The sequence below is a fragment of the Nitratireductor sp. L15S-10 genome, from assembly GCF_045011005.1.
GTDB lineage: Bacteria > Pseudomonadota > Alphaproteobacteria > Rhizobiales > Rhizobiaceae > Nitratireductor.
The window spans coordinates 1,388,457-1,846,187 of sequence record NZ_CP120674.1 but is presented as its reverse complement, the minus strand read 5'-3'; the positions used below and the strand labels follow the sequence as shown (position 1 = coordinate 1,846,187).

423 protein-coding genes, 6 tRNA genes, 2 other RNA genes, 1 pseudogene and 1 riboswitch (2 of these 433 running past the window's edge) are annotated in these 457,731 nt (G+C 60.0%); of the genes and pseudogenes, 184 read left to right on the top strand and 248 right to left on the bottom strand.

The window, feature by feature from the left end:
- Positions 1–296: the end of a DNA repair protein RadC gene (radC, locus tag P2W41_RS08815; protein WP_404934879.1), read on the top strand. 469 nt of this gene lie to the left of the window's left edge; 296 of the gene's 765 nt are visible here — the last part of the coding sequence; its start codon lies beyond the left edge, outside the window; it ends in the stop codon at positions 294–296.
- 83 nt (positions 297–379) lie between these two features.
- Here radC and tig read toward each other — a convergent pair whose 3' ends face one another.
- Both tig and P2W41_RS08805 read right to left on the bottom strand, forming a co-directional pair.
- Positions 380–1,816, bottom strand: a complete 1,437-nt coding sequence (gene tig / locus P2W41_RS08810; protein ID WP_292896084.1) for a trigger factor — start codon at positions 1,814–1,816, stop codon at positions 380–382.
- Positions 1,817–1,904: 88 nt separating this feature from the next.
- A tRNA-Leu gene (locus P2W41_RS08805) sits at positions 1,905–1,989 on the bottom strand.
- Positions 1,990–2,322: 333 nt separating this feature from the next.
- Between P2W41_RS08805 and P2W41_RS08800 the strand changes: the two genes are divergently transcribed.
- A complete protein-coding gene (locus P2W41_RS08800) occupies positions 2,323–2,463 on the top strand; it encodes a DUF1127 domain-containing protein (protein WP_007008226.1) in 141 nt (46 codons plus the stop codon).
- Between the two features lie 481 nt (positions 2,464–2,944).
- On the opposite strand, the gene P2W41_RS08795 is transcribed toward P2W41_RS08800, so the two are convergent.
- Positions 2,945–3,394: a hypothetical protein gene (locus tag P2W41_RS08795; protein WP_292896089.1), complete on the bottom strand. Its 450-nt coding sequence runs from the start codon at positions 3,392–3,394 to the stop codon at positions 2,945–2,947.
- A gap of 245 nt (positions 3,395–3,639) precedes the next feature.
- Between P2W41_RS08795 and trmFO the strand changes: the two genes are divergently transcribed.
- Complete coding sequence (trmFO, locus tag P2W41_RS08790) at positions 3,640–5,043, top strand: methylenetetrahydrofolate--tRNA-(uracil(54)-C(5))-methyltransferase (FADH(2)-oxidizing) TrmFO (RefSeq protein ID WP_404934878.1); 1,404 nt, start codon at positions 3,640–3,642, stop codon at positions 5,041–5,043.
- 94 nt (positions 5,044–5,137) lie between these two features.
- Here the strand turns inward: trmFO and P2W41_RS08785 are convergent, their stop codons facing one another.
- The 5 genes from P2W41_RS08785 to yajC all read right to left on the bottom strand — a co-directional run bounded on the left by P2W41_RS08785 (position 5,138) and on the right by yajC (position 11,190).
- Positions 5,138–6,895: a DUF4153 domain-containing protein gene (locus P2W41_RS08785; RefSeq protein WP_404934877.1), complete on the bottom strand. Its 1,758-nt coding sequence runs from the start codon at positions 6,893–6,895 to the stop codon at positions 5,138–5,140.
- Between the two features lie 68 nt (positions 6,896–6,963).
- Entirely contained in the window at positions 6,964–7,812 is an 849-nt protein-coding gene (locus P2W41_RS08780; RefSeq protein WP_292896095.1) for a phytoene/squalene synthase family protein, read from the bottom strand.
- A 1-nt stretch (position 7,813) separates the two neighbouring features.
- Positions 7,814–8,203 (bottom strand): Mth938-like domain-containing protein, encoded by a 390-nt coding sequence (locus tag P2W41_RS08775; RefSeq protein ID WP_292896097.1) that lies wholly within the window; start codon positions 8,201–8,203, stop codon positions 7,814–7,816.
- Positions 8,203–10,773 (bottom strand): protein translocase subunit SecDF, encoded by a 2,571-nt coding sequence (secDF, locus tag P2W41_RS08770; RefSeq protein ID WP_404934876.1) that lies wholly within the window; start codon positions 10,771–10,773, stop codon positions 8,203–8,205. The genes P2W41_RS08775 and secDF overlap by 1 nt, the downstream gene beginning before the upstream one ends.
- 69 nt (positions 10,774–10,842) lie before the next feature.
- Positions 10,843–11,190 carry a preprotein translocase subunit YajC gene (yajC, locus tag P2W41_RS08765; protein WP_404934875.1) on the bottom strand — a complete coding sequence of 116 codons (348 nt, stop codon included), beginning with the start codon at positions 11,188–11,190 and terminating at the stop codon, positions 10,843–10,845.
- A gap of 242 nt (positions 11,191–11,432) precedes the next feature.
- On the opposite strand from yajC, the gene P2W41_RS08760 reads away from it, so the two are divergent.
- Positions 11,433–12,311: an ATP-binding protein gene (locus P2W41_RS08760; protein WP_292896103.1), complete on the top strand. Its 879-nt coding sequence runs from the start codon at positions 11,433–11,435 to the stop codon at positions 12,309–12,311.
- Between the two features lie 88 nt (positions 12,312–12,399).
- On the opposite strand, the gene P2W41_RS08755 is transcribed toward P2W41_RS08760, so the two are convergent.
- The 14 genes from P2W41_RS08755 to P2W41_RS08690 all read right to left on the bottom strand — a co-directional run bounded on the left by P2W41_RS08755 (position 12,400) and on the right by P2W41_RS08690 (position 28,432).
- Positions 12,400–13,755, bottom strand: coding sequence for a peptidoglycan DD-metalloendopeptidase family protein (locus P2W41_RS08755; RefSeq protein ID WP_404934874.1), 1,356 nt, complete (start codon positions 13,753–13,755; stop codon positions 12,400–12,402).
- Positions 13,756–14,138: 383 nt separating this feature from the next.
- Entirely contained in the window at positions 14,139–14,792 is a 654-nt protein-coding gene (locus P2W41_RS08750) for a protein-L-isoaspartate(D-aspartate) O-methyltransferase (protein WP_404934873.1), read from the bottom strand.
- Positions 14,789–15,547 carry a 5'/3'-nucleotidase SurE gene (gene surE, locus P2W41_RS08745; protein ID WP_007008238.1) on the bottom strand — a complete coding sequence of 253 codons (759 nt, stop codon included), beginning with the start codon at positions 15,545–15,547 and terminating at the stop codon, positions 14,789–14,791. The genes P2W41_RS08750 and surE overlap by 4 nt, the downstream gene beginning before the upstream one ends.
- A gap of 4 nt (positions 15,548–15,551) precedes the next feature.
- Entirely contained in the window at positions 15,552–16,835 is a 1,284-nt protein-coding gene (serS, locus tag P2W41_RS08740) for a serine--tRNA ligase (protein WP_404934872.1), read from the bottom strand.
- Positions 16,836–16,901: 66 nt separating this feature from the next.
- Complete coding sequence (gene tatC / locus P2W41_RS08735) at positions 16,902–17,735, bottom strand: twin-arginine translocase subunit TatC (protein ID WP_065815102.1); 834 nt, start codon at positions 17,733–17,735, stop codon at positions 16,902–16,904.
- Positions 17,732–18,313, bottom strand: a complete 582-nt coding sequence (tatB, locus tag P2W41_RS08730; protein ID WP_404934871.1) for a Sec-independent protein translocase protein TatB — start codon at positions 18,311–18,313, stop codon at positions 17,732–17,734. The genes tatC and tatB overlap by 4 nt, the downstream gene beginning before the upstream one ends.
- Positions 18,314–18,367: 54 nt before the next feature.
- The gene (locus P2W41_RS08725; RefSeq protein ID WP_292896117.1) at positions 18,368–18,592 is read right to left on the bottom strand and encodes a twin-arginine translocase TatA/TatE family subunit; all 225 of its coding nucleotides are present in this window, start codon (positions 18,590–18,592) and stop codon (positions 18,368–18,370) included.
- Positions 18,593–18,627: 35 nt separating this feature from the next.
- On the bottom strand, positions 18,628–19,746 hold the full coding sequence (locus tag P2W41_RS08720) for an ABC transporter ATP-binding protein (protein WP_292896119.1): 1,119 nt from the start codon (positions 19,744–19,746) through the stop codon (positions 18,628–18,630).
- Positions 19,747–19,799: 53 nt separating this feature from the next.
- Positions 19,800–20,531 carry an SMC-Scp complex subunit ScpB gene (scpB, locus tag P2W41_RS08715; protein ID WP_404934870.1) on the bottom strand — a complete coding sequence of 244 codons (732 nt, stop codon included), beginning with the start codon at positions 20,529–20,531 and terminating at the stop codon, positions 19,800–19,802.
- A complete protein-coding gene (locus P2W41_RS08710) occupies positions 20,524–21,330 on the bottom strand; it encodes a segregation and condensation protein A (protein WP_404934952.1) in 807 nt (268 codons plus the stop codon). Before P2W41_RS08710 ends, scpB begins: the two co-directional genes overlap by 8 nt.
- 61 nt (positions 21,331–21,391) lie before the next feature.
- Positions 21,392–22,411, bottom strand: a complete 1,020-nt coding sequence (gene nagZ, locus P2W41_RS08705; RefSeq protein WP_404934869.1) for a beta-N-acetylhexosaminidase — start codon at positions 22,409–22,411, stop codon at positions 21,392–21,394.
- A gap of 90 nt (positions 22,412–22,501) precedes the next feature.
- Entirely contained in the window at positions 22,502–25,282 is a 2,781-nt protein-coding gene (locus P2W41_RS08700) for an SPOR domain-containing protein (protein ID WP_404934868.1), read from the bottom strand.
- A 111-nt stretch (positions 25,283–25,393) separates the two neighbouring features.
- Positions 25,394–27,151, bottom strand: a complete 1,758-nt coding sequence (gene argS, locus P2W41_RS08695) for an arginine--tRNA ligase (protein ID WP_404934867.1) — start codon at positions 27,149–27,151, stop codon at positions 25,394–25,396.
- Between the two features lie 60 nt (positions 27,152–27,211).
- Complete coding sequence (locus tag P2W41_RS08690; protein WP_404934866.1) at positions 27,212–28,432, bottom strand: deoxyguanosinetriphosphate triphosphohydrolase; 1,221 nt, start codon at positions 28,430–28,432, stop codon at positions 27,212–27,214.
- A gap of 147 nt (positions 28,433–28,579) precedes the next feature.
- On the opposite strand from P2W41_RS08690, the gene erpA reads away from it, so the two are divergent.
- A complete protein-coding gene (gene erpA / locus P2W41_RS08685) occupies positions 28,580–28,930 on the top strand; it encodes an iron-sulfur cluster insertion protein ErpA (protein ID WP_292896130.1) in 351 nt (116 codons plus the stop codon).
- A gap of 83 nt (positions 28,931–29,013) precedes the next feature.
- On the opposite strand, the gene P2W41_RS08680 is transcribed toward erpA, so the two are convergent.
- Positions 29,014–30,393, bottom strand: coding sequence for a nucleobase:cation symporter-2 family protein (locus tag P2W41_RS08680; protein WP_292896132.1), 1,380 nt, complete (start codon positions 30,391–30,393; stop codon positions 29,014–29,016).
- A gap of 434 nt (positions 30,394–30,827) precedes the next feature.
- Between P2W41_RS08680 and P2W41_RS08675 the strand changes: the two genes are divergently transcribed.
- From P2W41_RS08675 to P2W41_RS08665, 3 genes are all read left to right on the top strand, one after another.
- The gene (locus tag P2W41_RS08675) at positions 30,828–31,703 is read left to right on the top strand and encodes a polysaccharide deacetylase family protein (protein ID WP_404934865.1); all 876 of its coding nucleotides are present in this window, start codon (positions 30,828–30,830) and stop codon (positions 31,701–31,703) included.
- A 106-nt stretch (positions 31,704–31,809) separates the two neighbouring features.
- Positions 31,810–32,601 carry an exodeoxyribonuclease III gene (gene xth / locus P2W41_RS08670; protein WP_292896136.1) on the top strand — a complete coding sequence of 264 codons (792 nt, stop codon included), beginning with the start codon at positions 31,810–31,812 and terminating at the stop codon, positions 32,599–32,601.
- A 67-nt stretch (positions 32,602–32,668) separates the two neighbouring features.
- Positions 32,669–32,962, top strand: coding sequence for a hypothetical protein (locus P2W41_RS08665; RefSeq protein WP_292896138.1), 294 nt, complete (start codon positions 32,669–32,671; stop codon positions 32,960–32,962).
- Positions 32,963–32,993: 31 nt separating this feature from the next.
- On the opposite strand, the gene P2W41_RS08660 is transcribed toward P2W41_RS08665, so the two are convergent.
- From P2W41_RS08660 to P2W41_RS08615, 10 genes are all read right to left on the bottom strand, one after another.
- Complete coding sequence (locus tag P2W41_RS08660; RefSeq protein ID WP_292896140.1) at positions 32,994–33,797, bottom strand: tetratricopeptide repeat protein; 804 nt, start codon at positions 33,795–33,797, stop codon at positions 32,994–32,996.
- Positions 33,784–35,508 carry a dihydroxy-acid dehydratase gene (ilvD, locus tag P2W41_RS08655; RefSeq protein ID WP_292896142.1) on the bottom strand — a complete coding sequence of 575 codons (1,725 nt, stop codon included), beginning with the start codon at positions 35,506–35,508 and terminating at the stop codon, positions 33,784–33,786. The genes P2W41_RS08660 and ilvD overlap by 14 nt, the downstream gene beginning before the upstream one ends.
- 241 nt (positions 35,509–35,749) lie before the next feature.
- Positions 35,750–36,682: a TerC family protein gene (locus tag P2W41_RS08650; RefSeq protein ID WP_404934864.1), complete on the bottom strand. Its 933-nt coding sequence runs from the start codon at positions 36,680–36,682 to the stop codon at positions 35,750–35,752.
- A gap of 263 nt (positions 36,683–36,945) precedes the next feature.
- On the bottom strand, positions 36,946–38,052 hold the full coding sequence (locus P2W41_RS08645) for an outer membrane protein transport protein (RefSeq protein WP_292896146.1): 1,107 nt from the start codon (positions 38,050–38,052) through the stop codon (positions 36,946–36,948).
- 407 nt (positions 38,053–38,459) lie between these two features.
- Complete coding sequence (locus P2W41_RS08640) at positions 38,460–41,312, bottom strand: valine--tRNA ligase (protein ID WP_404934863.1); 2,853 nt, start codon at positions 41,310–41,312, stop codon at positions 38,460–38,462.
- Positions 41,313–41,498: 186 nt separating this feature from the next.
- Positions 41,499–42,293 carry a PopZ family protein gene (locus tag P2W41_RS08635; protein ID WP_292896150.1) on the bottom strand — a complete coding sequence of 265 codons (795 nt, stop codon included), beginning with the start codon at positions 42,291–42,293 and terminating at the stop codon, positions 41,499–41,501.
- A gap of 254 nt (positions 42,294–42,547) precedes the next feature.
- A complete protein-coding gene (locus P2W41_RS08630) occupies positions 42,548–43,912 on the bottom strand; it encodes a TolC family outer membrane protein (protein WP_292896152.1) in 1,365 nt (454 codons plus the stop codon).
- A gap of 206 nt (positions 43,913–44,118) precedes the next feature.
- Entirely contained in the window at positions 44,119–44,793 is a 675-nt protein-coding gene (locus tag P2W41_RS08625) for a protein-L-isoaspartate O-methyltransferase (RefSeq protein WP_292896154.1), read from the bottom strand.
- A 221-nt stretch (positions 44,794–45,014) separates the two neighbouring features.
- The gene (locus tag P2W41_RS08620; protein ID WP_404934862.1) at positions 45,015–45,950 is read right to left on the bottom strand and encodes a pirin family protein; all 936 of its coding nucleotides are present in this window, start codon (positions 45,948–45,950) and stop codon (positions 45,015–45,017) included.
- A gap of 290 nt (positions 45,951–46,240) precedes the next feature.
- Entirely contained in the window at positions 46,241–46,423 is a 183-nt protein-coding gene (locus P2W41_RS08615) for a hypothetical protein (protein ID WP_404934861.1), read from the bottom strand.
- 90 nt (positions 46,424–46,513) lie between these two features.
- Between P2W41_RS08615 and P2W41_RS08610 the strand changes: the two genes are divergently transcribed.
- On the top strand, positions 46,514–47,248 hold the full coding sequence (locus P2W41_RS08610; protein WP_404934860.1) for a hypothetical protein: 735 nt from the start codon (positions 46,514–46,516) through the stop codon (positions 47,246–47,248).
- Positions 47,249–47,333: 85 nt separating this feature from the next.
- Here P2W41_RS08610 and P2W41_RS08605 read toward each other — a convergent pair.
- Both P2W41_RS08605 and P2W41_RS08600 read right to left on the bottom strand, forming a co-directional pair.
- Positions 47,334–47,407 (bottom strand) — tRNA-Cys (locus tag P2W41_RS08605).
- 118 nt (positions 47,408–47,525) lie between these two features.
- A complete protein-coding gene (locus P2W41_RS08600) occupies positions 47,526–47,756 on the bottom strand; it encodes a hypothetical protein (protein ID WP_404934951.1) in 231 nt (76 codons plus the stop codon).
- A gap of 246 nt (positions 47,757–48,002) precedes the next feature.
- Between P2W41_RS08600 and P2W41_RS08595 the strand changes: the two genes are divergently transcribed.
- From P2W41_RS08595 to P2W41_RS08580, 4 genes are all read left to right on the top strand, one after another.
- Positions 48,003–48,077, top strand: a tRNA-Asn gene (locus P2W41_RS08595).
- A gap of 276 nt (positions 48,078–48,353) precedes the next feature.
- A complete protein-coding gene (locus tag P2W41_RS08590; RefSeq protein ID WP_404934859.1) occupies positions 48,354–49,856 on the top strand; it encodes a CHAD domain-containing protein in 1,503 nt (500 codons plus the stop codon).
- A 145-nt stretch (positions 49,857–50,001) separates the two neighbouring features.
- Positions 50,002–50,244, top strand: a complete 243-nt coding sequence (locus P2W41_RS08585) for a hypothetical protein (RefSeq protein WP_292896164.1) — start codon at positions 50,002–50,004, stop codon at positions 50,242–50,244.
- Between the two features lie 23 nt (positions 50,245–50,267).
- Positions 50,268–51,716, top strand: coding sequence for a cryptochrome/photolyase family protein (locus P2W41_RS08580; protein ID WP_404934858.1), 1,449 nt, complete (start codon positions 50,268–50,270; stop codon positions 51,714–51,716).
- Positions 51,717–51,725: 9 nt separating this feature from the next.
- Here P2W41_RS08580 and P2W41_RS08575 read toward each other — a convergent pair whose 3' ends face one another.
- Both P2W41_RS08575 and P2W41_RS08570 read right to left on the bottom strand, forming a co-directional pair.
- Positions 51,726–52,022, bottom strand: coding sequence for a Dabb family protein (locus P2W41_RS08575; protein WP_292896167.1), 297 nt, complete (start codon positions 52,020–52,022; stop codon positions 51,726–51,728).
- 168 nt (positions 52,023–52,190) lie between these two features.
- Positions 52,191–54,173 (bottom strand): bifunctional 2',3'-cyclic-nucleotide 2'-phosphodiesterase/3'-nucleotidase, encoded by a 1,983-nt coding sequence (locus tag P2W41_RS08570; RefSeq protein WP_404934857.1) that lies wholly within the window; start codon positions 54,171–54,173, stop codon positions 52,191–52,193.
- 210 nt (positions 54,174–54,383) lie between these two features.
- Between P2W41_RS08570 and P2W41_RS08565 the strand changes: the two genes are divergently transcribed.
- Positions 54,384–55,034, top strand: coding sequence for a 5-formyltetrahydrofolate cyclo-ligase (locus P2W41_RS08565; RefSeq protein ID WP_404934856.1), 651 nt, complete (start codon positions 54,384–54,386; stop codon positions 55,032–55,034).
- Between the two features lie 13 nt (positions 55,035–55,047).
- Here P2W41_RS08565 and P2W41_RS08560 read toward each other — a convergent pair whose 3' ends face one another.
- Positions 55,048–55,521 (bottom strand): Lrp/AsnC family transcriptional regulator, encoded by a 474-nt coding sequence (locus P2W41_RS08560; protein ID WP_292896173.1) that lies wholly within the window; start codon positions 55,519–55,521, stop codon positions 55,048–55,050.
- Positions 55,522–55,672: 151 nt separating this feature from the next.
- Here P2W41_RS08560 and ald point away from each other — a divergent pair, with 151 nt between their 5' ends.
- Positions 55,673–56,788, top strand: a complete 1,116-nt coding sequence (ald, locus tag P2W41_RS08555; protein ID WP_404934855.1) for an alanine dehydrogenase — start codon at positions 55,673–55,675, stop codon at positions 56,786–56,788.
- Positions 56,789–56,863: 75 nt separating this feature from the next.
- On the opposite strand, the gene P2W41_RS08550 is transcribed toward ald, so the two are convergent.
- From P2W41_RS08550 to P2W41_RS08530, 5 genes are all read right to left on the bottom strand, one after another.
- Positions 56,864–57,337, bottom strand: coding sequence for a DUF1203 domain-containing protein (locus tag P2W41_RS08550; protein WP_292896177.1), 474 nt, complete (start codon positions 57,335–57,337; stop codon positions 56,864–56,866).
- Positions 57,338–57,444: 107 nt separating this feature from the next.
- Positions 57,445–58,002: an OmpA family protein gene (locus tag P2W41_RS08545; protein WP_292896179.1), complete on the bottom strand. Its 558-nt coding sequence runs from the start codon at positions 58,000–58,002 to the stop codon at positions 57,445–57,447.
- A gap of 91 nt (positions 58,003–58,093) precedes the next feature.
- On the bottom strand, positions 58,094–58,948 hold the full coding sequence (gene sseA, locus P2W41_RS08540) for a 3-mercaptopyruvate sulfurtransferase (protein ID WP_404934854.1): 855 nt from the start codon (positions 58,946–58,948) through the stop codon (positions 58,094–58,096).
- A 15-nt stretch (positions 58,949–58,963) separates the two neighbouring features.
- Positions 58,964–59,704 carry an alanyl-tRNA editing protein gene (locus P2W41_RS08535; protein WP_404934853.1) on the bottom strand — a complete coding sequence of 247 codons (741 nt, stop codon included), beginning with the start codon at positions 59,702–59,704 and terminating at the stop codon, positions 58,964–58,966.
- Positions 59,704–60,738: a cysteine synthase A gene (locus tag P2W41_RS08530; protein WP_404934852.1), complete on the bottom strand. Its 1,035-nt coding sequence runs from the start codon at positions 60,736–60,738 to the stop codon at positions 59,704–59,706. Before P2W41_RS08530 ends, P2W41_RS08535 begins: the two co-directional genes overlap by 1 nt.
- Positions 60,739–60,939: 201 nt before the next feature.
- Between P2W41_RS08530 and P2W41_RS08525 the strand changes: the two genes are divergently transcribed.
- Complete coding sequence (locus P2W41_RS08525) at positions 60,940–61,776, top strand: SDR family NAD(P)-dependent oxidoreductase (RefSeq protein ID WP_292896185.1); 837 nt, start codon at positions 60,940–60,942, stop codon at positions 61,774–61,776.
- Between the two features lie 2 nt (positions 61,777–61,778).
- Here P2W41_RS08525 and P2W41_RS08520 read toward each other — a convergent pair whose 3' ends face one another.
- From P2W41_RS08520 to ilvA, 3 genes are all read right to left on the bottom strand, one after another.
- Positions 61,779–62,993, bottom strand: a complete 1,215-nt coding sequence (locus P2W41_RS08520) for an MFS transporter (RefSeq protein ID WP_292896187.1) — start codon at positions 62,991–62,993, stop codon at positions 61,779–61,781.
- A gap of 132 nt (positions 62,994–63,125) precedes the next feature.
- Positions 63,126–64,487 carry a DEAD/DEAH box helicase gene (locus P2W41_RS08515; RefSeq protein ID WP_404934850.1) on the bottom strand — a complete coding sequence of 454 codons (1,362 nt, stop codon included), beginning with the start codon at positions 64,485–64,487 and terminating at the stop codon, positions 63,126–63,128.
- Between the two features lie 340 nt (positions 64,488–64,827).
- Positions 64,828–66,114 (bottom strand): threonine ammonia-lyase IlvA, encoded by a 1,287-nt coding sequence (gene ilvA, locus P2W41_RS08510; RefSeq protein ID WP_404934849.1) that lies wholly within the window; start codon positions 66,112–66,114, stop codon positions 64,828–64,830.
- A gap of 133 nt (positions 66,115–66,247) precedes the next feature.
- Between ilvA and P2W41_RS08505 the strand changes: the two genes are divergently transcribed.
- Positions 66,248–67,705: a TrkH family potassium uptake protein gene (locus tag P2W41_RS08505; protein WP_292896193.1), complete on the top strand. Its 1,458-nt coding sequence runs from the start codon at positions 66,248–66,250 to the stop codon at positions 67,703–67,705.
- Positions 67,706–67,790: 85 nt separating this feature from the next.
- Positions 67,791–68,972 carry an alpha/beta hydrolase gene (locus tag P2W41_RS08500; RefSeq protein ID WP_292896195.1) on the top strand — a complete coding sequence of 394 codons (1,182 nt, stop codon included), beginning with the start codon at positions 67,791–67,793 and terminating at the stop codon, positions 68,970–68,972.
- Between the two features lie 9 nt (positions 68,973–68,981).
- On the opposite strand, the gene ade is transcribed toward P2W41_RS08500, so the two are convergent.
- Positions 68,982–70,799, bottom strand: a complete 1,818-nt coding sequence (gene ade / locus P2W41_RS08495; RefSeq protein WP_404934848.1) for an adenine deaminase — start codon at positions 70,797–70,799, stop codon at positions 68,982–68,984.
- A gap of 94 nt (positions 70,800–70,893) precedes the next feature.
- On the bottom strand, positions 70,894–71,496 hold the full coding sequence (locus tag P2W41_RS08490) for a TetR/AcrR family transcriptional regulator (protein ID WP_292896199.1): 603 nt from the start codon (positions 71,494–71,496) through the stop codon (positions 70,894–70,896).
- 99 nt (positions 71,497–71,595) lie between these two features.
- On the opposite strand from P2W41_RS08490, the gene P2W41_RS08485 reads away from it, so the two are divergent.
- The 3 genes from P2W41_RS08485 to P2W41_RS08475 all read left to right on the top strand — a co-directional run bounded on the left by P2W41_RS08485 (position 71,596) and on the right by P2W41_RS08475 (position 77,068).
- A complete protein-coding gene (locus tag P2W41_RS08485) occupies positions 71,596–72,354 on the top strand; it encodes an SDR family oxidoreductase (protein ID WP_292896201.1) in 759 nt (252 codons plus the stop codon).
- 136 nt (positions 72,355–72,490) lie between these two features.
- Positions 72,491–74,293, top strand: a complete 1,803-nt coding sequence (gene recQ / locus P2W41_RS08480) for a DNA helicase RecQ (RefSeq protein ID WP_404934847.1) — start codon at positions 72,491–72,493, stop codon at positions 74,291–74,293.
- Between the two features lie 255 nt (positions 74,294–74,548).
- Complete coding sequence (locus P2W41_RS08475) at positions 74,549–77,068, top strand: autotransporter outer membrane beta-barrel domain-containing protein (protein ID WP_404934846.1); 2,520 nt, start codon at positions 74,549–74,551, stop codon at positions 77,066–77,068.
- A 40-nt stretch (positions 77,069–77,108) separates the two neighbouring features.
- Here P2W41_RS08475 and P2W41_RS08470 read toward each other — a convergent pair.
- Positions 77,109–77,193, bottom strand: a tRNA-Leu gene (locus tag P2W41_RS08470).
- A 136-nt stretch (positions 77,194–77,329) separates the two neighbouring features.
- Positions 77,330–77,929: an NAD(P)H:quinone oxidoreductase gene (gene wrbA / locus P2W41_RS08465; RefSeq protein ID WP_404934845.1), complete on the bottom strand. Its 600-nt coding sequence runs from the start codon at positions 77,927–77,929 to the stop codon at positions 77,330–77,332.
- A 189-nt stretch (positions 77,930–78,118) separates the two neighbouring features.
- Between wrbA and P2W41_RS08460 the strand changes: the two genes are divergently transcribed.
- The 7 genes from P2W41_RS08460 (at position 78,119) to P2W41_RS08430 (ending at position 87,957) form a co-directional block, all read left to right on the top strand.
- Entirely contained in the window at positions 78,119–78,871 is a 753-nt protein-coding gene (locus P2W41_RS08460; protein WP_404934844.1) for a competence/damage-inducible protein A, read from the top strand.
- A 76-nt stretch (positions 78,872–78,947) separates the two neighbouring features.
- Entirely contained in the window at positions 78,948–79,790 is an 843-nt protein-coding gene (locus P2W41_RS08455; RefSeq protein ID WP_292896211.1) for a universal stress protein, read from the top strand.
- Between the two features lie 144 nt (positions 79,791–79,934).
- Positions 79,935–80,432 (top strand): xanthine phosphoribosyltransferase, encoded by a 498-nt coding sequence (gene gpt, locus P2W41_RS08450; protein ID WP_292896213.1) that lies wholly within the window; start codon positions 79,935–79,937, stop codon positions 80,430–80,432.
- A gap of 34 nt (positions 80,433–80,466) precedes the next feature.
- Complete coding sequence (gene bluB, locus P2W41_RS08445) at positions 80,467–81,180, top strand: 5,6-dimethylbenzimidazole synthase (RefSeq protein WP_404934842.1); 714 nt, start codon at positions 80,467–80,469, stop codon at positions 81,178–81,180.
- A 234-nt stretch (positions 81,181–81,414) separates the two neighbouring features.
- Positions 81,415–81,882: an NUDIX hydrolase gene (locus P2W41_RS08440; protein ID WP_292896217.1), complete on the top strand. Its 468-nt coding sequence runs from the start codon at positions 81,415–81,417 to the stop codon at positions 81,880–81,882.
- 115 nt (positions 81,883–81,997) lie between these two features.
- Positions 81,998–83,533, top strand: a complete 1,536-nt coding sequence (locus P2W41_RS08435; protein ID WP_292896219.1) for an inorganic phosphate transporter — start codon at positions 81,998–82,000, stop codon at positions 83,531–83,533.
- A gap of 677 nt (positions 83,534–84,210) precedes the next feature.
- Positions 84,211–87,957, top strand: coding sequence for a vitamin B12-dependent ribonucleotide reductase (locus tag P2W41_RS08430; protein ID WP_292896221.1), 3,747 nt, complete (start codon positions 84,211–84,213; stop codon positions 87,955–87,957).
- Between the two features lie 35 nt (positions 87,958–87,992).
- Here P2W41_RS08430 and P2W41_RS08425 read toward each other — a convergent pair.
- From P2W41_RS08425 to P2W41_RS08410, 4 genes and pseudogenes are all read right to left on the bottom strand, one after another.
- Positions 87,993–88,289 (bottom strand): annotated as a pseudogene (locus tag P2W41_RS08425) (GIY-YIG nuclease family protein).
- A gap of 79 nt (positions 88,290–88,368) precedes the next feature.
- Complete coding sequence (locus P2W41_RS08420; protein ID WP_404934841.1) at positions 88,369–88,656, bottom strand: YciI family protein; 288 nt, start codon at positions 88,654–88,656, stop codon at positions 88,369–88,371.
- Between the two features lie 13 nt (positions 88,657–88,669).
- A complete protein-coding gene (locus P2W41_RS08415) occupies positions 88,670–89,248 on the bottom strand; it encodes a TetR/AcrR family transcriptional regulator (protein WP_404934840.1) in 579 nt (192 codons plus the stop codon).
- Positions 89,249–89,318: 70 nt separating this feature from the next.
- Positions 89,319–90,047, bottom strand: a complete 729-nt coding sequence (locus tag P2W41_RS08410; RefSeq protein ID WP_404934839.1) for a class I SAM-dependent methyltransferase — start codon at positions 90,045–90,047, stop codon at positions 89,319–89,321.
- Positions 90,048–90,584: 537 nt separating this feature from the next.
- On the opposite strand from P2W41_RS08410, the gene P2W41_RS08405 reads away from it, so the two are divergent.
- Positions 90,585–91,181, top strand: coding sequence for a thermonuclease family protein (locus P2W41_RS08405; RefSeq protein WP_292896231.1), 597 nt, complete (start codon positions 90,585–90,587; stop codon positions 91,179–91,181).
- A gap of 23 nt (positions 91,182–91,204) precedes the next feature.
- Here P2W41_RS08405 and P2W41_RS08400 read toward each other — a convergent pair whose 3' ends face one another.
- Positions 91,205–92,203, bottom strand: coding sequence for a GH25 family lysozyme (locus tag P2W41_RS08400; RefSeq protein WP_292896233.1), 999 nt, complete (start codon positions 92,201–92,203; stop codon positions 91,205–91,207).
- A gap of 503 nt (positions 92,204–92,706) precedes the next feature.
- Here P2W41_RS08400 and P2W41_RS08395 point away from each other — a divergent pair.
- Complete coding sequence (locus P2W41_RS08395) at positions 92,707–93,369, top strand: L,D-transpeptidase (RefSeq protein WP_404934950.1); 663 nt, start codon at positions 92,707–92,709, stop codon at positions 93,367–93,369.
- A 62-nt stretch (positions 93,370–93,431) separates the two neighbouring features.
- On the opposite strand, the gene P2W41_RS08390 is transcribed toward P2W41_RS08395, so the two are convergent.
- Both P2W41_RS08390 and P2W41_RS08385 read right to left on the bottom strand, forming a co-directional pair.
- Positions 93,432–94,358 carry an alpha/beta fold hydrolase gene (locus tag P2W41_RS08390; RefSeq protein ID WP_404934838.1) on the bottom strand — a complete coding sequence of 309 codons (927 nt, stop codon included), beginning with the start codon at positions 94,356–94,358 and terminating at the stop codon, positions 93,432–93,434.
- 149 nt (positions 94,359–94,507) lie between these two features.
- Positions 94,508–95,557, bottom strand: coding sequence for an aldo/keto reductase (locus P2W41_RS08385; protein ID WP_292896238.1), 1,050 nt, complete (start codon positions 95,555–95,557; stop codon positions 94,508–94,510).
- A 197-nt stretch (positions 95,558–95,754) separates the two neighbouring features.
- On the opposite strand from P2W41_RS08385, the gene P2W41_RS08380 reads away from it, so the two are divergent.
- Complete coding sequence (locus tag P2W41_RS08380; protein WP_404934837.1) at positions 95,755–96,540, top strand: META domain-containing protein; 786 nt, start codon at positions 95,755–95,757, stop codon at positions 96,538–96,540.
- Positions 96,541–96,542: 2 nt separating this feature from the next.
- Here P2W41_RS08380 and P2W41_RS08375 read toward each other — a convergent pair whose 3' ends face one another.
- The 6 genes from P2W41_RS08375 to P2W41_RS08350 all read right to left on the bottom strand — a co-directional run bounded on the left by P2W41_RS08375 (position 96,543) and on the right by P2W41_RS08350 (position 100,559).
- Positions 96,543–98,117 (bottom strand): trimethylamine methyltransferase family protein, encoded by a 1,575-nt coding sequence (locus P2W41_RS08375; protein ID WP_404934949.1) that lies wholly within the window; start codon positions 98,115–98,117, stop codon positions 96,543–96,545.
- Between the two features lie 193 nt (positions 98,118–98,310).
- Entirely contained in the window at positions 98,311–98,619 is a 309-nt protein-coding gene (locus P2W41_RS08370; protein WP_404934836.1) for a hypothetical protein, read from the bottom strand.
- Positions 98,620–98,704: 85 nt separating this feature from the next.
- Entirely contained in the window at positions 98,705–99,163 is a 459-nt protein-coding gene (locus P2W41_RS08365) for a hypothetical protein (RefSeq protein ID WP_292896244.1), read from the bottom strand.
- Positions 99,164–99,272: 109 nt separating this feature from the next.
- On the bottom strand, positions 99,273–99,701 hold the full coding sequence (locus P2W41_RS08360; protein WP_404934835.1) for a hypothetical protein: 429 nt from the start codon (positions 99,699–99,701) through the stop codon (positions 99,273–99,275).
- Complete coding sequence (locus P2W41_RS08355; RefSeq protein WP_404934834.1) at positions 99,698–100,096, bottom strand: hypothetical protein; 399 nt, start codon at positions 100,094–100,096, stop codon at positions 99,698–99,700. The genes P2W41_RS08360 and P2W41_RS08355 overlap by 4 nt, the downstream gene beginning before the upstream one ends.
- On the bottom strand, positions 100,089–100,559 hold the full coding sequence (locus P2W41_RS08350) for a hypothetical protein (RefSeq protein ID WP_404934833.1): 471 nt from the start codon (positions 100,557–100,559) through the stop codon (positions 100,089–100,091). Before P2W41_RS08350 ends, P2W41_RS08355 begins: the two co-directional genes overlap by 8 nt.
- A 326-nt stretch (positions 100,560–100,885) precedes the next feature.
- Here P2W41_RS08350 and P2W41_RS08345 point away from each other — a divergent pair, with 326 nt between their 5' ends.
- The gene (locus P2W41_RS08345; RefSeq protein ID WP_292896250.1) at positions 100,886–101,584 is read left to right on the top strand and encodes a B12-binding domain-containing protein; all 699 of its coding nucleotides are present in this window, start codon (positions 100,886–100,888) and stop codon (positions 101,582–101,584) included.
- A 30-nt stretch (positions 101,585–101,614) separates the two neighbouring features.
- Here P2W41_RS08345 and P2W41_RS08340 read toward each other — a convergent pair whose 3' ends face one another.
- The gene (locus P2W41_RS08340; RefSeq protein ID WP_292896252.1) at positions 101,615–101,773 is read right to left on the bottom strand and encodes an entericidin; all 159 of its coding nucleotides are present in this window, start codon (positions 101,771–101,773) and stop codon (positions 101,615–101,617) included.
- A gap of 49 nt (positions 101,774–101,822) precedes the next feature.
- Here P2W41_RS08340 and P2W41_RS08335 point away from each other — a divergent pair, with 49 nt between their 5' ends.
- The 8 genes from P2W41_RS08335 (at position 101,823) to P2W41_RS08300 (ending at position 109,185) form a co-directional block, all read left to right on the top strand.
- Positions 101,823–102,455 carry a DUF1638 domain-containing protein gene (locus tag P2W41_RS08335; protein WP_404934832.1) on the top strand — a complete coding sequence of 211 codons (633 nt, stop codon included), beginning with the start codon at positions 101,823–101,825 and terminating at the stop codon, positions 102,453–102,455.
- A gap of 82 nt (positions 102,456–102,537) precedes the next feature.
- Entirely contained in the window at positions 102,538–103,167 is a 630-nt protein-coding gene (locus P2W41_RS08330) for a DUF4893 domain-containing protein (RefSeq protein WP_404934831.1), read from the top strand.
- 127 nt (positions 103,168–103,294) lie between these two features.
- Entirely contained in the window at positions 103,295–103,927 is a 633-nt protein-coding gene (locus P2W41_RS08325; RefSeq protein WP_292896258.1) for an exopolysaccharide biosynthesis protein, read from the top strand.
- Positions 103,928–104,040: 113 nt separating this feature from the next.
- A complete protein-coding gene (locus P2W41_RS08320) occupies positions 104,041–104,343 on the top strand; it encodes a virulence factor (protein WP_404934830.1) in 303 nt (100 codons plus the stop codon).
- A complete protein-coding gene (locus P2W41_RS08315; protein WP_404934829.1) occupies positions 104,330–104,926 on the top strand; it encodes a methylenetetrahydrofolate reductase C-terminal domain-containing protein in 597 nt (198 codons plus the stop codon). Before P2W41_RS08320 ends, P2W41_RS08315 begins: the two co-directional genes overlap by 14 nt.
- Positions 104,923–106,035 carry a methylenetetrahydrofolate reductase gene (locus P2W41_RS08310; RefSeq protein WP_292896264.1) on the top strand — a complete coding sequence of 371 codons (1,113 nt, stop codon included), beginning with the start codon at positions 104,923–104,925 and terminating at the stop codon, positions 106,033–106,035. The genes P2W41_RS08315 and P2W41_RS08310 overlap by 4 nt, the downstream gene beginning before the upstream one ends.
- Positions 106,036–106,099: 64 nt before the next feature.
- Entirely contained in the window at positions 106,100–107,056 is a 957-nt protein-coding gene (locus P2W41_RS08305) for a methyltetrahydrofolate cobalamin methyltransferase (RefSeq protein ID WP_404934828.1), read from the top strand.
- 71 nt (positions 107,057–107,127) lie between these two features.
- Complete coding sequence (locus P2W41_RS08300) at positions 107,128–109,185, top strand: ASKHA domain-containing protein (RefSeq protein WP_404934827.1); 2,058 nt, start codon at positions 107,128–107,130, stop codon at positions 109,183–109,185.
- A 36-nt stretch (positions 109,186–109,221) separates the two neighbouring features.
- Here P2W41_RS08300 and ligD read toward each other — a convergent pair whose 3' ends face one another.
- Together ligD and P2W41_RS08290 are read right to left on the bottom strand one after the other, a co-directional pair.
- The gene (gene ligD / locus P2W41_RS08295) at positions 109,222–110,139 is read right to left on the bottom strand and encodes a non-homologous end-joining DNA ligase (RefSeq protein WP_404934826.1); all 918 of its coding nucleotides are present in this window, start codon (positions 110,137–110,139) and stop codon (positions 109,222–109,224) included.
- 47 nt (positions 110,140–110,186) lie between these two features.
- Positions 110,187–111,086 carry a LysR substrate-binding domain-containing protein gene (locus P2W41_RS08290; protein ID WP_292896272.1) on the bottom strand — a complete coding sequence of 300 codons (900 nt, stop codon included), beginning with the start codon at positions 111,084–111,086 and terminating at the stop codon, positions 110,187–110,189.
- 130 nt (positions 111,087–111,216) lie between these two features.
- Between P2W41_RS08290 and P2W41_RS08285 the strand changes: the two genes are divergently transcribed.
- From P2W41_RS08285 to P2W41_RS08265, 5 genes are all read left to right on the top strand, one after another.
- The gene (locus P2W41_RS08285) at positions 111,217–111,399 is read left to right on the top strand and encodes a hypothetical protein (protein ID WP_292896274.1); all 183 of its coding nucleotides are present in this window, start codon (positions 111,217–111,219) and stop codon (positions 111,397–111,399) included.
- A gap of 29 nt (positions 111,400–111,428) precedes the next feature.
- Positions 111,429–111,560, top strand: coding sequence for a hypothetical protein (locus P2W41_RS08280; protein ID WP_404934825.1), 132 nt, complete (start codon positions 111,429–111,431; stop codon positions 111,558–111,560).
- A gap of 269 nt (positions 111,561–111,829) precedes the next feature.
- On the top strand, positions 111,830–111,970 hold the full coding sequence (locus tag P2W41_RS08275) for a hypothetical protein (protein WP_292896276.1): 141 nt from the start codon (positions 111,830–111,832) through the stop codon (positions 111,968–111,970).
- A 219-nt stretch (positions 111,971–112,189) separates the two neighbouring features.
- Positions 112,190–113,188, top strand: coding sequence for a GlxA family transcriptional regulator (locus tag P2W41_RS08270; RefSeq protein WP_292896278.1), 999 nt, complete (start codon positions 112,190–112,192; stop codon positions 113,186–113,188).
- Between the two features lie 80 nt (positions 113,189–113,268).
- Positions 113,269–113,754: an SRPBCC family protein gene (locus P2W41_RS08265; RefSeq protein WP_292896280.1), complete on the top strand. Its 486-nt coding sequence runs from the start codon at positions 113,269–113,271 to the stop codon at positions 113,752–113,754.
- Positions 113,755–113,760: 6 nt separating this feature from the next.
- On the opposite strand, the gene P2W41_RS08260 is transcribed toward P2W41_RS08265, so the two are convergent.
- Both P2W41_RS08260 and P2W41_RS08255 read right to left on the bottom strand, forming a co-directional pair.
- On the bottom strand, positions 113,761–114,561 hold the full coding sequence (locus P2W41_RS08260) for a DUF1194 domain-containing protein (RefSeq protein WP_404934824.1): 801 nt from the start codon (positions 114,559–114,561) through the stop codon (positions 113,761–113,763).
- Positions 114,562–114,710: 149 nt separating this feature from the next.
- Positions 114,711–117,230 (bottom strand): FAD-dependent oxidoreductase, encoded by a 2,520-nt coding sequence (locus P2W41_RS08255; RefSeq protein ID WP_404934823.1) that lies wholly within the window; start codon positions 117,228–117,230, stop codon positions 114,711–114,713.
- Between the two features lie 229 nt (positions 117,231–117,459).
- On the opposite strand from P2W41_RS08255, the gene P2W41_RS08250 reads away from it, so the two are divergent.
- Positions 117,460–119,187, top strand: a complete 1,728-nt coding sequence (locus P2W41_RS08250; RefSeq protein ID WP_404934822.1) for a hypothetical protein — start codon at positions 117,460–117,462, stop codon at positions 119,185–119,187.
- Between the two features lie 173 nt (positions 119,188–119,360).
- Here P2W41_RS08250 and P2W41_RS08245 read toward each other — a convergent pair whose 3' ends face one another.
- The 7 genes from P2W41_RS08245 to P2W41_RS08215 form a co-directional block, all read right to left on the bottom strand.
- Complete coding sequence (locus tag P2W41_RS08245) at positions 119,361–120,788, bottom strand: aspartate aminotransferase family protein (RefSeq protein WP_404934948.1); 1,428 nt, start codon at positions 120,786–120,788, stop codon at positions 119,361–119,363.
- A gap of 54 nt (positions 120,789–120,842) precedes the next feature.
- Positions 120,843–121,850: an NAD-dependent epimerase/dehydratase family protein gene (locus P2W41_RS08240; RefSeq protein ID WP_404934821.1), complete on the bottom strand. Its 1,008-nt coding sequence runs from the start codon at positions 121,848–121,850 to the stop codon at positions 120,843–120,845.
- A complete protein-coding gene (locus P2W41_RS08235; protein WP_292896290.1) occupies positions 121,847–122,284 on the bottom strand; it encodes an EamA family transporter in 438 nt (145 codons plus the stop codon). Before P2W41_RS08235 ends, P2W41_RS08240 begins: the two co-directional genes overlap by 4 nt.
- A gap of 110 nt (positions 122,285–122,394) precedes the next feature.
- Entirely contained in the window at positions 122,395–123,744 is a 1,350-nt protein-coding gene (locus tag P2W41_RS08230; RefSeq protein WP_404934820.1) for an FAD-dependent oxidoreductase, read from the bottom strand.
- A gap of 3 nt (positions 123,745–123,747) precedes the next feature.
- Positions 123,748–125,181 (bottom strand): UbiA family prenyltransferase, encoded by a 1,434-nt coding sequence (locus tag P2W41_RS08225; RefSeq protein ID WP_404934819.1) that lies wholly within the window; start codon positions 125,179–125,181, stop codon positions 123,748–123,750.
- Between the two features lie 246 nt (positions 125,182–125,427).
- Entirely contained in the window at positions 125,428–125,700 is a 273-nt protein-coding gene (locus P2W41_RS08220) for a hypothetical protein (protein WP_292896296.1), read from the bottom strand.
- A gap of 104 nt (positions 125,701–125,804) precedes the next feature.
- Positions 125,805–128,270: a mechanosensitive ion channel domain-containing protein gene (locus P2W41_RS08215; RefSeq protein ID WP_404934818.1), complete on the bottom strand. Its 2,466-nt coding sequence runs from the start codon at positions 128,268–128,270 to the stop codon at positions 125,805–125,807.
- A 199-nt stretch (positions 128,271–128,469) separates the two neighbouring features.
- Here P2W41_RS08215 and P2W41_RS08210 point away from each other — a divergent pair, with 199 nt between their 5' ends.
- From P2W41_RS08210 to P2W41_RS08195, 4 genes are read left to right on the top strand one after another with little or no spacing between them, the layout of a single operon-like run.
- Complete coding sequence (locus P2W41_RS08210; protein ID WP_404934817.1) at positions 128,470–129,729, top strand: sarcosine oxidase subunit beta family protein; 1,260 nt, start codon at positions 128,470–128,472, stop codon at positions 129,727–129,729.
- A 10-nt stretch (positions 129,730–129,739) separates the two neighbouring features.
- Positions 129,740–130,015 carry a sarcosine oxidase subunit delta gene (locus P2W41_RS08205; RefSeq protein ID WP_292896302.1) on the top strand — a complete coding sequence of 92 codons (276 nt, stop codon included), beginning with the start codon at positions 129,740–129,742 and terminating at the stop codon, positions 130,013–130,015.
- Positions 130,012–133,005 (top strand): sarcosine oxidase subunit alpha family protein, encoded by a 2,994-nt coding sequence (locus tag P2W41_RS08200; protein ID WP_404934816.1) that lies wholly within the window; start codon positions 130,012–130,014, stop codon positions 133,003–133,005. Before P2W41_RS08205 ends, P2W41_RS08200 begins: the two co-directional genes overlap by 4 nt.
- Positions 132,998–133,588, top strand: a complete 591-nt coding sequence (locus P2W41_RS08195; protein ID WP_404934815.1) for a sarcosine oxidase subunit gamma — start codon at positions 132,998–133,000, stop codon at positions 133,586–133,588. The genes P2W41_RS08200 and P2W41_RS08195 overlap by 8 nt, the downstream gene beginning before the upstream one ends.
- A gap of 101 nt (positions 133,589–133,689) precedes the next feature.
- On the opposite strand, the gene P2W41_RS08190 is transcribed toward P2W41_RS08195, so the two are convergent.
- Both P2W41_RS08190 and P2W41_RS08185 read right to left on the bottom strand, forming a co-directional pair.
- A complete protein-coding gene (locus tag P2W41_RS08190) occupies positions 133,690–134,286 on the bottom strand; it encodes an EF-hand domain-containing protein (RefSeq protein WP_404934814.1) in 597 nt (198 codons plus the stop codon).
- A 137-nt stretch (positions 134,287–134,423) separates the two neighbouring features.
- Entirely contained in the window at positions 134,424–135,131 is a 708-nt protein-coding gene (locus tag P2W41_RS08185; protein ID WP_292896310.1) for a nitroreductase, read from the bottom strand.
- A gap of 206 nt (positions 135,132–135,337) precedes the next feature.
- Between P2W41_RS08185 and P2W41_RS08180 the strand changes: the two genes are divergently transcribed.
- Positions 135,338–136,540: a pyridoxal phosphate-dependent aminotransferase gene (locus P2W41_RS08180; RefSeq protein ID WP_292896312.1), complete on the top strand. Its 1,203-nt coding sequence runs from the start codon at positions 135,338–135,340 to the stop codon at positions 136,538–136,540.
- Between the two features lie 30 nt (positions 136,541–136,570).
- On the opposite strand, the gene P2W41_RS08175 is transcribed toward P2W41_RS08180, so the two are convergent.
- From P2W41_RS08175 to P2W41_RS08165, 3 genes are all read right to left on the bottom strand, one after another.
- Entirely contained in the window at positions 136,571–136,753 is a 183-nt protein-coding gene (locus P2W41_RS08175) for a DUF3008 family protein (protein WP_404934813.1), read from the bottom strand.
- 69 nt (positions 136,754–136,822) lie between these two features.
- Complete coding sequence (locus tag P2W41_RS08170) at positions 136,823–138,925, bottom strand: 3-hydroxyacyl-CoA dehydrogenase NAD-binding domain-containing protein (protein ID WP_404934812.1); 2,103 nt, start codon at positions 138,923–138,925, stop codon at positions 136,823–136,825.
- The gene (locus tag P2W41_RS08165) at positions 138,925–140,307 is read right to left on the bottom strand and encodes an acetyl-CoA C-acetyltransferase (RefSeq protein WP_404934811.1); all 1,383 of its coding nucleotides are present in this window, start codon (positions 140,305–140,307) and stop codon (positions 138,925–138,927) included. The genes P2W41_RS08170 and P2W41_RS08165 overlap by 1 nt, the downstream gene beginning before the upstream one ends.
- Before the next feature lie 326 nt (positions 140,308–140,633).
- On the opposite strand from P2W41_RS08165, the gene P2W41_RS08160 reads away from it, so the two are divergent.
- Positions 140,634–142,538 carry an autotransporter assembly complex family protein gene (locus tag P2W41_RS08160; protein WP_404934947.1) on the top strand — a complete coding sequence of 635 codons (1,905 nt, stop codon included), beginning with the start codon at positions 140,634–140,636 and terminating at the stop codon, positions 142,536–142,538.
- 47 nt (positions 142,539–142,585) lie between these two features.
- Entirely contained in the window at positions 142,586–147,154 is a 4,569-nt protein-coding gene (locus P2W41_RS08155; RefSeq protein ID WP_404934946.1) for a translocation/assembly module TamB domain-containing protein, read from the top strand.
- 171 nt (positions 147,155–147,325) lie between these two features.
- Here P2W41_RS08155 and P2W41_RS08150 read toward each other — a convergent pair whose 3' ends face one another.
- The 3 genes from P2W41_RS08150 to P2W41_RS08140 form a co-directional block, all read right to left on the bottom strand.
- The gene (locus P2W41_RS08150; protein ID WP_404934810.1) at positions 147,326–147,994 is read right to left on the bottom strand and encodes a protein-L-isoaspartate(D-aspartate) O-methyltransferase; all 669 of its coding nucleotides are present in this window, start codon (positions 147,992–147,994) and stop codon (positions 147,326–147,328) included.
- 171 nt (positions 147,995–148,165) lie between these two features.
- A tRNA-Lys gene (locus P2W41_RS08145) sits at positions 148,166–148,241 on the bottom strand.
- 106 nt (positions 148,242–148,347) lie between these two features.
- A complete protein-coding gene (locus P2W41_RS08140; RefSeq protein WP_292896324.1) occupies positions 148,348–149,265 on the bottom strand; it encodes a PhzF family phenazine biosynthesis protein in 918 nt (305 codons plus the stop codon).
- Between the two features lie 136 nt (positions 149,266–149,401).
- Between P2W41_RS08140 and P2W41_RS08135 the strand changes: the two genes are divergently transcribed.
- Genes P2W41_RS08135 through P2W41_RS08125 form a run of 3 tightly spaced genes read left to right on the top strand, consistent with a single transcriptional unit; the run spans position 149,402 to position 152,546 of the window.
- A complete protein-coding gene (locus P2W41_RS08135; protein ID WP_404934809.1) occupies positions 149,402–150,625 on the top strand; it encodes an efflux RND transporter periplasmic adaptor subunit in 1,224 nt (407 codons plus the stop codon).
- Entirely contained in the window at positions 150,622–151,338 is a 717-nt protein-coding gene (locus tag P2W41_RS08130; RefSeq protein ID WP_404934808.1) for an ABC transporter ATP-binding protein, read from the top strand. Before P2W41_RS08135 ends, P2W41_RS08130 begins: the two co-directional genes overlap by 4 nt.
- Positions 151,338–152,546, top strand: a complete 1,209-nt coding sequence (locus P2W41_RS08125; RefSeq protein ID WP_404934807.1) for an ABC transporter permease — start codon at positions 151,338–151,340, stop codon at positions 152,544–152,546. The genes P2W41_RS08130 and P2W41_RS08125 overlap by 1 nt, the downstream gene beginning before the upstream one ends.
- Positions 152,547–152,567: 21 nt before the next feature.
- Here the strand turns inward: P2W41_RS08125 and P2W41_RS08120 are convergent, their stop codons facing one another.
- Complete coding sequence (locus tag P2W41_RS08120; protein ID WP_404934806.1) at positions 152,568–153,683, bottom strand: endonuclease/exonuclease/phosphatase family protein; 1,116 nt, start codon at positions 153,681–153,683, stop codon at positions 152,568–152,570.
- Positions 153,684–153,867: 184 nt separating this feature from the next.
- On the opposite strand from P2W41_RS08120, the gene P2W41_RS08115 reads away from it, so the two are divergent.
- Together P2W41_RS08115 and P2W41_RS08110 are read left to right on the top strand one after the other, a co-directional pair.
- The gene (locus P2W41_RS08115) at positions 153,868–154,314 is read left to right on the top strand and encodes a BA14K family protein (RefSeq protein ID WP_292896334.1); all 447 of its coding nucleotides are present in this window, start codon (positions 153,868–153,870) and stop codon (positions 154,312–154,314) included.
- Between the two features lie 165 nt (positions 154,315–154,479).
- Positions 154,480–155,019, top strand: coding sequence for a BA14K family protein (locus P2W41_RS08110; RefSeq protein ID WP_404934805.1), 540 nt, complete (start codon positions 154,480–154,482; stop codon positions 155,017–155,019).
- A gap of 29 nt (positions 155,020–155,048) precedes the next feature.
- Here P2W41_RS08110 and P2W41_RS08105 read toward each other — a convergent pair whose 3' ends face one another.
- Complete coding sequence (locus tag P2W41_RS08105) at positions 155,049–155,909, bottom strand: AraC family transcriptional regulator (RefSeq protein ID WP_292896338.1); 861 nt, start codon at positions 155,907–155,909, stop codon at positions 155,049–155,051.
- Between the two features lie 119 nt (positions 155,910–156,028).
- Here P2W41_RS08105 and P2W41_RS08100 point away from each other — a divergent pair, with 119 nt between their 5' ends.
- Positions 156,029–156,979 carry a phytanoyl-CoA dioxygenase family protein gene (locus P2W41_RS08100; protein ID WP_292896340.1) on the top strand — a complete coding sequence of 317 codons (951 nt, stop codon included), beginning with the start codon at positions 156,029–156,031 and terminating at the stop codon, positions 156,977–156,979.
- Between the two features lie 488 nt (positions 156,980–157,467).
- Here P2W41_RS08100 and P2W41_RS08095 read toward each other — a convergent pair whose 3' ends face one another.
- From P2W41_RS08095 to P2W41_RS08075, 5 genes are all read right to left on the bottom strand, one after another.
- Entirely contained in the window at positions 157,468–157,758 is a 291-nt protein-coding gene (locus P2W41_RS08095; RefSeq protein ID WP_404934804.1) for a PilZ domain-containing protein, read from the bottom strand.
- 153 nt (positions 157,759–157,911) lie between these two features.
- The gene (gene ilvC, locus P2W41_RS08090) at positions 157,912–158,931 is read right to left on the bottom strand and encodes a ketol-acid reductoisomerase (RefSeq protein WP_223021030.1); all 1,020 of its coding nucleotides are present in this window, start codon (positions 158,929–158,931) and stop codon (positions 157,912–157,914) included.
- 48 nt (positions 158,932–158,979) lie between these two features.
- Positions 158,980–159,630: a TetR/AcrR family transcriptional regulator gene (locus tag P2W41_RS08085; RefSeq protein WP_292900212.1), complete on the bottom strand. Its 651-nt coding sequence runs from the start codon at positions 159,628–159,630 to the stop codon at positions 158,980–158,982.
- A 242-nt stretch (positions 159,631–159,872) separates the two neighbouring features.
- Entirely contained in the window at positions 159,873–160,454 is a 582-nt protein-coding gene (locus tag P2W41_RS08080; protein WP_404934803.1) for a hypothetical protein, read from the bottom strand.
- Positions 160,455–160,572: 118 nt separating this feature from the next.
- Positions 160,573–161,313 (bottom strand): pyridoxine 5'-phosphate synthase, encoded by a 741-nt coding sequence (locus P2W41_RS08075; RefSeq protein WP_404934802.1) that lies wholly within the window; start codon positions 161,311–161,313, stop codon positions 160,573–160,575.
- 119 nt (positions 161,314–161,432) lie between these two features.
- Here P2W41_RS08075 and P2W41_RS08070 point away from each other — a divergent pair, with 119 nt between their 5' ends.
- Positions 161,433–161,840: an STAS/SEC14 domain-containing protein gene (locus tag P2W41_RS08070; protein WP_292896349.1), complete on the top strand. Its 408-nt coding sequence runs from the start codon at positions 161,433–161,435 to the stop codon at positions 161,838–161,840.
- A 36-nt stretch (positions 161,841–161,876) separates the two neighbouring features.
- Here P2W41_RS08070 and P2W41_RS08065 read toward each other — a convergent pair whose 3' ends face one another.
- The 5 genes from P2W41_RS08065 to P2W41_RS08045 all read right to left on the bottom strand — a co-directional run bounded on the left by P2W41_RS08065 (position 161,877) and on the right by P2W41_RS08045 (position 166,879).
- A complete protein-coding gene (locus tag P2W41_RS08065) occupies positions 161,877–163,004 on the bottom strand; it encodes an ATP-dependent RecD-like DNA helicase (protein ID WP_404934801.1) in 1,128 nt (375 codons plus the stop codon).
- Between the two features lie 48 nt (positions 163,005–163,052).
- A complete protein-coding gene (locus P2W41_RS08060) occupies positions 163,053–163,550 on the bottom strand; it encodes a hypothetical protein (RefSeq protein ID WP_404934800.1) in 498 nt (165 codons plus the stop codon).
- Positions 163,551–163,693: 143 nt separating this feature from the next.
- A complete protein-coding gene (locus P2W41_RS08055) occupies positions 163,694–164,290 on the bottom strand; it encodes a LysE family translocator (RefSeq protein ID WP_292896355.1) in 597 nt (198 codons plus the stop codon).
- Between the two features lie 128 nt (positions 164,291–164,418).
- Positions 164,419–164,991 (bottom strand): acetolactate synthase small subunit, encoded by a 573-nt coding sequence (gene ilvN / locus P2W41_RS08050; RefSeq protein ID WP_404934799.1) that lies wholly within the window; start codon positions 164,989–164,991, stop codon positions 164,419–164,421.
- A gap of 85 nt (positions 164,992–165,076) precedes the next feature.
- A complete protein-coding gene (locus tag P2W41_RS08045; RefSeq protein WP_404934798.1) occupies positions 165,077–166,879 on the bottom strand; it encodes an acetolactate synthase 3 large subunit in 1,803 nt (600 codons plus the stop codon).
- Positions 166,880–167,214: 335 nt separating this feature from the next.
- Between P2W41_RS08045 and P2W41_RS08040 the strand changes: the two genes are divergently transcribed.
- Positions 167,215–169,110, top strand: a complete 1,896-nt coding sequence (locus P2W41_RS08040) for an ATP-binding protein (RefSeq protein ID WP_404934797.1) — start codon at positions 167,215–167,217, stop codon at positions 169,108–169,110.
- A 169-nt stretch (positions 169,111–169,279) separates the two neighbouring features.
- Here the strand turns inward: P2W41_RS08040 and P2W41_RS08035 are convergent, their stop codons facing one another.
- Entirely contained in the window at positions 169,280–170,062 is a 783-nt protein-coding gene (locus P2W41_RS08035) for a GGDEF domain-containing protein (protein WP_292896361.1), read from the bottom strand.
- 90 nt (positions 170,063–170,152) lie between these two features.
- Positions 170,153–171,088, bottom strand: coding sequence for a tRNA (adenosine(37)-N6)-dimethylallyltransferase MiaA (gene miaA, locus P2W41_RS08030; RefSeq protein WP_404934945.1), 936 nt, complete (start codon positions 171,086–171,088; stop codon positions 170,153–170,155).
- 30 nt (positions 171,089–171,118) lie between these two features.
- Here miaA and serB point away from each other — a divergent pair, with 30 nt between their 5' ends.
- Positions 171,119–172,006: a phosphoserine phosphatase SerB gene (gene serB / locus P2W41_RS08025; RefSeq protein ID WP_404934796.1), complete on the top strand. Its 888-nt coding sequence runs from the start codon at positions 171,119–171,121 to the stop codon at positions 172,004–172,006.
- Positions 172,003–172,566: a GNAT family N-acetyltransferase gene (locus P2W41_RS08020; RefSeq protein WP_404934795.1), complete on the top strand. Its 564-nt coding sequence runs from the start codon at positions 172,003–172,005 to the stop codon at positions 172,564–172,566. The genes serB and P2W41_RS08020 overlap by 4 nt, the downstream gene beginning before the upstream one ends.
- A gap of 57 nt (positions 172,567–172,623) precedes the next feature.
- Here the strand turns inward: P2W41_RS08020 and P2W41_RS08015 are convergent, their stop codons facing one another.
- From P2W41_RS08015 to P2W41_RS07985, 7 genes are all read right to left on the bottom strand, one after another.
- Complete coding sequence (locus P2W41_RS08015) at positions 172,624–174,123, bottom strand: DegQ family serine endoprotease (RefSeq protein ID WP_404934793.1); 1,500 nt, start codon at positions 174,121–174,123, stop codon at positions 172,624–172,626.
- 192 nt (positions 174,124–174,315) lie between these two features.
- Positions 174,316–174,501, bottom strand: a complete 186-nt coding sequence (locus tag P2W41_RS08010) for a DUF2065 family protein (RefSeq protein ID WP_292896369.1) — start codon at positions 174,499–174,501, stop codon at positions 174,316–174,318.
- 12 nt (positions 174,502–174,513) lie between these two features.
- Positions 174,514–175,443 (bottom strand): protease modulator HflC, encoded by a 930-nt coding sequence (gene hflC / locus P2W41_RS08005; RefSeq protein ID WP_292896370.1) that lies wholly within the window; start codon positions 175,441–175,443, stop codon positions 174,514–174,516.
- Positions 175,443–176,549: an FtsH protease activity modulator HflK gene (gene hflK / locus P2W41_RS08000; protein ID WP_292896372.1), complete on the bottom strand. Its 1,107-nt coding sequence runs from the start codon at positions 176,547–176,549 to the stop codon at positions 175,443–175,445. Before hflK ends, hflC begins: the two co-directional genes overlap by 1 nt.
- Positions 176,550–176,697: 148 nt before the next feature.
- Positions 176,698–177,192: a dihydrofolate reductase gene (locus P2W41_RS07995; protein WP_292896374.1), complete on the bottom strand. Its 495-nt coding sequence runs from the start codon at positions 177,190–177,192 to the stop codon at positions 176,698–176,700.
- Between the two features lie 14 nt (positions 177,193–177,206).
- Positions 177,207–178,001: a thymidylate synthase gene (locus tag P2W41_RS07990; RefSeq protein WP_292896376.1), complete on the bottom strand. Its 795-nt coding sequence runs from the start codon at positions 177,999–178,001 to the stop codon at positions 177,207–177,209.
- A 157-nt stretch (positions 178,002–178,158) separates the two neighbouring features.
- Positions 178,159–178,470 carry a DUF2853 family protein gene (locus P2W41_RS07985; protein ID WP_223021050.1) on the bottom strand — a complete coding sequence of 104 codons (312 nt, stop codon included), beginning with the start codon at positions 178,468–178,470 and terminating at the stop codon, positions 178,159–178,161.
- A gap of 151 nt (positions 178,471–178,621) precedes the next feature.
- On the opposite strand from P2W41_RS07985, the gene ssrA reads away from it, so the two are divergent.
- Positions 178,622–178,989: a transfer-messenger RNA gene (gene ssrA, locus P2W41_RS07980) on the top strand.
- A gap of 117 nt (positions 178,990–179,106) precedes the next feature.
- On the opposite strand, the gene P2W41_RS07975 is transcribed toward ssrA, so the two are convergent.
- On the bottom strand, positions 179,107–180,312 hold the full coding sequence (locus tag P2W41_RS07975) for a multidrug effflux MFS transporter (protein ID WP_404934792.1): 1,206 nt from the start codon (positions 180,310–180,312) through the stop codon (positions 179,107–179,109).
- A 164-nt stretch (positions 180,313–180,476) separates the two neighbouring features.
- Here P2W41_RS07975 and P2W41_RS07970 point away from each other — a divergent pair, with 164 nt between their 5' ends.
- The 4 genes from P2W41_RS07970 to P2W41_RS07955 all read left to right on the top strand — a co-directional run bounded on the left by P2W41_RS07970 (position 180,477) and on the right by P2W41_RS07955 (position 182,270).
- The gene (locus tag P2W41_RS07970) at positions 180,477–181,178 is read left to right on the top strand and encodes a TetR/AcrR family transcriptional regulator (protein ID WP_292896381.1); all 702 of its coding nucleotides are present in this window, start codon (positions 180,477–180,479) and stop codon (positions 181,176–181,178) included.
- A gap of 86 nt (positions 181,179–181,264) precedes the next feature.
- Entirely contained in the window at positions 181,265–181,843 is a 579-nt protein-coding gene (locus P2W41_RS07965) for an SspB family protein (RefSeq protein ID WP_292896383.1), read from the top strand.
- A 2-nt stretch (positions 181,844–181,845) separates the two neighbouring features.
- Positions 181,846–182,043 carry a DUF4169 family protein gene (locus P2W41_RS07960; protein WP_292896385.1) on the top strand — a complete coding sequence of 66 codons (198 nt, stop codon included), beginning with the start codon at positions 181,846–181,848 and terminating at the stop codon, positions 182,041–182,043.
- A complete protein-coding gene (locus P2W41_RS07955; RefSeq protein WP_292896387.1) occupies positions 182,040–182,270 on the top strand; it encodes a ribbon-helix-helix domain-containing protein in 231 nt (76 codons plus the stop codon). Before P2W41_RS07960 ends, P2W41_RS07955 begins: the two co-directional genes overlap by 4 nt.
- Before the next feature lie 8 nt (positions 182,271–182,278).
- Here P2W41_RS07955 and P2W41_RS07950 read toward each other — a convergent pair whose 3' ends face one another.
- Both P2W41_RS07950 and P2W41_RS07945 read right to left on the bottom strand, forming a co-directional pair.
- Positions 182,279–186,046: an AsmA-like C-terminal region-containing protein gene (locus P2W41_RS07950; protein ID WP_404934791.1), complete on the bottom strand. Its 3,768-nt coding sequence runs from the start codon at positions 186,044–186,046 to the stop codon at positions 182,279–182,281.
- Positions 186,047–186,277: 231 nt separating this feature from the next.
- Positions 186,278–187,696, bottom strand: coding sequence for an FAD-binding oxidoreductase (locus tag P2W41_RS07945; RefSeq protein WP_292896389.1), 1,419 nt, complete (start codon positions 187,694–187,696; stop codon positions 186,278–186,280).
- 111 nt (positions 187,697–187,807) lie between these two features.
- Between P2W41_RS07945 and P2W41_RS07940 the strand changes: the two genes are divergently transcribed.
- The 3 genes from P2W41_RS07940 (at position 187,808) to P2W41_RS07930 (ending at position 190,346) form a co-directional block, all read left to right on the top strand.
- On the top strand, positions 187,808–188,296 hold the full coding sequence (locus tag P2W41_RS07940) for a thioesterase family protein (protein WP_292896391.1): 489 nt from the start codon (positions 187,808–187,810) through the stop codon (positions 188,294–188,296).
- Between the two features lie 8 nt (positions 188,297–188,304).
- On the top strand, positions 188,305–189,942 hold the full coding sequence (locus tag P2W41_RS07935; protein WP_404934790.1) for a chloride channel protein: 1,638 nt from the start codon (positions 188,305–188,307) through the stop codon (positions 189,940–189,942).
- Between the two features lie 176 nt (positions 189,943–190,118).
- Positions 190,119–190,346, top strand: a complete 228-nt coding sequence (locus tag P2W41_RS07930) for a hypothetical protein (protein ID WP_404934789.1) — start codon at positions 190,119–190,121, stop codon at positions 190,344–190,346.
- Positions 190,347–190,349: 3 nt separating this feature from the next.
- Here P2W41_RS07930 and P2W41_RS07925 read toward each other — a convergent pair whose 3' ends face one another.
- Positions 190,350–191,228 (bottom strand): dienelactone hydrolase family protein, encoded by an 879-nt coding sequence (locus tag P2W41_RS07925; protein WP_292896397.1) that lies wholly within the window; start codon positions 191,226–191,228, stop codon positions 190,350–190,352.
- 151 nt (positions 191,229–191,379) lie between these two features.
- On the opposite strand from P2W41_RS07925, the gene P2W41_RS07920 reads away from it, so the two are divergent.
- Both P2W41_RS07920 and P2W41_RS07915 read left to right on the top strand, forming a co-directional pair.
- Positions 191,380–191,793 (top strand): helix-turn-helix domain-containing protein, encoded by a 414-nt coding sequence (locus tag P2W41_RS07920; RefSeq protein WP_292896399.1) that lies wholly within the window; start codon positions 191,380–191,382, stop codon positions 191,791–191,793.
- A gap of 114 nt (positions 191,794–191,907) precedes the next feature.
- Complete coding sequence (locus P2W41_RS07915) at positions 191,908–194,406, top strand: ATP-dependent helicase (protein ID WP_404934788.1); 2,499 nt, start codon at positions 191,908–191,910, stop codon at positions 194,404–194,406.
- A 36-nt stretch (positions 194,407–194,442) separates the two neighbouring features.
- On the opposite strand, the gene P2W41_RS07910 is transcribed toward P2W41_RS07915, so the two are convergent.
- Both P2W41_RS07910 and P2W41_RS07905 read right to left on the bottom strand, forming a co-directional pair.
- Positions 194,443–194,904, bottom strand: a complete 462-nt coding sequence (locus tag P2W41_RS07910; RefSeq protein ID WP_404934787.1) for a hypothetical protein — start codon at positions 194,902–194,904, stop codon at positions 194,443–194,445.
- Positions 194,905–195,097: 193 nt separating this feature from the next.
- Positions 195,098–195,466 carry a DUF488 domain-containing protein gene (locus P2W41_RS07905; RefSeq protein WP_404934786.1) on the bottom strand — a complete coding sequence of 123 codons (369 nt, stop codon included), beginning with the start codon at positions 195,464–195,466 and terminating at the stop codon, positions 195,098–195,100.
- Positions 195,467–195,749: 283 nt separating this feature from the next.
- On the opposite strand from P2W41_RS07905, the gene P2W41_RS07900 reads away from it, so the two are divergent.
- Genes P2W41_RS07900 through P2W41_RS07890 form a run of 3 tightly spaced genes read left to right on the top strand, consistent with a single transcriptional unit; the run spans position 195,750 to position 197,382 of the window.
- A complete protein-coding gene (locus tag P2W41_RS07900; RefSeq protein ID WP_292896406.1) occupies positions 195,750–195,881 on the top strand; it encodes a hypothetical protein in 132 nt (43 codons plus the stop codon).
- Between the two features lie 37 nt (positions 195,882–195,918).
- A complete protein-coding gene (locus P2W41_RS07895; protein WP_292896408.1) occupies positions 195,919–196,497 on the top strand; it encodes an SCO family protein in 579 nt (192 codons plus the stop codon).
- Positions 196,498–196,509: 12 nt separating this feature from the next.
- Positions 196,510–197,382 carry a 50S ribosomal protein L11 methyltransferase gene (locus P2W41_RS07890; protein ID WP_404934785.1) on the top strand — a complete coding sequence of 291 codons (873 nt, stop codon included), beginning with the start codon at positions 196,510–196,512 and terminating at the stop codon, positions 197,380–197,382.
- Between the two features lie 76 nt (positions 197,383–197,458).
- Here the strand turns inward: P2W41_RS07890 and P2W41_RS07885 are convergent, their stop codons facing one another.
- Positions 197,459–197,638 (bottom strand): hypothetical protein, encoded by a 180-nt coding sequence (locus P2W41_RS07885; protein WP_292896412.1) that lies wholly within the window; start codon positions 197,636–197,638, stop codon positions 197,459–197,461.
- A 230-nt stretch (positions 197,639–197,868) separates the two neighbouring features.
- Between P2W41_RS07885 and P2W41_RS07880 the strand changes: the two genes are divergently transcribed.
- Positions 197,869–199,698 (top strand): aminopeptidase P family protein, encoded by a 1,830-nt coding sequence (locus tag P2W41_RS07880; RefSeq protein WP_404934784.1) that lies wholly within the window; start codon positions 197,869–197,871, stop codon positions 199,696–199,698.
- Positions 199,699–199,704: 6 nt separating this feature from the next.
- Here the strand turns inward: P2W41_RS07880 and P2W41_RS07875 are convergent, their stop codons facing one another.
- From P2W41_RS07875 to mraZ, 22 genes are all read right to left on the bottom strand, one after another.
- Positions 199,705–200,007, bottom strand: a complete 303-nt coding sequence (locus P2W41_RS07875) for an AzlD family protein (protein ID WP_292896416.1) — start codon at positions 200,005–200,007, stop codon at positions 199,705–199,707.
- Positions 200,004–200,732: an AzlC family ABC transporter permease gene (locus P2W41_RS07870; RefSeq protein WP_404934783.1), complete on the bottom strand. Its 729-nt coding sequence runs from the start codon at positions 200,730–200,732 to the stop codon at positions 200,004–200,006. Before P2W41_RS07870 ends, P2W41_RS07875 begins: the two co-directional genes overlap by 4 nt.
- A gap of 93 nt (positions 200,733–200,825) precedes the next feature.
- Complete coding sequence (gene ligA / locus P2W41_RS07865) at positions 200,826–202,937, bottom strand: NAD-dependent DNA ligase LigA (protein ID WP_292896420.1); 2,112 nt, start codon at positions 202,935–202,937, stop codon at positions 200,826–200,828.
- A 125-nt stretch (positions 202,938–203,062) separates the two neighbouring features.
- On the bottom strand, positions 203,063–204,736 hold the full coding sequence (gene recN, locus P2W41_RS07860; protein WP_292896422.1) for a DNA repair protein RecN: 1,674 nt from the start codon (positions 204,734–204,736) through the stop codon (positions 203,063–203,065).
- Positions 204,737–204,744: 8 nt separating this feature from the next.
- Complete coding sequence (locus P2W41_RS07855) at positions 204,745–205,587, bottom strand: outer membrane protein assembly factor BamD (protein ID WP_292900218.1); 843 nt, start codon at positions 205,585–205,587, stop codon at positions 204,745–204,747.
- 169 nt (positions 205,588–205,756) lie between these two features.
- Positions 205,757–206,695, bottom strand: coding sequence for a UDP-3-O-acyl-N-acetylglucosamine deacetylase (gene lpxC, locus P2W41_RS07850; RefSeq protein ID WP_404934782.1), 939 nt, complete (start codon positions 206,693–206,695; stop codon positions 205,757–205,759).
- Between the two features lie 275 nt (positions 206,696–206,970).
- Positions 206,971–208,665, bottom strand: a complete 1,695-nt coding sequence (gene ftsZ, locus P2W41_RS07845; RefSeq protein ID WP_404934781.1) for a cell division protein FtsZ — start codon at positions 208,663–208,665, stop codon at positions 206,971–206,973.
- A 66-nt stretch (positions 208,666–208,731) separates the two neighbouring features.
- On the bottom strand, positions 208,732–210,048 hold the full coding sequence (ftsA, locus tag P2W41_RS07840) for a cell division protein FtsA (protein ID WP_292896428.1): 1,317 nt from the start codon (positions 210,046–210,048) through the stop codon (positions 208,732–208,734).
- Entirely contained in the window at positions 210,045–210,965 is a 921-nt protein-coding gene (locus tag P2W41_RS07835) for a cell division protein FtsQ/DivIB (RefSeq protein WP_404934780.1), read from the bottom strand. Before P2W41_RS07835 ends, ftsA begins: the two co-directional genes overlap by 4 nt.
- Positions 210,953–211,879 (bottom strand): D-alanine--D-alanine ligase, encoded by a 927-nt coding sequence (locus tag P2W41_RS07830; RefSeq protein WP_292896432.1) that lies wholly within the window; start codon positions 211,877–211,879, stop codon positions 210,953–210,955. The genes P2W41_RS07835 and P2W41_RS07830 overlap by 13 nt, the downstream gene beginning before the upstream one ends.
- Positions 211,880–212,187: 308 nt before the next feature.
- Positions 212,188–213,150, bottom strand: coding sequence for a UDP-N-acetylmuramate dehydrogenase (gene murB / locus P2W41_RS07825; RefSeq protein ID WP_404934779.1), 963 nt, complete (start codon positions 213,148–213,150; stop codon positions 212,188–212,190).
- Entirely contained in the window at positions 213,147–214,550 is a 1,404-nt protein-coding gene (murC, locus tag P2W41_RS07820; protein WP_404934778.1) for a UDP-N-acetylmuramate--L-alanine ligase, read from the bottom strand. Before murC ends, murB begins: the two co-directional genes overlap by 4 nt.
- The gene (gene murG, locus P2W41_RS07815) at positions 214,547–215,671 is read right to left on the bottom strand and encodes an undecaprenyldiphospho-muramoylpentapeptide beta-N-acetylglucosaminyltransferase (protein WP_404934777.1); all 1,125 of its coding nucleotides are present in this window, start codon (positions 215,669–215,671) and stop codon (positions 214,547–214,549) included. Before murG ends, murC begins: the two co-directional genes overlap by 4 nt.
- Position 215,672: 1 nt before the next feature.
- Positions 215,673–216,827 (bottom strand): putative lipid II flippase FtsW, encoded by a 1,155-nt coding sequence (gene ftsW, locus P2W41_RS07810; protein ID WP_292896439.1) that lies wholly within the window; start codon positions 216,825–216,827, stop codon positions 215,673–215,675.
- A 1-nt stretch (position 216,828) separates the two neighbouring features.
- Positions 216,829–218,226: a UDP-N-acetylmuramoyl-L-alanine--D-glutamate ligase gene (gene murD / locus P2W41_RS07805; protein WP_404934776.1), complete on the bottom strand. Its 1,398-nt coding sequence runs from the start codon at positions 218,224–218,226 to the stop codon at positions 216,829–216,831.
- Positions 218,227–218,235: 9 nt separating this feature from the next.
- On the bottom strand, positions 218,236–219,318 hold the full coding sequence (mraY, locus tag P2W41_RS07800; protein WP_292896443.1) for a phospho-N-acetylmuramoyl-pentapeptide-transferase: 1,083 nt from the start codon (positions 219,316–219,318) through the stop codon (positions 218,236–218,238).
- A 3-nt stretch (positions 219,319–219,321) separates the two neighbouring features.
- Complete coding sequence (locus P2W41_RS07795) at positions 219,322–220,746, bottom strand: UDP-N-acetylmuramoylalanyl-D-glutamyl-2,6-diaminopimelate--D-alanyl-D-alanine ligase (RefSeq protein ID WP_404934775.1); 1,425 nt, start codon at positions 220,744–220,746, stop codon at positions 219,322–219,324.
- Positions 220,743–222,197: a UDP-N-acetylmuramoyl-L-alanyl-D-glutamate--2,6-diaminopimelate ligase gene (locus tag P2W41_RS07790; protein WP_404934774.1), complete on the bottom strand. Its 1,455-nt coding sequence runs from the start codon at positions 222,195–222,197 to the stop codon at positions 220,743–220,745. The genes P2W41_RS07795 and P2W41_RS07790 overlap by 4 nt, the downstream gene beginning before the upstream one ends.
- Positions 222,198–222,259: 62 nt before the next feature.
- Positions 222,260–223,981 carry a penicillin-binding protein 2 gene (locus tag P2W41_RS07785; RefSeq protein WP_292900220.1) on the bottom strand — a complete coding sequence of 574 codons (1,722 nt, stop codon included), beginning with the start codon at positions 223,979–223,981 and terminating at the stop codon, positions 222,260–222,262.
- Positions 223,981–224,349 (bottom strand): hypothetical protein, encoded by a 369-nt coding sequence (locus P2W41_RS07780; RefSeq protein ID WP_292896449.1) that lies wholly within the window; start codon positions 224,347–224,349, stop codon positions 223,981–223,983. The genes P2W41_RS07785 and P2W41_RS07780 overlap by 1 nt, the downstream gene beginning before the upstream one ends.
- 8 nt (positions 224,350–224,357) lie before the next feature.
- On the bottom strand, positions 224,358–225,377 hold the full coding sequence (rsmH, locus tag P2W41_RS07775) for a 16S rRNA (cytosine(1402)-N(4))-methyltransferase RsmH (RefSeq protein WP_404934773.1): 1,020 nt from the start codon (positions 225,375–225,377) through the stop codon (positions 224,358–224,360).
- Positions 225,374–225,841 carry a division/cell wall cluster transcriptional repressor MraZ gene (mraZ, locus tag P2W41_RS07770; protein WP_404934772.1) on the bottom strand — a complete coding sequence of 156 codons (468 nt, stop codon included), beginning with the start codon at positions 225,839–225,841 and terminating at the stop codon, positions 225,374–225,376. The genes rsmH and mraZ overlap by 4 nt, the downstream gene beginning before the upstream one ends.
- Positions 225,842–226,203: 362 nt before the next feature.
- Here mraZ and P2W41_RS07765 point away from each other — a divergent pair, with 362 nt between their 5' ends.
- Positions 226,204–227,313 carry a cystathionine gamma-lyase gene (locus tag P2W41_RS07765; RefSeq protein ID WP_292896455.1) on the top strand — a complete coding sequence of 370 codons (1,110 nt, stop codon included), beginning with the start codon at positions 226,204–226,206 and terminating at the stop codon, positions 227,311–227,313.
- Between the two features lie 72 nt (positions 227,314–227,385).
- Here the strand turns inward: P2W41_RS07765 and rnpB are convergent.
- The 9 genes from rnpB to P2W41_RS07720 all read right to left on the bottom strand — a co-directional run bounded on the left by rnpB (position 227,386) and on the right by P2W41_RS07720 (position 234,230).
- Positions 227,386–227,826: RNase P RNA component class A (gene rnpB, locus P2W41_RS07760), an RNA gene on the bottom strand.
- 80 nt (positions 227,827–227,906) lie between these two features.
- The gene (locus P2W41_RS07755; RefSeq protein ID WP_292896457.1) at positions 227,907–228,596 is read right to left on the bottom strand and encodes a lytic transglycosylase domain-containing protein; all 690 of its coding nucleotides are present in this window, start codon (positions 228,594–228,596) and stop codon (positions 227,907–227,909) included.
- A 186-nt stretch (positions 228,597–228,782) separates the two neighbouring features.
- Positions 228,783–229,568, bottom strand: coding sequence for an N-acetylmuramoyl-L-alanine amidase (locus P2W41_RS07750; protein WP_404934771.1), 786 nt, complete (start codon positions 229,566–229,568; stop codon positions 228,783–228,785).
- 2 nt (positions 229,569–229,570) lie between these two features.
- The gene (locus tag P2W41_RS07745) at positions 229,571–230,281 is read right to left on the bottom strand and encodes a TerB family tellurite resistance protein (protein WP_404934770.1); all 711 of its coding nucleotides are present in this window, start codon (positions 230,279–230,281) and stop codon (positions 229,571–229,573) included.
- Between the two features lie 169 nt (positions 230,282–230,450).
- Entirely contained in the window at positions 230,451–230,636 is a 186-nt protein-coding gene (locus P2W41_RS07740) for a hypothetical protein (protein WP_229448873.1), read from the bottom strand.
- Between the two features lie 143 nt (positions 230,637–230,779).
- On the bottom strand, positions 230,780–231,301 hold the full coding sequence (locus tag P2W41_RS07735) for a winged helix DNA-binding protein (protein WP_292896465.1): 522 nt from the start codon (positions 231,299–231,301) through the stop codon (positions 230,780–230,782).
- 2 nt (positions 231,302–231,303) lie between these two features.
- Positions 231,304–232,608: a TRAP transporter large permease gene (locus P2W41_RS07730; RefSeq protein ID WP_404934769.1), complete on the bottom strand. Its 1,305-nt coding sequence runs from the start codon at positions 232,606–232,608 to the stop codon at positions 231,304–231,306.
- A complete protein-coding gene (locus tag P2W41_RS07725; protein WP_292896469.1) occupies positions 232,608–233,159 on the bottom strand; it encodes a TRAP transporter small permease in 552 nt (183 codons plus the stop codon). Before P2W41_RS07725 ends, P2W41_RS07730 begins: the two co-directional genes overlap by 1 nt.
- A gap of 99 nt (positions 233,160–233,258) precedes the next feature.
- Positions 233,259–234,230: a TRAP transporter substrate-binding protein gene (locus P2W41_RS07720; protein WP_404934768.1), complete on the bottom strand. Its 972-nt coding sequence runs from the start codon at positions 234,228–234,230 to the stop codon at positions 233,259–233,261.
- A gap of 159 nt (positions 234,231–234,389) precedes the next feature.
- On the opposite strand from P2W41_RS07720, the gene P2W41_RS07715 reads away from it, so the two are divergent.
- The 4 genes from P2W41_RS07715 to P2W41_RS07700 all read left to right on the top strand — a co-directional run bounded on the left by P2W41_RS07715 (position 234,390) and on the right by P2W41_RS07700 (position 241,327).
- Positions 234,390–238,016 carry a hydantoinase B/oxoprolinase family protein gene (locus P2W41_RS07715; RefSeq protein ID WP_404934767.1) on the top strand — a complete coding sequence of 1,209 codons (3,627 nt, stop codon included), beginning with the start codon at positions 234,390–234,392 and terminating at the stop codon, positions 238,014–238,016.
- A 205-nt stretch (positions 238,017–238,221) separates the two neighbouring features.
- Entirely contained in the window at positions 238,222–239,466 is a 1,245-nt protein-coding gene (locus tag P2W41_RS07710) for a DUF3419 family protein (RefSeq protein ID WP_404934766.1), read from the top strand.
- Between the two features lie 2 nt (positions 239,467–239,468).
- The gene (locus tag P2W41_RS07705; protein WP_404934765.1) at positions 239,469–240,146 is read left to right on the top strand and encodes a class I SAM-dependent methyltransferase; all 678 of its coding nucleotides are present in this window, start codon (positions 239,469–239,471) and stop codon (positions 240,144–240,146) included.
- Between the two features lie 251 nt (positions 240,147–240,397).
- The gene (locus tag P2W41_RS07700; RefSeq protein WP_404934764.1) at positions 240,398–241,327 is read left to right on the top strand and encodes an Abi-alpha family protein; all 930 of its coding nucleotides are present in this window, start codon (positions 240,398–240,400) and stop codon (positions 241,325–241,327) included.
- Between the two features lie 235 nt (positions 241,328–241,562).
- Here P2W41_RS07700 and P2W41_RS07695 read toward each other — a convergent pair whose 3' ends face one another.
- Positions 241,563–242,960 (bottom strand): serine hydrolase domain-containing protein, encoded by a 1,398-nt coding sequence (locus P2W41_RS07695; RefSeq protein WP_404934943.1) that lies wholly within the window; start codon positions 242,958–242,960, stop codon positions 241,563–241,565.
- Between the two features lie 128 nt (positions 242,961–243,088).
- Here P2W41_RS07695 and P2W41_RS07690 point away from each other — a divergent pair, with 128 nt between their 5' ends.
- Both P2W41_RS07690 and P2W41_RS07685 read left to right on the top strand, forming a co-directional pair.
- Positions 243,089–243,889, top strand: coding sequence for a GH25 family lysozyme (locus P2W41_RS07690; RefSeq protein WP_292896480.1), 801 nt, complete (start codon positions 243,089–243,091; stop codon positions 243,887–243,889).
- A gap of 43 nt (positions 243,890–243,932) precedes the next feature.
- Positions 243,933–245,111 (top strand): lytic murein transglycosylase, encoded by a 1,179-nt coding sequence (locus tag P2W41_RS07685; RefSeq protein ID WP_404934763.1) that lies wholly within the window; start codon positions 243,933–243,935, stop codon positions 245,109–245,111.
- On the opposite strand, the gene P2W41_RS07680 is transcribed toward P2W41_RS07685, so the two are convergent.
- Together P2W41_RS07680 and P2W41_RS07675 are read right to left on the bottom strand one after the other, a co-directional pair.
- Positions 245,108–246,565 carry a cation:proton antiporter gene (locus P2W41_RS07680; protein WP_404934762.1) on the bottom strand — a complete coding sequence of 486 codons (1,458 nt, stop codon included), beginning with the start codon at positions 246,563–246,565 and terminating at the stop codon, positions 245,108–245,110. The genes P2W41_RS07685 and P2W41_RS07680 overlap by 4 nt on opposite strands.
- Before the next feature lie 30 nt (positions 246,566–246,595).
- Entirely contained in the window at positions 246,596–247,816 is a 1,221-nt protein-coding gene (locus tag P2W41_RS07675; protein ID WP_404934761.1) for an alanine racemase, read from the bottom strand.
- A 197-nt stretch (positions 247,817–248,013) separates the two neighbouring features.
- Here P2W41_RS07675 and P2W41_RS07670 point away from each other — a divergent pair, with 197 nt between their 5' ends.
- Positions 248,014–248,937: a DMT family transporter gene (locus tag P2W41_RS07670; protein ID WP_292896488.1), complete on the top strand. Its 924-nt coding sequence runs from the start codon at positions 248,014–248,016 to the stop codon at positions 248,935–248,937.
- A 353-nt stretch (positions 248,938–249,290) separates the two neighbouring features.
- On the opposite strand, the gene metF is transcribed toward P2W41_RS07670, so the two are convergent.
- Both metF and P2W41_RS07660 read right to left on the bottom strand, forming a co-directional pair.
- Positions 249,291–250,211: a methylenetetrahydrofolate reductase [NAD(P)H] gene (gene metF, locus P2W41_RS07665; protein ID WP_292896490.1), complete on the bottom strand. Its 921-nt coding sequence runs from the start codon at positions 250,209–250,211 to the stop codon at positions 249,291–249,293.
- A complete protein-coding gene (locus P2W41_RS07660) occupies positions 250,211–251,230 on the bottom strand; it encodes a metalloregulator ArsR/SmtB family transcription factor (protein WP_292896492.1) in 1,020 nt (339 codons plus the stop codon). The genes metF and P2W41_RS07660 overlap by 1 nt, the downstream gene beginning before the upstream one ends.
- Positions 251,231–251,354: 124 nt before the next feature.
- Here P2W41_RS07660 and P2W41_RS07655 point away from each other — a divergent pair, with 124 nt between their 5' ends.
- On the top strand, positions 251,355–251,690 hold the full coding sequence (locus P2W41_RS07655; RefSeq protein ID WP_404934760.1) for a DUF2293 domain-containing protein: 336 nt from the start codon (positions 251,355–251,357) through the stop codon (positions 251,688–251,690).
- A gap of 12 nt (positions 251,691–251,702) precedes the next feature.
- On the opposite strand, the gene P2W41_RS07650 is transcribed toward P2W41_RS07655, so the two are convergent.
- Together P2W41_RS07650 and ettA are read right to left on the bottom strand one after the other, a co-directional pair.
- Positions 251,703–252,824: a beta-ketoacyl-ACP synthase III gene (locus P2W41_RS07650; protein WP_404934759.1), complete on the bottom strand. Its 1,122-nt coding sequence runs from the start codon at positions 252,822–252,824 to the stop codon at positions 251,703–251,705.
- Between the two features lie 240 nt (positions 252,825–253,064).
- Positions 253,065–254,714 (bottom strand): energy-dependent translational throttle protein EttA, encoded by a 1,650-nt coding sequence (gene ettA, locus P2W41_RS07645; RefSeq protein WP_404934758.1) that lies wholly within the window; start codon positions 254,712–254,714, stop codon positions 253,065–253,067.
- Positions 254,715–254,814: 100 nt separating this feature from the next.
- Between ettA and P2W41_RS07640 the strand changes: the two genes are divergently transcribed.
- The 3 genes from P2W41_RS07640 (at position 254,815) to P2W41_RS07630 (ending at position 258,653) form a co-directional block, all read left to right on the top strand.
- On the top strand, positions 254,815–255,744 hold the full coding sequence (locus P2W41_RS07640; RefSeq protein ID WP_404934757.1) for an alpha/beta fold hydrolase: 930 nt from the start codon (positions 254,815–254,817) through the stop codon (positions 255,742–255,744).
- 90 nt (positions 255,745–255,834) lie between these two features.
- Positions 255,835–257,010, top strand: coding sequence for a CaiB/BaiF CoA transferase family protein (locus P2W41_RS07635; protein ID WP_404934756.1), 1,176 nt, complete (start codon positions 255,835–255,837; stop codon positions 257,008–257,010).
- Positions 257,007–258,653 (top strand): thiamine pyrophosphate-binding protein, encoded by a 1,647-nt coding sequence (locus tag P2W41_RS07630; protein WP_292896502.1) that lies wholly within the window; start codon positions 257,007–257,009, stop codon positions 258,651–258,653. The genes P2W41_RS07635 and P2W41_RS07630 overlap by 4 nt, the downstream gene beginning before the upstream one ends.
- A 380-nt stretch (positions 258,654–259,033) precedes the next feature.
- Here P2W41_RS07630 and paaE read toward each other — a convergent pair whose 3' ends face one another.
- From paaE to paaA, 5 genes are all read right to left on the bottom strand, one after another.
- On the bottom strand, positions 259,034–260,113 hold the full coding sequence (gene paaE / locus P2W41_RS07625; RefSeq protein ID WP_404934755.1) for a 1,2-phenylacetyl-CoA epoxidase subunit PaaE: 1,080 nt from the start codon (positions 260,111–260,113) through the stop codon (positions 259,034–259,036).
- 22 nt (positions 260,114–260,135) lie between these two features.
- Positions 260,136–260,663, bottom strand: coding sequence for a 1,2-phenylacetyl-CoA epoxidase subunit PaaD (paaD, locus tag P2W41_RS07620; RefSeq protein ID WP_404934942.1), 528 nt, complete (start codon positions 260,661–260,663; stop codon positions 260,136–260,138).
- A 98-nt stretch (positions 260,664–260,761) separates the two neighbouring features.
- Complete coding sequence (gene paaC, locus P2W41_RS07615; RefSeq protein ID WP_404934754.1) at positions 260,762–261,535, bottom strand: 1,2-phenylacetyl-CoA epoxidase subunit PaaC; 774 nt, start codon at positions 261,533–261,535, stop codon at positions 260,762–260,764.
- Positions 261,535–261,822, bottom strand: coding sequence for a 1,2-phenylacetyl-CoA epoxidase subunit PaaB (gene paaB, locus P2W41_RS07610; RefSeq protein ID WP_292896510.1), 288 nt, complete (start codon positions 261,820–261,822; stop codon positions 261,535–261,537). The genes paaC and paaB overlap by 1 nt, the downstream gene beginning before the upstream one ends.
- 5 nt (positions 261,823–261,827) lie before the next feature.
- Positions 261,828–262,823 (bottom strand): 1,2-phenylacetyl-CoA epoxidase subunit PaaA, encoded by a 996-nt coding sequence (gene paaA, locus P2W41_RS07605; protein WP_292896512.1) that lies wholly within the window; start codon positions 262,821–262,823, stop codon positions 261,828–261,830.
- A 118-nt stretch (positions 262,824–262,941) separates the two neighbouring features.
- Here paaA and P2W41_RS07600 point away from each other — a divergent pair, with 118 nt between their 5' ends.
- The 3 genes from P2W41_RS07600 (at position 262,942) to P2W41_RS07590 (ending at position 265,602) form a co-directional block, all read left to right on the top strand.
- Positions 262,942–263,373: a PaaI family thioesterase gene (locus tag P2W41_RS07600; protein WP_292896514.1), complete on the top strand. Its 432-nt coding sequence runs from the start codon at positions 262,942–262,944 to the stop codon at positions 263,371–263,373.
- A 214-nt stretch (positions 263,374–263,587) separates the two neighbouring features.
- Positions 263,588–264,376 (top strand): alpha/beta fold hydrolase, encoded by a 789-nt coding sequence (locus P2W41_RS07595; protein ID WP_404934753.1) that lies wholly within the window; start codon positions 263,588–263,590, stop codon positions 264,374–264,376.
- Between the two features lie 20 nt (positions 264,377–264,396).
- Complete coding sequence (locus tag P2W41_RS07590; RefSeq protein ID WP_404934941.1) at positions 264,397–265,602, top strand: ATP-binding protein; 1,206 nt, start codon at positions 264,397–264,399, stop codon at positions 265,600–265,602.
- 20 nt (positions 265,603–265,622) lie between these two features.
- On the opposite strand, the gene P2W41_RS07585 is transcribed toward P2W41_RS07590, so the two are convergent.
- Positions 265,623–266,105, bottom strand: a complete 483-nt coding sequence (locus P2W41_RS07585) for a CreA family protein (protein ID WP_404934752.1) — start codon at positions 266,103–266,105, stop codon at positions 265,623–265,625.
- A gap of 178 nt (positions 266,106–266,283) precedes the next feature.
- On the opposite strand from P2W41_RS07585, the gene P2W41_RS07580 reads away from it, so the two are divergent.
- Positions 266,284–266,925: a glutathione S-transferase family protein gene (locus P2W41_RS07580; RefSeq protein ID WP_404934751.1), complete on the top strand. Its 642-nt coding sequence runs from the start codon at positions 266,284–266,286 to the stop codon at positions 266,923–266,925.
- A gap of 65 nt (positions 266,926–266,990) precedes the next feature.
- Here P2W41_RS07580 and P2W41_RS07575 read toward each other — a convergent pair whose 3' ends face one another.
- The 8 genes from P2W41_RS07575 to P2W41_RS07540 all read right to left on the bottom strand — a co-directional run bounded on the left by P2W41_RS07575 (position 266,991) and on the right by P2W41_RS07540 (position 271,295).
- Positions 266,991–267,368, bottom strand: a complete 378-nt coding sequence (locus P2W41_RS07575; protein WP_404934750.1) for a DUF2019 domain-containing protein — start codon at positions 267,366–267,368, stop codon at positions 266,991–266,993.
- A gap of 64 nt (positions 267,369–267,432) precedes the next feature.
- The gene (locus P2W41_RS07570) at positions 267,433–267,831 is read right to left on the bottom strand and encodes a DUF2019 domain-containing protein (protein ID WP_404934749.1); all 399 of its coding nucleotides are present in this window, start codon (positions 267,829–267,831) and stop codon (positions 267,433–267,435) included.
- A gap of 11 nt (positions 267,832–267,842) precedes the next feature.
- Positions 267,843–268,220 carry a DUF2019 domain-containing protein gene (locus P2W41_RS07565; protein ID WP_404934748.1) on the bottom strand — a complete coding sequence of 126 codons (378 nt, stop codon included), beginning with the start codon at positions 268,218–268,220 and terminating at the stop codon, positions 267,843–267,845.
- A complete protein-coding gene (locus P2W41_RS07560) occupies positions 268,217–268,840 on the bottom strand; it encodes a hypothetical protein (RefSeq protein WP_404934747.1) in 624 nt (207 codons plus the stop codon). The genes P2W41_RS07565 and P2W41_RS07560 overlap by 4 nt, the downstream gene beginning before the upstream one ends.
- 81 nt (positions 268,841–268,921) lie before the next feature.
- Entirely contained in the window at positions 268,922–269,290 is a 369-nt protein-coding gene (locus P2W41_RS07555) for a DUF2019 domain-containing protein (RefSeq protein ID WP_404934746.1), read from the bottom strand.
- A 38-nt stretch (positions 269,291–269,328) separates the two neighbouring features.
- Positions 269,329–269,706, bottom strand: a complete 378-nt coding sequence (locus P2W41_RS07550; RefSeq protein WP_404934745.1) for a DUF2019 domain-containing protein — start codon at positions 269,704–269,706, stop codon at positions 269,329–269,331.
- Complete coding sequence (locus P2W41_RS07545) at positions 269,703–270,437, bottom strand: hypothetical protein (RefSeq protein WP_404934744.1); 735 nt, start codon at positions 270,435–270,437, stop codon at positions 269,703–269,705. The genes P2W41_RS07550 and P2W41_RS07545 overlap by 4 nt, the downstream gene beginning before the upstream one ends.
- 240 nt (positions 270,438–270,677) lie before the next feature.
- Entirely contained in the window at positions 270,678–271,295 is a 618-nt protein-coding gene (locus P2W41_RS07540) for a TetR family transcriptional regulator C-terminal domain-containing protein (protein WP_404934743.1), read from the bottom strand.
- 245 nt (positions 271,296–271,540) lie between these two features.
- On the opposite strand from P2W41_RS07540, the gene P2W41_RS07535 reads away from it, so the two are divergent.
- From P2W41_RS07535 to P2W41_RS07495, 9 genes are all read left to right on the top strand, one after another.
- The gene (locus P2W41_RS07535; RefSeq protein ID WP_404934742.1) at positions 271,541–272,869 is read left to right on the top strand and encodes an aspartate aminotransferase family protein; all 1,329 of its coding nucleotides are present in this window, start codon (positions 271,541–271,543) and stop codon (positions 272,867–272,869) included.
- Position 272,870: 1 nt separating this feature from the next.
- On the top strand, positions 272,871–273,164 hold the full coding sequence (locus P2W41_RS07530) for a cupin domain-containing protein (protein ID WP_404934741.1): 294 nt from the start codon (positions 272,871–272,873) through the stop codon (positions 273,162–273,164).
- 13 nt (positions 273,165–273,177) lie between these two features.
- Positions 273,178–274,428 carry a Zn-dependent hydrolase gene (locus P2W41_RS07525; RefSeq protein ID WP_404934740.1) on the top strand — a complete coding sequence of 417 codons (1,251 nt, stop codon included), beginning with the start codon at positions 273,178–273,180 and terminating at the stop codon, positions 274,426–274,428.
- 51 nt (positions 274,429–274,479) lie between these two features.
- The gene (gene hydA, locus P2W41_RS07520) at positions 274,480–275,931 is read left to right on the top strand and encodes a dihydropyrimidinase (protein WP_404934739.1); all 1,452 of its coding nucleotides are present in this window, start codon (positions 274,480–274,482) and stop codon (positions 275,929–275,931) included.
- 64 nt (positions 275,932–275,995) lie between these two features.
- The gene (locus tag P2W41_RS07515) at positions 275,996–276,610 is read left to right on the top strand and encodes a hypothetical protein (RefSeq protein WP_404934738.1); all 615 of its coding nucleotides are present in this window, start codon (positions 275,996–275,998) and stop codon (positions 276,608–276,610) included.
- The gene (locus P2W41_RS07510) at positions 276,607–277,374 is read left to right on the top strand and encodes an ABC transporter ATP-binding protein (protein ID WP_404934940.1); all 768 of its coding nucleotides are present in this window, start codon (positions 276,607–276,609) and stop codon (positions 277,372–277,374) included. Before P2W41_RS07515 ends, P2W41_RS07510 begins: the two co-directional genes overlap by 4 nt.
- 159 nt (positions 277,375–277,533) lie before the next feature.
- Entirely contained in the window at positions 277,534–278,460 is a 927-nt protein-coding gene (locus tag P2W41_RS07505; RefSeq protein WP_404934737.1) for an ABC transporter permease, read from the top strand.
- The gene (locus P2W41_RS07500; RefSeq protein ID WP_292896542.1) at positions 278,457–279,317 is read left to right on the top strand and encodes an ABC transporter permease; all 861 of its coding nucleotides are present in this window, start codon (positions 278,457–278,459) and stop codon (positions 279,315–279,317) included. Before P2W41_RS07505 ends, P2W41_RS07500 begins: the two co-directional genes overlap by 4 nt.
- A 45-nt stretch (positions 279,318–279,362) precedes the next feature.
- Positions 279,363–280,346 (top strand): ABC transporter substrate-binding protein, encoded by a 984-nt coding sequence (locus P2W41_RS07495; RefSeq protein WP_292896544.1) that lies wholly within the window; start codon positions 279,363–279,365, stop codon positions 280,344–280,346.
- A 9-nt stretch (positions 280,347–280,355) separates the two neighbouring features.
- Here P2W41_RS07495 and P2W41_RS07490 read toward each other — a convergent pair whose 3' ends face one another.
- Positions 280,356–281,102, bottom strand: a complete 747-nt coding sequence (locus P2W41_RS07490) for a helix-turn-helix domain-containing protein (RefSeq protein WP_404934736.1) — start codon at positions 281,100–281,102, stop codon at positions 280,356–280,358.
- 268 nt (positions 281,103–281,370) lie between these two features.
- On the opposite strand from P2W41_RS07490, the gene pobA reads away from it, so the two are divergent.
- Complete coding sequence (gene pobA, locus P2W41_RS07485; protein WP_404934735.1) at positions 281,371–282,543, top strand: 4-hydroxybenzoate 3-monooxygenase; 1,173 nt, start codon at positions 281,371–281,373, stop codon at positions 282,541–282,543.
- Between the two features lie 51 nt (positions 282,544–282,594).
- Here pobA and paaZ read toward each other — a convergent pair whose 3' ends face one another.
- The gene (gene paaZ, locus P2W41_RS07480) at positions 282,595–284,628 is read right to left on the bottom strand and encodes a phenylacetic acid degradation bifunctional protein PaaZ (protein WP_404934734.1); all 2,034 of its coding nucleotides are present in this window, start codon (positions 284,626–284,628) and stop codon (positions 282,595–282,597) included.
- 17 nt (positions 284,629–284,645) lie between these two features.
- Positions 284,646–285,884, bottom strand: coding sequence for a cytochrome P450 (locus P2W41_RS07475; protein ID WP_404934733.1), 1,239 nt, complete (start codon positions 285,882–285,884; stop codon positions 284,646–284,648).
- Between the two features lie 115 nt (positions 285,885–285,999).
- Here P2W41_RS07475 and paaI point away from each other — a divergent pair, with 115 nt between their 5' ends.
- Genes paaI through P2W41_RS07455 form a run of 4 tightly spaced genes read left to right on the top strand, consistent with a single transcriptional unit; the run spans position 286,000 to position 289,337 of the window.
- Positions 286,000–286,437: a hydroxyphenylacetyl-CoA thioesterase PaaI gene (gene paaI / locus P2W41_RS07470; protein ID WP_292900228.1), complete on the top strand. Its 438-nt coding sequence runs from the start codon at positions 286,000–286,002 to the stop codon at positions 286,435–286,437.
- An 18-nt stretch (positions 286,438–286,455) separates the two neighbouring features.
- Entirely contained in the window at positions 286,456–287,766 is a 1,311-nt protein-coding gene (paaK, locus tag P2W41_RS07465; RefSeq protein ID WP_404934732.1) for a phenylacetate--CoA ligase PaaK, read from the top strand.
- Positions 287,767–287,809: 43 nt separating this feature from the next.
- Positions 287,810–288,406 carry a TetR/AcrR family transcriptional regulator gene (locus P2W41_RS07460; RefSeq protein ID WP_292896556.1) on the top strand — a complete coding sequence of 199 codons (597 nt, stop codon included), beginning with the start codon at positions 287,810–287,812 and terminating at the stop codon, positions 288,404–288,406.
- Positions 288,407–288,446: 40 nt separating this feature from the next.
- On the top strand, positions 288,447–289,337 hold the full coding sequence (locus P2W41_RS07455; protein ID WP_404934731.1) for a PaaX family transcriptional regulator C-terminal domain-containing protein: 891 nt from the start codon (positions 288,447–288,449) through the stop codon (positions 289,335–289,337).
- Between the two features lie 2 nt (positions 289,338–289,339).
- On the opposite strand, the gene P2W41_RS07450 is transcribed toward P2W41_RS07455, so the two are convergent.
- The 11 genes from P2W41_RS07450 to P2W41_RS07400 all read right to left on the bottom strand — a co-directional run bounded on the left by P2W41_RS07450 (position 289,340) and on the right by P2W41_RS07400 (position 302,502).
- A complete protein-coding gene (locus P2W41_RS07450) occupies positions 289,340–290,284 on the bottom strand; it encodes a DMT family transporter (protein ID WP_404934730.1) in 945 nt (314 codons plus the stop codon).
- 91 nt (positions 290,285–290,375) lie between these two features.
- A complete protein-coding gene (locus tag P2W41_RS07445; protein ID WP_404934729.1) occupies positions 290,376–290,750 on the bottom strand; it encodes a DoxX family protein in 375 nt (124 codons plus the stop codon).
- 42 nt (positions 290,751–290,792) lie between these two features.
- Complete coding sequence (locus P2W41_RS07440) at positions 290,793–291,260, bottom strand: carboxymuconolactone decarboxylase family protein (protein ID WP_292896564.1); 468 nt, start codon at positions 291,258–291,260, stop codon at positions 290,793–290,795.
- A 36-nt stretch (positions 291,261–291,296) separates the two neighbouring features.
- Positions 291,297–291,788, bottom strand: coding sequence for an RrF2 family transcriptional regulator (locus tag P2W41_RS07435; RefSeq protein ID WP_404934728.1), 492 nt, complete (start codon positions 291,786–291,788; stop codon positions 291,297–291,299).
- Positions 291,789–291,979: 191 nt separating this feature from the next.
- A complete protein-coding gene (gene preA / locus P2W41_RS07430) occupies positions 291,980–293,290 on the bottom strand; it encodes an NAD-dependent dihydropyrimidine dehydrogenase subunit PreA (protein WP_404934727.1) in 1,311 nt (436 codons plus the stop codon).
- A gap of 14 nt (positions 293,291–293,304) precedes the next feature.
- Positions 293,305–294,657 carry an NAD(P)-dependent oxidoreductase gene (locus P2W41_RS07425; RefSeq protein ID WP_404934726.1) on the bottom strand — a complete coding sequence of 451 codons (1,353 nt, stop codon included), beginning with the start codon at positions 294,655–294,657 and terminating at the stop codon, positions 293,305–293,307.
- 194 nt (positions 294,658–294,851) lie between these two features.
- A complete protein-coding gene (locus P2W41_RS07420; RefSeq protein ID WP_404934725.1) occupies positions 294,852–295,790 on the bottom strand; it encodes an SH3 domain-containing protein in 939 nt (312 codons plus the stop codon).
- 118 nt (positions 295,791–295,908) lie between these two features.
- Complete coding sequence (locus P2W41_RS07415) at positions 295,909–298,536, bottom strand: dipeptide ABC transporter ATP-binding protein (RefSeq protein ID WP_404934939.1); 2,628 nt, start codon at positions 298,534–298,536, stop codon at positions 295,909–295,911.
- A 23-nt stretch (positions 298,537–298,559) separates the two neighbouring features.
- A complete protein-coding gene (locus P2W41_RS07410; RefSeq protein ID WP_404934724.1) occupies positions 298,560–299,717 on the bottom strand; it encodes an ABC transporter permease in 1,158 nt (385 codons plus the stop codon).
- Between the two features lie 12 nt (positions 299,718–299,729).
- On the bottom strand, positions 299,730–300,767 hold the full coding sequence (locus P2W41_RS07405) for an ABC transporter permease (RefSeq protein WP_404934723.1): 1,038 nt from the start codon (positions 300,765–300,767) through the stop codon (positions 299,730–299,732).
- Between the two features lie 82 nt (positions 300,768–300,849).
- Entirely contained in the window at positions 300,850–302,502 is a 1,653-nt protein-coding gene (locus tag P2W41_RS07400; RefSeq protein ID WP_292896577.1) for an ABC transporter substrate-binding protein, read from the bottom strand.
- Positions 302,503–302,778: 276 nt separating this feature from the next.
- A riboswitch (cobalamin riboswitch) is annotated at positions 302,779–302,989 on the top strand.
- 127 nt (positions 302,990–303,116) lie between these two features.
- On the opposite strand from P2W41_RS07400, the gene P2W41_RS07395 reads away from it, so the two are divergent.
- The 4 genes from P2W41_RS07395 to P2W41_RS07380 are packed head-to-tail and all read left to right on the top strand — an operon-like array spanning position 303,117 to position 307,607.
- Positions 303,117–304,970, top strand: coding sequence for a TonB-dependent receptor plug domain-containing protein (locus tag P2W41_RS07395; protein ID WP_404934722.1), 1,854 nt, complete (start codon positions 303,117–303,119; stop codon positions 304,968–304,970).
- Complete coding sequence (locus tag P2W41_RS07390; RefSeq protein ID WP_404934721.1) at positions 304,970–305,839, top strand: ABC transporter substrate-binding protein; 870 nt, start codon at positions 304,970–304,972, stop codon at positions 305,837–305,839. Before P2W41_RS07395 ends, P2W41_RS07390 begins: the two co-directional genes overlap by 1 nt.
- Positions 305,836–306,816: an iron ABC transporter permease gene (locus P2W41_RS07385; RefSeq protein WP_292896583.1), complete on the top strand. Its 981-nt coding sequence runs from the start codon at positions 305,836–305,838 to the stop codon at positions 306,814–306,816. The genes P2W41_RS07390 and P2W41_RS07385 overlap by 4 nt, the downstream gene beginning before the upstream one ends.
- Positions 306,816–307,607, top strand: coding sequence for an ABC transporter ATP-binding protein (locus P2W41_RS07380; protein ID WP_404934720.1), 792 nt, complete (start codon positions 306,816–306,818; stop codon positions 307,605–307,607). Before P2W41_RS07385 ends, P2W41_RS07380 begins: the two co-directional genes overlap by 1 nt.
- Here P2W41_RS07380 and P2W41_RS07375 read toward each other — a convergent pair.
- Genes P2W41_RS07375 through P2W41_RS07365 form a run of 3 tightly spaced genes read right to left on the bottom strand, consistent with a single transcriptional unit; the run spans position 307,604 to position 310,222 of the window.
- A complete protein-coding gene (locus P2W41_RS07375) occupies positions 307,604–308,983 on the bottom strand; it encodes a S8 family serine peptidase (protein ID WP_404934719.1) in 1,380 nt (459 codons plus the stop codon). The genes P2W41_RS07380 and P2W41_RS07375 overlap by 4 nt on opposite strands.
- Before the next feature lie 16 nt (positions 308,984–308,999).
- A complete protein-coding gene (locus P2W41_RS07370; RefSeq protein WP_404934718.1) occupies positions 309,000–309,656 on the bottom strand; it encodes a hypothetical protein in 657 nt (218 codons plus the stop codon).
- On the bottom strand, positions 309,653–310,222 hold the full coding sequence (locus tag P2W41_RS07365; RefSeq protein ID WP_404934717.1) for a sigma-70 family RNA polymerase sigma factor: 570 nt from the start codon (positions 310,220–310,222) through the stop codon (positions 309,653–309,655). Before P2W41_RS07365 ends, P2W41_RS07370 begins: the two co-directional genes overlap by 4 nt.
- A 424-nt stretch (positions 310,223–310,646) precedes the next feature.
- On the opposite strand from P2W41_RS07365, the gene P2W41_RS07360 reads away from it, so the two are divergent.
- Both P2W41_RS07360 and P2W41_RS07355 read left to right on the top strand, forming a co-directional pair.
- A complete protein-coding gene (locus tag P2W41_RS07360) occupies positions 310,647–312,638 on the top strand; it encodes a hypothetical protein (RefSeq protein WP_404934716.1) in 1,992 nt (663 codons plus the stop codon).
- Positions 312,639–312,648: 10 nt separating this feature from the next.
- Entirely contained in the window at positions 312,649–316,320 is a 3,672-nt protein-coding gene (locus tag P2W41_RS07355; protein ID WP_404934715.1) for a hypothetical protein, read from the top strand.
- Positions 316,321–316,392: 72 nt separating this feature from the next.
- Here P2W41_RS07355 and P2W41_RS07350 read toward each other — a convergent pair whose 3' ends face one another.
- Positions 316,393–326,127 (bottom strand): isopeptide-forming domain-containing fimbrial protein, encoded by a 9,735-nt coding sequence (locus tag P2W41_RS07350; protein ID WP_404934714.1) that lies wholly within the window; start codon positions 326,125–326,127, stop codon positions 316,393–316,395.
- An 804-nt stretch (positions 326,128–326,931) separates the two neighbouring features.
- A tRNA-Ile gene (locus P2W41_RS07345) sits at positions 326,932–327,008 on the bottom strand.
- Between the two features lie 110 nt (positions 327,009–327,118).
- Here P2W41_RS07345 and P2W41_RS07340 point away from each other — a divergent pair.
- A complete protein-coding gene (locus P2W41_RS07340; RefSeq protein ID WP_404934713.1) occupies positions 327,119–327,847 on the top strand; it encodes an SIMPL domain-containing protein in 729 nt (242 codons plus the stop codon).
- Positions 327,848–327,946: 99 nt separating this feature from the next.
- Here the strand turns inward: P2W41_RS07340 and P2W41_RS07335 are convergent, their stop codons facing one another.
- The 3 genes from P2W41_RS07335 to P2W41_RS07325 form a co-directional block, all read right to left on the bottom strand.
- A complete protein-coding gene (locus tag P2W41_RS07335) occupies positions 327,947–328,303 on the bottom strand; it encodes a hypothetical protein (protein WP_292896601.1) in 357 nt (118 codons plus the stop codon).
- Positions 328,304–328,403: 100 nt separating this feature from the next.
- On the bottom strand, positions 328,404–328,826 hold the full coding sequence (locus P2W41_RS07330; protein WP_366931272.1) for a nuclear transport factor 2 family protein: 423 nt from the start codon (positions 328,824–328,826) through the stop codon (positions 328,404–328,406).
- Between the two features lie 46 nt (positions 328,827–328,872).
- On the bottom strand, positions 328,873–329,322 hold the full coding sequence (locus P2W41_RS07325) for a YcgN family cysteine cluster protein (RefSeq protein ID WP_404934712.1): 450 nt from the start codon (positions 329,320–329,322) through the stop codon (positions 328,873–328,875).
- Positions 329,323–329,505: 183 nt separating this feature from the next.
- Here P2W41_RS07325 and P2W41_RS07320 point away from each other — a divergent pair, with 183 nt between their 5' ends.
- Both P2W41_RS07320 and P2W41_RS07315 read left to right on the top strand, forming a co-directional pair.
- Entirely contained in the window at positions 329,506–331,455 is a 1,950-nt protein-coding gene (locus P2W41_RS07320; RefSeq protein ID WP_404934711.1) for an OmpA family protein, read from the top strand.
- Positions 331,456–331,604: 149 nt separating this feature from the next.
- Positions 331,605–332,474 (top strand): dihydrodipicolinate synthase family protein, encoded by an 870-nt coding sequence (locus P2W41_RS07315; protein ID WP_404934710.1) that lies wholly within the window; start codon positions 331,605–331,607, stop codon positions 332,472–332,474.
- A gap of 72 nt (positions 332,475–332,546) precedes the next feature.
- Here P2W41_RS07315 and P2W41_RS07310 read toward each other — a convergent pair whose 3' ends face one another.
- Complete coding sequence (locus P2W41_RS07310; RefSeq protein ID WP_292896608.1) at positions 332,547–333,251, bottom strand: orotate phosphoribosyltransferase; 705 nt, start codon at positions 333,249–333,251, stop codon at positions 332,547–332,549.
- Between the two features lie 174 nt (positions 333,252–333,425).
- Here P2W41_RS07310 and P2W41_RS07305 point away from each other — a divergent pair, with 174 nt between their 5' ends.
- The 4 genes from P2W41_RS07305 (at position 333,426) to P2W41_RS07290 (ending at position 336,279) form a co-directional block, all read left to right on the top strand.
- Positions 333,426–333,812: a YciI family protein gene (locus P2W41_RS07305; protein ID WP_404934709.1), complete on the top strand. Its 387-nt coding sequence runs from the start codon at positions 333,426–333,428 to the stop codon at positions 333,810–333,812.
- A complete protein-coding gene (locus tag P2W41_RS07300) occupies positions 333,809–335,062 on the top strand; it encodes an RNA polymerase sigma factor (RefSeq protein WP_404934708.1) in 1,254 nt (417 codons plus the stop codon). Before P2W41_RS07305 ends, P2W41_RS07300 begins: the two co-directional genes overlap by 4 nt.
- A gap of 91 nt (positions 335,063–335,153) precedes the next feature.
- Complete coding sequence (locus tag P2W41_RS07295; protein WP_404934707.1) at positions 335,154–335,573, top strand: VOC family protein; 420 nt, start codon at positions 335,154–335,156, stop codon at positions 335,571–335,573.
- A gap of 271 nt (positions 335,574–335,844) precedes the next feature.
- Positions 335,845–336,279, top strand: coding sequence for a peptidylprolyl isomerase (locus P2W41_RS07290; RefSeq protein WP_229448785.1), 435 nt, complete (start codon positions 335,845–335,847; stop codon positions 336,277–336,279).
- Positions 336,280–336,352: 73 nt separating this feature from the next.
- Here P2W41_RS07290 and P2W41_RS07285 read toward each other — a convergent pair whose 3' ends face one another.
- On the bottom strand, positions 336,353–336,778 hold the full coding sequence (locus tag P2W41_RS07285) for a VOC family protein (protein ID WP_292896617.1): 426 nt from the start codon (positions 336,776–336,778) through the stop codon (positions 336,353–336,355).
- Between the two features lie 136 nt (positions 336,779–336,914).
- Between P2W41_RS07285 and P2W41_RS07280 the strand changes: the two genes are divergently transcribed.
- On the top strand, positions 336,915–337,511 hold the full coding sequence (locus P2W41_RS07280; RefSeq protein WP_404934706.1) for a TetR/AcrR family transcriptional regulator: 597 nt from the start codon (positions 336,915–336,917) through the stop codon (positions 337,509–337,511).
- A 7-nt stretch (positions 337,512–337,518) separates the two neighbouring features.
- Here the strand turns inward: P2W41_RS07280 and P2W41_RS07275 are convergent, their stop codons facing one another.
- The 6 genes from P2W41_RS07275 to dnaG all read right to left on the bottom strand — a co-directional run bounded on the left by P2W41_RS07275 (position 337,519) and on the right by dnaG (position 344,392).
- Positions 337,519–338,229, bottom strand: coding sequence for a DUF599 domain-containing protein (locus P2W41_RS07275; RefSeq protein WP_404934705.1), 711 nt, complete (start codon positions 338,227–338,229; stop codon positions 337,519–337,521).
- 114 nt (positions 338,230–338,343) lie between these two features.
- Positions 338,344–338,637: an HlyU family transcriptional regulator gene (locus P2W41_RS07270; RefSeq protein ID WP_292896623.1), complete on the bottom strand. Its 294-nt coding sequence runs from the start codon at positions 338,635–338,637 to the stop codon at positions 338,344–338,346.
- Positions 338,638–338,720: 83 nt separating this feature from the next.
- Complete coding sequence (locus P2W41_RS07265; RefSeq protein ID WP_292896625.1) at positions 338,721–339,140, bottom strand: secondary thiamine-phosphate synthase enzyme YjbQ; 420 nt, start codon at positions 339,138–339,140, stop codon at positions 338,721–338,723.
- A 52-nt stretch (positions 339,141–339,192) separates the two neighbouring features.
- Complete coding sequence (gene map, locus P2W41_RS07260; protein ID WP_292896627.1) at positions 339,193–339,945, bottom strand: type I methionyl aminopeptidase; 753 nt, start codon at positions 339,943–339,945, stop codon at positions 339,193–339,195.
- Between the two features lie 138 nt (positions 339,946–340,083).
- On the bottom strand, positions 340,084–342,084 hold the full coding sequence (gene rpoD / locus P2W41_RS07255; protein ID WP_292896629.1) for an RNA polymerase sigma factor RpoD: 2,001 nt from the start codon (positions 342,082–342,084) through the stop codon (positions 340,084–340,086).
- 358 nt (positions 342,085–342,442) lie between these two features.
- Positions 342,443–344,392: a DNA primase gene (gene dnaG, locus P2W41_RS07250; protein WP_404934704.1), complete on the bottom strand. Its 1,950-nt coding sequence runs from the start codon at positions 344,390–344,392 to the stop codon at positions 342,443–342,445.
- Positions 344,393–344,611: 219 nt separating this feature from the next.
- Here dnaG and P2W41_RS07245 point away from each other — a divergent pair, with 219 nt between their 5' ends.
- Entirely contained in the window at positions 344,612–346,993 is a 2,382-nt protein-coding gene (locus P2W41_RS07245; protein ID WP_292896633.1) for an EAL domain-containing protein, read from the top strand.
- 23 nt (positions 346,994–347,016) lie between these two features.
- On the opposite strand, the gene P2W41_RS07240 is transcribed toward P2W41_RS07245, so the two are convergent.
- Positions 347,017–349,224 carry a copper-transporting P-type ATPase gene (locus P2W41_RS07240; RefSeq protein WP_404934703.1) on the bottom strand — a complete coding sequence of 736 codons (2,208 nt, stop codon included), beginning with the start codon at positions 349,222–349,224 and terminating at the stop codon, positions 347,017–347,019.
- Positions 349,225–349,372: 148 nt separating this feature from the next.
- Positions 349,373–349,822: a GatB/YqeY domain-containing protein gene (locus P2W41_RS07235; protein WP_292900236.1), complete on the bottom strand. Its 450-nt coding sequence runs from the start codon at positions 349,820–349,822 to the stop codon at positions 349,373–349,375.
- Between the two features lie 394 nt (positions 349,823–350,216).
- Here P2W41_RS07235 and carA point away from each other — a divergent pair, with 394 nt between their 5' ends.
- Positions 350,217–351,416 (top strand): glutamine-hydrolyzing carbamoyl-phosphate synthase small subunit, encoded by a 1,200-nt coding sequence (carA, locus tag P2W41_RS07230; RefSeq protein WP_404934702.1) that lies wholly within the window; start codon positions 350,217–350,219, stop codon positions 351,414–351,416.
- Between the two features lie 53 nt (positions 351,417–351,469).
- Here carA and P2W41_RS07225 read toward each other — a convergent pair whose 3' ends face one another.
- The 3 genes from P2W41_RS07225 to P2W41_RS07215 all read right to left on the bottom strand — a co-directional run bounded on the left by P2W41_RS07225 (position 351,470) and on the right by P2W41_RS07215 (position 354,646).
- On the bottom strand, positions 351,470–352,978 hold the full coding sequence (locus tag P2W41_RS07225; protein WP_404934701.1) for a VWA domain-containing protein: 1,509 nt from the start codon (positions 352,976–352,978) through the stop codon (positions 351,470–351,472).
- Positions 352,979–353,145: 167 nt separating this feature from the next.
- On the bottom strand, positions 353,146–353,628 hold the full coding sequence (locus P2W41_RS07220; protein ID WP_404934700.1) for a DUF2937 family protein: 483 nt from the start codon (positions 353,626–353,628) through the stop codon (positions 353,146–353,148).
- 94 nt (positions 353,629–353,722) lie between these two features.
- On the bottom strand, positions 353,723–354,646 hold the full coding sequence (locus tag P2W41_RS07215; protein WP_404934938.1) for a neutral zinc metallopeptidase: 924 nt from the start codon (positions 354,644–354,646) through the stop codon (positions 353,723–353,725).
- Between the two features lie 412 nt (positions 354,647–355,058).
- Here P2W41_RS07215 and carB point away from each other — a divergent pair, with 412 nt between their 5' ends.
- The gene (gene carB, locus P2W41_RS07210; protein WP_292896643.1) at positions 355,059–358,556 is read left to right on the top strand and encodes a carbamoyl-phosphate synthase large subunit; all 3,498 of its coding nucleotides are present in this window, start codon (positions 355,059–355,061) and stop codon (positions 358,554–358,556) included.
- An 8-nt stretch (positions 358,557–358,564) separates the two neighbouring features.
- Here the strand turns inward: carB and P2W41_RS07205 are convergent, their stop codons facing one another.
- The 4 genes from P2W41_RS07205 to P2W41_RS07190 all read right to left on the bottom strand — a co-directional run bounded on the left by P2W41_RS07205 (position 358,565) and on the right by P2W41_RS07190 (position 362,015).
- Positions 358,565–358,996, bottom strand: a complete 432-nt coding sequence (locus P2W41_RS07205; protein WP_404934699.1) for a hypothetical protein — start codon at positions 358,994–358,996, stop codon at positions 358,565–358,567.
- Positions 358,997–359,533: 537 nt separating this feature from the next.
- Positions 359,534–360,343 carry an ABC transporter permease gene (locus tag P2W41_RS07200; RefSeq protein WP_404934698.1) on the bottom strand — a complete coding sequence of 270 codons (810 nt, stop codon included), beginning with the start codon at positions 360,341–360,343 and terminating at the stop codon, positions 359,534–359,536.
- A complete protein-coding gene (locus tag P2W41_RS07195) occupies positions 360,343–361,350 on the bottom strand; it encodes an ATP-binding cassette domain-containing protein (RefSeq protein ID WP_404934697.1) in 1,008 nt (335 codons plus the stop codon). Before P2W41_RS07195 ends, P2W41_RS07200 begins: the two co-directional genes overlap by 1 nt.
- 164 nt (positions 361,351–361,514) lie before the next feature.
- A complete protein-coding gene (locus P2W41_RS07190; protein ID WP_292896649.1) occupies positions 361,515–362,015 on the bottom strand; it encodes a lytic transglycosylase domain-containing protein in 501 nt (166 codons plus the stop codon).
- Positions 362,016–362,259: 244 nt separating this feature from the next.
- Here P2W41_RS07190 and P2W41_RS07185 point away from each other — a divergent pair, with 244 nt between their 5' ends.
- From P2W41_RS07185 to P2W41_RS07175, 3 genes are all read left to right on the top strand, one after another.
- A complete protein-coding gene (locus P2W41_RS07185) occupies positions 362,260–362,853 on the top strand; it encodes a methylated-DNA--[protein]-cysteine S-methyltransferase (protein WP_404934937.1) in 594 nt (197 codons plus the stop codon).
- Positions 362,854–363,130: 277 nt separating this feature from the next.
- The gene (locus P2W41_RS07180) at positions 363,131–363,292 is read left to right on the top strand and encodes a hypothetical protein (protein ID WP_404934696.1); all 162 of its coding nucleotides are present in this window, start codon (positions 363,131–363,133) and stop codon (positions 363,290–363,292) included.
- A gap of 157 nt (positions 363,293–363,449) precedes the next feature.
- Positions 363,450–363,923 (top strand): hypothetical protein, encoded by a 474-nt coding sequence (locus P2W41_RS07175; protein WP_404934695.1) that lies wholly within the window; start codon positions 363,450–363,452, stop codon positions 363,921–363,923.
- An 88-nt stretch (positions 363,924–364,011) separates the two neighbouring features.
- Here the strand turns inward: P2W41_RS07175 and P2W41_RS07170 are convergent, their stop codons facing one another.
- A complete protein-coding gene (locus tag P2W41_RS07170) occupies positions 364,012–364,863 on the bottom strand; it encodes an EAL domain-containing protein (RefSeq protein WP_404934694.1) in 852 nt (283 codons plus the stop codon).
- A gap of 4 nt (positions 364,864–364,867) precedes the next feature.
- The gene (locus tag P2W41_RS07165; RefSeq protein ID WP_404934693.1) at positions 364,868–365,788 is read right to left on the bottom strand and encodes an EAL domain-containing protein; all 921 of its coding nucleotides are present in this window, start codon (positions 365,786–365,788) and stop codon (positions 364,868–364,870) included.
- Positions 365,789–365,970: 182 nt separating this feature from the next.
- Between P2W41_RS07165 and P2W41_RS07160 the strand changes: the two genes are divergently transcribed.
- The 4 genes from P2W41_RS07160 (at position 365,971) to msrP (ending at position 372,173) form a co-directional block, all read left to right on the top strand.
- Entirely contained in the window at positions 365,971–367,173 is a 1,203-nt protein-coding gene (locus P2W41_RS07160; RefSeq protein WP_292896659.1) for a pyridoxal phosphate-dependent aminotransferase, read from the top strand.
- Between the two features lie 126 nt (positions 367,174–367,299).
- Positions 367,300–368,829, top strand: a complete 1,530-nt coding sequence (locus P2W41_RS07155) for a putative bifunctional diguanylate cyclase/phosphodiesterase (RefSeq protein WP_404934692.1) — start codon at positions 367,300–367,302, stop codon at positions 368,827–368,829.
- Positions 368,830–369,037: 208 nt separating this feature from the next.
- On the top strand, positions 369,038–371,083 hold the full coding sequence (locus P2W41_RS07150; RefSeq protein WP_404934691.1) for an elongation factor G: 2,046 nt from the start codon (positions 369,038–369,040) through the stop codon (positions 371,081–371,083).
- A gap of 112 nt (positions 371,084–371,195) precedes the next feature.
- A complete protein-coding gene (gene msrP / locus P2W41_RS07145; RefSeq protein WP_404934936.1) occupies positions 371,196–372,173 on the top strand; it encodes a protein-methionine-sulfoxide reductase catalytic subunit MsrP in 978 nt (325 codons plus the stop codon).
- A gap of 277 nt (positions 372,174–372,450) precedes the next feature.
- Here msrP and P2W41_RS07140 read toward each other — a convergent pair whose 3' ends face one another.
- Together P2W41_RS07140 and trxB are read right to left on the bottom strand one after the other, a co-directional pair.
- Positions 372,451–373,341, bottom strand: coding sequence for a LysR family transcriptional regulator (locus P2W41_RS07140; RefSeq protein WP_292896666.1), 891 nt, complete (start codon positions 373,339–373,341; stop codon positions 372,451–372,453).
- A gap of 76 nt (positions 373,342–373,417) precedes the next feature.
- The gene (gene trxB, locus P2W41_RS07135; protein ID WP_292896668.1) at positions 373,418–374,392 is read right to left on the bottom strand and encodes a thioredoxin-disulfide reductase; all 975 of its coding nucleotides are present in this window, start codon (positions 374,390–374,392) and stop codon (positions 373,418–373,420) included.
- A gap of 388 nt (positions 374,393–374,780) precedes the next feature.
- Here trxB and P2W41_RS07130 point away from each other — a divergent pair, with 388 nt between their 5' ends.
- From P2W41_RS07130 to P2W41_RS07120, 3 genes are read left to right on the top strand one after another with little or no spacing between them, the layout of a single operon-like run.
- A complete protein-coding gene (locus P2W41_RS07130) occupies positions 374,781–375,254 on the top strand; it encodes an Lrp/AsnC family transcriptional regulator (protein WP_229448756.1) in 474 nt (157 codons plus the stop codon).
- A 56-nt stretch (positions 375,255–375,310) separates the two neighbouring features.
- The gene (locus tag P2W41_RS07125; RefSeq protein WP_404934690.1) at positions 375,311–376,147 is read left to right on the top strand and encodes a polysaccharide pyruvyl transferase family protein; all 837 of its coding nucleotides are present in this window, start codon (positions 375,311–375,313) and stop codon (positions 376,145–376,147) included.
- A complete protein-coding gene (locus P2W41_RS07120; RefSeq protein ID WP_404934689.1) occupies positions 376,144–376,926 on the top strand; it encodes a hypothetical protein in 783 nt (260 codons plus the stop codon). The genes P2W41_RS07125 and P2W41_RS07120 overlap by 4 nt, the downstream gene beginning before the upstream one ends.
- A 27-nt stretch (positions 376,927–376,953) precedes the next feature.
- Here the strand turns inward: P2W41_RS07120 and P2W41_RS07115 are convergent, their stop codons facing one another.
- From P2W41_RS07115 to greA, 4 genes are read right to left on the bottom strand one after another with little or no spacing between them, the layout of a single operon-like run.
- On the bottom strand, positions 376,954–377,757 hold the full coding sequence (locus tag P2W41_RS07115; protein ID WP_404934688.1) for a glycosyltransferase family 25 protein: 804 nt from the start codon (positions 377,755–377,757) through the stop codon (positions 376,954–376,956).
- Positions 377,754–378,515 (bottom strand): glycosyltransferase family 25 protein, encoded by a 762-nt coding sequence (locus P2W41_RS07110; protein WP_292896678.1) that lies wholly within the window; start codon positions 378,513–378,515, stop codon positions 377,754–377,756. Before P2W41_RS07110 ends, P2W41_RS07115 begins: the two co-directional genes overlap by 4 nt.
- Positions 378,512–379,600: a glycosyltransferase family 4 protein gene (locus P2W41_RS07105; protein WP_404934687.1), complete on the bottom strand. Its 1,089-nt coding sequence runs from the start codon at positions 379,598–379,600 to the stop codon at positions 378,512–378,514. The genes P2W41_RS07110 and P2W41_RS07105 overlap by 4 nt, the downstream gene beginning before the upstream one ends.
- A gap of 5 nt (positions 379,601–379,605) precedes the next feature.
- The gene (gene greA / locus P2W41_RS07100; RefSeq protein WP_229448749.1) at positions 379,606–380,079 is read right to left on the bottom strand and encodes a transcription elongation factor GreA; all 474 of its coding nucleotides are present in this window, start codon (positions 380,077–380,079) and stop codon (positions 379,606–379,608) included.
- Between the two features lie 274 nt (positions 380,080–380,353).
- Between greA and P2W41_RS07095 the strand changes: the two genes are divergently transcribed.
- The 6 genes from P2W41_RS07095 (at position 380,354) to P2W41_RS07070 (ending at position 386,214) form a co-directional block, all read left to right on the top strand.
- The gene (locus P2W41_RS07095; protein WP_404934686.1) at positions 380,354–381,487 is read left to right on the top strand and encodes a PQQ-dependent sugar dehydrogenase; all 1,134 of its coding nucleotides are present in this window, start codon (positions 380,354–380,356) and stop codon (positions 381,485–381,487) included.
- Between the two features lie 101 nt (positions 381,488–381,588).
- Positions 381,589–382,479: a DMT family transporter gene (locus tag P2W41_RS07090; protein ID WP_292896684.1), complete on the top strand. Its 891-nt coding sequence runs from the start codon at positions 381,589–381,591 to the stop codon at positions 382,477–382,479.
- Between the two features lie 76 nt (positions 382,480–382,555).
- On the top strand, positions 382,556–382,984 hold the full coding sequence (locus P2W41_RS07085) for a DUF3775 domain-containing protein (RefSeq protein ID WP_292896685.1): 429 nt from the start codon (positions 382,556–382,558) through the stop codon (positions 382,982–382,984).
- Between the two features lie 225 nt (positions 382,985–383,209).
- The gene (locus tag P2W41_RS07080) at positions 383,210–383,845 is read left to right on the top strand and encodes an extensin family protein (RefSeq protein ID WP_292896687.1); all 636 of its coding nucleotides are present in this window, start codon (positions 383,210–383,212) and stop codon (positions 383,843–383,845) included.
- A gap of 98 nt (positions 383,846–383,943) precedes the next feature.
- Entirely contained in the window at positions 383,944–384,855 is a 912-nt protein-coding gene (locus P2W41_RS07075) for an extensin family protein (protein WP_404934684.1), read from the top strand.
- 60 nt (positions 384,856–384,915) lie between these two features.
- Positions 384,916–386,214: a hemolysin family protein gene (locus P2W41_RS07070; RefSeq protein WP_292896691.1), complete on the top strand. Its 1,299-nt coding sequence runs from the start codon at positions 384,916–384,918 to the stop codon at positions 386,212–386,214.
- Positions 386,215–386,217: 3 nt separating this feature from the next.
- Here P2W41_RS07070 and P2W41_RS07065 read toward each other — a convergent pair whose 3' ends face one another.
- The gene (locus P2W41_RS07065) at positions 386,218–386,607 is read right to left on the bottom strand and encodes an acyl-CoA thioesterase (RefSeq protein ID WP_292900244.1); all 390 of its coding nucleotides are present in this window, start codon (positions 386,605–386,607) and stop codon (positions 386,218–386,220) included.
- A 183-nt stretch (positions 386,608–386,790) separates the two neighbouring features.
- Between P2W41_RS07065 and P2W41_RS07060 the strand changes: the two genes are divergently transcribed.
- A complete protein-coding gene (locus P2W41_RS07060) occupies positions 386,791–387,879 on the top strand; it encodes a Zn-dependent alcohol dehydrogenase (RefSeq protein ID WP_404934683.1) in 1,089 nt (362 codons plus the stop codon).
- The gene (locus P2W41_RS07055) at positions 387,876–389,084 is read left to right on the top strand and encodes a mandelate racemase/muconate lactonizing enzyme family protein (RefSeq protein ID WP_404934682.1); all 1,209 of its coding nucleotides are present in this window, start codon (positions 387,876–387,878) and stop codon (positions 389,082–389,084) included. Before P2W41_RS07060 ends, P2W41_RS07055 begins: the two co-directional genes overlap by 4 nt.
- A gap of 255 nt (positions 389,085–389,339) precedes the next feature.
- On the opposite strand, the gene P2W41_RS07050 is transcribed toward P2W41_RS07055, so the two are convergent.
- The 5 genes from P2W41_RS07050 to P2W41_RS07030 form a co-directional block, all read right to left on the bottom strand.
- Positions 389,340–390,242, bottom strand: a complete 903-nt coding sequence (locus P2W41_RS07050; protein ID WP_404934681.1) for an NAD-dependent epimerase/dehydratase family protein — start codon at positions 390,240–390,242, stop codon at positions 389,340–389,342.
- Positions 390,239–391,048: a glycosyltransferase gene (locus P2W41_RS07045; RefSeq protein ID WP_292896699.1), complete on the bottom strand. Its 810-nt coding sequence runs from the start codon at positions 391,046–391,048 to the stop codon at positions 390,239–390,241. Before P2W41_RS07045 ends, P2W41_RS07050 begins: the two co-directional genes overlap by 4 nt.
- Before the next feature lie 12 nt (positions 391,049–391,060).
- Complete coding sequence (locus P2W41_RS07040) at positions 391,061–392,281, bottom strand: NAD-dependent epimerase/dehydratase family protein (protein ID WP_223021205.1); 1,221 nt, start codon at positions 392,279–392,281, stop codon at positions 391,061–391,063.
- 171 nt (positions 392,282–392,452) lie between these two features.
- On the bottom strand, positions 392,453–392,695 hold the full coding sequence (locus tag P2W41_RS07035) for a DUF1344 domain-containing protein (RefSeq protein ID WP_292896704.1): 243 nt from the start codon (positions 392,693–392,695) through the stop codon (positions 392,453–392,455).
- Between the two features lie 348 nt (positions 392,696–393,043).
- Positions 393,044–393,364 (bottom strand): BA14K family protein, encoded by a 321-nt coding sequence (locus P2W41_RS07030; protein WP_292896706.1) that lies wholly within the window; start codon positions 393,362–393,364, stop codon positions 393,044–393,046.
- A 250-nt stretch (positions 393,365–393,614) separates the two neighbouring features.
- Between P2W41_RS07030 and P2W41_RS07025 the strand changes: the two genes are divergently transcribed.
- The gene (locus P2W41_RS07025) at positions 393,615–393,848 is read left to right on the top strand and encodes a hypothetical protein (RefSeq protein ID WP_292896708.1); all 234 of its coding nucleotides are present in this window, start codon (positions 393,615–393,617) and stop codon (positions 393,846–393,848) included.
- Between the two features lie 63 nt (positions 393,849–393,911).
- On the opposite strand, the gene P2W41_RS07020 is transcribed toward P2W41_RS07025, so the two are convergent.
- Complete coding sequence (locus P2W41_RS07020; RefSeq protein WP_404934680.1) at positions 393,912–394,463, bottom strand: hypothetical protein; 552 nt, start codon at positions 394,461–394,463, stop codon at positions 393,912–393,914.
- A 654-nt stretch (positions 394,464–395,117) separates the two neighbouring features.
- On the opposite strand from P2W41_RS07020, the gene P2W41_RS07015 reads away from it, so the two are divergent.
- Positions 395,118–395,489 carry a GFA family protein gene (locus tag P2W41_RS07015; RefSeq protein ID WP_404934679.1) on the top strand — a complete coding sequence of 124 codons (372 nt, stop codon included), beginning with the start codon at positions 395,118–395,120 and terminating at the stop codon, positions 395,487–395,489.
- Positions 395,490–395,610: 121 nt separating this feature from the next.
- Here the strand turns inward: P2W41_RS07015 and uvrB are convergent, their stop codons facing one another.
- From uvrB to P2W41_RS07000, 3 genes are all read right to left on the bottom strand, one after another.
- Positions 395,611–398,469 carry an excinuclease ABC subunit UvrB gene (uvrB, locus tag P2W41_RS07010; protein ID WP_404934678.1) on the bottom strand — a complete coding sequence of 953 codons (2,859 nt, stop codon included), beginning with the start codon at positions 398,467–398,469 and terminating at the stop codon, positions 395,611–395,613.
- A gap of 113 nt (positions 398,470–398,582) precedes the next feature.
- Positions 398,583–399,011, bottom strand: a complete 429-nt coding sequence (locus P2W41_RS07005) for a GNAT family N-acetyltransferase (protein WP_292896738.1) — start codon at positions 399,009–399,011, stop codon at positions 398,583–398,585.
- Between the two features lie 223 nt (positions 399,012–399,234).
- Complete coding sequence (locus tag P2W41_RS07000) at positions 399,235–399,759, bottom strand: histidine phosphatase family protein (protein ID WP_292896740.1); 525 nt, start codon at positions 399,757–399,759, stop codon at positions 399,235–399,237.
- A gap of 93 nt (positions 399,760–399,852) precedes the next feature.
- Between P2W41_RS07000 and P2W41_RS06995 the strand changes: the two genes are divergently transcribed.
- Entirely contained in the window at positions 399,853–400,416 is a 564-nt protein-coding gene (locus tag P2W41_RS06995; RefSeq protein WP_404934677.1) for a DUF2239 family protein, read from the top strand.
- A 6-nt stretch (positions 400,417–400,422) separates the two neighbouring features.
- Here P2W41_RS06995 and P2W41_RS06990 read toward each other — a convergent pair whose 3' ends face one another.
- Positions 400,423–400,977 carry a GNAT family N-acetyltransferase gene (locus tag P2W41_RS06990; protein WP_404934676.1) on the bottom strand — a complete coding sequence of 185 codons (555 nt, stop codon included), beginning with the start codon at positions 400,975–400,977 and terminating at the stop codon, positions 400,423–400,425.
- 2 nt (positions 400,978–400,979) lie between these two features.
- Positions 400,980–401,552 carry a helix-turn-helix domain-containing protein gene (locus P2W41_RS06985; protein ID WP_404934675.1) on the bottom strand — a complete coding sequence of 191 codons (573 nt, stop codon included), beginning with the start codon at positions 401,550–401,552 and terminating at the stop codon, positions 400,980–400,982.
- A gap of 118 nt (positions 401,553–401,670) precedes the next feature.
- On the opposite strand from P2W41_RS06985, the gene P2W41_RS06980 reads away from it, so the two are divergent.
- From P2W41_RS06980 to P2W41_RS06940, 9 genes are all read left to right on the top strand, one after another.
- Positions 401,671–402,336 carry a GntR family transcriptional regulator gene (locus P2W41_RS06980; RefSeq protein ID WP_404934674.1) on the top strand — a complete coding sequence of 222 codons (666 nt, stop codon included), beginning with the start codon at positions 401,671–401,673 and terminating at the stop codon, positions 402,334–402,336.
- Between the two features lie 201 nt (positions 402,337–402,537).
- Positions 402,538–403,143, top strand: a complete 606-nt coding sequence (locus P2W41_RS06975) for a biotin transporter BioY (RefSeq protein ID WP_404934673.1) — start codon at positions 402,538–402,540, stop codon at positions 403,141–403,143.
- On the top strand, positions 403,140–403,577 hold the full coding sequence (locus tag P2W41_RS06970) for a DUF1284 domain-containing protein (protein WP_404934672.1): 438 nt from the start codon (positions 403,140–403,142) through the stop codon (positions 403,575–403,577). Before P2W41_RS06975 ends, P2W41_RS06970 begins: the two co-directional genes overlap by 4 nt.
- Before the next feature lie 53 nt (positions 403,578–403,630).
- The gene (locus tag P2W41_RS06965) at positions 403,631–404,206 is read left to right on the top strand and encodes a histidine phosphatase family protein (RefSeq protein WP_404934671.1); all 576 of its coding nucleotides are present in this window, start codon (positions 403,631–403,633) and stop codon (positions 404,204–404,206) included.
- 23 nt (positions 404,207–404,229) lie between these two features.
- Entirely contained in the window at positions 404,230–404,556 is a 327-nt protein-coding gene (locus tag P2W41_RS06960; protein WP_404934935.1) for a VOC family protein, read from the top strand.
- Positions 404,557–404,889: 333 nt separating this feature from the next.
- Positions 404,890–405,102, top strand: coding sequence for a cold-shock protein (locus P2W41_RS06955; protein ID WP_223021220.1), 213 nt, complete (start codon positions 404,890–404,892; stop codon positions 405,100–405,102).
- A gap of 414 nt (positions 405,103–405,516) precedes the next feature.
- Positions 405,517–405,732, top strand: a complete 216-nt coding sequence (locus P2W41_RS06950) for a cold-shock protein (protein ID WP_223005964.1) — start codon at positions 405,517–405,519, stop codon at positions 405,730–405,732.
- A 253-nt stretch (positions 405,733–405,985) separates the two neighbouring features.
- The gene (locus P2W41_RS06945) at positions 405,986–406,129 is read left to right on the top strand and encodes a hypothetical protein (protein WP_404934670.1); all 144 of its coding nucleotides are present in this window, start codon (positions 405,986–405,988) and stop codon (positions 406,127–406,129) included.
- Positions 406,130–406,456: 327 nt separating this feature from the next.
- A complete protein-coding gene (locus tag P2W41_RS06940) occupies positions 406,457–406,915 on the top strand; it encodes a BA14K family protein (RefSeq protein WP_404934669.1) in 459 nt (152 codons plus the stop codon).
- A gap of 346 nt (positions 406,916–407,261) precedes the next feature.
- On the opposite strand, the gene P2W41_RS06935 is transcribed toward P2W41_RS06940, so the two are convergent.
- From P2W41_RS06935 to P2W41_RS06925, 3 genes are all read right to left on the bottom strand, one after another.
- The gene (locus P2W41_RS06935) at positions 407,262–407,903 is read right to left on the bottom strand and encodes an MBL fold metallo-hydrolase (RefSeq protein WP_292896760.1); all 642 of its coding nucleotides are present in this window, start codon (positions 407,901–407,903) and stop codon (positions 407,262–407,264) included.
- A 90-nt stretch (positions 407,904–407,993) separates the two neighbouring features.
- The gene (locus P2W41_RS06930; protein WP_223021225.1) at positions 407,994–408,269 is read right to left on the bottom strand and encodes a hypothetical protein; all 276 of its coding nucleotides are present in this window, start codon (positions 408,267–408,269) and stop codon (positions 407,994–407,996) included.
- Between the two features lie 120 nt (positions 408,270–408,389).
- The gene (locus P2W41_RS06925) at positions 408,390–409,283 is read right to left on the bottom strand and encodes a branched-chain amino acid aminotransferase (protein ID WP_292896763.1); all 894 of its coding nucleotides are present in this window, start codon (positions 409,281–409,283) and stop codon (positions 408,390–408,392) included.
- Positions 409,284–409,543: 260 nt separating this feature from the next.
- On the opposite strand from P2W41_RS06925, the gene P2W41_RS06920 reads away from it, so the two are divergent.
- The gene (locus P2W41_RS06920) at positions 409,544–410,044 is read left to right on the top strand and encodes a MarR family winged helix-turn-helix transcriptional regulator (RefSeq protein ID WP_292896765.1); all 501 of its coding nucleotides are present in this window, start codon (positions 409,544–409,546) and stop codon (positions 410,042–410,044) included.
- A 35-nt stretch (positions 410,045–410,079) separates the two neighbouring features.
- Complete coding sequence (locus tag P2W41_RS06915) at positions 410,080–410,802, top strand: response regulator (protein ID WP_229449220.1); 723 nt, start codon at positions 410,080–410,082, stop codon at positions 410,800–410,802.
- Between the two features lie 8 nt (positions 410,803–410,810).
- On the opposite strand, the gene P2W41_RS06910 is transcribed toward P2W41_RS06915, so the two are convergent.
- Positions 410,811–411,158, bottom strand: coding sequence for an antibiotic biosynthesis monooxygenase (locus P2W41_RS06910; protein ID WP_292896767.1), 348 nt, complete (start codon positions 411,156–411,158; stop codon positions 410,811–410,813).
- Positions 411,159–411,469: 311 nt separating this feature from the next.
- On the opposite strand from P2W41_RS06910, the gene P2W41_RS06905 reads away from it, so the two are divergent.
- On the top strand, positions 411,470–412,810 hold the full coding sequence (locus P2W41_RS06905; RefSeq protein WP_292900249.1) for a HAMP domain-containing sensor histidine kinase: 1,341 nt from the start codon (positions 411,470–411,472) through the stop codon (positions 412,808–412,810).
- Between the two features lie 15 nt (positions 412,811–412,825).
- Here P2W41_RS06905 and P2W41_RS06900 read toward each other — a convergent pair whose 3' ends face one another.
- Positions 412,826–413,068, bottom strand: a complete 243-nt coding sequence (locus P2W41_RS06900) for a hypothetical protein (protein WP_292896769.1) — start codon at positions 413,066–413,068, stop codon at positions 412,826–412,828.
- Between the two features lie 147 nt (positions 413,069–413,215).
- Here P2W41_RS06900 and P2W41_RS06895 point away from each other — a divergent pair, with 147 nt between their 5' ends.
- Both P2W41_RS06895 and P2W41_RS06890 read left to right on the top strand, forming a co-directional pair.
- A complete protein-coding gene (locus P2W41_RS06895; RefSeq protein ID WP_292896771.1) occupies positions 413,216–413,710 on the top strand; it encodes a DUF2165 family protein in 495 nt (164 codons plus the stop codon).
- A gap of 44 nt (positions 413,711–413,754) precedes the next feature.
- Positions 413,755–414,072, top strand: coding sequence for a GFA family protein (locus P2W41_RS06890; protein ID WP_404934668.1), 318 nt, complete (start codon positions 413,755–413,757; stop codon positions 414,070–414,072).
- Positions 414,073–414,122: 50 nt separating this feature from the next.
- Here the strand turns inward: P2W41_RS06890 and P2W41_RS06885 are convergent, their stop codons facing one another.
- The 3 genes from P2W41_RS06885 to P2W41_RS06875 form a co-directional block, all read right to left on the bottom strand.
- The gene (locus tag P2W41_RS06885) at positions 414,123–414,476 is read right to left on the bottom strand and encodes a tRNA-binding protein (RefSeq protein ID WP_292896775.1); all 354 of its coding nucleotides are present in this window, start codon (positions 414,474–414,476) and stop codon (positions 414,123–414,125) included.
- A 21-nt stretch (positions 414,477–414,497) separates the two neighbouring features.
- Positions 414,498–414,998 carry a YbjN domain-containing protein gene (locus P2W41_RS06880; RefSeq protein WP_223021232.1) on the bottom strand — a complete coding sequence of 167 codons (501 nt, stop codon included), beginning with the start codon at positions 414,996–414,998 and terminating at the stop codon, positions 414,498–414,500.
- Between the two features lie 336 nt (positions 414,999–415,334).
- Complete coding sequence (locus P2W41_RS06875) at positions 415,335–415,649, bottom strand: accessory factor UbiK family protein (protein WP_292896777.1); 315 nt, start codon at positions 415,647–415,649, stop codon at positions 415,335–415,337.
- A gap of 131 nt (positions 415,650–415,780) precedes the next feature.
- On the opposite strand from P2W41_RS06875, the gene lgt reads away from it, so the two are divergent.
- From lgt to P2W41_RS06845, 6 genes are all read left to right on the top strand, one after another.
- Positions 415,781–416,620: a prolipoprotein diacylglyceryl transferase gene (gene lgt / locus P2W41_RS06870; protein WP_404934667.1), complete on the top strand. Its 840-nt coding sequence runs from the start codon at positions 415,781–415,783 to the stop codon at positions 416,618–416,620.
- Positions 416,617–417,705: a class I SAM-dependent methyltransferase gene (locus P2W41_RS06865; protein WP_404934666.1), complete on the top strand. Its 1,089-nt coding sequence runs from the start codon at positions 416,617–416,619 to the stop codon at positions 417,703–417,705. Before lgt ends, P2W41_RS06865 begins: the two co-directional genes overlap by 4 nt.
- 58 nt (positions 417,706–417,763) lie before the next feature.
- Complete coding sequence (gene pgeF / locus P2W41_RS06860) at positions 417,764–418,558, top strand: peptidoglycan editing factor PgeF (protein ID WP_404934665.1); 795 nt, start codon at positions 417,764–417,766, stop codon at positions 418,556–418,558.
- Positions 418,558–419,709, top strand: coding sequence for a Xaa-Pro peptidase family protein (locus P2W41_RS06855; protein ID WP_007009904.1), 1,152 nt, complete (start codon positions 418,558–418,560; stop codon positions 419,707–419,709). The genes pgeF and P2W41_RS06855 overlap by 1 nt, the downstream gene beginning before the upstream one ends.
- A 7-nt stretch (positions 419,710–419,716) precedes the next feature.
- On the top strand, positions 419,717–420,340 hold the full coding sequence (locus tag P2W41_RS06850; protein ID WP_404934664.1) for a hypothetical protein: 624 nt from the start codon (positions 419,717–419,719) through the stop codon (positions 420,338–420,340).
- 103 nt (positions 420,341–420,443) lie between these two features.
- Entirely contained in the window at positions 420,444–421,376 is a 933-nt protein-coding gene (locus P2W41_RS06845) for a ribose-phosphate pyrophosphokinase (RefSeq protein WP_292896787.1), read from the top strand.
- A 67-nt stretch (positions 421,377–421,443) separates the two neighbouring features.
- Here the strand turns inward: P2W41_RS06845 and P2W41_RS06840 are convergent, their stop codons facing one another.
- The gene (locus P2W41_RS06840; RefSeq protein ID WP_404934663.1) at positions 421,444–422,004 is read right to left on the bottom strand and encodes an NADPH-dependent FMN reductase; all 561 of its coding nucleotides are present in this window, start codon (positions 422,002–422,004) and stop codon (positions 421,444–421,446) included.
- 84 nt (positions 422,005–422,088) lie between these two features.
- Between P2W41_RS06840 and P2W41_RS06835 the strand changes: the two genes are divergently transcribed.
- The 7 genes from P2W41_RS06835 (at position 422,089) to P2W41_RS06805 (ending at position 427,318) form a co-directional block, all read left to right on the top strand.
- Positions 422,089–422,529 (top strand): winged helix-turn-helix transcriptional regulator, encoded by a 441-nt coding sequence (locus P2W41_RS06835; RefSeq protein ID WP_404934662.1) that lies wholly within the window; start codon positions 422,089–422,091, stop codon positions 422,527–422,529.
- A gap of 206 nt (positions 422,530–422,735) precedes the next feature.
- Positions 422,736–423,386, top strand: a complete 651-nt coding sequence (locus P2W41_RS06830; RefSeq protein ID WP_404934661.1) for a 50S ribosomal protein L25/general stress protein Ctc — start codon at positions 422,736–422,738, stop codon at positions 423,384–423,386.
- A 24-nt stretch (positions 423,387–423,410) separates the two neighbouring features.
- A complete protein-coding gene (gene pth, locus P2W41_RS06825) occupies positions 423,411–424,130 on the top strand; it encodes an aminoacyl-tRNA hydrolase (RefSeq protein WP_292896795.1) in 720 nt (239 codons plus the stop codon).
- Positions 424,131–424,133: 3 nt separating this feature from the next.
- The gene (gene ychF, locus P2W41_RS06820) at positions 424,134–425,237 is read left to right on the top strand and encodes a redox-regulated ATPase YchF (protein ID WP_404934660.1); all 1,104 of its coding nucleotides are present in this window, start codon (positions 424,134–424,136) and stop codon (positions 425,235–425,237) included.
- 86 nt (positions 425,238–425,323) lie between these two features.
- Positions 425,324–426,295, top strand: a complete 972-nt coding sequence (locus P2W41_RS06815; RefSeq protein ID WP_292896799.1) for a magnesium transporter CorA family protein — start codon at positions 425,324–425,326, stop codon at positions 426,293–426,295.
- 88 nt (positions 426,296–426,383) lie between these two features.
- Positions 426,384–426,851: a MaoC family dehydratase gene (locus P2W41_RS06810; RefSeq protein ID WP_404934659.1), complete on the top strand. Its 468-nt coding sequence runs from the start codon at positions 426,384–426,386 to the stop codon at positions 426,849–426,851.
- Positions 426,848–427,318 carry a MaoC family dehydratase gene (locus tag P2W41_RS06805; RefSeq protein ID WP_404934658.1) on the top strand — a complete coding sequence of 157 codons (471 nt, stop codon included), beginning with the start codon at positions 426,848–426,850 and terminating at the stop codon, positions 427,316–427,318. The genes P2W41_RS06810 and P2W41_RS06805 overlap by 4 nt, the downstream gene beginning before the upstream one ends.
- A 7-nt stretch (positions 427,319–427,325) precedes the next feature.
- Here the strand turns inward: P2W41_RS06805 and P2W41_RS06800 are convergent, their stop codons facing one another.
- The 6 genes from P2W41_RS06800 to P2W41_RS06775 form a co-directional block, all read right to left on the bottom strand.
- Entirely contained in the window at positions 427,326–427,877 is a 552-nt protein-coding gene (locus tag P2W41_RS06800) for an adenine phosphoribosyltransferase (protein ID WP_292896805.1), read from the bottom strand.
- Between the two features lie 97 nt (positions 427,878–427,974).
- Positions 427,975–428,799 carry a cytochrome c1 gene (locus P2W41_RS06795; protein ID WP_404934657.1) on the bottom strand — a complete coding sequence of 275 codons (825 nt, stop codon included), beginning with the start codon at positions 428,797–428,799 and terminating at the stop codon, positions 427,975–427,977.
- A 29-nt stretch (positions 428,800–428,828) separates the two neighbouring features.
- A complete protein-coding gene (locus P2W41_RS06790; protein ID WP_292896809.1) occupies positions 428,829–430,112 on the bottom strand; it encodes a cytochrome b N-terminal domain-containing protein in 1,284 nt (427 codons plus the stop codon).
- A gap of 23 nt (positions 430,113–430,135) precedes the next feature.
- Positions 430,136–430,699, bottom strand: a complete 564-nt coding sequence (petA, locus tag P2W41_RS06785; RefSeq protein ID WP_292896811.1) for a ubiquinol-cytochrome c reductase iron-sulfur subunit — start codon at positions 430,697–430,699, stop codon at positions 430,136–430,138.
- Positions 430,700–430,969: 270 nt separating this feature from the next.
- A complete protein-coding gene (locus P2W41_RS06780) occupies positions 430,970–431,749 on the bottom strand; it encodes a class I SAM-dependent methyltransferase (RefSeq protein ID WP_404934656.1) in 780 nt (259 codons plus the stop codon).
- A gap of 73 nt (positions 431,750–431,822) precedes the next feature.
- Complete coding sequence (locus P2W41_RS06775; RefSeq protein WP_292896815.1) at positions 431,823–432,140, bottom strand: DUF6665 family protein; 318 nt, start codon at positions 432,138–432,140, stop codon at positions 431,823–431,825.
- A 92-nt stretch (positions 432,141–432,232) separates the two neighbouring features.
- On the opposite strand from P2W41_RS06775, the gene P2W41_RS06770 reads away from it, so the two are divergent.
- A complete protein-coding gene (locus tag P2W41_RS06770; protein WP_404934655.1) occupies positions 432,233–432,865 on the top strand; it encodes a LysE family translocator in 633 nt (210 codons plus the stop codon).
- Between the two features lie 7 nt (positions 432,866–432,872).
- On the opposite strand, the gene P2W41_RS06765 is transcribed toward P2W41_RS06770, so the two are convergent.
- On the bottom strand, positions 432,873–433,754 hold the full coding sequence (locus tag P2W41_RS06765; protein WP_404934654.1) for an EamA family transporter: 882 nt from the start codon (positions 433,752–433,754) through the stop codon (positions 432,873–432,875).
- A gap of 113 nt (positions 433,755–433,867) precedes the next feature.
- Positions 433,868–434,782, bottom strand: coding sequence for an oxygen-dependent coproporphyrinogen oxidase (hemF, locus tag P2W41_RS06760; RefSeq protein ID WP_292896821.1), 915 nt, complete (start codon positions 434,780–434,782; stop codon positions 433,868–433,870).
- 119 nt (positions 434,783–434,901) lie between these two features.
- Between hemF and P2W41_RS06755 the strand changes: the two genes are divergently transcribed.
- Positions 434,902–435,159, top strand: coding sequence for a hypothetical protein (locus tag P2W41_RS06755; RefSeq protein ID WP_292896823.1), 258 nt, complete (start codon positions 434,902–434,904; stop codon positions 435,157–435,159).
- Between the two features lie 234 nt (positions 435,160–435,393).
- Here the strand turns inward: P2W41_RS06755 and P2W41_RS06750 are convergent, their stop codons facing one another.
- The gene (locus P2W41_RS06750; protein ID WP_292896825.1) at positions 435,394–435,840 is read right to left on the bottom strand and encodes a tRNA (cytidine(34)-2'-O)-methyltransferase; all 447 of its coding nucleotides are present in this window, start codon (positions 435,838–435,840) and stop codon (positions 435,394–435,396) included.
- Between the two features lie 1,321 nt (positions 435,841–437,161).
- Here P2W41_RS06750 and P2W41_RS06745 point away from each other — a divergent pair.
- The 4 genes from P2W41_RS06745 (at position 437,162) to P2W41_RS06730 (ending at position 442,416) form a co-directional block, all read left to right on the top strand.
- On the top strand, positions 437,162–439,009 hold the full coding sequence (locus tag P2W41_RS06745; protein WP_404934653.1) for an ABC transporter ATP-binding protein: 1,848 nt from the start codon (positions 437,162–437,164) through the stop codon (positions 439,007–439,009).
- Positions 439,006–440,892 (top strand): ABC transporter ATP-binding protein, encoded by a 1,887-nt coding sequence (locus tag P2W41_RS06740; RefSeq protein ID WP_404934652.1) that lies wholly within the window; start codon positions 439,006–439,008, stop codon positions 440,890–440,892. The genes P2W41_RS06745 and P2W41_RS06740 overlap by 4 nt, the downstream gene beginning before the upstream one ends.
- 328 nt (positions 440,893–441,220) lie before the next feature.
- A complete protein-coding gene (locus P2W41_RS06735; RefSeq protein WP_404934651.1) occupies positions 441,221–442,111 on the top strand; it encodes a LysR substrate-binding domain-containing protein in 891 nt (296 codons plus the stop codon).
- A gap of 119 nt (positions 442,112–442,230) precedes the next feature.
- Complete coding sequence (locus tag P2W41_RS06730) at positions 442,231–442,416, top strand: DUF1059 domain-containing protein (protein WP_223021259.1); 186 nt, start codon at positions 442,231–442,233, stop codon at positions 442,414–442,416.
- A gap of 22 nt (positions 442,417–442,438) precedes the next feature.
- Here the strand turns inward: P2W41_RS06730 and P2W41_RS06725 are convergent, their stop codons facing one another.
- The 3 genes from P2W41_RS06725 to P2W41_RS06715 are packed head-to-tail and all read right to left on the bottom strand — an operon-like array spanning position 442,439 to position 444,971.
- Positions 442,439–443,707: a CCA tRNA nucleotidyltransferase gene (locus P2W41_RS06725; protein WP_404934650.1), complete on the bottom strand. Its 1,269-nt coding sequence runs from the start codon at positions 443,705–443,707 to the stop codon at positions 442,439–442,441.
- Complete coding sequence (locus tag P2W41_RS06720; RefSeq protein WP_404934934.1) at positions 443,707–444,339, bottom strand: CoA pyrophosphatase; 633 nt, start codon at positions 444,337–444,339, stop codon at positions 443,707–443,709. Before P2W41_RS06720 ends, P2W41_RS06725 begins: the two co-directional genes overlap by 1 nt.
- A gap of 2 nt (positions 444,340–444,341) precedes the next feature.
- A complete protein-coding gene (locus P2W41_RS06715; protein WP_292900251.1) occupies positions 444,342–444,971 on the bottom strand; it encodes a DUF1285 domain-containing protein in 630 nt (209 codons plus the stop codon).
- Positions 444,972–445,131: 160 nt separating this feature from the next.
- Here P2W41_RS06715 and P2W41_RS06710 point away from each other — a divergent pair, with 160 nt between their 5' ends.
- The 4 genes from P2W41_RS06710 to P2W41_RS06695 are packed head-to-tail and all read left to right on the top strand — an operon-like array spanning position 445,132 to position 451,969.
- Positions 445,132–446,154: an AAA family ATPase gene (locus P2W41_RS06710; RefSeq protein WP_404934649.1), complete on the top strand. Its 1,023-nt coding sequence runs from the start codon at positions 445,132–445,134 to the stop codon at positions 446,152–446,154.
- Between the two features lie 28 nt (positions 446,155–446,182).
- Complete coding sequence (locus P2W41_RS06705) at positions 446,183–447,100, top strand: DUF58 domain-containing protein (protein ID WP_404934648.1); 918 nt, start codon at positions 446,183–446,185, stop codon at positions 447,098–447,100.
- Positions 447,097–449,907: a DUF4159 domain-containing protein gene (locus P2W41_RS06700; protein WP_404934647.1), complete on the top strand. Its 2,811-nt coding sequence runs from the start codon at positions 447,097–447,099 to the stop codon at positions 449,905–449,907. Before P2W41_RS06705 ends, P2W41_RS06700 begins: the two co-directional genes overlap by 4 nt.
- 1 nt (position 449,908) lies before the next feature.
- A complete protein-coding gene (locus P2W41_RS06695) occupies positions 449,909–451,969 on the top strand; it encodes a hypothetical protein (RefSeq protein WP_404934646.1) in 2,061 nt (686 codons plus the stop codon).
- A 330-nt stretch (positions 451,970–452,299) separates the two neighbouring features.
- Here the strand turns inward: P2W41_RS06695 and P2W41_RS06690 are convergent, their stop codons facing one another.
- Positions 452,300–452,809 carry a GNAT family N-acetyltransferase gene (locus tag P2W41_RS06690; RefSeq protein ID WP_404934645.1) on the bottom strand — a complete coding sequence of 170 codons (510 nt, stop codon included), beginning with the start codon at positions 452,807–452,809 and terminating at the stop codon, positions 452,300–452,302.
- 275 nt (positions 452,810–453,084) lie between these two features.
- Between P2W41_RS06690 and P2W41_RS06685 the strand changes: the two genes are divergently transcribed.
- Positions 453,085–454,074: a glutathione S-transferase family protein gene (locus tag P2W41_RS06685; protein ID WP_292896847.1), complete on the top strand. Its 990-nt coding sequence runs from the start codon at positions 453,085–453,087 to the stop codon at positions 454,072–454,074.
- Between the two features lie 124 nt (positions 454,075–454,198).
- Here P2W41_RS06685 and P2W41_RS06680 read toward each other — a convergent pair whose 3' ends face one another.
- A complete protein-coding gene (locus P2W41_RS06680) occupies positions 454,199–454,684 on the bottom strand; it encodes an NUDIX domain-containing protein (RefSeq protein ID WP_292900253.1) in 486 nt (161 codons plus the stop codon).
- A 63-nt stretch (positions 454,685–454,747) separates the two neighbouring features.
- On the opposite strand from P2W41_RS06680, the gene P2W41_RS06675 reads away from it, so the two are divergent.
- Positions 454,748–455,671: a metallophosphoesterase gene (locus tag P2W41_RS06675; RefSeq protein ID WP_292896849.1), complete on the top strand. Its 924-nt coding sequence runs from the start codon at positions 454,748–454,750 to the stop codon at positions 455,669–455,671.
- A 129-nt stretch (positions 455,672–455,800) separates the two neighbouring features.
- Here the strand turns inward: P2W41_RS06675 and P2W41_RS06670 are convergent, their stop codons facing one another.
- From P2W41_RS06670 to leuA, 3 genes are all read right to left on the bottom strand, one after another.
- On the bottom strand, positions 455,801–456,412 hold the full coding sequence (locus tag P2W41_RS06670; RefSeq protein ID WP_292896851.1) for a hypothetical protein: 612 nt from the start codon (positions 456,410–456,412) through the stop codon (positions 455,801–455,803).
- 138 nt (positions 456,413–456,550) lie between these two features.
- Entirely contained in the window at positions 456,551–457,315 is a 765-nt protein-coding gene (locus P2W41_RS06665) for an alpha/beta fold hydrolase (protein ID WP_404934644.1), read from the bottom strand.
- A protein-coding gene (gene leuA / locus P2W41_RS06660; protein WP_404934933.1) for a 2-isopropylmalate synthase crosses the window boundary here: on the bottom strand, positions 457,312–457,731 show its end. It continues 1,245 nt past the right edge of the window; only the last 420 of its 1,665 coding nucleotides appear in the window; its start codon lies off the right edge, out of view — the gene reads right to left on this strand; the stop codon is at positions 457,312–457,314. Before leuA ends, P2W41_RS06665 begins: the two co-directional genes overlap by 4 nt.

Sequence of the window (457,731 nt, the reverse complement as noted above, 5' to 3'; positions counted from 1 at the left end):
TCCTTTTCCTCGACAAGAAGAACCAGCTTATTGCCGACGAGGTTCAGCAGACCGGCACCGTTGATCATACGCCGGTCTATCCGCGAGAGCTGGTTCGTCGCGCCCTGGAGCTCGCCGCCACGGCGGTCATTCTCGTTCACAACCACCCTTCAGGCGACCCGACGCCCTCCCGCGCCGATATCGACATGACGAAAACCATCGTCGACACCGCCAAACCATTGGGCATCACGGTTCACGATCACATCATTATTGGCAAAAAGGGACATGCGAGTTTCAAGGGGCTTCGTCTTATCTGATCGTGCCGCAAGAGAATATCCCTCAAAGGTAAAAGGCCGCTCATGGAGCGGCCTTTTCTGATCGTCCGATTAAAGAAGACGGATTACTCGCCTTCTTCCTTCTTCTTGGCCGCAGCCTTCTTCGGAGCGGCTTTCTTCTTCGGAGCAGCCTTCTCCTTTTTTGCCGGCTTTGCCTCGGCCTCGTCTTCGTCGTCCGCCATCAATTCGTCGCGCGAAACCTTTTCGTCAGTGACGGAGATTTCACCGAGCAGATGGTCTATAACCTTCTCCTCGAACAGCGGCGCACGGATGTTGGCCATCGCCTGCGGGTTCTGACGATAGAACTCGTAGATTTCCTGCTGCTGATGCGGCGGGTAGCGGCGGATCGATTCGATGAGTGCACGCTGCATCTCCTCATCGCTGACCTTTACCTCGGCCTTCTCGCCAATCTCCGAAAGTACGAGCCCCAGACGCACGCGACGTTCGGCCAGGCGCTGATACTCTTCGCGCGCCTCGTCCTCGGTCGTGTCCTCGTCTTCGAAGGTCCGGCCGGCGGCCTCGAGATCGCGGGTCACCTGGTTCCAGATGTTCTCGAACTCGGCTTCCACCAGCTTGGACGGTGCTTCGAACTTGTAGGCGTCATCCAGTGCATCGAGAATCTGCCGCTTAGCCTTCTGGCGCGTCACCTGGCCGAACTGGTTCTCGAGCTGCCCGCGAACGATCTCACGAAGCTTGTCGGCAGATTCCAGCCCCAACTGCTTTGCGGTCTCGTCATTGATCTCCAGCTCGTTCGGTTTGGAGATCTCTTTGACCTTGATATCGAATTCGGCTTCCTTACCGGCCAGATGCGCAGCCGCATATTCTTCCGGGAAGGTTACCTTGATCGTGGTCTCATCGCCGGCCTTGAGCCCAACAAGCTGCTCTTCGAAACCAGCGATGAACTGGTTCATGCCGATAACGACTTCGGAATCCTCGGCGGCGCCGCCATCGAAAGGCTCACCATCGATTTTTCCGAGATAGTCGAGCTTGACCTTGTCGCCTTCGGCCGCCTTGCCCTTCTTCACCTCATAGGTGCGGGCAGAATCGGCAACGCGTCGGACCTGCTCCTCGACTTCTTCGTCCGTCACGTCATAAACCTGACGTGTGATCTTGATATCGGAGAAGCTCTTGAGTTCGATCGGCGGGATAACTTCGTAAGACATCGAGAATTCGAAGTCGGCGTTCCCGGACAGAACCTTTTCGGCTTCCTTCTCGTCCTCGGTCATTGAGATTTCCGGCTGAATGGCCGGCTTCTCGCCGCGGTCCGACAGGATGCTCTGCGTGTCCGCAAGTATCTCGTTCACGACCTCAGCCATGAAGGATTTGCCATAGACGCGGCGCAGGTGCTGTGCGGGCACTTTGCCGGGGCGGAACCCCTTGAGGTTGACCTTGCCCTTAGCGTCATCGAGACGCTGGCTAAGGCGCGCCTCCATGTCCTTTGCAGGAACGACGACCTTAAGTTCGCGCTTGAGCCCTGAGTTGAGAGTTTCGGTTACCTGCATCCATCATACCTTTGTATTCGCTTTTGCCGCCGCTTTCACGGCGCCCACCGCTCTTCCTGTCGGGGAATCTTACCGGGAATGGCCCTTCTGGTGCGGGTGGAGGGACTTGAACCCCCACGGCTTGCGCCACAGGAACCTAAATCCTGCGTGTCTACCAATTCCACCACACCCGCTTCGAAAAACCCAAGGAGCGCCCTAAGCTTCCGAAAGCGCGGGTTCTATATCACCTGCACCTAGTCTATCAAAGCAAAATTGGCAAGATTCAGGGCTTTTTTATGCCTTTCTCCGATCGGCCGGACATGAACAGGGCGCGCGCTTTTCCGCACTCATTTATAAACCGATTATATCCCGGCCGAACATCGGCCACAACGCAGCCGCAAAAGCGCCATGCTGCATTGCACAAATCGCATTGCTGTCATGCAACATTGGCACTTCAAAGCTGAGCGGTAAGGGACTATCTCAGGCTCAACAAACGAACACGGAATTCAAACGAAGCGAGCACTGAGATGAACATCATCCGCAATTACCGCAACTGGCGCCGTTACCGTCAGACCGTCACCGAGCTGAGCCGTCTCTCCAATCGTGAGCTGAACGATCTGGGCATCTCCCGCGGCGACATCCCCTTCGTGGCGCGCAAGTCCCTCTAAGGGCATTCGAGATTTCGAGTTTCGCCAGGGTCACCTCCTCCCGATCCTGACGAATATGACCGACAACCTCCTCCTCCCAATTGTCGGTCACCCAAAACAACACCTGCCGGATCTCCTCCCCCGGCAGGTGTTGAAACGGGCGGCAGAGCCGGAAACGGCTCGCCACACAGAGTTTTAGAGTTTCCTTTGGGGTTATCCTCCTCCCAATCCCGAAGGAACCGACCGGCAACCTCCTCCTCCCAATTGCCGGTCATCCCAAAACGACACCCGCCGAACCTCCTCCCTCGGCGGGTGTTGTTTCCGGGCAGAAGCCTCCTATATGGGGCCTGTCAGGATTTGAGTTTCATAGATTTCGCTTGGGTTACCTCCTCCCAACCCTGGCGAATAGACCGGCAACCTCCTCCTCCCAAAATTGCCGGTCATCCCATAACGACATCCGCCGAACCTCCTCCCTCGGCGGGTGTCGTTTTTTTTTCGTCCCTCAGCGTTCCCCGCGCACACCGCGTTTTTTCCATTCGGTCAGTCTCATGATGTCCGGCGTGCCTCCGGCCGGCTCAAACCAGCTATCCACCGCCCAATCCTCACCGCTCTTCGTTCGAAGCACGGCTGTCGCATGCGGGTAACGCACGTCGAGGAAGAATCCGCGCGCGGAGTTTCGCCGGACTGTGTGATGACGAAGAAGCCCATGCCGCTCCAGATAGCGCAGGAGCGTATGCGTGTTTCGCGACTCGTCGATGCAATCCATCTGGCCATAGACATGAGCACCGCCGGGTGCCGATTTCGGATCGTCCCTCACTCCGATAACCCGCGTTGCCAAAGTTTCGAAATAGCGCACCGCCTTTGCCACGGCTGCCCGTTCAGCTCTCGCAGACGCTTTGCCTGATGCCATGATGGCAATCAGTCTCCGCCTGACCCCGGCGTCGATCGTCATGCTTTTCTTGTAAAAGCAGCCATAACCGCTGCACACATACAGTCGCTCCGCCTTCGCTCCGCCTGCCCAGAGGAGTGCCAACGCAACGCAAACCGATACAACACGTAAAATTTCAAGCCCCATGCACGTAGTTTAAGCTGCGTTTATTCACGAGGGAAGCGCTCCCGACGGCACGCTGCATATTTGGTTAGCGCTCCTCGTCCTATGGCGTTGCATTCCCCGGCACGGCAGCTTATCTCCTCCCCATGAAACCGATACACATCATTGGCGGCGGTCTTGCCGGTTCAGAAGCTGCCTGGCAGATCGCACAGGCGGGAATTCCCGCAATTTTGCATGAGATGCGACCGGTGCGCGGCACCGATGCTCACAAGACCGACAGCTTGGCCGAGCTGGTCTGTTCCAATTCCTTCCGTTCCGATGACGCAGAGACCAATGCGGTCGGCCTGCTCCACGCGGAAATGCGATTGGCGGGTTCGCTCATCATGCGTTCGGGCGACGCCAATCAGGTGCCGGCCGGCGGTGCGCTTGCAGTGGATCGTGACGGCTTCTCACAAGCCGTTACGGCAGAGCTTGAGGCCCACCCGTTGATCACCATCGAACGCGAAGAGATCACCGGCCTACCGCCCGAGGACTGGGACCTGGCAATTATTGCCACGGGTCCCTTGACCGCACCGGCACTTGCAGAAGCGATCTCGCAGGCTACCGGCGCCGAATCTCTCGCATTCTTTGACGCCATCGCCCCCATCGTTCATTTCGATTCCATCGATCTGAACGTGGCATGGTTCCAGTCTCGCTATGACAAGGTCGGCCCCGGCGGTACGGGCAAGGACTACATCAACTGTCCCATGGACAGGGCGCAGTACGAAGCATTCATTCAAGCTTTGCTCGATGGCGGCAAGACCGAATTCAAGGAGTGGGAAGGCACGCCCTATTTCGACGGCTGCCTCCCGATCGAGGTAATGGCGGAGCGAGGCCCCGAAACGCTCCGTCATGGTCCGATGAAACCTATGGGGCTGACCAATGCGCATATGCCCGATCAGAAGCCCTACGCGGTGGTCCAACTGCGGCAGGACAATGCGCTGGGCACGCTCTACAATATGGTCGGATTTCAGACGAAGCTGAAGTATGGTGAGCAAACTCGCATTTTCCGTATGATCCCTGGTCTGGAAAACGCCGAGTTCGCCCGCCTCGGTGGGCTGCATCGCAACACTTATCTGAATTCTCCGACCCTTCTGGACGGCACTTTGCAGCTGAAGAGCCGTCCAGGACTTCGTTTTGCCGGCCAGATCACCGGCTGCGAAGGCTACGTGGAAAGCGCGTCCATGGGATTGATCGCTGGTCGCTTTGCTGCTGCCGAACGCTTGGGCCGCCCTATTCCCGTGCCACCAGCGACCACCGCTTTCGGTGCCCTGCTCAACCACATCACCGGCGGACACATTCTTTCGGATGACGAACCCGGCAAGCGATCATTCCAGCCGATGAACGTCAATTTCGGCCTTTTCCCTCCCGTCGAAGTTCCCAAGCCGGAAGGCAAGCGACTTCGCGGCAAGGAAAAATCAGTAGCAAAGAAGAAGGCACTCACAGCGCGCGCACTGGTGGACTTCAAGGCATGGCTTGATGGGCTTCCCGCAGCTGAGGCAGCCGAATAGTTCGGTCCAGAGAAATCTCTGATGTGCAGGTTATTAGGGGTGCGGTTCGCGCACCCCTTCTTCTTTCCGGGGCATTGCAACAGTCCGCTAAACCCTACTCCCAGTCTCTGCTTCGCAACAGAATCGCGCCTGAGAAATTCTCCAGCACTGTTTCGGGATATGAACGGGCGTAAAGATACGTGGGGATCAGCACGATCTGTCTGCCTTCCGCCTCGAGGCGCAATACAGCCGATTGATCGACTTTCGAGGACAGCTCGACGATTCTCGCTGCATCGATCCTGAAGAGAATGGGAGCGCCGGCTTCCGGCGCCAGCGATACGGCGTTGGGTTTCAGCACCGGCCTGAGACGGGTTCCGCCTGGTAGGGACAATGAGACGCTCGCTGTATCTTCCTTGTAGAGCTGTACGTTCTGAACAAGTACATCGAACCCATCCAGGGCAACGGTGACTGCTGTACCGCTGTTATAGGAAAACCCCTGGCGCCCACGCTGAACGGCATTGTCCGGATCCAGATTCCACGCATGGGCAATCTGCCGATAGAGGCTTTCCTCTCCAGACGGCGCGAACCCTTCGGGAGCCACGCCAAGCTCGGCATTCTCTCCACCGAGATAGCGCAGAACGGCAAGCGCTTCCGCCTTCGTTTGAAGGTCCTCAGGCTCGCCACGGACGATATGAAGAAAGCGCGCCTGTTGCGAACTGATGGACCAGTTTACAGCCCCCTGAGGCCCGAAACTGCCAATGAGAAGCGCGATGACTGGCAGGCCTGCGACCACTCGAATATCGCCGCGCAGAGGTCGGACCGTCTGCAGGATGACCAGAGCGAGCATCACAACGCCGAAAAGCCCCAGGAAATAGCGTTCCACAGTCCATCCGAAAGCGCTCACGCGCAACCACAGAGCGTAAAAAAGAAGGCCAAGCGGGACCAGAAGGATCAAGGGCCAGAATCGCACGAAAAATCGGGTCGGCGCGCGTGCCGTATCGAGAAACGGTTTGGTCAAAAGCAGAACCGCAACGGTACAGACACCATAGGTAAGCACCAACCAGCCGATCTGCCCCTGCGGTACCTCTCCGGTTACAACGATCTTTGCCGTGTAGAGATGCAGGATTACCGCATAGATGATGAGAAGCGGAACAGCGGCAAAGTCGCCAAGCGCCCGCATTCCATGTTGCATCATGTCATGTTCGCGCCCGCCGGGCTCCTCATTGAACACAAAGGGGGTCTGACCAAGACCGAACAGCGGAGCAACGAAGAGCCCAATGGACACCCAGATGTGCCCGTAGAAATCGTTGGGTATGTCTATACCGAAGAGGTGTGTGAGGCTCGCCAGTATTGCAGAAACACCACCCCCGAAGAGGACGAATGCTAGGATCGCGAGCGCAGCCGCAAAAGCCAGGCGTGCCGTGAACATCCAGAAGGCGGCGCCTGTCCCTCTGCCAGCAAAGGGCGCGACGGGTACGATTGTCGCCAGAGAGAGAAGAAAAGCCCACTCTACGGTTCGCGCACTTATGGGTGGCCACATCACGGTGAAGGCTGCCAATCCGGCGAGAACGGGCAGGATGTAACAGGGCCACACCGAGAGGCGCCTGGATTGGGCAAACAGCGTTGCGGCAAATGACGCAAGCACCGCCGCAATCAACGCAAAGACCTGATTTTCCTGAGGCACAACGCCGAAGAGCCGGGATGAAAACAGAGTGTTGTCGGCAACGATGGCATTCGCCTGGGCCGCCGTGAGAAGCAGAAAGCCGACAGTAACCGGAAAGCGTGAGACAGCTTCTCCCATCGCGGAAACGGCTTCCTGCAGTGACGCCAGCCAGCCTATGCCCGCATGGGTTCTATTCAGTTTTTCTGACAAGAGATTTCCTCAATCGGGACCGCGGGGCGAACACGAACATGTGAGAACGGCGCAAATGGGGCAGCAGCTTATCGCCAGCCTCTCGCAGCGCGTTTCAATATGAGCCAGTGACGCCGCCACAAAGCAAGAGAGACAATTTCATCAAGAACGGCCTCTCCCCTGGCCTCGAGACGATCAAGGTAAGCGCCTGAAAGCCCTGCAGGCAAAAACGCCGGGCGCAGGCTGGCTGGAAGATCTTTCGCCCCTTGTTCAAACCTGGTCGCATGGTGTCTGCCGAGCGCAATCATCGCGGCAAGCGCGCGCGCCGATCCCGCCTTGTCCTCTCCGTTCAACAGCGCCTCGCGCGTGGTTCCCGCAGCCGCGAGCAAATCCCCCGGAACATAGCACTGCCCGCGCCTGCGGTGGATAGGTAGCATACGCAGGAGCCCGGCGATGGCCTGCGCACAGCCAGCATGCCCGGCAACCGCCGAAAACCGCATTGCAGCAGGCGTGTCAAGCACCAGACCGGCAAGCTGGATCAGCGCAGATGCAGTTTCACCGCAATAGCCTTCCAGGTCGTTCCGGCTCGGCATCGGATCGTCATAAAGATCGAAGGTGCGCGCTTCCAGGAGGTCCAGCAGCGGCTGGACCGGAAGCTGATGAGAACGAACGGCGTTGAGCAGTGCTACCGCAAGCGGCGAGCCTTCCGCACTTTCCGATGCTGTCTGTGCCGTCAGAACATCACGCCAGAACTGCAGCCGCACCTCGCCTGGCAGGGCTTCGCTCACGCGGTCCCGTATTCCCGCCACCTCAGCGTTGAACGCGTAAAGTGCAAAAAGGGCTGAGCGCTTTTCTGCTGGAGCATAAAGGACCGAAAGATAGCGATCCGGGTCAGCCTCCCGCACCAGAGAAACGACGTATTGATGCCCGTCAGCCATCTTAATCGACAGCGATCAGCGCTGCAGCCACAGTCCGGTCCTCGGCCAGAAGCACATTGTAAGTCCGCACCGCCGCGCCGGTGGCCATTGTTTCTACCGCCACACCGGCCTCGCGAAACCGCTTGCGGAGCTCAGCCGGCATCGGAATAAGCTGCTCCCCCGTACCAACAAGCAGGATGTCGAATTCACCGGCTTCATCGAACATGCGGGCAAGATCCGCCTCCTCCAGATCGCGGAAACCTCTGACATCCCACCCGTGTATGCCCGAAGGGAGACACAGGATCGAGCCACGGTGGGACATGTCGGCAAAGCGGAAACCGCCATTGCCATAGGCATCAATCGGAGCACGGCCCGGAAAGTGGGCCGCGCGGATTTCGATACCGCCCGCCATCACTTGGCCGGCAGCTGTCCGGCCGTCTCCGAGCCGGCTGCTTCATCGTCAGCCTGCTCCGCCCCCAGCGCACCAGTGGAGCGCATGCGGAACAGGATCAGCAACGGCCCTGCGATGAAGATCGATGAATAAGTGCCGATCACCACGCCGAAGATCATCGCCGCCGTAAAGGAGCGAATAACCTCGCCGCCGAAGACAAACAGAGCCGCAAGCGCGAGTAGCGTCGTCACCGACGTCATGATGGTACGCGAGAGCGTCTGGTTCATCGACAGGTTCAGAAGCTCCGGCAGCGGCATCTTCTTGAACCGTCTGAGATTCTCGCGAACACGGTCATAGACGACCACGGTATCGTTCAGCGAGTAGCCGACAATTGTCAGAATTGCCGCGATACTCGAAAGGTTGAATTCGATCCCGGTAATCACGAAGAACCCGACCGTCATGATCACATCGTGCAGCGTCGCCAGGATCGCACCCACGGCAAATTGCCACTCGAACCGCAACCAGATGTAGATCAGGATCGCCATCAGCGATACGAGCACCGCTATGGTGCCGGCGCGTGCGAGTTCACCAGAGACTGTCGGCCCGACCACTTCGACACGGCGGAATTCATAAGCGTCTTCAAGCTCACCGCGAATCTTGGTGATCACGGTCTGCTCCGCATTCTCACCGCCATCCTGCGCCTGAACCCGGATCAGCACCTCGCGCGGATCGCCGAATTCCTGAACCTGGATTTCGCCAAGGTTGAGATCGGAAAGACGGGCTCGAATATCGCTTAGATCCGCCGGGCCTTCGCGAGACTGGACCTCGATCGAAGAACCGCCCTTGAAGTCAATGCCGTAGTTCATGTTCACGGTCATGAACAACGCCACCGCCGCGATCGAAGCAATGGCCGAGAGCGTAAAGGTGAGGCGCCGCAACTTCATGAAGCTGACGCTGGTATTGTCCGGTACAAAACGCAGCGGTGTGCGCGGCAGTTCCTTCGGACGGCGACGGCGCACCCAGTCGGCTACGATCCAGCGTGTCAGCGTATAGGCTGTGAACACGGTCGTGGCGATACCGATGGCAAGCGTGACAGCGAAGCCGCGGATCGGTCCGGAACCGAGATAGAAAAGGATGATGGCGGCGATCAGTGTCGTCACATTGGCATCCACAATCGTCGCCAGAGCCTTGGAGAAACCGGTGTCTACTGCCTGGATCAATGAGCGCCCGCCGGCCCGCTCCTCGCGTATTCGCTCGAAGATAAGCACACTGGAATCGACCGCCATGCCAATCGTCAGAACGATACCGGCAATGCCGGGAAGCGTAAGGGTTGCCCCGAGCGCCGAAAGGATCGCGATGATCATGGTCACGTTCGCCGCGAGCGCCACGACGGCGAACACACCGAGCAGCCCATAGGCTGCGATCATGAACAGGACGACGAGTGCAGCACCGATGACCGAAGCGATCTTGCCTGCGTCGATCGAGTCCTGCCCAAGGCCCGGACCCACCGTACGCTCTTCAATGATTGTCAGCGTTGCCGGCAGCGCGCCCGCGCGCAGCAGAACTGCCAGGTCATTGGCCGACTGAACGTCGAAACTTCCCGATATCTGCCCTGTGCCGCCCAGAATGGGCTCGCGAATTTGCGGGGCAGAGATGACCTGATCGTCAAGAATGATGGCGAACAACCGCCCGACATTCTCCTGCGTCGCCTGGCCAAAACGGGTCGCGCCCTTGGTGTCGAAGCGAAAGCTCACCACAGGCTCGTTGGTTCGCTGATCGAATGTCGCCTGCGCATCCACGAGGTTTTCACCCGAGACGATGACCCGATCCTCGATCAGATAGGGAACCGGTGGATCATCCACCGAATACTTGATCGTCGTACCAATTGGCGGGCGTCCGTTGATCGCCTCTTGCACCGGCACCGACTGGTCCACCATCTGGAACGTAAGCTTGGCCGTCTGACCGAGAATGTCCTTCAGGCGCTGAGGATCCTGAAGACCCGGCACCTGAACCAGAATACGGTCTTCACCCTGACGTTGAATGATCGGCTCGGTCGTACCGAGTTCGTTGACACGACGCCCCACCACCTCGATGGACTGCGACAGGGCAGAGGAAACCCGGTAGTTGATCCCCTCCTCCGTCAATGAGTAACGCAGAAGCCCCGGCTCCGGCTCCGTCAGTTGGAGTTCGGTGACGGTGCCCCCGCCGAACAGGCCCGAGTTAACCGGCTGGGTCAGATCGCGAAGTGCCTCCCTGGCCTCCGCCACCTGACCGGCATCGCGAATGCGCACCTGCACGGATTGGCCTGATCCCGTCAGCCCGGTATAGCCGATCCGCTTCTCGCGCAGCAGCCTTCGGATATCGTCACGTGTTGTGACAATGCGCTCTTCGATCAGTTCCTGCTTTTCGATCTGCAGAAGAATATGCGAACCGCCCTGAAGGTCGAGACCCAACGTCATCGGCCGTGAAGGCGCCCAGCTTGGCATCGAGGACAAGTATGATGGCGGTATGATGTTCGGCGCCGCATAGGCGACGCCAAGCGCCACGGCCAGCCATATGAGGATCGTTTGCCAGCGCGAGAAATGTAGCATGGGGCCTCGTCGGTTCGGTTTGGAAGGGCCGTTTTGCCGGCCCTTTCCGGCAATCACGTCATATTGCGGTTATTTCTTGGCGGCCTGGCTGTTGTCAGCCACCGGTTCGCCCTTCACGCGCACCTCGGCAAGCATCGAGCGGATGGCCGTCACCTTGTTTCCGCCGCCGAGATCGATTTCAAGCTCGGCATCGTTGATGACCTTCGTCACCTTTCCGACAAGGCCGCCACCCGTAACCACCGTGTCGCCGCGGCGAACAGCGGCCAGCATTTCGGTACGTTTCTTCATTTGCTGCCGCTGTGGGCGGATTATGAGGAAATACATGATCACAAAGATCAGGACGAAAGGCAGGATGCTGACAAAGATGTCAGGCGCTCCACCTGCGCCAGCCTGTGCGTATGCCGGGGTGATGAACATCGAAAACTCCTGATATGCGCCGGACATCCGGCTGGTCATAAATGTGGCCGGAATATAGACTTTCGCCTATCCATTGCAACTGTTCACCGTCTCTGCGCACGGACTTCTGAGGGCTTGTGCACTCCCGCTCCGCACTCAGTACCGCAATGCCCCCTTCCCGGCTTGCAAATACCGCGCCCCTATGAAAGAACCGTACCGTACGGTACGCAATTCATGACAGCATGCTCCTTCGTGAGGGAATCATGTCCGACAAGACCATCGAAGTGTTGAGTGAGAAGCTGGACAGGTTAATCGCTACGATCCAGAATCTCGGTCCCGCACCTGCTGTGCCTCCCCGGTTCGACGCTGCCGACTGTTTCGTCTGGCAGGCAGAGCGAAAAGCCCTGGAACCCGTAGAAAACGTCAATCGGGTAGAGTTGGGTCTCATTCGCGGCGTCGACCGCGTTCGCGATATTCTCGCCGACAACACTGACCGGTTCGCCAAAAGCCTTCCGGCCAACAACGTCCTCTTGTGGGGTGCCCGGGGCATGGGAAAGTCGTCCCTCGTCAAAGCGGTCCATGCGGAGGTCAACCGCACTGCCGCCAGCGGACAGCCACCTTTGAAACTGGTGGAGATCCACCGGGAGGATATCGAAACACTTCCTCAGCTTATGGCGTTTCTGAAGGTCGCCCCTTTCCGCTTCATCCTGTTCTGCGACGATCTGTCCTTCGATCAGAACGACACATCTTACAAATCGCTGAAGGCGGCGCTGGAAGGCGGTGTCGAGGGCCGGCCGGCCAACGTTATTCTCTACGCCACATCCAACCGGCGTCACCTTCTTCCGCGCGACATGATAGAGAACGAGCGCTCCACGGCAATCAATCCGTCGGAAGCCGTGGAGGAGAAGGTCTCACTGTCGGATCGTTTCGGGCTGTGGCTCGGCTTCCACAAATGTTCGCAGGACGATTATCTCGAAATGGTCCGCGGCTATGTTGCTCATTTTGGCTTGGATATAGCTCCGGAAGCGCTCCGCGCTGAAGCGCTTGAATGGGCAACCACGCGCGGCAGCCGGTCTGGTCGCGTGGCCTGGCAGTTCATCCAGGACCTTGCCGGTCGTCTCGGCAAACGTTTGGACACGTGAACAAAAACCCGCCCTTCCGGGCGGGTCAAAGAGGCGGCCTGACCGGAGGTCTGGCAGGCCGCAGCTTTTTTCGTTATCCAGGGAACGCTTATTCCAGATAGCCGCTCGGATTGACGGGTGTCGCATCCTTACGCACTTCAAAGTGCAGTTTGGGACGATCGGCGCTGCCGCTCATGCCCGACAGCGCGATTTCCTGACCGCGCCGCACCTTCTCGCCACGTTTGACCCGAAGCGCACTGGCATGTCCGTAGACCGTCACCATGCCATCGTCGTGCCGCACCAGAACCGTGTTTCCGAACTCCTTGAGGCCGTCGCCGGCATAAATCACAACGCCGTTTTCCGCAGCCTTGACGGGTGTGCCTGCCGGGACGGCGATGTCGATGCCGTCATTGCGGGCCGAACCGGACGTACTGCCGAAATCCGAGATGATCCGTCCACGAACGGGCCAGCGCAGCTTGCCGATTCCCGTGGAATCCGGCGCGACATCATTGCTCTGCGTTGCAACTGCCGCAACCTGGGTCTGTGTGGTAGAGGTTGCCTGCGGCGCGGAGGCTTTCACCGCCGGCGCGGGTTCGCGTGTCGTGGCACTCGTCGTTGTTCTGTCGACATTCTGCTGGGACACACTTGCCACCTGGGTCTGTTGGCCGCCATTGCCGGAAGGAATGGCCAGCGTTTGCCCCACCCGCAGATATCCATCCGACAGACCGTTCGCCGCCTTGATAGCGCCGACACTCGCGCCGGTTTTGCGGGCGATGCCATAAAGCGTATCGCCTGAAACAACCGTATAGGAGCCCCCCTCACCCAAAGTGGCAGGCGAAGCACCCGTGTTGCCACCTGTGTTCTGGGTATTGGCTGCCGTATTGTTGGTTTCAGCACCTTGCGGTCGCGGTTTTGGCCGCGGCGTTTCACGCAGCACCGCAAGGCGTTCCTGTGGCTCGCGTTGCGGCGCCGGTTCGTTCGGGATCGGCTGACGTGCAGCCTGCTGCTGCGCGCGCGCATCACTGTCCGGTGCAGAGACCGGCGCTCGGCGCGAATAAACATAAGTGGGGATGACGATCTGGCGCCCGGCCTTCAGATCGGACGCGCTCGAAAGATTGTTGGCACTTAGGATTGCCCCCACGGGAACGCCAAAACGCCGTGACAGATTGTAAGCCGTTTCGCCCTCGCGCACGGTGATGGTGGTCCCTCCCACATCGCTCCAGCCGCTATCGCTGCTGTTGCCACTGCGGGCTGGGGCCTGCGCCGACTGACGCGCTATGGATCCGGTCGGAGTACGGTCAAGCTGCGGCTGCGGAGCAGCAGCCACCACCGGTGCCGACTGCGTCGGTGCCGCGATAGGCTGACGCTGCACACTGCCGCTGGCAATACTGGGTGAAGTCAGGTCGACTGGCCGGGTCGCAGCGCGAGCCGCCGTATTGGCGGGCGCCGGCAAAGGCTGCTGCATCGCGCCTCCCACAGAGGCAGACGGTCGGGGTCCCCCGCTCTGCCTGCTGATCGATCCTGTGTAGGTAGTGTCAAGGCCGCTTGCCATATCGCCGGGATAAGGCTGGCTGGCTGGCGCCATCGCCACACTGCGATTCGTCGATCGCGCATCAGCAAAGTCGCTGGACTTGAAGCGCGAGAGGTCTGAGCTGCATCCTGCCGCCACACCGCCGATCAAGATGACGGCGGCTCCGCGCAAAAGCGCGCGATCGAAATTCCGTGCAATACAACGCATTTGACTACCCGCGTACCCAATACCTGAACACGAGCAATTAAATCGCGTTAATGTTACTCAGCGGTTAAGCCGCGCGCGGAAATTGTCTAATGGGGTAGCTTCTCGCGGTTTCAGATCGCTGACGAAACACCCTTCAGAAGAGGCTGGAGGCGGGTTTCCGCAATATCCGTCCGCTCAAACCTGCTGCCAACTTTCTCCAGTTTGGCAACGCTTTGAACATCGTTTCCAGGGCCGATCGGCGCAATCATGATCCCGCCCGTCGAGAGCTGATCCACGAATCGTCGCGGCAATTCGTCGAAAGCGGCCCAGGAAACGATTCGGTCGAAGGGCCCGTCAGCGGACGCCCCATCCGCTCCATCGGCATGGCGGGCAACCACATTGGTGATGCCCAGATGGTCCCAGCGCAACTGCGCCTCCGCTCCCAGCGTCCGGTAGCGGTCGAGTGTGAGGACCCTCCCTGCCAGACGTCCCATGACGGCTGCCGTGAACCCGGACCCTGTGCCGATCTCGAGCACCCGATGCCCGGAAGACAGCCCCAGCGCATCAATCACCTGAGCCTGAAAGTCGCAACCTTCGATGGCCTCGCCGCAGGCAATCGGCACCATTCGGTCGATCCAGGCAAGCGCGTACCACTCCGATGGGAGAAAGCTGCCGCGCGGCGTCGCTTCCATCGCGGCGAAGAGCTCTTTGCTGCCGACACCGCTGGCGCGCATGCGCAGCATGAAGGCGGCAAAGCTCTCTCGCTCCTGCCACGGTTCGTTCATGCCAGTGCCTTGGCCAGCTGATCGCGCACCTCATGCGCCGTCAGATCAAGATGCAGCGGCGTGACCGAAACATAACCGTCGCGCACCGCCGCCTGATCACTCCCCTGGCGAATGTCGGCCTGTTTGCGCCCGAAGCGCAGCCAGTAATAGGGATAATTGCGTCCGTCACGACGTTCTTCCACGTTGAGACCATGGACCATCTTGCCCTGCACGGTCACGAGTGTGCCCTTGGCTTCCTCAGGCGTGCAATTGGGGAAGTTGATGTTGACCAGAACGCCTTCAGGCATCGGGCGTTCGATCAGCTTCTTGAGGATCGGCGGCGCAAGCGCCTCTGCCGTCGCAAAGGGAATGTAGCGGCTTTCGTCGGTGAAATCGTAGGCCTGGCTCAATGCAAAGGACGGGATGCCAAGAAGCGTTCCTTCCATCGCACCGGCAACAGTCCCCGAATAGGTCACGTCGTCGGCAATGTTGGTGCCATTGTTGACGCCGGAAAGGATCAGGTCCGGCGGCGTATCCATCACGTGCCGCACACCCATGATCACGCAGTCCGTTGGCGTGCCGCGCAGGGCAAAATGCCGGTCGTCGATCTTGCGCATCCTGAGCGGCTCGGACAATGACAGCGAGTGGGCAAAGCCCGACTGGTCGGTCTCGGGCGCCACCACCCAAACATCGTCGCTCAGCGTGCGGGCAATCCGCTCCAGCGTCGCCAGTCCTTCCGCGTGAATGCCATCATCATTGGTCAACAGAATGCGCAAAGTCTCAATCCTTCAATGCTTCGATTTTCTCCAGGCCGCCCATATAGGGTTTCAGCGCTGACGGTATCGTGACACTGCCATCCTCGTTCTGGTAATTCTCCAGAACCGCGATCAGCGCCCGGCCAACAGCCGTTCCCGAACCGTTGAGAGTGTGCACGAAGCGCGTCTGCTTCTCGCCTGCAACCCGGTAGCGCGCATTCATGCGCCGCCCCTGAAAATCGCCGCAGACCGAGCAGGACGAAATCTCACGATAGGCGTTCTGCCCCGGAAGCCATACTTCCAGATCATAGGTCTTGCGTGCGCCAAAGCCCATGTCACCGGTGCACAGCACCATGGTGCGGAACGGAAGATCGAGCTTTTTGAGCACGGTTTCGGCACAGGCCGTCATGCGCTCATGCTCGCCAATCGCGCTTTCGGCATCGGTGATCGAGACAAGCTCCACCTTGTAGAACTGGTGCTGACGCAGCATGCCGCGCGTATCGCGTCCCGCAGAACCCGCTTCCGAGCGGAAGCACGGTGTCAGCGCGGTAAAGCGCAGCGGCAGCTTTTCGCCATCGAGAATTTCCTCGCGCACCAGATTGGTGAGCGAGACTTCGGCGGTGGGGATCAGCCAGTGATCGTCACCGGCGCGGAAAAGATCTTCGGTAAACTTCGGCAACTGCCCCGTACCAAACATCGCATCGTCGCGCACCAGAAGCGGCGGCTGGACTTCCGTATAACCATGCTCCTGCGTGTGCAGGTCGAGCATGAACTGCCCCAACGCACGCTCAAGCCGCGCAAGCTGCCCGGAAAGCACCGTGAAGCGCGAGCCCGAGAGCTTCGCCGCGCGTTCGAAATCCATCTGGCCGAGCGCCTCACCGATTTCGAAATGCTCCCTGGCCCAGTTGGCGCGCTTCGGCTCGCCATGTTTGCGCACCTCCACATTGTCGTTCTCGTCAGCGCCGACAGGCACATCGTCGAGCGGAACATTGGGAATACGCGCCAGCGCGTCGTTCAGCGCGGCGTCATGGCGCCGCTCCTCGGCTTCGCCATCCTGCACAAAGCTCTTCAGCTCCGACACCTCGGCCTTCAGCTTCTCGGCAAGCTCCCTGTCGCCGGAGGCCATGGCCTTGCCGATTTCCCTGGAGGCGGCATTGCGGCGCTCCTGCGCTTCCTGCAGCTGTGTAAGGTGCTGGCGGCGCGCTTCGTCGAGCGCGATAAGCTTCGCGCTTTCAGGGTCCGCGCCGCGCTTTTTCAGCGCTTCGTCCAGCGCCTGCGGGTTCTCGCGAATCCATTTGATGTCGAGCATGTCAGATTTCCAATCGCGGAGAGATTGCGGTGAACCGCCTCGAACGCGACAGGAAAGCCTGCAAATCTAGGCGGTCGGCTGGTCCGCTTCGTCGGTCTCGTCCTGCGCGGTCTTTTCCTTCTCGCGCTGGCGCTCGACCATACGGGCGGCCCAGATGGCAATTTCGTAGAGAAGGATGGTCGGAAGCGCAAGACCGATCTGGCTCACCGGGTCCGGTGGCGTCAGGATCGCCGCCGCCACAAAGGCCGCCACGATCGCATATTTGCGCTTGTCGGCGAGCCCAGTCGAGGTCAGAAGCCCCACCCGCGCCATCAGCGTCGTCACCACCGGGAGCTGGAACACCAGGCCGAAGGACAGGATCAGCGTCATGATCAGCCCGAGATATTCGGAAACCTTGGGCAGGAGCGAAATCTGCACCGTATTGTCCGGCCCCACCTGCTGCATCGACAGGAAGAACCACATCACCATCGGCGTGAAGAAGAAATAGACAAGCGCTGCACCGATCAGGAACAGGATCGGCGAAGCAATCAGGAACGGCATGAAGGCCCGCCGCTCATTGCGGTAAAGACCGGGCGCGACAAATTTGTAGACCTGCATGGCGATCACCGGAAAAGCGAGCACCAGTCCGCCGAACATGGCAAGCTTGATCTGGGTGAAGAAAAATTCCTGCGGCGCGGTGTAGATCAGGTCCACCTTGTCCGCGTCCAGCCCCGCCCACTGGGTAGCCCACTGGAACGGGATGACAAGCAAATTGAAGATTTGCTTGGCAAAGAAAAAGCAGACGAGGAACGCCACGAAAAACCCGGCAAGCGCCCACATCAGACGCGATCTGAGCTCGATCAGGTGGTCGATCAGCGGCGCGGAAGACTGATCGATATCGTCGTCACGTTCGGCGTTCACGACTTGGCTCCGCTAGTCTTTTTTGCCGGAGCGCGCTTGGTCGCGCCCGCCGTTTTGGTTTTGCTGCCTGCCTTTGGCCTGGCCGTCGTCGCGGGCTTTGTTGCCGGTGCTTTGGCCGCCCCTGGCTTTGCTGCCGTTTTCCGTGCAGTTCCCGTCTTGCTCGCCGCTGTAGCCTTGGGCTTTGCCTCACCCGGCATGCGGGTCGCGCCCGCCTTTGCCGGCGCCGCCGCTTGCGGCTCCTTGGACGCCGGCGTGCCCGATTTCGCCGCCTGCGGCTTCATCGCCGCATCAAGTCCGGAGCGGATCTCCTGCCCCACCTTCTCGATCGGGTTGAGATGTTTCTTGATCTCGTTGCGCGGATCGAGCTTGCGTGCGTCGTCCACGAGGGATTTGACGTCATCAAGCTCCGCCTCCTGCAGCGCCTCATCGAACTGCTTGCGGAAATCGCCCGCCATAGTCCGCAATTTGGACGTCGTGCGCCCGAAGGTGCGCAGCATACGCGGCAAGTCCTTCGGCCCGACCACGACGATCAGGACGATGGCGATCACCATGATTTCGGGCCAGCCAAGATCAAACATAGGTCACCGGAAACGGATAGCAGGAAGTGGAAACGCTGCGCGGAACGCGGCGAATCAGCCGGACTTCTTCTTGCTCGGCTTGGTCGCTTCCTTCACCGGCTCATCGGCCTGATGTTCGACCGTCTTGGTCGTGTCCTCATCATCGTCGGACATGCCCTTCTTGAAGCTCTTGATGCCCTTGGCCATGTCGCCCATCAGCTCGGGGATCTTGCCGCGTCCGAAAAGAAGCAGCACCACGACGAGCACGATAAGCCAGTGCCAGATTGAAAAGGAACCCATGATCAGTCTCTTTCACCAATTGCCATTGATTTGATTTATGCGCTTTCGCGCGATGTTTCAAACGATTGTCTCGCGAATACGAGAACATCGCTCTCGATCACGTTCAGCCAGATGTCTCGCACGCCCGGCTGCAACTGTCCGCAGCGCACACGCGCCCGCACGTGATGGTCAGCCCCGGGTATCGCAAGTTCGAGGAACTCCACCACGCCGAGGAAGCGGCGCGAAACGATGCGTGCCGGTACAGAACCCCGTTCCTGATCCACCTGAAAGCCGGAAAGGCGTACAGCCACCGTGGCGTCCGTCCCCTCTTCCAGACCACCTGCCGGAAAACGCCCCAGAGGCGTTTCCACGCCGCCGCCATGTACCTGCCCCTCAAACTCGTTGATCTCCGAAAAGAAGCTGGCGACGAAGACGTCGGCCGGACGTCGATACAGTTCTTCGGCGGTCCCCACCTGGACAAGCTTACCATCCTTGAGGAGCGCAATCCGGTCCCCCATGCGCATCGCTTCCTCTGCGTCATGCGTCACCACAACGGCGGTCGCACGGCTTTGCCGCAGAATGGAGAGCGTTTCCGCGCGCACACTGTCCTTCAAACGGGAATCGAGCCCTGAGAATGGCTCATCCATCAAAAGCACCGCCGGCCGTGGCGCCAGCGCACGTGCAAGGGCAACACGCTGCTGCTCACCGCCCGACAACACGTGCGGATAGGCACCCGCGTAACCTTCAAGCCCGACGCGCTCAAGCGCGATCATTGCCTCTTTCTGGGCTTCCTCACCCGAAAGCGCGGTCAGTCCAAAACGCACATTGTCGAGAATCGTCAGATGCGGAAACAGCGCAAAATCCTGAAACACTAGACCTATCGAGCGCTTTTCAGGCGGCAGGAAAACACTGGGCCCGGCAATTTCCCGCTCGTTCAGAAACACCTGGCCGGAGCGTTGCGCCTCGATGCCGGCGGCAATCCTGAGCAGGGTCGTCTTGCCGGACCCCGATGGGCCGAGAAGACAAAGCACCTCACCCGGCTCTGCGCAGAGAGAGACATCCCTGAGCGTCTGCGCTCCCGAAGCATAGGCATGACTGATATTCTGGAAAGAAAGACGCGCCGCGAAGCTGACGCCGGCCGTTCCACGCGCCGAACTTTGCTTCTTAATGTCCATGCACCGGTATCCCTGGATGGATCGCAGGCGGCCCCTGTCCCGCAGGACTTCCGTCAATCATCCTCAGCGAGCGGTGTCAACAGACCAAGTTCTTCCAGGTCGATATCCGTCAGCGGATCTTCATCTTCTGTGAGTTCGTCCGGATCGCTCATTGGCTGCGGCACCGAGAAATTGGCCGGCATTCTGGCAGAAAGCAGCCCGGCCCCTTTCAGCTCATCGATGCCCGGTAGATCGCGCAGTTCCGTCAGCCCAAAGTGATCCAGAAATTCCGTGCTGGTTCCGTAGGTTACCGGGCGTCCGGGTGTGCGGCGGCGACCGCGCATCTTGACCCAGCCCGTTTCAAGCAGAATGTCGAGCGTGCCCTTGGATGTCTCGACACCGCGAATTTCCTCAATCTCGGCGCGTGTCACCGGCTGGTGATAGGCGATGACCGCGAGCATTTCGAGCGCGGCACGCGACAATTTGCGCTGCTGAACAGCGTTCCTGTTCATTAGAAACGACAGATCGCTTGCCGTTCGAAAGGCCCAGCTGTTTTCAACGCGAACCAGGTTTACCCCGCGCTTTTCATAGTCTTTCTGGAGTTCGGCAAGAGCTTGAGCAACATCGGTTCCATCGGGCAGACGCTCAGCCAGCGCCTTTTCGGCCACCGGTTCCGCGCTTGCGAAGATAATGGCCTCCACCATCCGTTTGACCTCGACGAGATGCGGCGAACGCGCCTGAGAGGTGTCGTTTTCCTGCTCGCCCTCGTTGGCGACAAAGGGAACCACATTGCTGTTGTCAGTCATCGGCGTTCTCAAAAAGGCTGGCTGGCGCCTTCTTGCCCGTCCGCATGTAGATGGGGGCGAAAGGCTCCTGCTGGCGAATTTCGAGCGCTCCTTCCCGCACCAGTTCAAGAGAGGCGGCGAAAGAGCTTGCAGTTGCTGTCGCCCGGTCCTCCGCATTGGTCATGTAGCGGATGAGAAAATGATCGAGCGCAGTCCAGTCGCCGAATTCGCCGATCATTCGAACAAGGATTTCACGCGCCTGCTTGAGCGACCAGACACCCCGCTTGGCAATGCGCACATTGGTAACCGCACGGCGCTGACGCTGCGAGGCATAAGCGGTGAGAAGGTCGTAGAGCGAGGCCGCAAAAGCGCTTTCCTTCTGAACGATCACCGGTTCCGGCATTCCACGGGCAAACACGTCCCGGCCCAGGCGATTGCGATTAACGAGTCGGGCCGCTGCATCTCGCATCGCTTCCAGGCGTTTCAGCCGAAACTGCAAAAGTGCTGCCATTTCCTCACCGGTCGGCTCTTCGTCCTCCGGTTTTTTGGGGATCAGCAGGCGGGATTTCAGATAGGCGAGCCAGGCCGCCATCACCAGGTAGTCGGCGGCCAGCTCCAGCCGCATCTTGTGGACCTTTTCGACGAAAGCGATGTATTGCTCGGCCAGGGCCAGCACGGAAATCCGCGCCAGATCCACCTTCTGCGTCCGCGCCAGATGGAGAAGCAGGTCGAGCGGACCTTCAAAACCGTCGACGTCAACCGTCAGCGCAGGCTCGGAGACACCACGCTCCTTTGCCTGATCGTCCCACAGCTTGTCCATGGGTGCCGGTTTGACGGCCGTCTTTTCAGCGTTCTGCGCCAAGCGTCATTGACCCTTATCGTCAAGCGACCGCCGCGAAGCACTCCTCGAATTCCGCGCGCGCGGCCAATTCTTCCGTATCGTCCCCCGGATTGAGGCAAGCCAGTGCACGATTGGCCCGCTCCAGGCTCTTGCCCGACAATTCAGGCGCCTTTTCGGCGACAGCCTGCATTTCCGGCATAATGCCGTGACAGTGAAGGACGAGATCGCAGCCCGCCGCAAGGATTGCTTCGGCCCGTTCTGAGAAATCCCCAGAAAGTGCGTGCATGGACACGTCGTCGCTCATGAGGAGTCCGTCGAAGCCGATCTCCCCACGGATGATGTCGCGCACCACCTTCCCGGATGTGGTTGCCGGGCGTTCGGGATCTACCGCATGGAAGACAATATGCGCGGTCATCGCCATCGGCAGGTCAGCCAGCGCCTTGAAAGGCACGAAATCGTGTGTGCGCAGTTCCTCCAGTGACGCCGTCACCTCGGGCAGTGCCTTGTGGCTGTCCGCAAAGGCCCGCCCATGACCCGGTATATGCTTCATCACGGGAAGAACGCCCCCCGCCATCAGCCCGTCACTCGCCGCCTGTCCGAGTGCGATCACCGTCTGCGGGTCATGAGCGTAGGCGCGGTCCCCGATCACGTCATGCGCACCTGAAATGGGGACGTCGAGCACCGGAAGACAGTCCGCAGTGATCCCGTAACGCCTGAGATCCATTGCATGAAGACGCGACATCAGCCAGGCCGCACGCACCCCCAGTTCCGGGTCCCTTGCAAAAACCCGGCCCAGTTCACGCGCTGTGGGGTAATTCGCCGCCAGCGGAGGACGCATGCGCTGCACCCTGCCCCCCTCCTGATCGATGAAAACCGGTGCATCCGGTCTCCCGACACTTTCACGCATGGATGCGACAAGATCGCTTACCTGTGAGGGTTCGCCAATATTTCGCGCGAACAGGATAAACCCCCATGGGCGCTCATCGCGATAGAAGGCGATTTCATCTGCAGTCAGTGTTTTCCCGGTCGCGCCGAGGATCATGGATTTTGATTCGCTCATGACATCAGGATAGCCGGGCAGAGGAATCTGGAAAAGAAAACAAAAAACCGCCGCACAATGGCGGCGGTTCTGGATCGTCGTGGTTCGACGTCACTTCGAAACGAAGCAGCTTCCGCCGGCCGATTTGAGCTGCGAGCAAAGGCGGATTGCGTCGTCCTTGGAGGATGAAGGAATGCGGACGCGGTAGTATGTTCCCCTTCCCGCGATATCAGCCTTGACGATGTTGACCCCTTTTCCGGTCAATAGGCTTCCATAACGCTGCGCCATATCCTGGTAGGATTTTTGCGCCGCTTCCACGGTTGGCTGTGACGAAATTTGTACAGACCAGCCATCCGCACTGGAGGTCACAGGTGCCGGTGCCTGCGCGACGGGTTGCGCTGGCTGGCTGGGCGCCGCTGCCACCTGAGCGGGCTGAGTTGTTTCAACGGACCGCTGCGGCTGCGCCGGAGGCGCTGCTGGGCGGGAGGGTGGGACGGGCGCGGTGTCGGGGACGTTAGCCGCCGGAGCATTTGTCTCCACGGCTGGTTCACTTAGCGGATCTGCACTTGCCAGCCGTGCATCCGCGGGTGTCTCCTGACCAGACTGCTGCCGTGCATCCGCAGCCGGAGCCGGCTGACCAACAACGGCGTCATTGCCGGTTGCCACGGCAGTTTCGGTGTCCTGCGCCGGCGCCTCCGGCTCACGGGGAACGATAGTCCCGTCCGGGCGAACCACCATGGTGCGCACGCGGCGCGGCGTCATTGCCGTCACCGGCTCGCTTGTCGGAGTGACCGTATCACCGGCGCCCGGCGTCAGCCGCTCCTCCGACTTTGGCGTGGCTTGCGGCACATCAACCGGTTCCTCTGCCGTCGAAACAAGCCGCTCCTGTACCGGGTCTCCGCCTGCCTCGGCGCCAGATACCCTCTGATAGACCTGATTATCCTGATTGGGGACCTGTTCTCCGCCAGGATTTTCCGGCTTTACCTTGATGGGCTCGTCATCGGCCCGGACCACCACCGGCGCGGAATTGTCTTCGCCACCGCCGCTGAAGGCGAAAAAACCGACAAGCGCAAGAATGGCAACGCCACCCGCCACCCCAAGCATTGCAAGGTTGCGACGGCTCGCGAGTAGCCCGGGACGCGCTGCCATGCCGGCCGCGGTCTCTGGAGCAAAAGAACCGTGTCCCCGTTCGAATTCTTCCGAAGCCTCTCCCCAGGAGTTCATATCCGAAACCACGAAGGCGTCCGAGGCGTCCGAGGCGTCCGATTGTGTATTGTCGCTCGCGCCCTCTTCGTCGCGCTTTGCAAAGCTCTCCGGCTCGGAAAAACTGTCTGCAAAGGCAGTTTCAAAGCCGAAATCTTCCTCGTCCCGGGCTTGCTCTCCCGGTTGCAGGGCAGCAGCGGTATATGCATCGTCGGGCACGGTTGCAAAAGGCTCGTCGCTCACATCCCTGGGTGCTGCGGCGGGGAGACTTTCGCTGTCTCCAAAGGCTCGTGCCAAAGCTAGCTCCAGATCGTCCGATTCCGCCTCGGGCATGCGCTCGGGTTCGCTTACGAACTCAGGAATATGAGCAGCGTCCTCTACCTGCACCCGTTCATTTCCCGGCACATCGACAGTGTCGATATGCGGCACGGATGGTTCGGTTGCCGGGGACCGGGTGCCAGGAGAATGCTCCGGCTGCTGCCAGAAAGGCGCAGACAGAGTGGCATCCACTGGATCATCCTCGACCGGCAGTTCTGAATTCGGCTCAACGGCCTCGAATACATCCCACGCGCTCTCGCCCTGCAGGCTCTCGTCCGCCTGCGGTTGCATGGCCGGCTCCACAGGCAACATTTCATCGGCAGCCCCTGCCGAAAGCTGCTCTTCAAGACTCGCGGTAAAATCGTGGTCTTCGTACGCGACATCTGTGGCGACCGCACTCGTCCGCTCGGTTCCCTGAGCGATCGAGGAGGCGAAAGCCTGCGGCGAAAGAAACGGGTCTGCACTGGCGGTTGAGTCTGCAGCCGGATCGAAACTCACCGGAACTTCAGATTGCCCGGTGTCTTCCATATCATCGAACTCCGCAGGGTAATCAGCTGCAGCACTCTGCGGCTCAAAAAAATCCTCGGGTTCGGGTGTTTCCTGTTTCTCGTCAATCGCCGCATCGTCGGATTGATGCGCAAAAGAAGCCTCGGCATCCGTGGTTTCGAGGGTCTGATCTGCGACCTCGTTCTCTGAACGGAACCAATCCTCATTGGCAAGGGAGGCTTCGAGCTCATTGTCTAGTTGAGCGAAGTCCTGATCGCTGAAGGCCAGGTCATCACCCTCCGCTGCCCCTTCTACCCGCTCTTCACGGGCCAATCCTGTTTCGGCAACAGGGGCACTGGAATCGGTCATATCCAGGTCAAAGCCGGAGAAGTGCGGCTCCGCCGCTTCAGATTCAAAGCGCTGCTCATCAAGGCTTTCTGAGGGCTCAGAAGATCTGATATCTTCTTCCTCCAGGGTCGAAGCCGCCGACAGGTCGTCAGCAGGTTCCAGACGCATTTCGCTTTCAAAACTGGCAGCAAAACTCTCGTCGAGTTCGTCGGCCATATCCGCCGCAATATCAACTGCAGGCTCGTCAGGAGCCTGCGCCGCCTCATCAGCATCGAAACGCCAGTCGCTCGATGGCTGAGGCTGCCAGTCGTCGTGGGGAACTGCTTCCTCATGAACCTCGTCGGAAAACTCTGCCAGATCGCCAAGCAATTCGTTCTCGAGCTCAAGCGCGAGGTCATCGCCCTCCTGCTCGGCCTCATTGCCGGACGCCTCGGCGCGCCGTGGATCGTGGCCCATAATGCGGGTCAGTTCCGCAAATGGGTCGTCCTCAGAAAAAACGGCGCTATCCGCGCGTTGGTTCGAGCTATGATCTGCCATGCTTTTTTCCGCACTCACACTCGGTAGACGCCCGCGACGTCGTACAATTGTCGGGTACCAGCGCAATGTGGGCAAAAGGTGACAGACTACCGCACCCCTTTCGGGATGGGGTCAGCGCATCTCAGAAGGCGCCTCGGCCCCGATCAACGCAAGCCCGGATGTCAACACATCGCGAACTGCCTGCACCAGACCCAGTCTGGCATAGGTCAATTCTGGATCGTTAACCTTAACAAAACGTAAGTCGGCTGTCTCGCTGCCCTTGTTCCACTGCGCATGGAACAGGCTTGCCAGATCATAGAGATAGAATGCCAACCTGTGCGGTTCCATCACCTGGGCGGCGCTTTCGACAAGTCGGGGGTACTCCGCCAGCTTGCGTACCAAGGCCATTTCACCTTCATCGGTAAGCTTGCCAAGCTGGGCCTTCATCTCGGAACGGCTGAACTCCTTCACACCGAGTTGCTCGCTTGCCTGCCTGAATGCCGAGTGGCTTCGCGCGGACGCGTACTGCACATAAAAGACAGGATTGTCCTTGGACTGTTCCGTCACTTTCTCAAAGTCGAAATCGAGCGAGGCGTCGTTCTTGCGATACAGCATCATGAAGCGGATCGGATCACGCCCCACCTCGTCCACCGCCTCCCGAAGCGTGACGAACTCCCCTGCCCTCTTGGACATGCGCACAGGCTCGCCGCCACGAAACAGCTTCACCAGCTGGCAAAGAAGCACCGTCAGGTCCACCTTGTCCCTGGCCAGGGCCCGGGCAACGGCCTGCAACCGTTTCACATAGCCGCTATGGTCGGCGCCAAGCACATAGATCAGGTGCTCAAAGCCCCGGTCCAGCTTGTCCTTCATATAGGCCACGTCAGCCGCGAAATAGGTGAAGCTGCCATCCGATTTCATCAATGGGCGATCAATATCGTCGCCTACTTCAGTTGATCGGAAAAGCGTTTGCTCGCGATCCTCCCACTCATCAGGCTTCTGCCCCTTGGGTGGCGGCAATTTGCCCTTATAGACATGCCCCTTCATGGTCAGGTCATTGATCGCCGACCGGATCATCCCGCCATTACCTGCATGCAGCGAGCGCTCAGAGAAAAACACGTCATGGCGAATGTTCAGTGCGGCGAGATCGTCCCGGATCATTGCCATCATGCTTTCGACAGCCCTGTCCTTGACGATCGTCATCGCTTCGGCGGAGGGCATTTCCAGAAGTTTCGTGCCGAATTCCCCGGCAAGCTCCTGGCCCAGCGGTTTGAGATAATCTCCCGGGTAAAGACCCGCGGGAATTTCGTCGATCTTCTCACCCAGCGCCTCGCGGTAGCGCAACATCACCGACTGTCCAAGCACGTCGATCTGCACGCCCGCATCGTTGATGTAATACTCCCGCGCCACGTCATAGCCTGCGAAAGACAGGAGATTGGCAAGCGCATCGCCCACCACCGCGCCACGGCAATGTCCTACATGCATGGGGCCGGTCGGGTTTGCCGAAACATACTCGACATTCACCTTCTCGCCCCGTCCCATCTGCGAGCGGCCATAATCGGTGCCAAGATCCAGAATTTCGCCGAGCCGCGCCTGCCAGAAACCGTCGCTCAGCTTCAGGTTCACAAAACCTGGTCCCGCCACCGTGGCCGCGGCCACGTCGGGATCGGCCTCGAATGCTTTGGCGATCTTCTCACCCAGTGCCCGCGGATTCTCACCGACGGCCTTTGCCAGCACCATGGCCGCATTGGTTGCCACATCACCATGGCTTGCATCACGCGGTGGTTCGACGGCCACGCGCGAAAGGTCAAGCCCCTCACCGCTGCTTGTACGCAGATTGAGAGCTTCAATGGTCTTGGCGACCCGATCTGTGAAATCGGCGAAAATGTTCATGGACGATGTCCTGAAAAAAAGATCTTTGTCGTCCGCACCGCGGCGGAATTGCGGTTGGCACTAGCTCAATTCAGGAGTCTGGTCAAACAGGCGCTGGTGCTCTTTCACCGCGTAGGTGTCTGTCATGCCGGAGAGAAAATCGGCCACCAGCCGGGCCTTTTCGGCATCCTCTGCCATATCAAGGCCATCACGCCACCCCTCGGGCATCTCACGCGGATTGTCGAAATAGGCGTCGAACAGGTCCTTTACGATCCGGTCTGCATGCGCGCGGACCGCCACAACCGCCTCATGGCGATATAGATTGGCATAGAGAAATCGCTTCAGTTCCTTTTCTTCCGCCGCCATGTGATCCGAGAATGCAACAATCGTGAAATCTGCATCGTGCACAGCGTCCGTATTGGCAGGTTTCAGAACCTCGAGCCGCTGTCGCGAAGCCACGATCACATCCTCCACCATCGCCGTTATCTGCCGGCGCATGAGCTCGTGCCCACGGCGCACCGGATCAAGGCCGGGATAGCGGCGTTCGACCTCTCCAAGAATCTGTCCCGGCAGACCGACCGCTTCCAGCATTTCAAGCGTCAGGAGCCCGGAACGCAAACCATCATCGATATCATGCGCGTTGTAGGCAATGTCATCCGCAATCGCCGCGCACTGCGCTTCGATCCCGGCAAAACGGGCCAGTTCCAGGTCGTGGCGGGCGACATAGTCGAGAATGGATTGCGGAACAGGACCATCGAGCCCTTCGCCCTCACCATTCGTGAGCGGGCCATTGTGCTTGACCAGCCCCTCCAGGGTTTCCCACGACAGATTGAGACCATCGAACTCTGCATAGCGGCTTTCAAGTTCGGTCACGATCCGCAAAGACTGCGCGTTATGGTCGAAACCACCCCACCGTGCCATGCGTTCGTCGAGCGCGTCCTCTCCCGTGTGCCCAAAGGGCGTGTGGCCGAAGTCATGCACCAGAGCGATGGCCTCGGCGAGATCCTCATCGCAACAAAGCGCGCGCGCAAGAGCACGCGCGATCTGCGCCACTTCAATGGAGTGGGTCAGGCGCGTGCGGTAGTGGTCGCCCTCGTGAGCGATAAAGACCTGCGTCTTGTGCTTAAGGCGACGAAACGCCGTAGAATGGATGATCCGGTCCCGGTCGCGCTGAAAAGGTGTTCGTGTCGGGCTCTCGGGCTCCATCACAAGCCGGCCGCGCGAGGCCGCCGGGTCTGTCGCGTATGCGGCGCGCGGACGATAGCCGAAACCGATATTTTTCAAACCCTGTTCCGTTCCCATGCTCCGCAACATCCTTTCGGGCAGCCCGCCCCGGCCTGCCTTTGTCCTCGCCTGAAATCCGACCGCGTCGCTCAGGTTGACTTGCCGCCTTCGGCTTCATACCTATTCAATGAATACGAACGCAAGGTGACCGTCAGGACAACCATCATGGGCATGGACGCGGGAACGGAAATGAAGAGCGTTGAACTAACGGAAGCTGCGGCAAAGCGCATCGCTACGATTCTGAAGGACGAGCCGGGCAAGATTGCTCTGCGCGTCTCGGTGGAAGGTGGCGGCTGCTCTGGCTTTTCCTATGCTTTTGATCTCACGGACCAGCGCAATGAAGACGATCACGCCATCGAGCGGGATGGAGCAACCGTCCTCATTGACGATCTGTCGCTCGTTTATATGGGTGGATCGGTGATCGACTTTGTCGATGACTTGATCGGTCAGTCCTTCCAGATCAGGAATCCCAACGCCGTTGCATCCTGTGGGTGCGGAACCAGCTTCTCGATCTGAGCTTTCTTCCCAAACCACCGTTTTTCCGGGATAGCGCCGCGTATTTTTCCGCGGCGCTTTTCGTCTAACGGGTCAGTTGCGGTTCAGCTATTCCGTTCCGCACCGGCGTGCTGTGGCAGGATAAGGTTCAAGACAATTGCCAGGAAGGCAGCCGGCAAGAGGCCGGAGGTCATGAGTATCTGCGCGGTCTTCGGAAGATGCTGCAACGCCCCCGGTTCGAGCTGCAACCCCAGCCCCACAGAGAGTGAAACGGCAAAGATCACCATGTTTCGACGATTCCAGTGTACGTCCGACAGCATATTGATACCGGCCGCCGCGACCATGCCGAACATCACGATGACGCCTCCGCCGAGCACCATGATCGGCACTGTCGAAATCACCGCTCCAACCTTCGGCATGAGCCCGCACAGGATCAGGAAAATCGCACCATAGGTCACCACATGCCGGCTCATCACACCCGTCATGGAGATAAGACCGACATTCTGGCTGAACGAGGTGTTTGGCAGACCACCAAATACACCGGCTATGGCCGTACCGAGCCCATCCGCGTAGGTAGCGCCGGAGATTTCTTTCTCCGTCGCCTCGCGGCCGGCTCCCCCCTTGGTGATCCCTGACACATCGCCGACCGTCTCTATGGCTGAGATGACGGCCATGAAACACATGCCGATAATGGCCGGCAGAGCCAGCTCGAAGCCCCATTTGAAGGGGACGGGAATCGCCACCCAGGATGCGTTGCCCACATTGGAGAAGCTCACCATGCCCATGGCCAGGGCCACAATATAGCCCGCGACCAGACCGAGGAGCACAGCGGCAATCGACCACATGCCACGCGTGAAGAACTTCAGGAGCAATGTGACCACGACCACAACCAGCGCAACGCTCCAGTTCTGCAGACTGCCATATTCAGGCTTTCCGATCAGAGGTACACCGCCAGCAGAATATTGAATCCCCACTTTAATGAGCGACAGACCGATCATCAGAACGATCAGCCCCGTCACCATCGGCGGCAGCGCAAACCGAAGGCGCCCCACGAAACTGCCGAGGAAGAAATGAAAGATACCGCCCACGACGACCCCTCCCATCAGAGCCCCCATGGCAGCCACGCCCTGCCCCGCAACAATGGGGATCATCACCGGCAGGAACGCGAAGCTTGTGCCCTGAACGATAGGCAGGCGTCCGCCCACCGGCCCCATACCAATGGTCTGGAACAGTGTCGCGATCCCGGCAAAGAGCATCGACATCTGAATCATGTAGATGAGATTGGGAAAATCCGGTGAGTTCGACCCGAAACCGAAACCGGCTGCACCTGCCACGATGATGGCCGGCGTCACGTTGGAGACGAACATTGCCAGCACGTGTTGAATCCCAAGTGGCACCGCCTGAATAAGCGGAGGTGTATACTCGGGATTGCTCAAGTCCGCGCGCGACACTGCATCGCCGTCGCTCATCGTCGTTTGTGTCATGTCGTTCCCCGGTTGCTTCAGATCTTCTGAAATCTTTTTGGCGAAGCATCGGGCACAAACGCGCGCGCATCTATCTATATTTTTTTGAAAGACAGCCAGATTTCAAGCACAAATTGCAACACGAAGCCAGACATCTACCGAAGGGAATTCTTCAACATTTTCTGCTTGGATCGCGCCTGTTTCGGCTTGAGGCAACAAGCCGGAGCTCGATGTTCCTCAGCCGCCCACACTGATCGAAAGACGCCAGACCCCTGATGCCCTCTCTTCAAGCTCTCAAAAGGTCTGCCCGATACGAGCTGATCCGCGCCGGCTTGGAGGGTACGGCCCTGGCTCTGCACCTGGGGTTGCCTCTGGCCAACCCAAAACGTGGTGTCATATTTGCCCTCCACCATGTGGATTCTGAAAGCCCCGCTAGCTGGGTGCCAAATGCCTGGTTGAGCATAACGCCCGCCTTCCTTGAAGAGGCCATCCAGGTCTGCCGGGAAGAGGGCCTGATACCCATTGCACTCGAAGATTTGCCTGAGCGGCTTGCCGACCCCCGGGACACACGCCGGTATGTCTGCTTCACTCTGGATGACGGCTATCGGGACAATGCACGCTTCGCCGCGCCTGTTTTCCGGAGGCAGGCTGTCCCTTACACGGTCTTCATCACATCCGGCTTCGTCGAGCGAAGTAGGTCTATCTGGTGGAAGACCGCTCAGGAACTCGTCATGAACACGAACGATGTCGATCTTTCAGCGTTCGGAATTGATGCGCGCGTGCGCATTGAACACCGTGCCGAACGGGTCGCGCTGTTCGATCGTTTGGCAAACGCCATAAGTGAAGCGCAAGACGAAGACGCTGCGATTGACCGGCTCGACGCTCTGGCATTCGCTCATGGCATAGACCCGCTGGCAATCACCGAGCGTTTGACGATGGACGCCAGCGAACTTGCCGGGCTCGCCGCAGATTCGCTTGCCCGCTTCGGCGCGCACACACTCACGCACGCCAATCTGACCAAGGTGGATGCCAGGCGCCTGAAAACGGAAATGGATGATTCAGCGTCGAAGGTTTGCGACTATGTGGGCACGCGACCGACAACCTTTGCTTACCCCTACGGCTATCCGTCCGCTGTCGGTCCACGCGAGATCGCAGCCGCACGGCAAGCAGGTTTTGCCGCCGCAGTCACCACGAGGCCGGGCCTCCTGTCCCGGACATCCGCCAGCGCTATGACAGCGCTGCCGCGCGTGTCACTCAACGGCTTCTATCAGCGCAAACGCTATGTGCGCGCGCTCCTGTCAGGTCTGCCGTTTCGCTTCCGGAAAGGCTGAAGCCTGATTGGAGCGTCGCTCGGCACAGTCTGTCAGTATCCTGCACAAGGCGGTTGCGGCGCATTCCCGACCCACCTAAGAAAGAGTTGAGTTGTGGAAGGGCCCCATGAAGATCGCTACCTGGAACATCAACGGCGTCAAGGCGCGCATCGACAATCTTCTGCACTGGCTTGAAGAGTCCAGTCCGGACATCGCCTGTCTTCAGGAAATCAAATCCGTCGACGAGCTCTTTCCACGCGAGCCGATCGAAGCGCTCGGCTACCATGTGGAGACCCACGGCCAGAAAGGCTTCAACGGTGTGGCGCTCCTCTCGAAACTGCGCTTCGACGAGGTCAATCGCGGTCTGCCGGGTGACGACAGTGACGAGCAGGCCCGCTTTATCGAGGGCGTGTTTTCCACCGATAGAGGAGTTCTCAGGGTCGTTTCGCTGTACCTGCCGAATGGCAATCCCGTCGACAGCGAGAAGTTTCCCTACAAACTCGGCTGGATGGAGCGTCTTGAAAAGTGGAGTGCCGAGCGCCTCAAGCTGGAAGAACCCCTCGTTCTGGCTGGTGATTACAACGTCATCCCCGAACCAGAAGATGCAAAGAACCCCGAGGCATGGGTGGGCGACGCCCTTTTTCGTCCCGAGAGCCGGCAGGCCTTCCGGCGGCTGGGCGCTCTGGGTTTCACCGACGCATTGCGCGCAGTCAATCAGGATGATGGCGTCTACACGTTCTGGGACTATCAGGCAGGCGCCTGGCAGAAGAACAATGGCATCCGCATCGATCATCTGATGCTTTCACCCGAAGCCGCCGATTACATAGGTGCCGTCACGGTTGAAAAGCACACGCGCGGCTGGGAAAAGCCATCCGACCACGTCCCTGTCGTTCTTGATCTGAAATTGCGCCCAGCCTGAACGCCCCGGGCCGAATTAACCCGGGTCAATGGCCACGTGCCGCGTCCGGTGTTAACATGATCCTGTTATGCCCACGTTGCGGTACCTAGGGATCGCCGCTCTGGCGGTCACGCTTTCCCTGCCAGTCGCAGGCTCCTCTGCGGCCGATTGCCAGTGCCGCGCCAATGGAGCGGCTTTTCGTCAGGGAGAAACAGCCTGCCTCACACTGCCGGACGGACCGCGCCTGGCTCGGTGCGAGATGGTTCTCAACAATTCATCCTGGAAAATTCTCGATCAGGCCTGCTTCCAGACGTCGAAGCTTCTGGAAAACGCCGTCCCAATGACAGTGGCGCGTTATCGCGCACAGTCTGGCGGGCACTAGGCCGGGCACTAGGCGCCCGCCGTGTTGCCGATCAATCGAAGCCGTTTTCGCGCAGATCATGCGCCAGCGCGATTGCAGTGCGCCGGTCTGATTCTCCAGCCAGAGCAAAAGCCTGTTCCTGCATGGCCCTGATCCAGCCAACATCGTTCGGCGCGGCACGGTCCAGCGCCGCTGTCATCATCGCCAGACCTTTTACCACGCGGCCACTTTCGAACAGGATATGCCCGAGCATGGCCTGTGCGCCCGAGTGCCCCTTCTCGGCAGCGAGCTGGAACCAGCGTGCAGCCTGCTGCACGCTCTGGGCCACGCCCTCACCGTCCAGAAACATTCGGCCAACCTGGTACTGAGCCTCCGGATTCCGGTAGGTCGCAGCCGCCCGCATGAAATGCTCCTGCGCGGCAAGAGGATTGGCGCGGATCGGGCTATCGGGAATGCCCGTTTTCAGATATTTGCCCAACGCCACAAGCGCGTCCGAAACATAGGTCTCGTCCGGACTGCCCGGTCGCACATCCTGTTGAGCCACCGCAGAAAAAAACTTGAACGCTTCCCGATCGTTGCGGGCGACACCGTCACCTTCGGCATACATGCGGGCCAGTTTCCAGCGCGCACCGACCTGACCGTTCTCGGCGGCATAGCGATAGGCTTCAAGGGCCTCTTCCTTGTCGCCCCGCTTGTAAGCAGAGAAAGCGAAGCGGAACACGGCCCAGGGGCTACGCTTTTCCTGCTCCTGAATAACAGTGTTCTCGTCCAGTGCATAAGCGGTGCCCGGCAGCGCCGCAAAGGACGCCACCAGACCGGCAAGAACAGCTGTTTTCCCTGCTTCAAATATCCGCATAACAGTGCGTTTCTTTCTTTGCCCCCGGATGGGTGACAGCTCCATCACGGGCCGGTCCAACCGTCTGGGCATATTTCCAGATCGCGCCGGACTGATAGTCCGTCTCGCGCGGTTTCCATTCCTTTGCGCGCTCTGCGAGTTCTTTATCGCTGAGCGCCACGTCAATCGTGCCGGCCTCGGCATCGATGGTGATGACATCGCCATCCTTCAAGAGGCCGATTGGCCCGCATGCTGCCGCTTCCGGCCCAACATGACCGATGCAGAACCCGCGGGTCGCGCCCGAGAACCGGCCATCGGTGATGAGCGCAACCTTGTCGCCCATTCCCTGACCGTAGAGGGCTGCCGTGGTTGCGAGCATCTCGCGCATCCCCGGTCCGCCCTTCGGGCCTTCGTAGCGAATGACCAGCACTTCGCCTTCCTTGTACTTCCGCTCGGTCACGGCAGCGAAACACTCTTCCTCGGAATCGAAGCAACGCGCCGGACCCGAAAATGTGAGGTTCTTCATGCCTGCGACCTTAACGATCGCGCCTTCAGGCGCCAGATTGCCCTTAAGGCCAACCACACCGCCGGTCTTCGTGATCGGATTGTTCGCCGGACGAACCACATCCTGATCTGCATTCCACGGAACATGCTCCATGTTTTCGGCAATTGTGCGGCCAGTCACGGTCATGCAGTCGCCGTGCAGATATCCGTGTTCCAGCAGCGTCTTCATGAGGAGCGGGATACCGCCGGCTTCAAACATGTCCTTTGCAACATATTTCCCGCCCGGCTTCAGGTCGGCAATATAAGGCGTCTTCTTGAAGATCTCCGCCACATCGAACAGTGTGAATTCGATACCCGCTTCATGCGCAATCGCTGGCAAGTGCAGCGCGGCGTTGGTCGAACCGCCCGAGGCTGCAACAACGGCCGCCGCGTTTTCCAGAGCCTTGCGGGTCACGATATCGCGCGGACGAATCTGCTTGGCGATGAGCTCCATCACCTTTTCACCCGATGCATAATTGAACCGGTCACGCATCTCATAAGGAGCAGGCGCGCCGCAGGAATAGGGCAGAGCCAGGCCAATCGCCTCGGCAACCGTTGCCATCGTGTTGGCCGTGAACTGCGCACCGCAGGAACCGGCCGAAGGGCATGCTGCCTGCTCGATCTCGCTCAGATCCTCGTCGGAGATCGATCCCACGGAGTGCTGGCCGACGGCCTCGAACACATCCTGAACCGTAATCTGCCGGCCGCGATAGGTACCGGGCAGGATCGAACCGCCATAAATGAACACGGATGGCACGTTGAGCCGCACCATCGCCATCATCATGCCGGGAAGCGACTTGTCGCAGCCTGCCAGGCCGACCAGAGCATCGTAGCAGTGACCGCGCATGGTGAGCTCGACGGAATCGGCAATGACGTCACGCGACACGAGTGACGACTTCATGCCCTGGTGTCCCATGGCGATGCCGTCCGTCACCGTTATGGTAGTGAATTCGCGCGGTGTGCCGTGAGCAGCCGCCACACCCTTCTTGACGACCTGCGCCTGACGCATCAGCGAAATGTTGCAGGGCGCAGCCTCGTTCCAGCAGGTTGCAACACCTACCAGCGGCTGGGCGATCTCTTCTTCCGAAAGCCCCATGGCATAGAGATACGAGCGATGCGGTGCCCTTGCCGGCCCAACAGTGACGTATCGGCTTGGAAGTTTGTCTTTCGAAATTGCTTTTGCGTCCATAATTACCCCAGCCGCAGCGCGCGGCACTTCTCCTGAACAGTCGGTTGTGACCCGTGCGCCATCGAGCATTTTCGATGCGCCGGGTTTATGGCGGGAAATTGGCGTTTCGTCCCACCCCATTCTTAACCGAATGCTTATTGAGAAACTGTTGCCAAATGAACACATTGCCCTGTGCACAACAGTCAGGGGCTGTCAGCAGTGGAAACAGGGCGCACAAAGCGCCCTGCCCGTCATGGCAGATTCACGACTGCATTCCCTGTTCCTCACGCTTTCGCGCGATGATCGAGGCGACGATCGAGCCTCCGATCAGAAGCACCGTGACAGAGAGAGCCAGCGGTGAGGGAATCTTGATCCAGTGCGCAACCAGCATTTTGAGGCCAATGAACATCAAAACCAGAGAGAGTCCGGTTTTGAGGTGCTTGAAGGTTCGCATCATGCCGGAGAGAACGAAGAACATCGCGCGCAATCCCATCACCGCGAACACGTTGGACGAAAAGACGATGAAGGGATCGTTGGAGATGGCGAGAACGGCCGGAATGGAATCGACCGCAAAGATCAGATCCGTGAATTCCACCGTAACCAGCACGACGAAAAGCGGAGTCATGAAAAGAACGCCGTTGCGCTTTGTCAGAAAGCGGGAGCCTTCATATTCCTGTGTGACACGCCCGGTTTTCATCAAGAGCTTCACGATCCGGCTTTCCCCCGGGTCGATCATCTCTTCGTCGGACGTCATCATCTTGAAGCCGGAGAAGACGAGAAGCGCCCCCAGCGCCATACCGATGACCAGAAACTGATCAACCAGCTTTACGCCCGGAACGATCAGCGAAAGACGCATCACGATCGCGCCCAGGATGCCGTAGAAGAGCACGCGATACTGCGCCTCGGAAGGTACCTTGAAATAAGTGAATATGAGCGCGATGACGAAGATGTTGTCGAGGGAAAGCGCCTGTTCGATCAGATATCCGGTCAGAAACTCCGCGCCCCGGTCCTTGCCACCGAAGTAAAACACGCCCATGGCGAAAATCATGGCAAGTGCGACGTAACCGGCGACTGTCTTCATCGCTTCACGCGTCGTTATGACGTGATCGCGCCGATGGAGAACGAAGAGATCGAAAAAGAGGACTACGGCCACGAAGGCCAGAAAACCGGGCCAAAGCCAGTCATGCATTGTCATGGAGAGATACGAGGTTTGCGCCGCGTTTGCGCGTTGTCGTTCGATCCGACATCACAGGCAACGCCTTGCCTGCCAGAGGGGCCCGGATCGGGTGACTGCTCTTATGTGCGGCAAAACCCGTCACAATACAAGTCTTGTCACCCGCCGCCGCCTGCCCGCTCATCCCGCTGGAAGACCGCTTCTCCTTCCCGAGACCAAAAGACCCGGCCGAAGCCGGGTCTTGGGGGAAATGGGATCAATCCCTCGATATCGATAAATGGGGCCTACCATTTGACCTTGTAGTTGGCCGATATGATGCCGGCCCAACCTGAATCCACGGCATTGCCGATTTCGATCCCCTTCGTGGCCTCGGCGCTGGCCAGATAAGATACAGCACCGCCCAGGCGGAGTTCCCCACCAAGAGAATCCTTCATGCTGACACCGGCGGCCAAAAGCCATTTGTCGGTGCGGAAATCATAGCCGGTCGAGACGCCACGGTCCCACTGAAGGCTGACGAGGCCCGACACATTATCTGTAAACGCGTGGCCAATACCACCGGTGACGGTCCAGCCATCCCGCCAGTAATACTGGTTCTGGCTGGTGCCGACGCCGGTCACATTGAGGTTCAGCGTTTCATTAACAGACCAGTCAGTCCAACGGACAGAACCAAAGGCAAGCCAGCCAGGTGCGATGCCGGATTGAACTTTCAATTCCACACTTTGCGGAAGTTCACCATTTCCCGCAGCCGGTACCGGGACGATTACACCCGGTCCCATCATCAGATTGCCGCTGCCGGTGGCATCATGCGTCGTGCCCGAACGATACATAAGCTCGGTGCGAAACGCGATGTCCGGTATTTCGTAAGCGACACCGGCCCGCCACCCCACGGCACTGCTCGTGAGATCTACGTCAAGAGCACCCGCGCCACCGAGGAAGTCATAGTTGAACTTTTCAAGAAACGCCCCGCCCAGGACGGCAAGTCGCCCCTTCCCCATGTTCATGAACACGGCACAGGTCGCCCCGAATTCGGTAACCGTAAATTTCTCTGACAGCTTGCCCGCCGGACCGAAGGGCGAAGCGTATGTCGAGGCAGCACCATAGACATCCGTATAGGTGCCAGCGCATGAGAGATTGTCTGAAACCTTAAACTTCACAGCACCGGAAGGAATGGCATAGGTGTCCAGATAATCCGTACCCACAAGAGCCGGATTCGTCGACTTGGAAAACTTCTGCGTCGGAACGACGATGATCGCACCTGCACGCATGTTAAAGTTACCATCCTCATAAAGGATGTCGGTGTCAGCAGTACCACGCGAAAAACCGCCCGCCTGAGCTGAACCAATAGCCGCAGCCAGAACGGTCGAAGCCGATAGAATGCGAACCAAACGCATGAGATCCCCTCTCCTCCAATTGCTCATTCAAGAATAGCAGCGCCATCCCGAACCTCAATTGTTACTGTACAGCTTGTCGCACCTCACGCTTACGTGAACGTAATACGCCTATCGGATATTGGCGTGACAACCTGCTCGCCTTGGCTCAGCAAAGCCGCGATGGCCTTAAAATTCCCCTGAAATCGACACATTTTGCTCCAACGAATTCGCAAATTCGACACCAGTTGCACAATAGCAACACCCGCCGGAGATTTCGCGAAACCGTCACAAACCGGTCGCGCGGAACGTCTCCGACACGCGTCTTCGCCACCCGATCACGAATCATACGGCGCAATGAGAAAGCCGCGCTCACCGCACAGGGCGAACGCGGCTTGGGAGCCTATGTCAAACGCAGGAATAGTGGTCGATCAGCCCGCTTCGTTCACGCGGGCAAGCGCCACTTCCAGCCGCGCCTTCGCATCGGCGAATTCAGCCAGTTTCTCGCGCTCGGCCTCAACGATTTCCTGCGGCGCATTCGTAACGAACTTCTCGTTGCCAAGCTTCTTTTCCAGTCGCTGCATTTCCGCCGCGGTCTTGGCGATCTCCTTTTCAAGCCGGGCAGCTTCCGCCGACAGGTCGATCAGGTCACCGAGCGGCAGGCAGAACGTGGTGTCGCCGAGCACGATCTGCGCCGATCCCTTCGGCGCCTCACCGGCAAAACCAAGCTCTCCCACGCGTGCAAGCCGCCGAATTGCCGGATCGTGCCGTGCAATGCGCGCGCGCGTTGCCTCATCGGCATCGACTGCCACTAGCGGTGCAGTGGCGGAAGGCGGCACGTTCATTTCGGCGCGCACCGAACGGATGCCGGACACCAGGTCCACAAGCCAGTTGATGTCAGCTGCCGCATCCTCGTCCTCAAAGTCGGGTGCCGGCCAACGGGTCAGCGCCAGAACGCTCTCCCGGCCAGCGTCCCCTCCCGTATGTGCCCAGAGTTCCTCTGTCATGAACGGCATCATCGGATGAAGAAGCTTGTAGGTTTCTTCAAGCACGTAGGCCGCGCAGGCCCGGGCCTCGGCCTTGGCGGCCTCGTCATCCCCTGCGAAAACAGGTTTCAGAAGCTCCAGATACCAGTCACAGAACAGGCTCCAGACAAACCGGTAGGCTGTCCCCGCCGCTTCGTTGAAGCGGTAGGCCTCGATGCTCTCGGTAATTCCCCTGGCGGCCCTCGTCAGCTCGGTCAGGATCCAGCGATTGATGGCAAGCTTCGCATTGCCAGGGCGGAAGTTCTCGTCACGCTTGACACCGTTCATCTCGGCAAAACGCGTCGCATTCCAAAGCTTGGTGCCGAAATTGCGATAACCAGCCACACGCGCAGGGTCCAGCTTCACGTCACGACCTTGCGCTGCCATGATTGCAAGCGTGAAGCGCAACGCATCGGCGCCATACTCGTCAATCAGCTCGAGCGGATCGATGACATTGCCCTTCGACTTCGACATCTTGGCGCCGTTCTTATCCCGCACCAGCGCGTGGACATAGACCGTGTGGAACGGCTCCTCCTCCATGAAGTGCATGCCCATCATCATCATCCGGGCGACCCAGAAGAAGATGATGTCGAAGCCTGTCACCAGAACCGAGGTCGGGTAGTATCGTGCCAGCTCAGGCGTCTTGTCCGGCCAGCCCAGCGTGGAAAAAGGCCACAGAGCAGATGAGAACCAGGTGTCGAGCACATCCTCGTCACGGGTGAGAATTTCGCCGGGCTTGAAATTCTCCAGCTTCTCCTCAACCCAGGCCTTCCAGGGCCCTTCATGCGAGATATAGTGCTGGATTGCAGCTTCAAGCGCGGTTTCTTCGTCCTTCTCGACGAAGACCTGCCCATCCGGTCCATACCACGCGGGAATCTGATGGCCCCACCAGAGCTGGCGGGAAACGCACCATGGCTGGATATTCTCCATCCACTCGAAATAGGTCTTCTCCCAGGTCTTTGGCACGAATTTGGTACGGCCCTCGCGAACGGAAGCAATGGCCGTTTTCGCCAGGGTCTTCGCGTCCACATACCACTGATCGGTGAGGAATGGTTCGATCGGCACTCCGCCGCGGTCGCCGTGTGGCACCGTATGCTTGTGGGGCTCGACCTTCTCCAGAAGCCCCGCCTCCTCCATCATTGCGACAATCTTCTCGCGCGCCTCGAAGCGATCGATACCATCCAGTTCGGCGATCGTGCGCGCGAGCGGCGCGTCCGCACCTTCCAGCCCTTCGAGAAAAGCTTCATTGCCTTTAAGGGTGAGCGTGGCGTCGGTCGCCATGATGTTGATCTGTGCCAGATCATGGCGCTTGCCGACCTCGAAGTCGTTGAAATCGTGCGCAGGCGTCATTTTCACCGCGCCGGTGCCCGCTTCCGGATCCGGATAATCGTCGGCGACGATCGGGATGCGCCGTCCAACCAGTGGCAACAGCACATTCTTTCCCACCAGTTCCCTGTAGCGTGGATCCTCAGGATGCACCGCAACACCGGAATCGCCCAGCATGGTTTCCGGGCGGGTCGTGGCAACCACCACATAGTCCCGCGTCTCATAGCCATCCGGCTGGCCGTCGGAGGGCCGCCAGGTGACCCGGTTGCCTTCATCGTCCAGCTTGTAGGGATGTTCATAGGTCAGCCCATCAGCCAGCGGATAGCGGAAATGCCAAAGGTTGCCGTTGGTCTCGACCTGCTCGACCTCGAGATCCGAAATCGCCGTCAGGAGCTTCGGGTCCCAGTTTACGAGACGTTTGTCCTTATAGATGAGTTCCTGCTTGTAGAGCGAAACGAAGACCTCGACCACGGCCTTTGAAAGTCCCTCGTCCATGGTGAAGCGTTCACGCGACCAGTCGCAGGAGGCCCCCAGCCGCTTGAGCTGGTTCATGATTGCGCCGCCGGACTCAGCCTTCCATTCCCAGACTTTGTCGACGAATTTTTCCCGCCCCAGGTCGCGGCGGTGCTGCTGCTTTTCCATGAGCTGACGCTCAACCACCATCTGAGTGGCGATGCCCGCATGGTCCATGCCTGGCTGCCATAGAACGTCCTTGCCGCGCATGCGTTCGAAACGCACCATGATGTCCTGCAACGTGTTGTTGAGAGCATGGCCCATATGCAGCGAGCCGGTCACATTCGGTGGCGGAATGACAATGGTGAAGGATTCCGCACCCGCTTCCGCGCCGGCTCCGGCCTTGAAGGCATCGGCCTCTTCCCAGCGAGCGGCGATTTTCGGCTCGACGCTTGCCGCGTCGTAAGTCTTCTCAAGCATAAGGGTTTCCGCGCTAGAGCAATCCCGGAAACATGGAAAAGGCCCCTCCGGAACTGCGTGGAATCAACAAACGATCACCTCGCCACCCATCAAAAGACAGCAAAGCGACAGACCAGCAATCTGGTCTCTTCACAGAACGGTGTAAAGCCGAAGGGTCAGGTCAAGTCAACCGGCAGGCGGTGCGGTCTATCCGCCACGCGCAATCCGCTCGATCTCCTCGCGCACGAGACGTTCGACAATGGTCGGCAGATTGTTGTCGAGCCAGTCCTGCAACATCGGTCTCAGCATTTCTTCGGCCATCTGGTCGAAATTGCGCCGGCGGCTGGCTTCAAAGGCTTCGTTCAACTCTCCGAACGCCGCAGCGACCTTGCGGCCGGTATATTCTGAGAGAATGCCTTGCTTCGCTTCATCAGCCCGCTCGGCAGCAGCCGGCAGGCGCGGTTCATTCTCATGCGCTTTATTCTCGACGCGACCAGCGCTCTCAACGGAAGCTGGCGCATTCGGTACAGCGTCAACCTCGGCGATCCGCTGCATCAGCCCGCGATCGACTGTCGAGGCATACGATGAGGATGAACCTGCGACATGCGCTCCCGGGGCCTCGGCATCAGAGGCTGCCTCCGAAACTGACGTCTCCCGCAGCTCCGACTTGAAGGTTTCAACGTCACCCGACGTGTCAGCGCTCGGCGCTTCGTCATGCCTGACCGGCTGGACGGGCGAAGCTTCTTCGCGATCCGGGCTCGGCTGCCGGCTCGGTGCATCGCCCCGGCCATGGGCCTCGTTCCGCTGTGTCAAAGCTTCGCTCGCAGCAACAGGCTCGGGAACCGCTTTTTCGGAAGATTTTGCTGAGGGAGCGTCATTATCCTCGATAATGCGCCGAATCGAGGCGAGTATCTCCTCCATGGAGGGCTCACGTTGACTCCCGTTGGAAGTCAGCGCCTCGACTGCAGCTTCCATCTTCTGCGCCCCAAAACCCTGTGACATCGTAAAACTTGCCGCCTCCAACTGCGTCCGCCTCACCTGCCTGCCCGGAACGAAGATTTCAGATCTATCCGGGCGCCGGAACAGACGGTCGAATCATATGGACCAGCGTAACGCACGGTCAGCCCCATGAGAATCCCCGTCCCCATGCAGTTTCGGGTTGCACACAAGAATGCCGGGCTCAACGGAGACCGGCATCCCATCAAGGCTCAATTTTTGAAAGAGGTGAGCAACACCCGAGGCGTAACAGGCAGCTCTCAGCGACCATCTGGGGTACGCAGGCCGTACCATTTGTCCTTGACTGCCTGGTAGTGCTCTTCGGGGCGATACTCGCTGACCTGAAGCCCGAGCCGGCTGGCGGAAAGCCGGCCGGTCGCCGACAGAATCGCAAAGCTGGCAACCACGATGTCGCGCTCCGCGTTCACTTGATTGATCTTTGCATCAATCACATCCGCCTGCGCGTTCAAGACATCGAGCGTGGTACGCTGCCCCACATTGCGCTCTTCGATCACGCCATTGAGTGCCAATTGTGCGGCCTGCACCAGTTCACGATTGGCCGCGAGCGATTCCCGCGCCGCCTGATACTGGCTCCATGCCGACACGACGGCCGCGCGAACCTGGTCGCGACTGACATCAAGATTGATGCGCGCCTGGCCAAGCGTTTCCTTGTTTTTGCGTACTTGAGCAGAGGCCTGACCGCCCTGGTAAATCGGCACAGTCAGGTTCAGCCCGATGCGTGCACTGTCGCTCGATCCATCGCTCGAGAGGCCTGGCGAGGTATCCCGATAACTGTGTGACAGCCCAACCGAGCCGGAAAGCTGTGGAAGGAAAGCACCTTCGGAAGATTTTACACGGAAAGACGCGGTGTCGATCTGGTGTTGACGCGCCTTGATGACCGGGTGCTCTGCGAGGCCAAGCGCAAGCGCGCTGTCCAAATTCTTCGGCAGCAAATTCGTCAGAGGTCCGGCCGCTTTCAGGTCCTTGGGCGCATCGCCGATAAGCTGGCGATAAACAGCCGAACTGGATGTGACCGCCGCACGTGCCGCACTGAGCTGAGCCAGAGCGGCCTGCCGCCGGGCCTGGGCCTGTGCAACGTCGGTCCGGGTCCCCTCACCCACGTCGAAGCGCGAGCGGGCCGAACGGACCTGCTCTTCCAGAAATTCGAGATTCTGCGCCCTTAACGCCGCGATCTGGCGATCACGAATCACATCCATATAGGCGCTGGCAGCGTTGAAAAGCGTGTCGAGTTCCTGATTTCTCAAGGCCTCATTGGCCGCCCGCACGGACGCCTCGGCAGCTTCCACATTGTTGCGCGTCTGAAAACCATCGAAAATCGGCTGCGTAAGCGAGATACCGAATTCACCGGTGCGAATGTCGGTGCCGTCATTGTGGGTCAGAGCGAGCGAAGCCGTACCCTGGACACGCGGCCGCATGCCGGATTTCGCGATGGCGACATCTTCATCCGTGATTCGAACGCCTGCACGTTCCGCATTGAGGGTGGAGTTGTTTTCGTAAGCCTTTGCCAGAGCACCCAGAATGGTCTCGGCGGAAACGGTGACTGGCGTCGCAATCAACGCGGATGAGGCCACAAGGGGGATAAGGAAACGACGATAAAAAGGCACGATCTGTCAACCTCGGACTGTTATCGGCAGCCGCGTCTTTCAGGACACCACCACCCCGACTTATGTGTTCCGGTCTTTCGACCGGTGTCCACGCCCGGGAGACACCGATAACAGCAAGTCCCCCACCCCCAAATCAGGCGCTCTTTAAATAGATGTTACATCAATCCCTTGATCAATTCCGTTGCAGGAAAGCAACAAGTCTCACCTCAAAAAATGAATGCCGGCTCCTCCTGGAACCCGGGCAGCGGCCTGATTGCGAGATTGAAGGCCGGACGGCTCGAAACGATGCCGTCGTCCTTCACGAAAAGATGCGCCTGCGCCGCGTTTCCTTCACCGATCACTGCAACGAGACGTCCCCCATCGCGCAATTGATCCAGAAGGCTCTGCGGAACACGGTCAACGGCCCCTCCTATGACGATCACGTCATAGGGTGCATCGTCTGCATATCCACCCTGCAAGGCACCGCCCACGACGGCAACATTGACGCATCCGAGATCGCTGAGCGCCTCGGTCGCCATCCCCGCGAGCGCCTCGTCGCTTTCCAGCGCGACAACAAAGCTCGCGAGGCGCGATAGCACGGCTGCAGAATAGCCCGTGCCCGAGCCGACATCGAGAACCACGTCGCTGGACTGCACGTCAGCAAGCTGAACAAGCTTGCCGAAAGCCGCAGGCTCCATCAGATAACGGGCGCCGTTCCCCTCGGCAGCCGAAGCGATTTCGATATCCTCGTCAATATAGGCGAGTGCTTTCTTGCGTCCCGGCACAAAGGCCTCACGCGGAATCTCACCCATCGCTGTCAAAAGTGCGTTGCTCGTCACATCGGACGTCCGCAACTGCCCTTCCACCATATTGGCGCGCTGCTGGGAGAAATCGATTGTCATGCGTCAGATCCCGAAGCCTGTTCTCGCGCGATGTGCAGGAGAGGTTTCCCGCTTCGGCGAAAACAACGATTTGAAGGGTTTGCTAACGGCTGCCGCCGCCCCTGTCAATCGCTCTGCGGCAGCCAGTCGTGGACCACTGACACCTGCCGAAAGAGCTTCCGGCGCAAGCGGAAAGGTCTGGCCATGTTGCAAGGGACCGCAGGCATGCGACGCTTCACCGCTCAGCCGGGCAGCGCAACGAATTCCTGGTCGTCTCCGTGTGGCAGGTCGAAAAGCCCCGCGCCCCAGTCTGCCCTGCGCCAGTCGTCCTTGGCCGCTTCTATGCGCTCTTGTGAGGAGGCGACGAAATTCCACCAGATGTATCGCGGTCCGCTCATTGTGGCACCACCAAGCACCATCAGACGCGCGCCTTTCGCTCCTGCCCCCACCGTAATGGGATCACCTGGCCGGAAAACCATCATGCGTCCTGCTTCAAAAACCTGCCCCGCCACAGAGATTTCCCCCTCGATGACGTAAACGCCCCGATCCTCATGATCGTCCGGCAGTGGAAAACGCGCGCCGGCGTCCAGTTTTACATCGGCATAGAACGTGTCGGTATAGACCGTCGCGGGTGCCGTCTGGCCATAGGCGCTCCCCAGAATGAGCCTCAGACGCACGCCATCGTCGTCGATCTGGGGAAGCGCCTTCTTCCCGTGGTGTTCGAAAACAGGCTCTGCATCCTCCATTGCCTCCGGCAACGCCACCCAGGTCTGAATGCCAAATAGGCTGTGTGGCCCCTGCCGTGAAGCGGCACTAGTGCGTTCCGAGTGAGAAACGCCCCGCCCGGCCACCATCCAGTTTAACGCGCCGGGATGAATGATCTGATCTGAGCCGATACTATCGCGATGATGGAAATCGCCACGAAAGAGATAGGTCACGGTTGCCAGCCCGATATGAGGATGGGGCCGGACATCGATCCCCTGACCGGTCAGAAACTCCGCCGGGCCCGCCTGATCGAAGAAGATGAACGGTCCCACCATCTGCCGCCTCGGTGCAGGCAGCGCCCGACGCACCTCGAAGCCGCCAATGTCACGCGCCCGCGGAACGATCAGCGTTTCGATGGAATCGGCCTCGATATCATTCGGACAGCCCGGCGTGAGAGCGGGATTCCAGCTCATAACAACATCCTTCGTGGCAAACATCTGATTTTGAGAAAGTCTATCATCATGGTCCGTGGCCGGGAACGTCAGCCATATTGACAGTCTGTCTCCATCCGCAGGCCTGAGCGTTCCGCAGGTTGGACCGCGCGTTCATCTCCTGCCTGGAGCTTCTTCCTGCTGGCTGATCGCGTTCCGGCCAAAATCCGCATTCTGTCGACAGTCCTGTGCTGGAGCGCTTGCGCCCCGACGCATCGCGCAGATGAGGAAGCCGCCCATTTATCCGGCAGGGGTATCCCGGTAAGTCGAATTCATGAATTGCGTTCGCAGCGATATCCGGCACCGTTTTCCCTTGCAGAGCAAGGCTTGGGCAGAACGAGATGAAAGCATACCTGTCTTTTGCAATTTTGTTTCAGCTGATGCTGATCGCGCCGGTTACCGCCCTTGACCTTGAGGTTTGCAATTCGGGCGAACAGACGGTTTTCGTCGCTCACGCGGAATCGTCCCTCAATTCGCCTTACAGGGCTGTCGGCGGATGGACGCAGCTGACATCGCGCAAATGCTGGAAGCGCGAAGCTCCGAAAATGGACAGAATGTCGGTTCTGGTGGCCTATATAGACAAGAAGGGGCGCCTTGGCGCCGTTCCGTTCAATCCCGATTTCCGGGCCGGCGGGCAATATCCGCTTTCTCGAGGCCCCTACTCATACTGCGTCCATCCCAGGGATCGTTTTTTCCGTCCCCAGGCTCAACCGGGTGGCAGGCACTGCCCGCGCGCCATGGTTCCCGTCAAGTTCCCTTTCTACATTGCGGGGCGACGGGCGTCAGGCAGCCTCGCCAAACTGCATGTGTCTGTTGAGCCTGGCACGCTCCACGAAGACCACGCCGTCATCCCCTGGGAGCCTGCGAAAGCCCCTCCCGACCCACAGGAAGAGCGCTACGCGGATGCGGGCAGGATAGATCTGTTGCGCGGCCCGAGCGCACGGCAGATCGAAGCGGCCGAATACCGAAATCTTCAGTTTCGCCTGCAGCTAGCCAATGCCTTGATTCTAAAAGATGCGAAGCTGAAGATCCACGCGCTCGATCTGGACAGATGTCTGTCGACCAAGAACGGACCGTTCTATTGCCGATACAGGCTTGACGCCCGGATCGAAGCCTCGAAGGAGGTGCGTCCGATGGCCCAACTTCTGAACCTCGGCTTTCTCTTCAAGGGATACTACTGGTCGTCCTTCACGGTAAGCCGTGGCCGCTGGGTGATCGAGAAGCAATATGAGGGCTGCAGACTTTCGGATGTGCAGATCAGATGCTGGAGCCGCAAATAGGCCGAGAATGCCTCATCCCCGCGTCACGGAAAAGCGCGGTTCGCCGCCGTCCAACGTGCTGAGAATACTGGATGGAAAGAAGAATTGGAGGCCTCGCCCGGAATCGAACCGGGGTGCAAGGATTTGCAGTCCTCTGCGTAACCACTCCGCCACGAGGCCATGCCGCAAGCGGCACCGGGCTGTTCAATAGGTTGCGTCCAATTCCTCGTCAAGCGGGCAAATGTGATTGCCACGAAAATAACCGGGGAGACAGCTCGTTTCCACTGTCGCAATCCGGTCACCCGCCACGCGAGCGCTGCCTTCCTTCTCTCCGCCTGTTCCACCACACGGTGGCTTTGCGCCTTTGGCGGCGTACCGATGCGATGTCATAGGATAGTATGAGCAGGCCAAGTGGAATCATCCAGAAGCCAAGCACTGGCAGAAATCCGAACAGCCCGAGCACCACCAGCATGCAGCCTCCCCCGATTCGGGCGAGCCGTGACCGGGGGATGGGAATCCGCTTGCCCATGAGAGAGACCGAAGGGCGTCCGTTCTTCCCCGCCGCCGTATCTGTGTTTCGCTGCACCATGCGTCGTACCATCGCCCCTTGGCGGCCCACCAATATCTTCCATGCCAATGCCGGACCTTCCATATGCGTTGCGAAATCCCTCAATGGGAGGGGCGACCTGAAAAAAACCGCGAAAATCACAATTGGCGCTTTGCAAAGCTGAATTTGGTTTGCTATAGGCACGCTCACTCGCACGAGCACAGGCATTCCCCGGTAGCTCAGTGGTAGAGCAACCGGCTGTTAACCGGTTGGTCGCTGGTTCGAATCCGGCCCGGGGAGCCATTCTTTATCAAGAGCCGTCCGATATTGTGCCAGCCGCCTTTCGGCCGGACTGCGTTCGCTGGCGGTTTGCCGCCTTTGCGTGCTAATTGTCACCACCTGATCCTTGCAACTCCTCACGAAACCCGGGCCAGCGCGAATGGTTTGCGCCGCAAGAACGTTTCATCCTGTATGGATCCGGTCTAGTATAAACCGTAGCCGAGCGTGCTCGCACTGCGGAATTTGCGGGGATCTTTCTTGCCAGAAATCGAGTTGAAGCTTTTGCTGGAGAAACAGCAAGTGCCCGACACTCTCGCGCGCATCGAGCGACTACCTACCGCAACACGCAGGATACGCGGCACACGGCATCTGCACAGCCTCTATTTCGACACGTCGGAAGGTGCTCTGCGCGAAAATGGAATTACGCTGCGTCTTCGGTGCACGGGCACGCAATGGCTGCAAACGATCAAGCTCGACGGCTCCATCAAAGGCGGTCTGTCCAGGGTCACCGAAATCGAGCGGATGGTTCCTGCGGGCGTGGTTTCCATCGATGCAATCGAAAACGAGGAAGTCCGGGATCGCATCACACGGCTCGTTAAGAACACCCAACTCCAAACGGTTGCTGAAACCCGCATACGCCGCACGCAGGTCGACCTTCATCTCGACGACGGTACAAAAGCCGAAATCGCTTTAGACAGCGGCGCCGTGAAGGCAGCAGGACGCAGCGCCCCTCTCCATGAGCTCGAGATCGAGTTGATCGAGGGACACCCAACCGGCCTCTACAGAGGCGCACGCATGATACTGCCGGATGGCGCCCTGAGGTTTTCCCGCTTCTCCAAGGCGGCACGCAGTGTTCTCCTGGCCAAACACGGTTACATTGAGCCCCCTGCCGTGCCCCGCAAGGCAGTTCGCGTGCCGATTACCCGAAAGAGCAGCATTGGCGAAGCAGCCGAGGACATGCTGCAGGAATGTCTGGCGCAGATTTCAGCAAACATCGAGGCTGTCCGGAACACCGAGGATATGGAAGGCCCACATCAATTGCGCATTGGCCTTCGGAGGCTGCGCAGCGCGCTTTCCCTGTTCAACAGGGTGATCGAACCCTCCATTGTTATCCAGTTTGCAAATGAGGCACGCTGGTTGGGCCACGAGGTCGGGCGCTTGCGCGATCTTGACGTCGTCCTCAACGATGTCGCCCGCCCTTTCTATGCCAGAATTCACCGGGAACCCGGCGCAAACCTCGTTTTGAGCACACTAGAGTGGCACGCCCGTAAGGTTCGTGCCGATCTCCGGCATACGCTGTCTACAGAGCGCGTGAACGTCTTTTTGCTTGGTCTCTCCGAATTGATCCAGACAGGTCTTCGCACACCGGCAAAACCCAACCGAAAACTCAAAGATCTGGCAGATGAGAAACTGGAAAAACGGTGGAACCACCTCCTCACCCGCGCTGAAGGGATCGAGAGCTTCGCCACGGATCAGAAACACGCGTTGCGCAAGGCGCTGAAAAAGCTCCGCTATGCGATAGAGTTCCTCGGCCCCCTCTACGCGCCTGCCGATGTGAAGCGGTTATCGAGCCGGCTGAAAACGCTGCAAACGATGTTTGGCAGTCTGAACGACGCAGCCGTGACCCAGTTGATTCTCTGCAGGCCGCCACTCTCCTCCATCAACGACCCGTCCGCGCAACGCGCCATCGGCCGCCTGTTGGGAGCCTGTGAAACACGCAGCGTCTATGATTGGCCCGCCACGATCGAAGACTGGAAGCGATTGCAGGCGTTCCGCCCGTTCTGGCAGCATTCCCAGCCGTAGGTCGGCACTCTTGCTGAATGCTGTCCCTCGAACACGCCCGTCCCTGTGCACGACCCGAACACGGATGCGTGAGCTGCCTGAGATCGACGGAACGTTTTTAAACCGCACCGATTGTATGTGAACACACCAGATTCGGGCGGGAACCATGAAACAGCAACCTGACACACGGCCTCATACCTCGCTGGCCACTTTATCGCGCGCGCTTCCAAACGACATCGTTGCGGCCCTCGACCGCTTCAGCGCCATGGAGGGCGCCGGGATGACCCGTGAGCAGGCGCTCCTCACAGCACTCAGAACATGGGCTCTTTCGAAAGGGCTTCTAAAGACGCAGGAAGGTGGCCGTGAGGGCTTGCGCCCCGAACAACTCAACGCCACAAACGATGATTGATCCTCATGTGCATGGGAGAGTGCATGGTCCCCGATGATGAGCGTCCGGTGCTGCTCCTGTTCCGGCATGATTTGCGCCTCAGCGATAATCTTGCCCTTTGCGCCGCCGCGGGAACAGGGCGTCCGGTTGTCGCCGCCTTTGTTCTCGACGAGACAAGCGAAGGCGCTCGAACACTCGGCGGCGCGCGCCGCTGGTGGCTTCACCACAGCCTTGCGGCGTTGAGGGAAGAGCTCGGAAAGCTTGGCCTGCACCTGGTTCTGCGTGCCGGCCCCATGGTCGAGATCGCCATTTCGCTGGCCGAGGAAACCCATGCAGGCGCCGTTTACTGGAATCGGCGTTACGACCCCGCAGGCATGGCAACCGACACTCTGTTGAAAGCCACTCTCAAAGAGCGCGGGATCGAAACGGACAGTTTCTCCGGGCACCTGCTTCACGAGCCCTGGCGTTTGAAGACCGGATCTGGAGGCCCCTACCGGGTCTTCACGCCTTTCTGGCGTTCCATGATGGAATCCATACACCCGCGCCCACCGGCCGACGCACCCGAAATGATCACGCCCTACAGGGATGATTTGCCGGGCGACGCACTTGAAGACTGGAACCTTCTTCCAAAGAAGCCCGATTGGTCGAAAGGCCTGCAGGAAAGCTGGACGCCAGGCGAGGCTGGCGCGCGCGAAAGACTGGCGGACTTCATCAACGGCACCGGCGAGAACTACAGATCCCGTCGCGACCTCATGGCCGAAACTGGCACCTCCGGTCTCTCACCGCATCTTGCGCATGGTGAGATCACCCCATTTCAGATCTGGCAGGCATTGGAAGGTGAAAGCGAGATCGGCGAGGAGGATCTGCAGACGTTTCGCAGGGAGATCGGCTGGCGCGAATTCTGCTGGCACCTCCTGTTCCACAACCCGAAACTTGCCACAGAAAACTTCAACCGTAATTTCGACGCCTTTCCCTGGCGAGACGACCAGAATGCGCTGCAAAGCTGGCAGCGCGGCGAAACGGGTTACCCCGTTGTCGATGCGGCCATGCGCCAGCTTTGGCAGACCGGCTGGATGCACAACCGGGCGAGGATGGTTGTCGCTTCATTCCTCGTAAAACATCTGGGCATCCATTGGCGCAAAGGCGAGGAATGGTTCTGGGACACACTTGTTGATGCCGACCCCGCCTCCAACCCGGCCAACTGGCAGTGGGTGGCAGGGTCCGGTGCCGATGCTGCACCGTTCTTCCGCATCTTCAATCCCGTTCTGCAGGGAGAAAAATTCGACCCGGTGGGAAAATTCGCGCGCCGATACGTGCCCGAACTCGCCGCCCTCCCCGACAAACATTTGCATCAGCCATGGAAAGCTCCTCAAAGCGCTCTTGAGAAGGCTGAGATAGAACTCGGCAAAACCTACCCACGCCCGATGGTCGACCATAGGGCAGCCCGCGAACGCGCGCTCGTCGCGTATAAATCAGTCAGGAATGCAGGCTGAGCACCCCTGTCAGCCGGACTTTCTGGAAACGAAATCCGCCGCGACGCGCATCTCCCGAAGAGGCCGCACTTTTGCAGTGCATGCCTGGTAGGTCGGATGAGCCTTGTAAGCGGCGAGCGCTGCTTCGTCGCGGAATTCCGCGTAAACAATGACATCCACCTCGGTGCCGATCTGATCGACCTTGCGGTTGAGACCGACTTCAAAAAAATCCGAATGCGGAATGTCGGCCAGCATACCAAGCCCCTCCGCAATGCGGCCCACATCCGCCTCATCTTTGGCACTGAAGAAAACGATGTGTCGAATCACGGGCCTGCCTCCTGAAATCGTGTCCGCAAATCGCGCTGCAGGGCCCGAATGTCAATGCATCGTCACGCCGCAGGAGTGGATTCAAATTCTCAAAGTCATCGAGCAAAGGGCTGTTCCGGAAAGAAAAAAGGCCGAGCGCAAAGCCCGGCCTTTCAGGAACTCCATTGCCTAGAGCGTAATGCGATAGAGGGCAAAACCCTCCTGCCCTTCGCCGGCGGATTCAATTGCTACACCTTTGATGCTCGAAACGAACTCCGCTCCTTTGGGCCCTGTCTCGAACAGGACTGATGTGTGCGGTAGTTGTTTGAAGGCCCAGTTGGCATCAGCCGTCGGGTTGATCGTCCCCTGCTCCACAATATAGCGCACAATCACATCACGGTTCGTGTCAGGGGCAGCAAAGACCACCTTGTCAGGACCGATACCGGGGAAGTTGCCGCCACCGCCTGCACGATAATTGTTAGTCGCTACGATGAATTTCTGAGCCGGGTCAATCGCCTCGCCATTGAACTGCAAGTCCACGATACGGCTCGCATCCGCGTTCAGGAGCTCTCCCTTGGATGAGTATTTCGGCGGCTGCGACAGGTCGATCCGATAGGTCACGCCATCGATCACGTCGAAATTGTAGGAAGGGAAAGATGGATCGAGCAGCGGCTGGTCTGCCTTGCCAGGTTCCACCTGGTTGAAAATTCCGGCGGACATCTCCAGCCAGTCCTTCACATCCGCACCCGACACCAGAACCGCCTGCACCGTGTTGGGATAAAGATAAAGATCGGCGACGTTCTTGATCGCCACATCGCCAGCCGGCACGTCCGTGTAATAATCCGGGCCGCCGCGACCGCCGGCCTTGAAGGGCGCTGCTGCCGACAACACGGGCAAATCCCTGTATTCACCGTCCTTCAGCATGTCGGTGATGTACCAGATCTGCGCCTGGCTCACGATCTGCACGGATGGGTCGTCGGCCACCAGCGCGAAGTAGGAATGCAGGGGCGCGGATGTCTTGCCGACAGCCGTACGCACATACTTCAGCGTCGCTTCGTGGTCTTCACGCACAGCCACTTCAACTTCCGCTTTGCTTTCGACAAGAGGCTCGGTCTGACGTTCCACCCGCTTGAAGATCGGGCGCGCTTCGGAAGTCGCATTCACCACCACCCAGCTCTGCCCGTCCCGCTCCAGAAGCAGGTCAATGAGCCCCAGATGCGACCCCCAGAAGCCACCCATCACGGCCGGTTTGCCGCCGATCGTGCCCCTGGCATTGTCCACGCCTTCGATCCCCTCAAACTTCGGACCGGGAAAGTCGAGATGGCTATGGCCGGTCACGATGGCGTCGATACCCTCAACGCCGGCAAGAAGCAGCGAGGCGTTCTCGAGGTTTTCCGCATACTGTGCCGGGCCGACACCGGAATGCGACAGCGCCACCACGATATCGGCGCCCTCCTCGCGCATCTGCGGCACCCAGGCTTCCGCTGCTCGCACAATGTCCCGCGTCATCGCCTTGCCGGTCAGATGTTTGGAATCCCAGCTCATGATCTGCGGAGGCACAAAGCCGATCAGGCCGACACGAATGGGGAGTTCCTTTCTGCTACCATCCTTCACCATCCGGTCAAGGATCACGTAAGGTTTCAGGAACAGGTCATCGTCGCGTCCGTTTGCCGCGAGGTCCCCTTTGGTCAAATTGGCGCAGACGAAGGGAAAATTGGCCCCCGCAAGCACCTTGAACATGAAATCGAGCCCGTAATTGAATTCGTGATTGCCCAGCGTCGAACAATCGTAGCCCAGCGTGTTCATGCCCTTGATCACCGGGTGAACGTCACCTTCACGCATGCCGCGCTCATAGGCGATATAGTCCCCCATGGGATTGCCCTGGAGGAAATCGCCATTGTCGACGAGTATGGAATTCGTGGCCTCCGCCCGGATCGCATCGATGATGGAGGCCGTGCGGGCGAGCCCCATCGTGTCATTGGGCTTGTCGGCATAGTAATCGTAAGGAAGGACGTGGACGTGCAGATCCGTGGTTTCCATGATGCGCAAATGCGCCTGGTTCACCGAAGCCCTGGCCGAAAAAGGGTGCATCAGCACCAGAGAACCTGCGGCAGCAGAGCCTGCCAAGAACGAACGGCGGGACATGGATGCGGATGCGGATGCGGACATCATGATCGTCTCTCCTGGGCCTTTGAAAAGAACCGGCGAAGGAGCATGATTGCGCCGTCGCTTCGAGAGTTCCAGCAAAATCTGATGACGCCCGCGTGACACACGACCCGTACCGTTCGACGAGGCCCTCCCGTCGTATTCTGAACAGCATCCTGGCAGAAGCTGCTGCAGCTTCATCGCAGCCGCCCCGATAATCACCGAGGAGAAATGCCGATGAGCGATGAAGCGGACAAAAGCAGCAAACCCTATGCGTCTCCACCCTGCTTCATGCACGAACTGGCAGACGGGGCCGATACATCACATGAAGAAGCCTGGCCCGAGGTCCGCCGATGGCGCCGGGCCACGCGCGACCGCCTGATCGCCGAGCGCCTCGCAGTCCCGGTCGCCGAGCGCATCCGCCTTGCGGACATCATCGCGCGAAAGCTCGACACTCTGATCGGTGATCCATCAGGCCGCGTGGTTGGGCTTTACTGGCCGTTTCGGGGCGAACCGGACCTGCGCCCATGGCTTGCCACTCTCCATGATCGCGGTGCCACGACAGCCCTGCCGGTCGTCATCCAGAAAGCCGCTCCCCTCGTCTTTCGCCCCTATTGTCCGGGAGACCGGCTTGAACGCGGGGTCTGGAACATACCTGTTCCGGTAGTCGACGAGGAGAACATTCCCGACATCATAGTCTCGCCGCTGGTCGGTTTCGATGCATCCGGTCACCGACTGGGCTATGGCGGCGGATTTTATGATCGGACCATCGCCACTCTGCCAAAAAGACCGCTTCTCATCGGCATCGGATATGACTTCGCAGAATTGTCCACGATCTACCCGCAGCCGCATGACATCCCGATGGATCATATCGTCACTGCCGGCTGAACCCGCCCCAGCGTCACGCCATCTGCGGTTTCAGCCCGACCCCGGTTCGGTCGACAATTTCGCGCAGCGCAAACGCGGAGTTGATCTTGATCACGTGGGGCATGCCTGTAAGCCACTCCTTGTGAACCCGCTCATAGTCCTGCAGGTCACGCGCCGCGATCCGCAGAATATAGTCGTACTCGCCGGACATGAGATGACAGGACACCACATTCGGGCATCGCTGCACCGCCGCCTCGAATTCGCTGAGTGTGCGTTCAAATTGACCGGAAAGCGAAATATGGACGATGACCGTGACACCATGGCCAAGGGCTGCATTTGAAAGCCGGGCATGGTATCCCCTGATGACGCCGCTCTTTTCCAGATTATCGAGGCGGCGCGAACAGGCCGATTGCGAAAGCCCCACCTTCTCCGCGAGCGCGGAATTGGAAATTCGTCCGTCCTTCTGCAGGACCTCCAGAATGGCGATATCAATCCTATCCAAGGCCATTATTCGAATTTCCTCCCGGAACTTTGTAATTTTGCGCAAAAAATAGCAAAAAATCCAGAAAAACGCAAACAACTTCGCAAAGACGTTCCGTGGTTTTTGTGGTCTCATTCAATGAGCCAGGAAAATCGCCACAATGCCCGGAGGAACGCCAATGCGCGTCGGCTGCCCGAAAGAGATCAAGAATCACGAATATCGCGTCGGCCTGACGCCAGGTTCGGTGCGTGAATATGTGGCGCACGGGCACGATGTGCTCGTGGAAACTGGCGCGGGTGCGGGCATCGGCGCTGACGACAATGCCTATCGCGTAGCAGGCGCCACCATCGCCCGGTCGGCGGAGGAGGTCTTTTCCAGATCGGATATGATCGTCAAAGTCAAGGAACCGCAGCCCTCCGAATGGGTGCAGCTGCGTGAAGACCAGATCCTCTACACATATCTCCATCTGGCTCCGGATCCCGATCAGACCCGCGGCCTGATCGATTCCGGCGTCACCGCGATTGCCTACGAAACCGTCACCGATACGCGCGGCGGCCTCCCTCTTCTTGCTCCCATGTCAGAAGTCGCAGGCCGTCTTGCCATACAGGCCGGCGCGACAGCGCTGCAGAAGGCCAATGGTGGACGCGGCGTGCTGCTTGGCGGTGTTCCCGGTGTCCTTCCCGGCAAGGTCGCCATTATCGGTGGCGGCGTTGTCGGCCTCAATGCGGCAAAGATGGCAGTTGGTCTGGGCGCAGATGTCACGATCATCGACCGCTCCATCCCCCGCCTGCGCGAACTGGATGACATCTTCAACGGCCGTGTCCATACGCGATACTCCACTGTCGAGGCCCTTGAGGAGGAGTGCTTCTCTTCCGATGTCATTGTCGGTGCCGTCCTCATTCCGGGCGCTGCAGCGCCCAAGCTTGTCACCCGCGAAATGCTGTCCGGCATGAAGAAGGGCGCCGTGCTGGTCGACGTCGCCATCGATCAGGGCGGCTGCTTTGAAACCTCCCATGCCACCACGCATTCCGATCCGACCTATGAGGTCGACGGCATCATCCACTATTGCGTGGCCAACATGCCGGGTGCCGTTCCCGTCACCTCTGCGCACGCGCTGAACAACGCCACTCTGCATTATGGCCTTCAGCTTGCCGACAAGGGGCTCAAGGCTCTGGTCGACGATCAGAACCTGCGCAACGGCCTCAACGTCCATAAGGGCCGCATCACCAACCAGGCGGTTGCCGAAGCGCTCGGCTACGAAATGGCAGAGCCGAAATCCGCCCTTGCCGCCTGAACGCGAGTACCTTGCCTCCAGCGCGGCCCGCCGGAAACGGCGGGCCTTTTTTCTCGGCATCCGAAATACTTGGCGTCAGGCTCGATCGATCCGCACCTGATAGCAGTTGTATTGCGCCGATCGCATGTGCAGATAGGCAATATCCTCGCGTTTCAGAAGATCGTGCGCTCGCGTGCAGATATCCTGTTTTGGCGTTATCGCTCCCGTTCCGTAGACAATCCGATCATCATGGCCGTAGCCGCGGAGCAGCCACTCAGTGCGGGCGCGGAACAGATCGGGCATCACATCGCTGTCGGGAGCCCGTTCACACTCTTCCGCGCAAAGAAATATCGGCCCTGTCTCGGCAAAGGGCTGGGTCCGCGGAAAGGGTCTGTAAGCAAGGGTGAGGTAGGGCTTTCCCTCGGCCACGGAACGCAGGCAGTGCCGACACGGTATGCCGTTTCCGCCCGAGATCCCCCTTTCCGGCTTCATCCCGTAGGCATCGGGCGCGCCATTGCGAAAAGCCTTGGCCTCATCGCTATCCATGGCCACGAATTTGATCAATCCCATGACTGGTCTCCCTCAAAATGACGGAGACCAGTTTGTTTCAAAGACTGGAGGTTTCCACCCGATTCCAGTCAAGCCGGAGGGACCGACCGACGGAACAGATAGGTCTGTCAGCGCAGGAAATCGTCGACCCGCCGCAGCGTCACGCGCCGGTTGCGCCAGTTCTCGTTGGGCGTTGGAACCAGAAGAAACTCTTCGCCGTATCCGACCGTCTCCAGCATGCGCGCGGGCACACCGAACTCGCGCACCAATACGCGGCGCAGGGAGGCAGCACGGCGCTCGGAGAGTTGCTGGTTGTAACCGAACGACCCGACCGCATCCGTGTGCCCTTCCAAAAGCACAATCGTTCCCGGCCGCCGGCGGCGCAACCGATGCAGGGCGTCGGCAATCTCTTCGACCTTGCGGAACTGCGAATATGGGATATCGGCCGAATCGAAGCCGAAATTGATCGCCTGAATATCAATGGAAGGCGCACGGCGGCGCAGATCGGGCCGGCGCTTCAGTTCGCGCACCGTGACCCGGTCCTGCGGACGTACGCGCTGAGCCGGAGCGGCCTCCAGACTGCGCTGGATGCGGGATGCCGATGGCATGGAGGATTGCGCCATGGCCGCCCCCGGCAACAGGGTTGCCGCAATGACAGTCCCAAGCATCTGACGGCGATTCAACATGGAAAGCTCCTTTCAGGAAACAGGTTCGTCCGTTCTGGCAATCATTGTTCAAGACTGCTGAATTCAGGATGAACGTGTTGTTGCCTGTCTTTCAGCCTTCTTTCCCGGTCACGACGGGAGTGTCTTCACGACTACCCCACTCACTCCAGGAACCGTCATAAAGTCGGTTGTTCGTGTGTCCCAGCGTTTCCAGCGCCAGCGTAATCACCGCAGCCGTCACGCCGGAGCCGCATGATGTCACCACAGGTCGATCGAGATCGATGCCTGCCTGCTCGAACAGCCCCCGCAATTCTTGAGGCGCGAGAAGCCTGCCATCCCGTGAAAGAGCGGAAGCAGGCACGTTGCGTGCCCCTGGCATGTGGCCGGAGCGCATGCCAGGTCGCGGCTCTGGATCTTCGCCCGTAAATCGCCCCGACGGTCGCGCGTCGGCGATCTGCGCCGATCTGCCTTCAACGATCGTCCGCACGGCATCGATATCGGCGACACGCGTTTCATCCAGTGCGGCGTTGAAAACGGACGGAGCGATCTTGGTTGGCTCGTTGGTAAGCACACGCCCCTCGGCGCGCCAGCCGTCCAGCCCTCCATCGAGAACCCGCACGTCCTGTGCGCCCATGACCCGGAACATCCACCACACACGCGGCGCCGAAAAGAGACCCGGCCCGTCGTAGACAACGATGGTGTCCGTTTTGGAGATACCCATGGCGCTCACATGCCGCTGAAAGGTTGCGGCATCCGGCAGCGTATGTGGTAGATCAGAATCGGCAGCCACCACCGCGTCCTGATCGAAGAACACGGCTCCCGGGATGTGCCCGGCCTCATATTCCGCTTTCGCATTTCTCCCCTGTGTCGGCAAATACCAGGAGGCATCGACGATGGAGAGCCCGGGTTGATCAAGACGTTCCTCCAGCCATGCGGATGAAACGGTAAAACGGCTTGTTTCACTCATGTGATCCTCGCAATCTCAGTTCGCCGGCAGAGAGCCGAAACGAATGCGGAAGCGGCGGTTCTCCCGCCCCTTCTTTTCAATCTTTCCTATATGGATCTCCCCCACTTCGGCGGTGTTCGCAACATGCGTTCCACCGCATGGCTGGCTGTCGATGCTCGCCTCATTGCCAATGCAGACGAGCCTGATGCGGCCGGTCCCCCGCGGCGGCCGAACATTTTTCGATTTCACGAGGTTGGGATTGGCCTCCAGATCCTCCTCGCTGATCCAGCGTGTGAAGACAGGGTGCTCCCCGTTCACCAGATCCATCAACCTGGCGCTGACCTCCTCCTTGGTGACACTCGCATCGGGGAGATCGAAATCCACACGCGAATCCGCTTCGTTCACCGAAGCCCCCGTGATTGGAAAGGGGCAGATCACGCTCAGGAGATGACAGGCCGTATGCATACGCATCAACTTGAAACGTCGTTCCCAGTCGATCGCAAGCTGCAACGTCTCGCCCATCTCGGGTAAAACCTGCTCCGCCGCAGGGACGTGGACGATCTCATCGTTTGTCTCCCCCGTCACCGTTGCAGCGATCTGGATAATCGAGCCATCCTCACGGATAAAGCGTCCGGTATCGCCCGGTTGCCCCCCAGACGTGGCGTAAAACATCGTCCTGTCCAGGAGAATTCCGCCGCGATCGTTGATACCGATGACACGCGCCGCGCCCTCGCGCATATAGGCATCGTCTCGGAAAAGCGCCTCCGTCTGCGCCATCAGGCAACCTCCTCGAACGGAACGTCGATCTCCGGAGATCGATCCATCCAGTCAGGTACGGGCAGCCCCTTTTCACGCAGGAATGAGGGATTGAAGAGCTTGGACTGGTAGCGCGTTCCGTAATCGCAGAGAATAGTCACAATGCGATGCCCCGGCCCCAGTTCGCGCGCAAGCCGGATGGCGCCGGCAATATTGATCCCGGTCGACCCGCCAAGGCACAGCCCCTCCTCCTGTACCAGGTCAAAAACGATCGGCAGCGCCTCGCCGTCCGGGATCTGGAAAGAGAAATCGGGCGCAAATCCATCCAGATTCGCCGTAATTCTCCCTTGGCCTATGCCTTCGGTGATCGAAGTGCCTTCGGATTTCAATTCTCCAGCAGTGTAGTAGCTGAAGAGCGCCGCTCCCATCGGATCCGCCAATGCCACCTTCACAACCCTGCTTTTGCTGCGCAGGCCTTCTGCCACTCCGGCAAGGGTTCCACCGGTTCCGACGGCCGAAACGAAACCGTCGATCTTCCCGCCCGTCTGCTCCCAGATTTCTGCGGCGGTTGTACGCACATGGCCTTCGCGATTGGCCACATTGTCGAACTGATTTGCCCAGATGGCACCGTTCGGCTCCGATTTCGCGATCTGTTCTGCAAGGCGGCCCGAAACCTTCACATAATTGTTCGGGTTCTTGTAGGGGACCGCGGGAACTTCGATCAGCTCCGCCCCCAGCACCCGCAATGCATCTTTCTTCTCCTGGCTCTGGGTTTCAGGGATGACAATCACCGTGCGATAGCCCAACGCCTTGGCCACCACTGTCAGGCCAATGCCGGTGTTGCCCGCAGTACCTTCCACGATGATACCGCCCGGCTTAAGAAGCCCGCGTTTCTCGGCATCGCGGATGATGAAGAGCCCTGCCCGGTCCTTGACCGACTGGCCAGGATTCATGAACTCGGCTTTGCCGAAAATCTCGCAGCCCGTTTCCTCCGAGGCACGCTTAAGGCGGATCAGCGGAGTATTGCCTATGGCATCCACAACCGAGTTTTTCATGGCATCCTCTTTCGATTTTTGCGGAGGTTAGAAAGCCCGCGGCAGCGTTGCAAGGTGGGATTTTGCGCAACGGGCCAAAAGCGCGCAAAGCTGTCGCTTGTTCCATGGTTCCGAAAACGATTTCAGTGTGTACTCTCCACAAGGCGCTTTTCAACATGCGTACCGCCCGATAAACCTGCCCCAGAATTGGAGGGGATTGGGATGGCGCTTTACCGGGCCAATCCAAAGGATGGAGTGGTGTGGATCACCGGTGCGAGCACCGGGATCGGACGCGCGCTCGCAGTGCGCCTTGCAGGCAGGGGGTACACGGTCGCGGCCACTGCGCGCGCCGAAGACGGCCTTTCCTCCATCACTCGTGAAGCAGAACATCTTGAGGGGCGGATATTCGTTTTTCCCTGCGACGTGATGAACGAGGCGGGAATGGAACGCACCGTTGCGCAGATCGAGAAAAACCTCGGCCCAATAACACTGGCAGTCTTCAACGCGGGAACCTATCTGCCCGTGCGCGGAGATCGGCTGGAAACCACCAATTTCGTGCGCAGCTACCAGATCAATGTTTTTGGTACACTGAATGGCTTGATCCCGGTCTCCGACCGTATGCGTGACCGTGGCTTCGGACACATCGCCGTCATGGGATCGGTCACGTCATTCTTCGGCATGCCGTCAGCCGCCGCTTACGGATCGACAAAGGCGGCCCTCAACAATCTCGTCGAAGGTTTGCGCTACGATTTCGAGAAGCTCAACATCCGGACCCAGATCATCAATCCGGGTTTTGTCGCCACGCCGCTCACCAAAAAGACCAATTTTTCGATGCCGGCGCTTTTGACCGCATCGGAGGCCGCCCGCCGCATCGACAGGGGGATACATCAGGGTGGTTACGAAGTCGCCTTCCCAAAGCGGCTGGTCTGGCCGTTGAAACTGCTTCGTCTCTTTCCAGCCTCTTTCATCTTTTTCGTCATGTATCGCCTGACGGGCTGGAACAAGCGCGCCCTCGGCCCGCGCAAGAAGACAGGCAAACGCACCCGAGCCAGAACCTGACCTCAGCCGTTGTGCGCCCTTTCCAGCTCGGGCGGCGCGTCTTTGCAAGCCAGGTAAACCGCCAGGGAAAGCGCGATCAGGGCCGCATAGAAAATGAACAGGGTCTGATACGCTGCAACCGGGTTGCCCGGCACGGTGGATGCCGACACGACGCCACCGGTGAGGAACTGCATCACTCCGGCGCCCCCCACCGAAAAGAAATTCAAAAGTGTCACCCCGCGCCCCGTCAGATGAGCTGGCACAAACGCCCGGCCATGCGCCATCAACAGGCCATAGCTCGCGCCGCAAAGGCCAATGACCACGAAAACGGTCGTCGTCGTGGCAATGGAAGACACCGGTGTGATGGCCAGAAAAGCAATCGCGGCAAGACCAATGAAGTTTCCGCCCACGGCGACCCATTTGCGTGTGCGAAAAAAAACATCCAGCGGTCCGTAAACAAGACCACCAGCCGACATTGCAAGCGCCATGAAAAGCGTTGCTTGCCCGATCATCAGCGCGTCTGCGTTATAGACATCGGAGAGATAAGGCCCAGCCCAAAGCCCACGAATGCCCGCCGCCGGCGCATAGTTCAGAGCGGTAAGGGGCAGGATTGGCCAGAGCACACGAAGACTGAGCAGTTCGCGATACCCCCTGAACCCCAGCCCGGTTGCCCGCTCGACGCCATCTGCCGGCTCAGGATCCCGGACGAGCAAATGAATCGCGATACCGGTTAGAATCGTGAAGAATGCCAGCGCACCCATGACGCTCCGCCAGCCAAAAGCCTCTGCCGCGGCCGCCATGGGCGCGGACCCCACCACATTGCCGAGCGTCCCGAAGGCGACCAGCCAGGAGATGAGTATGGTGAGCCGTCCCGCCGAAAAGGACTTTGCAAAGATGAACACGGAGGCCATCAGAACGGCGGAGCACCCTGCCCCGTTGAGCGCCATGGCAAGAATGATCGTGCCGGGCGTCGGCGCGAGCGCAAACATCAGCGCACCGCCCCCGCCACAAACCGTCAATAGAAAAGCTGCCGTGCGACGCGGGCCATAACGATCGAGCGACACACCGACCACGAACTGCATCAGGGCGAAAACGACGAACCAGGCACCTGACGCCATGGATAGCTCGGCCTTGGTCGCGCCAAGCTCGGCTGTCAAAGCCGGCGTCAGGACTGCCAGAAACGACCGGTAGAATTGCGACAGGACATACCCGATCGCCAAAGCCGCAAGACCGATCATCGTTTCGCCATTCCCTCCCGCGCGAGCCAGAAACCCGGACAGTCCTGACCTAGCCGAACAGACCATCGGCGACAATTGGGCCAGACCGGCCTATCGGCCGATCAGCCCAGATCGTGCATATGGAAACGAGAGCTAAGCGGCGCGCGCGCCAGGCCGCCTGTTGCGGTTTCTGCGCCGCCTGCGTACGGGCTTCTCGCCCTCGTTCTGCCCTTGTTCGGCGCGTTGCTGCGGTTTCGCGGCGGCCCGCTGCGGCCTGCGATTTTCGCCACCCTTCGACGGTTTCGGCGCAGTCCGGCGCTCACCGGCGTTGTTGGCGGGAGGCTGGCGCATCGGATCAGGCTCCGACGTGTAATCCGCCTTCAATGGCAGTCGCATCCGGATAATCTTCTCCACGGCCTTCAGCTTGTCGGCCTCGGCGGGATCGCACAGCGTCACCGCCTCGCCGGAAGCGCCATTGCGGCCTGTGCGCCCGATGCGATGTACATAACTTTCCGGCTGGTCGGGCAGGTCGAAATTCACCACATGGCTGATGCCCGGAACGTCAATCCCGCGCGCCGCGATATCGGTCGCCACAAGAATGCGCACCGATCCGTCCCGAAACCCGTTCAGCGCGCGCTGACGCGCATTCTGAGATTTGTTGCCGTGAATAACGGCAGCCTCGAAGCCATCGCGCTCCAGATCACGTGTCACGCGGTCGGCCCCATGCTTGGTACGCGCAAAGACGATCACCGAACGCATGGCTTCATCAGCCAGCATGTCGGAGAGAATCTTGCGCTTCTGCTTCGTCCGCGCCATCACGAGATGCTGCTTGATCTCACCGGCCGTAGTCGACTGCTTTGCAATCTCAACGCGCAGGGGATCATTGAGCAGGCTCTTTGCGAGCCCTTCGATTTCATTGGGCATGGTCGCCGAGAACAGAGCTGTCTGGCGGGCCGGATGTGTTGCTCGCGCAATGCGCCGCACATCATTGATGAAGCCCATATCCAGCATGCGATCGGCCTCGTCGAGCACCAGCCACCGCGTTTCGGCCAGCGACAGTTCGCCCGACCGCACGATGTCAGTCAGCCGGCCAGGTGTCGCCACCAGAATGTCGACGCCCTGGGCGAGCCGTTTCACCTGGCTGTTGCGGGAAACCCCGCCCAGCACCAGCGCTGTCGCCAGATGCGCGTGCCTGGAAAGTTCGCGTATCACTTCGTCGATCTGGACTGCCAGTTCCCTTGTCGGACAAAGGATCAGCGCCCGCGCGGTTTTGCGAACGCGTTTGGAGCCAAGTGCGATAATCTGCGAGAGAATGGGCAGCGAGAAGGCTGCTGTCTTGCCGGATCCGGTCTGCGCGATACCCAGCACGTCGCGCTTTGCGAGCATTGCGGGAATGGCCTTCTCCTGGATCGGCTTGGGGGTCACAAACCCCACATCTTCAGCCGCCTTCAACAGTGAGCCTGAAATTCCCAGTTCCGCGAAACCGATCTGTTTCGCATTGTTGTCATTGGTCAATTTACAATCTTTCCCATGCTGACGCCCGGAAGCGTCGCAAATGATATGTGGCAGGGCGCAACCTGCCGAATAAATGTTTGAATGAACGACGAGACGACGGGGATGCCCCGTGCGGCTGCGCTGTCGCGCCGGCAGTGCCGGCTTAAGCTCCCGCCCACGGGCGGTGGCTTCAGACGCAACCAGTCTTTTTAGAAAGCCGGCAGCGCCAGCCCATGCGTCTTGGCGTCATATGGGCTATCCGCAGCCAAAGTGCAATCGTTAATTTGTGCTTTGCAACCAGATCGCCCTCACGGAGCCGGGTCCGAGCGGCACGGAATGATCTGCCCCTTTGCCCTCGGTCTCAGATGATCAGACCCGCGATCGTATCGTTGTCGGTAATGTCCTGATAAGCCCAGCCAGCGGCGTCGAAGCGCCCGGTTAGGACATCAAAATTGGCGCGATTCCGGGTCTCGATGCCGATCAGGACTGAACCGAAATTGCGCGCCGATTTTTTTAGATACTCAAACCGCGTGATGTCGTCTTCCGGCCCCAGGAGATCAAGGAAATCGCGCAGTGCGCCGGGTCGCTGCGGGAAGCGAAAGATGAAGTACTTTTTCAGACCGTCGAAGCGGAGCGCCCGTTCCTTCACGTCCGGCAGACGCTCGAAATCAAAATTTCCGCCCGACACCACCGCAATCACGGTACGCCCGGCAAGTTCCTGCGGCGCGAAATCCTTCAGCGTATCGATCGCAAGTGCTCCCGCCGGCTCCAGCACCACACCCTCGATGTTCAGCATTTCAACCATCGTCGCACACAGTCGGTTCTCCGGCACCAGATGCACGGCATCGGCATCAAATACCTTGAGATGCGAAAACGGTGTCATGCCGATTTCGGCGACTGCAGCCCCGTCGACAAAATTGTCCACCTTGTCGAGCCGCACCGGCCGGTCCTGCACCAGCGCCTGCTGCAGGCTCGCCGCGCCTTCCGGTTCAGCGAAAGCAAAAGACCCCGCCTCCCCGCACGCGGTGAGATAACGCGTCACTCCGGAGGCCAGTCCGCCACCACCGACGGGCAGGATCACCAGGCTGTCGCCCATATTCGCCCCGTCGAACGACTGGATCTGCTCGGCGATCTCTCGTCCGACTGTCGCCTGCCCCTCAATGATGTCCGGGTGATCGAATGGCGGCACCATCGCCCCGCCGCTTTCCTGTGCAAACGCGAGCGCAGCGCGGTAACAATCATCGAAAAAATCGCCAATCAGCCGGATTTCAACAAATTCTCCGCCAAAAATGCGCGTTTTGTCGATTTTCTGCTGAGGCGTCGTAACCGGCATGAAAACCACGCCCTTGCAACCGAAATGACGGCACACATAGGCAAATCCCTGAGCATGATTGCCCGCCGAAGCACAGACGAACATTCGCTCCTGGCCCCCGCGGGCCATCGCCTTGCGAAAAAAGTTGAACGCACCGCGTATTTTGTAGGATCGAACCGGCGTCAGATCCTCACGCTTCAGGAAAACCCGGGCGCCGGTTTTCTTGGAGAGATAGTCGTTCTCCTGAAGCGGTGTCTCGGCAAAAAGCGAGCGCAGCGCGTCCGCCGCCTCCGCGACCGCATTCACGAACTCGTGCTCTCTCGCTGCTGCACTCATGCTCTCTTGCCTATCCCGTGCTTGTGTCCTACGGGCTATTGCATATCGGGGCGCGGGACGCCACTCTCGCGCCAGGGAGGGGGATCGCTTCCCGAACAACAGACGCTTTGATGAGCAGCCTGAGGTTCAGTCCTTGCAGTATCTCGCCATACGCGCCGCACTCCACATCGCGGCGGTCTTTGCCATATATCTTTCGGCCGCCATGCTCATCCCGGCCGCCGTCGACCTTTACTATGGCAATGACGACTGGCGGGTTTTTGCGTTTTCCGCACTTTTCACCGGCGGGCTTGCCATTGGTGTGTCGCTTGCCACTCAGGGCCGTGCCCCGGCCATTTCCTCCCGCTTCGGGTTTCTCGTCGTCAATCTTTTGTGGATGACGGCCTGCATCGCCGGAGCCGTGCCGATGCTGGCCTCTTCGGTGGAGTTCAGTGTCGCCGATGCATTCTTCGAATCCGTGTCAGGCGTAACCGCGACAGGTGCCACCGTTATCGTCGGGCTCGACAGCATGCCGCCCGGGCTGTTGATCTGGCGCTCCATCCTGCAATGGATCGGCGGCCTCGGCGTTATCGCACTGGGCCTGTTCGTGCTGCCGTTCCTCAATGTGGGCGGCGTTTCGTATTTCCGCATCGAATCCTCCGATATCGAAGACCGGCCTTTCGACCGGTTTTCGACATTCGGGCTGGGGCTTATCAGCATCTATTCGCTGCTCACACTCGCCTGCGCCATTGCTTATGCGGCGGCAGGCATGCGGGCGTTCGATGCCGTGAACCACGCGCTAACAACCATCGCCACGGCAGGCTTCTCCACCCATGACGCATCCATGGGCTATTACGCCGACAATCCGGCGGTCCTTTGGATCAGCACCCTCTTCATGTTCATTTCGGCGCTGCCCTTCTCGATCCTGATCCTTTTTGCTGTTCGTGGCAGGCTTGATGCGCTGCGCGATCCGCAGATCCGCGTCTTCGCCGGTTACGTGATTGTATTTGTCCTTGCCGTCGCCATCTATCTGCGCCTTGTCCACGACCATACATTCTTCGACGCCCTCACCCATTCGGCGTTCAATTTCGTCTCGATTATCACCACCACGGGCTATGCCAGCGACGACTACTCGCAATGGGGGGCCTTTGCCGTCGCGGCTGCTTTCGTCGCCATGTTCCTCGGCGGCTGCTCCGGTTCGACCACCGGAGGCATCAAGGCCTATCGGTTCCTGATCCTGTTCAAGCTTCTGGCCAACGGTCTGCGCCGCTTCGTCTATCCAAACACGATCGTCACCGTCCGATATGGCGACCGGCCCGTGGATGACGATCTGCAACGCGCGGTCGTGCTGTTCATGTCGGCGTTCCTGGTGATCTGGGCCGTCATCATCCTTCTCCTGGCAGCAACAGGGCTGGACTTCGTTACCGCCATTTCTGCCGCCCTCACAGGGCTTACCAATGTCGGCCCTGGCCTCGGCCAGGTCGTCGGCCCTGCCGGCAGCTTCGCTCCGGTTCCCGATCTGGCCAAATGGATCATTGCCTTTGCCATGCTCATGGGCCGGCTTGAAATTTTGGCGGTTCTGGTCATTTTCACGCCGGTTTTCTGGGAGAGATAGTCTTTCATCCAAAGCCTCTTTCCTCTTAAACAGACCTGGGGCCAGACACCTGTGGTCCCCGAAGCTCGAGCAGGGTTGTTGTTGTATGCTGTTCCGCAAATTCCAGTGCCTGTTCGTTTTTCTGTCGCTCTCCCTGATCGCGGGCTGTGCCAATCCGCACACCTCCCGCCTGATCGCTGAAACGATCGCACCGGCACGCGCTGATCAGATTGCCGGAAACCATGGCATCTTCATCGCCACCAATCGGATGCGAACCGAGAAGTCGGGCGAGATTTTTGCCGGCGGACGCGCACCGGAACCGACCTTTGCAAAAGTTGAGATCACGGTTCCCGCCATTCATGAAACCGGCAAGATGGAACTCGCTCCAAATCCCCGCGTTGCTGATCCAGCTCGATATTTTGCCGCTCAGCGCGCGATACTCTTCGCAGGGGAAAGCGATTTCGAGAAAGCGCTCAGGGACGATATCGCCGCGCATAGCGGTCGCGCGCTGGTGTTCATCCACGGCTACAACACCGGCTTTGACGAAGCCGTCTATCGCGCCGCCCAGATCTTTCACGATTCAGAATATGCCGGCACGCCGATCCTGTTTTCGTGGCCATCAGCCGGCCGGACGATCGATTATGTCTACGACAGCAACAGCGCCACATCGGCCCGCGACGCTCTGGAAGAGACTTTGCGAACCCTGGCGCGCGCCGGCGCCGGGCGCATCGATGTCGTGGCCCACTCCATGGGCAGCTGGGTGACCATGGAGGCGCTGCGTCAGCTAGCCCTTTCCGGGGATCGCGATCTCGGCGGGCGTCTCGCCGACGTTATCCTCGCCTCTCCCGACATTGACATCGATGTATTCAAGGGACAGATGCGGCGCTACGGTGTGCCGAAGCGGCCCTTTGCGGTTCTGACCTCCCAGAACGACCGGGCGCTCACACTGTCCGGCTTCATCGCCGGCAATCAGCCCCGGCTCGGCGATTACCGCAACGCAGAAGACCTGACCTCTCTGGGCGTGACGGTCATCGACGTCACCAATGTTTCGTCCGGCGACTGGCTCAACCACACCAAGTTTGCCGAGAACCCGGTGCTCGTTCGCCTGCTGGGAGAGCGTTTGTCCAGCGAGGGAGAGTTGAACGAAGGGAATGAGGATGTCGTCGTCGGCCAGATGGAAAGACTGGTGCGCGGTCTTGGGCAGACCTTCGGTTCTGCAGCTGACATTGTGATCACCACCCCCCTGTCCGTGATCGAACTCGCCACCGGTCAGGGCCGACGACGCTGACCGGAGAGTTCACAGGAAGAGGTCGACCTTCCGGAAATTCGATACGTCGATAATCCCTGCATCGGAGATCCGGAGTTCCGGGATCACCACCAGCGCCAGAAGCGAATGCTGCATATAGGCGTTGTTGAGCGTGCAGCCCATCTCGCGCATGACCCGTGTAAGTTTCGCGGCCTTCTGCGCCACCACCTCGGCGCGCTCGTCCGACATCAGCCCGGCAATCGGCATCTCGACCAGAGCAAGCTCGCGTCCCTTTGAGAAGAGCACCACACCACCACCGACTTCACCCAGCCTGTTGGCCGCCTTCGCCATGTCTTCCTTGTTGGTGCCCACCACGAGCATGTGGTGCGAATCATGCGCAACTGTCGACGCCATGGCGCAATCTTCCATGTAGCCGAACCCCGAAACGAACCCGTTCGTCACCTGCCCTGTGCCACGATGCCGCTCCACCAGAGCGATCTGGCAGACATCATTGCGCCGATCCATGGCGACAACGCCGTCCTCGACATTGAGTTCGGCTTCGAGCGCCCGCGTCGGCGCCTGGTTCTCGATTACACCGATCACCCGCGCCCGCACATGGTTCGCGCCTTCGGGCGCGGCAATGTCAAAGTCCTGTGCCGCGAGCTTCTTGCCCAGCCGTACCGTATTTTTCGCCTTTTCGGGATAATCATGGGCCGGGATATCCGCCTCCAGCCGGCCACCCCGCGCCAGCCGCGCTCCACGCGCGAAGACATCGTCGATGACAAGTTCTGCCAGGTCCGAAACGATGAGAAAATCCGCCCGCCGTCCCGGTGCAATGGAACCCAGCTCGCGTTCAAGACGAAAATGCTCGGCCGTGTTGATCGTAGCCATCTGGATCGCCGTAACCGGCTTCAGCCCCTGGGCAATGGCGTGCCGCACCACACGGTCCATATGCCCGTCATTGACCAGGGTGCCGGAGTGACTGTCATCGGTACACAGAATGAAATTGCGTGGATCGAGCCCCTGCTCCGTCACCGCCTTGATCTGGCTTGCCACGTCATACCAGGCAGAACCCAGCCGCAGCATGGCCTTCATCCCCTGCCGCACGCGCGCAATCGCATCCTCGGCACGTGTGCCCTCATGGTCGTCCTCCGGCCCGCCGGCCACATAGCCGTGGAACGGCAGACCCAGGTCCGGCGAGGCATAATGCCCGCCAACCGTCTTGCCGGCCTTCACGGTCGCAGCGATCGCCCCCGTCATCGTCGCATCATTCGCCGCTACGCCGGGAAAGTTCATCACCTCGCCAAGGCCAATGATGTTCGACCATTCCATGGCTTCCGCCACATCATCAGCGGTGAGTTCTGCTCCGGCATTTTCAAGCCCTGGCGCGGAAGGCACGCAGGACGGCATCTGCACAAACACGTTTATCGCCTGCGCCATGGCCTCGTCGTGCATCAGACGTACACCGTCGAGGCCAAGAACATTGGCTATTTCATGCGGATCGATAAACATGGAGGTCGTACCATGTGGAATCACGGCGCGGCAAAACTCCGTCACCGTCACCATGCCGCTCTCCACGTGCATATGAGCGTCGCACAGCCCCGGCACGAGATAGCGCCCCATGGCATCTACCACCTTGGTTTTCTTGCCAATCGCGTGGCTTGCATCCGGTCCGCAATAGGCAAAACGCCCTGCGACAATTGCAATATCCGTGGTCGGAATCACCTCACCCGAATGCACATTGACCCAGCGACCATTGCGCACCACCAGGTCAGCCGGGCGGCGCCCCATGGCCACATCCACCAGAAGCGGCGCTACCGCATGCCATGGTTTGAGTTCAGTGGATGGCACGGGGTTGGTGTCGGGCATGGTATCCTCCTGATGAGGATGCACTTTGGCAAACCCGTGTCTTCTGCGCCAGCCCTCAAATCATACCGTTAAAAGGAAGAAGAATGCGCATATGCTAACGCGTGATGGCGTCCCAGGCCGCAATCGCGCTGTCCACCACCCGTTCCAGCGCGGCACAGGAGGCGCCGTCACGCGCCTGGATTGAAAGCCCGTGTAGCACTGTGACGTAGAAGGCCGCGACCCGCGCCGGATCGGCACTTTCAGGTACATCGCCATCGTTGATTCCACGTTCCACGCGGCGGCGGAAACACGCCTCATTCTCTCGTCGACTCTCGGCGAGGAAACGGCACACCGGGCTGTTCTCCGGAGCGCCCGCCAGCGCGGCTGTCACCACCATGCAACCACGGGGATTGTCCGGGGCGCTGTAGCAACGGGCATTGAGGCGCAATGCGCGTTCGATGGCCCCACGCGCTGTATCGCCACCTTCCAGCGCCTCGCTCACCGGTGCGCCCTGCTCGCGTCCATAAAGCTCGATCGCTTCGCGAAACAGCGTCTCCTTACACCCAAACGCCGCATAAAGGCTGGGCTTGTTGATGCCCATGGCCTGCGCCAGCTCATTCATCGACGCGCCTTCATAGCCGCACGACCAGAACACCCGCATCGCCTGATGCAGGGCTTCATTCCTGTCAAATGCTCTGGGCCTGCCGCGTCCTGCCATCTCGAATACCTTTTGTACCAAGCCGTAAATAATTCCCTTGACCCGAATTCTCAAGCCTGACTATTTTTATAACGATCGGTACATAAAAAGGAGAAGACCATGACCAAAACAGAATACGGCCAGGATTTGCTTGGCAAGGCAGCGCTCGTCACAGGAGGAAGCAGAGGCATTGGAGCCGCCATAGCCAGGCGTCTTGCAGCCCGCGGCGCCGACGTCGCAATAACCTACGCGACAAGCGTTGCCAGGGCTGAGGGCGTGGTGGCCGAGATCAATGCCGCCGGTCGTCGCGGCCTCGCCATCCAGGCCGACAGCGCTGATCCCCATGCGATCACCGCTGCAGTGAACAGCGCTGCAGGAACGTTCGGCCGTCTCGATATTCTTGTGAACAACGCCGGAATCTTCCCCTACGGCCCACCTGAAGACGTGACGATGGAAGATATCGACCGCACGATCGGCATTCATGTAAAAGGCGTTTTCGTGGCTTCCCAGGCTGCCCTGTCACATATGGGTGAAGGTGGTCGCATCATTTCGATAGGCTCCTGCTTCGCCCAGCGCGTTCCACACGGCGGTGTCACGCTCTATTCCATGAGCAAATCCGCTCTGATCGGCTTCACCAAGGGGCTCGCCCGCGATGTCGGCACTCGCGGCATCACAGTGAATGTGGTCGATCCGGGGTCAACAGATACCGACATGAATCCGGCTGATGGACCAGGTGCCGACGGACAGCGTGCGTTAAACGCAGTGGGTCGTTACGGCGCACCGGACGATATTGCTGCTATGGTCGCGCATCTTGCCAGCCCCCAGGGGCAATACATCACCGGCGCATCGCTCGCTGTGGATGGTGGCAGCAACGCGTAAGCAGGTCTTTGCTGGCCTCAGCCGCGCAAACCGAACGGTGCGGTGATGCCGCACCTCTCACCGCCTCTCCCGTCTGCAGCGCCGGGCGAAACCTGTTATGAGAGGATAATCACCCGATTCTCCCGACAGGCCTGCCGTGACCGCTGACCCCACGCACATCCTCAAGACCGTCTACGGATATGAGGCCTTTCGAGGTCGCCAGGCGGAAATCGTCAGCCATGTTGTCTCCGGCAACAACGCCTTCGTCCTGATGCCCACAGGTGGCGGCAAATCGCTCTGCTATCAGATCCCCGCACTCTGCCGCCCGGGCCTCGGCCTTGTTGTCTCGCCGCTCATCGCGCTCATGGCCGATCAGGTCGCGGCATTGAAACAGGCGGGTGTGCAGGCCGCCGCACTGAACTCCAACCTGCCCCTCGAAGCCCGACAGGCCATTTGGAAAGCAATCGGCAAAGGCGCTCTCGACCTTCTTTATGTTTCGCCCGAAACCCTTTTGCGACCAGCTGTGGTGGATCGGCTCAAGCAGGTTCCCCTGTCGCTCATCGCCATCGATGAAGCGCATTGTCTCTCCCAGTGGGGGCACGATTTTCGCCCCCATTATCGCCAACTCGATGCACTGGTGGAGGAGTTCCCCGACACGCCGCGCATGGCGCTGACAGCGACGGCCGATGCCCCCACCCGCGCGGAGATCATTGCGCATCTGGGCATCGCCGAGCGCGATAGTTTTATCGCCGGTTTCGACCGCCCCAACATACATTATGCCATCGAGGAAAAGGACAATCCGCGCCGTCAACTCCAGCGGTTTCTTGAAAAACACAGGAATGAGAGCGGCATCGTCTATTGCCTCTCCAAGCGCAAGACCGACGAGACCGCCGCCTGGCTCCAGTCGGAAGGCTGGAACGCCCTTGCCTATCATGCGGGTATGGACCGTGGGATGCGCGAAGCCAATCAGACACGTTTCCAGCGCGAAGAAGCAGTCGTCATGGTCGCCACCATCGCGTTCGGCATGGGCATCGACAAACCCGACGTCCGCTTCGTCGCCCATCTCGATCTGCCAGGAAGTATTGAAGCCTATTATCAGGAGACCGGCCGTGCCGGCCGCGATGGCCTGCCATCGGAAGCTTTAATGCTTTACGGTTTCGACGATATCGCTCTGCGACGCCGCTTCATCGAGGAGTCCGACGCGCCGGATCAGCGCAAGCGAATGGAGATGCAGAAGCTCGACACCCTGCTCGGACTTGCCGAAACTGCTCAGTGCCGCCGTCAGGTGCTACTCAACTATTTCGGTGACCATTGTGAGCCCTGCGGCAATTGCGATACCTGCAGTAGTCCTCCGGAGCGCTTCGATGGCTCCGTCGCCGTGCAAAAGGCGCTCTCCTGCATCTACCGTACGGGCGAACGTTTCGGGCAGGCCTACGTCGTCTCCGTGCTTCTTGGGGCAGAAGACGAGCGCATCGCCCGTTTCGGCCACGATCAGATTTCAACCTTCGGCATCGGCAAGGAACACGATCAACGCACCTGGCGCTCCATCCTTCGCCAGATGGTGGCGCACGGTTTCGTCGATGTGGACTTCAGCGGCCATGGCGGCCTCTCGATTTCCGAGCGCGGCGCGCAATTTCTGCGTGAAAAGCCAACGCTGATGCTGCGCGTTCCCCGCCCTCCGGCCAAAGGCAGGAGCCGCCGCACTACCGGAAGCGATGCCGCCAGCGCGCTGGCTCCGGCAGATGCCGAGCTTTTCAAGGCACTGCGCGAGAAGCGCATCGAAATCGCCCGGGCGCAGAATCTGCCGCCCTATGTCATCTTCCACGATCGCACACTGATCGAAATGGCGGCCGTCCGCCCTGCATCGCGCCAGGCCATGGCCGGTATTTCCGGTATTGGCGAATCCAAACTCGACCGGTATGGCGAAGCCTTTCTCGATGTAATCGCCAGTCACGGCTGATAGATCGTTTCTGGATGAAAACGCAAAGCGAGAGACAATTGTCCAGATGAGTATTTGTATCCCCAATTAGATCTCGTTAATCTTTGTAAATTATCGGTATCTGAGACACGGACATCAAAGGACTGCTCGGCATAACTGCAACAAACCATTACTTCGCACCATAAAGCGGCCTCCGCAGGAGCCTGAAAATTCGGGAGGGATGTCGGGCAGGAACAGGAATGCTGCGTCGTGATGCCGGTGGTTTGAGGGGGGCATATGCATTACCGCACGTTCAACGGCCGGTTGACCGCAGTGTTACTGTCGGGAAGCGCGCTGGGAAGTCTCATGGCATGGCCGGTTTCCACGGCCCACGCCGCCTGCACTCTGGTTCCCACGGCCGGCAACGACGTATTCGTCTGCGATAGCGGTACGCACACCGGCAATGTCGTGGACCTTTCCGGCGACAATACCTTGATATTGCCTGACGGTGGTTCCGGCGTCATCAACGGCAATGTCACGTTTGGTCCCGGCGTAGACAAGGTTGAGGTGCATTCAGGCGAGATTAACGGTCAGTTGCAGCAGGGCGACGGCGTCGACGATTTCAGGATGACTGGCGGCCAGATTGACAGCCTGAACCAGGGCGGACATTTCGATACGTTCTTCATGTCCGGAGGCCACATCGTCAACCATTTCGACGACGGCGACGAAGCGGTCATGACCGGAGGGCGCATCGGTCGCGTCGACATGAAGCTCGCCAACAACATCTTCGATATGTCTGGCGGCACCATTGATGGTAATCTGGTGGCCGGGTTCGGGCATGACACAATCATCCTTTCCGCGGGGTCGATCGGTGGCAATATCAGCGTCAGCGGAGGCACTGACCGCGTCACGATCACCGGTGGCTCTGTGGGCGGCGACGTCCGGCTGAGCGTGGGAACCGATACACTTTTGTGGGATGGCGGCGGAACAATTGGCGGCAATGTGGATATGGGCGGTGACGACGATACCGCCACGCTACGCAACCTGAACGCCTCCAATCTTGGTGGTCTGAATGCGTTTCTCGGCGGCCTGGGCACAGACGAGCTGACGCTTGAAGGCGTGGTGGCCGACACCCCCGACCGTTTCCAGACGCTTGAAACCATCAATGTGAATGCAGGATCTGCCCTGACCTTCTCGGGTAGCGAGACGCTTACCCTCGGCGACAGCGGCACCGGATCCATGAACATCGACGCGACCAGCGCTCTCTTAGGCGGCTCGGCGACTGGCGGCATCAATGCGTTCGGCATCGGCCAACGCGCAAATGTAAGCAATGCCGGAACCATCGACCTGACCAATGGCGCCAACAGCACCACCGACACGTTCACGATCACCGGCGATTATTTCGGAGATGGCGGAAATCTGTCCCTGAACACGGTTCTGGGCGACGATGCCTCGCCTTCGGACAAGCTCGTCATCGCGGAGGGAACCGCCACTGGTTCCACCGGCATCTTCATCGTCAATCTGGGCGGCAGCGGCGGCGCCACTGTTCAGGACGGGATTATGGTGGTCGAGGCAACAGGAGGCGGAACCACTGCCTCCGGCGCGTTCTCCCTCAACGACCGCGTCGCGGTCGGAGCTTTCGAATATTATCTGTATAGAGGCGGGATTTCCGCCGGGACGCAGGAAAACTGGTATCTGCGCTCAACCATCGTCAATCCACCGACACCCACGCCCTCTGTACCGGAGCCCGCTCCTGCGCCCGGTGCAGGCCCCGCTCCGATCCTGCCTCCGGATCCGGCCGCGCCGCCGGTGGCCCCGCCCACTCCAGGTGCAACCCGGGTGACAGGCGGAACAGTTCCGCTCTACCGTCCGGAGGTCGCAACCTATTCCGCGGTTCCGCCTGTACTTCAGCATTTGGCAACGTCCACGCTTGGCACATTTCATGAAAGACGCGGTGTGCAACCTTTTCTTCGGGATGGAGAAGCGGTTCTGCCCGCAAGCTGGAGCCGGCTCTTCGGACAGACTGTCGAAAGCAAATGGGACGGCACTGTCGCTCCCGGGTTCGACGGGAATTTATTGGGCTTTCAGCTTGGCCAGGACCTGATCGGACGCGAAAGCGATAGCGGGCATATCGACCGGGCGGGTATCTTTGTCAGTCATGCCCGCATGAACGGTGACGTTACCGGCCAGGCTATCGGCTGGAACGACCTGGCGGTAGGCGAACTCGATGTCCATGGCACCAGCCTGGGCGGCTACTGGACACATGTCGCGCCCAATGGCTGGTATCTGGATGGTATCGTGATGGGCACATGGTTTGGTGGAGAGGCGCTCTCCAGTGCCGGCGAGGCAATCGAGGTTGACGGGACCGGTGTCACGGCCTCTGTTGAGACTGGTTATCCGATCGCCATCAACGATCGCTGGAACCTAGAACCGCAGGCCCAGTTGATCTGGCAGCATCTTGCTCTCGACGACCAGAGCGACCGTTTTTCATCCATAACCTTTGAAACGGACGACGTCGTGACCGGACGGTTGGGAATACGTTTTCAGGGAGATTTTCAGACCGAAGATGGTCGCAGCCTGAAACCATATTTAAAGGCCAATCTCTGGCATGCATTCTCGGCAGATCAGAGCCTGCGTTTCGGCGGAGATGCGGTTACAACCGGGCTCGGAGGCACATCACTCGAACTTGGTGCGGGTCTTGTCGCGAATCTCACCGGACAGATCGGCCTTTTTGCGACTGCCGATTACACGACCAGTATCGGCGGCGAGCACAAGGAAATATTTGAGGGCAACCTGGGCCTGAGCATCACCTGGTAGGCAGCGCCGGCATTCTTCGCCTCATGCTGCCCTGCGTCTCTGGTGCGGACGGCGGGGGTCGAACCCGCAAGCCCGAAGGCGGCAAATTTTAAGTCTGCTGCGTCTACCAGTTTCGCCACGTCCGCACACATCAACGACTAGCGGTAGAAACCCGTGTGATCAAGCGGGATACGCATGTTCTTCAGAGAATACGCTTGTTCATAACCACAAAGGGAAAGGACCGCCCATGGCGGCCCTCCCCGCATGGAACCTGGTGATCCATCAGGCTGCTAGCCTTGCAGTAATCTCGGCCAGCCGTTTGCCCTGGAATTTCGCGCCTTCAAGCTCCTGCTCGGAAGGCATGCGCGAGCCGTCGCCATTCGTGGTGGTGGTCATGCCATAGGGCGCGCCTCCGCGCACCTTGTCGTTGCCCATCTGGTCCTGATACGCGTAGGACAGCGGTACAATCAGCATTCCATGATGCTGAAGGGCAAGCTGTGTCGAGGCCAGTGCCATCTCGGCGCCACCATGCTGCGTTGCTGTCGAAGACATGACGGTCGCAGGTTTGTCGATCAGCTTGCCTTCCGCCCAGAGCGGCCCGGTCTGATCCAGAAAGTTCTTGATCTGTGAAGCCATCATTCCGTAGCGCGTCGAAATGCCGAAAATGAACCCGTCATAATCGGCCAGTTCCATTGGCTCCGCGATCGGCGCTTCCTGGTCGAGCTTGTAATGTGCCTTCTTTGCCACATCGTCCGGAACCAGTTCAGGCACACGCTTGATTGTCACGTCAGCACCCGCTTCCCGCGCTCCATCGGCGGCGGCTTTGGCCATCGCTTCCATGTGCCCCCAGCTCGAATAATAAAGAACCAGAATTTTGGTCATTGTCTGCTCCGCTTCGCTAGAATTTCGGTTTCGGTCGTCTACCGCGACGCTGCGGTTTCAACGGATGTAACCCCTGACTGGTTCACTAAAAACCGTACTGAAGCCGACACACTGTTCACCGTTTCAGACCCATTGCCCTTACTACGGCACAGGTCTATCTCTTCTCCAGACAACAGGGATCCCACGAGAATGAGTGAGCTTGTAACGGCCGCAATGGTGGTCATCGGCGACGAAATCCTGTCGGGCCGGACCAAAGACAGGAACATCGGCCACCTGGCCGACATGCTGACGGCAGTCGGCATAGATCTGAAGGAAGTTCGGATTGTCTCTGACGACGAGGCGGCCATCGTCGAAGCGGTGAATACGCTGCGGGCCCGGAATACCTATGTGTTCACCACCGGCGGCATTGGTCCGACTCATGACGATATCACTGCAGATTCCATCGCCCGCGCATTTGACCGGCCATGCGGTTACGACGAAAAGGCTTATCGCCTTCTTGAAGCTCATTACGCCAGTCGAGGGATAGAGTTTTCTCAGGCTCGCAAGCGCATGGCACGCATGCCTGAGGGCGCCGAACTCATCGAAAACCCGATCTCGGTTGCGCCAGGCTTCCGCGTCGAAAACGTTTATGTGATGGCAGGTGTACCGGCGATCTTCCAGGCCATGCTCGACAATGTGATACCGACGTTGAGGACGGGCGCAAAGCTCATTTCCGAGACAATCCCCTCCCCGCTGCCCGAAGGCGCGATCGGCGGTCCGTTGGGTGAAATCCAGGCCGCGCATTCCGAAACCATCATCGGGTCCTATCCGAAATATCAGGACGGCAGCTTCTGGACCGAGATCGTCGTTCGCTCCCGCTCCACCGCAGCGCTTTCAGCCGCCGTGAAAGCAGTCCGCGTCATGCTCGCGTCGATTCCGGACAGGCAGGTGGCAAAAGGTTGATCTGGCGCAAAACTTTCTGGCCGGCAAAGCGTTATGAGTAGAGAAGGCACTCCATCGCAGCTCCAAGGAGGCTGACATGAGCTACAAGACCATTCTCGCCATTCTTCAAAGCGAAGCTGACGCGCCCCGCGTCCTGGATCTCGCCCTGCCTCTTGCGGCCCGTCACCGCAGCCACGTGATCGGGCTTCACGCCGAAGCGCTGCCGATGGTGATGGCCTCTCCCATGGGTGGTCCGGTGGTCGACCTTAGTGTTGACATGCACGAGGAGGCAGGTCGCCGTCACGCTGTGATCCGCAATCTGTTTAACGAGCGTGCGCGAAAAGAAGGCGTCGGCAATGAGTGGCGCGGCTTCGACAGCGTCTCGGGCGATTCCGCTATCTCGGGCATTGAAAGTGCCCGTAGCGCCGACATTGTCATTGCCCAGCAGACAGACCCGGATGCAGCGGGCGCCATGGAAGCCAATGTCGAGGCTCTCCTTTTCGAAAGCGGTCGCCCTGTCCTTTTCGTTCCCTATATTCACAAGGCGCGCGAAGCTGAGTTCAAGAAAATCCTCCTTGCGTGGAACGGCAGCCGGCAGGCCGCAAGGGCCGCATTCGATGCACTGCCCTTCATGAAGGAGGCAGACAGCGTCGAAGTGTTCTGTATCGACCCGCAGGACACGCCCCGTCGCGATGCCTCCATGGCTGGCACGGCCATAGCCACCGCTTTGGCCCGCCACGAGATCGAGGTCACCGTCAAGGTGGAGCAGTCCGGCGGCGTTTCTCATGGAGAGATTCTCGACAACCGGGTCTCCGATACCGGTGCCGACCTTCTTGTCATGGGAGCGTTCGGCCGCTCCAGATTGCGGGAGTTCGTTTTTGGCGGCGCCACCCGCACCATCCTGCAGAGCATGACGGTGCCAACATTCATGGCGCATTGAGCGCCGTCCAATTCGTGCCCACCCTGACGAGCAGCGGAAAATCCATCTTCCACGGGCGTCGGGCTTGCGCTCGACATCCCTTTCCGGCTAATTCACCGCGCATTCCGACCCGCCGTCCCGATGCGCCCATGGAGTGCGATGCCGATGTCTCTTCCAGAAAAAGCCTTCCCCGTCTCGTGGGACCAGTTTCACCGTGATGCGCGCGCCCTAGCATGGCGGCTCGCCGGCGCGAATGGCAGCTGGAAAGCCATTGTGTGCATCACGCGCGGTGGCCTGGTGCCAGCTGCCGTCATTTCGCGAGAACTGGGCATCCGTCTCATCGAAACGGTTTGTGTCGCCTCCTATCACGACTACACCGAGCAGGGTGATCTTCAGGTCCTGAAGGAGATCAATCCGGAGCTTCTGAAGGAAGACGGCGAAAACGTCCTTATCGTCGATGATCTGACCGACACAGGGAAGACGGCAGCGATTGTACGCGCCATGATGCCCAAGGCGCATTTTGCAACGGTCTACGCCAAGCCAAAGGGTCGCCCCCTCATCGATACCTTCGTCACGGAGGTCTCGCAGGATACCTGGATCTATTTCCCCTGGGACATGGGTTTCTCGTACCAGAAACCGATCGCGGAAGACCAGCGCGGCTGAACTGCCTGGCTGGGCTGTCTGAAGGAAAGGTCCCATGTCGCGCCAAGAAGACAGCTCCGCCACTGTGGATGTTCTGACAGCAGGCGAGGCGTTCGATCCCGCTGATCGGGCGGCTGTTTATCGCGCCATCGCGACGCGACGCGACGTGCGCGGCGAATTTCTTCCTGATCCGATCTGTGAAGATGCGCTTTCTCGCATTCTTGCGGCCGCCCATCAGGCCCCATCCGTCGGCCTCTCTCAGCCCTGGGATTTCATCCTGGTACGCGACAGGAAAACACGCGCTCGGGTGGCCGAAATCTTTGCCGAGGCGAATGAGGAAGCCGCAGGCCGTTTTCCCGCCGAGAGGCAGGCTCAATACCGTTCTCTCAAATTGCAGGGGATCCTGTCTGCGCCCCTGAACATCTGCGTCACAAGTGATCCCACGCGGGGCGGTCCCGTTGTTCTGGGTGCCACCCACATGGCCGACACCGATCTTTTCAGCACGGTGTGTGCCATTCAAAACCTTTGGCTGGCGGCACGCGCCGAAGGAATTGGTGTCGGCTGGGTCAGCATACTGCACGAAAACCGTGTTAAAGCGGTGCTCGGCATACCCGCGCATCTACGGCTGGTGGGCTATCTTTGTGTCGGACACGTGCGTGGTTTTCATGACCGGCCCGAACTCGAAAAGCGCGGCTGGCGAGAGCGGGATGATCTTGCAATGCATGTCCATAATGAGAGATGGACCGCAACGGGAGCCGGCATACGGTAACGGTTCGACATGCGACCAAAACGCCAAACCCTTGATTTTTGTCACGAATTCACTATGTCTGCCGACAGACCTTCTGCGTTCCACGATTCGAGCGCACAAGCGGTTCAGCGGTTTGATCCGCTCAGCGCGTAAATTAAGCGTAGAAACAGTTACTTGTAGAAAAGAGACGAATCCCGGCGCAATGTGTTCGGGCAAAGGAGAAGTACGATTTTCACTCACGGCACACGTCTGCGGTTGACCGAAACGGTCCGGCGTCTGTTCGGCGGCAATCCCCGCCGTGTGCAGGCTGCGGCCCTGCCGTGGCGCGTGACTGCAGACGGCAACGGCATCGAGATCATGCTTGTGACAAGTCGTGGTACTGGTCGTTGGGTCTTGCCCAAGGGGTGGCCGGAGGGTTCAGAAACACTTGCCATGGCAGCCCAGCGTGAAGCGCGGGAGGAAGCCGGGGTACGTGGCTGCGCCAGTGAAAATGAAATCGGACGCTTCTACTACCACAAGCTTGACGGCACCGGCGTCGAATGGCCCTGCGAGGTCGCTGTCATCCCGCTCGAAGTCACGGAAGAGCGTTCCAAATGGCCGGAGCGCAAGCAGCGAACCCGCCAATGGTTCACACCGCAGGACGCAGCCACCGCTGTCCAGGAGCCGGACCTGGGTGAGCTTCTTGTCCGGTTCGCGCACAATCCACGGGAAATCGCGGCCTGAGCCCCCTTTTTTGCCATCAACTCTTGCCGTAAGGAACATAGTTTCCTAACCGGTGGCGGAGTTCTTCGCCGAACGCTCGGCCCGCGGCGTCGCATTGGCAGAAACTGGAAAACGCATGAGCGAAACCGCCACCAATCCGCGCAAACAGACCCTCGACAAGGACCTGGACAAACTGGTTCACGTAGAGGAAGCCACGACAACCGTCGCGCGCGGACTGGTCGCACCGGGTCTTGGCCTGCTTTTTCTGGCACTCACCGCCATTTTCGCCGCCACCTACACCTTCGGAGAACCGCGCGCGGTCATAATCATTGCTGCGGCTGCCATCGGCGCATACATGGCGCTGAACATCGGCGCCAATGATGTTGCCAACAATGTTGGCCCCGCTGTCGGTGCCAAGGCCATGACTCTCGGCGGCGCCTTGCTTATTGCTGCCGTGTTCGAAAGCGCCGGCGCCCTTATTGCCGGCGGCGATGTCGTTGACACAATTTCAAAAGGCATCATCGACCCGGCCGCGGTCGGAACACCCGAGGCGTTTGTTCGGGCCATGATGGCCGCTCTCATCTCTTCGGCACTTTGGATCAACCTTGCCACCTGGATCGGCGCTCCGGTTTCGACCACGCATTCGGTTGTAGGCGGTGTCATGGGCGCTGGTATCGCGGCTGCAGGTTTTTCTTCGGTCGACTGGTCGACAATGATGCAGATCGCCGCGAGCTGGGTGGTCTCTCCCGTGGTCGGCGGCGTTATCGCCGCCCTGTTCCTCGCCTTCATCAAAACCGCCATCATTTATCAGGACGACAAGATTTCGGCGGCGCGGCGCTGGTTGCCGCTACTGATTGCCATCATGGCCGGAGCTTTCGCCGCCTACCTCACTCTCAAAGGGCTGAAGAAGGTTTTTCCCGTCAGCGGCATGGGTGCCGGCGTCATCGGGCTTGCCTTCTTCGCGGTCACCTGGTTCCTGGCCCATCTGTTCGTACATGCCCAGTCTGAAGGTCTCGAGAACCGCAACCAGTCTCTGCGCAGCCTCTTCAAGGTTCCCCTGGTCATCTCCGCCGCCCTCCTCTCGTTTGCCCATGGCGCGAACGACGTTGCAAATGCTGTCGGTCCCCTTGCCGCCATTGTTTTCACGGTTCACGAAAGCTCCGTAAACACCACCGTCACCATCCCCCTGTGGGTGATGATCATCGGCGCCGCCGGCATTTCGATCGGCCTTGTCCTTTTCGGGCCCAAACTCATTCGCATGGTGGGCGAGCAAATTACGAAGCTCAATCCGATGCGGGCGTTCTGCGTCGCCCTGTCGGCCGCCATCACCGTTATCATCGCCTCCGGTCTCGGCCTGCCCATCAGTTCCACTCACACTGCCGTTGGCGCGGTGTTCGGCGTCGGCTTTTTCCGTGAGTGGTACACGGCCCATTCCAAGCGCCGCCGTGCCTATCTCGAACGCAAGGGCGTTCGTCTCAAAGCAGACAATGGCACCAGCTATGACGACGATCTGGAAATCGAGTTGCAAAAAACATCTCGCGAGGAGATCGCTCGGCGCAAACTCGTGCGCCGTGCCCATGTCCGCACCATCGTTGCTGCATGGGTGACAACGGTTCCGGCCGCAGCGCTACTTTCAGCCGGCATTTTCCTGGTGCTGGACTTCATCAGCTGACATCAGCATTTTTCTTCCGACGGATCGGCTCACGGCTTCCCCGCTGCCCGAACCCGGCGCACCCGTCCGCAATGCAGCGGGAACGGTGGGTTTCGCAAACCGCAACAGCGGCTGAGTGACTTCCCCATTATTCACACATGTGACACACAACATCTTGCGGTCATAAATGATCCAAACTCGACTCCTTGACGTCCGGGTACGAGTCGCTTTTTATGGGTTTCGCGCCTGCGTTCGTAAGGTGCGATTGGTCGGCGAGAAATCCGGTCGATTTTCCAATTTTGTATTGAGTTTCCGAGACCTGCCCGAACAGCTTTTGGGCGGAACGGTGTCGTTTGCGCCGTGGAAAAATGCAAGCGGGGGTGCAGGTTCCGATCTGGTATAAAGAAGCTGTTAACACTATATTTAGTGTCTTCAGATATTCTACGCACCAGATAATGTGAATGTTATGTGACGTTAGCGTTGCATCGGCGTCAGGTTGGGGGCGGTTTCGCTCAGGGTGAGACAACGCTTTGATTGGGTCATCTTCCCGGCCCGTTAAGAAGCACCAACCTTCGATCAAGGAGAGTCATCCGCTGCGGTGGATGGCAGTCGGCGGACACAGCGTCTGCACGGTAAAAATGTGATGAGGCATTGGCCGTTGCAGGCACTATATTTGGATTAGGGGCAAAGAGGACAAAATGCGCATCGAACGCCGGTTCACAAGGCAGGGCCAGAGCCCATACGCGGAGATTTCCTTCCGCAAGGCCACGAGCGAAATCAAGAACCCGGATGGCTCCGTTGTCTTCCGGCTGGAGAATATCGACGTTCCGGCGCAGTTCTCCCAGGTGGCCAGCGACATTCTGGCCCAGAAATATTTCCGCAAGGCCGGCGTGCCCGCGCGCCTGAAAAAGGTTGAGGAGAACGATGTTCCCTCCTTCCTTTGGCGTTCGGTGGCCGACGAGGAAGCCCTGAAGGGTCTCCCTGAAGAAGAGCGCTATGGTTCTGAAACCAGCGCCGCTCAGGTCTTCAATCGTCTTGCGGGCACCTGGACCTACTGGGGCTGGAAGGGCGGCTATTTCGATGGTGAGGAAGACGCCCAGACCTTCATGGACGAGCTGTGCTACATGCTCGCCACCCAGCGCGTTGCCCCCAACTCCCCGCAGTGGTTCAACACTGGCCTGCACTGGGCCTATGGCATCGATGGCCCCGGCCAGGGCCACTATTATGTCGACCCCTTCACCGGCAAGCTGACAAAGTCCAAATCGGCATACGAGCACCCGCAGCCCCACGCCTGCTTCATCCAGTCCGTTGGCGACGATCTGGTGAATGAAGGCGGCATCATGGATCTGTGGGTCCGCGAGGCGCGCCTGTTCAAATATGGTTCGGGCACCGGCTCCAACTTCTCGCATCTCAGAGGCGAAGGTGAAAAGCTGTCCGGCGGCGGCAAGTCTTCGGGCCTCATGTCCTTCCTCAAGATCGGCGACCGTGCCGCCGGCGCCATCAAGTCGGGCGGCACCACGCGTCGCGCGGCCAAGATGGTGGTGGTCGATGTCGACCATCCCGATATTGAATCCTATATCGACTGGAAGGTGAAGGAAGAGCAGAAGGTTGCGGCCCTCGTCACCGGTTCCAAGATCGCCAGGAAACATCTCGACGCCATCATGAAGGCCTGCATCAATTGCGAAGGCGCCAATGATGATTGCTTTGACCCGTCCAAGAACCCGGCGCTGAAGCGCGAGATCAAGGCCGCCAAGCGCAATGCCGTGCCGGAGAACTACATCCAGCGCGTCATCCAGTTTGCGCGCCAGGGCTATACCGATCTCGGCTTCAAGACCTATGACACGGATTGGGATTCGGAAGCCTACCTCACCGTTTCCGGCCAGAACTCAAACAATTCCGTTTCCTTGAAGGACGACTTCCTGCGCGCTGTCGAGGCTGATGGCGAGTGGAACCTGATCAATCGCATCGACGGCAAGGTCGCCAAGACCGTGAAGGCCCGCGACCTGTGGGAGAAGATCGGTTATGCCGCATGGGCATCGGCTGATCCGGGCCTGCACTACAACACCACCATGAATGACTGGCACACCTCGCCGGCCGCGGGTCCGATCCGCGCCTCGAATCCGTGCTCGGAATACATGTTCCTTGACGACACGGCCTGCAATCTCGCCTCGATGAACCTCCTGCAATATCGCAACAAGGACGGTTCCATCGACATCGCGGCCTATGAGCACACGGTGCGCCTGTGGACCATGGTGCTGGAAATCTCAGTGATGATGGCCCAGTTCCCGTCCAGGGAGATTGCAAAGCTTTCCTACGAATACCGCACGCTCGGTCTCGGTTACGCCAACATTGGTGGCCTTCTGATGACCTCCGGCATCCCCTATGATTCGCCTGAAGGCCGCGCCATCTGCGGTGCGCTAACCGCTATCATGACCGGTGTGGCCTATGCCACGTCTGCCGAAATGGCCGGCGAGCTCGGCCCCTTCCCCGATTATGAGCGCAATGCCCAGAGCATGCTGCGCGTCATTCGCAACCATCGCCGCGCCGCCCATGGCGAGAGCGACGGTTATGAGGGCCTTTCCGTCAATCCGGTGCCCCTCAAGGCGGAAGAATGCCCGCATGCCGATCTGATCGAGCATGCCCGCGCCGCCTGGGACCGCGCATTGGAGCTCGGCGAGAAGCACGGCTACCGCAATGCGCAGGCCACCGTCATCGCGCCCACCGGCACGATCGGGCTCGTCATGGATTGCGACACGACCGGCATTGAGCCCGACTTCGCGTTGGTGAAATTCAAGAAGCTGGCCGGTGGCGGCTACTTCAAGATCATCAACCGCGCTGTGCCGGAGGCGCTCCGTACGCTCGGCTATTCCGAGGCCCAGATCGCCGAGATCGAGGCCTATGCCGTCGGCCATGGCAATTTCGACCAGGCGCCTTCCATCAACCCGACGAGCCTCAAGGCCAAGGGTTTCGACGACGAGAAGATCGCCGCCGTCAATGCCGCGCTCAAATCGGCCTTCGACATCAAGTTCGCTTTCAACAAGTGGACGCTCGGTGAGGATTTCTGCCGGGAAAAGCTCGGCTTCACCGATGAGCAGCTTGACGATTTCTCCTTCGACATGCTGGCCGCCCTCGGCTTCTCGAAGAAGGAGATCGAGGCCGCCAACATCCACATTTGTGGTGCCATGACGCTTGAAGGCGCTCCGCATCTGAAGGATGAGCACCTGCCCGTCTTCGACTGCGCCAATCCCTGCGGCAAGATCGGCAAGCGCTATCTCTCGGTCGAGAGCCACATCCGCATGATGGCCGCTGCCCAGCCCTTCATCTCGGGCGCCATCTCCAAGACCATCAACATGCCCAATGAGGCGACGGTTGAGGACTGCAAAGCGGCCTATCTCCTTTCCTGGAAGCTGGCGCTCAAGGCCAATGCGCTTTACCGCGATGGTTCCAAGCTCTCGCAGCCGCTCAATTCCTCGCTCATCGCCGACGATGAAGAGGATGCCGACGATCTGGTCGAGGAACTGGCCGCAGCGCCGACAGCTGCCCAGGCCGCGACGATCTCGGAAAAGATCATCGAGCGCGTGGTCGAGAAAGTGGTGCGCGAGCGCGAGAAGCTGCCCAACCGCCGCAAGGGCTATACCCAGAAGGCTGTGATCGGCGGGCACAAAGTCTACCTGCGCACCGGCGAATTCGACGATGGCCGCCTCGGCGAGATCTTCATTGACATGCACAAGGAAGGCGCTGCCTTCCGCGCAATGATGAACAATTTCGCCATCGCCATCTCGCTCGGTCTGCAATATGGCGTGCCGCTCGACGAATATGTGGAGGCCTTCACCTTCACCAAGTTCGAGCCGGCCGGTATGGTCATCGGCAATGATGCCATCAAGAACGCCACGTCGATCCTCGACTATGTGTTCCGCGAACTGGCCGTTTCCTATCTCGACCGGTCCGACCTTGCCCATGTGGACACGTCCGACTTCACCAATACCGCGCTTGGCCGCGGCATCAATGAAGGCAAGGCCCTGCCCTATTCAAAGGGCCTGACCCGCGGCGCACCGCTCAAGGTTGTCTCCGGCAAGTCCGGCGAACCAAAGGGCTCCTCCGGCAGCACGGTGCGTGCTGTTTCCTCCGGTGCGACAGTGCATGCGCTGAAGCCGGCGGTTGCCGGCCTCCAGGAAGAGGCCACGGCTTTCCGCCGCGACTATGAGGAACGAGCGAAGGAACTGGCCGAAGAGGTGGCGCAGGAAGGTGATATCAACGACGTCTTCACCGAAGCCGCTGCAACCGAGGCCGCCGACGCCAAGAAGGTCGAGACCCACCGCCGTCAGCAGGCGATCATGCAGGGTTACACAGGCAATATGTGCTCGGAATGCCAGAACTTCACCATGGTGAGGAACGGCACCTGCGAGAAATGCGACACCTGCGGCGCGACGAGCGGGTGTAGCTGAGGCTTTCACTCTTTGACGATTAAAACCCGCGCTGCTCAGGCGCGGGTTTTTTCTTGGGCAGTGCTTTGACCGTCAACACTTCGAAGGCCGTTATGGCATGGATCGATCTTCCATTGTCGCGACCAGCGCTTTAGCGATCTCTTCCGCTGAATGGTGTCACGAACATCAAAATGCTCCTAATACCAGACAAGCCGCGTTACCGCTTAGCGGCGCGTAAAACCAGCGCCCTTCCCGTCCTTGTGCTCGACAATCCGGCGTCCAAGATCGTTCGTCACGCCGATATATATCGTGCCGCGCTTCTGGCTGGCGAGCATATAGACGTAACCGGTCATAGCCTGAAGCTTGGCGCCAGGAACCTGTCCGGCCAATCGACCGTCAAAGCCGCCCTGCGCTCGCAAGGAGAGCCCGCCGCTACCCAGCCATCGTAAACTCCAGCGCCGGCACCGTGCGCTTCGGGTCGATCTCATAGGTCTCCACGCTCACCACGCCATGCTCCACGAAGGGATCGGCGGCAATGCGTGCATCATGGGCTTCACGGCTCTCCCCATGGGCAATCACCGCTCCGCCGCCCAACTCCAGAGAGCCGACACTCAGGAAAACACCATCGGCAAACCCCTTGGCGATCCATTCATTGTGGCCAGCCATGAATTCCCCAACGGCGCTTCGGTTCTCGGCAAACTTCAAAAGAGTAACAAACATGCAAATCCAGTCCCTATTGTGAAAGTGAAACAATCCGGTCGTCGAGCCAGCAGATAATGTCCGCCACTTCCCGGCGGATGAACGCTTCATCCTTGAAAGCCGTGGCGAGCGAAGCCACCCCCTGCGACCAGGCCAGCACATGCAGCGCCCATGCCCGCGCCGTCTCATCTGCGCCCAGCGCCCTGAACTGCTTTTCAAGCCAACGCGCAAACAGGCCGAAAATCTCCGCCGCCCGTTCCCTGTGGACATGATCGAGCTTGGCAAGCTCGGCGCAGAGCGTGCCAACCGGGCATCCATAGGCCATGATCGGAGCACGGTTGGCGATCAGAAGCTCGATAAAGGCGACGATCCGCTCGCGCGGTTCCGGAGCCTGCGATTCCCATCCATCCAGCATTGCCGAGGTGCGCTGAAGCCGCCGGTCAATGACAGCATCCAGAATCTCGTCCTTGGTCTTGAAATAATAGTAGAAATTACCCCGCGAGATGCCGATATCGGCGGCGATATCCGCAAATGACGTCGCCTCGAACCCGCCCCGATAGAACAGATCATCAGCGATTTCGACAATCTGCTCACGGGTGGAAACGGCAGCCATGAAGACCTCATTGCGAATGATCTACGTCATTAGGACAATTGTCCAAATCATGCAAGCCACCGCCACTCCCTCACCGCTGCGCCGAAACCAGAAGCATCATCGGCCGCTCCAGTTCTTCGGCCAGTTCCGGCATCTGCGCAATCTGCGCCTCGGTCGGTGCGAACTCCCTGATTTCGCGCAGCGCAAATCCGGCTCCGATCAGCGCGTTCAGCGTCGTCGCCATCGTGCGGTGATATTTGACCACGCCCTTGGCGAACCAGTCGGTCCGCCGCTCCCCCTCAAGCGCATAGCAATTGACCGGCCAGGTCTTGTGCCCGTCTTCGTCCGGCAGCCAGCGCGGCCGCATGGCCGCCATGAAAACCGGATGTTCGATGGTGAACACGAAATGCGCGCCTGGTGTCAGCGCTCCGTGGATCGTCCGCACCAGCCGATCGAAATCACGGATGTAATGAAAGGTCAGCGCGCTGAACGCGAAGTCGAATCCCCCTTCCGCCAGGTCCAGCGTCTCCAGATCCGCAATCCGATAGTCGATTGCCGCATCGTCGGTATCGGCGCGCGCCCGCGCAATCATGTTCTGCGAAATGTCGAGCCCGAGAACGCTCTGCGCCCCCGCCTCGCGCAGATAGCGCGATACCCAGCCGAAGCCGCATCCGAGGTCAACAGCCCGACGCCCCTTTACATCAGGCAGCATGGCCGCAATGGTTGGCCATTCCGGCGCGCCCGCCAGTCCGTGTACCTGCCGTGGAAGCTGGCTGTAGCCTTTGAAAAAATCGGAATTGTCGTAAATGTTCTGCGCCATTGATGGTCTCCATTTTTCAAAAATGGACAGGGCACAGATTTACGCACAAAACCCCGTCCGCGTCGCGGCGAGGTTGCCGGAGTGTGATCCGCGTCTATCTCTCAGCGTGGTTCAGGCTCCGGCATCTCGCCCTGGAAGATGCCGGTCGGCCGGGAAACGATATGAGTGTCCTGCTCGATCATGTCCTTTCCTATCCTTCTCCCTACCAGCACTGTCAAGAGATGCGATCCGGACAGCGGCCCATTCATGCCTTTCCGCTCACACGCCTCGCAACGCAGCTCCCCCCTGACTCAGCAGATTCACTCAGCCGATTCACTCAGCCGACGCGGAATTTGGATCAGGCATCCATACAGCCTCTGGCATACCTTGGTCGACAGGCTGTCCTCACCCTCACGCGTTCACGACAGCGCAAAACTCGGCGCCTGTAAATCGGGAGGGCAAGCCCGACGCAGGACAGGACACATTCGTTAAAATTCGCGTATCCACCAAAACCCTGTCTTCATTCAACCCTGCTCCACTGTCCTCGGGGAGCAGGAAATGGCACGCTATTTCGATCTTTCTTCCAGATCAGGCAGAAGCGGCAGCGCCCGGCGCGCCGCTCCAGGACACGCGAGCAGGCGCAAGAGATGGCACCGGAGCTCACTCCAGGCGCTTAAGGACGGCTTCGGGCTCATCACACTCGCCCTTGTCGCCGGCTGGGCGGCAGCGCATTATTCCATCATCCCCACCGACACAATCTCAGGCCTCTTTGGCACCCCGCAATCGCAGAACCAGCCACATATTATGCGGTACTTCCCGATCTGTGGAAGCGGCAAGCGGGTAAACTGCATCGTGGATGGCGACACGCTCTATGTGAATGGCGAGAAGATCAGGGTGACAGGCTTCAACACGCCAGAACTGTTCTCGCCCGAATGCGCATACGAGAAGAAACTGGCCCGCCGCGCGCAGCGCCGTTTTCAGCAACTGGTCAATTCAGGTCCGTTCGATCTGCGGCGCACGAGCATGCGCGACGAAGACGTTTACGGCCGCAAGCTCAGAAGCCTCTACCGGGACGGCAAGCCGATCGGCGATCAGCTCATTGCCGAGGGCCTTGCCCATCGCTGGCGCGGTTTCAGGGAATCCTGGTGTTCCTGACGGAACGCCCTTTTGCCAGGGGATCAGCCGGCCACCTTGCCAAGCCAGCGCCACCAGGCGCTTTCGTCTCCGTGGAAGACGTTGAGGTCGATCCTGCCGTTCACGCCCTGGCTCAAGCCCGATCCTGAGTACTGCCAAAACACCCAGTCACGTCCCGGATAGACTTTTGAGGGATGCTCGGCCACGGCGCGCAGCCAGAACGGGTGGTTCGGAAACGCCCCCTTCAGATTGTCCTCGTAGAAATCGGGCGCGGTATAAATGATTGGCCGCTGCCCATAATGACGCTCGAGCCGATCCAGAAAAACCTGCATTTTTTCAATGACTTCCGCGCGCGATGGCTTCCACTTGCAGCTTGACTGGTGGTTCCATTCCACGTCCAGAACCGGCGGCAGCGCGCCTTTCACTTTCGGAACGTTGCGTATGAACCATTCCGCCTGGTCGGAGGCCCTGCGGCACCAGAAAAAGAAATGATAGGCGCCACGTCGAATGCCGGCCTTGGCTGCGCCATTCCAGTTTTTCTTGAACATCGGGTCGATATGGTCGACCCCGTCCGTCGCCTTGATATAGGCGAAATTGGCGCCACGCTCACGCAGCCTCTCCCAGTCGATGTCGCCCTGCCAGCGCGAAACATCGACACCGTGCACCGCGTGATGCTTTGGAGTGATCTTCCCGAAGTTGATGGGATGCGCATCGCCGAACTGGCTTCGATAGACCTTGCCGCGTGCAACGCTCTTGGGGCGCAGCGTCGGTTTTGGCGGCGTGATCATGGCCACCTGCTCAAGTGCGGGTGTCGAGACTCGGTCGGGCTCGGCAATGGCCGTCATGCCCGCCTCGCTCATATGACTGGCCTCGCTTTCAGCGATTGTGGCGTCCGGCAGTCCCACATCCGGCCTCACAATCGAGCTCGTAACCTCGCGTGAGGGCGGATCGATCTTGAGCGCGGCGTCAATGCTGGGTCCGCCAGTGCAGCCGGTCAGCACAAGCGTCAAAAGGACAGGTCGAAGGAATGCAGGAACACGCATAGACGATCTGCAGGAGTTCGAGGAATTTGGAAGCCCGGTGCCCGTTCCACCGGTTGAAAGGGCATTGTTATTGCAAACTTACCAATAAAGTTTGAATCGAGCTGTTAACCACGTTGTAAGGATGAAAAGGCGTGCGGCCCGTGTTTGCTTCCGGTAACCGGCAAATCGCGCCGCACCCGGTCCGTGTCACGCCAGTGCAATGGGCCCCTGAGAGCCGCGAACGGTATCGGGCCAGCCCTCACGAGACGCAGACTGTGGGAAAAATGCCGCACTGCATGGGCGGATTTCGGCTCACGGACGCTATTCGCGCGACATTCGGGCACAGGTCCGGTCTTTGCCACAATTTTTCGAGAACCGCATGCCAAGCGCCACCCAACGCTTCCACGCATCCGCGCCAAAGAAGCGAGCCACACCACATGAAATCCGGAATCCCATACGTAAGGAGAGTGTCCTTGTTCCACATCAATGTTGCACGCGCAGCCCCACGCGTTGCGCGGCTCGTCATGTTGCTGCTCCTGCCTGCATTCGCTGCCGCCTGCACCACCACAGGCCGCAGCACCATCCCCGCGGCAGACGTCCCCGGTCCCATGCTCTCCTACTATCAGGAGATGTACCGCGAGATCGATGACAACGGCATCGTCATTCCGGCAATCGATGTCACCAGGATGGATCGCAAATATCTGCGCCAGATGGTCGATTACCCGACCAGCGAGCCGGTGGGCACGATTGTTGTCGATCCCGAAAACCGCTTCCTCTACCTGGTGATGGAGAACGGAAAAGCCATGCGCTACGGCATCGGCGTTGCCAAGGCGGGGCTCGAATATGAGGGCGACGGCATCATTGGCCGGAAGGCCGAGTGGCCCAACTGGGCCCCGACTCTTGCAATGATCAACCGCGAACCGGAACGCTATCGCCCGCTTGCAGCCGGCATGCAGGGCGGGATCGACAATCCACTCGGCGCGCGCGCGCTCTATCTATACAAGGAGGGAAAGGACACGCTCTATCGCATCCACGGCACCACGGAGCCCTGGTCGATCGGCAGGTCGGTGTCTTCAGGCTGCATACGCTTGCTGAACCACGATATTATCGATCTCTACAAACGCGTCCCGCGCGGTGCCCGCATGGTAGTGCTTGGCAGCGGACAACCTGGCCCTGACATGGTCTGACCCACAAGCATGAATACCCTTGCCGGCTCTCGACCGGCAAGGGACGTTCTCCCGCAAAGCGCCTATTTGCGCATCAGGTCATCCGCTGTCCACGGCGCATTGACCTGGTCATCGTTCAGGAACGGCAACACGGTTTCGGCCAGCCTGGGCGAGACACCAATGTCGTAGTGCGTAAGATTCGGCAGGATCGCCAGGCGGTTCTGAGACATGTTCTCACGCTGCCAGCCAGCATCCTTCAGCCCGCCACCGAGCAATTGGTAAAATGCCACAATATGCTCAGACCGATACATATCCGAATCCCCGAACACCAGCATCACAGGCATGCCCAATGTCTTCACATCCTCGGCGAAATTATAGGGCTTGCGCATGAAGGCGCCCATGCGGTCGAGCAGGTTCGGGAAGAGAGAGGGATCCGGCGCCACGGCGGCATAGGACTGATACATGGGCGTATCCTTCATCATCTCGGCCATGCCGGCCCCCACCTGAGCCTGCATCGGGAGCATTTCCGGATAGAAGCCGTCCTGCGCAAAACCCGTCGAGACAAGCGCTATGCGCCGCACCTTCTCCGGGTGCTGCACGGCAAGACGCAGCACGACGCCGCCACCCATGGAATAGCCCATGGCATCCACGCGGTCATAACCCAGTTGATCGAGAATAGAGGCCATATCATCGCCCATGGCCTCCAGGCTGATCGGACGATCACCGAGTTCACTGCGCCCATGCCCCTGCATGTCGACGGCAATGACCTCCCGTTCAGCCGCCAGCATGGACAACACCGGCCCGAACATCTCGATCAGTCCCAGCCCGCCATGCATGACGAGGAGCGGCTCCCCCTCCCCGTGAACCTGATAGTGATATCGAATGCCGCCAGCTTCCACCTCTCCGCTCCTGAGCGGTTTGGATATCCCCGCTTCCGCGCGCGCAGGCGTGCCAGCGAGTGATGTGAGGAAAAGAGCCGTACAAGCGGCAGCAAAGGCAGTTTTGAACATCGCGCTCTCCTGTCAAATCGGCCGTCGCTGCGACGCACCGTCATTGCGATGTCCGAAGGACGCAAACGGCCAGGCCGATCCGACAAGGAGACGCGTTTTTTTTGTGATGGGAAGGGCGATACCGCTGACAGGCATCGCCCGCAGCCTTCTCAGGGGCTCGGATTACCGATCCGCTGATGCAGATCGTCAACTGCCGTCTGCATCTCGTCTGTCCAGCGCACCTCAAGCGCATCGAGCGCCTCTTCGAGATGAGCCATCGTGGTCGCACCAATGATGTTGGAGGTCATGAAGGGCCGCGAGTTGACAAACGCATGCGCGAAGGTAGCCGGCGCTAGCCCGAATTCCCGCGCCATGACGTTGTAGGCTTTTGCAGCCTCCGGCCCACCCGGCTTTTCATACCGTTGAAGACGATCAAACAGAACCTTGCGCGACCCTTCCGGCATCGCGCCATCATCGTATTTCCCCGTCAGATAGCCCTGGGCCAGCGGCGAATAGGCAAGCAGGCCAATCTCTTCACGCTGACAGGTCTCCGCAAGGTTCACTTCAAAAGTGCGGTTCATGAGATTGTAGGCGTTCTGCAGGGAGACGACCCGGGGCCCAACACCTTTGTCGGCCTCGGCTATGAAGCGCATGACACCCCAGGAACTCTCATTGGAAAGACCGAAGTGACGAATTTTTCCAGCTTTCACCAGATCATCGAACACCGCCAGCGTTTCCGCAATGGGCGTTTCATCAGCCAGCGGCTCCGACATCGCCGTGACGCGTGTCGGGTTGGAGCCAAATGGATTTTCACGGTCTGGCCAGTGAATCTGGTAAAGGTCAATATAGTCCGTCTGCAGCCGGGCAAGCGATTTTTCGATGGCATCCATAATGTCGGCGCGCACCAGCTTCGATGGCCTGTTGCCCCGGAACCATTCATTGGCCGTGCGGCCGATCACCTTGGACGCTATGATGACCTGATCGCGATTACCCCGCGCTTTCATCCAGGTTCCGACAATGCGTTCCGTACGTCCCTGCGTCTCCGCCTTCGGCGGGATCGGGTATAGTTCGGCCATATCGAGAAAATTGACGCCGCGCTCCACCGCGCGGTCCATCTGCTGGTGGCCTTCCGCCTCGGTGTTCTGCTCGCCATAAGTCATGGTGCCCAGGCAAATCTGAGAAACAAGGAGGTCGCTGCGTCCAAGACGGCGCTTTTCCATCAAAACTCTCCGGGTGCTGAAAACAGGCGCGAACGCGCCAATCGACACATCATAAGCCGGTTGCCGTGACACGCAAGCTCTCATGAGTTGATGGCACGACACCAACCGATGCGCCATAAAATGGTACAGGATTGTTCATACAACCGGTGTTTTCAGATCGATCAGGGCGGGTCGACTAGGACAGATTGAGGACAACCATGTTCGTTTCATGCCGCACCTTACTCAAAAGCATTGCCCTTGCTGCCAGTGTTGTCACCGGCACAGATGCGCTGGCCCAGGAAGCGGAGAAGGATATGCTGACCATTTCCGGTGAACTCACTTATCTCGTGCGCATGGCGTTGCCGTCGGACAGTATGGCAATTGTTGAACTCCGTGATGCCATGGCCTCCGAGGATGTACCTCCTGTCGCGGAAACAAAAATCGCACTCAACGGAAAACAGGTGCCTATCCCCTTTAGCCTCTCGGTCCAAAAAGCCCGGTTTCAGCCAGAAGAAACGTACCAACTCTACGGCGCCATTCATGATGGCCAAAAGCTGCGCTGGACCTCGGGAGCGATCCTGATGGATCCCGAACAGTCAGAAATCGATCTCGGCACATTGTTGCTCGTGCCTGTCGGGACCGTACCACGCCTCATCCCTGTCGCCATGGACGCAATCATCGATATCGTGTGGATCGTAGAGGATATCGATAGCCGCGGCATCATCGACAGCTCGCGCGTATCGCTCAGCTTTGCCGGAAACGGCCGCGTCAGCGGCCGTGCCTCCTGCAACAGCTACTCGGCAAGCTGGACCGAGGAGAACGGCAAACTGGCGGTGGGTCCGGCTGCCACCACCAGAATGGCATGTGCGGAATCATTGATGGACCAGGAGCAACAATTCCTCTCCATCCTGCGCGACCTGAAATTCTACGCCACCACGCCAGAGGGCGCACTCGTACTCCAGACGATCGACGGTCGAAAGCTTCGCGCGTTTCCCGAAGGCTGATTTCAGGCAAAAGCGTCGGGCATCGATTCTTTTCGCCGGGCTATAAAATCAAGAAGCCCCTCTTCTATGCCCGGATCGAGTGGCGGGGCCTGATACGTGTCGAGCCAGCTCCGGGCGAGCTGGTTGGCGCGTTGCGCAGCAGTCTTCTCACCCTCTCCCGCCCATTGCTCGTAGGAATTGTTGTCGGCAATGGACGAGCGGTAGAACGCGGTCTGGAAATTGGCCTGCGTGTGGGCACAGCCCAGATAATGGCTTCCAGGTCCCACTTCGCGGATCGCGTCCATCGCCTGACCGTTCTCCGACATGTCCAGCGGCTCGCACAGGCGCTGTTGCATGCCGAGCTGATCGACATCCATCATGAATTTCTCATAGGAGGACACCAGCCCGCCCTCCAGCCATCCGGCAGCGTGGAGCACGAAATTGGTTCCCGCGAGAACGGTCGAGTTCAGTGTATTCGCGCTTTCATAGGCCGCCTGGGCATCGGGAATCTTGGAGCCCGTGAGCGAACCACCGGTCCGGAAGGGAAGCCCCAGACGTCGCGCAAGTTGCGCAGCCCCGTAGGAAACCAGCGACGGTTCCGGCGTACCGAATGTGGGCGCGCCCGACTGCATGGAAATGGATGAAGCGAACGTGCCGAAAAGAACCGGCGCACCCGGACGAACCAGCTGTGTGAACGCTGCACCTGCCAGAACTTCAGCCAGAACCTGCGTCAACGTGCCGATGACCGTCACCGGGCTCATGGCCCCGGCGAGAATGAACGGTGTGACAATGCACGCCTGGTTGGCCCGCGCGTAAACCTTCGCCGCGCCCAGCATGGTTTCGTCGAAAACCATGGGTGAGTTGGCGTTGATCAGATTGATGACCACTGCGTTCTGATCGACAAAATCCTCGCCAAACAGGATCTTCGCCATGGCGACCGTGTCTTCGGCGCGGTCTGGCGCCGTGACAGAGCCCATGAAGGGTTTGTCGGAATAGCGCATATGCGCAAACACCATGTCGAGATGGCGTTTGTTGACCGGCACATCCACAGGCTCGCACACGGTGCCGCCTGAATGATGGATCGATGGAGCCATGTAGGCGAGCTTCACGAAATTACGGAAATCCTCGATGGTCGCATAGCGTCGCATGCCGTCGAGATCCCGCACGAAGGGTGGACCGTAAACCGGCGCGAAGACCGTAGCGTTGCCTCCAATCTCGACCGATCGTTCCGGGTTGCGCGCGTGCTGCGTGAAAGCGGGGGGTGCCGTCTTCAGAAGCCCCCGGCACAATCCCCTGGGAAAGTGCACCCGGTCGCCTCTCACATCCGCCCCCGCCTGCTTCCAGAGAGATAGGGCCTCCGGATCGTCCCGAAACTCTATGCCAATCTCCTCGAGGATCGTATCTGCGTTCGCCTCCACGAGCGAGAGCGCTTCCTCATCGAGCACCTCATACGGGGGGAGCGACCGGCGAATATACGTGAGCTGTTGTCCTGGCCCTCCGCCGGCGCGTGCCGCCCGGCGGGCTGCTGCGCCACCGCGTTCGCCGCGTCCAGAGCGGCTCCGGCGCGGCAGATCCTGCGTTCCCTCGTCACCAGCCATCATCGTCATCGCGCAAACTCCACGCCAGGATCATCATGTGACTCACTCTGAGAGCCTAGCGTTTGCAGCCGCAATCTCCGTTCCGCGAGCGGCAGATGGTGTCGCAACTGGTGCGCGGAAGGGATCAGCACCGAAGCCGAAGTGTATAGCGAGCCGGCGCCTCATTCAGGAAGGCAGGACCAGCCGAACCCGGTCATTGGCGATAGGCAATGAATTTTCCGCAGATCTGCGCTTTCATTCCCACGCCCTTGCCGGGAAAAGGAGCACTCTCGGTGCAAATTCGCACGCGACGTTCACGCGCTCCGTTGAAGTTCACCACAACCAGCACCGATCGTGAAGCACCGGCACCGAGTGAGAAGTCCGGGGGCGATATGCGTGCGTCGATCGGCCTGAAATCCGCATCATATGCGCGAATGCTCACATCTATGCGATGTTTGTAGGGGTTGCGTGGCTGAACCCGCACGGCAAAACTGTCAGTGAAGCTGCGGATTTCTCCTCGCATGGGCGACATGGATTGCGACAAGGCCGGAGCTGTTCCGCACCAAGTCGCAATCAGAACTGCCAAAAACGGCCTGTACATGGTGCCTCTACTCACAGGTCACTGTGACAAAGGCTTTATACTCGCCTTTCTGAAAGATCGCATTGTTGGCTACCGCACGCAGATCGACCGAGACACTGCTCGCCCCCACTTCCAGTGGCGTCGTGGTCGAGCCAGCCACTTTCGGAGTGGTTGTCGCCCCCGTCGAACTATAGGTTGTAGTAAACGTGACCCCGCCCGTACCGACCGGTGCTGATAAAAAGGCTTCAGGCGTATCCAGCGACGTCTGAAACCCTGGACCTGTCGTATAGATCGTGGCCACACCCGCCCGACCACCTGCAGCCGCAGAATCCAGAACATCCAGGCCATCCCGGACGAGCAGACCATCGGACTGCAGCTCGATGGTGCAGCTCTCCTCAAGATTGGCACTAAAAGGAATATCCAGCTGCGTTCCGTACGAGGAGACGGTACCCATAAACAATAGTGCGCAGGAAAGAACATACTTCATAACAAAACCCTAGGTTGAAAATCAAGGGCGCCATGTAGTAGCAGAATATCACTCCGTCAACCAAAAACAGAGCATGCAAAGTAACTGTTATGAAAGTGAACAGGCGCGGTTAGCGCCTGCCCTTGTTGGACCACGCAGCGTCGCTTGCCCAGTTTCCGTCGGGGTTGGAGCGCATGCGCGGATCAAGTCCCTGCCGCATGAGTTCAACCTCAAGTTCCAGACGCTGCAATTCAAGCTGATAGAGCTTGTCGCAATCCAGCCGCCGGGGTTTTTGCCCCAGGGGCACAACCAGCCGCCCATAGGCGGAGATGCGCTGTGAGCTGTTATCTCCAATGACGCCCGAGTCCAGATAAGCACCGGAATTCGCCATGGACGCACGGCAGGTGGTCCCGTCCGCCGCCCTGATCTCGTCAAAGCCGTTGGGCATCACAACCCCCGGCAGCGTAACACCGGTCTGGTTCTGATTGACGATATACTGGTCGCTGTCCCCGTACACGGTGGATGCGCTCAGAAACAGGAGCGCTAAGGCCCCTGTCAATCGATACGATAAGCTATGAAACGTCCGCATACTTGAGCCTTAATGTTGGTGCCGCGGCCAGGAAACGGCACGCTTTCGGCACAGATCCTGACACGTCTGACCCGCTGGTCGTTGAACCCTATCGAGACAAGGACAGCGCGCGATGCTTTTCCTCCGACCATTGTCTCTGCAGGAGAAACCCGCGCGGCGACTGGCCGAAAGTCCTGATCGTAGACTTTCACCGCCATGCGAATTCTGTGCGGATAGGGATTGTATGGAAAAACCCGCACCGAGAACGTGTCGTCGAAACTCGATATCTTGCCGCGCATCGGCGTCATCGACTGCGCTGCGCTTATGCCGCAGCCAGCCGCGAAAACCGCGGCCAGCACGACATGTTTCCAGACGTGACTATTCACAGGTCAGCGTCACCTCGGCCGTGTAGTTTCCAGCAGGAAAAACACCGACCGACTTTGTAGCGGACAGGTCGACATCGACATTGGTCAAGCCAAGCCCGAGCGGAGACGTCACCGAGCCCACCACATCGAGAAGCGTGGTAACCCCTGATGCGCTGTAATGGCTGGCGAACGTCACATCGTCATCGCCGCCAGCAGGCGCAAGAAAAAAGGACGATGGCGCGGAAGTCGAAAGGTTGTACCCTGCTCCCGTGGTCACAACGGTAGCCGTACCTGAAACACCTCCCGCTTCGGTCGATGAAAGGACGTTCATTGCGACATTGGTGCTCAGGACACCTGGCGTTCCTACGGTAATCAGACATGTTGAAATGACGTTGCCGTTGAAAATGACCTTGTCGGTAACGGCGGCAGCGGGCGCGGTAAAAATGGCGGTAAGCAAAACTGCAGATAGAGAGGTTCTGAACATGACCCTGCTCCTTACAAACAAGCAGACAAGCCCCCTCTTGCAGAATGGATGAAACCGCACTCCGCTTAACATTCCACTAATATTCAACCTTAGATTTATAATTCATAATAATACAACCATATCCTCCCCGACCTTCTTTGCAGGAGCGGGCCTGTGGTATGCCGTCGCTTTCCTGACGGCTCAAGTCGCAAATCAGCTATATATTCAGCAGTTTCGCACCGTATTCTGGTGGCATCGCGCAATCGCGGCCAAACCGTGAGCGCGGCCAACCATGAGCGCGGCTCAAAGTTCAGCACCCGCGCGACATGACCAGCAGGAGGCAGAGCATGTCCGGCGACGAAATCATCCTCTCGGAGCTTCCCGACGACGAACTCGTGCAGCAGATGCACGACGATCTTTATGACGGGCTCAGGGAGGAGATCGAGGAAGGAACGCACATTCTTCTGAGCCGCGGCTGGCAACCCTATGAAGTGCTTACGGATGCTCTGGTTGAGGGCATGCGGATCGTCGGTGAGGATTTCCGCGATGGAATTCTGTTCGTCCCTGAGGTCCTCCTTTCAGCCAATGCGATGAAGGCCGGCATGGCCATCCTGCGTCCGCTTCTTGCCGAGACCGGCGCCCCAAAACAGGGCAAGATGGTAATCGGCACAGTGAAGGGAGATATCCACGACATTGGCAAGAACCTGGTGGGGATGATGATGGAAGGCGCCGGGTTCGACGTGATTGACATCGGCATCAACAACCCGGTTGAGAACTACCTCAGTGCAATCGAGGAGCATCAGCCCGATATTGTCGGCATGTCAGCACTGCTGACGACCACCATGCCCTATATGAAGGTTGTGATCGACACGATGAAGGAAAAAGGCATACGGGAAAACTACATTGTCCTCGTCGGCGGCGCGCCGCTCAACGAAGAGTTCGGCAAGGCTGTGGGCGCTGACGCCTATTGCCGCGACGCGGCGGTAACCGTCGAAATGGCCAAGGAACTGATCAAGCGCAAGCACAACGTGTCGGCCGGCGCCTGATCCTGGCCAGGCTCGCCAAGCGGCGAAGCGTTAGTATGTGGAGCGCGATATGTCGCGTCCCGCGCTCTGGGTCGCATCGACCGCGCTGGCGGCATCCTTGCCGACCCCGCGAATTGTGTTGGCACAGCCAGCAGCGGATCCGGCGACGAGAATGAGAATGGCCAGCCGGGAAAGAACAGACAATTTCATGATTTGTCTCCATCGCAGATAGACCGCCCGAACAAACGGGACAGTTACAATGCAGGAACGCACGAAACCGCAAAAAGTTCTCGGCCCCGAAAAGGTTCTCGTCATTGCCTGTGGCATGATCGCGCGGGAGGTTCTGGCGGTGCGGGACATCCTTGGCTTCACGCATCTGGAGCTGACCTGCCTTCCCGCCGAATTCCACTATCGCCCCAGCCGCATCGCCCCCGCGATGGATGCGGCAATCACAAAGGCCCGGGCCGACGGCTATCGCAATGTCTTCGTTGGATACGCGGATTGCGGCACCGGCGGAGCGCTTGACCGTGTTTGTGAGAAACATGGTGTCTCGCGCATCGACGGCCCGCACTGCTTCGCATTTTACCAAGGGCTCTCGGCCTTCGAAGGCATTGCCGAAGACGATATGCTTTCCTTTTACATGACCGACTTTCTGTGTCGCCAGTTCGACGCCTTCTTCATGAAACCACTCGGTCTCGATCGGCATCCCGAATTGATCGAGGACTTTTTCGGCAACTATGAAAAGCTCGTCTACCTCGCGCAAACAGATGATCCACGGCTCGAATGCGTCGCACAGAACGCAGCACAGCTTCTCGGGCTGACATATGAAAAACGCAGAACGGGCTATGGCGACTTGGCAGGTGCGCTCGCTTCTGCGGCACAAAGCGCTTGATGTGTCGCGCGCGGTGCCATCAAATGGTTACATTGGCGATGCACTGCCCGAGGATACTGTGCGATTTTCAGGAGAGATTTTCATGCATCGCATTTTCCTCCCCCTTCTGGCGCTTGGCCTGAGCACGTTCCCGGTAACCGCACAGTCGCTGGTTCAGGAAAAGCTCGACATGGAACGGGCAGGCTTCGAAAAGGACACAGTGATGCAGCAGATCACCTACCGTGATGCTGCGCGTCTCGATGCCTATGAACGGATCCGCGCCGATGCCTTGAAGCAGGCCAGAACCAGCCCGACAGCAACTGATATTGCGCTTTTGGAAGAGATCGATCAGCGGGAGCAGCGGACCTTCGAGGGGTTCGACCTGTCAGGCGATTGGGAGTGCCGCACCATAAAGGCCGGTGGTCTGGTTCCGCTCGTGGTCTATGACTGGTTCCGTTGCAGGGTCAGTGACGATGGAGCCGGCTGGGCGCTTGAAAAACTGACCGGGTCGCAGCGCACCAGGGGACGATTTTTCACGCACAGCGATACCCGGCTGATCTATCTCGGCAGCTATTTCGTGTCGTCCGACCGCCCACCTTCCTACGGCGCAGGCCGCGCCAGCGATCAGGTAGCCTATGTTTTCCGCGACCGCGAGGATGGCTGGCGCATGGAATTTCCTGCTCCGGAGCGAGAAGCAGAGCTCGATATTCTCGAGTTCCGCCAGGCCCGATAAGCTTTAACCAGCCGAACGATGCTTGCGGCTTCTGTCATGAAGGCTTAACGGCATCCAGACAAAACTGTACGTCATCCTGGTCGGGATTCGAACGGCTGGCTGCAAGAGTGGAATGAAGGCGGAGGGAATGGATTTGGATATGGTGTCGGGCGCACCGCCGGCTCACCTTCCGCCGCGCCGGCTATCGCGCATTTTTCGCGACCTCGCCAAGCACGCTGAAGACAGGGTCACCATCGGCGAAATCCGCCAGGCGCTCGGCGACCGCAGCTTCGCCACCCTTCTCGTGTTTTTTGCCAGCCTCAACCTCCTGCCCTTCCCCCCCGGCAGCACCCTCGTGCTTGGGCCGCCGCTGGTCCTGGTCGCCCTGCAGATGGTGATGGGCAATCGCACCGTCTGGCTGCCGCGGTTCCTGCTAAACAAGGCGATCGGCGCCGACAAATTTCGCCACATGAGCGAACGGCTCATCCCGCGCCTGATCTGGCTGGAGCGCCTGATCAAGCCCCGCTATTGGCCGTTTGCACGCGATCACGCCGACAGGATCATCGGCCTTGCCGCACTGATCCTGTCGATTGCCGTGACACTCCCTATTCCACTCGGCAACTGGTTTCCCGCCTTCTCCTGCGCGCTGATCGGGCTCGCCCTTTCCGAGCGCGATGGCGTCCTTCTCGGTATTGCCATTACATGTGGCGTCCTCTCCCTCATGGTGATTGCCGGGGTGGTGGTCGGTGCCAGCATGATGGCCGGTGCGGTGATGCACTAACCCGCCGCTACTCTTTCCTTTCACGTCGCATTTGAATGCACGCGCGTCGCCTTGCAGCAAGCGGGCGCGCGGCAATGCGGCAATTCTGAAAATCAAGGAAGGAACAGGCGCCTATGGCCCAGCTGATCATTGTATATTGGCGCGACATCCCCGCTCAGGTGATTGTCAGAAAGGGGCGTCAGGCTGCCAAACGCGAACTGCCCCCGCGCTTTGCCGAGGCCATCGACATGTGCGCCATGCGCGTCGGGGCCCGGGACACGGATGCCTATCTGGCCGAGTGGCGGCGCGGGGAACCGGTCACCGTCAGCGATGATCTGGATACCGAGGCAGACCAGGCACTGCGGGCGATCGACAGTGATTTTGACAGGGATCGCCTTCTGGCGCTGGTCAAGGCAGGTGGCCATGCCGATCGATAGCGCCACAAAGCAAACGTCCATCACCCAGGCAACATTGGTAAAAAAGGCGCGTGAGAATCTCGCCTACAGACCAGCCGATGTTTCACCACAGCGCCGCGTCCAGCGACGCTACACCATGCGGCGTTGGTCGGTGCGCCATGCGCGCTTTCTTGAATGGGTCTACGCCCGCTTTTCGCATTTCTTTCTTCTGCTTCACCCGTTCTGGAACGCCGTGGGCTATGCACGCGCTGAAACGCCGGTGAAATTCGTTGAGCGCCATTTGAAGGGATTGATGTTCGATTGCCGCATGTGCGGCCAGTGCATCCTGTCATCCACCGGCATGTCATGCCCCATGAACTGCCCCAAGCAATTGCGCAACGGCCCCTGCGGGGGGGTGCGGAGCAACGGGAACTGCGAGGTGGAACCTGAGATGCCATGCGTCTGGGTGAAGGCATGGGAAGGCGCCCAGGCCATGCGCGGCGGCGAAGCGATTTTCCACGTACAGCACCCTGTCGATCAGTCCTTGAGAGAAAGCTCTGCCTGGTTGAGGATCACGGCACAAGCGGCGCGCGCTCGGGAAACCGGACGGAGCGATGCTGCATGATGTCCCGCCCGCCGCAGATCGACGAAAACCCGGATGGCGTCGACCTGCCGCTGGAGCCCCTGCCCGGCCATTCTTCGCGTGGCCGACTGGAACGCGTGCTTCGGCGTGGTGAATTCGCGGTGACGGCAGAACTAAACCCACCCGACAGCGCCAATGCGCAGGATGTCTATGAGCGGGCGGCAATCTTCGACGGATGGGTCGATGGCATCAATGCCGTGGATGCCTCCGGTGCCAATTGCCACATGTCCTCCATGGGCATCTGCGCACTGCTCACCCGCATGGGCTACGCCACGATCATGCAGATCGCATGTCGCGACAGGAACCGCATCGCCATACAGGGCGACGTTTTGGGAGCCGCCGCCATGGGCGTCGGCAATATCATGTGCCTGACGGGCGATGGCGTGCAGGCAGGCGACCAGCCGGGAGCAAAACCCGTTTTCGACCTCGACTGCATGTCGCTTCTGGAGACCGTGCGGACCATGCGCGATGAGGAAAAGTTTCTTTCCGGTCGCACCCTCACAACGCCACCCGCCGTTTTTCTCGGCGCGGCCATCAACCCGTTTGCCCCGCCGTTCGACTTTCGGCCGCACCGGCTTGCCAAGAAGATCGCTGCCGGGGCGCAGTTCGTGCAGAGCCAGTATTGCTACGACGTTCCGATGCTGAAGAACTACATGAAGCGGGTACGCGATATGGGGCTCGACGAGAAATGCTTCATTCTGGTCGGTGTCGGTCCGCTCGCCTCGGCGAAAACCGCCCGCTGGATCCGCTCGAACGTTCCAGGCGTCCACATTCCCGACGCGGTGATCGCGCGGCTTGAAGGTGCGCAAAAGCAGAAGGAAGAAGGCAAGCGCCTGTGCATCGACATCATCAACGAGGTGAAGGAGATCACGGGCGTTTCCGGCATTCACGTCATGGCCTACCGGCAAGAGGAATTCGTCGCGGAGATCGTGCACGATTCCGGGGTCCTGAAAGGCCGCAAACCATGGCAGCGTGAGCCGGGCCTCGACGATGCGATGGTGGCCGAGCGGCTCGATCACATTCTGCACGACAGTCCGAGCGAAACACCCGTCGACATGGTGAAGGATGCAAGCGAGGCGTCCGGCGAATGACAGAACCCGTAGGCATCAACGATCATCTGCATGGAAGCCCGCCATGCCCTAAGGAGGATGTTAAATGACCCGAACCATCGTCGCCTCTGCGAGCCGCGAAGTCGTGATCGGCTTCGACCAGCCATTCTGCGTGATCGGTGAGCGCATCAACCCGACAGGGCGCAGGAAGCTCGCTGCGGAAATGGTGGTGGGCAACTTCGACACGGTCAAAAGCGATGCACTGGCTCAGGTCGCAGCCGGCGCCACGATGCTCGACGTGAATGCCGGCGTCACGGCAGTCGACCCCAACGCCACGGAACCCGGCCTGCTCGTTCAGACCCTTGAGATCGTGCAGGACTTGGTCGATGTCCCGCTTTCCATCGATTCCTCGGTGTCTGCCGCCATTGAGGCAGCGCTGAAGGTTGCCAGAGGCAGACCCCTGGTCAATTCGGTCACCGGCGAGGAAGAAAAGCTCGAAGCCATCCTGCCGCTGATCAGGAAGTACGACGTGCCTGTGGTCGCGATCTCCAATGACGAAACCGGGATTTCCGAAGACCCCGATATACGCTTCGAGGTTGCGAAAAAAATCGTCCAGCGCGCCGCCGACCATGGCATTCCTGCCCACGACATCGTCGTGGACCCTCTGGTCATGCCCATCGGTGCCATGGGCACGGCGGGGCAGCAGGTCTTTCGTCTCCTGCGCCGCCTGCGCGAGGAATTGAAGGTCAACACCACCTGCGGCCTGTCAAACATCTCCTTTGGCCTTCCGCACCGGCACGGCATCAATGCGGGCTTCATCCCCATGGTGATCGGGGCCGGCATGACCAGCGCCATCATGAACCCCTGCCGTCCACAGGAGATGGAAATGGTGCGCGCGGCCAATGTGCTGAACGGAACGGATCCCAACTGTCAGAACTGGATCATGACCTATCGCGATCACCAGCCCGCCGCATCCGGCGAGGCGGTAGCGGCCGCTGCAGCCCCCGCTTCCTCCGGCGGGCGGCGGCGCGGCGGTCGCGATGCACGTCGAGCACGGGGGTGAGAGAGTGTTGATTGCGTCCACGAACCGCCCTGCGCCTGCCGGCATCTCCTGCCTGACAAACAGGCCTCGCCATGAATGACGATCCCCTCGTCCTCTTCATGCCGTCTGGCAAACGCGGGCGATTCCCAAGAGGCACGACCGTGCTCGACGCCGCGCGGCAGCTCGGTGTCTATGTGGAGAGCGTATGCGGCGGACGTGCCACCTGCGGGCGGTGCCAGATAGAGGTGCAGGAAGGTCATTTCGCCAAGCACAAGATCTCTTCATCCCCGGACCACGTCTCCCCGCTCGGCGCCAAGGAAGTCCGATACGCTGAAAAGCGCGTGCTGCCGCCGGGCCGCCGCCTTTCCTGCTCCGCCACCATCGAGGGCGATCTGGTGGTGGATGTGCCGCAGGACGCCGTGATCAATGCGCAGATTGTGCGCAAGGATGCGGATACCCGGGTCATCGAGCGGCGCCCGGCCGTGCACCTTTGCTATGTCGAGGTTGAAGAACCCGACATGCACAGGCCGCTCGGCGACCTCGACAGGCTGAAAACCGCTCTGCAGAGAGACTGGAGCTTTGACCGAATCGAGGTGGACGCGCATCTCCTGCCACAGTTGCAGGCGATATTGCGCCAGGGAGCATGGGCTGTGACAGCAGCCCTGCATCAGGGCGCTGATAACGGCATTGCCCGGCTCATTGCCCTGTGGCCAGGCCTGAAGAATGAAGCCTACGGCCTTGCCTGCGACATCGGCTCCACCACCATCGCCATGCATCTCGTGTCGCTTCTGTCAGGCCGCATCGTCGCCTCGGCCGGCGCATCGAACCCGCAGATCCGCTTTGGCGAAGACCTTATGAGTCGGGTCTCCTACGTGATGATGAATCCGGATGGACGCGAGGCAATGACCCGCGCCGTGCGCCAGGAAATCTCGAAACTCGTGCAGAAGGTCGCCGATGATGGCAGCATCGAGCGAAGCGATATTCTGGACGCCGTCTTTGTCGCCAACCCGATCATGCACCATCTGTTTCTGGGCATCGACCCGACGGAACTTGGTGGAGCGCCCTTCGCGCTGGCCGTTTCCGGTGCGGTCAGACTCAAAGGCGACGACTTGAAGCTCAACCTAAATCCGGGCGCACGAACCTATCTCCTGCCCTGCATTGCCGGCCATGTGGGAGCCGACGCGGCTGCCGTCACCCTTTCGGAAGGCCCGCATCGGCAGGATGAAATGATGCTGATCGTCGATGTGGGGACCAATGCCGAGATCGTCCTTGGCAACAGGAACCGTGTGGTCGCCGCATCCTCCCCCACCGGCCCGGCCTTCGAGGGTGCGGAAATCTCCTCAGGCCAGCGCGCTGCCCCTGGTGCCATCGAACGTGTGCGCATCGACCGTCATACGCTCACCCCGCGTTTCCGCGTGATCGGCAGCGAACTCTGGTCGGACGAACCGGGTTTTCCCGCTTCGCTCGGCCAGACCGGCGTCACCGGCATCTGCGGCTCGGGCATTATCGAAGTGGTCGCGGAGATGTATCTCGCCGGCATCATTTCCGAAGATGGCGTAGTGAATGGTGCGCTGGCGGACCGCAGCTCACGCATCGTCGCCGAGGGACGCACATTTTCCTACGTGCTTTGCGAAACCGGACCGCGCATCACTGTCACCCAGAATGATGTGCGGGCCATCCAGCTTGCCAAGGCCGCGCTCTATGCCGGCATCAGACTTCTGATGGAAAAGCAGGGTGTGAAGACCGTCGACACGATTCGCTTTGCCGGCGCCTTCGGCTCCTTCATCGACCCGCAATACGCCATGGTTCTGGGTCTCATTCCCGATTGCGATCTCGCGCGGGTCTCAGCAGTGGGAAACGCTGCCGGAACAGGTGCACGCATGGCGTTGCTCAACCGCAATCACCGCCGCGAAATTGAAGAGACAGTCGGGCGGATCGAAAAAATCGAAACGGCCCTGGAGCCGAAATTTCAGGAGCATTTCGTCCACGCAATGGCGCTTCCCAACAAGGTCGACCCGTTTCCGAAACTGGCCGAACAGGTGCAGCTCCCTCCCCGCTTGATGTCAGACGCCACAACCGACGAAACAGGTCACGCGCGTCCTCGCCGTCGCTCCCGTGAGGAGCGGGCGGCACGAAGGCGGCAGCATTAGCAAGACGCGCCAACGGATGCCAAACGCCACGGACCATTACGATAGGTCCTGCACCCGGGCCACGGCTTTCAGCATGTTATCGGTGATAGACTGGCGCCAGCCGGTGCTTTCCGCCCAGGGATCCGCAGCCGTCAACCGCTCGGCCATAGAGGCCAGCTTGAACGCATTGGACGAAGCAATGGTCTGAAGCTCGCGCCAGGAGACAGGCGTTGCCACCGGCGCTCCGGGCTTTGCCCGCGTCGAATATGGTGCGATGGCCGTGGCGGAGCGCTCGTTGCGCAGCCAGTCGACAAAGACCCGCCCCTCCCGCTTGGCTTTCGATGCTTCCGCCAGAAACCGCTCAGGCTCGTCTTCGGAGAGACGCTTCGCAAACCCTCTGGCGAAATCCTTGACATCAGGCCACTCCCGGCGTCGCTCCAGCGGCGCGATGACATGGATACCCTTGCCTCCTGTCAGAAGAGGCACCGTGCGCAGGCCGAGATCGGCCAGCCGATCACGCACCGAAAATGCGGCGCTTCGAACCGCATTGAAATCGAGTTCCTGGTCCGGATCCAGGTCGAAGACCAGTCGATCGGGGGACTCAAGACGGTCAACACGCGAACCCCAGATATGGAATTCAAGCGTGCTCATCTGCACCGCAGAGATCACGCCGCTCATATCGTCGATGTAAAGATACTCATCCTTCTCGCCGCTTTTCTCGGCGATCATCAGGCGCCGTACCGTTTCGGGAAATCCTTTCGCGCCATGGCGTTGGAAGAAGCAGGGATTGTCCCGCCCGTCCGGGCAACGCACGAGACTGACAAGGCGCTTTTTGATATGCGGAAGCATGCGCGTTCCTGCATGCTCGTAGTAGCGCGCCAGATCACTTTTGGTCGTGCCAACCTCTTCGAACAGGACTTTATCCGGGCTCGACAGAGATACACCGCCGATCTGCAACCGATTGTCCGAACTCATCTGCACCGGCCTCCAGCTTGTTTAGGCCCCGACCGCGCGCGTTTCGTTCAAAACCGACCGGATTCGCTGAAAATGTCGAAAGTCGAGCGAATATGGTCGGCCGCAGCCCGCACAGGCGCCGAGGCATCGGGAGCAACGACCATGCCGATGTGATAGTTGCATAACTTGGGCAACCCGTCTTTCGGGCCAAGTTCCACGAGATCGTCCCGCAGGAAGGATTTGGGCAGCGGGGCGATGGCGAGATCCGACAGGATCGCAGCCCGCTGGCCGGCCGTGTGAGCGCTCATGTAGGCGATACGGTAATCGCGGCCATCATTTTCCATGGCGGAAAGCGCGCCGGCGCGCCAGGCGCATCCTTCCTCCCAGAGGGACAGCGGCAGCGGTTCACGCAGATGAGCGCAACCACCCTTGGCGCCAGCCCAGACGATGGGTTCGGTGAAGACGATCTGAACACTGCTGTCTTCAGATCCTTCAGTGCAGGTGAGAAGTGTAAGGTCGAGCTGCCGGTTGGCCATGCGCTTGCGCAGGTTCGCGCTCTGGTCGATGACCACATCAACGGCAATGGAAGGGTGGGTTTCTGCAAAGCGTTTGAGAACGCGGGGTAAGATGCGCTCGCCATAATCGTCTGGCGATCCTAATCGAACGATGCCGCTGATATCGGGCATGACGAACTTGGAAACCGCTTCCCGGTTCAGGGCCAGCAATCTCCTTGCATAGTTCAATAATAACTCACCATCTGCTGTGAGCGACACCGATCGCGCATCGCGCTGGAAGACCGAGCGTCCTAACATTTCCTCGAGCTTCTTGATCTGCATGGAAACGGCTGAGGGCGTCCGGAAAACCGCGTTGGATGCTGCGGTGAAGCTGCCGGTCTCGGCGATCGCGACAAAGGTGCGCAGAACGTCGAGCTCCAATAAGGGCATCGGATGATTGAGGGGGGCGTTCATGCCGTTCTCCATTCAATAAATTTGAACAAAAGGATCATTCGATTGTGTTTGATTGAACATCAACCTTGCGGCATAGTCAACCTTGTCAGGCGATGACGTCTGGCAAGCAGCCAGACAGAGGAGAAGGACAATGTCTGTATTCACACGCATGAACCAGTATGTCCGCCACTACCGGACAGCTTTGAACCGTCGGCGGACCGAGCGTCTGATCGACACGCTTCCTGCAGAAATCCGCAAGGATATCGGTTGGCCCGCACACTATACTGGCATCCAGTCCGACGGACAGGACAACCGCAGCATATCCCGTTTCTGAAGGCACGTCCTGGCAAGGAGGAGTGTGGAATGACATTGCTGACAAAGGCCCTGAAGGCCGTGCGCGATTTCGCGATCGAATTCGATGCAATGACCCATCACGCGAAATATGGCACTCACCCCACGGAGAAGCCCAGGCCATCTGGCCGGTGCTCACACTGATATGAGAGCAAAAGCCACGCGCTTACGCGCAGCCCATCATAAATCAGGCTGACCCCGACCCGCATGTCGGGGTCTTTTTTTTGCAAACCTGGCGCTGCAGACCACGTGGATGTCGCTTTTTCTAACGTGCACTTCGCATTTTCCATCTCCCCGACGGCCCGCAAGCGATAACTTACCGCTATCGAACGAGCGACCCCACTCCATCATGCATGAGAAGGCGCTTGGTGAGAGCCGATTGTCTTTCGATAAACGTGTCTTTGGAGCGCAGAATGAAGCTTTTTGCCCGCTTTATACGCCGTCAACGAGGCTCGAACCCGAACACGGTGTTCGCCCGTCAGCGGTTCGGCAAGACGATGCCGGGTGAGACCGGCGCACTCGCCGCTTCTCGGTTCGGTTTTCTCGTCAACTGACCGATCGATCCATCTCAGGCCTTGGTGAACGACCACAGTGCCACACCGGCGCGGTGGAGAAGAGCGTTTACGCACGCGGCACGTCGGCAACAATCGCAAGTGCCAGTAAAACGCGCCCAGCGCGACCTCCCGGATTGACAGAAAACCCGTTTCCTGATGACGCTTGGATGACAGCGACCTGACCCGGGAAGCGGGCGTCATGTGCGATCGGGAGGCACCATGCCGGGCGAGAACCATCATAAACGGTCAATCGTTTTCTTTCTCATCCCCGACTTCACCATGATGGCTTTCTCGGCGGCCCTGGAACCTTTGCGAACTGCCAACCGCATGGCCGGCCATGAAGCCTATACGTGGCGACTGGCAAGCAGCGACGGAGCCCCCGTACGAGCATCGAACGGCGTGGAGGTGGCCGTCGGGTCTTCTCTCGCAGCCGAACGGCAGAAGATGGTCGGGCATGAGCGGCCCTCGATGGTCATCGTCTGCGGCGGCCTCAACATCGAGGATTACAACAACAAGACCGTATTTGCCTGGTTGCGTGAGGAGTACAATCGCGGCGTCGCCATTGGTGGGCTGTGCACGGCGGCCTATGTCCTGGCCGGAGCCGGCCTACTCACGGACCGGCGTTGCGCGATCCACTGGGAAAACCTGCCAGGTTTCGCCGAACGATACCCCCGCGCCAACGTATTCGCCGACCTTTTCGAGACAGAGGCGAATATCTACACCTGCGCCGGTGGCACAGCGGCAATGGACATGATGCTGAAACTGATCGGCGAGGATTTCGACGAGAGCCTGATCAACCGTGTCTGCGAACAATTGTTGACGGATCGCGTCCGTAGTCCCTCCGACCGTCAGCGCCTGCCGCTCAGAGCCCGGCTTGGCGTTCAGAACTCCAAGGTGCTGACCATCATCGAATTGATGGAGGCCAACCTGGCCGAACCGCTTTCACTGGTACAGATCGCGGAGAATGTCGGCCTCTCGCGCCGCCAGATCGAGCGGCTGTTCCGGCAGGAGATGGGACGTTCTCCTGCACGCTACTATCTGGAAATCCGGCTCGACCGGGCCCGCCACCTCCTGATCCAGTCCTCCTTGCCCGTGGTGGAAGTTGCCGTCGCCTGCGGCTTCGTCTCGGCTTCACATTTCTCCAAATGCTACCGCGAACTCTACGCCCGCTCCCCCCAGCAGGAACGCGCTGACCGCAAGCAGCTTCTCGTCGCTTGACCAAAAAACGGATCGCTCGTGTCGGAGCGGAGGCGCGCCATTCGTCCTCGCAGCATAGACAACCAATGGGAAGCACCACAATGACCACGACAATCGACGTCACACCGTCCGCCGAAAACGAACTGGTTCTTGCGCGCATCATCGACGCGCCGCGCGAGAAAATCTTCCGTGCCTGGACCGAGCCGGAGATCCTCAGGCAATGGTTCGTGCCAAAGCCCTGGACCATCTCGAAGGTGGAGATGGATGTCCGCCCGGGTGGCTCCAGTCTTGTCGTCATGAGGGACCCCGATGGCAACGAGTATCCCAATCCCGGCGTGTTTCTTGAGGTGATCGAGAACGAGAAGATCGTAACGACCGATGCGTTCACCGAGGCCTGGAAGCCCTCACAAAAGCCCTTCATGACCATGATACTTACCCTGGAAGATGCAGGCGAAGGCAAAACACGCTACATCGCCAGGGCGCGGCACTGGAACGCGGACGATGTCGAAGCCCACGAGAAGATGGGCTTCCATGAGGGATGGGGCCAATGCGCCGAGCAGCTTGAGGAAATCGCCTCCAGACTGTAAGCGCCGTCAGGGGTCGCGCCACATCCAGGAGCGATCCCGCCACATCTTTTCACCGACAAGACAGTCGTAGGCACTGTGAAACTGGGCAAGCACCACCTGCGGTTCGTGCTTTTTCGCGTCGGCCAGTTCCAGTACCAGTTTGCGCCGAATGGCTTCGGGAAACTGTGACCACTCATTGACCGGGACGACAAAAGCGCCCGGCCCTCCGATCACGCAGTTTCGATAATAGGTATCGAGATCCTTGACGTCGAAACTGGTGGTCAGCCCCCCATTGGTCATCAGGGGCAGACCGTTGATGGTGATGCCCATATCCACCAGCCGGTCGCGTGCCGGTACCACCGGGCCGCCCTGGTTGTTGGGACCATCACCGGAAACATCCACCACACGGCGCAGCCCCCGGAACCCGCTTTCAGCCAACAGATCACCCGCAAAATCGAGCGCGCCCGAAATGGAAGTCCGCCGCGCACTGCTAGGGGGATTGGCCGACAATTGGTCGGCCACCCTCCGGGCATCGTCGGCAGAGGCAATCCGCGTCCAGGGTATGATGATCCGCTGGGAAAAGTGGCCTGCCCATTCAAAATAGGTCACGGCAATCTTTCCGTGCAGCCCGCTTAAAATGGCATTGACGACATCGTCGTGAACAAGGGCTTCTGCATAACCGCGGCGCTGTATCTCCAGTTCGCCTGACGACATGGACAGCGAGACATCGACAGCCAGAACGAGCTGGACATCAACGATTTCCTGAGCCGTCGCTGGCGGTGGGTCAGCAAAAAAAGCGCCAAGAAACCCCGCGAAAGCAGCAATCATGCCGCTTCTATAAAATCGCCGAGCCTTTGTTGACCTGCGCATGGCTCAGTGTAGCGCATGATCACTCGCGCACAAATCCCGCAATTTGGCGTAATCGCCCAGCGTCTGGCTCCCCTGAAGAAGAAGTGCAAAGCACGACTTGCAATTCGCTAGCCGTCAGCGCGCAAGGCGGTATTCTCCGGGTCGAACGGGCTTTCTCCGATCACCTTTGCCGGATGGAGCTTGCCCAGAATCCTGATTTCCAGCTCAGTCCCTGGCGCGGCATGCGCGGGGCGCACCATGGCGAGCGCCAGGCTTTTGCCCACCCGCCATCCATAGCTGCCGTGGGTGGCGCGCCCGACCAGTTCTCCTGCCTTGTAGATGGCCTCATTGCCGCGTGCGTCTGCATCAACCACACCACCCACCTCAAGGGTGACGTAGTTCCAGTTGAGGCCTTTCTCGCGCTGTTTGAGAAGTGCCGCACGACCGATGAAATCCCCCTTGTCGGTATGGACGAAACGGTCGAGCCCGCTCTCCCACGCCGTGTATTCGATGGAGAGTTCGCGCGGAATGAGACGATAACTCTTTTCGATGGCCATTGCCGTCATGGCGCGAATGCCGAAGGGCTTGATGCCGAATTCCGTGCCTGCCTCCATGACAAGATCGAAGATCAGGTTCTGCTGCTCGATGGGATGGTGCAACTCCCAGCCAAGCTCACCGACAAAATTCACGCGCAGCGCATGGGCGCTCGCCCGCCCGATGGAGACCTCCTTCCCCGAAAGCCAGGGGAACGCCGCGTTCGAGAGGTCCGCGCGGGTGAGCCTGCGCAACACGTCCCGGCTTTTCGGCCCGGCCAGAACGAACACACCATATTGCTGCGTCATTGGCCGCAGAGCAACGGACCCGTCCTCGGGAGCAAGCTTGAAAAGAACATCATGGTCATGCGTCTCATAGGCGCCGGCGGACACCAGATAGAACCGGCCCGGCTTCCATTCATAAACGGTAAACTCCGAGCGCACCCCGCCATTCTTCGTGAGCAGATGGCACAGCGCCACACGTCCCCGTTTCTTCGGGATACGATTGGCGAAAATACTGTCGAGCCAGGCCCTTGCGCCGGGTCCCGAAACCTCGATCTTGGCGAAGGCCGACATGTCGAGAAGCCCGGCATTCTCGTGGACGTTCCTGACCTCATCACCGACATGTTCAAAATAGTTGGAGCGCCGGAACGACCATTTCTCTACGACACGGCCATCCGCAAGCGCCGGCGCGTGATTGTGCTTCAAAAGCACGTCCGCACCAACCCCAAGTTCGCTTTCCGGCACCGCATAGCCTGCCGGCGCAAACCAGTTGGGCCGCTCCCACCCGTAAACGGAACCGAACACCGCACCGAGCCGCTTCATCCGCTCATAGGCCGGCGTGGTTTTCAGCGGCCGCGCGGCCGGGCGCTCCTCATCCGGGTAATGCACGGTGAAGACGTTGGCATAGGCCTCCTCGTTCTTCTCGCGCAGATAGCCCTCGGTGGCATAGGGGCCGAAACGGCGCGGGTCGACGCCCATCATGTCGATTGACGGTTCGCCCTCCACGATCCATTCGGCAAGCTGCCAGCCGGCACCACCAGCTGCCGTGACCCCGAATGAATGCCCCTCGTTGAGCCAGAAATTTTTCAGGCCCGGCGCCGGACCGATGATCGGCGAACCGTCGGGCGTATAGGCGATGGCACCGTTGTAGATCTTCTTGATCCCCACCTCGCCAAAGGCCGGAACACGCGCAATCGCCGTTTCCACATAAGGCATGAGACGTTCCAGATCCTCCTGAAACAGCTCGTATTCGCTGTCATCGGTCGGCCCGTCCACATAGCAGCAAGGCGCGCCAACCTCATAGGGACCGAGCAGGAGACCGCCATTCTCCTCACGCATATACCAGGAGGAATCGCTCTCGCGCAGGACGCCCATCTCCGGCAGCCCCGCTTTCCTGCGCGCGACAATGGCCGGGTGCGGCTCGGTGACGATATACTGATGCTCGACCGGGATCACCGGCACGTCGAGCCCGACCATGGCGCCCGTCCTGCGGGCGAAATTGCCGGTGCATGAGATAACATGCTCGCAGGCAATCCCGCCCTTGTCGGTGGTCACCGTCCACGATCCATCTGCCTCCTGTGTGATCGCCGTCACCGCGGTGTGCCGGTAAATCGTGGCGCCAAGATCGCGCGCGCCCTTTGCCAGCGCCTGCGTCAGATCCGCAGGCTGGATATACCCGTCGTCGGGATGCTGGATCGCACCGAGCAGCCCGTCCGTCTCGCAAAGCGGCCAGATCTCCTTCACCTGATCGGGCGTGAGAACATTGACGGGAATGCCGATGGTTTCTGCAATGCCGGCATAATACATATACTCGTCCCAGCGGTCCTTCGTGCGCGCCAGACGAATATTGGAGCATCGCGTGAAACCGACATTCATGCCGGTTTCCTCCTGAAGCTCCTGATAGAATTTCACCGAGTATTTGTGGATCTGCCCGACCGAGTAACTCATGTTGAACAGTGGCAACAGGCCGGCGGCATGCCAGGTGGAGCCCGATGTCAGTTCCTTGCGCTCGATCAGAACCGCATCCGACCAGCCCTTTTTGGCCAGGTGATAGAGCGTGGAAACGCCCACCACACCGCCACCGATGACAACCGCGCGCGCCTGCGTTTTCATACTGCCACTCCCTCGTCGCTCCGGCCCGATCACGCAGGCAGGATGTCGCCCCTGATCCGAAACGATCCTAGTCTGCCGAAGACCGGCGTTCTTTGCCTGAATGCGACATCGCCGAAACGGCCCGCGCCATTAAGCAAAACGCTTGTTTTGCCCGGTCGATTAACTTCTTTTCACCGCCTGTCCGGTAAAACCGGCCTCAACGGCAGGATGTTTGTTTGCGGGGACACACATGACAATGGCGGTCGAACACACATCAACGGTGAAGCGGCGCGGATGGCTGACGAGCCCGGTGTCAGTTCTCGCCATGGTGGCGTTCGTCATGATGGTGTTTCTCGCCCTGCCCGTTAATGTGCCAATCGGCCCCATGTACTGGGACCTCTTTATTTACTTCGACGCTGCCAACAGGCTCTTCTCCGGTCAGGTGCCGGCCACGGATTTCTTCGCGCCGGTAGGGCCGCTCGGTTATTATCTGTTCGCTGGCGGCGTGAAACTCTTTGCCAGCGCGCAGCCGCTGCTTCTTGTCCACTGGTCTCTCTTTGTAGTCACCGCCCCGCTGATGGCGGTGGCGCTCTGGCAGGTGGATCAAAAATCGCGCGCGACGGCGTTAGCGCTGCTCCTGCCATTTCTTGTCTTCGCGATCCTGCCTTTCAACACACGGGAGTTCTACTCATTCCCCGGTTCGGACGGGTTCGGCATTTACAACAGGCAGGTCTGCCAGCTTCTCTACGTGCTCATCGTGGCTCTCATCTATCTGCGCGACCAGCGTCTCCTGCTCATCTCCATCGTGGCCGGCATGTCCGGGCTTTTCCTGACAAAGATCACCGGTTTCGTGTCAGGCGGTTTGCTTTGCGCCTTTGCCTTTGCTGCAGGTCGACTGTCGCTGCGAACCGCTGTCACCTCCGCCGTCCTGTTCCTTGGCATACTCGGCATCCTGGAAATCTCGAGCGGTTTCACCCTCAACTATTTCGCCGATATCCTGGCACTGGTGGTGATGAACGAGGGAAGCCTTCTGCCGCGTTTCCTTCAGGCTGCGTCCCACACATTCGGCATTGTCGCTCCGGCAGGTCTTCTCGCGCTCGCTCTGCTCTTCCACGATCGCGCCCACCTCCTGGAAAAGCTTCGCTCGGGAAGCTTCCCGGGCATTGCTCGCGTCATCGACCATGAAGCGTTCTGGATCGTGGCGGTGCTCATCGCCGGCATTTTCTTCGAGACCCAGAACACAGGAAGCCAGGCGCTCATCTTCATATGGCCCGCAGTTCTGCCCGCCCTCACCCGGCTCTGGCAGACCGAAACGGCGCGCGGCCCGGCCTTTCTCGCCGCCGCCGCCCTTGCCGCTGCCGCAGCACTCCCGCCATTGGTCAACACGATGGAGCGCGCGGCCCGCACATATATCGGCGCGATCAAGAACGTGGAGCTGCCAAACCGCAATCTGAAAACGCTGGGTCGCGTCAACATGCGCCCCGAGGTCCTTCGCCGCTCCGAAAAGATGCTCGATTTTTACGTCCGGCACCGCGAGACCTATGCCGACTTCATTCGCATTCAGGAACTGCCGGCCTATATGTACTATTCGGAATTCGATTTTCAGGCAGCGCATCTTCTCGCCATTGACGGGGCCATGGACGCAATCCGTGAACTGGAAGCCGAACAGGGCATCAGGTTCGAAACCATCCTCAACCTCAATTTCGTCAACCCCTTCCCCTGGCTTCTCGACCGTCAGGCGCCCCTGCATGTGGCCATCGGCGCCGATCCGACACGCGCCGTCCCCCCGCCGGACACCGACGCGCTGGAAGCCGTCCGCCAGACGGATCTGATCCTGCACCCCACCTGCCCGCTGACCACGGCCAATGCGGATCTTCTGAAGATCTACGCACCTGCCATGCAGGAGCACGAGCGTATCACCCTGAACCAGTGCTTCGACGCCTATCTCAGCCCAGAGATGGCAGACCGGATCGAATAGGCACGGCAGCTCTTTCAAAGCCGGGCGCACGCCCCTCATTCGCCTGCCTGCACCATCGCAGGCAAAAAAAAAGGCCGGGACAAGCCCGGCCAGTTGTCGCGCGAGAGGCGCTATTCTTAAACTTTTCAGAGCCTTGAAAGGCGATCCGGACTCATTCTCTCAAAAGCCGGCGCTCACTTCACCTGGCTTTTGACGAAATCCTTCACGATGGAAACCACGCCGCGCCCAAGCAGCGAGTCCAGCGAATCCACCAGCTTGTCCACATGCTGGGGCTGCATGATCAGCGGCGGCAGCAGACGAATGACATTGCGGTTGTATTCGGTGAAGGCCACCAGCACATCATAATCCCGCAGGAGCAGCGCGCCCACAAAGCCCGAAAGCGAGCCCTTGAGCTTGTCATCCAGCATGCCGACCACCGGGCGCAGAACCGCCGGGAGCGTCTGTGAGAAATCGTGGAATTCGAGTCCGACCATGCAGCCACGGCCGCGAATGTCTTTGATGATGCGCGGATATTTGTCCTTCAGCGCGTTGAGCCGCGCCACCAGATAGGCGCCCGTGCTTTCGGCATTCTCCATCAGCGCTTCGTCATAAAGCACATTGGTACCCTCGATGGCCGTGGCACAGGCTTCGCCGATGCCGCCAAACGTCGCCATGGCGTGGATCATGGCGGTCTTCGGGGTGCCATAGGCCTTCATGTAGATCTCGCGCCTGGCGATCATCGCGGCCATGGCAGCCTTGCCGGCACCCAGCGACTTGGCGAGTGCCGTGATGTCCGGCACCACGTCATAATGCTCGAACGCGTAGAATCGACCCGTGCGCCCATAGCCGCACTGAACCTCGTCTGCCACCCAGATGACGCCATACTGGTCGCAGAGCTGGCGCAGCTTCTGCCAGAATTCACGCGGCGCCTCGTTGATGCCGCCGCCGCCCTGCACGGTTTCAAGAACGATCGAGCCGATCTCGGGATCGGTACGGAAAGCCGTCTCGATGGCGTCGATATCGCCGAAGGGCACACGCACCGTATTGTCCGTCAGGCGAAACTCGGCGCGGTAGAGATTGCCATCGGTAATGGTGAGAACGCCCTTTGTCTTGCCGTGGAACGAATTCTCCGCATAAACGACCTTCGGCCGCTTGGGACCGGCAGCGCGTTCAGCAAGCTTGATGGCAGATTCCATCGCCTCTGAGCCGGAAGAACCGAGGAAAACCATGTCGAGTTCGCCCGGCGAGCAGGCGGCCAGATTGGCGGCCAGAGCCGTCGCATACTGCGACATGAAGGCGATGGCGATCTCGTGGCGCTTCTCATCCTGGAATTTCTTGCGCGCCTCGAGAATACGCGGATGATTGTGGCCGAAGGCCAGCGAACCGAAACCGCCGAAGAAGTCGAGGATCTTTCGACCGTTTTGGTCGATATAATACATCCCCTCCGCGCTCTCGATCTTGATCTTGTGGAAGCCCAGCAGCTTCATGAAATGAAGCTGGCCGGGGTTCAGATGCGCCTTGAACAGATCGGTCATCCGCTCAACGCTCAATCCCTTGGCATCGTCCACCGTCAGGAGGTCGGGCTTCACGATTGTCCTGGGCGCGAGTTCGGGTGCATCCATCACGGGCCTTGCCCCTTTCGTCTCAGTCTTTGTCACGACGGTCATGGCGACCTCCTATTCGGCCGGAACCTGGCTGGCGCCAACGGCCTGCCCGGATTTCTTGGCACGATATTCATCATAGGCGGCGATCAGCATGTCGCCGTCATTATATTGCGGCACCCAGCCGAGATCGCGCTCGCCCTTGGAAACGTCGAGCACGCACATCTCGTCGGCGATCAGATATTGTTCGGGATCCATCAGCGGCATGTTCATCCAGTCCAGAAGATCCAGAGTGCGCTTCACGGCCCAGCCCGGCGTGGGCAGAAGCAGGGATTTCGAGCCCGCATGCTTGACGAGATCGCCAAGCAGCTTGCGCACCGGCGGCGGGTTGAGCGAGCCGAGATTATAGGCCTCGTTCGGCACGCCTGCCTTCCACGCAAGGCGCGCGGCTTCCGCGCAGTCGAACACGGAGATGAACTGGTAGGGGTTCTTGCCTGCACCGATCATCGGCACCGGCAGGTTCATGTCAACCAGCTTGAAGAGCTTTTCCAGAATGCCCAGACGTCCCGGCCCGATGATGAGGCGCGGGCGGAACAGCGAGATGTTCATACCGCGCTTGCGCCATTCTGCCGCCAGCACTTCGGTGTCGAGCTTGGACTGGCCGTATTCGCCGAGCGGCGAAACCGGGTGATCCTCGGTCATCGGATAGGTCACGGTGTGGCCGTAGATCATGTCGGTTGTGAAGTGGACGAGGTTTTTGGCCCCCGCCTTGTCCATCGCCTCGATGATGTTGACCGTGCCGTGATAATTCACCGGATAGAAAAAATCATGCCGCTTGGCGCGCACCTGGATTGGCGAAAGCATCTTGGCCGAAAGATTGTAGACCATGTCGCCGGCCTTCATACCCACCGCCTTGATCGCCGAAGGGTCGGTCACATCGCAATGGACAAACTCCACCGTGCGGTAGTGCGGCAGGTCGCTCTTCACAATGTCGGCAACGATGACCTCTTCGCCATCGGCCACGAGCTTGGGGGCCAGGTGCCGGCCGACGAAGCCGTCACCGCCAAAAATGATATGTCTCATTGGATCATCGACCTTTCGGACTGAAGTTTGTCTTTTGCGAGCGCCGCCTGTTCTTCAGGCATTTCGCGGCCGCTCTGCGCGATCAGCACGGTGCCGACGCAGATCAGCGCGATGCCGGCGATGCGGTAGGCATTCAGGTCTTCCTTGAAGAGGAAGTAGGCGAACACCGCCACCGCCACATAGGCAAGGCTCAGAAACGGATAGGCGAAGGACAGCTCGACCTTGGAAAGCACATAGAGGTGCGAGGCCATGGAAATAACGAAGACGCACAGGCCCGCAAATATCCATGGGCTGAAGACGATCTGAAGGATCTTCAGGACCGGGTTGGTACCGGCAAAGCTCAAATCGCCGAGCGTCATCATGCCGTGTTTCAGCATGAGCTGCGCTGCCGCGTTGGTCATCACCGTGAAGAGTATGAAGGGTATGTATTTCATCGTGTCCCGCCCCTGTCCGTCATAGCGCCCGCTTGCAAACAAAGCGTGAAGCGCCGGAGAAAAATTGCATCCATTGCGTGAGTTTCCGGTGCCTGGCCGGAGCTGGCCATTCATTCAGCGGCATGACGCCCCCGATCTGCATGCGCCGGCAATTGCAGCGCCGTGCGCCGCCAGAAGTCGGAAAGAAACGCTGGATCGCGCATAACCTCGAGCTCACGCCAATGCGCAAAAGAAGCCTCGAACAGGGCCGCTCCCATACGCGCATCCTTGTAGGGGTTGACCGCTCCGCCCGCCTCGACGGTCATGCGATCGAGCTGCTCGAACAGGGCGTATGTGGCCGAGCCGGCATTGGAGAAGTCGAGCGTCAGCGTATAGCCCGGCCTTGGAAACGAAAGAACGCCTGGCGAAGCAACATCGCCGAAACGCTTGAGCACGGTGAGAAACGAAGCCTGCCCGGCCTCGCGCGCCGCCGCCAGCATGGCCGGGATTGTCTCGCGCGCGGCCTCGAACGGCACCACGCTTTGATGTTGCAAGAGACCGCGCGGACCATAAAGCCGGTTCCAGTGACGCACGGCATCAAGCGGAAAGAAATAGCTTTGATATGAAGAACGCCGGACGCCCTCCGCCCTTGCCTTCCTCCATGCGAACGCGCGGTTGAACAGGGTGAGTGACCAGCGGTTCAGGAGGTTCAGCGGCGGCCGGAATGGAACTGCAAGACGGCGTTTGGAAGGCGAAGCATAGACCTCGCCATCCTCCGCATGGTTTGCCGTTAGCAGGAAGCCCCTGCCCGCGTTCACGCCTGAAGCCAGTTGATCGAGCCAGGCCACGGCATATTCGTTGTTTGCATCAGCCTCTTCGGCAAGGTCAAAATACTCGCCGAGCCCCGAAAAGCCGCGCACATGCTCGTTCACATCGACGGAAGCGACCCTCATCAGCCGGATTGTCGCCTCGAGGATGACGCCGGTCAGCCCCATGCCGCCAATCGTTGCGCGAAAGAGCTCCACATTCTCCTGCGCGCTGCAATGCCGCGTCTCGCCATCCGAGCGCAGCAGCGTGAACGAGACCACATGGCATCCGAACGTGCCGCGCCGATGATGGTTCTTGCCATGAACGTCATTGGCAATCGCGCCGCCCAGGGTGACGAACTGTGTGCCCGGCACCACGGCGGGAAACCAGCCTTTTGGACCGACATGAGCAATGAGATCCGACAGCATGAGCCCGGCCTCAGCCGTCAGAATCCCGCTCTCTGCATCAAATGAGAGAATGCGCTTCATGGAGCGCATGTCGATCAGCGCGCCGGCATCGTTCAGGCATGTGTCACCGTAGGAGCGCCCATTGCCATAGGGCAGAACTGTCTCCGGCAGTCCCCGGCCCGCTCGCAGCCGCTCGATCGCGTCTTCAGCGCCGATCGCCTGAGCTGCGCCTTTTCGAACCAGTCCGAATGCCCCGAATTCAGCCATGCCTCAGAGCCCCGCCGTGAACAGGAGAAGCGCACCGAGCAAACCAAAGAGCTGGCTGCGCCAGTCACTGATGATGAAGACGATGGGATCGTCGTGCATTTCGTCGCGCCGCGCCAGAATCCACATGCGGATCGTGATGTAGAGGACGATTGGGCAAAGCGGCCAGATCAGCCACGGCATCTGGTAGAGATCACGCACAGCGCTGCTTTGAATATAGAGCGCCAGAACCATCGCCGAGGAAAAAGCGGAGGCCATACCCGCCTGCGCAATCACTTCCTGATCCTCTGCGCGATACCCTCTCCCCGCAATGCGCTCGCCGGCCGGGAGCTCCGTGGAACGGAGCTCAACATACCGCTTGACCAGCGCAAGCGAGAGAAAGAAGAACACGGAGAAAGCCAGAAGCCAGAATGAGACACCAATCATGGTCGCCGCGCTGCCGGCAAGAATGCGCACCGTGTAAAGGCCCGCCAGGGTCAACACGTCAATCAGCAACATCCGCTTGATGGAAAGGGAATATGCAGTGGTCGCAACCAGATAGGCAACGAGCACGAGGCCGAAAAGCGGCGGCAGGAGAAGCGCCGTTGCGCCACTGATCGCCAGCAGCGCGAGCATCGAGGCAAACCCGAAAGGAATCGAAAGCACGCCGCTTGCAAAAGGCCTGTTCCGCTTGGTGGGATGCCGGCGATCAAGTCCGAGATCGAAAAAGTCGTTCAGGATGTAGATTGCCGAGGCCGCCGTGCTGAACGAGATGAAGGCCAGGACACAGAGGACGAGCAAAGGAACATTGAAATATTCGTGGCTGAGGATCAACGGCACGAAAATCAGACTGTTCTTCAGCCATTGATGGACCCGGAGCATTTTCACGTAGGTCCTGAACGTTGGCCGGGGTGCTGCCAGCAACTCGCCACCATTGGCCGCATGCCAGCGCGCGGCCGCACGATCAGGGGCAACCACAACGGCACTGCGCGCGGCATCGAAGACAGCAACATCGGCCCGGCTATTGCCCGCATAGTCGAACCCGCCGTCGCCAAATGCCTTGACCAGCGCATCACGCTTCATGCCTGACGCCATGTTGCACCCGGGTTCGGTGGAGATGACTTCGTCAAAGATCCCGAGGTGCTCTGCGATCGCATCCGCGAATTTCTTCGGTGAAGCCGTTGCCAGAACAATGTGTCGCCCGTCTGCCTTGTCTTTGCGTAGCTGCGCGAGCAGATCCTGACGATACGGCAGCCCTGGCGCGTCCAGCTCTACACGCGCGGCGATTTCGCATTTGAGGCGCGCTTTGCCGCCCAGCAGCCAAAGCGGAAGGAGAAACAGACACAGCGGTTTCCGGCGCAGGAGAAGAAAAAGGCTCTCCCACAGAAGATCGGTCGCAATCAGCGTGCCGTCGAGATCGACAGCCAAAGGCACTGCGTTGCGTTCAGATCGCGCGTCCATAAAAGCCCCCGACGAGATGACCGTTCTTCAAACGGCCTTACGCCAAAGGAGCTTCCAAAGTCTGAAACCATCGATGACGCGGGCAAATACAAAAGCAGAATTCGAAAACAGGCTTAAGGCTTCCCTAAGGGCACGTTGCAAAAGCCGGATGCGGGCATAAAAAAACTCCGGCAGGGCCTGCCGGAGTTTGCCGGAGTTTGCCGGAGTTTATTGACCAGGGCGTTCGACGCCCTGCAGATGATGCAGTCAGCGCACGCGTCCACGGCCCTCGGAAATCTCGACCGTTTCGGAACCAGTCAGCACCTCGCGATCGCCATTGGGCATGGTTACAAAACAGCCGGCCGCGCAGAATTCGATGGTTTCGCCTGCACCCACCACGATCTCGGATTGCGAGCCGCCTTCAGTCACCAGAATGGTCTGTGGTTCGCTGTCGCGGTTGACCACACTGGCCGCAAAGGCCGAACCGCCTGCGAAAATTAACGTGGCGGTTGCCAGTACAAATGTCTTCATGGTCTTCATCGGTGCTTCACCACCCCTGTAACAGCGGGCCATACAGCCCTTTGGCCTCGTTTATAGAGATTTCAACCTGAACGGCAACTGAACGGCGCTTTCAGCCCTTGCCACTATTCCGGATCGACTTTGCGCCGGCGCCGGCGTTTGCCTGCCGGCAAATCATCCTGCTCTTCCATAGTGTCCTCCGCCGGCTCTTCATCGTTCGGCGTCTTATCCGGTTCCTGTTGCCCGAACAGCCCGGAGCGCACGTGGATATCGCGTTGCGGAAACGGAATTTCGATCCCCTCCGCCTCAAATGCATCGACGATGGCAAAACGGATATCGTTCTGCACGTTGAGTTGCATGAGGATGTCCGAAAGATAGACACGTATTTCGAAATCGAGAGAAGAGTCGCCAAAGCCGGCAAACAGTACGAATGGTTCCGGGTTCTTGAGAACAAGCGGATGTGACCTGGCGATTTCCAGAAGAATTTCGTGCACGCGTCGCACATCGGATCCATAGGCGACACCGATGGGTATCTCCATCCGTCCAAGCTTGTTGCGGTGGGTCCAGTTGCCGACGGCCGCGTTGATCAGTTCGGAATTCGGCAGGATCACCGACTGGCGCTGGAACGTTTCGATCTCCGTTGCGCGCACGGAAATTTTCTTCACCGTGCCGGACACGCCGCCCGCGACGATCCAGTCACCCGCCTTGAACGGACGCTCGGCGAGCAGGATCAGACCCGAGACGAAGTTCGAGACGATATTCTGAAGGCCGAAGCCAATCCCGAGAGAAAGCGCACCCGCGACGAGGGCGAGATTGGACAGATTGATGCCGGCCGCCGAGATACCGATCAGCGCCGCTATCACCAGCCCGACATAGCCAATACCGGTGCGAATGGAATTGCGCACGCCGGAATCCATGCGGCTGCGGGCCATCACCTTCCCGTCGAGCCAGCTCTGAAACCAGCGCGTGAGGAAATAGCCGATCACGAAGACAAGAATGCCGGTGAGGATGCCCACGATGGAGAACGAGAGGGAACCGACCTGAATCTTGCCGGCGATCCGATAGCTCCACGCCGTCAGATCGGCCCAGCGGAACCCCCACTGCAGAAGGATGAGCGGCACGCCGATCAGGACCACGATCATGTTGATCAGCATGCCGGTGACGAGGCCGAGCTGGTCGAGCGCGGTTTCATCGAAAGCCGTGTAACGCTCCAGCCGCCGTGCCAGCCAGGAATTGGCGAACGCGCCCTCCGACGTAATCGCCCCCGCTGTCAGGAAACCGATATACATCGTGGCGATGATCGCGCCCGTGACCACCGCCTGCTGGGAAAGGAACCGTGCGAAGCCGATATAGCCAAGCATCGCCGCGATAATGATTGCGGCACCGAGAGCAAACAGGAGATAGCGGAACTTGAGCGGCCAGGGTTTCGGATTACCCTCGTCGTCATCCAGAGGGCTGACACCGCCAATCGCCATGATGAGCAGACCTACGATAACGGTGGCCACAAGACTGGTGGCCACCGTCAGCGAGAGCTGAGAGCCGAACAGCAAATAGACCTGGTCCATGAAATAATCAAACCCGGTCGCGATTGCGGTGACCACGGCCAGAACAAGCAGCCATTGAGCCGCCTGTGACCGCACCGGCAAAAGCCGCCAGTTGGGCCGCCTGGGCGCAAGAATGGCGCGCGCCAGACGGTAGACGAAATAAACCAGGATAACGACGGAAAAAAGCGACCAGAGAAGTGGTTGAATATCGCTGCGCAGAAGGCTGAAATAGTCAAGGAAGTAGTAGGTCGAAGCCAGAAAAACGCCAATCGACAGCGACGGTATCAAGGTGGAGAAGAGCGCCTGCGAAAGGCGGCTGAGATAGGTAGGCTCTGTCTCGGCAGGGTCAGGCTCCATGAAATCGCCGAAAAGCCGCCGCCCCCCGAAAAGCAGGGTAAGGGCGGCGATCGTCGCCAGCGCTGTGGCGAGCAGGAGGGATTTGAGGCGGTATTTGAAAACGAAGGTCAGCCAGGCGGAGACCCGCTGATAAACGCGCCCGACCTCCTGTGTAAACTCCCCGGCGACATCCGCACTCAAGGCGGCGGTAACGTCGTAGCGGCGGGAAAGCGTCCGCGTGAAGAGATCACGCCGAAGTTCGGCGATGCCGTCGACGACAGTGTTGATGCGAACTGAAAGTCTTTCGGCATCGCCGATCAGCACATTGAAACTCGCCTTCTCGTCGAGCAGGCGGGTACGTTCCCGCGTCACCTCCTCCGGCTCGGCCGGTTCACCCTCCTTGCGCGGTTCGCCCAATTGTTCGAGGCGGGTGTTGATCTCCGAAAGTCTCGGACGAAATGCCAGGCTTGCGTCGAAAACCTCCCGCGCTAGCTTCTCCAGCTCAACACGGACCGAGACGAGTTCACCATCGTCTGTGGCCTGATCGTCAATCTCGCTTTCCAGGCTGACGACGGTGGATTCGATTTCTGACAGTTTCTCGCGTTGCGTCTGCAGGAAGCTTTCCGGCCCCTGAGCCACCGCCGGCGCTAGGATGGCCAACTGGAAAACGAGACACAGGAAAACCGGCAAGGCGCGAAATTTCAGCAACATGTCTAGCAGTCTTCTCACAGAATCACATGCAATCGGAGATAGGCTTCAGTCAAAGGACATTGCCTGAGCCATGCCTGCGCAGCAAGCGTATCGCCGTGCCGGGGTCGGGTCTGTAAAAAGCCATGGCGCATTATTTGCCTCCGGCGTCCCGGGTGTCCTATAGCTTTAGTCTGGGTTCTGGCAAAAAGAATGGCGGCGCATGGCGGAATATTCAGCTCTTTCGCTTTTTAAGAATGCCTTTTCCGGCAATCGTGATTGGAAGCCGGCCTGGCGCAAGCCCGATCCCAAGCCTAGCTACGATGTCATCATCATCGGTGGCGGCGGCCATGGTCTGGCAACCGCCTATTATCTGGCGGCCGAACACGGCATCACCAACGTCGCCGTTCTGGAGAAGGGCTGGCTCGGCTCCGGCAATATAGGCCGCAACACCACCATTGTGCGCTCCAACTATCTTTTACCAGAATCCGTCCGTTTCTACGAGTTCTCGATGAAACTCTGGGAAAACCTCTCCCATGAGCTCAACTACAACGTGATGTTCTCCCAGCGCGGTGTTCTGAACCTCGCCCACAGCCCGGGCCAGGCCGACGCCTTCATTCGCCGTGGCAATGCCATGCGCCATGGCGGCGTCGATGCCGAATGGCTGACCCCGCAGCAGATCGCACGCAAGGTACCGGGCCTCGACACGTCAAAGTCGGCGCGCTTTCCGGTCGTCGGGGGGCTTTTGCAGCCGCGCGCGGGCACCGCACGCCATGATGCGGTTGCGTGGGGCTATGCGCGGGCTGCCGACCGGCGCGGCGTCGACCTGATCGAGAACTGCGAGGTGACGGGCTTCCTCCGCGAGGGCGATCAGATCACTGGCGTTTCCACCGCAAGAGGCGACATCCGTGCAAAGAAGGTGGCGCTGGCCGTTGCCGGCAGCACCAGCCAGGTGCTGCAGCGTGCTGGCATCGAGCGCCTGCCCATTGAAAGCCATGTCCTTCAGGCCTTCGTTTCCGAGGCCATCAAGCCCTTTGTGGACTGCGTTGTGACCTTCGGTGCCGGTCATCTCTACATGTCGCAATCCGACAAGGGTGGGCTGGTTTTCGGCGGCAGCCTCGATTTCTACAATTCCTATGCCCAGCGTGGAAACCTGCCCACGGTCGAAGATGTGATGAGCGAAATTTGCGCCATGTTCCCATCGGTGGCACGGCTGAGGCTCCTACGCTCCTGGGGTGGTGTAATGGACATGTCGATGGACGGGTCCCCCATCATCACCAAGGGTCCCCTGCCCGGTCTCTATCTCAATTGCGGCTGGTGTTATGGCGGGTTCAAGGCGACACCCGCTTCCGGCTATTCCTTTGCATGGACCATCGCCAGGGACGAACCCCACGCCATCAACGCGCCATTCACGCTCAGCCGCTTCGAGCGCGGCGCGGTGATCGACGAAACGGGTCACGGCCCGACACCCAAACTGCATTGAGGGACACGCCATGCTCATCGACTGCCCGCATTGCGGCTCCCGCGATCTTGCAGAATTCTCCTATCAGGGGGATGCGACACGCGCCCGCCCTGACCTCGCCTCCACGGACACGAAGGCCTGGCTCGACTATGTCTACAATCGGCCAAACCCGGCCGGACGACACCGCGAATTCTGGCAGCACGCAGGCGGGTGCCGCGCGCATCTGGTGGTGGAACGCGACACGCTTACCCATGAAATTCTCACGGTCGCTTTCGCCCGAGACGCCGCTGGCGGAGATGCGGCATGAGCCCGCGCCGAACCAGTGCCGGCGGGCTGATCGACCGCACCCGAACCATCCGCTTCACCTTCGACGGCGAGAGCCTGACCGGCCATGCAGGCGACACGCTGGCCTCGGCCCTGCTTGCCAACGGCATTTCGCTCATGGGCCGCTCCTTCAAGTACCACCGTCCCCGCGGCGTCTTCACTGCCGGGATCGATGAACCGAACGCACTTGTAACTCTCTTGCGTGAAGGCGTCCGTGAACCCAATATTCCCGCCACCCAGATCCAGATCTACGACGGTCTGCGCGCCGAAAGCCAAAACCGCTTTCCATCCCTCGCCTGGGATATTGGAGCGGTAAATCAGCTCGGCGGCCGGCTACTTGGAGCGGGATTCTACTACAAGACCTTCATGGGTCCGGTGATGGGCCCGCTGAAGGGCACGCGCTTCTGGATGATGTGTGAGCATTTCATCCGCAGAGCCGCTGGCCTTGGCCGGGCCGACTTTGAGCCCGACCCGTCACACTACGAACAGACCAATGCCTTCTGCGACGTTTTGATCGTCGGCGGTGGTATTGCCGGCCTCATGGCGGCAGAAGCGGCGGCGAAGGCCGGAAAACGTGTGATCCTTGCCGAACAAGAGCCCATAACAGGCGGCTTTGCCCGCTGGTCCGGCGAAACCATTGAGGGAAAGCCGGCCCACGAATGGGTTTCAAACCTGACAGCACGGCTTGCCAGCCTCGACCATGTGCGCCTTTTAACGCGCACTGCGGTCTGGGGCTATTACGACGGCAACACACTCGCAGCGCTCGAACGCGTCAACGACCATGTCGCCCGCCCGCCGAAAGGGCACCCCCGCCAGCGGCACTGGACGATCCGCGCTACGGATGTTGTGCTTGCAACGGGCGCGCTCGAACGCCCGATCGTCTTTCCGGGCAATGATCGTCCGGGGATCATGCTCGCTGGCGCCATGCGCCGCTATGCTGAAGAATTCGGTGTCTTGCCCGGAAGCAGAACGATCTTCTTCACCAACAATGACAGTGCCTACGAGGCGGCAGCCAACTTGAGACGCGCCGGCGGCCACGTGGCGGCCATTGTGGATGTGCGTGCGAAGATCAGCAGTGCCGCCAGCGAACTTGCCACTGCGGCGGGCGTGTCGCCGCTCATCGGACACGCCATCGTCGGCAGCAGGGGCGGCAAGGCGCTTTCACGTGTTTTTGTTCAGGCCTTCGATGCAGCATCGGGAACGCTGTCAGGAGATGCCAGGCAGCTCGAGTGCGACAGTCTTGCCGTTTCGGGTGGTTGGCAGCCAGTTCTCCACCTGGCAAGCCAGGCCGGTGCAAAACCCGTCTGGGATGGGGAAAAGCAGGCCTTCCTTCCGCCTCCGCCAACACAGCGCTGGACTGGCGCTGGTGCATTCCTTGGAAAGTTCGGCACAACCGATGCCCTTGCGAGCGGCCGTGATGCTGGCCTCAAATGCGCCGGCAAGCGAGCCTCACGCGGCAAACTTCCCGACATTGCGCCTGAAGCCCTCGACCTGACGCCAGCCCCGGTTCTCGAGATCCGGGCCAGGGGCAGGGCGTTCGTCGATTTCCAGCACGATGTGACCGCCGACGATGTGCGGCTTGCCCATCGCGAAGGCTTTGTCAGCGTCGAGCACCTGAAGCGCTACACCACGCTCGGCATGGCGACCGATCAGGGAAAGACGTCGAACGTTCCCGGCCTCGCCATCATGGCCACGGCGCGCGGCATCACGATCCCCGAGGTCGGCACAACGCGGTTTCGACCGCCCTATTCACCGGTGGCCATCGGCGCGCTGGCAGCGGAACGTTATGGCGATCTCAAACCCGAGCGCTATACGCCCATGCATGACTGGCATGTGGAACGCGGCGCCGAGATGACCCCGGCAGGGCTCTGGAACCGCCCGCTGATCTATGCCGCTGCCGGCGAAACGGTCGAGCAGGCCTATATCCGCGAGGCGGCAGCAGTACGGCGCTCCGTGGGCATTGTCGATGTTTCCACACTGGGCAAGATCGCGGTCAAGGGACCCGACGCCGCCACCTTCCTTGATCGGGTCTACACCAACACCTTCTCCACGCTGAAAGTAGGCAAGGCGCGCTATGGCCTGATGCTGCGCGAAGACGGGATCGCCTTTGACGACGGCACCACCTGGCGGCTCGGCGAAACCAACTTCCTCGTGACCACCACCACCGCCAATGCGGGCGCGGTGATGCAGCATCTGGAATATTGCCTCGACATTCTCTGGCCCGAACTGAAAGTCCACCTCACCTCGGTGACGGACCAATGGGCCGGCGCGGCCATTGCCGGCCCAAAGGCCCGCGCCGTGCTGGAGGGCTGCGTCACCGGAACGAAGGTCGACAATGAAACGCTGCCCTTCATGGGCATCGTGCATGGCCAGATTGATCGCGCGCCAGTCATGATATGCCGCCTCTCCTTTTCCGGCGAGCTTGCTTATGAGGTCTATAGCGGTGCCGGCCACGGCACACATGTCTGGGAAACCTTGATGGAGGCGGGCGAACCGTTCGACATCACTCCCTACGGTATGGAAGCGCTCGGTGCATTACGAATCGAGAAAGGTCATGTGACCGGAGCCGAGATTGACGGGCGAACCACCGCCCGCGATCTCTATCTCGACTGGATGCTGTCAAAGAAAAAGCCGTTCATCGGTTCGGGCCTGATGGACCGCCCTGCCCTGATCGACAAAAACCGGCTGAGGCTTGTCGGCGTCATCTCTCTGGATGGACAGAAGCTTGGCGGGGGCGCACATCTGGTTGAGCGCGGCAGCGCTGATGAGCCGGGCGAAAGCATCGGCCATGTGACAGCCTTCTGCTACTCGCCCACGCTACAGAACTATATCGGTCTCGCCCTCGTCAGAGGCGGCAAGCTGCGCCATGGCACCAGGGCTTATCTCTCGGACCCGTTGCGCGGGCGTTTCGGTCAGGTCGAGATCGTCAGCCATCATTTCTTCGATCCGGATGGAGAACGCATGCATGGTTGAACGCGCATCACCGCTGGGCAGCGATTTCCGCCCCGGCTCCCATGGCGACTTCGCTGAAGGGACCGGCGTCACGATCTTGGAAGCCATAAAGGGATCGATCGTCGAGGCCAACGCCTGGCCTGGCGAGGAAAAGACGCTGACGGAAAATCTTTCCGCCATCTGCCGTCTAAAACTTTCGGCTGCACCGGGAAGCGGCGCTGCCAACCGTGAAGGCACGTGCGCCTTCAACATCGGCCCCGGCCGTTTTCTCCTGAGTGGGCAGGATGAAGCTCTGGCCGGCGATCTCATTGCGGCCATTGATGAGACCACGGGAACCGTAACGGATCTTTCCCACGGGCGCACGGTTTTCGCCATAGAAGGCTCTCAGGTGGAATGGGTTCTGGCGAAGCTCTTCGCGCTCGATTTCAGCCTTCCCGCCTTCCCTGTCCATGCCGGCCGGGCCACAGCGCATCACGACCTTTTCGTGCAGATCCAGCGCCGGGGCGAAAAGCGCTTCGAGCTTTATGTCTTCCGCTCATTTGCACGAGCCTTCGCGAAGACGCTCCGCCGCGCGTCAGAGGATGTGGGCTATACAATAAGATAGGCCCGGCGCGGCGACACCGGACCTATCGACCGATCCGCGGAGCCCCCACGAACCGGTTTGATCATCCGCAAGGCGCCATCGGCGCCTCCCGGCATGCCTCATCAGCCATTGTCGCCATCAGGCGCCATTTCCGCCGGCGGATTGCCCGAACGCATTTTATCGCGCATCTCACCGTGCGGGCCGCCTCTGTGGTCACGCTTGTGGTGCATCATCTTTCCGTGACGTCCGCCACGTTCACCTGCCATCTGGCGGAAGCCACGGCGCATTTCGCGCTGGTCGACTTTGCCGTCATCATTGGCGTCCATCAGCGCAAAGCGCTTTGCCTGCTGGCTTTCAATCTCCGCTATCGTGACGGTGCCGTCACCGTCAACGTCGAGACGCTGTGCAGCGCGCTTCGCCCGGCGCTCGGCCATGCGCTTCGTTGCCATATCCTGAAGTTCGGCTTCAGAAAGCACCCCGTCACCATCGGCATCGGCGGCCTTCAAACGCTCGATATGAGCGGAGGAAAACTCTTCGATGGTGAGGTTCCCATCGCCGTCGGAATCGATGCGGGCAAAACCCCGCATCATCTTGCCGTCTTTCATTCTCTCGCCTGCGGCCGGCGGTGCGGCCCGGTCGGATGAAGCTTCCTGGGCGATCGCAGCGGAACCGGCGATCAGGCTCAGGGCCATGGCCGACAACAGAATCTTGTTTTTCATGTCAGTCTCCTCGTAAGGGGGGCGCCGCATGGAGGTTGCGGCAGGGAACGAGGAGATAGTCGCCCATCGCACATTACGACGACCTTGCCGGGAAATTACAATTTCGTAAGCAACAATTGGCAGGGCGGAAGGCCGTTTCAGCGAACGAAGGAGACAAATTCCTCGAGCGGCGCCCGTTCACTGCGCAGGGCATTCTCCGGTTTTGAGGCATCCTCGTAGCCAAGCGCCATGCCGCATACGACGATTTCCTCATCGGGAATGCCGAGGATCGGGCGGATCTGCTTGTGATACGGCGCAAACGCAGCCTGCGGGCAGGTATGGAGATCACGCCCGCGTGCTGCAATCATCACCGATTGCACAAACATGCCGAGATCGATCCATGACCCTTTGTTCAACCGACGGTCGATGGTGAAGATCAGGCCCACGGGTGCATCGAAGAAGGTGAAATTGCGGTCATGCTGGGCACGCATGCGATCCACTTCACGCCGTCCGATGCCCAAAAGACTATAGAGCGCATAGCCGACCGCACGGCGGCGCGACAGATAGGGCTCGAAAAACTTGTCGGGATAGTATTTGTATTCGTCCCACTCGATCTTTTCCGGGCGTACACCGGAAGAAAGAATAGCGTCGGAAAGCGCCTGTTTGCGCTCGCCCGACACCACATAGACCTTCCAGGGCTGCATGTTGGTGCCCGAAGGCGCGCGCGCGGCAACGCGAAGAATATCCCTGATTGTCTCGTCATCGACAGGATCTGGCAAAAAAGCCCGCACAGAGCGCCGCGTCAGCATCGCCTGATCGACAATGTCGGTAATGGACAGTTCGTTCTTTTTGTCAGGGGCCAACATGCCGCTATCCTTCCTGGCGGTCCATTGAGATGCGCGACAATGCCCCCTGCATCAATATCGCGATCCATTCAGGACCAAATGCATTCACTCACTACGCTGTTCTCACGCCGGTCGATTTGCTAAAAGGCCGACCAATGCGCCGGTCCTCGTAGTCGAAGGGCCTGTTTTTTTCAAGTCGAATGCCAAGTTCGCCTCTGGAGCTCCCCATGCCAAAGCCCTCATCCCGCATTTCAGGCATCGTCCCGTCCGGCAAGAATGGCTGGGAAATTCATTTCGCCGCCATGGCCCGCAAACAGGCTGGCGACAAGGTCATCATGCTCTCTGTCGGCGATCATGACTTTGACACCCCGGAAGGAACGGTCGAGGCCTGCGTGGATGCCGTGCGGGGTGGGCATCATCACTATACCCAGCTTCCTGGCCTGCCCCGGCTGCGAAGCGCGTTGGCGAAACTATCCGCGGAATGCACGGGCACCGAGACAGGTGCCGACGAGATCATGGTCACGATTGGCGGCCAGGGCGCACTCTACGCAGCCTTCCAGGGAGTGCTCGATCCGGGTGCCCATGCCGTGATCGTCTCACCGTATTACGCCACCTACCCCGGCACGGTCCGCGCCGCCGGAGGGCGTTACACGGAAATTGAAACCCATGCGGAAAACGACTTCGAGCCGAGCCTTGAAGAAATCGAACAGGCACTCGAAGCCGACACGCGCGCAATCCTGATCAACTCCCCGAACAACCCGACCGGCGCCGTCTACTCTCGCGCGACCATCGAGCGTATTGCGGAGATCTGCCGCGAACGTGATCTGTGGCTCCTTTCCGACGAAGTCTACTGGACCATCCGGTCCGAGAAGGAGCACATCTCGCCCCGCGCGCTGCCCGGGATGAAGGAGCGCACGCTGGTCATCAATTCACTGTCGAAGAGCCACGGCATGACCGGGTGGCGTGTCGGGTGGCTCACCGGCCCGGCCGAAATGATCTCCGTGTTGACCAATCTCAATCTCGTCGCCACCTATGGCCTGCCCGATTTCACCTCTCACGCTGCCATTGCTGCCGCCGAGAACGGTTTCGGCCTTCGTGAGATCGCGGAACTCTACACGAGAAGGCGCGAAGCGTTTCTTGAGGCGGTACGCGGCTTGAACGGCCTGATCGTACGCGGCTCTCAGGGTGGCATGTATGTGATGCTCGACATCCGGGCGATCGAAGAGGATTGCGAGAAATTTGCCTGGGACTTCCTCAACCAGGAAGATGTTGCGGTCTTACCGGGCGCCAGCTTCGGCGAAGCAGCCAAAGGACACATCCGAATTTCAATGTGCCAGAACGAAGAAACGCTGCGCGAGGCGGCCAGACGGTTGCAGCGCTTCATCGCGGCCCGATTCGACAAGCCAGGGAAAAAAGCCGCAGCGGGCTGAACCGGAAATGGGCGCATTCGGAGGCGCGCCCTACTCCTTCCGGTCTGGCAGCCCCTTGCGGTCGGTTTCCGCCAACTCCTCGAGTTCTGCTTCGCTCATCGATTCGTACATTTCTTTCGATGCGCCCTGAAGCTGGGTTTTGGACGTTTCGCCGCGCTTGGCTGCAAGAGCCGCGCCGGCGGCCTTTTGCTGCGCCTTGGATTTTGCCGGCATCTTTGCCTCCTGTTTGAGATATCAACTCAGGGAAGAAGACTCCGAACACGGCTAGGTTCCCGAAATCGTTCAGTTTGCAGGCAATTTCCGCCAGTGCGGGTCTGGTTTGAAGCGGTCGCCGTGCTGCGCCTGCAAGCGTTCAAGCGCGCCAACAATCTCCTCCACACCGCGTGTACGCGCATATCTCAGGGGCCCGCCCCGAAACGGAGCAAACCCCGTGGCAAAGATCATCGCCCCCTCCAGCGTCTTTTCGTCACCCACAACGCCTTCGCGCAGGCAGGTCACGCAGGTGTTGAGCATGGGGAGGATCAGGCGATCCGTGATGGCCGAATGCGGCTCGGGATACTTTGTGCTTTTTCTCGGCTCGCCATTGCGATCATAGGTATAAAGTCCACGCCCCGCCTTCCGGCCGGTGCGCCCTTCCGCCACCATGGATTCCAGCCAGCCCGGCACGTCCGGTAATGCGATGTCGAGGCCGGATTGCATCGTGCGCGCCACCTCGAGACAAATGTCCAGACCAACGCGGTCGGCAAGTTCGATCGGTCCCATCGGCATGCCGAACGAAACGGCAGCCTGATCGATGGTTTCTTTCTGGACGCCTTCGTCGAGCATCACGAACGCCTCGGTGAGGTAAGGCGTAAGGACGCGGTTGATGAGAAAGCCCGGCGAACTCTTCACCAGCGCGGGAAGCCTGTCTATGGAACCACAGAAAGCGGCCAGCCGCGCCAGCGCCGCATCCGAAACCCGGTCATGTGAAACGACTTCGACGAGTTCCATGCGCGCCACTGGATTGAAGAAGTGAAGCCCCAGCAGCCTTTCAGGAAACGGAACAGCCGTTCGCAGTTCTTTCAGGGGAATGCTGGACGTGTTGGTCGCCAGAATCGCGTCCTTCTTCATCAAAGGCGCGATCATCCCGAAAACCTTGCGCTTGACTTCGGCCTTTTCCGCCACCGCCTCGATCACCAGATCAGCCTGCTTGACACCGTCACCCGCGAAATCCGGTGTCAGCCGATCTGACGCATCGCGTCTGGCGACACCGCTATGCAGACGTTTGTCAAAAAGCTTCCCTGCCCTTCCGATTGCCGCCGCAAGAGCCTGTTCATCGAGATCGGAGAGCGTGACCCTGAGATCGCGCGCCGCGCACCATGCGGCAATATCCCCGCCCATTGTTCCGGCACCGATGACGTGCACATGCGCGATGCCGCTCGCCCCCTTGCCCCCGGCCTTAAGGGATTCACGCAGGAAGAAGACATGAATGAGGTTCTGCGCCGTCTCCCCGGTCAAAAGACGCGCGAAGGAGTGGATTTCCTCCTTCTGCATCACCTCTTTCTTCCCGGCACCGTGGTGCTCCCACAGATCGATCAATCGATGAGGAGCAGGATAATGCTCTTCCGGCGCACGCTTTGCAGCCATGGAACGCATCTTGCGCGCGGCGAGACCCCGATAAAACGAGAAGCGGCTCAACCCCGCGCCGCGCTTTGTCGGCTTCAGCTCTCCCGAGATGGCCGCCTTGACCGCGTTCACTACATGTCGCTCCTCGACCACGGCGTCGACCAGGCCGAGCCTCCGCGCCTTTGCCGTGTGCACGGATTTTCCAGTCAGCATCATCTTCATTGCTTCGAGCGGTTCTATCAGCGCCGGCAGCCGAAACGTCCCTCCCAGTCCCGGATGAAGGCCGAGAAGCACTTCGGGAAACCCGAAAACCGCTCCCTCGACGGCAATCCTGTTCCTGCAGGCAAGTGCAAGCTCAAGCCCGCCGCCAAGACAATGGCCGTGGACGACGGCAACGCTCGGCATCGGCAAGGCTGCGAGACGATCAATGAGTGCATGTGCCTGCGTCATGCGGCCTTCCACCACGTCCGTCTGAGAAACTCCTGCAAAGTCACGTATATCAGCGCCTGCGATAAAACCTCCGGGTTTGCCCGAGCGTAGAACCAGCCCCTTAGGCTGCAACGCTTCCACCTGCCCCAACAGGGTCTCCAACTCGGTCATCACCGGTTCGGACAGCGTGTTTGTGCTCTCTCCTGCACGGTCGAGCACCAGCCAGGCAATCGCGTCTGCGTCCCTGAGCAGTGACCAGTGCGTGGTTTTCGCGATCTCCTGCGCATCGGGGCCGAGCGCAAGCCGGTTTCGATTGAGATGCTTGCCAGCGGGTATCCTTCCAACAGCCATCAAACCACCTCCACCAGCATCGCGCCGCCAAGTCCGCCACCGATACATTCGGTTGCAACGCCGCGTCTGAGGCCACCTCTGCGCAGGGCGTTCACGAGATGAAGCACGATCCGGTTTCCACTCGTTCCCACCGGGTGCCCAAGGCTGATTGCTCCCCCATCCACATTGAGGCGATTGTGGTCGATGCGACCGAACGGCACTTCAAGTCCGAGAACATGGCGGCAATAGTCCTCATCCTCCCACGCCGCGAGGCATGCGAGGACCTGCGCCGCGAAAGCCTCATTCAGCTCCCACAGTTCGATATCCTCACGGGTCAGACGACGCCGTTCGAGGAGCGCTGTCGAACACAGTGTCGGCCCCAGTCCCATGATCGACGGATCCAGGCCAGACCACTCACTGTCCACAATCCGGGCAAGCGGTGTGAGACCATGTTTCTTGAGCGCCGTTTCGGAAGCGAGGATGACCCAGGAGGCGCCATCGGTAATCTGCGAGGAATTGCCCGGGGTCACGCTGCCATAAGGCTTTTCAAAAGCCGGCTTAAGCTTGGCAAGCCGCTCCATCGAGGTGTCCGGACGAACGCCGTCATCGTGATCGTAAAGCATCCCCTCGCGCGTCACCGCGGGAACCACTTCCCCTTTGAGAGCACCGCTTTTCTGCGCCCGGGCCAGACGCTGGTGACTTTCGAGCGCGTATGCATCCGCCGCTTCTCGCGATATGTTGAAGATATGGCCAATTTTCTCGGCCGTCTGCCCCATATTGAGCTGGGTGACAGGGTCGGTCAGTCCACGCTCAAGTCCGATGACCGGTTTGAGCATGCGCGGTCGCAAAGTGCCCAGGGCAGAAAGCCTCTCAAGAAGCGATTTGGCAAAAGCGAAACGGCCGAACCACGCCGCTCCTTCCTGCGGCCACACCAGCGGAGCGTGGGAAAGTGCTTCCGTTCCTCCTGCCAGGATGAGATCCGCCTTTCCTGCTTCTATCGTGCGGAATGCGGTGTCTATCGACTGCATCCCCGAACCACAATTGATCTGAACGGTGAAGGCCGGCATCGCATCGCCCATGCCCAGACGCAGCGCCGCTACCCTTGCCGGGTTCATCTCGTCGGCAAGCACGTTGACACAGCCGAGGATAACCTTGTCGAAACTAGCGGGAGAAAAATTTTGCCTGGCCAGCAGGGGCCGCCCGCATTGCACGGCAAGGTCCACTGGCGTAAACGGCCCGGGCTTGCCCCTGGCTCTCAGAAACGGGGTCCGCGCGCCATCCACAATGAAGACGGGCCTGTCTTTGCTCTCAAGATTATTCGACTGACGGGCAGAGGACGCCCGTTTCGAACGCGTGGGCGGTTTCCGGTTAACGCGCTCCTGCTTTCGGGGCAATTGTGCCATGCCACACGCACCTTTCCTGAAAAAAACCTGACGACCGGCGATGGTTTGGTCCAGTCGACCCAGTTGAGCATCTTTGTTGACAGGCACACAACCTTTCAGGGCGTTCCAGGTTCCGATCTCGCTTCCTTCCCAATAACGCCGGCTTTAAGCCACAATTGTCTGGCCTGACCCGATAAGCCGCATTGGCCACAAAAGCGGTTTGTGATTTAACCGCACTGTTTTGCAGCATACGGGCCACAGGCGTTAACGTCACTGCAAGGTTGGTGACCGACACTTCGGCTTGAGAATGGGAGACGGGTTTGAGTGGAATCGACGCGAGACCGTCGATGGGTCGGCGTTTGCACGGGCCGTTGCTGCTCGCGCTTATGCTCGCCTTTTCGCCGCCCTCTGCCAATGCTTTCGAGCTCTTCGGCTTAAAACTGTTTGGCAAGGACAAGACTGCCGAGGAGCCGGACACGATCGGCGAACCGTGGAACTACACGGTGGAGTTTGTCCTCCCCTATGGTGCAGACGAGACTGAAAAGAAACTCAAGGGCGCCTCGTCTCTATGGGCAGACCGGGAGAAACCCGCCTCCGGCGCAGCCGGGCTCATCGTCAAGGCACGCGGCGACTATCGCCGCCTTCTGAATACGCTCTACGGCTCAGCGCTTTATGGCGGTTCCATCAGCATCACCATTGACGGACAAGAGGTTTCCGACCTTCCGATTGACGCTGAGATAGCCAATCCGGCCAGCGTTCGGGTCGCCGTCGACCCAGGCTCCGTCTTTCATTTCGGCCAGGCGCGCATCGTCAACCAGGCGCCGCCGCCACTCAACCGCAATGATCGCGTCGAAGATCCCGCAAAAGAAGGTTTCCAGTCAGGAGAAGTCGCCGCCTCCGGAACCATCCTGAGAGCCGGACGCCTCGCAGTCGAGGCCTGGCGTCATCAAGGGCATGCAAAGGCCGCGATAGCGGAGAGGCGCGTCACCGCTGCTCATGAAACCGGGACGGTGGACGCAGTGCTGACCGTCGAGCCCGGTCGCCGCGCGGCATATGGCACCGTTACCGTCAGCGGGACAGAACGGATGGACCCCGACTTCGTGGCGCGCCAGACCGGCCTCATCCCAGGTCGTGAATACGATCCGGACGATCTCGATCGTGCCCGCGAGCGCCTGTCGAAGCTTGATGTTTTTCGCTCAGCCCGGATCGAGGAAGCAGACGAGATCGGCGCAGACGGCATCTTGCCGCTTGCCGTCATCGTCCAGGAGCGCCTGCCTCGCCGGTTCGGTGTCGGCGGCACCTATTCAACGCTGGACGGACTAGGAGTCCAGGCCTACTGGATGCACCGAAACCTCTTTGGCCGTGCTGAACGGCTGCGCTTTGAAGGGCAGGTTTCCGGCATCGGCAACACTTTCAAGCCTGAAGATCTGACCTACCGCGTTGGCGCCACTTTCATCAAGCCCGGTGTCTATACGCCCGATACTGATTTCCAGGCCTCGATATTCGGCGACCGCGAAGTATTGGAACGCTATACACGCACGGCAGTCAGCGCCGAGCTTGGCTTCCGGCACGAGTTTACTGAAGCCCTGTCGGGCAGCCTGTTCGCCAATGCCGGCCGCGCCCGCTTCGAAGATGACTTCGGAACGCGGGATTTCACCACGATCGGGCTCTCGGGCACACTCACCTATGACAGCCGGGACAACCCCGCCGACGCGACCGAAGGCTATTTTGCCGAATTGTCGCTCGAACCATTCTACGAAATGGAATATCGCAACCTGGCCGCCCGAATGCTTCTGGAAGGCCGCGCCTACCATGATTTCGGGAGCGATGGCCGCTTCGTTCTGGCTGGACGCGCCAAGATCGGCGCCCTGGTCGGCGCTCCGATTGATGAAACACCACCCGACAAGCTGTTCTTTGCTGGCGGTGGCGGTTCGGTTCGTGGTTATGCCTATCGGAATATCGGCGTCGAGATGGAGGACGGTATCGCGGGTGGCCGCTCGCTGATGGAAGCCTCGGCCGAGCTGCGCGCGCGCGTCACCAGTTCCATCGGCGTGGTCGGCTTCATCGACGCCGGAACCGTGGGTGCGGAATCTTTCCCCGACTTCTCGGAGGATGTACGGATCGGCGTTGGCGCCGGTCTGCGCTATCTTACCCCGTTGGGTCCCGTGCGTCTCGACGTCGCCGTGCCGCTTGATCGACGCGACGGCGACCCGGGCGTCGCCTTTTACGTCGGAATAGGACAAGCGTTTTGATCCGCTTTTTCGCAGCTCTGCTCCTGCTTTTCATTCTGCTGCCAGCCATGGCGCAGGATACCCCCAGCGAGCGCACGCCCGATGAGGAGCGCTCATTCTTCACACGGCTTCTGGAGGATCAGCTCTCCACGCCGAACCGGCAGATTCGCATTTCCGGCATTTCCGGTGCCCTGTCTTCGCAGGCCACCATCAGTGAAATCACCATTGCCGACCGAGAGGGCATCTGGCTGCGCATCAGCAACGCATCAATCGACTGGAGTCGCTCCACGCTCCTGCTGCGCCAGCGTCTTGAAGTGCAAATGCTTGCCGCCGAAAGTATCGAGGTCACGCGCCGCCCGTTGCCAGACGAAGGTTTGCCTTCACCGGAATCGCGTTCTTTCCAGGTCCCCGAACTGCCGCTCGCCGTCAACCTTGAACAGCTCGAGGTGAAACAGGCATCCTTCGGACAGAACGTTTTCGGCCTTGCCGCCGACCTCGCTCTGACCGGCGCTCTCAAAATCGACAGTGGAACCCTCGAGAGCAGTTTCGAAGTGCAACGTCTGGACGGTCCCGGTGGCCAGTTTGCGCTCGAAGCGGCTTACTCCAACGAAACCGAGATACTGGATCTCGATCTGGTCCTTGATGAACCCGCAGATGGCGTGGTTGCGAACCTTCTCAACGTCCAGGGCCGCCCGCCCCTCAAGCTCACCCTCGCCGGCAGCGGTCCGCTGAGCATGCTCGATATCAAGCTGGCTCTTGAGGCAGACGGCATACCCGCTTTTGGCGGCACGGCAAGGCTCCGCGAACGTGAAGAGGGCCTGGGCTTTTCCGCCCGCCTCGCTGGTTCCATTAAAAGGCTCGTGCCGGCTCAGTTTCAGGATTTCTTCGGCGCGGGAACCCGCATCAACGTCAATGGCGTATCGAAGGATGGCGGCGGAATCCTGCTTGAAAATTTTCAGGTCACCAGCGCCTCCATGCGCATCGAGGCCGTTGCAGAGACAAGCAGCGACAATTTTCTCACCGCTCTCTCCCTTGGCGCTTCGGTGGCCAACCCCAAGGGCGACCGCGTACTGCTGCCCGTTTCAGGCGGACAGACCTCTCTTCAATCGGCAAAACTCGACATCACCTTCGGCGAGGCAGGTTCGGAGCGCTGGAACGGAAAACTCGAGCTGGATGGACTTCAAACCGCAGAACTGTCCGCCGGTCGCACGGTCGTCACGATGGGCGGGCTGGCGCAAAACCTGAATGATCCGCTTTCCCGTCGGATAAGCTTCGAGATCGACGGAGAGCTTTCCGAGATCACCGCCAGGCAAGCCAAGATCGCCAGGGCACTCGGCGATACCCTTGATGTCTTGGCGCACGGGGACTGGCAGGCAGGCAATCCGGTTTCGCTTGAAAACGTCAGCATCTCCGGGAACGGTCTGGAAACCGCCCTCACCGGCCAGATCGACGACTTCGCGTTCACCGGCGACATCAAACTGAAGGCAGCCGACATTGCTCCCTTCTCCGGCCTTGCAGATCAGGCGCTGGGCGGCTCGGTCAATCTCGTCGCAAATGGCACGCTGCGCCCCATCAGCGGCGCCTTCGACCTCAACCTCGACGGAACGGCAACCGATCTGCGTATCGAAAACGAAATTGCCGGGAACCTGCTTGCTGGAACCACTCGCATAGAGGGCGGTGTGGCGCGCGGACCCGAAGGATTGACCGCGCGCACATTGTCCCTGACAAACAATCAGTTCAACATACAGGCCGACGGCAACTTTGCGACCGGAGCAGCAAACTTCCGCTTCGATGCCACGTTGGAGGACATGGCCCTCCTCGCGGAAACTGCGTCGGGCCGTCTGACAGCCACAGGCCGCGCCGAAGGGGCTGAGGGACGCATCAATCTCACGGTGAAAGCCGATGCACCGCGCGGCAGGCTTTCCGGCCGCGATCTCAGCGAGGCCACTCTCGGTTTTGATGGCCAGCTCGAGGATGAGATCCTGACGGGGGCCGTTGACGGCACCGCATTTCTGGCCGGAGAGCGCGTGGACCTTTCAGGCCAGCTGGTCCTTTCGCCGGATCAACGGCGGCTGACTGAATTTGCCTTCCGCGCAGGAGGTGCGACTGCCACCGGCAACCTCGTCCAGAATGTGCGCAAAAACCTGATCGATGGTCGGATCAGCATCGACGCCGCCGACGTCTCCACCGCCGCCGCGCTGCTGCTGCGTGAGGCAACCGGCAGTGTGAAGGCCGACCTCTCCCTCTCAAACGTTGACGAGCGCCAGATTGCCGATATCAACGCCACCATCCGCGATCTGAATGTCGATCAGACGCGCATTTCAAATGCTGCGCTCGCTGCCACAATCGAAGATTTGTTCGGGGTACCCTCCGCCGTCGGCTCGATCAATGCCAAGGGGATCAGTGCAGGCGGCCTGAATGTTACATTGGTCGAAGCCACCGCGCGCCAGAACGAAGGAGCCACGGATTTCGAGGGCAAAGCCCTCCTTGAACAGGGCACCGAGATTGAGACCCAGGGCGCACTGGCACCTGAAGGCGATGGGTATCGCGTACGGCTCAACGAGCTCCGCCTGGAACAGGGCGCCGTAAAGGCCCGTCTTGTGGAACCCGCTTCCCTTCTTGTGGAAGGCAGCGCCTTCACACTCGATCCGCTGGCGATCGATGTCGCGGGCGGTCGCATCACGGCCGGAGGTCGCTTCGCCAATGCTCTCGATCTTGTGGTCAATCTTCAAAGTGTCCCGCTTTCCATCGCCAACACGATCAAGCCCGAGCTCGGTCTTGGCGGCACACTCGACGGCAGGGCGCAGATCAGGGGCACCCGCGACAGACCCCTTGTGAACTTCGACATCGACGGACGCGAGATCACCTCCCCGGTTCTGGCGCAAGCGGGTCTCGGGACGCTGACGATCAATGCTGCTGGAACCAGCGAAGGCGAACGGCTGAACGTCGACACCAGCATCACCAGCCCGGAAGGTTTGAACGCCACCGCACGTGGCGCGGTCCCCTTCGATGACGGGCAGCTTTCCCTGGATGTTGCTCTCAACGCTTTCCCTCTGGCCGCCCTGAATCGTGTCGTGCGCGGTCAGGATCTTGCTGGGCAGTTGACAGGCAGCGCCCGGGTGACCGGCAGGCTCACGGAGCCGCAGGCAAATTTCGACATGCGCGCCACCGGCCTACGGGCCGCACCCTTGTCCAGTGCGGGCCTGGGGCCGCTTCAGCTCGCCGCCAGCGGCCGTTATGCAGACAATGCAGTACAGCTTGTCCGGCTGACGGCCGACGGTCCGTCCGGGCTGGGCATTGAAGCGAGCGGCACGATTCCGCTTTCCGGGTCCGGCCTTGGGCTGAATGTTGCAGGCACCGCGCCGCTTTCTATCGCCAATCGCGTTCTCGCTGATCGTGGAACCCAGCTTTCGGGAACGGCATCCGCCAATATCCGCGTCTCCGGCGCGTTGGCCGATCCCGTCATCAACGGCACAATCTCGACTGCCAACGCATCCGCAGTCGATCCCCTCACAAATCTGCGCATTGGCGATGTGCGCCTCGCCGCTGCCGTTAATGGCGATCGGGTTTCGATCACGGAAGGGTCGGCGGCCCTGGCGGCAGGCGGCAGGGTTTCCGTTTCCGGCACGATATCGACCAATGCGCAGGCGGGCTTTCCCGCCGATCTCAGGATCGGTCTCAACAATGCCAGACACACCGATGGAGAAATGGTGACGGCAACCGTGAACGGTGCCCTGACCATGACAGGTCCGCTCACCCGCGATCCGCTGCTTGCTGGCGAGGTGAATGTGGAGCGTGCCGAAATCCTTGTGCCTGAAAGCATCGGCGGCGGCGCTGCACAGATCAACGTGCGCCATCTCAATCCGCCTCCCGCTGTGCAGCGCACCCTTGAGCGCGCGCGCGCAGATGACGGCACGCCCATGCCCTCGGCACGTCCGAGCGTCATGCGGCTGAATGTCAATGTGACGGCGCCGGCCCGCATTTTCGTGCGTGGACGCGGCCTCGATGCCGAACTCGGCGGCTCGGTGAGGTTGACCGGCCCGGTAACGAACATTCAGCCGGTCGGAGGTTTCAAGCTCATTCGTGGCCGACTGTCCATCATCGGTCAGCGCATAACCTTCGACGAAGGAGAAGTCACCCTGGTGGGCGATCTTGATCCGCAACTCGACTTCATCGCCCGCTCGCGCGGCAACGATATCATCGTATTCATCAATGTGAACGGCCGCGTCTCCGACCTCAACATCACGTTCTCTTCTCAACCCGAACTGCCCGAGGATGAAGTGCTTGCGCGCCTCGTCTTCAACCGCGGCATCGACGAGCTGTCCGCCGTCCAGATCGCACAGCTTGCGGCAGCCGCCGCCGAACTTGCAGGTGGGTCCAACACCTCCCTCTTGGGGTCCTTGCGCAATGCGACGGGGCTCGACGATCTGGACGTCGTCACCGATAGTGAGGGCAACGCGGCGGTGCGCGCGGGTCGCTACATTCAGGACAATATCTATCTCGGGGTGGAGGCCGGCGCGAAAGGAACGACACGCGGCACGATCAATCTCGACATTACCGAAGACCTCAAGGCCCGTGGCGCAGTTGGATCCGACGGCAATTCAAGCCTCGGCATCTTCTTCGAAAAAGACTATTGATCTGAACAGAAGAAAGCCGGCCAGAAGACTGGCCGGCAAACGGCGCGCGGGGTTCGGGTCGGGGGGATGGTGGGTGCGCGCCTTGTCTGAAAACACCGCCAGGCAACAAAGGTTCCGCAAAAATTTCGTCTCTGCGTTTCCCGCGACCGGGCACTCATGGGAGACGATGTTTCAGCGCTGCCAGCCCTGGGCGCCTATCAGAGGAACGAAGGACACCGGCGCCAGGACCTCAGTGCGGAAGGCACTCTCCCCTTCACGCACGACGCAATTGAGCTGCTGGGCTCCATGAGCAGAACCGACCGGCATGACGAGCCGTCCGTTGAGAGCGAGCTGCGCCTGCAGCGCCTCAGGGATACGCGGTCCTGCCGCGGCGACGATAATGGCATCGAACGGCCCTTCCTCCGGCAGCCCCAGCGTGCCGTCACCGACAACAATGCTCACATTGTCCAGGTAGCCCGCGTCTGCCAGGCGCCGGCGCGCCGCGATGGCGAGCGAATCGTGCCGTTCAATCGAAAAAACATGTCCTGCGATCCGCGACAGGATGGCCGTGGAATACCCCGACCCCGTACCCACCTCGAGAACGCGGCTTTGTGGCTTGAGATCGGCGGCCTCGGTCATCAGCGAAACGATATAGGGCTGCGATATGGTCTGCCCGTCGCCAATGGGCAGCGCCCCATCCTCATAAGCGAGCTCGGCAAGATGCTTCGGCACAAACAGTTCGCGCGGCACTTCGGCCATAGCGTTGAGCACTGTTTCGGAGACTATGCCACGCCGTCTCAACACCGCCAGCATCGCGCGGCGGCGATCTTCGTTCTGATCGATATGTTGCTTGCTGTTCAAACCTGCCAGCTTCGGTCATGAAGAAAAACTCGAGCCCCTATAATGCCGCCAAATGGTTCTGACCGTCCATCCTTGCGGCCATGAACTTATGCATGGCAACGCAGGCAGCGCGCATAGCTCGCCAAGCCTAGGCCCAGACATTTCTTCTGAAATCTGCTTAAAAAGGTTTATTGGTGGGTGATACAGGGCTCGAACCTGTGACCCGCTGATTAAGAGTCAGCTGCTCTACCAACTGAGCTAATCACCCGACCATTTCGGGCGGCGATCAGGTCGCCGTCAACCGAATGACCGGCTCCTTAAACGGTTTCGGCCACGCATGCAAGACACTCTGACACGAGTTTGTCACTTATTGCTCAAATCAACAGTTTCCCTTCCGCCACGCGCACCGCATGACCGCCGATGCGGGCAGAAGCGATCGCTCCGTGGTGGACGTCGACCTCCAGGCGGATGCTGGAAGGCCGTCCCATTTCAATGCCTTGCTCGATCAGGAACCCATGCGCTCCATCGACGAGCGCATCATGCTTCATGATGGCGCCGGCAAAGGCAGCCGCCGCCGAACCCGTCGCCGGATCCTCGGGAATCCCGTCATCAGGGGCAAACATGCGGACATGAAATGCGTGATCGTGATTGACCGTCTCCCGGCAGTAAACATAGGGAGCCGCAGACGGTCCATCCATCTGCGGAAGAAGCGAACGCCACAGACCAGCATCGACCCGCGCACGGCGTGCCACCCCCAGATCGGCCACCGGCACGCAGACATAAGGCACGCCCGCACTCCAGGTGCTGATCGTATGGTTCTCGAACCCGATCTCATGATGGCCGAGGCCGAGCGCCGCGGCCACCGCTTCCGGCTCTATCGGAAACGGAACCGACACTGGAAGCCTGGGCAGGTCGAATTCTGCATAAGCCGCCCCCTTCCCCGCCGTCACGGCGCAGCGCACTGGCCCCACCGTCTCCTCCAGCATCAGGATCGAAGTCTGGGAACTTCCATCACCCGTTCCCGCCAGCTCGGCAAGTGCGATCGCGGCTCCGACCGTCGGATGACCGGCGAAGGGCAGCTCCGTACGCGGCGTGAAGATGCGGAGACGTGCTGAATGGTTCTCGCTCTCCGCCTGTTTAACGAAAACGGTCTCCGAGAGATTGAATTCGCCCGCGATCCGCTGCATCGCCGCGTCGTCCATCCCGTCCGCATCAAACACCACCGCCAATGGGTTTCCCGAAAGCGGCTCATCGGAAAAAACGTCATAAATATAATAGTTTCTACCAGTCATCTCGCCTCTCACAGAAAAAGTACCCGTCATTGCGGCAATGCGACGGTGCAGGCACTGCTTTGCCATCTTTTGCCCACTTTCCTCATACCACGTCATTGCCAAAAGGGGGCGCCGCAAACGACAGGCGACCACGCAAATGACCAACCATGAAGTCGACGGGTCCAAAACCGCCTCGGATCAGGACCCCGGCACCGGCCCCCTCCGAAAGCGCCGTCGCTGGCCGTTGCTGCTCGCGGTCGCCCCGGTTCTGGCGGCAGGCATATGGGTGTTTTCCGGCGCTCGATCAGGCCAGACAGGCCCTGCATATACGATCCAGCCCGTCGAGCGGGGCAATCTCGTCGCGCAGGTGGCAACAACAGCAGTATTGCATCCGCGAACCCAGATCGACATCTCGAGCGAACTGAAAGGCACAGTGCAGTCGGTTCCCGTAAGGCAAAGCCAGCGCATCCGCCGTGGCGAGGTCCTCGCGACACTCGATTCCACGGTTTTCGAATACGCCGTGGAACGTGCAGAAGCGCTTGTGGCCACGGCAAGGGCGAGCCTCTCAGACGCTGAGATTTCCTTGCGCGAAGCCGAACGCAAGCTCGAACGGGCCCAGGCTCTGAAAGCCAGAAACGCACTCAGCGAACAGAAGCTCGAGGAGATGCAGGCCGAGCGCGACCGTGCAGAAAACCGGGTCATCACGGCAAGAGCCGATCTTGCGGCCAATCAGGCCGAGCTCAAGTTGAAACGCTTCGATCTCAGCCGGACGACAATCCGCTCACCGATCGATGGGGTGGTGTTGGCGCGCAAGGCCGAGCCCGGCAAAACCATGTTCGCCTCCTCCGACGACGGTGTGCTGTTTGTTCTCGCCGAGAATCTGGAGCAGATGGAACTGGTCGCAAAGATCAACGAGGCCGATATTGGCGCGGTGCAGCGTGGGCAACAGGCGAGTTTTACCGTCGAAGCCTACCCCGACCAGACCTTTGGCGCGACAATCCGGGATGTCTCCTTTGCCCATAAGACCGAAAACGATCTGGTGACTTATGAGGCAAATCTCCATGTACGCAACGCCGATCTGAAGCTGCGTCCTGGCATGACAGCCTCTGTTTCGATCAAGACAAACGAAACGCAGAACGCCCTCCTCATTCCCACCAGCGCATTGCGATATCGGCCACGCACCTTTGAAGACGTATCCCCCTCGATCCCGTCAGAAGCTTCCAGCGATCTGGCACTTGTCCACGTGCTTGAGAACAACGAACCAAAAGCGGTTCGGGTTAAGCTTGGCGTGCGCAACTGGGAGAAAGCCGAGGTCCTGTCCGGCCTGTTGGCTGGACAGAATGTGATCACCGGAGAACAGATCGGTGGACTGACCCAATGAACGCGCCGGTCCGCTCCACGCCGCTCCTCGTCTTCTCCAGGGTCTGGCGCAGTTATGGCGAAGGCGACACGCAGATCCATGCCCTCTCGGATGTCAGCTTCGAGATCGAACAGGGTGCCTTCGTGGCCGTCACCGGCCCCTCAGGTTCGGGAAAGTCCACTGCAATGAACATTCTGGGCTCGCTCGATATACCCTCCCGTGGCGCTTACTGCTTCATGGGCAACGACGCTGGCAGGATGGACAGGGTCGCCCGCGCCGAGCTGCGCAACAGGCATATCGGCTTCGTGTTTCAGGGTTACAATCTCCTGCCACGAACCACGGCACTCGAAAACGTGGAACTGCCTCTCGTCTATCGCGGTCTTTCGGCGCACCGACGTCGCGCCCTTGCCGGAAAAGCGCTGGCACAGGTCGGGCTGGAGGGTCGTGAGCATCACAGGCCGGGCGCCCTGTCCGGGGGTCAGCAGCAGCGGGTTGCGATTGCCCGCGCCCTCGTGTCGGAACCGACCCTGCTCGTGGCCGACGAACCGACCGGAAATCTGGATACCGAACGCAGCCACGAAATCATGGCGCTTCTCACAGAACTCAACCGACAACAGGGCTTGACCATTGTGATGGTCACTCACGAAGCCGATATGGCAGCCTTCGCCGGCCGGCAGATCGGCTTTCGTGACGGGAAGATCGCCTTTGACACCGATCATGAGGCGGCACGCTGATGCTGCTGGAATCGGTTCACCTGGCGCTTCTCTCCATCGCCCGCAACAAGATGCGCTCCCTGCTCACACTGCTTGGGGTGATTATCGGCGTGGCCGCAGTGATCGCGCTGCTCACGATAGGCGGTGGTGCGCGGGAAAAAATTCGCGCCGAAATGGCCGGTCTTGGAAGCCGTCTGATCTTTGTCTTCGCCGGTATGCCCCCTGATCCGTCTGCTCCGGCTATGGCCAGGGCACGGGCGCTCACAAACACACATCTGATCAACATGGAAAAAGCCATCAGCCGATACGCCACCGTGGCAGCGAATGCAGAAACCCGGCTTCGCGTTTCCTATGGCGCGCGTGGTCTCTCCGCGCAGCTTCGCGGCGTCAGCAAGTCCTATTTCGCCCTGCGCGACTGGCCCCTGACACGCGGCCGCCTGCCCACGGCCCCCGAACTGGCCAGCAATGCCAGCATCTGCGTTGTGGGAAGCAGGGTGTCGGAAGCGCTTTTCGGCATGGAGAACCCGGTCGGTGCCCGCATACGGATTGGCCAGACCCACTGTCGTGTTATCGGACAGCTTTCCGACAGGGGCGCTTCATTTTCCGGAGATCAGGACACACTCGTAATGATGCCGCTCGGGCTGTTTCAAACCCGGATCAGCGGCAAAAACGAAATCGAGCAGATATTGATCAATGCGCCCAGCGAGGCATCTATCCCCCTTCTCAAAACGAAAGTCAGGGAGGAGATGCGCCGTCTGCGCCGGATTGCGCCAGGACGCAGCGATGATTTTCAGGTCGAGGACATGGCCGAGTATATGCGCCAGGCCAGCAGCATCATTGGCAATGTGACGGCGATACTCGGCGCAATCGCCGCCATCAGCCTTCTGGTCGGCGGTATCGGTATCATGAACATCATGCTGGTATCGGTAACCGAGCGCACCCGCGAGATCGGCATCCGCATGGCCATCGGCGCACGCCAGCGCGATATTCTACTCCAGTTCCTGACAGAAGCCTCGGTGCTCTCGCTGCTCGGCGGGCTGATCGGCATCGGCTTCGGCCTTGCCATTGCATGGGCCGTAACCACCCTCATGAATGTGGACTTCGTGCCCAGTCTTGCCGCGATTGCGGCAATCGCGGCAGTTTCTGCGATCATCGGGATCGTGTTCGGCTTTTTTCCAGCGCTACGTGGCGCCCGTCTCGATCCTATCCAAGCCCTTCGACACGAGTGATCGCTTCTGCTCTCCGGCCGGTCAGGTTATGTCGAGTTGAACCACCACCGGACAATGGTCCGAGGCTTTTGGTCTGTCCCAGCCCACACGCGGGAACCGGGACACCTCCTGTTCCGGCGGAAAAACCGTGCGCCAGGGCTGTCCGGATCGGATGATTTCGGGGATCGCACGCGGATTGCGTTCGGCGAGCGCTTTCGAAGCCAGGAGGTAATCGAGCTGGCAGAGATGCCGCTCTTCCGGCCCTCTGGTGTGATAAAGCGTCCAGCGATCCATCTCGGGTCGGCGCTCTACGAGGTTCTCGCAAAATCCGCCGGCGGTCAGCGTGTTGATGCTGGAAAGCGTCTCCTGCACAGGCTCGAACCGATAACCTTCATGCGCTTCACCGGTAATGACCAGGCGCTCGCGATAGTCGTTCAAATCGCCACAGATGACCCAGCGCTTCGTAGACGCCCGGTCAGCACCGCCGAAACGTTCCTCGATGATACGTCGAACAGCAGCTGCCTCGGCCATTCGCACGGGCATGGAGGCGGACCGCCCGTCCATGCCGTTGCGCGGCGGACTCATCGCCTTGAAATGCACGACATAGAGCGTCATGGGACGGCCGCCGACCTTGATGTCGAGTTCCAGACAATCCCTGCGGAACAAGCGATCCTGCGGTTCGATACCAAGCTCCGCCAGAGCGTCGTTGTGCAGGTCTAGATCAGAGAAGGTCAGATGGGCATGACTGGTCATGCGCTCGAATTCGATTGGCTGTCCATGCGCAGTCGCCGGCCGCATCATGACCGCCACGTCGATGCCGCGTGAATCATTACCCGAAGCAGAATACTTCTCGCGATAACCGTTGCCGATCATCTTGAAGAGATAGCCATACTCGAACGCCTTGAGCGCGGCCAGATTGTCGACTTCCTGAAGGCACAGGATATCTGCTCGCGTCGCTGCGATGGCAAGTGCAGTCAACTGCCTCGCATCATCCGTCAACGCTACGGCCCGCGCCTGTTCGAGCGCGCGATAATGCGCTTCATCCTCGATCTCATAGAGCGACAGCGCGCGGTCGCGATGGAGATCGTTGCGGAAACCGGAGAAATCGAACCGGTTCATCAGATTTTCAACGTTGAAGGTGGCGAGCCGGAGCGACATGCAAGAACGTTTAAACGGTGCAGCACGGATTACAAGCCTCGGTTCGGCCCAAAACCGGCAACGTTTCCATCCATCACACGTTCATGGAGATTGTGCTTGCTTCTGATACTATAAGCATCTCTGACATTGCTTGATTGAAGGGATGTGGGGGCTTTTTCGGGGGTCTGGAAACCAGGAGACCACTATGAAACACGGACTGACAAAAATCGCCTGTTCGGGCCTGATCGCCCTCGGGTTTGTTTTCGTCGGAGCGCCTGCAAATGCCAACGCGCTTGGTATCGCCGGTAGCGCGGCTTCCGGGGCGGTAGAGCGTTCGGCAGCGGAAACACCTGTGACAAAGGTAGACCACCGCCACCACAGGAAGTGGCGCCACCACCACGAACGCCGCAAGTGGCGCCGGCATCGTCCGCGCGCTGGCTTCTACTTGGAATTCGGCCGGCCCGCTCCCTACTATTACCCGCCCTACCACGTGCGCCCGCGGCCCGCGCGCCCTTATTATGGTCAGCCCGTCAGGCTGTCGCGCGCGCATGTGCGCTGGTGCTATAACCGGTATCGTTCCTACCGGGCTTCCGACAACACCTTCCAGCCCTACCACGGCCCACGCCGGCCCTGCCGTTCACCGTATTACTGATCGGCAACGGGACTGATTTCTGACAATGGCGCGGGATCGTCCGCGCCATTTTCTTTATGCAGTTTTTCCTGTCGCACGGACTTGAGACGATTTTAGCGACAATTTCGCTTTTTCAACCTTCCCGGCGCGATTAAAAATCCGGATTTCTATCTGGAGTTGTGTACGATGCGTTGTTTGAAACTGGTTCTGGTTGTCGCACTTTGTCTTGTCGGCACACAAATTGCGACTGCCGGTCGGCTTTTATCAGCAACCAGCAGCCGCATATGCCTGGACGGCTGGAACGAGCGTCGCGCGATGCGGCACCTCTTTCCCGGCCGAATGCAGTTGACACTGGGCGACATGCATCGTCGCCATTGGCTCGAGCGTTGCCGCACTGACTATCGCTTGCACCACCGTCCGATTCCCTCATGGTCGCCCTGGCACGATCCGCATGGCCGCTTTGCAGGCTATTTTTACGGTTTTAACGATGTGTACGGTCCCGGCCGCCGGCCATTGTTAAGGCCGCGCCACGGTGCACGGTCGTTCTACTGGCGCTATCGGCCTGCGCAGCGCACAGGGGTGGCGCGCGCTTATCCCGGCCATGCTGCTCGAGCAGCGCATCTTGCCTGGTGCGACAGTAAATATCGTTCGTTTCGAGCGTCCGATAACACGTTTCAGCCCTATCGCGGCCCACGCAAACACTGTGTTTCACCCTATGGCCGGTAGGGCGACCTTTCGCAAAACGGAAGATGCGCTCAACCGTGAAACCGCGCCCGATAAGCTCTGGGCGTCATGCCGCGCAGTGCCTTGAACTGCCGGTTGAAATTGGCCAATGAGCGATAGCCGACTGCAGCAGCCACATGGCCGATTGGCTGCTCACTCGAGGAAAGCCGCATGCACGCTTCGCCAATGCGCAGCCGCATTACGTAGTCTGAAATGCTGGTCCGCGTGTGTCGGCGAAACAGTCGATGCAGGCCGGAGGGACTGAGCGCCGCGATCTCGGCCAGCTCTCCGTTGGTAACCCCATCAGCGTAGTGTTTGTGAATATGCGCCAGCACGCGATCTATCCGTTCGCGGTCAGCCCGGTCGAGATCGCGCGCCGCCACCGTGCTTGCAAGAGGCTCCGCCTCCGCATCCTCCGCCAGAAGCAGCAGAACCCGTACCAGCGCCAGAAATCGCTCGCCCGGACCCGCCTCGAAAAGGTCCTCGATCAGGGGCCGTACCCGCTCGGAAATCTGCGGCGAAAAGGCAAGCCCGGTTTCCGCCCTGGCCAGGAGCCCTGCGATGGGACGCAACTCCGCAAAGCCCTCCCCCAAAGCCGCTGCCCATTCGTGACGAAACCACATGACCAGCGCCACATGGGGGTGCGATGGGTTCCGCCGTGCGCGCGAAGCCCATGTATGTGGCAGGTTAGCGCCCACCAGCACCAGATCGCCGTCGTCATACTCCCCCACATGATCGCCGACGAAGCGCTGCCCCGTGGAATTGAGCGTCAGCGTCAGCTCGTATTCGGGATGATGATGCCATTCAAAGGGAATGCCATCCTCGAGCCGGCGATTGAGCATGCTCCAGGAGGCACCCGGCACGGTCGGCAAGGTCTCCAGAAACGGCCTCATCCAGCGCTCCACAACTATTAAACGCCATAATCGTATCAATATTGGCCAGCTGAGTACAACACCGCTCCGTTGGTCGCGGTATTCTGAGGCCTGCAATCGAGGATATCCGGGAGGAAACCATGCAGGAAGCCGTCATCAAGCGCGATGCGCACCCCTCGACCAGCAAGGTCGGCACGCAGCTCAAGGACATCGTAAAGACACTTCCGCTGCGCGTTCTCTCTGAAAACGACTGGCAACACTGGGTTACCAGAGGCTACGTCATCGTGCGTCAGGCCGTGCCGAGCGAGAATGTCGAGCGTCTCGTCGACCTGCTATGGGCGTTTGACGAAAAAGACCCCAACGACCCTTCGACCTGGTATGCCCCGCAGCGCCGCGAGCACAGGATGAAGGAGCTCAACAACACCGGCATGCTGGAGATTTATAATCACCAGTATCTGTGGGACAATCGCATGGAACAGCGTATCTACGATGCCTTCGTTGACATCTGGGACCGTGAAGACCTCTGGGTCACCATCGACCGTGCCAATCTGAACGCGCCAAAGAAAAACCCCGGCAATCCGAACGGTTTCATCCACTGGGATGCAGACACTTCGCTCCGCCCCCTGCCCATCGGTGTTCAGGGTGTGTTGAGCCTGAAGAAGCAGGACGGGGATGTCGGCGGTTTCCAGTGCATTCCCGAGCTCTTCGAGCATTTCGACGAGTGGGTCGAAACCCAGCCCGCCGATCGTGACCCGATGCATCCGGACACGACCGGCTTCAAGATCACCAATATCGACATGGAGGCAGGCGATCTCCTGATCTTCAACTCGCTTCTGGCGCATGGTGTCCGGCCCAACCATTCGAAGGACCGGGTCCGGATGGCGCAATACATCTCCATGCACCCGGCCGAGTTCGAGAATGAGGAAGAACGCCTCGAACGCATCCGCCTCTGGCGCGAACTCGACCACCCCAAACGCGACGCCTTCCCCGGCGACCCACGCGAATGGGAAAAGAAGCACGCGAAAACGGCAGAGCTTACGGAGCTTGGAGAGAGGCTGCTGGGATTGAAGCGCTGGCCACTCGGGACCTGACAACGCAAGCCAATGACTTGCACATGGCTTCACTCTCCTGTCAGCGCTCGCGCTCCTGGCAGGAGAGGACTTATATCCAGCCCTTTCGACAACCTCACAACGTCCGTCTCTGCGTCGACAAGGCAGACAAAGACCGGCCGATAGGCATCCGACAAGCGGGGGCCAGCCACCACCGCCACGTCATAGCCTGGCAAACCACCAGCATCCGGCAAGACAATAGGATCCGGCCAAATCTCACGGGCCGCCTCAAAACAACGCGAAGTCACCTCCATCTGCCTTTCGAATTGAATGGAAGCGTCATCAGCCGAAGCTGTTGAAGAATATAAAATTAAACACTGCAAAAAATATATATTAAATAACCGCATGATATAACCAATAACTCAAAAGAAAAGGAACATAATCACAAATATCTCTACGGAAAAGTAAGATTTTTTTATTTATTTAAAAAAAGCGGGTGAGAACGATAATTTTGGGAGGCCGCCTGAGGCTCACCGAAAAGCCACGCCGATCTCCGTCAGGCTGCGCCAGCGGATCACAGCCATGCGGACACGGTCGCTGCCCTCAATCTCGACGTAGAACTCATCGGGCACCGCACAGATGTCGCCGAAGCGGATGCGGGCGCCGCTTTCGCTCAGATCGCGCACCATCCCCAGAAGCATGCAGGTGCCGTTGTTCCAGAAGAGCCGGGCGTGCCGCTCCAGGGGATCGCGCGGTTCGTTGCGCCGCTCGGTGGAAACCGGGCGCCCCGAAGATAATCGTCTTTCCGCATCCGAAATCATCACCGTCTCCTCGGATTTGCCCTCTCCTGGAGAGCAGCGCTGCGAAAGTCGTGCCAGCAGTCCGTTTCATGGTGGGACAGGCATATGAAGGAGCGGTAAAGAAAAAGGCCGCGGACGGTGCCGCGACCTCTCTTTCTGGAATGTGGAAAAAGATCAGTTCTTTTCCTTGTCCACCAGCTTGTTCTTGGAGATCCACGGCATCATGCCGCGCAGCTTCTCGCCAACTTCCTCGATCGGATGCTCGTCGTTCAGGCGGCGGGTCGCCTTGAAGCGGGCTGCCCCTGCGTGCCACTCCTGCATCCACTCAGTGGTGAAGCGGCCGGACTGGATGTCCTGAAGGACACGCTTCATCTCCGCCTTGGTCTCTGCCGTGATGATGCGCGGACCGGTCACATACTCGCCCCACTCGGCCGTGTTGGAGATCGAGTAGTTCATGTTGGCGATACCGCCCTCATAGATGAGGTCGACGATCAGCTTCACTTCATGCAGACACTCGAAATAGGCCATTTCAGGCGCGTAGCCGCCTTCGACCAGCGTCTCGAAGCCGGCACGGATGAGCTCGACCAGACCACCGCACAGAACGACCTGCTCACCGAAGAGATCCGTCTCGCACTCTTCGCGGAACGTGGTCTCGATGATGCCCGAGCGGCCACCACCCACACCGCAGGCATAGGAGAGGCCAAGGTCGAGCGCATTGCCAGACGCATCCTGATGAACCGCCACGAGGCACGGCACGCCGCCGCCCTTCTCATATTCGCCGCGCACCGTGTGACCGGGCCCCTTCGGCGCAACCATCAGCACGTCAACGGTCTTCTTCGGTTCGATCAGGCCGAAATGCACGTTAAGGCCGTGCGCGAAGGCAATGGCAGCGCCGTCACGGATGTTCGGCGCGATTTCGGAATTGTAGATGCCAGCCTGCAGCTCGTCGGGCGTTGCCATCATCATCAGATCGGCCCATGCGGCAGCCTCGGCCACCGACATCACCTTGAGGCCATCGGCCTCCACTTTCTTGGCGGTCGCGGAACCCGGACGCAGCGCAACGGCAATGTCCTTGGCGCCCGAATCCTTCAGGTTCAGCGCGTGCGCGCGACCCTGACTGCCATAACCGATAATGGCGACCTTCTTGCTCTTGATGAGATTGAGATCGGCATCGCGATCGTAATACACCCGCATACTCAGTTCCTTTCCTGATCCAACTTGATGTTGTTCGTTTCCGACTGCCTAGACCCTGTCCCGGCCTGCCGTCTCTCCTTTTCGCACTCCGAAGAGCACGAAAAACTGATCCACCGCCTCCTCTGCAAGCGCAGCATGATTTTCCGGTCGGCGGACGCCGGCCTCGCCCAGAAGCATGCGCACATGAAGGTCGCGCACGATCAGGCCGTAAAACGTGTGATAGGCAGCATCCCGGTCATGATAGGCGATGAGCCCGCGCTGCCGGCCCGCCTCCAGTAGCGCGCCTGCGCGCTTGTCGATGCCATGTCGCCCCCGCTCGATGAGCAGCGCCCCAAGCCGGCTGCCCTCACGGCTCGCCTGCCCGATCGCCAGCCGATTGAGCGCCAGCGAAACGTCCCCGCTCAAAACCTGCAGAAGATCATTGGCGAAATCCACCAGATGCGCACGAAAGCGGCCATGGTCGAGCTTTTCGCCACTGTCGATCCGGGCGCGTACCTTGCTCGCCTGATGGGCGATCATCGCAGCCAGAAGCCCGTCGCGGTCGCCGAACCATTTGTACAGGCTTTCCTTGGAGCAATTGGCCGCCCGCGCAAGTCCTGCGGTCGTCAGCGCGCGTTCACCGCCCTCCACCAGAAGCCCGAGCGCCTTGTCCAGAACCGCGCGCTGGCGCGGTGTATATTCGTCCTGCATTTCCGGCATGTGGCGCACGAAGGTTTCTGTTCCCGCTTCTCTATCGTACCGTACGGTACGGTTCTGTCACACCAGCCACCGGATTGCAAGCCGGATCGCGAGCAACAGCTCCGACTTTCGGGAAAGCATCGAGAAGAGGCGAAAATCCCCGCTTCCGGGCAGAATGCGGGGAGCGTATGGACATTCTGTTGCTGCCTGGAGCATTCGCCGCGAGGCAGCACAGAGGCCCTTTCAGGAAAACCGATAAAGCTCTACCGCCCGCACTGGCGCATCTGCTGAGCGTATTGATTGGCCATGCTCGCGGCCTTTCGGGCCGATTTCTGCATATGGGGATTGTTGCGCCACGCTCCGCGTCGATATCCTGCATGCCCGGCATAATAGTTTAGATAGAGCCCATAAGCGTCGTTGAGTGCGACACCGTTGGTCCTGTGGCTGGTCTGATGATACCAGCCGACAAAGTCGACGGCATCGGCAAAGCTCGTGCGCCGCGCCATCATATTACCGGTTTCGCGCTTGTAGCGCTGCCAGGTGCCATCGAGCGCCTGCGAATAGCCATAAGCGCTTGAAGCGCGTTTCCACGGTATGAAGCCGAGCAGCTTCCTGCGCGGCGGGCGTGCATCCGCATCAAAGCCGGATTCGATCCGGATCGTCGCCATCAACACCTCCGCAGGCACACCATATTTGCGCTCGGCGCGCTTGGCCTCCGTGTACCAACCGCCAAAAAGGCCCTGCTTCTGGTCGAAGACGGTACAAACATTATTGATGCTGCGCGGCGTCGAAGCACAGCCTGCCAACGCCAGCGCGAGCAGCATGGTCACTGCAGCTATACGCATGGAACACCTCAAAACCCGCACCCCATGCATAGGCTGGCGAATCCTAAGAAACCCTATTCGCACGCGTTAACGCTCTGGGCAATTCCGTGACCAGATGCGGCTCAAATGGAGCGCAGGCTCACCCTTCGCAGGCCCGCATGAAGCGACGGACGGTTTGTGCCATGCCATGTTCCAGCGCATCGGCAGTAAGCCCATGCCCGATAGAGACTTCACAAAGACCGGGTATGCGAAGCGCTAGCGCAGGAAGGTTCGCCACCGTCAGATCGTGCCCAGCATTGACACCGAGCCCGACCGCCATGGCGGCATCTGCCGTTTTACCTAGCTTTTCCAGTTCGATAGCGGCTTTTTCGGAATCATCGTGGCAAGCACCATACGGCCCCGTGTACAATTCGATCCGGTCGGCTCCCAGCGCGGCAGCGGTCGGCACCTGCTCCGGGTCCGGGTCGGCAAAGAGCGAGACCCGAAAGCCCTGCTTTTTCAGCCGCGCGATAATGGGCTGAAGAAACTCGCCCTGCCCGGAAAAATCCCAGCCATGGTCCGAGGTCGCCTGCGCCGGGTCGTCCGGCACCAGCGTCACCTGTTCTGGCTGGTGCTCTTCCACGAGAGCAAGAAATTCCTCAGTGGGATACCCCTCGATGTTGAACTCGCGGTCGGGAAATTCGTCATCCAGCAACGCCCGGATCTCCGGTAGGTCGGAAAAGCGGATATGCCGCTGGTCCGGTCTGGGATGGACCGTCAGCCCGCTGGCACCCGCCTCCAGGGCAATACGGCCAAGTCCCGTAACGCTCGGCCATGGCAGGTCGCGCCGATTGCGCAGCATGGCAACAGCATTGAGATTGACGGAGAGTTTTGCCGGCATTGTCGATTTCAGCTTTCTAAGACGTTTTGGATCGTCCCCGCTCCATAGCGCGATCAGACGGGAACGGACAGGCCCAGACAGCGTTGATAATGCAAGCAGCAAGCGGTCAGGAGAGAAAAATGACCATCAACGATACTCCTCCGAATGTACGGCGCATCGAGACCAGTCGCGAGGATGCATACGCTTTCGAGGTCGTGGGACACATCACGGCAGCCGACGTGGAGAACCTTTATGGCCTTCTCGAAGGCGCCTATGAGGTGCATGACAAGATCGACCTGCTTGTGATCATCCACGACTATGAAGGGTTTGACTGGCAGGCGGCCTTCAAGGAACAGACGATACTGGGCAAAACCCACGCACTGAAGCACATTCGCAAATATGCCGTGGCAGGTGGCCCCGCCTGGATGGGCACGACCATCGCCCTTTTCCGCCCGTTCTTCACCATGGAGATGGAACACTTCCCTTATGAGAAGGTCGAAGAAGCGTGGAAATGGCTGGGAGCCGAACCCGCTTCTCCACCGGGATGATCGCCTCTGGCTCAATTCCGGGAGCGTGGACGCGCCCTACCGCACGATGGTCAGACGCTCGGAAGCGCGGGTGATCGCCGTGTAGAGCCAGCGCTGGCGGGTATCGCGGAAGGCATAACTCTCATCAAAGAGCACCACCTCGTCCCACTGCGAGCCCTGCGCCTTGTGAACTGTCAGTGCATAGCCGTAATCGAAATCGTCGAACCGCTTCTTGGTCTGCCATGGAATTTCCGCTTCCGGATCTTCAAAGGCCGCCTTAAGCAGCTTGATCTTGGCCACGCCGCGATCAGGGTCGTCTTCCTCCGGTGAGACCAGAAGATTGATGCCCGGTTTCACCGTTTCCCTGGAAGAGGTCATCACCTTCCAAAGCGACCCGTTGAGCAGCCCCTTGGCCGGATCATTGCGCAAGCATACGAGCTTGTCTCCGGCCTGAGGATAATCGGCATCAAATCCCTTCAATTCGCGCAGGCGCTGATTGTAGCGCCGGCGTGTGCGGTTGGTTCCTACCAGGACCTGATCTGCCGAAAGCACAAGGTCCTGATCGACCTCGGCCTTCGAGATCACCTTTGCAGCGCCATAATTGCCATGGGAGATTTCGCGCCCTTCACGCACATCGAGCGCAAGCTGAATGATGGGATTGTCCCGCGCTTGCCGATGAATTTCCGTCAGAAGGTGGTCGGGTTCATGCTCGGTGAAAAATCCGCCCCCGGAAATCGGCGGAAGCTGGCCGGGATCGCCCAGAACCAGGATGGGCGTTCCAAACGACATCAGGTCACGGCCAAGTGCCTCGTCAACCATCGAGCATTCGTCAATGATTACCATGGCTGCCTTGGCAATGGGACTTTGCCGGTTGAGCGAGAACGTCGGAGAGATGGACGTGCGCCCCGTCAGTTCGTCCTCCACTTCCTCCTCGCCACGCGGACGATAAATGAGCGAATGAATGGTACGGGCATTACTGGCCCCGCGCGAGCGCAGAACCTGAGCCGCCTTGCCGGTGAACGCGGCGAACTGAACATCGCCGTCCACATGTTCGGCAAAATAGCGCGCCAGCGTCGTCTTTCCTGTCCCGGCATAGCCGAACAGACGGAAAACTTGGCTTTGACCGGCCTTGAGCCAGCTTGCCACGGCGTTGAGCGCCGCGTCCTGTTGCGGGGAGAATTCCATGCTGTCCAGAAAGCAGATTCGCTTTCGCCTGAACAGGCCGCAGCAGCGCTAATGATGGGGGGAAAAATCCCGGCCCGGCCAGGTGGTGACCGGAGGCTCCGGCATGACGTCTTCACCAAGATGGCTTGTTACATAGAAGACATCTTGCCAAAGCTCGTCATCGCCCCTGTCGCTCAGCACCCGGAGCATGATGAGATAGCGTTTGCGCGCTCTAACACCACAGACCGGCGGCGACCGCAGACTGTATCGCCTGCGCCAGCGCTGGGCACGCTCACGAACCACGTAATAACCGTTTCCGGCAGGGTCTTCGAAACTCGCCTCAATGATCATGCCATGACGGAGTGGTCGAACTTCCTTGACCGAAAGATCGTACCGGATCTCCGCCTTGTTGTGATCAATGGTAAAACCTCCCCCAACGATATTAAGCAGCGGCCTCTTGGAAGGCGGCTCGTAAGTGGCCCAGCCGATGGTGAACAGAAGGATTGAAACCGCAAATGTGCACAGGAACAACCGCCAGGTCACCGTGGATTCATCGAGTCTCGCCATGCGACCACTCCACCGCGCTGCGGGAAGCATATAAAGTAGCCGGCTAATATATTATATGCAAGCACCCGGCTTGCGATTGCCGCTCCAGCCCTTCTGGGCCGGCGACCCTTCACAAGCTTTGGGAGAAGCAGAAACGCTCTACTCTAGCGCAGCATTGGCCACAGTGTTGCGGCCAGCGCGATGCCCATGGCGATGTTGAACCATTTGAGCCGAACGGGATCGGCCAGAAAGCCACGCAGCGCGACGCCAAAGCTGGCCCATACCGAAACACTTGGAAAATTGACGATCACGAAAGCGAACGCCACCAGGAACACGGTGAGAAACGGTGCCGCCGGATCCGTGTAGACCGCCATCGCTGTCAGGGCCATGACCCATGCCTTGGGATTGACCCATTGAAAGGCCGCCGCTTCAAGAAAAGTCATTGGCTCGGCTTTGCCGTCCCCCGCCTCTCCCAGCGCCCGCGACATGGCAATACGCCAGGCGAGATACAGAAGGTAGGCCCCGCCTGCGATCTTCAAAACGGTGTGGAGCGCCGGCACCGCGGTGAGCACTGCTCCAAGACCGAAGCCAACGGCGAGAAGCAGCGAGGCGAAACCACCGGCAATGCCAAGCATGTGCGGAATTGTACGCCGAAAACCGAAATTCACGCCGGAGGCCAACAGCATGAAATTGTTGGGTCCCGGCGTAACAGAAGAAACGAAAGAGAAGACAAGCAAGGCGAGGAAGACCTCAGACGACATCCGTTTGCTCCCAGACAGCCACCCGAAAAGGGCACGAAGGTCAGTATTATTGACCCGGCTTCCGGCGCAGGCCATTTGAAACTTGTCCCCCTGCGCCGAAAAATTGTCCCTCGCCCCGCCCCGGTTCCTTACATTCCGTCGGGGCCCCGGTTCATTGCCGCAACACCCGTGCGGCACACCTCCACCAGGCCAAGCGGCTTCATGATGGCGATGAACTGCTCGATCTTGGAGACCCGCCCGGTGATCTCAAAGATGAAATGCTCTGTATTGGCATCGATCACCTGAGCACGGAAAGCATCGGCCAGGCGCAGTGCCTCCACACGGTCGTCTCCCTGCCCCCTCACCTTCACCAGCGCCAGCTCACGCTCCATCGGGCGATCATGGCCCCGTTCGTCCGCCACCACCGAGAGATCAACCACGCGGTGAACGGGCACGATGCGTTCGAGCTGATGCTTGATCTGCTCAAGAACATGGCCTGTACCACGGGTCACGATCGTGATGCGCGAAAGATGCCTCTCGTGCTCCGTCTCCGAAACAGTCAGGCTGTCGATGTTGTAGCCGCGGCCGGAAAAAAGGCCGATCACGCGGGCGAGAACTCCCGGTTCGTTGTCGACGAGAACCGCCAGCGTGTGCGTTTGTGCGGCTTCGGTTTCCTTGGTGATGAAGTAGGCAGAGCCGGTGGGTTGTAGTTGCGCGTTCATTGCGTGAATCTCTTCTGCAAAACCATTGTGTAACTGACTGAAATCAAAGCGCCTCCGCCACATCGTGAGACGCACCCCGATACCGTCAGACCAATTGCCGACCCTCTTCGTCGATCGCGTTGGCAACCGCTTCGTCACTTGCTTCGTCGGGAAGCAGCATCTCGTTGTGCGCCTTGCCGGAGGGGATCATGGGGAAACAGTTGGCGAGCGCCGCCACACGGCAATCGAAGATCACCGGCTTGTCCACCGCGATCATCTCGCGGATGGCATCGTCCAGCTCAGCCGGCTTGTCGCACCGGATTCCGTGACAGCCATAGGCTTCAGCCAGCTTGACGAAATCAGGCATGGCCTCCGTGTAGGAATGCGACAGCCGGTTTCCGTGCAGAAGCTGCTGCCACTGGCGTACCATGCCCATATACTGGTTGTTCAGGATGAAGATCTTGATCGGCGCGTTGTGCTGAACCGCCGCGCTCATCTCCTGAATGGTCATCTGCACCGAGGCGTCACCGGCGATGTCTATCACCAGCGCGTCGGGATGCGCGATCTGAACGCCCAGCGCGGCAGGCAGACCGTACCCCATCGTGCCCAGTCCGCCGGACGTCATCCAGCGATTGGGCGCTTCGAAGCCGAAATGCTGTGCCGCCCACATCTGATGCTGACCAACCTCGGTCGTCACATAGACCTCGCGATCCCTTGTCAGCTCGTAAAGCCGCTGGATCGCATACTGGGGCATGATCACGTCATCGTTCGGCCGGTAAGCCAGGGAATCGCGAGCCCGCCAGATGTCGATCTGCGTCCACCAGGGCTTGAGCGCGGCCTTGTTGGGCTTGGCGGTCGCGCGCCACAGGCGCACCATATCTTCCAGTATCCGCCCGGCATCGCCGATGATCGGCACATCCACGCGAACATTCTTGTTGATCGAAGAGGCATCGATATCGATGTGAATCTTGCGCGAATTCGGAGAGAACGCGTCGAGGCGCCCGGTGATACGGTCATCGAAGCGCGCACCGACACACAGCATCACGTCGCAATCGTGCATGGCCATATTGGCTTCATAGGTGCCATGCATGCCCAGCATGCCGAGCCAATTGTCACCGGAAGCCGGATAGGCGCCCAGTCCCATCAGTGTCGACGTGATCGGAAAGCCCGTGAGATCCACCAGTTCGCGGAGCAAATGGCTTGCCTCCGGCCCGGCGTTGATCACACCGCCGCCCGAGTAGATCACGGGCCGCTTGGCATGCGCCATCAGCTCGATCGCCGCCTTTATCTGGTTGATGTCGCCCTGTTCCTGGGGCTGGTAGCTGGTACGAGGCGCCGTCTGCGGCGGAGTGTATGTCCCCTTGGCGAACTGGATATCCTTGGGAATGTCCACAACGACCGGTCCGGGGCGCCCCGTGGTCGCCACATGAAAAGCCTCATGGATGATCGCGGCGAGCTGGTTCACGTCCTTCACGAGCCAGTTGTGCTTCGTGCAGGGACGCGTGATACCCACCGTATCGCACTCCTGAAAGGCATCCGAACCGATCAGCGCCGTAGGCACCTGGCCGCTGATGCAGACGAGCGGAATGGAGTCCATCAGCGCATCCTGCAGCGGCGTCACCGCGTTGGTGGCGCCCGGGCCGGAGGTCACCAGCATGACGCCGGCCTTTCCGGTAGCCCGCGCATAGCCCTCGGCCGCGTGGCCTGCGCCCTGCTCATGACGCACCAGGATGTGCCGGACCTCTTCCTGTTGAAAGAGCTCATCGTAGATGGGAAGCACAGCGCCGCCCGGATATCCGAATATAGTCTCGACCCCGTTATCCTTGAGCGCCTGCACAACGATTTCCGCACCCGTCATCTCGTTGTGGGCGGATGTATCCGCTGCTGGCTCCGACACTGCCTTGTTCATCTTGGTCTTTCCGTTCTGTCTACCGGCGAAGTTGGTTTAGCCGCCCCGTGCCCCCAGGGAAACACCGGGCCAATAAAAAAGGCCCCCGAAGGAGCCTGTGTTTCGCGCATGGGAGCTTTCGCCAGACGGCTACGCCGCCTTGCCCATGCGCCTTCCTACGATAAGAATGTTTCGTGTCATCATGGTGGCGCACAATAAGGTTGCTTGAGCGGTCCGTCAACCGGCAAACGCAGAACGGTTGAACGGTTCTGTTTACCCCTCCTCAACCATTCCCAAACACGCGGTCTTAACCTCGTGCCTCTAGGCTTGTGGATTAGGGAAAATGGGGTGGCACGATGTATTTGGAAGGCGGAACGACGCAGGGCGAAACCACGTCGCAGGAACGGCGCGCTGCCGATCAGCCGCGCCGGCGCCTGCTCGGTCATGTGGTGCACTGTGATGGCGCCCGTGCGACCATTGCTGCCGATACCGAAGTAGACGATGCAGGCCAGTCGAACTACTGGACTGTCGGCAAGATGATCTCCATCAACATGGGAACGACGCGCACGGTCGGCCTTGTCTACGCTGTCGAACGGCCGCAACATCGCTGGCGCGATGGCGAAGCCAATCCCATTGCCATCTCCGTCGAACTGGTCGGTGAGGTCCGTGACCGTGGTTCGGAACCCGTCTTCGACCGCGGCATCACCGAGTACCCTTATGTCGGTGCGCCCGCTCATCGTATCCGTTCGCGCGACTTGCAGGCGGTCTATGATCTCGCCGGTCGTCAGCAGGCGGTTATCGGCAAGCTTTCGCAGGACGAGGCCATCGATGCGTGCATAGCCGTTGACGACACGCTCAATCGTCATTTCGCGGTGGTCGGCACCACGGGCGTGGGCAAGTCCTCCGCTGTTTCGCTGCTCCTGCGCAAGACCATAGCCTCCCGCCCGGATCTGCGCGTCCTGATCCTCGACCCGCACAATGAGTTTGCCTCGGCGCTGCCCGAACATGCGGTTCGAGTCGACACGAACACGCTGGACCTTCCCTTCTGGCTCTTTCGCCTGGAAGAGCTTGTCGAGGTTCTTTTCAGGGGCCGCGAGCCCGCTCCCGAAGAGGTGGAGCTTCTGCGCGACCTCATTCCCAACGCCAAGCATCACTACCGCAACCCCGGTACGGCGGCCGCCCTGCGACGCAGCAATGATGCCAGCGGCCTGACAGCCGACACACCCGTGCCCTATCGCATGGCTGACGTGCTCAAGGAGATCGACGAACGGATAGGCCAGCTCGAAAACAAGGTGGAACGGCCGCTCTACCGCAGCCTGAAGACGCGCATCGAAGCAGCCATCAATGATCCGCGCTACCGCTTCATGTTTGCCGCCCGGGTTATCGAAGACACCATCCACGAAACCATCGGGAGGCTTTTCCGCGTCCCGAGTCATGGCAAGACCGTGACCTGTTTCGAAATGGCGGGAATGCCGCCGGAAGTGGTCAATTCCGTCTGCTCGGTTATGGCCCGTCTGGCTTTTGACCTTGCACTGTGGAGCGAGGGGAAACTCAATCTGCTCGTCGTCTGCGAAGAGGCGCATCGATATATGCCGGCCGATCCGCGTCTTGGCTTTGCACCCACGCGCCATGCTTTGGCACGCATCGCAAAGGAAGGGCGTAAATACGGTTGCTATCTCGGCGTTGTGACCCAGCGGCCGGGCGAGCTTGACCCGACCGTTCTCTCGCAGTGCTCAACCGTCTTCGCCATGCGGCTTGCCAATGATCAGGATCAGGCGATCATCCGCTCCGCGATTGCGGATTCGTCCGCCTCCATGCTCTCCTTCCTGTCTGCCATGGGCCGCCGGGAAGCGATTGCCTTCGGTGAGGGCGTGGCGACGACCATGCGGATGAAGTTCGAATCTCTTCCGCCACACGCCCTGCCGGGCGTGCGCGATACCGACAGGCGCAAGGCCTCCAACCCCGAAGAGATCGACCGAGAAGTGGACCTTGTCTCCATCGTCAGCCGTTTGCGTGACACCGGGCGCACACTTCGCGCGCAGGCGGAGACACCCCCGCATATCGGAGCACCCGTTCCTGCCAGTCTGCAGGCTGGTGATCGGGGTTATGCCGCCGGCTATGTCAGCCAGCCGGGTGAAACCGGGGTGAGCCGGCCATCGGCACTGTCCCCCTTGCATCCGGCGGATGAACCGTCGCTCGGCCGCTACACGAGCGCGGCCCCCAACCCCCGGGGAAAATTCGGAACCCGCTGAAAATTCGGAACCCGCTGACGGCTCGTCTCTTCTTCACAAGTTGATAGACACTGCTGATCTTCGGCAAGGTTCGCTGCGGTCAGAGCACTTGCTGCCCGTGCGATCATCCGACAGACGGGTTCTTCAGAAAGAACCGGCTCTTCTTGACAGGAAAGAAAAGCGCCGCAGCTCAGGCGCAAACGCGATTGCGCCCCAGGCGTTTGGCCTCATAGAGCATTTTGTCGGCGCGGCGATAAAACTCTTCGGCGGATTCCCGACCGTTCCAGATCGACAACCCGACACTTATCGTCACCCGAATGTTCACATTCGAGGTTTCGATAACAAGCGCGCCAACCGCACGGCGAATGCGCTCTGCGAGTTTCACTAGAGATTCGTTGTTCATGTTCGGCGCAACAATGGCGAATTCCTCGCCCCCCATGCGCGCCACCACATCGTGATAACGTGTGAGGTCCTTCAGGCAACGCGCCACCGCGCGCAGCACCTCGTCCCCCACATCGTGACCATGCGTATCGTTCACCTGTTTGAAGTGGTCGAGATCGAGCACCATCAAGCCGACAGGCTTCTCGATACGGCGGAACTCCTGGAGATATTCCCGCAACGCATCATCGAAGAAGCGCCGGTTTTGCATACCAGTAAGACTGTCTGTCAGCGCGGCGTGCTGGAGAGATTCTGATCGTGCGCTGAGTGTTTCCGTCATCGCCCGTAACTTCCCCTCCTCCTGCACCTGGGTGCGGATCAACGGATAGATGAAGAACAGACCGAAGAGGGTGGCTGTGGCGAGCAGAACACCTGAAATGAACAAAAGCTGGATAAAGCTCCCAGGCTCCCGGGGAGCAGGAAGTGTAGCGATATCGGAGCGCAGGAGCCAATAGGCATAGGCGAGCATCCCACCCGCTCCAAGGACGAGCGAAATGAATACAAAAAACGCCGACTCCGCTTTGTGGAAACGCATGCTGGCCCCGAACGACACCCTTTCAGCCGTTCTCGCACAGCCTTACTTACGCAAGGTTAATCTCCACAGGTAGAAGTGGCGGGATGTCGCCTATTTGAGATTGTTTTTGATGAAAATCACAAGATCATCCGTTGTTTCTGTGCGCGCGCTGATGGGCAGCCTCCACCACTGATCGTCGAGTTGGTGGCGAAACCAGGTGGCCTGTCTCTTGGAATAGCGCCGGGTGGCAGTTTTTGCTTTTGTTACGGCCTCGTCCAGAGTGCACTCGTGCCGCAAATACGCAGCCAGTTCTGGAACCCCGATAGCCTTCATCGCCGGAAGGGACGCGGCAAGATCAAGTGCAAGGAGAGCCCTGACTTCGTCGAGCGCTCCCTCGTCGACCATACTGTCAAAACGGCGCTCGATACGGTCGACAATGAATGAGCGCTCCGGCTCAAGGACGATACAGGTGCTGCTCTTCCGGTTGACCAATGGCGTGCTTGTTTCGCCCTGCCAGACGCTTAGCGCCTTGCCCGTGGCATCGTGAACCTCCAGGGCGCGCGTGATGCGCTGCCCGTCCGTGGGCCCAATTGCAGCCGCAGCCGTGGCATCGCGCTCCGAGAGGAGACGGTGTAGCGCTTCCGGTCCTTCAACCGCAAGCCGTTGCCGCCAATGAAAGCGCACGGCTTCCGGCACCGGTGGCGTGGGTGCGATACCATTGAGAAGTGCATGAAAATAAAGCCCCGTACCGCCCACAAAGATCGGGCGACAACCTCCCAAAACGCCCTTTTCAAAGAGTACGGCCACGTCGTCCAGCCATGCCCCGGTAGAATACGCGACGGAAGGTGGTACGTGACCATAAAGATGGTGCGGTACCCTCGCCAGATCATCTGCCCCCGGTCGCGCTGAAAGAACGCGAAGCACGTCATAGACCTGCATGGAGTCGGCATTGATGATCGCACCGCCAACCTCCATGGCCAGACGCAGCGCCAGCGCAGACTTGCCGCTGGCCGTTGGCCCGGCTATCAGGATCGCATCGTTCAGCATGCCTGCCATTCAAGCTCCTGGAAAGCGCCCATGTCCCTCGTTGCAACCCTCATCTCACATCCGGAAAAACGTATGCTCACGCCGGACGTTGCGACTATGGCCATGAAGGCGCTCGATGCAAGCGCCATCGACTGGCTGGGGGAAAACCTCGCTTGTGATATCGCTGTCAAACCCGGGGTCGAGCCCGCAGAGGCAGACGCCAAGCTGCGCGTTACCCTCGCCCGCATACCAGTAGACATCGCGGTGCAAGAAGCACAGAACCGCCGCAAGAAAATGCTGATCGCCGACATGGATTCAACCATGATTGATCAGGAATGCATCGATGAGCTGGCGGCCGAACTCGGGCTAAAGCAAGCTGTAGCAGAGATAACCCGTCGGGCCATGAACGGCGAGATCGCATTTGAGCCCGCACTTGAAGAACGCGTCGCTTTGCTCAGGGGCTTGCCCCTCGATGTCATCGACAGCGTCATTGAAAAACGCATCACGCTCGCTTCCGGCGGTCGTACTCTGGTCGCCACAATGAAGGCGTCTGGAGCATTCACGGCCCTGGTGTCGGGCGGCTTCGAGCAGTTCACGGGGCCCGTCGGCGGAAAACTCGGCTTTCATACCCAGCAGGCGAATCGGCTCCTTACCCATGAAGGGAAGCTCAGCGGCGAAGTGGCAAAACCCATTCTGGGCCGCGCCGCCAAGGCCGAAGCGCTTGATCGCCTCATCGCCCAACTTGGCATCACACGGCAGGATGTGCTGGCTGTTGGCGATGGAGCCAACGATCTCGACATGATCGAACGGGCCGGCCTCGGCGTAGCGCTTCACGCCAAGCCCGCCGTTGCGGCTCAGGCCGGTGTGCGCATCGATCACGGAGATCTCACCGCACTCCTCTTCCTGCAGGGTTACCGGGAAGCGGAATTCGTCCAATGACGCTTTTGAAGACCGAGCGCCTGATTCTGCGCAACTGGTGCGAGGAAGATCGTCCGTTCTTTCATCGTATCAATTCCGATGATGAGATCATGGAGTATTTCCCTTTCCGCCGGAGCCGCCGGGAGGCGGACGCCATCATGGAACGAATTCGTGATGGCATCGCGCAAAACGGCTTCGGCTTCGCGGCTGCGGTTCTGAAGGAGACCGGCCAGCCGATCGGCTTTGTGGGGCTCCATAGGCCGTCGGGACTAGCTAACCTGCCGGAAGGAACCATAGAAATCGGCTGGCGGCTGGCACCGGAATTCTGGGGCAAAGGCTACGTCACGGAGGCCGCTCGCGCCTGGCTCGCTTTCGGCTTTGAAAAGCTTGGGTTTGAGGAAATCGTCTCTTTTGCGGTCGTTGACAATGAACGTTCCACTGCCGTCATGCGCCGTATCGGCATGCACCATGACCCGAATGGCGACTTTGACCATCCCGGCGTTCCAGACAGCCACCCGCACCTGAAGTCCCATGTGCTTTACCGACTTCGGCGGTCGGATTGGCGCGCCACGCAAAAATGATAAAGCCCGGTGGTTACCACCACCGAGCCGTTTTGATTTGGCGGAATATGGATGAAGTCAGTCCATCCGCAAAGTGACAAAGCGAAGCTCACCATTCTTCGAGGCCAGCATCAGCAGTGCGTTCCGGCGCCCCTGCCCTTTCAGCTCCTCAAGCCGGTCCAGCGCTTCCTTGGGTGTTGAGACCGTAGCCTGTGCGATCTCAACGATGACGTCGCCCGCGGCCACACCTTTTGTAGATGCCGGCGAGCTCTCATCCACCTTGGTGATCACCACACCGCTGACATCGGCGGAGATTTCAAACTGTTCTCGCAGTTGGTCATCCAGAGTGGCCATGTGCATTCCCAGAACAGCCGCCGAGGAGACAGCCTCGCTGTCACCAGCGGACTTGTTCGTTCTTGTCTCTGCAGAAGCCAGTTTCTCGCCGTCTTCAAGCCGTCCGAGGGTCACCCGCACGGTTTGCTCCTCGCCCTTGCGGACCACGACGACGTCCACTTCCTTGCCAACCGGGCTCTCGGCAACGACGCGCGGCAGTTCGCGCACATTCTCGACAGCCTTTCCGTCGAACTCCACGATCACGTCACCGGGTTGAATGGAGCCATCGTCCACTGGGCCACCTTCGATGACGCCACTCACCATCGCACCCATGGCTTTTTCCATGCCCAGGCTTTCGGCGATCTCGTCGGTAACTTCCTGAATACGCACACCGAGCCAGCCGCGCCGCGTCTCCCCGAACTCACGCAACTGATCCACCACCTTGATGGCCAGCGCCGAGGGGATGGAAAAGCCGATGCCGATCGAGCCACCGGTTGGCGAAATGATGGCCGTGTTGATGCCGATCACCTCACCGTCCATATTGAACAGCGGCCCGCCGGAGTTGCCACGATTGATGGCCGCATCCGTCTGGATGAAATCGTCATAGGGACCGGAGCCGATCTCGCGGTTGCGCGCCGAGACAATGCCGACAGTCACCGTTCCACCAAGACCGAACGGATTACCAATCGCCATCACCCAGTCGCCGATCCGCATCTTGTCGGAATCCCCGAACGGAACGTCCTGCAATTTGCGTTGGCCGGGATCAATCTTGAGCACAGCCAGATCCGTCTTCGTGTCAACGCCCAATAGTTCCGCGTCGAGTTTACCTCCGTCAGTGAAATTGACGACGATCTCGTCTGCGCCGGAGATCACGTGGTTGTTGGTGACAACAATGCCTTCTTCCGCGTCGATCACGAAGCCAGAGCCCAGAGACTGCGCCTGCCGCGGTCCCTGCTCCTGTTCAGGCTCATCCTGGAAGAAGTCGTCAAAAAACTCCTGCAGCGGAGAGCCTTCCGGCAGCTTTGGCAAAGGGACCCGCCCCGAAGCGCCACCGTCCGTGGAACGCGAAGTGGAGATGTTGACCACCGCGCCGGCAAGCCGCTCGGCCAGGTCCGCCACCGAGGCCGGACCTTCCGCCCTTGCTTCCTGAGCCAGGATCACGGGAGCGGAGCTGAGACCACCCAGCGCGATCAGCGCGGCGACTGGTGCCACCCGCGTGGCGCGTAAAATCTTCGTCGGGAACATTGAGAGCGTTTCTCCAGATGGCTTGCTTGGTGGAACGGCCTGTAGCTGGAACGGTAAACAGGGCCCCTGGTTGAACTTTAGGCTCAACACTGACCAAATTCCATTAACAGGCGTTTCACATCTGCATGATTGAGCCTGATTACGGCACGTTTGCGGCCCGCACGGGAATTCCATGCGGGCCGCAAGATTGCTTCATCCTCGAATGAGCCAGATCACCATCACACCGAGCACCATGGCCGAGATGCCAGCCGTGCGAAGCGCACTGTCCGGCATTTCGAGAACCTGCTCGGCGAGCCTTCTGGCCAGCCTTGGCATGCCGCCGTAGACCAGACCCTCGATAACGAGAACCAGGCCCAGGGCGGCAATGAAATCGCTCATGTCAGCCGCCGGTCACTGGCCGGTGGTCGCGCCCTGAGCAGCCGGCGCTGACGAACGGGCTCCACCACCGCTGGAGTCGTTGAAGAAACGGAAGAATTCCGAATCGGGCGACAAAAGCATGGTGGTGCCGTTGGGGTCCAGTGCCTGCTGATAGGCGTTCATCGAGCGATAGAACTCGAAGAAGTCCTGATCCCGCGAAAATGCCCCGGCGAAGATGGCGTTGCGTTCCGCCTCGCCCTCACCGCGCAGGATCTCGGCTTCACGCTGTGCGGCGGCCAGAATTTCGACCACCTCACGGTCGGCACGGGCGCGGATGCGGGCGGCGGCCTCACGGCCACGGGCACGCAGGCGTTCGGCCTCCGCCAGACGCTCGGCCTTCATGCGGTCATAGGTCTGCTGTGAGACCTCGGCCGTCAGGTCCGTACGACGAATGCGAACATCTTCTATCTCAAGCCCCAGAGACGCGGCGGCAGGCCGCAGCTCCTCGGCCACCTCGCGCATCATGGACGCTCGTTCTTCCGAAAGTGCCGCTTCGAAGCCACGCAGACCGTAAACCCGGCGCAACGCAGCGTCGAGACGTGTGCGCAGCCGCTGTTCAGCCAGCGTGACACTGCCCGAAACAGCCTGACGGAAACGACGGGGATCGTTGATCGAATAGGCGATGAACGCATCCACTTCGTAGAACTTGCCGCCCGAAACCTGCACGCGGATATCATCGAGATCGAAGCGCAGAATCCGGTCTTCGATGATCTGCACATTGTCTGCCTCGACAAACGCGAAAGGCAGTTTGAAATAGAGACCGGGTTCGGTCTTCACATCGACGATCTCACCGAAACGAAGAACGATGGCCTGCTGACGCTCGTTGACGACGAAGATCGCCGAATAGAGCAGGAACAGCAGGACCGCGCCGATCACGACGAGTATGGGAAGACGGTTGGACATCAGTTGCTCCCTCCCGCGGTTCCACGCGGCTGCTGCTGGGATTGCTGGCGAAGCTCGGGCAAAGGCAGGTAAGGCACGACGCCCTGGCCGCCATTCTGCTCGACGATCACCTTGTTCGAACCACGCAGCACGCCTTCCATGGTCTCCAGGAAGAGGCGTTTGCGCGTCACCTCGGGAGCCTTGGCATATTCGTCATAGACGGAGATGAAGCGCTGCGCCTCACCCTCGGCTTCCTGAACGACACGGTTTTTGTAGGCGGCAGCCTCTTCGCGAATCTGCGCCGCTTCACCACGCGCCTGACCCAGTTTCTGGTTGGAGTACTGGTTCGATTCCTCGACAAAACGGTCTTCGTCCTGCTCGGCGCGCTGCACCTCGTCGAACGCGTCTGCCACCTCGCGCGGCGGCGCAGCGTCCTCGATCGAAAGTGCGTTGACCGTCAGTCCCGTCCCGTATTCGTCGAGCGCGGTCTGGATGGTCACCCGAACATCCTCGGCTATGCCCTGGCGGTCGTCACGGAAGATGTCCTGTGCCGGGCGCCGGCCGACAACCTCACGCATGGCGCTTTCGGCGACCTGGCGCAACGTCTCGTCGGGATTGGCCACGTTGAAGAGATAGGCAGCAGGGTCGGCAACCTGATAGGCAACGGAGAATTTCACATCAACGATGTTCTGGTCGCCGGAAAGCATGAGCCCGCTTGAAGCCCCGCCCCTGGTCTGGCCGATATCCACCAGCCGTTCGGCAACGGAAGCTTTCTCGACAGTCTCGATGGGCCACCAATGGAAGTGCAGTCCCGGCTCTGAAAGTTCGGGTTTCGGCTTGCCGAAACGCAGCTCCACGGCCAGTTCGTCCGGCTGCACGGTGTAGACGGATTTGAACAGCCACAGGCCGGCAAGCGCCAGAAGCACCAGGCCGATCATCGCCGGGCTGACACCGCCGCCACCGGGCAGCGCGCTTTTCAGCCTGTCCTGGCCTCGCTTGATGATCTCTTCCAGATCCGGCGGAGATCCCTGCGGTCCACTCGGCCCACGCGGCCCCTGATCCCAGGGGCCTCCGTTATTGCCGCCGCCCCAAGGGCCGCCTCCGCCACTTTGATTGTTCCAGGGCATTCTTGTTCCTTTTCTCGATCCGGGTTCCGTCCGTCGAGGACAGCTCTCCCATCCGGTCAGTTATAGGTAGCGGCAAATCCTCTTTCAACGCGGCAGCCCGCCGCGTTTTCCGCTCTTTTCAGCGATTAGAGAGCCCTGCCCTGCCTCGTCACCGTCGTTGGTAGACCACATAGGAGGTGGCGTAAACGTCCTTTTCGCCGGCGGGCACCTCCAGGCGGGTCAACTCTTCCCATATTTCCGGGTCGATTTCCGGGAACACCGTGTCGCCGTCGATCTCCGCGTGCACATGAGTGACATGCAGGCGGTCGGCCTTGTCGATCGCTTCCCGGTAAATCTGTCCGCCCCCAATCACGCAGACATCCTGGCCGGGGTCATCCGCGGCTGCCAGCGCAAGCCCCACTTCCAGGGAAGACACGCATTCAGCCCCTTCGGCCAAATAGTCCGCCTGCCGTGTGACGACGATGTTGCGCCGCCCCGGCAGTGGCTTGCCGATGCTTTCCCAGGTCTTGCGCCCCATGATTACGGGCTTTCCCATGGTAACGGCCTTGAAACGCTTTAGATCGGTCGAAAGTCGCCACGGCAGATCACCGTCGCGCCCGATGACCCCGTTCTGCGCCATTGCAACGACCAGTTCGACACTCATCATCCCCTCCCCGGTCATACCGCAATCGGTGCGCGGATCGTCGGATCGGCCACATAGCCATCGAGCCGGAAATCCTCGAACCGGAAGGCGAAGAGATCGGTTACGTCCGGGTTGATCCACATGGTCGGCAGCGGCTTGGGCGTCCGTGTCAGTTGCTCGCGCGCCTGTTCGAAATGGTTGGAATAAAGATGTGCATCGCCCAGCGTATGCACGAAATCACCGGCGCGCAGCCCCGTCACCTGCGCCACCATCATCGTCAGAAGCGCATAGGAAGCGATGTTGAAGGGCACACCGAGAAAGATATCGGCCGACCGCTGGTAAAGCTGGCAGGAGAGCCGCCCGTCAGCCACATGAAACTGGAAAAGGCAGTGGCACGGCGGCAGCGCCATGGAATCGACCTCAGCCGGGTTCCAGGCCGAAACCACATGCCGGCGCGAATGAGGATTGTCACGCAAACCTTTAAGAAGATTCGCGATCTGATCGATCTGCCCACCGTCCGGAGCAGGCCACGAACGCCATTGGGCCCCATAGACGGGGCCGAGGTCGCCATTCTCATCCGCCCACTCGTCCCAGATCGAAACCCCATTGTCCTTGAGATAGGCGATGTTCGTATCGCCCTTCAGAAACCACAGCAATTCGTGAATGATGGAGCGCAGGTGCAGCTTCTTCGTGGTGAGAACCGGAAACCCCTCCTCCAGATTGAAGCGCATCTGATAGCCGAAAACGCCGCGCGTACCCGTTCCCGTACGATCGTCGCGGTCGACACCGTTTTCGAGGACATGGGAAAGAAGATCGAGATACTGGCGCATGGCGGTCCGATTCGGGCTGGCGTTATCGCCGCATCATAAAGCAGCTGACCGGCACGAAAAGTGCGGGCCCTGCGAATATCGGTCTCGTCCACACGCGCGCATGAAAACGCCCCCACCGACAGGGAGGAGGCGCTTGAAGGTCAGGTCGCGTGGCGGTTCAGAGGCTGGAAAGCTTGCCCAGATGCTTCGCGACGAGATAGTAAAACGTCACGCGGCTTTTCGAATTGTCGCCGGACATCGTCTCGCAGACCTTTTCAATGATGGAATCGCATTTTGCGCCATCGGTTTCGCCGAGCTTCTTCATGCACCAGCTCTCGCGCACGCGATCAAGTTCGCTGGAATCGCTGCAGGAGACCAGCGACGAGTCCCGGTTGCGCAACGCGATGCCAAGATGCTTCACGATCTTCTTGACGACGTCTTCGTCAGCGGTTGCATCATATTTGCGGACATCCGCGAGATAATCGGCCATGATTTTTCCCTCGTTTCAAATCGTGGGCCCCTTCGACACGATCCGGCCAACAACGCAACCTCAACGTTTGCCAAAGTTCTTCCCACACCGTTGCAGACATTCCGCAAAGCATGACGTCAAGTCAATGCCGAAAAGACTTTTCGCCAGAATCCCCCTTTTCTTGCTCCGGCGGCCTCACTATATTCGCACCGTCGGCTCGACCGACTATGGCGATAAACTGCCGGTGTAATAAACCATTCGGACCCGGGGGCAGTGCCCGGCGCCTCCACCACAAACCGTCGAAGACAATGCGTCCGCTGACGGCTTCTGATGGGGGCGAAACAGGATCGACGAGGGTGTAAAGATCGGACTTTCGCTCGGCATGATACCACCGTTATCGGGTCAAACCAGTAGTTGCAAACGACAACTATGCGGAGGCACGTCTCGCTGCTTAATGCAGTGCGACAGCTTCACTTAAACTCCTGAGGGTTCGCACCTTCAGGCGGGGTTCGGAGGCACCTGGCAACAGAAGCCTCCACTCCTCCTTTTGTTGGTTTTGCCAGTTTCCGCCTTTCCGGCAGGCGTCAGCCGTTCGCATGCAAAAGAAAGGGCGCCTCAGCGCCCCTCCAGAACCAGTCTTGCCAGTCGTATCCGACCTCATTCGGCGGCAGCCCGCGCAGGCTGTTGATCGCGTCCCAGCGTCAGATGCGTCAACGCAAGCGCAAGCACGGCACACACGGCAATGCTCGTCACCATCGGCAACGGTGTTCCGTCGAAGAACAGGCCTGAAACAGCCATCGCCAGAGCCCCGGTGGCAAAATGCAGCGTTCCCATCAGTGCCGAGGCCGTGCCGGCAATAGTGCCGTGATCATCCATCGCAAGAACCGATGTCGTGGGAATGACGAGCCCCAGAAACCCGTAGCCGACGAAAAGGAATGAGGCCAGCACCCAGAGCGACTGCAGACCGGATGCCATCACGACCAGCATGGCCACGATCATCGTCGCATAAGAAACGACGGCGAGCCGCACGACACGACGCAAACCATATCGCTCCGTCAGCCGCCCCGTGAGCTGCGACATGGTGAAAAATGCCACCGCATTCATGGAAAAGAAGACACTGTAGAGCGTCGGCGACAACCCGTAATGGTCTATCAGCACAAAGGAGGAGTTGGACAGATAAACGAAGAAACTGGAAATGCCGAACCCTCCGATGAAGGTCAGGCCCATGAACTTCCGGTCCCCGAGAAGAAAACGGTAGCCGGCAAGCGCCGTGCGCAGTGAACTGCCTTTCCTTTCCTCAGCGGGCCTGGTTTCCTTGAGGGCCGTTGCCAGAAGAAAAAGGCCAAGAACCGCAGCGATGGTTACGGACCAGAACACGGCCCGCCAGCCGAGAGAAGCGATGATCATGCTTCCCGTCAGCGGAGCCAGAATGGGCGAAATGGAGAAGACCAGCATCAGGAGCGACATCAGCCGCGCCGCTTCCGTGCCGGTATGAAGATCGCGTACCACAGCGCGCGGCACGACCATCCCGGCCGAAGCCCCGAGCCCCTGCAGAAACCGAAACGCGATCAGCATTTCGATGTTGCTGGCCAGCGCCGATCCGATACTACCGATGATGAAAACGACCAGGCCCGCATAGAGTGGCGCTTTGCGGCCCACCATGTCGGAAATCGGCCCAACGATAATCTGGGCCAGTCCCATCGAGAGAAAGAACACCAGAAGAGACATTTGCACCGGCACGGTGCCTGCATCGAGATCCGCGCCAATCGAGGGAAGCGCCGGCAGATACATGTCGATGGCGAACGGACCGACGGCAGTCAGAAGGCCAAGAACCAGCGCAATGCGCAAAAATCTTGTGGTCATGGATTTTCACTTTCAGAAAAGATGGCGCCACGATCGGCGTCAAACTAAAGACAAAACACTGGGGAGAGGCCCGGCACAGGGTTGCCGGAGGGCACAGCCCGCAAAACTGATCTGTAGCGACTATATTTTTGGACAGCCTTGTCTAATATGTCAATCGCACATATATGTTTTTTATGGATGCGATCAACGCTACTGACAGGCTCCCGACACGCGGACATGCGGCCAAGCGGCTGTCCATTCTCGAAGCGGGCGCGCGTGTTTTCTGCCGGGAAGGCTATTCGGGCGCGAACATTGACATGATCGCTGCCGAAGCCGCGGTCTCGCGACAAACCGTTTACAATCACTATGGCGACAAGGATAAGCTGTTCGCAGCCGTCGTCACCGAGATCACCCAGCGCTGCAACGCCCGCAGCTTCGAAGTGCTCGCAACCTTTCCCGATCAACCCGAAAACCTCGAGAACGAGCTCATCGCCTTTGCAGTGCGCCTGACACGGAACTGTCTGTGCGACGAAGACGGGAAGTATCTTCGCAAACTCATTCAAAGTGAGGGTGAGAGGCATCCTCAGCTCTTTGCAGGCTGGCGCACGGACGGTCCGGGCAAGGTGTGGTCAGCGCTCGCTGCCCGCTTCGCCCGTCTTGCCTATGCCGGACACCTCGATCTGGACGACCCTGACATCGCGGCGCGTCAATTCCTCGCCCTCGTGAACACCGAACTGCAGATCCCCGCTCTTTTTGGCGAGAAGCTGGAGAGCAGCCGACTACAGGAAACAGCCGCCTGCGCGGTCAGGACCTTCCTGCGCGCCTATGGCAGAAACCGGTCGGACAGCCAGGAAATGGCGCGCGGCGAGCGGGCTTTGCGTGCCTGACGCTGCGGAACTCTCCTTTTGCCGGTTTACCTGAGCACTGTCCTTGATTAGAGGTAGGGCGAAGATTCACAAACCGGTTCCCGTTGATGGCCGAAGACCGCATAAGATACGATATTCTCGCTCAGGACGCCCTGCGTGGCGTTATGCGCAAGGTTCTGGCAGAGGTTGCGCGCACCGGGCTTCCCGGTGAGCACCACTTCTTCATCACCTTCCTGACCAACGCTCCGGGCGTCCGCGTCTCCTCACGGCTCCGTGAGCGTTATCCCGAGCAGATGACAATCGTATTGCAGTATCAGTACTGGGATCTGAAAGTGAGTGAGACTGGCTTTGAGGTCGGTTTGTCCTTTGCCGACGTTCCCGAAATGCTGAGCGTGCCCTTCTCCGCCGTCCGCGGTTTCTACGATCCTTCGGTCAATTTCGAGCTGGAGTTCGACGTCAAGCCGGAGCAAGGCGAGCAGTCCGCGGATATCACCGAGGTCTATCCCGAAGCAGCAGACGAACCGCAAAAGCCTGCTGCCAGGAAGAAGCCCGCCAAAAAGGCCAGGAAGGAAAAGGCGGAGACTGAAAACGACTCCGCAAAGGAAGAAGCTCCCGCATCCGAAGGCAAAGGGACTGAAGGCAAGGGGGCCGACGTCGTCTCTCTCGACGCATTCCGAAAGAAGTGACGATGGGCGAACTGATCAATCTCAGGCAGCGGCGCAAGCGCCGCGCCCGCGAAGAGAAAGAGCAGCGAGCCACAGAAAACCGTGTTCTTCACGGTCGCACCAAAGCCGAACGCACCCGGCAAGAGAACGCAAAGGCCCGTTCGGTAGCCCGGCTCGAAGGGCACAAACGCGAAGAGAACCGGGACGAAGCTCCCAGATGAGCCGGATCGCCAAGCGTTCGGTCAGCATTCGTGGCCATCGGACAAGCGTATCTTTGGAAGAGCCGTTCCTCGCCGAGCTGGAGAGCATCGCCCACCGCAGAAACATCTCGTTGGCAGCGCTCATTGCTGAGATAGACGCCGGTCGTGAAGACGAAAACAATCTCTCTTCCCAATTGCGGCTCTATGTCCTTCAGGATCTGAAGACCCGGACGCTCCCCCGCTCCTGACCGTCAGTTCACCCCCCGTCTGAGCCCAGAAGTTCGCGCAGTCTTTGGGGTGAAAGGTTCTTCGAGCGAAAAAACTCTGAAACCGCATCAGGTGAGTTCGCGCCTTCCGGAGCCTCCAGCGGCGCTCGCTCGACTTCTGAGGGTGTGGTGCGTCCCCGGGGGACACTTTGCTGCTGGCGCTTGCGCGCTTCGGCTGCCCGCGCCGCCTCCCGGGCCCGGCGCGCGGCTTCGGCCTCTCGCTGCGCCTGTCGACGTGCCGCTTCCTCCGCCTCGCGCTTCTGGCGAAGTTCGCGCTCCAGTCTCTGGCGCTCTGCTTCTGCCCGCTCGCGCTCGGACTGGAGTGCCGCGAAATAGCGTGCCTCCCGGCGCAATCTCTGCTTTTCAAGTAGCACAGACTGCATGCGCTCGACCCGCACCTGTTCACGTTCCAGCGCCCGCTGGGTCAAGAACTGCGCGAGCGGACCGGCCGAAAGCGAAAGCCCTACATCGCCGAACGGGCCCGACGCGGCCAGATCCACACGAGGCTCCGCCCCCACAACGGCTTCGAGACCGGGATCGAAGACCAGTGCCCCGGTCGTCTCGACCGTCATACGCTGCAGATCGGCCGACGCGGTCGTGGTCAAGATGGCTCCCTCTGCCTCAAGCCGCATCGGTGGTGTACGAACAACGCCACCGGCAACGGTAAAGGCGAACTCTGTGCTCCCCACCTGAAACGTGCCATTGCGGATGATGGGGGGCGCGAAAATCTCGGTTTGTGCGACATCGATCTCATTGCCCAGCGCATCCGCTTTCTCAAGAATCAGCGGCAGCGCCTTCGGGTTGATATCTCGGATGCTCAAATCGTTCACGGTGACCGAGCCGGACCCGGTCAGAGCCGAGGCCATGCCGTTCACCGTCTTGCCGCTGGCGGTCACGCTCGCATGGCCACTCAGGCGTCCTTCAAGGCTCCCCTGCGGCATAAGCGCTTCCAGCGCCGTATCTTTCAATCCGATTTGCGCCGTGAGCAAGCCTGTTCCGGCATTGTTTTTGAGCGTTGCAAACCCCTCGATCGAACCGTCAAAAGCCGCCGCCTTCAGATCGGAAACCGTCAGCCCCTCATCGTCGAGCTTCAGCTTCAGGCTGGCCGCCTGTCCAGCCGGGAAAAAACCGGCCCAGAGCACATCCGTCTGAACGTCGAGATCGACTGCAAACGGCAAATCGACGTCACCGCTGAACGGTTCTTCGGGCCAGGCCCCGCTCTCCTCCCCCGACAACACATCCGGCCCCAGAACGAGCTCCGCCGCCGGCGCAAGGTCGAAACGCGCCAGGCGAAGCGCGCCGTCGATACGCGGTTTGCCGCCATCGCGCAGGATGTTGAAATCGCCACTCAGGTCAGTTCCGGCCACCACGCCGGAAAGCCCCGAGAGCACGACAACCTCCTCGCTCCACTCGAGCCCGGCTTCCAGCTCAACCGGCAATCCAAGTCCGAAGCCCGGCAATACGACGCCGCCAACGGCAAGCCATGGCTCGACATCATCGCTTTCGATCCGCACCTTCCCGGCAAGAGCCGGGGTCGAAAGGGCATTGGCCAGCCCTCCGTCGAAACTCGCAGTAAAGCCCTCGCCCGTGACGGAGACCTGTGTGCTGACCCCGTCTGCCAGCGAGCCCGCAGCCGTGAGTTCGAGCTTGGCATCTCCGACCAGCCCGAGCGGAAGCGCCGGCAGGCCCGCAAGGCCATAGAGCACCGCAGCATCGTCATTTCTGGCCGTCACCGAAAGCTTGAAATTCCCCTGCAGCGGATCGTCCCGGGGACTGCGATCGGAGAGCGAAAAGCTGAGATCAGTGCCACCGGCCTCCCCTTCCGCGCTCACCGCAAGCCCCACCGTGCCATCCCCGTTGTCGGCAGCGCTGGCCACGAGATTGATTTCCGCGTTCTCAAGCAGGCCGGGGAAAGCCTTAACCCGGTGGGCAATGGCCTCCAGAGCACGATTTTGCGGAAAACGGCCAGCCGCCATCATGGCAAGGTCGGCGAGATCGGTCGACAGGATGGTTGCATCAATCTGGCCCGTCAGCGCGGTGGAGAAATCGCGGAGCTGCCCCGTGGCGCTGATTTGTGCGCCTGCAAGCCCACCCAGTGTCAGCCTGTCGATCTCAAGCACGCCCGCGCGCAGACGCAGCGCGGTATCAACCGTTTCCGCCACAACACCCCCGGCAGCGACAGGCCCCGCCTTGACGGCGAGATCCACATCATGGCCGGAAAGTCTGTTCACACCGGCATCATTCACGAAAAGCGAGACAAAAGCACGAATACCGTCGAGATCGAGTGCCTCCCCCTCGAGCGCAATGTCCAGAGAGGGTTTGGCATCGTCCGGCGCCTGCCGTTCAACGCGGCCATTGAAGCGTGCGCCGCCCAGGATGAGTTCCAGCGTTTCGAAGGTCTGTGCACGCTGCGAGAGGTCCACATCGGCGCTGAAGCCAGCCGAAGAGAGGCGCCGGATGGCATCATCCACATCGCGCGAAATCCATGCAGCAAAACCCGATGGCTGCGCGATCGCAAGCAGCATGCGCCCCTTGAACGCGAGGGCGTCGCGCGTCGTCAACAGACCGCTGGCTTCCAGCCGCGTCCGACCGGGCAGGGTCGCAGCCACCGAGCCGATAGACCAGCCGCGGTCCGCCGGCTGCGCACGCAGTTCGATATTCCGGATCGTCGTATCGCCAGCCACAATGGCCGGCAGATTGATTGCGATCTCACCGGGGATGCCCGGTGCCGGCAGAGCCCGCATAAGAGCCGAAAACGCGTTGAAACGCGCATTGAGGTCCAGTCCGGCAATAGAGCCGCTTTCTCCATCCTCCGCTTCGAAACGAAGCTGGGCTCCGTCCGCCTCGACCAGAAAACGCGGAGCGCCGCCAAACTCGATGCGCGCCCTGCCCTCGGCACTATAGGGAGCATCAACCGGTCCCGTCTCGAAGCGAAACGCGTCCACCAAAAGCCGATCGTGCCTGAGGTCGAAGCTGCCGGTCAGTCGGTTGCTCGCCGCCGCCGTGGTGAGCGCCGGAGCGCGCCCGTCCTCCTCGCGCAGCGCGGCCATCGCCTCCTGGCTATAGGTGTTCAAAGTAAAAGTGCCGTCATAGTAGGCGGCTTCGTCTTCGATACGAGCCTGGCCATCCATGGCAAGCCTGACGGGAAGATCGTCAGGCAACGCGTCGATCCGCAACCGCATCCGCCCATCATCCCCAAGCGTACCGGTCGAAACGGAAACCTGCATCGGCAAACCATCGAAAGCGAGCGATCCGCCAATCCGCCAGGGTCCTGCCAGGCTGCGAGCGGAAAGCTCCGCATCGATATCGGACACCTGATGAGTCTGCCCACTAGCTGCATGGCGAAGCGTCACCGAGCCATCGACAATGCTGACGCTTTCAAGCGTTACCTGCCGCGGGTCGAAGGGGCCGGAAGGACGCACGGCCCAGTCGATGCCACCATCTGCAGCCACAGCAATACGCGCCTTTGGCCGCGTGAGCTGCATGTCGAAAATCAGCACCTCGCCGCGCAAAAACGGAGCAAGCTCGGCATGCATGGAGAATTCATCCACCGTCATGCCCGGTGCATCCGGCGTTTCGCCGGCCACAACCACATCGGTGAAGGTCAGCGAGGGAAATGGCAAAAGCCGTGCCCGCGCAGTGCCCTCCACCCGCACATCGCGGCCAAGCACGCGCCCCGCTTCCCGCTCAAATGCGGAACGGTAGTGGTTCCAGTCGATGAAATAGGGGGCAATGAGCGCCGAGGTGAGCGCCAGCACCACAAGTCCACCGAAGAATACAAACAGCCGGGCCAGATCGCTCTCCCTGGTTCAAACGCTGTTGGCCTACACTAGTGCAATTCCAGGCAAAGTGGAAACCGCTTTCCGGATGGAATTGCGTAAAAACAACAAGTTAGAGCGTCTGACGTTTCAGCGAAAAGCGCAAACGCTCCGGCGTGTTTTCGACGGCATTAAACAGGCTGTGGCTCACATGGTTGCATAAGGTGTTGCTTATAGCCGTCTGGATCCGACGATCTTGCCCGGGTTCATGATGTTGAGCGGATCGATAGCCTGTTTGACCGCCCGCATCACGTCCACCGCTTCGCCGAGCTCTTCTTCCAGGAAGCGCATCTTGCCCTGCCCGATCCCGTGTTCACCCGTGCAGGTGCCATCCATGGCAAGTGCCCTCTTGTTGAGGCGCGCGACAAAAGCTTCTGCCTGCTCGATTTCCTTCGGATCCTCCATGTCCATCAGGACGAGCACATGAAAATTGCCGTCGCCCACATGGCCGAGCACCGTGGCCATAAGCCCCTGCTCCTCGATATCCGCCTCGGTTTCCAGAATGCACTCGGCCAGCCTGGAGATGGGAACGCAGACATCGGTCGAGATGCCGCGCGTTCCTGGTCGCAGCGCCACGCTCGCCCAATAGGCGTTGTGGCGTGCCTTCCACAGCTTGGTGCGCTCCTCCGCGACACTCGTCCACTGAAATGGGCCGCCACCGAACTCTTCCGCGATTTCGCCAAAGGTTTCAGCCTGCTCCTTTACGCCGGCATCACTCCCGTGAAACTCGACAAACAGACACGGGCTTTCAGGGTAATTCAGATCGGAATAGGCGTTGATCGCCTTCATCGCGAGTGCATTGACGAACTCGATACGCGCCACCGGCACACCCATCTGGATCGTCGTGATCACCGCCTGGCACGCCGACTCCACGTCAGGGAACGGACATACGCCACCCGAGATGGCCTGGGGAATGCCATAAAGCTTCAACGTCAACGCGGTGATGATGCCCAGCGTGCCCTCGGCACCGATCAGAAGCCGCGTGAGATCGTAGCCGGCGGATGTCTTGCGTGCGCGCCGCGCCGTGGTGATCAGCCGTCCATCCGGCATCACGGCCTGCAGGTTCACCACATTGTCGCGCATCGTGCCGTAGCGCACCGCATTGGTGCCCGAGGCCCGCGTTGAGGCCATGCCTCCCAGGCTTGCATTGGCGCCGGGGTCGATCGGAAAAAACAGGCCCGTATCGCGCAGATAGTGGTTGAGATCCTCGCGGGTCACGCCGGGTTCCACCGTGCAATCCAGATCTTCGGTATTGACCGACAGGATGCGGTTCATGTTCATCAGGTCCAGCGAGATCCCGCCACCTGGCGCATTCACATGTCCCTCCAGGGAAGACCCGGTTCCGAAAGGGATGACGGGCACACGATGCTCTGCGCACATGCGCACCACATCCTGAACCTCCTCGACAGTATGCGGCGCGAACACCGCATCCGGCAGCTGCGGAGGAATATAACTGGTGGAATGGGCATGCTGCTCGCGAACCGAATGTCCGGTAGCAAGTCGCTCCCCGTAACGCTGACGCAAAAGGTTCAGCACAAGCCGAACACCTTCTTCGTTCCTTGCTACCTGTTCCAGTTCCGCAAGCGCCATTCAGCTTCTCCAATCAGGTGGTCCAACCCTTGCCGCACAGGATCGTTTTCGTTTCTATCCGAATCTGATGCAAGTCGAACATAGTCCGCAGACCAGGGATAGAGAAACACAATGCCAGACGAAGCACCTCATTGTTCATCTGTCTTCGAGCTGCAGAAGGACTGGATCGACTTCAACGGTCATCTGAACATGGCCTATTACACGGTTCTTTTCGACCGCGCCTATGAAGAAGTGTCTGAGGGGTTTGGAATGGGTGCGCGCTATGCGGCAGAGCGGCGCCTGACCACCTACACGGCAGAAATCCACCTTTGCTACCTGCGCGAACTTCATCTTGAAGACAAGGTTCGTGGCACCTATCAGCTGCTTGATCATGACGAAAAGCGCCTTCATTCCTATCAGGAGCTGCGCCATGCGGAGGAAGGCTGGCTGGCGGCCACCTGCGAGACGCTGACGCTGCACATCGATATGTCAGGCCCGAAGGTCACGCCCTTTCCCGCAGATGTGCTTGGCCGCATCGAAACGATGTACGCGATGCACAAATCGCTCCCGCAACCGGAACAGGCCGGCCGCTCCATCGCCATCCGCCGCCGGACGCGCTAGGGTTTCGCATGCCTCTTCTCAAGCTGATACAGCGCCTGCCACAGATTCTGCGAACGTGGATCGAGCCGAATATCAGCGCCTTCCTCGAGGCGCGGCTGCCACTCGTTTGGCTCCTGTCGCTGTTTCTCGGCCTTGCAGTGGCGGTCGCGGCCATTGCCTTCCGCGAGCTGATCGGCTTCTTCCAGCTCTTCTGGCTCGGCACCAGCTCTGAACGCGTGTTTACAGCGGCCCTCTCCCTGCCCTGGTACTGGATCATGGCAGGTCCAGTTGTCGGTGGTCTCCTGGTCGGCATTCTCCTCACACGCCTTGAAGCGCGGCGCACCGGCGCCGTGGCCGATGTGATCGAAGCCCGTGCCTTGTCAGGGCGCAAACTGAGATTTCGTGAGGGCCTGCTTTCCGCTTTCGTCACCGCACTGTCACTCGGCTCAGGCGCAAGCGCAGGACGCGAGGGCCCTGTGGTCCATCTGGGCGCCGTTCTGGCAACAGCGATTGCATGGCGCGCCAGTCTTCCCGAATGGTGCCGGCGCACCCTCTTGGGTGCAGGTGTTGCCAGCGCGATTTCCGCCTCCTTCAACGCCCCCATTGCCGGTGTTCTTTTTGCCCATGAGGTCATCCTCGGCCATTACGCAATGCGCTCCTTCGTCCCCATCGTCATCGCGTCAGCTGCTGGCGCGGTGGCATCCCGGCTTTGGTTCGGGAGCGCCGCCGCGTTCCTGGTCCCCACACACCAGATCACCTCATTCTGGGAATTCCCGGCCTTCGCCCTTCTGGGAGTCACGGCTGCCGTGGTGGCGATCCTCTTTCAGTTCTCGCTCTTCGTCTCGGATTATGCGGCTCGTGGGATCCGTATCCCGCTCTGGACGCGTCCCCTTGTCGGCGGTCTGATTGTCGGGGGCATCGCCGTCATCTTCCCGCATGTGCTGGGCGTGGGCTACGAAGTTACCGACATGGCTCTGTGGAACCGTCTGCCGCTCATGACCATGCTGGCGCTGATCGTTGTCAAAACGGCCGCGACGTCCATAACGCTCGCCATGCGCTTTGGTGGCGGCATCTTCTCGCCTGCCCTTTTTCTCGGCGCGCTCACCGGCGGCGCGTTCGGGATCATTGCCGCATCGGCTTTTCCCACCATGGCCTCGAGCGAAGGGCTCTACGCCATCCTGGGCATGGGAGCCGTCGCCGGCGCTGTTCTCGGCGCGCCCATCTCCACAACCGTCATCGTGTTCGAACTGACCGGCGGCTATGAACTCTCAATCGCGCTTTTGCTGACCGTTGCAGTGGCTCACGGCATCACCCAGACCATTCACGGCCATTCCTGGTTCCAGTGGCAGCTCGAGATGCGCGGTCTTTTCCTCGTCGAAGGCCCTCACCGGGCCCTCGGCCAGTCCATTCGCGTCATGGATTTCATGGAGCCGCTGGATGATGAGGACGAGCCGGTCACCTATGACACCGAAACTGGTGCCCCTTCACTCAAACCGACCGATACGCTGGAAGCTTCGTTGCGCGCATTCGACAAGGGCGGGCACGACCGCCTGCCGGTGGTCGATCTGAAAGATCCGAGCAAGATCATCGCCTTCGCCAGCCATGTCCGTGCCCTGCGCTTCTTCAACCGCGCGCTCGTGGATATGAGCGAGGAAGAACACCGATAGGCTGCCAGATCACGAGGTCGCCGGCTCGCATCATGAAAGCAGGGTTTCATTAACCATATAGGTTAAGGCAGCATCTTTGCACAAGTTTAACCATGCCCTCCGCTTGAAGCGTTTGAACGGCACGCTGACCATCCTTGGTAAATCCATTCGATTCGCGGTTGGCGGAAAACCCGGTGTTGAACGAGGAAGCCAAAGCCCTGTCAGACGGTCTCGCGCGCTCACACGAGTTCACGGATTACGACTTCTGGCGCGCGCTGAAATCCATTGAGGACGAACTCTATTGGCTAGAACGAAACCGCAGGCCAATTCCCATCGACCTGATCTATGTCCGCGCCATCGTCCGCACCGCGCGCCAGAAGCGTCTTTTCATCGCCTGGGACCCGGCGCCATTCGACGCCTTTTGAGTTTCAGGACAGGTGTTCCTTCAGGAACGCCACCGTTCTCTCCCAGGCCAGATCAGCGGCTTCCTTGTCATAGCGGGCTTCCGACGTGTCGTTGTTGAACGCGTGGTTCACGCCCTCATAGACATGAATGGTGAAGTCCTTGCCTGCCTCTTCGAGCGCGGTGCGATAAGCGTCGATCCCTGCGTTGATCCGCTCGTCGAGCCCGGCATAGTGGAGCAGCAGCGGCGCTTCGATCTTGGCAACTTCAGCTGCATCAGCCTGGCGTCCGTAATAGGCAACACCTGCGTCAAGCTCTGGATCGTTCACGGCAAGCTGGTTGACCAGCCCTCCACCCCAACAGAAACCGATGGCGCCGACATTCCCGTTGGACGCATCGTGTCCGGCCAGATACGCCTGCGTTGCAACTGCATTGCGCAGGGTCTGGCCGCCGTCGAGCTGACCGATCATTTCGCGCGCCTTGTCCTCGTCTTCCGGCGTGCCGCCGGAGGGAGAAAGAAAGTCAGGCGCCAGCGCAACGAAGCCCTCAAGCGCCATGCGCCGCGCGACATCGCGGATATGTGGATTGAGGCCCCGGTTTTCGTGGATGACAATCACCGCCGGAAGTTTTCCCTCCGTTCCGGTCGGGCGCACGAGGTATCCCGCCATATCGCCGCCATCGCCCGGGTAAGTGATATCCTCCGCCGCAAGGCGATCATCGTCCTCGGCGACCATGGCCGCCCGCGCAGAATTGGCGGCGAGCAATGGCACGATAGCCGCAGCCGCGGCTCCCGAACCTGCAAGCTTCGTCATCTTGTTCATGAAAGCGCGGCGATCGAGTGTGAGATGCGTGTATTCGTCATACGCATCAATCATCGCCTGTGTGATCTTGGGCTGATCCTGCATGAATTCACTCCCGATTGTGATTGGCCCCCGCTGTGCAAAGACTATAGTCCGTGTGGCTGAGGTCCATTCACACCCGCGTGAGCGACGGCAGACTTTCGCTCCTGACCGCCAATCCCTATATCTCCGGCAATAAAAGTTAGGAGCGATCCTCATGTGGTCCATCGGAGAACTATCGAAGCGGGTGGGCGTGAAAGTACCGACAATCCGGTACTACGAAGAAACCGGCCTTATCGAACCGCCCGAACGATCTTCGGGCAATCAGCGGCGCTATGGCCGGGAAGCCCTGGATCGCCTGACCTTCATCCGGCATGCCCGCGATCTCGGACTCGGCATAGACGCCATCCGCTCACTCATAGAACTGAGCAGCCACCCCGAAAAACCGTGCGAGGCAGTCGACAGCATCGCACAGGAGCACTTGCGGGAAGTGCGCCAGCGCATTGCGCGCCTCCGGAAACTTGAACATGAACTTCAACGCATCGTTGATAGCTGCGACAGCGGCACAGTCTGCGATTGCTATGTCCTGAGAGCGCTGGCCGACCATTCTCTTTGCGAGAGCGAACACTGATTACAGGCGCGGATGGATTTGCCGGCTGTCAGCATCTTGGTTCAAGGTCCGCAAACCGGTACAAATGGAAAACATCCTTGGGCTTTGCCCCCCGAATCACCATATGCAGGTCCGATGTCCGGCTTTCCTGACGATATTCCGTTCTTCGATGAGGACGACCCGACCCCGCCTCCCCCGGCTGCGCAAAAGCCTTCCGGCATCGCAGCGCGTGCCATGGCGGCGCGCACGGGTGGTCCTGACACACGCTATCTCAATGCGCTCAATCCCGAGCAGCGGCTTGCCGTGGAGACCACCGAAGGACCCGTCCTGGTGCTCGCCGGCGCCGGCACCGGCAAGACGCGCGTACTGACCACCCGCATCGCGCATATCCTCGCATCGGGCCGCGCCTATCCCTCGCAGATCCTCGCCGTGACCTTCACCAACAAGGCCGCGCGCGAGATGAAGATGCGCATTGGCACCCTGGTGGGCGAGGCCATCGAGGGCATGCCCTGGCTTGGCACGTTCCACTCCATCGGCGTCAAGATCCTGCGCAAGCATGCAGAGCTGGCGGGACTGAAAAGCTCCTTCACCATTCTCGACACCGATGACCAGATCCGCCTCATGAAGCAGATCATCCAGGCCGAAGGTCTCGACGACAAGCGCTGGCCGCCGCGCCAGTTCGCGCAGATGGTCGATGGCTGGAAAAACAAGGGGCTCGCACCCAGGGAAATTCCCGAGGGCGACGCCCGCGCCTTTGCCAATGGCAAGGGCCGTGAACTCTACGCCGCCTATCAGGATCGGCTGAAGACGCTCAACGCCGTCGATTTCGGCGATCTCCTGTGCCATCCGATCCGCATTCTGCGCGACAATCCGGATGTGCTTGCCGACTATCATCGAAAGTTCCGCTACATTCTCGTCGACGAGTATCAGGACACCAACACCGCGCAGTATATGTGGCTCAGGCTTCTGGCTCAGCGGCCGAAGAGCACCGAACCCGTCAACATCTGCTGTGTGGGCGATGACGACCAGTCCATCTATGGCTGGCGCGGTGCCGAGGTGGACAACATCCTGCGTTTCGAGAAGGATTTTCCCGGTGCCGCCGTCATCCGGCTGGAGCGTAATTACCGCTCCACCGCGCATATTCTGGGCGCCGCCTCCCACCTCATCGCCCACAATGAGGGGCGGCTCGGCAAGACGTTGTTCACCGAACAGTCCGATCCCGACGATCCCAAGGTAAAAGTCCATGCCGCATGGGATTCGGAAGAGGAAGCCCGCGCCGTCGGCGAGGAAATCGAAGCGCTTCAGGCCAAGGGCCACGCGCTGAACGACATCGCCATCCTGGTCCGTGCCTCCTTCCAGATGCGCGAATTCGAAGACCGTTTCGTCACGCTGGGCCTCAATTACCGCGTCATCGGCGGACCCCGCTTCTACGAGCGCATGGAAATCCGCGACGCCATGGCCTATTTCCGCATCGTCGCGCAGGCCGCCGACGATCTCGCCTTCGAGCGTATCGTCAACACACCCAAGCGCGGATTGGGCGAAGCCAGCGTCCGCCAGATCCACGATGTCTCCCGCATGCGTGAGGCAACGCTCCTGCAGGCCGCGCGCGATCTCGTCGGCACCGAGGAGATGAAGCCCAAGCCGCGCGCCTCGCTGCGCACGCTCGTCGACAATATCGAACGCTGGCAGGGCATGCTCGACCGCACGCCCCACACCGAACTTGCCGAGATCATCCTTGAAGAGTCCGGCTATACGGACATGTGGAAGAACGACCGCTCCGCCGAGGCACCCGGCAGGCTTGAAAACCTCAAGGAGCTGATCCGCTCCATGGAGGACTATGACAGTCTGCGCGGTTTCCTCGAACATGTCGCGCTCGTCATGGATGCCGAACGCGACGAGGAACTCGACGCCGTCAGCCTGATGACGCTTCATTCCGCCAAGGGTCTCGAATTCCCCACCGTGTTCCTGCCCGGCTGGGAGGAAGGCCTTTTTCCCCACCAGCGCGCGCTCGACGAGGGTGGCCGCTCGGGCCTCGAAGAAGAGCGGCGCCTGGCCTATGTCGGCCTCACCCGCGCAAAGAAGAACCTGCACATCTGGTTTGCTTCCAACCGGCGCATTCACGGCCTGTGGCAGTCGACCATCCCCTCACGCTTCCTCGACGAGCTTCCCGAAGCGCATGTGGATGTGGCCGAGGAAAGCAGCAGCTATGGCGGCTATTCCGCCGGCCAGCCCGGCCGGCCCAACCCCTATGGCAAATCCCGCTTCGACGATCAGCCTGCCTTTTCAAACAGCTATGCCACGCCCGGCTGGCAGCGCGCGCAGAAAAACAGGACTGAAGCAACCACCCGCAACTGGGGTAACCGCTCCGGCCATCAGGTGGAGCGCATCGGCTATGGCGAGGCGGATTCGGGCTATGGCGCAGGCCGCGGCTCGGTCAAGGGGCGCGTGATCGAAGGCGAGCTTGTCGCCAAATCCGTGTCCGACACGCCCTCTGCCTTCAAGGTCGGTGACCGGGTGTTCCACCTCAAATTCGGCAATGGCAACGTCTCGGCGATCGAGGGCAACAAGCTCACCATCGATTTCGACAAGGCAGGCCAAAAGCGCGTGCTCGACGGCTTTGTCGAACGGCTCTAGCCTCGCACCGCGCAGCGGTCGATCCTGCCTCCGCGCTCAGTCAGTCCCCGGCTTGACGTAAACAAATTTGCCGTCGGCATTCTTCTCCCGCGACAAGACGCCCGTGCGCGCATGGCGCGAGAGCGGTCCTGAAAAGGCATTCGACTTGTAGCGCATGCCGAATGTATCCTGGCAGCGAGCAACAATATCGCCGATGGTTCGGGGGGTATCGAAAAAGTCGCTCTCAAGCAGATCGTTCAAGGCTGCCACGGCGCCCTTGGCACTGTCAGTGGTTGTCTTGCGTCGACCGGGGCGAGGCGTGCTGCGCACGACATTCATCATGCCGGGACCGGCGATGAAGTCGTTGATCCCCCCCTCGGAAAACCCGCCGGGTCGAGCATCGTTCTGGCCCAGTACCAGTTCAACCACACGCAACTGCACGGCTTCCGACTCAAACTTGTTCACTGCCTCCGAAAGCTCGTTGAGCTGCTGCTTGAGCTTGTCGAAATCCTTGATCATAAAATCCGCCCCAACACCGTAATTACCACCATAAACAGGTGAAACGCGCACATATGTCTCTATAAGTATTCAGTAAGTCAAGAGCGCGACAGGGCTGTATAGGCTAAACGCCTACGCCGCGTAGGCTCGTCCCCTGATTTCCCGCTTTCCATGCTCTATCGGAGCAGAAACAATCAGTGGTTGAGATCAGGTTTCAACGCGAATCGCTTTTTTCCTGCAACAGCTGGCGAACGACCACAGCCTGGTTGCGATCGCGATTCGTTGCGGAAAACAGCAATGTCAAAGGCCCCTCCTCCGCCGCGTCCATCAGTTCCTGCAAAAGCTCATTCCGACGGGCCAGTTCCTCCCGATATCGCTCGCAGAATTCGCTCCAGCGCTCGGGTCTGTGCGCATACCACTTGCGCAACTCATGGCTCGGCCCGATATCGGGCAGCCACGCATCGAGTGCCGCGCGCGTCTTGCTCATGCCACGAGGCCATAGTCTGTCAATGAGGATTCGCTTCCCGTCATTGCCCTCTACGGGGTCATATATCCGCTTTACCCGAATATCGGCATTCGCCATGGCAAACCTCCCGCAGTCACTCGATGCTATCGATTACACGCACTGATTGAAGCCCGCGCCAATCATTTCCAAACCATATATCGTTAGAGTGCATATGTGGGGTTGACCCGTCCCCATAGCCGTTATGGCAACTTAACCTCAACCCTGAACCTCCCGTCGGCCTCCAGGCGGCGGGAGGTTGCTTTCAGGCCCGCTCCCACTTGCGACAAGATGAGGCTTTGCGCGAAGCCCGAACTTGCGCCTATTATGGGGTATGAAAACAGAGCACTCAGGGCACACAGCCATGTGGTTCAAGTTGGGCGTGGCGACGCTGCTTTTGGCCGCGTTCACCGGGCTGGCCTTCGCCATGTGGCTGGAAAACGGGGCCGGGATTTTCCTTGCACTCGTCGAATCCGGGTTGTCCTGGTGCTTTTGACGCTGCCTTCCAGCATTCTCGTTTCAGGTAAACATCAATGATGCGATCCATTCTCATCGGCATCCTGGCGGTCATGGCCGTCGGCGTCGGCCTTCTCACGTTTCAGTGGTACCAGCAGCAGAATTCGGGCGAAGCCTTCGGCGTCCCGTTCGAACTCGTCGATCAGGATGGCAACACCATCACGGAAGCCGCATTCAAAGGCGGACCCAGAGTCGTCTTCTTTGGCTTCACCCATTGCCCGGAAGTGTGCCCTACCACCCTGTTCGAGCTTGACGGTTATCTCGAGCAACTGGGAGATGAAGCCGCCGACATCAAACCCTATTTCGTCTCCATTGACCCGGAGCGCGATACTCCCGAGGTCATGAAGACCTACCTGTCGAATTTCTCGGACCGTATCACCGGCATCACCGGCGACCCCGAAGAGGTCGCCGCCATGGCCAAAGGCTTTTCCATCTATGTACGCAAGGTCGAGCTTGAAGACGGTGATTACACGATGGATCACACTGCTTCGATCCTGCTGCTCGACAGCGATGGCGACTTTTTTGGCACGATCGCCTATGAAGAAAACAGTGAAACTGCCATCGCCAAGCTGAAGCGTCTGGCAAACGAAACCTGACATCGGAAATTCATGGGCCAGACACGACTTTACCTGACGGCGCCGCGCGAGCAGGCCGAAACGATTTTTTCAATTCTCGACACGCATTTTGAGGATGATGGGCTGCCGATCAGTATTTTCGAGCCCGAGGAAGACAGTGGCATCTTCCAGATATCTATTTATACCGAGGAGGACGCCGACAAACTTGAACAACGGGTGCTGGAAAGCCTCTCGGATGTTTCCCCTCTCCCCCCGCTCGAGCGGGAAGAGGTTCCGGAGATTGACTGGGTCAGCCACTCGCTAGAAGGCCTGCGCCCGGTCCGTGTGGGCCGTTTTCTGGTCCACGGAAGCCACGACCGGCATTTGCAGCGTATCGGCGACATCGCCATAGAGATCGATGCCGGCCTCGCTTTCGGCACCGGTCATCATGGCACCACGGCCGGCTGTCTGGGCGCGCTTGCCAACATTCTGAAAAGCGAGCACCCGCGCAATGCGCTGGATCTGGGCACCGGTAGTGCCGTGCTGGCCATCGCAATTGCAAGGGCCGCCCGTATTCCGGTTCTGGCAACCGACATTGACCCCATCGCCACAGAAGTGGCCGCGTCAAACGTCCGCCTCAACCGCGTCGCTGATCTGGTAGAGACGCACACCGCGCCCAGCTTTCATCACGCTGTCTTTGCCCGCAGGAAGCCCTTCGACCTCATCGTCGCGAACATTCTTGCCCGTCCGCTCATGGCTTTGGCTCCCGCGATGGCAAATCACATAACTCCGGGTGGTTCACTTGTCCTGTCGGGCATTCTCGAGCGGCAGAGGCGGGCAGTCGTTGCCGCTTATGGCGGACAGGGGTTCCGCCATGTGCGCACTCAGGCGCGGGAAGGCTGGGTCACAATCCACATGAAACGCTGAGTGAGCGCGGGCTTCCGACAAGCAAAAACCCCGAAAGCTGGGCTTCCGGGGTTTGAACAACGCTCTTTAAAGCGGATCAGAACATGTGGGAAACGCTGCGGTTGCGCTTCAGTTCGTCACGGTTGTATCCGTGTGCACGCAGTGTTTCGTCGTCCAGCATCAGAAGCGCGCCGTTCACATAGCTCCGGACCTGCTTCTGACGGGCTTCGATCAGCGCGTCGAATGCGCCACGGAAAAAGCCACGCTTTTGGGCCATCTGATTTCTCCTTGAATTCTTGCAACGAAAGCTCCGCTGCTCATGGTCTCAAGATAGGCCTGAAGAGCCCTCTCAACCAGCGCCGTTTGCGCATGGCTACCATCTTATTTTGCATTGCAACAAATCGATTGTGCAGCGCGGCAGAGATATTCCTTTGTCGGAGCCCGTTCCGCTTTTCTCAGCCATGCTATAGGTTCGGCTCGATTTTTCAGACCAAGCGGCAAGGCTCCATGTTTCAATCTTTCGATGTTACCGCCGACCCCAGCCAGGGCATCGCCCGCGTCAGACGTCTCCGTGATGCAATGGCGAAAGCAAATCTGGACGGCTATCTCGTTCCCCGTGCAGACGAGCATCAGGGCGAATATGTCGCTCCCTCATCCGAGCGGCTCGCCTGGCTGACTGGCTTCACCGGATCGGCGGGCACAGCCCTGATCCTCAAAGATCGCGCCATTCTCTTCGTCGATGGTCGCTACACACTTCAGGCCGCTGAACAGACGGACCCGTCGATTTTCACCATAGAGAGCCTGATCGACAATCCGCCGCGCGAATGGATCGCCAGAAACGCGAAGACCGGCTGCCGCATCGGTTTTGATCCATGGCTGCACACCATTGCAGAGCTTCGCGCTCTCCGTGGCAAGGCCGAAGCGCGCGGCATCGAGCTCGTGCCCACCGACGACAATCTGGTCGATGGGATTTGGGAAGATCGCCCTTCCCCGCCACTGGCGCAGGCCCGTATCCATCCGAAAGACCACGCTGGAGAACGCGCCACCTCAAAGCTCGACCGCATTGCAAAAGCCATCGGCGAGGCCGGCGCTGCATGTTCTGTCCTTACCGATCCCTCATCGATTGCCTGGACATTCAACATTCGCGGGCAGGACGTGCCCCATACACCACTGGCCCTCGGCTTTGCCATAATCGTGGCCGAAGGGCGTCCCTCGCTGTTCCTTGACAGGCGCAAGCTCAACCGCGAAACCGAAGCCTATCTGACCCAGCTCGCAGATCTGAAAGCACCTTCAACGCTGGAAGCGGAACTCTCGGCTTTGGCCGGAAACCCGGGTTCGATCGGCCTCGATCCATCGCTCGCAGCCGAGCGGCTGCGGCTGGTTGTGGAGGAGGCTGGCGGCCGCATCGCGGATCTTGACGATCCGGCCCGGCTTCCTCGGGCCATTAAAAACCCCACCGAGCTGGAAGGCGCTCGATCTGCCCATCTCAGGGATGGTGTCGCCATGGTACGCTTCCTCGCCTGGCTCGACCGGCAGGAACCGGGCACGGTCGACGAGATCAGCGCTGTGCGAAAGCTGGAGGAGAGCCGTACAGAGACAGGCCAGAGCCTGCAGATGCCCCTTCGCGACATCTCCTTCGACACGATCTCCGGTGCTGGCCCCAACGGCGCGACAATCCACTATCGCGTTACAACAAAGACCAATCGCACCCTGAGGGCAGATGAGCTCTATCTCGTCGATTCCGGCGCGCAGTATGACGATGGAACCACCGATATTACCCGGACCATCATAATCGGTCGTCCCAGTGACGAGATGCGGGAGCGCTACACGCGTGTTTTAAAGGGACTGATCGCGCTCTCCGCAACACGCTTTCCCAAAGGCACACGTGGTATGGATCTTGACCCGTTCGCACGCCACGCCCTGTGGCAGGCCGGTCTCGACTATGCCCATGGCACCGGTCACGGCGTCGGATCCTATCTCGCCGTCCATGAAGGACCGCAGCGCATCGCCAAAACCGGAACGCAGGTTCTGGAAGCGGGCATGATCCTGTCCAATGAACCCGGCTACTACAAGCCTGGCGGCTATGGCATCAGGCTAGAAAACCTGATCGTCGTGGAACCAGCGACCGCTATCGCTGGCGGAGACATCGACATGCATGGTTTCGAGACACTGACGCTCTGCCCGTTCGACCGCCGTCTGATCGACACGGCCCTCCTCTCCTCCAGCGAGCGTGCCTGGCTTGATGCCTATCATGATCGCGTTCGCGAAAACCTGACGCCGTTGCTCGACGGCGAAACCCTTGGCTGGCTCGAAAAGGCGACCGCCCCTCTCCGTTAAGGGCTCTTATTGGCCGATCAGGTGGCGGAGCAGGATAAGCACCGCCGCCGAGGAGAGGAACATCGGCATCATCCCACCGGCAACGAGCGAAACCACCACGCCGACCGTCAGAGCAGCGATTTCAGGGATCCCGCCATTCATGGCAGCCGGCGCGACCAGCGTGGTCAGAACGGCGGCGGGCACGGCATTCAGCCCCGCTTCGACACGCGGGTGAATACGCTCGAAGCGGGATAGCACCATGTGGCCGCCGATGCGCGTCAGGAAAGTTAGCACGGCACCGGCAAGAATGATCCAGACCGTGGTGCTCATCGCGCTTGCCTGCCTTTGCGCGCGTCCGGCGCCATGATCGCCGCCAGAGCAACACCGGCGATGGCGCCGATGGAAACATGCCAGGGCGAGCCGACAGTGCGATAAGCCAGCATGGAAACAGCCGCGCTTATCAGCACCACCGGGAGCCAGAAGGAGCGCTTGCGGAAACTCATGACCAGCCCCAGAAAATAGATTGGCAGCAGAAAATCGATGCCCAGCGCATGTGGATCGGGAACCAGATTACCGAACAATGCGCCGAGCCAGGCTTCGGCAATCCAGCAAATGTAAAGCGGCAGCGCCGCTCCCATATACCAGCCGAAGGATACGGTTCCATGCGTCTCGCCACGCCGCTCGGCCTCAGCGAACATCGGGTCGACCAGCATGAAGAAGCCGAGCAACCGCTGGACAGGCCCCCAATGCGCAATCCGCCGCCCCGTGGTTGCGGAATAAAGAACATGCCGAAAATTCACCGCAAGGATCGAGAGAACGATCAGCCACGGAGCCACTTTCTGCCCGAACAGGTCGATCCCGACCATCTGACTCGCACCGGCGAAAATCGTGGCGCTCATAAGCACGGCCTCGAAAACCGAAAAATTGTTCTCCACCGCCAGTGCGCCAAACAGCAGCCCGAACGGCATTGCCGCAACCACCACGGGCACGCTGTCGCGCACCCCTTGCGCAAAATCGCGCGGGCGCGCGCTGTCCTTGGCAATGTCGGCTGTCATGAATCCTCCAGAGGACCTGATCTTAGGTCAACAAGGCTGACCAGTCATATGAATTCCATTGAGCCACGCATCAAAGCGGATGACAGGGATTGCTTACCCGCCCACCCTTTCAAACCAGGTATCTTCGTCGATCACTTCGATACCCAGATCCGCAGCTTTCTTGAGCTTCGAGCCCGCCCCCGGCCCCGCGACCACCAGGTCCGTCTTCTTGGAGACGGAGCCCGCCACCTTCGCGCCCAGCCGCTCGGCCATGGCCTTGGCTTCATCGCGTGACATTCGTTCCAGCGCACCGGTGAACACGATGGTCTGGCCGGCAACCGGCGAATCCATCGTCGGCCGTTCCGCCTCCTGCACATCGATTTCGCTCGCCAGTGCCTCGACCAGTTCGCGGTTATGTTCCTCGCCGAAGTAATGCGCCAGCGAATCGATCACCGCATCGCCTATATCGTCGAGCGCGTCCATTTCCTCGCGCGCCTGCGCATCGCCATCGGCGACCGCCAGAACGGCATCGTGAAACTCCTGCCACGAGCCGTAGGCCCGCGCCAGCGTCTTGGCCGTCTGTTCGCCCACATGGCGAATGCCAAGCGCATAGATGACCCGCTCCAGCGCGATGGAGCGCCGCGCCTCGATCGCCGCAAACAGATTGGCGGCCGAGGTCGCGCCCCAGCCTTCCTTGTCCTTCAGCTTTTTCAGATTATCGCCATCGCGCCTTGCAAGCGTGAAAATGTCGCCCGGCGCCTTCACCGGCAGATCGGGATCGTTGAAGAAGAACTCGATCTGCTTCTCGCCCAGCCCGTCAATGTCGAAGGCGCGCCGTGACACGAAGTGCCGCAAATGCTCGACCCTCTGAAACGGGCAGGCAAATTCGCCCGAACAGCGGCGCACCACACCCTCCGCGCCCGAACCAATCCCCTCGCGCACCACCGGCGTCTTCAGTTCACACGGACACAGGCTCGGAAATTCGAACGCCTGCGCATCCTTCGGTCGCTTCTCCTCGATCACACCGAGTATCTGCGGGATCACATCGCCGGCGCGCTGCACCGTCACCGTGTCGCCGATCATCACCCCCAGCCGCTCGATCTCCTCGGCATTGTGGAGCGTCGCATTGGTCACCACCACACCGCCAACGGTCACGGGTTCGAGCCGGGCAACGGGCGTCAGCGCGCCCGTTCGTCCCACCTGAATGTCGATGCCGTTCAGGATGGTCGTGGCCTTTTCGGCCGGAAATTTGTGGGCAATCGCCCAGCGCGGGCTGCGTGATACAAAGCCCAGCCGCTGCTGCAGCGCCAGATCGTCCACCTTGTAGACCACACCGTCGATGTCATAGGGAAGCGTCGCCCGCTTTTCCTCGATCAGACGGTATTGCGCCAGAAGTGCCTCCGCACTCTCGCAGCGCTTCATCAGCTCGTTGACGCGAAAGCCATAGGCTTCCAGCGCCGCCACCATGCCCGTCTGCGTGTCTGCGGGCATGTCGGAAACCTCACCCCAGGCATAGGCGAAGAACTTGAGCGGCCGCGCCGCCGTCACCGAGGAATCGAGCTGGCGCAGTGAGCCCGCCGCCGTGTTGCGCGGGTTCACATAGGTCTGCTTGCCGGCCTCCTCCTGGCGCTTGTTGAGCGCAAAGAAATCGGCATGGGTCATGTAGACCTCGCCGCGCACCTCAATCACCTCCGGCGGGTCCCCGTCGAGCACATTTGGAATGTCCGTCACCACGCGCGCATTGGCGGTGACGTTCTCCCCCTCCTGCCCGTCGCCACGGGTGGCGGCCGAGACAAGACGCCCGTTCTCATAGCGCAGCGAAAGTGAAAGACCGTCGATCTTGGGCTCGGCCGTCATCGCCACCGGCGCATCGGTGTCGAGCTTCAGATAGCGGCGTATGCGCCCGACAAAATCGACCACATCCTCATCGGAAAACGCATTGTCGAGTGAAAGCATCGGCACCTTGTGCCGCACCTTCTCAAATTTCTCCGAGACAGGCGCGCCCACACGGCGCGAGGGCGAATCCGCCCGCACGAGCTCCGGAAAGCGCTGCTCGATGGCCAGATTGCGCCGCCGCAGCGCATCATACTCCGCATCCGAAATCGTTGGCGCGTCTTCCCCGTGATAGCGCCTGTCATGCTCTTCGATCTCCCGGGCAAGCTTTTCCAGCTCGTCCCTGGCTTGGGCCTCCGTCAATGTATCAACGGCTTGCTTGGCTTTGGGCATGACAGTCTATCCGGATGTGAACTGGAACGCAGTGTAGTCGATCTGCGCACGGTTTTTGCAGTCGTCTTTTTACGTGGCTCATCCCTGCTGACAAGGCCAGCCACCGGACCGTGAACAGAAACCCGTCAGGAAGCGGCTCTGCTTCCCTGCAAGAGGCGCTGGGCGGCGGCGCGCGCCTCGTCGGTCACGGTGGCGCCGGCCAGCATCCGGGCGATCTCTTCCTGGCGCGCATCCGTATCCATGACCGAAACCCCGGTCGCGACCCGGTCGGTGTCGCCGCTCTTGGCTATCAGATAATGTGTCCCCGCACGCGCGGCCACCTGGGGGGCGTGCGTCACCGAAAGCACCTGGATACGCTCGGCGAGCCGCGCAAGACGCTGGCCGATGGCGTCCGCAACCGCGCCACCCACGCCCGTGTCGATCTCGTCAAACACGAGCGTCGGTGCCGATCCACGATCAGCCAGCACCACCTTGAGCGCCAGAAGAAAGCGTGAAAGCTCACCACCGGAGGCGACCTTCATCATCGGGCCGGCCCGCGTTCCGGGGTTGGTGCGCACCCAGAACTCCACGTGGTCGATGCCATCTTCACCGCGGTCATCCGCCTCCGTGGCAATCTCGACGATGAATTCGGCCCGTTCCAGTTTCAGCGCCGGCAGTTCGGCCATCACCGCCCTGCTGAGTGAGGCCGCCGTCTCCCGACGCACTTGGGAAAGCTCCGTTGCCGCAGCGTCATAGGTCTCCACCGCTGCCTTGGCTTGCTGCTCCAGCGCCGCCAGACGCTCCTCGCCGGCATCCAGCTCATCCAGATCACCCACCATACGGGCACACAGTTCGGCGAGATCGTCGACCTGCACATTGTGCTTGCGGGCAACGGCGCGCAGCGCAAAAAGCCGTTCTTCCGTATCTTCCAGACGTTGCGGATCGAACTCCGTCGCCCGCATTGCCTCATCCACCGCAGATTGCGCGGCATCCAGCGAGAGAAGCGCTGAATCGAGCGGCTCGATGATGCCATCCAGCAGGCCCGGTGCATCCTGCGCCTTACGCTGCAGGCGGCGCAGGAGGCCGGAAAGCTGTGACACGGGCGAAGCGTTGCCCGAAAGCACCTCCTGTGCGTCGGAAATATCACTGGCGATCTTTTCGGCGCGCATCATGCCGGCGCGCTCCTCAGCCAGCACCGCTTCCTCATCAGGCCGTGGATCGAGCTTGGAAAGCTCCTCCACCGAGGCTCTTAGAAAATCGGCCTCCCGTGCGGCCGCCTCCACACGCGCCCTGTGCCGCGCCAGCTCCTGTTCGCATTTGCGCAGATCCCGCCATGCAAGCCGCACCCGCGCGACAGCCTCGCCATGCCCGCCAAACGCATCGAGGAGTTCGCGGTGGATGCCCGCATCCACCAGCGCACGCTCGTCGTGCTGGCCATGAATTTCCACAAGCTGACGTCCCACCTGGCGCATCAGCGCCACGCTGGAGGGCTGGTCGTTGATGAAAACCCGCGTGCGCCCGTCAGCGCTCTGCACGCGGCGCAGGATGATGTCACCCTCATCGTCTATTGCGTTTTCTGCAAGCAGGGCCCGCACGGGGTGCGAGGCCGGCAGGTCGAAGACGGCGATCACCTGTCCCTGATCCGCACCATGGCGCACCAGTGACGCATCGCCACGCCCGCCAAGCGCCAGCGAGAGGGAATCGAGAAGAATGGATTTGCCGGCGCCGGTTTCACCGGTGAGCACGGAGAGCCCCCCGGAGAAATCCATGTCGAGGCGTTCAATCAGGACGATATCGCGGATCGACAGGTGAGACAGCATGGCTAGGGTCAGCCGCCCAGAATCGCCGCCCCGGCCTTGGATATCCACGAACCGGTGTTCTCACGCGGTTCCAGTCCGCCAGACTGAAGAAGGGCATAGGAATCCTTATACCAGTCGCTGTCCGGGAAGTTGTGCCCAAGAACAGCGGCAGCCGTCTGCGCTTCCGAAACGAGCCCCATCGCATAATAGGCTTCCGTCAGGCGTGCCAGCGCTTCCTCGACATGGCGCGTGTTGGGATAACTCTCAACCACACCACGGAAACGACGCACCGCGGCAACATACTCACGCCGCTCCAGATAATAGCGCCCGATCTGCATTTCCTTGCCGGCGAGCTGATCTCGGGCAAAGCGAATCTTGGCCTGCGCATCCTCGACATACTCTGAATCGGGCCAACGCTGCACAACCTCTTCCATCGCTTCGAGCGTCAGGCGCGCCTCACGCTGATCCTGGGTGACGTCGCGAATCTGGCGGAAATAACTCAGTCCCACGAGATACTGTGCGTAGGCCGCATCTTCCGTGGTCGGGTAAAGGGCGACATAGCGTTTACCGCCATTGATCGCCTCATCGTACTTGCCCTGCCGATAGTTGGCGAATGTGTTCATCACCATCGCCTTGCGGGCATATTCCGAATAGGGATGCTGCCGGTCGATGGATTCGAACTTGGCACTGGCCTCCTTCAGACGGCCGGCATTCATGTTCGCCAGGCCCTGATTGTAAAGCACATCCGCCGGATCGGTCTGCTCGACATACGTCGACAGATCCAGGTCTTTCTCGGCATTGCACGCAGCGAGAAGAAGCGAAACACCAAGCACCGAAGCCGTGGTAACGGCTGCCCTGCCTGTCCTGGTCATGCCGGCAACAAAAGTTGAACGCATTTCGCCTCTCGCAAACGGAAAATCAATTTCGGAACGCAGTCATAGAGCAAATGACCGCCACGCGGCAACGCTATTGCCCGCCAATCGTACAATTTTGTGGCGTTTGAGCGGGAAAGCCCGTTCGCTCTTGCAGCAAAAACCGGGTTCAGAGCATCCAGGGCGCGTAAACCGGCGCGCTTACGGCAACCATCTCGGCCCGACGACCCTGCTCACGGCGTGTGGTCTCGACGATCTCATAGGCAGAGCGATCGGTCAGAAGATGCCGCAGCGCCGCTGCATTGAGGCGGTGGCCACCCCGATAGGAACGGAAGCAGCCGATGAAGCGGGCTCCGGCGAGAGCCAGGTCGCCGACCGCATCGAGCATCTTGTGGCGCACGAATTCATCGGGATAACGAAGGCCTTCCATATTGATGACCTTGTGATCCTCACCGATCACGACCGAGTTTTCCAGCGAAGAACCCAGCGCATACCCAGCGGCCCAAAGGCGCTCGACATCCTTGATGAACCCGAAAGTGCGCGCGCGCGCGACTTCCTGACGGAAATTCGCGGCATTCAGGTCGAGGCCAAGCGACTGGCGACCGATTGCCGGCGTCTCGAAATCGATTTCGACCTCGAAGCGCGTACCGTCATAGGGACGAAACTCCGCCCAGGAGCCGCCATTGTCGATCCGCACCGGTTTCACGACACGGATATACCGGCGCTTGACGGCAAGTGTGGCAATGCCGGCCTGCTCAAATGCATCCACAAAGCCGATGGCACTGCCGTCGAGAACAGGAACCTCGCTGCCATCAATCTCAATGACGACATTGTCGATCCCGACAGCCAGGAGAGCGGCCATGAGGTGTTCAACCGTGGCGACGGTTTCGCCGCGCGCGTCACCAAGAGCAGTGCAAAGATCGGTCTGGCAAACTTCCGAGGCAAGTGCGCGAATCACACGGCCCGTGCCGTCCTCATCGATGCGCTGAAAGACAATGCCGGTGTCGGCCTCGGCCGGGGAGAAATGAATGGAGACAGGCTTGCCGCTATGGACACCAATACCCGAAAGTGAGCAGCGTGCTTTGAGTGTCGTCTGATATTCGAGCAAAATGGTCCCCGTGAGCTCTTCAAGGCCGCGCTTCTCAGCGCTGGCTTGTCCAACGTTTCAGGACGACACCCCCAAAATGCGTCCCACACCCCACCGTTATTCGCAACGCAAGATAATGTTGCGGAATACAGACTCCAAATCACGCTTTCTTACTTCATGTTACGGCATAAGAAAAACACGAGTGTCTTATAACTTTCTGAATTGTTTACTGAATTTTAACGAAAAGGGGGATGCATCGCATCCCCCCATCAAACGTTTGTAACAGAGTTTTTCGCCTAGTTTGCTTGCCGGCGAAGAAACGCGGGAATCTCCAGGTGGTCCTCTTCCTGGATGTTCCGGGCCTGTGTGGTGAGTCGGCCATGCTCATCCAGCCGCCCCTGACGCGGTGCGTAGAGCTGCCCTTCGCTTTCCGCCGCGCGACGCGGCTGGGGCGCTGCCTGACGCAGCTTGGGTTCGCGGGGCTGCTCGGCATAACCTTGATCGCCGTCGCGGCGGGAAAGCCCGTGGGTAAGGCGCTTGATCAGCCCCATCGGGCCACGATCTTCATGCTCCTGCGATTTCGCTTCCATCTCGGCTTTCACCACCGGTGGGAAGTCTTCAACGCGGGGCATCCGGGGAGCGGAGACCTGTTCCTCCTGAACCCGCATCTGGGGCTGCGGCTCGAGGTGCTCGGCCACCGGTGCCGATTGGACCGGCTTGGGTGCCGGAGCAGCGGCTCGCGGAGCCGGCTGTACCGGCTGGGCACTGCGAAAGAGCGAGCTTTGCGGCTGAAAACCGCCATTGCTCATGGCCGGTCGCGCAGCCTGAGAGGCTGCTGGAGCCACTGCAGGCGCAGAGGCAGGCTCTGCCGTTGTACGCTCAGCCTGGCGAATGGCCTCGGCCACCGGATCGGCAGCAGGCTGCGGCTTCGGTTCAACGGAAGCAACCGCTGGCCGCTGCGCCTCGATCGCTCGCGGTTGCTGCATTGGACGCGTAGCCGTAGCAGGAGCGGAAATCTCGGCAGCGGACTTGTCGATGCCTGTCGCCACCACAGAAACGCGGATCACACCTTCGAGATCTTCGTCGAACGTCGCACCGAGAATGATGTTTGCGTCCGGATCGACCTCCTCGCGAATGCGGGTAGCTGCCTCGTCCACCTCGAACAGTGTCAGGTCGCGGCCGCCGGTGATCGAGATCAAAAGACCGCGAGCACCCTTCATGGAGCTCTCGTCCAGCAACGGATTGGCGATTGCCGCCTCGGCAGCGGCCATTGCACGGCCTTCGCCGGAAGCCTCGCCCGTGCCCATCATGGCCTTGCCCATCTCGCGCATCACCGAGCGAACGTCGGCGAAGTCGAGGTTGATCAGGCCTTCCTTGACCATCAGGTCGGTGATGCAGGCAACGCCTGAATAGAGCACCTGGTCAGCCATCGCGAAAGCGTCGGCGAAGGTGGTCTTGTCATTGGCGATGCGGAAGAGGTTCTGGTTCGGAATGACGATCAGCGTATCGACGCATTTCTGCAGTTCCTCGATACCGGCTTCCGCCGTCTTCATGCGGCGCTGGCCTTCGAAATGGAACGGCTTGGTGACGACGCCGACAGTCAGAATACCCTTCTCACGGGCAGCGCGCGCCACAACGGGAGCAGCACCGGTGCCGGTACCGCCGCCCATGCCTGCGGTCACGAAGCACATATGGGTGGAGGACAGGTGATCGACCAACTCGTCGATGCATTCTTCGGCGGCGGCTTTGCCAACTTCGGGCTGCGAACCGGCACCCAGCCCCTCGGTCACGGCAGCACCAAGCTGGATCAGGCGTTCGGCCTTGGATTGGGTCAGAGCCTGTGCGTCCGTATTGGCGACGACGAACTCGACGCCACGCAGGCCGGCATTGATCATGTTGTTGACGGCGTTTCCGCCCCCGCCTCCGACACCGAACACGGTGATGCGTGGCTTCAGCTCGGTAATATCCGGCTTCTGCAGATTGATAGTCATTGTCCTCGTCCTTTCCGCCTTTGCCGCCGCCTCGCCGCCGCGGTCGTCATTTGGGGCGCGCCCCCGCTAGAAGTTGCTTTTCAGCCATTGGCTGACGCGCTGGAACCGGCCGCCAGTGCCGGTTGCGCGAGTGAAAATGCCGCTCTTGCCGCTGCGGCCACGGTTTTCGAACTCCGCTACCTGCGGATAAATCAACAGCCCCACGGACGCGGAAAAAGCCGCCCCCTTGGCCGCTTCGGGCAACCCCGCCACGCCGAGCGGACGCCCGAGCCTGACATTGCGCCCGAACAGTCGCCGGGTTGCTTCCGGCAAACCGACGAGCTGGCTCGCGCCCCCCGTCAGAACCACCCTGCGCCCGACAAGGCCGCCATAGCCGGAGCGGCTGAGCTTGTCGCGAGCCATCTCCAGCGTTTCCTCGATGCGCGCACGGATGATCCTTGTCATAACCGCACGTGGCACCTGTATCGGCTGTTCGCTCGGATCAGCCCCCATCGGGTGGATCGAAACGATATCCCGGTCGTCGCTCGAAGACATGAGCGCCGAACCGTGCATCACCTTGAGCCGCTCGGCATCCTCGAGCCGCGCCGAAAGGCCACGCACCAGATCCATGGTCACATGGTTGCCTCCCACCGGCAGCGCGTCGGCCCACACGAATTTTCCTTCTGCGAAAACAGAGATCGTCGTCGTGCCGCCACCCATGTCGATACAGGCAGCACCCATCTGCGCCTCATCGTCCACCAGTGCTGCCAGACCGCTCGCATAGGGTGTTGCCACCATACGCTCGACCGAAAGATGCGAACGGTTGATGCAAAGCTCCAGATTGCGCAGCGGCGCCGCATCCGCCGTCAGGATGTGCATGTCGACACCAAGCTCCGCGCCGACCATCCCGCGTGGATCGCGAATGCCGCGCTCGGCATCGAGGCTGAACCCTGTTGCCAGCGAATGCACCACTTCACGCTCGGTCTCGAGCCCCTGCCGCGCACCGGCCGCGAGAACGCGGTTGATGTCGGACTGGGCGACTTCGTGACCGCCAAGATTGATCGACGCCGAAATCGTCTCGCTGCGCAGCCGCCCCGCCGACACATTGACGATCAGCGAATCCACGGTCAGCCCCGCCATGCGCTCGGCCGCATCCACAGCCAGCCGGATCGCCTCCTCGGCCCGGTCGAGATCGACGATCACACCGGATTTCATGCCCTGCGACTGCTGATGGCCGATGCCGATGACTTTCACACGGTGAGTGCGGTGCCGCAGCGCCCGCCCCTCTTCCGCCGGCATGAGCCTGGCAATGATGCAGCAGACCTTGCTCGACCCGACGTCAAGCACAGTGATGATGCCGGAGCGGCGGGCAGCGCCTTTCTTGGGATCTGATAACCAGCTCATATCTGCGCCCCGTCTGCAATTCGCGTCTTGTAGCGCTCACGCATCGCGTCCTGGTGCGCCTTGGCAGCTTCTTCCGAAAGACCGATCGCCATACGATCGGCGAGCCGCATATCCACCGAGATGATATCGCGCGACAGAAGGCCGTTCTTGCGATCAAGCGCGGCAAGCGTTGCCAGTGTCAGCGCCTCGTTATTCTCGGGCAGCTTCACGGTCACACCGTTCTTAAGCCGCAGATCCCAGCGCCTGTCTCCGACACGGATATAGGCCCGCACCTCGTTTGCGATGGCTGGATGCCGGGCAACCTTGGCGATGAATTCAGGGCCGGCCTCGCGCGCGCCAACGCCGATCACCATCGGCAGCGCCGCATGACGTCCGCCATCGAACGGCGCGATCACAGCTCCGTCTTTCTCGATCAGCGACAGCTCATTGCCATGCTGCCAGATCGCAAAGGGCCTCTTCTCGGTGATGTCCACTTCGAGAGTGGCCGGATAGACCTTGCGCACGGCAACGCCTTCGACCCAGGGCAGACCGGAAAGACGCTGCCTGGCATCCTCGGCATTGAAGCCCACCAGAGCCGTCCAGCCGTTCAGGCCGACTTCCTGCAGAACATCGATCTCCGAGGTTTCCTGATTGCCGATCACGTTGACCTGCGCGATGGCAAGCCCCGTGCGCGCGGTGACGCTCTGCAGAACCTGCGGCAGATGCCCGCCCGCAACGATGCCGTAAACCGCCGTGGCTCCAAGCAGAACCGCAGTTGCGATCGTAGCGCCATAGCGTGGCGCTTCGACTTCCCCTGCATTGACCCTGTGCATGAAGCGCGCCGGACGGCGCAACCAGCGCGGCAATACGATGTCGCCTCCGCGAAAGCGTCCGCCGCTCCGGCCCGTTCCGGCTTGAGATGACGTCAGCGAGAACACGAGGCGTCCTCCACAATCCAACTCAACAATTCACCAAACCCAATTCCCGCCGCAGCGGCGATCTCGGGCACCAGAGAGGTTGGCGTCATGCCGGGCTGCGTGTTTACCTCCAACCAGACAAGCTCCCCATCATCGGATTTGCGATCGTCGAAACGGAAGTCGGACCGGGACACGCCCCGGCAGCCAATAGCCTTGTGTGCCTTAAGGGCCAGTGTTTCTATTTTTTGGTAAATATTTGGTGAAAGTTTTGCCGGGCATTCGTGTTTTGAGCCGCCGGGAACGTATTTTGAATCATAATCGTAGAAGGCGTGCCCGACCGGAATGATCTCCGCGATGCCAAGCACCCGGTCCCCCATCACCGCACAGGTGAACTCACGCCCCGCAATGTAGCGCTCCACCATCACGCGCTCGCCGTACTGCCACTCGGTGGACCCGATAATCTGCGGCGGGTTGCTCTGCCCTTCGGTGACAATGACCACACCGAAGCTCGACCCCTCATTGACGGGCTTCACCACATAGGGCGGCGCCATGGGGTGCTCGTTGCCGATCTCGAAACGGTTCACCACCAGCGCATCGGCAACGGGAATACCCTCAGCCTTCGCCACCGTCTTGGCGAGCTGTTTGTCCATAGCCAATGCGGATGCGAGCACTCCCGAATGCGTGTAGGGGATGTCGAGATATTCGAGAATCCCCTGGATCGCCCCATCCTCACCGAACGGACCGTGCAATGCATTGAAGGCGACATCCGGGTTGAGTTCGGACAGAACACGCGCCACATCGCGCCCGACATCGACGCGCGTGACGGCATATCCCTCAACCTCGAGAGCATCGGCGCAGGCAGTGCCGGAAGAAAGACTGACCGGCCGTTCAGAGGAAAAACCTCCCATAAGTACGGCAACGTTCTTTCTCTTCATGGTCCGGCTACCCCCTTGTCCGGCCGCCCAGAATTTTGGGCGATAAGCTGCATTGGCCGAGTGAGACCTCCTCGATTAGGAAAGCCCCCGACCCGAACGCCGCGACTCAAATCAGTGATTACTTATGAGCCAAAGAATCAGAGGTTTGATTCCATGGCAAGGGCTTGAGATTCCCGACGATTCAATTTTCTGAAAATTTTACACTTTGTGAACGCGAACACCCGTGTCGCGCAACTTGACACGGCACGGCTGTATGAGCGTCAAAATCGTAAGAGAACCTTGCGTCGTGCGAAAAGTCGCATGCGAGCTTAGAGCATCTGCCCCAACAGCGGATCGATCTCGCGCCCCGGCCTGAATTCGCCAATGCGCTTGATCTCCCATTCCAGGCGAATCCCTGAATGCTCAAGCACACGAGCCCGGACCGTTTCACCCAGATATTCAAGGTCGTACCCGCTCGCCGTACCCGTGTTGATCATGAAATTGCAATGCATGGGCGACATCTGCGCCCCGCCGATGGTGAGGCCGCGGCATCCCGCCTTGTCGACCTCTTTCCAGGCCGATGACCCGGGCGGGTTCTTGAACGTTGAACCGCCTGTCTTTTCACGTATCGGCTGTACGGTCTCGCGATGGTGCTGGACCGCATCCATCTCTTTCTGGATCGTCTCCCGGTCTTCGGGATAGCCCTCCATCAGCGCAGAGGTGAAGATCAGATCTTTCGGCACCGAGGAATGGCGGTAGTCGTATCCCATATCGGCGTTCGAGAAGACGTGCGGTTCGCCCTTCCGGTCAAGCGCGCGCACTTCCACGACCCGCTCCCTGGTCTCGACGCCATTGGCACCGGCATTCATGCGCAGCGCACCACCCAGCCCGCCCGGTATGCCGTGGTAAAAGTGAAATCCACCGATGCCCGCCTCCAGCGCCGCGGCTGCGAGACGTTTGTCGGGGATGGCCGCTCCTGCACGGATTCGCGTATCCGAAACAATCTCTGCCTGCCCGAAGCCCTTGGCCGACAGGCGAACCACAAAACCACGAATGCCACCTTCGCGCACGAGAAGGTTCGAACCGATCCCCACCATGGTCACCGGAATGTCTTCCGGCACCGCCTTCAGGAAGGCAGCCAGATCCTCTTCATCAGCAGGCTGAAACAGCGCGTCGGCAGGCCCGCCGGCGCGAAACCAGGTGATCTTGTCCATGCCGGCGTCGGGTGTCAGACGCCCCCGCAGCCCCGACAGACGATCCCCGAGACGGTCGAGCAGAGCGGCCCCACTCATCCCTTTGCCCCCAGCTCGTCAGGAAGCGCATAGGCCCATTGCGTGATGTTGCCGGCGCCCAGATAGACGATGAAATCGCCCTCTTCCGCCCAGCTTCGCACTATGGGTTCCACCGCTTCCGGCCCTTCGATATGGGCAACGTCCCGATGTCCGGCCGCTCGGATCCGTGCCACCAGCGCCTCGGACGACACGCCTTCGATCGGGTCTTCACCGGCAGCATAGACCGGGGCAATCAACACCTTGTCGGCCTCGTTGAAACATGCCGCAAAATCATCGTAGAGATCGTGCAGCCGCGAATAACGGTGCGGCTGAGCAATGGCGAGAATACGCCCCTTGCAGGCTTCCCGGGCGGCTTTCAGAACCGCACGGATCTCCACCGGGTGATGCCCATAATCATCGAAGACGCTCACGCCGTTCCAGCTTCCGGTGAGCGTGAAACGGCGTTTGACGCCGCCAAAGCCCGCAAGGCCAGTACGGATCGCCTCATGGTCGATGCCCAGTTCATGCGCCACGGCGATCGCCGCCGTCGCGTTCGAAACATTGTGTTTTCCGGGCATGGGCAGGCGCAGTCCTTCGAGCGTTTCCGTGCGACCCGTCTTGCGATCGCGAAAGGTCACGTCAAACACGGAAACCGGCCCATCCATCCGGTGATTGGCAAAGCGCACATCCGACTGCGGGTTTTCGCCATAAGTGATAACCCGGCGATCCTCGATCCGTCCGACAAGCGCCTGAACCTCGGCGTGGTCGATACACATGGCAGCAAAGCCATAAAACGGTACATTCTCGACAAACTGGCGAAACGCTGCGCGCAGTTTGTCGAAATCACCATAATGATCGAGATGCTCCGGATCGATATTGGTGATGACGGCAATTTCCGCAGGCAGTTTCAGGAAGCTTCCATCGCTTTCATCGGCCTCCACCACCATCCAGTCACCTTCGCCCATACGCGCATTGGTGCCATAGGCATTGATGATGCCGCCATTGATCACGGTTGGATCGAAACCGCCCGCATCGAACAACGCGGCCACCATCGACGTGGTTGTGGTCTTGCCGTGCGTTCCGCCAATGGCGACCGCCTGGCGAAAGCGCATCAACTCGGCCAGCATCTCTGCGCGACGCACGATTGGCAGGTGTTTCTCGCGCGCAGCCACCAGTTCCGGATTGTTCTTCCTGATGGCAGTGGAGACGACGATGACTTCAGCCTCTCCCAGATTCTCTGCGGCATGTCCCACGAAAACCTCGATCCCCTTCTCGCGCAAACGCACAACATTGGGATTTTCGGCCTGATCCGACCCTTGCACCTGGTACCCCAGCGTATGCAGCGCTTCCGCGATACCACTCATGCCGATGCCGCCGATGCCGACGAAGTGCACGGTTCCGATCGTCTCCGGCATTTTCATGCGTGGCTTCCTTCTTTCACTGATTTGGCAGATTGGCCGGAGGCAATAGCCTCAACGAGGTCCGCAAGCAACGTAGCCGCATTCGTTTTACCCACGCCTTGCGCTGCCACAGCCATGTCGGCGAGGCGTTGAGGCTGCTCCATCGCTCCGCCGATCAGTTCGGCAAGCCGCTCCGCGCTGAGCGTGGCCTGCGGATGGAGTTCAGCCCCCCCGGCGCGCTCCAGCGCTGCTGCATTGGCTGCCTGATCGTGGTCGAGAGCATGTGGATATGGCACCAGAATGGCCGGTCGGCCAATCGCCGCAATCTCCGAAACGGTCGAGGCACCCGAACGCGATATCACCAGATGGCTCTCGGCAATGCGCCGCGCCATATCGTTGAAAAATGTCGAAACCTCTGCCGGCACACCGAGCTTGTCATAAGCGGCACGAACTTCCGCTTCGTCTTCCGGGCGCGCCTGTTGAGTGACGCGAAGGCGTTTGATTTGCTTCGGCGCGAGCTTCGCGATGGCAGCAGGGATGGCGTCGGAAAAAAACTGCGCGCCCTGGCTGCCGCCAAAGACAAGCAGACGAAACACCTCTTGCGAACCCGCCGCGCGATAGGTCTCGCCAGCCGCCTCGATAACCGCCGGACGGACCGGATTGCCCGTGGCGATAATTTTGTCCGCAAACGATCCTTCTTCGGCCAGAAAACCACCGGCAATGGCCTGAACACGCGATGCCAGCGCCTTGTTGGCGCGCCCCATCACGGCGTTCTGTTCATGGATAAGTGCCGGAATGCCTCGCCGCGTCGCCGCCCAGAGCGGCGGCAGGGTCGGGTATCCGCCGAAACCGACCACCGCGGCTGGCTTCAGCCGTTGCATCAGCGCCGAAGCCTGCTTGACGCCACGCCAGATGGTCCAGCCTGCTTTCAGGAGCGCTACCGGGTTTTTCGAACCGAATGTGGCGCTCTCGATGATATGGGTTTCCTCGGCCGGAAAATCGCCTGAGAAACGCGCCGCCCGCTTGTCAGTCGCCAGGTGCACCTGCCAGTCACGCGCGCGTAGCGCATGTGCCAGCGCTTCGGCCGGAAAGAGATGACCGCCGGTCCCACCGGCGGCAAGAAGTATCGCGCCTTTACCCATGTCAGTTCGCAATCGCCTCGTGTCCCGCTGGAGGCGCATAGGACACCGGACGGCGCTTTTCAGGTTTGCGACGGGTCAGCGCAAGGACAAAGCCCATGGAAATGGCCATGGCGATCAGCGAAGAACCGCCATAGGAGATGAAGGGCAGCGTCATGCCCTTGGCCGGCAGCATGCGGACATTCACGCCCATATTGATAATCGACTGAAAGCCAAACAGAATGACGAGACCGCTCACCGCATAGCGTGTGAAGTCGTCCTCCTCACGCCGCGCTTTCGTCAGCCCGCGCAAGACCACAAAGGCAAACAGCCCAAGCAGGATCAGACACAGGATGATGCCGAACTCCTCACCGGCAACCGCAAAGACAAAATCCGTGTGGCTGTCAGGCAGGATACGTTTGACGGTCCCTTCGCCAGGACCACGTCCAAACCAGCCGCCGCGGGTTATCGCCTCGATGCTCATATCCACCTGATAGGTGTCGCCCTCACCGGTCAGGAAGCGGTCTATGCGGTCGGCCACGTGAGGGAAAATCGTGTAGGCAAGAAAGGCCCCGCCTGCGCCCAAAGCGCCAAGCACCGCAATCCACAGCCACGGCATGCCGGCGATGAAGAACATCGCCCCCCAGGTGCCGAGAACCAGCATGGTCTGACCGAGATCGGGCTGGGCCACCAGAAGCGCGATCACAAGCCCCAGAAGAAGCATGGCGAACAGGTTGCCCGGGATCTCCGGCTGTCTGGCGTGCTCGTGAAAGAGCCATGCGCAGATCACCACAAAGGCCGGTTTCAGATATTCGGAAGGCTGAATGGAAACGCCGAACACATAAAGCCAGCGCCGCGAACCCTTGACTTCCATGCCTGCGAAAAGGGTGACCACCATCAGAACCAACGCGCCCGCAAGCATGACGAGAGCGACCCGACGCACCTGACGCGGACTGAGGAAGGAAATCGCGATCATGACCACCAACGCCGGCAGCATGTAAACGATCTGGCGCGTGACGAAATGAAAACTCGACAGGCCGATGCGCTCCGCCACGGCGGGGCTTGCCGCGAACGACAGGACCACGCCCAGCCCCATCAGCATGAGAAAGGCCGCGAGAAACCAACGGTCGATGGTCCACCACCAGTTTGCCACCGGGCTGCGATCGGTGCGGCTCACCATGTCACTTGCTCCCCATCATTTCGGTACCGGCGAGCGAACGCACCGCCTCGCGGAAGGCATCGCCGCGCACCTCAAAATTTCTGAACTGGTCGAAACTCGCACAGGCTGGCGAAAACAGAACCACAGCCTCCGGCGCGGGATCGCCCGCCGCATCGCGCGCCGCGTGGTCTACGGCTTTGTCTATCGTACCCGAAATCTCGAACGCCGTCGCCTCCCCGATGGTGGCAGCGAAAGCCGGTGCCGCCTCGCCAATGAGGTAGGCCTTGGCGATCCGCGGAAAGAAACTCTTCAGCGTCTCGATCCCGCCCTCCTTGGGCAGGCCGCCGGCGATCCAGTAGATGCGCTCAAAACTCGCCAATGCTCGTTCTGCTGCGTCGGAATTGGTGGCTTTCGAGTCATTGACGAAGAGGACCCGCCCCCGGCGCGCCACCTGCTCCATCCGGTGGGCGAGCCCCGGGAAACTGTTGAAACCGGCCTGGATATCGTCCGCCGTCAGGCCGCACTCGATACAGGTCGCGAGGGCCGCCAGCGCGTTCTGAGCGTTGTGTGCGCCACGCAGAGAACCGATGCCTTCAAGCGTCGCCAGTTTCTCCGCAACGCCACCGACAGCCCGCATGAGATCGAAACCCTTCAGATAAAATCCATCGGAAAGCGATGATGTCGCCGAGATGCGCTGAAGCTTCCGCCCATTTTTTTCAAGCCGGTTGGCGATGTGCCGGCAGTCGGGATCGTCGACACCGATAATCGCCAGCCTGCTCTTGGCCACCAGGCGTTCCTTGATACCAGCGTAATTCTCGAAGGAGCCGTGCCGGTCCAGATGGTCGGGCGAAAGATTGAGCAGAATGCCGACCGAAGGATCAAGCGTGGGAGCAAGATCGATCTGATAGGAAGAACATTCCACCACATGGTATCGATCAGCAGCAGGAGGTTCGAGCGTCATCACGGCCCGGCCGATATTGCCACCCATCTGCGTGTCGCGTCCCCCACTTTTGAGAATGTGGGCGATCAGAGCCGTTGTCGTGCTCTTGCCGTTGGTGCCGGTGATGGCAACAAACGGTGCCTCAGATGCATGGGCCCGGCGCTCGCGTGCGAAAAGCTCCACGTCGCCGATGATTTCCACTCCCGCTCCCCGCGCGAGATCCACGCTCCAGTGCGGACGCGGATGGGTCAGAGGTACGCCCGGCGATAGAACCAGGGCCTCCTGTCCGCTCCAGTCGATGTTCCGCAGGTCTTCTGTCGGCACGCCTTCGCCCGCCGCGCGCGCCACGCTGCCGGGGTTGTCGTCAAAAGCCGTCACCCGCGCCCCGCCGGCCATCAGCGCGTGGGCGGTGGCGATACCCGAACCGCCGAGCCCGAAAAGGGCGATGGTTTTGTCCTTGAAAACCGTGGCCGGAATCATTGGCGACCCCTAACGCAGCTTGAGAGTGGAAAGCCCGATCAGGGCGAGCAGCACCGCGATGATCCAGAACCGGATCACCACCTGGCTTTCCGTCCAGCCGAGCTTTTCGAAATGGTGATGGATCGGTGCCATCAGGAACACGCGTTTGCCGGTCATCTTGAAGACCGCCACCTGGATGATCACAGACAGGATTTCCACCACGAACAGCCCGCCGATAATGGCGAGCACGATCTCGTGCTTGGTCGCCACCGCCACCGAGCCGATCAGGCCACCCAGTGCCAGTGATCCGGTGTCTCCCATGAAGATCGCCGCCGGCGGCGCGTTGAACCACAGGAAGCCGAGCCCCGCGCCGATCACAGCACCCAGGATCACCGCCAGCTCACCCGTGCCCGGCACGAAATGGATCTGCAGATAGTTGGCGAAAATGGCGTTACCGGAGAGGTAGGCGATCACGCCGAATGAAGCCGCCGCCACCATCACCGGCACGGTGGCAAGCCCGTCGAGCCCGTCCGTCAGGTTCACCGCATTGCCCGCTCCCACGATCACAAAGGCCGCGAACGGGATGAAGAAAATGCCCAAATTGAGCAGAAAATCCTTGAAGAACGGAAAGGTCAGCGAGGAGGAAAATGGCGCCTGCCCCGCCTGCATGATGGTCCATGCGGCAAGCCCCGCGATCAGGAACTCCGCCGAAAGCCGTGCCTTTCCCGAAAAACCCCGGTGAGACTGCTTCGTCACCTTGAGGTAATCGTCATAGAAACCGATCGCGCCAAAACCCACCGTCACCATCAGCACCACCCAGACATAGACGCTGGAAAGGTTTGCCCACAGCGCGCACGAACCCAGAATGCCCGACAGCATCATGAGCCCGCCCATGGTGGGCGTGCCAGCCTTCTTGAAATGGGTCTGCGGTCCGTCGGCACGGATCGGCTGTCCCTTACCCTGCCGCACTCTTAGCGAGGCGATGATCATCGGCCCGAACAGAAACACGATCAGCGCCGAGGTGATCAGCGCTCCGCCGGTGCGGAAAGTGATGTAACGGAATACGTTGAAGACCGAAACTTCATCGGCCAGTTCAACGAGCATCATGAGCATGGATCAGTCCCCCGTCGCCGCGCCCGGATAGGTGTTGATAAAGGCGTCGACCAGTTTGTTGAAGCCGATGCTCTTCGAAGATTTGATCATCACGGCGTCGCCCGGCTTCACCGCGTTGATCACAAGATCGCGCAATTCGTCTGTCGTCTCGCGGTATTCGACCGGCAGCCCGTCCGGCAGCGCCTCTGCCAGCGCCTTCATCTCGCGGCCGGCAAGAAACACGCAGTCCGTTCCCGCCCCGGTGACAAGGTCGGCCAGCCCGGCATGCAGTTTTGGCGCATGCGCGCCAAGCTCAGCCATGTCGCCGAGAATGGCGATGCGCCGCCCTCCCTCGCCCACTTCCGCGCGCTGCAGCAGATCGAACGCGGCACCCATCGAGGCCGGATTGGCGTTGAAGCTCTCATCGATCAGCGTGAACGCGCCACCCTCCAGCATCAGCCGGTGCCGCGCGCCGCGCCCGGCTTCCGATCCGAAGGAACCGAGCGCCATCGCCGCCTTCTGCACATCCGCGCGCGCCAGGTGCACGGCGCCCAGCGTCGCAAGCGCATTTTGAACCATATGCCGCCCCGGTGCACCGAGACGCACTTCCGTTTCCTCGCCTTCGATCTTGATGGCAAAGGTGGAGGAGTGCGCGCCGCATTCGGCATGCATCAACCGTATATCGGAGCGCGCATTCTCGCCAAAGCCGGCGATGGTTTTCACCCCTGCTTCCTCCGCAATCGCCGAAAGCAGCTTCCAGCGTTTGTCGTCGCGATTGATCAGCGCAGCACCGCCCTTCACGACACCTTCGAAAATCTCGCCCTTGGCGCGCGCGATCTCGTCGACGCTCTTGAAGAAACCCAGATGCGCCGCCGCTACCAGCGTGACAACGGCGATATGCGGACGAACCATCTTCACCAGAGGGCGAATTTCGTCCGGGTGGTTCATGCCGATCTCGAAGATCGCAAAATCGCAATCGGCCGGCATTCTGGCGAGCGTCAGGGGCACACCCCAATGGTTGTTGAAAGAGCGGTCCGCCGCATGAACGCTCCCGCAGGCCGAAAAGGCCTGCCGCATCATGTTCTTGGTAGACGTCTTGCCGACCGAACCGGTCACCGCCACGATCTTGGCGCGGCTGCGCAGGCGCGCGGCACGGCCCAGATCTTCCATGGCCGTCTGCACGTCCGGCACCACGAGCTTCGGCACGGCCAACCGCCCGAGCGCAGGCAGCTTCGCCTCGGAGACCACCAGCACCGAAGCCCCTGCCGCCATGGCGGCGGTGGCAAAATCATGCCCATCGAACCTCTCCCCCTGAATGGCGAAGAACGCGTCGCCCGGCTGCAGCGTCCGCGTGTCGATGGAAATTCCGGTTATTGCCGTTGCCGGCTGGCCGAGCGGCCTGCCACCCGTTGCCTGCACCAGCGCATCATGTGTCCACAACACGCTCATCCGGCCCGCTCCGCGAGTGCGGCCCGCACTTCCTCATGATCCGAGAAATGATGCTTTTGGCCGGCGATCTCCTGACCGGTTTCGTGGCCCTTGCCGGCGACAATCAGCGTATCGCCCTCTTCAAGCATCGAAACCGCGGACCGGATCGCTTCATGTCGGTCCCCGATCTCACGCGCACCCGGCGCCGCAGCCATTATGGCCGACCGGATCGTAGCCGGGTCTTCCGAACGCGGATTGTCGTCGGTAACGATCGCCACATCTGCCAGGCGCGACGCAATCTCGCCCATGATCGGTCGTTTTCCCGTGTCGCGGTCACCGCCGCAGCCGAAAACGACGATAACCCGCCCTGTCGTGAACGGACGCACCGATTTCAGCACGTTCTCCAGCCCATCCGGCTTGTGCGCATAATCCACATAGACCTGAGCGCCGTTTTCTGCCGTCCCCACGAGTTCGAGGCGGCCCGAGGCCCCCTTGAGCTTTTCCAGAGCCGCAAACGCCGTCTCGACCGCCGTACCGGTGCTGATTGCCAACCCGGCCGCAACCAGTGCATTGGCCACTTGGAAATCGCCGGCAAGCGGCAGGTCGACTTCGTAAATGACGCCCTCGACATCCACCTCCGCCCGCTGACGGTGGCGCTCGTGCTCCACTCGCTTCAGCGTCAGGAATGCCCCCTGCCGGCCCACCGTACGTACGTCAAGACCGGCCGACCGCGCGGCAGCCACCGTTGGCTCGGTCCATGGATCGTCGGCAAAGACCACCGCAGGCGTTCCCCTCGGCATGAGTGTATCGAACAGCCGGAGCTTGGCCCTGTGATACTCCTCAACCGTTGGATGATAATCCATGTGATCGCGGCCCAGATTGGTAAAACCACCAGCCGAGAGCCGCACCCCATCGAGACGGCGCTGATCGAGGCCATGGCTTGAAGCTTCCATGGAGGCATGGCTCACACCTTCACCCGCCAGTTCATCGAGCAGCCGATGCAGGGCGATTGGATCGGGTGTCGTCAGTTCGCCATATTCGTCCCGTCCCGGCGCCACCACGCCCGTCGTGCCGATGCTCGCGGCCGGCAGTCCTGAGTGTTCCCATATCTGACGCGTGAAAGAGGCAACAGAGGTTTTGCCACTGGTTCCGGTCACCGCAACCATCGTAGCGGGCTGGCGCGGAAAAAGCTGCGCCGCACACAGGGCAAGCGCGCGCCGGGGATCGTTTGTTTCAATGACCGGCACTCCGGGCTCGGAAGAAAGCGCTCCGGGAGCGGCAATGACGGCAATTGCACCCTTGCGGGCAGCTTCCTCGGCAAAGACTGCCCCATTGGCCTTTGTTCCTGCCAGGGCGAAAAAAAGGTTCCCCGCCTCGACTTTTCGCGAATCCGCCGAAATCCCCGAGATTTCCGCTTCCGCAGACAACAATCCCTGTAGAGGAAGAATTTCCGCCAATTCACTGAACTTCATGAGGCCCCGGTACTTTCAATTGCGTTTGTTTTCTCGGCACATGGCCGTCTCACTGCGCCGACTCACTGCTGCGAAATCAGCAAGGCATCACTTTCTTGACCGAATTCAGGCTTGACGCCAAGCAGCGGCGCGGAACGGCGGATGATGTTGCGCACCATCGGCGCAGCGTTCAGACCGGCAGTCGCGCCAATCCCCTCCCGCTCAGGCTTGGGTTCATCCACAAAAACCAGCACGATATATTCGGGGTCATCGACCGGGAAACCGGCGATAAATGCATTGAAGCGGACATTCTTGGAGTAGCGGCCGTTGACGACCTTTTCCGCCGTACCTGTTTTGCCGCCCACATAATAGCCTTCGACCTCAGCCCGCCGGCCGGATCCCTTTTCGGAGTTGAGGCGGAAAAGATACCGCATCTGGGCGCTTGTCTTGGGCGAAATCACCTGCTCTGCGATTTCGTTTGCCTCCGCCTCCGAGCGCGGCAGAAACGTTGGCGGGATAAGCTTGCCACCGTTCAGCATGGCCGCGGCCGCCACCGCGGTTTGCAGCGGCGTCGTGGCGACACCATGACCATAGGAGATCGTGATCGAGTTGATCTTCTTCCACTCCTTCGGTTCTGTCGGCAAGGCAACTTCAGGCAGCTCCGTGGACATCCGCCCCAGAAGACCGATCTTCTCAAGAAACGCCCTGTGCCCCTCGATACCCACCACATCGGCCATCTTTGCTGTGCCGATATTGGAAGAGTAGATGAAGATTTCGGGCACGCTCAGGACGCGGCGTTTTCCATGAAAATCGTTGATCGTGAAACCACCGATACGGATGGGCCGTGTCGCATCGAAACTGTCGTTGATGCTCACCAGACCAGAATCCAGCCCCATCGCGGTGGTGAAGATCTTAAAGGTCGAGCCCATCTCGAACACGCCGGCCGACATGCGGTTCAACCTGTCTTTGTCGAGCGCGTTCACCGGGTTGTTGGGATCGTAATCGGGCACAGATGCCATCCCCACCACTTCACCGGTATTGGCGTTCAACACCACAGCACCGGCTGCAATCGCCTGATACCGGTCAAGTGCCTGAACCAGTTCGTCGCGGATGATGTGCTGTACACGCAGGTCGATCGACAGCTTGACGGGCTCCAGATGCCCTTCCACCGCAAGCCCCGTGGCCTGCAGGTCTGCAAGGCCCTGATCATCGACGAATTTTTCGATACCCGCGATGCCTTTATTGTCGATGTTCACGAGCCCAAGGATATGCGATGCGGTCGGTCCGCCCGGATAGAAACGCCGCTTTTCCGTGCGAAAGCCAAGCCCTGGCACTCCCAGGGCCAGAATATCCGCCTGCTGGCGCGGCGAGAGCTGACGGCGCAGCCACACGAAGCCCGCATCGCTGTCTAGTCTCCGGTAGGTCTGCTGATAGTTGAGGTCGGGAAGAACCGTGGACAGTTTTTCGATCGCCTCGTCGATGTCCACAATACGCCGCGGTTCGGCGAACAGCGAGGCTGTCTTGATGTCCGTCGCGAGCACTTCACCATTGCGATCCACCAGGTCTGGACGCGAGGCGGTCACGCGGGCTGCCGGAACGCTTGGCTCGGGCTCATCCTGCAGGGCGAGATGAACCAGCCGCCCGCCGAGCGCCGCATAGATACCGAACATGACGGCCATCGCCATCACCACCCGGTTCTGGGCCCGCCCCCCACGGGATTTGGCGGTTCCATCCATCACGATCGTTGCAGCCCCCCGGCGAACGGCCGAGGATGCCAGGTCGTCCGCATATCCGCTCGAGCTCATCATGGCTGCACCGCCCCGGTTGTCGTCTGGTCAGGTTCGCCTCCGGCCTCCGCCATGCCGCCGACGAGCCCTTCAATGGTCAGGGATTTTTCCGGAAGGTCAGAGAATTCGGCGATTTGCGGCGCCTCCACGGGCTGCAACCCAAGTTCGTCCTTGTATGTCTCGGCCAGTCGCTGCAGGCGAGCAGGCTGGGTCAGAAGGCTCCAGTCGGCCTTGAGGAGATCGATTGAATCCTCCTCCAGCTCTGCCTGACGCTCGATCTTGCGCAGTTCCTCATATTTGGCTTCGGCATCGTGCTTGGTCTTGTAGGTAAACGCCGCCGCCGCCATCATGACCGTGATCAGCACAATATCGCTCGTGCGAAACATCTTTGCCTCTACCTCTCACCAGCACGCGTCGGTCGCGGAAAGCGCGAAAGACCGACAATGTCGAAATCAACCTCTCCGGCGTGTGCCTCACTGCGCACTGCCAGTCTGAGGCGCGCCGAGCGAGCCCTCGGGTTTTGCTCAGTCTCCTCCCGCGTCGGCGCAACGGGCTTGGCCGGTTTGTGAAATGTAGGAGCGGCGTCATGCACCTCAGGCAGATGGCGGGAGCCGCCCTGCCCCCCGGCGCGCTCAACCATGAAGCGTTTCACGATCCGGTCTTCCAGAGAATGAAATGTCACCACGACCAGCCGCCCGCCGGGTTTCAGAACCCGCTCGGCCGCAAAAAGCGCCCGTGCCAGTTCACCGAGCTCGTCATTGACGTAGATACGCAACCCCTGAAAGACGCGCGTTGCAGGATGAATTTTCTCCTGCGGTCGACGGCCAACGATCTTTTCGACGGCACGCGCCAGATCCAGCGTTGTCTCGAAAGGCTTTTCGGCCCGGAGCCGCTCCAGGCCCCGTGCGATACGCCCCGCCTGACGCTCCTCGCCCAAAATTCCGAAGATGCGCGCCAGATCGCCCGCCTTCATCGTGTTGACCACATCGGCCGCGCTCAAACCCGAGCGCTCCATGCGCATGTCGAGTGGTCCATCCTTCTGGAAGGAGAATCCGCGCACCGCCTGATCGATCTGCATGGAGGAAACGCCGATATCGAGCACAACACCGTCGACCTGGCCATCGACAACCTCATCGAGCCTCGAAAACCGGTTCTCCACCAGTCTAAGACGTCCGTCCCATTTCTCCACAAGTGCCTGACCTGCTTGGATGGCTGTCGGGTCACGATCGATCGCCGTGACCGATGCACCGTCTTCAAGCAGCGCGGTTGTGTATCCGCCAGCCCCGAAAGTCCCGTCGATGAAATGCTGGCCATCGAGAGGCTGAAGAGCTTCGAGAACTTCGCGCAAAAGAACCGGAATGTGGCGGGCCGGTCCGCCACCGGCCGGGCTTTCGCCGCCGGGGCCCGCCATCATTCCGACTGTCCGGCAGCACGGGCCGATGTGGCCGCCTGCCGAAGCTTGAGAAGCCGTTCGCGCACCGCTTGCCCATGGGCCTTCAGCCGCTCCGGCTCCCAGATCTGAAAGAAATGCCCGCGCCCAACGAAGGCTACATCCTTCGTGATGCCGGTGTGCTCGCGAATGAAATCCGTCACGGTGATGCGTCCATCTTGGTCGAGTTTCAGGAACGCGCCATCGCCATGCACGAAAAATGACATGTCGTCCGCGGTCTGCAGAAAAGGGTCTTCCTGCGCGATCCTCGCCTCGTAGCGATCGAGCAGATCGAGACCGCCCACATCCATCGCAGGAATGTCGAGCGCCCGAAGCCCGTAGAGTTCGGTAAAACCACGCTTTTGAACGACGGAGCGAAAATGCGCCGGCACCGAGACCCGACCCTTGGAGTCGATCTTGTTTACTGCATTCGACAGAAACCGGTCCATGACGCGTTGTGGCCAAAAGGCCCATGCCCCTCTGCATCTCTTCAGCCGCGCTCAGATGCGGCTCTCCGAACATTTGCCCGCCCCCCTGCAAGGGTGAATCCCAGCTGCCACGCCGCCCTGAAAAAGAGGTCGACATGGGAGGAACCCGTACTCCAACTGCAACGAAACGCTGATTTGTTATATGGGGTACCATGGGCCGATATGGGCGTCAACGGGATTAAGCTTCACAAATGCCGCAATGACAGGCGTTTTGGACATGCATCGGGCCATCGTCATTTATCGTGCATTAAGGCTAACAAAAGGTTAGGAAGAGCTTCGCGCCGCCCGGCCCGCACCCACCCGTCATGACCGCGAGGAGCCCAATGTCCGACAGCCAGAACACGCGCGCTGCAAGCCTCTCACACCTTCATTCGGGCAGCCTTCTAAAAGGCGACCCGCTCTCCACGCCGATCGTCATGAGTTCGGTGTTTCATTTGCCCGGCGACCCGGCAGGCGCGCGTCAATATGGCCGGTTCGACAATCCCACCTGGGAAGCGGTGGAGGCTGCCTTCGCCCATCTGGAGGATGCCGAAGCAATCGCGTTCCCCTCCGGCATGGCCGCCATCTCGTCGGTTTTTTTGGCCCTGCTTTCAGCTGGAGACCGGGTGCTCCTGCCCTCGGATGGCTACTACACACCCCGCGTCCTGCTTGAGAAGCATCTGAACCGGCTTGGCATCCGGTACGACACCCGACCGACCGCATCGTTTCTCGAAGGCGGGTTTGCCGGATACCGGATGGTACTCGTCGAAACACCTTCCAACCCGGGGCTTGATGTCTGCGATATCAAGGCGGTGGCAGAGGCCGCCCATGCGGCAGGCGCAATCGTTGTCGCCGACAACACAACCATGACGCCCTATGGCCAGCGCCCGCTGGATCTCGGCGTCGATCTTGTGCTTGCCGCCGACACCAAGGCCCCCAACGGACATTCCGACGTGCTTTTCGGCCATGTCGCAAGCCGCGACGCGGCGATGATCGAAACGATCCGCGAGTGGCGCAAACTTGCCGGTGTCATCCCCGGCCCCTTCGAAGCATGGCTGGTCCTGCGCGGGCTTGAAACGCTCGAGGTGCGTTTTGACCGCATGTGCTCATCCGCCGAGACCATTGCAACGCGTCTAGCCGATCATCCGGCGGTCCGGTCGGTACGCTACCCTGGCCTGAAGAGTGACCCCTCGCACGCACTTGCCAAAACCCGGATGCTCCGTTTCGGTTCGCTCGTCGGACTGACGCTCGACTCGAAAGAGCAGGCAGAGCGCTTCATCAACACCTGTCCGCTCATCGAGGCGACCACCTCGTTCGGCGGCGTTCACACCTCGGCCGAACGGCGCGCGCGATGGGGTGATGATGTGGCCGAAGGGTTCGTTCGTCTGTCGGTCGGATGCGAGCCGACAGAAGCTCTCTGGAAGGCGATCGACGCTGCATTGAAAACGGCGTAAAACTGTTCGGAATTTTCTGAAAAGGAGCCGAAATCCGTCGAATTCCGGAAAAATCGGCAAATTCCGGAAAACGGTGCCAGCCGGTCTGTAAGCCGGGTTCTGTATGGCTGCAACGCCCGAAAGCGATGCAACGTGACGGCCATTCCTCTGGGTCCGATGTTGCCATCGGCCTCAAGCAACCTACCCGAACGGCTGGGCCGGAAACGCCCTGAGAGTTTCCCCTCGCGCCATTCCTATTCGGTCTTGCTCCCGGTGGGGTTTACCATGCCGTCTTCGTTACCGTCGACGCGGTGGGCTCTTACCCCACCCTTTCACCCTGACCCCGCCAGTTTTTCGGTTCTCGGCAAATAGCTGAAAAACAACCGAAAAACAGGCGGGGCGGTCTGCTTTCTGTGGCACTTTCCCTGGGGTTGCCCCCGCCGGATGTTATCCGGCACCGTTTTTCCGTGGAGCCCGGACTTTCCTCGCAAACAGCCTTTCGGCTCTCGTCCGCGCGGCCGTCCGACCGGCTGGCAGGACGTATAAAGGGTTTCGTGCGACAAAACGCAACTCAAAACGCATGCGTTTGCACACGAAACCCCGTATTCCCGAACTTAGTGTCCGAGAATGCGCTTCACCTTCGAGCAATAACGCGAAGAGATCGGGTTCATGCGCTTTGCGCCATGGCCTGCATTGTATTTCAGAATCGTCCCGCAGGTCGTGCCTCCACCAAGCTTGTGCGCCTTGGCGAGATACTTCATGCCATACTTGATGTTGGTGTCGGGATTGTAGAGCCCCTTGGCCGAGCCGCGATAGCCCATCATGCGAGCCGTGGCCGGTTTGATCTGCATAAGGCCGATTTCGCCGGCCGCACCACGTGCATTGGCACGGAAGTTACTCTCGACCCGAACCACCGCATTGGCCAGTGAAACCGGTACACCGTACGCCGAAGCGTATTGTGCGATAATCGTCTGATAGGAACCGCCCTTACCGCTCGAACGGACGGTCGATTTCACGGAGGTCTTCTTCCTGGCGGACTTCGTAGCCGCTTTCTTGGTGGCCTTTGCTGGCTTGACGGACGCGGTGGTGGTCATATCGACCTTGCTCGCCTGGGAACCTTTTCCGCCACGAATGATTGTCCGAAGCAGATTGGGAGCATCTTCGCCTTTGGCTGCTTTCTCCGTACTCTTTTTGGCAGATTGCTGAGCAATCACCTGTGCGTAATTCGCCTTCTCACCAGCATGAGACAAAGAAGTTGCAGCGCCGACAGCGATCGCTGCCGCGAGTAAGGTTGTGATTTTCATTTCGACCCGTAACTCTGAGCCGCGGCATTTTGCGCGGCAGGTTTTCCTTTTCACGAGGCCGGGACCAGGTCCCACGACCTCAACACGGGTCGGTGTGTTGCAGGCGAAGGGGAAACAAAAAAGGCGCTTCAATTCAAAAAATATGAATCGATGAAATTTTGCGCCAGTCTTGGGAGTGAGTGATCGTCAGGGAGAAGAATCAATCACAGTTGAATTATACAACAATTTCCGCAGAATTATGCATGTTGTCGCATCGGCCAGGCCACTAACTTCTAAAGGCCTGAAATGTCTTTGAAATTCTCGGACGACCGTTTGTGTCTGCCCATCGTAAACACCGTTGACCTCGATGTTGTACCCATAACGCTTCAGCAATCTCTGGAGCGCCTGAACAGCTGGCCCGTCATCCTCCGGGCCAAGGACGCGTCCACCTGAAACCGGTGATATTGCGACAAATTGGCCAAGTCCCGCCCGAGCCAGACGCTCCCAGGGGAACCGTTCTCCCGGATCCACCTTGCGGCCTGGGGCGATGTCGGAGTGGGCAAGCACTCGATTTTGCGAGATGCCGTGACGCCTGCAGATATCCCGCCCGAGTTTCAGAACGGCATCGACCTGAATCTCCGGGAATTCCGGCAATCCCTTGGGGTGCCCGGCGTTGGCAATCTCTATGCCGATGGACCAGGAATTCACGTCATCGCGCCCCTGCCAGGTGCCGCGACCCGCATGCCATGCACGGTCAGCCTCGCGGACCATCTGCACGATGCGTCCATCCTCATGAACGAGATAATGACACGAAACCTCGCTCTCCGGAGCGCAAAGCCAGTCCTGCGCGCTCTGGCCCGTCTCCATTCCGGTGTAATGAAGGATGAGAGCATCGGGAGTGTAGCCATTCCGCCGCTCGCCAAAATTAGGGGACGGGCAAATCTCCGCCCCTTTGAAATCCGGCTCAAATGAGGCTTCTTTCAGGACGTCCACACTCAAGCGCGCACCTGCGCTTTCTCAATACTCTCATAGGCCGCATTGATCGCGGCAAGACGGGTGTTCGCGATGGCCAGAAATTCTTCGGGAACGCCACGGGCGATAAGCCTGTCCGGGTGGTTCTCCGCGACCAGTTTCCGATAATGGCGCTTGATCTCATTGAACGGCGCGCCCTGCTCGATCCCCAGCACAAGATAGGGATTGCCGTCTCCCTTGATCGCATGCCGTGAAAGGATCTGTTCGAAATGGTCTTCGCCAATTTCGAAGATCTCTGCGACGCGTTGCAGAAACGCCGCCTCCCGTTCGTGTATCACACCATCGGCCTTTGCAATGTGGAACAGCGCATCGAGAATGTCCTCAAGAACCATGCAGTTGGGTCCGCCATAGCCGCACAGATTCGCCATCTGATGAGCGTAAGCCTCAAAGCCTGCCACATCCTGCTGGGCAAGGCTGTAAAGACGCGCAACATTGGCCTGCTCATTGCGCGGAACAGAAAATATCTCGTGAAACGCCTGCACCTCGTCCTGCGTGACGATACCATCTGCCTTGGCCATTTTGGCTGAAAGAGCAATGATCGCGACTGAAAAGGCGACGCGCCGGCGCAATTGTGGATCGCCTTCGAACACCGTTCGGATTGCCTCGACCATCGCCGACAGCGCATTGCCCGGCGCGCGTGTGATAAAATCTGTTATACGGTCCCAAAACGTCATGTCGGTTTTGTAACCGCAAACGCTCGGGATTTCGAGGCGCAGTTTGGCGCAAGCAAAACCGGATGGTACCTTCGCACCATCCGGTCTCTGGTTCAGGCACTCAATACGCAGCCTGACGGGTCATGTTCCTTTTGGCTGACCCTTGTTGGCTGGCCTTGGAGGCTGGCCTTTATTGGCTCGTCGTATCCTGATCCTGCATCGGCTCAGCTTCCGGAGCAGCAGCCGGCGGATCCATCGGGGTCGCATCCTGCTGCTCGGGCTCGATGCTCTGGGTGGTCGTGTTGTCGCCTTCGCTGCAGGCAGCAAGTCCAAGAAGGGCGAGGCCCGAAACGGTGGCGGCTAGAAACTTTTTCATATCCACTCTCCATACAAAGCGCATCTCAAAAGCGCGTCGCCGCGCTCACAACAGGGAAATGCGCACGCCGGCATGGAGTTTCGTCACGTTGAGTGACCATCCGTAACGATGTGAGATTGTGGCCATATCGACAGGGCCTGCCTCTAAAGGCTGGTCGCACTGCGAGCGGCCTGATCGTATTGCCCGGAGAGCGCATGCATCACGGCCGCGATGCCAGACAGCGCCTCCTCATCGAGTTTGAGCCGCTTGGTGCTGGCAACAAGCAGAGCCTCGCGAACCTCATGGTAGCGCTCACAGGCTGCCGCTCCTTCCGCAGTAGCCTTGACGGTCTTTTCCTTGCCCCTGCGCCCGGTCTTGACCAGGCCGAGCGCCGCTAGTTTCTTGATGGCATAGGAAGCGACGTGCACATCTTCGATGTTGAACATCATGCACAGTTCCGAAAGCGTCTTTTCCCGATTTCGATGATTGACGGCGTGCAGGATCTGTACGGCAGTGGGCTGAAGCCCGGGAACGCCCGCAGCCGCCATGCACCGCACCATCCAGCGCTCGAAAGAATGGCTCATCACGGTCATCGCAAATTCGATCTCCGACAGCGCCGGCATGGCACCGGCGGCCAGATGGGCCGCAGAGACAACCGGTCCGACTTTCCTATCCGCGTTCGACATTATCACCTCGCGAGCATGGTTTGCGGCAGCCATAGCGCCAGTTGCGGGAACAGGACGATCAACACCACGGCGACGATCATCATGAGGAAGAACGGCAGTGTCATGCCGGCGACCCTGAGAATGTTGTGACCGGTCAGCCCCTGAATGACGAACAGGTTGAACCCCACCGGCGGTGTGATCTGGCTCATCTCGACCACGATCACGAGATAGATGCCGAACCAGATGATGTCGAGCCCCGCAGCCTCGACCATCGGCAGAATCACCGAAGCTGTCAGCACAACAATGGAAATGCCATCCAGAAAACAGCCCAGAACGATAAAGAATAGCGTTAGCGCAGCAAGCAATGCATAGGGCGAATAGCCCTGCCCGGCGATGAACTGAGCCAGCGCCCGTGGAATGCCCGTATAGCCCATGGCCACCGTCAAAACCGATGCGCCAGCCAGAATGAGCACGATCATGCAGGAGGTGCGTGAGGCGTTCCGCAGGGCATCGGAAAAGGTCGCGCGATTGAGCGTACCGGTGAACCACGAGAGTGCGAGCGAGAGGACCACCCCTACGACTGCCGCCTCCGTGGGAGAAGCGAAGCCGCCATATATGGAACCGATAACGCCGACAATCAGCGCGAGGATCGGAAACAGACGACGAGTCTGCCAGATGCGCTGGAGATAGGGAACGCGCGGATCGGCTTCAGGCATACGCCTGCGATTGATCAGCGACCAGGCCGCCGTATAGCCCATGAAGAGCGCTGCCAGCATCAGGCCGGGAATGACCCCGGCAATAAAAAGCCGCGCAATGGACTGCTCGGTCGCCGCCCCATAGACGATCAGGATGATTGACGGCGGGATGAGCAGGCCGAGCGTGCCGGAACCGGCAAGAGAGCCGATGGCCATGCGTTCGTCATAGCCACGCTTCTTGAGTTCGGGCAGAGACATGCGCCCGATGGTGGCCGTGGTGGCGGCAGACGAACCGGACACGGCGGCGAAGATGGCGCAGCCAAGAATGTTGACATGCAGAAGCCGCCCGGGCAGGCGCCGCATCCATGGCGCCAGTCCCGCGAACATGTCTTCTGCAAGCCGCGTGCGGAAAAGGATTTCTCCCATCCAGATAAACATGGGAAGAGCGGCAAGGTCCCAGGAATTGATGGAGCCCCAGACTGTGGTGGCCATCACCGCCCCTGGTGGCACGGGGACCATGAGAAAGATTGCCGCAAGACCGGCAATCATGAGCGCCAGGGCTACCCATAGGCCTGCCGCTAGCAGAACGAGAAGCAGGCCGCCAAGCGTCAGGGAAATGGTGAGAAGATCCATCACACTTCCTCCGCCGCGCCATCTTCATTTCCCAGATAGGAGGGGGACTTGCCGGTAAGAGCAGCGAAGAGGTCGTCGAGCAGGGCAATGGCAAAAATGCCAACTCCAAGGGCCATCATCGCCTGCGGGATCCAAAGCGGAATGGCGATGATACCGTAGGACAGCTCATTGAAGCGGTAGCTGTCAAAGGCGAGTCTTGATGCATAGTAGAAGAAGAATCCCGAGAGCGCAGCGCCAATGACAAGTACGAACACCTCGGCCAGCCGCCGCACTCGATCGGGCATGGCCGTCAATCCCAGTGTCACGCGGATCTGCGCACCGCCGCGCAGTGAGCCGGCAAGCGCCATGAATGATGCGCCCACAAGCAGAAAGCCCGCGATCTCTGCCAGCGACGGCACGAGAAATCCGAAGGGCGGCAGGCCGAAAAGGCCTATCACGGCGTCGATCACACGCCCGAACACCTGCGCGAACACCAAAAGAGCGATCACGCCGAGAGCAGCCATGGCCAGCCATTCGGCCGCGCCATAGAGCCCGTTGATTGTCTTTCTCATTGTTGTCGTCTCCGCTTCGACGGTCAGATTGCGGTTGCACGCGGCAACGCGTCTACAGGCAGCGGGGTGCTCCGCCGCCTGCAGCGCCTGTCAAAGCGTTCAGTTCTTGTAGGCTTCGAGTATGGCCTTGCCTTCATCGCCGGCATTCTCGGCCCACTCAGCAGACATTTCAGCACCGATGGCGGCCAGCCCTTCCTTGAGCTCGGCACTGGGCGCAGTCACGGTGATGCCGTTGTCTTTCAGGACCTGGGTCTTTTCCATGGTCTCCTTGACGGAAGCCTCCCAGCCCCGGGTCTCCGCAGTGGCGGCCGCCTCAAGCACGGCTGCCTGCTGTTCCTCCGGCAAAGCGTCGAATGCGGCCTTGTTTACGAAAACCATGTTGCGCGGCAGCCAAGCCTGCGCGTCGGAATAATGTGAGAGAAAATCCCAGACCTTGGAGTTGGCGCCGGTAGATGGCGACGTGATCATGGCCTCGACACGTCCGGTGGCGAAGGCCGTTGGCAGGTCCGGCACCTCGACCTGGGTCGGCAACGCGCCGGCAAGCTGCGCCAGACGCTCGGTGGCGGCATTGTATGCGCGCATCTTCAGGCCCTTGAGGTCATCGACAGATGAAATCTCCTTCTTGGTGTAGATTCCTTGCGGCGGCCACGGCACCGAGAAGAGCAATTGCAATCCCTGCTCCTCAAGCTTGGCCGCAAGCTGATCTTTCGATGCGTCATAAAGCTTCTTCGCGTCATCATAGCTGGTTGCCAGGAAGGGAATGGAGTCCACTTCATAAACCGGGTCTTCGTTGGAAAGACGCGAGCCAAGGATCTCACCAATCTGGACGAGCCCTTGACGCACCGCGTTCTTGATGTCCGGATGCTTGAAGAGTGACCCGTTTGAATGCACGGTTATCTCGAGCCCTCCGTCGGTGGCGGCTTTCACATCTTCAGCGAACTGAGTGATATTCTGGGTGTGGAAGTTGGTGTCGCCATAGGGCACCGGCATATCCCACTTTGTCTGCGCCGACGCAGATGTGGCAAAGCCGAGCGCGGCTGCGGCCAGAACGAACTTGACGGAATGATGCATGTTGATCTCCCATTTCTATAATGCAACGGAGGCGTTCCCTCACCTTCTTCGCTGCGACTTAAGAAGCGTGGCACATTCAGATAATATGTCAATAAATTATTGACGTTTTATCCGAGACATGGTTCTCCTTCCGGCAAGGATAATGCGAAGGAACCGATGATGACAGCAGGCAAATGGGATTTTTGGATCGACCGCGGCGGCACGTTCACCGACGTTATCGGCCGCGCCCCTGATGGCGGCCTGTTCGCCCGCAAGCTGCTTTCTGAAAACCCGGAAGCCTATGCCGATGCCGGCATACAGGGCATTCGCGATCATCTCGGCATAAAAAAGGGCGAGGCCATGCCCTCGCATCTGATCGGCGATGTGAAAATGGGCACGACCGTCGCCACCAACGCTCTTCTGGAACGCAAGGGCGATCGAGTGGCGCTTCTCATCACCAAGGGCTTCCGGGATGCGTTGAAGATCGCCTATCAGGCGCGGCCCGACATCTTCGCCAAGGAAATCATCCTTCCCGAGCAGCTCTATGAACGCGTGATCGAAGTGCCGGAACGCCGCCGGGTCGACGGCACGGTGGAAACGGAGCTCGACCTAGACGCCGTGAAAGACGAGATTGAGGCGGCGAAGGACGATGGCATCGACGCGGTGGCCATCGTCTTCATGCATGCCTGGAAATATCCGGAACATGAGAAAGCCGCTGCAAGCCTTTGCCGCGATTCCGGTTTCTCGCAGGTCTCTGTCAGCCACGAGACCTCACCGCTCATCAAGCTGGTGGGGCGCGGCGACACGACGGTGGTGGATGCCTATCTGTCGCCGATCCTGTCGCGCTATGTGAGCCGCGTGGCGGCAGAACTGGGCGTCGATGAGAACGGCCAAGGCCCCAGCCTCAAATTCATGATGTCGTCGGGCGGTCTGACCGCAGCCGACAAGTTTCAGGGGAAGGACGCGATCCTCTCCGGTCCTGCCGGCGGCGTGGTCGGCATGGTGGAGACCGCGCGGCTTGCCGGCTTCGACAAGGTGATCGGCTTCGACATGGGCGGCACCTCGACGGACGTGGCCCATTATGACGGAGAATATGAACGCGCCTTCGACACGGAAGTGGCGGGCGTGCGCATTCGCGCGCCGATGATGCGCATTCACACCGTGGCCGCCGGTGGCGGTTCGGTACTGCATTTCGAGGACAATCGGCTCAAGGTCGGCCCGGACTCGGCAGGCGCCAACCCCGGTCCTGCCTGCTATCGCCGTGGCGGGCCGCTGGCAGTGACCGATGCCAACGTGATGCTGGGCAAACTACAGCCCGACTTCTTCCCGGCCATTTTCGGCCCCGAGCAGAACCAACCGCTCGACGTGGACGCCGTGCGTGCGCGTTTTACCGAGCTTGCCGAAAAGCTCGGCGATGGCCGCCCCGCGGAAGCGGTGGCCGAAGGGTTTGTCACCATTGCCGTCGAAAACATGGCCAATGCGGTGAAGAAGATCTCCGTGCAGCGCGGCTATGATGTCACCGGCTATCTCCTCAACTGCTTCGGCGGCGCTGGCGGCCAGCATGCCTGCCTCGTGGCCGACGCGCTCGGCATGGAAGCGGTGCTGATCCACCCGATGTCGGGCCTGCTTTCAGCTTATGGTATCGGGCTTGCGACGGTCTTCGCCTCGCGCCAGCAGGCCCTGATGAAGCCTTTTTCGGAAAGTTCTCTCGACGCCATCGACGCGCTTTCGGCGTCGCTGCGTGAAGAGGTGCGCGCAGAGCTCGCCGATCAGGGCATTACCGGCGACAAGATCGCCTGGGCCATCAGGCTTGAAATCCGGTACGAAGGCACCGATACAACGTTGCCTGTCGCCTTCGACGGGACGCTGGAAAACGCCAGGGCTGCATTCGAAGCCGCACACAAGGCGCAATTCGGCTTCATCTATGACGACAAGCCAATGGTGGTGGAAGCCGTCAGTGTCGAGGGGCTGGACGCCGGCGACGGCCGTCCTGTCGAGCAGAAAAAGGCGACCACCGAGGCAATGCCGCAGCCTGGCGAGACGCGAGCCATCTTCTGCGACGGCGCATGGCACGATGCCGGCATCTACCGCCGCGAGACGCTGTCGCGCGGCGCGAAAGTCAACGGCCCTGCTCTCATCATCGAGGCCAATCAGACGGTTGTCGTGGAGCCCGGCTGGCAGGCCGAAATCACTGCGCTCGATCATATCCTCATGCGCCGCGTGGAGAAAAAGGCCCGCATGGCGGCACTCGGCACCGAAGCCGATCCAGTGATGCTGGAGGTCTTCAACAACCTCTTCATGTCGATTGCCGAACAGATGGGCGTGACGCTGCAGAACACCGCCTATTCGGTGAACATCAAGGAGCGGCTCGACTTCTCCTGCGCGGTCTTCGACCAGAACGGCGCGCTGGTGGCCAACGCCCCGCATATGCCGGTGCATCTGGGCTCCATGGACCGCTCGGTGGAAACCGTCATCCGGCTGAACAAGGGCAATATCCGCCCCGGCGACGTGTTCGCTCTGAACGCGCCTTACAATGGCGGCACGCATCTGCCCGATATCACGGTGGTCACGCCCGTGTTCGACGACAAGGGCAAGAACATCCTGTTCTACACTGCCTCGCGCGGCCACCATGCCGATGTCGGCGGCACCGCCCCTGGCTCCATGACGCCGCTGGCGACCACCGTGGACGAGGAAGGCGTGCTGTTCGACAATTTCAAGCTCGTCGACGGTGGCAGGTTCCGCGAACAGGAGCTGCACACGCTTCTGACCGACCACCCCTACCCGGCGCGCAATCCGCACCAGAACATTGCCGATCTGAAAGCGCAGATCGCCGCCAACGAAAAGGGCGTGGCGGAACTGCGCAAGATGATCGACCAGTTCGGCCTCGACGTGGTGCAGGCCTATATGGGTCACGTGCAGGACAATGCGGCAGAAGCCGTGCGCCGCGTGCTCGAACGCCTGCCGGATGCTTCGGAATATGAATATCCGACCGACACCGGCCAGGTGATCAGGGTGAAGATAACCGTCGACCGCGAAAAGCGTGAGGCAACGGTGGATTTTACCGGCACGTCGGCTGTCCAGAAAAACAATTTCAACGCGCCCGAACCGGTCACCCGTGCAGCCGTGCTGTATGCCTTCCGCGTGATGGTGGAAGGTCAGATCCCGATGAATGCGGGCTGCCTCAGACCCATCAACATCATGATCCCGGAAGGTTGCATGCTGCGACCCTCCTACCCGGCGGCGGTTGTGGCAGGCAATGTGGAGACGTCCCAGCACGTCACCAATGCGCTATTCGGCGCGATGAAGGCCATCGCCAACAGCCAGGGCACGATGAACAATCTGACCTTCGGCAACGAAGAATATCAGTATTACGAGACCATCTGCTCCGGCGCGCCGGCAGGCCGCATGAATGACGGGCGCGGCTTCGATGGTGCGTCGGGCGTTCATGTCCACATGACCAATTCGCGTCTGACGGATCCGGAAATCCTCGAACTGCGCTTCCCGGTTCTGCTTGAGGACTTCCACATCCGCGAAGGCTCGGGCGGCAAGGGCAAGTGGAGCGCCGGCGACGGCACGCGCCGCACGATCCGCTTCCTGGAAACCATGGAGTGCGCCATCCTCTCCTCCCACCGCAGCCGACCGCCGCGCGGTGTGGAAGGCGGCGGCGACGGCGAGATGGGCAAGACCGAGGTGCGCCGCAAGAATGGTCACGTCGAAACGCTCAAGGGCTGCGACCAGACGGTGATCAAGGCCGGTGAAGCGGTGATCGTCACCACGCCAACCGCCGGCGGGTTCGGCAAGGCGTAAAGCACTCGGAACTGCGGGCGGGGAGCACACTTCTCCGCCCGTATCGTCACAAGAGTCCCGGTTCGCGGCAGTCCGCCTTTGGACAGGCTGTGCGCAGATCCTACATCCCGCCTTTAACAGCACCGTCACACTCGGTCATTCAGCGTTCACGCGCCTGTCATGGAAGCGCAGTAGCCCCTCAGAGAAAGATTGAGGGGAGAGACCCATGACAGATCTTTCAGCCGGCACCGGCCTTTCCACACGCCGCCATCTCGGCAAGGCGGTTTATCAGAACCGGGCCACGACACGCGAAGGACTTTCCGAGCGGCTGTTCGCCCTTCTCTTCTCCGGCCTGGTTTACCCGCAAATCTGGGAAGACCCGGAAGTGGACATGGCGGCGATGGAACTCGACGAAAGCCACCGGATCGTCACCATCGCATCGGGCGGCTGCAATGTTTTGGCCTATCTTACGCGTCAGCCCGCAAGGATTGACGCTGTGGATCTGAACGCCGCTCACGTGGCGCTGAACCGGCTGAAGCTCACCGCCTTCAAGACATTGCCGGGTCACAGCGATCTACTGCGCTTTTTCGGCACCACCAACCAGCGCTCAAACAGGCAGGCCTATGAGCGCTTCATCGCACCCGCACTCGATACCCGGTCGCGCCGACACTGGGAGAAACGCGGACCGCTCGGTCGCCGTCGCATCGACGCCTTTTCCAAGAACTTTTACCGCAAGGGCCTGCTCGGCTTTTTCATAGCCACCGGTCACACGGTTGCAAGGCTCTATGGCGTAAACCCCGCAGACATCATGAAATCGCACTCGATCCGCGAGCAGAGGATCTTTTTCGACGAGCAATTGCGCCCGCTTTTCGATCGCAGACTTGTGCGCTGGGCGACATCACGCAAAGCCTCCCTATTCGGCCTGGGTATTCCGCCTGCACAGTACGATTCACTCATCACCGCCGGCAACGGCAGCATGGCAGACGTGCTCTCGAGCCGCCTTGAAAAACTCGCCTGCCATTTTCCGCTCAAGGAAAACTATTTCGCCTGGCAGGCTTTTGCACGCCACTACCCCGCACAGGACGAGGCCGCCCTGCCCGCCTATCTGGAACGCCGCAACTTTGAGACAATCCGCGCAGCAGCAGGCAATGTGACCGTGCATCACGCCAACCTGATGGATGTGCTGGGTAAAAAGCCGGCACAGAGCGTGGACCGCTATGTGTTGCTCGACGCCCAGGACTGGATGAACGATGATCAGCTCAACGCACTCTGGAGCGAAATCACGCGGACCGCGGCACCGGGCGCACGCGTCATCTTCCGCACGGCCGCAGCGCCGAGCCTGCTGCCCGGGCGCGTGCACGACAATATCCTGAACCAGTGGCACTACGAGAAAATCCGCTCACGCGAACTTTCAGCCAATGACCGTTCGGCGATCTATGGTGGCTTCCACCTTTATGTGAAAGCGGCCTGAACATGGCCATGCCGCAGACCGCTGGCCACGCGAGCCTGATGGACGGCGTTTACCGCCGCCAGCGTCACATCTACGACCTGACGCGCAAATATTATCTGCTTGGGCGTGATGGACTGATCACCGGGCTAAACGTGCCGGAGGGCGGCGCAGTGCTGGAGCTCGGTTGCGGCACCGGACGCAATCTGGCGCTCGTTTCGGACCATTATCCGAAGGCGCGGCTCTTCGGCCTCGACATCTCGCAGGAGATGCTGGTCACCGCAAGGCGTCGCATGGAGCGCGATGGGATCGATGCCCGGCTGGCTCAGGCCGACGCATCGTCTTTCGATGCCGAAGCGCTGTTCGGGCAAACCCGGTTCGACCGGGTTTTCATTTCCTATTCGCTGTCGATGATCCCGCCATGGCGCGAGACCATTGCAGCCGGCCTCGACTGCGTCGCGCCGGGTGGCTCGCTGCACATCGTGGATTTCGGCCGGCAGGAGCGGCTGCCCGGCTGGTTCCGCGCAGGACTGCGGCGCTGGCTTTCAGCATTCCACGTGACGCCGCGTGATTCACTGCGTGAAGCACTGGAATCGGAATGCGAGAAACGGGGCGCAAGCCTGCGTTTCGATTCGTCTTTTCGCGGTTACGCCGCGCAGGCGATTGTGGAAATGCCTGCGGTGCATGACACCCCGTTGCGTTGACGTGGTGCGTGGTTCGACAAGCTCACCATGAAGGAAGTGAGTTTCGCAAAACTGTTCACCAATTGATCGTAGGTTCGATCCCTACCGCCAGAGCCAAAATCACAAAACAAATCAAAGACTTACGAGACACATCAGCGAGGTGGCTCAGGGGGTGCTTGGCTTTAGTAAGCACATAGTAAGCAGACACCTAGCTCCTACCATTCTATTCGCTTACCTTTGTCGGCAAGAAATTCAGTGATTTTGAGGCTGCGATGAAAAGTGACGGCGGCGATAAGCCGAAAACCTCAATAGATGTAAGCGTCGGCAAAGAGATTGATGCCGCACTTGGAGACGTGATCCGAGGTTTGCTACAGAAGCCGTCCGAGGCCGTTGGCGACCTTGTTGCCGATGGGATCGGTATCCTTGGGGACCGGGTAAGAAGAAAGCGCGAGCTTAACGCAAAGCTTGGGATGGAAGAAGTTCGCAAGCGTTTGGACGCGGATGGGGTGGATATGAAGGACATCACCCCGCCGAAAGAGGAAGAGCTTCACCTTCTCATGAACGGCATGTCATTGGCCGATGACGAAAGCATTCGGGAATTGTGGTCGGGCCTTTTCGCGAAAGCACTTGAACCCAATTCAGAGACCGAGGCGGAACGCCCTTTTATCAGTGTCTTGGACAGCCTTTCTCCACTAGATGCAAAAATTATTGATCTTCTATCCTTCATTCAAAGAACCGAAAACGAGTTGCAAGCCAAGTCAATCAAGTTTTCTCCGCGTGACTTTAGGAAGGTTACGGATGAGGAGAAAGCGCAGGCCGAACGCGCTCAAAAGGAAAACGCAGCTTTGCAGAAAGCGGCAGTATCGTCAATTCGTCAGAAGGCAGAGGAATACAGCCTATCCGAGCCAAGTGCGCCCGGCTGGTCCGATAACCTTATGCGGCAAGGCGTAATTGAAAGAACACCCATCCATCGGTTCGGGCACCTTTCAGCGTTTGGGCCGACCATTCGCGATGAACGAGATTTGGCTAACGCTTTAGGTGAGTTTCACAAGACGTTGCGCGAAATGGAGGAAGTATCGAAGCGGCAAGCATCGCCGCCAGAACGCCTTTTTTCACAACATGCTTTCGGCCCTCGGCTAAACCTAGAGGTCCAATTGACCGCTTTTGGCAAACGATTTGCATCGGCATGTGGCCTCATTTGACGATCTTAACCGCGCCCAACTTGGGCGCAAGATCATGGATCTGATTTGCCTTTATTTTCATGGCAATGGGAGGCTTTTTGAGGGAATGGGCGGGAAGCGGATAAACCCTAAAATCATAACTGTTAATCAAATGCACGACAGGCCTGTAGCCAGTTCCATCCCTCATGGTGAGCTTGTCGAACCACGCACAACGCTGCCACCTTCAAACAGAACATCGCCAAAATTGGCGTTCCCCCTATTCCATCTCGCCCGGAAGTTTCGCCAGAGCCTCGATCAGCGCCTGTGGCTTGTAGCCGAGGCGTGAGGGTGTAAGGCCCATGCGCACCACAACCATACGCAGCGACGGGATAACGGTGATAGTCTGCCCATCGTGACCGAGCATCCAGAATGCATCAGCAGGCAGGTCGAAACCCTCGTCAGCAGGAACGCCGCGCGGCGTGTTGGCACGAGGGCCGTGCAGCCAGACATGACGGCCATATTCACCTCCGGAAGCTTCGGTCGGGGTACGCATCCACCGCACCCAGCCTTCGGGCAGAATGCGTTCGCCCTTCCACCCGCCATCCTGAAGGAGAAGCTGGCCGAACTTCGCCCAGTCACGCGCAGATGCATAAAGGTTTGAGGACCCGACATAAGTGCCACGCGTATCGGTCTCGAAGACGGCGCTGTCCATGCCGAGCGGACCGAACAGGGCCTCATAGGGCCAGGCCAGCGCATCCTGCGACGCGCTGAACGTGTCCTGCCACACACGCGACAGGAGAACGCTCGTGCCGCTCGAATAGTTGAAAACCTCTCCGACCGGGCTTTCAAGCTTCTGGTCAGCCGCGAAGGCCGGCATGTCCGAGGCGAGATAGAGCATGCGCGTGACATCGCTCACATCGCCGTAATCTTCGTTGAAGTAGAGACCGCTCTCCATGGCGAGAAGATCGGCAACGGTGATCTGCGATCGTTCGTCATCCGCCCATTCAGGGAACAGATTGCTGTCCTCGACAGACAGGCGGCCAGCCTTGACGCGGGTGCCGATGAGGGCGGCAGTGACGGTCTTGGTCATCGACCAGCCGATCAGGGGCTGCGTGTAATGGGCGACATCCTCGCCAAAGCGCTCGCCAATGATGCGGCCATCCTGCACGACGACCACGGCGCGCATGCCGGGGCCGGTGAGCGCGGGATCATCAAGCAGTTTGGCCACCAGCTCATGCCCCTTTACGTCGATGCGCGGGCCATCCGGCCACAGATCCCTCCCCTGAGACGAAGGCTCCTGCCTGTCGAAACGGGCGCCCAGTGCCGCATCCACATCACCATCGGGCACGGCGGCGCAGCCGGTCGCACCGCGATAGACGGCAAGCCCCCCGCCAAAAACACCGAAGAGGCCAGTGTGAACCGTGGCATCGGACGGCTCGACACGCACGCGCATGAGCTTCAGGAGCGGGTGACCCGGCGCCTGAACATCCTGCTCAAGCACGGTCTGCGGGTCGCGCCCCGCTACAAAGACATTCGAGCAGATAATTTTGGCCGCGTAATTGGAACCAACGCGGATAAGAGCGGGGGGAGCAAGATACAGCCACAAAGCCCCCCCGATGAGCACGATCAAAATGAGGCTGAGAAGCCACTTGAAAAGCCTGAAAATCAGCCGCATTCCCACATCCAATCCTGCATTTCGTATCGCTGCCCGGCTTGCCGTGGTGACTGGGCCACCATCTTCGCCTATTTCTGTCAGCAACGTTCAATTTCGCTGATTCGCACCCGGGGGAGCCTCTGCTCATCATGCGTCGATTGATGATCGCCAGTCTATCCGCCTTGCTCGTTGGCTGCTCCACGGTCGACTATGATTTTTCCGACGTGACTCCCAAGGTCCAGGCACCCGCTTCAACCAGCCATGGCCTGCGGTTTGCCGACACCGACCCGCACGAATGGAAAGGCCGGGCACCCTGGCACTATGCGATCCATGGTACGGACGTGGCCAAGTATCAGGCTGAAATTGACTGGAAGAAGGTGGCGCGTAACAACATCTCTTTCGCTTTCATCAAGGCGACAGAAGGCGGCGACCGGGTGGACGACTTTTTCGCGCGCAACTGGCGCGAAGCCAAGGCCGCGGGTGTTCCACGCGGAGCTTATCACTTCTTCTATTTCTGCCGACCGGCCATCGAGCAAGCGCAGTGGTTCATCCGCAATGTACCGCGCGACGCCTCGGCACTGCCGCCAGTGCTCGACATGGAATGGAACCCCTTTTCACCTACCTGCACGATCCGCCCACCGGCTGAGAAGGTGCGCGCGGAGATGCGCGTTTTCCTCAATGCGGTAGAACGGCACTACGGCAAACGCCCCATCATCTACACATCGATCGATTTCTTTGACGACAACGGCCTGAGCAGTTTCAAGGGCTATCCCTTCTGGTTACGCTCGGTGGCCGGTCATCCGGATGACAAATATTCGAACCATCCTTGGGTCTTCTGGCAATATACGGGCACCGGCGTGATCCCGGGCATTGAGGGGAAGGCCGATATCAACGTGTTCAACGGCAATGCCAGAGCCTGGAAGAACTGGCTCAAGGCCAATGCCGACTGACAACGCGAAACGCCATCGTTGGGCGTTTTCAAGGAGAGTAGACATGCGCAGAAAATCCATTTTGCTCGGAGTGCTCTTTGCCTTCGGCATCGCCGGCAGCGCCCTGGCGCAGCAGTGCGGCGGCGATTTCAACGCCTGGCGAGAAGCCGTACGTGAAGACGCGGCCGCGGACGGTGTGGGCGAGCGTGGCCTCTCCGCGCTGAACGCTGCGAGCATCGACCAGAAAGTTCTGGAGCGCGACCGGGCACAGGGCGTGTTCAACCAGACCTTTGCCGAATTCGCCGGCCGCATGATCAATGATTACCGGCTGAAGAACGGCGCGGCCAATCTGCAGAAATATGCAGACATCTTTGCACGGGCAGAGAACGAGTTCGGCGTCCCAGGGCCGGTGATCGCCTCCTTCTGGGCGCTGGAGACGGATTTCGGCGCCGTTCAGGGCGATTTCTCGACCCTCAACGCGCTCGCCACGCTGGCGCATGACTGCCGCCGTCCGGAAATCTTCCGCCCGCAGCTGATCGCGCTGCTGCACCTGATCGATCAGGGATGGGTGCAGGCCAACGTGACCGGCGCGTGGGCCGGCGAGATCGGCCAGATGCAGATGCTGCCATCCGACTATTACACAAAGGGCGTCGATGGCGACGGCGATGGCAAGGTTGACCTCAAGGGCAGCTCTCCCGACGCAATCCTGACGGCAGCGAAAAACCTTCAGTCGCTCGGCTGGAAACCCGGCGAGCCGTGGATGGAAGAGGTGCGCGTGCCCGATCAGATGCCCTGGGAGCAGACTGGCCGCGTGACCAAGCTACCGCGCTCGGAATGGGCGGCGATGGGCGTGACCTATCGCGATGGCAGCCCGCTGCCCTCTGACGGGATGCCGACGGCCGTGGTGCTTCCGATGGGGCACAGGGGACCAGCCTTCCTAGTCTATGACAATTACGACATTTACCTGGAATGGAACCAGTCGCTCATCTACACGCTGACGGCGGCGCATCTGGCCACACGGCTTGCCGGAGCACCGCGCTTCGATGTGCGCTCACCCGAGCAGGGGCTCGCGCCCGAGACGATGAAGCAGTTGCAGACCAAGCTTGCCGCACGCGGTCACGATGTGGGCAAGATTGACGGCATTCTGGGGGCCGGTACGCGCGAAGCCGTGCGCCAGGAACAGCTGCGCCTCGGCCTGCCCGCCGATGGCTGGCCGACGCCGACACTTTTTTCGAACCTCTAGATTTTTGCCTTCGACGCCCCGGTAGCCTGCCCTTCATCCGGTTGCCGGGGCGTGGCGTTCTCTTCATCAGCTTCGGCCGCCACCACCATGGGCTCCTTCTCCCCCTCTTCCCGCTCCCTCATTGCAGCCTTGGCAGCCTTTTCAAGCGCACGGCGCGCACGCCATTTGCGCAGGGTCATGCGGCCTGCCCGATAGCGGGCACGCACCCACCAGAGCCCCTCACCCACATTCTCGATCTCATCGGCATAGGCTTCCGAAAGTGCTTCGCGATAGGAAGAAAAGCCCTTGGCCGCAACGTCTTCGATGCGGCGCATGACCGACATCCAGGCCGGCGAGAACAGAAGCGAAATCGCGGTGACGGCGATGGCGAGACGATAACTGTCCTGCGCCAGCGCGCCGGCTGATAGCCCGGCTGCCGCGAGCACGAAGGAAAACTCGCCGATCTGGGCCATGGAAAGACCGCCGATCAGCGCCGTGTTGCGGTCATGCCCGGTGGCGCGCAACAGGAAGACGTTAAGCAGCGTCTTGGCGGCGATGACAAGGAGCGCGGCTCCCAGCACCATCCAGAGATTGTTCCAGATATAGGTCAGGTCGAACAAAAGGCCTATGGACAGGAAGAAGATCACGACGAGGACACTCTGGATCGGCTCGATCACGGGGATGATGCGCGCGCGCAGATTCGAGTTGCCGACCAGAATGCCGGCGACGAACGCGCCATAGGCCGGCGAAAGGCCGAGGAAACCCGAGAGGGCCGCCACGCCGAAGCAGACACCCAGGGCACCAAGAGCGAGAATTTCCACATTGTCGGCAATCGCATCGGCAAAGGGCATGCGCAGCTTGCCCCGCCGCCCGAGCCACCAGAGAAGCCAGCCGAGAAAGCCGACCGCCAGCGCCACTTTTGCAGCGATGGCAACAAGGCTGGTTTCAGCTCCGCCCAGCGCGGAAACGATGATAAGCATCGGCACAACGGCAATGTCCTGCGCGATCAGAACGGCGATGGCGATGCGGCCCGCATCGCGGCGCAATTCGTCCATGTCGTCGAGCATCTTCATGGCGACGACCGTGCTGGAAATGCCGATGATGAATCCGAAGATGATGCCCTCGGCAAACCCCGTTCCGCTCATCCACGCGATGGACAGACCGATGGCCAGCGCCACGGACAATTGCCCGACGGCCACGAGCACGGCGGGCCTGAGGCTCATGATAAAAGCTCTGAGCGACAACTCCATGCCGATGAAGAAGAGCAGCATGAGGACGCCCATCTCGGCAAGCGCGATCACGTTTTCGGAATTGCCGATGAGGCCGAATCCGGTTGGCCCCATGACCACGCCGGCCAGAATGAACCCCACCAGCGGCGGCTGCTTAAGGCGCATCAGGCCAAGCCCGAGCGTAATGGCCACAAGGAGGACGAAGGCGACCTCCGTCAAGGGAAAGGCATGTGCTTCCGCTTCCAAAAACTGGTCCCCTTTTCCGTATGCGCCCGATCAGTCCGCCATGGTTTCGAGGCTGGCAAACCCTTCCGGCGCCGAGCCAGCATCGAAAGGTGTTTTCACCTCGACGAACGTGTCGGGATAAAACCCGTTGAAACGGGTTCTTAGCGACAGGGAATAGGCACCAATATGGCCGATCTCGATCCAGTCGCCCGTATCCACTGTTTCCGGCAGCCAGAAAGGCCGCGAGAGGATGTCCACGGAATCGCAGGTCGCGCCGCAAACCTTGAACGGAACGAGCTTTTCGGGATCGCCATTGCGGTTGCGGATCGCGGGATCGGGAATGAAGCGGGCTGGCAGCGTGATCTTGCCGGTCCAGGAATCCGAGAGTGACGCCCAGATGCCGTCATTGATATAGAGCCGGCGACCCTTGCGCAGTAGAACGCGTACGATGAGCGAAAAGGCGCGCGCAACGATGACGCGGCCGGGCTCCGCCACAAGCGGCATGTCGTCAAAGCCCCATTCCACGATGTCGGCCCGCAGCCGCGCCATGATCTCATCAAGACTCGGCATTTCCGGCTTTTTGCGGTTGGGGTCATGACCATATTCAGCCGGAAAGCCGCCGCCGACATCGAGGACCGCAAGCTCCACGCCGGCCCTGCCCCGCACCCAGTCGGCTGAGGCGAGCGCACGCTCATAGGTATCCGGATCCTGGATCTGGGAACCCACGTGAAAGCAAAGGCCGAGCTTGTAACCATGCCGGTCGAGCCGTCGCAGAAGCTCGACCGCCTGCGCCGGCCCCGCACCGAATTTCTTCGAGAGTTCATAAGCCGCATGGCCTTTGGTCTGAATGCGCACGAAAACGGTGAGCGAACCGGGGTCGATGTCGAGGGCACGGACCACCCGGATGAGTTTCGTCACCTCGTCCTCATGGTCGACCACGATGACGCGAATGCCGTACTCCTCCAGGGCGAGACGAATGTCCGACTGCGCCTTGACCGGATGCATGTAGAGCATCTCGGCATTGGGCGCGACAGCGCGAACGGCGGCGAACTCTGCCGGGGACGCCACATCGAAGGCTTCAACACCGGCCTCCGCCAGGGTTTTCAGTACGAGTTTCTCGCCATTGGTTTTTACCGCATAGGCTGTCTTGCCGGGAAACTGCCCCATGAAATCGCGTGCATCGGCTTTAAGCACTTCTGGCCGGAAGCAGTAGACCGGGTCATCGGGACGAAGCTTGAGGGCAGCGTCTCGGGCGGTCTCAAAAATCTGCATTGGCAGCTCCTGGTTCGAATGAACGCAAAGGGCGGGAGGAAAGCGTAGTGGATTTGCGTTGCATGTAAACGCTCCACCGCAGCGTTTCCGGTTGAAAAACGCGACCGCCTCGGCATGGGCAGGTTTCGGGTGGCTGCTCCCCTCCCCGCAATTTAACGCATGAAGCGCGCGAATGATCCAAAACCGAGAGACAGGCCATGACAGCTCAAGCGCCCGACCAGACGACCGCTCCTCGAATGTCGGCGCAAGACTGGGGTCTTCTCATCCTGCTCGGGGCCGTATGGGGCGGGTCGTACTTCTTCGCCCGCATCGCTGTCAGCCAGATGCAGCCATTGGTGCTTGTCATGTTTCGCGTTTCGATCGCAGCCCTTGCACTCCATCTTTTTCTGACCATCCGCGGGCCGTCCTTTCGCGCCGCTTTGCCGCTCGCCGGTAGCTTTGTCGTTTTGGCACTCCTCAACAACGTCATTCCCTTTTCGCTTATCTTTATGGGGCAGACGCAACTGGGAGCCGGGCTCGCATCCGTGCTGAATGCCACGACACCATTCTGGACCGCGCTTCTTGCCAACATCCTCACTGCCGATGAGAGGCTCACTCCGGCGAAGCTGACCGGCATCGCGTTCGGCATCGCCGGCACGGGGGTGATGATCGGTCCGGGGGTCCTTTCCGGGTTTGGTGGTCCCTTATGGGCCAAGGTCGCGCTGATCGGCGGCGCAATCTCCTATGGTCTCGCCTTCATCCATGGGCGTCGATTTCGCGGCGTGCCCCCAACGATTGTCGCCACGGGCCAGCTTACCGCCTCGAGCGTGATCATGATCCCTCTGGTGCTCGCACTTTACGGGCCGGAAGACCTATCGGGCTTTTCCGGCGACATCTGGTCCGCAGTCATCGGCCTCGCCGTGCTTTCCACGGCTTTTGCCTATCTGATCTATTTCCGTATCCTGGCAAGCGCCGGCGCCACCAACGCATCACTGGTGACCTTCCTGAACCCCGTTAGCGCCATTTTGCTTGGAAGCCTGTTCTTGGGTGAACGGCTGGCCTCGTTTGAAATCATCGGGATGGTGCTTATCGCCACCGGATTGATCATCATCGACGGAAGGCTTCCGGCTCGCATCCGTTAACACAAAGTGAATCAAACCAATTGCCCAATGATTTCAAATGAGCGCGATGAGAACTGGTTGGTTTTTTCACAAACCTACCGCAGCGCAGCATAAAAACCGCTTGCCGGATGGCTGTCCATCCATAGAATCCGGCTTGCAAATAAGCAGAGGAGGCTTTGGCATGGGACTGACACGGCCTGTGAATGCACTGATGATTTGCGCGGCATTCGTGTTTATCGGCGCCCTGGTAATGGGCGTGTTGCCGTAAATCCATGATCGGAGCAGCCACCGCGAAGGCAGCGCTTCCGAATTTGTTGATATGATACGAAAAGGGCCGGTTCATCCGGCCCTTTATTTCATGCAGCGTAAGGAATTCACGCGGCCGCAGGTTGCTCCACCTTCGTGCCCGACTGCGGACGAATTCCGATCATGTGACAGACCGCATAGACAAGATCGGCCCGGTTCATCGTGTAGAAGTGGAAATCGTCAATCCCGCGCTCCATAAGGTCGAGCACCTGTTCGGCCGCGACTGCCGAGGCGACGAGCGCATGAATCTGCGGCTCGTCTTCAAGCCCCGCGAACCGTTCGGCAAGCCAACCGGGAATGCTGGCGCCACAGCGCCCCGCGAAATTGGCGACCTGTGTGAAATTGTGTATCGGCAGGATGCCCGGAACGATGGGAATGTAAATGCCGGCACGACGTGCGCGCTCGACATAGCGCTCATAAAGATCATTGTCGAAGAAGAACTGGGTGATTGCGCGCGTGGCCCCATTATCGACCTTGCGCTTGAGCATGTCGATATCGGTTGCAAAGTCCGGGCTCTCCGGATGTTTCTCGGGATAAGCCGAAACCGAAATGTCGAAATCGCCCTGACGCTTCATCGCACCGACCAGTTCGGCGCCGTTGGCGTAGCCATCTGGATGCGGGCGGTATGCTGCTCCAACACCCGCGCTCGGATCGCCGCGCAGGGCCACAAAGCGCTTAACGCCCATATCCACGAACTCGCCCACCACCTGGTCGACATCTTCGCGCGATGCATCCACGCAGGTCATGTGCGCAGCCGGCGTGAGGCGCGTTTCCTCAAGGATGCGCTTGACCGTGCGCGCAGTGCGCTCACGCGTGGAGCCACCGGCACCATAGGTCACGGAGACGAAAGACGGGGCGAGCGGCTCAAGCCTCTTCACCGTCTCCCACAGACGCGCCTCCATGGCATCCGTCTTCGGAGGGAAGAACTCGAACGATACACGGAGCTTGCCAGCGACATCGGGCTGGCGGGAAAAACGCTGTTGCGGCATCAAGCCGTCTCCTTTTGAGCAAATGACGGCACTGCGCCGTCAGCAATCTGCATGCGCCGGTCGCGGGCAAGCCAGAGCTTGACCGTGAGGCCTTTTCCAGCCTCGCCCTGCGGCGCAAATTCAAGTGTTTCGGCCAGGTCAAGTTCGGCCTCATCGAGCCATTCGGCAATCTGGCCATCGGCCAGGCCAAGACGCATATGGGCGTGCTCCTCACGCAGGAACTCATGCTCATGCGGCGCGAAATCGACGATCACCAGCCGCCCGCCCGGCCTTAACAGCCTGGCAGCTTCACGAATGGCAATGCCTGGCCGGTCGATATAGTGCAAGACCTGATGGATAGTCACCAGATCATGGGCGTCACGCTCGAGCTGCGGGGCGGAAATGTCACCGAGCCGCACCTGCGCATGGCCAATGCCGGCGCGGTCGAGATTGGAGCGGGCGACGGCAAGCATCTCCCGCGAAAGATCGATACCGACAGCACGCTGATAGAGCGGCGCAAAAAGCTCCAGCATACGGCCCGTACCGGTGCCAAGATCGACCATGGACTGGAACGGTCGCGCGCCAATGAGCTTCAACAGCTCTTCTTCTACCGATTTGTCGGGAACATGGAGCGAGCGAATCTGGTCCCAGCTCGCCGCATTCTGCGAAAAATACTCCGCTGCCCGTTCTTCGCGGCGACGTTTGATGGCACCCAGGCGCTCCAGATCGCGCTCTATGACAGCATCTGCCTGATCGAGCCGACCAACAACACCTCCGACAAACTCGCGCGCTGCGTCAGCATCGGACAGACGGAAGTAGGCCCAGGATCCTTCCTGATACCGAACTATGAGCTGGGCTTCGAGCAGAAGCTTGAGATGGCGGGAAACACGCGGCTGCGACTGACCGAGGATTTCGGTCAGGTCGGTCACCGTCAGGTCACCCTGCGACAAAAGCACAAGGATGCGCAGGCGGCTGGTTTCTGCCGCCGCCTTCAACGTGTCGACCATCTGGTCGAGTTGAATTGCCGGACGCATGAGCATGCGCTTCTCCCAATAGATATAAAGATATGTTTATATCGTTTCGGCTTGCTTGGCAAGATGACACGGTCCAGTGTGCACAACGCACCAAAACGCGCAGCATCCACACAAAACAAGGGTTTCAGGAATGAAGCGGGCCTCCACCGGACGGCGCAAATCGGTCGACAAGGCGTTGACGCTGCTGATTCCCTGGGCGCCCATGGCCGATGCCGAGGCAATCCGCGACAAGGCCAATGACCGCAAGCTGCGCACTTTGCCGCCAGCCATTGCGGTGTGGCTCGCCACGATCACCCATATACGCCATGAGCATACGGATTATGATCAGATGCTCGAAGACGGCTACGACCGGGACGCGGCGCGGCATTTCATCATCGACGACATCAACACGGTTCTGACGCGCTGGCGCGCCACGCGTCTGCTCGATCCGGAAGAAGAAGACGGGCTGGAAGCCCGGCAGGATTGAAGCGGCAGAGCGCTACATCATTCTGAGCAGCGCACCGCCGATGGAATAGCCCGCACCGAAAGCGCAAAGCAGTCCGTGTTCGCCAGGTTGCAGGTCGCGGTGTGTCTCTTCCAGCGCGACGATGGCACCGGCGGCAGCCGTGTTGCCCAGCCGGTCGAGCACGGTGGGGGCGCGGTCCTGGCCCACCTCCCCACCGAAGGCGAGCTTGAGGATCATGGCGTTCATGCGCGCATTGGCCTGATGCAGCCAGAAGCGGCGCATGGTCTGTGGCGTGTGGCCATGCTCCGCCAGAAAATCGACAATGAATTTGTGGCCGGCAATGGTCACATCCTTAAAGACCTTGTTGCCGTTCTGCTTGATGAGGTTGCCTTCCATGGACAGATAGGACGGATCGTCCTGCGCCAGCCGGCTCATGAAACCGAAATTCGTGCGGATATTGTTGGAGAACTGTGTCCAGCTGCGTGTGTCAACAATCTCGAAGCGGCCCGGCCGCTCCTCGCTAGCCCCAAGCGCCTCGATGAGGACGGCAACGGAAGCATCTCCGAAAATGAAATGGGTCTGCCTGTCGCGGAAATTGAGATGCGCGGTGATAAGCTCCGGCGTGACCACCAGCACACGGCGATGCGCGCCCGCACGCACAAGGTTGGTGGCCACATGCAGACCCGCGAGCGCGGAGGAGCAGCCAAGCCCCATATCGAAGCCCGCACCGCTGGTGCCGAGCGCTTTCTGAATTTCGATGGCGATGGCCGGATAGGGGCGCTGGTGATGAGCGGAGGCGCAGATGACGAGATCGACATCACGCGCCTGGACGCCCGCCTGATCGAGCGCCTTGCGGGCCGCGGCCGCACCGAATTCGGCCATAACGGAGAGCTCGTCATCGCCACGCGCAGGAATATTGGGGGCCATCCGCCTTGGATCCAGAATGCCGTCGCGCTCATAGACATGGCGGCGCTTGATGCCCGAGGCATGCTCGATGAAGTCCGCGTCGGATTTTGCCAGGGGTGGCAGCCCCCTCGCCTCCCGCTTCGGGTTTTCCATGTCGACCCAGGCGTTGAAGCTGTCGACCAGCTCTTCGTTTGAGATTGATGCTTCAGGAATTTCCACACCGATGCCCCCGACGCAAACCCGCGTCATGGCGTTGGAATGGTACGGTGCGAAAACTGAAGCCTCTGGCTCGCCGGTGCGCAACATGGTCCGTGCCTGTGTTTGCCTTCTTGGGCGGATTTACGCTGAAACGCCATAGTGTCAAGGAAACACGACTGCGGACGTTCACGATCCGATACTGATTGAAACACTCAAACAGAGTGTAAATGTCAAAAAGATGAAGGGGCCGAAGCCCCCTCACATATATTCTACCGACCAGGTTCCATCTGTCTACCGCGTCAGTCGCTTGTAGGTCACCCGCTTCGGATTGACGCTGTCGGGGCCGAGGCGGCGGATCTTGTCCTGCTCGTAATCCTCGAAGTTGCCCTCGAACCATTCCACATGGCTGTCGCCCTCGAAGGCGAGGATGTGGGTGGCCAGACGGTCGAGAAACATGCGGTCATGCGAGATGATAACGGCGCAGCCGGCAAAGTTTTCCAGCGCATCTTCGAGAGCGGCCAGCGTCTCGGTGTCGAGATCGTTGGTCGGTTCGTCGAGCAGGAGCACATTGCCGCCTTCCTTGAGCAGCTTGGCCATGTGAACGCGGTTGCGCTGACCGCCTGAAAGCGTGCCTACCTTCTGTTGCTGATCGCCGCCCTTGAAATTGAAGGATGAGCAATAGGCGCGGCTGTTCACTTCGTGCGCGCCCAGCCTTATGATGTCGCTGCCGCCGGAAATCTCCTCCCAGACCGTCTTGTTGGGGTCGAGCGCGTCGCGACTCTGGTCGACATAGCCGAGCTTGACCGTATCGCCGATGCGGATCTCGCCACCGTCGGGCTTCTCCTGACCGGTGATCATACGGAAGAGCGTGGTCTTGCCCGCGCCGTTGGCGCCGATGACGCCGACAATGCCGCCGGGCGGCAGCTTGAACTCGAGATTGTCGATCAGCAGGCGGTCGCCATAGCCCTTGGTGAGCCCTTCGGCCTCGATCACCACATTGCCAAGCCGCTCACCGGCCGGAATGATGATCTGTGCGTCGCCGGGTCGCCGGTCGGCGGCCGACTGCACCAGCTCGTCATAGGCGCGGATACGGGCTTTCGACTTGGCCTGGCGGGCCTTGGGGCTGGCCGCCATCCATTCGCGCTCGCGCGCAAGTGCCTTCTGGCGTGAAGCCTCTTCGCGACCTTCCTGCGCCATGCGCTTGGCCTTGGCTTCCAGATAGGCGGTGTAGTTGCCCTCATAGGGAATGCCCCGACCACGGTCGAGTTCGAGAATCCAGCCGGTGACGTTGTCGAGGAAGTAGCGATCATGGGTAATGATCAGCACGGCACCGGGATATTCGCGCAGGTGCTTTTCAAGCCATGCCGTCGTTTCGGCGTCAAGATGGTTGGTCGGTTCATCGAGCAGAAGCAGGTCAGGCTGGCGGAGCAGGAGCTGACAGAGTGCGACGCGGCGCTTCTCACCGCCGGAAAGATTGTCGATGGACGCATCGCCCGGCGGGCAGCGCAGAGCCTCCATGGCCATTTCCACCTGGCTTTCCAGATCCCAGAGGTTCTGGCTGTCGATCTGGTCCTGAAGCCGAGATGCTTCCTCCGCCGTCTCGTCAGAATAGTTCATCATCAGTTCGTTGTAGCGATCGAGGATCGCCTTCTTGGCGGCGACACCTTCCATCACATTGCCCAGAACGTTGAGGGCCGGATCGAGCTGCGGCTCCTGCGGCAGGTAACCGCAGGTGGCACCTTCGGCGAGCCACGCCTCGCCGGTAAACTCCTTGTCGAGGCCGGCCATGATCCTGAGCACGGTCGATTTACCCGCCCCGTTGGGGCCTAGAATGCCGATCTTTGCATCCGGGTAGAAGGACAGGTGAACGTTCTCCAGAACCTTCTTGGAGCCATAGGCCTTGCTGAGGCCGGACATGTGGTAGATGAATTGGCGTGCCATGTGGCTCGTCGCGCTCCGTCTCACTCGAATTGGGGGAACCTGTTGCGCAGCGTATGTAGGCCAAACGAAGCGGCGGGGCAATCCGCTGCAAGGAGGGAAGATGGGGTTCGATGCTGAAACCCGCCTGGCATCGCCAACCGGGTCTGATCTGCACCTTCTGACGCGCCGGACAAACAGAAAGGCGCGGGCTGCCGTGCAGATCAACCACGGGGTTGCAGAGCATGCGGCCCGGTATGCCGGTTTTGCAGATTTTCTGTCCGATAGCGGGTTCCACGTATATGCGCATGACCATCGCGGTCACGGCAAGACCAGGGCACCGGGCGCGCCGCTCGGCCAGATTGGCCCGAAGGCGACCGCCGGAACCCTCCTCAAGGATGTAGAGGCCGTGCACAGGCACATCGCCAAGGAGCACGCCGGTCTTCCGATTATCATTTTCGGCCACTCCATGGGCGGAATGATCGCGATCAACTATGCGCTGCGCAATGGCCACCGCCTCGCTGGCGCGGCGATCTGGAACGCGCCACTTGCAACGCGGGCCGAGGCGCTTGCCGGGAAGGCAGTGCTGGCATGGGAACGTTTCCGGCTGGGTTCCGATGTACCCTCGCGACTCCTGCCGAAACTCACCTTCGCCACCTGGGCGCGCGCCTTTCCCGACCGGCGCACGGATGCCGACTGGCTTTCGCGGGATGAACGCGAAGTGGACAGATACCTCGCCGATCCCCTTTCAGGCTGGGATGTGTCTATCGGCATCTGGCGCGCATTGTTCGATTTGAGCCTGAAAGCTTCCGATGGCGCAACACTGGAGGCGGCCCGCAAGACATTGCCTTTGATGCTGGTCGGCGGCAGCGAAGATCCATCCACCAAAGGGGGAAAGATCGTACGCAAGCTTGAAAACCGGTTGCGAGAAAACGGCTTTTCGAATCTGGAAACAACGATCTACGACGGTTTCCGGCACGAATCTCTCAACGAGATCGACCGAGAGAAAGCGATGGAGGGTTTCGTTCGCTGGGCCGGAAAATTCATCAATTAATGCCAAAATAATGCGTTCTGCGCATCTGGAAGGAGGCTCCGCCGTTTGCTACCTCAAAACGGCATGAGTTTTGGAGGGCTGCGGGCAATCATGAACCACCCACCCCTGAAGGGCATTCGCGTCATCGAACTGGCGCGCATTCTGGCCGGCCCCTGGGCAGGCCAGGTCCTTGCCGATCTTGGCGCCGATGTCATCAAGGTCGAAAACCCCAATGGCGGCGACGACACCCGCAAATGGGGTCCGCCCTTCGTGGAAGGTGCCGATGGCGAGAACCTTTCGGCCGCCTATTACCATTCGTGCAACCGGGGCAAGCGCTCGATCGCGCTCGACTTCTCGAAGCCGGAAGAGGCCGAGAAGCTGAAAAAGCTGATCGCCACCGCCGACGTTCTGATCGAGAATTTCAAGCTGGGCGGGCTAAAAAAATACGGGCTCGACTATGAGAGCCTGACAGCCATCAACCCGCGCCTCGTCTATTGCTCCATCACCGGCTTTGGTCAGACCGGCCCCTATGCGCCGCGAGCCGGCTACGACTTCATCATTCAGGGCATGTCGGGCCTGATGTCCATCACCGGCGCACCGGGCGGCGAGCCGCAGAAAGTGGGCGTTGCGGTGAGCGACATCTTCACCGGGCTCTACTCGGTGATCGCCATTCAGGCAGCGCTGCGCCATGCGGAAGCGACCGGCGAAGGCCAGCACATCGACATGGCGCTGCTTGACAGCCAGGTGGCGGTGCTCGCCAACCAGAACATGAACTACCTGATCTCCGGCAACAGCCCGGTTCAGATGGGCAATGCCCATATGAACATCGCGCCCTATGAGGTGCTGCCGGTGAAGGACGGGCACATCATCCTCGCCGTGGGCAATGACGGCCAGTTCCAGCGCTTCTGCAGGATCGTCGGCCTTGACGATCTGCCGGCAGACGAACGTTTTGCCACCAACCCGGCGCGCGTGGCGAACCGCGTGGCATTGCGCGAACGCATCGTCGCCACACTGGCGAGTTGGGAAAAGGCGGAGCTTCTGGGCAAGTTCGACGCCAATGCGGTGCCGGCAAGCCCGATCAACACGATTGAGGAAATGTTCAATGATCCGCAGGTGAAGGCACGCGGCATGCAGCTTACCCTCGACGACGGACACGGCGCGGCCCTGCCCTCGGTGCGCTCCCCCATAAACCTTTCACAGACACCGCTCGCCTATGAGCGGCCAAGCCCGAGGCTTGGCGAACACACGGCAGAGATCCTGCGCGAAATCGGAGAAGACAGCGAATGAAGACCGGCGGCCAGCTTATTGTCGACAGCCTCGAAGCCAACGGCGTCGATCGCATTTACAGCGTGCCGGGCGAAAGTTATCTGGCGGTGCTCGACGCGCTTCACGATTCAAAGATCCGCAACATCGTCTGCCGTCAGGAAGGTGGCGCGGCGATGATGGCGGACTGCCACGGACGGCTGACCGGCCAGCCCGGCATATGCTTCGTCACGCGCGGGCCCGGTGCGACCAACGCCTCGCCCGGCATACACATCGCCATGCAGGATTCCACGCCGATGATCCTGTTCATCGGTCAGGTGGCGAGCCACGCGCGTGAACGCGAGGCGTTTCAGGAGGTGGATTACCGCGCCTTCTTCGGGCCTATCGCCAAATGGGCCACCGAAATAGACGATGCAGCGCGCATTCCCGAAATCCTGTCGCGCGCCTTTTCGGTCGCAACCTCCGGCCGCCCCGGCCCGGTGGTAATCTCGCTTCCCGAAGACATGCTGACCAGCGTGGTGGATGCGCCGGCGGCCTTGCCCTACACACCAGTGGAGACGCGACCGGGCAACGCCGAGATGGAAGAGCTTGCCGCTCTCCTGAAAGACGCCAGGCGCCCCTTCGTCATTCTCGGCGGTTCGCGCTGGAACGAGAAGGCGGTTGCCGATTTCGAGAAGGCAGCAGAAGCGTGGTCCCTGCCCGTTGGCTGCTCGTTCCGCCGCCAGATGCTGTTCGATCATCTGCATCCCTCCTATGCCGGCGATGTGGGTATCGGCCCCAATCCGAAGCTCGCAGCCGCAATCAAGGATGCCGATCTGGTGCTGCTCGTCGGTGGCCGGTTCAGCGAGATGCCGTCCTCCGACTACACGCTCATGAAGAGCCCCTATCCCGACCAGAAGCTGGTGCATGTGCACGCCGACGCCAATGAACTTGGCCGCGTCTATCGCCCCACGCTTGCCATCAACGCATCGTCGGCAGCCTTCGCCAAGGCGTTTGCCGGGCTCACGCCCGGTGATGCGCCATGGGCGGGAGAGACCGAGCGTCTGCATCAGGCCTATCTCGACTGGTCGACCCCACCGAAAACCGGCCCCGGCGCGGTGCAGATGGGTCCGATCATGGAGTATCTGGAAAGCGTTCTGCCGGAGGATGCGATCTTCACCAATGGCGCTGGCAACTACGCCACCTGGGTGCATCGTTTCCACCGTTTCCGCCGTTTCGCCACGCAAGGCGCGCCCACTTCGGGCTCGATGGGCTATGGCACGCCGGCAGCCGTGGCCGCCAAGGCGCTCTTTCCCGAACGTCCGGTGCTCGCCTTCGCCGGCGATGGCTGCTTCATGATGAACGGCCAGGAATTCGCCACCGCCGTGCAGGAAAACCTGCCGATCATCGTGGTGGTGGTGAACAACGGCATTTACGGGACGATCCGCATGCATCAGGAGCGCGAATATCCCGGCCGCGTTTCCGGCACCTCGATCAACAACCCGGATTTCGCAGCCCTTGCCCGCGCCTATGGCGGGCATGGCGAAACGGTGGAAAAGACGGAAGAATTTGCGGGAGCCTTCGAGCGCGCGCAGGCGAGCGGCAAACCGGCGCTGATCGAGATCAAGCTCGACCCGGAAGCCATCACGCCGGCAAAGACGCTGACGGATATTCGCGAGAAGCGCTGAGGTCTATTGAATGCCGGGCGTGAGCCTGCGGCACTGACAGCGCGTGCCTTCTCCCCCGCCCTTCGCCTTTCGACAAGCTCAAGATGCTCAGGATGAGGGAGAAGGCAGATCAGCCGTTGTGGCTCCGAATGGGCGAGACTGTAAGCAGGTTTCTGCATAGAGTGCGAAACGGGCTGGAAGATTGCTCAGCCTGTTTGAAACCATTCGAAATCTAAGAGCTGCTCTCAGCAAAGCTCATCCACCAACACAGCCCTCATCCTGAGCCTGTCGAAGGGCGGGGGCGGCATGGAGGGTGCAGCGTGAAATCAATAAGAGCAGGCGCTTGCCCCTCATCCCCCGCCGGGACCTTCTCCCCGCTTGCGGGGAGAAGGAACGCGTCATCAGGCCGCGTCGAAATCGAGAACCAGTTTCTTAGCCGTGGGGCGGGTCTGGCAGGCGAGCGTGAAGCCGGCTTCCACTTCCCAGGGCTCAAGCGAAAAGTTCACGGCCATCTCCGACTGTCCTTCCACCACGCGGCAGCGGCAGGTGCAGCACATGCCGCCGGCGCAGGAATAAGGCAGCTCGATGCCGGCCTTGTGCGCGGCGTCGAGCACCGTGCCATCGGCATCCTGCATGGAAAAGCTGCGGCGCACGCCATCGACCACGACTTCGACCGCAACACCCTCCTGAACCGCTTCGCGCGCGGCCTTCGACGCCTTGCGCGGTGCGGGCGCCTCGCCAGAAGGCGTGAAGCGCTCGAAGCGGATGCGGTCACGCTCGACACCCATGGCATGAAGCGCGCCGGAAACCGCATCGATCATCTCCCCCGGACCGCAAAGGAATACCCCATCCATGGCGGCGGGCTGGATGAGACCGCCAGTGGCCAGCTCGCCAACACGCTCAGCATCGATACGACCGTTCAGGAGCTCAACATCCTGCGTTTCGCGCGACAGGAGATGGATCAGCGTGAAGCGGCCCATATGGCGGTCCTTGAGATCGTTCAGCTCCTCAAGGAACATGATCGTCTCGGTGGAGCGGTTGCCATAGACCAGCGTGATGGTGCTCTCGGGCTCGTGGGAGAGAACCGTGCGGGCGATGGAGAGCATCGGCGTGATGCCGGAGCCGGCGGCAAACAGAAGGTAGTCGTGGCGCTCGCCCTTGAGCGCGGTAAAACGCCCCTGCGGCGGCATCACGCGGATCGTGTCGCCGACCGAAAGCACATCGTTGACGAAGGTGGAGAAGCGGCCATCGGCCACCTTCTTCACGCCGACGCGCAGATACGGATCGCCGGGCGCGGAGCAGATGGAATAGGACCGGCGCGCCTCCGTGCCGTCGATATCGGTGGCGAGCGTCAGATACTGGCCGGGCGTGAAGGCAAAAGCCTCGGCCTGATCGGCCGGGATCTCAAAGGCGATCGCCACGGCTTCGGGGGTCTGGCGCTCGATGGAGGCCACTTTCAGATCGTGAAAACGCGGGGCCATGGTCACCTCGGTCTGGGGTCGGTCAGATACATTTGAAATAGTCGAAAGGCTCGTGGCAGCTCTGGCACCGGTAGAGCGCCTTGCAGGCCGTGGAGCCGAATTCGGAAATGCGCGCGGTCTCAGGCGATCCGCAGCGTGGGCACGCCACTTCCGTCTCGCCAAACAGGGCGCGAATGGAATTGGAGGCTTTTACCGGTGGTGCGATGCCATAAGCGCGCAGCTTTCCCCGCCCCACTGCCGTGATCCAGTCCGTCGTCCAGGCGGGCGAGATCACGCGCTCGACACGCGGCTCGAATCCCGCCTCACGCAGCGCCGTCTCCACCGCCAGCTCGATGGCAAGCACCGCCGGGCAACCCGTATAGGTGGGCGTGACGCGGGCGACGGCGACATCCCCATCCATCTCGACGCCGCGCAGGATGCCGAGATCGGCAATGGTGACGGCGGGGATTTCCGGATCAACCACGGCGGCAGCGGCGCGATAGGCGCGCTCTTCCTTCTCCCCGCGCGCGGGGAGAAGGTGGCCCGAAGGGTCGGATGAGGGGCTTTGCACAGCATCCGAGAGGCAGGCTCGCCCCTCATCCCCCTGCCGGGACCTTCTCCCCGCCTGCGGGGAGAAGGAGGCTGTCACGACCTTATCCGACCTCGCGCTCACCAGGTCATCCCCGGATAGGTGCGCTGCATGTATTGCAGCTCCGCGAGCAGGAAGCCCAGCGCCTCGCCATGGCGCCCCTGACGGCCACCGGTCTGGCCATAGGGCGTTTCCACCCATTCAAGGCCAGCCTCGGCAAAGACCGGGCCGACAATGGCATCAAAAGCCGACCGCAGGGTGTTCGGATCAGGTGCAATGCCGGCCTCGGCCATGGCGCGGGTGACTTCGTCGCTCTCGAACAGCTCGTCCACATAGGGCGCGAGCGCCTCGACCGCCGCCTTCATGCGGCGGGTGCTTTCTTCCGTGCCATCGCCAAGGCGCACCACCCATTCGCCGGCATGGCGGATGTGATAGGCGACTTCCTTCTCGGCCTTGGCGGCGATGCCGGCGAGATGCTCGTCGGTTGAGGTCATCATGGCCTGCCACAGCGGCTGCATGAAAGCCGCAAAATAGAACTGGCGCAGCATGGTGTGCGCAAAATCCCCGTTCTGGCGCTCGGCCATCAGGCAATTCACATACTCACGCTCGCGGCGCATATAGGCCAGCTGATCCTCATCGCGGCCCTTGCCCTCGACCGCGCCGGCATACTGGTAGAGCGAACGCGCCTGCCCTATGAGATCGAGCGCCATGTTGGGCATGGCGAGATCTTCTTCCAGCATGGGCGCATGACCGCACCACTCAGAAAGACGGTGGCCGAGAACCAGATGATCGTCGGCAAGCCGCAGCAGGAACGCCGTCAACGTTTCACGAGAGAGGGAAGACGCGGCAGCCATCACATGTGCCCCACATCTTCGGGAATGTCGTAGAACGTCGGGTGACGGTAGACCTTGGAAAGCGCGGGCTCGAAATTCTCATCCTTGTTTTCCGGGTCCGACGCCGTGATCGCCGAGGACGGCACGACCCAGATGGATGTGCCCTCGCCCCGGCGCGTATAGACATCGCGCGCGGCCTGAAGCGCCATCACCTCGTCGGCGGCATGCACCGAGCCGCAATGCTTGTGCGCCAGCCCGTTGCGCGGGCGGATGAAAACTTCCCAAAGGGGGATCTGGTTTTTCGTCATGTCACTCACTCCGCCGCCATTCTTGCCGCCTCGCGGCGGGCTTTGCGTTTCTCCGCATGGGCAAGGGCCGCCTCGCGCACCCATGCGCCCTCATCCCAGGCCTTCTGCCGCGACGCGATTCGGTCGCGGTTCATGGGGCCATGCCCCTTCACCACCCGCCAGAACTCATCCCAGTCGATAGCGCCGAAATCGTAACCGCCCTTCTCCTCGTTCCATTTCAGGTCCGGATCAGGGAAGGTCAGGCCGATGAACTCACCCTGCGGCACCGTCGCATCGACGAATTTCTGCCTGAGTTCGTCATTGGTGAAGCGCTTGATCTTCCATTTCATCGACTGGTCGCTGTGCTGGCTATCGCTGTCGGAAGGGCCGAACATCATGAGCGAGGGCCACCACCAGCGGTTCAGCGCATCCTGCGCCATCTCCTTCTGCTCTGGCGTGCCGCGCGCGAGCGTCATCATGATCTCGTAGCCCTGACGCTGGTGAAAGCTTTCTTCCTTGCACACCCGGATCATGGCGCGCGCATAGGGACCGTAAGAGCAGCGGCAGAGCGGAATCTGGTTCATGATGGCCGCGCCATCCACCAGCCAGCCGATCGCGCCAATGTCGGCCCAGGTCTGCGTCGGGTAGTTGAAGATGGAGGAATACTTTGCCTTGCCGCTAAGAAGCTCCTCGGTCATCTCCTCGCGCGAGACGCCCAGCGTCTCGGCGGCGGAATAGAGGTAGAGCCCGTGGCCGCCCTCGTCCTGCACTTTAGCAAGCAAAGCCGCCTTGCGGCGCAGCGACGGCGCACGCGTGATCCAGTTACCCTCCGGCAGCATGCCGACGATCTCGGAATGCGCGTGCTGGCCGATCTGTCGCACAAGCGTCTTGCGATAGCCCTCCGGCATCGGATCGTTGGGCTCGATTTTTTCCTCGGCATCGATCCGCGCCTGGAAGGCGGCAAGAAAGGCCTCGTCTTCCGTTGTATCGGTTTTCGCGCCGATAAGCCCTTGGCTATACATCGCTTGTCCTCCATGCTCACGCGCGGCTCGGGACGGGGTGTCAGCCCGCCTTTGATGTGTAACAAAAAATGCTTATGATGGCAATATTTCGTAACATGTTTTTGAGGATCGGAGTGACATGAACGCTCAGTTTGAAGCCGAACAGGCACTCGGCGCAGCAAGGGAAACGCTTCAATCGGTCTTCGCTCCGTGGATCAAAGCACTGGCGATCGAAGCGCTATCGGCAGACGAGACGGGGGTCGATTTCCGCCTTCCGGAAAATGCCGATCTGGTGCATGTGGGCGGGGTGATCTGCGGACAGGCGACGGCTTCCGCAGCCGACACATGCGCCGTGGCAGCGCTTTCCGCCGCCAATGGCCACTTTCGCACCTGCACCACCGTTGACATGACCACGCATTTCATCCGGCCCCTGAAACCCGGGCCGGTCACGGTCCGCGTCGAGGTACTTTCGAATGGCAGGCGCATGGCCTATGTGCGGGTGGAAATGCGCGCGGAGAACGACCCCCGCCTCGCCTTCACCGCGACCGGCGCCTATGCCTATCTGGAGTAAGTCCGCGACCATCAGTTGATGGCGGCTGGAAGCGAATCAAGGGTCGGTCGCACTTGCGCGACGGAAACACAATAAATCCACAACCAGCTTCCGCGCCCGAAAAATATGGCTTAGCATGCATAGAGGGAGGCACCCCACCACCGACAGCAGGCAATCTCTCCTGTGGCTGGCCAGCGGCGGCAGGTCCACCCTGATAACAATGGGTCAGTTCTGAATGTCGATCATCAAGCGCAATAACGTAAAAATCAGCGGTGACGGCCAAACACCGATGATCTTTGCCCACGGTTTTGGGTGCGATCAGAACATGTGGCGTTTCATTGCTCCGGAATTCGAGCGTGATCACAGGGTGATTCTGTTCGATCACGTCGGAGCGGGCCGCTCGGACCTTGGTGCTTATGATCAGGAAAGATATGCCACGCTGGAAGGCTACGCGGATGACGTGGTGGAGATCTGCGAAGCATTAAATGTCGAGAACGGTATTTTTGTCGGACACTCGGTGAGCGCCATGATCGGCGCACTGGCATCGATCAAGTCGCCCAAGCATTTCGAGAAGCTTGTGCTGGTCTGCCCCTCCCCCTGCTATCTCAATGACGGAGACTATCAGGGCGGGTTTTCGCACCAGCAACTGGAAGAGCTCCTGGAGTTTCTCGACGAAAATCACATGGGCTGGTCGGCGCAGATGGCGCCCCTGATCATGGGCAATGCGGATCGCCCCGAGCTTTCAGAAGAGCTTGAGAACAGCTTCTGCCGGACCGATCCGGATATTGCCCGCGCATTCGCACGTGCAACCTTCCTGTCCGATAACCGTGCCGATCTGGCCTCGGTTCGGACATCCAGTCTCGTGCTGCAATGCAAGGAAGACGTGATCGCGGGTCAGCAGGTGGGGAAATACGTGGAAGAGCACCTTCCAGATGCGCGACTGGCTCTTATCGACGCCTACGGACATTGTCCAAATCTCAGCGCACCCGACGAGGTGATCAAGGCCATGAGAGAATTTCTGTGAACGTGGCCTACAAGAACACGATGGATGACCCGGAGGAGCTGTTTGAAAACGCTCCCTGCGCCTATGTTTCACTGCATCCCAGTGGCCGTATCCTGCGCGCCAATCAAACCCTCGTGGACTGGCTCGGCTACTCCAAAGAGGAACTCGCAGGCAAGTCATTCCATGACATTCTGAGTGCGCCTGGTCGCATCTTCTATGAAACCCATTTCGCCCCGCTGCTGCGCATGCAGGGTTTTTTCGACGAGGTCGCGCTCGATCTCTCCGACGCTTCGGGCACGACGTTGCCAGTGCTAGCAAACGCACGGGAAGTGCGTGACACGGCGGGCGACACCCACTCTGTCCGCGTCGCCCTGTTTCGCGCCAGGCAACGCCGGCAGTACGAACGGGAGCTCCTGGAAGCGCGCCGCGCAGCCGAGAAGGCACGTGAGGAACTCGCCGCGCTCAACGCATCGCTGGAGGAACGAGTCGAGAATGCGGTGCAAAAACGGATCAAGCTCGAACGGGGCCTCTGGTACGAACGGCAAACGGCAAAACTGCGCGAGCAGTTTGTCGCCGTGCTGGGTCATGATCTGCGCAACCCCCTGGCGTCGATACGCAGTGGCGCAGAGATTCTGGCTCGTGACCCCGATCCGGAAAAACGCGAGAAAGTGGTGACCCTCATGCGCTCCAGCATTGCGCGCATGAGCAGCCTGATCGATGACATGCTCGACCTGGCGGCCAGCCGCCTTGGCAAGGGCATGGCGGTGGAGATGAAGGCGGTCGAGCTCGGCCCCGTCATTCAGCAGGTGGTGGACGAGGTCGTTGCCGGCCGCGAAGCGGCGCGGGTTGAAACTCAGATCGATCTTCCTGACCCGATCGAATGTGACGAGGGGCGGATCGGCCAGCTCGTTTCCAACCTCGTGGGCAATGCCATCGACCACGGTACAAAGGGCGAAGCTGTTCGTGTCGTCTCCGGGTGCAGCAACGGCGTTCTCACGATCCGCGTCACCAATGCCGGCGGGCCGATTCCTCCTGACGTGCGTGTCAGGCTCTTCCAGCCCTTCTCACGCGCCGAAGTGCGCGCGCATCAGAAAGGGCTTGGTCTCGGGCTGTTCATCGCTTCCGAAATCGCCCGCGCCCACAAGGGCAAGCTGGAAGTGGAAAGCGACGAGAAGGAAACGTCTTTCCTGTTCAAAATGCCCCAAAAGGCATCCCAAACTGCAACCCAGACGACCAAGGCCACCTGACAGGACCGGCCCCTTCCCTCCTACTCCTCCTTCACCCATCGCGCCTCGGTGCCATAGAGCGGCACGGTCGAGATCGCCATCTTGGCCGAACCATCCTGCACCTGGCGGGCGTGGGAGAGATAAATCAGCGTGTCGTTCTTCTCGTCGTAGATACGCTTGACCACAACCGACTTCCAGATCAGCGACTGACGCTGTTTGAACACCTCCTCGCCATCCTCGCCAAGATCGATGTCACCGATGACAATCGGCCCCGTCTGACGACAGGAAATGGAGGAGTTGGAGGGGTCTTCGAACCAGTTCCCCTTCTGCAGCCGGTCGATCATACCGCGATCGAAATAGGTGACGTGGCAAGTGACACCTTCCACTTCGGGATCGCTCACGGCCTCTATCACGATGTCGTTTCCGAGCCAGTCCACGCCCACCTCACCCACCTGCTCGGCAGAGGCCGGGCTCGCGGCAAGTGCGGCCATCAGAAACGAAGCGGCAATGAAGGAAGGGCGCATGGACTGGTCCTTTCGTAACGACGATGCGTTCTGCGCATATGGGGCAATTTGCGCGATATTGAAGTCCTGTCGCTGAAATCCGCGATCCAACGACACGGGCGCAGCCAAAGCGCATGTCGGAAAACTGCGCTGCCCTGCGTCCTCGGAATATGAAGGGCAGTGACAGGGGAGAAACAGGATGCGTCCGCTTCTAACTGTTTTTGAGAATTCACCCGACCGTGGGCAGGGTCATGCCCGCGACATGCGTGTGCGCTGGGCGCTTGAGGAGGTCGGGCAGGACTATGATATCCGCACCGTTTCGTTCCAGCAAATGAAGGAGCCCAGTCATCGCAGGCTCCAGCCGTTCGGCCAGATCCCCACCCTTGAAACGGGCACGGTGAGCCTGTTTGAAACGGGCGCCATCCTTCTTCACATTGCCAGCGAACATGCCGGTCTTCTGCCGGAAGATGATCGGGGGCGCGCGAAGGCACTCTCCTGGTTCTTTACCGCCCTGAACACCATAGAGCCACCCATCGTCGAACGGGAGGCCGCAGGCTATACGATGCGGGACCGCCCCTGGTTCGGTGAACTCCTTGCCCTCCTCGACGAAAAGGTCGATCTCCGGTTCAGGGATCTTTCGGATACGCTTGCAGACCGGGACTGGCTTTGCGGCCATTTCAGCCTGGCCGACATCATGATGGTGACCGTGCTGCGCCGGCTGGAGGGCAGTTCACTCATTGAGAAACACGCCAGTCTCTGCGCCTATATGGAGCGCGGCAAAAGCCGCCCGGCCTATCAGCGCGCATTCGACGCGCAGCATGCGCTCTATCGCGGGCGATGAGTTTGCGGGTTCTGTCGGCTGGTGAAATGACGCCGCGTGGCTGCGTTCACCGGTTTCACCGGATTTCAGTCTGGAACGAAGATCCCTTCATCGAGCGCCCAGAGGCACATCCCGGCATCGCCGGCCTGTGGATTATGTTTCGATTCCGCGATCCACTCCAGAAGCGCCCGCGCCTCCTGCGGCGCGACGGCGAGGGTCGCCTTGGCGGAGTTCAGACGCACTTGCATGTTTCGATGTTCATAGAGTTTGATGAACAACCGCCGCCGATCTCCTGGCCGCCCACGCAGTTCATTCTTAATCGACACCAGTTCGTCAAAGAGCTTGTTGAAACGGGAAATTTCATTTCCCAACAGTGCATGATCCTGTTCCACACCAATTTCAGCGGCACGCGCGATGAGACTGTCGTCTGACTGGTTTGCAAGACGAGCGGCTTTGGACTTCATTTCAGCACTCCAAACTTTCTCAGTGCATATCGCCCCATCAATTCGCGTTCCTCCCGGCGGCTTTCTACCTTCGCCCAAACCGTGGCCCATACATCAGAAATGAAAGTACATCCTTGGCATATACTTCCTGCGGAAGCGTCCTGGCATCAATGATGGATTGAACAATCTGAATGGCCTTATCCGGATAATGAGGGTGGGCATGTTTGGCGGCGTTCAGCCGCACTTGAGGATTGTCGTGATCAAACAGTTCGATCAGCGCATGACGCTGATCACCGGGGCGTGCTTCCAGTTCTTCCGCCAAACCTTTAATCTCAAGATAAGCGCGATTATAGGGCCGTGTTTCGAGATATAGCACAGCCTCATGCTGCGTCAGGCTCAGTTCGATAAAGCGTTGCAGCATCTTGTCGACGGAAACATTTTCTCCCTTCTTCGCCACGCTGTTCCCTTCTGCCAAGGCTGCCAATCCGGGATGCCTTATTCTGGAACGAAGATCCCTTCCTCCAGCGCCCAGAGGCACATCCCGGCATCGCCGGCCTGTGGATTATGTTTCGATTCCGCGATCCACTCCAGAAGCGCCCGCGCCTCCTGCGGCGCGACGGCGAGGGTCGCCTTGGCGGAGTTCAGACGCACCTGCATGTTTCGATGTTCATAGAGTTTCATGAACAGCCGCCGCCGATCTCCTGGCCGCGTGCGCAGTTCTTCTTCGATTGCCGTCAACTCATCGAAAAGTCTGTTGCAGCGGGAAATTTCATTTCCCAGCAGCGCATGGTCCTGTGCCACACCAATTTCCGCAGCACGCGCGATGAGACTGTCGTCTGACTGGTTTGCAAGGCGAGCAGCTTTGGACTTCATTTCAGCACTCCAAACTTTCTCAGCGCATATCGCCCCATCAATTCGCGTTCCTCCCAGTTTCTTCCCCTGAGATACGCGCGAGGACTAACTCCACCCCACTCCTTGTTGTTCCTAGCGTACCATGCCGTGATCTCCCAATGCTTGTATCGCGGAACCAGGACCTTGTTCTGCGGGCTCTCGATCATCTCCCGCGAAAATCCGTCACGATATGCCGGCGTTTTCTCAACTATATGGTGTATATCATAGCCCGATCTCGGAAAAGTCGCACGTCCCTTAAGTTCCTCCAGCGCGCGCGGCTCGTCAGAGTAGGATCGGATCGTGTGCCCGGCTTCGTTAGCCAGCCAGCCGACCCGCGCGAGAAAGCGAACCTGCTGCCAAAGCGGAAGCGTCCGCAGATACCGGGCCGCAGCACGGCCGATCCGATTGCGCTCACGCGCCCGCGCTGGCCTCCTGTGGGGGATCTTCGGCTCGTCCGGGTCGCCCGCTGACAGCCACAATTCTCGCACGGCCATCGTCGTGTGCAGGGCCGCCCCAGTCGCCACCCGGCCCGGTCCACCGCCCGCCAAAGCGGTAACCACGCGGAACACGGGGTTGGTGCGGATTGAAACTTGCTTATGCAATCTCAATATCCACCGCGCTCTCGCGGATGGATTGCCGTGGGCTCAGGAGCGACGTCCTACGTCAACAACGCTAGACAACCATCATTCTCGGGGCAATGGCCCGAACATCAGATAATCAAGCGCGCTCCTGGCATGCGCTTCCTGCGGGTATTTTTTGGCATCAATGATGGATTGAACGACTTGAATGGACTCCTCGGGGAAAAGAGGATGAGCATATTTGGCTGCATTCAATCGCACTTGAGGGTTTGGATGGTCGAACAGATCGACCAGAACATGACGCTGATCACCGGTGCGCGCTTCCAGTTCTTCAACCAGCTTATTGATTTTCATATAAGCGCGATTGTAAGGCCCGGTCTCAAGATATAGCAGCGCCTCATGCTGCGTCAGGCTCAGTTCGATGAAGCGTTGCAGCATCGCTTCATCGGAAGCATCTTCTCCCTTCTTCGCCACGCTGCTCCCTCCTGCGATGCTTACCCATCAGGGTAGCCTTAATCCGGAACGAAGATTCCTTCATCCAGAAACCAGAGGCACATCCCGGCATCGCCAGCCTGCGGATTATGCTTCGATGCCGCAATCCACTCCAGGAGGGCCCGCGCCTGCTGCGGCGCGATAGCGAGGGTCGCCTTGGCGGAATTCAGACGCACCTGCATGTTTCGATGTTCATAAAGTTCCATGAACAGCCGCCGCCGATCTCCTGGCCGCGCACGCAGTTCTTCTTCGATTCCCATTAATTCGTCGAAGAGCCTGTTGAAACGGGAAATTTCATTTCCCAACAGCGCATCATCCTGAGCCACACCGATTTCGGCGGCACGTGCAAGTAGTTGGCCATCCGATTGTTCACTGAAATGGATTTTCTTGGAATTCATCTCAACACTCCAAACTTTCTTAATGCATAACGGCCAACGCGTTCACGGGTTTTCCAGTTGCTTCCTCTGAGATGCTCTCGAAGACTGATGTTGCCCAACTCCTTATTCTTCGTGGCATACCAGGCCGTAATCTCCCAATGTATGTATCGCGGCACAAGAACCTTGTTATCGGGGCTCTCGATCTTCTCCCGCGAAAATCCGTCACGATATGCCGGCGTCTTTTCAACTATATGGTGTATATCATAACCCGGTCTCGGTGCTGTCGCACGTTCTCTCAGTTCCTCCAAAGAGCGCGGCTCATCGAAGTAGGAGCGGATCGTGTGCCCGACTTCATTCGCGAGCCAACCGACCCGTTCTATGATGTCAGCTTGCCGCGAGTGGGGAAGCGACCGTAGATACTGCGTCAAAGCACGGCCGATCCGATTGCGCTCACGCGCCCGTGCCGGCCTCCTATCGGGGATCTTCGGCTCGTCCGGGTCGCCGCTGATGGCCACAATTTTCGCACGGCCATCGTCATGTGCAGGTCCGCCCCAGTCGCCACCCGGCCCGGCCCACCGCCCGCCAAAGCGGTAACCACGCGGAACACGCGGCTGACCGGGATTGAAATTCGCCCGCGCCTCCAGCAAGGCCTGCAAATGCCACGCCCGTATCAGAAATGCGCCTTCGGCATAGGCCGCGCGCAGCGCCGCATAATCCCTGGCAAGTTCTCGCTCGTCGCCTTCGCTGACCATCTGACCCCGCCTCGTTCAACGGGGCTATGATCAGCTCACAGCGGGCACCGAGGATAAAATTCCTATATTTTTTTGATGCGATGCGGGGAACGATGCGCGTTCCGAAGACAATTCAGATGCTTGGTCAGATGCTTGGGAAAAGAAAAAAGATCAGGATTGCAGGTATGAGCGCGGGTTTATCCCCGGACGGGCCAGCCCTATCGCATCCTCATGACGAACCGTCTCGATAAGCGCCGTTTCTCAGGCCAGAAACAACCCCTCCAGAAACCGCGCGGCATCCTCGAAACGCCCCTCGCCACCGCGGTTTTCGCCCAACACCGCGCGCACCTGCACGTCGAAATCGGCATAGTGCTGGGTGGTCGCCCAGATGGCGAAAATGAAGTGGTAGGGATCGCTCTTTTTCAGGCGTCCCGCGCGCATCCAGGTGGCGATGATCGCGGCTTTCTCGTCCACCAGTTCCTTCAATTCGCCTTCAAGCAGCGGCAGGATACGCGGTGCGCCCTGCAGAATCTCATTGGCAAACAGCCGGCTCTCGCGCGGGAAATCACGCGACATCTCGATCTTGCGGCGAATATAGGAGCGGATTTCGGTGTGCGGATCACCCGCCGCATCCATCTCGCGCAGGGGGGCAAGCCAGGTCTCCATGAGACGGTGAATCAAAGTCGCAAAAATCTCCTCCTTGTTCTTGAAATAATAGAGGAGATTGGGCTTCGACATGCCGGCCGCGTCGGCAATCTGGTCAATGGTCGATCCGCGAAACCCGTGCTGGGAAAAAACCTCCAGCGCGGCCTCGCCGATCAGTTCGCGCTTTTCGCGCTGGATGCGGGTGCGCTTTGGACGGGCGGCGGGCTTGTCCATCAGGTGGGCACTCCTGCAAAACAAGCGTGGCGGATACAGGCCGCGCGGCCCAGCTGGTCCAGCCGATTAGTCCACTGTGGAATGCGCCAGCGCAAGGACATTTCCCCTACTATCCCCTTGACCGCCAACATGGCGGTGTTAACGTTTGTCCAAACGGTCAAAAATTGCGTAGCATATCTTCGCGCAAAGCACCAAGCATTGACCGGGACAAGCCGAGCGAAACAACAATCAGGGGAAGCTTGGTCATGCTCGACAGGCTCAACAAGAGGCCGAACGATCTGTCTGCGTTCTGGATGCCGTTCACCGCGAACCGGCAGTTCAAGGAAACGCCGCGCATGCTCGTCGCCGCCAAGGACATGCACTTTACCGCCGAGGATGGCCGCAAGATCATGGATGGCACGGCAGGCTTATGGTGCGTGAATGCCGGCCACTGCCGGCCGAAGATCACCGAAGCCATTCAGCAGCAGGCGGCACAGCTCGACTATGCGCCCGCCTTCCAGATGGGCCATCCCATCGCATTCGAATTCGCCAACCGGCTGGCGGCAATTGCCCCCGAAGGCATGGACCATGTGTTCTTCACCAACTCCGGCTCGGAGAGCGTCGACACGGCGCTGAAGATCGCGCTTGCCTATCACCGGGTAAAGGGCGACGGCTCCCGCTTCCGGCTGATCGGCCGCGAGCGCGGCTATCACGGCGTGAATTTCGGCGGCATCTCGGTGGGCGGCATCGTCGCCAACCGCAAGATGTTCGGCACGCTCCTGACGGGCGTCGACCACATGCCGCACACGCATCTGCCCGGCGAAAACGCGTTCACGCGCGGCGAGCCCGAGCATGGCGGCGACCTGGCCGACGAGCTGGAGCGCATCGTCACGCTGCACGACGCCTCGACGGTGGCGGCGGTGATCGTCGAGCCGGTGGCCGGCTCCACAGGCGTCCTGATCCCGCCGAAAGGCTATCTGAAGCGTCTGCGCGACATCTGCGACAAACACGGTATTCTCTTGATCTTCGATGAGGTCATCACCGGTTTCGGCCGCCTTGGCACGCCGTTTGCGGCGGATTATTTCGGCGTGGTGCCGGACATCATGACCACCGCCAAGGGTGTGACCAACGGTGTCATCCCGATGGGTGCGGTGTTTGTGAAGAAGGAAATCCACGATGCGTTCATGAACGGGCCGGAGCACCTGATCGAGTTTTTCCACGGCTACACCTATTCGGGCAATCCGATTGCCTGCGCGGCGGGTCTGGCCACGCTCGACACCTATCAGGAAGAAGGGCTGCTAACCCGCGCCTCGGAGCTTGCCGACCACTGGGCCGATGCACTGCATTCGCTCAAGGGCGAACCGCATGTGATCGACATCCGCAATATCGGCCTTGTCGGCGCGGTGGAGCTCGAGGGCATTCCCGGCGAACCGACCAAACGCGCCTTCTCTGCCTTTTTGAAAGCCTATGAGCGCGGTTTCCTGATCCGCACCACCGGCGACATCATCGCCCTTTCGCCGCCGCTGATCATCTCGAAAGGCCAGATCGACGAGCTGATCGACAATCTGCGCGACGTTTTGAGGATGATCGACTGACATGGGGGCGGAACGCGAAAAGGCCACCCATGAAGTGCTGATCGACGACGAGCGCGTGCGCGTGACCCGCTGGGATTTCGCGCCGGGCGCGGAAACCGGCTGGCACCGCCATGGCATGGACTATGTGATCACCACGCTCACGCCCTGCGCCTTCCATCTGGAAATGCCGGGCGGCAAAACCGCGCACAACAACCTTGAAGCAGGCGTTTCATACCGCCGCGACGAGGGTGTGGAGCACAATGTCATCAACGGCGGCGACAAACCGATGTCGTTCGTCGAAGTGGAATTAAAGTAAGGGACAACACAACATGGCCGCACCGGGCGAGAATCTGAAGATCAACGCCGACCGCCTTTGGGATTCACTCATGGAGATGGCGAAGATCGGGCCCGGTGTCGCCGGGGGCAACAACCGTCAGACACTGACCGACGAAGACGGCGAAGGCCGCAAGCTCTTTCAAAAATGGTGCGAGGAAGCCGGGCTCGAAATGGGCGTGGACGAGATGGGCACCATGTTTGCTACTCGCGCAGGCACCGACCCGGAGGCCCTGCCCGTCTATGTGGGCTCGCATCTCGACACCCAGCCGACAGGTGGCAAATATGACGGCGTGCTCGGCGTTCTGGGCGGGCTCGAAATCATCCGCTCGATGAACGATCTGGGCATCAAGACCAGACACCCCATCGTGGTGACCAACTGGACCAATGAGGAAGGCACGCGCTTTGCCCCGGCCATGCTGGCGTCGGGCGTGTTTGCGGGCGTCCATGAGCGCGACTGGGCCTATGACCGCACGGACGCGGAAGGCAAGCGCTTCGGCGACGAGCTGGAGCGCATCGGCTGGAAGGGCGACGAGCCCGTCGGCCAGCGCAAGATGAAGGCTTTCTTCGAACTGCATATCGAGCAGGGGCCGATCCTTGAGGACGAGCTAGTCGATATCGGCGTCGTCACCCATGGGCAGGGCCTGTGGTGGCTGCAGGTAACGCTGGCCGGCAAGGAGAGCCACACCGGCTCGACGCCGATGCCCAAGCGCCGCAATGCCGGGCTCGGCATGGCGCGGGTGACGGAGCTGGTTCATGAGGTGGCGATGGACCACCAGCCAAACGCGGTGGGCGCCATCGGCCACGTGGAGGTCTATCCCAATTCCCGCAACGTCATTCCGGGCAAGACGGTGTTCACCGTCGACATCCGCTCGCCTGACGAGAAGACGCTGAACGCAATGCGCGCGAAGATCGAGGCCGGCATCGAGACCATCTGTGATGCACTCGACATCACGTTCGAGATCGAGCCGGTCGGCCATTTCGCTCCGGTTACCTTCGACGAAGGCTGCGTGAAGGCGATCCGCGACGCCGCCGAACGGCTTGGCTATTCGCACCGCGACATCGTTTCGGGCGCCGGACACGACGCCTGCTGGATCAATCAGGTAGCGCCGACCGCCATGGTGATGTGCCCCTGCGTCGACGGGCTTTCGCACAATGAAGCGGAAGAGATCACGAAGGAGTGGGCACAGGCGGGCGCGGACGTCCTGTTCCATGCCGTGGTGGAAACGGCGGAGATCGTCGAATGATCTGACGATCCTTTAGATCCGCCGAGGACAACAAAACAAGAGGGGAAACTCATGTCCAAGGTCATCAGAAACGGAACCATCGTCACGGCTGACCGGACGTGGAAGGCAGACATTCTCGTGCAGCATGACAAGATCGTGGCGATCGGCCACGATCTTCATGGCGATCACGAGATCGACGCCACCGGCTGCTATGTGATGCCTGGCGGGATCGACCCGCACACCCATCTGGAAATGCCCTTCATGGGCACCTATTCCAGCGACGATTTCGAAAGCGGAACGCGCGCCGCGGTTTCCGGCGGCACGACCATGGTGGTGGATTTCTGCCTGCCCTCGCCCGGCCAGTCCCTTCTGGAAGCCATCCAGATGTGGGACAACAAGTCGACGCGTGCGACCTGCGACTATTCCTTCCATATGGCGATCACCTGGTGGGGCGAGCAGGTGTTCAACGAGATGCCTGAGGTGGTGGAAAAGGGCATCACCTCCTTCAAGCATTTCATGGCCTACAAGGGCGCACTGATGGTGGACGATGACGAGATGTATTCGTCGTTCCAGCGCTGCGCCGAGCTTGGCGCGCTGCCGCTTGTGCACGCCGAAAACGGCGATGTGGTCGCGCAGCTTCAGGCGAAGCTGCTGGAGGAAGGCAACAATGGGCCGGAGGCGCACGCCTATTCGCGCCCGCCGGAGGTCGAGGGCGAGGCCACCAACCGCGCCATCATGATCGCCGACATGGCAGGCACGCCGCTCTATGTGGTGCACACCTCCTGCGAGCAGAGCCACGAGGCGATCCGCCGGGCGCGGCAGAAGGGCATGCGCGTATACGGTGAACCGCTTATCCAGCATCTGGTTCTGGACGAAAGCGAATACGCCAATGCCGACTGGGACCATGCGGCACGCCGCGTGATGAGCCCGCCCTTCCGCAACAAGCAACATCAGGATTCGCTGTGGGCGGGCCTGCAGGCGGGATCGCTGCAGGTGGTGGCGACCGACCATTGCGCCTTCACGACGGACCAGAAACGCTATGGCGTAGGCGATTTCACAAAAATCCCCAATGGAACCGGCGGGCTTGAGGACCGCATGCCAGTGTTGTGGACCTATGGAGTCAACACTGGCCGGCTGACCATGAATGAATTCGTCGCCGTCACCTCCACCAATATTGCAAAAATCCTGAACATGTATCCGCAAAAGGGTGCGATCGTTGAAGGCGCGGATGCGGATATCGTGATCTGGGATCCCGAAGCCACGAAGACGATTTCGGCAAAAAGCCAGCAATCGGCCATCGATTACAATGTGTTCGAGGGTATTGAGGTGAAGGGCCTTCCAAAGACCGTTCTGTCCCGCGGCGAGATCGTGGTCGAGGATGGCGCGGTGAAGCCGAAGCCGGGCCACGGAAGATTCGTGGGGCGCAAACCGCACATGGCGGTGAACCGGGCGCTTTCGCAATGGAAGGAAGTGACCGCGCCGCGCAAGGTGGAGCGGACGGGCATTCCGGCGAGCGGCGTATAATCGCCCACAAACTAGTATTTTCATGATAAGAAAAAAATTTATTTATCCGAAAATCTGAACACTAATGAACGAAGATCAAATCAACAAAGATTTATACACATTAATTGGCTACGTTGTGGCCAAAATAGCAAAATTAGAATTTTCTATTGATGAATTTATATTCGAATTCAACAACAAATACCCAGTTACGAGTAAAAGAATATCAAAAAATGCGCCAACTAAAATGGAAGAAAAATTATATTTTATAATAAAATGCTATATAGAAATCCCGCAGTTAAGAACCGTAGGAGATAATGAAGATTACTTAAATTTGAACGCATTTGGTTACATGATGGATGAAATATGGGATTTCAGAAAATCAATCGTTCATGGTAGAATAATTTCCGCAAAAAGAGGTAAAAGCGAGAGATATGCAATTAAATTAATAAGATATATGAGAAGAACAAAAAACAATTACTATTTGAATGAAACGCATTTAGGGCAAGGATATATAGAATACATTATTGATAACTCAGAATACGTAAGAAGCATTCTTTTTTGCGCAATGGAAATAATAAAAGGAAATGATCCACATAAGGAACGATGGGATTTAATACGATCAAGAGAGCGAGCAATGGAAATTCGTAAACGTTTGAGCATTGAAGAAATTGAAAATTGCTCGTGGATCTCACCGCTATGATAGAGGCCCGTGGCTTGACCTTGACATTCTCAACGAATGACGGGCCGGTGCGCGCGCTCGCCGATGTGGACCTGACCATCAACAAGGGCGAGTTTGTCTCATTCATCGGCCCATCGGGCTGCGGCAAGACCACGTTTTTGCGCGTGATCGCCGATCTGGAGCAGCCCACCGCCGGCGAAATCCTCGTCAATGGTATGAGCCCGGAAGAGGCACGCCGCAAACGGGCCTATGGCTATGTGTTTCAGGCAGCAGGGCTCTTTCCCTGGCGCACCATCGAGCAGAATGTCGCCCTGCCGCTGGAAATCATGGGCTATTCGAAGGCGGAGCAGAAAGAGCGCGTGCACCGCACGCTCGATCTGGTGAATCTTGCCGGCTTCGAGAAAAAGTTTCCCTGGCAGCTTTCCGGCGGCATGCAGCAGCGCGCATCGATTGCCCGTGCGCTGGCCTTCGACGCTGATCTTCTCCTCATGGACGAGCCGTTCGGCGCGCTCGACGAGATCGTGCGCGACCATCTGAACGAGCAATTGCTCGACCTGTGGGCCCGCACCGGCAAGACCATCGGCTTCGTGACCCACTCGATCCCGGAAGCGGTTTATCTTTCGACGCGCATCATCGTCATGTCGCCGCGCCCTGGCCGCGTGACCGATGTGATCGTGTCGCCATTGCCGAAAGAAAGGCCGCTCGACATCCGGGAATCGCCGGAGTTTCTTGAAATCGCGCACCGGGTGCGCGAGGGCCTTAGAGCGGGGCATGGCGATGATTGAGCCAATGATTGCCGCTTGCGCTCGCCCCTCATCCTCACCTTTTCCCCGCAGGCGGGGAGAAGGAGGCATAGACGTCGCCGCTTCGTCCTTCTCCCCGCGTGCGGGGAGAAGGTGCCGGCAGGCGGATGAGGGGCAGCACCCCGCCCCAAAGGTGACGCCATGACGGCGGCGACGGACACAGCCCCGACCCGCACCACAACGCCCGTCTTCCGCCGAGCGGTGGAAGGCAAGACGCTGCCAATCCTCATCGTGCTCGGCGTCATTCTCCTGATCTGGTACGCCTTCACCGTCTATCTCAACGCCCCATGGCAGATCGACGCCTATGAGCGAGCGGGGACAGAATGGACAGCCGCCGATCTCGTGCGCGATACGATGGCGCAGGAGCGGCCCGTGCTGCCCTCGCCGCATCAGGTGGTGGCGGAGATCTGGAAAACCACGGTTGGCACGCGGCTCACATCCAAGCGCAACCTGTTCTATCACGCCTGGGTCACCCTCTCCTCCACCCTGCTCGGCTTCGTGATCGGCACCGCGCTCGGCGTGCTGCTTGCCATTGGCATCGTGCACAATCGAGCCATGGACAAATCCGTCATGCCGTGGGTGATTGCCAGCCAGACAATCCCGATCCTCGCGGTCGCGCCGATGATCATCGTGGTGCTGAACGCCATCGGCTTGTCGGGCCTTCTGCCCAAAGCGCTGATCTCCACCTATCTTTCGTTCTTTCCCGTGGTCGTGGGCATGGTGAAAGGCTTCCGCAGTCCCGAAGCCTTCCAGCTCGATCTGATGCGGACCTACAATGCCAGCGGTGCACAGACCTTCTGGAAGCTGCGCTGGCCGGCCGCACTTCCTTATCTCTTCACCTCCATGAAGGTGGCGGTCGCGATCAGTCTTGTGGGGGCGATTGTCGGCGAACTGCCGACGGGTGCTGTCTCCGGCCTCGGCGCGCGGCTTCTGGCCGGCTCCTATTACGGCCAGACGGTGCAGATCTGGTCGGCCCTCTTCATGGCTGCCGCACTCGCCGCCATTCTGGTGGGTGTGGTTGGCATCGGCCAGCGCATGGTGATGGCGCGGATGGGAGAAAAGCCATGAACTGGGCGCTGACCGGAGCTCTCCTTTTCTGGGCCGCCGCATGGGCGCTGAACGAGTGGCTCGCCAGGCTGAACCCGCGCTCGCCAAAGGCCAAGCGCGCGCTTGGCCTCCTGATCCCCGCCATTTTCGGCATCACGCTTCTCGTCGTCTGGGAAGGACTGGTGCACGGCTTCAACATTTCGCCCGTGCTCCTGACGCCACCGAGCGCCATCTGGGCGCGCATCACATCGTCCCTGCCGACCCTGTGGGCCGATTTCCAGCAGACCTTTCTGAAAGCCGTGCTGATCGGCTACGCGATCGGCTGCGGCGCGGGCTTCCTGACAGCCGTCGCCATCGATCGCTCGCCCTTCCTGCAGCGCGGCCTGATGCCGCTCGGCAATTTTGTCTCCGCCCTTCCGATCATCGGCGTCGCGCCAATCATGGTCATGTGGTTCGGCTTCGACTGGCCATCCAAGGCGGCGGTTGTCATCATCATGACCTTCTTTCCCATGCTGGTGAACACGGTCGAGGGGCTTTCAGCGTCATCCGCCATCGACCGCGACCTGATGCGCACCTATGCATCGTCCTACGGGCAGACGCTGTTCAAACTGCGCCTGCCGGCGGCGGCGCCGTTCATCTTCAATGCTCTGAAGATCAACTCCACACTTGCGCTGATCGGGGCCATCGTCGCCGAATTTTTTGGTACGCCGATTGTGGGCATGGGGTTCCGCATCTCCACCGAAGTGGGGCGCATGAACATCGACATGGTGTGGGCCGAAATCGCGATGGCTGCGCTTGCAGGCTCACTCTTTTATGGTGCGGTAGCGCTTCTGGAGCGCGCTGTCACCTTCTGGCATCCATCCATGAGGAGTGGATAACCGGCCGCGCGGAGAACAGCGGCCCAATCAAAGAGGGAAGCAAAGATGAAACACGCAGTGAAAGGCCTCTTATCCGGTATGCTGATGCTCACCGCTTCGCAGGCAATCGCCGCCGATGACGTGACGCTGCAGCTCAAATGGGTGACGCAGGCACAGTTCGCCGGTTATTATGTCGCCAAAGACAAGGGCTTCTACGAAGAAGAAGATCTGAACGTCGAGATCAAGCCCGGTGGACCCGATACGGCGCCGGTCCAGGTTCTGGTGGGCGGTGGCGCCGATGTCATGGTGGACTGGCTCCCCTCGGCCCTTGCCGCGCGGGAAAAGGGTGCCCCGGTGGTGAACATTGCCCAGCCGTTTGCCCGATCGGGCCTCACCATGGTCTGCCGCAGGGAAACCGGCATCGAAAAGCCGGAAGACTTCAAGGGAAAGACGCTGGGAACCTGGTTCTTCGGCAATGAGTATCCGCTCTACAACTGGTTGTCGAAACTTGGCCTGCCGCGCGACGGATCGGAAGATGGCGTGACGATCCAGAAGATCGGCTTCAATGTCGACCCGCTTTTGCAGAAACAGGCCGATTGCATCACCGCCATGACCTACAATGAATATTGGCAGGTGATCGATGCCGGGCTTACCGAAGACGACATTGTGGTCTTCAACTACACCGACGAGGGCGTGGCGACGCTGGAGGACGGGCTCTACGTTCTGGAGGAAAAGCTTGAGGACCCTGAATTCGTGGACAGGATGGCCCGTTTCGTGAAAGCCTCAATGAAGGGCTGGATGTGGGCGAAGGATAACCCGGAAGAAGCGGCAATGATCGTGCTCGACAATGATGCGACCGGTGCGCAGACCGAAAAGCACCAGACGCGCATGATGGGCGAGATCGCCAAGCTTCTGGGTGAAGATGCCAAGCTGGATGAAGCCGCCTATCAGCAGACCGTCGAGACACTGCTGCAGGGAGGCGACGATCCGGTGATCACCAAGGAGCCGGAAGGCGCTTTCACCCACGAGGTGACCAAAAAGGCGATGTGACCGCTGGCATCATGACGCCAGCCTGCGCCGTTGCGTCTCCCGATAGACGCCCGGCGTAGTGCCGGTCTGACGCCGGAAAAAGCGGTTGAAGTAGGCCGGGTCCTGAAACCCCAGCGAATAGGCTATCGCCTGAACCGGGGTTGGCGTGAAGACCAGATCACGGCGCGCCGCATCAATCAGGCGGCGTGCGAGCAATCGCGAGACGCTCGCACCCGCCTCCCGTCGTGCGATCCGGTTTAGCTGCGCCACCGACACGCCGATTTTCTCCGCATAGAAGGCGACCGGGCGGTGCTCGCGAAAATGCGCAGCGATCAGCGTCTCCAATGCCAACAGCCGCCGGCTGTCACTGCTGGAGCTGCCCTGTGGCTCGGGCGTGGATGTCCGCACGCCAACCCGCGCCAGCCGAACCAGAATTTCGGTGACATGCATGTCCAGCAACCAGTCTCGACCCAGAACGGCCGCGTTGCCATGCTCTTCAAGCAGTTGCGGAAAGAGGCGCTGCAGATGTGCCGCCTCACCTGCGGTTTCCCCTTCCATGGGCACAATGCGCGACTTGGTGAAATGCTCGGAAAAGGCCCTGTCTGATGCACGCGGCAGGGCCAGCCGGTCTGCAAGAACCGTTGCGACAATGCCTTCAGAGCCTCGCGCAAATTGAAACCCATGCACCGCATCCGGAGGAATGAAGATGGCGCAGGGGGCGGAAAACGGCTTGCCTGCCGTTTCATCGCCAATCAGCTTTCCCTCTCCTGCGGTCATCCAGAACAGCTGAAAAAGCGCGTTGTGCCGATGGACAGAAATTTCCCAATTGTGCAGTGCACTGCGAGCAGAGAGCGTTTCACAATGGAGCCAGAAATCAGAGGATTCATCTGATTTCTCTTCATAAAGTCGGTAGTTTGGAACTCTGGTCCGCATCGGTCTTCTCTTCAAATATGATCGAAAAGTGCAATCGTTTGCGACAAATGTCCATTGTCGGCCAGGATCGATTCTTCCAGTCTTGCCCTTCCCGGTGGAGGAAGGTTTCAGCGTGCGAACACAAGTCGTCATAATCGGGTCTGGCCCGGCCGGGCTGTTGCTCGGACAGCTTCTTACCAATGCCGGCATCGACAATGTCATTCTCGAACGGGCCTCCAGAACACATGTGCAGTCGCGGATCCGCGCTGGCGTGCTTGAAGAAGGGACTGCCGCAATGCTCGATGAAGCCGGTGTCGGGCAGCGCATGCGTCGCGAAGGCCTGCCCCATGACGGCTTCGATCTGGCATTCGACGACCGCCGTCACCGGGTTGACCTCCGTGGTCTGACGGGTGGCAAACGCGTTCTTGTTTATGGACAGACGGAGGTCACGCAGGACCTGTTGGACGGGCGCGAAACCGCTGGCGCAGTCGCCGTCTATGAGGCCGGAGAGGTTCAGCCGCACGGTTTTGATGGTGCACATCCCTATGTGACGTATACGAAAAACGGGAAGCGCCACCGCATCGACTGCGATTTCATCGCCGGTTGCGATGGTTTCCACGGAATTTCGCGCAAGTCCATCTCGCAGGACGCCATCGAAACCTTCGAGCGTGTCTATCCCTTTGGCTGGCTTGGCATCATCGCCGAGGTACCTCCGGTGGGCGACGAGCTGATTTACGCGAACCACCCTCGCGGTTTCGCACTGTGCTCCATGCGTTCAACAACACGCAGCCGCTACTACGTTCAGGTGAGCGCCGATGAGCGCGTCGAGAATTGGTCCGACGAACGCTTCTGGGACGAGATCCGCAACCGGCTGCCAACAGCAACGGCCGAAGCGATGATCACCGGACCCTCAATCGAGAAATCCATCGCTCCCCTGCGTTCCTTTGTGGCAGAGCCGATGCGCTTCGGCCGCCTGTTCCTGGCGGGCGACGCCGCTCACATCGTGCCCCCCACGGGTGCCAAGGGCTTGAATCTCGCTGCGAGCGACGTGCGTTATCTCTTTGATGCCTTTCGGGAATTCTATATCGAGCGGTCCTCCGCCGGGTTGGACGATTACTCAAACAAGGCACTTTCACGCGTGTGGCAGGCGGAACGCTTTTCCTGGTGGATGACGAGCACCCTGCATCGGTTTCCCGACCAGGGCACCTTCGGCCAGCGGATCCAGCATGCGGAACTGGATTATCTGTTCCAGTCGCGTGCCGCGCTCACCATGCTGGCCGAAAACTACGTTGGCCTGCCCTATTAGGCCGCACAGGAAGGAGAGCGTCCAGGAAAGGCATGGTGCCTGGCGGTAGCGTCACTCCATGGCGTTCATCGTCAGGAGTTCATAGGCGGCAACCTGCTCGCCTTCCTGATTGTAGACGCCGACATCCCAGCGCACTTCACCATATTCGTCCTTGCGGCGCGTCTTCTGCTTCACCGTGAGGCGCACTTTCAGCGTGTCGCCGGGTGAAACCGGCTTCATGAAGCGCAGATTGTCGAGGCCGTAATTGGCGAGAACCGGGCCCGGCGCCGGGTCGACGAACAAGCCCGCCGCGAAGGAAAGGATCAGATAGCCGTGTGCAACCCGGCCGGGGAAGAACGGATTGGCCGCGGCAGCCTCTTCATCCATATGCGCGTAGAACGTATCACCGGTGAACTCGGCGAAATGCTCGATGTCCGCCAGCGTCACCTCACGCGGACCGGCCCAGAGCGTGCGGCCGGGCTCCAGCTCGCCAAAGGTCAGGCGGAAGGGATGCGGCTCTTTCTCCTCGGTCGAAGCGCCTGCCACATAGCGGTTGGTGATGCCGGCGATGAGGTCGGGGCTCGCCTGGATCGCAGTGCGCTGCATGTAGTGCATCACGCCACGGACACCGCCGAGCTCCTCGCCGCCGCCGGCGCGGCCGGGACCGCCATGCACCATGTGCGGCAGCGGCGAACCGTGACCGGTCGCCTCCTTGCCGGTGTCACGGTTGGCGAAATAGAGCCGACCGTGGAATGCGCCCGCCTCCAGCACCGCCTGCCGGGCAACCGCCGGATCATGTGTGAAGACCGAGGCAACGAGCGAGCCCTCGCCGCGATTGGCGAGCTTGAGCGCGTGGCCGAGATCACGGTAAGGCATGATGGTGGAAACGGGGCCGAACGCCTCGACAGAATGCAGCTTCTGAGCACCATCGGGATCGTCGCAGGAGAACAGCATGGGCGGCACGAAAGCGCCCGCGCCGGCATCCGCATCGGTGACTGAAAAGGCATCCGGGTCGCCAAACACACGGCGTGCCTCGGTGGCGAGAATGCCCGCCTTCTCAAGAACGTCGTCACGCTGGGCGAGGCTTGCGAGCGCGCCCATCCGCACGCCATCGCTGCGTGGATTGCCGACCACGGTCTTCTCAAGCCGGGCAATGAGCGCGTCGGTAACCGCATCGCGGTGCGCGTCGGGCACGAAAATACGGCGCACGGCGGTGCATTTCTGGCCGGCCTTGGCCGTCATCTCGCGGTGCACTTCCTTGATGAAGGCATCGAATTCAGGTGTCCCAGGGGCTGCATCCGGCCCAAGCACCGAGGCGTTGAGCGAATCCTGCTCGGCCACGAAGCGCACGGAATTGCCGATGATCTTCGGGTTGGCGCGCAGCATGGATGCGGTGGAGGCAGAGCCCGTGAAGGACACCACGTCCTGACCGGTCAGGCGGTCGAGCAGGTCTCCGGTGGAGCCCGCGATGAACTGCACCGCGCCTTCCGGGAACAGACCCGATTCCACGATCATGCGGAAACAGGCTTCGGCAAGCCAGGCGGTGGCGGAGGCCGGCTTGACGATGGCCGGAACACCGGCGATCAGCGTCGGCGCAAGCTTTTCCAACATGCCCCAGACGGGGAAGTTGAAAGCGTTGATGTGGACGGCCACGCCCTGAAGCGGGGTCGCCACGTGCTGGCCAACGAAGTTTCCGGAGCGGGAAAGCTGCTCCAGCGCGCCATCCACATAGACTTGATCGTCGGGCAGCTCGCGCCTCGCCTTGGAGGAGTAGACGAACAGCGTACCGATGCCGCCATCGATGTCGATCATCGAGTCGGGCTTGGTCGCGCCGGTCTCATAGGAAAGCTCGTAGAGCGCGTCGCGGCGGTCGTTCAGATACTGCGCCAGCGCCTTGATGGCGAAGGCGCGGTCGTGGAACGTCATCGAGCGCAGCGCCGGCCCGCCCACCTGTCGGGCATGATCGGCCATGCGGGCGAAATCCAGTTTCTGCGAGCCAAGCTCGGCGACCACATCGCCGGTAACCGCACTCCGCAGGGGTTTGAGATCGCCCGAGGGCGCAATCCACGCCCCCGCCGCATAGCTTTCAAGCCGCATCACGCTCATGGAACACTCCTTGTTGGTCAGCGCACCCGCGCCGGCAGCCGGGCGAAGCCGCGAAAGCGCACGCGTCCGGTGCGTTCAGGTTCGCCGGTCAGCCGGTAGCCGGGAAAACGTTTGAGAAAATGAGAGATGCCGATCCGGCCTTCCATGCGTGCCAGCGAAAAACCGGCGCAAAGATGAGGGCCGCCAGCAAAAGCCAGATGCTTGTTGGGCTTGCGCCCCAGATCGAGCCTGTCGGGATCGGCGAACTGGCGTGGGTCGCGATTGGCCGCACCAATACACAGATGGATAGGTGTGCCGGGCTCCACGGTTTCACCGTAAAACTCCACCGGTTCCACCGCCATGCGGTTGCCGAGCTGGTTGGGGCTCTGGAACCGCAAGAACTCATCGACGGCGGTCGCGATCAAGTCCGGGTCAGCTTCAAGCCGCGCCTTCTCTTCAGGCCATTGCAACAGTTCATAAAGCGCGTTGCCGATGAGGTTCGTGGTCGTCTCGTGCCCGGCGTTGAGGATGAAGATGCAATTCTGCAGAAGCTCCACCTCGGACAGTTCCTCCCCGTCATTGCCGTTGATGAGACGGGTCAGCACATCTGTCGCCGGATCGCCGGGATTGTGGCGCCGGTCATCGGCGATGTCCTTGAGATAGGCCTTGAAATCAGTGACGGAGGTGTTGCCCCATCTGAGTTGCTCGTCGCTGAGGACGGGCTCCAGCGCACCGAGAATGGCAAGTGACCAGTCACGCAGTGGCTCGCGTTCTTCATGGGGAATATCGAACAGATTGCCGATCACCTCGACCGGGATCGCCGCGGCGAAATCCTCGATCAGATCAACCTCACCCTTCTCTTCCATCCGGTCAAGAAGGCCATCGACCAGCGTGATCAGCCCCGGTTCAAGGGCTGCCAGCGCGCGCGGCGTGAGCGCGCCCATCATGATCTTGCGCACCCGCGTGTGCAGCGGCGGGTCGTTGAAGACGAGGCTCGTTGTGTGATGCTCATAGAGCGGCGTCTCGCCGAATTTCGGCAGAAACTCGGCCTTCTTGTCGGACGAAAACGTTTTCGTGTCTCGATAAACGCGATCGAGATCGGCATGGCGTGAAAGCATCACTGAGCCATCAGAGAAGCGCTTCAACGGCGCATGCTCCAGAAGCGCGTGGTACACCGCAAACGGATTCTCCACGAAACCCGATGGCAATGCCGTCAATTCGAACTCTTCCGCCAGTTTTCGGCTTTCCGCCACAGCGATCTGTGCCGTTTTCGTCATGCTATCCTCCCGGAAGCGGCGCCACCGCCTCCTCACAACAGTATTATTGACCGACCGGTCGGTTTATGCAAGTCTGATTGCATTGATGGCCTCGGGAGGAGCCTAAATGTCACAAATGCAACTGTCTCCACAGGAGATCGCGGAGCGCAGCGCGCAGGCGATGTGGGCGCGCGACGATGCGTCCAAATGGCTGGGATGCAGCCTCGATGCGGTGGCGCCGGGCAGCGCGACCCTCTCCATGACGGTGGAGAAACACCACACCAACGGGCACGACATTTGCCATGGTGGCTACATCTTCACGCTGGCGGATTCGGCCTTCGCCTTTGCCTGCAACTCCTACAACCAGATCGTTGTCGCACAGCACAATTCCATCACCTTCGTGGCACCCGGCACGCTCGGCGACCGGCTGAGAGCAGTCGCGCGGGAGGTTGCGCGGTTCGGTCGCTCCGGCATTTATGACGTGCGGGTTGAAAATCAGGACGGCAGGCTGATCGCGGAATTTCGTGGCAATTCCCGCGTTATCAGCGGCAAACATTTCGAGGAGGAGGCCTGAGAGCTTCGGGAGAGACACATGAAAGACCTGACCCCAAGAAAAGAAGAACTGGATCCTATTGAAATCGCCTCGCGCGATGAAATCCAGGCATTGCAGCTGGTGCGTCTCAAATGGTCGCTGAACCATGCTTATGAGAATGTGCCGCACTACAGGAAGAGTTTTGACGCCGCCGGTGTGCATCCCGACGACCTGAAAGAGCTCTCCGATCTCTCCAAATTCCCCTTTACCGTGAAGACCGATCTGCGCGACAACTACCCTTTCGGCATGTTTGCCGTGCCGCGCGAAAAGGTGGTGCGCATTCACGCCTCGTCCGGCACCACCGGCAAGCCAACCGTGGTGGGCTATACCGAGAAAGACATCGACACATGGGCCGAAGTCATGGCGCGCTCCATCCGCGCGTCTGGCACACGCCCCGGTGATGTCGTGCATGTGGCTTATGGCTACGGGCTCTTCACCGGCGGGCTAGGCGCGCATTACGGCGCGGAACGGCTTGGGGCCACCGTGGTGCCGGCCTCCGGCGGCATGACGGCACGCCAGGTCACGCTGATCGAGGATTTTCAGGCGCAGACCATCATGGTCACTCCCTCTTACATGCTCTCGATCCTGGATGAATACCGGGCGCAGGGTCTCGACCCGCGCAGGAGCCCGCTGCAGGTGGGCATCTTTGGTGCCGAGCCCTGGACCAACGCCATGCGCGCCGAAATCGAAGACGCATTCGACATGCACGCCGTCGACATTTACGGCCTGTCGGAGGTGATGGGTCCGGGTGTGGCCAACGAATGCGTGGAGACCAAGGACGGGCTGCACATCTGGGAAGACCACTTCTACCCTGAAATCATCAATCCCGAGACGGGCGAAGTGCTGCCGGACGGCGAAATGGGCGAACTCGTGTTCACCTCTCTCACCAAGGAGGCCTTCCCCATAGTGCGCTACCGCACCCGCGACCTGACGCGACTTCTTCCGGGTACCGCGCGCAGCATGCGCCGCATGGAAAAGATCACTGGCCGCTCGGACGACATGATGATCCTGCGCGGGGTAAACGTCTTCCCGACCCAGATCGAGGAACAGATTCTGACTGTGACGGGCCTCGCGCCGCACTTCCAGATCGAGCTCACGCAGGAAGGCCGCATGGATGCGATGACGATCCATGTGGAAATGGCCTCGCTTGAGGCAGGCGAGGATGTCCGCCTCGCCGCCTGCCGCCAGCTCGGCGAACGCATCAAGGATGTGGTCGGTGTGACGGTGCGCGTCAATGCGACCGATCCGGGCGGGGTGGCCCGCAGCCAGGGCAAGGCCGTACGCATTATCGACAGGCGGGTAAAACAGTGATCTCACCCAAAATTCCCAAGCATCCAGATTTCGAAGGAAACTGATGGCCCGCACCCGCGCCAAGGATTACGACGACAAGCGCGACGCCATGCTGCATGGCGCTGCGCGCATTTTCGCACGCGACGGTTATGACCGGGCCTCGATGAACCAGCTTGCAACGGAGCTGGGCGTCTCCAAGGCGCTGCTCTACCACTACTACGCCTCCAAGGAAGCCCTGCTCTTCGACATCATCGAGACACATCTTCAGGAACTGGTGGAGGCGGTGGAAGAAGCAGACGATGCTGCGGCTGAACCCCGTGCCCGGCTCCAACAGCTTGTCATTGCCCTGCTCGAAGCCTATCGCGACGCCGACAACGAGCACCGCGTTCAGCTTTCCGGCCTCCAGCTTCTCCCCGAGGCACAACAGGAGCAGTTGAAAGCGTTGGAGCGGCAATTGGTGGCGATCTTCGCCGAAGCCGTGCGTCAGGTTAATCCCACGGCCTTCGACAACAGACCGCTCTTGAAACCGGTGACAATGAGCCTCTTCGGCATGCTCAACTGGTTTTATATGTGGTTTCGCGAGGACCGAGGAATTTCAAGACAGGACTATGCGAAGCTCGCCACCCATCTGCTTGTGAGCGGGGTGTCCGAGCTCGACTGACGGTCTTGCCCGCCCCGCGATCCCATGGCATTTGAAGCAGATGGATGTGCCTGCAGAACCTGCCGAAACTGCCCTTGCCGACCTGATCGATCGTCTGCATCAGCGTGGGCGTGCTCGTGTCTGGTCTCTGGTCATCACCCTGTTCGGCGACGCCATTGTGCCGCGCGGCGGCGAAGCGCCCCTTGCGGGACTTCAGGAGGTCATGGCGCGGCTTGGCATTGAGGCGGGAGCCCTGCGCACGGCCATGTCGCGACTTGCCAGCGACGGCTGGGTGGTGCGCGAGCGACGCGGCCGCAACTCCTTTTTCTCCCTCGACAAGCACGGTCAGCACGCCTTTGATCTTGCGACCCGTCGCATCTATGCGGCCGGGCCACCCGCCTGGGATGGTTCGTGGACTGTTGCTATCGCCGCACCCGGCAGCAATGGCGTGCATGATGCCACCCTGAAGGACGGCGGATTTCTCAAGATCGCCGATGGAATCTATCTCCTTCCACGCACCGTTGAGCCACGCGACGGCACGGCACCCGGCGATGCTCCTTTGAGCGAGATGCTGGTGATTCACGGCTCCAGCGCCGAGCACCCCGAAATGCTGCGAAACCTCTGGCCCTCAGACGAGATCGCTGGCGCCTATCGCGAACTGGTTGCCGAATATGCGCCGCTGGCTGAGAGCCTTGCTACTGCCCCGCTTCCAAACCCAGTCGACGCGATGGCCGCGCGAACCCTGCTCATCCATGACTGGCGACGGATCGTCCTGCGCGATCCCGGCCTGCCAATGGCTCTCCTGCCGAAGGACTGGCCCGGAGAAGAGGCGAGGAGCCTGGTTCACGAGATCTATCGCCGGCTTGTCGCGCCCAGTGAGCGCTGGCTTGATCAGACGGGCCTGCCGCCTCTCAGGAACGCCGACACCTTCCAGCGCCGGTTTGTCGGATAGGTTCACCTTTCGGGCGATAATGCCAGAATGATCAATCCGAAGATGGTGAGAACCGCGCCTGCGATCACCGAAAGGCTGGCCCAGCCATGACCGAGCAGCCCCTCGAACACAATGATCAGCGTCGGCGTCAGATAATTGTAGGCAAGCACTTTGGAGGCCGGGAGCCGCAAAGCTGCAAATTGCAGCAGGAAGAATGTGCCGGCCGTCGTGAAGATTGCCAGATAGACGATCGTGACCCAGGCGATCGGAGGCAAATCGGACCAATCCGTTGCGATGATTTCTCCAACGCCGAACAGGGCAATCAGGATGCCGGTTGCCAGGAGCGTCCAGAAGGTGAAAGCGATGACCGGTTCTCCACGATTGTAGAACCGAACCAGCGATGCATAGGCGGCGTGCGCCACCACGCCGGCGAAGAAAATCACTTCCCCCTTCCCCAGATCGAAGCGGCGCATTGCCTCGATGTTTCCGTCAAAGATGACCCAAACAGATCCCAGCCCGGCAAGGATCAGGCTCGGAATGACCCAGCCGCGCGGCACCTGACGCAGGATCAGAAAGCCAAAGAATGCGCTCAGAAGCGGCATCAGCGTGAAGATGGCACCGGTGGAAACGGGATTCGTGACACGCAGCGCCATGAACATGCTGACGAAATAAAACGCCATCAACCCGCCAAGGATGACAAAACGCCAGGGCGAGCGCGGGACAGGCAAAGGCTGGCGCAGCACCACCTTGACGACCATACCCATGAACATGATCCCGATCAGGAATCGAGCTGCATTGAGCGCCATTGGGCCAATATGCGGCACTGCAAGCGCGCCCAGCGAAAACGACACGGCGACCAGCGATGCGAAGCCGAGCATGGCCAGATGTCCGAGGCGCTTTTGTGCCCCTGTCGCGCTTGTGCGGTGCGCAGCGCGGCGCGCCGCTTTCGTGTGCACGGTGTCGGTCAAGCCCGCCTCCCCTTATCCCCCCAGTCTTTAAAGAAAAGGCCCGCAAACCGAAACCGGTTTGCGGGCACTTTGCAAGATTATCGCCAGGTGATCAGCCAATGGCCAAGGCCAGCAGAAAACTCCCCGCAAGTGCCGTGTTGGTGATCACACCATTGAGGTGAGCGACCCGCTCCTCCCCCTGATAATCCCAGAAATTGTGAAAGATCAGGGTTGCGACGATCAGGAACGCAATCAACGCCAGTGCGGCAAATGCGGAATACAGACCGAGGATCAGCAGGAGCCCGGCCACGCACTGGATCGCAATACCGGTCATCAGCACCAATGAAGCCAGAGGCACCCCACGCGCGCGAAGAGCGTCCGTCAGAAAGGGCATACTGCCCAAATTGCGCAATCCTGCGAAGACGAAGGCTCCACCAAGAAGCAGACGCCCCAGAACGGGAATGAACGCTGGTACTGCTTCAAACATGATCGACCCCAATCGTTTGCAGATAAATTGGCCGCAACATCCCTACGCTACCTCCCGCACGGCATCCGGAATGACCGGGTGTACGGAACGAAACGGTATGGCAATCCGGTTCCAGACATTGATCAGGCCGACCAGAACCGTGAGCTGCACCAGCTCCGCTTCAGAAAAATGCTCGAGCATGTTTTCATAGATCTCATCCTCCACCGGTCCATCGGAAATCCTGGTGAGACGTTCGGTCCACGCGAGGGCCGCGCGCTCCCGATCCGTAAACAGGGGCGATTCCCGCCAGGCCGATACGAGATGAACACGTTGTTCGCTCTCGCCATCCCTCCGCGCCTCGCGCGTATGCATGTCGACGCAATAGCTGCAACCATTAATCTGCGATGCGCGCAGGTTCACCAGATGGATCAAACCGCGATCAAGCCCGGATTTATCCACGGCCTTCTTCAGATCAAGCACGGCGCCGATCAGTTCGGGCTGAGTTTTCATGTAGTTCAGACGTTCCTGCATGGTCGTGTCCTTCTCTTCTTAAATGCGGGCACAGCCCTATGGACGTTGATGGCGCTCCACAAAGGCGCAGCCAAAAGCGAGCGAACGGGGATCCGCGCTCGCCTGATAGTCGGAAATCACATCTGAAAGCCGCGTCTTGCGAAGTTCGGCGCGGTAAGCCTGCTCGGCGCGCAGCATGGCAGCGTTGATACCGCATGGTTTCGCATAGGCCTTCGGCTCCAGAGCCCCCGGCCCGCGCTGGCGGATTTCCGCACAACGAAAGGCAGGTCTGGGACCTTCGATGGCCAACACCACATCAAGCAGCGTGACCGCATCCGCGGAGCGCGCCAACCGATAGCCCCCATGGGGGCCGGGAACAGATTCCAGAAGACCTGCCGCCGTGAGCTGCTTGAGATGTTTCAGAAGATAACTTTGCGAAAGACCGTGATATTCGGCCAGCGCACTGGCAGGCATGGTTCGTTCCTCATCCAGCTGCGCAAGAAGCGTGGCACAATGAATTGCTGCCTCGACACCTTCGCTTAGCTTCATCTCGACCTCCATAATATCGATATTTAATATCCTGGATATTTTATATCTGCAATAGAAGCAAAACCACCAATTGCCATCTCCTGACAGATGGCCGTGTTGCTCGGTCAGACGGGCGGCAGGCTTTTAGCGCAGGGAGGCGTGTGAAGAGGGTGTACAGGGAAACGGCGGCAGTATGCCGCCGCCGTCTCCCGCTATTCCGCAGCCACTTTGGCCGGGTTGTTGGGATGCGTCGTCCAGTTGGCATAGACGGGCTGAACCGTCTCACCCGTGCGCTTGTCGAGCGCGCCGGCGGCCAGCGGCACCATGTCGATACAGCCTTCCACCGGGCAAACATTGACACAGAGATTGCAGCCGACACATTCCTCTTCGATCACCTCGAAATGGCGTTTTCCGTCCACCATGGCGGTGATCGCCTGGTGCGACGTGTCCTCGCAGGCGATGTGGCACCGTCCGCATTTGATGCACTGATCCTGATCGATCCGTGCCTTGGTGACGTAGTTCAAATTGAGATACTGCCAATCGGTCACATTAGGCGTCGCCCGACCGATCACATCATCAAGCGTGGCATGCCCCTTGGCGTCCATCCAGTTTTCGAGCCCCTCGATCATTTCCTCGACGATCTTGAAGCCATAGGTCATGGCCGCGGTGCAGACCTGAACCGTCCCTGCCCCCAGTGCCAGGAACTCGGCCGCATCACGCCATGTGGTGACACCGCCGATGCCGGAAATCGGCAGGCCGGCAGTCTCGGGATCGCGCGCGATCTCGGCCACCATATTGAGCGCGATGGGTTTGACCGCAGGGCCGCAATAGCCACCATGAGATCCCTTGCCATCAATGGTGGGCTCGGGCGCAAAGCTGTCGAGGTCCACTCCCGTGATCGAGTTGATCGTGTTGATCAGCGACACCGCATCCGTGCCGCCGGCATGAGCGGCGCGGGCCGGTTTGCGCACATCGGTGATGTTCGGTGTCAGCTTGGTGATGACCGGCATTCGCGTGGTCTGCTTGCACCAGCGCACGACCATCTCGACATATTCGGGCACCTGCCCCACGGCGGAGCCCATGCCGCGCTCGCTCATGCCATGCGGACAACCGAAATTGAGCTCGATGCCGTCGGCCTCCGTCTCTTCCACCAAGGGAAGGATCGCCTTCCAGGCAGCCTCCTCACACGGCACCATGAGCGAAACGATCAGCGCGCGATCAGGCCAGTTCTTCTTTACCTGCTTGATTTCGCGCAGGTTCAGATAGAGATCGCGGTCGGTGATGAGCTCGATATTGTTGAGGCCGAGAAGCCGGCGATCTGCACCCCAGATCGCGCCATAGCGCGGTCCGTTGACATTGACGACCGGTGGCCCCTCCTCGCCAAGCGTCTTCCAGACGACACCACCCCAGCCCGCCTTGAAGGCGCGCTCAACATTGTAGGCCTTGTCGGTGGGCGGTGCGGAAGCAAGCCAGAAGGGATTTGGAGACTTGATGCCAACGAAATTGCTGCGAATGTCTGCCATGGGTTTCTCGCTCCTCAGCCGGCCAATGCGCGATGGATGCTTTCGGCCGCGTCACGTCCCTGTGCGACTGCCGAGACGGTGAGATCGTCGCCGCCGGCGATGCAGTCGCCGCCGGCCCAGACCTTCGACAACGAGGTTCGACCTTCCTCGTCGACCTTGATGCGATGCCCCTCAAGCGCAATCGATGCGCCGGAGCCGTTTAGAACCCCGGGCTCGAAAGACTGGCCGATGGCCTTGAACACCTGATCGGCGCGCAGGGTGAGGGTCTCACCGGTGCCGGACAGCTTTCCATCCTTCAACGCCGTGTATTCAAGTTCGATCCCCGTGACATTGCCATTCTCAGCGAGTATGCGCCGAGGCTGCAGCCAGTGCCGGATGACAACGCCTTTGGAAGCAGCCAGATCCTGCTCGAATTCGGATGCGTTCATGTGTTCCTGGCCCCGGCGATAGCAGATCGTCACCTCCTCAGCGCCCAGAAGCCGCGCCTGAACGGCAGCATCGATGGCCGTCATGCCGCCGCCAATGACCACGACCCGACGGCCGACCGGCAGGCTGGAGAGATCCTGCGTCTGGCGTAGATGTGCGATATAATCCACCGCACTCTCAACACCTTCCACATCTTCGCCGTCCGCGCCGAGCGCGTTGACGCCGGCCAGCCCCATGCCGAGAAACACGGCGTCGAAATCCCGGCTAAGGTCACCGAGAGAAAAGTCCCGCCCCAGCGCCTTGCCTTCCTCAAGCGTGATGCCGCCAATCGCCATCACATAATCCACCTCGGCCTGGGCGAACCCGTCCGGTGTCTTGTAGGCGGCAATGCCGAACTCGTTGAGACCGCCGGGCTTCGGCCTTGCCTCGAAGATCGTGACGTCATGCCCGTGTATGGCCAGACGATGGGCACAGGCAAGCCCCGCAGGACCCGCTCCGACAATGGCAACCCGCTTGCCGGTTGGCGCAGCGCGCTCATAAAACTGTGCGCCTGCGGCCAGCGCTGCATCGGTCGCATAGCGTTGCAACCGGCCGATCTGCACCGGCTTGCCCTCTGCCTCCTCGCGCACGCAGGCTTCTTCGCACAGCGTCTCCGTCGGGCAAACGCGGGCGCACATTCCGCCAAGAATGTTCTGATCAAAGATCGTCCTGGCAGAGCCCAGCGGATTGTCCGTCGCGATCTGGCGGATGAACATGGGTATGTCGATTGATGTCGGACACGCCGTCATGCACGGCGCATCGAAGCAGAAGTAGCAGCGATCCGCCTCCACGGCCGCCTCGTGGCGGTCGAGCGGTGGATGCAGGTCGGAGAAGTTCCTGTCGTACTCCTCGCCGGAAAGGCGGCCGGCGGCGATGCCGTCCGCATAGAGACCATCAGCCATTCCGTATTCCCCTTTTATTATTGGGGAAAGGCTAACGCAGTTTCATTTTTTTATCAATCGGTCAAATTTCTGAGCGGCCGTATCTCTTTGATTATTAATATGATTACAAAAATCATGTTTTAAAATGCAGAGACTTCAAAGAGAACGCCGGCCCATAGGCCGGCGCATCTGGACGAGCGATCATCAAGGCAACATCAATAGACTTCGATGGAGCGAATATCGTCATTGTAGAAGTCTCTCAGGCGGCGCATGCTGCGCTCAACCGTTTCACACCAGCCGCTATAGTTGCGTCGTTCACAGATGCGTGCTTGTGCACCGCCTTCAAGGCGCACCGAAGCGATGCGCCGTACCCATTCACGCGGCAGTGCCGCGCTCCCATCTTCTGCGTCGAAACAGATGCTCGCGCCGCGAAACTCCACACGTTCAAAAAAGCACGCCCGACGCACCGGCTCTACATCGGGTTCATCCCCTGCGCGCCGACGGAGCACACGGAAAGACGATACCGCATGGCCGCTGCGCACGAACGGCACATCACGCGTGAGCAGACTGCAGCGTCCATCATGGCCAGGGCGCGAACAGATCTCGACCGTGGTGCGCTGCCCCACACGAACCGAGGCTATGCGCCCTCGCCACCCGGGCGCGACAACGCGGGCGTCATTGCCTATCCCCACGCAATATTGGCGTCCCCTGAAATTCGGGCGGTCATAGAAGCAGGCATTGCGCGGTGTCGGACGACGATCACCGCCAGCTCCTGCTACCTCGTCAAACGGTTCGTCTCCATTTCGCTCTTGCAATTCACGCATCACGAAATCGAAAATCTCCAGTCCGATGAGCGCACCGACATCGGAAATGGGGCGATCGCGATAGCGCGAACTGGTATCGCGCAGATACCCGGCAGAGACCCATCCTTTTCGCGCGGCATACCCGACCTCGCACCACTCATAACGTCGGGTACATCGCAACGTCGAAACACGTGCCCCGCGCGGGATGGTGAGCATAGCGCGATAGCGCCTCCCCGGCCCTTCGCGCATCTTCACATCGGCAGTTGCCTCCGCGGCGACGCCACGCTGGGCATGAGCAGAACCCGAGAACGGGATCGACAAACCTGCCAGAGCCAGCAGGACAAGTAACATCTGAACAATCCGGGCAGGCAAGCGACTCTCCATTGCGCGTGAACTGGCCCGCGCAAAGTGATGCAAAGTCGTAACGATATCCAGAAGAGATCGCTTAAAATACGTTGCAGGATCGGGATCAGCGCGGCTTCTTGCCGAACACCCGCATATATTCCTCGACACCCCCCTTCGCGAGCGCCTTGGCCTGCTTCACCCACTCGTCGCGCTCGATCCGGCCCTTGAAGTTCAGGTGATCGTCCACCCACTCGCGCTCGGCCTTCTTCCAGGCCGCGATCTGCGCAAAGGTGAAGACCCCAAGCTCATTGAGCCGCGCTTCCAGTTTCGGTCCCACGCCGGAAATCAGCTTCAGATCATCGGGCTTTGCAGGTTTGCGCATGCGGGCGGGCTTCGCATCTTTCGCCCTCTTCGCGGCTGCCGGTTTCACGCGGGTGGAGGCCGCCTGTCGCCCACCTCCGGCCTCGGCCTGCACCCGTTTTGGCGAGGAGGAGCCCGGCACGGCTGAAGGACCAGCCGCAGACGCCCTCACCGGCCTTCGCCCTCCGGCCATCGGCGGGATCTCACCCTTCGCCTTTGGCTTCTGATCTGCCGCCTTCGCCCGGCCCTTCCGGCGTGCTGTCCTGGCTGTGTTGGCAGTTTCGCCGGGCGCATCGAAACTGATCACCGGCTCCATGGAACTCAGCGTTTCGTCATCCAGCCAGCAAAGGCTGAAATGCCCGTCGCCGAGATCCTTCAGGGGCGGCACCTCACGCTCGCACTTGCCGTCCGGCACCAGGTCCTTGTAGCGGCATCGTGTCTGGAACGGGCAACCCGAGGGCGGGTTCATCGCCGAGGGTATGTCGCCTTCAAGCACGATATGCTTCTTGCGGACAGACGTATCGGCAATCGGGATCGCCGAGAGCAGCGCCTCCGTATAGGGGTGATAGGGCGGCGCGAATATCTGGTCGGTCGTCCCCTGCTCCACGATATGGCCGAGATACATGACGACCACCCGGTCGGCCAGATAGCGCACGACAGACAGGTCATGGCTGATGAACAGCATGGTGGTCTTGTTCTTGCGCTGAATGTCCATCAGAAGCTCGGTCACCGCCGCCTGCACGGAAACGTCGAGCGCGGAGACGGGCTCGTCCGCCACCACCACCTTGGCGTTGCCGGCAAAGGCGCGGGCGACACCGATGCGCTGCTTCTGCCCGCCGGAGAGCTGGCGCGGCATGCGCTCTGCAAAGGCGCGTGGCAGCTTCACAAGATCAAGCAGCTCCAGCATGCGCTGCCTGCGTTCGGCCAGTGTGTTGCCGATGTTGAACTTCTCCAGTGTGCGCACGATCTGCGACCCCACAGAGTGGCTCGGATTGAGTGTGTCGAACGGGTTCTGAAACACCATCTGGATGCCGGCGACCGTGCCGGTGTCCCGGTCTTCGACAGGCGTCGACTGTATGGGATCGTTTGCAAGCACCACCTCGCCATCCGTTGCCGTCTCGAGCCCGAGAAGCACCTTGGCGAGTGTCGATTTTCCGCAACCGGATTCGCCAACAATCGCAACGGTTTCGGATTCCCGCGCTTCAAAGCTGATCTGCTCATTGGCCTTGACGGTCTTGGTGTCGCCGCCACCAAAAATGCTGTTGGCGGCCACGTGATAGTATTTCTTGAGATTTTCGATGCGCAGCATCGGCTTGCCGGGCTCGATCGGTTCCTTGTTTTCCAGCGCGCCTTCCGGCAGCGCATTCCAGTCAATCTCATCAAACCGGAGGCAGCGGGAATGGTGCCGCTCATGCCCTTCGACCGGCAGCATCGGCACCTCGCCTGCATCGCACAGGCCCTCCTTGAAATGCTGACAGCGCGGGCCGAAATTGCAGCCCTTCGGGCGCTCATGCGGCAGCGGCAACTGGCCGGGAATGGCAATCAGGGGCCGCTCATTCTTGTCGGCGCCCGGCAGCGGGATGGAGCGGAACAGCCCCTGCGTATAGGGATGGCGCATCCGGGCGAACACGTCTTCGACGCGGCCCGTCTCGACCGCCTCGCCCGAATACATCACCGTGACGCGGTCGCAGGTCTCCAGGATAAGGCCCAGATTGTGCGACACGAAGATCATCGACGTGCCGTATTTCTTCCCGAGCCCCTTCACCAGTTCGACAATGCCCGCCTCTACGGTCACGTCGAGCGCGGTTGTCGGCTCGTCGAGCAAAAGTAGTGCCGGCTTCGACAGGAGCGCCATGGCGATGACGATGCGCTGCTGCTGGCCGCCGGAAAGCTGGTGTGGATAGGACCGCATCATGCGTTCGGGGTCCGGCAGGCGCACCGCCTCAACCATTTCCAGCGCCCGGCGCCGCGCCTCCTCCTTCGAGACATTGTCGTGAATGAGCGGCACTTCCATGAGCTGCTGGCCGATCTTCATGGCCGGGTTGAGGCTCGCCATCGGCTCCTGATAGATCATGGCGATCTCATTGCCGCGGATCTGGCGCAGCTCCTCCTCGCTCATCTCGGCCATGTCGCGGCCCTTGAACCTGATGCGGCCGCCGACGATCTGGCCGACATTGGACAGGTCGCGCATGATGCCGAGCGAGACGGTCGACTTGCCGCAACCGGATTCACCCACGATGCCCATCGCCTCGCCGGGCATGACCTCGCAGGAAAAATCCATCACCGCCGGGATTTCGCCGGCACGGGTGAAGAAGGAGATGGAGAGGTTTTCGATTTCGAGGATCGGCTTACCGCTTTTCCGGCCGCGTGTGATGCTGATGGCTTCGTTCATGGCGTCGCTCTCAGTGTTCATCCTCAATCCTTCAGCGATTGTTCACGCAGCGCGTCGGCAAGCAGGTTCAGCCCGAGCACGAAGGACATGAGGGCAAAAACGGGCGGCAGCGCCGGATGAACATAGGCCCTGAGCAGACGGCTCGATTCCTTGATGCCCGTGCCCCAGTCAGGGCTTTCAGGCGCGAGACCGAGGCCGAAATAGCCGAGCGTGCCAAGAAGGATGGTCGTATAGCCAATGCGCAGGCACACATCGACAATGAGCGGACCGCGCGCATTGGGCAGCACCTCCCAAAGCATGATGTACCAGGGCGTCTCGCCACGTGTCTGGGCAGCTGCCACATAGTCTCGTGTCTTGATGTCCATCACCAGCCCGCGCACGATGCGAAACACCCCCGGAGACGAGGCAAAGACCACCGCCACGAAAATGTTGAGCTGGTTGGAACTGATCGAGATGATGCCGAGCGGATCGGCATCGAACACAAGGCCCACATAGGCCCAGCCGCCGATGAGCAATGTCACGGCAAGCTGGATCGCCAGAAGCTGCGGACGGCTGCGATAGCGCGTCCAGAAGAGCGTCACGAAAAACACGATCGGGAAGATGAAGAACACGCCCGCCATCCATTGCGGAATGGGCGTCTCGCGGATTCCCGGCGTTACCAGAAGATAGAAAAGCAGGATGACCGGGAAGGCGAGGACCAGATTGGCGAGGAACGACAGAAAACTGTCGATCCGCCCGCCATAATAACCGGCCGGCAGGCCAAGCGTGGTGCCCACCATCAGCGCGAACAGCGTCGCCGCAGGCGCAATGATGAGAACGATCTGGCTGCCATGGACCATGCGCGAGAACACGTCGCGCGCCAGCCGGTCGCCGCCGAACAGAAAGGCCTGTCCGCTGTCCGGCTCAATGGCGCCGGGCAGGACGTTCTTCATGATCGGAAACTGCGCCAGCGGATCAAAGGGTGCGACCGTGCCCGCGAAAATTGCCGTGAACAGCCAGAAAAAGCAGATCAGAACACCGGCGACGCCGACACCCGTCTCAAAGAGCTGACCGTAGAGGCCGAGGCGTTCACGAAAACGCAGGCTGAAGAACAGGATGATGGCCAGCGCGATCCACACCGGCCAGAAGCGCGCCAATACGCCGAAAATGATGCCAAGGATACCAAGGGTTTCTACCTGCATCGCGCGTCCTCCCTATTGCACGCGAATGCGTGGGTTGAGATAGGCATAGCCCACATCCGAAATGAGCTGCGTGGACAGGACGACGAAGACCGACACCAGAGAACAGCCTAAAAGCAGATCGATATCGTTGTTGCTTGCCGCCTCCACCAGGGTGAAGCCAAAGCCCTGATAGCGGAACATAACCTCGACGATGACGACACCGGTCAGAAGCCAGGGAAACTGCAGCATGATGACCGTGAAGGGTGCGATCAGCGCATTGCGCAGCGCGTGCTTGATCACCACGGCGCGGAAGCCCAGCCCCTTGAGGCGGGCAGTACGGATATATTGCTGCGTCATGACCTCCACCATGGAGGCCCGTGTCATGCGCGCGATATAGCCGATGCCGTAAATCGCCATCGTCATCACTGGCAGGGTGAAATTGTAGAAGGAGATACCCTGCCTTGTCGCGGTCGCGGCCGACCCATTGAGCCATCCGAGCCATGAGGCGAAGATGACCGCGAAGATCACGCCGGACACGTACTCGGGCGTCGCCGTGGTCGCGATCGAGGTGACGGAGAGCGTGCGATCCGTTCGCGTTCCCTCCCGCATCCCGGCCAGGACGCCGATCAGAAGTGCCACCGGAACCATCACCACCATCACCCAGAACATCAGGATCCCGGTAGCGCCGAGTGCCGGGAAAAGCTTTTCCGCAACAGGGACCTTGAACTTGGTCGAGCAGCCGAAATCCCCCTGCAGAATGCCGCCGTAATATGGCTCCGCGGGTTCATCACAATAAGAAAACCGTGGTGAAGACACACCCGTTTCCGGATCGATATTTGGCTGCTTCTGTACGACACCCAGCCACTGGCCATAGCGCACGAAAAAATTCTGGCGATAGCCGTTTTTCTGCAACCAGCTTTCCAGCTCCTCAGCGGAGGAGCGCATGTCGAGCTGGCTGATCGCCAGCTTTTTGAGGTTCGGTTCCAGGTTGACCAGGAAGAAAACGACAAGGGTCAGACACAGCATCGTCAATGCCATGACGCCCAGACGTCTCAGAATAAACCCAAGCACGGTTTCCCCTTCCCCCGTATCCGGAGGTTGTTATTGATTGCCTGCGCAAGAGGGGGCCTCTCGGCCCCCCTGAAGTCCGGTCTCAGCCCTCGTCGAGCCAGACCTTTTCCAGATCGATCTCGAAGGTCTGGTGCATGCCGTGGTTCTTCACGGCCTCCACCGAGTGGTTGTAAAGTTTGCGCCAGTAGGGCTGGAGAATGATGCCCGAGCCCTGGATGATCTCCTCGATCTTTTTCATCACCTCGCGGCGATTGTCGGGATCGGGAATGGCCAGCGCCTCCTCGATCAGCTTGTCGAGCTCCGGGTTGGAGTAGGCGGATTCGTTCCACGCCTCGCCCGTGCGATAGGCGAGTGCCACGACCTGAATGCCCAGCGGACGCATGTTCCAGTTGGTCATCGAGAAGGGATACTTGGTCCAGTCGTTCCAGAAAGTGGAGCCGGGCAGCACCGTGCGCTTCACCTTGAAGCCAGCCTCGCGCAACTGGGCGGCAATGGCGTCACCCGTGTTCTTGTGCCAGTCCTCGTCCACGGTGATGAGCTCGTGCTCATAATCCATCTGGCCGGCTTCTTCCATCAGGGCCTTGGCCTCGTCCAGATTGCGTTCCAGCCTGGGCAGTTCGGCATATTCGGGGTGGATCGGGCAGACATGATGGTTCTCGGCCACCTCGCCGGCATTGTTGTAGCCGAGCGCCAGAACCGTCGTGTTGTCGACGGCACGCTGCAGGGCGCGGCGCACCTTCTCGTCGTCATAGGGCGCATTGTCGACATTGGTGCGCGCCACGATCGTTGTTGCCGTGGTGACCTCCGATTTCACCAGCCCCAGAGAGTCCATAATATCCACGAAATCGGCAGTCGTTTCGTAATTGGTGTGGATTTCTCCGGATTCAAAGGCACTGACGGTCGCGGAGGGGTCCGTGCCGTAATCGATGAACTCAATGCCATCGAGATAGGCTTCGCCGCCCCACCACTTGCCATCCGCCCGCTTCTTGAGTTCCACTCGGTTGCCAACCTCGTAGGACACGAGCTCGAAGGGACCGGTGCCAATGGGATTGGCGACGAAATCGCGGCCCGTTTCGTCGAAGCTTGGGTGAACGATAAGTGCCGGATAGTCCGACATGCCGGGAATGATGGAAATATCAGGTGCCGACAGGTTCAGCTTCACCGTCATGTCATCGACCTTTTCGATGGCCCCCTCGCGCGCCTTTTTGGTCTCAGAATCAACGAGGGAAGCCATGCGGGCCGGCATGGAGTTGCCCTCCACGGTCTGGTCGCACCAGCGGTTGAAGTTGTAGATCACGTCATCGGCGGTGAAGGCGTCGCCATTGTTCCAGGTAACGCCCGGACGCACGTGAAGGATGTACTCGGTTGCATCGTCGTTGACTTCCCAGCTTTCGAGAAGCTTGCCCTCAAAGGTGAAATCGCGGGTGTACTTCACCAGCGGCTCGAGCGTCTGGCGCATGGCGTTGGCGATTTCCGACCAGTCGGCCGTGCGCGGATCTTTCGGGTCCTTGATGAACATGGCGACGCGCAGTATGCCGCCCTTTTTCGGCTCCTGAGCCATTGCATGTCTGGGGGCTGCCAGGCCGAGCATACCGTAAGCTGCTGCCGTCGATGCGCCGAGCGCGCTTGCGAGCGCAAGAAACTCACGCCGGTCCATTCTGCCGGCACGTGCCTCATTCGCCATATCGGCGACGCGGGCCGGCACCTTCTCGCCATTGCTCTTGAAAAACGTCATCGACGCACTCCCATTATCTGCCGTTTTCGGTTCGCCATTAGCATTTCCCATCCCGCCCCCGATGTCAAAATTCCCCGGGGTTCGAGAGGCAAATTCTGCAACTTTTTCGACAATCTCAATGACGGATTTGCGACAGTATTGCCGCAAAAATTACACGAAGAGCCGATTTCGCAACAATAGGTACGATTTAATCCTGACAAATCTTGACTTCGGGAAGCACGCTGTCCCGGATCCGCCCCTGCCTGCTGATTGACGCTGTCTCTGCCAGTTGCTAAGCGGTTTCGGTTCGCTTGAGGTGCTCTGGCAGGGTGTTCACCCGCCGGAGAAAAGGGAACACGGAACGGTCATTTTTATGAACCGCAGCCGTGGCTGCTCCCGCAACTGTGAGCGCTGAGGTGCCTCTGATGCCACTGGGTGCAAGACCCGGGAAGGCGAGACCACCGACGAAGCGCGAGCCAGGAAACCTGCCTCAGGCCGTCACCGACCGGATGCGGGACGCTTCCGGGGCTGTGGTTCTCGCAGTGGTGGCGATTGTCATCGCTGGCGGGGAGACCGAACTTTGGCGTCTGTCGCTCTCCAGCAAATCAGAAAATGTTGCTCGCTGGAGGAAATGCATGCTTTCAAGCCGACACCGAACCTCTTTCCTGTTCAGTGCATCAGCGCTGATACTGGGCTTCTCCACGCTCACCACGCAGGCTGAAGACTTCGAGCTCGACACACTGGTCATCACCCCCAGCCGCACCCCAACGGAGGCCTCCAAAGTGGGCTCCACGGTGCAGGTTATCGAGCGCGAGGAGATCGAGGAGCAGTCTCTGCCTCTGGTGCAGGATTACCTCAACCAACTGCCGGGCCTGAATCTCTCCCCGAATGGCGGGCCCGGAAACACGACCACGCTGATCATGCGCGGCCTGCGCGGGCAGTATGTTAAAACCCTCTTCGAGGGCATCGACATATCAGAAGTTACTGGCCCTACCGTGCAGGCAGCCTACGGTCACCTTCTCGCCGACAACATTGGGCGGATCGAGGTTCTGAAAGGCTCACAGAGCACACTCTACGGCTCCGATGCGATTGCCGGCGTGGTCAATCTCACAACGCTCGGAGGCATTCCGCAGGGTATCGAGCACAGCGTTCATGTCGAAGGTGGATCCCGAAAAACAGGCTTTGGAAACTACTCACTGACGGGCGGTTTCGACCAGGGCGAATTCGGCATTTCCCTGTCTGGATTCACCACCGATGGTTTCTCGATGGCATCATCTGGTGTGGAAGATGATGGATACACCAATCTGACAGGGACATTCAGCGGCCGATACGAAACCAGCGGCGATCTTGCAGTTTTCGCCAGCGGCCTTCTGTTAAACGGCTCGACTGAGACGGATGATGGCTTTCCAGTCGCCGACAGCCCGGCGAACGGGACATTTCGGCAGGCGGCCGGGCGCGTGGGCGCCGAATTCTCCCTGTTTGACGGTCAATTGAACAACACGTTGTCGGTACAGATGTCCGACACCGCCCGCGAGAGCACAAGCGGCTCTGGCTCCACCTCAACCTTTGACGGTTTGCGCTACAAGCTGGATTATCTGGGCTCTCTGGAAATTTCTCCCGAGCTGACGATCAATTTCGGCGCAGACTGGGAGCGTCAAACGGCCGTTACGGCAAATGTCGATAAGAGCGTTTCAATGGGCGGCGGCTGGATCGACGCGATCTACAGCCCATTTGATGCGCTGACTTTGACAGCCGGCGTCCGCCATGACGAACACAGCACCTTCGGTGGACACACATCCTGGCGCGCCACCGGATCCTATGAGTTCGCCAGCACCGGAACACGTTTCCACTCCTCGGTCGGAACGGGCTATCGCGCGCCGAGTCTCTACGAACTCTACGCTCCGTTCTATGGCAATACCGAACTGAAGCCTGAAACGAGCCTCGGCTTCGATATCGGCGTTGAACAGCGCTTTCTGGATAACAGGCTCGTCACCGATGTTACCTTCTTCATGATCGATGTCGAGGATTACATCGGCTACCACCCGGTCACCTATCAGAACATTCAGACGAATGGCGAGGTCAAGACACGCGGCGTGGAGGCGTCTTTTGCCTATGCGGCAACCGACTGGCTCGACCTGCGCGGTGCCTATACCTACACGAAGGCCACCCAGACGGATGGACTGCGGGAAGTGCGCATCCCGAAACACGACATCGCTCTTGGCGCGACACTGCGTCCTGCCGATCGCTGGGAAATCAGCGCGACAGCGAAAATCGCCCTCGACACGGTGGACGGTTATGTCGACGGCCCACGCTCAAACCTTGATGATTATATTCTTCTGAACGCCAGGGTCGCCTACAAGCCGAACGAGAATACGGAGCTCTATTTGCGTGGCGAGAACCTTCTCGATCAGAAGTACGAAGTCGTTCAGGGCTACAACACACCCGGCTTCGGCGTTTTCGCCGGCTTCCGTGCAAAGTTCGCTCCCTGATGCTGGGGCGCCGGAAACGCCTCCCCTGCCTTTCCGGCCTTGCTCTTCTGGCCGGCGCGCTTCTTGTCGCGCCGGTTTCGGCCGCGCCGAAACGCGTCATGTCGCTCAATCTGTGCACTGACCAGCTTGCCATGACGCTGGCCGGGCCGGATCAGCTCGTCTCCGTCTCCTTCCTTTCGCGCGAGCCGAGCCTCTCAATGCTGCATGAAGAAGCGCAGGCCTACCCGGTCAATCACGGGCTTGCCGAAGAGGTGTTTCTTGAAAATCCCGACCTGGTGGTCACCGGCACCTACTCACTACACAACACCACCGCGTTGCTGAAACGGCTGGGCTTTCATGTCGAAGAATTTTCCTTCGCGCAGACCCTTGAGACCATTCCTGGTGAAGTGCGGCGGATGGGGGCGCTCATCGGGCAGGAAAAGAGGGCGCAAGCCATCGCAGACGATTTCACGCGTGAACTCGAAACAATCGCCGCCGGCCAATGCGGCAAAGACCCTACCATGATTGCCTATGACCAGAACGGCATCGCCTCTGGACGCGGCACGCTGGCCGATTCCGTTATACAGGCTGCCGGCTTTGCCAATCTTGCCGCCGACATGGGTGTCATTGGCGTAGCCCCCTTTCCACTGGAGCAGGTGATCGCCGCCCACCCGGATGTCATCAGCATCGGCGCGCCGCAAAAGGCGCCGACGCTTGGCGAATTTGTGACACGCCATCCCGCTATTGGCGCGCTCCCCGATACGCGTATCGGCGCATTCGTGCCGGAGGCCTCCCTGTCTTGCGGTATCCCCTCGGTGATCGAAGCCGTGCGGGCGCTGGCAGCGCTCCGCACCGAGATCGCTCCCTGCCACGGGAACGCTGCGCAATGAAGCTCTGCATGTCGCTCATCCTCCTGGTTTTCGTGCTGTTCGTCGTGTCGCTGCTCGTCGGTCCCGCCGAACTCCGGGTGGAAGACAGCATTGCCGGGCTTTTTGCCGGCGGCAGTGAGGCGGCGGCCATCATCATGCGTGAAATACGCCTGCCGCGCGCCCTTCTTGGTCTTGCCATCGGCATGTCGCTCGGGCTTTCCGGCGCGGTTCTTCAGGGTTTTTTGCGCAATCCGCTGGCTGAGCCTGGCGTGATCGGCGTGTCGTCCATGGCAGCCCTCGGCGCGGTTCTGGTGTTTTATTCGGGGCTTGCCGGAAGCTCGCTCTATGCGCTGCCCGCCGGTGCGCTGATCGGCGCGCTCCTTGCAATACTCGTCCTGCTTGCCATTGCCGCGCGCCAGGGTTCAACGCTTACACTCATTCTGGCGGGCGTTGCGCTCTCCAGTCTTGCGGGAGCGCTTACCGCGCTGGTTCTCAATCTTTCCCCCAATCCCTTTGCCTCCTATGAGATCATCTTCTGGCTGCTGGGCTCTCTGAAGGACCGATCCATGGAGCATGTGGCACTCGCCCTGCCGCTCATGGCTGCGGGCTGGTTTCTGATTGCACTCTCGGCCCGCGCCATTGATGCACTTTCGCTAGGCGAGGAAGCGGCTTCCAGTCTCGGTATTTCCATGAGCCTCACACGCTTTCTGATCGTCGCCGGAGTGGCGCTCTGCGTCGGTGCGGCCACTGCGGTCACCGGCACCATCGGCTTCATCGGCCTCGTGATCCCGCATCTTATTCGTCCGCTCACCAACCGAATGCCAAGCAGCCTTCTGCTACCCGCAGGGCTGGGTGGCGCAGCACTTCTCCTCGCCGCCGACATCGCGGCACGCATTGTGTTGCCCGCTGGCGAGCTCAATGTCGGCGTTCTGACAGCGCTGATCGGAGCGCCGTTTTTCCTGTGGCTCGTTGTCCGCGCCCGCCGGGAGATGCTGTGATGGATCTGCACGCCGACAATCTCTCTGTTACGCTCGCAAACAGACACGTGATCAGTGACATTGGCTTCAAGATCAAACCCGGTGTGCTCGTCGGTGTTCTTGGACCGAATGGCGCGGGCAAATCCACGCTCATGCGGGCGCTCAACGGCCAGCTCTCCGTCAAGGGTGACATCCGGTTCGGGGAACACGACCTTGCGGTGATAGGGCCCGCGGCGCGCGCCCGCCTCGTCGCCTATCTGCCGCAGCAACGCACCATAGGCTGGCGGCTGACCGTGCGCGATCTCGTAGCGCTCGGCCGTCTGCCGTGGCGTGCCTTTGGCCAGCGCGCGAGCGCGCGCGATGAAGATGAAGCGGCAATCGAGCGCGCGATGGAGATGGCCGATATCGCGTCACTCTCGCCGCGGATCGCCACCGAACTCTCTGGCGGAGAACAGGCCCGCGTCCTGATGGCGCGCGCCATCGCGCAGGAGACACCGCTTCTCATCGCCGACGAACCGGCCTCCGGCCTCGATGCCGCGCACCAGATCATGCTGATGCGATCGCTGAAAGGGCTCGCTGCAGAGGGAAAAACCGTGCTGGTTTCACTCCACGATCTGACGCTGGCGGCTCGCTGGTGCGATGAGGTCATGCTCCTGAATGAGGGAAATCTGGCCGCGCTTGGGTCGCCGGAAACCGTGTTGTCGGATGAAAACCTCGCGAGGATTTATGGCGTGACGGCCCATCGCGCACAGGATGGAAACGGCCTGATCATTGCGCCTGTGGGGCTGACCGAAACGGCACCGAGCGGCTAATCGGCATTGTGCGTGGCCATTGCCGCCCTGGCATTGAGAAGACCGTCGCCGAAGTCTTCGTCACGGCCAGGCTCTCCCAGATCCACCGCGGTGCTGCGAAGCAATTCCGCAAGCGCCCTGGGAGATGCATTCTCGCCCGCATGGATCAGATTGGCAATCGCTCCAGAGACGATGGCAGCGGCAAAGGAGGTGCCCGTAACGACATCCATGCCGCCGGGTATGGGGGCCACCACGTTCACGCCCGGCGCCGAAAGATCGATGTAGCGGCCACGGTTTGCCTTCCCCATCACCCGGTCGTGCATATCGGTCGCCGTTACGGCGATCACGCCATCATAGGCTGCCGGATAACCGAAAGGCGCGCCGGGACCGTTGTTGCCCGCAGCAGCGACAAGCACCACACCGCGCGCCATCGCATTACGGCAGGCGGAAGAAAAAAGCGGATTTTCTGGCCCAACAAAGCTCATGTTCACGATCTGGGCGCCCTCTTCCACCGCCCAGTCGAGCGCCGCCAGAAGCACGCTGGTGCTGGAAACGCCCTCCTCGAAGGCTCGGGCATGGAGCAATCGCACACCCGGTGCCACACCGCGAAACGGCCCATCGCCGGCAATCAGACCAGAAATGGACGTGCCATGCTCCCGGTCTTTCACCGCCATGTCGGGGAGCGCGTCGAATACGCTTGCAACACGGCCGGCAAGGGCCGGGTGCGTCTCGTCCACAGCCGTATCGATCACGGCCACGCTCACATTCTCACCGTTCACCGCGCCGGCATCGAGTGCGATCCGTTCAAAGGCGTAGTTGACGATGCCCGCGGTCTGTTGAAGCTGGAACACATGGTTCGGCACCCGATCGGCCAGCCGGCCATCGCCTTCAAGCTGTGCAAGCACGAAAGCCACCGGGCGTCCGTCGGGTATCCCTAGGCGGGCAATGGTGCGCCCGAGCAAGGCCGAACCACGGGCCGAGCGCAGTTCCAGCCCGAATTGCGCCGCAATGGCGGCAGCCACATCCCCGTCACCGTCGAGGGTGACAAGAACCTCATCCGGCACGAAAACTCCGGAGATGGCACGCTGCGGCGCTACGGGCCTGACATTGGCTCCCACGCTCCCTGTCGTGGTGGCTGGGCTGCCGGGCGTGGCGCCATTGCCTGCCGCGCTGTCATTCGTTGCCGAAGATGCATCACCGGATGTCGCAGGCTGGGTGGGCGCATCGGCGCCCGCCCCCGGGCCAAACAGCTCCGCCAGCATCTGCGGCAGAAAGACCACATTGCGTCCGCTGGCCTCCAGCCGCGTCTGCGCTTCGTCGTCGGCGGATTCAACTGGTGTACCTGTTTGGGCATGAGCTGAAACCGCGAAGACAACCGAGATAACAAGCCCCGCCAATAAGTGTAAAATTGACTTATTCATCGCCCGGCCTGCGTCCCGTCACGACCGATTCAACGAGTTCCGCCTGTTCGAGTGCCTCAACGATCTGATTATACTGTTCAACCGTCTCGGCATCGACGACAACACGGTACAGCCCGCCCGGCAGAGGCCCGGCGGCGATCTCGACCCCGCTTTCTTCAAGCAAGGTCGAGACATCGGCCATGGAGGCATCCGCCGCGAATGTCACGAAGGCGAAGGGTGCGTTCCCGCGATCCGCTCCCGCCACGGAATATTGCTCGGTCTGCGAAAGGTTGAGCCAGACCGTCTGGCCGACGAGAATGGCGAGCGCCAGCCCGGCAGCCACCCACGCAGCCTGCACCGGCAGTGAAGGCAGAAAACCGGCCAGCCATTCCCGCAGCGAAGGTTTTGCGCTCCTGTCGGGGCCCGCCTCCTCGGCCAGCGCCCTGGAAAAGCGGGTTAACGCATCCTCTGGCGGACGGATCGCCTCATTGTCCGCGAGCGTGGCCGAATACTCGCCCTCGGCTTCGGCCAGCGAGGCCATGGCCTGCGGGTCGGAGGCAAGCCACTCCTCGACCTCGCGCAGTTCCGCGCCCGAAAGCGTTCCGTTCAGGAAGAACGGCAGCAGCGCCTCCAGCCGGTCGCGGCGGTTCGATTGTGCGTTCTCGCTCATGGCCAGCCTCGATCATATCCTGCCGCCTGCAAGGCTTCTCCAAGCTTCTTGCGGGCGTAAAACATCCTGGTTTTCACGGTAGCGGCGGGGACGGAAAGGATTTCGCCGATCTCGGTCACCGACTTGCCGTGGTAATAGGCTAGGTCGACCACGGTGCGGTGTTCTTCCGACAGTGCATTCACGAAGGAGCGCAGCGCCGCCGCCTTGTCATCCTTCATTGTGGTGACCTCCGGCGTGTCGGCGGTGTCTTCAATCGCCTCTGCCTGCCCGTCATCCAGCGCACTTTCCCGGCGCTTGCGCAAAGCCGAAAGCGCCTTGAAGCGGGCGATGCCAAGCAACCAGGTGGAGACCTGAGAGCGCGCTTCGAAGCGCGGCGCCTGACGCCACACTTCCAGAAACACTTCATTCGCAATCTCGTCCGCCATGGTTTCCGATCCCGTCTGGCGCATCACGAAACGGAAGACCCGTGCATGATGCCGCATGAACAAGAGCCGGAGCGCCGCCCTGTCCCCACGCGCCGTTCTGGCCACGAGTGCAGCATCGGATGTCTGATCCGCAACACTCATGCCAGGCCCTTCGACAGTGTGTCGCGCGACGGTGCGTTTCGGTTCATCGCTTCCCCCAGTTTCTGAAAAGCTAGTCCATTTGCCGTTCGGTGGAAACAGAATTGCCTCCCTCTATCGACTTTGCGGTGCACATCAATGTGAACCTTTTCACAGCCTCGTCAGACAAACCCTGCAGGGTACGCATGGTGCGCACCCGGAAAGGAGTGTTCTGATGACACGGCATATCGACTGCAAATGGTCGTTCAAGCCGCCGCGGCGCGTGGCCGGGGCGGTTTTGTTGACCTTGCGTAAGCCGAGGCGTAGGCTCTCCCATGACGGGGTTGAAATGAACCTCGCTTCGGGGGGATACGCCGGAACAAGGGGAACAGGGCTCAACAATGATGCCCATCCGGCCACCTCCCGAAACGGCTTCGGGAGGCACGTTATGGGGCATAACCGGCAGTTCCCGGCACGGTGCGAAGGAAACGCACACGATCGTCCTGGCACAATCGCCAGACGCTTTCTTGAGAGCACCGCCGCCATAGCGCTCGCCGTCATGGCGGGCTTTTCATCGAGTGCACCTGCAAGCGCGCAGGAAAACGCGATCATCCAGCCGGGTTTCATGGCAGTGACCGGTTTCCCCGGCACGCTCATCCCCGGTTTCGAGGAAGGGCTCCTGCCCGGTGTCGACCCGGTGGACGAAACCTTCATCGATACCGGGCGCGCTTCTCTGCGCATCTTCGACATGACCTGGCTGGGCGCCCCGCCCAGCGGGCAGGTGGTCTTTACCCCGCCGCCCTTCGAAGTGCCGGCCTCTGAAATCGGTCAGGTGTTCGGTCTTGCCTATGATGACGGCAAGCGCGAAGAGACCACGGCGATCGTACCGAACCTCTACGCCGCCGCAACCTCCATGCACGGTCTCCAGATCGTCACGGAAGACGCGGACGAAGACGGACGGCCCGAGCGGCAGCGCCGCGGCGAAGCCGGCGCACGCTTCATGGATGGGCAGTTCGGCGAGAAGAATGGCGGCGGACCCGGTTCGATCTGGAAAATCGACGGTATCACCGGTGCCGTGACCCTGTTTGCCAATATCGACACGAACAGCGGACCCGGCATCGGCAACATCGCCTTTGACCGGTCACACCGCCAGTTCTTCGCTTCCGATCTCGACAGCGGTCTCATTCACCGCATCGACATCGACGGCAATCTCATCGACACGTTCGATCATGGCGTCGACGGCAGGCCGGCACGCGGGCTCGATCCCGTGGGCGACGATGGCGCCGTGATGGACATTCAGGGTGCTGCTTTCGACGCGGAAGAGCCGAAGAGCTGGGGTTACACGCAGGAAGAGCGCCGCGTTCATGGCCTCGCCATGCACGGTGGACGCCTCTACTACGCCGTGGGCGAAGAGGCGGAAATCTGGTCCGTGGGCATCGCCCGCGACGGCACATTCGCCGGCGACCCGCGCTGGGAGCTGACGGTGGAGGCAGAGGAAGACCTTCCGGTCACCGACATCGCCTTCGACACGCGCGGCTTCATGTACCTTGCCCAGCGGGGCGAGGTCGAAAACCGCTATGACTACTCAAGCTTCGCCGACAGCGGTGAAGCATCGGTGCTGCGCTACTGGCGCGAAAGCCCCGACGATCCCGAAACCGAAAGCATCTGGGTGCCGGCACCGCAGGAATATGCCGTCGGTTTTCCCGAACCATACCGACAGGGAGCCGGCGGCATCGATCTGCAATATGGCTATGACGCCGAAGGCTTCTTCAACCGCAATGCCTGCGCAGCCACACTGGTGAAAACCGGTGACAGACTGCGCGACAACCCTGCCCTTGAAGACCAGCTCATCGAAGGCGGGCCACTTGTCGTTCATGGCGTGCAACTCACACGAAGCACGCTCGTGCGGCCAAAGAACGAGCCCCCCTTCGGCTCGTGGTTTGCCGATTACGACGGTTTCTTCGAAGACCCCGAGGTCAAGGGGCATGTCGGCGACGTGGAGGTCTGGCGTCCCTGCGAGGGCCGCGCCGGCTACTACGAGCCTATCCCCTATCCGGGCGGCATTCCCGTGCCCGGCTGGCCGCCCGGCTTCCCGCCACCAAACGATCTCCCGCCCTGTATCGAGCTGGAGACCGCGGCGTATTTCTGTACGCCCGCAGGGCTTGAAGCCGATCTCTATATCCATGACCGCGCCGGCATCGGTGGCGATTCGCTTTCCGCGAAATCGCTCACGCCCGGCGTCGGTGTTTCCCCGTCCAGGCAGACGGTTCCCAGCCTGGCCACGCCGTTCACACTCGGCATCAGTGGCCACATTCCTGGTGAAACCGTCGATCTCGGCCTTTGCTTCTACAGTAAGTCCGATGCCGAGGCGGGTGGCTACTTCCCCTGTTGCAAGGTGACGTTGCCGCTTGAAACGCCGCTTGAATCCTGTGCGCCGTGAGGAGGGAGAGATGATCATGTTCACTTTTCCCGCCGACCGGACCACGGTCAACAATGTCATGGAGACGATCATGAAACCCCTTGCAGAAAAAGCGCGCTCGCCGCGCTGGCTGCTGGTGGCGGGCATGGCGCTCTCCACCGCGCTCATACCGCTTTCCGGCATCAATCAGGCGAGAGCACAGGACCGGACGATCGAGGAGCTTGAGGTTCTCGAAACGCCGGGCGACGCCGAAGGCCCACGCATTGAACTTGAACCGGAAGTGCCCGAAGTCGAGCCCGATCTGACGCCTTTCCTTGAAAAGCGCGGAACACAGCTCAATTGCGATTATGTGGAATACCGCCTGCGCCTCGGCGTGCGCGGCACACCTGACATGATCGCCCATCCGGGCCTCGACGCGTTTCTCACCAATGTAACCTTCGAGTTTACCGATCAGCTTCCCGCCAATCTGTCGATTGTCGACGCCACTTTCAGCGGCGACATCATCGGTGTCGGCGGTGGAGCCGTTCCACCCCATGTGGTCAGCACAAGCGCTACCCTTGATGACACGCTCACCCAGTCGGACTTCCATCTGTCCGCCGCCGATCTCGACGGCGACGGCAGTCTGACCGAGCGCGCCATCGACATCACCATCAAGGCAAAGATCGACCAGACGGCGTTCCCTGCCGCAACCAATGTCGATAATCAGGCCAATGTGGCCGTGATCCGCACGGCAACCGGCGGGCTTGTCGCCACCATTCCGTCGCACGATCCCGCCCTGCCGGACGACGGTGACTGGAAGACGGGCGATCCAACGACAATCACCATCGACGTCACGGATTGCGATCCGCCACCGCCTCCCCCTCCGCCCGGCGACGGGCCGGAAGAGGCCTGTTTCTCGGTCGAGACCGGCGAGGTGGACTGCCTTCCCGGCGGCGGTGCCTATATCTACCGCATGGATGTCGGCCCGGAGATGGCAGGCAATGTCGTCACGGTGACCTCCACCACGCCCGGCATCACCATCGATCCGCCGAGCCAGCCCGTTCCGGCCGGCGGTGGCACGCTCGAATGGGAGATCACCGGCGCGCTGCCCGGCGATACGGTGCATCTGATCGTCACCGGCATCGAGACCTATGCGGGTCCGGCCGAGGGCGTTGGGCTGTGCTGCTCGCAGGTGGTCGATATTGAGATCCCCGAAGACCTCGAATGCCCGCCCGACGATGAAGGCGAGCCCGATATCAAGGTCGAGAAGCGCGCCGATGAGGCCGAATGCGAGATCGACGGTTCGTGTGATTTCACCATTCGCGTCTCCAACGCGGGTGACGCACCTTACACCGGCAAGATCGTGCTGGATGAGGTAACGACGCCCGGCAATGCTACGGTGGTCTCGGGACCAAATGCGCCATGGACCTGCGTTCCGATGGCAAGCCCCATGTCGTGCGAGCATCCCGAAACAACGCTCAATCCAGGCGAATTCGTGGAGCTGAAACTCGGCTTCCAGCCAGGACCGGCATGGAGCTGGAGCGCGATCCGCAACTGCGCCGAATATGACTACACGGCCAGCGGCAAGGATCCGTTCGGCGATCCGACCAACGACAAGGCCTGCGCCACTATCGCGATCTGCCTGCCGGGCGATCCGGCCTGCACGCCGCCGGAGAACGATATTCCGGATATCGCCGTGCGCAAGCGGGCCGATCCTTCGGTCTGTACGCCAGATGGTCTCTGCACCTACGTCGTGACCATCATCAATGCGGGAGCAACGCCGATTAATGGTCCAGTCAGCTTCGAGGACACTTTCCCGGCCGGTGACGTTGCCTCGGCATCGTTCAGCCCATCACCGCCCTGGTCGTGCGCGCCGCTCTCCGGCAACACGTTCCAGTGCAATCATCCCGGACTGAACCTTGTGCCGGGCGCATCGACGGACATTCTCGTGACCACGATCGTTGGCGATTACCCGACAAACGAGGTCGAGAACTGTGTGGAGGTGACCGCGCTTGAAGGCGAAACCAACCTCGCCAACAACGAGGCCTGTGCGACGGCGACCATACCGGGCATCCCGGGCGGCCAGCCGCAAATGCGCATCCAGAAGACCTGTGAGCCCACCGTCTCGCTCGCCGAAGGTGTGGCCTGCCGGATCACGGTCAGCAATGCGGGAACCGCCGCACCCGTCGGCCCGGTTCGCGTCAACGACGCGGCCGAGATCATTGGCAGCGGTGCACCGGTGGATGTCCAGAGCGTCACGCCTGACGGCCCGGAGTGGTCGTGCGGCGCTGTGCCTGCGGCCAGTCTCACCTGTGAGATCCCCGGCGCCATCATGACGCCCGGAACCGCGCGGCACTTCGATGTGACGGTCAATGTCTCACCCAATGAGCGTTTCGAGAACTGCGCACGCGGTTCCTTCGGCCCGGCTCCGGGAGACGACATCGTCTATCCCATCGGCGAGGCCTGTGCTCAGGGCGGCACGCAGATCTCGGTCGAGAAGACCGGCGATGCAGAGTGCCTGCTTGGCGAGCCCTGCACGTTCCAGATCACCATCCGCAACGAAGGTCCGTCATCGATCTCCGGTCCGGTTCGCATCGGCGATGCGCTTCGGGTTGAAGGGTTTGGTGGCGTACCGGCCCGGATCATCTCCGTGAACCCGCCTTTCGGCTGTTCGCCGGAGCCGACCGAGCTTCCCTTCGCCTGCGAAGCCGACCTCACCCTTGCCAGTGGCGAAAGTCGCACGCATGAGGTGGTTGTCGAGCTGCCGGAAGATGGCGGGCTCGCCAACGCGGTGGGCAATGGTGCATCGGGACGCAACTGTGCAGCGGTGATCGACCGTGAAGCGGATGTGCGCACCGCACCGTCCCTCTCAGGTACCCCGGATGGTGCTGGAGATGGCCGTGCCTATGACTGCCATGACTTCACGGTTCTGGCGGATGAGAATGAGGATCAGCAATGTTCGCCGGGTCTCGTTCTCAACAATGACGGGCGCTGTGTCTGTCCGGAAGGCACCACCTTCCGCAACGGCCAGTGCGTCGGCACGCAGACCGCTCCGGTTCCGCTGCCCACGCCGCGGCCAACACCGCCGCGCGAGCCCGATCCGAAGCCGCAGGCAGATCCCCGGCCGCAATGCCGGCTCCTGCCGGGTCAGATCCGCACGCGCGATGGCCGCTGTGTCTGCCCTCGCGGAACGCGCCTGACCAACGGCCGCTGCGTCAAGCCGCAGGTCCAGCGCGAATGCCCGCGCGGCACGACGGGCACGCCACCCAACTGCCGGCCGATCCGCCAGCAGTGCCGCCTGCTTCCGGGCATGATCCGCACCCAGGACGGACGCTGCGTCTGTCCGCGCGGAACACGTCTGGTGGCCGGAGCCTGCCGCAAGCCAGAGGTGCAACGCCAATGCCCGCCGGGAACCACGGGGCGCTTCCCGAATTGCGCACCCATAGTGCAGCCGCGCTGCCCGCGTGGAACGACTGGCAAGTTCCCCAACTGCCGCCCGGTTGTGCAGCGCCGCTGCCCGCAGGGCACCACGGGAACCTTCCCGAACTGTCGCCCGGTCGTGCAGCGCCGTTGCCCGCCCGGCACCACGGGCAAGTTCCCCAACTGCCGGCAAATCCGCGTAACGCCGCCGGTCAACCGGGTGCCCCGGCAGCAGCTTGATCGTCCCCTGCGCATCAACCCGCAACTCCTGCGGCCGCGCGACAAGGGCAATCAGCTCCAATAAGGGGAAACACCTTAAAAATGCCCCGCCGGGTTCTCCGGCGGGGCGCTTATCCTCCACCCACCGCGCAAGACATTACTCCCCCACGGCCTGGTCCAGATCAAAACTCGAATATCCCGGTGGACGGACTTTCCCGGTGATCACCCGGGTTTCAATTTCCAAACGGTACCGACCACCCCATCGGCGCCAATGGTTTGCAATCCGCTTTTCAACCCACGCAAGGCGATGTCTCGCAAGCGTTCGGCTGCCTTCTTCATCCAGATAGCTCACCCGCAGCACGGAGGGTTCCCGGTCGAGAATCTCGATCAGCTGATCGACAGCGGAGAGCCAGTTCTGTCTCAGCGCACTTCTTCCTCGTACGAATGCGTCACTGCGAAGATCAAGCCGCACCATACGCTGGATCGATGCACCAAAATTGATTTTGGTCATCTTGCCGGCGGTCAGTCGAACCACGCGCACATTTTCCGTCGTCAGGCGATAGCCTGAAGGCAGGGTTCGGGCGTCGAGCTTGACGACGAAGTTGGTCCCCAGGCGGTGATCCGGCAGCGCCGCGCACGGTATATGAAAGCGGCCCGCCGCGTCGGTTGTTATCAGCCGCCCCTTCACAGCGGCTAATCGCACCCCCGGCAATCCCGGTTCCCCCTCGTCCGGATACCCGTTGCTGTTTCTATCGTCGAAAACTTTCCCGATCACGTCACCACAATCGAAAACCGGCTCCTCTTCTATCCGGACACTGGCTTTGGCTTCGGAGGTTATCGGGCGACCGAGCGGATCGGTCAGAACCGCAGTGTTGACATAGACACCTGGACCGATAGAGGCCGGCGCATTCATGCTCAGGCGAATTTCGATCGAACTCTGCGCCTCCAGAGAAATGTCATCGAAGCGAAGCAAGCGACCGTTCACGACTGGGTCCGCAGGTGCCCCATCCACCTGTGCAGAGCCCTCAATATAACGAAACCCGGGCGGAAGCTGATCTTCAACTTTCAACCCTCGAACGGGTCCGTCGCTATTGTTGGTCACCACGATCGTAAATGGTGCCTGCTCTCCCCGACGGATGCTGGTCCTGTCCGCGGTCTTGCTGATCGTGAGGTTGCCCGCCCCGGCCGGTAAAGTCAGAGGAAGCGTGCTTTCGTTCGAAGCCAGGGAAAATGCCTCACCGCCGCCATCCAGCACTGAGCCATGTGCGGTTGCTGTATTCGTGACCGCTTCGGCGGTTCCGGCACCATTCTCGATGTCAGCCTGTGTAAGCAGGTAGTTAGCGGAAAAATGCCCGATCTCGCCCACCGCCAGAGATTGCGTGTCCGGTTGTATGTCAGACAAGCGGCCATTCGCGGGATGCCCGTTGAATTCCGGACCATTGTCCTCGATCCGAATGTCGCTCACAGGAAGCTTACCGGTATTGGTGACCTCAAACGCGTATTGGATAACATCACCGGGCGAAGCCAGGCCGTCGCCATCCATGTCCGAAAATCCACCGGTTTTGGCCAGGCTCAGACCCGGAAACTGGAGGGGCAGGACAACGCACTGTTCCGAGGGACAATCCGGGTCTGCCTCAGTGGGAATTTTGGCGAAGTTGACGACTGTATCAGCCGCTTGTTCCAGCCGTTCGACCACGGATGCTTCGACCCTGAGAACGAGTTGCCCGCTGGTGCCCCCCTCGCGCTGCGGAACGGTCAAACCTGTCCACTCGACAGTGCCGCTGCTGTAGCGGCCACCATGACTTGCAGCCACAAACCGCAGATGCGGATCCAGAACATCGAGCACGGAAAAGTCAGTGGCGGCGCTGCCGGCGTTGGTGAGCACAATCTCGAATGTCAGGGTCTCGCCAAGTTCGGCCAGTCCGGGAACCCCGCCTCCCTCCGATACAAGCGATTTGGAAACGCTTACATCCGGAGGAATGTGGTTTGCGGTGCTGCAGGGGGCACACTCTCCACTGCTTGCAACCACACTGTTGGACAGGGTTACCGGTGCGTCCTCGGCTACAATTGCCGTGTAGCTGATGCTATGGGTCCCGGCCGGTGTTCCCGCCGGAAGCTTGAAAGAAAGTTCCGGTTCACCACCCGTGTCCGCTTCGAACGAACCGGCGCTCACAACACTGCCGAAGGTGAGCCCGGATCCGAGCGTATCGGTTAATTCGAGATCCTGCGTTGTCGTTCCGTCTACGACCACCGTCGTCAACGTATAGGTCAGCGTGTCTCCGATCTCGACGGATGCACCGTCGCCCACATCCGACGTCTTTGCCGTGCCGAGCCGGACCAGCGGATTTGCCGTTGCGCAGGACCTGCATTCGCCCACATCTGCGACCACCGCGTTGGACAGCGCTCCCGAAGCACCGTCCGAAACTGTCGCCGTATAGGACACACTGTAGGTCCCCGCTGCGGTACCGGAAGCAAGCGTGAAAGAGAGCTCAGGCGCACTTCCCACGTCAGCTGAAAATGCTCCCAGAGCCGTCACACTGCCAAACTCCAGCCCTGCCCCCAGCGTATCGGTCAGGACGAGGTCCTGTGTCGTATCGCCACCCGTCACCTCGGTCGTCAGCGTGTAGGTGATCGTGTCGCCTGCCTGAACACCAACACCGTCGCCCACATCCGATGTTTTGGATGAGCTGAGCTCAACAAGCGGATTCGCGGTCGTGCAAGAAGAGCAATCGCCGATGTTGGCCAGCGCACTGTTCGAAACCGAGCCCGCCGCACTCTCGGACACCGTCGCCGTGTAGGACACGCTGTAGGTTCCCGCCGGTGTTCCAGAAGGAAGCGTGAACGAGAGGTTCGGCGCGCTGCCTGTGTTCGGAGCGAACGTGCCCGGCGCCGTCACGCTATCGAAGTCGAGCCCCGCTCCCAGCGTGTCGGTCAGGATCAGATCCTGTGTCGTATCGCCACCCGTCACCTCGGTCGTCAGCGTGTAGGTGATCGTGTCGCCTGCCTGAACACCGACACCATCGCCCACATCCGATGTTTTGGATGAGCTCAATTCAACAAGCGGGTTCGTGGTTGCACAGGGAGAGCACTCCCCCACATCAGCCACCGCACTGTTTGAAACCGAGCCCGCCGCGTTCTCGGACACCGTCGCCGTATAGGACACGCTGTAAGTTCCCGCCGGTGTTCCAGAAGGAAGCGTGAACGACAGGGTCGGCGTGCTGCCTGTGTCCGGAGCGAAGGCCCCCGGCGCCGTCACACTTTCAAACTCCAGCCCCGCTCCCAGCGTGTCGGTCAGAACGAGGTCCTGTGTCGTATCGCCACCCGTCACCTCGGTCGTCAGCGTGTAAGTGATCGTGTCCCCCGCCTGAACACCAACACCGTCGCCCACATCCGAAGCCTTCGACGTGCTGAGCTCAACAAGCGGATTCGTGGTTGCGCAGGGGGAGCACTCACCCACATCGGCGACGGCATTGTTCGAAACCGATCCTACCGCACTGTCAGAAACCGTCGCCGTATAAGACACGCTGTAAGTTCCCGCCGGTGTTCCAGAAGGAAGCGTGAACGACAGGTTCGGCGCGCTGCCCGTATCCGGGTCAAACACCCCCGGCGCCGTCACACTGCCGAAGTCGAGCCCAGCCCCCAGTGTATCGCTCAGAACCAGATCCTGTGTTGTATCGCCACCCGTCACCTCGGTCGTCAGCGTGTAGGTGATCGTGTCGCCTGCCTGAACACCAACACCGTCGCCCACATCCGATGTTTTGGAAGAGCTGAGCTCAACAAGCGGGTTCGTGGTTGCACAGGGGGAGCACTCGCCCACATCGGCCACAACACTGTTCGAAACCGAGCCCGCCGCACTGTCAGAAACCGTCGCCGTGTAGGATACGCTGTAGGTCCCCGCTGCGGTACCGGAAGCAAGCGTGAAAGAGAGCTCAGGCGCACTTCCCACGTCAGCTGAAAATGCTCCCAGAGCCGTCACACTGCCAAACTCCAGCCCAGCCCCCAGCGTATCGCTCAGAACCAGATCCTGTGTCGTATCGCCACCCGTCACCTCGGTCGTCAGCGTGTAGGTGATCGTATCCCCCGCCTGAACACCAACACCGTCGCCCACATCCGATGTTTTGGATGAGCTCAGTTCAACAAGCGGATTCGTGGTTGCGCAGGGAGAGCACTCACCCACATCGGCCACAACACTGTTTGAAACCGAGCCCGCCGCACTGTCAGAAACCGTCGCCGTGTAGGACACGCTGTAAGTTCCCGCCGGTGTTCCAGAAGGAAGCGTGAACGAGAGGTTCGGCGCGCTGCCTGTGTTCGGAGCGAACGTGCCCGGCGCCGTCACGCTGCCAAACTCCAGCCCCGCTCCCAGCGTGTCGGTCAGAACCAGATCCTGTGTCGTATCGCCACCCGTCACCTCGGTCGTCAGCGTGTAGGTGATCGTATCCCCCGCCTGAACACCAACACCGTCGCCCACATCCGATGTTTTGGATGAGCTCAGTTCAACAAGCGGATTCGTGGTTGCGCAGGGAGAGCACTCACCCACATCGGCCACAACACTGTTTGAAACCGAGCCCGCCGCACTGTCAGAAACCGTCGCCGTGTAGGACACGCTGTAAGTTCCCGCCGGTGTTCCAGAAGCAAGCGTGAACGACAGGGTCGGCGCGCTGCCTGTGTTCGGAGCGAACGTGCCCGGCGCCGTCACGCTGCCAAACTCCAGCCCCGCTCCCAGCGTATCGCTCAGGATCAGATCCTGTGTCGTATCGCCACCGGTCACCTCGGTCGTCAGCGTGTAGGTGATCGTGTCGCCTGCCTGAACACCAACACCGTCGCCCACATCCGATGTTTTGGATGAGCTCAGCTCAACAAGCGGATTCGCGGTCGTGCAAGAAGAGCAATCGCCGATGTTGGCCACAACACTGTTTGAAACCGAGCCCGCCGCACTGTCAGAAACCGTCGCCGTGTAGGACACGCTGTAAGTTCCCGCCGGTGTTCCAGAAGCAAGCGTGAACGACAGGGTCGGCGCGCTGCCTGTGTTCGGAGCGAAGGCCCCCGGCGCGGTCACGCTATCGAAGTCGAGCCCAGCCCCCAGCGTATCGCTCAGAACCAGATCCTGTGTCGTATCGCCACCGGTCACCTCGGTCGTCAGCGTGTAGGTGATCGTGTCGCCTGCCTGAACACCAACACCATCGCCCACATCCGATGTTTTGGAAGAGCTCAGTTCAACAAGCGGGTTCGTGATTGCACAGGGGGAGCACTCACCCACATCGGCCACAACACTGTTCGAAACCGAGCCCGCCGCACTGTCAGAAACCGTCGCCGTGTAGGTCACGCTGTAGGTTCCCGGTGCGGTACCGGAAGGAAGCGTGAACGAAAGCTCAGGTGCGCTTCGGGTATCAGCTGAAAATACCCCCAGAGCCGTCACACTTCCAAAGTCGAGCCCCGCTCCCAGCGTATCGGTCAGGATCAGGTCCTGTGTCGTGTCGCCACCCGTCACCTCGGTCGTCAGCGTGTAGGTGATCGTGTCGCCTGCCTGAACACCAACACCGTCGCCCACATCCGATGTTTTGGATGAGCTCAGCTCAACAAGCGGGTTCGTGGTTGCACAGGGGGAGCACTCACCCACATCGGCCACAACACTGTTTGAAACCGAGCCCGCCGCGTTCTCGGACACCGTCGCCGTATAAGACACGCTGTAAGTTCCCGCCGGTGTTCCAGAAGCAAGCGTGAACGACAGGGTCGGCGCGCTGCCTGTATCCGGGTCAAACACCCCCGGTGCCGTGACGCTGCCAAACTCCAGCCCCGCTCCCAGCGTGTCGGTCAGGATCAGATCCTGTGTCGTATCGCCACCCGTCACCTCGGTCGTCAGAGTGTAAGTGATCGTGTCACCTGCCTGAACACCAACACCGTCGCCCACATCCGATGTTTTGGATGAGCTCAATTCAACGAGCGGGTTCGTGGTTGCACAGGGAGAGCACTCACCCACATCGGCCACAACACTGTTTGAAACCGAGCCCGCCGCACTGTCAGAAACCGTCGCCGTGTAGGACACGCTGTAAGTTCCCGCCGGTGTTCCAGAAGGAAGCGTGAACGAGAGGTTCGGCGCGCTGCCCGTATCCGGGTCAAACACCCCCGGCCCGGTCACGCTATCGAAGTCGAGCCCAGCCCCCAGCGTATCGCTCAGAACCAGATCCTGTGTCGTATCGCCACCGGTCACCTCGGTCGTCAGCGTGTAGGTGATCGTGTCACCTGCCTGAACACCAACACCATCGCCCACATCCGATGTTTTGGAAGAGCTCAGTTCAACAAGCGGGTTCGTGATTGCACAGGGGGAGCACTCGCCCACATCGGCAACGGCACTGTTCGAAACCGAGCCTGCCGCACTGTCCGACACCGTCGCCGTATAGGACACGCTGTAAGTTCCCGCCGGTGTTCCAGAAGCAAGCGTGAACGACAGGTTCGGCGCGCTGCCCGTATCCGGGTCAAACACCCCCGGTGTCGTGACGCTGCCAAACTCCAGCCCCGCTCCCAGCGTGTCGGTCAGGATCAGATCCTGTGTCGTATCGCCACCCGTCACCTCGGTCGTCAGAGTGTAAGTGATCGTGTCACCTGCCTGAACACCAACACCGTCGCCCACATCCGATGTTTTGGATGAGCTCAATTCAACGAGCGGGTTCGTGGTTGCACAGGGAGAGCACTCACCCACATCGGCCACAACACTGTTTGAAACCGAGCCCGCCGCACTGTCAGAAACCGTCGCCGTGTAGGACACGCTGTAAGTTCCCGCCGGTGTTCCAGAAGGAAGCGTGAACGAGAGGTTCGGCGCGCTGCCCGTATCCGGGTCAAACACCCCCGGCCCGGTCACGCTATCGAAGTCGAGCCCAGCCCCCAGCGTATCGCTCAGAACCAGATCCTGTGTCGTATCGCCACCGGTCACCTCGGTCGTCAGCGTGTAGGTGATCGTGTCGCCTGCCTGAACACCAACACCATCGCCCACATCCGATGTTTTGGAAGAGCTCAGTTCAACAAGCGGGTTCGTGATTGCACAGGGGGAGCACTCGCCCACATCGGCAACGGCACTGTTCGAAACCGAGCCTGCCGCACTGTCCGACACCGTCGCCGTGTAGGATACGCTGTAGGTTCCCGGTGCGGTACCGGAAGGAAGCGTGAACGAGAGGTTCGGCGCGCTGCCTGTGTTCGGAGCGAAGGCCCCCGGCGCGGTCACGCTATCGAAGTCGAGCCCAGCCCCCAGCGTGTCGGTCAGGATCAGATCCTGTGTCGTATCGCCACCCGTCACCTCGGTGGTCAGCGTGTAGGTGATCGTGTCACCCGCCTGAACACCGACACCGTCGCCCACATCCGATGTTTTGGATGAGCTCAGCTCAACAAGCGGATTCGCGGTCGTGCAAGAAGAGCAATCGCCGATGTTGGCCACCGCACTGTTCGAAACCGAGCCTGCCGCACCGTCCGACACCGTCGCCGTATAGGACACGCTGTAAGTCCCCGCCGGCGTTCCAGAAGGAAGCGTGAACGAAAGCTCAGGCGCGCCGCCTGTGTTCGGAGTGAACGTGCCCGGCGCCGTCACACTGCCAAACTCCAGCCCCGCCCCCAACGTATCGGTCAGGACGAGGTCCTGTGTTGACACTCCGGCTACGACAACAGTCGTCAGCGTATAGGTCAGAGTATCTCCGACCTGAACACCTACGCCGTTGCCGACATCGACAACCTTCGAAGTGGTGGTTCTTACAAGAGGATTCGTTGTGGTGCATGAGCTGCATTCGCCAAAATCGGCACTAGCAGCATTCGAGACCGAGTCCGAAGCGCTCTCAGACACTGTCGCCGTGTAGGATACGCTGTGCGAACCGGCCGGCGTGCCGGCAGGAAGTTTGAATGTCAGGGTCGGTGCACCGCCCGTATCGGGGTCAAACACCCCCGGTGCCGTGACGCTGCCAAACTCGAGCCCCGCTCCCAGCACGTCGGTAAGGACAAGCTCTCGCGTCGTCGTTCCTCCCGTCACCTCGGTGGTCAGCGTGTAGGTGATCGTGTCACCCGCCTGAACGCCAACCCCGTCCCCCACATCCGAAGCCTTCGACGTGCTGAGCTCAACAAGCGGGTTCGTGGTTGCACAGGGGGAGCACTCGCCCACATCGGCCACAACACTGTTCGAAACCGAGCCCGCCGCACTGTCAGAAACCGTCGCAGTATAGGTCACACTGTAGGTGCCTGCTGCTCTGCCGGCAGGAAGCGTGAACGAGAGGGTCGGCGCGCTGCCTGTGTCCGGAACGAAGGCCCCCGGCGCCGTCACACTTCCAAAGTCGAGCCCTGCTCCCAGCGTGTCGGTCAGAACGAGGTCCTGTGTCGTATCGCCACCCGTCACCTCGGTCGTCAGCGTGTAGGTGATCGTATCCCCCGCCTGAACACCGACACCATCGCCCACATCCGATGTTTTGGATGAGCTCAATTCAACAAGCGGGTTCGTGGTTGCGCAGGGAGAGCATTCACCCACATCGGCGACGGCATTGTTCGAAACCGATCCTGCCGCACTGTAAGAAACCGACGCCGTGTAGGACACGCTGTAGGTTCCCGCCGGTGTTCCAGTAGGAAGCGTGAACGACAGGTTCGGCGCGCTGCCTGTGTTCGGAGCGAAGGCCCCCGGCGCGATCACGCTGTCGAAGTCGAGCCCAGCCCCCAGCGTGTCCGACAGAACCAGATCCTGCGAGGTCGTCCCTCCCGTCACGTCGGTCGTCAGCGTGTAGGTGATCGTGTCACCTGCCTGAACACCAACACCGTCGCCCACATCTGACATCTTGGAGGTGCTCAGCAAGACCTTCTGATTGATTACCGCGCAGTCGATCTCGCTGTCGACCGCAACAGCTTCGGAGGAGAGCGTGAAGGAGTTTTCATCGAACGAAACCGTTCCCCCCGCCCCCATCCCCTGACAGATAACATCATCCAGAACCCAGTTGGGCGGCAGGGTCTCTGAAATGACTGTTTCGACACCGACCTCTGACAGGATCTGCTTGTTCCCCGGCTCAGCGACCCCTTCAGAGATGGTGGTGATGGTCTGGCTTTCCCAACCATTGTTCCCTGTGAACGTGAAGGTGCCCACATCGTCAAAAGTGGTCTTGCGAACCGTCAGTCTTGGCAGTTTGACGAACTCAACGGTGCCCTGCGCCTGATCGTTGGACTGGTCATAATCATCGTTCGACGGGTCGGCGTCTCCATCGGGCACAGCGCGATCGAGCGTGGCAACAAGTGGAAAGCTTCCGGAAACGGCATCCGGATTTGCGACCAGAGGGATGGTGAACGCTATGGTGCCGCCAGTGCCCCCGGGGGTTGGCGCGGGAGAAAGCGGCGAGCTCACCGCACAGGAGACCGTTTGTCCCGAAACCGTGCACCCGGGCACCGGACTGGCCGTCCACCCGGTCGGCACGGAAACAGTGATGGCGAAACCGTCCGACGCTTCTGCGGTACCGGGACCAAGGTTGGTGGCACTCACGCTCATGTCCATCGTGTCACCGGGCGCGTTGTAAACGCCTGCCGGTGCGGAGATGGAAATCGATAGATCCGGACGACCGGAAACCAAAAGGGAACAGGTGCTGTCTTCTCGGTTGATGTGTTCAATCTTGCTCACACAACCGCCTGTTTCCGCAAATGAGTTAGCGGGAATACCCGTTGGCCTCTGCGAGGCCGTGGCTCCGTAACCGGATCCTGGCAGCACGAAAACCTCGTTGCTGGAGGCGTAGTCTGTGGGGTCGTTGCTGGACGGAACGAGATATGGCTCGACATGTTCACCCGAAAGTCCGCTTCCATTGTCGAGAAGAACGTCGTCTTTCGTCAGGTTGACCAGCCATCCGGAACCGCCAATGGTCTGGTCCCAGGCAAAATCGGAAAAACTCAAAGCCGCCGAATGGCGGGCCTGCTCCAAATGTCCGCAATAGACATTGATACCATCATACCCGCGCCCTCCCGCCTGCCTATGAACCCCCGAAGCTGCACGATAGGCTTCGTTGTCGCAGAACCAACCCCGGAAAATATGGCGCCCGTTGCCTTCATTCACACCAACAGTTTGCTCCGATGCCGTAGTGACCGTACTGACAGAAACCCAATCCGACGCACCCAGTTGAAGAGGACGGCACGCCATTCGCAAACTGGAAGCCCATGGGTATCTATTCGGAGGTACGATCCGATCGTAACCTCCTAACTGATGAACAATCTGCCCGGATGCACAGTATCCATGTTGCTCGGTTGTTCGATTTGGATATGCATAACCGGAAACCTCCGGAGTCCCGTCAACAGAAGTGTTGATCGTCTCGACAGACCCGTTGGGAAGAACTGATATGGAGGCGCAATAAAGTCCGACTTGAGCTGTCATGCCTCGCACATTCAATCCCGTGGAGACGTCAGCGTGATAGAGCCCTCGGAGTACTGTACCGGCCGGACACTGGTAACCCTCAACCGATCCTTTATTCGAGCCGATCGTGCCTACGTAGTCGCCATCCCCTCGGAAACCGATGCCAATTTGTGAAAAGGCAAAGTTCGAGAAAAGACAAAACACAAATAAAAATACGGATCGCAGTAATAGTCTATCCACCGGAAACACCAGTCGTTGGGAGTCCTTGGATTAATAAAATTTTAACCAGTTATGATGAAAAAACCGGGACGATCGACCGGAATAGACCCGCATCGCCAACAGTGTGGTCGATGGTGGGCCCGGAGGGACTCGAACCCCCAACCAAGCGGTTATGAGCCGCCGGCTCTAACCAATTGAGCTACAGGCCCGGTGGGCGATGGATTAATTGCTTTTTTCCCGTCGCACAAGTCATCTTGCCGCAATCGATACACAATCCATCGCTAGGTGGCTTTTCGGGACATCGCAAAAGGAGTTTTCCATGATCAGAACCGTTTTCCCCGCCGTGCTCGCTGCTCCCATGCTTGCCGTTTCTCTTTTCAGCGCTGTTCCAGCTTCTGCAGATGAAAGGGACAGCCGAATCATCGTGACGGGCGAGGGAGAAGCCGCTGTCAGCCCCGATATGGCGATCCTTACCATCGCCGTCGTACGCGAAGCCGAGACGGCGCGCGACGCTCTTGATGCGAACAGTCAGGCAATGACCGCCGTGATCGATGCGATGAAGGAAGATGGCATTGAGGCGCGTGATCTGCAGACCGGCGGTCTGTCCATCAACCCGCGCTATGTATATCCGAACGAAAAGAATGACGAGAAGACGCCGCGGATCGTGGGCTACGAAGTTGGCAATACGCTGACCGTACGCATCCGTGATCTCGAGAAGGTCGGCGCAGTTCTTGACCGTTCGGTCACTCTGGGCGTGAACCAGGGCGGTGGTCTGAGCTTTACCAACGACGATCCATCCGAGGCCATCACCGAGGCTCGAAAACGAGCCGTCAGGGACGCGCTCGACAAGGCGAACACACTGGCTGAGGCTGCCGGGGTGAAATTGGGCGATATCGTCGAGATCTCAGAGCAGATGCATCAGCGCCCTCCAATGCCCTATGCCGGCAAGGCTGTTCGGATGCAGGCCTCCGCCGAGGCTGTGCCAGTGGAAGCGGGTGAGAACACCTATCAGGTGCAGGTCAATGTGACCTTTGAACTCGACCGGTAAACCGGGCGCTCAAATATCAGAATCGAAAGCCGCCAGCGCAAGCCGGCGGCTTTCTCGTATTATCGTCGATCAATCCACACTCAACGGATCACCGGGGGATCACCGGGGGATCACCGGACACCGTGGTGCACGGGCGAAGACAACATGCTGCCGTCCCCAATGCGTGCGGCCTGCCACGCGAATGATGTTGCGATTGGCCCTGACCACCCGGGCACGCCGGATACCCATGCGTTCTGCCTTGCGCACTGCCTGCCTTGGCGTGCAGGTGCGATAATGGCCGCGAGGACGTTCGGCTCGGTGGCTGCGGGCACTGTTGCCGTAAAGGTAACCGCCCGAGGGGCCACCAATGCCAAAGCCGAAATAAAGGCTGTCCGCCTGAGCTGTCGCAGGTGCGGCAACCAGCGTGCCCAACCCAATCATTGCTGAAAGTGTGGCGATCTTCAGTTTGTGAAACATTGTGTTCTCCTTGGTGCTCGGGACCCTCGCGCGCCCTTCATGGAGATCACATTGTCAAACCACGCCTGAACCGTTCAGGAACAGGCTGTTCATATGGCATTCAGCCAACAACCGACAAAGCCGCGTTCCACTGTACCGGGTTGCGCTGCTCGCTGATCCTTGTGATTTCGCCGCCATCGATCTCGAAAAACATTCCGCCGGGGAGCGCATAAGTCTGCCCCGCCGCCTCCGGCAGGCCTTCTGCGGTTGCCCGATAGGTGCCGCGAACCGTGAACTCGGCGGCCGCACGAACACCGCCAGGGGCGTTCATCACGGTGGTGTCTGCAAGCCGCTCATCGAAATGCCGTGCCTTCAGTCCGAGACGCCAACGCAGTTTCTCGCGCCCGATCTCCCGCTCGCCGTCAAATGGATCATGCGCCACATCCTCGCTTACCAATGCCAGAGCTGCCTCGTGGTCGTTGGCGTTCAAGGCATCCAGAAAAGATTGCACCAGGCTGCGCGCCTCTTCCTCGGACATCGTCATCACTCCTCATTCATAAAGCACCCCGGAAGGAAACATCGAATGATGTCTATGGTTCCTCGTCCAGGATGAACGCAAAATAGTCTTCCGGCTCCGCCAATTGATCTTCGTTGGCCTTCACACGGCCACGAATGGACACGCCGGCCTCGTGCACGGTGTTGGGATCGCCCGAAACCAGCGGATGCCACCAGGGGAGATCCCTCCCCTCCGCCACGAGGCGATAGCCGCATGTGCTGGGAAGCCAGGGAATGCTGCCCACATTGTTCGGTGTCAGCCGCACGCAATCGGGAACGCGTTTCAGCCGGTTCCCATAGTCGCTGCACCGGCACGTCTCGCCATTGAACAGGCGGCACCCCACACTCGTCCAGTATATCTCACCGGTCTCTTCATCCTCGAGCTTGGCGAGGCAGCATTTGCCACAGCCGTCGCAAAGAGCTTCCCATTCCCGGTCGTTGAGCTCTGCGAGCGTCTTGGTCTTCCAGAATTCTTTGGTTGTCATGCTCGAGCTTTGAACCGCCAGGCATCGCGCGTCAAGCATCGTGTCCGCCCCGTTTCAGACACGTTCTCATCACGTCGCGGTCATGCTTTCACACGCTCCGGTTTCAATCCCGCAAAAATGGGAACCGAACGCCATCGAAGCGGTTAAAGCGGCGATGGGACGCCTGCATACAGGAGAAATTTTATGACGACGCGAAAGCGGATCATGACGACAACCGCCCTCGGTCTGCTCATTGCGGCCGGACCTCTGGCGACACAGCACAGCATTGCAACCGAGCGCTCCTCCGGCGTGGTGCTGGCACAGGCCGAAAAGCCCAAGGGCATGACCGAAGAAGCCTGGCGCGCCCTTTTGAAGAAGCGCGGCAACAAAAAGCAGAAGGAAGAAGCCCCGGTGGAGGGCGAGGATGCACCCGCGTCGGAAGCCGGGACCGAGCCCGAACCCGCGGCACCCCCGCCGGCAGCTGAAACGGAAACCGATCAACCCGCTGCAACGGAAGAACCTCCCACCGAGAAAGCCTCTGGAGCCGACCGCGATGCTGCGGCTGAGGAGGCGCCTTCCGATAACGAGGTGTCCGAGGAACAGCCCCCCGCCCCCGTTGAACCCGAAGCCGCTGAAGAAGCGCCGCCTGCGGAGAGCATGCCCGCTGAGGAGAAGCCTGCCGTTGAAACCCAAAAGGCCTCTCCGGACGCAGAGGAAGATGCGGAGCCAAAACCCGAGCCCGAGGCGGCCTCAGAAGCAGCGCCTACCGATACGGATGCGCCGGCAGAGCCTGCGCCTGCCCCCCGTGCGGATGAGGTTGAAGATGCACCTTTAGAAGAGGTGGTTCCGGCTGAGAGCCAGCCCTCTGGTGAGGCAAAGGAAGCCACTCCCGCAATCCCGGAAGAGCCTGCGAATGAAACGGACCAGGCTCAGCCAGAGAGCGACACCCAGCCTGAACCGCAGGCTACCGAGCCCCTGCCTGAAAACGCCGCTCCTGTTCTGGACAGTGAAAAGGAGCCGGAGGCCGAAGGTGAAGCACAGACCCGCACTCCGGCCAAAACGCCAGATGCGGACAGCGCCCCCGATACGGATAGCGCCGAAGCTCCCACAGAATCGCAGCAGGCACCCATGCCTGAAAGCGACGCCGAGGCACAGACAGACGCGATCAACCCTGAAACGCTTCGCAGCGAAATACGCAACATTCTTGAAGAGAGGGGCGAACGCATTGAAATGGGTCAGACACGCGAGGAACGCCGCGAACGCCGGCGTGAACTGCGAGAGCGGCGCGAAACCGCAGAGGTCGTGCGCGAGTTCAACGACAACCGGACGATCATTCAGATCAACAACCAGGTTTTCGTTGAAAGTCAGGACAGCGACCGGCTTATCCGCGACGATGACGAAGTTTATTATGAAGAACTGCCACGCGGCCGTGTGCGCGAGGTCGTAACACGTCCCAACGGCGTTCGCCTGATCACGGTTCGCAACCGTTATGGCGATGTCATCCGCCGCGTGCGGGTTACGCCGGACGGACGGGAACAGGTCCTCGTCTTCGTGCCGGACGAACGGCTCGAAACCGTCGACCGGTGGCAGGACCCGGCCCGCGAATTGCCTCCGCTCCGCCTGACAATCCCCGTGAGCGAGTATATTCTGGAGGCTGAGCAGGTGGAGGATCCCGAGCGCTATTACACCTTCCTGGAGCAGCCTCCGGTAGAACCGGTGCGGCGGATATACTCTCTGGAAGAGGTGAAGCGCACCGCGCGACTGCGCGATATGGTTCGCCGTATCGATCTCGATACCGTCGAATTCGCCTTTGGCTCAGCCGATATCGAAGAAAGCGAAATTGACGAGCTCGAGGCGATCGCCACCGCCATTCAACGCATGCTGGACGAGAACCCCGCCGAAACTTTCCTCATCGAGGGCCATACGGATGCAGTCGGTTCCGACCTTGCCAATCTGGCACTCTCGGATCGCCGGGCCGAATCCGTCGCCCGCGCCCTGACGGATGTGTTCGGCATTCCGCCGGAGAACCTCGTCACTCAGGGCTATGGCGAACGCTACCTCAAGATCAATACACAGGAGCGCGAACGCGAAAACCGGCGTGTGGCCCTGCGGCGTATTACCCCGCTTGTCGCACCGGTGGCCAGCGCCAGATAAGCCGTGAAGGCTTTCCGTCCGCCCCATGCTCTGGCAGCGGGCTGGCGAAAGGAGCCCGGTCGGATGTTCCCTCCTCCGGCCGGGCTTTGCTTTGTCTTTCAAATCTGCAAGATGCCTTCGAATTCAATGTCGCTCAAAGGAGTTCCATCATGAAGCGCAACGGCCTGCATGGTGTTATCGCCGCCGTCCCAACTCCTGTGACAGCGTCGGGAGATCCGGACACGGCCCGTTTTCTGCGCCATGCGCAATGGGCACTGGACAATGGCTGCGATGCGCTGAATGTGCTCGGCACGACGGGCGAAGCCAATTCGTTTGGGGCTGAACAACGCACCGCTCTCATGCAAGCAGCCGTCGGCGCCCTCGACAGCAGCAGACTGATGGTTGGCACGGGCACCCCGGACCTGAAGACGACAGTCGCGCTGACCCGGCGCGCCCATGAACTCGGCTTTGCCGCAGCGCTGGTTTTGCCCCCTTACTATTACAAGGGAGTGAGCGATGACGGTCTGTTCGCCTGGTTCGAGCGACTGATCTCCGGCACGTCCGGAAACCCCATTCCCGTCTATCTTTACAATTTCCCGCAGATGACGGGCATCACCTTCTCCCCGGCCCTTGCCCGCCGTCTGAAAGAGGCATTCCCTGATCGCATAGCCGGTGCGAAAGACAGTTCAGGCGATCTCGACTATGCTTCCGAACTGGCAAAGATCAGTGATTTTGCCGTCTTCCCGAGCAACGAAGCCTCAATTTCGAAGGCGGAATCTGAAAATTACGCCGGATGCATTTCAGCAACCGCCAGCGTGACCGCGCCGCTTGTTGCAAAACTTTGGGCCGAACCCACCAATGATGATGCCCTGGAGGCGGCGTCCAGTGCACGCACCGCAATATCGGCGCACCCACTCATTCCCGCGGTTAAATACCTGACTGCGAGACTTCATGATGACGCAGGCTTTGCCGCTCCGCTGCCACCGCACATGCCGCTCTCAAACGAGCAGAAAGCGGCACTGGACGAGATTCCTCTGTGAACCGGCCGGCGGCAGTTCCGCGATGCGATCTGCCGCCCGCCGGCCTCCTGTTCTGTGAATACCGGCTGCCCGTCAGCCAGCCTTTTCGCCGATCTCGGAGATACCGCCATTGGCTGCAGACCATTCAAGCGGCTTGTTGAGAAACTTTTCCACTTCATCAAGCGTCTTCTCGTCGAAAAGCTTGTCTGTGCGCGCTACCTGCAGCACATCCCACCAGGTGGTGAGGTAGTGAAGCCGCATACCCGCGTCTTCCAGACGCTTGGGAGTGTCCGGAAATATCCCGTAGTAAAAGACGGCGAAAGTGTCCGTCACTTCGGCGCCAGCCTTGCGCACGGCCTCGGCAAATTTGAGCTTGCTCCCGCCATCCGTGGTCAGGTCTTCCACCAGAAGCAGCCGCGCACCTTCATTCAGATTGCCTTCGATTTGGGCATCGCGTCCAAAGCCCTTGGGCTTCTTGCGCACATAGAGCATGGGCAGGCCGAGCTTGTCAGAGAGCCAGGCAGCAAAGGGAATGCCTGCCGTCTCGCCTCCGGCCACCGCGTCGAACTTTTCGAACCCGGCATCCCGCAGAACGACCGAGGCCGCAAAATCCATGATCGCGGAGCGAATACGCGGATAGGAAATCAGCTTCCGGCAGTCGATGTAGACCGGGCTCTTGAGCCCTGAAGTGAACGTATAGGGTTCATCAGCCCGGAAATGAACCGCCTTGATCTCTATCAGCATCTTGGCCACGGTCTCGGCAATCAGGGCGCGGTCGGGGAATGTGTTGGCGAACATGGCTGGCTCTCGGTTGGTGACGCGGCTTTCAGCTATCAGGATTGAACGCCGGGCGGAAGTTTTTCCGACAATATTCCGGTGGATGGCTTTGCGCCATTCATCTCATAATTTTCTCGACGCACCATGTCGGAATGCTTCAAGCTCTGACGTCTTCCAAACGAGAAAGGAACTGGAATGCTCTACGCAATTCTCTGCTACCACAATGAAGACGTCGTCATGTCCTGGTCCAGGGAAGAGGACGATGCTGTGCTCGCCAAGCGTCGGCGTGTCCAGAAGGAGCTGGTCGACACGGACCGCATGGGCCCGGCAATCCGTCTGATGCCCACATCCGCGGCAACGACGATCCGGGCTTCGGGAAGCGATCAGCTCGTAATCGACGGCCCCTTCGCCGAAACCAAGGAACAGTTGCTCGGTTTCTACGTCGTGGATTGCGAGAATCTGGAGGAGGTCGTCGATTTCGCCAAACGCCTGAAAGAGGGTGAGAGCGTCACATTCGAAGTTCGCCCGATACAGATTTTTGAGAAAGGCACTTTGCCTGAGAGGGAAGCGGCTCCCAAATGACCGAACTCGCCTGGATCGAGAATGCGCTTACAAGCTCGCGCCCGCAGGCTATGGGAGCACTTCTACGCTATTTTCGTGATCTCGACCGAGCCGAGGAGGCTTTCCAGGAGGCGTGTCTGCGGGCGTTGAAAAACTGGCCGATCAAGGGCCCACCCCGCGACCCGACCGCCTGGCTGATTTTCGTCGGTCGCAATGCAGCGCTGGATGGCGTAAGGCGCGACAGCCGCAGCACTGCACTACCCTCCGAAGACAGGATATCGGATCTCAACGACGTCGAGGCCGACATGGCCGAACGGCTGGACGATGCGCACTACCGCGACGATATCCTGCGGCTGATGTTCGTCTGCTGCCATCCCGATCTTCCGGCAACACAGCAAGTGGCGCTCGCATTGCGCATCGTCTCGGGGCTCAGCGTACGCGAGATCGCCAGCGCCTTTCTGGTGGGCGAAAAGGCCATGGAGCAACGCATTACCCGCGCCAAGCGTCGGGTAGCCGAGGCAAACGTTCCCTTTGCCGCACCCAACGCCGTCGAGCGCTCCGAACGGCTCGGATCGGTCGCAGCGATGATCTATCTGGTTTTTAACGAGGGTTATTCCGCAACCAGCGGCGCGGAAGTCGTGCGCGCCTCGCTGTGCGATGAGGCCATCCGGCTTGCCCGCCTGTTGCTGCGGCTTTTCCCTTCCGAACCCGAGATCATGGGGCTCCTCGCCCTCATGCTTCTCCAGCACGCCCGCAGTGCAGCCCGCACGGATGCGGATGGCAATGCCGTTCTGCTTGATGACCAGGACCGGACACTCTGGAACCGCACCGGCATTGAAGAGGGACTGGCCCTGGTGGACAAGGCTCTGCGCCACGGACGGCCCGGCCCCTATCAGGTGCAGGCGGCAATTGCGGCACTTCACGCGCGTGCCCGCACGCCGGTAGAAACCGACTGGGAAGAAATAGACCTTCTCTATCAGATGCTGGAAAGCCAGACGCCGTCACCTGTCATCACGCTCAACCGCTCGGTCGCTGTATCCAAAATTCGCGGACCCGAAGCCGCGTTACGATTGATCACCCCTCTGGCGGAACGCCTTTCGGGTTATTTTTACTACCACGGTGTACGCGGTGCATATCTGGGCGAAATTGGACGCGCCGAAGAAGCTCGCGAAGCGTTCGACCGCGCCATCGCGCTGGCGCGCACACCAGCCGAAGCCGCACATATACGTCAGCATCTGGATCGGTTGGCCATGAAAACACAAACGGATTGAACAAAAATTCGGACGGCATGTCGGACGTACCGATCGCCATTCGTCCTGATGAGGAGTCCCGACATCGCGGGCTTGTCATTAGGAGAAAATCATGTCCGAAACCCACAATGTTGCAGACCAGGGGGAAATGCCCGAGGTTCTCGGCGGTGTCGTCCCTTATCTCATTGTCGATGGCGCATCAAAAGCGGCCGAATTCTACAAACAGGCCCTGGCGGCGAAAGAGGTTTTCCGGCAACCGGAAGACGAGAATGGCCGCACCATGCACATTCATCTCTATATTCACGGCGGTTCGCTCATGCTTTGCGACGCCTATCCGGAATATGGTCAACCCCTGCGGGATCATGCCGGATACACACTGACCCTGAACGTTGACGATGTCGACGGTTGGTGGGCACGCGCGGTGGGTGCAGGCATGAACGTGACATTGCCTCTTGAACGCATGTTCTGGGGTGATCGATATGGTCAACTCCTCGACCCGTTCGGCGTGGCCTGGGGGATCGTCGGCAAATAACCGCGTTCTGATTCTCAAAGGATCGCGCCTTTTCGCGGCGTTTGGCCTCCCCCAGGTGCTCCCCAAGCCCCAGGGCCATTACGCGCTGCGAAAGGCGGCCGGGGAGAAAAACATCCCCGGCCGTTTTGTTTCCATCGCTTTACAGGGGTGCCCCGCACGCACTAGGCTGTGTCGACAAGGGAAAGAGAGGCTTTGCCACATCCCTGTTCGCCGACGCAGAGCGCTATGCCGCGTCAACATCTTCTCACACAAAAGCGATTGAGAGACAGACATGAGCCAGGTCAAAAGCGGCGATGTCGTACGCATCCATTACACAGGCAAGCTGGCCGACGGCACGCAGTTTGATTCCTCGGCCGGACGCGAACCACTCGAGTTCAAGGTGGGCAGTGGCCAGATAATCTCCGGCCTCGACCGACAGATCCAGGGTATGAAGCAGGGTGAGAGCGGCACGCTCAACATTCCCGCGGCTGAGGCCTACGGTGCCCGTGACGAAAACCAGGTTCAGGCGGTACCACGCTCAGCGTTGCCACCCGAGCTGGACGTAAAGGTCGGCTCCAACCTCCAGGCCACCACGCAGGACGGAAACCAGATTTCCCTTACGGTGGTTGGCGTGGGTGATGACGAAATCACGGTCGACGCCAATCATCCGCTGGCCGGCCACGATCTGATTTTTGACATTGAAGTCGTCGAGATCGTCGGCGCCTGATCACGATAGTGCGGAAGCCGCCGGTGCCATCGCACCGCGGCTCCCCATTGCGGTCTCCCCTTCACGTGCAGCCTTACTGCGGAATGGCATCAGGCGAATATTGGTCTGCAAACTCGGCAGAGGGCGGGATCGGCTTGATGATGTCGATCAGAACACCATTCGGATCGGCAGTGATGAAGTGACGTTGTCCGAACGCTTCGTCACGCAGTTCCAGCAGCACTGGAAGCCCCGCGCCTTTCAGCCTCTCATATTCGGCGTCTACATCTTCGACCTCAAAATTCAGGATCAGACCTGACACCTTCCCCCTGCCGCTCTCCGGCACGGTCGCGTGGTTTCCGTTCAGTATGGCGAGATTGACGCCTGGGTCGTTGCTTGACTGAAGATGGACATACCAGTCCGCCTCAAATGCCGGCTGAAAACCAAAATGAGCGCAGTAAAACCCTGCGGTTTCGGAGACTTTTTCCGTCATGATGACCGGGTAGTAACTGGTGATTTTCATCGTCATGGTTCCTGTTGGCGCGTTGGTCGCAACTGCATGCTTTGATCCTCGCGACGCGCAAAACACTTGCAATCAACAATTGTCGCTATAAACATACAGACTGCATGTATTGATAATTAACATACAGGCTGCATGTATGCAACAGGAATCAGGTCGGCGTTCCAACCGCGAGCGCAGTGAGGAAACCCGCGACAGGCTCATCGAGGCCGCGCGCCGCCTTTTCGTGGAGAAATCCTATGCGGAAACCGGAACGCCGGAGATCGCTCGCGAAGCCGGTGTCACCCGGGGAGCGCTCTATCATCATTTCGCCGACAAACAGGCTCTGCTTGCCGCCGTGGTCGAACGCGAGGCAAGCACGGTGGCAGATGAGATCGAGCATCACACGGTCGTTTCCTCGTCAGCCACAAGCGCGCTGATCGAGGGTGGACACGCTTATCTCAAAGCGATGACTGCCCCCGGACGCACACGCCTCTTGCTCCTCGATGGCCCTGCAGTTCTCGGAAGAAGCGGAATGGACGAGATCGACAGCCGCCACGGCAACAGGACGCTAAGGGAAGGGTTGCAGGCTGCCATTGAAGCCCGACAGATCCGCGACCTGCCGCTGGATGCGCTGACCGGCTTGCTTGGCGCGGCATTCGACCGTGCAGCGCTGGCGATTGATGCCGGCGCGGACGCAGAAAGTTATCGTCGAGTCCTCGCCGGACTCATAGAGGGGTTATCCCCCGCCCCGTAGGCGCGGGCTACGGCTTTTCCGGGCTCCTCTTGCCGCCGGCCCTCATGGCAGGATTGGTGACGTCAACCTTGAGACCGGCAACCAGTTCACGGGCAGCAGAGAAGAACTCTCGGTAAAGTATCGACGCAAACAGCAGCACACTGACACCGATAGCTGCCCAGGCGGAGACAAACCAGGCGATCATACCCAATGAAAAATAGTAGGCCCGAATGCCCTGATTGAAATTGCGCGCCGCGATCGTGTTGAGCGCCGCCATAACGTAGATTTCCTCTGGGTCGCATTCATCCGCCTCGTCCGCTGCCCCGAGCATGATACAGAAATGGTTGAACTGTCGCAGCGACAGCGTGAAGGACAAAAACGCCATCACGAACATCACCAAAAACATCACCAGATGCCGCTCGACGGCCGCTTTCGAAATGTCCAGCGCCGGCTGCATGACCGACACGGCTTCCACCACCGCGCTGATTTGACCGAACACGGCGATCAACGCCAGTATGATCAGAACCGTGGTTGATGCGAAGAAGGAGACGGCCCCCATCAGATTGCCCGAGAGGATTGCATCCATCGGCGTCTCACGGCGCACTGCGTTGCGCACCCAGCGGTGGCGCTGCGCACCCATGATAATGGACAACGAGGGCCGTCGCTTTTCCAGCCAGCTCGCAAAGACGGTGTAGAACACCCAGCAAAAAATCGGGAAGAGCGAAGCTGCGAGCGTCAATGTTAATGCCTTTCAGCCTGTAGACCACAGACTGCAAGTTTGACCGAAGCCACGCTGTTGGTCCAGTCAGCCATTGTGGTTTGCAAACCCGCAACGGCCAAACCGACGACGCGATCAGCCGAAGATCTGGTCACCCTGCTCATCGATTACCTGGCGACCCTTTCGGACCGCCTGCTCTGCAGCGAGATCTGCACTTGGGAAGCGATCGGCGCGCACCAGACGATGCTCCTTGCGAACCCCATCCACCTCTTTCGAGATCAGCGCGCACGTCTGAAACTGGCCGCCCTCAGAAAACGGAGTGGGCTGGATCATGAAACCTTTGTGCTCGACAGCAGCCCCTACCGGCTTTCCTTCCCCCGCGGTGGATGTGTCCGCTCCTCCTCCGAACAGGCGCTTCAGGAATGACATGTGTTTACTCCCCTCATTTCAGCGATCTCTTCACGTTTTACCCCTGTGCAGGCCAATGCGGAACACAAAGCGTACCGGGTGCTTCACGCAACATGCAACACGACCTCACGCCGATGCGGTCGAACCCGGTGTTCGAACAGATAGACGCCCTGCCAGGTGCCTAGAACCAGCCGGCCATTCATCACCGGGATGCCAATGGATGTCTGGGTCAAAGCCGCCTTGATGTGCGCGGGCATGTCGTCGGGCCCTTCAAGGCGATGGACAATCCAGGCCATGGAGGGATCGTCAGAGAGCGGAACGAGTCGGCTGAAAAAAGTCTCCAGATCCCGTTTCACATCCGCATCGGCGTTTTCCTGGATGATCAGAGAGCAGGATGTATGACGCACGAACACCGTGAGGAGCCCGGCCACAAGGCCCGCTTCGTCAACGAAGCTCTCAACCCGATCGGTAAATTCATACAGTCCGGGCCCGGCAGTGGGGACGGACAGGATCGTCTGTCTCATGCTATTGGTGGAGCATCCGAACGAATGCGCTGTCAAGCAGGCAAGCCCCGGTTCATCCAGGCAAGGTGACCACGATCGGCCCCCGGTCCGTTGCCACGACCGTATGCTCGTATTGCACCACCGGGGCACAGGGTTCCGCATGCAGGGTCCAGGCATCATCGTCCCCATGCATGGCCCAAAGTCCTCCACAGGACAGAAACGGTTCAACCGTCAGAACCAGCCCCCTGTTGATCCGGCGCCTATCATTGCGTGTCGGCCAGGTGGCGATTTCCTCGGGGTATTCATGCAAGGATCGCCCAACCCCATGGCTGGCCAGGTTTCGGATCAAGGTGTAACCCCGGCGCTCGGCAAAGCGGCCGATCGCTTTTCCGATACCGGCCAGGGGTTTGTTGCTGCGCACCTGCGCGATGCCGATCTCCATGGCGCGCTTGCCGTCTCGGCACAGACCCTCGAGCCGGGCATCTACCCTCCCCAGCCGAAATGTAGCGCCGGTATCGGCAAAATAGCCATTCTTGGATGCCGAAACATCGATGTTGACCAGGTCTCCCTCAGCAAGAATCCTGCCGCCCGGAATGCCGTGGGCAATCTCCTCGTTCACGCTGATGCAGGTTGCCCCGGGAAAGTCATAGGTTGTCTGCGGCGCAGAAAGTGCGCCTTCACGCTCCAGCAACGCACCGCCGATCTGATCCAGTTCCCTGGTGGTCATGCCCGGCTCCATGGCTTTCGCCATGGCATGCATCGTGTTCGCGACAATGCGACCAATTTCTCTCAAGCCGTCAAGTTCATCCTGATGTGTGATCGTCATTGCTTTGGCTTGCCCTGCCGGATGCTGATGAAATTGCCTCCAAACAAAAAAGCCGGGCACTCAGACCCGGCATTCTTGTTCTTGTCGCCGCTCACATGTGTATAAAAAACCATGTGAGAGCAAGCCACTCAAGCGCGACTAGCTATCGAGGAAGGAACGCAATTTGCGCGAACGGCTCGGATGCTTGAGCTTGCGCAGCGCCTTCGCTTCGATCTGGCGGATACGCTCACGCGTCACCGAGAACTGCTGACCGACCTCTTCCAGCGTGTGATCGGTGTTCATGCCGATACCGAAACGCATGCGCAACACGCGTTCCTCGCGCGGCGTCAGCGAGGCAAGCACACGCGTCGTCGTCTCGCGCAGATTTGCCTGAATGGCCGCATCGATGGGCAGAACCGCGCCCTTGTCCTCGATGAAATCGCCCAGATGCGAATCTTCCTCGTCGCCCACAGGCGTTTCGAGCGAGATCGGCTCCTTGGCGATCTTCAGCACCTTGCGCACCTTTTCAAGCGGCATGGCGAGCTTCTCGGCAAGTTCTTCCGGCGTCGGCTCGCGACCGATCTCGTGCAGCATCTGGCGCGATGTCCGCACGATCTTGTTGATCGTCTCGATCATGTGGACCGGAATACGGATCGTGCGGGCCTGATCGGCGATCGAACGGGTGATCGCCTGCCTGATCCACCAGGTCGCGTAGGTCGAGAACTTGTAGCCCCGGCGATACTCGAACTTGTCCACCGCCTTCATCAGGCCGATATTGCCCTCCTGGATCAGATCCAGGAACTGAAGACCACGGTTTGTGTACTTCTTCGCGATGGAGATCACGAGGCGCAGATTGGCCTCTACCATCTCTTTCTTGGCGATTGCGGCTTCGCGTTCGCCCTTCTGGACCTGGTTCACGATCTTGCGGAACTCGCCGATGGAGATGGCGGTTTCCTGTGCGAGATTCTGGATCTCCGCACGCAGATCCTCGATCGCCTTCGCCTCGTTCTTCGAGAACTCCTTCCAGCCCTTGCCGGAAAGCGTTGCAACGCGTTCGGTCCAGTTCGTGTCAAGCTCGGAGCCCTGATATTCCTTCAGGAAGGATTCGCGCTTGACGCCATAGCTCTCTGCAAGCCGCAACAGGCGTCCCTCGTTCTGCACGAGGCGCTTGTTGATGTCATAGAGCTGCTCGACCAGAGTCTCGATACGGGCATTGTTGAGCGAGAGGGACTTCACCGAGGTGATCAACTCGCTCTTCAACTGCTTGTAGCGGCGCTCCTGGCTGCTGGACAGGCTATCGGCATCGGCAAGGCTCGACTCGACCTTCTGATCCTGCAGCTTGCGCAGCTTCTTGTAGGTGTCGGCGATAAAGTCCAGCGTCTCCATGACACCGGGCTTGAGTTCGGCCTCCATCGCAGCGAGCGACAGATTGGCCTCATCCTCCTCTTCGTCGTCCTCTTCCTCCGGCTGTCCTTCACCACCCACGTCCGTGACGTCATCACCGCGGGTACGCTTTGGCTTTTCCTCAGCCGCCGGCTTGTTTTCCTCATCGGGACGCTGCACGACCGGCGCCTGCTTTGCCTCGGGGCCCGCATAAGTGGCCTCGAGATCGATGATCTCGCGCAGCAGGATCTTGCCTTCGTTCAGTTCGTCACGCCAGATGATCAGCGCCTGGAAGGTCAGCGGGCTCTCGCAGAGCCCCGCAATCATCGTTTCGCGGCCAGCCTCAATGCGCTTCGCGATTGCGATTTCGCCCTCGCGGGAGAGGAGCTCCACAGAGCCCATCTCACGCAGATACATGCGCACGGGATCGTCTGTGCGATCTGTGGGCTCTTTTTTCGTTGTCGTCGCGACAGCGGTTCCCGACTGCGTGGTCAGCTCGCCGCCTTCCTCGCTGTCACTGGAATCATTGTCTTCCGAGACCTCATCTTCTTCCACCACATTGATGCCCATATCCGAGAGCATCGCCATCGTGTCTTCGATCTGTTCGGAACTGACTTCGCCGGAAGGAAGGACGGCATTGAGCTCGTCCATCGTCACATAGCCGCGCTTCTTGGCGGCCTTGATCATCTTCTTGACTGCGTCGTCGGAAAGGTCGAGCAAGGGACCATCGGAGCCCTCACGTTCGGTTTCGACCTCTTCCTTCTCTTTTGTCGCCATGCTTTGCCTTCTCCAACCGAGCGGGGTTCCATGCCACCCCGTCGCCGCCGCTGCAACGGCTGTCCGTCGCGGCATTTCGCAACCTGATTCGTGATCTAGCGCTGGCCGCGTTAATGCCGGATTAACCCTGATACTTAGGTGGACTCCCTGTCACGTCCAATTTCGGTATCTTGTTCTTGCGTGCCACCGATCTTCTGCGGCAGCACGGCTCATTCTCGAATCGATCCTGATTCCTGCATTCCGACGCGACGTCAAGGCGAAGCATGGTGATTCGTGTCAAAAAAGCGAATCAAAGAGCGATTCAGGTGCTTTTTCGAACTTTCACCGACCAAAACCCTGCGGCGGTGCGCCTTCGTCGTCAGGACCGATTCGCACGCCCCGATAGAATACCGAAGCCTTCGATGAGCGCTTCGGTTGCCTGCAGGTTGCTCAGCTCAGCCTGGATTTCCACCAGATGCCGCGCGTCCTCTTCATTCCAGTCATTGGCGAGCGCCAGTTCGGCCGCTTTAAGCTCCTTATGTAGAGAGCCTGCGCGCCGGTGCAAGTGGAGCGTCTGCGCAAAGGCTTCCCGAGCGTCATCCAGAGCAGCATTTTCAAGCGCTGGCCACATATAGGCGGACTTCACGCGCGCTTCCGCCTGCTGCCAGATCGGAAGAAGCCCATCCGCCTCGATCTTGCGCAGAAGGACCTCACGATCGTGCGCCGGATTATGCGCGACTGCATCGAGGATCGCCATGCGCAACCGGCCAAGTTCGGCGCTGGCCAAAAGCATCTGGTCCAGCGCATCGAAATACTCGTCAATCAGGGGTGGATGGTTGACCAGCGAGACAAGAAGCGTCGCTTCACGCAGCGGCATCGTCGGTGACGAGCTGCGCACCAGCGCAGAACGGGCAAGACTCTCCGAAACAGCCAATCGCCCGGATGCACCGCCGGGACGTCCGCCGAAGCCGCGGTTCCGTCCGCCAATCCCCCCGCCGATGCCCCCTTCACGGAAACCCCTTCCACCGCCGCGTTGAGCCTGGTTTCCGCCAAAGAACGCGCGCGCGCGTTCCCGCATGTCCTGACTGTAATGGCGCTTCAGGTTCTCGTCGCCGATCCGCGCCGTCAGTGCCTGCAGGTTGCGCTCCAGTTCGGCCCTGCGCTCCGGTGTATCGAATACCTTGCCGGATGTCTCACGCATCCACAGCATGTCGGCAAGCGGCCGCGCTCCGGCAAGAACTGCCGCAAACGCATCAGGTCCCTCCTCGCGGACAAGGTCGTCGGGATCCTTGCCCTGTGGCAGGAGCGCGAAGCGCAGGCTGCGCCCCGGCTGCACCAGTGGCAGTGCAAGATCTGCTGCACGCCAGGCGGCCCGCAAACCCGCCTCGTCCCCATCGAAACACAGAACCGGCTCTCCCGACATGCGCCAAAGCAGATCCAGCTGGTTCTCGGTGAGGGCGGTGCCCAATGGCGCAACGGCGTTTTCGAAACCAGCCTGGGCGAGCCCGATCACGTCCATATACCCTTCCACCGCAATCACAGGCTCCCCCTTGGTAGCCGAACGGCGCGCGCGGGCAAGATTGTAAAGGACGGTTCCCTTGTGGAAGAGCTCGGTGTCGGGAGAGTTCAGATATTTCGCGGGCACGTCTTTCGACATGGCGCGCCCCCCAAAGGCGATCACACGCCCTCTTGCATCCTCGATCGGAAACATGATCCGGTCACGGAAGCGGTCATAGGAAACCGGTATATCGGGGCCGAACACAACAAGACCACAAGCCTCGATCTGGTCCTTCGTTACCCCTTTGCCAGCCAGATATTCCTTCAGCGCGTTCCGGCTTGAAGGGGCATAGCCAATGCGAAAAGCCTGTTGAGTGGCGCTGGACAGCCCCCGTCCGCGCAAATAGGCACGCGCTTCCGCACCCTGCTGCTCCTGCAGCATGCTTTGAAAGAAACCCGTCGCCATCTCCATGACATCAGACAGGGAGGCGCGCTCCTGCTCGCGCCGCTCGGCCTGCGGATCGCGCTGCGGCATGGGCACTCCCGCCATGTCGGCCACCCGCTCCACGGCTTCCGGAAAACTGATGCCATCGAGTTCGGACAGAAACCGGAAGTGATCACCCGAAACCCCGCAGCCGAAACAGTGGTAACGGCCTTTCCTGTCTTCGCAATGAAAACTCGGCGTGTTCTCTCCGTGAAACGGGCAACATGCCCAGTAGTCGCCGCGCGATGCATTGGTTTTCTTGCGATCAAACGTTACGCGCGTTCCCACCACCTGCGATATGGGCACGCGGTCACGGAGTTCATCGAGAAAGGAATTCGGAAAGCGCATTTTTATCCTGCCTACCGGATCATATAAGCATGATCGTCGGCTACTGCGACTCCTGAAGAAGCTTCTTCACGGTATTCACAGCCGGAAAAGATACGGCATGGAACAGTTCGCGCATACAACTTAACCGATTGTTCAAGCGCAGATGTTAAACCCCGGAGGTCGATTGGATACAGACCGGCGAACACGGCCGGGAACACAAGCATCAGGGTGGCGGTACACGTGCTTACGGTTTACAACTGCATTGTCAATGAACACGATCCCCGGCTGGTTGTACTGGCTGGCGTTCTGGGAGCAATCGCCTCATTTGCTGCGGTGACGCTTTTGCGGCATCTGCGCAAATCGACGGGCCAAACGCGCCTGTTATGGACAACCGTAGCCGCCATCTGCTTCGGCTTCGGCGTGTGGGCCACTCACTTCGTCGCCATGTTGGCGTTTTCCCCCGGCATGTCGACCGCCTATGATGTCCCACTCACCGCCCTATCGCTGATACTTGCAGTCCTCTGTAGTGGTCTGGGCATGTTCGTTGCCACGGCCCGCCCGACCCTGGACCATCATCTCGTTGGCGGTTCGATCATCGGAGGGGGTATTGCGGTGATGCACTTCACCGGCATGATCGCATTCGAGGTTGAAGGCCGGCTTGAGTGGAACATGATGCTGGTCGCCGCCTCCGTGATCGCCGGTGTCGTTCTTGGTGCCCTCGCCATTCAGATCGCTCTGGCGCGCACCTCGCAGATACGAAACCTTTCTGCAAGCCTGACACTGACCCTCGCAATCTGCACCATGCATTTCACGGCCATGGGCGCCGCCTCGATCATTCCCGATCCCGCAATCACCATATCCCAGTTCTCTGTTCCTTCCACGATCCTTGCGGCCGCCGTTTCTCTCGCAGCGGTCATGATCTTTGCGCTGACGGCCTTGGCCCTTTGGGTCGACATTCGAGACAAGCGCCGCGCCGTGGCAGAAGAGCGCCGCATGCGTGGCCTCGCCAACGCCGCCTTTGAAGGCCTTCTGGTCTGCGATGACACGGTTATCGTCACGGCCAATCAGAGCCTCGCCAGATTGTGCGGGCGGGGCATCGAGGAACTGGTGGGAATGGATTTCACGGATCTGTTCGGCACCATCCAGCTCGATGGCGCCAATGCCGAGGAACCTGTCTGGGAGACCACGCTCGAGCACGCCAATGGAACGAGCAGGCCGGTTGAGCTCCTTTCCCGAACCATTGACTACAGCGGAAAGCCGCACACCGTCATAGCGGTACGCGACCTGTTCGAACGCAAAAAGGCAGAGGCCGATATCCGTCGCCTGGCCATGAATGACACGTTGACCAATCTGCCCAACAGGCGAAGCTTCACGGCCCAGCTTGAAAATGAAATGGCAACACTTGCCGAAGGAAAGTCGATAGCGTTGCTGTGCCTTGATCTTGACCGTTTCAAAGAGGTCAACGATCTGTTCGGCCATGCCGCAGGCGACGCGATGCTGCGCAAGGTCGCGGATAACGCCGGCAGCGTATTGAGCGAGGGTCAGATGCTGGCGCGTCTTGGCGGTGATGAATTTGCGATCATCGCCCCTGGTATTTCGGATCACAAGGAGGCTGCAACACTCGCCGAGCGGATACTTGAAGCCTTCCGGGCGGAGAACGCGCGGGCAAGCAGCGACGGCCTTATGTCAACGAGCATCGGCATCGCCATTTATCCACGCGATGCGCAGGATCAGGAGATGCTCATCAACCATGCCGACACGGCGCTTTACCGCGCCAAGTCCGAAGGGCGCGACACTTACCGGTTCTATGAACACGCCATGGGTATCGAGGCCCGTTCCCGCAGGATAATGGAGCACGAGCTGCGCCATGCGGTAACCCGCAACGAATTCCACCTCGTGTATCAGCCCCAGAAGAAACTCGATACCGGTGAACTGATCGGCTACGAAGCGCTTCTGCGCTGGCAGCATCCTGAACGGGGAAATGTATCGCCCGGCATTTTTATCCCTGTTGCTGAAGAGAGCGGTGCCATTGTCCCTATCGGCGAATGGGTTCTCAAGACAGCCTGTCAGGCAGCCGTCAGTTGGAAAAGCAACCTGATGGTCGCGGTGAATGTTTCGGCGATCCAGCTTCACAGCGTGAACTTCGCGCAAACGGTCCACCGCATCCTGCTTGAGACCGGACTGTCACCGCATCGTCTCGAAATCGAGATCACCGAAACCGCGCTGGTCCGTGATATGCATCGGGCGCTTACCACGCTGCGTCAGTTAAAAACCCTTGGAATCCGCGTGGCGATGGACGACTTCGGAACAGGCTATTCGTCGCTCTCCAATTTACGCGCCTTCCCCTTCGACAAGATCAAGATCGATGGGAGTTTCATTCGGCAGGTGGATACAAACGAACAGGCCGCCACCATCGTTCGCGCAGTGCTGGGCATCGGCCGTGGTCTCGGCCTCCCGGTCCTGGCCGAAGGCGTCGAGACATCCGGCGAGTTGAGCTTCCTTGCGAAGGAACTGTGCCAGATCGGCCAGGGCTATTACCTGGGACGTCCCAGCCCGCTTGACGAGTTGCGCGAAGACGGCCTCAGCGCGAACGAAGAAAGCGCGGATGCCAACGCGGCGTAAATGCATCGGAACTGCGGCAGGTGCTACCCCAGCTTGACGCTGCGCAGCCGCAATGCATTGGCTATGACCGAGACCGAAGACAGGCTCATTGCGGCTGCGGCGATCATCGGTGACAGCAAGGTCCCGAATACGGGATAAAGGATGCCAGCCGCGACCGGAACGCCAAGCGCATTGTAAACAAACGCGAAGAAGAGGTTCTCCTTGATGTTGCGGATCGTCGCCTGCGCAAGCGCGCGGGCGCGAACGATCCCGTTCAGATCACCCTTCACCAGGGTTATCCCGGCACTTTCTACCGCCACATCAGCGCCCGTCCCCATGGCAACGCCGACATCGGCAGCAGCAAGTGCGGGCGCGTCATTCACCCCGTCACCAGCCATCGCAACGCGCGCACCTTTTGCACGCAATTCCTCAATCAGCTTCTGCTTGTCCTCCGGCAGCATGTCGGCTCGCACTTCATCGATGCCCAGCCGCTCGGCCACCGCCCATGCAGTTCGTTCGTTGTCACCCGTCGCCATAATGATGTTCAATCCAAGCTCGTGAAGGCTACGGATGGCACTCGAGGTCGTCTCCTTGACCGGGTCGGCCACCGCGACCAGACCCGCGGCCTCGCCATCCACGGATACGAACATCGCCGTCTTGCCTTCAGCACGGAACGTATCAGCGCGTTCGGTCAGATGCTCGACTGCGACCCCGGCCCCTTCCATCATCGCCCTGTTTCCGAGCACCACTTGGCGGCCATTGACCTCGCCGACGACACCCTTACCGGTTACTGCATCGAAATTGCCGACCTTTTCGAGCTCAATACCACGATCGTCGGCCCCGGCGACTATCGCTTCAGCCAAAGGGTGTTCGGAGCCCCTCTCAAGGCTGGCGGCGAACATCAGAAGCTGCTTCTCCTCCCACGTTCCAACTGTGACAACATCCGTCAATCCGGGACGTCCTTCAGTCAACGTCCCCGTTTTGTCGACGATGAGCGTGTCCACGCCGGCGAAGCGTTCGAGCGCCTCGGCGTCCTTGATCAGGACGCCGCTCTGCGCACCCCGTCCCGTTGCCGTCATGATCGACATCGGGGTTGCCAGTCCAAGCGCACAGGGGCAGGCAATGATGAGCACCGAAACCGAAGAGACGATAGCGAACACCATCGAAGGCTCTGGTCCGAACAGGGCCCAGACGATGAAAGCCAATATCGCCACCAAGACCACGGTTGGCACGAAATAGAAGGAAACGCGATCGGCAAGGCCCTGGATCGGCGCGCGCGAGCGTTGCGCCTTCGCCACCATGTCAACGATCTGCGAAAGCACGGTCTCAGAGCCGACGCGCTCCGCCCGCACGACCAGTGTACCGTTCTTGTTGAGGGTGCCACCGGTCACCGGATCACCTTCCGCCTTTTCCACCGGAACCGGCTCGCCCGTGATCATCGATTCATCGATCGACGACCTTCCCTCTTCGACCGTTGCATCTACCGGCACACTGTCACCGGGGCGGACCCGCAGCCGATCCCCGACACGAACCTCTTCAAGCGCTATATCGGCTTCCGAGCCGTCGTCCTTGATACGCCGTGCCGTTTTCGGAGCAAGATCGAGCAACGCGCGGATGGCTGAACCAGTTCGCTCCCGAGCCCGCAGTTCCAGCACCTGACCAAGGAAAACCAATGCAACGATGACCGCAGAAGCCTCGAAATAAACCGGCACGGCTCCCCCCTCGCCCCGAAACTGGGCTGGGAATAGACCCGGCGCGAGCGTGGCCACCACGCTGTAGGCATAGGCGGCACCGACACCGATGGAGATCAAGGTCCACATATTCGGGCTGCGATTGAGGAAGGATTCGTAACCGCGGCGAAAGAACGGAAGCGCCGCCCAGAGAACAACCGGCGTGGCCAGCGCGAACTCGAGCCAGACAGACGCCCGCTCTCCGATCCAGTGTCGAAACGGCAATCCGACCATCGGCCCCATTGCGATAAGCAAAAGCGGGACGGCCAAAAACGCGCTTACCTGAAAACGGCGCGTAAAATCCACAAGCTCGGGATTGGGACCTTCTTCCTCCGGTACCCCCACGGGTTCAAGGGCCATACCACAGATCGGGCAGGATCCAGGTTTGTCACGCACAATCTGCGGGTGCATGGGACAGGTATATCTGGCTCCCGACTCCGAGGCTTTCTCATTATCTGCGGCCTGCCTGCGCCCGCTGCAATGCGCCCCATGGACGTGATGATGTTTCTGTTCGTCAGCCATTCGAGAACTCCTGAAACCATCTGTGCTCTGTGGTAACCCTTCCAGCAACTGGAAGGTCAAGCACGGCCCTTCGTTCCCTCTCCAACGAAAAAACGGCGGCTCGGTTGAGCCGCCTGCAAATTTTTCTCAGAAAGAGCAGCCTACGCGGTCAGCGCAGCATGCCTTTGACAATGCCGCTGGCCTTGCCGAAATCCATGCGTCCCGGGAATTTTTCCTTGAGTACATTCATGCATCGACCCATGTCCCGAAGCCCGTCTGCACCGACTTCATGAACCACTTGCGCGCAGGCCTGCTTCAGATCGTCTTCACCAAGCTGTTTGGGAAGGAACTCGGCAATAACTGCGATTTCCTCGCGCTCCTGCTCGGCAAGCTCCAGCCGGTTGCCCTCTTCAAAGGCTTTCGCGGATTCCTGCCGCTGCTTTGCCATCTTGGACAGAATCTGCAGAATTTCCTCATCGCTAACCGGGTCCTTGCCGGCTCCACGATTGGCAATATCGCGATCCTTGATCGCAGTCTGAACCAGACGCAGCGTTGAAATGCGGCGTTTGTCTTTCTGTTTGACGGCGTCGTTCAACGCCTTGGCGAGTTTCTCGCGCATCATAACACCTGTCTCCCGTCGCTGAGGACGAACATAGCTCCGGCCAAGTCACGAAGCAAGCGACAACGCCCCAATAAACCATTGGAAACATTGACATAAATAATTAGTTGCGAGCGATTGACCGATTTGCAGCCTTTGCCTATTGTCCGCGCCCTGCATGGACAATTTCCTTTTCGGCCTGAATCCGTCAGCTTTTGGCTTTCGCGCGGATCCAATTCGCTGGGGCATATGGCCCATGTGCGGCTGTCTTTCAAGTCCCCCATGCTCATCCCCCCTTGCGTTCGACGGCAAAAAGTGAGAACCGGTCAGCTCGCAGATCATGTTAAGGAAACCTGAAGCGCGCGCAGGCCTCTGCCCGCGATGGTATTCAGGCACACGAATGATGGAGACCCCAATGGCGACCAAAACCGCCCCCTGGAGCACGAGCCGGCCGACAGCCCTGATCGTGTTGGCCGACGGCACTGTGATCGAGGGAAAGGGCGTGGGAGCCGGCGGAGAGGCGATCGGCGAACTCTGCTTCAACACGGCGCTAACGGGCTATCAGGAAGTCCTTACGGACCCTTCTTATGCAGGCCAGATCGTTACCTTCACCTTCCCGCATATCGGCAATGTCGGGGCCAATGATGAAGACATTGAAGATCTTCATCCTGCCGCCCGCGCCGGCGCGGTCGGTGCCGTTTTCCGCGCTGATATCACCAACCCGTCAAATTATCGTGCGAGCGGCCACCTGGATGGATGGCTGAAGCGCCGCGGTATCGTTGCTATCAGCGGTGTTGACACACGTGCTTTGACAGCACTCCTGCGCGAAAAGGGGGCAGCGAATGCCGTCATAGCGCACGACTCCGAGGGAAATTTTGACATCGATGCCCTGAAGGCGAAGGCGCGTAACTGGAGCGGGCTTGTCGGGCTTGATCTGGCAAAAGAGGTCTCGTCGGGCCAATCGCAGGCATGGACGGAGACACCCTGGGTCTGGGATGAGGGTTTTCGCACTCAGGGAGCGCCGACCCATCACATTGTGGCGGTCGATTATGGTGCGAAGCGTAACATTCTACGCCTTCTTTCCGGCCTCGGAGCCAAAGTCACCGTGGTTCCAGCAAAGACAAGCGCAGCAGACGTTCTCGCCCTGCAGCCCGATGGCGTGTTTCTCTCCAATGGCCCGGGGGATCCGGCAGCCACCGCCGAATACGCCGTTCCGATGATCCAGGAGCTGCTGAACACCGAAATACCGCTTTTCGGTATCTGCCTCGGTCATCAGATGCTCGCACTCGCGCTTGGGGCGAAAACCGTCAAAATGCATCAGGGCCATCACGGGGCGAACCATCCGGTCAAGGATTTCACCACCGGCAAGGTCGAAATCGTCTCCATGAACCACGGTTTCGCGGTGGATGGCGACACTTTGCCGGAAGGCGTCGAGGAAACGCATGTTTCCCTCTTCGACGGAAGCAATTGCGGCCTGACAGTCGTCGGCAAGCCTGTCTTCTCGGTCCAGCATCATCCGGAGGCTTCACCCGGACCGCAGGATTCCCACTACCTCTTCCGTCGCTTCGCCAATCTCATTCGTGAGCGGCGTGGCGAACCAGCGCTCGCTGAGTAAGCAAAAAGGGCGGCTCCGAGGCCGCCCTTTCTTGTTCCAGAAATCCGCTTCGGTCAGGAAGAAAGACGCAGCTTGACGATCTGCTCGCCGATTTTGTCGAACACTTCCTTGAGCTGGCGACTGGATGGAGTGTCAAAATACTGGTCGGGCCGGCTCGCACAGGTGCGCATCATGTCGCCCGTGCCGGTGTCGCGGACCTCGAGCCTGATCGTGTAAATGTCGATACCGCTCTTTTTTGCAAAGTCACAGGCTTCGATTGTCTTTTCGTTCATCAGCCTCGTGGATTTGCTCGAACTTGCATTGATCTCTCCATCGAGCCGTCCCTCGACCATATAGCCAAAGCTCGTGTAGCGGGACCGGAGACGGTTGTTCAAGACGCCAAACGTGTTTGCACCGTCCGTCAACACAACCATGACCTTAACCAGGCCATCCTCCGAATTCCCCGCAGGGAATGGTTCATCCGGCGAGAGGACGCGCGCCCCCCAGGAAACACCTTCCATGATGTTGGTGTTGCCCTCGGCCTCGAACTGCTTCACCTTCGACTTGAGCAACGCATAATCGTTGGTGAGCGGCGTCAGCGGCTCCGAACTGCACATGTAGTTTGGCCCCGGCGCGTCATCTTTGGGCTTGGGTTTCTTGCCACCCAGCACATTTCCCAGAAGATCGAACCCGTATTTTCCGACCTTCTTCACTTTGCCCAGAACACTATTGTCGAGGGGATCGACCGACGAATCGAGATAATCGTTATAAAAGCGCTCTGACCAATGCGTACCGGGTTCATCGATCGCAAATGCAGGAACGAAGAGGCTGGCCGGGTCCCGCCGATCCGCAGGTGTTGCCGCCACATCGTGCCGCGTGGTGCCATCGCGCATACGTGTCTCCACGCAGCCTTTCCACTGGTAGCCGAGACTGTTGTAGACATGGAAGCGGCTGATGCCTGTCTGAAGTTCGAGCTGAGGAACTTCACTCTCTCCGTAGAGATCAAGCCAGGGCGCCCCCGTCCCCTCCTTCATTTTCCCCTTTTCGTCGAACTCAGGCCCATATTGCGGCCCGACATTCACGAAGGTTGAAAAGGGAACGAGCGCAAAGCGGAGCCGATCCTTATTGTCAACCTGGGCTGAAATGTTGTCGATCATTTCCTCGACGGCTTTTTTCATGTCGCGCAGCTTGCTGCCCCGCATGGACCCGGTCGTATCGAGCACCAGCGCGATCTCATAAGAGACCAGAGCCACATCGGCCTGCGAAACTGCGTTGACCGGCATGGAATCCTTGCCGAATATCCCGCCAAACATCAGATCCACATCGACCTTGGCCGTGACGCGCACAGATCGACCATCGCGCTCGACTTTCAGCGCGTCGAAGCTTCTGTCCAGATTTCCCTTGAGATAATTGTAAGCGATGGAACTCGCTTCCAGGTCTGAGACTTTCTTGCCCTTTTGCGCCACCGCCAACGCCGCCGTATCAAGCGCATTCTGCAGTTCAGAGCGCACCCGGCTCATGTTCGAATAGTCGACGGCGAAGCCGGAAGCGCTGATCAGCGCCATAGCTGACAAGCCGGTCATCATTGCAAAATTACCAGACCTGTCAGCACCAAAACGCTGGCAAAGCCGCTTACCGGAACGCAAAAAGCGCCCAAACTGAGAAACCATGTTGCCCACCCAAGCTTTGTTTTGTTGGCGGCAAAATATTTCACGGGGTTTAAAAACGCGTTAAACGGGTAGTTGCAATTCTACACGCGAAGATTGCGCGTCGAGCGGCGTTGCCTCCGCCGAAACGGCAGACTGATCAGCCATGCGATTGAGAAACCCAGTATCATGCCCGCGCCGGCCCAGATAAATCCGTGCAACGTGATGGGTATTGCCGGCTCGAAATCTCTCAGGGCTCCCTGCAACACAGGACCGTCTGGCGCACGCGCAACAACCAGGGGTCTGAGCACAGGCATGGCTTCATCGAAAGCCTCGGACTGCCGCTCCAGATCACCCAATCGTCCGATCGCAGCGCGAACAGACCCCGCACGTTCCTGGAGAAACGCACTACCCGTCTTTTCATAGACCCGTATTGCACTTTCGCGGTTCAGGTTATTCTGGGCTGCATCTGCGTCGAAGGCTTCGACAACCTGCCTCAACTCATGCTGAGCACCGTTAAGCCGTTGTCGATACTGTTGGGAAAACTCGGGTGCCTGCGACGTAATCGAGCCGCAGACCACCGCCATAGTAAGGCTCAGTATTCTTCCTAATCCAAACATGTTCCAGTCCACCTCGTGCGTGGTAAGGGAACGACTGGTCCAGGTTTGGATAGGCTCTTTGCTAGATGGGCTCGTTGAAGGTATCGCAATCGGCCAGCCGTCCGCTCTTGAGCCCCCGCGCAAACCATGTCCTCCGCTGTTCGGAAGTACCATGGTTAAAGCTCTCCGGCACCACGTAACCCTGGGTGCGGCGTTGCAGCGTATCATCGCCGATCTGGTTGGCGGCATTCAACGCCTCTTCGATGTCTCCGTCATCAAGAAGGCCCTTCTGGGCGGTGAAATGTGCCCAGATGCCTGCGAAGCAATCCGCTTGCAGTTCCACGCGGATCGACATCGCATTCGCCTCTGCCTGGCTCATGCGTTGCCGCATTTGGTTGAAACGCGGCAGAATGCCGGTCACATTCTGCACGTGGTGGCCCACTTCATGCGCAACCACATAGGCCTGCGCAAAATCGCCCGAAGCATCAAAGCGGCGTGAGAGCTGATCGAAGAAGCCCAGATCAAGGTAAACCTTCTGATCGCCGGGACAATAAAACGGTCCCGTCGCTGCCGAAGCGAAGCCACAGGCTGAGCGCACGGAATCTGTGAAAAGAACCATCGACGGTTCCTTATAGTCGAGCCCCTGGGATTCGAATATGCCATTCCAGGTGTCTTCCGTTTCGGCCAACACGACACTCACGAACTGCTTCATCTCGTCGCTCGCGCCGCTTGGGATCTGCTGCTGCCCTGTCGTGGTCTGGCTACTGGCTCCCGGTTCACCGGACAGCATCTCCAGCGGATTGATGCCACAGGCACGCAAAGCGAAGAAAAGAACCACAAGCACAATGATACCGGATAGCCCGCCGCCGGCGCGCCGCCCCCCGCCTACGGGAAGCCTCACGCGACCGCCAGATCGACCGAATCCCCCGGGGAACATTCCCCTGTTCCCCGATCGACCCCTACGGTCCTCGACATTGCTGCTTTGGCGACGACCTTTCCAGCGCATGCGTAAAATTCCCAGTTGCTTCCAGTAGATACTAGTTATCGGCTTATACACCACAAGGCCAGAGGTTGTTTGCCCGCCTGCGCAACGGCAAGAGTGGCTGCCTTTCACCAGCTCAGCCCGTCGGGCAGCTCCAAGATCGCGCGAATGAAAGTATGGCGAAAGCCGGCTTGCGCGCTGGCTAGACCTCGTCTGTCAGATCTCCCGTCGACGACGACCACAACACACCCGGTTGAACGGATGCTCGCACCAGGAAACAGCCCTATGGCCACCAACAGCGTTGAAATCGTCATTTTCGGGGTTCCGTAAGTCCCACCCATTGCCTATAAGGCGCGCCTAGCCCGACAATTTTTGCCCGGCCTCCGCGCGGCATACGCCCGTGCGGCGTTCGGCTCACACGCGCGAGTGATCTTCCATGCCAAAACGCACCGACATCAAGTCGATCCTGATCATCGGGGCCGGCCCCATCGTTATCGGCCAGGCCTGCGAGTTCGATTATTCCGGCACCCAGGCCGTAAAAGCGCTGCGAGAAGAGGGTTATCGCGTCATCCTGGTGAACTCCAACCCGGCCACGATCATGACCGACCCGGAGCTCGCCGATGCCACCTATATCGAGCCGATCACACCGGAAGTCGTCGCCAAGATCATCGCCAAGGAACGGCCAGACGCACTGCTTCCCACCATGGGTGGCCAGACCGCGCTCAACACCGCGCTCAGCCTTCGCCGGATGGGCGTGCTGGAGCGATACAATGTCGAGATGATCGGTGCTCAGCCCGAAGCCATCGACAAGGCAGAGGATCGCTCGCTGTTTCGCGAAGCCATGGCCAAGATCGGGCTCGAAACGCCGCGTTCGATGCTTGCCAACGCCTCCGACGTAAAAAATGCCGACCGCCAGAAACATGAGGCAAAGCGCAGGGAGCTCAAGGAGAAATTCTCCGGCGACGCGCTCGATACGGCGCTGGACGATCTTGAAAACGAATGGAACCTCGGTGAGAGCGACCGCAAGCAGCGCTACATGAACCACGCCATGGGCGTGGCCGCCCAGGCGCTCGACTTTGTCGGTCTGCCTGCCATCATCCGCCCCTCCTTCACGCTGGGCGGCACGGGCGGCGGCATCGCCTATAACCGCGAAGAGTTCTTCGAGATCGTCTCGTCGGGCCTCGATGCCTCTCCCACCACCGAAGTCCTGATCGAGGAATCCGTTCTTGGCTGGAAGGAGTATGAGATGGAAGTGGTCCGCGACCGTGCGGACAATTGCATCATCATCTGCTCCATCGAAAACGTCGACCCGATGGGCGTGCACACGGGCGATTCCATCACCGTGGCCCCTGCCCTGACGCTGACGGACAAGGAATATCAGATCATGCGCAACGCATCGATTGCGGTGCTGCGCGAGATCGGTGTGGAGACAGGCGGCTCCAACGTACAGTTCGCTGTCAACCCGGAGACCGGCCGCCTTGTCGTGATCGAGATGAACCCGCGCGTGTCGCGCTCCTCCGCCCTCGCATCCAAGGCAACCGGCTTCCCCATCGCCAAGGTCGCCGCCAAGCTTGCCGTCGGCTACACGCTGGACGAACTGGAAAACGACATCACCGGCGGTGCCACACCGGCCTCCTTCGAGCCGTCAATCGACTATGTGGTGACGAAAATCCCGCGCTTTGCCTTCGAGAAGTTCCCGGGTTCGAAGCCGGTTCTGTCCACCGCCATGAAGTCGGTGGGCGAGGTCATGGCCATCGGCCGCACCTTTGCCGAATCCTTCCAGAAGGCGCTACGCGGTCTTGAGACCGGCCTCACCGGGCTCGATGAAATCGAGATCCCCGGCTACGATCCGGAAGGCGATCCTTCGGAAAACAAGAATGCCATTCGTGCAGCCCTTGGCACTCCGACGCCCGACCGCCTGCGTATGGTGGCCGAGGCGATCCGACTTGGCACCAGCCTCGAAGACGTCCATGCCATGTGCCGCATCGACCCGTGGTTCCTGGAGCAGATCGCGGCGATCCTCGCCATGGAAGAGCGTGTGCGCGAGCACGGCCTGCCGGAAGATGCAGAAAACCTGCGCCTCCTGAAGTCCATGGGCTTCTCCGATGCCCGCCTCGCCTCGCTTGCGAAGAAAGAGACGGAAGAGATTCAAAAGAAACGCCATTCCCTTGGCGTCCATCCCGTCTTTAAGCGCATCGACACCTGTGCGGCGGAGTTCGCGGCCCCCACCGCCTATATGTATTCGACCTATGAGTTGCCCTTCGCTGGCGCTGTGGCCGACGAGGCCCGCGTTTCCGACCGCAAGAAGGTGGTGATCCTCGGTGGCGGCCCCAACCGCATCGGCCAGGGCATCGAGTTCGACTATTGCTGCTGTCACGCCGCCTTCGCGCTGGCCGACGCCGGCTACGAGTCGATCATGGTCAACTGCAACCCGGAGACCGTATCCACCGACTACGATACCTCCGACCGCCTCTATTTCGAGCCATTGACGCCCGAGGACGTTCTGGAAATCCTGCGCGCCGAACAGGCCGCCGGCACACTGCATGGCGTGATCGTGCAATTTGGCGGCCAGACGCCGCTGAAGCTTGCCGATGCGCTGGAAAAGGCCGGCATCCCGATCCTCGGCACCGCGCCCGACATGATCGACCTGGCCGAAGACCGCGACCGCTTCCAGAAGCTGCTCGTCAAACTCGGCCTGAAGCAGCCGAAAAACGGCATCGCCTACTCGGTGGAACAGGCCCGCGTCGTCGCGTCCGAACTCGGCTTCCCGCTGGTGGTGCGCCCGTCCTACGTTCTGGGTGGCCGCGCCATGCAGATCATCCACAACGAGACGATGCTGCAGACCTACCTGCTCGACACGGTGCCCGGCCTCGTGCCCGAGGAAATCCGCCAGAAGTATCCGGCCGACAAGACCGGCCAGATCAACACGCTTCTTTCGAAGAACCCGCTTCTCTTCGACACCTATCTGACCGAAGCAGTGGAAGTGGATGTGGATTGTCTGTCCGATGGCAGCCAGACCTATGTTTCCGGCATCATGGAGCATATCGAGGAAGCCGGCATTCATTCCGGCGACTCTGCCTGCTCCCTGCCGGTGCACTCTCTCGACGAGGGCCTTGTCGCAGAACTGGAGCAGCAGACAGCCGCGCTCGCACGCGCGCTGAAGGTCGGCGGCCTGATGAACGTGCAGTATGCGGTGAAGAACGGCGAAATCTACGTGCTCGAGGTCAACCCCCGCGCCTCGCGCACGGTGCCCTTTGTCGCCAAGACCATCGGCCGCCCCATCGCCAAGATCGCCGCCCGGATCATGTCGGGCGAGACGCTGGAAAATGCCTTCGCCCATTACGGCACCATGCCGAATGCGCGCGACCTTGGCCATATCGCGGTCAAGGAAGCCGTCTTCCCCTTCGCTCGCTTCCCCGGCGTCGACACGCTGCTTGGACCCGAGATGAAATCCACCGGCGAGGTGATGGGTCTCGACACCAACTACGCGCTCGCCTTTGCCAAGGCGCAGCTCGGTGCTGGCGTAGACCTGCCACGTGAAGGCACACTGTTCGTCTCCGTGCGCGATGATGACAAGGCCCGCGTCCTGCCGGCGGTCAAGCGGCTCGCCGACGCCGGATGGCATGTTCTGGCCACCGGTGGCACCGCCCGTTTCCTGCGTGAGAACGGCATAGAGGCGGAGAAGATCAACAAGGTTCTGGAAGGTCGACCACACATCGAGGACGCCATCCGCAACCGTCAGGTCCAGCTCGTCTTCAACTCGACGGACGGTCAGAAGGCCATGTCGGACTCAAAGTCGTTGCGTCGTGCCACATTGATGCAGAAAGTGCCCTACTACACCACCATGGCAGGTGCGGAGGCCGCCGCCGAGGCAATCGTTGCTCTCAAGGCGGGAAGTCTCGAGGTGCGCCCGCTGCAGAGCTACTTCCTCTAGGCAGCCTGTCAGAACTTGCGCAGCCGCCGCGCCTGAGGCTTGGCGGCGGCTGCAGCCTTCCTCGTTCTCCACGCCACATGCCAGCGCTCGGTGTGCTGACACCACCGACCGGAAAAGCATGACTCTGGCTGTCTCCCATACCCTTCCTTGATCTCAGGCATTCGCCACGGCGAACGCGATAGAAACGCGTTGTCGAATAGATAAAGTTCGACTGGATAGCCGCCGTAAACATCGATAAATGACATATAAACAGCGGCACATAAAAGCAGAACATCCAGATATATACTAAGTAAACAATAAACCAGTGCCGGGTGTGAAAACTGAACGTCGAGAGCATTCGAACGACGTTGGTAAAACTGGAATATCGGCGCGTTTCCCGCGCCTTTGAAGCAAGATTTCAGAGCTATGCATTTTAAAGCTCTGCGCGCATTTTTGAGCACCAGGGATTTTTGCGATGAAGCCCTTTTTTAGATTTGCTCTGCCGCTTGCGGCGTTGTCGGCTGTGGTGACCGCCTGCTCGGATCTGGCATCGCTCAAGGAACGGATTATTTCCTTCCCAGCGTCGGAACTCGAGTGGATCGAGATCCCGGATTCGGGTGGCATACGATATGCCAATGTTCGCGGCGACCTTGCAGGCGCGGCCCCTTACGAGGCCTTTGTTCTGTATCCCGCCGGGAAGGACAACCCGCATCACTATCACACCCGATCCATCCGGACCGTGGTTGTGCAGGGCACGTTTTTCATTGTGGTCGACGGCAGGCGGACGGTGTACCCGAAAGGCTCGTATTATGAGTTGCCTGGACACCTGAGGCACTTCAGCGGTTGCGCTGAGGGCATCGACTGCCTCCTTTTCCAGTATCAGGACAATGGGTTTGACCTTGTCCCATACCGCGATGAGAAGGAGGCTCGTTCACTCAAGTCCGAGCGCGCCCTCCCAAAGGGGGCGCGCTCTATTTCTTCGCTCAGGGGTACGCCCGCTAATTGCGCCGGTAAAGCCACAAAACAAGCGGAGACAAAACGAGTGTCAAAAGCACCGGCGCAGTCAAAGCAAGCATCACATCGCCTGCTGTGGCCGTTCCGCTCATCAGCCCCCTCAGGGCCGTCGCCATGTGCGTCACCGGGTTCCGCACAACAAATGCTTCGAGCCATCCCGGCATCGTCTCGGGACGCACCATGATGTTGGAAGCGAATACCAGCGGAAAGATGAAGGTGAAACCGATGGTCATGACCGTCATTGGCGTGCGGATCAGCAAGCCAAGTACGATGAAAATCCAGCCGACGCCAAAGCCTATGGCGATTAGCAGCATAAAAGAAAAAAGAACGCCCAGGATCCCTGCTTCCGGCCGATAGCCCAGCACAAGTCCAACGCTCAGGATAATCAAGCCTGCAATCGTATGGCGCAGGACATCCCCGGCCATAAGCCCTGCGAAGGGCGAAAGAGACCAGATCGGCAATGACCGAAAACGTTCAAACAATCCCTTCGACAGATCTGTCGAAAGTCCCATTCCGGAGTAGACCGAGTTGAACACGACGGTCTGAACAAGGATTCCGGGGAGGAAGAACTGGAGATAGTCGCTCGTCGAACCTGCCAGTGCACCGCCGAAAACAAAGGTGAAGAGCAGCGTGAACATGAGCGGCGTCATGATCAGGTCAAACAATTGCTCTGGCACATGCTTGAATTTCAACACCGCACGCCAGCCGAAGGTCAGAGCATTGGCAACTGCGGACGGTCGGGGCGGCCGGGGCGCGTGGGACAACATCGCAGGGCCAGTCTCTACAGAACTCATCATGTCTCTCCCACCGTTTCTCCGTCCACCGGCTGTCCGGTCAGGGCGAAAAACACCTCATCGAGACTGGGGGAACCCATCGAGAAATCGGAGAGTTCTATTCCTGCTGAAATCAACAGCCCCAGCGCCTCATTGGCGGCTTTGGTCGATCCGGCCACCACGGAAAGCTGAGCGCCTTCGGCGCTGCGTTGAACGGGCGCTCCCAGGACCTTCTCCAAAATTGCTTCCGCTTCGTCCAGTCGCTCATGATCGCCAAGGGCAACGTGCAGGAAACCGGAGCCGATGGCCGATTTGAGCTCCCTGCTCGTCCCTTCAGCGATCTTTCGGCCACGATCGATCACTGCGATACGCGCGGCCAACTGATCCGCTTCTTCGAGATACTGGGTGGTCAGCAATATCGTCACACCGGATTGAGCAAGAGAGCGGATCATTTTCCACACACCTTGCCGCGCTTTAGGATCAAGACCGGTGGTTGGCTCGTCGAGAAACAGAACGCCCGGCGTCACAATCAGCGACGCCGCAATGTCGAGCCGTCTCCGCATCCCGCCGGAGTAGGATTTGACCTGCTTTCTGGACGCGTCCGAAAGTTCGAAGGCTGCAAGCAGTTCATCCGCCCTCGCCTTGGCGGCGCTCACTGAAAATCCCCAGAGACGCGCGAGCATGACAAGGTTTTCCCGCCCCGTCAGGTCTTCGTCGAGCGAGGCAAATTGCCCGGTCAGCGCGATAGCCCCCCTCACCGCCTGTGGATTGGAAACAACATCGTGCCCCATGACGGACGCAGAGCCGCCGTCCGGACGCGCGAGTGTTGCAAGCAGACGGATCAGCGTAGTCTTTCCCGCTCCATTTGGCCCCAGAATGCCGAAGATCATGCCACGCGGAACATCCAGATCGATGCCGTCCAGCGCGGGAACAGACCCATAGCGCTTGGTCAACCCGCGCACGGAAATTGCCAGGGACGGCAAATCGGGGGCGATCGCCTTGGCGCTCACCGGCTTCATATCATTCATCTGCAATCCTCCGGGGCAGCCAGTTCCCGCACGTTCCCATGACTGCAGGAAAGAGCTGCTGAGCGGCATCCAACAGCGCGCAGACATACACCAATCGGAGGTTTGTCAGAACTGGTTTATCACGTCGCCTCAAAGCCTGCTGACAGCTCCCGCCGAAGCCGGGCTCAGTTGCGCAGGCCGGTTTCCCGGAGCAACCCTTTGCGTTTGGCATCGTAGTAATAACCGCTGGCATAGAAGCGCACCGCACGATCTTCGTTTCGATCGGCCGTAATGTAGGCGCCTCGCAGATATTTGACGGCATATTTGAGATTGGTCTCCGCATCCAGCAAACCGGATGCAGGGCCGCGATATCCCATGGTTTGAGCCGTATCGTGCCGGATCTGCATCAGCCCCCAATAGATGCGATTGCGCGCTGAGGGATCGAAATTGCTCTCTCGTCTGACAACCCTGCGCACCAGCCGCTCAGGCACCTCATAGATGGCTGCGTAGCGAGCGATCAGCGAATCGAGCTCGGCGCTCCGCGGCGCCACCGGCTCCACGCTCGCCCCGGCCTCCAATGCCGTGAGCGCAGCGGAAGGCGGGCGTTGACCTGCGAACGCGTCCGGGCTGACATCCTCGTCCGAGATCGCGGCGTCCTGTTCTGCAACCAGGCTATTCGCAATCACAGCTGCCTCAGCAGAACTCTCAACGTTATCGGCTTTTGCCTGACCTTCGCTCCCGGTCGTTGCGCAACCGGCCATGGAGGGCAAGGCAAGTAAAAGACCGGCGACCAGAAAACGGGAAAACAACGGCAAGGTACATTCCTTCAATCAGATCACCCCCACCCGCGCGCCTTCTATCGTGCAATGCAAAGCGTGGCAATCTCATGTCAGGACCGTGCCCGTTCACTCTTCGTGCCATAGTGTTTCCATGCTAAATGTGTCTCCGAAAGCAGTGGGATCAGTGCCCGTGTCATTCGGTGGTTATCAGGTGTTCGAAACAGCTTTCGGCTTCTGCGGTGCAGGCTGGAGCGAAGCCGGACTTGCTCGCTTCATTCTTCCTGCACCGGATGCAGGATCGGTTGAACGGCTCCTGAAACGTCGATTTCCCGATGGCAATGCTACACAACCAACAGGCGCCCTCGCAAACCTCGCCGTGGCCGTAAGGCGCTATTTCGATGGTGTTCAGCAGGACTTTTCCAGGGTTCCTCTCGATCTCTCCGGCATTAGCCCGTTTCATCAGACGCTATACACCGCCATGCGTGGGCTTTCCTACGGTGAAACAACGACTTATGGAGCACTCTGTGAAAGTGTAGGGTTCCCGAAAGCCACCCGGGAAACGGGTGCAGCCATGGGCAAAAACCCCATCCCCCTGATCATCCCCTGCCATCGCGTGCTCGCCGCAGGTGGCAAGATTGGCGGTTTCTCCGCCCATGGCGGTATAACGACGAAGCAAAAAATGCTTGCCCTGGAGAACGCCCGCTCGCCCAATGCCGACGAGGCGCAGGGGACGTTTGCATTCTAGTGCCGGTTGAACCGCACATCTTGCACTCAAGCGAGGCGCGCGCATAATAAACGCGATTCGGATGGCCCCGGTGATTAGCGGGGACAGCCACAATCTCGCCGTCAATCGGTCGATTTATCGGCGGTATTTCTGTTCAGCGTTGGGTTCGTTGCGTCCGTGATTTTCAACCGGCGGGAATTCCATGCTTCAGTCTGCCGATAACAGCATCAAACATCGCCTCATTGAGCCAACGGCGATGATTACAGAGGTCAAACGCCTTGTCGCACAAGGCGTAGAGATGGATCAGATTGCTCCCGAACTCTCGAAACAGTTCTATATCGACATTGATCTTCTCAACGCAGTTTTGCGGGTGATGCGCAAGAAAATGCTGGAACGCAAATCGAAAGAGAGCGCCGCAAAGCAGGACACGACCGGCACCAATGACAGGGCGGCAGCCTGAAGCACAGCGACACGGTTTTCGCGAAATTTGTCTTGAATTTTACCGGTCCTGAACACTGATTCAAAATCCCTCTCTGGTAGCAATTGCCAATCAAACACAACCAATTGCACAGATTTGAACCAGAACCAGGAGAGGACGCATCGTGCTGATCGGAAACTTGAACAAACTGCCTCTATTCGACAGGGTCAGGCCACCGGCAAACCAACCTGATCCTCAGGAACCGGCTTCGCCGCCCAACGAGGCAACCCAACCGGAACCGAGCGATGATCAGCCGAAAGGCTCGAGCGGCAGTTCGAACCCGTCAAATCCTCCAACGAGTACGTCGCCAGGCGCGTCCAGTGGCACCACACCGGTAAATGACCAGTACCGGCTGTCTTCGCTGAGCACCCCTCGCGACGAACCGAAAGAGGTCGTCTCGATCGAGGCTTGGGCCAGGCGTGCGGCACTTGAAGTGCAAAAGCATGAACAGTTCGCATCAATGCTCCAGCGCATTGCCAAGCCGGAAGCGGCGGCACAAATCGCTCTCCTTCAAAATGATCCCGAAGGCAAGGCCGATCTGCGCTCCGTGACTGCCGCCTACGGCGACAACCAGGATACGGTTTCGGCCGCAAACAGCAATTCTGAAAACTAGATAATGGATCAGGGCCCGACAGGTTCGGGCCCGGGTCTTTGAAACGATGTCTGGCAGCGCCGCCTGATCAAACCCGTCCAGACTGACTTCACGTCAAAGAAACGACAACCGTCTCAGGATCGCGGAAAATACGACCTATATCCAGCGGCCGCACATCCACGATCGAACCCGCTTCTTCTGGTCTGGCCAGCAGTTCGCCCTGAACCAGATCGGCCCCAACGGTTAGTGCCGCCAGAAGATGGGCCGGGCTCTCAAGCCCTTTTACAAGAACTTCAGCGCCCCCATTCTTGAGGCTTTCAATTACCTGACGCATCAGCCGCAAAGCGGCGCTCACATCAGAAACACGACGAAACCACGAGCCATCGACGCTGACAATGCGTGGCTGGAAACGCTTTATCGCCTCAATCGCCTGTGTATTCACCCCGAACCCTTCAACCGCGAGGCCCGCGCCCGCCGCTCCCAACACTGCCAGGATGCGCTCGAGGACATTTAAATCGCAAGTTTCGAAGTTGGGGACGCTGCACACCAGAGACCTTGGAGGAAAGCCGGCCTCTGCAAGCCGTGCAAAGGTGAGAGCAAGATGCTCCAGTGCCACCTCCTCGCAAAGCAGGGAATGTCCGAACGGTACGTGCAGGGAAAGGTTGTCATGTCTGGCATGACGACGATTTCCGATGTGCATGAGATTGCAGAGCGACAGAACATCGGCCTGTGCGTCAAGATCGACAGAGGCAAGAAACTCATGCCTCTCTATTGGCCGAAAGTTGAGCAAGGGCAACACAGATGCCTCCAGCCCCTCGGGCATCAAGAAGTCGGACGCAACGCGGAAAATCGGCTGATAAACGGTGCGAAGCCGATATGCGCCGTAGACCCCTGTTTCCAGGCCGACCTCGTCCACTACAATCGTGGCCGCCGCGGGCCTGGGGATCGATTGCCCACTCATAGTGTCAGGATCCGCGGCGCCCGAAGGTGCGCCCGCTGCGATTGGACGGAACGTCCCCTTTAGTCTTTTCGACCTTGCCCCGTTTAAGGTGTTCCACGGTCCCCGCCAGCGCCCGCCTTCGCTCACTCTCGCGTGCCGCCTCGAATTCCGCAAAAGCGCCCGGAGCCAGCTGTGGCCGGGCGAGCGCAAACCCCTGCACCATGGAGACACCGCAACTTTCGGCAAGTTCAAGCTGTTGTCCGGTTTCAATACCTTCGAAAACGGTGCGGATACCCTTGTGTGCAAACGCGCGCACCATATCGGTCAGCATCGCGACGCCAGGAGCTGACGAAAGGAGCCGACCGGTCCAGGCACCATCGAATTTGACGATATCGGGCCCGAGCGCCTCGATCCGCTTCAGATCTGAGCTGTCGGCTCCGTAATCATCCACCGCAACCCGGTGCCCATATCCCTTGAGCGCCTGCACAAATCTGATGAGCGTTTCATCGGAGCCCGTTTCCTGCTCGGTGATCTCACAAACGACACGCTCCGCCGAGATACCGGCTTCGCTCAAGACGCCCTGAACATCCTGCAGCGCGCTCGCCGCTGAGGCGGCATCCACAAAATGCGACGGGTCGAAATTGACAAAGAGCGAGGCCGTTTCGCTGAAACTGACGCCCGCATTCAATAAATGCAGTGTTCTTGCCAGTGTTTCGACCTGAAAACGATCGATGTCGGGAATGCTGGAGAAGAAAATGCCCGGCCCCACAGGATGCTCGTCTCGGAAAGGACGGATCAGCCCTTCATAAGCGCTCACGAGAAGACGGCCCTCACGAAAGGAAAAGATCGGCTGAAAAGCCGATTTCAGTGTATAGCCGCCCCAGATACCCACAGCGGTCCCGTCGTCCTGGCGGGCGATGTGGCCGAGGCCGATGCTGCGCGGCATGCTGCGCTTCCTTAAAACTCTTTATTCATGACGGTGAAAATGCCATCCAACGCCTTTATTCGCCGTTAACGACTGGTTTAACGCCGCAAACTGGCTGGCCGCTTGCGATTTTTCCCATGATCGGACATGAAGGATCACGCTGATGCTCAGCGTAATTCTCACAGGAACCGGAGTCCTCCATTATGGCTTTCCTTGCCGATGCCCTTTCACGCGTAAAACCCTCCGCAACCATCGCGGTTTCCCAGAAAGCGCGCGAACTCAAATCCCAGGGCCGTGATGTGATCGGTCTTGGTGCAGGCGAGCCGGACTTCGACACGCCGGAGAATGTGAAAAAGGCGGCAATCGAAGCCATCAACCGCGGTGAGACGAAGTACACACCCGTCTCCGGCATCCAGCCCCTGCGCGAGGCGATCGCAGCCAAATTCAAGCGCGAAAACAACCTCGATTACGACTGGAAGCAGACAATTGTCGCCACCGGCGGCAAGCAGGTGCTGTTCAACGCGATGATGGCTACCCTCAACGCCGGCGACGAAGTGGTCATCCCCAGCCCCTATTGGGTGAGTTACCCGGAGATGGTGTCCATCTGCGGCGGCACGCCGGTAGCCGCTGAAACCAGCATTGAGAACGGCTTCAAGCTCACCGCCGAGGCATTGGAAAAGGCGATTACGCCTAAGACCAAATGGCTGATCATGAACTCACCATCCAACCCCTCGGGTGCAGCCTACACGGCTGAGGAGCTCAAGGCACTGGCCGAGGTTCTTCTCGCCCATCCCAACGTGTGGGTGCTGACAGACGACATGTACGAGCACCTGACCTACGGCGATTTTAAGTTCCACACCATCGCCGAAGTGGAACCGAAGCTCTATGAGCGCACATTGACAATGAACGGCGTCTCCAAGGCTTACGCCATGACAGGCTGGCGCATCGGATATGCGGCTGGGCCCATCGAGCTCGTCAAGGCCATGGACATGATCCAGGGCCAGCAGACTTCAGGTGCCTGCAGCATCGCTCAATGGGCCGCCGTGGAAGCTTTGAATGGTCCGCAGGATTTTGTATCCAGGAACAAGGCGATCTTTCAGGGCCGCCGTGATCTCGTCGTGTCGATGCTCAACCAGGCAAGGGGCATCAAATGTCCGGTCCCCGAAGGCGCATTCTACGTTTACCCGTCCTGCGCCGAACTGATTGGCAAAACGGCACCGTCAGGCAAGACGATCGAAACCGACGAGGATTTCGTATCGGAGCTTCTTGAGGCGGAAGGTGTGGCGGTTGTGCACGGCTCGGCCTTCGGCCTCGGGCCCAATTTCCGCATCTCCTACGCCACGTCCGAGACTCTGCTCGAAGAAGCCTGCAACCGCATCCAGCGTTTCACGGCTTCACTGAAGTAGGCGCCCGCTCTATAGCCTCACTATTGCGCCGCAAAATATTTTCTCGCGGTGCAATAGTCTTAACGCACTCTTTAAGCTTCTCATTGTTCTCTCGTTTTCCAAGGGTTTCGGGGAGACACCAGGGGCATGAGCATCCTCTCCACCGTTCGCCGCAATGGCGCGCGTGTTTACATAGGCGTACAAGCGCTTTTGATCACAGCAACGGCGCTCATCGCCGTGGCATATTTCATGGTGCCACGCGAAAGTGGCATGCCAAACTGGCTGCTGCTCACCTGCTTCGTGCTCAGCGCGACGGGTCTTGGCCTGCTTGAATACCTCAAACGCACTGTTTCCGATCAGCTCAAGGACGCCGTGCGCATCGAGGCCGAGCGCACGCGACTGACCGAGAATGATCTTCTTACGGGCGCCCTCACCCGAGGCCGTTTCCTGGACGAACTCAGCGCCAGCATCGGCACACTTTCAAAGCCCCGCCGCATCATGCTGCTGCTCGTTGATCTTGACCATTTCAAGCAGCTCAATGACGGATTCGGACATCAATTTGGAGATCAGGCGCTCGCCCATCTGGTCGCATGCGCGAAACACTGTTTCCCCGATTGCACCATTGGTCGGCTGGGCGGTGACGAATTTGCGATACTGATGTACGGCAACGACCTCGAACGCTGTCGTCTACGCGCCGAAAAACTGCTCACAATGCTTCAACAGGGCCGTGTTTGCGAGGGACACCAGATACCACTGGGCGCATCGATCGGCATTGCCGTCGCACCGGAACATGCAAGCAGCCCCAAAGAGCTTCCTTTGCTGGCCGATCTTGCACTGTATGAGAGCAAGGGAGCCGGCCGCGGACGCATAACCGTGTTCGATCCCGATATGCTCTCTGAAAAACGCCAGCGCCGCTTTATGGAGCGCGAATTGCGCGCAGCGGTCTATCTCAACGAGCTCGAACTTCACTACCAGCCCCTGACCGACTCGGAGCGCAACTGTACGGCTCTGGAAGGCCTGGTGCGCTGGCGTCATCCTGTGCGCGGCATGATCTCACCTGCCGAGTTCATACCTGTTGCCGAGAGATCCAACCTGATCGACATGGTCGGCGAGTGGGTTTTCCGCCGCGCATGTCTCGATCTCGATCATCTGTCATGTGGGCGCATCAGCATCAATGTCTCCGGAGAGCAGCTCAAGCGCGATGGCCTCGTGCACATGCTGGACCGCGTGCTGCATGAAACGGGCACGGCCGCCAACCGTTTTGTTCTCGAGATCACCGAGACCGTCGCCACGGCGGCTACGCCCGAAATCATCGCCCGTATCGAACGGCTGCGTGGGATGGGATTCCACATCGCGCTGGATGACTTTGGAACCGGCCATTGTGGCTTCAACTACATCAAGACGCTGCCGATCGACTCAATCAAGATCGACCGCAGTTACATCCGCAATCTCGGACATGATCGTATCGCTCAGGTCTTTGTCTCTGCGCTAACTCAGATCGCTCGCATTCAGGGCCTTACGATCGTGGCTGAGGGGATCGAAACCGAAGCCGAGTTCGATCTTGCACGCGCTGCCGGTTGCAACCGCTTCCAGGGCTATTTCCTCGGGCGACCGCAGGCCGCTCCAATGCTCCTGCGCAAAACCGCCCATATCGAACCGCTCGCCTTGAGCGCTTGAGAACCTCTTGCCCAAAACTCAAAGCCATGTGACGATATTCGTCGGAAAACGTTGGCGCATCGGCTTGTGAGTGCCGAAAGCGGGTTCTTCAAGGGCGGAGAATGCTCCTGATCATCCGTCTACGCGTCACGACCGCGCGACGGCCGCTCTGGCCGGCCGCCGCTCATGAAACGTGTACGGGTAAACGCGTGTGAGGAGGCCGCCGACCATGGGAAAACGTTCGGGAGAGAGAAGCCGCGGACCGAAGTGCATTGCCATTGTCGGTCCGTTTGCAAGTGGCAAGACAACTTTGCTCGAAGCCATTTTGGAGCGCACCGGCGCCATAACCAAACAGGCAGGTACCGGGTCCGGAACGGTCGGCGATCATTCCGCCGAAGCCAAGGCGCATCAGATGAGTGTCGAGGCATGCGTCGCCACCACTCGCTTTCTCGATGAAAGTATTACTTTCGTGGATTGTCCCGGCTCAATCGAATTTGCCTATGAGGCAGATCCGATTCTTACCGCAGTCGACATGGCCATCGTCGTCACCGAACCCGACGAGAAGAAAATTCCGGCCCTTCAGCTCACCCTCCATCGGCTCGACGAGCTCGGCATCCCGCGCATGATCTTCCTGAACAAGATCGAGCACGCCACCTTGGGCGTGCGCGACATGTTGAAGATGCTGCAACCGACCAGCGACACCCCACTGCTTTTGCGCCAGATTCCTCTGCGCAAGGACGGCATCGTCATCGGGTCCATCGATCTCGCGCTTGAACGCGCCTACATCTACCGTGAGCACGCAAGCAGTGAGATCGCACCCATTTCCGACGATGACAGGGCACGCGAGGTCGAGGCACGCTTCTCCATGCTTGAAACTCTGGCAGACCACGATGACAGGCTTATGGAGCAACTGCTTGAGGAGATAGAGCCGCCCCGCGATGCGATTTTCGACGACCTGGCCGCTGATCTGAGTTCCGGTTCGGTGACGCCGGTGCTGATCGGGTCAGCAGAAAAAGGCAACGGCATATTGCGGCTTCTGAAGGCAATCCGGCACGATGCTCCGGATGTTGAAGCGACATGGGAGCGGCTTGGTCTCGACATTACTGGTGAAGCCGTGCTCCAGGTGATGAAAACAATCCATACACCGCATGGTGGCAAGCTGTCCGTCTCACGTGTTCTTTCCGGCTCAGTCGGCGATGGTGTGGAACTGCGCAGCGACCAGACTGTCGACAAGGTTTCCGGTCTCTACACGCTGCTCGGGCGCGAACAAACCAAGGTCACGAAAGCGGAAGCTGGCGAGACGATTGCTCTCGGCAAACTTGAGGGGGTAAAGACAGGGGACACGCTGACCACAGCCAGGACACCGCATCCACCTCTCCTCAAACTCGAGAGCCCTCACCCTGTTTATTCGGTTGCGGTACATCCAACCGAACGCAAAGACGAGGCAAAGCTCTCCCTCGCCCTGCAGAAGCTCACCGAGGAAGACCCGTCACTCGGCCTCGAACAAAGGCAGGAGACGGGGGAAACCGTGCTGTGCGGACAGGGCGAAATGCATCTGCGCGTCACTCGCGAGCGCCTGGAAGGCAAATACCAGATCCCCGTGGATACGGCAGTGCCGAGCGTTGCCTATCGCGAAACGATCCGCAAGGGCACCACAAAGCGTGGCCGGCACAAGAAGCAATCGGGCGGTCACGGCCAGTTCGGCGATGTTGTGCTCGAGATACGCCCCCTGCCCCGCGGCTCCGGTTTCGAGTTCACCGACACGATCACCGGTGGCGTCGTTCCGAAGCAATACATACCCTCGGTCGAAACGGGCGTTCGCGACTATCTCAAGTCCGGTCCGCTCGGGTTTCCCGTCATAGATCTCGCCGTCAACCTCTCGGACGGTTCCTACCATTCGGTGGATTCCTCAGACATGGCGTTCCAGCTTGCCGGGCGACTTGCCATGAAGGAAGGGCTTGGCGAGTGCTCACCTGTTCTCCTGGAGCCCGTCCTCAGGGTCGAGGTCTACACGCCGTCAGACGCCACTGCCCGCATCACCGCTATCCTGTCGCAACGGCGCGGACAGATTCTCGGCTTCGATGCGCGTCCCGGCTGGACAGGTTGGGACATCGTAGAGGCGACGATCCCCGCATCCGAAACCGGCGATCTGATCATCGAACTACGATCCGCCACGGCAGGCGTCGCCAGCTATCGCGCCACGTTTGATCACATGGCCGAATTGACCGGGCGCCTGGCGGATGCGGCGATGAGCGCGCAGGGCAAGGCTGCTTGATGAGAGCATCAACCGGAAAGATCGCCACGCAATCGTGAAGCGCCGTGATTTTGAACCGCCGGGCGGCGGTTCTACCAATGGTGATGCTATCAGAAATCCGCTGGAGAAAGCCATGCCCACAATCCACCGTCGCCCGCGCTGGGCAATAGCCGAAAGCGTGGCGACGCCTGAATGCGTTTTCGCCAATCGCCGCACAGTGCTTGCGGGGCTTGGTCTTGGGGCGATCGCCGGCGCAGGCTTGCTGCCCGGGACAGCCAGGGCGCAGGCAGCGGAAGACGCCGCGTCGCGCACCGCATCCCTTTACCCTGTAAAGCGGAACGATGCCTACAGAATCGAACGCCCCCTGACACCTGAAGACGTGAACAGCACTTACAACAATTTCTACGAATTCGGATCTCACAAACAGATCGCGCGTGCCGCTCAGGCACTCACAACTCATCCCTGGGATATCGAGATCGATGGCCTCGTGGAAAAGCCCGGCACCATTGCTTTCGAGGATCTGTTAAAACGCTTGCCGCTCGAAGAGCGCCTGTACCGGCATCGCTGTGTCGAAGCCTGGTCAATGACAGTGCCATGGAGCGGCTTTCCGCTTTCAGCTCTCCTGGCGATTGCGAAGCCCCTTTCGTCCGCCCGCTACCTCCGCTTTGAAACCTTCAACGATCCCTCCGTCGCCGGGGGGCAGAAACAGGTCTGGTATCCTTGGCCCTATGTAGAGGGCGTCACCATGGAAGAGGCTTCGAACGACCTCGCCTTCATGGTCACTGGCGCCTATGGCAAACCCCTGGCAAAGCAGTTCGGCGCTCCCCTGCGGCTGGCCCTGCCATGGAAATACGGCTTCAAATCCATCAAATCCATCCGACGCATCTCTTTCACCGAAAAGAGACCTGTGAGTTTCTGGGAGGAGATTGCAGCCAGCGAATACGGCTTCTGGGCGAATGTGAACCCGGATGTGCCGCACCCGCGCTGGAGCCAGGCGGAGGAGCGGGTACTGCATACCGGCGAGCGCATACCGACGCAGCTTTTTAACGGTTATGCCGAGGAAGTCGCAGGTCTTTACAGCGGGCTCGAAAGCGAACAGCTATATCGCTGACCTGCACTCGTGCCACTTGGAAACACGGGCGCCCGCGATGCACGGGAACCTCCGGCAGATAAAAAAAGAGCCGGATCACGGAGATCCGGCTTTAGTCATTGGAAGTGCCATATAGGCGAAACCTCCAGAGGGGAACACTCGCGGGGGCAAATGGGAGGAGAACGCCCCCGGGAGTGCTTCTCATATGGGCAATGAGCGCCTAAATAACAACCACATGTTTTTGCAATTCACCCATGCAATTTTGCATAACGCCCCGTATTTCTTGGGAAATACTGCGTCAAAATGCCCAATGCCTTGATTTTGAAATGAGGAAGTCCCGGAAAGCGTGAAGCTTTGCCTGATTTTTCATCACGTTCGGGTAGCAGAAATATGTGTCGAACGACGGCACGGCGGTTTCCGGCAGAAGCTGCACCAGATCGTTGCTCTTGCCGACCACGTAATCGGGCAGCATGGCAATCCCGGCCCCGCGCTGCACAGCCAGTTTGATCGACAGGATGTTGTTGATCTGCAGAGCCGTCTGGCGCTTCTGCCCCTCCGGACGCCCGGCGGTTTCGAGCCAGTTCATATCGCTGAGATGCGGCGGCACCGCCTCGCCGAAAGTCACGATCCGATGCTTGTCGAGATCGGCGATCGAGGCCGGCTTTCCGTGCTTGTTCACATAGGAGGGCGAGGCAAAGAGATGGAAATGCACCGTGAACAGCTTGCGCTGGATCAGATCCGGCTGCTGCGGCTGGCGCATCCGAATCGCGCAATCCGCCTGCCGCATGGTCAGGTCGAGCTCCTCATTGTCGAGAATGAGTTGCAATTCGATGTCCGGGTAGAGCTCGATGAACTCCGGCAACCGTTCCGTCAGCCAGCCCGTGCCGAGCCCCACCGTGGTGGAAACCTTCAACAGACCGGACGGGCGATCCTTCGCCTCGGTCAGGCGCACGCGCACGCTTTCAAGCTGCATCAGCACGTCATGAGCGGTGCGATAAAGCATCTCGCCCTGTTCGGTAAGAACCAGCCCGCGCGCGTGCCGATGGAAAAGCGGCACCCCCACTTCCAGTTCAAGCGCACTCACCTGGCGTGAAATGGCCGACTGCGAAAGATGCAGCGTTTCAGCGGCGTGCGTAAACGAGCCAGCCTCTGCGGCGGCGTGAAAAACCCTGAGCTTGTCCCAGTCCAACGCCTCGTTCTCCTCTGTCAGGCGCCTGTACCGTCATGGGCGTTACCGCCCGTTCCCGTCGCTGCGTCGTTCCCGGTTATTCGGCAGCTTCTTTCTTCGATTCCATGGCTGCCAGATACTTCTCTGCTTCCAGTGCCGCCATGCAGCCAAGCCCCGCTGCCGTCACGGCCTGGCGATAAATGTCGTCGGCCACATCACCTGCGGCAAACACCCCCGGAACATCCGTCTGCGTGGTTCCAGGCTGCGTCCACAGATAGCCATTGGGCTTCTGCTTGAGCTTGCCTTCAAATAACTCGACCGCGGGGGCATGGCCGATCGCGACGAAGATGCCATCCACCGCCAGATCGGACACAGCCCCCGTGTGCACGTTTTTCACACGCACGCCCGAAGCGGATGCAGGCATGGGCGGTTTTGCGGGCGTCCCGGTGATCTCCTCGACCACCGTATCCCACATGATCGTCACGTTCTCCTTGGCCATCAGACGCTCCTGAAGGATACGCTCCGAGCGCAATTCGTCGCGGCGATGGATGAGCGTCACCGACTTTGCGAGGTTAGAAAGGTAAAGCGCCTCCTCGACAGCGGTGTTACCGCCGCCCACAACGGCAACATCCTTGCCACGGTAGAAGAAGCCGTCACAGGTCGCACAGGCCGAAACACCAAATCCCATAAAGGTCTGTTCGGACGGCAGGCCAAGCCACTTTGCCTTTGCACCGGTGGCGATGATCAGCGCATCGCAGCTATATTCGGTGCCGGAATCGCCCCTGAGCACAAAGGGGCGCGACGACAGATCCACATCGACAATGAGGTCATTGGCGATTTCCGCTCCGACGTTTTCAGCCTGGCCGCGCATCTGTTCCATGAGCCACGGCCCCTGGATCGGATCGGCAAAACCGGGATAATTTTCCACCTCGGTGGTGATCATGAGCTGGCCACCCTGCTCCAGCCCGGCCACAAGAAGAGGCTTCAGCATGGCGCGCGCCGCATAGATCGCCGCCGTGTATCCGGCCGGACCCGAGCCGATGATAAGGACGGGCGCGTGACGACGTGACATGGATGAAATCCTTTCTTCCTAAAAGCACCCGCGGGCATGTTCCGCTCCCATCGGGCATTCTTGACTTGTGAGCGCGTCGGCCCCGCCAGCGGGCAGAAAACGCGAAACCGGACAGCAGACCTGCGGGCGTCATCCCTAGGCCACCATCCAAAACAATTCGGTGACATGATCTAAGTATTCACCACCGCAAAGTGCAAGGCGAGGAACAGGTTTCCAACAGCTACCGAATGCCGCTCCTGCGCATTTGTTCGTTTGCCACGGTTTCAAACACGGTGGATAGTCCACCCTGCCGGTGAAGGCATTGCTTGGCTTGGCAGGGCGCTTGCCCTAATTTCGGTCTGCGCGCGTGAAAGATTCTCGCGCGTTTAGAGCAGAAATGGGAAACACTATGCCGCTACAGGCTGATCTTGACGCAATCGACTGGAAAATTCTGCGTGAGCTTCAGGCCGACGGCAAAATGACCAATGTCGAGCTTTCGCGCCGTGTTGGCATCTCCGCTCCGCCCTGCCTCCGGCGCGTAAAGCGGCTGGAGGAAGGCGGCATCATCAAGGGCTACCGCGCCCTGCTCAATTCCCCGGCACTTGGCTATGATGTGGTCGCCTTCTGCCTGATCGGCCTTCACTATCAATCTGAGACCGAGCTGAAGACTTTCGCTCAGCGAACGCTCAAATGGCCAATCGTGCGCCGCGCATGGATGGTCTCTGGCGATTCCGATTTCATGCTGCATTGCGTGGCGACCGATCTCACCACCTTCCAGACCTTCGTGATCGAAGAGCTGACATCCGCGCCCAATGTAGACACGGTCCGCACCGCACTCACCATTCGCCAGGTAAAGGACGAAGGCCTCGTGGCGATCGACTAGGGCGCTGGTGCGTCATGCATTCTCGATAAATCCAGAAGAGTCGCTGGGACACTCCAATGAAGATTGCCGCCCTTTCATTTCAGTATCCGACGGGCATCCTTGCCAATATCGGCGATTGGATTCAAACCTTGGCGGTCGAGCAGCATCTACCCCAGGTCGATTTCTACCTGGACCGTGATTCTCTAAACACGTATCAGGGTGACGAATGTATCCTCGTCATGAATGGCTGGTTCAGTCATTGCCCCCAAGCATGGCCACCGAACGAAAAGATCGTCCCCATATTTCATGGCTTCCACATCACCCCTGAAGCTGCCGAGCACTATCGAAAGCACTTAGACTACTTCAAGAAACACGCTCCGATCGGATGCCGCGATCAGAGCACTCTGGATATGGTAAAGAGCTGGGGGGTGGAGGCGTATCTGTCTTATTGCACGACCCTCACTTTCCCGACACGCACAAAGGAGCCCGACGAAGAGCTCGTAGTTCTCGTGGATGCCCCCAAAGCGGCTCACCGGGTTAAGCGTTGGAAAAGAAAGCTTTCCATCCAGCATGAGGTTGCTCCGGTCTCGTCACCTGTTCAAAGGGCGTTCGCCAAAGACCTGCTTGCCATGTACAGGGATAAGGCCACTCTGGTTGTCACCTCGCGGATACATGCGGCAATGCCTTGCATGGCAATGGGCATCCCCACACTCTACATGCCCAAACAGCCGGATGGGCGAACCAATATTATTAATGAGTTCGGTGCCCCTGCGACCGAGGCGCTGGAAAACGGATTTCGAGAATTATTTGGCATAAGACAGAAGAAAATATTCACGAAAAATAAGGTTAGCGGAGAATTCAAGACTCAGATTTCTGAAGGATTGAAATCTAGATTGAAAAAAATACTGACATGAGAATCAACACACTATGGATCGGCGGAAATCTTGGAACTATCGAGATCCTTTCCGCGAAAAGTTTTGTTGATACTGGTCACGACGTTGCTCTTTATTCATTTGATGAGATAAAAAATATACCCCCTGGTGTAGAAAATATTGATGCTGAGGAAATACTTCCCCGTACGGAAGTAGAGCGGCTTCGCCACAGAAAAACCGGTTCCTACGCCCTCGCATCCGATTACTTCCGTTTCCTTCTTCAAAAAAAGGAACGTGGTGCCTGGGCAGATTTGGACATGATCTGCCTCAAGCCTGTAAATTTTGAGAAAGACATCGTTTTCGGCCGAGAAAGCGCCACGTACATAAATGGCGCTCTGCTATACGCAAGACCGGATCATCCAGTTATTGAAGAGGTCTTGTCCTTCTTCAAGCGGGACATCATCCCGCCATGGACGCGTGGTCGCGATGCCAATCGCCTTCGCTTGAAGTCATGGCTCCTTGGCAAAAAGATCGAACCCGCAACTCTGCCTTGGGGAACCTTCGGCCCAAAGGCAATCACCTATCTCGCGCGAAAGCACGAGGTTTTTGATCTGGCAGAGCCGGAAGAGGTCTTTTACCCCATACACTTCAAGGATGCTCCTTTGCTCTACGATAGCGAAAGAAGCCTCGATGAATTCTGTACGGAACGGACTAGAACCATTCACCTCTGGAATGAGGTTCTCAGAAGTGCCGGGTTGAAAGACACCCGACCACCCAAGGGCTCGCCTCTCGCAAAGCTCATGCATCGTTTCGGCATCTAGGAATGGTTCGCCGCGCGACGCATATCTCTATTTGAAGTTTACGCGAACCCACATATTTTCGGTGGTCATGTAAATCCAGGCGTTGGAAAAAAAGCGCGCGATCTTTTTTCTGGGACGCCCGATCTCCCGCAGGATTTTTCTCCCCACGCTTCGGGGTTTTCCCGCGGATTGAACCGAGTAGCGTTCCTCCAACAATGAACTGCCGAGAGATTTGTCTTTCCGAAGAAAGACTTCCTGAATCGCGGGCGCAGGCACCATCTGATACTTTTCCAGATCACCCATTGTCGGCTCGCTGGAGCTGTAAAGAAATTGATCGAGCGGATCGCAAAACACATTGGTTTCACGAAGCAGCCTTGCAGCGGTGTCTCGGAAAACGACATATGCACCCGATCCCGCATGTGCCACGCGCAGAGGATGCACCTTTCGACCAGCAACCGTAGAGACTGCCGCCTTTCCAATCAGCGTCTTCGGCCGGCATGCCTCCAGCCTCACGACACCTGCGTCGGCGGGTATCCAGCTCTCATCGCCGAAAATGGCTGACGCATTCTCCCCGAGAAAAATATCGTCCTCACAGATGATCGTGTAGGCATCTTCACTCTGAGCCGCGATCTCCCAGCATTTCCGATGTGAGAGAAAGCAGGCAATCTCGCCTGCCCCCAGTTCGTAGAAGCGGGGTGTTCCGGTTCGCCCGACCTTCAGCTCCTCCTGTGAAAGGAGTTTTGCATCCACCGCCTTGACCACCGTGAAATCCAGCCCCTGCTCGCCAAAGACCTTGCGCATATGCCCGAGGCGGGCCGTTTCACGTTCCAGATTGATGACAAGCGTCTTCACTGCCGTTTCACCCCGGTTGCCTGCCAGCCGCGAGAATATTTTCGCACTTTGCTCCGATATGCGAAACGCTTCCATTCTCTGCGAATTCGCTCGCTGATGCTGCGCTTCACCTTCCCCGATGCGCTGACCGTGCTGCCCCCGATCTCGGCTGACTGGTCGCTGATGCCCGAAGGCACCACACACAAAGGTGCAATCCCTGTCACCCAGCGCAATTGCAGAAACGTGTCGACCGGTCGATCGAAATGGTCGCTCAGAGCGAGAAGATGCTCTGCAGCTTCGCGTGTCACAAGCTGCGCAACAGTGCCAAGCTGCGAGACTTCAGGCGCAACGAGACGGATCTCTCCCTCCCGCGCCACTTCCTGCACCTTGCCCCGAACCGGGCTTATGCGAAACTGCACATATGCCTTGCCCGTACAGCCCCGCCTGGCAAGCTCGAGGCACCGCCCGAAAAACGGCATCTGGAGAGCCACGTCGTCCTCGACGATCAGCCCCGCATCGAGCCCGCGCTCCACGATCATGCGCCACACCTTCCGGTGAGAAAGAAAACAGGCAATCTCGGATTGTTTCAGCACAAAAGGATAATCCGGATGATGCAACCCCTTCACGTAGTGCCGCCCGATCTCCTCGTCGCCGAGTTCCTGACCATCGACGGCGTCCACCACATGGCTTTCAACGGGCAGGCTCGCCATCAGGTGCTCCACTTGTGGGCGACGCGCTGTCGCGCGCTCAAGATGGACGATGAAACCTTCGATCTTCACGTGGTGGCCTCATGCCAGAGTTCTTCGTAAAGCGCATTGAGAGCATTCGCTTCGCCTTCCAGTGGAAAACGCGAGCGCGCATGCTGAAGTGCAGCATTTGCAGCGATGCCGCGCAGCTTTTCGTCATCCATGTAGCGTGCTGCAGCAGCAATCATCGCATCCAGATCGTCGACAGGCACCAGGGTGCCCGCTTCGCTGTCCTCCAGCTGCTCCGAAAACGCCCCCACATCCGTGGCGACAACCGGGACTCCTGACGCCATCGCTTCAAGTGGAGTGAGCCCAAAACCTTCCCAGCGCTGCGGTGCGATGAACAGCGAAAGCGCCTGATACCAGGCCGGAATTTGTGGGCGGGTGCCAACGAAATGCACTCGGTCTGCGAGCCCGGCTACCCGCACGCGCTCCTTCAATTCTCTCTCAAAGTCTACATGCGGCCCGGTCGCCTGGCCGGCGATGATGGCCGACCAGCCGGGACGGTCCGGCAGAAGCGCGATCATCGCATCCACGAAGAGGTCGGTCCCCTTCTGGCGCCGTACCCGGCCAAAACATCCGACATAGCGCTGGTCGCCCGCCATGCCCACCGCGATCGCTCCCGTCTCGGGGCTCGAGGGTGGTGAAAAACGGTGCGTGTCGATCCCGTGCATGACCACACGGCTTTCGACCTTGAGGTAACCCGCAGATTTCCGGCTGGTGGCCACCACCCGGTCCATGCGACAGATCAGAAACCGGGTCCAGCGCGTGTGCTCGCGTTGCGAAGCGGAGGTGAAAACGAGCTTCAGCGGCGCGCGAAAGACATCCCGCAAAATCACGCCAGCCAGCATCTCTGTGTTGCGCCGCGCATGCCATATGCGAAAAGGCCGGTTAGCCGGCCTGCGCAGAAGCCCCGGCACCTGCCACCAGCGCAGTTTGGGCAGTGTGTCGGGCAGTCCCGGTCCCAATGTCGCTATGGCGAGTGTCTTCGACTGTTCTGGAACAAGCTGCACGATGGTGCTGGTCACGCCCGAAAGCCGCTTTTTGAAATTGGGAGCCACCACATCCACATCACGGACGCGGAGCCGGAGGCCGCTTTCGGGCGTTTTGCCGGACATGATGGTCAGCCGTAGCGGATTTCCACCACCTCATAGCCGCGCGCGCCGCCGGGAGCATTCACCTCGATGGAGTCCCCCACAGCCTTGCCGATCAGCGCCCGCGCGATGGGCGAGGAAATGGAAATACGGCCCGCCTTCACATCGGCTTCCTGGTCGCCGACGATCTGATAGGTCTTCTCCTCTTCGGTGTCTTCATCGACCAGCATCACCGTGGCGCCGAATTTAATCGTATCGCCGGAGAGCTTTGTCACGTCGATGACCTCGGCGCGCGCGATCAGATCTTCCAGTTCGCCGATGCGGCCTTCGTTGAGGCTCTGCGCCTCCTTGGCAGCGTGATACTCCGCATTCTCCGAAAGGTCGCCATGGGCGCGCGCCTCCGCGATCGCCTCAATGATACGTGGCCGCTCTTCCTGCTGGCGCCAACGCAGCTCTTCCTTCAACGCCGCGGCTCCGGCAAGCGTCATAGGGACCTTGTTCATTTCATTCACCTTCCAGACATGAAGGCAGGAAGACCCCACACGCCTTACGCGAAGCGTCGTCCTGCCGCCGGTGCAGACATAAAAAGAAACGGTCCGAAAGCGTCTGCCTACGGAACCGTTTCGTATGACTTCTCCCAATATAACAAGCCGGTGACGATTTTCACGCAAATTTTTGCGTGTTCCGTCTCCCCCTCAATTGCGCCCCGTTGTTTCGCCTTGTTCGACAGCGTTCATAACCTATCTCAAGATGAATGCGACAATGGGAGACCCGCTGATGCAAGACCAGATCCTTCGAACCGCCCTGGCCGCCGGTCTTCTTGCCTGGCCAGGTGTCGCCGCCGCCAAGACCTTTACCACCCAGGCGGTGACGGTCGAGGCTGAAACTCTCGCACGTGGCCTTTCCAATCCCTGGGGTCTTGATTTTCTGCCCGATGGAAGCGCGCTCGTCACGGAACGCCCGGGCCAGTTGCGGCTCTTCTCCGCGGGCTCCCTCTCAGCCCCCATCGCCGGTGTGCCCGAGGTCGCCATTGTCGGTCAGGGCGGGTTGCTGGATGTCGCCGTTTCGCCGGATTTCGCCGAAACAGGAACGATTTTTCTCTCTTTTTCAGAACCTGGCGAAGACGGAGCCGGCACGGCCATTGCCCGCGCACGGCTTGTAAGAAATGGCGCGGATGCCCGTCTTGAGGACGTCACGACAATTTTTTCCATGAATCGCAAAACCACGGCAGGTCAACATTTCGGCTCGCGCGTCGTGCTCCATCCCGACGGCACGCTGTTTTTCACCATTGGCGACCGCGGACAAGGCGACCGGGCACAGGATCCCGCCGACCACGCCGGTTCGGTACTCAGGATCAACCCCGACGGCTCTGTCCCTGAAGACAATCCCTTCGCCGGCAGCGCAGACACCGCGCCTGAAATCTGGTCCATGGGGCATCGCAATCCGCAGGGTGCCGTCTTCGACCCTGTGACCCGCGCGATCTGGACGGTCGAGCACGGCGCCCGCGGTGGTGATGAGGTCAATCGCCCCGAGGCCGGAAAGAACTATGGCTGGCCGGTCATCTCTTATGGCGTCAACTACAGTGGCACGAAAATCGGCGTCGGCAGCGAAGCGCCGGGCTACGAACAACCTGAATACTACTGGGACCCGTCCATCGCGCCTTCCGGCACCGCAGTTTATCAGGGCGAAATGTTTCCCGAATGGCAGGGGGATTTCTTTGTTGCGGCGCTCAAATACCACCTCGTCGCCCGCCTCGATCGGGATGAGAACGGCAACATTCTCGGTGAAGAGCGTCTTTTCAAGGGAGCTTTCGGACGGATACGGGATGTGAATGTTGCACCTGACGGCTCGCTCTGGCTTTTGACGGACAAGCGCCGGGGCGAGATCATCCGTATATTCCGTTCGGAGTAATGCACCCCGAAACTGGCCCACAGGAGTCAAGCGCTACGGCCCTTGTGCGGCCAGCGCCAGCTCCGTAAGACATGCGCAATTTCCTCAGTCCGGGTGGGCGTATGACACGGGTTCAGGCCAATCTTCTATTGCTTCTTGCAGGCGCAATGTGGGGCATGGGCTTCGTCGCCCAGTCGACCGCAATGGATGCCATCGGCCCGTTCCTGTTCATCGGTCTGCGCTTCGCCATTGCCTGTCTTTCCATGCTGCCTTTTGCCATGTGGGAAGCCCGGCGCAGCACAAGATCCCTCACCTTCAACGACAAGCGAAATTTCCTGCTGATCGGTCTGCTCCTCTTCGCTGGCATGGCCGCGCAGCAGGTTGGCCTCCTGACCACCAGCGTTACCAATTCCGGTTTCCTCACCGGCCTCTACGTTGTCATGGTGCCGTTTCTGGCGGTTCTTCTGTTCCGCCAGTGGCCACACCTCGTGGTCTGGCCGGCCGCCCTTTCCGCGCTTGCGGGGATCTGGTTGCTGTCAGGCGCAGGCAGCGTGGCACTCACCACCGGCGACTGGCTGACCATCCTTTGCGCACTCTTCTGGGCCCTCCAGGTGATCATGATTGGCAGAAGCGCAAGTCATACCGGCCGCCCCATCACGCTGTCCGTCACCCAGTTCGGCATAACAGCCGTCATCGCCCTTGCTGCCGCCGGCCTTATCGAGACGATCGAGTTATCCGCGATTCTCATTGCCATGCCTGAAATCCTCTACGCTGGCATTTTTTCCGGCGGCATAGCCTTCACGCTCCAGGTTATCGGCCAGCGCTATACAACAGCCCCGCAAGCCGCGATTTTCCTGTCCACGGAAGCAGTCTTCGCCGCACTTTTCGGGGCGATCTTTCTCGGTGAGCGGTTACCGGCGCTCGGTCTCGCCGGTTGCGGCCTGATCTTTGCAGCCATTCTGGCAGTCGAAATCGTTCCGGCTCTGCGCAACCGGCAACGCAGCGTGGCCTGAACAGGAGCGAAACAATCCGTCGTGCTTTCCGCACGTTCTGCGTTATCATACCTTCGGAGTGCCGGAGGAGAAGCTCATGCAGAAGCCTGTTGAGCGCGAATGGGCGCTGACCATAGACCCGGAAACCGTGCGCTTTCTGGCAGGCAAGGCGCGCGCAATCAGCGCCGCGCTCAATACAGACTATGACGATGGTCACGAGCACGAAATTGAGATCGATGGCGATGCCCGCGATCGGCACCAGCATGACGGACTGATCGAGGAAGAGGAGGAAGACCTCACCGAAGAGGAATTTCGAGAACTGGTGGCTGATCTCAATGTGGATGAGATTGCTGAATTGATAGCGCTGGCATGGGTGGGGCGCGGCGACTACGATGTGAAGGAATGGTCAACCGCCGTCACGGATGCGCGGCAGCATGGCGCCAGGAACGTGGCCACTTATCTCCTCGGAATGCCGATGCTTTATGACTGGCTGATCGATGGCCTGGATGCACTCGGCGCATCGTGAACACTTCGAAACACACCGTTATTTCCCGATCAGCCGGGGTTGCGGCAAACATCCAGCATGATCGCTCTTTTAGCTGTTCGAAGTGCGCTGCCGGCCATACTGCTCTGCGCCCTGCTCTTCACGGACCCCCTGAACAACGCTCATGCAGCCGAAAGGGCCGCCTCGGTCCCCCTGCCGGCCACAGGCCCCATACCAAAGAGTCGCGGCGAACTGCAGCGGTCGGAGATGTCGGTCATCGTTCCCATTCCCTCCCCGCGTCCGCCCATGAAGACCAAACCACAGAAACGCCCGCCGCCCCAGACGCCAGGCCGTTTGCCCGCAAAAGAAATCGCCTGCCGCCGCGCCCTGGCTAAACTGGGCGTTTCTTATTCCGAGCAGACCCCCATATCGGAGGCGCGCGGTTGCTCGATCGCTCACCCGCTCGTTATCGAACGTCTCTCCCGGAAAATTGCATTGAAGCCAAAGGCAACACTCAATTGCGCGACGGCTCTCACACTCGCGCGTTTTTTCACAGACAAAGTTCCTTCACTCGCCAGGCGTCACCTCAAGCAGCCGGTCGCCACCGTTCGACATGTATCTGCTTATGTCTGCCGGACACGTGCCGGGTTGGAAAAACTCTCTGAGCACGCCTTTGGAAATGCCTTGGATATAGCCGCTTTCGACCTGGCGGATGGCACCAGACTCAACGTAGCTCGGCAATCAAATCCGAGAAGCGGAACCGCCAGGTTTCTCGATGCCTTCCGCACCGCTGCCTGCGGCCCTTTCAAGACCGTTCTCGGTCCAGGCACCAATGCCGATCACGCGACGCATTTTCATCTGGATCTTCAGAAGCGCCGCAACGACTATCTCTACTGCAAATAGCTGCCTTTTTCGGCACGCCATAATGAGGTCACAGGTCTGAATGCCCCCGCTGACCTTTCCTTTACCTTGTCTGGCTAGGCTACTCCCCTTCTGGAAGCGTGCAAGGTCGACGGGGCGTGTTCATGGTCGGTATTCGTGTTGGCAACCCTGTTGCAACGCCATTACGTGCACCTTTTCTGCGCGCCGCCGCGGCTGCCACGCTGTTGGCTCTTTCTGCATGCTCTGTCAGCGATGTGATGTCACCCCGCCCATCCGTGGATATCGGCGTCCAGACTGCTGCCGTGCCAGTGGCACAGCTAGCACCCGCTCCCGCTGCGCCGGTTCCGCAGGTGGCGACACCCACTGATTCCACTCCCGCACCCGAAAGTGCCAGGGGGTTGCAGGCGCTCGTTCCGTCAAACCCGATGATGGTTTCCTATCCACGCATGACCCTGCCGCGCAGTGAAAGCTCGCCGCGTGTCATGCCAGCAGAAGAAATCGCCTGCCGTCGTCGGCTCAAACGTCTTGGCGTCAAGTATCAGGACCTTGAGCCCATCAACGACGGAGGAGCCTGCCGCATCGACTGGCCCGTCAAGGTCAGTGGCCTGTCGGGCAATATCGAAATGGCGCCCGCCGCCACGCTCAATTGTCAGATGGCAGAGACATTCGCGCGCTGGACGAAAAACGAGCTCGCGCCGGCCGCGCGCAAACGCTATCTCACCGGCATCGGAAAAATCCGGCAGGGCTCAAGCTATTCCTGCCGGCGCATTGCCGGCACCAGTGTCGCTTCGGAGCATTCCAAAGGCAATGCACTCGACGTTATGAGCATCGAGCTGAAGAACGGCCGCGAGATCGATGTGCGCAAGCCGGGCTTCTTCGCCTTCCGCGAACGCGGCCTGCTGAACTCGGTCCGTGCCGAAGGGTGCGACTATTTCACCACCGTTCTCGGCCCCGGGTACAACTACGATCACCGAGACCATTTCCATTTTGATCTAAAGGGCCGCCGCAACGGCTACCGCGCCTGCAAATAGCGTTTTCCCTGCCCACAAAGCAGTCTCGCGCCCTTCATCCGGGAGTGCTAAACAGCTTCCATGCTCATTATTGAAATCGCCATTCTCTTCGTCCTCATCATCTTCAATGGTTTCATGGCCATGTCGGAACTGGCTGTTGTTTCGGCCAGACCCGCCCGGTTGAAATCCCGGGCGGATCAGGGTCAGCGCGGTGCCGCACGGGCCCTCGCCCTCTCGGCTGATCCCGGACGTTTCCTTTCCACGGTCCAGATCGGCATTACACTGGTCGGTGTGCTCTCCGGAGCCTTCTCCGGTGCGACGCTCGGAACACGCCTGTCCGACTGGCTCATCTTGCAGGGTGTCTCGGAAAGCCTGGCAAACCCGCTCGGCGTTGGCCTGGTTGTGGCCCTTATCACCTATGTGTCGCTGATCGTCGGCGAACTCGTTCCAAAGCAGATCGCGCTCAAGAACGCAGAGGGCATCGCCGTCAAGGTTGCACCGATCATGGGGCTCCTGTCGCGCATCACCCTTCCGCTCGTGTGGCTGCTTGATGTGTCGGGCCGTCTGGTCCTGGCATTGCTCGGCCAAAGCGCGGAATCGAGCCAGCGCGTAACAGATGAGGAAATCCGCACGCTCATTGCCGAAGCAGAAACCAGCGGCACCATTGAATCCGATGAGCGGCGCATGATTGCCGGTGTCATGAGGCTCGCCGACCGCAAGGCGCGCGCGATCATGACCCCTCGTGGCGAGATCGACTGGCTGGATCTCTCCGCAGACGAAGCGGCACTGGCAGAAGACGTCAAAAGCTCCGGCCACTCTCTCCTGCCGGCCGGTGATGGGTCCGTCGACGAGATCACCGGCGTCGTCAAGTTGCGCGATCTGCTGGCTGCTCAACTATCGGGAGAACCACTGGACATCCGGGCCCATGTTCTCCCGGCTCCGATCGTTCACGACATGGCCGACGCGCTCAACGTACTCTCCGTTCTTCGAGAGGCAGCCATTCCGATGGCGCTGGTGCACGATGAACATGGCCATTTCGAAGGCATAATCACCCCGTCCGATATTCTCGAGGCGATCGCGGGCATCTTTCGTGCGGATGCCGAGGAAGGTGAGCTGGATATCGTCGAACGCGCAGACGGCTCCTGGCTGCTCCCCGGCTCCATGCCCGCTGACGAAATGGCAGACCATCTGGGCTTCAATCTCCCGGCAGAGCGTACCTACACCACGCTCGCTGGCTTCCTGCTCAACGAATTCACGCATCTGCCGAAGACCGGCGAAAGCACCGATGCCATGGGCTGGCGTTTTGAAATCATGGATCTGGACAATCGCCGGATCGATCGCGTGCTCGCCACAAAGATCGAAGCATCACCGCAGGCGTGAGCCTCAATCTTCCGGCGGGACCGGTGTGGGCTTGCCATTGGCATCGAGCGCCACCATGACGAAATCCGCATGGGTGACCATTTCCATGGTCGGCGAAAGATATCGCTGCGCCCACGCTTCGACCTTGAGCCGGATCGATGTTCGCCCCACCCCTTCAATATGGGTGTAGATGCACAGCGTGTCGCCCACCTTCATCGGCTTGGCAAAGGCCATTTCCTTCACACCGGCGGTGACCACGCGACCGTGCGCGCGTTCAGCAGCACGGATACCGCTCGCTAGATCCATTTGCGCCATCACCCAGCCGCCGAAAATATCGCCAGCGGCGTTGGCGTCACCGGGCATCGCCTGCGTGCGTAACGTCAGGTCTCCAGTGGGTGTTTCCGGTGCAATCATCGTCTGTAGTTCCCCTTTTTGATTTACATCCGGCCTATCGTCGAGACCGTCACCGGTCAACAAGCGCTCGCGCATGGCACCTCTTCCATTGACGCATGGTTCCCGTTTGATGTCGTATCTGCGTTGCACCCATAGCCGACTTGCGTCTTTAATCCGGGCTACAGGCATTCCAGCGAGGTTTCTATGCAGATCAAGGCCGCCGTCTGCCGGGAGTTTGGCAAACCCCTCTCGATAGAAACACTTGAGCTCGCTCCACCTCGTCGAGGCGAAGTTCTCGTCGATCTGAAGGCCTGCGCCATTTGCCACTCCGATATTTCGTATGCCGAAGGTGCCTGGGGTGGTGATCTTCCGGCGGTCTATGGTCATGAGGCGGCCGGCGTCGTTTCAGCGGTGGGCCCTGGGGTCAATGACGTTGTGCCAGGCGATCATGTCGTCGTTACGCTCATCCGCTCCTGTGGCCATTGCCACTATTGTGCGCGTCAAAGCCTCGTCATGTGCGAGGAGATTTTCCCGCTCGACCAGCAGGGACCTCTCACCCTTGCCAACGGCAGCGCCTGCGAACAGGGTTTACGCACAGGCGCGTTCGCAGAGAAAGTGGTCGTTCATGAAAGCCAGCTCGCCCATGTGCCAGGCGATATGCCGTTCGACGTCGCATCGCTTCTTGCCTGCGGCGTCATCACCGGCTTTGGGGCGGTCGTCAACACGGCTCGCGTGTCAGCGGGCCATGCTGTGGCTGTCATCGGATGTGGTGGCGTCGGGCTGAACGCCATTCAGGGCGCCGCGCTCGCCGGCGCAAGCCCGGTCATTGCACTTGACCTCAGCGACGACAAGCTGGCGGCGGCCCGAGAGTTCGGCGCCACCCACGCGTTCAGCCCGGCCTCGCCCGATCACGCGAAAGCGATCAAAACACTGACAGATGGGCGTGGCGTGGATTTCGTATTTGTCACGGTCGGCGTCGAGGCAGCACTACAGAGCGCCCCGCGTTACATCACCCGCAATGGCTCCGTCATTGTGGTCGGCATGCCGGCCAATGGCGTGCGCATCCCCTATGACCCCGGGAAACTTGCGGCTCTCAACCAGAAGATCATCGGTTCCAAGATGGGCGAAACACGGCTCCGCCACGACATCCCCATCCTTGTGGAGCACTATCAGAAGGGTCGCCTGAAGCTCGATGAACTCATCACCACCCGCTACAGGCTGGAAGACATCAACGAAGCAATTTCTGCTGTGAAAAACGGACAGGCCCTGCGCAACGTGGTGACCTTTGAATGAAGATCGCCGAAGCCAAAACCTTCGTCACCGCGAACCCGCCCCCGCATGTCGGCGGACGCTACTTCATTTTTGTAAAGCTTGTCACTGATGGCGGCGTGGTCGGCTATGGCGAAGCGTATTCCGCCGCCTTCGGTCCACATCTCACCGCGCACATGATCGAAGAAGTGGCCGAGCGATATCTGGTCGGCCACGATCCTCATGACATCGAAACTTTCTTTCGTCGCACCTATTCCTCCGGCTTCAGCCAGCGACCCGATCCAACACTGATGGGCTGCGTCTCCGCTCTCGAAATGGCGTGCTGGGACATCATCGGCAAAGAGGCTGGCAAACCGGTCTACAAGCTGCTCGGCGGAAAGGTGCATGAGCGGCTTCGCAGCTATACCTATCTCTACCCCGACACCGGCAGCGCCGTTCCGGACGAAACGGATAGCGAACACAACGTCTATAACGATCCTGACCTTGCGGCTGAAGCCGCATTGGCCTGCCTTGCACAGGGTTTTGACGCGATCAAGTTCGATCCGGCAGGCCCATACACCGCCTTCGGCGGTCGTCAGCCGCGGCAGAGCGACATCGACCTGTCGACACGCATGGTTGCTGCCGTGCGCGAGGCTATCGGTGGGCGCGCCGACATACTTTTTGGCACACATGGTCAGTTCACACCCTCCGGCGCAATTCGGATGGCCCATGCGCTGGAACCCTACGATCCGCTCTGGTTCGAAGAGCCTGTGCCTCCAGACACTCCGGAAGCCATGGCTCAGGTAGCTCGTGGCACCAGTATCCCCATCGCCACTGGCGAACGCCTGACAACAAAGTATGAGTTTGCACAGCTTCTCAGCCTCGGCGCCGCTGGCATCTTTCAGCCCAATCTTGGCCGGTCAGGCGGCCTGCTTGAAACGAAGAAAATCGCCGCGATGGCGGAGGCGCATCACGTCCAGGTCGCACCGCATTGCTATTGCGGCCCGATCGTCGCCGCCGCCAACATTCAACTTGCCACCACCCTTCCCAATTTCCTGCTTCTGGAAGCAATCCGCACCTTCGATGGTTTTCACGCGCAATTGCTGAAAAAGAAAATCCTCTGGGAGGATGGTTTTGTCATTCCGTCGAGCGAGCCCGGCCTTGGTGTCGAACTTGATGAAGCCATCGCACAGGCCAGCCCCTACGACGGGTCCGAGTTGCACCTGCAAATGCAACAGACACCGCTTTAGCGCAGGCAATTCGTTTGGAAAGATTGCGGCCCTGACCGCGTTGCGGACTTGCGGGCATGTGGGCAAAGGAGCAGTGAATTTCAGCGTTGGGACAAGCGTTGACCCACCACAAGGAACTGAAGAATTCGGTTCCTCTTCAGACACTTGCCGCGACAAACAGACTCATCGCAAGAGCGACCTGAATCAACACGTGAACAAGTTGAATCAACACATGAAGTTGGCCGTCGCACCCCCGCCCCACAAACCACGGAACGGTTAACGCCTGCCTAACAGCAGGGGCACTGATCGTTCCAGCAACGCCCACCCACCTGGCGTCCACCCAAGTGCACGAAGGCGGTCCGTTTTCATGGCGTTGACTGCATCTCGATCAGCGGCTGGCGGCAATGGATTGCCACGGCCGGTCTCGCGCGCTACCAGCGCCAGAAGTTCACGGCGATCAAGGATCAGATCCGACACATTGAAGCGCCCCAACGCAATTTGTTCCGCCGGCAAGGTCAACATCATGCGGACAGCCGCTCCGACATCCTCGCCATGAACCTCCGTCGCGATACGCGGTGCAATCTCACGGCCTGCCAGATAGTCCGCAAAGAGGCTCTCCCATTTGTGTGACCGTCCATTCCCGACCGGCCCGTACACACCGGTGACCCGCAGGCTCACGCCGGCAAAACCATCTCCGGAGAGCTGGGAAAGCGCTTCTTCAGCGGCAAGTTTCACCTCGCCATAGAGCGTGTCAGGACAGCAAACATCAGTCTCATCGAGCATCGCCCCCGGATCGCGCTGCCCATAGACGGCCCGTGTCGAAAGAAACACCGTTCGCGCCACGCCCGCCACTCGCGCTGCTCGAAACATCGCAACGCTTCCCTCGAGATTACGCCGGCGAAACCCCTCGGCATCGTCGCCCTCTCCGCCCCGGTATTTCCCCGGCGCATGGTCGAAGGCAGCATGCACGAAAAAATCCGTTCCCTCGAACAGCGCCGTAGAAACGGATGTTGGTTCAAGCTCAACTGGAGCAAAGGCGACGCTTCTTGAAAAAAAGCCTTCCGGCGGTGCATTTCGCCCAAGCACCGTCACCCGATGACCGGCAGCGAGCAGCGCCTCGACAATGAAACGCCCGACCAGCCCGGTCCCGCCAGACACGATGCTGTGAGGCGCACTCATGGCGAAGGATTCGCCAGCGTCTCAACATCGGGAATTTTCTCACCCGAATGGAAGGCGTGCCAAAGATCGATCAGAGGACCCAGCTCCGCGGCTTTCGGATGATCCTGCTCCCAAGGCTTTTCATACTGATAGTGAACCACGGAAACAGAGTTCCAGTCCCAGAGCGCCGGGAGGTTGAACCACACATATTGCAGCATGTTGAAAAACACCGGCAGACCGTGCCAGTGCGGAAAATACGCCTGCAAAAAGGTCTGGTCGGTCCGCCGCCAGAACGCATCGGGTTCATCCAGCCGTTTAAGCATGGAGGCGAATGTCGCTGCCGAAGGGGTTGCCACAAACACCCCGGAATTCAACCGGTGAAAGTCCGTGAGGCTCTCGTAGACATTGGGCGCGGCGGAAAACTCCGGATAGAAGAACAACCGGTCAATGTTGCGCACCACCACCGCATCCGCGTCGATGAACACGACCCGCTCATACTCGGTCAACTGCCACAGCCTGAGCTTGGCGAAATTGTCGAGCGGAGTGTGAAAACTCGGCTTGTTCCCCTTGGTAAAGGGGGCATTTGCGTGAAGCCTGGCCCGCTGGTGTCGCTCGTTAAAGGCATCCGAAGTTGGAAGAAGTTCTGCCCGCACAAGCCGAGCCCCCATTTTCGCCAAAGGCTGGAGCGCTTCAGCAGGGGCGCCGCCAGTGTGCATCACCACTATATCGGCATCGGTTTCCGTCAGCCGCAACGAGCGGACCAGAGCCAGCGCGCCCATCGCATAGTCTTCATTCGTGACGAGCGTCACATAGGCATGTTTCGACATCGATGCCGTCGCTCACCCAACACTCTTCAGCCGCTTGCCTTCCGGATCGCGCTCGATGGTGGGCGCAATGTCCTTGGTCCAGGCGGACACGGCCGGAATGCGGGAACGGTCGACGCGGTAATCGAATTTCTTCGCCACATCGACGACCTCGGCCAGAAGCCCCTCCTCCAGCGTGATCGGATTGAGACCGAGCGACAGGAATTTGTCGTTTCTCACCACCAGATCGTTTTCCGCCGCTTCCTTGCGCGGGTTTGGCAGATAGGCGACCTTCGCGCCAGTCATGCGGGCGATGAGTTCGGCCAGATCACGCACACGATGCGTTTCCGTCATCTGGTTGAAGATTTCCACACGATCGCCGCGCTTCGGTGGGTTGTTCAATGCGATCTCCACGCAGCGCACTGAATCCTGAATGTGGATGAAGGCGCGCGTCTGGCCGCCCGTGCCATGTACGGTCAGCGGATAGCCGATCGCCGCCTGGATCAGGAAGCGGTTAAGCACGGTTCCGTAATCACCGTCATAGTCGAACCGATTGATGAGCTGGGCATGAAGTTTCGTCTCTTCCGTGTGCGTGCCCCAGACGATGCCCTGGTGCAGATCGGTGATGCGCACCCCGTCATTCTTGGCGTAGAACTGGAAGAGAAGCTGATCAAGCGACTTCGTCATGTGGTAGATGGAGCCCGGATTGGTCGGGTAAAGGATCTCCTGCGATGCCGTCTCTCCCGACAGGGTCTCGACGCCGACCGGGAGATAACCTTCAGGAATTGCCGCGCCAACCGAGGAGTATCCATAAACGCCCATCGTGCCCAGATGGACCAGATGAGCATCGAGGCCTATCTCCGTCATTGCGTTGAGCAGATTGTGGGTGGCGTTGACGTTGTTGTTGACCGTGTAGTTCTTGTGGCGGTCGCTTTTCATCGAATAGGGCGCAGCACGCTGTTCGGCGAAATGGACGATGGCGTCGGGGCGATGTTCGGCAAGCCAGGATTTCAGCACATCGTAGTCACGCGCCAGATCGATCAGGTGGAAGCGGATACGCCGGCCCGTTTCCTGATGCCAGATGCGTGTGCGTTCCTGGATGGAATCCATCGGCGTCAATGACTGAACCCCGAGCTCGGTGTCGATCCACCGCCGTGACAGATTGTCGATAATGTGGACTTCGTGCCCACGGGCCGACAGGTGGAGCGAGGTCGGCCAGCCGACGAACCCATCGCCGCCAAGAACTGCAATCTTCATGAAATTCCGCCTCCGGTCATCAATACATCAGGCAAGGGAACCGGACCGATTCCCTTCTCGAAAGCCCCCTTAGCATTGTTTTATGACAGTTTGTTCCGAAAGGACAAACCCGAACAATGAAGCCGGCCTCCTGTGGAGACCGGCTCCCCGTCCGGAAGACGACGGGCAGGGTTACATTTGCGCTTCGATGGATGTCACCTCGTTTGTCGCATCATCAATCGTCAGCGTTACCGAGGCTCCGGCTGCGACACTGGCGAGATCGACGCCCTCACCGGCGGTGTAGACCGTACCGTCATCGAGAGCGATCGTTCTGGTCGCCACGTCGATGGAAGCCACGGTTCCCTGAACTTCGGCGGCATAGGCCGAGAGCGTGAGAAAACCGGAAGTGGCGAGGACTGCGAGGATTTTTTTCATGGAGGAGACTCCTTTGCTGTGTTCATGCCAACCCGATCCCCGTTTGACAGTTTTGGGGGAGCCGGAAACCAGGTCGGCGAGAAAAGGGTGGTGCGGAAACCCGGCAATCTCAAATCAAACAGGATGACCGTCTCAAACACGCATTGCGCCCAAGCTTTGCCGCAATCACCCGGTCCGCCGCACATCATCGGCTGTACAACGCAGGATCCCGTCATTGGTTCACAGTTTCGCCGCTGCAAAACGGACAAAATCCGGGCAGGCCACGTTCACGACCGACCCGGATTTGCACTTCGGGCGGCGGCAGCGCGATCAAATCAGGTAACCACGCAGCGCCCGGGTGTGAACAGCTCACAGGCGACAACGATGGCGGTAGCCGTCATATCCAAGGAAGGTGTCGCTGTACTCGTCATAGGAGCGGTAGCGCGCATAGCAGCGCGCCACATGCCTATCCCAGGCCGACGCTCGACCATAGACCGGCGCAGGACCGTAGTAACGGGCGCGTGAATCGGCAATCAGACCACCGGCGATGAAGCCGCCAAGCCCGGCGATGGCCGCAGCCTCGCCCGGAGACAGACTGCCCGCGCGGCTTTCGACGCTGACGGCCGAAAGCGCCGTAGCGACAAGGGCGATGGCCATCAGGCCTTTTGCGATGGTGCGTTTCAGGGACATTTCATCATCCTCCTTTGCGATTGGTGGCCGGCCGCTGCAGCCGTCCGATGCCCATCTGTCGCAGGAGGAAAAGGAAAGGTTCACGCCCTCTCGATTTTTTTTGCGACCCCGTCGCGGGCACGCAACAAAGATTCGCCATAATAGACACGGGAAATAAACCTGTTACCGTGTAAGGCGAAGGACAAGCAGACGACGGCACTGGAGGTAACACACGCCGACTGCAACTTCCCACGGCAGAGGAGGGCCGGACATGGCCAAGCCTGGAGTACTGCACAAAAGCGCTGGCATCTACGATGCAGATGAAATGGCCGCGATGGAGAATGCCATCGAAGCCGTGTGCGCCGAACTTGGCATAAGGCGGAGTGATAGCGTCTCCCGCGAACGGGTCGCCGGGCATGTGATGCGCTCCTGGGCGAGCGGACGCCGCCTGCCGCTGAATCTGGTTCAGGCAGGGCTCGACAGCGCCACGAGGCTCGAAGCCTAGGCGACACGACTGCCGGACCTGAGAGCCGCCACGCGCAAAAAATGACATGCTGGCACTTCCCTGTCAGAAGCTTCTTCGTGCGATCTTTTTCCTGGACTCCTCAAGGTCTTGTTTCCGTTTCGGCAAGCTGCATGCCTGCGTTCCATACTGCATCATCCCCATGAAGTGCTCAGACCGCTCACAATCATAGATCCAGCACAAAACGATGCCCAGCCAGGCAGCATGGAGCCGCGAGACATCGCTATCGCTCCAGTCCGAAAAGCAGTCTGCTTCCAGCAGAGCATCCGCCCCTGCCTGACACATGCCAGCGCGCCGGCACCGCCGGTTTGAACAATGCTGCGGTCTCTCGGCCTGCCCTGCGAGATACCGATACGCCACCTGCATTTCCTCGTGCGGCCATTCGGGCGGGCAAAAGGGGAAAGGTGGCTTAATGCCCTTCTCATCCAATAGCGTGTCGCGAATCTTCGCTAGGCCGCAGATGATCTCGAGAAGCGTCTCATTGGCCTCGGTCTGCGCCGGGGTATATCTGGTGTTCCGTGGCATGTCGGGTCTCCCTTCTTTTGCGTTGACGATTTGAGAAGCGGATTTCAGTTGACCGGTCGTGCGCTCGCGCATTCTGCAGAGGGTGTGGTGCGGGCATTTTGGACAGGCTCCTTCGTTGCCGCGCGGGGTTGCCGCCGGGGTTTGGATCCTTCGGGAAACGGGGCGCGTTTTTCGTGCCTCTCTGTTGGGAATTGAAGTGGCGCGAAAAGCGCGCCCCGCCGGCCGCTGTCCCGTCTGCCGGCCGGTCACTCGGGCGATCCGTGCCCTAGCGGCTTTTCCGCAACCGACATGATGCCGGCCGCCGGCCTTTCGCGGGCCCTCACAGGCCTCGGGTCACCGAACCCGAGGGGGAGGCTGCCGTCGCCCCTCCTGATCCCCGGCTCCGGACCCGGTTCCCGACAGGGGCGATGGGGGAAGTGTAGCGGAGGTTTTGAGGGTGGGGAGAAAAGAGCGAATAGGGAGTAGCGAATAGCGAGTAGGGAACGCGCTTCATTCGCCTCGTCGTCCCGTCGTTTGATCATGGGAGCCATGACGTTGCGGGGATGACGGGGTGCGGGTGAGAAAAAGTGGGGTGGTTTCCTGGAGGCCGAAGTTTATCCCCGGTGCTTTGGTAGGGTAAGGATGATGGATAGGCATTTTCAAGCCGCCTCCCTTGCCCTGTCCCTTGCCGCCTTATCTCTCAGGCGGCAGAGTCCGCCTGACCAAAAGCAGGAAAGGAAGCTGGCAGTGGTGCGTTTGACGGGAGGGTGCCTGTGCGGCGCGGTGCGGATCGAAGTTTCGGGAGAGCCCGACCGCGTGGGCATCTGCCATTGTCTCGACTGCCGCAAGCACCATGGCGCGCTATTTTATGCGGCAGCCGTCTTTGCGGCGGAGACGGTGCGCGTCACCGGCGAGACACACGCCTATCAGGGCCGCCATTTCTGCCCGCGCTGCGGCTCCTCCGTGTTTGCCCGCACCGGTGACGAGATAGAAGTGCATCTCGGCACGCTGGACGCGCCGGACCAGCTTGTGCCGGATTATGAGCTGTGGGTGTCACGCCGCGAGAAGTGGCTGCCGGCGTTTCCAGTGAAAGCGCGGTTTGAGCGGGATCGGGAGTGAGGAAGTTACCCGAAAAAGCGATGGACCTTGAGGGCGCACCTACGAAAACCCGGCCGTGCCCCACGGCGTTCTACCAATGGCTCCCGGATAACCTGCGGCTTCCGGGGTGACGGAGGTTTGTTTACCGCCCCGGCCGCCCAGTCTTCCCGGGGCGGCGTTTGCTGCGCCGCTCGTCCGCCGGATCTTCGTAGGAGCCGATGCCGGGCCGGTGGCGTTTCACCGGTTTGGGGTCGTCTTCCGGCTTCTGGGGAACCGGCTTGCGCACCGGCTTTTCGGTGCGGCCGACCGTCATTTCGTCCAGATCGTTCTTGCGGAAAAGGCTCTTGCCGGCAGGCACGGCGTGCGCGCCGGAGGTGCCCATTTCGTCGAGATCGGGCTTGTGGAAGAGCGATGAAGCCGGAGCTTTGCTGTCCGTCCCTCGTGGTTGGAGGGGTTCACCATGAGGGGCTGACGGTGCGCCTGCGCCCTTGGCCTGCCCGCCCTGCCCCTTGCGGCTGCGCGCCTTGTCGCGGCGGGATTTTTGCGTGTTTTCGACACCTGCGTCCCGGGCGAGCGGGTCGTCCAGAATGGCGAGCTCGGTTTCCTTCAGGCGCTTGATCTCGTCGCGCAGGCGGGCGGCTTCCTCAAAATCGAGATCGGCGGCGGCGTCGCGCATCGCTTTTTCGAGATGTTCGAGATGGGCGGCGAGGTTGTTGCCAACGAGATTGTTGAGGTCGTCGCCCCGGCCACCGGCACCGCCAATGTCGGCGCGGACATGATCGCGCTCATAAACGGAATCGAGAATGTCGGCGATGTTCTTCTTGATGGAAGCCGGCGTGATGCCGTGTTCCTCATTGTAGGCAAGCTGCTTCTCGCGGCGGCGGTTGGTCTCTTCCATCGCCCGCTCCATGGAGCCGGTGATGCGGTCGGCATAGAGCATGACGCGGCCATCGACATTGCGCGCCGCGCGACCGATGGTCTGGATGAGTGAGGTCTCGGAGCGCAAAAAGCCTTCCTTGTCGGCATCGAGAATGGCGACAAGGCCGCATTCGGGAATATCGAGGCCCTCGCGCAGAAGGTTGATGCCGACGAGCACGTCGAAGGCGCCGAGGCGCAGGTCGCGGATAATCTCGATGCGCTCCAGCGTGTCGATGTCTGAGTGCATGTAGCGCACGCGCACGCCCTGCTCATGCAGGTACTCGGTAAGGTCCTCCGCCATGCGCTTGGTGAGCACGGTGACGAGCGTGCGATAGCCCTTGGCGGCGGTCTCGCGAATCTCGCCCAGCACATCGTCGACCTGGGTCTTGGCCGGGCGCACTTCTACGGGCGGGTCGATGAGGCCGGTGGGACGGATGACCTGCTCGGCAAAGACGCCGCCGGCAGCCTCCATCTCCCAGTTGCCGGGCGTGGCGGAGACGGCGATGGTGGAGGGGCGCATGGCGTCCCATTCCTCGAAGCGGAGCGGCCGGTTGTCCATGCAGGACGGGAGGCGGAAACCGTATTCGGCGAGTGTGGCCTTGCGGCGGAAGTCGCCGCGATACATGCCGCCGATCTGCGGAATGGTGACGTGGCTCTCGTCGACAAAGACGAGTGCATTGTCGGGAATATACTCGAACAGGGTGGGCGGCGGCTCGCCGGGCGCGCGGCCGGTCAAATAGCGCGAATAGTTTTCGATGCCGGCGCAGGAGCCGGTGGCTTCCAGCATTTCGAGATCGAAGCGGGTGCGCTGTTCGAGGCGCTGGGCCTCCAGCAGACGGCCGGCGCGCTCAAGTTCGGCAAGGCGCTGTTTCAATTCGGCATTGATGCCCTTGATGGCCTGGTTGAGCGTGGGGCGCGGGGTGACATAATGCGAATTGGCGTAGATCTTGACCGACTGCAGGTCGCCGGTCTTCTTGCCGGTGAGCGGGTCGAACTCGGTGATGGTCTCGATCTCGTCGCCGAAGAGCGAGATGCGCCAGGCGCGGTCTTCCAGGTGGGCGGGGAAGATTTCGATCGTGTCGCCACGCACGCGGAAGGAACCACGCACGAAATTGATGTCCTGACGCTTGTATTGCTGTGCCACCAGATCGGCCAGGAGCTGGCGCTGGTCGAGCCGGTCGCCAATCTGCATCTGGAAGGTCATGGCCGTGTAGGTCTCGACCGAGCCGATACCGTAGATGCAGGAGACCGACGCGACGATGATCACGTCATCGCGTTCGAGCAGGGCGCGCGTGGCAGAGTGGCGCATGCGGTCGATCTGCTCGTTGATGGAGGATTCCTTCTCGATATAGGTGTCGGAGCGCGGGACGTAGGCCTCGGGCTGGTAGTAGTCGTAATAGGAGACGAAATACTCGACCGCATTGTCGGGGAAGAAAGACCTGAACTCACCGTAAAGCTGGGCGGCCAGCGTCTTGTTCGGTGCGAGGACGATGGCTGGACGCTGCGTTTCCTCGATCACCTTGGCCATGGTGAAGGTCTTGCCCGAACCGGTGACGCCCAAAAGGACCTGCGTGCGCTCATTCTCGTTGGCGCCGGCGACGAGATCGGCAATGGCCGTGGGTTGGTCGCCCGACGGTTTGAACTCTGTCGACATCCTGAGCGGAATGCCGCCCTCGGATTTTTCCGGCCGCGCGGGGCGGTGCGGTGTCCATGTGGATTGAAGGTTCGGATCGCCGCTTTCGATCAGCCTGGAGAGCGCTGCGACCGTGGCCGTGACGCCAGAAGAGGACAGCCCTTCGGCCTCTTCGAGCGTGACGTCGAGACCCGCGACGGGCATGAGTCCGGCGGCCGCGCGCTCACGGGCCGAAGCCGCGCCGCCCATCGAGGTGCCGCGCGCGGTCTTCGAAGCGGAGGCGGAGCGTTCGGCAGGCTTTTTGGGCTTTTTCGGCTTTGCAGATTTCTCGGCTTCCTGCGCGATCTCATCTGCCCAATCCGCAATGGAACCGGAGAGCGGTGTGCCCGAAAGCTCGGGCTGGGGGGCTTCGGCGAAGCCGCCATTCTTCTTTTCGGATGATCTGGCCATGGGGCTGAATATGGAACCGCGAACCCGAAATGGAAAGGGGTGACGCACAGGGAATGCGTCACCCCTCACAGATCCTGACAGAAGGGTGTCAGGATCAATCATCCGCCGTCATGTCAGGCCGGGTAGCGAAGATGCAGCACCGGCTCACCCGTGGGTTCGTCGATGCGCTCCTCGATCGGAACGAAGCCATAGCGCGCATAGAAGCTTCGGCCGAGATCGTTCTTCACGAAAACATCGAGTTCTAGCGTACCCATTCGGGCGACTGCATCATCCATCAGGGCCCGGCCGAGCCCGCGACCGTGAAATGCCGGATCGAGAAACAGGCCGCCGACCTGGTTGCCGAGCAGCGAGATGAAACCGACGAGCCGGTTATCCACCCAGATGGTGCGTGTCTCGGCCATAGGCAGATAGACGTTGCGGATGTTGTCGGCCTCGCGCGTCAGGAAAGCTTCCTCAAGAAAAGCGTGCGCGAGCCGACTGGCGCGAAGCCAGACGGCAACAATGGCGTCGTCATCGACGCCGGGTTGATAAGTCTTGATCATTTTCGGTCATGTCCAGTTGTGCAACATCGAACGCGCCTGCCGGAGGCACGCCAGTTGCGAAAAGGCGTTTGAAAAAAGCGAAACGGATGCAGGAGCCGGTAAAGATCGGCCATCATCCATTTCCGGGGCGAAACCGCCCCCGCTTCACCGGGACATAAAACCTCCAGACGTTTGACAACGTGCTAGCGCGGGTGCGGCGCCGCCGCAAGCTCATTTGGCAAACCTATCTCTGGGAGAAATCCTTCGGCTTGAGGAAATCAAGCAGACGCCCAGCGCCAAAGGCGAGCGCATTCCACTCTCCCTCGATGGTAAAACGGGCGAGAGCAGCAGTAGGGAATTTTTCCCGCATGCGTTCAAGCGCATCCTCTTCGGACCCGGCGCCGGCCAGACGGCTGGCGAAATCCTCCATGCCTGGATTGTGACCGACAAGGAGAACACGTTTGGCCGTCCTGGAAGTGCTCCGCAACGCGGCGAGCAATTCGTCCGGCGAAGCCATGTAAAGCCCCTCCCCGCTGCCAAGATCCGGCTCGGCACCCCCAAGCTCTGCAGCAACCAGACGCCATGTCTGCTGCGCACGACGGGCCGGAGACACCAGAACCCGGTCTGGCAACCAGCCCCGCTTCATGAGCTCCCGCCCCATGAGTGGAGCAGCGCGACGTCCGCGCGGCGCCAGCGGGCGCTCAATGTCACTCATGCCCGGCTCGTCCCAGCTCGACTTCGCATGGCGCAACAGCAGAAGTTCTTTCATTCGCCCTCCAATCCTGCCGATATTTTACCCGGGTATATTGACAGATTTATTATACCCGGGTAAAACTCAAGATCATCCAAAGGAACGCTCCCAATGTCCAATTTCACTGCATTCCATGGCAACAGGCTTCTTGCCAGCGGCAGCGCCCTCGAGGTCGCGCTGACGGCCAAGACATTGCTCGACGAACACCCAGGCGCAGATGTGCTTATCTTCGACGATCTGTCCGGCCGGCAGATCGACTTCAACCTTGCAGGCAGCCACGAGGATGTGGCGGCCAGACTGGCTCCGGAAGCGCAGAACACGCAACCAAGGCGCGCGCCCGGTCGCCCGAGACTGGGCGTGGTGGCGCGAGAGGTGACCCTGCTGCCGCGCCAGTGGGACTGGCTGAACGCGCAACCGGGCGGTGCGTCGGCAACACTGCGAAAGCTGGTCGATGCCGCCCGCACAAAGGATGCGCCGCATGAAAAGGCCCGCAGGGCCAAAAGCGCAGCCGATACGTTCATGATGGCGATGCTGGGCGACCAGCCCGGATATGAAGACGCGGCTCGCGCGCTTTATGCAGGGGACGCAAAGGGTTTCCGGCGCAGAATAGGCAACTGGCCACCCGACCTGCGCACCCATGTGGAACGCCTTGCGGCTCCGGCATTCGAAAGCTGAGCAGGTTCACAATGCCCGCGCATCATCGAGCCGCTTGTACATGATCGTGGTGGCGTCCAGGCGGTCGAGAAACGGATCGCGGCAATAGTCCGGAATAATACCGGCAACGGAAAAGCCAAGTGCCGCATAAAGCGGCTCGGCCTTGTCGCCGGTCCGTGTGTCGAGCGTGATGAGGCTGCGGCCAAGGCTGCGCGCCTCACCTTCGAGCACCTCCATAAGCGCACGGGCGATACCCTGCCGGCGAGAGGCGGGGTCGACCAGGAGCTTGGACGCTTCGGCCCTGTGCGGCTGATTGGGCGGGGTATCTATGACCAGTTGAACAGACCCCGCAAGCCTGCCGTCCTTACGGGCAATAAAGAGAAGACGCCCACCTGAACCAACCGCCGGAAGAACTTTTTCCCGCCAGAAGTTCATCGAAGCTTCCATGCCGAACGGCAATATGAACCCGATGCTTGCCCCGCCATGGACGCACGCGTGAAGCAGACCTGCCAGCTCAGGCAGAATCCGGAACGCGGTGAGTGCATCGACACGTTCTATGGAAAAGGTGGTGTTGCTCTGCATGGTCAGACCGTGAAAAGGAGATAACGCGCACCTGCGACCGCATCGGCGTCAAACCGGCTCGGACCGCGAAGCTGATAGCGAAGGCAATCACCCGGATGCAGCGTGTAGGCCATACCATCGACTGTGATATGCAAGGTGCCCTGCAGCAAAACCAGGTGATGCTCCAGTCCGGCGCGAGGCGGCCCGTCATAGATGATCCGCGCACCGGGACGAAGCGCGCCTTCCATCGCCTCCCCGACAAGCGCACGCGCAGGAGGCGAGACGATCCGGCGCGTAAACCCGGATCGGGCATCCTCCCACACCGTCTGATCGGCACGTGGAACGAGTGGCGGAAAATCGTCTTCCACAAGATGCATGAGGCGCGAAAGTGTTATGCCATACGCCTGACAAAGCCTGCCCAGAACGGTGGCAGTGGCGCTGACCTCCGCGTTTTCGAGTCTCGAAAGGGTCGCGCGGCTCACAGCGCTACGGCCGGCAAGGTCTTCGAGCGACCAGCCACGCTCCTGACGAAGTGTGCGAAGGCGCTCGGCAATACGCCGATCAACGTTGAAGGGGGCATCTGATCCTGAATCCATATTTGAGAAATTATCCCATATATGAAAATCGTCAAGCGGCGCGTTGCGACTTTCCTCTCTCTCATGAACACGCGGAAGCGCACTCGACAAAGCAGCATGAAGCAAATTATCTATAATTATGACCACACGCAAAGAAACCAAAGCCACCCAGATTGCCCGCACGCTGGCCGAGCGCATCGTTTCAGGCAAACTCGAACCGGGTGCGCGGTTGCGACAGGATCATATCGCCGAGGAGTTCGGCACGAGCCACGTGCCGGTGCGCGAGGCGTTCCGCCTGCTGGAAGCCCAGGGCCTGGCAAAGAACGAGCCGCGCCGCGGGGTGCGGGTAGCGGCCTTCGATCTGAACCAGGTGCGCGAGGTGGCGGAGATGCGCGCGGCGCTGGAAGTGCTGGCCTTGCGCAATGCGGCGCAACACCTGACCCCGGCGATCCTCGCGGCGGCGGAAGAGGCAACCCTCGAAGGCGACCATGCCCGAGACGTGATGGCATGGGAAGCGGCAAACCGGCGTTTTCACCGGCTTCTCGTGGCCCCATGCGGCATGCCTCGGTTGCTGGCCGCCATCGACGATCTGCATGCGGCGAGCGCCCGCTTCCTTTTCTCTGCATGGCGTTCCAACTGGGAAACGCGTACGGACCGCGATCATCGCGCGATCCTCGAACATCTGCGGCGCGGAGAAACTGACGCGGCATGTGCGGTTCTCTCCCGGCATGTGCAGTGGATCGGGCACAAGCCTATCGAGACGGCGTCCGGCAAAAAGCGCAAGGCCTTCGTGATCGAGGGCTGACCCGCCCCGCGGTCTTCCTTTCCAGGCCAAGCAGGTCCAGAGCCCTGACTTTCGCGCGCCGTCCCCGCGCAGCCACGCTCATTCGCCCTGACACCGATGAAGCCGAGAAGGGTTATTCACACCCCTCTTGCCAAAGCTGCGCGAATATGGACTCAATAATAGATCAATACCCAAAATTATCTATAATTTTAAAGGTGCACAATGTCACAAGGTTCCGTCCACCTGCACACCCCCGGCCTGATCGGCAGTGCGGGCGCCCTGCAGCTTGACCAGAAGTCGCTTGCTTTCAAGTTCGGCGCAGTCGTGCTTGGCACAGCGTTCCTGGCGCTGGCGTCGCGCGTCGAAGTCCCCATGGTCCCGGTCCCGGTGACCATGCAGACCTTCGCGATCGCGATGATCGGCGCGCTCTACGGCGCACGCCTGGGTACGCTGACCGTCCTCACCTGGCTCGGTGAGGCCATGATCGGCCTGCCGGTTCTGGCCGGTGGTGCCGGTGGCCTTGCCCATTTCGCCGGACCGACTGGCGGCTACCTTGCGTCGTTTCCGATCATGGCACTCCTCGTCGGCCTTCTGGCTGAACGCGGCTGGAACGCTCGACGCCCGCTCCTCGCCCTCACTTCCATGCTTTCGGCAAACGCACTCTGTCTCGCGATGGGAGGCATCTGGCTTGCCAGCATGATCGGTATGGAAAAGGCGTTCCTGCTTGGCGTCGCACCCTTTGTCGTCGGGGGCATTCTGAAATCCGCGCTCGGGGCCGCAACCCTGGTGGCGCTCTCGCGGTTTGCGAAACGCGGCGACACGAAATGACGGTGCGGCTGCGTGCGCATCATCTTCTGTGCATGCTCACTTATGTCGGGCGGGGCTACAGCCCCGCTTTCACCGCCAATTATGACGAGATCGTTTTACGCCTCAATGCAGGTGAGGATGTAGTTCTCATCGAAGGACCAGACGACATTTGTCGTCCCCTCCTGGGGGAAAACCCGCACGCGCACTGCCTCAACGCGCGTGTGGGCCAACGGGATACCCGTGCTGCAAGCGCACTCTCATACTGGCTCGGCCAGGCGATTGATACAGGCCACGCCCTGCACCTCGACAATAGACTGATCGAACGGATGCGCTCCGCCTTTGCCGAGGGCAAGACCCGAAAGGCGTGTCTTGGCTGCGAATGGCTCGCCCTATGCACCACCGTCGCCCGAAAGGAATTTGAAGGCGCGCTTCTGGCGCCAGATTTGCGCGAATGAGTTTTAAGGCACGGGATGGACCCCGAACCCGCCTCGTGCCAGAACATGCATCGATGGCAAGACTTCTCTTCATCACACACCCCGAGGTCATCGTCGACCCCAGCACCGACGTGAAAGACTGGGGGCTAAGCACTGCCGGACGCGAGCGCATGATGCGTTTTGCAACAAGTGACGCCGCCCAAAACATCGGAACGATCTGGTCGAGCACGGAGAAAAAGGCCCTTGAAGCGGCCGCCATTCTTGGCGCAGAGCGCCGTACCGACGTCAAAACAGACCCCATGCTGGGAGAAAATGACCGTTCGGCGACCGGCTTTCTTCCGTCTCCTGAATTTGAGCGCATGGCTGATGCCTTCTTTGCCCAGCCGACCAGAAGTATTCTGGGATGGGAGCGCGCTATTGATGCACAGCACAGGATTCATGCAACCCTGAACAGGATCCTCTCGGAAGGGGGAACCGGAGACATTGCCGTCATCGCTCATGGCGCTGTCGGAACGCTGCTTCTTTGCAGGCTGCGCGATGTGCCAATCGCCCGCGCCCATGACCAGCCCTTTCAGGGGCACTTCTGGTCCGCAACACTGCCTGACATGCGGATTCTGCACGGCTGGATTCCGATAGCGGAAAAAGCCTGATCCAGGCCTCGGGAATTATATAGATCGCGAGCTTCACAGTCGGCGGGCAGCATTACCGGGGCCTTGAAGCCGGACCGCCGGATGCATTCAACCACAGTTTCTCGATCATCATCGAATGCGACACACAGGCCGAGATCGATCGATTGTGGGCCGCGCTCGGCGAAAGCGGAACCATCGAACAATGCGGATGGCTGAAAGATCGCTGGGGGCTGAGCTGGCAGATTTTGCCGAAACAGCTCGGTGAATTGATGAACGATCCGGACCCCGCCAGGGCACAGCGCATCACCGAGGCGATGCTCCAGATGGTCAAGCTCGACATTGCCGCGCTGGAAGCAGCCGCAAGCAGATGACGGATATTATACCTTAGTAGAATACGCTCCGGAGTTTATGTCGAAATCCGGCTGAAAATGACGTTTCTCCGGCTCGCGATTTTTTAAGCCGCTTGTCAAAATGCGCGCAATTGCACGGCCCGGCGGGGATGCAAACCGGCTCTTCGGAGAGTCTTGTAGCTCTTTCCCTTTCGTGTCATAGATTCATCCGCGCTCGGGTGATTGCAGACCCGGAGACTGGAAGCTTTATGATTTGGACGGCCCCTTTCCCCGATTTTCTTCAAACTCTCGAACCACCGCTAAGCTGTGCACGTTGCGCAGACGCGACTTCTCAAAGGGAAAAGGAGTTTCCCAATGGCCCAGACAGGCACCGTTAAATTCTTCAATGCGAGCAAAGGCTTCGGCTTCATCACCCCCGATGATGGCGCGAAAGACGTGTTCGTTCACATCTCGGCTGTTGAGCGTTCCGGCATGACCACGCTCAGCGACGGTCAGAAGGTTTCCTTCGAGGTCGAGCCCGACCGCATGGGTAAGGGTCCGAAGGCAGTCAATCTGTCCGCGGCCTGATTTCGAGACACTCTCGGATGCACATTTCGAGCGCGGCGTTCACTCGCCGCGCTTTTTATTTGCCCGTACAGATTGCAGGAACATCGCTCTTCGCAATTCGTATTATTCATAAAACTTTCGCTTGCCCCCCTCAAAAAAATCGAACAAGCTCCCTGCCATTCGGGCATTTGCCGGCCCGGAGACTGGAATGGCATGCCCTGGCGGGGGGACCTAAATCCCCTTCCGGGAAGTCGCGTCGAAGCAACGAGGACAAACGATTTGTCCGGGCAAGAAGCCCGCACCATTGGTCCCGATGAGAGGCGCGAAGCTGACTGTTTCTTCTCCCCCAGTAAACGACCGATGACGCCATGGGCCAAAACCCGTCAAGAGGTTGGCCCGCCGAAACCAGCATAAAGGGAGAAAGGACTCCTTCCTATGTCGCAGAGTGGTACCGTCAAGTTCTTCAATCAGGCCAAGGGATACGGGTTTATCACCCCGGACAATGGCGAGAAGGACGTGTTTGTTCATATTTCAGCCGTCCAGGCATCCGGCCTGCAGGGTCTTGAGGACGGACAGAAGGTTACATTCGAGACCGAGCCGGATAAGCGCGGCAAAGGTCCGAAAGCCGTTAACCTGGAGGTTGCGCCCTGACCGGGCGCAGCATTCCTGCAAAATAGCTTTGCCGGTGTCACGAAACGACGATTGAGGCAAAGCCCCTGTTTTGAGCAATTCCGGACAATGAGCTGTCGCGGCGGTTCCGGAATTGCCCTGAAGCGTCCTGCGGCCTGCCGGACGCCATTGATGTTTGCGTCAGTTTGCATAGATAGGCGCAGGCAGCGAAACGACGTTTTCCTGAAACAATCCCTGCCCGCCTGTTTCCAACTCTGGTTTTGGAAACTCAGCTATGCCCAGTGCCTCAGCTACGCCCGGTGTCTCAACCATGCCCGGCGTCAATGCATCCGATCATCAGCAATGTAAAGACCTGCCCACCTTCACCAACGTTATCTCTCGCAGCAACGGGACTGAAGGGCTGAAACGCGACGGCTGAAACATTGCACGATACCCTTTGCAGCCAAGGTTATGGAAGAGCCGCTGTCGAGCTCCTGATCTCAAGCTTGGTCCATAGTGATGGACGCTCCGGATCGCCCGATGCATGTCTCGTCGAGATGAGCTCAAGGCTTCATCGACGCGCTGTTGGAGACCACAAGCAGCGAAACCGGGCTCAACGCCCGCAGAGACGCGGCGATGCTTCATAACAGTTAAACGCAGGCTGCCTGCCTCATTCAGGTGCCATTCAGGTGCGAAGGGGTAAATCCCTTGCGAAAGCCGCGGAGCCCCCTGAAAAACCGCAGTTCATATTTGAAGAGGTAAAGTCATGAAACGCTTCCTGAAGACGGGTGTTCTCTCCCTTGCCGTCGCAGCCACAACGCTCGGAGCGATCTCCACCGCCGATGCCGGCCATCGTCATCGTCATCGACACAACAACAACGACGCCATCGCTGCCGGCGTCATTGGCCTGGCCGCAGGCGCGATCGTCGGCGGACTTCTCTCAGAGTCGCGCCGCGGTGATGACCGTGTCTACATCGACCCGCCCTATCGTCGGCCGCAGCCTGGCTATAGCTATCACTACGGTTCCTCCTCCGGCTGGGATTATCAACCTGAGGTGACGACACGGCCGGTGTATCAGCAGCGCCCCGTTTATCATCGCACGACAATGGAGCCCTGGTCGCGTGATTGGTTCCGTTACTGCTCCAACCGCTATCGCAGCTTCGACGGGCGTACCGGCACGTTCATGGGCTATGACGGTCAGCGCCATTTCTGCCAGCCGCGCTAGTCTAGGGTTCCCTGCCCCGAGTAGAAATAAGGCCGGGCTCAGCCCGGCCTTTCTTCATGAAAAGCTGGATGTGGAGATAAAGAACGCATTCTAAGGACACTCTATCAAAAATGGGGAACCGGTCCTCGGAAAACCGACGAATGTCGGACCGGGATCACTGTATTCAGTGCGATCGCCGGTCACTCTGCGCAGCGCAAGCTTTAATCGACAAAACTTCGCAAGTTCAATCGGGGGAGAAGCGCCTTACCAGTGTGTTACCGTTCACGAGCGCGTGATCCGACCAAGATTTTGCTGCCAACGCTTTCTGATCTCGTGCGCAAGGTAACCCCACGCAGAAAAAGCAAAACTACACGAGAAAGGGGTTTGATCGCCGTTCGTCACCGAAGCGTCCTCCAGGACCATGACCACAGAGAAAGCCGATGTCATCACCCAGCGGCAATAGCTTTTCCCTGATCGAGCGGATCAGGGCATCATGATCACCGCCCGGCAGGTCCGTACGCCCCACGGAGCCGTTGAAGAGCACGTCGCCCACATGCGCAAACCGGGCCTTGCGATTGAAGAACACAACATGTCCCGGAGCATGCCCTGGGCAGTGCAGAACCTCGAAAACGTGATCGCCGAACGAGACCGTTTCGCCCTCGCTGAGATAGCGGTCAGGGGTGACATTGCGCACCGACTGATCGAGGCCGAACATGCGGGCCTGATTCTCCAGATTGGCTAGCAACTCCCGATCATCCTCGTGCGGCCCTATAAGCGGGACACTGAGTGCATCCTTGAGATCCATCGCGCCGCCCGCGTGGTCAATATGACCGTGGGTCAGCCAGATCGCTTCAACGGCAATACCATTCTCGTCAATGGCCTGGCGAATACGATCCACCTCGCCACCAGGGTCAACCACAACACCATTCTTGAGCTCTTCATCGAAGAGAATGGTGCAGTTCTGCTGAAATGGTGTCACGGGGATGACGCCGGCCCGGAGATTACCCATAAAGCCCTCTTGATCGCGCCCGCAAACGCGGGGCTGAAATGGGAAACGGGCAACCACTTCCGGCTGCCCGCCTCAGAGAATTGATGAAAATCAGCTCTTGTTCATGGCGCCCATGACGGCACCAACAATGCCGGTGAGTACACCGCCACCGACAGCTCCGCCAACTGCATCACCAAGCAGGCCGCCCAGAGCACCGGCATCGCCGCCCATGCTCGACAGCAGGGCGCCGCCACCGACACCGCCGATGATACCGCTCAGTATCTTGGCACCATGGCCCATAGCGGCCTTCTTGACGACAGAGCCAATCGCTTCACCGCCAAGAACACCAGTAACAGCCTGCACAATAATAGGAAGTAGAGCTTCCATGTCCGGTCCCTCTCAAAAAACCGACCTCCCAGGGCCGGCGCGCCCATGAAAGCGCGTTTCCGGCCCTTGTCAAACAGGAGGCTGTGAATATTTGACGAAGTAACCTGTAGTTGCGGCTACTTATTGCGCCGCCACACGCAGCTCCGGACGCACTTCGTTGGCATAGTCATTCATCAGCAAACGCGTGATTTCACCGACTTCGAAGCGGTAAGGGCCGATCTCGGAAACAGGCGTGACCTCGGCAGCGGTACCGCACAGGAAGCACTGTTCAAAACCTTCCAGCTCTTCCGGCATAATTGCACGCTCAACCACTTCGAGACCGCGACGGCGGGCAAGATCGATCACCGTGCGACGGGTGATTCCATCAAGGAAACAGTCAGGGGTCGGCGTATGCAGGACGCCGTCCTTGACGAAGAAAATGTTGGCCCCCGTCGCTTCAGCGACCTGGCCACGCCAATCCAGCATCATCGCGTCGGCATACCCTTTGGCCTCCGCCGCATGCTTGGAAAGCGTACAGATCATGTAGAGGCCGGCAGCCTTGGATCTGGACGGGGCCGTGCGAGGATCCGGGCGACGATACTCGGCCATGTCGAGGCGGATGCCCTTGAGCCGCTGCTCCGGATCGAAATAGCTCGGCCACTGCCAGATCGCGATGGCAAGGTTGATGCGGTTGTTCTGAGCAGACACCCCCATCATCTCGCTTCCGCGCCACGCAATCGGACGAACATAGGCGTCGGCAAAACCCTGACGCGCCAGGAGCTCTCGGCATGCATCATCGATTTCCTGGACCGACCACGGGATCGTGAAGCCCAGAATGCGTGCGGATTCATGCAGGCGCTCGGTGTGCTCGGTAAGCTTGAAGATCTCGCCCCCGTAAGCCCGCTCGCCCTCGAATACGGCACTGGCATAGTGCAGTCCATGGGACAACACGTGAATCTTGGCGTCTGCCCATTTGACGAATTCACCATTGAGCCAGATAAAGCCCTCGAGCTGATCAAAAGGAACCGCTGCCATGTAACCTCTCCCGCCGGTCCGTTTCCGTGGAACCGGGCAAATCGAAAATACCGTCCTCTGGACGGCGCCTTCTTCCGTCACAGCCTATGCGTTACCAAAAGGAATTTGAAGGATGTTCCGAAAAATGACCTTCAGGATACCTTTTTGTTCGCGTCAGGACGAAAACATTGCCAAAAATTACCATGCCTTGAAATTATGTCAATAAGACTGACATAATTTCTTTATCCAACGACCGAAACGACCGGAAGCAGCTAAAGAGCATGACCGACGCCAACCCGATCAAAACCCCGCTGACGCTGGATGATGGCGTTGACTTCGCAATCATCGAGCATCTGTTCTTCGCCTACCGGGATTTCACGGCCGACCCCGACGCCATCCTCGACGAATACGGTTTCGGAAGAGCCCACCACCGGGTGCTGCATTTCGTCAACCGCCTGCCGGGCTTGACCGTTGCGGAACTGCTCGAAGTCTTGAGGATCACCAAGCAGAGCCTGGCGCGGGTGCTCAAACAACTCATCGACGACGGATATATTGTTCAGGTTCCAGGCCCCCGCGACCGGCGTCAGCGCGAACTCTATCCAACGCAGAAGGGACGCGACCTGGCGCTGGCGCTGGCGCTGCCACAGTCCCGCCGCATCCGTGCGGCACTTGAAGAGGCTCAGCCGGGCGACAGCGCGGCGGTAGAACGCTTTCTGCGCGCCATGGTGAACCCGGAACTGCGCGCTCAGATGGACAAACTGCCCAACGGGCGTTCTAAATGAGCAATGCGTCCACGTCGCTTGAGGAGGTCGTCACGATGAGCGAAACCGGCAATCTCGAAAAGGACCCGCCTGTCCTGAGCGATGATGCGCCGCATTTGCTGGTGGTAGACGACGACACGCGTATTCGAAGCCTGCTCAACCGCTTTCTGCGGGAAAACGGTTTCCGCGTCACCATTGCCGGCAACGCAGCCGAAGCACGCCGCAAGCTGGTGGGGCTCGATTTCGATCTCGTCGTTCTCGATGTGATGATGCCGGGAGAGGACGGTGTCTCGCTGACCAGGTCGCTGCGCGAGGAGAAAGACACACCTATCCTGATGCTGACCGCACTTTCGGAAACTGACAGCCGCGTCACGGGGCTTGAGGCCGGCGCCGACGACTACCTGCCCAAGCCGTTCGATCCTCGGGAGCTGGTGCTGCGCATCAACAGCATTCTGCGCCGTAGCGCACCGCAATCCACCCCCAAGGTGGAGCAGGTCGTATTCGGTCCTTACGCATTCCAGATCGCCAAACGTGAACTCAAGCACAGCGGCAAGCTGGTGAAGCTGACCGACCGCGAACGCGACATCATGGTGATTTTCGCGGAGCGGGCGGGTGAGACCGTGCCCCGGCATGAACTGGTGGGTGAGGATTCGGAAGTGGGCGAGCGCACGATCGACGTTCAGATCAACCGCCTGCGCCGCAAGATCGAGCGCGACCCCTCCAATCCCGTATACCTGCAGACCGTGCGGGGCATCGGATATCGGCTAAGCGTGGAATAGCCCGCCCCTCAAACCGAAAGCGGCCGGTAGTTTGCAATATCCGCCTTTATGCCAAGGCGACCCATCATCTCGAGGCGGTCGAACCCCGTTTCCGAATGCATGCGAGCGACAGCCTCACCTGCGCGCGCAATCGCCTCCAACCCCTCCCATTCCACCATCGTGACAAAGTTGAACACTCCGGGGCCTGACGCCTGCTCGAGAATGATATCCCCCATGAAACCCGCCTGCTCACGCAAAAGTGCATGCGTGGCGGAAACACGATCGAGAAATTCCTCGCGCGCCGCTACAGGAACGGTGAACTTGTCAACGCGATAAATCGCACTTGGGACCGAAGCTGCCTGTGAATGTGCTGACATGGTGTCTCCCTGGAAAATCAGTCAGAACCGACATGCCACGCACTTTCGAAGTTCAAGCCGGCTTTAAGTCAAGAGGTTCTTTGCAGTCATTAACGTTGTGTCGCCATGCAGACAGCCATGAGGTGGCTGCAAGTGCGCAGCGCGGAAAAGCAGTTCCCTCTTTCGCGCGCAATGCATAGGATCAGACTTGATTGCAGTTCGGGAATGGATGCCCGAAAGGGCGAATGGCGGAATTGAAAATCAACTCAGATCAGAAGACGGCAGCCGGGAAGATCACGTCGTTGACGCACTTCAAACAGGCACTCGGCGCCATGCGCAGGCCCTGGCGGCGGTTCTGGCGCATCGTTTCGCGCTATATGCCCAAGCAGCTCTATGCGCGCTCGCTCATCATTGTGATCGCACCGATGCTGCTCCTCCAGTCGGTCATCGCCTTTGTTTTCATGGAGCGCCATTGGCAGACTGTCACGCAACGGCTCAGTCAGGCCGTCACGCGTGATATTTCCGCCATTATCGACATGATCGAGACATATCCGGGCAATGACGGCTATGCGCAGGTTATCCGCATCGCGCAGGAACGGCTGGCGCTGAAAATCGATCTTCTCCCGCCCGATCCCCTGCCCGCGCCCGGCCCCAAGCCGTTTTTCTCCATCCTCGATCAAACGCTGGGCGAGGAGATTACCCGGCAGATCAACCGGCCGTTCTGGCTCGACACCGTGGGCAATTCGAACATAATCGAAATCCGCATTCAGTTGGAAAACCAGGTCCTGCGCGTCTTCGCCCGCCGCAGCCAGGCCTATGCGTCCAACACGCACATTTTCCTTCTCTGGATGGTGGGCACGTCGCTGGTGCTGATCGCCATTGCGGTGGCCTTTCTGCGCAACCAGATCCGCCCCATCCTGCAATTGGCGGCCGCTGCAGACAGTTTTGGCAAGGGGCGGCCGACACCGAGCGATTTCCGACCGCGCGGCGCGGAAGAAATCCGCCGTGCCGGCAGCGCCTTCCTCTTGATGCGTGAAAGAATCGAGCGCCAGATCGAACAGCGAACAGCCATGCTGACGGGGGTGAGCCACGACCTCAGAACCATCCTGACACGCTTCAAGCTGCAACTTGCCGTGGCCGGCAGCAAAGAGGACATCGAGGCGCTCAATCAGGACATCGAGGACATGCGCTCGATGCTCGAAGGATATCTCGCTTTCGCACGCGGTGAAGCTGCGGAAGATCCGGGTGAATTCGATCTGGCCGCATTCTTTGATCGCGCGGTGGAAGAAGCCGGCCTGCGCGGGTGCACGCTGAAGGTCGAGACCAGCGGCAACACGCATATGCATGTACGGCCCAATGCCTTCAGCCGGTTGCTGAACAATGTGATTGGCAACGCGTTCCGCTACGCCTCAAATGTTCAGATCACCGCCCGCAACAGCAATGGGACATTGACCATCACCGTAGACGATGACGGGCCAGGCATTCCAGCCGACATGCGCGAGGACGTTTTCAAACCCTTTGTGCGGCTTGACGAAGCCCGCAATCAGGATGAAAGCGGGACGGGGCTTGGCCTGTCCATTGCCCGCGACATCGCCCGTAGCCACGGGGGCGACGTGACACTGGACGACAGCCCGCTCGGCGGGCTGCGTGCCGTTATCCGCGTGCCCTCATAGAGCGTATCCACAGCGTCAACGTACAGCCGGGCGGGGTGGGTGGTCCAATTCGAAAACCAGTGTCTGGACACCATCGGCATCCACGCGGATGCGCCGTGCGCGGATCATAAAGACGATGATCTCCCCCTGTCCCGACAGTTCAACGAAGTCCCCCTTGCGGGCCCAGTCACCCAGACTGAGGCGGTCCAGCTGCCTGTCGAGGCCGGCGATCTCGGCCTTGCGGCGTGCTGCGCTGGTCAGTTCGACGATCGTCTTCAAGACTTGTCTCCTGCTGTCGGTGGGTCGGGCAGTCTCCTGACCCTTCGCCTGCGGTAGATTGCACGTTATCCTTTCGTCTAACACACTGAGTCGCAACCGGGCTACAGACGCGTTTTTGCCCGGTCGATCATCTCAAGGAAGAGGCCCATGACTTCACGCTACGCAAAAATCGCCATGACGCTGGCACTCGCTGCCTTCGCCTTTATGGTGACCTTCAACAACATCACCGACTATGGCTCGAATTTCGCGTTCGTACAGCACGTGTTCAGCATGGACACGACCTTCCCCGGGAACTCGGCCATGTATCGCGCCATCACCACGCCGGCGCTGTGGCACGCAGGATACTGGCTGATCATCGCCGGTGAAGGCCTTACCTTCGTGCTTCTGCTTCTGGGTGCTCTTAGAATGTTCGGCGCGCGCAACGCGTCGGCTGCCGAATTCCAAGCTTCGAAAAACCTGACAATCATCGGCGCAACAATCGGCTTTCTCGTCTGGTTCTTCGGCTTCATGGTCGTCGGCGGCGAATGGTTCCTGATGTGGCAGTCCGACACCTGGAACGGACAGGACGCCGCCTTCAAGTTCTACATGGCAATCATCGGCGTCCTGATCTTCGTCAACCAGCGCGACGACGAAGTCGCCTGACTGAAATGACGCTGACAGCGGCATGTCATTGCGGGGCCGTGCGGATGGAAACGTCCGCGCGGCCCTTGTGGTTGACCGACTGCAACTGCTCGCTCTGCCGCAGGCTCGGTGCGCTCTGGCTGCACTGCGATCCTGCCGAGGTCAGCTTTCTATGCGGCGAAGACGAAACCGTGGCCTATGTGCAGGGCGACAGGACGCTTGCAATGCACCACTGCCCCACCTGCGGATGCACGACCCATTGGAGCCCGAAAGGCGGCGGCGACCGCATGGCCATCAATGCACGGCTGATGGAAGCAGGTGCGATGGCCGGTCTGCGTATTCGCCACTTTGACGGTGCGGAGACGTTTGGTTTTCTGGATTGAGGCACGGACGGCCGAATTTATACAACCCGGATCAGGGATGCTGAGCTTGTTCAGTGAAGGCGGCTGCCGTTTGGCACTTTCCCGTCGCATCCAGCGAGAACGATGGCGCCATTTTCGTCTGAAAACCCCATCACGAGGATTTCCGACATGAATTTTCCGATCTGGCGCGGCGGGAAATTCACCACCGCCACCACCTGCCGCCCGACGAGACTCTCGGGCGTATAATGCACGGTGATCTGCGCGGACGATTTCTTGATACCGATCTCCGGACCGAAATCGACCTTGAGCTTGATAGCAGGTTTGCGGGCTTCCGGATAAGGTTCAGCCTCAATCACGGTGCCGATGCGGATATCCACCTTCAGGAAATCGTCGAATGTGATTTCCGGGGCCTTCTCCGATGACATGCCCGCTCCCCTTCTTGCGACCTAGGCGTTTCCGTAGGTTTCGAACAACACGCTGTTCAATGCATCCTGAGCGGTGCTGCCCGACCAGATGACATACTGGAAGGCCTGATAATAACATTCGCAGGCTTCCAGAGCGCTGTTGAGCATGGTCTCGACCTGCTGGCCCGTAGGCTCGACACCGCCGGCGAGAACCAGTGCCTGGCGGAACATCACGACATTCTCGCGCTCCCACAGGTCGAAATGGCCGAACAGCATCTGTTCGTTGATGAGCGAAAGGAGCCGCATGACTTCCAGGGTACGCTTCGCAGGCACTTTCAGATCAAAGGCGCAGGCGACATGCAGCGCCTCGAATTCCTCCATCCAGGAGAAGGACACGTTATAGTCGGTCCATGTGCCGGCCACGGCGATGGCGATCTCGTCGTCGCCATTACGCTCGAAGCTCCAGTCATTGGTGTGCGCGACATGTTCGATGACATCGACGGGATGCGCATCACGGGTCATGTCGAGTTCAAGAAGGCTCATTAATCTGCTTTCCCGTATCTGGAGGCGCCGCAACACCCCGCAAGAATCCACAGCGGAAACGCTATTCCGCAAGACGTTTCAGACCTGAAACACAATGTGGAGCGACAACGACAACGCATGGAACTAACGCGGGCCCGCCCCTGCCCGACTGCATGACCAGTTACGAATCACGCTGTAAATTCAGTGTATTGATGCAGAGTCGCGTGACCAGACCTTTTTTGCCGAAAGCCTGTGGAGCGTGTGGATAGAAACGCCGAGCGGCACAAAGCGGCGCGGCGTAAGCGACTCTCGGACAAGGATTTTTTGACGCCATACACAGGCGTCGGTAATAAAAAATTATTTTTTCATCCGGGTCGATGAAGCCGGTTTCGAATCGGATTTCGCAGCTTTTGCCGCACCGCCTTCCGAAAGTTTTGCTTCCAGAGCCTCAATGCGTGCGATGAGCGCTGCGTTTTCTTCGCGTGCTTTCAATGCCATCTCGCGCACCATCTCGAACTCTTCGCGCTGGACGACGTCCATCGAGCTGAGAATGCGTTCGGCCTGTGCCTGAAAGGCTGTCTCGACCTCGCGGCGCACGCCCTGGGCGGCACCGGCGGCATCAGTCATCAGCTTGGCGAACTCGTCGAGGATTCGGTTGCTTCCGTTGGTCATGGCTCGTTTCCCAGATTGAACCCCTGACCTAGTGGGCAAGGCGACCGAATGCAAGGCAAACCGCGCCTTGACCTTGCCCCGATGCTTCGCAATACCTGCGGCGACTGAGTTTCATGCGCCGGGAGGCCTGATTGACCGACTACCTGCTAACGCCTCTCGCTGCCCTGCCCTTTCCCGCAATCGATCCGGTAGCATTGCAACTGGGGCCGCTCGCAATCCACTGGTATGGGCTCGGCTATGTGGTCGGCATCCTCGCCGGTTGGTGGTATGCGCGCCGACTGGTTTCAAACGAGCGCCTTTGGGCAGGCGGGAAGCCGGCGCTGACGGTAACGGATCTCGACGATTTCGTTCTCTGGGCGGCGATCGGCATCGTGGCCGGCGGGCGGATTGGCTACATTCTCTTTTATGACCTGCCGCGCTACATCGCGAACCCGCTCGACATTCTCGCCGTGTGGGAGGGTGGCATGTCGTTCCACGGCGGGCTGCTCGGCGTCACGCTCGCCATGTTGCTCTTCGCCCGAAAGCGCGGCATCAATGCCTGGAGCCTGTTCGACACGATTTCGGCGGTGGTGCCGATCGGGCTTGGCCTCGTTCGTGTGGCCAATTTCATCAATTCGGAGCTCTGGGGCCGGGTGACGGACGTGCCCTGGGCCTTTGTTTTTCCCAATGGCGGCCCGGAGCCGCGCCATCCAAGCCAGCTTTATGAAGCAGCGCTCGAAGGGCTGGTGCTTTTCGTGGTGCTGCGCCTTCTCACCCATAAGGGGCAGAAGCTGAAAATGCCTGGCTTCGTCGCCGGCGCGTTCGTGTGCGGCTACGGCCTGTCGCGCATCGTGGTCGAGTTCTTCCGCGAGCCTGATGCGCATATCGGCTATCTGGCCGGCGGGTGGCTGACCATGGGCATGGTGCTTTCGCTTCCCATGGTGCTTGTGGGTGTGTGGGCGATGCTGAGGGCGCGGGCCACAGCCCGATGAAGACGCTGAAGGATCGCATCAGGGCGCAGATCGAAACGGCGGGGCCAATGAGCATCGCCGACTATATGGCGCTTTGCCTTTTCGATCCCGAAGAGGGCTATTACACGACGCGCGAGCCCTTTGGCGCCGATGGCGACTTCACCACGGCACCCGAAATCAGCCAGATGTTCGGCGAATTGTGTGCCGTCTGGCTCTACACCGCATGGAAGGCGAGCGGTGCACCGAAAACGCCTGTTGTGGCCGAGATTGGCCCCGGACGCGGAACGCTGATGAAGGACATGCTCCGGACCTGGGCGAAAATCGACCCGGCGTTCGGAAAGCAGATGCGGCTTTTCATGATCGAAGCGAGCCCCCGGCTGAGCGACGTGCAGCGTAAGACGCTTGGGCTTCCGGATGGCGAAGCGTCATGGATTGCCGACATGGGCTCGCTCCCGGAAGGACCAGTCTTCATCATTGGCAATGAGCTATTCGACGCCATCCCTATCCGGCAATATGCGAAAGTCGGAAATGCCTGGCGCGAACGCGTGGTGGGCCTCGATACGAAAGAACGGCTTGCGTTCATGGCAGGGGCCGGCTCTGCAGACCCCGCTCTTTTACCGCCGAGCGCAAATAACGCGCCCGAAGGGGCAATCGTGGAACTCGCGCCCGCTCGCAACGCCCTGATGACCCGTATTGCCGAACGCATCGGCAGACATGGCGGTGCTGGTCTGTTCATTGATTATGGCTATGCGACACCCGCCCCCGGCGACACGTTGCAGGCCATGCGCGGCCACGCCTATCAGGACGTGCTGAAAGAACCCGGCAAGGCCGACCTGACGGCACATGTGGACTTCTCAGCTTTGGCGCGTGCTGCAAAGAATGAAGGTCTCGCCTCAGCACTCTTGAATCAGGGTGACTTCCTCATCCGCCTCGGCCTTCTGGAGCGTGCCGGACGGCTCGGTGCCGGCAAGAATGCCACAGAACAGCAGGCCATCCGCAACGATGTGGAACGCCTTGCCGGCCCGGACCAGATGGGAACACTGTTCAAGGTACTGGCGATAACGCCATCCACAGTGACGGTTCCGCCATTCGTTTCGCTGGATTGACTTGGTTTGGCCCCTGCCCCACCATCCCGCCGCTTGAGAACATCTGAAAAGGCGGCGCATGCTTGACACGACGAGGCCGGAACCCCTGCGGTCCCCGCTACTGGACCGTGAGCGTGAAAATGGTGTGAAGCATGGATTCTTCACCCGCAAGGGCGGCGTTTCAACGGGCCTTTATGAAGGGCTTAATGTGGGCTACGGCTCGGGCGACGACCGCGAGACGGTGACGGAGAACAGACGACGCGTGGCCGAATGGCTGGGCGTCGACGCCGACCATCTTCTGACTGTTCATCAGGTGCATTCGCCCCATGCCGTCATTGTCGATGAACCTTTTGCCGGCGAACGGCCCGAGGCCGACGCAGTGGTGACCAATCGGCCGGGACTGGCACTGGGTGCACTGGCGGCTGATTGCGGGCCCATTCTGCTCGCCGATGGCAAGGCGCGCGTGATCGCGGCTGCCCATGCCGGCTGGAAAGGCGCGCTGACCGGCATTCTGGAAAACACCATCGCGGCGATGGAGCTGCTGGGCGCGGAGCGGGAAAACATCACCGCCGTGCTGGGTCCCTCCATAAGCCAGGAGAACTATGAGGTCGGGCCGGAGTTCGTGGAGCGTTTCGTCAACCACAACCCCGCCAACCACGACTGGTTCCGTCCATCGCCCAGGGCCGAGCATGCTCTGTTCGATCTCAACGGCTATACGGTGGCGCGGCTGACGGCAGCCGGCGTCCATGCTGTTCAGATCGGGCGTTGCACCTATAAAGAAGAAGAGCATTTCTACTCCTATCGCCGCGCCACGCATCGCGGTGAACGGGACTACGGACGCCAGATTTCAGCGATCATCCTGGAGGACATTTGATGGCGCTTCATTTTGACCAGGCCGAATTCGATTCCCGGCGCGATCGCCTCGTCATCGAAATGGCCGAGCGCAAGCTCGACGCCATGCTGCTTTTCGCACAGGAGAGCATGTACTGGCTGACGGGATACGACACGTTCGGCTTCTGCTTCTTCCAGTGCCTTGTCGTGAAGGCCGATGGCTCGATGGTGCTTTTGACACGCTCGGCCGATCTGCGCCAGGCGCGCCACACCTCCACCATCGAAAACATCGTCCTGTGGACAGACAGGCACGACGCCAACCCGGCGGTCGACCTGCGTAATCTTCTGAACGATCTCGACCTGCTGGGTGCCCGGATTGGTGTCGAATACGACACGCATGGCCTGACGGGCCGCAGCACCCGCCTGCTCGACGAACAGTTGCAGACATTTGGCAAGATCGAGGACGCGTCAGATCTCGTCAGCCGCCTGCGGCTGTTCAAGAGCGAGGCGGAAATCAAGAAGGTGAAGCGCGCCGCAAAGCTCGGCGACGAAGCGCTGGATGCCGCGCTGCCGCTGATCAAACAGGGCGGCGACGAGGCTGCGATCCTGGCCGCCATGCAAGGGGCGGTGTTTGCCGGCGGCGGTGACTATCCGGCCAATGAATTCATCATCGGTTCGGGCGAGGACGCGCTTCTGTGCCGCTATAAGGCGGGCCGGCGCAAGCTCAACAAGAACGACCAGATCACGCTCGAATGGGCCGGCGTCTATCACCACTATCATGCGGCGATGATGCAGACCGTGCTGACGGGCAAGGTCTCCAAGCGGCATCAGGAGCTTTTCGACGCGGCGCGCGACGCGCTGACCGCGGTGCAAAAGACGATGACACCAGGCAACACGTTTGGCGACGTGTTCGACGCGCATGCGCGGGTGATGGAGACGCATGGCCTGACCAAGCACCGGCTGAACGCCTGCGGCTATTCGCTGGGCGCGCGGTTCTCGCCGTCCTGGATGGATCCACAGATGTTTTATGCCGGCAATGAAGAGCCCATCGCGCCGGGCATGACGCTGTTCGCGCATATGATCATCATGGATTCAGACACGGGCAGCGCCATGTGTCTCGGCCGCACCTATCTGACCACCGAAGACGACCCCGAGCCGCTTTCGCGCTACGGGCTGGACCTTATAACGAGGTGAAGGCAATATGCCGCGCAGGATCGAAGCCATTGAGGGGGGCTGCGGTATTTTTACGAAGCGCGCCATAACGGGCATCGCCATGCTGAGCTTTGCCGGCCTTGCCGGCTGCAACGCGGGTTCCACGCTCGACTTGAGCTCTGGGCCGACACCGTCGGGCACCGTGCCGGGTGGTCCAGTCGAGAGCCAACAGCCTGCGGAAACCGCCCTCGCCTTACAGACGGACGCGGCGAACGAGACTGCGGCAGCCCCCCTGCAGGCAGTGACCACCAGCGAGCGCATCCAGTTCGCCCCGGTGATCGGCGCGACCGCAGAGGCCGTGCCGGCACTCTCGCGGCGTCTGGAGGCCCGTGCCAGACAAAGCGGCATCGCCATCGTGCCCCAGGGCGGCAGTGCCTCCATGGTGATGAAAGGCTATTTCTCGGCCATCGCAGATGGCGGCAAGACGACCGTCATCTATGTATGGGATGTGCTCGACCCCTCGGGGAACCGGCTGCACCGGTTTCAGGGGCAGCAAGCGGCCCCTGGCGGTCAGGGCGACGGATGGTCATCCGTCACCAATGCAACGATGGAAGCCGTGGCGGATGCGACCATCACTCAGTTATCCGCCTGGCTGGCGCAGCGGCAGAGCTGATTTTTTCGGGATTTCATCGTGATTCTTCCCTCAGGCGCTTGCAATACAGCCTCACCCCGTTAAAAGCGCGGTCAAGCGTCAAGGCGTTCTCCGAGGACATTCCATGAAGCTCTTTGCGGGCAATTCCAACCGGGTTTTGGCAGAGGCCGTTTCCCGCTATCTCAACATTTCTCTTGGCAAAGCCACCGTTCGCCGGTTCGCCGATCAGGAGATTTTCGTCGAAATCCAGGAAAACGTGCGCGGCGAGGACGTTTTCGTTCTGCAGTCGACCGCTTACCCGGCCAACGATCATCTGATGGAACTCCTCATCATGATCGATGCCTTCCGGCGCTCTTCGGCCCGGCGCATCACTGCGGTGCTGCCCTATTTCGGCTATGCGCGTCAGGACCGGCGCACATCGGGCCGTACGCCGATTTCGGCCAAGCTGGTGGCCAACCTGATCACCCAGGCAGGCGCCGACCGCGTGCTGACGCTCGACCTTCATGCAGGGCAGATCCAGGGCTTCTTCGACATCCCCACCGACAACCTTTTCGCCGTGCCAGTGATGGCGCGTGACGTGAAGGCCAACTACACCCTGTCCAACGTGATGGTGGTTTCGCCCGATGTCGGCGGCGTGGTGCGTGCCCGCTCGCTGGCAAAGCGCATTGATGCGCCGCTTGCCATTGTCGACAAGCGTCGCGACCGGCCGGGCGAATCCGAAGTGATGAACGTGATCGGCGACGTCAGCGGCAAGGATTGCCTGCTGATCGACGACATCGTCGATTCCGGCGGCACGCTTTGCAATGCGGCCGACGCCCTGCTGAACAACGGCGCAACCAGTGTGACCGCCTATATCACGCATGGCGTTCTTTCGGGCGGCGCGGCAGCACGCATCTCCGGATCGCGGCTGAAGGAACTCGTCATCACCGATTCCATCCAGCCGAGCTCGGCGGTGGAAGCTGCCGAAAACATTCGCACCATCACCATTGCCGACCTTATCGGCGAGGCGATCTCGCGCACGGCAACGGAAGAATCTGTTTCGAGTCTTTTCGACTGACAAGAGCAGGTTTCCAGATACGAAAAAGCCGGCCCCAAGAGCCGGCTTTTTTGGCGGCTCTGCTCACTCAAGCAGCGGCACGATCCTGCACGACACCAACCCAGGCAGAGAATCTGTCAACAAAGCCGGCCAGAAAAGCTCTGGTGTCTTCGTTGGTAATATCATTGTTTTCATCGATCAGGCCCGGTTTCATCTGCAGATAGACCTCCGGGCTGGTCATCAGTGTCGCACCAAGGCTGACCATGATCGAGCGCAGGTGAATCTGTGCCGCGATCGCCCCCATGGCACCCGGACTGGACCCCACGATGGCAGTGGCCTTTCCGGTCCAGCTGTTCTGCCCCCATGGCCGTGAGCCCCAGTCGATTGCGTTCTTCAGGACCGCCGGAATGGAGCGATTGTGTTCCGGCGTAACGATGAGCACGCCATCGGCTGCTGCAACGCTGTCCTTGAGATGCTGCGCGGCGGGCGGATACGCCCCAACGTCATCATCATTGTACATCGGCAATGTGGTCAGATCGAAATACTCAAACGCAAGGCGCCCATCGGCCAGCTTTTCCAAAGCCTGTGCAAATTTGTGGTTGATCGACTCCTTTCGGTTGGAGCCAACGAGAATCAGAATTTTCTTCATAGTGTCATTCCTCTGTCCACCCGGGCTCAAATTCCCGGTGGTATCCTTTGGTAACCACCTTTATATCTGGCAGAGGAAATCAGGTTGCAAGAAGGCACCTTTATGAAACCACGTCACGGACACATCTCTGAAAACTGCCGGCCGATCAGCGAGATTCTATCTTTGATCGGAGACAAATGGACGTCTTTGATCATCGAACGGCTCCATGAAGAACCATTGCGTTTCAATGCATTGAAACGGCGTGTCGATGGAATTTCACAGAAGGTGCTGACAAGCTCGCTAAGGGCCCTCGAACGTGACGGCTTCCTTGAACGTATCGAACATCCGACCGTGCCCCCGAGTGTGGAATACCGGTTGACCGACTTTGGGCATGAGCTTGCTCAACCGCTCTCGGCACTCAAACAGTTCGCCCTCGAGAACGCCGGCAGGATGGAGGTGGCACGGGCGGTGTATGACGCGCGCACCGGCCCTGAAAAAACCAGCGGCCGGAAACCGCAGCCAATTCAGCCGGCCACCATGGCCTGAAAGGGCTTGCGCCCTTGCGCATACCCCCTGCATCGGCTATAGACCCGCCGTCCGCGTAGACACCCTTGGAGGCAACGCGGACGGAAGTCCGTCCGAGCGAATTCGGTATTCAGGCAGTGCTTCACGCGCGGCCTGTTTCTCTTCTCGGATGGCTTTCACGTTCCCGGATTTTCACGGGAGCGCTCCAAAACATGAAAGGATAGGCCATGAGCCATCAGAGCTACGAGCTGAAGGCCGAGGCGCGCGAACGGGTCGGTAAGGGGTCCGCCCGGGCTATTCGGCGCAACGGTAAAGTTCCTGCCGTGATCTACGGCGAGAAGGATGCCCCGCTTTCCATCACGCTTCCCTACAAGGAAGTGTCCATGAAGATTTTCGGCGGCGGCTTCCTCACCACGATTGCCACCATCGACGTCGACGGCAAGAAGATCCAGGTCCTTCCGAAGGACTATCAGCTTGATCCCGTCCGCGATTTCGTCATGCATGTGGACTTCCTGCGCATTGGCAAGGGCACGGTCGTTACCGTGAACGTGCCGGTTCACTTCATCAACGAAGAAACCGCTCCTGGCATCAAGCGCGGCGGTGTTCTCAACATTGTGCGCCACGAGGTCGAGTTCACCTGCCCCGCCACGGCCATCCCCGAATACATCGAGGTTGATCTGGACGGCATGGATATCGGCGATTCCGCTCATATCTCCGCCGTCAAGCTGCCCGAGGGCGTTGAGCCAACCATCACAGACCGTGACTTCACGATCGCAACCATCGCAGCCCCTGCCGGCCTCAGGTCGGAAGAGTCCGAGGCTGACGAGGACGAGGCGGAAGTCGAGGCTGAAGAGAAGGAGGGCGAGGGCGAGGAGTAATCCTCCCCTTTCCTGCGAACCCTCATGCTGCTTATTGCAGGGCTCGGCAATCCCGGCCAGCAATACGAACGGCACCGGCACAATGTCGGTTTTATGGCGGCGGACGCGATTGCGCGCCGCCATAGTTTTTCGTCGTGGTCGAAGAAGTTCAACGCGCTGGTGGCCGAGGGCCGCGTCGGCGGCGAGAAGGTTCTGCTGATGAAGCCGCAGACCTTCGTGAACCTTTCCGGCCAGGCGATCGGCGAAGCCATGCGCTTCTACAAGATCGGCCTTGAAGACCTGATCGTGTTTTATGACGAACTCGATCTCGCGCCCGGCAAGCTGCGCATCAAGACCGGCGGCGGGTCGGGCGGCCACAACGGGATCAAGTCGATCGATGCCCATTGCGGCAAGGATTATCGCCGCGTTCGGATCGGCATTGGCCACCCCGGCGACAAGGCGCGCGTGAACGCGCATGTGCTGGGCGATTTCGCCAAGGCGGACCAGTCATGGCTTGAACCATTGCTGGACGCCGTTGCAGACCACATTGCGATGCTTGCCGAAGGTGACGAAGCGGGTTTCATGAACCGTGTCAGCCTCGCGGTTAAGGGAACCGGTGCAGAGCCTGCACAAAAGCGGGATAGCAAGCCCGCCAAACAACAGAGCCACATCCGCCAGGCGCGGCAAAAAGGGCCCTCAGCCCCCCTCCCCGAAAGCGGCCCGATGGCGGCCATGCTCAAAAAACTCCTCGGCCAGAAGGAATAGGAAATGGGTTTCAAATGCGGCATCGTCGGTCTGCCCAATGTCGGCAAGTCGACGCTCTTCAACGCGCTCACAAAAACGGCCGCCGCACAGGCCGCCAACTACCCGTTCTGCACCATCGAGCCCAATACGGGCGAAGTGGCCGTGCCGGATCCGCGTCTGAAGAAAATCGCCGACGTGACCGGTTCCAAGGAGGTCATCCCGACACGCATTTCCTTCGTCGACATTGCCGGCCTCGTCCGCGGCGCTTCCAAGGGTGAAGGACTGGGCAACCAGTTTCTGGCCAACATTCGCGAGGTGGACGCCATCGTTCACGTGCTGCGCTGTTTCGAGGATGATGACATCACCCATGTGGAAGGCCGCATCGACCCGGTTGCGGATGCCGAAACCGTCGAAACAGAGCTGATGCTTGCCGACCTCGAAAGCCTTGAACGCCGCACCCTGCAGATGCAGAAGCGCGCAACCGGCAAGGACAAGGAAGCCCAGACACTTCTGCCCATGATGGAACAGGCGCTGGCGCTCCTTCAGGAAGGCAAGCCCGTCCGCATGCTTCTGGACGGCATAGCGGCAGAGGATCTGAAGATCCTGCGCAGCCTCAATCTGCTGACCTCAAAGCCAGTGCTCTATGTGTGCAACGTGGCCGAGGGCGACGCCGCCGAAGGCAATGCTCAAAGTCAGCGTGTCGAGGAGATGGCCAGGGCCCAGGGCGCGATGACCGTGGTGATCTCGGCTGCGATCGAAGCCGAAGTGGCCCAGCTTGCCGACGAGGAAGCGGCCGAATATCTGGAGGCCATGGGGCTGGAAGAGCCCGGCCTCGACCGTCTGATCCGTGCCGGCTACGAATTGCTAGACCTGATCACTTTCTTCACCTCCGGCCCCAAGGAAACCCGGGCATGGACCGTGCAGAAGGGCGCCAAGGCTCCGCAGGCAGCGGGCGTGATCCACACCGATTTCGAGCGCGGTTTCATCCGTGCGCAGACTATCGGCTACGAAGATTTCGTGACGCTCGGCGGTGAAGTGGCGGCCCGCGAGGCCGGCAAGGCCCGCGACGAAGGCAAGGAATATGTGGTGACGGACGGCGATGTGATGCTGTTCAAGTTCAACACCTGACCCTCGCCGGCCCTGCAGGAACGGCTTGGTCTTGACGGCGCGACAATAGCCGGAAATCTTCGTTCCCGGTTTCAGGGAACGAAGCAATGATCAAGGCCTATAGTCTCCAGAACGAACGTCTGAATTCAGTCGCACTGGCATCGGTTGACCATGACGCGGTCGTCTGGATCGATATTCTTTCCCCCTCCCCGGAGGAAGAAAAGGCTGTCGAAGCATGGCTCGGGATCGCAATCCCGACGCGGGCCGACATGGAAGAGATCGAGATCTCAAGCCGCCTTTACAGCGAAGACGGGGCGCACTACATGACGGCGACCCTCCCGGCGAGTGCAGACGGCGACCAGCCCGAAATGGGGCCCGTTACCTTCATCCTCAGCCCCACAGGTACGCTCGTGACGCTTCGCTTTCACGAACCCAGTGCCTTCCAGATCCTCACCCAGAGAGCGGCAAAAGCTGCCCTTGGATGTAACAATGGCGAGGCAGTACTGATCAACCTGCTGGAAGTCATAACAGACCGGCTCGCCGACATTCTGGAAAGGGCGGGCCGCGAAATTCTGGAACTTTCAAAAGGCATCTTTCATCCTTCCGAAAAGAAGGCCTCCAAACGCGACCGCGACTTTCAGATCCTCCTCCGCCGGATCGGCCGCAAAGAGGATCTGATCTCAAAACTGCAGGATAGCCTTCTCACCATGCAGCGTCTTTCCGGTTTCCTGAGCGCGGTTTCGAGCCGCAGCGGCAAGGACGAACGCGCGCGCATCAAGACTCTTTCACGTGACATCGCCTCCCTTGCCGATCATACGACAGGGCTCTCACAGAAGATCGGTTTTCTGCTTGATGCGACCCTTGGCATGATCAGCATCGAACAGAGCGCCATCATCAAGATATTCTCCGTGGTGGCCGTCATCTTCCTTCCGCCGACGCTTGTCGCCTCGGTCTATGGCATGAACTTCGATATCATGCCGGAACTGCATTGGCCGCTCGGCTATCCCTTCGCCCTTGGGCTGATGGTGCTCTCGGCTCTTCTGCCCTTCTGGTATTTCAAACGACGCGGCTGGCTCTAGTCGCAAGGTTTAGCAATCTTCTCCTTCCTCATGCTTGAAGAAAGCACGGCTTACAGCCATAAGGTTCAAGCCTGAACAGGATTGAACCATGACTGACAAAAAGTGGGCGTTTGAAGACCTTGAGCCCGGAGTGACCATACCCTTCGGCGAAAAAACCGTCGGCGCCGACGAGATCAAGGATTTCGCACGCCAGTTCGACGCGCAACCCATGCATCTGGACGAGGAAGCCGGCAAGGCAAGCATTCTGGGCGGGTTATCCGCCTCCGGCTGGCATAGCTGCGCCATCTTCATGCGCATGCTCTACGACGCGCTTCTGGTGGATTCCACGTCGCAGGGCTCTCCAGGCATCACGGAGGCCCGCTGGAAGCGTCCAGTGATCGCCGGCGACACACTGACGGGACAGACCACCGTATTGGAACGCCGGTCCCTGAAATCGCGTCCCGGCATCGGTCTCGTCACTTTCCGCCACCTGGTCACCAACCAGCGCGGAGAAACGGTGATGGAAATGGAGAATCCGATCATGTTCAGAATGCGCAATACGGGAGACGCAGCATGAGCCTTGATCGGTTTCTGCGGCTTGGCGAGACGGTGACGCTGGGCACCCATACGTTTACGGCCGAGGAGATCATTGCGTTCGGGCGCCAGTTCGATCCGCAACCCTTTCACACGGATGCAGAAGCAGCCCGCGACAGTGTTTTCGGCCGTCTATGCGCCTCCGGCTGGCATACATGCGCCATGTGGATGCGGTACAACCTGATCGGCATCGAACGCGACGCCTTCGGCCCATGGGAAGGACCTGGCGAAAAACCGGAATTCGGCCCCTCGCCCGGTTTCTCCAATCTGAAATGGCTGAAACCTGTCTATGAGGGGGACACGATCACCTTCACGCGGGCCGTAACCGGGCATCGCCCCCTGGCCTCACGGCCCGGCTGGCATCTGGTTTCGCTCGCCGCTGCGGCACACGGAGCGGATGGCGAGACGGTGATGAGCTTTGAGAATGGCGTTTTGATGAAATCCGGCTGAGCCGGACTCAGTCGCCCTCGAACGCGATCAGTGTGTGAACATCAACGCCAAGCGCCTCCAGCTTGGCCCGTCCGCCAAGGTCAGGCAGATCTATCACGAAGCAGGCTGCAACGATCTCGGCCCCCATCTGCGTGAGGAGCTTGACCGCACCTTCGGCGGTACCGCCCGTGGCGATGAGGTCGTCGACCAGGATGACCTTTTCACCCGGCGTCAGCGCGTCCTTGTGCATCTCCATCTCGTCGATGCCATATTCGAGACTGTAGGCAACACGAACCGTATCGTGCGGGAGCTTGCCTTTCTTGCGGATCGGGACAAAACCCGAGGAGAGCTGGTGCGCAATCGCTCCTCCAAGAATGAAGCCGCGTGCCTCGATGCCGGCGACCTTGTCGACCTTGGCGCCCGCATAGGGATGGACCAGTTCGTCAACGGCGCGGCGAAATGCGCGCGCATTGCCAAGCAGCGTCGTGATATCGCGGAACAATATGCCAGGCTTCGGATAATCCGGAATGGTGCGGATCGCGGAAAGAAGCGTGTCTTGAAGTGTCTGAGAAGCTGCCATGTACCCTGCCCCGGTTCAGATAGTTCTTGCCGCGTTGTGAAGCAAAAGAAAAGGGCGCTTCAAGCGCCCTTCCTGTTTTTGTTGCTCGGTCGGCGCCTTAATGGACGTCCGCCCAGATCTTGCGCTTGGTAAGATACATCAGTCCACCAAAGAGGAAAAGGAAGACCATGACCACAAAACCGGTGGATTTGCGGGCTTCCAGGTGCGGCTCGGCCGCCCACATGAGGAATGCTGCGACGTCACGGGAATACTGATCAACCGTCTCGGGCGCACCGTCATCATAGGTGACCATGCCTTCAGAAAGCGGAGGCGCCATTGCGAGCGAGGCCGAGGAGATGAAGTAAGGGTTGTAATAGGTACCCTCAGGGACCTCGTGCCCGTCAGAATCTTCCTCATAGCCCGTGAGAAGAGCATGGATATAATCCGGACCGGCTTCGGCATACTGGGTGAAGATGTCGAAGACGAAGGTCGGGAAGCCACGCTCGACGGCACGCGCCTTGGCGATCAGAGAAAAGTCCGGTGGAACCGCTCCATTGTTGGAAGCGGCTGCCTGCTGCGGGTTGGCAAACGGAGCCGGAAAACGATCAGACGGCTTTGCAGCGCGCATGAACATGTCGCCGGAATCATCCGGGCCGTCCTCGACTTCGTATTCGGCCGCGATCGCACGAACCTGAGCTTCGGAGTAGCCCAGATCCTCGAGATTGCGGAACGCAACGAGGCTCATCGAGTGACAGGCCGCACAGACCTCGCGGTAAACCTTGAAGCCCCGCTGCAGCTGCCCCTTGTCGTAGGTTCCGAACGGGCCGGCGAACGACCAGTCCTGCTCGACCGGCTTCTTGATCGGATACTCGGCCGCGTTGGATGCCGTGACCGCAGCCAGGCCAAGGCCGAGCGCAGCCAATCCGTTGAGGATGCTTTTCATTGCGAAAATCCCTTTGCGCATTCTCTCGCTCAGCCCTTTGCCTGCTCTGTGGCCGGCGCGCCGGCGGACTTCTTCTCCAGCACCGCTTCCGTGATGGAATTGGGCAGGCGACGAGGCGTCTCGACCAGGCCCAGAACTGGCATGATCACGATGAAGAAGGCGAAGTAATAGAGCGTCGCCCCCTGGGCCATAGCCACGTAGATGCCTTCAGCCGGACGAGAACCAAGCCAGCCCAGGAAGATGGCATTGATGACAAAAAGCCAGAAGAACAGCTTGTACCAGGGACGATAAACGGCCGAACGAACCTTCGACGTGTCGAGCCACGGCACAACGAACAGAACCGCAATGGCACCAAACATGGCCAGGACGCCACCGAGCTTGGAATCGATCGGGCCTATGTTGAACGTGATGGCGCGCAGGATCGCGTAGAACGGCAGGAAGTACCATTCGGGAACAATGTGCGCCGGGGTCTTCAGCGCGTCTGCCTCGATGTAGTTGTCCGGGTGCCCAAGGAAGTTGGGGATGTAGAAGACGAAATAGGCGAAGAGGGCCAGGAACACGACCATCGCGAAAGCGTCCTTGACGGTCGCATAGGGCGTGAAGGCCACGGTGTCGGTCTTCTGCTTCACTTCAATGCCGGTCGGGTTGGTCTGACCGGTGACGTGCAGCGCCCAGACATGAAGCACGACAACGCCAGCGATCATGAAGGGCAGAAGGTAGTGCAGCGAGAAGAAGCGGTTCAGCGTCGGATTGTCGACCGCGAAGCCGCCGAGCAGAAGCTGCTGAATCCAGTCACCGACAACCGGGATGGCCGTGAAGAAGCCTGTGATCACCGTCGCACCCCAGAAGCTCATCTGGCCCCAGGGAAGCACGTAACCCATGAAGGCCGTCGCCATCATCAGGAGATAGATAATGCAGCCAAGGATCCACAGGAGCTCGCGCGGCGCCTTGTAGGAACCGTAATAAAGGCCACGGAAGATGTGCACATAAACGGCGATGAAGAACATCGAGGCGCCATTGGAGTGCAGATAGCGGATCAGCCAACCGGAGTTGACGTCACGCATGATCTTCTCGACCGAGTTGAAGGCAACTTCGGTGTTGGCGGCGTAATGCATGGCCAGCACGATGCCGGTCACAATCTGCGCGACCAGCATCAGCGTCAGAATGCCGCCGAATGTATACGCATAGTTGAGATTGCGTGGCACCGGATAGGCCACGAAAGAGTCATAGACCAGACGCGGAAGCGGCAAACGCGCATCCATCCAGCGGCCGAGGCCGGTCTTGGGCGTATAGGTCGAATGTCCAGCGCTCATAGAAAATCCCCTCTCGCCGAGCCTTAGCCGACCTGAATGACGGTGTCGGACACGAATTCGAATGTCGGAACCGCAAGGTTTTCCGGAGCCGGACCTTTGCGGATACGGCCAGCGGTGTCGTAGTGCGAACCGTGGCACGGGCAGAACCAGCCGCCGAAATCACCGGCCTGGCCGAGAGGCACACAGCCGAGATGCGTACAAACGCCGACCATCACCAGCCAGTTTTCCTTGCCCTCACCCGCGGAGCGGTCAAGGTCAGTGGCCGGTGCGTCCGCTGCGATATTGGCGTTGCGCGCCACGGGATCCTTCAGATCCTCCAGTGCGACAGCCCGCGCTTCCTCGATTTCCTTTTCCGTCCGGTTGCGGATGAACACAGGCCGGCCACGCCATTTGACGGTCAGGGACATGCCGGGCTCAACGCCCGACACATCGACCTGGATTGACGCCAGTGCGCGGGTGGAGGCATCGGGTTGCATCTGGTCGATGAACGGCCATGCAACACCAGCCGCACCGACGGCACCGGCAACGCCTGTTGCGACGTAAAGAAAGTCACGCCTTGTATGTTCGGTCGAATCGGTAGCGCTCACGGGACTGCGATCCTTTCACCTTGAGTCGGCCGGAGGGGACGCCTTATTGCGCTCGAACCCAAGCAAATTCCCGCGCATGACGGAAACTGCCCGGCTCTACCCCCGGCATTTTTCGATGGTTTCTATGCGCCACGCAGGAACTTGTCCAGACGGGGGCGACCCTACAGGGCAGATTGTCGCGGGGAAAACGCAGCGAATAAAGGTGACTTAAAAACTCTTGTTTTTCAATACAGATGCTTTGCCCGCGTTTTCTTCGACGATCTCCGGCACTCAACTCGGCGCGACTGCCTCGAAGGTGAAGATGGAAGCGCCCGGCGCCAAAGCGCTCTCGGTCCGATAGTCCGCAAAGACATCAACCTGGACGAAGCCGGCAGAGCGCAATGCCAGCTCGAACTCCAGGAGCCCCCAGAGACGCAGGTGAAAAAGCTGGATTTCGCTGGCCACGAGTCGGCCTTCGCGCCAATGCTCGTAACGCAGCTGCGAAAGCGTTGTCTGGCGCTGGAAACAGGTCTCCACCCGGCTTTCGACGAGTGAAAGCAGGTCATCCCTCGTCTGCCAGTGCCGCGCCGCGAGCGCGGTTTCGGCGAGACATGCCAGTGCATCGAGATCGAGAATCAGCCGGCCGCCGGGGAGAAGCGCCTTGCGGAAACGCTCGAGCACGCTCAGCGCCTGCCGCGGCTCCGTGATCAACTGGAAGGAGCCTGCAGGAATAATGATGGCACCGAACCGCGTTTCGTATTCGAAATCCTCGAACCGCGCGATGTCGACGGGTGATGGCAGGCCGCGCGCATCGCACTCCCTGCGGCAGTAAGCCACCATCTCCTCGGACGCATCGAAACCTCGAATATCAAACCCCGCCTCCAGAAGCGGAATGAGAACACGCCCATTGCCCGCGCCAGGCTCCAGAATCGGACCGATGCAACCGCTCAGGCGATCCCGATAGAATTCTATGTCGCCAAAAGAACGTCCGATGGGCTTGTCGAGATGATAAACCCACGAGGCCAGCGTGCCGTAAGCATTTTCCATGGCGCCGTCTTTCCTGTCTGCCATTGCTGGCAGGCCAGTGCCACGAACCCCTGACCGCAGCAAGCGGGCCAGACAGCAACATCCAGCAGGCCAGCGTTTAACGCGCCCCTAGACGCGCCAAAACCCGGGCGGGTATGGAGAGCTCGGCAATGACGTCGTCATGTCTGCGCAGGCCACAAAGCTCACGCTGGATGAAATAGAAGTGCACCGCTTCGGCGGCGGCGTGAAGACGGCGGTCCACATCCTTTCCATCGGCGGGATCTGCCGCAGCAAGATGGATGAGGGCCTTTTCCGCACGTCGACCGGCATGGCCGAGCGATGACGCCTGCTCGGCCACAATCTCGTTTTGAAGCACCGTATCGCCGCTGACGGGATGAACCATGAGGCCGGTCACGGTGCTGGGTGGTTTCAGCATGTCAGGAACCGCTCGTGTATCGCTCGACAATCAAAACGTTTGCCGAGTATTCTGCCGCCTCTCACAACCGCGTTCAACTCAGGGCACGAACCATGACGCTGATCGAGCTTGGAACCTTCACACTGGTTGCCGCACTTCTTGTCATGTCGCCCGGTCCGAATGGCGTGTTGATCGCCAAGACGGTCCCCACTTCGGGCAAAGCCGCCGGTTTTGCCAACATCGCCGGGTTCTTCGCAGCGTTCTACGTTCATGGCGCTTTGTCGATCCTCGGCATTTCGATCATTCTGGTGCAGTCAGCCCAGCTGTTCTTCATCGTGAAAATGCTGGGTGCGGCCTATCTCTGCTATATCGGCGTGAAAGCGCTGTGGCAGGCCTGGCACGGTTTTGCGGCACCGCTTGAGGTGTCACCTGCCAAACGCCGGCGCACACTCGTACGCGCGGCACTCGAAGGTTTTTTGACCAATGCGCTCAACCCCAAGGTGTCGATGTTCTACCTGGCGGCATTTCCGCAGTTCATTCCGGCCAATGCCGACGCCACCCTCTGGGCCTTCGCGCTTGTGGTGATTCACTCGCTTCTGAACATTGTGTGGTTCTCGTCGCTGGTGCTTTTGTTTTCAGGCCTCAAGTCGATCGGCAGCAATGTCCGCATGCAGCGCGGGCTGAAAGCGCTCACGGGAACGGTGTTTATCGGCTTCGGGCTGAAACTGGCGACCATGCGCCCATAGGGTTGTCTCAGGCAGCGCCCGCCTGTGCCAGTGGCGCGCGTTGCCTGACCTGGGTCAGCATGAGCCCGACAAGAACAAGTGCTGCAGCCACCATGCGCAACGGGCCAAAAGTTTCGCCGAGAAACAGGGCGGACGAGCTCATGCCGAAAATCGGCACCAGCAATGAAAATGGCGCAACCCGCCCCGCACCATAGGTTCTGATCAACATTCCCCATACAGCGAAACCGAAGATCGTTGCGGCGTAAGCGATATAGATAACCGCACCAACGCCGGTCCAGTTGATGCTGGACAGCGCAGCCATATCCGCCTCCCAGCCTTCGATCATGAGAGAAAGGGCAAATAGCGGGATCGGCGGAATGAGGCTCACATGGACCATCAGGCGAAACATGTCGACCTTGCCGGCCTGCTTCATCAGAAGATTGGAAATCGCCCACATGAAGGCGGCGGCGATCCCCAACGCCAGGCCCGTGATCGTGATGCTTGCGTCCACCGTCAGCGCGATCAGGGCAATCCCGCAAAAGGCGACGAAAATACCGAGAAGCTGCATGCGTTTCGGCCGTTCACCCAGCACGAACGCCGCAAGCATGATGGTGAAAAACGCCTGTGACTGAAGCACGAGCGAGGATAACCCGGCAGAAAGCCCGACATCCATGGCCCAGAACAGGAGCGTGAACTTGACGATGCCCAGCACGACCCCAATGGCGATGACGTAGCGCCAGGCGATCACAGGTCTCGGCACGAAAAAGGCAAGCGGCAAAGCCGCCGCCGCAAACCGCAACGCGGAAAAAAGTATTGGCGGAAAATTGTCGATGCCGACCTTGATGACGACAAAGTTGAAGCCCCAGACGGCAGTCACCAGAAGCGCCAACAGGATATGGGGCAGTCTCATGTACATTGTCCTCGGGCGGGGAAGAAGCCTTCGTTAAAGACCCCACCCGTTCACAACTTTCAAATCAAAAACACTGCCGTTTAACGATCAGCGAGATTGAACCTCACGCTGGCTTACGGCCACTTCACCTCGGGCGGCAGGCTGGACAGGATGGAATTCACATTACCTCCGGTTTTGAGACCAAAGATCGTGCCCCGGTCATAGAGCAGGTTGAACTCCACATAGCGGCCACGCCGCACCAGTTGCTCCTCGCGGTCGGCTTCGGTCCAGTTCGTGTTGAAGTTCTTGCGCACCAGGTGCGGATAGACAACCGCGAAGGCGCGCCCCACATCGCGGGTGAAATCGAAATCCGCCTGCCACCCGCCCTTTTCCTCCGGTGAGCGCAGCCAGTCGTAGAAGATGCCGCCGATGCCGCGCGGTTCCTGGCGATGCGGCAGGTAGAAATACTCGTCGCACCAGGCTTTGTATTTTTCATAGTCGACGATGGCTGCGTGCCGCTCACAGACGAAACGCATGGCCTTATGAAAGGCCTCCGTATCCGGATCCTCCTGGGTGCGGCGGCGGTCGAGAACCGGAGTAAGGTCGGCCCCGCCCCCGAACCACTGGCTGGTGGTGACCACCATGCGGGTGTTCATGTGAACGGCCGGCACATGCGGATTCTGCGGATGGGCGATCAGCGAAATCCCCGAAGCCCAGAAACTCGGGTCGCGATCCGCCCCCGGTATTTGCTTGCGAAACTCGGGCGAGAACTCACCATGGACGGTGGATACATGAATGCCGACCTTTTCGAACACCCTGCCGTGCATAACCGACATGACGCCACCGCCGCCCTCCCCGCCCTCTCGTTCCCAGGGTGTACGCTCAAAGCGGCCGGGTGTGCGCGTAGACAGTGGACCAGTCAGCGCATCCTCAAGTTCCTCGAAGGCCGCGCAAAGTCTGTCGCGCAGTTCCTCGAACCAGGCGCGTGCAGCTGCTTTCTTGTCTTCAATGTTCTCCGGCAAGCCGGCAGGCAGGTCTGGTCGTTCCATTATCTTTCCTCTGGCCCGATCCTACGCGACGGTGCGGCAGGCGGACAGCCCTACAAATGACTCGCAATTTTCAACCGCGTTGCCTAAGCTTCTTATCCATCGGGTCAAGGAGTTCTTTTGTGCGAGTGCCCGCAAAACCACCGCTGGAGGGGCTGAAACGCAGCCTCGACAAACACCGCGCAAGGGCAAGCCGCCTGCCACGCGATGGTTTTTTGCGGGAGAGTTTTTCCCTACCCCGCGCGCAAGCCCGGGAAAAAGCGCGGGAATGGCTGGACCGCTGGCCCAAGCAGGCCTACTGGACCGAAATCGAGAGCTGGTGCGAACGGCCCGGTGACATGATCGAATTCACCATGCGCCGATTACCGAGCGCCGACTGAGTGATCCCGCCACTGGAAAGTCTCGCTCGCCAGTCCACATGGGTTGACTTAAAGCTGACTTGAACTTTTAGACATCCCTTTCCCGTCGAGGAAAGAGATGTGATGCCGCCCCAAAAAAAGTCATGCTCACAGGCCAGATGGCTGCGCCCCCCGCAGGTGCACAACGAACGATCTGGGCCTCTGATCGGCTGTCGGATTAATCGGAAACAGGTTTCGCTTCTTCGATTCGACGCCTCAACGCAGCTGACGCATCGCCTCGCCGGCCGCCATGGCTGCGCTCATGGCCAGGTTGAGGCTGCGAGCCCCCTCGCGCATTGGGATCACCAGACGAGCATCGGCCGCATCGTGAACAAAATCCGGCGCGCCTACAGATTCCCGGCCAAAAAGAAGAATGTCGCCATTGGTAAAAGAAACATCCGTGTAAGATGTTTTGGCTTTCGTGGTGAAAAGCAGAAGTCGACGCTCTTCCTCCCTGCGCCAGCTTTCAAAAACCTCCCACGACGAATGACGGACCAGCGCAGCGCGCTCGAGGTAATCCATACCCGCACGCTTCAGGTTTTTGTCGGAAAGGTCGAACCCGGCAGGCTCGATCAGGTCGACGGTGAAGCCCAGGCAGGCGGCAAGGCGAAGTATGGCCCCGGTATTGCCGGGGATATCTGGCTGATAGAGCGCGATACGCATCTGGCTGTGTCTCTCGACATGGCTGGCTGTGGCTTTCCGGTTACACCCGGCAGCGAGCGAACAAAAGGGCACAAAAACAGGTGGCAGTTTCCTGCAACTGTGAGTATAAGCCCACCGTTGTCAACGCGAACCACAGGAGAAAAGCATGGATACGCATCGACACTACATGACTTGGCTCCGCGCCTTTGGCCTGAAGGCCTGACGGCGGACTCGGTTCGGCTCGCTCCCACTAATTTTTCAGGTAGCTACGCATCGCGGTCCGTCGGGATTTCCTCCCGCTTCTCAAGGACGTTCGCGATGCATAACCGCTTCCCCCGGCGGCCTTTCGGCCGCAACAACGACTTTGTCGTTCCGCAAACAGACCCAAGCCGCCCCACCCTGCAGGATCGCAGGCTGGAGGCCTGGGCAATGACAATCGGTGCAACAACCTTGCCCGATCGGCACGCAGACCGAAGGCGACCCCATCGAGGTCAGCTTCCCGACGTGGATATGAGATATTCCACGCCGGAGCGCCCCGCACTCTGGACGATGCTGCGAAAGCTGTTCCAGTGATGGGACATTTGTCGGCGCGGCATCCATCAGCGTCCGTCCCGCCACCCGGCGGGACGGACCAAATTCGCCATTTTGTTCCGCAACCCCTGATAGGTGCAGCGTCTGAAAATAGTCTGGTCAAACCCGGCCATGGTGGCTATAAGGTGCGTCCTGTCAACGAAAACCGCTGGAGGCGGCAATGGACATTACGATGCGTACCTCCTTCGCCGGCCTGCGCCCGTGGAACACGGCGCCGCACCAGGCCTGACGGCGGGTTTCGTTCTTCAGCTTTTTCAGAACAGGTAAAGCAGCAAGCGAGCGAATCCGCCGACCGTTTCTTCCGGTTGACACAATGGATTTGCATCATGACTGCACGCTTTCAAAAAGGGGGCATCGCGCCCCGCACGAACAATATCGCGAAAACCGATCCGGCCGTCTCCGCACTCAAGCGCGGAAACGACACCGCTCCTGTCACCTCTCTTTCAGGAGCGTTCAAGGCCGCTCTCGGCAAGCCCGCGGTTCCGCCGCATAATAAGGCCCTTGAAAAGGGCAGTATCGGGCACCCCCCTCCGCTAAGTGCGGGTCCCTTGACCGGGTCGGGCAAGACGCGAACGAACGGCCCTGCGGCATCCGTGCCGCGCAAGGGCCACAGATAGCCGAGCAACCGGCAGTCATCGCTTTTCCGCCAGCCGCCGCCCGCGGAAAAGCTTTTTGAACACAGACAACTACCCCGCAAACGTGATTCAACACATCACGTTTGCGGGATCCAGAATGAAAGACGCCTGAGACGATGTTTCAATGGTTCGAACAAAGGCTTGAGCCTTTTCCAGACGAAGAACCGCAGGAGCCACCCCGCACGTTCTTCGCCTTCTGTCTGCATTTCACGAAGGGGGCATGGCCCTATGTCCTGCTGGGAACATTTCTTGTGGCAGCCATCGCCCTGGCGGAGGTCTGGATGTTCGCCTTTCTGGGAGACATAGTCGACTGGCTGTCGGACCGAGAGCCGGCCACATTCCTCGACGAGGAAGGGGTACGTCTCCTCGCCATGGCAGGCTTCATCCTTTTTATCCTGCCCGGGCTGATCCTGCTTGCTGGCCTCAACAACCATCAGATTCTGATGGGCAACTACCCCATGAGAATCCGCTGGCAGGTGCATCGCTATCTGCTCAAGCAGTCGATGAGCTTCTATCAGGACGAATTCGCCGGTCGGATCGCAACCAAGCTCATGCAGACCGCGCTTGCGGTGCGCGAATGCGTGGTGAAGACCTTCGACGTGTTCAATTATGTCGTGATCTATTTCGTCGGCATTCTGTTCCTGACAGCCTCTGCCGACTGGCGACTGTCGCTCCCGATCCTATTCTGGCTCGCCGGCTATATTGCCCTGATGGCTTACTTCATTCCGCGCCTTGGCAAGGTCGCCGAAAAGCAAGCCGATGCACGCTCCATCATGACAGGGCGTGTGGTGGACAGCTACACGAACATCCAGACGGTGAAGCTTTTCTCGCATGCGCAGCGCGAGGCCGGCTTTGCGCGTGAAGGGATGAACGGGTTCCTGCAGACCGTCTATTCCCAGTTCCGCTACGTCACGGGTCTCTATGGCCTTCTCTACTTCCTGAACTCGGCCTGCCTTGTCGCGGTGGGCTATCTGTCGATCACACTATGGGTCGGCGGGGAAATAACGGTCGGCGCGGTGGCGGTGGCCATCGGTCTGGTTCTGAGACTCTGGAACATGTCGCAATGGATCATGTGGGAGCTGACGGGTCTGTTCGAGAATGTAGGCACCGTGCAGGATGGCATCGGCTCAATTTCGCTGCCCCGATTGGTGGACGACAAGCCCGACGCGAAAGCTCTTTCCGTACCGAAAGGCCGGATCGAGTTCGATCGGATCGGCTTTCATTATGGCAAGAAGGGCGGCGTGATCGAAGATCTCTCCCTGACGGTAAAGCCAGGCGAGAAGGTCGGTCTGGTCGGCCGTTCGGGTGCTGGCAAGTCTACACTCGTCAACCTGCTGTTGCGGTTTTATGACCTGGAACGAGGCCGCATACTGATCGACGGGCAGGACATTGCCACGGTTACACAGGATACACTGAGAGCCGAGATCGGTATGGTGACGCAGGACACATCCCTGCTGCACCGCTCCGTGCGCGACAACATACTCTACGGTCGACCCGACGCCACTGAAGAGATGATGCTGGAGGCGGCTCGCCGTGCCGAAGCGATGGGCTTCATCGACGGGCTGAGCGACCCGAAAGGCCGCAAGGGCTTCGACGCGCATGTGGGTGAGCGGGGCGTAAAACTGTCCGGTGGCCAACGCCAGCGCATTGCCATCGCCCGCGTCATGCTGAAGGATGCACCGATCCTCATTCTCGACGAGGCGACATCGGCGCTCGATTCGGAAGTCGAGGCGGCGATCCAGGAAAACCTCTATCGACTTATGGAGGGAAAAACGGTGATCGCCATTGCGCACCGGCTTTCAACCATCGCCGCGATGGACCGCCTTGTTGTCATGGACAAGGGCCGCATTGTCGAGGAAGGGACACATGACGAACTGGTGGCTGCGGGCGGGCTCTATGCGAGCCTGTGGCAACGTCAGTCCGGCGGGTTCCTCGATCTGGAAGTGAGTGAGGCTGCGGAATGAACGAAGACGAGAAAAGCAGAGAACCGCCCAGATCGGAAAGCCTCTGGCGTAGTGTCGAAGGGGTCATCGACCCCTTCGGCGACACCGGGCGCTCCGTGCTGCCGGTGAAGGCGCATGAGTTCATCCTGTTTTTTGCGAGCCAGGCCAAATGGCCGTTTATCCTGCTTCTGATCGCCGGCGGACTGATGGGCGCCGTCGATGCCGGGCTCTACTGGGCGCTGGGCTGGCTGATCGATCTTCTGGATTCGGCTTCGCCGCAGACACTGATCGCCGACCACTGGGGTAAACTCGCGGCCTTTCTTGCCCTGCTCCTTGTGATCCGCGCGGTGGTGATCATCGGCAACACGATCCTAGAGGAACAGGTGATAGCGCCCGCCTTTTACCAGCGTGTCCGCTGGCAGGCGTTCCGCCGGGTCATCGAACAACCCTATGAGTTCTATCAAAACGACTTCGCCGGCCGCATCGCGACCAAGATCCTGCAGGGTGGCGAGGCCACCGGCGATTTCATCATCGATGTTCTGCAGACCATGTGGAGCTTCCTCACCTTCGTGGTGCTGGCCGCTTCCATTCTGACCGTGCTCGACCCGTTCATGGGGCTGGTGGTCCTGCTTTGGCTCGTGGCCTATATGGCGGTTGCCCGCTACCTGCTGCCCCCGCTCCGGCGGGCTGGCCGCCGCACCGCAGACCAGCGCTCCATCCTGAACGGGCGCATGGTGGACGCGTTTACAAACATCCTCGCGGTGAAACTGTTCGATAGTGGCCAGCGCGAACACTCCTATGTGCGCGAGGGCATGGCGCATTTCCTGAATGCGGTGCAAAAACTGACGCGCGCCATCACTCGTGTGCGCGTGACCGTGGCCATCGTCAACGGCTTCATGATGGCGGCGATCTTCGTTCTTGCCGTCTCCCGCTGGATGGACAGCGCCATCACCACCGGTGAGATCGCTGCAGCGATGGGCCTTGTTTTCCGGCTCAACCAGATGTCGGGCTGGATGATGTTCAACATCAACGGGTTGATCCGCAACTATGCGACCGTCCAGGATTCCACCACGGTGGTTTCGGTAGAGCCGGCAATCCGCGATGCTGACAATGCCAGAGAGATGGAGCGTGCGAAGGGGGACATCCGTTTCGACAACGTCACGTTCAACTATGGCAAGGAAAGCGGCATCATCGAAGGGCTCGACCTGCATATCAAGCCGGGTGAGCGGGTCGCGTTGGTCGGGCCTTCGGGCGCCGGCAAGACCACCATCGTGAACCTGATGCTCCGGCTCTTCGAGGCTGAACATGGAAAGATCCTGCTCGACGGGCAGGACATCACCGAGGTCACGCAGGCATCGCTGCGCAACCAGTTCGGCGTGGTGAGCCAGGAGCCGATGCTCATGCACCGCTCGATCCGCGAAAACATCGCCTATGGCCGGGGCAAAGCCAGCGAAGAGGATATCATTGCCGCGGCGAAGCGTGCTTCGGCCCACGAGTTCATTCTCAATGTTTCGGACCCGAAAGGTCGCACCGGCTATGACGCAGTGGTGGGCGAGCGCGGCGTCAAGCTCTCCGGCGGTCAGCGCCAGCGCATCGCGATTGCCCGCATGATGCTGAAGAACGCGCCTATCCTCATCCTTGACGAAGCGACTTCGGCGCTCGATTCCGAGATCGAAGCCGTGATCCAGGAAAATCTCGAGCGGCTGATGGAGCACAAGACGGTGATCGCGGTGGCACACCGACTTTCAACCATCGCCGCGCTCGACCGGATCATCGTGCTTGATCAGGGACGTATCGTGGAGGAAGGCTCCCATGAGACGCTGGTGGAACTGAACGGGCTTTACGCCCAACTCTGGAAACGCCAGTCAGGGGGCTTTCTGGGCGAGCGGATGGCCGCCGAATAGCCTCGTCGACACATGCAGTCGCAGGCGTGGAGGACCGGGCGAACCCGGCCTTTCCTGCGCTACCGATCCTGTTCATCGGCAGGTCCGCCAGCTCCTCCATCGACATCCGACGCAAAACCGGATGAGCCAACGGGTCGTGCTGCCATTCGGCTTCCGCCAGTGCTTTGCGAGCCAGCCGGTAACGGGCTCTGAAAGCCTGAACTTTTATCCAGAAAAACTGTATCATTGCATTCCCTTTCTCGAGGAATGGCGTTTTCAACAGCCAAGATCCATGCGGATGCACTGATTTTCAATGGAGATTGCCTATCGGATGCTTTAGAAAAACTGCATGAAAAATCTGCCAAGAGTTCACCTGAACGGACTCCGCGCCGTGGAAGCGGTCGGCCGCGGCGGCTCATTGAGTGCTGCCGCAGAAGAGCTGGGCGTGTCCGTCGGCGCCGTCAGCCAGCAGGTGCTCAAGACCGAAGCACAGCTCGGGGCAGCGATTTTCGAGCGGACAGGACGCGGCATACGCCCGACTGCGCTCGGACGGCAGTTCATTGAGCGCCTGGGCATAGGATTTCAGGCACTGGATTCGGCGGTGGCGTTGACGCGGCATGACACGGACTCGGTGTTGACGATTTCGGTCGCTCCGGTCTTTGCCGCCAAATGGCTGGTGCCGCGGCTTGCACGCTATGCAAGAGCACACCCGGAAACCAAGCTCCGGCTTGAAGCCTCCATCGGTCTGGTGCATCTCGACAGTACTGACATAGACCTTGCGATCCGTGTCGGCGAGGGGAACTGGCCGGATGTGCGCGCAGAATATCTTCTTCCGCAGGAAGTGTTTCCTGTCTGCGCCCCTGCGATCGCCGAGCACCTTAAAACACCGGAAGACGTCCTGACCGCCCCCATAATCCGCGATGCCAACTCCAACATCGAATGGGATGTGTGGCTGAAACCGCTGGGCCTCGACGAACGGGATCTGGCTGAAGGCGATACGTTTACCGACGCAGCACTCTGCCTTGATGCGGCAATTGCCGGACAGGGCGTGATGCTCGCATGGCACACGCTTGCCCATGATGCCCTGCGCGGCGGTCAACTCGTCGCCCCCTTCCGCGAGCGCGCGAAGACACGCTTCAGCTATTGGCTGATCACTTCGCAAAACCGGCCGGAGCCTGCAAAGGTGCGCGGTTTCAAGACCTGGCTACGAAGCGAGATTGCGCAGATGCTGGCGGAGTAACCGTTGCGTTTACGGTAAAATCTGCCGGTCCGATCACGGTTTTTTCCATCGGCAACCTCTTGCCGCATTCCGTGTTATAGTTCATGGCACGCATAAACTGAGAACAGGAGGATCGTCTCATGAAGGAATTTCATTGCGGCTCGCTCGTTCCAGGCTGCGACTGGCATACGCGCCATGAAGAAGAGGCGGAAGTCATTCGCCGTGCAGCCGAGCACATGCGCGAAGCTCACGGCGAAACCGTGATCCGCGAAAGCATGGTGGAAGCCATTCGCTCACGCATCGGCGAGGCGCGCAACGCGGCCTGACCACCCATGCAAGCCGGAGAGATCATCCGGCGGAAGAGATGATTGAGGCGGCGCGCTCGAGCAGCGCGTCGCGTTTCAATGAAAAGTCGGAGTTGACCCAGTCCTCCTCCAGCCGCGCGAGGGTGTCCCCGACTGACTTTCCCTTTTCAAGTCCAAGGTTTGCCAGATCGGTCCCATTGATCGGGAAAGCCGGCTTTTGCCATGCCTCGGCAAGCTTCATGAGGCGGGTATACCCCGCTGCTTCCGTCAAGGCCATGTCGTCTTGCGAGGCTCGCGCGCGTGCGCTCACCAAAGCCAGTTTCAGACGCCACAAAAAGCCTTCCCCCTCGGCTCGGTATGCAAGTTTTCTGAATCCGCTTTCACTCAGATCAGCTGGCGCAACCGGTGCACTCGCCCAGCCAGAAAGTGCTTTTTTCTCCGCATTGGACAGGCGCAAACGCTTCCCCAGTTCTGAAATGCGGGGACCATCGGGCGGAATGATTGCGGCAAGCCTCAGCAATGGCTCGGGCTTCCAGCCCAGTGTCTGCTCTGTCTCGATCAGCGGAGCTATCGTATCGATGCCCCATTTTTCCGATTCCGGAAGAACTTTCGTCAAAACGCCTGTCTGGCGCATCCACAGGAGGGCGCGTGAGGGATCCGGTGCCGAGAGAAGTTTTTTCAACTCCGCCCAGACACGTTCGGCCGACAACCGCTCCAGCCCGTCGCGATGGCGTGCACAGGCCTTGAGCCCCGCCGCATCGGGGCGCCCCCGCCCATACCAGGCGAAGAAGCGGAAAAACCGCAGTATGCGCAGATAATCCTCGGCAATCCGCGTATTGGCATCGCCGATGAAGCGCAGGGTCTGGCTTTCGAGATCCGGCAAGCCGCCCACCAGATCGACGATCTCGCCATCCGCGCGGGCATAAAGCGCGTTGATGGTGAAGTCACGCCGTTCGGCATCGCTGCGCCAGTCGCGACCGAAAGTGACGTTCGCATGCCGGCCATCGGTCTCCACATCGGCGCGCAGCGTGGTGACTTCGTAGGCCCGGCCTTCAGCGATCACCGTGACAGTACCATGTTCGATGCCGGTCGGTGCGGTGCGGAAACCGGCGCCGCGCGCCCGGCGCACCGTCTCGTCCGGCTCCGTGGTGGTGGCAATGTCGATATCGGTCACGGACTGGCCAAGCAGCGTGTTGCGCACTGCCCCGCCAACGACACGCGCCTCATCTCCCTCCGTAGAAAGTGCAGCAAGAAGCGCCTGGAGTTTTTTGTCGGACAGCCATTCCGAATCTGAAATCAACCGCTTGTCCATCAAGCATAAAGTCTTTCGTAAAGAGTGCGAATGATCCCCGCAGTAACACCCCATATGAAGCGCTCGCCGAAGGGCATGGTATAGTAGAACCTTTCCTTTTCCTGCCACAGACGACTTTCGCGCCGATGATTGGCGGGATCCATCAGGAAGGCCAGCGGCACCTCGAAAGCTGCATCCACCTCGTCGGGGTTGATGCGCAAATCGAAGCCCGGTTGAACGATGCCCAGAACCGGTGCGATGCGGTATCCGCTTCCGGTAGAATAGTCGGGCATGCGCCCGACCACATCGACCGCGTCGGGAAGAAGGCCGATCTCCTCATCCGCCTCGCGCAATGCCGCGGCCTCCGGCGAGGCATCCTCCGGATCGATACGCCCACCGGGAAACGCTATCTGGCCCGAGTGATTGCGCAGTGCCTGGGTACGCTGGGTCAGAATGACCGACGCGCCATCCGCATGGTCCACCACGGGAATAAGAACCGCTGCATCGCGCAGACCGGGTCGCACGATCATTTCACGCAAATCCGGGTTCAGTGTGTGGTCGCCGTAATCTTCCCCCCCGGCGGGCCCCTGCTGGAGTGCCGCGCGCCGGCGAAACTCTTCGGCCGAGTAAAGGGGCGTGGAGGCGCTTGTCATGGTCATTGCGACAGCCTGTGCAACGCGTCGGCGGGCATGACGGGAAACACCGCGCCGCGCGAGCGGATCGCAAACATAAGACACCCGCCGATCTCGACCTCCTCGCCCGCCTCCACCAGATCATACATGACAGAGCGCGCCACAAGAGCTTCAAGCCTTCCGCGCACATGCAGATAGGGCTTCAATCCGCCTGTTTCCGGCTGATCCACAAAGCGCAATTCGTGCTCGGGACCGGCTTCAACCACATCACCGACATTTGTGCGGAAGGTAAGCGCTTGTGCTTCCCCCTCCCCCGTCACGACCATCTCCACTGCAAGAAACGGAGCATCTTCAACGCGAATGCCAACCTTTTCCACCGGAGTTACGAGATAGGTTTTTCCATCCTCATCCTTGCGCAGAACGGAAGAGAAAAGCTGAACCAGCGCCGGGCGTCCGATCGGTGTTCCCATGTAGAACCAGGTACCATCGGCGCGAATCTCCATATCGAGATCGCCGCAAAACTCGGGGTTCCAGCGCTCCACCGGCGGCACGCCCTTGTCGGAACGGGCGGCGCGAGCGATCATAGCTTCCAGACTGGCAGTGTCAGAAGCTCCGGCGAGGCCTGATGTGGTCTTGCTCGTTTTCTTGTTCATGGTCACGAAATAGTCACTGTTGTTTCGCTTGTCAGCCTTGTTGAGTGTTTTAAATTTGCCAAAGGGACGTGAAGGCACGAATCGCTCCAGACACGTGCCGGTGTGATCCGTTCCTGCTGCCCACTAGTCGCGCGGGGCTTTCAATGAGGATCAAGACGGCATGAGCATTGTTTCCAAAAACGAACTCCCCGGCAAAAAGCACATGAGCGACAAGGAAATGGTCGCAGAAGCCGAGCGCGCGCTGGCGGATATCGCCAAGGTGCGCGATGGCGTCGGGCAGGTAATCTTCGGGCAGGAAGCGGTGGTGGAGCGCACGCTGGTGGCAATCCTCGCCGGCGGCCATGCACTGCTCGTCGGTGTGCCCGGACTGGCCAAGACAAAGCTGGTGGAGACGCTCGGCGTTGTGCTCGGTCTCGATGCACGACGCATCCAGTTCACACCGGACCTGATGCCCTCCGACATTCTGGGTTCGGAAGTGATGGAGCAGGATGAGAAGGGCAAGCGCTCCTTCCGCTTTCTGCCCGGTCCCATCTTTTCACAGCTTCTGATGGCCGATGAAATCAACCGCGCCAGCCCGCGCACCCAATCCGCGCTCCTTCAGTCGATGCAGGAATATCACGTGACCGTGGCCGGCCACCGACACGACCTTCCCTCACCCTTCCATGTGCTCGCAACCCAAAACCCGCTGGAGCAGGAAGGCACCTATCCTTTGCCGGAAGCACAGCTCGATCGCTTTCTGATGCAGGTGGACATTCTCTATCCCGAACTTGACGCCGAGCGGCGCATCCTTCTCGAAACCACGGGCACGGATGAAGCTGAGGCAAAGAACGCGCTTTCGCCGGAGCGGTTGAAGGAAATCCAGATGCTGATCCGCCGTATGCCCGTGCCCGAGAGCGTGGTCGATGCGATTCTCCAACTGGTGCGCACGGCGAGACCTGGCGTCGGCAACCCCGACACTGACCGCCATGTGGCCTGGGGCCCCGGCCCTCGCGCCAGCCAGGCACTGACACTCTGTGCCCGTGCCCGGGCGCTCTATGACGGCAGGCTCGCCCCCTCCGTGGACGACGTGCGGGCGCTGGCCGAACCTGTGCTTCAACATCGGATGGCATTGACCTTCGCGGCCCGGGCGGAAGGCATGACCGTGCGCGACGTGATCCGGCGCCTCGTGAAGGCGCTCGACTGATGGACCCCGCGCTCCAGATAGGATCCTGATGGCGAAGATCGGCGAAGTTTCCACACCGGTCGCATCGAGCGATGCGCTGGTTCGCGCGCGTGCGCGGGCCGCGCTGATGCCTGACCTGCTTGTGGATGCAAAGCGCGTCGCCAACAATGTGATCGCCGGCTGGCACGGACGACGCAAACGCGGAATAGGCGAGAATTTCTGGCAGTTCCGTCCCTATGTGGAGGGCGAAGCGTTTTCACGCATCGACTGGCGGCGTTCCGCGCGCGACGACCATCTTTATGTGAGGGACCGCGAATGGGAGGCGGCCCACACGGTGTGGCTCTGGGCCGACCCATCGCCTTCCATGCTCTACAAATCCTCGCTGGCGCCAACGCCCAAGGAAGCGCGGGCGCTGGTGCTGACCTTTGCGCTTGCAGAACTCTTGTCGCGAAGCGGCGAGCGGATCGCATGGCCTGGCGTCACCGACCCGTTTTCCGCCCGCAATGGTGCAGAACGGCTGGCGGCCCAGCTCATGCATACCCCCGACCTGCCGGCCCGGCCCGACCTTCTGCAGATCCGTCGCTTCTCCGACGTGGTTCTGGTGAGCGACTTTCTCGATCCGGTGGAAGAAACCATCGCCTGGCTCGACCAACTGGCGAGCCGTGGCGCACGTGCCCACCTGATTGAAATTGCCGATCCGGCCGAAGAGAGCTTCCCCTACAGCGGCCGCACCGAATTCGCCGACCCTGAAACGGGCGAAAAGCTGACGGCAGGCCGCGCCGAAACACTGGCAGACGAGTACCGCAGGCTGTATCTCGCCCGGCGCGAGGAACTGGCTTTCTGGTGCAAACGGCTCGGCTGGAGCTACACGGCGCATCACACCGACCGGCCTGCCGCTGAGGCGCTGGTCAATGTTCACAACGGCATGAGTGCCGATGCCGGGTTCGGTTTGGAGGGAAGCTTGTGAACTGGCTTTCGCTCTCCTTCGCGCAACCATTTCTGCTATGGGGCCTGATCGCCCTGCCGGTAATCTGGTGGCTTTTGCGGCTCACACCGCCACGACCGCAAACGGAAACCTTTCCGCCGCTGAAAATTTTGGCACGGGTGGTGAAACGCGAGGAAACGCCGCACAAGAGCCCGTGGTGGCTGACATTGCTCAGGCTGATGCTGGCTGCGCTGGTAATTCTCGCTTTGGCCGACCCGGTCCTGAACCCCCGCGACAAAGCGGCGGGCGGAGGCTCGGCACTCGCCATCGTGCTCGACAATGGTTGGGCTGTGGCTCCTGAATGGGATGAACGTGTGGCCACAGCCACACGCCTGATCGAGGATGCACGCGCCAATGAGCAGCCAGTCGTTCTGGCGCTGACGGCGGAAGAACAGAACCAGGAAATCGGCCCGTTTGATGCCGATACGGCTCTGGAGCAGTTGAACGCCGCGCAGCCGCGACCCGTACCGGGCAACCGGCCGTCCATCTATGGCCGGGTGGCTGGTGCGCTTGAGGATCTTCCGGGCGCCGCTGTTGCTGTTCTCACTGACGGTCTGGCCATGAGTGGAGATGAAGCCGCCTTCGGCGAGCTTTTCTCCAGTAGCCCAACTGAGATCTTGTGGGCACAGCCCGAACGGCTTGACCTGCTGGCGGCGACGGATACGCAAAACACGGCGGAGGCCTTCGAGATCACGGCAACGCGCGCGCAAAACGATACCGGTCCGCGTCAGGCTGTTGCCTATGCGAATGACGAGAGAGGCCGGCGCATCGCCGAAACGACAATCACGTTCGGCGCAGGCGAAACCCGGGCTGTTGGTTCCATGCGCCTGCCCTTTGAACTGCGGAACGATTTCGTCTCTGTGGGGATCGAGGGGCAGAATCAGGCCGCCGGACTGCGGGTTCTGGATGAAAACAGCAAGCGACGGCGCATCGGCCTTATTTCACAGAGCGAGGCGGATCAGGCGCAGCCGCTGCTTTCGCCGCTCTACTATATCGAGCGCGCGCTCGCGCCATTTGCCGACCTTCTGGAGCCTTCCAGCGCCGAGCTGACGGAAGCGCTGCCGGAGCTGCTGGAACAGAACCCGGCGGTCATTATTATGGCCGATGTGGGAACGTTGCCGGCGGCCCCAAGACAGGCCCTGATCGACTGGGTGAACGGTGGTGGCACGCTGGTGCGCTTTGCCGGGCCCAGGCTCGCTGCAGCCGACAATGACGAGGATCTGTTGCCCGTTCGGCTCAGGCTGGGCGAACGGTCGCTCGGCGGCGCGCTCTCCTGGACCGAGCCACAGCCCGTTGCGGAGTTTCCGGGCAATGGCCCCTTTTCCGACCTGGCACCGCCGCGCGACGTGACGGTGAACCGTCAGGTCCTGGCCGAACCCTCACCCGATATCGTGGAACGCAGCTGGGCCAACCTGGCCGACGGCACGCCGCTGGTGACCGGCGTCTCGCGCGGCGAAGGCCAGATCGTGCTCTTTCACGTGACGCCGGAAGCCACCTGGTCGAACCTGCCGATCTCGGGCAGTTTCGTGGAAATGTTGCGCCGGATCGTCCAGATGTCGCGCAATCAGGGTGCGTTCAACACTGCAGGTGCCGAAGGCGGGCGCGCACTCGCACCCTATCGCCTGATTTCGGCGGAAGGGCGCCTCGTGCCGCCCTCCGGCGAAGCCGAGCCTCTTGCGGCAGGCACAAGCGCCGTGACGCTTAAACATCCTCCCGGCCTCTATGGCAGCGAGGAAGGTGTTGTGGCGCACAATCTGCTCGCACCCGATGTCGAGCTCTCCCCGATTGAACGGCCTGAGGCTCCTGCACCGATGACGACGATCTCTTATGGCCTCGACGAGCAGCAGCCGCTGAAGGGACCGCTCTTTGCAGCCGCCCTTGCACTGCTAGCACTCGATACGCTGGCTGTTCTCTGGCTCGGGGGGCGGCTACGCCGCAGACCGCGACTGGCCAAGGGCGCCACCACCGCACTGGCGATGGCTCTGGCGCTTGCAATGATGACACCGGAGACAGTCCGGGCGCAGGACGAGCGGGCAGGCGAGGCAGACGCCGTCGAAGCGATTTCGCAAACGCGCATCGCCTATGTGATCACCGGGCTTTCCTCGCTCGATGCAACGAGCCGCGCCGGTCTTCAGGGGCTGTCAACCTTCCTTGCAGCCAAGACTGCGCTGGAGCCCGGGGAACCCGCAGGCGTCGACATCGCCACTGATGAGCTTTCCTTCTACCCGTTGATCTACTGGCCCATTGACCCGGACGCACCGATGCCCGGCGAAGAGGCGATCGCCCGCATAGACGCTTATATGCAGTCTGGCGGAACGGTATTGTTCGACACCCGCGACCAGTATTCAAGCGGGTTCGGCTCGGATGCCGTGACACCCGCCACACAGCGTCTGCGCGATATCCTTTCCGGCCTCAACGTGCCACCGCTGGAGCCGGTGCCCGAAGACCATGTGCTGACAAAGTCCTTCTTCATACTGCCGGAGTTTCCGGGCCGCTATCGCGGCAGCCCGCTCTGGGTGGAAGCTTCGCTCGACTCCTCCACCCGCTCCGACCGTCCCGTTCGGGTGGGTGACGGAGTGACGCCGATCATGATCACCGGCAACGACCTTGCAGGTGCCTGGGCGCTGGACGCCAGCGGCGAGCCGCTATTGCCGACCGTGCCCAACGACCCGCTGCAGCGCCTATACGCCTACCGCGCCGGCGTGAACATCATGATGTACATGCTCACCGGCAACTACAAATCGGATCAGGTTCATGTGCCGGTCCTTCTGGAACGGTTGGGGCAGTAGCATGAATTGGTCACTCAACTTCGAGCCCTTTTTCCCATGGCCTGTTCTGGCAGTCCTGCTCATTCCCGTTGCGCTTCTGGCTCTCTTCGGGCTGTGGACACGGCAGCGCGGAGCGTGGCTCAGGCTGGCTGCCCTGGCCGCGTTGGGTGCGGCACTGGCCAATCCCGTGCTTCTCGATGAAGAGCGCGAGCCACTCAAAAGCGTGGTCGCCCTTGTGGTCGACGAAAGCCAGAGCCAGACCACGATCGACGGCCGCAGCGAAACGACCGATGCAGCCGCCACAGAACTGGAAGCACGGCTTGCCCGTTTCAAGGAATTCGAAACACGCGTCGTGCGCACCGGTCGCACCTCCTCGGCCAGCGAGAATGCACAGACGCATCTTTTCCAGGCACTCGACGGCGCCCTGCGCGACGTGCCGCCCTCCCGCGTGGGCGGCGCAGTGCTGATCACCGACGGCCAGGTGCATGATATCCCCGAAAATGCAGCGGCAATCGGCGCGCCGATCCATGGCCTGATCACCGGCGAGGCCGACGAGATGGACCGCCGCATCCGCTTCGAACGCGCGCCGCGTTTCGGCATTGTCGGCAAACCTCTGGAGATGACCTATCGCGTTATTGCCACCGGCGACCAGCGCGGGCCGGTGGATGTACGCGTGATCATAAATGGTGAGGAGCTCTTCATCGAAGAGGCCATGATCGACCGCGAGACACTGCTCGAAATCGACGTGCCGAATGCTGGCCGCAACATCATCGAACTGGCGATCGACCCGGTCGAGGGCGAACTGACGGATGTGAACAACCGCGCGGTCGCGCTGGTCGACGGCATTCGCGAAAACCTGCGCGTTCTACTCGTTTCCGGCGAACCGCATTCGGGCGAGCGCACCTGGCGCAACCTTTTGAAATCCGACGCTTCAGTGGACCTTGTTCACTTCACCATCCTGCGCCCGCCGGAGAAGCAGGATGGAACACCCATCAACGAGCTCTCGCTGATTGCCTTTCCCACGCGCGAACTTTTCGTCGAGAAGATCGACGATTTCGACCTGATCATCTTCGACCGTTATCAGCATCGTGATGTGCTGCCGATCCTCTACTACGACTACATAGCCGAGTACGTGGAAAACGGCGGCGCGCTGCTGATCGCCGCTGGCCCGGAGTTCGCCGGCAACCAGTCCATCGCCCGAACGCCGCTGATCGCTGCCCTTCCCGGCCTGCCGACTGGCGATGTGGTCGAGCAGGGATTTTACCCCCGGTTGACGGAGACCGGTGAACGGCATCCGGTGACGCGCGGCCTTGAAGGAGCAGCATCCGAGCCGCCAGCATGGAGCCGTTGGTTCCGCCTGATCGGAATCGATCGACCGGACGGCCAGGTGGTGATGCAGGGTGCCAACGAACAGCCACTACTCATTCTGAACCGCAAGGGCGAGGGCCGCGTCGGCATGTTCCTGTCGGATCAGGGGTGGCTGTGGGCGCGAGGATTCGAGGGTGGCGGCCCTCATGTGGCGCTCTATCGCCGAATTGCCCACTGGCTGATGAAGGAACCGGAACTCGAAGAAGAGCGCCTCTCGGCAGCCGGGCGCGGCATGCGACTCGAAATTACACGCCAGACCATGGAAGAGAGCGCCCCGCCTGTTGAAATCACCACGCCTTCCGGCAACACCTTAGCCGCCGAGCTCGGCCCCGCCGGGCCGGGCCGTTTCTCCACGAGCCTGGAAGCCGATGAGATAGGCATTTACAGCATCGCCAATGGCGATCTGACAACGCTCGCTCATGTCGGACCGGTCAATGCGCCAGAGTTCGGCGACATGGTCTCTACAGAAGAGAAACTTGCGCCTGCTGCCGATGTGACCGACGGATCCGTGCGACGAATTGCTGATGGAGACCTCCCCAACATTGTTCCGGTGCGTCGCAGCGGAACCGCTTCGGGCAATGACTGGATCGGATTCAGAACCACAGATGACAGCATTCTGAAGGCCGTGCGCCGGGTGCCCGTCTTCACGGGGCTTCTGGCACTCGCGTTGCTGCTGTTTGCCTTCGGGGCCATGTGGTATCGTGAAGGGCGCTGAGCGCAAGTCAGCACCCGACCCGGATTCAGCAATTGTAGGTCACAGGCTCGCCGGCGCTGTTCCGCGTTTCGCAAAGGCGCTCTTTTCCCGGATAGCCACCCTTCACATAGGGTGATGGAGTGGCGGTTCCGGTCAGTGCACCCGGCCCGCGTTGATCCAACTCGTAGGGTTCAGGGGACAGGCATCCAGTCAAAGTTATAGAGATGAGTGAGAATATTATAAAATAACGCATTTATTCTTCTCTGTACAAATTTCCACAATAACAAATATAATCAAAAATCACCTATCAATAGGCGATCTTTATTTCACAATCATTGCAGAAAGTCGAGATTATCTTGCGAGCGCGGCGTGGGTAACGTCACCCTTCAGCGTCGCCACCGCTCCTTTTTTTAATTCGACGGCCAACAGGCGTTCGGCATCGACGGGGCGGGGCATGGAAAGCTGGCCGTGGGGGATTTTCTCAAAGCCGAGCGGTCCATAATAAGGGGCATCGCCAACGAGCACGACAGAGCCCGCTCCCACGTTGCGCGCGGCATCAACCGCGATTGCCACCAGCTTCCGGCCAATGCCTATGCTTTTGAAGGCAGGCCGCACTGCAAGCGGACCAAGCAGGAGTGCCCGCCCTTCGCCTGCTGCGACCCATGTCATACGGACCGACGCTATGACACAGCCCTGATGAACGGCCACGAAGGACAGTGCTCGGTCATGCGGCCCGCCTTCGCGAATCTTGTAGGCAGCCCGCGTAAAACGGCCCGGACCAAAGGCTTCTTCGTTGATATGTTCGATTTCAGCGTCGTGGGCCGGATCTTCCGGCAGGTAGTGAATGTCGGCAGAAGACATGATCAATTATTCCGGTGGTCTACGAAAGGTGGAGACGGCCACAGGCGCGCCTGCCCCATGCCAGGGGCCTTCAGTCCTTTCGTCGTCGCTCCACCAGAAACCGGATCATTGCCGTACATTTTCCTCGCTGAATGGAATTTCCGCTACCAGCATTTTCCCGGCTCGTCCACCGCAACTTTGCCGCAGAACCGAAATTGTTGACGCAGCGTTCACGCTCGGGACGGTTGGGTTTGTTCGGTCGATGCCCTACATCCAGCGAAACAAAGGAGTTTTGAATGGGTCTGCTCGTAGAAGGTGTCTGGCACGACAAGTGGTATGACACGTCAAAGACCGGCGGCCGCTTCGAGCGGTCCAAGTCGCAGTTCCGGGATTTCGTGACAAAGGACGGCGCGCCCTCAGAAGGACGCGAACGCGGCTTCAAGGCCGAACCGGGGCGCTATCATCTTTACGTTTCACTAGCCTGCCCCTGGGCGCATCGCACATTGATATTGCGCAAGCTCAAGAAACTGGAGCATGTGATTTCCGTATCGGTGGTTCATCACTTTATGGGCGGGAATGGCTGGACATTTCTGAAAGAAGACGGCGCCACGGGCGACGACCTCCATGGATTCGACTTCCTGCACCAGATATACACCAAGGCTGATCCTGCCTATTCGGGCCGCGTGACCGTTCCGGTGCTCTGGGACAAAAAGACCGAGACGATCGTCTCGAACGAGTCCGCAGAAATTATCCGCATGTTGAACGACGCATTTGACGAGTGGGGTGACGCGACACTGGATCTTTATCCGGAAGGGCTGCGCAGCGAGATCGACAGCATCAACGAACTTGTATACGACAACATCAACAATGGTGTGTACAAGGCAGGCTTTGCGACCACACAGGAAGCCTATGAAGAGGCATTCAACGCACTCTTCGGCGCTCTTGATACCGTGGAAGAGCGCCTTTCACGCCAGCGCTACCTTGCCGGCGACCGGCTGACTGAAGCCGACTGGCGGCTCTTCACCACACTGGTGCGGTTCGATCCGGTCTATGTCGGTCATTTCAAATGCAATCTGCGCCGCATCGCCGACTACCCGCAGCTTTCCAACTATTTGCGCGAGCTTTACCAGGTGCCAGGCGTCGCAGAGACCGTCGACATGCTGCACATTAAGGCGCACTACTATGGCAGTCACGGCACGATCAACCCCACAGGGATTGTGCCATTGGGACCAGAGCTCGACCTGACTGCACCACACAATCGTGCACGGTTGGCGCGTGCGGCCTGAAGTTCTTTCGCATCAAGGAAAAGAGTGGCGCCGCCAGCCCCCTTCTATCGGCTCTCGGTGAGAAGGGGGCTGGCGGGCCCGGCGGCGTTCCTGTTTCACCGAAGATCGAAGCAGCACTGGGCCCTTACCACTCGTCCGAGACGGGCGCATTCTCAAATATTTCAGCGATGCGGCGGCGGGTGCCATCGCTCGTCCCGTCAGGCAAGGCGTCGAGCGGGAAAAAACGGGCCTCGGCAATCTCACGGTTGGGCACATGCGGGTGGGTCTGGCGAAAACGCTTGATCAGGTAGACCGCAACATGATCGCGATTACTGGCCATGCGATTGAAATGAAATGATTGCAGCACCGGTCGCTGGAGAAGCTCGATATTGCCTTCCTCGGCCAACTCTCGCGATAGGGCGGCTTCAGTGCTCTCACCCGGCTCCACACCGCCACCGGGGAAATGCCAGCCTTTGACGTAGGTATGGCGCACCAGAAAAACCGCGTGGTTTTGCTGATCGTAGACGACACCGCGCATGCCCAGCGTCATGGGACGGCTCCAGCGCAACCAGAAATGAAAAAGGCGGGCATTGAACGGCGGCCAGGGACGCTGTGGAGGAGTTGCGTTCATATCGTTCATATGTTGCATCCTACGGGGTGGTCAGGGCGTTTTGCCTGTTCTACACACGGAAGCATGTTTCGCCTTGCCCATTTTTCGGACATTCATCTGGGGCCTCTCCCCGCCATAAGCTATCGCGAGCTCGCTTCCAAGCGCATCACCGGTTACATCAACTGGCGGCGCAACCGCATGCTCAATCTCGACCATGGGCTGATCGACCGCATCACCGACGACATGCTGGCCGCAGAGCCCGATCACATCGCGCTTACCGGCGACCTCGTCAACCTCGCCCTCGACAAGGAGATCGAAATGGCGCGGCTTTGGCTGGAGAGCCTTGGGCCGGCTGACAAGGTTTCTGTCGTACCAGGCAATCACGACGCCTATGTGCCCGGCGCGCTGGCGCGGTGCTGCAAGGCTTGGGCGGCCTACATGACAGGAGATAATGGCAAAGCGCCAAAAGGAAAAGGCGGCTTCCCCTATGTGCGTGTACGCGACAGGATCGCTATCATCGGCGTCTCCTCGGCACGCGCCACGGCACCCTTTCTCGCGAGTGGACATTTCTCCAGGGCGCAGGCCAAACGACTTGCCAAGATGCTGGATGCCACCGGGGAAGCAGGGCTTTTTCGGGTCATCATGATTCACCACCCTCCGGTGCGCGGGGCGACCCACGCAGCCAAGCGGCTCTACGGCATCAAGCGGTTCCAGAAGCTGATCCGCAAACATGGGGCAGAGCTTGTGCTGCACGGTCATACACACAAGCCCACGGTTCATCGCATCGATGGCCCGGACGGGCTGTCTGTACCCGTTGTGGGTGTTGCCGCTGCCGGACAGGCCCATGGCAGCGCAAAACCGCCCGCCCACTACAATCTCTTCGAAATCGACGGAGCGCCGGGTACATGGAAAATCCGCTTCTCCCGACGCGGCCTCACCGATGCAAACGGCACGATCGGCGAGGTCTCCGGCGCTCTTCTTACCGGAGATGAGAGACCGGCAAACTGAGCCCCATCCGGACGCATCCCGCACCTTCAAAAGCCATCCGTAGCGATCAAACCAGAACCGTTGCGGCGACCACGCGCAATCGGCCCGTTCAACCCCGGGCTCGACTGGTAAACGGGCGAAAACTGCTGGTCAGAAACGGGACAACAGCGTTTCCAGCTCGGGAAAACGATCCCACATGGCAACGGCAACGGTGACGACCCCGACGACGCCACCCAGGAGCACAAGCCCGAGGCCGCCGAAAAAACTGCGCCATGCATTCCTGGAGGCCGCGATGGGTACAACTTCTACTTCTGTCTCGTCGCGGCGCGGAAACACCTCAACATCGCCATCAACCGCACGCTGGCGTTCGACCATGCGTTCGGCGATGTAGCGTGTGACCTGATCGGCCACCGGCGCGATCTCCGTGCTTTCTGCCAAAACCACCCGACCGAGACGGGTGTCGCGCAGGAAACGGTAGGTCCGGCGATCCCGTCCCATCGCCACGTGGGCGACGGCATCGATCCACAGCCTCGGCTGTTCCCCCGAAGAAATAACAAAGTCGAACGAGGGATCATCCGCTGGCACGTCGGCGAAAACCGGCTGAAGTTCCTGAGCCAGAAGCTCGAGCCGGGTACGAACCGCCTCGCGCATTTCCACAACCACGTCCGCGCGATCCGCAGCTGCGTTTTTCATCTCGCGCACTGCATCGGAAAGGCTGCGCACGTTGGTAACCGAAGCTGCGGATTGACCAGCCTCACTCATGGGCAGGACTCCTGACGAAACTTAGCGTTAACCCATCGTTAACATGGCTAAAACAGAAAATCATCACGTTTTGTTCCGCCTGCCCATGCGACGTGCAGAGCGATGCGATCAACGCCGGAGTGCAAACGTCCTTCCTCTTCAGGCGTCACACAAGCTCTCAGCGATGATCGCGGCCACCGCTTCAGGCCTCTCCTCCGGCAGCATGTGACCGGCCCCGTCCAGGCGGTGAAGTCTGAAGCTCTCTGGCGCCGCACTCGCCTGACGGAGCGGAAGCACGGCATCGAGCGAACCCCATGCGAGATGGACCGGCATGCTGAGGGCCTCAAGCATACTGGCTGGAAAAGCGCCCTGTTCGCCGTGGCGAACAATCATCGCTGCCATCTCGACAAGCTTCTGGCGCTGCCCGGCCACTGCGTTCAGCGCGATGGCTTCGGCGACACTCTCGGACGAGACGGTGCAATGCGGTCCGAACATGCCCTGCACGGCGATTGCAATCTCGTTATCGTTGCTGGCTTGTGCGCGCGCCATCATCAGGTCGCCGGCGATCTCCCGCCCAAAGCCGCCCGGTGCGACCAGCGCCAGGGAAGCAACGGCGTGCGGGGCAAGATGGGCAGCAAGAACCGCGACCGCTCCGCCGAATGAATGGCCGGCCATGTGGCAGCGCGCGATACCGCGCATTTCCAGATCATCAATGACAGCACGCGCGGTTGCCTTTGCCCTGCCCGCCCCTGGCAGATTGAGCGAGCTTGCATGGCCGGGAAGGTCATAGGCAATGACGCGCAGACCCGAAGGAAGCGCTCGGCGCACGCTCTCCCAGACCCGGTGGCTGCCGGCAAAGCCATGCAACAGGACGAGGGTACGGTTGCCCTCGCCCGCAACGTCCGCAAAAAGGGTGCCCGTCAACCGACGATCCGGTTGGCCGCCGACACCACAGCCTCAAGCGACGCCGTGACGATATTGGTGTTGACGCCAGCACCGAAGAGTTTGCCGTCGGGATGCTGGACTTCCATGTAGCAGATGGCGGCTGCGTTGGAGCCCTGCTGCATGGAATGCTCCGAATAATCGACCACCGACATCGCGACGCCCAGGTGCTTGGACAGAGCGTCGATAAAACCGTCGACGGGGCCTGTACCCACACCCTTGATCACGGTCTCCGCGCCCTTGTCCATGATCGTCGCCTCGACGATGCGCTGGCCCTTCACGCTGGTATCGGGAAACGTCTGGTGATCGACGAATTTGAGGCGCGCGCCGGGCTGGTCGACATAGAGCTCCATGAAGCGCTCGTAGATCTGTTTCGCGGGCAGTTCCCTGCCCTCTCG

What these genes read in the sequence shown, in the direction of transcription:
- tig (WP_292896084.1), bottom strand. Translation starts at nt 1,816, where the DNA reads ATGCAGGTAACCGAAACTCTCAACTCAGGGCTCAAGCGCGAACTTAAG.
- P2W41_RS08800 (WP_007008226.1), top strand. Translation starts at nt 2,323, where the DNA reads ATGAACATCATCCGCAATTACCGCAACTGGCGCCGTTACCGTCAGACC.
- P2W41_RS08795 (WP_292896089.1), bottom strand. Translation starts at nt 3,394, where the DNA reads ATGACGATCGACGCCGGGGTCAGGCGGAGACTGATTGCCATCATGGCA.
- trmFO (WP_404934878.1), top strand. Translation starts at nt 3,640, where the DNA reads ATGAAACCGATACACATCATTGGCGGCGGTCTTGCCGGTTCAGAAGCT.
- P2W41_RS08780 (WP_292896095.1), bottom strand. Translation starts at nt 7,812, where the DNA reads ATGGCTGACGGGCATCAATACGTCGTTTCTCTGGTGCGGGAGGCTGAC.
- P2W41_RS08775 (WP_292896097.1), bottom strand. Translation starts at nt 8,203, where the DNA reads ATGGCGGGCGGTATCGAAATCCGCGCGGCCCACTTTCCGGGCCGTGCT.
- secDF (WP_404934876.1), bottom strand. Translation starts at nt 10,773, where the DNA reads ATGCTACATTTCTCGCGCTGGCAAACGATCCTCATATGGCTGGCCGTG.
- yajC (WP_404934875.1), bottom strand. Translation starts at nt 11,190, where the DNA reads ATGTTCATCACCCCGGCATACGCACAGGCTGGCGCAGGTGGAGCGCCT.
- P2W41_RS08760 (WP_292896103.1), top strand. Translation starts at nt 11,433, where the DNA reads ATGTCCGACAAGACCATCGAAGTGTTGAGTGAGAAGCTGGACAGGTTA.
- P2W41_RS08755 (WP_404934874.1), bottom strand. Translation starts at nt 13,755, where the DNA reads ATGCAGCAGCCTTTGCCGGCGCCCGCCAATACGGCGGCTCGCGCTGCG.
- P2W41_RS08750 (WP_404934873.1), bottom strand. Translation starts at nt 14,792, where the DNA reads ATGAACGAACCGTGGCAGGAGCGAGAGAGCTTTGCCGCCTTCATGCTG.
- serS (WP_404934872.1), bottom strand. Translation starts at nt 16,835, where the DNA reads ATGCTCGACATCAAATGGATTCGCGAGAACCCGCAGGCGCTGGACGAA.
- tatB (WP_404934871.1), bottom strand. Translation starts at nt 18,313, where the DNA reads ATGTTTGATCTTGGCTGGCCCGAAATCATGGTGATCGCCATCGTCCTG.
- P2W41_RS08725 (WP_292896117.1), bottom strand. Translation starts at nt 18,592, where the DNA reads ATGGGTTCCTTTTCAATCTGGCACTGGCTTATCGTGCTCGTCGTGGTG.
- P2W41_RS08720 (WP_292896119.1), bottom strand. Translation starts at nt 19,746, where the DNA reads ATGGACATTAAGAAGCAAAGTTCGGCGCGTGGAACGGCCGGCGTCAGC.
- scpB (WP_404934870.1), bottom strand. Translation starts at nt 20,531, where the DNA reads ATGACTGACAACAGCAATGTGGTTCCCTTTGTCGCCAACGAGGGCGAG.
- P2W41_RS08710 (WP_404934952.1), bottom strand. Translation starts at nt 21,330, where the DNA reads ATGGACAAGCTGTGGGACGATCAGGCAAAGGAGCGTGGTGTCTCCGAG.
- nagZ (WP_404934869.1), bottom strand. Translation starts at nt 22,411, where the DNA reads ATGAGCGAATCAAAATCCATGATCCTCGGCGCGACCGGGAAAACACTG.
- P2W41_RS08700 (WP_404934868.1), bottom strand. Translation starts at nt 25,282, where the DNA reads ATGGCAGATCATAGCTCGAACCAACGCGCGGATAGCGCCGTTTTTTCT.
- argS (WP_404934867.1), bottom strand. Translation starts at nt 27,151, where the DNA reads ATGAACATTTTCGCCGATTTCACAGATCGGGTCGCCAAGACCATTGAA.
- P2W41_RS08690 (WP_404934866.1), bottom strand. Translation starts at nt 28,432, where the DNA reads ATGGGAACGGAACAGGGTTTGAAAAATATCGGTTTCGGCTATCGTCCG.
- erpA (WP_292896130.1), top strand. Translation starts at nt 28,580, where the DNA reads ATGGGCATGGACGCGGGAACGGAAATGAAGAGCGTTGAACTAACGGAA.
- P2W41_RS08680 (WP_292896132.1), bottom strand. Translation starts at nt 30,393, where the DNA reads ATGACACAAACGACGATGAGCGACGGCGATGCAGTGTCGCGCGCGGAC.
- xth (WP_292896136.1), top strand. Translation starts at nt 31,810, where the DNA reads ATGAAGATCGCTACCTGGAACATCAACGGCGTCAAGGCGCGCATCGAC.
- P2W41_RS08665 (WP_292896138.1), top strand. Translation starts at nt 32,669, where the DNA reads ATGCCCACGTTGCGGTACCTAGGGATCGCCGCTCTGGCGGTCACGCTT.
- P2W41_RS08660 (WP_292896140.1), bottom strand. Translation starts at nt 33,797, where the DNA reads ATGCGGATATTTGAAGCAGGGAAAACAGCTGTTCTTGCCGGTCTGGTG.
- ilvD (WP_292896142.1), bottom strand. Translation starts at nt 35,508, where the DNA reads ATGGACGCAAAAGCAATTTCGAAAGACAAACTTCCAAGCCGATACGTC.
- P2W41_RS08650 (WP_404934864.1), bottom strand. Translation starts at nt 36,682, where the DNA reads ATGACAATGCATGACTGGCTTTGGCCCGGTTTTCTGGCCTTCGTGGCC.
- P2W41_RS08645 (WP_292896146.1), bottom strand. Translation starts at nt 38,052, where the DNA reads ATGCGTTTGGTTCGCATTCTATCGGCTTCGACCGTTCTGGCTGCGGCT.
- P2W41_RS08640 (WP_404934863.1), bottom strand. Translation starts at nt 41,312, where the DNA reads ATGCTTGAGAAGACTTACGACGCGGCAAGCGTCGAGCCGAAAATCGCC.
- P2W41_RS08635 (WP_292896150.1), bottom strand. Translation starts at nt 42,293, where the DNA reads ATGTCACAGGGTTTTGGGGCGCAGAAGATGGAAGCTGCAGTCGAGGCG.
- P2W41_RS08625 (WP_292896154.1), bottom strand. Translation starts at nt 44,793, where the DNA reads ATGACAATCGATTTCTCCCAGCAGCGCGCCAATATGGTGGAAGGGCAG.
- P2W41_RS08620 (WP_404934862.1), bottom strand. Translation starts at nt 45,950, where the DNA reads ATGAGCTGGAATCCCGCTCTCACGCCGGGCTGTCCGAATGATATCGAG.
- P2W41_RS08610 (WP_404934860.1), top strand. Translation starts at nt 46,514, where the DNA reads ATGGACAGAATGTCGGTTCTGGTGGCCTATATAGACAAGAAGGGGCGC.
- P2W41_RS08600 (WP_404934951.1), bottom strand. Translation starts at nt 47,756, where the DNA reads ATGGGCAAGCGGATTCCCATCCCCCGGTCACGGCTCGCCCGAATCGGG.
- P2W41_RS08585 (WP_292896164.1), top strand. Translation starts at nt 50,002, where the DNA reads ATGAAACAGCAACCTGACACACGGCCTCATACCTCGCTGGCCACTTTA.
- P2W41_RS08580 (WP_404934858.1), top strand. Translation starts at nt 50,268, where the DNA reads ATGGTCCCCGATGATGAGCGTCCGGTGCTGCTCCTGTTCCGGCATGAT.
- P2W41_RS08570 (WP_404934857.1), bottom strand. Translation starts at nt 54,173, where the DNA reads ATGATGTCCGCATCCGCATCCGCATCCATGTCCCGCCGTTCGTTCTTG.
- P2W41_RS08565 (WP_404934856.1), top strand. Translation starts at nt 54,384, where the DNA reads ATGAGCGATGAAGCGGACAAAAGCAGCAAACCCTATGCGTCTCCACCC.
- P2W41_RS08560 (WP_292896173.1), bottom strand. Translation starts at nt 55,521, where the DNA reads ATGGCCTTGGATAGGATTGATATCGCCATTCTGGAGGTCCTGCAGAAG.
- ald (WP_404934855.1), top strand. Translation starts at nt 55,673, where the DNA reads ATGCGCGTCGGCTGCCCGAAAGAGATCAAGAATCACGAATATCGCGTC.
- P2W41_RS08550 (WP_292896177.1), bottom strand. Translation starts at nt 57,337, where the DNA reads ATGGGATTGATCAAATTCGTGGCCATGGATAGCGATGAGGCCAAGGCT.
- P2W41_RS08545 (WP_292896179.1), bottom strand. Translation starts at nt 58,002, where the DNA reads ATGTTGAATCGCCGTCAGATGCTTGGGACTGTCATTGCGGCAACCCTG.
- sseA (WP_404934854.1), bottom strand. Translation starts at nt 58,948, where the DNA reads ATGAGTGAAACAAGCCGTTTTACCGTTTCATCCGCATGGCTGGAGGAA.
- P2W41_RS08535 (WP_404934853.1), bottom strand. Translation starts at nt 59,704, where the DNA reads ATGGCGCAGACGGAGGCGCTTTTCCGAGACGATGCCTATATGCGCGAG.
- P2W41_RS08530 (WP_404934852.1), bottom strand. Translation starts at nt 60,738, where the DNA reads ATGAAAAACTCGGTTGTGGATGCCATAGGCAATACTCCGCTGATCCGC.
- P2W41_RS08525 (WP_292896185.1), top strand. Translation starts at nt 60,940, where the DNA reads ATGGCGCTTTACCGGGCCAATCCAAAGGATGGAGTGGTGTGGATCACC.
- P2W41_RS08520 (WP_292896187.1), bottom strand. Translation starts at nt 62,993, where the DNA reads ATGATCGGTCTTGCGGCTTTGGCGATCGGGTATGTCCTGTCGCAATTC.
- ilvA (WP_404934849.1), bottom strand. Translation starts at nt 66,114, where the DNA reads ATGAGTGCAGCAGCGAGAGAGCACGAGTTCGTGAATGCGGTCGCGGAG.
- P2W41_RS08500 (WP_292896195.1), top strand. Translation starts at nt 67,791, where the DNA reads ATGCTGTTCCGCAAATTCCAGTGCCTGTTCGTTTTTCTGTCGCTCTCC.
- ade (WP_404934848.1), bottom strand. Translation starts at nt 70,799, where the DNA reads ATGCCCGACACCAACCCCGTGCCATCCACTGAACTCAAACCATGGCAT.
- P2W41_RS08490 (WP_292896199.1), bottom strand. Translation starts at nt 71,496, where the DNA reads ATGGCAGGACGCGGCAGGCCCAGAGCATTTGACAGGAATGAAGCCCTG.
- P2W41_RS08485 (WP_292896201.1), top strand. Translation starts at nt 71,596, where the DNA reads ATGACCAAAACAGAATACGGCCAGGATTTGCTTGGCAAGGCAGCGCTC.
- P2W41_RS08475 (WP_404934846.1), top strand. Translation starts at nt 74,549, where the DNA reads ATGCATTACCGCACGTTCAACGGCCGGTTGACCGCAGTGTTACTGTCG.
- wrbA (WP_404934845.1), bottom strand. Translation starts at nt 77,929, where the DNA reads ATGACCAAAATTCTGGTTCTTTATTATTCGAGCTGGGGGCACATGGAA.
- P2W41_RS08460 (WP_404934844.1), top strand. Translation starts at nt 78,119, where the DNA reads ATGAGTGAGCTTGTAACGGCCGCAATGGTGGTCATCGGCGACGAAATC.
- P2W41_RS08455 (WP_292896211.1), top strand. Translation starts at nt 78,948, where the DNA reads ATGAGCTACAAGACCATTCTCGCCATTCTTCAAAGCGAAGCTGACGCG.
- gpt (WP_292896213.1), top strand. Translation starts at nt 79,935, where the DNA reads ATGTCTCTTCCAGAAAAAGCCTTCCCCGTCTCGTGGGACCAGTTTCAC.
- bluB (WP_404934842.1), top strand. Translation starts at nt 80,467, where the DNA reads ATGTCGCGCCAAGAAGACAGCTCCGCCACTGTGGATGTTCTGACAGCA.
- P2W41_RS08435 (WP_292896219.1), top strand. Translation starts at nt 81,998, where the DNA reads ATGAGCGAAACCGCCACCAATCCGCGCAAACAGACCCTCGACAAGGAC.
- P2W41_RS08430 (WP_292896221.1), top strand. Translation starts at nt 84,211, where the DNA reads ATGCGCATCGAACGCCGGTTCACAAGGCAGGGCCAGAGCCCATACGCG.
- P2W41_RS08420 (WP_404934841.1), bottom strand. Translation starts at nt 88,656, where the DNA reads ATGTTTGTTACTCTTTTGAAGTTTGCCGAGAACCGAAGCGCCGTTGGG.
- P2W41_RS08415 (WP_404934840.1), bottom strand. Translation starts at nt 89,248, where the DNA reads ATGGCTGCCGTTTCCACCCGTGAGCAGATTGTCGAAATCGCTGATGAT.
- P2W41_RS08410 (WP_404934839.1), bottom strand. Translation starts at nt 90,047, where the DNA reads ATGGCGCAGAACATTTACGACAATTCCGATTTTTTCAAAGGCTACAGC.
- P2W41_RS08405 (WP_292896231.1), top strand. Translation starts at nt 90,585, where the DNA reads ATGGCACGCTATTTCGATCTTTCTTCCAGATCAGGCAGAAGCGGCAGC.
- P2W41_RS08400 (WP_292896233.1), bottom strand. Translation starts at nt 92,203, where the DNA reads ATGCGTGTTCCTGCATTCCTTCGACCTGTCCTTTTGACGCTTGTGCTG.
- P2W41_RS08395 (WP_404934950.1), top strand. Translation starts at nt 92,707, where the DNA reads ATGTTGCTGCTCCTGCCTGCATTCGCTGCCGCCTGCACCACCACAGGC.
- P2W41_RS08390 (WP_404934838.1), bottom strand. Translation starts at nt 94,358, where the DNA reads ATGTTCAAAACTGCCTTTGCTGCCGCTTGTACGGCTCTTTTCCTCACA.
- P2W41_RS08385 (WP_292896238.1), bottom strand. Translation starts at nt 95,557, where the DNA reads ATGGAAAAGCGCCGTCTTGGACGCAGCGACCTCCTTGTTTCTCAGATT.
- P2W41_RS08380 (WP_404934837.1), top strand. Translation starts at nt 95,755, where the DNA reads ATGTTCGTTTCATGCCGCACCTTACTCAAAAGCATTGCCCTTGCTGCC.
- P2W41_RS08375 (WP_404934949.1), bottom strand. Translation starts at nt 98,117, where the DNA reads ATGGCTGGTGACGAGGGAACGCAGGATCTGCCGCGCCGGAGCCGCTCT.
- P2W41_RS08370 (WP_404934836.1), bottom strand. Translation starts at nt 98,619, where the DNA reads ATGCGAGGAGAAATCCGCAGCTTCACTGACAGTTTTGCCGTGCGGGTT.
- P2W41_RS08365 (WP_292896244.1), bottom strand. Translation starts at nt 99,163, where the DNA reads ATGAAGTATGTTCTTTCCTGCGCACTATTGTTTATGGGTACCGTCTCC.
- P2W41_RS08350 (WP_404934833.1), bottom strand. Translation starts at nt 100,559, where the DNA reads ATGTTCAGAACCTCTCTATCTGCAGTTTTGCTTACCGCCATTTTTACC.
- P2W41_RS08345 (WP_292896250.1), top strand. Translation starts at nt 100,886, where the DNA reads ATGTCCGGCGACGAAATCATCCTCTCGGAGCTTCCCGACGACGAACTC.
- P2W41_RS08340 (WP_292896252.1), bottom strand. Translation starts at nt 101,773, where the DNA reads ATGAAATTGTCTGTTCTTTCCCGGCTGGCCATTCTCATTCTCGTCGCC.
- P2W41_RS08335 (WP_404934832.1), top strand. Translation starts at nt 101,823, where the DNA reads ATGCAGGAACGCACGAAACCGCAAAAAGTTCTCGGCCCCGAAAAGGTT.
- P2W41_RS08330 (WP_404934831.1), top strand. Translation starts at nt 102,538, where the DNA reads ATGCATCGCATTTTCCTCCCCCTTCTGGCGCTTGGCCTGAGCACGTTC.
- P2W41_RS08325 (WP_292896258.1), top strand. Translation starts at nt 103,295, where the DNA reads ATGGATTTGGATATGGTGTCGGGCGCACCGCCGGCTCACCTTCCGCCG.
- P2W41_RS08320 (WP_404934830.1), top strand. Translation starts at nt 104,041, where the DNA reads ATGGCCCAGCTGATCATTGTATATTGGCGCGACATCCCCGCTCAGGTG.
- P2W41_RS08315 (WP_404934829.1), top strand. Translation starts at nt 104,330, where the DNA reads ATGCCGATCGATAGCGCCACAAAGCAAACGTCCATCACCCAGGCAACA.
- P2W41_RS08310 (WP_292896264.1), top strand. Translation starts at nt 104,923, where the DNA reads ATGATGTCCCGCCCGCCGCAGATCGACGAAAACCCGGATGGCGTCGAC.
- P2W41_RS08305 (WP_404934828.1), top strand. Translation starts at nt 106,100, where the DNA reads ATGACCCGAACCATCGTCGCCTCTGCGAGCCGCGAAGTCGTGATCGGC.
- P2W41_RS08300 (WP_404934827.1), top strand. Translation starts at nt 107,128, where the DNA reads ATGAATGACGATCCCCTCGTCCTCTTCATGCCGTCTGGCAAACGCGGG.
- ligD (WP_404934826.1), bottom strand. Translation starts at nt 110,139, where the DNA reads ATGAGTTCGGACAATCGGTTGCAGATCGGCGGTGTATCTCTGTCGAGC.
- P2W41_RS08290 (WP_292896272.1), bottom strand. Translation starts at nt 111,086, where the DNA reads ATGAACGCCCCCCTCAATCATCCGATGCCCTTATTGGAGCTCGACGTT.
- P2W41_RS08285 (WP_292896274.1), top strand. Translation starts at nt 111,217, where the DNA reads ATGTCTGTATTCACACGCATGAACCAGTATGTCCGCCACTACCGGACA.
- P2W41_RS08280 (WP_404934825.1), top strand. Translation starts at nt 111,429, where the DNA reads ATGACATTGCTGACAAAGGCCCTGAAGGCCGTGCGCGATTTCGCGATC.
- P2W41_RS08275 (WP_292896276.1), top strand. Translation starts at nt 111,830, where the DNA reads ATGAAGCTTTTTGCCCGCTTTATACGCCGTCAACGAGGCTCGAACCCG.
- P2W41_RS08270 (WP_292896278.1), top strand. Translation starts at nt 112,190, where the DNA reads ATGCCGGGCGAGAACCATCATAAACGGTCAATCGTTTTCTTTCTCATC.
- P2W41_RS08265 (WP_292896280.1), top strand. Translation starts at nt 113,269, where the DNA reads ATGACCACGACAATCGACGTCACACCGTCCGCCGAAAACGAACTGGTT.
- P2W41_RS08260 (WP_404934824.1), bottom strand. Translation starts at nt 114,561, where the DNA reads ATGATTGCTGCTTTCGCGGGGTTTCTTGGCGCTTTTTTTGCTGACCCA.
- P2W41_RS08255 (WP_404934823.1), bottom strand. Translation starts at nt 117,230, where the DNA reads ATGAAAACGCAGGCGCGCGCGGTTGTCATCGGTGGCGGTGTGGTGGGC.
- P2W41_RS08250 (WP_404934822.1), top strand. Translation starts at nt 117,460, where the DNA reads ATGACAATGGCGGTCGAACACACATCAACGGTGAAGCGGCGCGGATGG.
- P2W41_RS08245 (WP_404934948.1), bottom strand. Translation starts at nt 120,788, where the DNA reads ATGGATGCACCCGAACTCGCGCCCAGGACAATCGTGAAGCCCGACCTC.
- P2W41_RS08240 (WP_404934821.1), bottom strand. Translation starts at nt 121,850, where the DNA reads ATGAGACATATCATTTTTGGCGGTGACGGCTTCGTCGGCCGGCACCTG.
- P2W41_RS08235 (WP_292896290.1), bottom strand. Translation starts at nt 122,284, where the DNA reads ATGAAATACATACCCTTCATACTCTTCACGGTGATGACCAACGCGGCA.
- P2W41_RS08230 (WP_404934820.1), bottom strand. Translation starts at nt 123,744, where the DNA reads ATGGCTGAATTCGGGGCATTCGGACTGGTTCGAAAAGGCGCAGCTCAG.
- P2W41_RS08225 (WP_404934819.1), bottom strand. Translation starts at nt 125,181, where the DNA reads ATGGACGCGCGATCTGAACGCAACGCAGTGCCTTTGGCTGTCGATCTC.
- P2W41_RS08220 (WP_292896296.1), bottom strand. Translation starts at nt 125,700, where the DNA reads ATGAAGACCATGAAGACATTTGTACTGGCAACCGCCACGTTAATTTTC.
- P2W41_RS08215 (WP_404934818.1), bottom strand. Translation starts at nt 128,270, where the DNA reads ATGTTGCTGAAATTTCGCGCCTTGCCGGTTTTCCTGTGTCTCGTTTTC.
- P2W41_RS08210 (WP_404934817.1), top strand. Translation starts at nt 128,470, where the DNA reads ATGGCGGAATATTCAGCTCTTTCGCTTTTTAAGAATGCCTTTTCCGGC.
- P2W41_RS08205 (WP_292896302.1), top strand. Translation starts at nt 129,740, where the DNA reads ATGCTCATCGACTGCCCGCATTGCGGCTCCCGCGATCTTGCAGAATTC.
- P2W41_RS08200 (WP_404934816.1), top strand. Translation starts at nt 130,012, where the DNA reads ATGAGCCCGCGCCGAACCAGTGCCGGCGGGCTGATCGACCGCACCCGA.
- P2W41_RS08195 (WP_404934815.1), top strand. Translation starts at nt 132,998, where the DNA reads ATGGTTGAACGCGCATCACCGCTGGGCAGCGATTTCCGCCCCGGCTCC.
- P2W41_RS08190 (WP_404934814.1), bottom strand. Translation starts at nt 134,286, where the DNA reads ATGAAAAACAAGATTCTGTTGTCGGCCATGGCCCTGAGCCTGATCGCC.
- P2W41_RS08185 (WP_292896310.1), bottom strand. Translation starts at nt 135,131, where the DNA reads ATGTTGGCCCCTGACAAAAAGAACGAACTGTCCATTACCGACATTGTC.
- P2W41_RS08180 (WP_292896312.1), top strand. Translation starts at nt 135,338, where the DNA reads ATGCCAAAGCCCTCATCCCGCATTTCAGGCATCGTCCCGTCCGGCAAG.
- P2W41_RS08175 (WP_404934813.1), bottom strand. Translation starts at nt 136,753, where the DNA reads ATGCCGGCAAAATCCAAGGCGCAGCAAAAGGCCGCCGGCGCGGCTCTT.
- P2W41_RS08170 (WP_404934812.1), bottom strand. Translation starts at nt 138,925, where the DNA reads ATGGCTGTTGGAAGGATACCCGCTGGCAAGCATCTCAATCGAAACCGG.
- P2W41_RS08165 (WP_404934811.1), bottom strand. Translation starts at nt 140,307, where the DNA reads ATGGCACAATTGCCCCGAAAGCAGGAGCGCGTTAACCGGAAACCGCCC.
- P2W41_RS08160 (WP_404934947.1), top strand. Translation starts at nt 140,634, where the DNA reads ATGGGTCGGCGTTTGCACGGGCCGTTGCTGCTCGCGCTTATGCTCGCC.
- P2W41_RS08155 (WP_404934946.1), top strand. Translation starts at nt 142,586, where the DNA reads ATGGCGCAGGATACCCCCAGCGAGCGCACGCCCGATGAGGAGCGCTCA.
- P2W41_RS08140 (WP_292896324.1), bottom strand. Translation starts at nt 149,265, where the DNA reads ATGACTGGTAGAAACTATTATATTTATGACGTTTTTTCCGATGAGCCG.
- P2W41_RS08135 (WP_404934809.1), top strand. Translation starts at nt 149,402, where the DNA reads ATGACCAACCATGAAGTCGACGGGTCCAAAACCGCCTCGGATCAGGAC.
- P2W41_RS08130 (WP_404934808.1), top strand. Translation starts at nt 150,622, where the DNA reads ATGAACGCGCCGGTCCGCTCCACGCCGCTCCTCGTCTTCTCCAGGGTC.
- P2W41_RS08125 (WP_404934807.1), top strand. Translation starts at nt 151,338, where the DNA reads ATGCTGCTGGAATCGGTTCACCTGGCGCTTCTCTCCATCGCCCGCAAC.
- P2W41_RS08120 (WP_404934806.1), bottom strand. Translation starts at nt 153,683, where the DNA reads ATGTCGCTCCGGCTCGCCACCTTCAACGTTGAAAATCTGATGAACCGG.
- P2W41_RS08115 (WP_292896334.1), top strand. Translation starts at nt 153,868, where the DNA reads ATGAAACACGGACTGACAAAAATCGCCTGTTCGGGCCTGATCGCCCTC.
- P2W41_RS08110 (WP_404934805.1), top strand. Translation starts at nt 154,480, where the DNA reads ATGCGTTGTTTGAAACTGGTTCTGGTTGTCGCACTTTGTCTTGTCGGC.
- P2W41_RS08105 (WP_292896338.1), bottom strand. Translation starts at nt 155,909, where the DNA reads ATGAGGCCGTTTCTGGAGACCTTGCCGACCGTGCCGGGTGCCTCCTGG.
- P2W41_RS08100 (WP_292896340.1), top strand. Translation starts at nt 156,029, where the DNA reads ATGCAGGAAGCCGTCATCAAGCGCGATGCGCACCCCTCGACCAGCAAG.
- P2W41_RS08095 (WP_404934804.1), bottom strand. Translation starts at nt 157,758, where the DNA reads ATGATTTCGGATGCGGAAAGACGATTATCTTCGGGGCGCCCGGTTTCC.
- ilvC (WP_223021030.1), bottom strand. Translation starts at nt 158,931, where the DNA reads ATGCGGGTGTATTACGATCGCGATGCCGATCTCAATCTCATCAAGAGC.
- P2W41_RS08085 (WP_292900212.1), bottom strand. Translation starts at nt 159,630, where the DNA reads ATGCCGGAAATGCAGGACGAATATACACCGCGCCAGCGCGCGGTTCTG.
- P2W41_RS08080 (WP_404934803.1), bottom strand. Translation starts at nt 160,454, where the DNA reads ATGCGTATAGCTGCAGTGACCATGCTGCTCGCGCTGGCGTTGGCAGGC.
- P2W41_RS08075 (WP_404934802.1), bottom strand. Translation starts at nt 161,313, where the DNA reads ATGCCGGCAAAACTCTCCGTCAATCTCAATGCTGTTGCCATGCTGCGC.
- P2W41_RS08070 (WP_292896349.1), top strand. Translation starts at nt 161,433, where the DNA reads ATGACCATCAACGATACTCCTCCGAATGTACGGCGCATCGAGACCAGT.
- P2W41_RS08065 (WP_404934801.1), bottom strand. Translation starts at nt 163,004, where the DNA reads ATGGAATTCTCCCCGCAACAGGACGCGGCGCTCAACGCCGTGGCAAGC.
- P2W41_RS08060 (WP_404934800.1), bottom strand. Translation starts at nt 163,550, where the DNA reads ATGGCGAGACTCGATGAATCCACGGTGACCTGGCGGTTGTTCCTGTGC.
- P2W41_RS08055 (WP_292896355.1), bottom strand. Translation starts at nt 164,290, where the DNA reads ATGTCGTCTGAGGTCTTCCTCGCCTTGCTTGTCTTCTCTTTCGTTTCT.
- ilvN (WP_404934799.1), bottom strand. Translation starts at nt 164,991, where the DNA reads ATGAACGCGCAACTACAACCCACCGGCTCTGCCTACTTCATCACCAAG.
- P2W41_RS08045 (WP_404934798.1), bottom strand. Translation starts at nt 166,879, where the DNA reads ATGAACAAGGCAGTGTCGGAGCCAGCAGCGGATACATCCGCCCACAAC.
- P2W41_RS08040 (WP_404934797.1), top strand. Translation starts at nt 167,215, where the DNA reads ATGTATTTGGAAGGCGGAACGACGCAGGGCGAAACCACGTCGCAGGAA.
- P2W41_RS08035 (WP_292896361.1), bottom strand. Translation starts at nt 170,062, where the DNA reads ATGCGTTTCCACAAAGCGGAGTCGGCGTTTTTTGTATTCATTTCGCTC.
- miaA (WP_404934945.1), bottom strand. Translation starts at nt 171,088, where the DNA reads ATGCTGAACGATGCGATCCTGATAGCCGGGCCAACGGCCAGCGGCAAG.
- serB (WP_404934796.1), top strand. Translation starts at nt 171,119, where the DNA reads ATGTCCCTCGTTGCAACCCTCATCTCACATCCGGAAAAACGTATGCTC.
- P2W41_RS08020 (WP_404934795.1), top strand. Translation starts at nt 172,003, where the DNA reads ATGACGCTTTTGAAGACCGAGCGCCTGATTCTGCGCAACTGGTGCGAG.
- P2W41_RS08015 (WP_404934793.1), bottom strand. Translation starts at nt 174,123, where the DNA reads ATGTTCCCGACGAAGATTTTACGCGCCACGCGGGTGGCACCAGTCGCC.
- P2W41_RS08010 (WP_292896369.1), bottom strand. Translation starts at nt 174,501, where the DNA reads ATGAGCGATTTCATTGCCGCCCTGGGCCTGGTTCTCGTTATCGAGGGT.
- hflC (WP_292896370.1), bottom strand. Translation starts at nt 175,443, where the DNA reads ATGTCCAACCGTCTTCCCATACTCGTCGTGATCGGCGCGGTCCTGCTG.
- hflK (WP_292896372.1), bottom strand. Translation starts at nt 176,549, where the DNA reads ATGCCCTGGAACAATCAAAGTGGCGGAGGCGGCCCTTGGGGCGGCGGC.
- P2W41_RS07995 (WP_292896374.1), bottom strand. Translation starts at nt 177,192, where the DNA reads ATGAGTGTCGAACTGGTCGTTGCAATGGCGCAGAACGGGGTCATCGGG.
- P2W41_RS07990 (WP_292896376.1), bottom strand. Translation starts at nt 178,001, where the DNA reads ATGCGCCAGTATCTCGATCTTCTTTCCCATGTCCTCGAAAACGGTGTC.
- P2W41_RS07985 (WP_223021050.1), bottom strand. Translation starts at nt 178,470, where the DNA reads ATGGCCGATTATCTCGCGGATGTCCGCAAATATGATGCAACCGCTGAC.
- P2W41_RS07975 (WP_404934792.1), bottom strand. Translation starts at nt 180,312, where the DNA reads ATGACCACAAGATTTTTGCGCATTGCGCTGGTTCTTGGCCTTCTGACT.
- P2W41_RS07970 (WP_292896381.1), top strand. Translation starts at nt 180,477, where the DNA reads ATGTTTTTTATGGATGCGATCAACGCTACTGACAGGCTCCCGACACGC.
- P2W41_RS07965 (WP_292896383.1), top strand. Translation starts at nt 181,265, where the DNA reads ATGGCCGAAGACCGCATAAGATACGATATTCTCGCTCAGGACGCCCTG.
- P2W41_RS07960 (WP_292896385.1), top strand. Translation starts at nt 181,846, where the DNA reads ATGGGCGAACTGATCAATCTCAGGCAGCGGCGCAAGCGCCGCGCCCGC.
- P2W41_RS07955 (WP_292896387.1), top strand. Translation starts at nt 182,040, where the DNA reads ATGAGCCGGATCGCCAAGCGTTCGGTCAGCATTCGTGGCCATCGGACA.
- P2W41_RS07945 (WP_292896389.1), bottom strand. Translation starts at nt 187,696, where the DNA reads ATGGCGCTTGCGGAACTGGAACAGGTAGCAAGGAACGAAGAAGGTGTT.
- P2W41_RS07940 (WP_292896391.1), top strand. Translation starts at nt 187,808, where the DNA reads ATGCCAGACGAAGCACCTCATTGTTCATCTGTCTTCGAGCTGCAGAAG.
- P2W41_RS07935 (WP_404934790.1), top strand. Translation starts at nt 188,305, where the DNA reads ATGCCTCTTCTCAAGCTGATACAGCGCCTGCCACAGATTCTGCGAACG.
- P2W41_RS07925 (WP_292896397.1), bottom strand. Translation starts at nt 191,228, where the DNA reads ATGCAGGATCAGCCCAAGATCACACAGGCGATGATTGATGCGTATGAC.
- P2W41_RS07920 (WP_292896399.1), top strand. Translation starts at nt 191,380, where the DNA reads ATGTGGTCCATCGGAGAACTATCGAAGCGGGTGGGCGTGAAAGTACCG.
- P2W41_RS07915 (WP_404934788.1), top strand. Translation starts at nt 191,908, where the DNA reads ATGTCCGGCTTTCCTGACGATATTCCGTTCTTCGATGAGGACGACCCG.
- P2W41_RS07910 (WP_404934787.1), bottom strand. Translation starts at nt 194,904, where the DNA reads ATGATCAAGGATTTCGACAAGCTCAAGCAGCAGCTCAACGAGCTTTCG.
- P2W41_RS07905 (WP_404934786.1), bottom strand. Translation starts at nt 195,466, where the DNA reads ATGGCGAATGCCGATATTCGGGTAAAGCGGATATATGACCCCGTAGAG.
- P2W41_RS07900 (WP_292896406.1), top strand. Translation starts at nt 195,750, where the DNA reads ATGTGGTTCAAGTTGGGCGTGGCGACGCTGCTTTTGGCCGCGTTCACC.
- P2W41_RS07895 (WP_292896408.1), top strand. Translation starts at nt 195,919, where the DNA reads ATGATGCGATCCATTCTCATCGGCATCCTGGCGGTCATGGCCGTCGGC.
- P2W41_RS07890 (WP_404934785.1), top strand. Translation starts at nt 196,510, where the DNA reads ATGGGCCAGACACGACTTTACCTGACGGCGCCGCGCGAGCAGGCCGAA.
- P2W41_RS07885 (WP_292896412.1), bottom strand. Translation starts at nt 197,638, where the DNA reads ATGGCCCAAAAGCGTGGCTTTTTCCGTGGCGCATTCGACGCGCTGATC.
- P2W41_RS07880 (WP_404934784.1), top strand. Translation starts at nt 197,869, where the DNA reads ATGTTTCAATCTTTCGATGTTACCGCCGACCCCAGCCAGGGCATCGCC.
- P2W41_RS07875 (WP_292896416.1), bottom strand. Translation starts at nt 200,007, where the DNA reads ATGAGCACCACGGTCTGGATCATTCTTGCCGGTGCCGTGCTAACTTTC.
- P2W41_RS07870 (WP_404934783.1), bottom strand. Translation starts at nt 200,732, where the DNA reads ATGACAGCCGACATTGCCAAGGACAGCGCGCGCCCGCGCGATTTTGCG.
- ligA (WP_292896420.1), bottom strand. Translation starts at nt 202,937, where the DNA reads ATGCCCAAAGCCAAGCAAGCCGTTGATACATTGACGGAGGCCCAAGCC.
- recN (WP_292896422.1), bottom strand. Translation starts at nt 204,736, where the DNA reads ATGCTGTCTCACCTGTCGATCCGCGATATCGTCCTGATTGAACGCCTC.
- P2W41_RS07855 (WP_292900218.1), bottom strand. Translation starts at nt 205,587, where the DNA reads ATGACCAGGACAGGCAGGGCAGCCGTTACCACGGCTTCGGTGCTTGGT.
- ftsZ (WP_404934781.1), bottom strand. Translation starts at nt 208,665, where the DNA reads ATGACTATCAATCTGCAGAAGCCGGATATTACCGAGCTGAAGCCACGC.
- ftsA (WP_292896428.1), bottom strand. Translation starts at nt 210,048, where the DNA reads ATGAGCTGGTTATCAGATCCCAAGAAAGGCGCTGCCCGCCGCTCCGGC.
- P2W41_RS07830 (WP_292896432.1), bottom strand. Translation starts at nt 211,879, where the DNA reads ATGAAGAGAAAGAACGTTGCCGTACTTATGGGAGGTTTTTCCTCTGAA.
- murB (WP_404934779.1), bottom strand. Translation starts at nt 213,150, where the DNA reads ATGAGTGGGGCCGCTCTGCTCGACCGTCTCGGGGATCGTCTGTCGGGG.
- murC (WP_404934778.1), bottom strand. Translation starts at nt 214,550, where the DNA reads ATGAAAATGCCGGAGACGATCGGAACCGTGCACTTCGTCGGCATCGGC.
- murG (WP_404934777.1), bottom strand. Translation starts at nt 215,671, where the DNA reads ATGGGTAAAGGCGCGATACTTCTTGCCGCCGGTGGGACCGGCGGTCAT.
- ftsW (WP_292896439.1), bottom strand. Translation starts at nt 216,827, where the DNA reads ATGGTGAGCCGCACCGATCGCAGCCCGGTGGCAAACTGGTGGTGGACC.
- murD (WP_404934776.1), bottom strand. Translation starts at nt 218,226, where the DNA reads ATGATTCCGGCCACGGTTTTCAAGGACAAAACCATCGCCCTTTTCGGG.
- mraY (WP_292896443.1), bottom strand. Translation starts at nt 219,318, where the DNA reads ATGCTCATGATGCTCGTTGAACTGGCCGATGAAGTTTCGGTCTTCAAC.
- P2W41_RS07795 (WP_404934775.1), bottom strand. Translation starts at nt 220,746, where the DNA reads ATGAGCGTGTTGTGGACACATGATGCGCTGGTGCAGGCAACGGGTGGC.
- P2W41_RS07790 (WP_404934774.1), bottom strand. Translation starts at nt 222,197, where the DNA reads ATGAAGTTCAGTGAATTGGCGGAAATTCTTCCTCTACAGGGATTGTTG.
- P2W41_RS07785 (WP_292900220.1), bottom strand. Translation starts at nt 223,981, where the DNA reads ATGAGCTCGAGCGGATATGCGGACGACCTGGCATCCTCGGCCGTTCGC.
- P2W41_RS07780 (WP_292896449.1), bottom strand. Translation starts at nt 224,349, where the DNA reads ATGTTTCGCACGAGCGATATTGTGCTGATCACGGTCATGATGGCGGCG.
- rsmH (WP_404934773.1), bottom strand. Translation starts at nt 225,377, where the DNA reads ATGATGGCGGGCCCCGGCGGCGAAAGCCCGGCCGGTGGCGGACCGGCC.
- mraZ (WP_404934772.1), bottom strand. Translation starts at nt 225,841, where the DNA reads ATGGACCGGTTTCTGTCGAATGCAGTAAACAAGATCGACTCCAAGGGT.
- P2W41_RS07765 (WP_292896455.1), top strand. Translation starts at nt 226,204, where the DNA reads ATGTCCGACAGCCAGAACACGCGCGCTGCAAGCCTCTCACACCTTCAT.
- P2W41_RS07755 (WP_292896457.1), bottom strand. Translation starts at nt 228,596, where the DNA reads ATGAAAATCACAACCTTACTCGCGGCAGCGATCGCTGTCGGCGCTGCA.
- P2W41_RS07745 (WP_404934770.1), bottom strand. Translation starts at nt 230,281, where the DNA reads ATGACGTTTTGGGACCGTATAACAGATTTTATCACACGCGCGCCGGGC.
- P2W41_RS07740 (WP_229448873.1), bottom strand. Translation starts at nt 230,636, where the DNA reads ATGAAAAAGTTTCTAGCCGCCACCGTTTCGGGCCTCGCCCTTCTTGGA.
- P2W41_RS07735 (WP_292896465.1), bottom strand. Translation starts at nt 231,301, where the DNA reads ATGTCGAACGCGGATAGGAAAGTCGGACCGGTTGTCTCTGCGGCCCAT.
- P2W41_RS07730 (WP_404934769.1), bottom strand. Translation starts at nt 232,608, where the DNA reads ATGGATCTTCTCACCATTTCCCTGACGCTTGGCGGCCTGCTTCTCGTT.
- P2W41_RS07725 (WP_292896469.1), bottom strand. Translation starts at nt 233,159, where the DNA reads ATGAGAAAGACAATCAACGGGCTCTATGGCGCGGCCGAATGGCTGGCC.
- P2W41_RS07720 (WP_404934768.1), bottom strand. Translation starts at nt 234,230, where the DNA reads ATGCATCATTCCGTCAAGTTCGTTCTGGCCGCAGCCGCGCTCGGCTTT.
- P2W41_RS07715 (WP_404934767.1), top strand. Translation starts at nt 234,390, where the DNA reads ATGACAGCAGGCAAATGGGATTTTTGGATCGACCGCGGCGGCACGTTC.
- P2W41_RS07710 (WP_404934766.1), top strand. Translation starts at nt 238,222, where the DNA reads ATGACAGATCTTTCAGCCGGCACCGGCCTTTCCACACGCCGCCATCTC.
- P2W41_RS07705 (WP_404934765.1), top strand. Translation starts at nt 239,469, where the DNA reads ATGGCCATGCCGCAGACCGCTGGCCACGCGAGCCTGATGGACGGCGTT.
- P2W41_RS07700 (WP_404934764.1), top strand. Translation starts at nt 240,398, where the DNA reads ATGAAAAGTGACGGCGGCGATAAGCCGAAAACCTCAATAGATGTAAGC.
- P2W41_RS07695 (WP_404934943.1), bottom strand. Translation starts at nt 242,960, where the DNA reads ATGCGGCTGATTTTCAGGCTTTTCAAGTGGCTTCTCAGCCTCATTTTG.
- P2W41_RS07690 (WP_292896480.1), top strand. Translation starts at nt 243,089, where the DNA reads ATGCGTCGATTGATGATCGCCAGTCTATCCGCCTTGCTCGTTGGCTGC.
- P2W41_RS07685 (WP_404934763.1), top strand. Translation starts at nt 243,933, where the DNA reads ATGCGCAGAAAATCCATTTTGCTCGGAGTGCTCTTTGCCTTCGGCATC.
- P2W41_RS07675 (WP_404934761.1), bottom strand. Translation starts at nt 247,816, where the DNA reads ATGCAGATTTTTGAGACCGCCCGAGACGCTGCCCTCAAGCTTCGTCCC.
- P2W41_RS07670 (WP_292896488.1), top strand. Translation starts at nt 248,014, where the DNA reads ATGACAGCTCAAGCGCCCGACCAGACGACCGCTCCTCGAATGTCGGCG.
- metF (WP_292896490.1), bottom strand. Translation starts at nt 250,211, where the DNA reads ATGCCGCAACAGCGTTTTTCCCGCCAGCCCGATGTCGCTGGCAAGCTC.
- P2W41_RS07660 (WP_292896492.1), bottom strand. Translation starts at nt 251,230, where the DNA reads ATGCTCATGCGTCCGGCAATTCAACTCGACCAGATGGTCGACACGTTG.
- P2W41_RS07655 (WP_404934760.1), top strand. Translation starts at nt 251,355, where the DNA reads ATGAAGCGGGCCTCCACCGGACGGCGCAAATCGGTCGACAAGGCGTTG.
- P2W41_RS07650 (WP_404934759.1), bottom strand. Translation starts at nt 252,824, where the DNA reads ATGACGCGGGTTTGCGTCGGGGGCATCGGTGTGGAAATTCCTGAAGCA.
- ettA (WP_404934758.1), bottom strand. Translation starts at nt 254,714, where the DNA reads ATGGCACGCCAATTCATCTACCACATGTCCGGCCTCAGCAAGGCCTAT.
- P2W41_RS07640 (WP_404934757.1), top strand. Translation starts at nt 254,815, where the DNA reads ATGGGGTTCGATGCTGAAACCCGCCTGGCATCGCCAACCGGGTCTGAT.
- P2W41_RS07635 (WP_404934756.1), top strand. Translation starts at nt 255,835, where the DNA reads ATGAACCACCCACCCCTGAAGGGCATTCGCGTCATCGAACTGGCGCGC.
- P2W41_RS07630 (WP_292896502.1), top strand. Translation starts at nt 257,007, where the DNA reads ATGAAGACCGGCGGCCAGCTTATTGTCGACAGCCTCGAAGCCAACGGC.
- paaE (WP_404934755.1), bottom strand. Translation starts at nt 260,113, where the DNA reads ATGGCCCCGCGTTTTCACGATCTGAAAGTGGCCTCCATCGAGCGCCAG.
- paaC (WP_404934754.1), bottom strand. Translation starts at nt 261,535, where the DNA reads ATGGCTGCCGCGTCTTCCCTCTCTCGTGAAACGTTGACGGCGTTCCTG.
- paaB (WP_292896510.1), bottom strand. Translation starts at nt 261,822, where the DNA reads ATGACGAAAAACCAGATCCCCCTTTGGGAAGTTTTCATCCGCCCGCGC.
- paaA (WP_292896512.1), bottom strand. Translation starts at nt 262,823, where the DNA reads ATGTATAGCCAAGGGCTTATCGGCGCGAAAACCGATACAACGGAAGAC.
- P2W41_RS07600 (WP_292896514.1), top strand. Translation starts at nt 262,942, where the DNA reads ATGAACGCTCAGTTTGAAGCCGAACAGGCACTCGGCGCAGCAAGGGAA.
- P2W41_RS07595 (WP_404934753.1), top strand. Translation starts at nt 263,588, where the DNA reads ATGTCGATCATCAAGCGCAATAACGTAAAAATCAGCGGTGACGGCCAA.
- P2W41_RS07590 (WP_404934941.1), top strand. Translation starts at nt 264,397, where the DNA reads ATGGATGACCCGGAGGAGCTGTTTGAAAACGCTCCCTGCGCCTATGTT.
- P2W41_RS07585 (WP_404934752.1), bottom strand. Translation starts at nt 266,105, where the DNA reads ATGCGCCCTTCCTTCATTGCCGCTTCGTTTCTGATGGCCGCACTTGCC.
- P2W41_RS07580 (WP_404934751.1), top strand. Translation starts at nt 266,284, where the DNA reads ATGCGTCCGCTTCTAACTGTTTTTGAGAATTCACCCGACCGTGGGCAG.
- P2W41_RS07575 (WP_404934750.1), bottom strand. Translation starts at nt 267,368, where the DNA reads ATGAAGTCCAAAGCCGCTCGTCTTGCAAACCAGTCAGACGACAGTCTC.
- P2W41_RS07565 (WP_404934748.1), bottom strand. Translation starts at nt 268,220, where the DNA reads ATGAAGTCCAAAGCTGCTCGCCTTGCAAACCAGTCAGACGACAGTCTC.
- P2W41_RS07550 (WP_404934745.1), bottom strand. Translation starts at nt 269,706, where the DNA reads ATGAATTCCAAGAAAATCCATTTCAGTGAACAATCGGATGGCCAACTA.
- P2W41_RS07545 (WP_404934744.1), bottom strand. Translation starts at nt 270,437, where the DNA reads ATGGTCAGCGAAGGCGACGAGCGAGAACTTGCCAGGGATTATGCGGCG.
- P2W41_RS07540 (WP_404934743.1), bottom strand. Translation starts at nt 271,295, where the DNA reads ATGGACAAGCCCGCCGCCCGTCCAAAGCGCACCCGCATCCAGCGCGAA.
- P2W41_RS07535 (WP_404934742.1), top strand. Translation starts at nt 271,541, where the DNA reads ATGCTCGACAGGCTCAACAAGAGGCCGAACGATCTGTCTGCGTTCTGG.
- P2W41_RS07530 (WP_404934741.1), top strand. Translation starts at nt 272,871, where the DNA reads ATGGGGGCGGAACGCGAAAAGGCCACCCATGAAGTGCTGATCGACGAC.
- P2W41_RS07525 (WP_404934740.1), top strand. Translation starts at nt 273,178, where the DNA reads ATGGCCGCACCGGGCGAGAATCTGAAGATCAACGCCGACCGCCTTTGG.
- hydA (WP_404934739.1), top strand. Translation starts at nt 274,480, where the DNA reads ATGTCCAAGGTCATCAGAAACGGAACCATCGTCACGGCTGACCGGACG.
- P2W41_RS07515 (WP_404934738.1), top strand. Translation starts at nt 275,996, where the DNA reads ATGAACGAAGATCAAATCAACAAAGATTTATACACATTAATTGGCTAC.
- P2W41_RS07510 (WP_404934940.1), top strand. Translation starts at nt 276,607, where the DNA reads ATGATAGAGGCCCGTGGCTTGACCTTGACATTCTCAACGAATGACGGG.
- P2W41_RS07505 (WP_404934737.1), top strand. Translation starts at nt 277,534, where the DNA reads ATGACGGCGGCGACGGACACAGCCCCGACCCGCACCACAACGCCCGTC.
- P2W41_RS07500 (WP_292896542.1), top strand. Translation starts at nt 278,457, where the DNA reads ATGAACTGGGCGCTGACCGGAGCTCTCCTTTTCTGGGCCGCCGCATGG.
- P2W41_RS07495 (WP_292896544.1), top strand. Translation starts at nt 279,363, where the DNA reads ATGAAACACGCAGTGAAAGGCCTCTTATCCGGTATGCTGATGCTCACC.
- P2W41_RS07490 (WP_404934736.1), bottom strand. Translation starts at nt 281,102, where the DNA reads ATGACCGCAGGAGAGGGAAAGCTGATTGGCGATGAAACGGCAGGCAAG.
- paaZ (WP_404934734.1), bottom strand. Translation starts at nt 284,628, where the DNA reads ATGAGCGTGATGCGGCTTGAAAGCTATGCGGCGGGGGCGTGGATTGCG.
- P2W41_RS07475 (WP_404934733.1), bottom strand. Translation starts at nt 285,884, where the DNA reads ATGACGAAAACGGCACAGATCGCTGTGGCGGAAAGCCGAAAACTGGCG.
- paaI (WP_292900228.1), top strand. Translation starts at nt 286,000, where the DNA reads ATGCAACTGTCTCCACAGGAGATCGCGGAGCGCAGCGCGCAGGCGATG.
- paaK (WP_404934732.1), top strand. Translation starts at nt 286,456, where the DNA reads ATGAAAGACCTGACCCCAAGAAAAGAAGAACTGGATCCTATTGAAATC.
- P2W41_RS07460 (WP_292896556.1), top strand. Translation starts at nt 287,810, where the DNA reads ATGGCCCGCACCCGCGCCAAGGATTACGACGACAAGCGCGACGCCATG.
- P2W41_RS07455 (WP_404934731.1), top strand. Translation starts at nt 288,447, where the DNA reads ATGGATGTGCCTGCAGAACCTGCCGAAACTGCCCTTGCCGACCTGATC.
- P2W41_RS07445 (WP_404934729.1), bottom strand. Translation starts at nt 290,750, where the DNA reads ATGTTTGAAGCAGTACCAGCGTTCATTCCCGTTCTGGGGCGTCTGCTT.
- P2W41_RS07440 (WP_292896564.1), bottom strand. Translation starts at nt 291,260, where the DNA reads ATGCAGGAACGTCTGAACTACATGAAAACTCAGCCCGAACTGATCGGC.
- P2W41_RS07435 (WP_404934728.1), bottom strand. Translation starts at nt 291,788, where the DNA reads ATGAAGCTAAGCGAAGGTGTCGAGGCAGCAATTCATTGTGCCACGCTT.
- preA (WP_404934727.1), bottom strand. Translation starts at nt 293,290, where the DNA reads ATGGCAGACATTCGCAGCAATTTCGTTGGCATCAAGTCTCCAAATCCC.
- P2W41_RS07425 (WP_404934726.1), bottom strand. Translation starts at nt 294,657, where the DNA reads ATGGCTGATGGTCTCTATGCGGACGGCATCGCCGCCGGCCGCCTTTCC.
- P2W41_RS07420 (WP_404934725.1), bottom strand. Translation starts at nt 295,790, where the DNA reads ATGTTACTTGTCCTGCTGGCTCTGGCAGGTTTGTCGATCCCGTTCTCG.
- P2W41_RS07415 (WP_404934939.1), bottom strand. Translation starts at nt 298,536, where the DNA reads ATGAACGAAGCCATCAGCATCACACGCGGCCGGAAAAGCGGTAAGCCG.
- P2W41_RS07410 (WP_404934724.1), bottom strand. Translation starts at nt 299,717, where the DNA reads ATGCAGGTAGAAACCCTTGGTATCCTTGGCATCATTTTCGGCGTATTG.
- P2W41_RS07400 (WP_292896577.1), bottom strand. Translation starts at nt 302,502, where the DNA reads ATGACGTTTTTCAAGAGCAATGGCGAGAAGGTGCCGGCCCGCGTCGCC.
- P2W41_RS07395 (WP_404934722.1), top strand. Translation starts at nt 303,117, where the DNA reads ATGCTTTCAAGCCGACACCGAACCTCTTTCCTGTTCAGTGCATCAGCG.
- P2W41_RS07390 (WP_404934721.1), top strand. Translation starts at nt 304,970, where the DNA reads ATGCTGGGGCGCCGGAAACGCCTCCCCTGCCTTTCCGGCCTTGCTCTT.
- P2W41_RS07385 (WP_292896583.1), top strand. Translation starts at nt 305,836, where the DNA reads ATGAAGCTCTGCATGTCGCTCATCCTCCTGGTTTTCGTGCTGTTCGTC.
- P2W41_RS07380 (WP_404934720.1), top strand. Translation starts at nt 306,816, where the DNA reads ATGGATCTGCACGCCGACAATCTCTCTGTTACGCTCGCAAACAGACAC.
- P2W41_RS07370 (WP_404934718.1), bottom strand. Translation starts at nt 309,656, where the DNA reads ATGAGCGAGAACGCACAATCGAACCGCCGCGACCGGCTGGAGGCGCTG.
- P2W41_RS07365 (WP_404934717.1), bottom strand. Translation starts at nt 310,222, where the DNA reads ATGAGTGTTGCGGATCAGACATCCGATGCTGCACTCGTGGCCAGAACG.
- P2W41_RS07360 (WP_404934716.1), top strand. Translation starts at nt 310,647, where the DNA reads ATGGGGCATAACCGGCAGTTCCCGGCACGGTGCGAAGGAAACGCACAC.
- P2W41_RS07355 (WP_404934715.1), top strand. Translation starts at nt 312,649, where the DNA reads ATGATCATGTTCACTTTTCCCGCCGACCGGACCACGGTCAACAATGTC.
- P2W41_RS07340 (WP_404934713.1), top strand. Translation starts at nt 327,119, where the DNA reads ATGATCAGAACCGTTTTCCCCGCCGTGCTCGCTGCTCCCATGCTTGCC.
- P2W41_RS07335 (WP_292896601.1), bottom strand. Translation starts at nt 328,303, where the DNA reads ATGTTTCACAAACTGAAGATCGCCACACTTTCAGCAATGATTGGGTTG.
- P2W41_RS07330 (WP_366931272.1), bottom strand. Translation starts at nt 328,826, where the DNA reads ATGACGATGTCCGAGGAAGAGGCGCGCAGCCTGGTGCAATCTTTTCTG.
- P2W41_RS07325 (WP_404934712.1), bottom strand. Translation starts at nt 329,322, where the DNA reads ATGACAACCAAAGAATTCTGGAAGACCAAGACGCTCGCAGAGCTCAAC.
- P2W41_RS07320 (WP_404934711.1), top strand. Translation starts at nt 329,506, where the DNA reads ATGACGACGCGAAAGCGGATCATGACGACAACCGCCCTCGGTCTGCTC.
- P2W41_RS07315 (WP_404934710.1), top strand. Translation starts at nt 331,605, where the DNA reads ATGAAGCGCAACGGCCTGCATGGTGTTATCGCCGCCGTCCCAACTCCT.
- P2W41_RS07310 (WP_292896608.1), bottom strand. Translation starts at nt 333,251, where the DNA reads ATGTTCGCCAACACATTCCCCGACCGCGCCCTGATTGCCGAGACCGTG.
- P2W41_RS07305 (WP_404934709.1), top strand. Translation starts at nt 333,426, where the DNA reads ATGCTCTACGCAATTCTCTGCTACCACAATGAAGACGTCGTCATGTCC.
- P2W41_RS07300 (WP_404934708.1), top strand. Translation starts at nt 333,809, where the DNA reads ATGACCGAACTCGCCTGGATCGAGAATGCGCTTACAAGCTCGCGCCCG.
- P2W41_RS07295 (WP_404934707.1), top strand. Translation starts at nt 335,154, where the DNA reads ATGTCCGAAACCCACAATGTTGCAGACCAGGGGGAAATGCCCGAGGTT.
- P2W41_RS07290 (WP_229448785.1), top strand. Translation starts at nt 335,845, where the DNA reads ATGAGCCAGGTCAAAAGCGGCGATGTCGTACGCATCCATTACACAGGC.
- P2W41_RS07285 (WP_292896617.1), bottom strand. Translation starts at nt 336,778, where the DNA reads ATGAAAATCACCAGTTACTACCCGGTCATCATGACGGAAAAAGTCTCC.
- P2W41_RS07280 (WP_404934706.1), top strand. Translation starts at nt 336,915, where the DNA reads ATGCAACAGGAATCAGGTCGGCGTTCCAACCGCGAGCGCAGTGAGGAA.
- P2W41_RS07270 (WP_292896623.1), bottom strand. Translation starts at nt 338,637, where the DNA reads ATGTCATTCCTGAAGCGCCTGTTCGGAGGAGGAGCGGACACATCCACC.
- P2W41_RS07265 (WP_292896625.1), bottom strand. Translation starts at nt 339,140, where the DNA reads ATGAGACAGACGATCCTGTCCGTCCCCACTGCCGGGCCCGGACTGTAT.
- map (WP_292896627.1), bottom strand. Translation starts at nt 339,945, where the DNA reads ATGACGATCACACATCAGGATGAACTTGACGGCTTGAGAGAAATTGGT.
- rpoD (WP_292896629.1), bottom strand. Translation starts at nt 342,084, where the DNA reads ATGGCGACAAAAGAGAAGGAAGAGGTCGAAACCGAACGTGAGGGCTCC.
- dnaG (WP_404934704.1), bottom strand. Translation starts at nt 344,392, where the DNA reads ATGCGCTTTCCGAATTCCTTTCTCGATGAACTCCGTGACCGCGTGCCC.
- P2W41_RS07240 (WP_404934703.1), bottom strand. Translation starts at nt 349,224, where the DNA reads ATGGCTGACGAACAGAAACATCATCACGTCCATGGGGCGCATTGCAGC.
- P2W41_RS07235 (WP_292900236.1), bottom strand. Translation starts at nt 349,822, where the DNA reads ATGCGCGAGAAACTCGCCAAGGCGTTGAACGACGCCGTCAAACAGAAA.
- carA (WP_404934702.1), top strand. Translation starts at nt 350,217, where the DNA reads ATGGCGACCAAAACCGCCCCCTGGAGCACGAGCCGGCCGACAGCCCTG.
- P2W41_RS07225 (WP_404934701.1), bottom strand. Translation starts at nt 352,978, where the DNA reads ATGACCGGCTTGTCAGCTATGGCGCTGATCAGCGCTTCCGGCTTCGCC.
- P2W41_RS07220 (WP_404934700.1), bottom strand. Translation starts at nt 353,628, where the DNA reads ATGGCGGTGGTCTGCGGCTCGATTACGTCGCAGGCACCCGAGTTTTCC.
- P2W41_RS07215 (WP_404934938.1), bottom strand. Translation starts at nt 354,646, where the DNA reads ATGCGCTGGAAAGGTCGTCGCCAAAGCAGCAATGTCGAGGACCGTAGG.
- carB (WP_292896643.1), top strand. Translation starts at nt 355,059, where the DNA reads ATGCCAAAACGCACCGACATCAAGTCGATCCTGATCATCGGGGCCGGC.
- P2W41_RS07200 (WP_404934698.1), bottom strand. Translation starts at nt 360,343, where the DNA reads ATGAGTTCTGTAGAGACTGGCCCTGCGATGTTGTCCCACGCGCCCCGG.
- P2W41_RS07195 (WP_404934697.1), bottom strand. Translation starts at nt 361,350, where the DNA reads ATGAATGATATGAAGCCGGTGAGCGCCAAGGCGATCGCCCCCGATTTG.
- P2W41_RS07185 (WP_404934937.1), top strand. Translation starts at nt 362,260, where the DNA reads ATGCTAAATGTGTCTCCGAAAGCAGTGGGATCAGTGCCCGTGTCATTC.
- P2W41_RS07180 (WP_404934696.1), top strand. Translation starts at nt 363,131, where the DNA reads ATGGATCAGATTGCTCCCGAACTCTCGAAACAGTTCTATATCGACATT.
- P2W41_RS07170 (WP_404934694.1), bottom strand. Translation starts at nt 364,863, where the DNA reads ATGAGTGGGCAATCGATCCCCAGGCCCGCGGCGGCCACGATTGTAGTG.
- P2W41_RS07165 (WP_404934693.1), bottom strand. Translation starts at nt 365,788, where the DNA reads ATGCCGCGCAGCATCGGCCTCGGCCACATCGCCCGCCAGGACGACGGG.
- P2W41_RS07160 (WP_292896659.1), top strand. Translation starts at nt 365,971, where the DNA reads ATGGCTTTCCTTGCCGATGCCCTTTCACGCGTAAAACCCTCCGCAACC.
- P2W41_RS07155 (WP_404934692.1), top strand. Translation starts at nt 367,300, where the DNA reads ATGAGCATCCTCTCCACCGTTCGCCGCAATGGCGCGCGTGTTTACATA.
- P2W41_RS07150 (WP_404934691.1), top strand. Translation starts at nt 369,038, where the DNA reads ATGGGAAAACGTTCGGGAGAGAGAAGCCGCGGACCGAAGTGCATTGCC.
- msrP (WP_404934936.1), top strand. Translation starts at nt 371,196, where the DNA reads ATGCCCACAATCCACCGTCGCCCGCGCTGGGCAATAGCCGAAAGCGTG.
- trxB (WP_292896668.1), bottom strand. Translation starts at nt 374,392, where the DNA reads ATGTCACGTCGTCACGCGCCCGTCCTTATCATCGGCTCGGGTCCGGCC.
- P2W41_RS07130 (WP_229448756.1), top strand. Translation starts at nt 374,781, where the DNA reads ATGCCGCTACAGGCTGATCTTGACGCAATCGACTGGAAAATTCTGCGT.
- P2W41_RS07125 (WP_404934690.1), top strand. Translation starts at nt 375,311, where the DNA reads ATGAAGATTGCCGCCCTTTCATTTCAGTATCCGACGGGCATCCTTGCC.
- P2W41_RS07120 (WP_404934689.1), top strand. Translation starts at nt 376,144, where the DNA reads ATGAGAATCAACACACTATGGATCGGCGGAAATCTTGGAACTATCGAG.
- P2W41_RS07105 (WP_404934687.1), bottom strand. Translation starts at nt 379,600, where the DNA reads ATGTCCGGCAAAACGCCCGAAAGCGGCCTCCGGCTCCGCGTCCGTGAT.
- greA (WP_229448749.1), bottom strand. Translation starts at nt 380,079, where the DNA reads ATGAACAAGGTCCCTATGACGCTTGCCGGAGCCGCGGCGTTGAAGGAA.
- P2W41_RS07095 (WP_404934686.1), top strand. Translation starts at nt 380,354, where the DNA reads ATGCAAGACCAGATCCTTCGAACCGCCCTGGCCGCCGGTCTTCTTGCC.
- P2W41_RS07090 (WP_292896684.1), top strand. Translation starts at nt 381,589, where the DNA reads ATGACACGGGTTCAGGCCAATCTTCTATTGCTTCTTGCAGGCGCAATG.
- P2W41_RS07085 (WP_292896685.1), top strand. Translation starts at nt 382,556, where the DNA reads ATGCAGAAGCCTGTTGAGCGCGAATGGGCGCTGACCATAGACCCGGAA.
- P2W41_RS07080 (WP_292896687.1), top strand. Translation starts at nt 383,210, where the DNA reads ATGTCGGTCATCGTTCCCATTCCCTCCCCGCGTCCGCCCATGAAGACC.
- P2W41_RS07070 (WP_292896691.1), top strand. Translation starts at nt 384,916, where the DNA reads ATGCTCATTATTGAAATCGCCATTCTCTTCGTCCTCATCATCTTCAAT.
- P2W41_RS07065 (WP_292900244.1), bottom strand. Translation starts at nt 386,607, where the DNA reads ATGATTGCACCGGAAACACCCACTGGAGACCTGACGTTACGCACGCAG.
- P2W41_RS07060 (WP_404934683.1), top strand. Translation starts at nt 386,791, where the DNA reads ATGCAGATCAAGGCCGCCGTCTGCCGGGAGTTTGGCAAACCCCTCTCG.
- P2W41_RS07055 (WP_404934682.1), top strand. Translation starts at nt 387,876, where the DNA reads ATGAAGATCGCCGAAGCCAAAACCTTCGTCACCGCGAACCCGCCCCCG.
- P2W41_RS07050 (WP_404934681.1), bottom strand. Translation starts at nt 390,242, where the DNA reads ATGAGTGCGCCTCACAGCATCGTGTCTGGCGGGACCGGGCTGGTCGGG.
- P2W41_RS07045 (WP_292896699.1), bottom strand. Translation starts at nt 391,048, where the DNA reads ATGTCGAAACATGCCTATGTGACGCTCGTCACGAATGAAGACTATGCG.
- P2W41_RS07040 (WP_223021205.1), bottom strand. Translation starts at nt 392,281, where the DNA reads ATGAAGATTGCAGTTCTTGGCGGCGATGGGTTCGTCGGCTGGCCGACC.
- P2W41_RS07035 (WP_292896704.1), bottom strand. Translation starts at nt 392,695, where the DNA reads ATGAAAAAAATCCTCGCAGTCCTCGCCACTTCCGGTTTTCTCACGCTC.
- P2W41_RS07030 (WP_292896706.1), bottom strand. Translation starts at nt 393,364, where the DNA reads ATGTCCCTGAAACGCACCATCGCAAAAGGCCTGATGGCCATCGCCCTT.
- P2W41_RS07025 (WP_292896708.1), top strand. Translation starts at nt 393,615, where the DNA reads ATGGCCAAGCCTGGAGTACTGCACAAAAGCGCTGGCATCTACGATGCA.
- P2W41_RS07020 (WP_404934680.1), bottom strand. Translation starts at nt 394,463, where the DNA reads ATGCGCGAGCGCACGACCGGTCAACTGAAATCCGCTTCTCAAATCGTC.
- uvrB (WP_404934678.1), bottom strand. Translation starts at nt 398,469, where the DNA reads ATGGCCAGATCATCCGAAAAGAAGAATGGCGGCTTCGCCGAAGCCCCC.
- P2W41_RS07005 (WP_292896738.1), bottom strand. Translation starts at nt 399,011, where the DNA reads ATGATCAAGACTTATCAACCCGGCGTCGATGACGACGCCATTGTTGCC.
- P2W41_RS07000 (WP_292896740.1), bottom strand. Translation starts at nt 399,759, where the DNA reads ATGAAAGAACTTCTGCTGTTGCGCCATGCGAAGTCGAGCTGGGACGAG.
- P2W41_RS06995 (WP_404934677.1), top strand. Translation starts at nt 399,853, where the DNA reads ATGTCCAATTTCACTGCATTCCATGGCAACAGGCTTCTTGCCAGCGGC.
- P2W41_RS06990 (WP_404934676.1), bottom strand. Translation starts at nt 400,977, where the DNA reads ATGCAGAGCAACACCACCTTTTCCATAGAACGTGTCGATGCACTCACC.
- P2W41_RS06985 (WP_404934675.1), bottom strand. Translation starts at nt 401,552, where the DNA reads ATGGATTCAGGATCAGATGCCCCCTTCAACGTTGATCGGCGTATTGCC.
- P2W41_RS06980 (WP_404934674.1), top strand. Translation starts at nt 401,671, where the DNA reads ATGACCACACGCAAAGAAACCAAAGCCACCCAGATTGCCCGCACGCTG.
- P2W41_RS06975 (WP_404934673.1), top strand. Translation starts at nt 402,538, where the DNA reads ATGTCACAAGGTTCCGTCCACCTGCACACCCCCGGCCTGATCGGCAGT.
- P2W41_RS06970 (WP_404934672.1), top strand. Translation starts at nt 403,140, where the DNA reads ATGACGGTGCGGCTGCGTGCGCATCATCTTCTGTGCATGCTCACTTAT.
- P2W41_RS06965 (WP_404934671.1), top strand. Translation starts at nt 403,631, where the DNA reads ATGGCAAGACTTCTCTTCATCACACACCCCGAGGTCATCGTCGACCCC.
- P2W41_RS06955 (WP_223021220.1), top strand. Translation starts at nt 404,890, where the DNA reads ATGGCCCAGACAGGCACCGTTAAATTCTTCAATGCGAGCAAAGGCTTC.
- P2W41_RS06950 (WP_223005964.1), top strand. Translation starts at nt 405,517, where the DNA reads ATGTCGCAGAGTGGTACCGTCAAGTTCTTCAATCAGGCCAAGGGATAC.
- P2W41_RS06945 (WP_404934670.1), top strand. Translation starts at nt 405,986, where the DNA reads ATGCCCAGTGCCTCAGCTACGCCCGGTGTCTCAACCATGCCCGGCGTC.
- P2W41_RS06940 (WP_404934669.1), top strand. Translation starts at nt 406,457, where the DNA reads ATGAAACGCTTCCTGAAGACGGGTGTTCTCTCCCTTGCCGTCGCAGCC.
- P2W41_RS06935 (WP_292896760.1), bottom strand. Translation starts at nt 407,903, where the DNA reads ATGGGTAATCTCCGGGCCGGCGTCATCCCCGTGACACCATTTCAGCAG.
- P2W41_RS06930 (WP_223021225.1), bottom strand. Translation starts at nt 408,269, where the DNA reads ATGGAAGCTCTACTTCCTATTATTGTGCAGGCTGTTACTGGTGTTCTT.
- P2W41_RS06925 (WP_292896763.1), bottom strand. Translation starts at nt 409,283, where the DNA reads ATGGCAGCGGTTCCTTTTGATCAGCTCGAGGGCTTTATCTGGCTCAAT.
- P2W41_RS06920 (WP_292896765.1), top strand. Translation starts at nt 409,544, where the DNA reads ATGACCGACGCCAACCCGATCAAAACCCCGCTGACGCTGGATGATGGC.
- P2W41_RS06915 (WP_229449220.1), top strand. Translation starts at nt 410,080, where the DNA reads ATGAGCGAAACCGGCAATCTCGAAAAGGACCCGCCTGTCCTGAGCGAT.
- P2W41_RS06910 (WP_292896767.1), bottom strand. Translation starts at nt 411,158, where the DNA reads ATGTCAGCACATTCACAGGCAGCTTCGGTCCCAAGTGCGATTTATCGC.
- P2W41_RS06905 (WP_292900249.1), top strand. Translation starts at nt 411,470, where the DNA reads ATGCGCAGGCCCTGGCGGCGGTTCTGGCGCATCGTTTCGCGCTATATG.
- P2W41_RS06895 (WP_292896771.1), top strand. Translation starts at nt 413,216, where the DNA reads ATGACTTCACGCTACGCAAAAATCGCCATGACGCTGGCACTCGCTGCC.
- P2W41_RS06890 (WP_404934668.1), top strand. Translation starts at nt 413,755, where the DNA reads ATGGAAACGTCCGCGCGGCCCTTGTGGTTGACCGACTGCAACTGCTCG.
- P2W41_RS06885 (WP_292896775.1), bottom strand. Translation starts at nt 414,476, where the DNA reads ATGTCATCGGAGAAGGCCCCGGAAATCACATTCGACGATTTCCTGAAG.
- P2W41_RS06880 (WP_223021232.1), bottom strand. Translation starts at nt 414,998, where the DNA reads ATGAGCCTTCTTGAACTCGACATGACCCGTGATGCGCATCCCGTCGAT.
- P2W41_RS06875 (WP_292896777.1), bottom strand. Translation starts at nt 415,649, where the DNA reads ATGACCAACGGAAGCAACCGAATCCTCGACGAGTTCGCCAAGCTGATG.
- P2W41_RS06865 (WP_404934666.1), top strand. Translation starts at nt 416,617, where the DNA reads ATGAAGACGCTGAAGGATCGCATCAGGGCGCAGATCGAAACGGCGGGG.
- pgeF (WP_404934665.1), top strand. Translation starts at nt 417,764, where the DNA reads ATGCTTGACACGACGAGGCCGGAACCCCTGCGGTCCCCGCTACTGGAC.
- P2W41_RS06855 (WP_007009904.1), top strand. Translation starts at nt 418,558, where the DNA reads ATGGCGCTTCATTTTGACCAGGCCGAATTCGATTCCCGGCGCGATCGC.
- P2W41_RS06850 (WP_404934664.1), top strand. Translation starts at nt 419,717, where the DNA reads ATGCCGCGCAGGATCGAAGCCATTGAGGGGGGCTGCGGTATTTTTACG.
- P2W41_RS06845 (WP_292896787.1), top strand. Translation starts at nt 420,444, where the DNA reads ATGAAGCTCTTTGCGGGCAATTCCAACCGGGTTTTGGCAGAGGCCGTT.
- P2W41_RS06840 (WP_404934663.1), bottom strand. Translation starts at nt 422,004, where the DNA reads ATGAAGAAAATTCTGATTCTCGTTGGCTCCAACCGAAAGGAGTCGATC.
- P2W41_RS06830 (WP_404934661.1), top strand. Translation starts at nt 422,736, where the DNA reads ATGAGCCATCAGAGCTACGAGCTGAAGGCCGAGGCGCGCGAACGGGTC.
- pth (WP_292896795.1), top strand. Translation starts at nt 423,411, where the DNA reads ATGCTGCTTATTGCAGGGCTCGGCAATCCCGGCCAGCAATACGAACGG.
- ychF (WP_404934660.1), top strand. Translation starts at nt 424,134, where the DNA reads ATGGGTTTCAAATGCGGCATCGTCGGTCTGCCCAATGTCGGCAAGTCG.
- P2W41_RS06815 (WP_292896799.1), top strand. Translation starts at nt 425,324, where the DNA reads ATGATCAAGGCCTATAGTCTCCAGAACGAACGTCTGAATTCAGTCGCA.
- P2W41_RS06810 (WP_404934659.1), top strand. Translation starts at nt 426,384, where the DNA reads ATGACTGACAAAAAGTGGGCGTTTGAAGACCTTGAGCCCGGAGTGACC.
- P2W41_RS06805 (WP_404934658.1), top strand. Translation starts at nt 426,848, where the DNA reads ATGAGCCTTGATCGGTTTCTGCGGCTTGGCGAGACGGTGACGCTGGGC.
- P2W41_RS06800 (WP_292896805.1), bottom strand. Translation starts at nt 427,877, where the DNA reads ATGGCAGCTTCTCAGACACTTCAAGACACGCTTCTTTCCGCGATCCGC.
- P2W41_RS06795 (WP_404934657.1), bottom strand. Translation starts at nt 428,799, where the DNA reads ATGAAAAGCATCCTCAACGGATTGGCTGCGCTCGGCCTTGGCCTGGCT.
- P2W41_RS06790 (WP_292896809.1), bottom strand. Translation starts at nt 430,112, where the DNA reads ATGAGCGCTGGACATTCGACCTATACGCCCAAGACCGGCCTCGGCCGC.
- P2W41_RS06780 (WP_404934656.1), bottom strand. Translation starts at nt 431,749, where the DNA reads ATGGCAGACAGGAAAGACGGCGCCATGGAAAATGCTTACGGCACGCTG.
- P2W41_RS06775 (WP_292896815.1), bottom strand. Translation starts at nt 432,140, where the DNA reads ATGCTGAAACCACCCAGCACCGTGACCGGCCTCATGGTTCATCCCGTC.
- P2W41_RS06770 (WP_404934655.1), top strand. Translation starts at nt 432,233, where the DNA reads ATGACGCTGATCGAGCTTGGAACCTTCACACTGGTTGCCGCACTTCTT.
- P2W41_RS06765 (WP_404934654.1), bottom strand. Translation starts at nt 433,754, where the DNA reads ATGAGACTGCCCCATATCCTGTTGGCGCTTCTGGTGACTGCCGTCTGG.
- hemF (WP_292896821.1), bottom strand. Translation starts at nt 434,782, where the DNA reads ATGGAACGACCAGACCTGCCTGCCGGCTTGCCGGAGAACATTGAAGAC.
- P2W41_RS06750 (WP_292896825.1), bottom strand. Translation starts at nt 435,840, where the DNA reads ATGCGTATCGCGCTCTATCAGCCAGATATCCCCGGCAATACCGGGGCC.
- P2W41_RS06745 (WP_404934653.1), top strand. Translation starts at nt 437,162, where the DNA reads ATGTTTCAATGGTTCGAACAAAGGCTTGAGCCTTTTCCAGACGAAGAA.
- P2W41_RS06740 (WP_404934652.1), top strand. Translation starts at nt 439,006, where the DNA reads ATGAACGAAGACGAGAAAAGCAGAGAACCGCCCAGATCGGAAAGCCTC.
- P2W41_RS06735 (WP_404934651.1), top strand. Translation starts at nt 441,221, where the DNA reads ATGAAAAATCTGCCAAGAGTTCACCTGAACGGACTCCGCGCCGTGGAA.
- P2W41_RS06730 (WP_223021259.1), top strand. Translation starts at nt 442,231, where the DNA reads ATGAAGGAATTTCATTGCGGCTCGCTCGTTCCAGGCTGCGACTGGCAT.
- P2W41_RS06725 (WP_404934650.1), bottom strand. Translation starts at nt 443,707, where the DNA reads ATGGACAAGCGGTTGATTTCAGATTCGGAATGGCTGTCCGACAAAAAA.
- P2W41_RS06720 (WP_404934934.1), bottom strand. Translation starts at nt 444,339, where the DNA reads ATGACAAGCGCCTCCACGCCCCTTTACTCGGCCGAAGAGTTTCGCCGG.
- P2W41_RS06715 (WP_292900251.1), bottom strand. Translation starts at nt 444,971, where the DNA reads ATGAACAAGAAAACGAGCAAGACCACATCAGGCCTCGCCGGAGCTTCT.
- P2W41_RS06710 (WP_404934649.1), top strand. Translation starts at nt 445,132, where the DNA reads ATGAGCATTGTTTCCAAAAACGAACTCCCCGGCAAAAAGCACATGAGC.
- P2W41_RS06705 (WP_404934648.1), top strand. Translation starts at nt 446,183, where the DNA reads ATGGCGAAGATCGGCGAAGTTTCCACACCGGTCGCATCGAGCGATGCG.
- P2W41_RS06695 (WP_404934646.1), top strand. Translation starts at nt 449,909, where the DNA reads ATGAATTGGTCACTCAACTTCGAGCCCTTTTTCCCATGGCCTGTTCTG.
- P2W41_RS06690 (WP_404934645.1), bottom strand. Translation starts at nt 452,809, where the DNA reads ATGTCTTCTGCCGACATTCACTACCTGCCGGAAGATCCGGCCCACGAC.
- P2W41_RS06685 (WP_292896847.1), top strand. Translation starts at nt 453,085, where the DNA reads ATGGGTCTGCTCGTAGAAGGTGTCTGGCACGACAAGTGGTATGACACG.
- P2W41_RS06680 (WP_292900253.1), bottom strand. Translation starts at nt 454,684, where the DNA reads ATGAACGCAACTCCTCCACAGCGTCCCTGGCCGCCGTTCAATGCCCGC.
- P2W41_RS06675 (WP_292896849.1), top strand. Translation starts at nt 454,748, where the DNA reads ATGTTTCGCCTTGCCCATTTTTCGGACATTCATCTGGGGCCTCTCCCC.
- P2W41_RS06670 (WP_292896851.1), bottom strand. Translation starts at nt 456,412, where the DNA reads ATGAGTGAGGCTGGTCAATCCGCAGCTTCGGTTACCAACGTGCGCAGC.